This window comes from Bdellovibrio bacteriovorus HD100 (genome assembly GCF_000196175.1).
GTDB lineage: Bacteria > Bdellovibrionota > Bdellovibrionia > Bdellovibrionales > Bdellovibrionaceae > Bdellovibrio > Bdellovibrio bacteriovorus.
Window position 1 is genome coordinate 858,215 of record NC_005363.1, and the last position, 458,116, is coordinate 1,316,330.

429 protein-coding genes, 3 tRNA genes, 1 pseudogene and 1 riboswitch (2 of these 434 cut by a window edge) are annotated in these 458,116 nt (G+C 50.8%); of the genes and pseudogenes, 254 read left to right on the top strand and 179 right to left on the bottom strand.

Features of this window, described 5'->3' with window-relative positions:
* Positions 1-285: the beginning of a cytochrome-c peroxidase gene (locus BD_RS04170; protein ID WP_011163449.1), read on the bottom strand. 804 nt of this gene lie to the left of the window's left edge; only the first 285 of its 1,089 coding nucleotides appear in the window; the start codon lies at positions 283-285; its stop codon lies off the left edge, out of view.
* An 11-nt stretch (positions 286-296) separates the two neighbouring features.
* Complete coding sequence (locus BD_RS04175) at positions 297-1,547, bottom strand: ABC1 kinase family protein (protein WP_041583466.1); 1,251 nt, start codon at positions 1,545-1,547, stop codon at positions 297-299.
* A 133-nt stretch (positions 1,548-1,680) separates the two neighbouring features.
* On the opposite strand from BD_RS04175, the gene BD_RS04180 reads away from it, so the two are divergent.
* Complete coding sequence (locus tag BD_RS04180) at positions 1,681-2,085, top strand: thiol-disulfide oxidoreductase DCC family protein (RefSeq protein ID WP_011163451.1); 405 nt, start codon at positions 1,681-1,683, stop codon at positions 2,083-2,085.
* 29 nt (positions 2,086-2,114) lie between these two features.
* Positions 2,115-2,420, top strand: coding sequence for a TIGR03643 family protein (locus tag BD_RS04185; RefSeq protein ID WP_011163452.1), 306 nt, complete (start codon positions 2,115-2,117; stop codon positions 2,418-2,420).
* Positions 2,421-2,422: 2 nt separating this feature from the next.
* Here the strand turns inward: BD_RS04185 and BD_RS04190 are convergent, their stop codons facing one another.
* Entirely contained in the window at positions 2,423-2,977 is a 555-nt protein-coding gene (locus tag BD_RS04190; RefSeq protein ID WP_011163453.1) for a GbsR/MarR family transcriptional regulator, read from the bottom strand.
* Positions 2,978-3,033: 56 nt separating this feature from the next.
* Here BD_RS04190 and BD_RS04195 point away from each other — a divergent pair, with 56 nt between their 5' ends.
* The 4 genes from BD_RS04195 (at position 3,034) to BD_RS04210 (ending at position 6,210) form a co-directional block, all read left to right on the top strand.
* Positions 3,034-3,468, top strand: coding sequence for an OsmC family protein (locus tag BD_RS04195; RefSeq protein WP_011163454.1), 435 nt, complete (start codon positions 3,034-3,036; stop codon positions 3,466-3,468).
* A gap of 12 nt (positions 3,469-3,480) precedes the next feature.
* A complete protein-coding gene (locus BD_RS04200; RefSeq protein ID WP_011163455.1) occupies positions 3,481-4,182 on the top strand; it encodes an alpha/beta fold hydrolase in 702 nt (233 codons plus the stop codon).
* A gap of 3 nt (positions 4,183-4,185) precedes the next feature.
* Positions 4,186-4,902 (top strand): SDR family oxidoreductase, encoded by a 717-nt coding sequence (locus tag BD_RS04205; RefSeq protein ID WP_041583694.1) that lies wholly within the window; start codon positions 4,186-4,188, stop codon positions 4,900-4,902.
* 90 nt (positions 4,903-4,992) lie between these two features.
* Positions 4,993-6,210 carry a J domain-containing protein gene (locus tag BD_RS04210; RefSeq protein WP_041583467.1) on the top strand — a complete coding sequence of 406 codons (1,218 nt, stop codon included), beginning with the start codon at positions 4,993-4,995 and terminating at the stop codon, positions 6,208-6,210.
* Between the two features lie 15 nt (positions 6,211-6,225).
* On the opposite strand, the gene BD_RS04215 is transcribed toward BD_RS04210, so the two are convergent.
* Both BD_RS04215 and BD_RS18150 read right to left on the bottom strand, forming a co-directional pair.
* Positions 6,226-8,730 (bottom strand): hypothetical protein, encoded by a 2,505-nt coding sequence (locus BD_RS04215; RefSeq protein WP_041583468.1) that lies wholly within the window; start codon positions 8,728-8,730, stop codon positions 6,226-6,228.
* 201 nt (positions 8,731-8,931) lie between these two features.
* The gene (locus tag BD_RS18150; RefSeq protein ID WP_162145203.1) at positions 8,932-9,159 is read right to left on the bottom strand and encodes a hypothetical protein; all 228 of its coding nucleotides are present in this window, start codon (positions 9,157-9,159) and stop codon (positions 8,932-8,934) included.
* 373 nt (positions 9,160-9,532) lie between these two features.
* Here BD_RS18150 and BD_RS04225 point away from each other — a divergent pair, with 373 nt between their 5' ends.
* The 4 genes from BD_RS04225 to BD_RS04240 are packed head-to-tail and all read left to right on the top strand — an operon-like array spanning position 9,533 to position 13,693.
* Positions 9,533-10,291, top strand: coding sequence for an ABC transporter ATP-binding protein (locus BD_RS04225; protein WP_011163460.1), 759 nt, complete (start codon positions 9,533-9,535; stop codon positions 10,289-10,291).
* A 10-nt stretch (positions 10,292-10,301) separates the two neighbouring features.
* Complete coding sequence (locus BD_RS04230) at positions 10,302-12,779, top strand: cation-translocating P-type ATPase (RefSeq protein WP_011163461.1); 2,478 nt, start codon at positions 10,302-10,304, stop codon at positions 12,777-12,779.
* Positions 12,780-12,835: 56 nt separating this feature from the next.
* Positions 12,836-13,297 (top strand): Hsp20/alpha crystallin family protein, encoded by a 462-nt coding sequence (locus tag BD_RS04235; protein WP_011163462.1) that lies wholly within the window; start codon positions 12,836-12,838, stop codon positions 13,295-13,297.
* A gap of 57 nt (positions 13,298-13,354) precedes the next feature.
* Positions 13,355-13,693, top strand: coding sequence for a rhodanese-like domain-containing protein (locus BD_RS04240; protein WP_050792899.1), 339 nt, complete (start codon positions 13,355-13,357; stop codon positions 13,691-13,693).
* Between the two features lie 13 nt (positions 13,694-13,706).
* On the opposite strand, the gene BD_RS04245 is transcribed toward BD_RS04240, so the two are convergent.
* Together BD_RS04245 and BD_RS18155 are read right to left on the bottom strand one after the other, a co-directional pair.
* The gene (locus tag BD_RS04245; protein WP_011163464.1) at positions 13,707-14,183 is read right to left on the bottom strand and encodes a hypothetical protein; all 477 of its coding nucleotides are present in this window, start codon (positions 14,181-14,183) and stop codon (positions 13,707-13,709) included.
* Positions 14,184-14,201: 18 nt separating this feature from the next.
* Entirely contained in the window at positions 14,202-15,092 is an 891-nt protein-coding gene (locus BD_RS18155; RefSeq protein ID WP_041583469.1) for a CBS domain-containing protein, read from the bottom strand.
* A gap of 145 nt (positions 15,093-15,237) precedes the next feature.
* Here BD_RS18155 and BD_RS04255 point away from each other — a divergent pair, with 145 nt between their 5' ends.
* Both BD_RS04255 and BD_RS04260 read left to right on the top strand, forming a co-directional pair.
* Positions 15,238-16,689 (top strand): trypsin-like peptidase domain-containing protein, encoded by a 1,452-nt coding sequence (locus BD_RS04255; RefSeq protein ID WP_041583470.1) that lies wholly within the window; start codon positions 15,238-15,240, stop codon positions 16,687-16,689.
* Positions 16,690-16,794: 105 nt separating this feature from the next.
* Positions 16,795-19,353, top strand: a complete 2,559-nt coding sequence (locus BD_RS04260; protein ID WP_041583471.1) for a U32 family peptidase — start codon at positions 16,795-16,797, stop codon at positions 19,351-19,353.
* Between the two features lie 31 nt (positions 19,354-19,384).
* Here BD_RS04260 and BD_RS04265 read toward each other — a convergent pair whose 3' ends face one another.
* Together BD_RS04265 and BD_RS04270 are read right to left on the bottom strand one after the other, a co-directional pair.
* Positions 19,385-19,666 carry a chorismate mutase gene (locus BD_RS04265; RefSeq protein ID WP_011163468.1) on the bottom strand — a complete coding sequence of 94 codons (282 nt, stop codon included), beginning with the start codon at positions 19,664-19,666 and terminating at the stop codon, positions 19,385-19,387.
* Positions 19,667-19,685: 19 nt separating this feature from the next.
* Positions 19,686-20,903: a class I SAM-dependent rRNA methyltransferase gene (locus BD_RS04270; protein WP_011163469.1), complete on the bottom strand. Its 1,218-nt coding sequence runs from the start codon at positions 20,901-20,903 to the stop codon at positions 19,686-19,688.
* 187 nt (positions 20,904-21,090) lie between these two features.
* Here BD_RS04270 and BD_RS04275 point away from each other — a divergent pair, with 187 nt between their 5' ends.
* Together BD_RS04275 and BD_RS04280 are read left to right on the top strand one after the other, a co-directional pair.
* Positions 21,091-22,350, top strand: a complete 1,260-nt coding sequence (locus BD_RS04275) for a JmjC domain-containing protein (RefSeq protein WP_011163470.1) — start codon at positions 21,091-21,093, stop codon at positions 22,348-22,350.
* A gap of 140 nt (positions 22,351-22,490) precedes the next feature.
* Positions 22,491-23,498, top strand: coding sequence for a malate dehydrogenase (locus BD_RS04280; protein ID WP_011163471.1), 1,008 nt, complete (start codon positions 22,491-22,493; stop codon positions 23,496-23,498).
* Positions 23,499-23,583: 85 nt separating this feature from the next.
* Here BD_RS04280 and BD_RS04285 read toward each other — a convergent pair whose 3' ends face one another.
* Together BD_RS04285 and BD_RS04290 are read right to left on the bottom strand one after the other, a co-directional pair.
* Complete coding sequence (locus BD_RS04285) at positions 23,584-24,222, bottom strand: hypothetical protein (RefSeq protein WP_041583472.1); 639 nt, start codon at positions 24,220-24,222, stop codon at positions 23,584-23,586.
* Positions 24,223-24,288: 66 nt separating this feature from the next.
* Positions 24,289-25,038 carry a type 1 glutamine amidotransferase domain-containing protein gene (locus BD_RS04290; RefSeq protein ID WP_041583473.1) on the bottom strand — a complete coding sequence of 250 codons (750 nt, stop codon included), beginning with the start codon at positions 25,036-25,038 and terminating at the stop codon, positions 24,289-24,291.
* A gap of 179 nt (positions 25,039-25,217) precedes the next feature.
* Here BD_RS04290 and BD_RS04295 point away from each other — a divergent pair, with 179 nt between their 5' ends.
* Positions 25,218-26,138 carry a MerR family transcriptional regulator gene (locus tag BD_RS04295; RefSeq protein ID WP_041583474.1) on the top strand — a complete coding sequence of 307 codons (921 nt, stop codon included), beginning with the start codon at positions 25,218-25,220 and terminating at the stop codon, positions 26,136-26,138.
* A gap of 48 nt (positions 26,139-26,186) precedes the next feature.
* Entirely contained in the window at positions 26,187-27,722 is a 1,536-nt protein-coding gene (locus tag BD_RS04300; protein ID WP_011163475.1) for a methyl-accepting chemotaxis protein, read from the top strand.
* Positions 27,723-27,728: 6 nt separating this feature from the next.
* Here the strand turns inward: BD_RS04300 and BD_RS04305 are convergent, their stop codons facing one another.
* The 4 genes from BD_RS04305 to BD_RS04320 all read right to left on the bottom strand — a co-directional run bounded on the left by BD_RS04305 (position 27,729) and on the right by BD_RS04320 (position 30,172).
* Positions 27,729-28,772 (bottom strand): hypothetical protein, encoded by a 1,044-nt coding sequence (locus BD_RS04305; RefSeq protein ID WP_041583475.1) that lies wholly within the window; start codon positions 28,770-28,772, stop codon positions 27,729-27,731.
* 149 nt (positions 28,773-28,921) lie between these two features.
* Positions 28,922-29,665 carry an endonuclease I family protein gene (locus BD_RS04310; protein ID WP_011163477.1) on the bottom strand — a complete coding sequence of 248 codons (744 nt, stop codon included), beginning with the start codon at positions 29,663-29,665 and terminating at the stop codon, positions 28,922-28,924.
* A gap of 110 nt (positions 29,666-29,775) precedes the next feature.
* On the bottom strand, positions 29,776-29,967 hold the full coding sequence (locus tag BD_RS04315) for a hypothetical protein (RefSeq protein ID WP_048349704.1): 192 nt from the start codon (positions 29,965-29,967) through the stop codon (positions 29,776-29,778).
* A gap of 128 nt (positions 29,968-30,095) precedes the next feature.
* A tRNA-Pro gene (locus BD_RS04320) sits at positions 30,096-30,172 on the bottom strand.
* Positions 30,173-30,254: 82 nt separating this feature from the next.
* Here BD_RS04320 and BD_RS04325 point away from each other — a divergent pair.
* Positions 30,255-30,917, top strand: coding sequence for a hypothetical protein (locus tag BD_RS04325; RefSeq protein WP_011163479.1), 663 nt, complete (start codon positions 30,255-30,257; stop codon positions 30,915-30,917).
* Here BD_RS04325 and BD_RS04330 read toward each other — a convergent pair.
* Positions 30,914-31,120, bottom strand: a complete 207-nt coding sequence (locus BD_RS04330; RefSeq protein ID WP_011163480.1) for a hypothetical protein — start codon at positions 31,118-31,120, stop codon at positions 30,914-30,916. The genes BD_RS04325 and BD_RS04330 overlap by 4 nt on opposite strands.
* Before the next feature lie 145 nt (positions 31,121-31,265).
* On the opposite strand from BD_RS04330, the gene BD_RS04335 reads away from it, so the two are divergent.
* On the top strand, positions 31,266-31,658 hold the full coding sequence (locus BD_RS04335; protein ID WP_231839279.1) for a hypothetical protein: 393 nt from the start codon (positions 31,266-31,268) through the stop codon (positions 31,656-31,658).
* A gap of 76 nt (positions 31,659-31,734) precedes the next feature.
* On the opposite strand, the gene rpsR is transcribed toward BD_RS04335, so the two are convergent.
* Positions 31,735-32,004 (bottom strand): 30S ribosomal protein S18, encoded by a 270-nt coding sequence (gene rpsR / locus BD_RS04340; protein WP_011163482.1) that lies wholly within the window; start codon positions 32,002-32,004, stop codon positions 31,735-31,737.
* Positions 32,005-32,197: 193 nt separating this feature from the next.
* On the opposite strand from rpsR, the gene rpmB reads away from it, so the two are divergent.
* From rpmB to BD_RS04385, 9 genes are all read left to right on the top strand, one after another.
* Positions 32,198-32,485 carry a 50S ribosomal protein L28 gene (gene rpmB, locus BD_RS04345; RefSeq protein WP_038450925.1) on the top strand — a complete coding sequence of 96 codons (288 nt, stop codon included), beginning with the start codon at positions 32,198-32,200 and terminating at the stop codon, positions 32,483-32,485.
* 15 nt (positions 32,486-32,500) lie between these two features.
* Positions 32,501-32,761, top strand: a complete 261-nt coding sequence (locus tag BD_RS04350) for a 50S ribosomal protein L24 (protein ID WP_011163483.1) — start codon at positions 32,501-32,503, stop codon at positions 32,759-32,761.
* Positions 32,762-32,954: 193 nt separating this feature from the next.
* On the top strand, positions 32,955-33,308 hold the full coding sequence (locus BD_RS04355; RefSeq protein WP_011163484.1) for a hypothetical protein: 354 nt from the start codon (positions 32,955-32,957) through the stop codon (positions 33,306-33,308).
* A gap of 10 nt (positions 33,309-33,318) precedes the next feature.
* Complete coding sequence (locus BD_RS04360; protein WP_011163485.1) at positions 33,319-34,149, top strand: carbon-nitrogen hydrolase family protein; 831 nt, start codon at positions 33,319-33,321, stop codon at positions 34,147-34,149.
* 140 nt (positions 34,150-34,289) lie between these two features.
* Positions 34,290-34,547: a hypothetical protein gene (locus BD_RS04365; RefSeq protein ID WP_011163486.1), complete on the top strand. Its 258-nt coding sequence runs from the start codon at positions 34,290-34,292 to the stop codon at positions 34,545-34,547.
* Between the two features lie 51 nt (positions 34,548-34,598).
* Positions 34,599-36,335, top strand: a complete 1,737-nt coding sequence (locus BD_RS04370; protein WP_011163487.1) for an electron transfer flavoprotein-ubiquinone oxidoreductase — start codon at positions 34,599-34,601, stop codon at positions 36,333-36,335.
* Positions 36,336-36,385: 50 nt separating this feature from the next.
* Entirely contained in the window at positions 36,386-37,510 is a 1,125-nt protein-coding gene (locus BD_RS04375) for a THUMP domain-containing class I SAM-dependent RNA methyltransferase (protein ID WP_011163488.1), read from the top strand.
* A 17-nt stretch (positions 37,511-37,527) separates the two neighbouring features.
* Entirely contained in the window at positions 37,528-37,926 is a 399-nt protein-coding gene (locus tag BD_RS04380) for a hypothetical protein (RefSeq protein WP_011163489.1), read from the top strand.
* Positions 37,927-37,964: 38 nt separating this feature from the next.
* Positions 37,965-38,336 (top strand): hypothetical protein, encoded by a 372-nt coding sequence (locus BD_RS04385; RefSeq protein WP_011163490.1) that lies wholly within the window; start codon positions 37,965-37,967, stop codon positions 38,334-38,336.
* Positions 38,337-38,397: 61 nt separating this feature from the next.
* Here BD_RS04385 and BD_RS04390 read toward each other — a convergent pair whose 3' ends face one another.
* Together BD_RS04390 and lpxD are read right to left on the bottom strand one after the other, a co-directional pair.
* On the bottom strand, positions 38,398-38,763 hold the full coding sequence (locus tag BD_RS04390) for a hypothetical protein (protein ID WP_011163491.1): 366 nt from the start codon (positions 38,761-38,763) through the stop codon (positions 38,398-38,400).
* A 15-nt stretch (positions 38,764-38,778) separates the two neighbouring features.
* Positions 38,779-39,825, bottom strand: coding sequence for a UDP-3-O-(3-hydroxymyristoyl)glucosamine N-acyltransferase (gene lpxD, locus BD_RS04395; RefSeq protein WP_041583476.1), 1,047 nt, complete (start codon positions 39,823-39,825; stop codon positions 38,779-38,781).
* Positions 39,826-39,951: 126 nt separating this feature from the next.
* On the opposite strand from lpxD, the gene BD_RS04400 reads away from it, so the two are divergent.
* The 3 genes from BD_RS04400 to BD_RS04410 all read left to right on the top strand — a co-directional run bounded on the left by BD_RS04400 (position 39,952) and on the right by BD_RS04410 (position 43,261).
* Positions 39,952-40,569, top strand: a complete 618-nt coding sequence (locus BD_RS04400) for a hypothetical protein (protein WP_011163493.1) — start codon at positions 39,952-39,954, stop codon at positions 40,567-40,569.
* A gap of 83 nt (positions 40,570-40,652) precedes the next feature.
* Positions 40,653-40,871 carry a translation initiation factor IF-1 gene (gene infA / locus BD_RS04405; protein WP_011163494.1) on the top strand — a complete coding sequence of 73 codons (219 nt, stop codon included), beginning with the start codon at positions 40,653-40,655 and terminating at the stop codon, positions 40,869-40,871.
* A gap of 47 nt (positions 40,872-40,918) precedes the next feature.
* Positions 40,919-43,261 carry a helix-hairpin-helix domain-containing protein gene (locus BD_RS04410; RefSeq protein WP_011163495.1) on the top strand — a complete coding sequence of 781 codons (2,343 nt, stop codon included), beginning with the start codon at positions 40,919-40,921 and terminating at the stop codon, positions 43,259-43,261.
* Positions 43,262-43,456: 195 nt separating this feature from the next.
* Here the strand turns inward: BD_RS04410 and BD_RS04415 are convergent, their stop codons facing one another.
* Together BD_RS04415 and BD_RS04420 are read right to left on the bottom strand one after the other, a co-directional pair.
* Positions 43,457-44,818: a hypothetical protein gene (locus BD_RS04415; protein ID WP_011163497.1), complete on the bottom strand. Its 1,362-nt coding sequence runs from the start codon at positions 44,816-44,818 to the stop codon at positions 43,457-43,459.
* A 3-nt stretch (positions 44,819-44,821) separates the two neighbouring features.
* Entirely contained in the window at positions 44,822-46,378 is a 1,557-nt protein-coding gene (locus tag BD_RS04420) for a hypothetical protein (protein ID WP_231839280.1), read from the bottom strand.
* 174 nt (positions 46,379-46,552) lie between these two features.
* Between BD_RS04420 and BD_RS04425 the strand changes: the two genes are divergently transcribed.
* From BD_RS04425 to BD_RS04440, 4 genes are read left to right on the top strand one after another with little or no spacing between them, the layout of a single operon-like run.
* A complete protein-coding gene (locus tag BD_RS04425) occupies positions 46,553-47,941 on the top strand; it encodes a TldD/PmbA family protein (protein ID WP_011163499.1) in 1,389 nt (462 codons plus the stop codon).
* On the top strand, positions 47,941-49,284 hold the full coding sequence (locus BD_RS04430) for a TldD/PmbA family protein (protein ID WP_011163500.1): 1,344 nt from the start codon (positions 47,941-47,943) through the stop codon (positions 49,282-49,284). The genes BD_RS04425 and BD_RS04430 overlap by 1 nt, the downstream gene beginning before the upstream one ends.
* A 1-nt stretch (position 49,285) precedes the next feature.
* Entirely contained in the window at positions 49,286-49,732 is a 447-nt protein-coding gene (locus BD_RS04435) for an LEA type 2 family protein (protein ID WP_011163501.1), read from the top strand.
* 58 nt (positions 49,733-49,790) lie between these two features.
* A complete protein-coding gene (locus tag BD_RS04440; protein ID WP_011163502.1) occupies positions 49,791-50,591 on the top strand; it encodes a hypothetical protein in 801 nt (266 codons plus the stop codon).
* On the opposite strand, the gene BD_RS04445 is transcribed toward BD_RS04440, so the two are convergent.
* Positions 50,574-51,353, bottom strand: coding sequence for an HAD family hydrolase (locus BD_RS04445; RefSeq protein ID WP_041583477.1), 780 nt, complete (start codon positions 51,351-51,353; stop codon positions 50,574-50,576). The two genes, BD_RS04440 and BD_RS04445, sit on opposite strands and share 18 nt — an antisense overlap.
* 158 nt (positions 51,354-51,511) lie before the next feature.
* Here BD_RS04445 and topA point away from each other — a divergent pair, with 158 nt between their 5' ends.
* From topA to BD_RS04495, 10 genes are all read left to right on the top strand, one after another.
* Positions 51,512-54,241 (top strand): type I DNA topoisomerase, encoded by a 2,730-nt coding sequence (topA, locus tag BD_RS04450; RefSeq protein ID WP_011163504.1) that lies wholly within the window; start codon positions 51,512-51,514, stop codon positions 54,239-54,241.
* Positions 54,242-54,332: 91 nt separating this feature from the next.
* Positions 54,333-55,232: a hypothetical protein gene (locus BD_RS04455; RefSeq protein ID WP_011163505.1), complete on the top strand. Its 900-nt coding sequence runs from the start codon at positions 54,333-54,335 to the stop codon at positions 55,230-55,232.
* 119 nt (positions 55,233-55,351) lie between these two features.
* Positions 55,352-57,373 carry a S41 family peptidase gene (locus tag BD_RS04460; RefSeq protein WP_011163506.1) on the top strand — a complete coding sequence of 674 codons (2,022 nt, stop codon included), beginning with the start codon at positions 55,352-55,354 and terminating at the stop codon, positions 57,371-57,373.
* A gap of 176 nt (positions 57,374-57,549) precedes the next feature.
* Positions 57,550-59,139: a tetratricopeptide repeat protein gene (locus BD_RS04465; protein ID WP_011163508.1), complete on the top strand. Its 1,590-nt coding sequence runs from the start codon at positions 57,550-57,552 to the stop codon at positions 59,137-59,139.
* Positions 59,140-59,148: 9 nt separating this feature from the next.
* A complete protein-coding gene (locus BD_RS04470; protein ID WP_011163509.1) occupies positions 59,149-61,878 on the top strand; it encodes a hypothetical protein in 2,730 nt (909 codons plus the stop codon).
* A gap of 148 nt (positions 61,879-62,026) precedes the next feature.
* Positions 62,027-63,157 (top strand): thiamine pyrophosphate-dependent dehydrogenase E1 component subunit alpha, encoded by a 1,131-nt coding sequence (locus BD_RS04475; RefSeq protein WP_011163510.1) that lies wholly within the window; start codon positions 62,027-62,029, stop codon positions 63,155-63,157.
* Positions 63,157-64,212, top strand: a complete 1,056-nt coding sequence (locus tag BD_RS04480; protein ID WP_011163511.1) for an alpha-ketoacid dehydrogenase subunit beta — start codon at positions 63,157-63,159, stop codon at positions 64,210-64,212. The genes BD_RS04475 and BD_RS04480 overlap by 1 nt, the downstream gene beginning before the upstream one ends.
* Positions 64,213-65,052, top strand: coding sequence for a class I SAM-dependent methyltransferase (locus BD_RS04485; protein WP_011163512.1), 840 nt, complete (start codon positions 64,213-64,215; stop codon positions 65,050-65,052).
* 259 nt (positions 65,053-65,311) lie between these two features.
* Positions 65,312-65,758: a phospholipase gene (locus BD_RS04490; RefSeq protein ID WP_231839281.1), complete on the top strand. Its 447-nt coding sequence runs from the start codon at positions 65,312-65,314 to the stop codon at positions 65,756-65,758.
* A gap of 12 nt (positions 65,759-65,770) precedes the next feature.
* Complete coding sequence (locus BD_RS04495; protein WP_011163514.1) at positions 65,771-66,559, top strand: phosphatase domain-containing protein; 789 nt, start codon at positions 65,771-65,773, stop codon at positions 66,557-66,559.
* A gap of 47 nt (positions 66,560-66,606) precedes the next feature.
* Here BD_RS04495 and BD_RS04500 read toward each other — a convergent pair whose 3' ends face one another.
* Genes BD_RS04500 through BD_RS04515 form a run of 4 tightly spaced genes read right to left on the bottom strand, consistent with a single transcriptional unit; the run spans position 66,607 to position 69,509 of the window.
* Positions 66,607-67,560 (bottom strand): hypothetical protein, encoded by a 954-nt coding sequence (locus tag BD_RS04500; protein WP_011163515.1) that lies wholly within the window; start codon positions 67,558-67,560, stop codon positions 66,607-66,609.
* Positions 67,561-67,602: 42 nt separating this feature from the next.
* The gene (pyrE, locus tag BD_RS04505; protein ID WP_173362279.1) at positions 67,603-68,118 is read right to left on the bottom strand and encodes an orotate phosphoribosyltransferase; all 516 of its coding nucleotides are present in this window, start codon (positions 68,116-68,118) and stop codon (positions 67,603-67,605) included.
* 32 nt (positions 68,119-68,150) lie between these two features.
* The gene (gene cutA, locus BD_RS04510; RefSeq protein ID WP_011163517.1) at positions 68,151-68,465 is read right to left on the bottom strand and encodes a divalent-cation tolerance protein CutA; all 315 of its coding nucleotides are present in this window, start codon (positions 68,463-68,465) and stop codon (positions 68,151-68,153) included.
* A 3-nt stretch (positions 68,466-68,468) separates the two neighbouring features.
* Positions 68,469-69,509: a CNNM domain-containing protein gene (locus BD_RS04515; RefSeq protein WP_011163518.1), complete on the bottom strand. Its 1,041-nt coding sequence runs from the start codon at positions 69,507-69,509 to the stop codon at positions 68,469-68,471.
* A gap of 236 nt (positions 69,510-69,745) precedes the next feature.
* Between BD_RS04515 and BD_RS04520 the strand changes: the two genes are divergently transcribed.
* Together BD_RS04520 and BD_RS04525 are read left to right on the top strand one after the other, a co-directional pair.
* A complete protein-coding gene (locus tag BD_RS04520; RefSeq protein WP_011163519.1) occupies positions 69,746-70,534 on the top strand; it encodes a dienelactone hydrolase family protein in 789 nt (262 codons plus the stop codon).
* A 122-nt stretch (positions 70,535-70,656) separates the two neighbouring features.
* On the top strand, positions 70,657-71,166 hold the full coding sequence (locus BD_RS04525; protein WP_011163520.1) for a hypothetical protein: 510 nt from the start codon (positions 70,657-70,659) through the stop codon (positions 71,164-71,166).
* 81 nt (positions 71,167-71,247) lie between these two features.
* Here BD_RS04525 and BD_RS04530 read toward each other — a convergent pair whose 3' ends face one another.
* From BD_RS04530 to fusA, 3 genes are all read right to left on the bottom strand, one after another.
* On the bottom strand, positions 71,248-71,688 hold the full coding sequence (locus BD_RS04530) for a hypothetical protein (RefSeq protein WP_011163521.1): 441 nt from the start codon (positions 71,686-71,688) through the stop codon (positions 71,248-71,250).
* Positions 71,689-71,919: a hypothetical protein gene (locus BD_RS04535; protein WP_011163522.1), complete on the bottom strand. Its 231-nt coding sequence runs from the start codon at positions 71,917-71,919 to the stop codon at positions 71,689-71,691. It lies immediately after the preceding gene.
* Between the two features lie 199 nt (positions 71,920-72,118).
* Positions 72,119-74,227 (bottom strand): elongation factor G, encoded by a 2,109-nt coding sequence (fusA, locus tag BD_RS04540; RefSeq protein ID WP_011163523.1) that lies wholly within the window; start codon positions 74,225-74,227, stop codon positions 72,119-72,121.
* A gap of 196 nt (positions 74,228-74,423) precedes the next feature.
* Here fusA and BD_RS04545 point away from each other — a divergent pair, with 196 nt between their 5' ends.
* Genes BD_RS04545 through aat form a run of 3 tightly spaced genes read left to right on the top strand, consistent with a single transcriptional unit; the run spans position 74,424 to position 77,615 of the window.
* The gene (locus BD_RS04545; RefSeq protein WP_011163524.1) at positions 74,424-75,860 is read left to right on the top strand and encodes a RecQ family ATP-dependent DNA helicase; all 1,437 of its coding nucleotides are present in this window, start codon (positions 74,424-74,426) and stop codon (positions 75,858-75,860) included.
* A gap of 16 nt (positions 75,861-75,876) precedes the next feature.
* Positions 75,877-76,950 (top strand): PQQ-dependent sugar dehydrogenase, encoded by a 1,074-nt coding sequence (locus tag BD_RS04550; protein ID WP_011163525.1) that lies wholly within the window; start codon positions 75,877-75,879, stop codon positions 76,948-76,950.
* A 23-nt stretch (positions 76,951-76,973) separates the two neighbouring features.
* Positions 76,974-77,615: a leucyl/phenylalanyl-tRNA--protein transferase gene (aat, locus tag BD_RS04555; protein WP_226987925.1), complete on the top strand. Its 642-nt coding sequence runs from the start codon at positions 76,974-76,976 to the stop codon at positions 77,613-77,615.
* 40 nt (positions 77,616-77,655) lie between these two features.
* Here the strand turns inward: aat and BD_RS04560 are convergent, their stop codons facing one another.
* Both BD_RS04560 and BD_RS04565 read right to left on the bottom strand, forming a co-directional pair.
* Positions 77,656-78,237, bottom strand: a complete 582-nt coding sequence (locus BD_RS04560) for a hypothetical protein (RefSeq protein ID WP_011163527.1) — start codon at positions 78,235-78,237, stop codon at positions 77,656-77,658.
* Complete coding sequence (locus BD_RS04565; protein ID WP_157865650.1) at positions 78,234-78,794, bottom strand: cell wall hydrolase; 561 nt, start codon at positions 78,792-78,794, stop codon at positions 78,234-78,236. The genes BD_RS04560 and BD_RS04565 overlap by 4 nt, the downstream gene beginning before the upstream one ends.
* A gap of 251 nt (positions 78,795-79,045) precedes the next feature.
* On the opposite strand from BD_RS04565, the gene BD_RS04570 reads away from it, so the two are divergent.
* The 4 genes from BD_RS04570 to BD_RS04585 all read left to right on the top strand — a co-directional run bounded on the left by BD_RS04570 (position 79,046) and on the right by BD_RS04585 (position 84,883).
* Positions 79,046-80,635, top strand: a complete 1,590-nt coding sequence (locus tag BD_RS04570) for a polysaccharide deacetylase family protein (protein WP_011163529.1) — start codon at positions 79,046-79,048, stop codon at positions 80,633-80,635.
* Entirely contained in the window at positions 80,635-81,510 is an 876-nt protein-coding gene (locus tag BD_RS04575; protein ID WP_011163530.1) for a trypsin-like serine peptidase, read from the top strand. The genes BD_RS04570 and BD_RS04575 overlap by 1 nt, the downstream gene beginning before the upstream one ends.
* A gap of 8 nt (positions 81,511-81,518) precedes the next feature.
* Complete coding sequence (locus BD_RS04580; protein WP_011163531.1) at positions 81,519-83,330, top strand: ABC-F family ATP-binding cassette domain-containing protein; 1,812 nt, start codon at positions 81,519-81,521, stop codon at positions 83,328-83,330.
* Positions 83,331-83,416: 86 nt separating this feature from the next.
* Positions 83,417-84,883, top strand: a complete 1,467-nt coding sequence (locus BD_RS04585; RefSeq protein ID WP_011163532.1) for a DUF1254 domain-containing protein — start codon at positions 83,417-83,419, stop codon at positions 84,881-84,883.
* A 36-nt stretch (positions 84,884-84,919) separates the two neighbouring features.
* On the opposite strand, the gene BD_RS04590 is transcribed toward BD_RS04585, so the two are convergent.
* From BD_RS04590 to BD_RS04605, 4 genes are read right to left on the bottom strand one after another with little or no spacing between them, the layout of a single operon-like run.
* A complete protein-coding gene (locus BD_RS04590) occupies positions 84,920-85,207 on the bottom strand; it encodes a hypothetical protein (RefSeq protein ID WP_011163533.1) in 288 nt (95 codons plus the stop codon).
* A gap of 31 nt (positions 85,208-85,238) precedes the next feature.
* The gene (locus BD_RS04595; RefSeq protein WP_011163534.1) at positions 85,239-86,165 is read right to left on the bottom strand and encodes a hypothetical protein; all 927 of its coding nucleotides are present in this window, start codon (positions 86,163-86,165) and stop codon (positions 85,239-85,241) included.
* A gap of 14 nt (positions 86,166-86,179) precedes the next feature.
* Positions 86,180-87,664 carry a TolC family protein gene (locus BD_RS04600; RefSeq protein ID WP_011163535.1) on the bottom strand — a complete coding sequence of 495 codons (1,485 nt, stop codon included), beginning with the start codon at positions 87,662-87,664 and terminating at the stop codon, positions 86,180-86,182.
* On the bottom strand, positions 87,658-88,392 hold the full coding sequence (locus BD_RS04605) for a hypothetical protein (protein ID WP_226987926.1): 735 nt from the start codon (positions 88,390-88,392) through the stop codon (positions 87,658-87,660). The genes BD_RS04600 and BD_RS04605 overlap by 7 nt, the downstream gene beginning before the upstream one ends.
* Before the next feature lie 192 nt (positions 88,393-88,584).
* Between BD_RS04605 and BD_RS04610 the strand changes: the two genes are divergently transcribed.
* Positions 88,585-91,737, top strand: a complete 3,153-nt coding sequence (locus BD_RS04610; protein WP_011163537.1) for an efflux RND transporter permease subunit — start codon at positions 88,585-88,587, stop codon at positions 91,735-91,737.
* Positions 91,738-91,774: 37 nt separating this feature from the next.
* Here the strand turns inward: BD_RS04610 and soxR are convergent, their stop codons facing one another.
* On the bottom strand, positions 91,775-92,248 hold the full coding sequence (gene soxR, locus BD_RS04615) for a redox-sensitive transcriptional activator SoxR (RefSeq protein ID WP_011163538.1): 474 nt from the start codon (positions 92,246-92,248) through the stop codon (positions 91,775-91,777).
* Positions 92,249-92,342: 94 nt separating this feature from the next.
* Here soxR and BD_RS04620 point away from each other — a divergent pair, with 94 nt between their 5' ends.
* Complete coding sequence (locus tag BD_RS04620) at positions 92,343-92,708, top strand: hypothetical protein (RefSeq protein WP_011163539.1); 366 nt, start codon at positions 92,343-92,345, stop codon at positions 92,706-92,708.
* Here BD_RS04620 and ygiD read toward each other — a convergent pair.
* Both ygiD and BD_RS04630 read right to left on the bottom strand, forming a co-directional pair.
* Positions 92,705-93,466 (bottom strand): 4,5-DOPA-extradiol-dioxygenase, encoded by a 762-nt coding sequence (gene ygiD / locus BD_RS04625; protein WP_157865787.1) that lies wholly within the window; start codon positions 93,464-93,466, stop codon positions 92,705-92,707. The genes BD_RS04620 and ygiD overlap by 4 nt on opposite strands.
* Positions 93,467-93,476: 10 nt before the next feature.
* Positions 93,477-94,076, bottom strand: a complete 600-nt coding sequence (locus tag BD_RS04630; protein WP_011163541.1) for a YceI family protein — start codon at positions 94,074-94,076, stop codon at positions 93,477-93,479.
* 95 nt (positions 94,077-94,171) lie between these two features.
* Between BD_RS04630 and BD_RS04635 the strand changes: the two genes are divergently transcribed.
* Positions 94,172-95,071, top strand: coding sequence for a LysR family transcriptional regulator (locus tag BD_RS04635; RefSeq protein ID WP_048349707.1), 900 nt, complete (start codon positions 94,172-94,174; stop codon positions 95,069-95,071).
* Here the strand turns inward: BD_RS04635 and BD_RS04640 are convergent.
* Positions 95,068-95,610 carry a PilZ domain-containing protein gene (locus BD_RS04640; RefSeq protein ID WP_011163543.1) on the bottom strand — a complete coding sequence of 181 codons (543 nt, stop codon included), beginning with the start codon at positions 95,608-95,610 and terminating at the stop codon, positions 95,068-95,070. The genes BD_RS04635 and BD_RS04640 overlap by 4 nt on opposite strands.
* Before the next feature lie 64 nt (positions 95,611-95,674).
* Positions 95,675-96,631, bottom strand: coding sequence for a thiamine-phosphate kinase (thiL, locus tag BD_RS04645; protein WP_011163544.1), 957 nt, complete (start codon positions 96,629-96,631; stop codon positions 95,675-95,677).
* Between the two features lie 79 nt (positions 96,632-96,710).
* Here thiL and ppk1 point away from each other — a divergent pair, with 79 nt between their 5' ends.
* Both ppk1 and BD_RS04655 read left to right on the top strand, forming a co-directional pair.
* Positions 96,711-98,891 (top strand): polyphosphate kinase 1, encoded by a 2,181-nt coding sequence (ppk1, locus tag BD_RS04650; protein ID WP_011163545.1) that lies wholly within the window; start codon positions 96,711-96,713, stop codon positions 98,889-98,891.
* 7 nt (positions 98,892-98,898) lie between these two features.
* Entirely contained in the window at positions 98,899-99,405 is a 507-nt protein-coding gene (locus tag BD_RS04655; RefSeq protein ID WP_011163546.1) for a SixA phosphatase family protein, read from the top strand.
* Here the strand turns inward: BD_RS04655 and BD_RS04660 are convergent.
* The 3 genes from BD_RS04660 to BD_RS04670 all read right to left on the bottom strand — a co-directional run bounded on the left by BD_RS04660 (position 99,402) and on the right by BD_RS04670 (position 105,180).
* A complete protein-coding gene (locus tag BD_RS04660) occupies positions 99,402-103,412 on the bottom strand; it encodes an alkaline phosphatase family protein (protein ID WP_011163547.1) in 4,011 nt (1,336 codons plus the stop codon). The two genes, BD_RS04655 and BD_RS04660, sit on opposite strands and share 4 nt — an antisense overlap.
* 200 nt (positions 103,413-103,612) lie before the next feature.
* Positions 103,613-104,155 (bottom strand): transposase, encoded by a 543-nt coding sequence (locus BD_RS04665; RefSeq protein ID WP_050792900.1) that lies wholly within the window; start codon positions 104,153-104,155, stop codon positions 103,613-103,615.
* Positions 104,156-104,268: 113 nt separating this feature from the next.
* Positions 104,269-105,180, bottom strand: a complete 912-nt coding sequence (locus tag BD_RS04670) for a Ppx/GppA phosphatase family protein (protein WP_038452129.1) — start codon at positions 105,178-105,180, stop codon at positions 104,269-104,271.
* 52 nt (positions 105,181-105,232) lie between these two features.
* Here BD_RS04670 and BD_RS04675 point away from each other — a divergent pair, with 52 nt between their 5' ends.
* The 5 genes from BD_RS04675 (at position 105,233) to BD_RS04695 (ending at position 110,084) form a co-directional block, all read left to right on the top strand.
* Positions 105,233-106,288 (top strand): hypothetical protein, encoded by a 1,056-nt coding sequence (locus BD_RS04675; RefSeq protein WP_157865789.1) that lies wholly within the window; start codon positions 105,233-105,235, stop codon positions 106,286-106,288.
* Between the two features lie 102 nt (positions 106,289-106,390).
* Positions 106,391-107,056: a phosphate signaling complex protein PhoU gene (gene phoU / locus BD_RS04680; protein ID WP_038450995.1), complete on the top strand. Its 666-nt coding sequence runs from the start codon at positions 106,391-106,393 to the stop codon at positions 107,054-107,056.
* Positions 107,049-107,753 carry a response regulator transcription factor gene (locus BD_RS04685; RefSeq protein WP_226987927.1) on the top strand — a complete coding sequence of 235 codons (705 nt, stop codon included), beginning with the start codon at positions 107,049-107,051 and terminating at the stop codon, positions 107,751-107,753. The genes phoU and BD_RS04685 overlap by 8 nt, the downstream gene beginning before the upstream one ends.
* Positions 107,750-109,183: a sensor histidine kinase gene (locus BD_RS04690; RefSeq protein WP_011163553.1), complete on the top strand. Its 1,434-nt coding sequence runs from the start codon at positions 107,750-107,752 to the stop codon at positions 109,181-109,183. Before BD_RS04685 ends, BD_RS04690 begins: the two co-directional genes overlap by 4 nt.
* A gap of 10 nt (positions 109,184-109,193) precedes the next feature.
* Positions 109,194-110,084 carry an RsmB/NOP family class I SAM-dependent RNA methyltransferase gene (locus BD_RS04695; RefSeq protein ID WP_011163554.1) on the top strand — a complete coding sequence of 297 codons (891 nt, stop codon included), beginning with the start codon at positions 109,194-109,196 and terminating at the stop codon, positions 110,082-110,084.
* Positions 110,085-110,117: 33 nt separating this feature from the next.
* On the opposite strand, the gene BD_RS04700 is transcribed toward BD_RS04695, so the two are convergent.
* Positions 110,118-110,387, bottom strand: coding sequence for a DUF936 domain-containing protein (locus BD_RS04700; protein ID WP_226987928.1), 270 nt, complete (start codon positions 110,385-110,387; stop codon positions 110,118-110,120).
* Positions 110,388-110,469: 82 nt separating this feature from the next.
* On the opposite strand from BD_RS04700, the gene BD_RS04705 reads away from it, so the two are divergent.
* The 8 genes from BD_RS04705 (at position 110,470) to BD_RS04740 (ending at position 119,058) form a co-directional block, all read left to right on the top strand.
* Positions 110,470-111,732 (top strand): DUF814 domain-containing protein, encoded by a 1,263-nt coding sequence (locus tag BD_RS04705; RefSeq protein WP_011163556.1) that lies wholly within the window; start codon positions 110,470-110,472, stop codon positions 111,730-111,732.
* A 96-nt stretch (positions 111,733-111,828) separates the two neighbouring features.
* Positions 111,829-112,773, top strand: coding sequence for an ABC transporter ATP-binding protein (locus BD_RS04710; RefSeq protein WP_011163557.1), 945 nt, complete (start codon positions 111,829-111,831; stop codon positions 112,771-112,773).
* Positions 112,770-113,543, top strand: a complete 774-nt coding sequence (locus tag BD_RS04715; RefSeq protein ID WP_011163558.1) for an ABC transporter permease — start codon at positions 112,770-112,772, stop codon at positions 113,541-113,543. Before BD_RS04710 ends, BD_RS04715 begins: the two co-directional genes overlap by 4 nt.
* A gap of 3 nt (positions 113,544-113,546) precedes the next feature.
* Positions 113,547-115,082 carry a GldG family protein gene (locus BD_RS04720; RefSeq protein ID WP_011163559.1) on the top strand — a complete coding sequence of 512 codons (1,536 nt, stop codon included), beginning with the start codon at positions 113,547-113,549 and terminating at the stop codon, positions 115,080-115,082.
* The gene (locus BD_RS04725; protein ID WP_011163560.1) at positions 115,082-116,065 is read left to right on the top strand and encodes a DUF4340 domain-containing protein; all 984 of its coding nucleotides are present in this window, start codon (positions 115,082-115,084) and stop codon (positions 116,063-116,065) included. The genes BD_RS04720 and BD_RS04725 overlap by 1 nt, the downstream gene beginning before the upstream one ends.
* The gene (locus tag BD_RS04730) at positions 116,065-117,057 is read left to right on the top strand and encodes a GHMP family kinase ATP-binding protein (protein ID WP_011163561.1); all 993 of its coding nucleotides are present in this window, start codon (positions 116,065-116,067) and stop codon (positions 117,055-117,057) included. The genes BD_RS04725 and BD_RS04730 overlap by 1 nt, the downstream gene beginning before the upstream one ends.
* Complete coding sequence (locus tag BD_RS04735) at positions 117,003-117,941, top strand: DUF429 domain-containing protein (protein WP_011163562.1); 939 nt, start codon at positions 117,003-117,005, stop codon at positions 117,939-117,941. The genes BD_RS04730 and BD_RS04735 overlap by 55 nt, the downstream gene beginning before the upstream one ends.
* 304 nt (positions 117,942-118,245) lie before the next feature.
* Positions 118,246-119,058 carry a class I SAM-dependent methyltransferase gene (locus BD_RS04740; RefSeq protein ID WP_011163563.1) on the top strand — a complete coding sequence of 271 codons (813 nt, stop codon included), beginning with the start codon at positions 118,246-118,248 and terminating at the stop codon, positions 119,056-119,058.
* A 33-nt stretch (positions 119,059-119,091) separates the two neighbouring features.
* Here BD_RS04740 and BD_RS04745 read toward each other — a convergent pair whose 3' ends face one another.
* Positions 119,092-120,018 (bottom strand): magnesium transporter CorA family protein, encoded by a 927-nt coding sequence (locus BD_RS04745; RefSeq protein WP_011163564.1) that lies wholly within the window; start codon positions 120,016-120,018, stop codon positions 119,092-119,094.
* A 9-nt stretch (positions 120,019-120,027) separates the two neighbouring features.
* On the opposite strand from BD_RS04745, the gene BD_RS04750 reads away from it, so the two are divergent.
* Genes BD_RS04750 through BD_RS04760 form a run of 3 tightly spaced genes read left to right on the top strand, consistent with a single transcriptional unit; the run spans position 120,028 to position 123,614 of the window.
* Positions 120,028-120,882 carry an alpha/beta hydrolase gene (locus BD_RS04750; RefSeq protein WP_011163565.1) on the top strand — a complete coding sequence of 285 codons (855 nt, stop codon included), beginning with the start codon at positions 120,028-120,030 and terminating at the stop codon, positions 120,880-120,882.
* Between the two features lie 57 nt (positions 120,883-120,939).
* Positions 120,940-122,496 carry a penicillin-insensitive murein endopeptidase gene (locus BD_RS04755; RefSeq protein WP_011163566.1) on the top strand — a complete coding sequence of 519 codons (1,557 nt, stop codon included), beginning with the start codon at positions 120,940-120,942 and terminating at the stop codon, positions 122,494-122,496.
* 41 nt (positions 122,497-122,537) lie between these two features.
* Positions 122,538-123,614 (top strand): phosphatase domain-containing protein, encoded by a 1,077-nt coding sequence (locus BD_RS04760; RefSeq protein ID WP_011163567.1) that lies wholly within the window; start codon positions 122,538-122,540, stop codon positions 123,612-123,614.
* A gap of 24 nt (positions 123,615-123,638) precedes the next feature.
* Here the strand turns inward: BD_RS04760 and BD_RS04765 are convergent, their stop codons facing one another.
* Together BD_RS04765 and secG are read right to left on the bottom strand one after the other, a co-directional pair.
* Positions 123,639-124,439, bottom strand: a complete 801-nt coding sequence (locus BD_RS04765; RefSeq protein WP_011163568.1) for a TonB family protein — start codon at positions 124,437-124,439, stop codon at positions 123,639-123,641.
* Between the two features lie 41 nt (positions 124,440-124,480).
* Complete coding sequence (secG, locus tag BD_RS04770) at positions 124,481-124,873, bottom strand: preprotein translocase subunit SecG (RefSeq protein WP_038451014.1); 393 nt, start codon at positions 124,871-124,873, stop codon at positions 124,481-124,483.
* 141 nt (positions 124,874-125,014) lie between these two features.
* On the opposite strand from secG, the gene BD_RS04775 reads away from it, so the two are divergent.
* The 5 genes from BD_RS04775 to BD_RS04795 all read left to right on the top strand — a co-directional run bounded on the left by BD_RS04775 (position 125,015) and on the right by BD_RS04795 (position 129,186).
* Entirely contained in the window at positions 125,015-125,485 is a 471-nt protein-coding gene (locus BD_RS04775) for a hypothetical protein (protein ID WP_011163570.1), read from the top strand.
* 119 nt (positions 125,486-125,604) lie between these two features.
* Positions 125,605-126,768: a hypothetical protein gene (locus BD_RS04780; RefSeq protein ID WP_038451015.1), complete on the top strand. Its 1,164-nt coding sequence runs from the start codon at positions 125,605-125,607 to the stop codon at positions 126,766-126,768.
* An 18-nt stretch (positions 126,769-126,786) separates the two neighbouring features.
* A complete protein-coding gene (gene tmk, locus BD_RS04785) occupies positions 126,787-127,419 on the top strand; it encodes a dTMP kinase (RefSeq protein WP_041583478.1) in 633 nt (210 codons plus the stop codon).
* 10 nt (positions 127,420-127,429) lie between these two features.
* Positions 127,430-128,374: a DNA polymerase III subunit delta' gene (locus tag BD_RS04790; RefSeq protein WP_011163573.1), complete on the top strand. Its 945-nt coding sequence runs from the start codon at positions 127,430-127,432 to the stop codon at positions 128,372-128,374.
* Between the two features lie 41 nt (positions 128,375-128,415).
* Positions 128,416-129,186 (top strand): TatD family hydrolase, encoded by a 771-nt coding sequence (locus BD_RS04795; RefSeq protein WP_011163574.1) that lies wholly within the window; start codon positions 128,416-128,418, stop codon positions 129,184-129,186.
* Here BD_RS04795 and BD_RS04800 read toward each other — a convergent pair.
* The gene (locus tag BD_RS04800; RefSeq protein ID WP_041583479.1) at positions 129,149-130,081 is read right to left on the bottom strand and encodes a S1 family peptidase; all 933 of its coding nucleotides are present in this window, start codon (positions 130,079-130,081) and stop codon (positions 129,149-129,151) included. The genes BD_RS04795 and BD_RS04800 overlap by 38 nt on opposite strands.
* A 245-nt stretch (positions 130,082-130,326) precedes the next feature.
* Here BD_RS04800 and BD_RS04805 point away from each other — a divergent pair, with 245 nt between their 5' ends.
* The 7 genes from BD_RS04805 to tpiA all read left to right on the top strand — a co-directional run bounded on the left by BD_RS04805 (position 130,327) and on the right by tpiA (position 139,240).
* Complete coding sequence (locus tag BD_RS04805; RefSeq protein WP_011163576.1) at positions 130,327-131,772, top strand: beta-sandwich domain-containing protein; 1,446 nt, start codon at positions 130,327-130,329, stop codon at positions 131,770-131,772.
* 142 nt (positions 131,773-131,914) lie between these two features.
* Positions 131,915-133,459: a beta-sandwich domain-containing protein gene (locus BD_RS04810; protein WP_011163577.1), complete on the top strand. Its 1,545-nt coding sequence runs from the start codon at positions 131,915-131,917 to the stop codon at positions 133,457-133,459.
* 119 nt (positions 133,460-133,578) lie between these two features.
* Positions 133,579-134,937, top strand: a complete 1,359-nt coding sequence (locus BD_RS04815) for a beta-sandwich domain-containing protein (RefSeq protein WP_011163578.1) — start codon at positions 133,579-133,581, stop codon at positions 134,935-134,937.
* Positions 134,938-135,042: 105 nt separating this feature from the next.
* Positions 135,043-136,008 (top strand): beta-sandwich domain-containing protein, encoded by a 966-nt coding sequence (locus tag BD_RS04820; protein WP_011163579.1) that lies wholly within the window; start codon positions 135,043-135,045, stop codon positions 136,006-136,008.
* Positions 136,009-136,155: 147 nt separating this feature from the next.
* Positions 136,156-137,163: a type I glyceraldehyde-3-phosphate dehydrogenase gene (gene gap / locus BD_RS04825; protein ID WP_011163580.1), complete on the top strand. Its 1,008-nt coding sequence runs from the start codon at positions 136,156-136,158 to the stop codon at positions 137,161-137,163.
* Positions 137,164-137,166: 3 nt separating this feature from the next.
* A complete protein-coding gene (locus BD_RS04830; RefSeq protein WP_011163581.1) occupies positions 137,167-138,372 on the top strand; it encodes a phosphoglycerate kinase in 1,206 nt (401 codons plus the stop codon).
* Positions 138,373-138,514: 142 nt separating this feature from the next.
* Positions 138,515-139,240, top strand: coding sequence for a triose-phosphate isomerase (gene tpiA, locus BD_RS04835; protein WP_011163582.1), 726 nt, complete (start codon positions 138,515-138,517; stop codon positions 139,238-139,240).
* 3 nt (positions 139,241-139,243) lie between these two features.
* Here the strand turns inward: tpiA and BD_RS04840 are convergent, their stop codons facing one another.
* The 3 genes from BD_RS04840 to asnS form a co-directional block, all read right to left on the bottom strand.
* Positions 139,244-139,678 carry a hypothetical protein gene (locus tag BD_RS04840; protein ID WP_011163583.1) on the bottom strand — a complete coding sequence of 145 codons (435 nt, stop codon included), beginning with the start codon at positions 139,676-139,678 and terminating at the stop codon, positions 139,244-139,246.
* A gap of 13 nt (positions 139,679-139,691) precedes the next feature.
* Positions 139,692-140,834, bottom strand: coding sequence for a hypothetical protein (locus BD_RS04845; RefSeq protein ID WP_011163584.1), 1,143 nt, complete (start codon positions 140,832-140,834; stop codon positions 139,692-139,694).
* A gap of 338 nt (positions 140,835-141,172) precedes the next feature.
* Positions 141,173-142,564: an asparagine--tRNA ligase gene (gene asnS, locus BD_RS04850; RefSeq protein WP_011163585.1), complete on the bottom strand. Its 1,392-nt coding sequence runs from the start codon at positions 142,562-142,564 to the stop codon at positions 141,173-141,175.
* 527 nt (positions 142,565-143,091) lie between these two features.
* On the opposite strand from asnS, the gene ilvA reads away from it, so the two are divergent.
* Positions 143,092-144,303, top strand: coding sequence for a threonine ammonia-lyase (gene ilvA / locus BD_RS04855; protein ID WP_011163586.1), 1,212 nt, complete (start codon positions 143,092-143,094; stop codon positions 144,301-144,303).
* On the opposite strand, the gene BD_RS04860 is transcribed toward ilvA, so the two are convergent.
* From BD_RS04860 to BD_RS04875, 4 genes are all read right to left on the bottom strand, one after another.
* Positions 144,220-145,098, bottom strand: a complete 879-nt coding sequence (locus tag BD_RS04860) for a substrate-binding periplasmic protein (RefSeq protein WP_011163587.1) — start codon at positions 145,096-145,098, stop codon at positions 144,220-144,222. The genes ilvA and BD_RS04860 overlap by 84 nt on opposite strands.
* A 90-nt stretch (positions 145,099-145,188) precedes the next feature.
* Entirely contained in the window at positions 145,189-145,791 is a 603-nt protein-coding gene (msrA, locus tag BD_RS04865) for a peptide-methionine (S)-S-oxide reductase MsrA (protein WP_011163588.1), read from the bottom strand.
* Positions 145,792-145,837: 46 nt separating this feature from the next.
* Complete coding sequence (locus tag BD_RS04870; protein WP_011163589.1) at positions 145,838-147,238, bottom strand: hydantoinase B/oxoprolinase family protein; 1,401 nt, start codon at positions 147,236-147,238, stop codon at positions 145,838-145,840.
* Positions 147,235-148,494: a hydantoin utilization protein gene (locus tag BD_RS04875; protein ID WP_226987930.1), complete on the bottom strand. Its 1,260-nt coding sequence runs from the start codon at positions 148,492-148,494 to the stop codon at positions 147,235-147,237. The genes BD_RS04870 and BD_RS04875 overlap by 4 nt, the downstream gene beginning before the upstream one ends.
* Before the next feature lie 188 nt (positions 148,495-148,682).
* Here BD_RS04875 and hisC point away from each other — a divergent pair, with 188 nt between their 5' ends.
* From hisC to BD_RS04890, 3 genes are all read left to right on the top strand, one after another.
* On the top strand, positions 148,683-149,801 hold the full coding sequence (gene hisC / locus BD_RS04880; RefSeq protein ID WP_011163591.1) for a histidinol-phosphate transaminase: 1,119 nt from the start codon (positions 148,683-148,685) through the stop codon (positions 149,799-149,801).
* A gap of 12 nt (positions 149,802-149,813) precedes the next feature.
* Positions 149,814-150,467: a (d)CMP kinase gene (gene cmk / locus BD_RS04885; protein WP_011163592.1), complete on the top strand. Its 654-nt coding sequence runs from the start codon at positions 149,814-149,816 to the stop codon at positions 150,465-150,467.
* Positions 150,468-150,694: 227 nt separating this feature from the next.
* Entirely contained in the window at positions 150,695-151,573 is an 879-nt protein-coding gene (locus BD_RS04890; protein ID WP_011163593.1) for a TIGR02285 family protein, read from the top strand.
* On the opposite strand, the gene BD_RS04895 is transcribed toward BD_RS04890, so the two are convergent.
* Positions 151,570-152,862 carry a prenyltransferase/squalene oxidase repeat-containing protein gene (locus tag BD_RS04895; RefSeq protein ID WP_011163594.1) on the bottom strand — a complete coding sequence of 431 codons (1,293 nt, stop codon included), beginning with the start codon at positions 152,860-152,862 and terminating at the stop codon, positions 151,570-151,572. The genes BD_RS04890 and BD_RS04895 overlap by 4 nt on opposite strands.
* A 119-nt stretch (positions 152,863-152,981) precedes the next feature.
* Between BD_RS04895 and BD_RS04900 the strand changes: the two genes are divergently transcribed.
* From BD_RS04900 to BD_RS04940, 9 genes are all read left to right on the top strand, one after another.
* Complete coding sequence (locus BD_RS04900) at positions 152,982-153,494, top strand: hypothetical protein (RefSeq protein ID WP_011163595.1); 513 nt, start codon at positions 152,982-152,984, stop codon at positions 153,492-153,494.
* A gap of 221 nt (positions 153,495-153,715) precedes the next feature.
* A complete protein-coding gene (locus BD_RS04905; RefSeq protein ID WP_173362280.1) occupies positions 153,716-155,515 on the top strand; it encodes a 30S ribosomal protein S1 in 1,800 nt (599 codons plus the stop codon).
* A 149-nt stretch (positions 155,516-155,664) separates the two neighbouring features.
* Positions 155,665-156,633, top strand: coding sequence for a signal peptide peptidase SppA (sppA, locus tag BD_RS04910; protein ID WP_011163597.1), 969 nt, complete (start codon positions 155,665-155,667; stop codon positions 156,631-156,633).
* A gap of 3 nt (positions 156,634-156,636) precedes the next feature.
* Positions 156,637-157,044, top strand: coding sequence for a hypothetical protein (locus BD_RS04915; RefSeq protein WP_011163598.1), 408 nt, complete (start codon positions 156,637-156,639; stop codon positions 157,042-157,044).
* Positions 157,045-157,046: 2 nt separating this feature from the next.
* Positions 157,047-157,664, top strand: a complete 618-nt coding sequence (locus BD_RS04920) for an HIT family protein (protein WP_144313909.1) — start codon at positions 157,047-157,049, stop codon at positions 157,662-157,664.
* A 25-nt stretch (positions 157,665-157,689) separates the two neighbouring features.
* Positions 157,690-158,403: a rhomboid family intramembrane serine protease gene (locus tag BD_RS04925; protein ID WP_231839282.1), complete on the top strand. Its 714-nt coding sequence runs from the start codon at positions 157,690-157,692 to the stop codon at positions 158,401-158,403.
* Between the two features lie 71 nt (positions 158,404-158,474).
* Positions 158,475-158,660 carry a hypothetical protein gene (locus BD_RS04930; protein WP_011163601.1) on the top strand — a complete coding sequence of 62 codons (186 nt, stop codon included), beginning with the start codon at positions 158,475-158,477 and terminating at the stop codon, positions 158,658-158,660.
* A gap of 141 nt (positions 158,661-158,801) precedes the next feature.
* Positions 158,802-159,185, top strand: a complete 384-nt coding sequence (locus BD_RS04935; RefSeq protein WP_011163602.1) for a hypothetical protein — start codon at positions 158,802-158,804, stop codon at positions 159,183-159,185.
* Positions 159,186-159,291: 106 nt separating this feature from the next.
* Complete coding sequence (locus BD_RS04940; protein ID WP_011163603.1) at positions 159,292-160,284, top strand: Fe(3+) ABC transporter substrate-binding protein; 993 nt, start codon at positions 159,292-159,294, stop codon at positions 160,282-160,284.
* A 66-nt stretch (positions 160,285-160,350) separates the two neighbouring features.
* On the opposite strand, the gene BD_RS04945 is transcribed toward BD_RS04940, so the two are convergent.
* Positions 160,351-161,349: a L,D-transpeptidase family protein gene (locus tag BD_RS04945; RefSeq protein ID WP_011163604.1), complete on the bottom strand. Its 999-nt coding sequence runs from the start codon at positions 161,347-161,349 to the stop codon at positions 160,351-160,353.
* A gap of 162 nt (positions 161,350-161,511) precedes the next feature.
* On the opposite strand from BD_RS04945, the gene BD_RS04950 reads away from it, so the two are divergent.
* The 3 genes from BD_RS04950 to BD_RS04960 all read left to right on the top strand — a co-directional run bounded on the left by BD_RS04950 (position 161,512) and on the right by BD_RS04960 (position 164,952).
* Positions 161,512-162,018 carry a flagellar basal body-associated FliL family protein gene (locus tag BD_RS04950; RefSeq protein WP_011163605.1) on the top strand — a complete coding sequence of 169 codons (507 nt, stop codon included), beginning with the start codon at positions 161,512-161,514 and terminating at the stop codon, positions 162,016-162,018.
* A 109-nt stretch (positions 162,019-162,127) separates the two neighbouring features.
* Positions 162,128-163,528 carry a M16 family metallopeptidase gene (locus tag BD_RS04955; protein WP_011163606.1) on the top strand — a complete coding sequence of 467 codons (1,401 nt, stop codon included), beginning with the start codon at positions 162,128-162,130 and terminating at the stop codon, positions 163,526-163,528.
* A 2-nt stretch (positions 163,529-163,530) separates the two neighbouring features.
* Positions 163,531-164,952 (top strand): M16 family metallopeptidase, encoded by a 1,422-nt coding sequence (locus BD_RS04960; protein WP_011163607.1) that lies wholly within the window; start codon positions 163,531-163,533, stop codon positions 164,950-164,952.
* Between the two features lie 77 nt (positions 164,953-165,029).
* On the opposite strand, the gene BD_RS04965 is transcribed toward BD_RS04960, so the two are convergent.
* Entirely contained in the window at positions 165,030-165,656 is a 627-nt protein-coding gene (locus BD_RS04965) for a hypothetical protein (protein WP_144314036.1), read from the bottom strand.
* A 218-nt stretch (positions 165,657-165,874) separates the two neighbouring features.
* Between BD_RS04965 and BD_RS04970 the strand changes: the two genes are divergently transcribed.
* The 5 genes from BD_RS04970 to BD_RS04990 all read left to right on the top strand — a co-directional run bounded on the left by BD_RS04970 (position 165,875) and on the right by BD_RS04990 (position 171,086).
* Positions 165,875-166,780 (top strand): LysR family transcriptional regulator, encoded by a 906-nt coding sequence (locus BD_RS04970; protein WP_038451042.1) that lies wholly within the window; start codon positions 165,875-165,877, stop codon positions 166,778-166,780.
* A 74-nt stretch (positions 166,781-166,854) separates the two neighbouring features.
* On the top strand, positions 166,855-168,759 hold the full coding sequence (locus BD_RS04975) for a methyl-accepting chemotaxis protein (RefSeq protein WP_011163610.1): 1,905 nt from the start codon (positions 166,855-166,857) through the stop codon (positions 168,757-168,759).
* 154 nt (positions 168,760-168,913) lie between these two features.
* Entirely contained in the window at positions 168,914-169,306 is a 393-nt protein-coding gene (locus tag BD_RS04980; protein WP_011163611.1) for a hypothetical protein, read from the top strand.
* Between the two features lie 59 nt (positions 169,307-169,365).
* Positions 169,366-170,721: a gluzincin family metallopeptidase gene (locus BD_RS04985; protein WP_011163612.1), complete on the top strand. Its 1,356-nt coding sequence runs from the start codon at positions 169,366-169,368 to the stop codon at positions 170,719-170,721.
* Complete coding sequence (locus BD_RS04990; protein ID WP_011163613.1) at positions 170,718-171,086, top strand: hypothetical protein; 369 nt, start codon at positions 170,718-170,720, stop codon at positions 171,084-171,086. Before BD_RS04985 ends, BD_RS04990 begins: the two co-directional genes overlap by 4 nt.
* A 7-nt stretch (positions 171,087-171,093) precedes the next feature.
* Here BD_RS04990 and BD_RS04995 read toward each other — a convergent pair whose 3' ends face one another.
* A complete protein-coding gene (locus tag BD_RS04995) occupies positions 171,094-171,549 on the bottom strand; it encodes a hypothetical protein (protein ID WP_041583480.1) in 456 nt (151 codons plus the stop codon).
* 184 nt (positions 171,550-171,733) lie between these two features.
* Between BD_RS04995 and BD_RS05000 the strand changes: the two genes are divergently transcribed.
* The 3 genes from BD_RS05000 (at position 171,734) to BD_RS05010 (ending at position 173,627) form a co-directional block, all read left to right on the top strand.
* Positions 171,734-172,165, top strand: coding sequence for a hypothetical protein (locus tag BD_RS05000; protein ID WP_157865651.1), 432 nt, complete (start codon positions 171,734-171,736; stop codon positions 172,163-172,165).
* Between the two features lie 80 nt (positions 172,166-172,245).
* Entirely contained in the window at positions 172,246-173,238 is a 993-nt protein-coding gene (locus tag BD_RS05005; RefSeq protein ID WP_011163616.1) for a hypothetical protein, read from the top strand.
* Positions 173,238-173,627 (top strand): hypothetical protein, encoded by a 390-nt coding sequence (locus tag BD_RS05010; protein ID WP_011163617.1) that lies wholly within the window; start codon positions 173,238-173,240, stop codon positions 173,625-173,627. Before BD_RS05005 ends, BD_RS05010 begins: the two co-directional genes overlap by 1 nt.
* Here the strand turns inward: BD_RS05010 and BD_RS05015 are convergent.
* The 6 genes from BD_RS05015 to nrdR all read right to left on the bottom strand — a co-directional run bounded on the left by BD_RS05015 (position 173,624) and on the right by nrdR (position 177,794).
* Positions 173,624-174,667, bottom strand: a complete 1,044-nt coding sequence (locus BD_RS05015; RefSeq protein WP_011163618.1) for a hypothetical protein — start codon at positions 174,665-174,667, stop codon at positions 173,624-173,626. The two genes, BD_RS05010 and BD_RS05015, sit on opposite strands and share 4 nt — an antisense overlap.
* A gap of 265 nt (positions 174,668-174,932) precedes the next feature.
* On the bottom strand, positions 174,933-175,778 hold the full coding sequence (locus BD_RS05020; protein ID WP_011163619.1) for a pyruvate, water dikinase regulatory protein: 846 nt from the start codon (positions 175,776-175,778) through the stop codon (positions 174,933-174,935).
* Entirely contained in the window at positions 175,778-176,332 is a 555-nt protein-coding gene (locus tag BD_RS05025) for a GTP cyclohydrolase (RefSeq protein WP_226987933.1), read from the bottom strand. The genes BD_RS05020 and BD_RS05025 overlap by 1 nt, the downstream gene beginning before the upstream one ends.
* 79 nt (positions 176,333-176,411) lie before the next feature.
* Positions 176,412-176,864, bottom strand: a complete 453-nt coding sequence (locus BD_RS05030) for a hypothetical protein (protein ID WP_011163621.1) — start codon at positions 176,862-176,864, stop codon at positions 176,412-176,414.
* Positions 176,864-177,271 carry a transcription antitermination factor NusB gene (nusB, locus tag BD_RS05035; RefSeq protein WP_011163622.1) on the bottom strand — a complete coding sequence of 136 codons (408 nt, stop codon included), beginning with the start codon at positions 177,269-177,271 and terminating at the stop codon, positions 176,864-176,866. The genes BD_RS05030 and nusB overlap by 1 nt, the downstream gene beginning before the upstream one ends.
* On the bottom strand, positions 177,210-177,794 hold the full coding sequence (gene nrdR, locus BD_RS05040) for a transcriptional regulator NrdR (RefSeq protein WP_011163623.1): 585 nt from the start codon (positions 177,792-177,794) through the stop codon (positions 177,210-177,212). The genes nusB and nrdR overlap by 62 nt, the downstream gene beginning before the upstream one ends.
* A 147-nt stretch (positions 177,795-177,941) precedes the next feature.
* Here nrdR and BD_RS05045 point away from each other — a divergent pair, with 147 nt between their 5' ends.
* From BD_RS05045 to BD_RS05060, 4 genes are all read left to right on the top strand, one after another.
* The gene (locus BD_RS05045; protein WP_226987934.1) at positions 177,942-178,574 is read left to right on the top strand and encodes a hypothetical protein; all 633 of its coding nucleotides are present in this window, start codon (positions 177,942-177,944) and stop codon (positions 178,572-178,574) included.
* Positions 178,571-179,758, top strand: coding sequence for an RsmB/NOP family class I SAM-dependent RNA methyltransferase (locus BD_RS05050; protein WP_011163625.1), 1,188 nt, complete (start codon positions 178,571-178,573; stop codon positions 179,756-179,758). The genes BD_RS05045 and BD_RS05050 overlap by 4 nt, the downstream gene beginning before the upstream one ends.
* Before the next feature lie 62 nt (positions 179,759-179,820).
* Positions 179,821-180,369, top strand: coding sequence for a hypothetical protein (locus BD_RS05055; RefSeq protein ID WP_011163626.1), 549 nt, complete (start codon positions 179,821-179,823; stop codon positions 180,367-180,369).
* A 99-nt stretch (positions 180,370-180,468) separates the two neighbouring features.
* A complete protein-coding gene (locus BD_RS05060) occupies positions 180,469-181,209 on the top strand; it encodes a hypothetical protein (protein ID WP_011163627.1) in 741 nt (246 codons plus the stop codon).
* Between the two features lie 44 nt (positions 181,210-181,253).
* Here the strand turns inward: BD_RS05060 and BD_RS05065 are convergent, their stop codons facing one another.
* A complete protein-coding gene (locus tag BD_RS05065; protein WP_226987935.1) occupies positions 181,254-182,009 on the bottom strand; it encodes a hypothetical protein in 756 nt (251 codons plus the stop codon).
* A gap of 83 nt (positions 182,010-182,092) precedes the next feature.
* On the opposite strand from BD_RS05065, the gene lgt reads away from it, so the two are divergent.
* Together lgt and BD_RS05075 are read left to right on the top strand one after the other, a co-directional pair.
* Positions 182,093-183,151 carry a prolipoprotein diacylglyceryl transferase gene (gene lgt / locus BD_RS05070; RefSeq protein ID WP_011163629.1) on the top strand — a complete coding sequence of 353 codons (1,059 nt, stop codon included), beginning with the start codon at positions 182,093-182,095 and terminating at the stop codon, positions 183,149-183,151.
* 400 nt (positions 183,152-183,551) lie between these two features.
* Positions 183,552-184,169 (top strand): hypothetical protein, encoded by a 618-nt coding sequence (locus BD_RS05075; RefSeq protein ID WP_011163630.1) that lies wholly within the window; start codon positions 183,552-183,554, stop codon positions 184,167-184,169.
* An 86-nt stretch (positions 184,170-184,255) separates the two neighbouring features.
* Here the strand turns inward: BD_RS05075 and hisS are convergent, their stop codons facing one another.
* Entirely contained in the window at positions 184,256-185,506 is a 1,251-nt protein-coding gene (gene hisS / locus BD_RS05080) for a histidine--tRNA ligase (RefSeq protein ID WP_041583482.1), read from the bottom strand.
* Between the two features lie 100 nt (positions 185,507-185,606).
* Between hisS and BD_RS05085 the strand changes: the two genes are divergently transcribed.
* From BD_RS05085 to BD_RS05100, 4 genes are read left to right on the top strand one after another with little or no spacing between them, the layout of a single operon-like run.
* Positions 185,607-186,056, top strand: coding sequence for a DUF3299 domain-containing protein (locus tag BD_RS05085; protein WP_231839283.1), 450 nt, complete (start codon positions 185,607-185,609; stop codon positions 186,054-186,056).
* Between the two features lie 17 nt (positions 186,057-186,073).
* A complete protein-coding gene (locus BD_RS05090; protein WP_011163633.1) occupies positions 186,074-186,571 on the top strand; it encodes a ZrgA family zinc uptake protein in 498 nt (165 codons plus the stop codon).
* A complete protein-coding gene (locus BD_RS05095) occupies positions 186,558-187,247 on the top strand; it encodes an ABC transporter ATP-binding protein (RefSeq protein ID WP_011163634.1) in 690 nt (229 codons plus the stop codon). Before BD_RS05090 ends, BD_RS05095 begins: the two co-directional genes overlap by 14 nt.
* Positions 187,247-188,509, top strand: a complete 1,263-nt coding sequence (locus BD_RS05100) for an ABC transporter permease (RefSeq protein WP_041583483.1) — start codon at positions 187,247-187,249, stop codon at positions 188,507-188,509. Before BD_RS05095 ends, BD_RS05100 begins: the two co-directional genes overlap by 1 nt.
* 62 nt (positions 188,510-188,571) lie before the next feature.
* Here the strand turns inward: BD_RS05100 and BD_RS05105 are convergent, their stop codons facing one another.
* Entirely contained in the window at positions 188,572-190,476 is a 1,905-nt protein-coding gene (locus BD_RS05105; protein WP_011163636.1) for a hypothetical protein, read from the bottom strand.
* Between the two features lie 37 nt (positions 190,477-190,513).
* Positions 190,514-190,798, bottom strand: a complete 285-nt coding sequence (locus BD_RS05110; RefSeq protein WP_011163637.1) for a hypothetical protein — start codon at positions 190,796-190,798, stop codon at positions 190,514-190,516.
* A 313-nt stretch (positions 190,799-191,111) separates the two neighbouring features.
* Here BD_RS05110 and BD_RS05115 point away from each other — a divergent pair, with 313 nt between their 5' ends.
* On the top strand, positions 191,112-191,327 hold the full coding sequence (locus BD_RS05115) for a hypothetical protein (protein WP_011163638.1): 216 nt from the start codon (positions 191,112-191,114) through the stop codon (positions 191,325-191,327).
* On the opposite strand, the gene BD_RS05120 is transcribed toward BD_RS05115, so the two are convergent.
* From BD_RS05120 to BD_RS05130, 3 genes are read right to left on the bottom strand one after another with little or no spacing between them, the layout of a single operon-like run.
* Positions 191,324-193,153 (bottom strand): adenylate/guanylate cyclase domain-containing protein, encoded by a 1,830-nt coding sequence (locus BD_RS05120; RefSeq protein WP_011163639.1) that lies wholly within the window; start codon positions 193,151-193,153, stop codon positions 191,324-191,326. The genes BD_RS05115 and BD_RS05120 overlap by 4 nt on opposite strands.
* 13 nt (positions 193,154-193,166) lie before the next feature.
* Positions 193,167-194,750, bottom strand: a complete 1,584-nt coding sequence (locus tag BD_RS05125) for a fibronectin type III domain-containing protein (protein WP_157865794.1) — start codon at positions 194,748-194,750, stop codon at positions 193,167-193,169.
* A gap of 29 nt (positions 194,751-194,779) precedes the next feature.
* Entirely contained in the window at positions 194,780-196,591 is a 1,812-nt protein-coding gene (locus BD_RS05130; RefSeq protein WP_011163641.1) for a hypothetical protein, read from the bottom strand.
* Between the two features lie 86 nt (positions 196,592-196,677).
* Between BD_RS05130 and greB the strand changes: the two genes are divergently transcribed.
* Genes greB through BD_RS05145 form a run of 3 tightly spaced genes read left to right on the top strand, consistent with a single transcriptional unit; the run spans position 196,678 to position 198,791 of the window.
* Positions 196,678-197,214 (top strand): transcription elongation factor GreB, encoded by a 537-nt coding sequence (gene greB / locus BD_RS05135; RefSeq protein WP_226987939.1) that lies wholly within the window; start codon positions 196,678-196,680, stop codon positions 197,212-197,214.
* A gap of 60 nt (positions 197,215-197,274) precedes the next feature.
* Complete coding sequence (locus tag BD_RS05140) at positions 197,275-197,784, top strand: DUF3465 domain-containing protein (RefSeq protein ID WP_011163643.1); 510 nt, start codon at positions 197,275-197,277, stop codon at positions 197,782-197,784.
* Positions 197,785-197,786: 2 nt separating this feature from the next.
* Positions 197,787-198,791, top strand: a complete 1,005-nt coding sequence (locus BD_RS05145; RefSeq protein WP_011163644.1) for a YheT family hydrolase — start codon at positions 197,787-197,789, stop codon at positions 198,789-198,791.
* Here BD_RS05145 and BD_RS05150 read toward each other — a convergent pair.
* The gene (locus BD_RS05150; RefSeq protein WP_041583484.1) at positions 198,735-199,436 is read right to left on the bottom strand and encodes a glycosyltransferase family protein; all 702 of its coding nucleotides are present in this window, start codon (positions 199,434-199,436) and stop codon (positions 198,735-198,737) included. The two genes, BD_RS05145 and BD_RS05150, sit on opposite strands and share 57 nt — an antisense overlap.
* A gap of 17 nt (positions 199,437-199,453) precedes the next feature.
* Between BD_RS05150 and BD_RS05155 the strand changes: the two genes are divergently transcribed.
* The 4 genes from BD_RS05155 to BD_RS05170 all read left to right on the top strand — a co-directional run bounded on the left by BD_RS05155 (position 199,454) and on the right by BD_RS05170 (position 206,482).
* Positions 199,454-200,974, top strand: a complete 1,521-nt coding sequence (locus tag BD_RS05155; RefSeq protein WP_011163646.1) for a flippase activity-associated protein Agl23 — start codon at positions 199,454-199,456, stop codon at positions 200,972-200,974.
* Positions 200,971-203,199: a transglycosylase SLT domain-containing protein gene (locus tag BD_RS05160; RefSeq protein WP_011163647.1), complete on the top strand. Its 2,229-nt coding sequence runs from the start codon at positions 200,971-200,973 to the stop codon at positions 203,197-203,199. The genes BD_RS05155 and BD_RS05160 overlap by 4 nt, the downstream gene beginning before the upstream one ends.
* Before the next feature lie 63 nt (positions 203,200-203,262).
* Positions 203,263-204,843, top strand: a complete 1,581-nt coding sequence (locus BD_RS05165; protein WP_011163648.1) for a LysM peptidoglycan-binding domain-containing protein — start codon at positions 203,263-203,265, stop codon at positions 204,841-204,843.
* A gap of 199 nt (positions 204,844-205,042) precedes the next feature.
* Complete coding sequence (locus tag BD_RS05170; protein ID WP_011163649.1) at positions 205,043-206,482, top strand: methyl-accepting chemotaxis protein; 1,440 nt, start codon at positions 205,043-205,045, stop codon at positions 206,480-206,482.
* Here BD_RS05170 and BD_RS05175 read toward each other — a convergent pair.
* Positions 206,479-207,318 (bottom strand): LysR family transcriptional regulator, encoded by an 840-nt coding sequence (locus BD_RS05175; RefSeq protein ID WP_231839284.1) that lies wholly within the window; start codon positions 207,316-207,318, stop codon positions 206,479-206,481. The genes BD_RS05170 and BD_RS05175 overlap by 4 nt on opposite strands.
* Before the next feature lie 111 nt (positions 207,319-207,429).
* Here BD_RS05175 and BD_RS05180 point away from each other — a divergent pair, with 111 nt between their 5' ends.
* The gene (locus tag BD_RS05180; RefSeq protein ID WP_011163651.1) at positions 207,430-207,750 is read left to right on the top strand and encodes a hypothetical protein; all 321 of its coding nucleotides are present in this window, start codon (positions 207,430-207,432) and stop codon (positions 207,748-207,750) included.
* Here the strand turns inward: BD_RS05180 and BD_RS05185 are convergent.
* Both BD_RS05185 and BD_RS05190 read right to left on the bottom strand, forming a co-directional pair.
* Positions 207,747-209,528 (bottom strand): hypothetical protein, encoded by a 1,782-nt coding sequence (locus tag BD_RS05185; RefSeq protein ID WP_231839285.1) that lies wholly within the window; start codon positions 209,526-209,528, stop codon positions 207,747-207,749. The genes BD_RS05180 and BD_RS05185 overlap by 4 nt on opposite strands.
* Positions 209,529-209,729: 201 nt before the next feature.
* A complete protein-coding gene (locus BD_RS05190) occupies positions 209,730-214,163 on the bottom strand; it encodes a tail fiber domain-containing protein (RefSeq protein ID WP_231839286.1) in 4,434 nt (1,477 codons plus the stop codon).
* A gap of 264 nt (positions 214,164-214,427) precedes the next feature.
* Here BD_RS05190 and BD_RS05195 point away from each other — a divergent pair, with 264 nt between their 5' ends.
* A complete protein-coding gene (locus tag BD_RS05195) occupies positions 214,428-215,495 on the top strand; it encodes a branched-chain amino acid aminotransferase (RefSeq protein WP_011163654.1) in 1,068 nt (355 codons plus the stop codon).
* Positions 215,496-215,653: 158 nt separating this feature from the next.
* A riboswitch (cyclic di-GMP riboswitch) is annotated at positions 215,654-215,737 on the bottom strand.
* Positions 215,738-216,182: 445 nt separating this feature from the next.
* On the opposite strand, the gene BD_RS05200 is transcribed toward BD_RS05195, so the two are convergent.
* Positions 216,183-216,983 carry an Mrp/NBP35 family ATP-binding protein gene (locus tag BD_RS05200; RefSeq protein WP_011163655.1) on the bottom strand — a complete coding sequence of 267 codons (801 nt, stop codon included), beginning with the start codon at positions 216,981-216,983 and terminating at the stop codon, positions 216,183-216,185.
* 68 nt (positions 216,984-217,051) lie between these two features.
* Here BD_RS05200 and BD_RS05205 point away from each other — a divergent pair, with 68 nt between their 5' ends.
* Positions 217,052-217,453, top strand: a complete 402-nt coding sequence (locus tag BD_RS05205) for a hypothetical protein (RefSeq protein WP_144313912.1) — start codon at positions 217,052-217,054, stop codon at positions 217,451-217,453.
* 2 nt (positions 217,454-217,455) lie between these two features.
* Here the strand turns inward: BD_RS05205 and BD_RS05210 are convergent, their stop codons facing one another.
* The 7 genes from BD_RS05210 to BD_RS05240 all read right to left on the bottom strand — a co-directional run bounded on the left by BD_RS05210 (position 217,456) and on the right by BD_RS05240 (position 229,145).
* Positions 217,456-222,333, bottom strand: coding sequence for a hypothetical protein (locus BD_RS05210; RefSeq protein ID WP_011163657.1), 4,878 nt, complete (start codon positions 222,331-222,333; stop codon positions 217,456-217,458).
* A gap of 52 nt (positions 222,334-222,385) precedes the next feature.
* Positions 222,386-222,832 (bottom strand): OsmC family protein, encoded by a 447-nt coding sequence (locus BD_RS05215; protein ID WP_011163658.1) that lies wholly within the window; start codon positions 222,830-222,832, stop codon positions 222,386-222,388.
* A 66-nt stretch (positions 222,833-222,898) separates the two neighbouring features.
* On the bottom strand, positions 222,899-223,339 hold the full coding sequence (locus BD_RS05220; RefSeq protein ID WP_231839287.1) for a hypothetical protein: 441 nt from the start codon (positions 223,337-223,339) through the stop codon (positions 222,899-222,901).
* 107 nt (positions 223,340-223,446) lie between these two features.
* Positions 223,447-225,069: a right-handed parallel beta-helix repeat-containing protein gene (locus BD_RS05225; protein WP_041583485.1), complete on the bottom strand. Its 1,623-nt coding sequence runs from the start codon at positions 225,067-225,069 to the stop codon at positions 223,447-223,449.
* A gap of 103 nt (positions 225,070-225,172) precedes the next feature.
* Positions 225,173-225,586: a YbaN family protein gene (locus BD_RS05230; protein WP_011163661.1), complete on the bottom strand. Its 414-nt coding sequence runs from the start codon at positions 225,584-225,586 to the stop codon at positions 225,173-225,175.
* Positions 225,583-228,651, bottom strand: coding sequence for an efflux RND transporter permease subunit (locus BD_RS05235; protein WP_041583486.1), 3,069 nt, complete (start codon positions 228,649-228,651; stop codon positions 225,583-225,585). The genes BD_RS05230 and BD_RS05235 overlap by 4 nt, the downstream gene beginning before the upstream one ends.
* A gap of 140 nt (positions 228,652-228,791) precedes the next feature.
* On the bottom strand, positions 228,792-229,145 hold the full coding sequence (locus BD_RS05240; protein WP_038451098.1) for a photosynthetic reaction center cytochrome c subunit family protein: 354 nt from the start codon (positions 229,143-229,145) through the stop codon (positions 228,792-228,794).
* 125 nt (positions 229,146-229,270) lie between these two features.
* Between BD_RS05240 and BD_RS05245 the strand changes: the two genes are divergently transcribed.
* Positions 229,271-230,611 carry a glycine--tRNA ligase gene (locus BD_RS05245; protein WP_011163664.1) on the top strand — a complete coding sequence of 447 codons (1,341 nt, stop codon included), beginning with the start codon at positions 229,271-229,273 and terminating at the stop codon, positions 230,609-230,611.
* A 94-nt stretch (positions 230,612-230,705) separates the two neighbouring features.
* Here the strand turns inward: BD_RS05245 and BD_RS05250 are convergent, their stop codons facing one another.
* Positions 230,706-231,209, bottom strand: coding sequence for a hypothetical protein (locus tag BD_RS05250; RefSeq protein ID WP_011163665.1), 504 nt, complete (start codon positions 231,207-231,209; stop codon positions 230,706-230,708).
* A 157-nt stretch (positions 231,210-231,366) separates the two neighbouring features.
* Complete coding sequence (locus tag BD_RS05255; RefSeq protein ID WP_041583487.1) at positions 231,367-231,675, bottom strand: hypothetical protein; 309 nt, start codon at positions 231,673-231,675, stop codon at positions 231,367-231,369.
* A 290-nt stretch (positions 231,676-231,965) separates the two neighbouring features.
* Here BD_RS05255 and ppdK point away from each other — a divergent pair, with 290 nt between their 5' ends.
* A complete protein-coding gene (gene ppdK, locus BD_RS05260) occupies positions 231,966-234,677 on the top strand; it encodes a pyruvate, phosphate dikinase (protein WP_011163667.1) in 2,712 nt (903 codons plus the stop codon).
* Between the two features lie 258 nt (positions 234,678-234,935).
* Here the strand turns inward: ppdK and BD_RS05265 are convergent, their stop codons facing one another.
* A complete protein-coding gene (locus BD_RS05265; RefSeq protein ID WP_011163669.1) occupies positions 234,936-235,787 on the bottom strand; it encodes an MlaD family protein in 852 nt (283 codons plus the stop codon).
* On the bottom strand, positions 235,759-236,268 hold the full coding sequence (locus tag BD_RS05270) for a paraquat-inducible protein A (RefSeq protein WP_011163670.1): 510 nt from the start codon (positions 236,266-236,268) through the stop codon (positions 235,759-235,761). The genes BD_RS05265 and BD_RS05270 overlap by 29 nt, the downstream gene beginning before the upstream one ends.
* A gap of 163 nt (positions 236,269-236,431) precedes the next feature.
* On the opposite strand from BD_RS05270, the gene BD_RS05275 reads away from it, so the two are divergent.
* The 7 genes from BD_RS05275 (at position 236,432) to BD_RS05305 (ending at position 247,269) form a co-directional block, all read left to right on the top strand.
* Positions 236,432-237,919, top strand: a complete 1,488-nt coding sequence (locus tag BD_RS05275) for a catalase (protein ID WP_041583702.1) — start codon at positions 236,432-236,434, stop codon at positions 237,917-237,919.
* Positions 237,920-237,931: 12 nt separating this feature from the next.
* Positions 237,932-238,414, top strand: a complete 483-nt coding sequence (locus BD_RS05280; protein WP_011163672.1) for an ankyrin repeat domain-containing protein — start codon at positions 237,932-237,934, stop codon at positions 238,412-238,414.
* A 265-nt stretch (positions 238,415-238,679) separates the two neighbouring features.
* Positions 238,680-239,195 (top strand): hypothetical protein, encoded by a 516-nt coding sequence (locus BD_RS05285; RefSeq protein ID WP_011163673.1) that lies wholly within the window; start codon positions 238,680-238,682, stop codon positions 239,193-239,195.
* Between the two features lie 310 nt (positions 239,196-239,505).
* A complete protein-coding gene (smc, locus tag BD_RS05290) occupies positions 239,506-243,093 on the top strand; it encodes a chromosome segregation protein SMC (protein ID WP_011163674.1) in 3,588 nt (1,195 codons plus the stop codon).
* Positions 243,094-243,316: 223 nt separating this feature from the next.
* A complete protein-coding gene (locus BD_RS05295) occupies positions 243,317-244,864 on the top strand; it encodes a hypothetical protein (protein ID WP_011163675.1) in 1,548 nt (515 codons plus the stop codon).
* 12 nt (positions 244,865-244,876) lie between these two features.
* Positions 244,877-246,562 carry a twin-arginine translocation signal domain-containing protein gene (locus BD_RS05300; protein ID WP_011163676.1) on the top strand — a complete coding sequence of 562 codons (1,686 nt, stop codon included), beginning with the start codon at positions 244,877-244,879 and terminating at the stop codon, positions 246,560-246,562.
* Positions 246,563-246,594: 32 nt separating this feature from the next.
* Complete coding sequence (locus tag BD_RS05305; protein WP_231839289.1) at positions 246,595-247,269, top strand: hypothetical protein; 675 nt, start codon at positions 246,595-246,597, stop codon at positions 247,267-247,269.
* A 189-nt stretch (positions 247,270-247,458) separates the two neighbouring features.
* Here BD_RS05305 and BD_RS05310 read toward each other — a convergent pair whose 3' ends face one another.
* A complete protein-coding gene (locus BD_RS05310) occupies positions 247,459-248,100 on the bottom strand; it encodes an NAD(P)H-dependent oxidoreductase (protein WP_041583488.1) in 642 nt (213 codons plus the stop codon).
* Positions 248,101-248,256: 156 nt separating this feature from the next.
* Between BD_RS05310 and BD_RS05315 the strand changes: the two genes are divergently transcribed.
* From BD_RS05315 to BD_RS05335, 6 genes are all read left to right on the top strand, one after another.
* The gene (locus tag BD_RS05315; RefSeq protein WP_011163679.1) at positions 248,257-248,670 is read left to right on the top strand and encodes an RrF2 family transcriptional regulator; all 414 of its coding nucleotides are present in this window, start codon (positions 248,257-248,259) and stop codon (positions 248,668-248,670) included.
* Positions 248,667-249,221 carry a GNAT family N-acetyltransferase gene (locus BD_RS05320; protein WP_011163680.1) on the top strand — a complete coding sequence of 185 codons (555 nt, stop codon included), beginning with the start codon at positions 248,667-248,669 and terminating at the stop codon, positions 249,219-249,221. The genes BD_RS05315 and BD_RS05320 overlap by 4 nt, the downstream gene beginning before the upstream one ends.
* On the top strand, positions 249,211-249,420 hold the full coding sequence (locus tag BD_RS18485) for a DUF5522 domain-containing protein (protein WP_080558984.1): 210 nt from the start codon (positions 249,211-249,213) through the stop codon (positions 249,418-249,420). The genes BD_RS05320 and BD_RS18485 overlap by 11 nt, the downstream gene beginning before the upstream one ends.
* Before the next feature lie 182 nt (positions 249,421-249,602).
* Positions 249,603-251,099, top strand: a complete 1,497-nt coding sequence (locus BD_RS05325; RefSeq protein ID WP_157865652.1) for a microtubule-binding protein — start codon at positions 249,603-249,605, stop codon at positions 251,097-251,099.
* A gap of 12 nt (positions 251,100-251,111) precedes the next feature.
* Positions 251,112-252,017, top strand: a complete 906-nt coding sequence (locus tag BD_RS05330; protein WP_011163683.1) for a hypothetical protein — start codon at positions 251,112-251,114, stop codon at positions 252,015-252,017.
* A complete protein-coding gene (locus tag BD_RS05335) occupies positions 252,018-254,402 on the top strand; it encodes an FHA domain-containing protein (RefSeq protein ID WP_011163684.1) in 2,385 nt (794 codons plus the stop codon).
* On the opposite strand, the gene BD_RS05340 is transcribed toward BD_RS05335, so the two are convergent.
* Genes BD_RS05340 through BD_RS05350 form a run of 3 tightly spaced genes read right to left on the bottom strand, consistent with a single transcriptional unit; the run spans position 254,396 to position 256,470 of the window.
* Complete coding sequence (locus tag BD_RS05340; protein WP_011163685.1) at positions 254,396-255,016, bottom strand: hypothetical protein; 621 nt, start codon at positions 255,014-255,016, stop codon at positions 254,396-254,398. The two genes, BD_RS05335 and BD_RS05340, sit on opposite strands and share 7 nt — an antisense overlap.
* 3 nt (positions 255,017-255,019) lie before the next feature.
* Positions 255,020-255,700: a hypothetical protein gene (locus BD_RS05345; protein ID WP_011163686.1), complete on the bottom strand. Its 681-nt coding sequence runs from the start codon at positions 255,698-255,700 to the stop codon at positions 255,020-255,022.
* Complete coding sequence (locus BD_RS05350; protein ID WP_011163687.1) at positions 255,697-256,470, bottom strand: TIGR02147 family protein; 774 nt, start codon at positions 256,468-256,470, stop codon at positions 255,697-255,699. Before BD_RS05350 ends, BD_RS05345 begins: the two co-directional genes overlap by 4 nt.
* 164 nt (positions 256,471-256,634) lie before the next feature.
* Between BD_RS05350 and ftsY the strand changes: the two genes are divergently transcribed.
* Positions 256,635-257,843 (top strand): signal recognition particle-docking protein FtsY, encoded by a 1,209-nt coding sequence (gene ftsY / locus BD_RS05355; protein ID WP_011163688.1) that lies wholly within the window; start codon positions 256,635-256,637, stop codon positions 257,841-257,843.
* A gap of 101 nt (positions 257,844-257,944) precedes the next feature.
* The gene (locus BD_RS05360; RefSeq protein ID WP_011163689.1) at positions 257,945-258,385 is read left to right on the top strand and encodes a hypothetical protein; all 441 of its coding nucleotides are present in this window, start codon (positions 257,945-257,947) and stop codon (positions 258,383-258,385) included.
* A 10-nt stretch (positions 258,386-258,395) separates the two neighbouring features.
* On the opposite strand, the gene BD_RS05365 is transcribed toward BD_RS05360, so the two are convergent.
* Entirely contained in the window at positions 258,396-259,079 is a 684-nt protein-coding gene (locus BD_RS05365; RefSeq protein ID WP_011163690.1) for a Rossmann-fold NAD(P)-binding domain-containing protein, read from the bottom strand.
* 23 nt (positions 259,080-259,102) lie between these two features.
* Positions 259,103-260,665, bottom strand: a complete 1,563-nt coding sequence (locus BD_RS05370) for a hypothetical protein (RefSeq protein ID WP_011163691.1) — start codon at positions 260,663-260,665, stop codon at positions 259,103-259,105.
* A gap of 162 nt (positions 260,666-260,827) precedes the next feature.
* Here BD_RS05370 and BD_RS05375 point away from each other — a divergent pair, with 162 nt between their 5' ends.
* From BD_RS05375 to BD_RS05430, 12 genes are all read left to right on the top strand, one after another.
* Positions 260,828-262,462, top strand: coding sequence for a hypothetical protein (locus BD_RS05375; protein WP_011163692.1), 1,635 nt, complete (start codon positions 260,828-260,830; stop codon positions 262,460-262,462).
* Positions 262,463-262,636: 174 nt separating this feature from the next.
* Positions 262,637-263,848: a hypothetical protein gene (locus tag BD_RS05380; RefSeq protein WP_231839291.1), complete on the top strand. Its 1,212-nt coding sequence runs from the start codon at positions 262,637-262,639 to the stop codon at positions 263,846-263,848.
* Positions 263,848-265,332, top strand: coding sequence for a hypothetical protein (locus BD_RS05385; protein WP_011163694.1), 1,485 nt, complete (start codon positions 263,848-263,850; stop codon positions 265,330-265,332). Before BD_RS05380 ends, BD_RS05385 begins: the two co-directional genes overlap by 1 nt.
* 124 nt (positions 265,333-265,456) lie before the next feature.
* Positions 265,457-267,190 carry a L,D-transpeptidase family protein gene (locus BD_RS05390; protein WP_011163695.1) on the top strand — a complete coding sequence of 578 codons (1,734 nt, stop codon included), beginning with the start codon at positions 265,457-265,459 and terminating at the stop codon, positions 267,188-267,190.
* Positions 267,191-267,203: 13 nt separating this feature from the next.
* Complete coding sequence (locus BD_RS05395) at positions 267,204-268,217, top strand: hypothetical protein (RefSeq protein WP_231839292.1); 1,014 nt, start codon at positions 267,204-267,206, stop codon at positions 268,215-268,217.
* A gap of 108 nt (positions 268,218-268,325) precedes the next feature.
* The gene (locus BD_RS05400) at positions 268,326-268,820 is read left to right on the top strand and encodes a hypothetical protein (protein WP_157865653.1); all 495 of its coding nucleotides are present in this window, start codon (positions 268,326-268,328) and stop codon (positions 268,818-268,820) included.
* 145 nt (positions 268,821-268,965) lie between these two features.
* Positions 268,966-269,274, top strand: coding sequence for a cell division protein ZapA (locus BD_RS05405; protein WP_011163698.1), 309 nt, complete (start codon positions 268,966-268,968; stop codon positions 269,272-269,274).
* 26 nt (positions 269,275-269,300) lie between these two features.
* Complete coding sequence (locus BD_RS05410; RefSeq protein ID WP_231839293.1) at positions 269,301-269,864, top strand: 5-formyltetrahydrofolate cyclo-ligase; 564 nt, start codon at positions 269,301-269,303, stop codon at positions 269,862-269,864.
* 7 nt (positions 269,865-269,871) lie between these two features.
* Positions 269,872-271,437 (top strand): ribonuclease Y, encoded by a 1,566-nt coding sequence (gene rny, locus BD_RS05415; RefSeq protein ID WP_011163700.1) that lies wholly within the window; start codon positions 269,872-269,874, stop codon positions 271,435-271,437.
* Positions 271,434-272,651, top strand: coding sequence for a tyrosine--tRNA ligase (tyrS, locus tag BD_RS05420; protein WP_011163701.1), 1,218 nt, complete (start codon positions 271,434-271,436; stop codon positions 272,649-272,651). Before rny ends, tyrS begins: the two co-directional genes overlap by 4 nt.
* 25 nt (positions 272,652-272,676) lie before the next feature.
* Complete coding sequence (locus tag BD_RS05425; RefSeq protein ID WP_011163702.1) at positions 272,677-273,483, top strand: 2Fe-2S iron-sulfur cluster-binding protein; 807 nt, start codon at positions 272,677-272,679, stop codon at positions 273,481-273,483.
* 63 nt (positions 273,484-273,546) lie between these two features.
* The gene (locus BD_RS05430; RefSeq protein WP_011163703.1) at positions 273,547-274,356 is read left to right on the top strand and encodes an alpha/beta fold hydrolase; all 810 of its coding nucleotides are present in this window, start codon (positions 273,547-273,549) and stop codon (positions 274,354-274,356) included.
* A gap of 79 nt (positions 274,357-274,435) precedes the next feature.
* Here the strand turns inward: BD_RS05430 and BD_RS05435 are convergent, their stop codons facing one another.
* The 3 genes from BD_RS05435 to BD_RS05445 form a co-directional block, all read right to left on the bottom strand.
* Positions 274,436-274,762, bottom strand: coding sequence for a HesB/IscA family protein (locus BD_RS05435; protein WP_038451152.1), 327 nt, complete (start codon positions 274,760-274,762; stop codon positions 274,436-274,438).
* A gap of 104 nt (positions 274,763-274,866) precedes the next feature.
* Positions 274,867-276,060, bottom strand: coding sequence for a cysteine desulfurase family protein (locus BD_RS05440; protein WP_011163705.1), 1,194 nt, complete (start codon positions 276,058-276,060; stop codon positions 274,867-274,869).
* A gap of 61 nt (positions 276,061-276,121) precedes the next feature.
* Positions 276,122-277,690: a hypothetical protein gene (locus BD_RS05445; RefSeq protein ID WP_144313913.1), complete on the bottom strand. Its 1,569-nt coding sequence runs from the start codon at positions 277,688-277,690 to the stop codon at positions 276,122-276,124.
* Between the two features lie 197 nt (positions 277,691-277,887).
* Here BD_RS05445 and BD_RS05450 point away from each other — a divergent pair, with 197 nt between their 5' ends.
* From BD_RS05450 to BD_RS05460, 3 genes are all read left to right on the top strand, one after another.
* The gene (locus BD_RS05450) at positions 277,888-280,182 is read left to right on the top strand and encodes a vitamin B12-dependent ribonucleotide reductase (RefSeq protein ID WP_011163707.1); all 2,295 of its coding nucleotides are present in this window, start codon (positions 277,888-277,890) and stop codon (positions 280,180-280,182) included.
* A gap of 89 nt (positions 280,183-280,271) precedes the next feature.
* On the top strand, positions 280,272-281,468 hold the full coding sequence (locus tag BD_RS05455) for a S1 RNA-binding domain-containing protein (RefSeq protein WP_011163708.1): 1,197 nt from the start codon (positions 280,272-280,274) through the stop codon (positions 281,466-281,468).
* A 194-nt stretch (positions 281,469-281,662) separates the two neighbouring features.
* A complete protein-coding gene (locus tag BD_RS05460) occupies positions 281,663-282,028 on the top strand; it encodes a hypothetical protein (protein WP_011163709.1) in 366 nt (121 codons plus the stop codon).
* Here BD_RS05460 and BD_RS05465 read toward each other — a convergent pair whose 3' ends face one another.
* Positions 282,029-282,778: a competence/damage-inducible protein A gene (locus BD_RS05465; protein ID WP_011163710.1), complete on the bottom strand. Its 750-nt coding sequence runs from the start codon at positions 282,776-282,778 to the stop codon at positions 282,029-282,031.
* A gap of 89 nt (positions 282,779-282,867) precedes the next feature.
* Positions 282,868-283,128: pseudogene (locus BD_RS18490) on the bottom strand (molybdopterin-binding protein); the annotation flags it as partial.
* Positions 283,129-283,309: 181 nt separating this feature from the next.
* On the opposite strand from BD_RS18490, the gene BD_RS05475 reads away from it, so the two are divergent.
* Genes BD_RS05475 through BD_RS05490 form a run of 4 tightly spaced genes read left to right on the top strand, consistent with a single transcriptional unit; the run spans position 283,310 to position 286,628 of the window.
* A complete protein-coding gene (locus BD_RS05475; protein WP_038451159.1) occupies positions 283,310-284,518 on the top strand; it encodes an acyl-CoA dehydrogenase family protein in 1,209 nt (402 codons plus the stop codon).
* Positions 284,519-284,538: 20 nt separating this feature from the next.
* A complete protein-coding gene (locus BD_RS05480; protein ID WP_011163712.1) occupies positions 284,539-285,255 on the top strand; it encodes a TrmH family RNA methyltransferase in 717 nt (238 codons plus the stop codon).
* Between the two features lie 60 nt (positions 285,256-285,315).
* Entirely contained in the window at positions 285,316-286,197 is an 882-nt protein-coding gene (locus BD_RS05485; RefSeq protein ID WP_011163713.1) for a phosphatase domain-containing protein, read from the top strand.
* The gene (locus BD_RS05490) at positions 286,194-286,628 is read left to right on the top strand and encodes a hypothetical protein (protein WP_011163714.1); all 435 of its coding nucleotides are present in this window, start codon (positions 286,194-286,196) and stop codon (positions 286,626-286,628) included. Before BD_RS05485 ends, BD_RS05490 begins: the two co-directional genes overlap by 4 nt.
* On the opposite strand, the gene BD_RS05495 is transcribed toward BD_RS05490, so the two are convergent.
* A complete protein-coding gene (locus tag BD_RS05495) occupies positions 286,625-288,190 on the bottom strand; it encodes a pseudouridine synthase (protein WP_011163715.1) in 1,566 nt (521 codons plus the stop codon). The two genes, BD_RS05490 and BD_RS05495, sit on opposite strands and share 4 nt — an antisense overlap.
* Before the next feature lie 195 nt (positions 288,191-288,385).
* On the opposite strand from BD_RS05495, the gene BD_RS05500 reads away from it, so the two are divergent.
* The 6 genes from BD_RS05500 (at position 288,386) to BD_RS05525 (ending at position 293,747) form a co-directional block, all read left to right on the top strand.
* Positions 288,386-288,976 (top strand): LemA family protein, encoded by a 591-nt coding sequence (locus BD_RS05500; RefSeq protein ID WP_011163716.1) that lies wholly within the window; start codon positions 288,386-288,388, stop codon positions 288,974-288,976.
* A 13-nt stretch (positions 288,977-288,989) separates the two neighbouring features.
* On the top strand, positions 288,990-289,745 hold the full coding sequence (locus BD_RS05505) for a TPM domain-containing protein (RefSeq protein WP_011163717.1): 756 nt from the start codon (positions 288,990-288,992) through the stop codon (positions 289,743-289,745).
* Between the two features lie 272 nt (positions 289,746-290,017).
* Positions 290,018-290,665 (top strand): TPM domain-containing protein, encoded by a 648-nt coding sequence (locus BD_RS05510; RefSeq protein ID WP_011163718.1) that lies wholly within the window; start codon positions 290,018-290,020, stop codon positions 290,663-290,665.
* An 89-nt stretch (positions 290,666-290,754) separates the two neighbouring features.
* On the top strand, positions 290,755-292,869 hold the full coding sequence (locus BD_RS05515; RefSeq protein ID WP_011163719.1) for a thiamine pyrophosphate-dependent enzyme: 2,115 nt from the start codon (positions 290,755-290,757) through the stop codon (positions 292,867-292,869).
* A gap of 69 nt (positions 292,870-292,938) precedes the next feature.
* Positions 292,939-293,014 (top strand) — tRNA-Arg (locus tag BD_RS05520).
* A gap of 139 nt (positions 293,015-293,153) precedes the next feature.
* Entirely contained in the window at positions 293,154-293,747 is a 594-nt protein-coding gene (locus BD_RS05525) for a YdeI/OmpD-associated family protein (protein WP_011163720.1), read from the top strand.
* Here BD_RS05525 and BD_RS05530 read toward each other — a convergent pair.
* The 3 genes from BD_RS05530 to BD_RS05540 form a co-directional block, all read right to left on the bottom strand.
* On the bottom strand, positions 293,744-294,193 hold the full coding sequence (locus BD_RS05530) for a YaiI/YqxD family protein (protein ID WP_011163721.1): 450 nt from the start codon (positions 294,191-294,193) through the stop codon (positions 293,744-293,746). The two genes, BD_RS05525 and BD_RS05530, sit on opposite strands and share 4 nt — an antisense overlap.
* Positions 294,194-294,208: 15 nt before the next feature.
* On the bottom strand, positions 294,209-294,760 hold the full coding sequence (locus BD_RS05535) for a hypothetical protein (RefSeq protein ID WP_011163722.1): 552 nt from the start codon (positions 294,758-294,760) through the stop codon (positions 294,209-294,211).
* 114 nt (positions 294,761-294,874) lie between these two features.
* Positions 294,875-295,228, bottom strand: coding sequence for a hypothetical protein (locus tag BD_RS05540; RefSeq protein WP_011163723.1), 354 nt, complete (start codon positions 295,226-295,228; stop codon positions 294,875-294,877).
* A 176-nt stretch (positions 295,229-295,404) separates the two neighbouring features.
* Here BD_RS05540 and BD_RS05545 point away from each other — a divergent pair, with 176 nt between their 5' ends.
* Entirely contained in the window at positions 295,405-296,082 is a 678-nt protein-coding gene (locus tag BD_RS05545; RefSeq protein ID WP_050792901.1) for a hypothetical protein, read from the top strand.
* Here BD_RS05545 and BD_RS05550 read toward each other — a convergent pair.
* The 3 genes from BD_RS05550 to BD_RS05560 all read right to left on the bottom strand — a co-directional run bounded on the left by BD_RS05550 (position 296,079) and on the right by BD_RS05560 (position 298,408).
* Positions 296,079-296,684 carry a hypothetical protein gene (locus BD_RS05550; RefSeq protein WP_011163725.1) on the bottom strand — a complete coding sequence of 202 codons (606 nt, stop codon included), beginning with the start codon at positions 296,682-296,684 and terminating at the stop codon, positions 296,079-296,081. The two genes, BD_RS05545 and BD_RS05550, sit on opposite strands and share 4 nt — an antisense overlap.
* Positions 296,681-297,439, bottom strand: a complete 759-nt coding sequence (locus BD_RS05555; RefSeq protein ID WP_011163726.1) for a TIGR02147 family protein — start codon at positions 297,437-297,439, stop codon at positions 296,681-296,683. Before BD_RS05555 ends, BD_RS05550 begins: the two co-directional genes overlap by 4 nt.
* A 171-nt stretch (positions 297,440-297,610) precedes the next feature.
* Positions 297,611-298,408, bottom strand: coding sequence for a hypothetical protein (locus tag BD_RS05560; protein WP_011163727.1), 798 nt, complete (start codon positions 298,406-298,408; stop codon positions 297,611-297,613).
* Between the two features lie 340 nt (positions 298,409-298,748).
* Here BD_RS05560 and BD_RS05565 point away from each other — a divergent pair, with 340 nt between their 5' ends.
* A complete protein-coding gene (locus BD_RS05565; RefSeq protein ID WP_011163728.1) occupies positions 298,749-300,458 on the top strand; it encodes an ABC transporter ATP-binding protein in 1,710 nt (569 codons plus the stop codon).
* Positions 300,459-300,527: 69 nt separating this feature from the next.
* Here the strand turns inward: BD_RS05565 and BD_RS05570 are convergent, their stop codons facing one another.
* The 6 genes from BD_RS05570 to BD_RS05595 are packed head-to-tail and all read right to left on the bottom strand — an operon-like array spanning position 300,528 to position 309,671.
* A complete protein-coding gene (locus tag BD_RS05570) occupies positions 300,528-301,490 on the bottom strand; it encodes an ROK family protein (protein WP_011163729.1) in 963 nt (320 codons plus the stop codon).
* 1 nt (position 301,491) lies between these two features.
* A complete protein-coding gene (locus tag BD_RS05575; protein WP_011163730.1) occupies positions 301,492-302,934 on the bottom strand; it encodes an alpha-amylase in 1,443 nt (480 codons plus the stop codon).
* A 9-nt stretch (positions 302,935-302,943) separates the two neighbouring features.
* Complete coding sequence (locus BD_RS05580; RefSeq protein WP_011163731.1) at positions 302,944-303,987, bottom strand: ABC transporter ATP-binding protein; 1,044 nt, start codon at positions 303,985-303,987, stop codon at positions 302,944-302,946.
* Position 303,988: 1 nt separating this feature from the next.
* Positions 303,989-304,807, bottom strand: a complete 819-nt coding sequence (locus BD_RS05585) for a sugar ABC transporter permease (protein WP_011163732.1) — start codon at positions 304,805-304,807, stop codon at positions 303,989-303,991.
* Positions 304,807-307,008 carry an extracellular solute-binding protein gene (locus BD_RS05590; RefSeq protein WP_011163733.1) on the bottom strand — a complete coding sequence of 734 codons (2,202 nt, stop codon included), beginning with the start codon at positions 307,006-307,008 and terminating at the stop codon, positions 304,807-304,809. The genes BD_RS05585 and BD_RS05590 overlap by 1 nt, the downstream gene beginning before the upstream one ends.
* On the bottom strand, positions 307,008-309,671 hold the full coding sequence (locus BD_RS05595; RefSeq protein ID WP_011163734.1) for an alpha-1,6-glucosidase domain-containing protein: 2,664 nt from the start codon (positions 309,669-309,671) through the stop codon (positions 307,008-307,010). The genes BD_RS05590 and BD_RS05595 overlap by 1 nt, the downstream gene beginning before the upstream one ends.
* 91 nt (positions 309,672-309,762) lie before the next feature.
* On the opposite strand from BD_RS05595, the gene BD_RS05600 reads away from it, so the two are divergent.
* On the top strand, positions 309,763-311,043 hold the full coding sequence (locus BD_RS05600; RefSeq protein WP_231839294.1) for a carbohydrate porin: 1,281 nt from the start codon (positions 309,763-309,765) through the stop codon (positions 311,041-311,043).
* Here BD_RS05600 and BD_RS05605 read toward each other — a convergent pair.
* Together BD_RS05605 and BD_RS05610 are read right to left on the bottom strand one after the other, a co-directional pair.
* Positions 311,040-311,471, bottom strand: coding sequence for a hypothetical protein (locus BD_RS05605; protein WP_011163736.1), 432 nt, complete (start codon positions 311,469-311,471; stop codon positions 311,040-311,042). The two genes, BD_RS05600 and BD_RS05605, sit on opposite strands and share 4 nt — an antisense overlap.
* 9 nt (positions 311,472-311,480) lie before the next feature.
* Positions 311,481-312,377 (bottom strand): pirin family protein, encoded by an 897-nt coding sequence (locus tag BD_RS05610; protein ID WP_011163737.1) that lies wholly within the window; start codon positions 312,375-312,377, stop codon positions 311,481-311,483.
* 79 nt (positions 312,378-312,456) lie between these two features.
* On the opposite strand from BD_RS05610, the gene BD_RS05615 reads away from it, so the two are divergent.
* The 4 genes from BD_RS05615 to BD_RS05630 all read left to right on the top strand — a co-directional run bounded on the left by BD_RS05615 (position 312,457) and on the right by BD_RS05630 (position 315,126).
* Positions 312,457-313,230: an AMP nucleosidase gene (locus BD_RS05615; RefSeq protein ID WP_011163738.1), complete on the top strand. Its 774-nt coding sequence runs from the start codon at positions 312,457-312,459 to the stop codon at positions 313,228-313,230.
* Between the two features lie 75 nt (positions 313,231-313,305).
* Positions 313,306-313,773 (top strand): hypothetical protein, encoded by a 468-nt coding sequence (locus tag BD_RS05620; RefSeq protein WP_011163739.1) that lies wholly within the window; start codon positions 313,306-313,308, stop codon positions 313,771-313,773.
* Positions 313,774-313,962: 189 nt separating this feature from the next.
* Positions 313,963-314,502, top strand: a complete 540-nt coding sequence (locus BD_RS05625) for a hypothetical protein (RefSeq protein WP_011163740.1) — start codon at positions 313,963-313,965, stop codon at positions 314,500-314,502.
* 120 nt (positions 314,503-314,622) lie between these two features.
* Positions 314,623-315,126 (top strand): Dps family protein, encoded by a 504-nt coding sequence (locus tag BD_RS05630; RefSeq protein ID WP_011163741.1) that lies wholly within the window; start codon positions 314,623-314,625, stop codon positions 315,124-315,126.
* A 52-nt stretch (positions 315,127-315,178) separates the two neighbouring features.
* On the opposite strand, the gene BD_RS05635 is transcribed toward BD_RS05630, so the two are convergent.
* Entirely contained in the window at positions 315,179-315,916 is a 738-nt protein-coding gene (locus BD_RS05635) for a substrate-binding periplasmic protein (protein WP_011163742.1), read from the bottom strand.
* A 287-nt stretch (positions 315,917-316,203) separates the two neighbouring features.
* On the opposite strand from BD_RS05635, the gene BD_RS05640 reads away from it, so the two are divergent.
* From BD_RS05640 to BD_RS05665, 6 genes are all read left to right on the top strand, one after another.
* On the top strand, positions 316,204-316,638 hold the full coding sequence (locus BD_RS05640) for a helix-turn-helix domain-containing protein (protein ID WP_011163743.1): 435 nt from the start codon (positions 316,204-316,206) through the stop codon (positions 316,636-316,638).
* 70 nt (positions 316,639-316,708) lie between these two features.
* The gene (locus BD_RS05645) at positions 316,709-317,914 is read left to right on the top strand and encodes a S41 family peptidase (RefSeq protein ID WP_011163744.1); all 1,206 of its coding nucleotides are present in this window, start codon (positions 316,709-316,711) and stop codon (positions 317,912-317,914) included.
* A gap of 171 nt (positions 317,915-318,085) precedes the next feature.
* On the top strand, positions 318,086-318,703 hold the full coding sequence (locus BD_RS05650) for a hypothetical protein (RefSeq protein ID WP_011163745.1): 618 nt from the start codon (positions 318,086-318,088) through the stop codon (positions 318,701-318,703).
* Between the two features lie 39 nt (positions 318,704-318,742).
* Positions 318,743-319,969: an RDD family protein gene (locus BD_RS05655; protein WP_011163746.1), complete on the top strand. Its 1,227-nt coding sequence runs from the start codon at positions 318,743-318,745 to the stop codon at positions 319,967-319,969.
* Complete coding sequence (locus tag BD_RS05660) at positions 319,966-320,904, top strand: rhomboid family intramembrane serine protease (protein ID WP_011163747.1); 939 nt, start codon at positions 319,966-319,968, stop codon at positions 320,902-320,904. The genes BD_RS05655 and BD_RS05660 overlap by 4 nt, the downstream gene beginning before the upstream one ends.
* A 101-nt stretch (positions 320,905-321,005) precedes the next feature.
* Positions 321,006-321,881, top strand: coding sequence for an endonuclease I family protein (locus BD_RS05665; protein ID WP_041583492.1), 876 nt, complete (start codon positions 321,006-321,008; stop codon positions 321,879-321,881).
* A gap of 346 nt (positions 321,882-322,227) precedes the next feature.
* On the opposite strand, the gene BD_RS05670 is transcribed toward BD_RS05665, so the two are convergent.
* Entirely contained in the window at positions 322,228-326,913 is a 4,686-nt protein-coding gene (locus BD_RS05670; protein ID WP_231839340.1) for an RCC1 domain-containing protein, read from the bottom strand.
* 312 nt (positions 326,914-327,225) lie between these two features.
* Here BD_RS05670 and BD_RS05675 point away from each other — a divergent pair, with 312 nt between their 5' ends.
* Entirely contained in the window at positions 327,226-327,846 is a 621-nt protein-coding gene (locus BD_RS05675) for a hypothetical protein (protein WP_011163750.1), read from the top strand.
* Here the strand turns inward: BD_RS05675 and BD_RS05680 are convergent.
* The 4 genes from BD_RS05680 to BD_RS05695 form a co-directional block, all read right to left on the bottom strand.
* The gene (locus tag BD_RS05680) at positions 327,827-328,282 is read right to left on the bottom strand and encodes a hypothetical protein (protein ID WP_011163751.1); all 456 of its coding nucleotides are present in this window, start codon (positions 328,280-328,282) and stop codon (positions 327,827-327,829) included. The two genes, BD_RS05675 and BD_RS05680, sit on opposite strands and share 20 nt — an antisense overlap.
* Before the next feature lie 204 nt (positions 328,283-328,486).
* Positions 328,487-331,435: an L-glutamate gamma-semialdehyde dehydrogenase gene (gene pruA, locus BD_RS05685; RefSeq protein ID WP_011163752.1), complete on the bottom strand. Its 2,949-nt coding sequence runs from the start codon at positions 331,433-331,435 to the stop codon at positions 328,487-328,489.
* 106 nt (positions 331,436-331,541) lie between these two features.
* Positions 331,542-332,129: a fumarylacetoacetate hydrolase family protein gene (locus tag BD_RS05690; protein WP_011163753.1), complete on the bottom strand. Its 588-nt coding sequence runs from the start codon at positions 332,127-332,129 to the stop codon at positions 331,542-331,544.
* Entirely contained in the window at positions 332,126-332,617 is a 492-nt protein-coding gene (locus BD_RS05695) for a phosphoglycerate mutase family protein (RefSeq protein WP_011163754.1), read from the bottom strand. Before BD_RS05695 ends, BD_RS05690 begins: the two co-directional genes overlap by 4 nt.
* A gap of 78 nt (positions 332,618-332,695) precedes the next feature.
* Between BD_RS05695 and BD_RS05700 the strand changes: the two genes are divergently transcribed.
* The gene (locus tag BD_RS05700) at positions 332,696-333,595 is read left to right on the top strand and encodes an Hsp33 family molecular chaperone HslO (protein ID WP_011163755.1); all 900 of its coding nucleotides are present in this window, start codon (positions 332,696-332,698) and stop codon (positions 333,593-333,595) included.
* 522 nt (positions 333,596-334,117) lie between these two features.
* Here BD_RS05700 and BD_RS05705 read toward each other — a convergent pair.
* A complete protein-coding gene (locus BD_RS05705) occupies positions 334,118-336,310 on the bottom strand; it encodes a phospholipase D-like domain-containing protein (RefSeq protein ID WP_011163757.1) in 2,193 nt (730 codons plus the stop codon).
* Between the two features lie 201 nt (positions 336,311-336,511).
* Here BD_RS05705 and BD_RS05710 point away from each other — a divergent pair, with 201 nt between their 5' ends.
* Both BD_RS05710 and BD_RS05715 read left to right on the top strand, forming a co-directional pair.
* Positions 336,512-337,669 carry a sensor histidine kinase gene (locus BD_RS05710; RefSeq protein ID WP_226987950.1) on the top strand — a complete coding sequence of 386 codons (1,158 nt, stop codon included), beginning with the start codon at positions 336,512-336,514 and terminating at the stop codon, positions 337,667-337,669.
* 3 nt (positions 337,670-337,672) lie between these two features.
* Complete coding sequence (locus BD_RS05715; protein ID WP_011163759.1) at positions 337,673-338,338, top strand: ABC-2 transporter permease; 666 nt, start codon at positions 337,673-337,675, stop codon at positions 338,336-338,338.
* Here BD_RS05715 and BD_RS05720 read toward each other — a convergent pair.
* Genes BD_RS05720 through BD_RS05735 form a run of 4 tightly spaced genes read right to left on the bottom strand, consistent with a single transcriptional unit; the run spans position 338,335 to position 341,469 of the window.
* Positions 338,335-339,240 carry a hypothetical protein gene (locus BD_RS05720; protein WP_011163760.1) on the bottom strand — a complete coding sequence of 302 codons (906 nt, stop codon included), beginning with the start codon at positions 339,238-339,240 and terminating at the stop codon, positions 338,335-338,337. The two genes, BD_RS05715 and BD_RS05720, sit on opposite strands and share 4 nt — an antisense overlap.
* Complete coding sequence (locus BD_RS05725) at positions 339,240-339,704, bottom strand: hypothetical protein (RefSeq protein ID WP_048349842.1); 465 nt, start codon at positions 339,702-339,704, stop codon at positions 339,240-339,242. Before BD_RS05725 ends, BD_RS05720 begins: the two co-directional genes overlap by 1 nt.
* Positions 339,705-339,743: 39 nt before the next feature.
* On the bottom strand, positions 339,744-340,466 hold the full coding sequence (locus BD_RS05730; RefSeq protein WP_011163762.1) for a coenzyme F420-0:L-glutamate ligase: 723 nt from the start codon (positions 340,464-340,466) through the stop codon (positions 339,744-339,746).
* Position 340,467: 1 nt separating this feature from the next.
* The gene (locus BD_RS05735; protein ID WP_011163763.1) at positions 340,468-341,469 is read right to left on the bottom strand and encodes an isocitrate/isopropylmalate dehydrogenase family protein; all 1,002 of its coding nucleotides are present in this window, start codon (positions 341,467-341,469) and stop codon (positions 340,468-340,470) included.
* A 494-nt stretch (positions 341,470-341,963) separates the two neighbouring features.
* Here BD_RS05735 and BD_RS05740 point away from each other — a divergent pair, with 494 nt between their 5' ends.
* The 3 genes from BD_RS05740 (at position 341,964) to BD_RS05750 (ending at position 343,333) form a co-directional block, all read left to right on the top strand.
* Positions 341,964-342,605: a matrixin family metalloprotease gene (locus tag BD_RS05740; protein WP_011163764.1), complete on the top strand. Its 642-nt coding sequence runs from the start codon at positions 341,964-341,966 to the stop codon at positions 342,603-342,605.
* A 108-nt stretch (positions 342,606-342,713) separates the two neighbouring features.
* A complete protein-coding gene (locus BD_RS05745) occupies positions 342,714-342,944 on the top strand; it encodes a hypothetical protein (protein WP_011163765.1) in 231 nt (76 codons plus the stop codon).
* A 95-nt stretch (positions 342,945-343,039) separates the two neighbouring features.
* Positions 343,040-343,333, top strand: coding sequence for a helix-turn-helix transcriptional regulator (locus tag BD_RS05750; protein ID WP_011163766.1), 294 nt, complete (start codon positions 343,040-343,042; stop codon positions 343,331-343,333).
* On the opposite strand, the gene BD_RS05755 is transcribed toward BD_RS05750, so the two are convergent.
* The 3 genes from BD_RS05755 to BD_RS05765 all read right to left on the bottom strand — a co-directional run bounded on the left by BD_RS05755 (position 343,296) and on the right by BD_RS05765 (position 345,462).
* Positions 343,296-344,579, bottom strand: a complete 1,284-nt coding sequence (locus BD_RS05755) for an Hsp20/alpha crystallin family protein (protein ID WP_011163767.1) — start codon at positions 344,577-344,579, stop codon at positions 343,296-343,298. The genes BD_RS05750 and BD_RS05755 overlap by 38 nt on opposite strands.
* 31 nt (positions 344,580-344,610) lie before the next feature.
* Complete coding sequence (locus BD_RS05760; RefSeq protein ID WP_041583704.1) at positions 344,611-344,922, bottom strand: hypothetical protein; 312 nt, start codon at positions 344,920-344,922, stop codon at positions 344,611-344,613.
* Between the two features lie 222 nt (positions 344,923-345,144).
* Entirely contained in the window at positions 345,145-345,462 is a 318-nt protein-coding gene (locus tag BD_RS05765) for a hypothetical protein (protein ID WP_011163769.1), read from the bottom strand.
* A gap of 161 nt (positions 345,463-345,623) precedes the next feature.
* On the opposite strand from BD_RS05765, the gene BD_RS05770 reads away from it, so the two are divergent.
* Positions 345,624-346,487 carry a PBECR2 nuclease fold domain-containing protein gene (locus BD_RS05770; protein ID WP_038451214.1) on the top strand — a complete coding sequence of 288 codons (864 nt, stop codon included), beginning with the start codon at positions 345,624-345,626 and terminating at the stop codon, positions 346,485-346,487.
* Positions 346,488-346,689: 202 nt separating this feature from the next.
* Here BD_RS05770 and BD_RS05775 read toward each other — a convergent pair whose 3' ends face one another.
* The 3 genes from BD_RS05775 to BD_RS05785 form a co-directional block, all read right to left on the bottom strand.
* Positions 346,690-347,439 (bottom strand): hypothetical protein, encoded by a 750-nt coding sequence (locus BD_RS05775; RefSeq protein WP_011163771.1) that lies wholly within the window; start codon positions 347,437-347,439, stop codon positions 346,690-346,692.
* A 191-nt stretch (positions 347,440-347,630) separates the two neighbouring features.
* The gene (locus BD_RS05780) at positions 347,631-348,071 is read right to left on the bottom strand and encodes a hypothetical protein (RefSeq protein ID WP_011163772.1); all 441 of its coding nucleotides are present in this window, start codon (positions 348,069-348,071) and stop codon (positions 347,631-347,633) included.
* 145 nt (positions 348,072-348,216) lie between these two features.
* Entirely contained in the window at positions 348,217-349,674 is a 1,458-nt protein-coding gene (locus tag BD_RS05785) for a lipase maturation factor family protein (RefSeq protein WP_048349715.1), read from the bottom strand.
* A gap of 112 nt (positions 349,675-349,786) precedes the next feature.
* On the opposite strand from BD_RS05785, the gene BD_RS05790 reads away from it, so the two are divergent.
* Entirely contained in the window at positions 349,787-350,062 is a 276-nt protein-coding gene (locus BD_RS05790; RefSeq protein ID WP_011163774.1) for a hypothetical protein, read from the top strand.
* 65 nt (positions 350,063-350,127) lie between these two features.
* Here BD_RS05790 and BD_RS05795 read toward each other — a convergent pair whose 3' ends face one another.
* From BD_RS05795 to lnt, 3 genes are read right to left on the bottom strand one after another with little or no spacing between them, the layout of a single operon-like run.
* Complete coding sequence (locus BD_RS05795) at positions 350,128-350,421, bottom strand: GlsB/YeaQ/YmgE family stress response membrane protein (RefSeq protein ID WP_011163775.1); 294 nt, start codon at positions 350,419-350,421, stop codon at positions 350,128-350,130.
* An 8-nt stretch (positions 350,422-350,429) separates the two neighbouring features.
* Positions 350,430-352,760 (bottom strand): endonuclease MutS2, encoded by a 2,331-nt coding sequence (locus BD_RS05800; RefSeq protein WP_011163776.1) that lies wholly within the window; start codon positions 352,758-352,760, stop codon positions 350,430-350,432.
* Positions 352,738-354,348, bottom strand: coding sequence for an apolipoprotein N-acyltransferase (gene lnt / locus BD_RS05805; protein ID WP_231839295.1), 1,611 nt, complete (start codon positions 354,346-354,348; stop codon positions 352,738-352,740). The genes BD_RS05800 and lnt overlap by 23 nt, the downstream gene beginning before the upstream one ends.
* Before the next feature lie 33 nt (positions 354,349-354,381).
* On the opposite strand from lnt, the gene BD_RS05810 reads away from it, so the two are divergent.
* Positions 354,382-355,203, top strand: coding sequence for a hypothetical protein (locus BD_RS05810; RefSeq protein ID WP_011163778.1), 822 nt, complete (start codon positions 354,382-354,384; stop codon positions 355,201-355,203).
* Between the two features lie 141 nt (positions 355,204-355,344).
* On the opposite strand, the gene BD_RS05815 is transcribed toward BD_RS05810, so the two are convergent.
* The 3 genes from BD_RS05815 to BD_RS05825 all read right to left on the bottom strand — a co-directional run bounded on the left by BD_RS05815 (position 355,345) and on the right by BD_RS05825 (position 358,172).
* Complete coding sequence (locus BD_RS05815) at positions 355,345-355,914, bottom strand: hypothetical protein (RefSeq protein WP_041583494.1); 570 nt, start codon at positions 355,912-355,914, stop codon at positions 355,345-355,347.
* Positions 355,915-355,979: 65 nt separating this feature from the next.
* Positions 355,980-356,552 (bottom strand): hypothetical protein, encoded by a 573-nt coding sequence (locus BD_RS05820; protein ID WP_038451230.1) that lies wholly within the window; start codon positions 356,550-356,552, stop codon positions 355,980-355,982.
* 243 nt (positions 356,553-356,795) lie between these two features.
* The gene (locus tag BD_RS05825) at positions 356,796-358,172 is read right to left on the bottom strand and encodes a S8 family peptidase (protein ID WP_231839296.1); all 1,377 of its coding nucleotides are present in this window, start codon (positions 358,170-358,172) and stop codon (positions 356,796-356,798) included.
* Positions 358,173-358,343: 171 nt separating this feature from the next.
* Between BD_RS05825 and BD_RS05830 the strand changes: the two genes are divergently transcribed.
* A complete protein-coding gene (locus BD_RS05830; RefSeq protein WP_011163783.1) occupies positions 358,344-358,853 on the top strand; it encodes a hypothetical protein in 510 nt (169 codons plus the stop codon).
* A 64-nt stretch (positions 358,854-358,917) separates the two neighbouring features.
* Here the strand turns inward: BD_RS05830 and BD_RS05835 are convergent, their stop codons facing one another.
* From BD_RS05835 to clpS, 4 genes are all read right to left on the bottom strand, one after another.
* Entirely contained in the window at positions 358,918-361,080 is a 2,163-nt protein-coding gene (locus BD_RS05835; protein WP_231839297.1) for a lytic transglycosylase domain-containing protein, read from the bottom strand.
* Positions 361,081-361,179: 99 nt separating this feature from the next.
* The gene (gene htpX, locus BD_RS05840) at positions 361,180-362,076 is read right to left on the bottom strand and encodes a protease HtpX (RefSeq protein WP_011163785.1); all 897 of its coding nucleotides are present in this window, start codon (positions 362,074-362,076) and stop codon (positions 361,180-361,182) included.
* A 61-nt stretch (positions 362,077-362,137) separates the two neighbouring features.
* Positions 362,138-364,468 carry an ATP-dependent Clp protease ATP-binding subunit ClpA gene (clpA, locus tag BD_RS05845; protein WP_011163786.1) on the bottom strand — a complete coding sequence of 777 codons (2,331 nt, stop codon included), beginning with the start codon at positions 364,466-364,468 and terminating at the stop codon, positions 362,138-362,140.
* A complete protein-coding gene (gene clpS, locus BD_RS05850; protein ID WP_011163787.1) occupies positions 364,465-364,809 on the bottom strand; it encodes an ATP-dependent Clp protease adapter ClpS in 345 nt (114 codons plus the stop codon). Before clpS ends, clpA begins: the two co-directional genes overlap by 4 nt.
* A gap of 224 nt (positions 364,810-365,033) precedes the next feature.
* Between clpS and BD_RS18395 the strand changes: the two genes are divergently transcribed.
* The 3 genes from BD_RS18395 (at position 365,034) to BD_RS05865 (ending at position 367,714) form a co-directional block, all read left to right on the top strand.
* Entirely contained in the window at positions 365,034-365,606 is a 573-nt protein-coding gene (locus BD_RS18395) for a type IV pilin protein (RefSeq protein ID WP_011163788.1), read from the top strand.
* Between the two features lie 7 nt (positions 365,607-365,613).
* Positions 365,614-366,300 (top strand): tetratricopeptide repeat protein, encoded by a 687-nt coding sequence (locus tag BD_RS05860; RefSeq protein ID WP_011163789.1) that lies wholly within the window; start codon positions 365,614-365,616, stop codon positions 366,298-366,300.
* Between the two features lie 85 nt (positions 366,301-366,385).
* Positions 366,386-367,714 carry an RHS repeat domain-containing protein gene (locus BD_RS05865; protein WP_011163790.1) on the top strand — a complete coding sequence of 443 codons (1,329 nt, stop codon included), beginning with the start codon at positions 366,386-366,388 and terminating at the stop codon, positions 367,712-367,714.
* 435 nt (positions 367,715-368,149) lie between these two features.
* On the opposite strand, the gene BD_RS05870 is transcribed toward BD_RS05865, so the two are convergent.
* Together BD_RS05870 and BD_RS05875 are read right to left on the bottom strand one after the other, a co-directional pair.
* Positions 368,150-368,461, bottom strand: coding sequence for a helix-turn-helix domain-containing protein (locus tag BD_RS05870; RefSeq protein WP_011163792.1), 312 nt, complete (start codon positions 368,459-368,461; stop codon positions 368,150-368,152).
* The gene (locus BD_RS05875) at positions 368,451-368,732 is read right to left on the bottom strand and encodes a type II toxin-antitoxin system RelE family toxin (protein WP_011163793.1); all 282 of its coding nucleotides are present in this window, start codon (positions 368,730-368,732) and stop codon (positions 368,451-368,453) included. Before BD_RS05875 ends, BD_RS05870 begins: the two co-directional genes overlap by 11 nt.
* A 414-nt stretch (positions 368,733-369,146) precedes the next feature.
* Between BD_RS05875 and dnaJ the strand changes: the two genes are divergently transcribed.
* From dnaJ to BD_RS05890, 3 genes are all read left to right on the top strand, one after another.
* The gene (dnaJ, locus tag BD_RS05880) at positions 369,147-370,262 is read left to right on the top strand and encodes a molecular chaperone DnaJ (protein ID WP_011163794.1); all 1,116 of its coding nucleotides are present in this window, start codon (positions 369,147-369,149) and stop codon (positions 370,260-370,262) included.
* 259 nt (positions 370,263-370,521) lie between these two features.
* Positions 370,522-372,435 (top strand): molecular chaperone DnaK, encoded by a 1,914-nt coding sequence (gene dnaK / locus BD_RS05885; protein ID WP_011163796.1) that lies wholly within the window; start codon positions 370,522-370,524, stop codon positions 372,433-372,435.
* Positions 372,436-372,524: 89 nt separating this feature from the next.
* Complete coding sequence (locus tag BD_RS05890; RefSeq protein ID WP_011163797.1) at positions 372,525-373,121, top strand: Crp/Fnr family transcriptional regulator; 597 nt, start codon at positions 372,525-372,527, stop codon at positions 373,119-373,121.
* On the opposite strand, the gene BD_RS05895 is transcribed toward BD_RS05890, so the two are convergent.
* On the bottom strand, positions 373,104-373,964 hold the full coding sequence (locus tag BD_RS05895; protein WP_011163798.1) for an MBL fold metallo-hydrolase: 861 nt from the start codon (positions 373,962-373,964) through the stop codon (positions 373,104-373,106). The genes BD_RS05890 and BD_RS05895 overlap by 18 nt on opposite strands.
* A 184-nt stretch (positions 373,965-374,148) precedes the next feature.
* On the opposite strand from BD_RS05895, the gene BD_RS05900 reads away from it, so the two are divergent.
* The 7 genes from BD_RS05900 (at position 374,149) to BD_RS05930 (ending at position 379,728) form a co-directional block, all read left to right on the top strand.
* The gene (locus BD_RS05900; RefSeq protein ID WP_011163799.1) at positions 374,149-374,472 is read left to right on the top strand and encodes a rhodanese-like domain-containing protein; all 324 of its coding nucleotides are present in this window, start codon (positions 374,149-374,151) and stop codon (positions 374,470-374,472) included.
* Positions 374,469-374,888 carry a YeeE/YedE family protein gene (locus BD_RS05905; protein WP_011163800.1) on the top strand — a complete coding sequence of 140 codons (420 nt, stop codon included), beginning with the start codon at positions 374,469-374,471 and terminating at the stop codon, positions 374,886-374,888. Before BD_RS05900 ends, BD_RS05905 begins: the two co-directional genes overlap by 4 nt.
* Before the next feature lies 1 nt (position 374,889).
* Positions 374,890-375,330, top strand: coding sequence for a DUF6691 family protein (locus BD_RS05910; protein ID WP_011163801.1), 441 nt, complete (start codon positions 374,890-374,892; stop codon positions 375,328-375,330).
* 10 nt (positions 375,331-375,340) lie between these two features.
* Entirely contained in the window at positions 375,341-376,120 is a 780-nt protein-coding gene (locus BD_RS05915) for a sulfite exporter TauE/SafE family protein (protein WP_011163802.1), read from the top strand.
* A 75-nt stretch (positions 376,121-376,195) separates the two neighbouring features.
* Positions 376,196-378,133 carry an acetate--CoA ligase gene (gene acs / locus BD_RS05920; RefSeq protein ID WP_011163803.1) on the top strand — a complete coding sequence of 646 codons (1,938 nt, stop codon included), beginning with the start codon at positions 376,196-376,198 and terminating at the stop codon, positions 378,131-378,133.
* A gap of 13 nt (positions 378,134-378,146) precedes the next feature.
* Positions 378,147-378,665 (top strand): DUF6580 family putative transport protein, encoded by a 519-nt coding sequence (locus tag BD_RS05925; protein ID WP_038451246.1) that lies wholly within the window; start codon positions 378,147-378,149, stop codon positions 378,663-378,665.
* Between the two features lie 4 nt (positions 378,666-378,669).
* The gene (locus BD_RS05930; protein WP_011163805.1) at positions 378,670-379,728 is read left to right on the top strand and encodes a tRNA-dihydrouridine synthase family protein; all 1,059 of its coding nucleotides are present in this window, start codon (positions 378,670-378,672) and stop codon (positions 379,726-379,728) included.
* A gap of 2 nt (positions 379,729-379,730) precedes the next feature.
* Here BD_RS05930 and BD_RS05935 read toward each other — a convergent pair whose 3' ends face one another.
* The gene (locus BD_RS05935) at positions 379,731-379,985 is read right to left on the bottom strand and encodes a glutaredoxin (protein WP_041583495.1); all 255 of its coding nucleotides are present in this window, start codon (positions 379,983-379,985) and stop codon (positions 379,731-379,733) included.
* A gap of 47 nt (positions 379,986-380,032) precedes the next feature.
* Between BD_RS05935 and BD_RS05940 the strand changes: the two genes are divergently transcribed.
* The 3 genes from BD_RS05940 to BD_RS05950 all read left to right on the top strand — a co-directional run bounded on the left by BD_RS05940 (position 380,033) and on the right by BD_RS05950 (position 384,105).
* Positions 380,033-380,689 (top strand): class I SAM-dependent methyltransferase, encoded by a 657-nt coding sequence (locus tag BD_RS05940; protein ID WP_011163807.1) that lies wholly within the window; start codon positions 380,033-380,035, stop codon positions 380,687-380,689.
* 182 nt (positions 380,690-380,871) lie between these two features.
* Positions 380,872-383,145: a hypothetical protein gene (locus tag BD_RS05945; RefSeq protein ID WP_080559023.1), complete on the top strand. Its 2,274-nt coding sequence runs from the start codon at positions 380,872-380,874 to the stop codon at positions 383,143-383,145.
* A 102-nt stretch (positions 383,146-383,247) separates the two neighbouring features.
* A complete protein-coding gene (locus BD_RS05950) occupies positions 383,248-384,105 on the top strand; it encodes a TIGR02285 family protein (protein ID WP_011163809.1) in 858 nt (285 codons plus the stop codon).
* On the opposite strand, the gene BD_RS05955 is transcribed toward BD_RS05950, so the two are convergent.
* The 3 genes from BD_RS05955 to BD_RS05965 are packed head-to-tail and all read right to left on the bottom strand — an operon-like array spanning position 384,087 to position 385,911.
* Positions 384,087-385,058: a tRNA dihydrouridine synthase gene (locus tag BD_RS05955; protein ID WP_011163810.1), complete on the bottom strand. Its 972-nt coding sequence runs from the start codon at positions 385,056-385,058 to the stop codon at positions 384,087-384,089. The two genes, BD_RS05950 and BD_RS05955, sit on opposite strands and share 19 nt — an antisense overlap.
* A 2-nt stretch (positions 385,059-385,060) precedes the next feature.
* Positions 385,061-385,519: an EVE domain-containing protein gene (locus BD_RS05960; RefSeq protein WP_011163811.1), complete on the bottom strand. Its 459-nt coding sequence runs from the start codon at positions 385,517-385,519 to the stop codon at positions 385,061-385,063.
* Positions 385,516-385,911, bottom strand: a complete 396-nt coding sequence (locus tag BD_RS05965; RefSeq protein WP_011163812.1) for a YchJ family protein — start codon at positions 385,909-385,911, stop codon at positions 385,516-385,518. Before BD_RS05965 ends, BD_RS05960 begins: the two co-directional genes overlap by 4 nt.
* Before the next feature lie 125 nt (positions 385,912-386,036).
* On the opposite strand from BD_RS05965, the gene BD_RS05970 reads away from it, so the two are divergent.
* The 6 genes from BD_RS05970 (at position 386,037) to BD_RS05995 (ending at position 393,248) form a co-directional block, all read left to right on the top strand.
* Positions 386,037-386,804, top strand: coding sequence for an SDR family NAD(P)-dependent oxidoreductase (locus tag BD_RS05970; protein ID WP_011163813.1), 768 nt, complete (start codon positions 386,037-386,039; stop codon positions 386,802-386,804).
* Positions 386,805-386,806: 2 nt separating this feature from the next.
* Positions 386,807-388,204, top strand: coding sequence for a class II fumarate hydratase (gene fumC / locus BD_RS05975; RefSeq protein ID WP_041583496.1), 1,398 nt, complete (start codon positions 386,807-386,809; stop codon positions 388,202-388,204).
* A gap of 119 nt (positions 388,205-388,323) precedes the next feature.
* Positions 388,324-389,256: a hypothetical protein gene (locus tag BD_RS05980; protein ID WP_011163815.1), complete on the top strand. Its 933-nt coding sequence runs from the start codon at positions 388,324-388,326 to the stop codon at positions 389,254-389,256.
* 14 nt (positions 389,257-389,270) lie between these two features.
* Positions 389,271-389,711 carry a hypothetical protein gene (locus tag BD_RS05985; protein WP_011163816.1) on the top strand — a complete coding sequence of 147 codons (441 nt, stop codon included), beginning with the start codon at positions 389,271-389,273 and terminating at the stop codon, positions 389,709-389,711.
* A gap of 22 nt (positions 389,712-389,733) precedes the next feature.
* The gene (locus BD_RS05990) at positions 389,734-391,752 is read left to right on the top strand and encodes an ATP-dependent helicase (RefSeq protein ID WP_011163817.1); all 2,019 of its coding nucleotides are present in this window, start codon (positions 389,734-389,736) and stop codon (positions 391,750-391,752) included.
* A gap of 134 nt (positions 391,753-391,886) precedes the next feature.
* A complete protein-coding gene (locus tag BD_RS05995) occupies positions 391,887-393,248 on the top strand; it encodes a PAS domain-containing protein (RefSeq protein WP_011163818.1) in 1,362 nt (453 codons plus the stop codon).
* Here BD_RS05995 and BD_RS06000 read toward each other — a convergent pair whose 3' ends face one another.
* Positions 393,249-393,935 carry an RluA family pseudouridine synthase gene (locus BD_RS06000; protein ID WP_011163819.1) on the bottom strand — a complete coding sequence of 229 codons (687 nt, stop codon included), beginning with the start codon at positions 393,933-393,935 and terminating at the stop codon, positions 393,249-393,251.
* Entirely contained in the window at positions 393,932-394,342 is a 411-nt protein-coding gene (locus BD_RS06005) for a hypothetical protein (protein ID WP_011163820.1), read from the bottom strand. The genes BD_RS06000 and BD_RS06005 overlap by 4 nt, the downstream gene beginning before the upstream one ends.
* Positions 394,343-394,458: 116 nt before the next feature.
* Between BD_RS06005 and BD_RS06010 the strand changes: the two genes are divergently transcribed.
* From BD_RS06010 to BD_RS06025, 4 genes are all read left to right on the top strand, one after another.
* Entirely contained in the window at positions 394,459-394,713 is a 255-nt protein-coding gene (locus BD_RS06010) for a hypothetical protein (protein ID WP_011163821.1), read from the top strand.
* A 68-nt stretch (positions 394,714-394,781) separates the two neighbouring features.
* Positions 394,782-395,711, top strand: coding sequence for a ParA family protein (locus tag BD_RS06015; RefSeq protein WP_011163822.1), 930 nt, complete (start codon positions 394,782-394,784; stop codon positions 395,709-395,711).
* 12 nt (positions 395,712-395,723) lie between these two features.
* Positions 395,724-396,332, top strand: coding sequence for a hypothetical protein (locus tag BD_RS06020; RefSeq protein ID WP_011163823.1), 609 nt, complete (start codon positions 395,724-395,726; stop codon positions 396,330-396,332).
* Positions 396,333-396,336: 4 nt separating this feature from the next.
* The gene (locus tag BD_RS06025) at positions 396,337-396,669 is read left to right on the top strand and encodes a BolA family protein (RefSeq protein ID WP_011163824.1); all 333 of its coding nucleotides are present in this window, start codon (positions 396,337-396,339) and stop codon (positions 396,667-396,669) included.
* On the opposite strand, the gene BD_RS06030 is transcribed toward BD_RS06025, so the two are convergent.
* Positions 396,666-397,160, bottom strand: coding sequence for a hypothetical protein (locus BD_RS06030; protein WP_011163825.1), 495 nt, complete (start codon positions 397,158-397,160; stop codon positions 396,666-396,668). The genes BD_RS06025 and BD_RS06030 overlap by 4 nt on opposite strands.
* A gap of 105 nt (positions 397,161-397,265) precedes the next feature.
* The gene (locus tag BD_RS06035; RefSeq protein ID WP_011163826.1) at positions 397,266-397,526 is read right to left on the bottom strand and encodes a hypothetical protein; all 261 of its coding nucleotides are present in this window, start codon (positions 397,524-397,526) and stop codon (positions 397,266-397,268) included.
* A gap of 203 nt (positions 397,527-397,729) precedes the next feature.
* Between BD_RS06035 and ettA the strand changes: the two genes are divergently transcribed.
* Together ettA and BD_RS06045 are read left to right on the top strand one after the other, a co-directional pair.
* Positions 397,730-399,400, top strand: coding sequence for an energy-dependent translational throttle protein EttA (gene ettA, locus BD_RS06040; RefSeq protein WP_011163827.1), 1,671 nt, complete (start codon positions 397,730-397,732; stop codon positions 399,398-399,400).
* Positions 399,401-399,519: 119 nt separating this feature from the next.
* The gene (locus BD_RS06045; RefSeq protein WP_226987960.1) at positions 399,520-400,233 is read left to right on the top strand and encodes a DUF4010 domain-containing protein; all 714 of its coding nucleotides are present in this window, start codon (positions 399,520-399,522) and stop codon (positions 400,231-400,233) included.
* Here BD_RS06045 and BD_RS06050 read toward each other — a convergent pair.
* The 3 genes from BD_RS06050 to BD_RS06060 form a co-directional block, all read right to left on the bottom strand.
* On the bottom strand, positions 400,220-403,675 hold the full coding sequence (locus BD_RS06050) for a beta strand repeat-containing protein (RefSeq protein WP_011163829.1): 3,456 nt from the start codon (positions 403,673-403,675) through the stop codon (positions 400,220-400,222). The genes BD_RS06045 and BD_RS06050 overlap by 14 nt on opposite strands.
* A 92-nt stretch (positions 403,676-403,767) precedes the next feature.
* Positions 403,768-405,048, bottom strand: a complete 1,281-nt coding sequence (locus BD_RS06055) for a sensor histidine kinase (protein WP_231839298.1) — start codon at positions 405,046-405,048, stop codon at positions 403,768-403,770.
* Between the two features lie 105 nt (positions 405,049-405,153).
* Entirely contained in the window at positions 405,154-405,558 is a 405-nt protein-coding gene (locus BD_RS06060) for a J domain-containing protein (protein ID WP_011163831.1), read from the bottom strand.
* Positions 405,559-405,842: 284 nt separating this feature from the next.
* On the opposite strand from BD_RS06060, the gene BD_RS06065 reads away from it, so the two are divergent.
* The 5 genes from BD_RS06065 to BD_RS06085 all read left to right on the top strand — a co-directional run bounded on the left by BD_RS06065 (position 405,843) and on the right by BD_RS06085 (position 412,695).
* Entirely contained in the window at positions 405,843-406,265 is a 423-nt protein-coding gene (locus BD_RS06065; RefSeq protein ID WP_011163832.1) for an SWIB/MDM2 domain-containing protein, read from the top strand.
* A 444-nt stretch (positions 406,266-406,709) separates the two neighbouring features.
* Entirely contained in the window at positions 406,710-407,474 is a 765-nt protein-coding gene (map, locus tag BD_RS06070) for a type I methionyl aminopeptidase (protein WP_011163833.1), read from the top strand.
* 66 nt (positions 407,475-407,540) lie between these two features.
* A complete protein-coding gene (ahcY, locus tag BD_RS06075) occupies positions 407,541-408,923 on the top strand; it encodes an adenosylhomocysteinase (RefSeq protein ID WP_264358377.1) in 1,383 nt (460 codons plus the stop codon).
* A 388-nt stretch (positions 408,924-409,311) separates the two neighbouring features.
* Complete coding sequence (locus BD_RS06080) at positions 409,312-410,907, top strand: HAMP domain-containing methyl-accepting chemotaxis protein (protein WP_011163835.1); 1,596 nt, start codon at positions 409,312-409,314, stop codon at positions 410,905-410,907.
* A gap of 114 nt (positions 410,908-411,021) precedes the next feature.
* The gene (locus BD_RS06085; protein WP_011163836.1) at positions 411,022-412,695 is read left to right on the top strand and encodes a thioredoxin family protein; all 1,674 of its coding nucleotides are present in this window, start codon (positions 411,022-411,024) and stop codon (positions 412,693-412,695) included.
* Here BD_RS06085 and BD_RS06090 read toward each other — a convergent pair.
* The 5 genes from BD_RS06090 to BD_RS06110 form a co-directional block, all read right to left on the bottom strand.
* Positions 412,692-413,825, bottom strand: coding sequence for a DNA alkylation repair protein (locus tag BD_RS06090; RefSeq protein ID WP_011163837.1), 1,134 nt, complete (start codon positions 413,823-413,825; stop codon positions 412,692-412,694). The genes BD_RS06085 and BD_RS06090 overlap by 4 nt on opposite strands.
* A 27-nt stretch (positions 413,826-413,852) precedes the next feature.
* Positions 413,853-414,731 carry a hypothetical protein gene (locus BD_RS06095; RefSeq protein ID WP_038451263.1) on the bottom strand — a complete coding sequence of 293 codons (879 nt, stop codon included), beginning with the start codon at positions 414,729-414,731 and terminating at the stop codon, positions 413,853-413,855.
* A gap of 99 nt (positions 414,732-414,830) precedes the next feature.
* Positions 414,831-415,358, bottom strand: coding sequence for an oligoribonuclease (gene orn, locus BD_RS06100; protein WP_011163840.1), 528 nt, complete (start codon positions 415,356-415,358; stop codon positions 414,831-414,833).
* 76 nt (positions 415,359-415,434) lie between these two features.
* Positions 415,435-415,842, bottom strand: coding sequence for a response regulator (locus BD_RS06105; protein ID WP_226987962.1), 408 nt, complete (start codon positions 415,840-415,842; stop codon positions 415,435-415,437).
* Between the two features lie 100 nt (positions 415,843-415,942).
* A complete protein-coding gene (locus tag BD_RS06110; protein ID WP_011163842.1) occupies positions 415,943-416,218 on the bottom strand; it encodes a heavy-metal-associated domain-containing protein in 276 nt (91 codons plus the stop codon).
* 168 nt (positions 416,219-416,386) lie between these two features.
* Here BD_RS06110 and BD_RS06115 point away from each other — a divergent pair.
* Positions 416,387-416,463: transfer RNA gene (locus BD_RS06115), tRNA-Asp, on the top strand.
* Positions 416,464-416,525: 62 nt separating this feature from the next.
* On the opposite strand, the gene BD_RS06120 is transcribed toward BD_RS06115, so the two are convergent.
* Entirely contained in the window at positions 416,526-417,269 is a 744-nt protein-coding gene (locus BD_RS06120; protein WP_011163843.1) for a substrate-binding periplasmic protein, read from the bottom strand.
* Between the two features lie 215 nt (positions 417,270-417,484).
* Between BD_RS06120 and BD_RS06125 the strand changes: the two genes are divergently transcribed.
* Positions 417,485-418,018, top strand: coding sequence for a gamma-glutamylcyclotransferase (locus tag BD_RS06125; RefSeq protein ID WP_011163844.1), 534 nt, complete (start codon positions 417,485-417,487; stop codon positions 418,016-418,018).
* A 165-nt stretch (positions 418,019-418,183) separates the two neighbouring features.
* Positions 418,184-418,699, top strand: coding sequence for a hypothetical protein (locus BD_RS06130; protein WP_011163845.1), 516 nt, complete (start codon positions 418,184-418,186; stop codon positions 418,697-418,699).
* A 5-nt stretch (positions 418,700-418,704) separates the two neighbouring features.
* Here BD_RS06130 and BD_RS06135 read toward each other — a convergent pair whose 3' ends face one another.
* Positions 418,705-419,235 (bottom strand): hypothetical protein, encoded by a 531-nt coding sequence (locus tag BD_RS06135; RefSeq protein ID WP_011163846.1) that lies wholly within the window; start codon positions 419,233-419,235, stop codon positions 418,705-418,707.
* 207 nt (positions 419,236-419,442) lie between these two features.
* Between BD_RS06135 and BD_RS18310 the strand changes: the two genes are divergently transcribed.
* Together BD_RS18310 and BD_RS06140 are read left to right on the top strand one after the other, a co-directional pair.
* A complete protein-coding gene (locus tag BD_RS18310) occupies positions 419,443-419,580 on the top strand; it encodes a hypothetical protein (RefSeq protein ID WP_157678779.1) in 138 nt (45 codons plus the stop codon).
* A 117-nt stretch (positions 419,581-419,697) separates the two neighbouring features.
* Positions 419,698-420,435, top strand: coding sequence for an SDR family oxidoreductase (locus tag BD_RS06140; RefSeq protein WP_011163847.1), 738 nt, complete (start codon positions 419,698-419,700; stop codon positions 420,433-420,435).
* Between the two features lie 119 nt (positions 420,436-420,554).
* Here BD_RS06140 and BD_RS06145 read toward each other — a convergent pair whose 3' ends face one another.
* Positions 420,555-420,872 (bottom strand): hypothetical protein, encoded by a 318-nt coding sequence (locus BD_RS06145; protein WP_011163848.1) that lies wholly within the window; start codon positions 420,870-420,872, stop codon positions 420,555-420,557.
* 304 nt (positions 420,873-421,176) lie between these two features.
* Here BD_RS06145 and BD_RS06150 point away from each other — a divergent pair, with 304 nt between their 5' ends.
* Positions 421,177-423,216: a hypothetical protein gene (locus BD_RS06150; RefSeq protein ID WP_041583497.1), complete on the top strand. Its 2,040-nt coding sequence runs from the start codon at positions 421,177-421,179 to the stop codon at positions 423,214-423,216.
* A gap of 17 nt (positions 423,217-423,233) precedes the next feature.
* Here the strand turns inward: BD_RS06150 and BD_RS06155 are convergent, their stop codons facing one another.
* Genes BD_RS06155 through BD_RS06165 form a run of 3 tightly spaced genes read right to left on the bottom strand, consistent with a single transcriptional unit; the run spans position 423,234 to position 425,707 of the window.
* Positions 423,234-423,761 carry a dihydrofolate reductase family protein gene (locus BD_RS06155; protein WP_038451280.1) on the bottom strand — a complete coding sequence of 176 codons (528 nt, stop codon included), beginning with the start codon at positions 423,759-423,761 and terminating at the stop codon, positions 423,234-423,236.
* A gap of 60 nt (positions 423,762-423,821) precedes the next feature.
* Positions 423,822-424,130 carry a hypothetical protein gene (locus BD_RS06160; RefSeq protein ID WP_011163851.1) on the bottom strand — a complete coding sequence of 103 codons (309 nt, stop codon included), beginning with the start codon at positions 424,128-424,130 and terminating at the stop codon, positions 423,822-423,824.
* 2 nt (positions 424,131-424,132) lie between these two features.
* Positions 424,133-425,707, bottom strand: coding sequence for a L,D-transpeptidase family protein (locus tag BD_RS06165; protein ID WP_231839299.1), 1,575 nt, complete (start codon positions 425,705-425,707; stop codon positions 424,133-424,135).
* Between the two features lie 243 nt (positions 425,708-425,950).
* On the opposite strand from BD_RS06165, the gene BD_RS06170 reads away from it, so the two are divergent.
* The gene (locus BD_RS06170) at positions 425,951-426,805 is read left to right on the top strand and encodes a trypsin-like serine protease (protein WP_011163853.1); all 855 of its coding nucleotides are present in this window, start codon (positions 425,951-425,953) and stop codon (positions 426,803-426,805) included.
* On the opposite strand, the gene BD_RS06175 is transcribed toward BD_RS06170, so the two are convergent.
* The 3 genes from BD_RS06175 to BD_RS06185 form a co-directional block, all read right to left on the bottom strand.
* On the bottom strand, positions 426,806-428,176 hold the full coding sequence (locus tag BD_RS06175) for a BspA family leucine-rich repeat surface protein (protein WP_011163854.1): 1,371 nt from the start codon (positions 428,174-428,176) through the stop codon (positions 426,806-426,808).
* A gap of 145 nt (positions 428,177-428,321) precedes the next feature.
* The gene (locus BD_RS06180) at positions 428,322-428,924 is read right to left on the bottom strand and encodes a hypothetical protein (protein WP_011163855.1); all 603 of its coding nucleotides are present in this window, start codon (positions 428,922-428,924) and stop codon (positions 428,322-428,324) included.
* 10 nt (positions 428,925-428,934) lie between these two features.
* Positions 428,935-429,807, bottom strand: coding sequence for a hypothetical protein (locus BD_RS06185; RefSeq protein ID WP_011163856.1), 873 nt, complete (start codon positions 429,805-429,807; stop codon positions 428,935-428,937).
* 247 nt (positions 429,808-430,054) lie between these two features.
* Between BD_RS06185 and BD_RS06190 the strand changes: the two genes are divergently transcribed.
* Positions 430,055-430,477 carry a DUF4288 domain-containing protein gene (locus BD_RS06190; protein WP_011163857.1) on the top strand — a complete coding sequence of 141 codons (423 nt, stop codon included), beginning with the start codon at positions 430,055-430,057 and terminating at the stop codon, positions 430,475-430,477.
* Positions 430,478-430,511: 34 nt separating this feature from the next.
* On the opposite strand, the gene BD_RS06195 is transcribed toward BD_RS06190, so the two are convergent.
* Positions 430,512-431,693, bottom strand: a complete 1,182-nt coding sequence (locus tag BD_RS06195; protein WP_011163858.1) for a sugar transporter — start codon at positions 431,691-431,693, stop codon at positions 430,512-430,514.
* Between the two features lie 239 nt (positions 431,694-431,932).
* Between BD_RS06195 and msrB the strand changes: the two genes are divergently transcribed.
* A complete protein-coding gene (gene msrB / locus BD_RS06200; protein WP_011163859.1) occupies positions 431,933-432,460 on the top strand; it encodes a peptide-methionine (R)-S-oxide reductase MsrB in 528 nt (175 codons plus the stop codon).
* A 2-nt stretch (positions 432,461-432,462) separates the two neighbouring features.
* On the opposite strand, the gene BD_RS06205 is transcribed toward msrB, so the two are convergent.
* Positions 432,463-432,810, bottom strand: coding sequence for a hypothetical protein (locus BD_RS06205; RefSeq protein ID WP_011163860.1), 348 nt, complete (start codon positions 432,808-432,810; stop codon positions 432,463-432,465).
* Between the two features lie 252 nt (positions 432,811-433,062).
* Between BD_RS06205 and BD_RS06210 the strand changes: the two genes are divergently transcribed.
* From BD_RS06210 to BD_RS06235, 6 genes are all read left to right on the top strand, one after another.
* A complete protein-coding gene (locus BD_RS06210; RefSeq protein ID WP_011163861.1) occupies positions 433,063-433,605 on the top strand; it encodes an SRPBCC family protein in 543 nt (180 codons plus the stop codon).
* A 263-nt stretch (positions 433,606-433,868) separates the two neighbouring features.
* Positions 433,869-434,396, top strand: a complete 528-nt coding sequence (locus tag BD_RS06215; RefSeq protein ID WP_157865658.1) for a hypothetical protein — start codon at positions 433,869-433,871, stop codon at positions 434,394-434,396.
* A 178-nt stretch (positions 434,397-434,574) separates the two neighbouring features.
* Positions 434,575-435,861 carry a beta-sandwich domain-containing protein gene (locus tag BD_RS06220; RefSeq protein WP_011163863.1) on the top strand — a complete coding sequence of 429 codons (1,287 nt, stop codon included), beginning with the start codon at positions 434,575-434,577 and terminating at the stop codon, positions 435,859-435,861.
* 274 nt (positions 435,862-436,135) lie between these two features.
* Positions 436,136-437,362, top strand: coding sequence for a DEAD/DEAH box helicase (locus BD_RS06225; protein ID WP_038451296.1), 1,227 nt, complete (start codon positions 436,136-436,138; stop codon positions 437,360-437,362).
* 110 nt (positions 437,363-437,472) lie between these two features.
* Positions 437,473-439,152, top strand: a complete 1,680-nt coding sequence (locus BD_RS06230; RefSeq protein WP_041583499.1) for a glutamine--tRNA ligase/YqeY domain fusion protein — start codon at positions 437,473-437,475, stop codon at positions 439,150-439,152.
* A gap of 62 nt (positions 439,153-439,214) precedes the next feature.
* Entirely contained in the window at positions 439,215-440,489 is a 1,275-nt protein-coding gene (locus BD_RS06235; RefSeq protein WP_011163866.1) for an aminopeptidase P family protein, read from the top strand.
* Positions 440,490-440,491: 2 nt separating this feature from the next.
* Here BD_RS06235 and BD_RS06240 read toward each other — a convergent pair whose 3' ends face one another.
* Both BD_RS06240 and BD_RS18160 read right to left on the bottom strand, forming a co-directional pair.
* On the bottom strand, positions 440,492-440,728 hold the full coding sequence (locus BD_RS06240) for a hypothetical protein (protein ID WP_011163867.1): 237 nt from the start codon (positions 440,726-440,728) through the stop codon (positions 440,492-440,494).
* 149 nt (positions 440,729-440,877) lie between these two features.
* Positions 440,878-441,027: a hypothetical protein gene (locus BD_RS18160; RefSeq protein WP_011163868.1), complete on the bottom strand. Its 150-nt coding sequence runs from the start codon at positions 441,025-441,027 to the stop codon at positions 440,878-440,880.
* 221 nt (positions 441,028-441,248) lie between these two features.
* Between BD_RS18160 and BD_RS06245 the strand changes: the two genes are divergently transcribed.
* The 3 genes from BD_RS06245 (at position 441,249) to BD_RS06255 (ending at position 444,739) form a co-directional block, all read left to right on the top strand.
* Positions 441,249-441,623 (top strand): nuclear transport factor 2 family protein, encoded by a 375-nt coding sequence (locus BD_RS06245; RefSeq protein ID WP_011163869.1) that lies wholly within the window; start codon positions 441,249-441,251, stop codon positions 441,621-441,623.
* Positions 441,624-441,749: 126 nt separating this feature from the next.
* On the top strand, positions 441,750-443,498 hold the full coding sequence (locus tag BD_RS06250) for a substrate-binding domain-containing protein (RefSeq protein ID WP_011163870.1): 1,749 nt from the start codon (positions 441,750-441,752) through the stop codon (positions 443,496-443,498).
* A 41-nt stretch (positions 443,499-443,539) separates the two neighbouring features.
* Entirely contained in the window at positions 443,540-444,739 is a 1,200-nt protein-coding gene (locus tag BD_RS06255; RefSeq protein ID WP_011163871.1) for a DUF7453 family protein, read from the top strand.
* Here the strand turns inward: BD_RS06255 and BD_RS06260 are convergent.
* Positions 444,736-445,590, bottom strand: a complete 855-nt coding sequence (locus tag BD_RS06260) for a hypothetical protein (RefSeq protein ID WP_038451304.1) — start codon at positions 445,588-445,590, stop codon at positions 444,736-444,738. The two genes, BD_RS06255 and BD_RS06260, sit on opposite strands and share 4 nt — an antisense overlap.
* 175 nt (positions 445,591-445,765) lie before the next feature.
* Here BD_RS06260 and BD_RS06265 point away from each other — a divergent pair, with 175 nt between their 5' ends.
* The 3 genes from BD_RS06265 (at position 445,766) to BD_RS06275 (ending at position 449,725) form a co-directional block, all read left to right on the top strand.
* Positions 445,766-446,128: a PA2779 family protein gene (locus tag BD_RS06265; RefSeq protein ID WP_038451305.1), complete on the top strand. Its 363-nt coding sequence runs from the start codon at positions 445,766-445,768 to the stop codon at positions 446,126-446,128.
* 1 nt (position 446,129) lies between these two features.
* Positions 446,130-447,059, top strand: coding sequence for a PA2778 family cysteine peptidase (locus BD_RS06270; RefSeq protein WP_011163874.1), 930 nt, complete (start codon positions 446,130-446,132; stop codon positions 447,057-447,059).
* A 71-nt stretch (positions 447,060-447,130) separates the two neighbouring features.
* Complete coding sequence (locus tag BD_RS06275) at positions 447,131-449,725, top strand: PAS domain S-box protein (protein ID WP_157865660.1); 2,595 nt, start codon at positions 447,131-447,133, stop codon at positions 449,723-449,725.
* Here the strand turns inward: BD_RS06275 and BD_RS06280 are convergent.
* Genes BD_RS06280 through BD_RS06290 form a run of 3 tightly spaced genes read right to left on the bottom strand, consistent with a single transcriptional unit; the run spans position 449,722 to position 453,181 of the window.
* Complete coding sequence (locus BD_RS06280) at positions 449,722-451,860, bottom strand: ATP-binding response regulator (RefSeq protein ID WP_011163876.1); 2,139 nt, start codon at positions 451,858-451,860, stop codon at positions 449,722-449,724. The two genes, BD_RS06275 and BD_RS06280, sit on opposite strands and share 4 nt — an antisense overlap.
* Before the next feature lie 50 nt (positions 451,861-451,910).
* Positions 451,911-452,630, bottom strand: a complete 720-nt coding sequence (locus BD_RS06285; protein ID WP_011163877.1) for a tRNA pseudouridine(65) synthase TruC — start codon at positions 452,628-452,630, stop codon at positions 451,911-451,913.
* Positions 452,627-453,181, bottom strand: a complete 555-nt coding sequence (locus BD_RS06290; RefSeq protein ID WP_038451311.1) for a YaeQ family protein — start codon at positions 453,179-453,181, stop codon at positions 452,627-452,629. Before BD_RS06290 ends, BD_RS06285 begins: the two co-directional genes overlap by 4 nt.
* 79 nt (positions 453,182-453,260) lie before the next feature.
* Between BD_RS06290 and BD_RS06295 the strand changes: the two genes are divergently transcribed.
* Complete coding sequence (locus tag BD_RS06295) at positions 453,261-453,935, top strand: glycerophosphodiester phosphodiesterase (RefSeq protein ID WP_157865661.1); 675 nt, start codon at positions 453,261-453,263, stop codon at positions 453,933-453,935.
* A 65-nt stretch (positions 453,936-454,000) separates the two neighbouring features.
* Positions 454,001-455,281: a trans-sulfuration enzyme family protein gene (locus tag BD_RS06300; RefSeq protein WP_011163880.1), complete on the top strand. Its 1,281-nt coding sequence runs from the start codon at positions 454,001-454,003 to the stop codon at positions 455,279-455,281.
* On the opposite strand, the gene BD_RS06305 is transcribed toward BD_RS06300, so the two are convergent.
* Positions 455,278-455,901 carry a hypothetical protein gene (locus BD_RS06305; RefSeq protein ID WP_011163881.1) on the bottom strand — a complete coding sequence of 208 codons (624 nt, stop codon included), beginning with the start codon at positions 455,899-455,901 and terminating at the stop codon, positions 455,278-455,280. The two genes, BD_RS06300 and BD_RS06305, sit on opposite strands and share 4 nt — an antisense overlap.
* Before the next feature lie 182 nt (positions 455,902-456,083).
* Between BD_RS06305 and BD_RS06310 the strand changes: the two genes are divergently transcribed.
* Positions 456,084-456,698 carry a tRNA-uridine aminocarboxypropyltransferase gene (locus BD_RS06310; RefSeq protein WP_011163882.1) on the top strand — a complete coding sequence of 205 codons (615 nt, stop codon included), beginning with the start codon at positions 456,084-456,086 and terminating at the stop codon, positions 456,696-456,698.
* Here BD_RS06310 and BD_RS06315 read toward each other — a convergent pair.
* Positions 456,695-458,116, bottom strand: partial view of a tryptophan halogenase family protein gene (locus BD_RS06315; protein ID WP_011163883.1) — the 3' portion only. Its footprint extends 180 nt past the window's final position; 1,422 of the gene's 1,602 nt are visible here — the last part of the coding sequence; the start codon falls outside the window, past its right edge; it ends in the stop codon at positions 456,695-456,697. The two genes, BD_RS06310 and BD_RS06315, sit on opposite strands and share 4 nt — an antisense overlap.

Sequence of the window (458,116 nt, forward strand, 5' to 3'; positions counted from 1 at the left end):
AGGTTGATGGCAGCGAACGCAGGTGGTGCTGCCGTCCTTGGAAAGTCTGTAGTCAAAAAAGATCTTTCTGCCCAGTTCGATCTGGGCACTGGAGACTTTGTCAGGCGCTGCCGTTTTTGCCGGAATGATTCCAAACAGTGCTTTTGCTGTCTTTGCGAGGTCTTTGTCGCTATCAGAAGTCGCTTTTGAAGCGGTATTTTCCGACATCGCTTGGGTTCCTGAAAAGAGGAGGATCCCGCAAGTCACCACAGACAAAGCCCAGAACCGTTTAAGAGTTGTTTTCAAGAGACCCCCTTTTATGCATTGATATTAGCTGTTTCAATCTGTTCCCAGTATTCACGCAGATCCAACTCGACTTCAAGTTTTCTCAGTGCAGCGAAGACACCCCCAAGCTTGCGATGCAAAAAGATCAGCTTATGAGGTGGGGGAGAATACTTGAGACTTTGCACCAGCTGCCGGGAGAGCCGGGCATTTTCCTTAACAAACTTGTCGTTCTTAAAGTCGAACTTTCTGCCATTGGCATTTTGAAAGAACGGGCTCATGCCAAGTTTCAAAAGTTCGACGAACACCATTTTGGCATCTTCAGACTCGCGTGAGTCCAGCAGTCCAAATTCGATGGCTGTCGTCACGATCTTTTCCGGCGAGGTGCTGCGGATAGAGCGAAGAAGCTCAATATAGTTCTTTCTAAACTCTGGAGGATAGTGCCGGGAGGCGCCGAAGTCCAGAGCGACAATTTCCAGCTCGGGAGCCTCGCGGATCAGGAAATTTCCAGGATTGGGGTCGGTTTGTACGAAGCCCCACACAAAAAACTCCATGACATAAAGTTCTAACATGGACTTGGCGATGAGCTCGCGTTTTTCCACGGGGGGACGGGTGTCGATCCATTCCTTGAGTGTCAATCCATGTTCGTAGGTCAGACACAAAACTTTGTTGGTGCTGAGGCGATTCAGTGGCTTTGGTGTCTTGATTCGGGCGTGTTTCCAGTCGTGAGAGTCAAAGAGCTCTGTAAAATTTGAAAGGGCCTTGGCTTCGTTAAGATAGTTTACTTCCTGTCGCAAGACCTCTTCAATTTCCGCAAACAGAGAGTCCAGATTCATGCTTCTGCCAGTCAGCAGGCACAGCGTGGACATAAGTCGTTTTAAGGCTTTGATGTCATTTTCGATGGATTGTTCCAAATGAGGATACTGCGCTTTGATGACGATGGGCTTGTTTGCCACTGTGGCTTTATAGACCTGTCCCATGCTGGCGGCTGCAAAAGGTTTATAATTTATGTTTTGCAGTTCTAGAAGCTGATCGTGATTCAGTTCGGCTTTAAGCACCTGGGCAAGGTCAAGTTCAGGACTGTCAAAGGCCTGATTTTGCAGTTGCGACAGGATTTGGATAGCTTCCGGAGGGAAGTAGTCGTCCAGATCCAAGCTTAAAAGCTGACCGGCCTTCATGGCAGCTCCACGCAGGTTCCCCAGGCTTTCGGTAAGAATTTTGGCCTGCTCGATTCTGGATTGAATGTCGCCGGAGGTGAGCTCTTTAAAGCCGATCTTTGTTGCCATTTTTGTAAGCTCAAGCGTTCGTTTCAACCGACTGCTAAAGATAGATCCCATTGCAAGCTCTCCTGGGGTGAAGGCTGGAGGATATTGACATTTAATATAGTTCATACTACTATGAACCAAAATGGAGTTCAAGATGGAAAAGCCAAAAAGCACGTCTCATTCTGGAATCACCGTTTATTATGATGGGCTCTGCCAGCTGTGTTCACGCGAGATAGCTCATTACAGGAAACTGGAGGGGGCTGAGAATATCGCGTTTGTCGACATCACCTCTTCGGGTTTTGACGCAAATACAGAAGGCCTGGATCCACATAAAATTCATAAGAGTCTTCATGTTCGAGATTCTGAAGGTCAGATCTTTACAGGGGTTGAGGCCTTTATTGTGATATGGACTCAGTTAAGAAGTTTGAAAAAGATTGTGCCTTTTGTTTCGTTTGCTCCGGTAAAAAAGACGCTGGAGGCAGGTTACTTCCTGTTTGCCAAAATCCGGCCTTTGCTGCCAAGGAAGAAATGTTCCGACAGCCCTTATTGCAAGACATAGCCGGTATTAAATAAGTAAGAAAGGGCTGTATGGGAATTTCAAAAGTGCTAAGACAGAAGTTTGCCGGTTTTTCGGAAGAAGATCGCGCCAGACTTGTGCGCATGGGCTGGGAGGATCGGACGACTTTTGATGCGATCGCGGTGCAGTTCGGGCTTTCACCAAACGAGTTCGTTCACTTTATGCGAACCGTCCTGTCGGCGAATGCTTTTAGTCGCTGGCGACGTCGTGTGTTTGAGCAGGGGCAACTGAAGAACGAAAAAAGACGGGGATTTAAGGTCACCCGTTTTAAGTGCTCAAGGCAGTCAGTGGACGGAATTACGAAAGGCTGGAAATAGTCCTATTTTTCAGCTTTCAGCGCCTCTTCAGTCCAGCAGGCCAGGGATTCTTCATCACTTTGTCCAATGATAAAATTCAGGGCAAATTGCGCTAAGGTGATCATCTGTCCAAGCTCTTCGACACGGTCGTGTTGAAGCAGGGATTCCTGCTCGCCTCTTTTTTCGTGGATCTTGTGAAGTGTCCCGAATTTTTCTTGAGTGGCCGCAATGATCTTGGCTTCCCGCTCTTTAAGAATGTCTTTGATCACAGGGATGACATTTGGGGCCGCCGAGTATCGTTTTGTTTTCTTTCCATCTTCCGTCATCAGGATAAGGCCATAGGCTTCCAACTCGGAAAGAGCAGGGCTGATCAGGGCTTTAGAGACGCCCAGTCTTTGAGTCAATTCGGCGCCGCTAAGGCTGGTCTTTGACAAAAAGACCTGAGTCCAAATTTGGCCGTGAATTCTGCGAAACCCCCAGTAACGAATAAAGTCCCCCACGGACTCTGACAGGTCACGGAGTTTATTGATTTCAGCTGTGGCGGTTGACGCGGTTGTTTTTTGGTCTGCTTTTCTCATTTAGTTCATGCTACCATGAACTAAAGTCACCATCAAGGTGCGGAGGAGAATTTGTCATGAACAAGTATCCAATGTTTTTCAAGGCGCGGGCAGAAAGCTCCGCCGGAATTCAGAGCCTTTGGGACTCTCAATCAATGTCTGTCGACTCTGGCGTTCGCATGGCGATTCCCGCCGAATTTGAGGGCCCAGGGGGAGGTTTCAGCCCTGAAGATCTTTACGTCATGGCATTGCAGAATTGTTTTGTGGCCACCTTTAAAGTGTTCGCAGAAAAATCGAGACTGGCTTATGAAAAGCTTCGCATTGAGTCCGAGCTGACTGTGGACCGCGATGAACATGGCCGGCCGTGGATGGCACGTTGTTTCTTTAATGTGCATCTTGAGGGCGCAGAGCAGATAGAGAACGCAAAAAGAATTTTGGCCCGCGCCTCAGAAAGTTGTATGATTCTGAATTCGGTCAAAACGGAGAAGGTGTTTGAATTTCATGTGTCTTAAAAGGATCGGGGCATGATGCCACTTGAAACAATCGTATTGCTGCCGGGATTTTTGTGTGATGAGCGCCTGTGGGCCCCTCTGGTGCCGGTTTTTTCCGAACGCTACAATGTTCGCGTGGTGGATTTGAAGCATCCTCAGAATCTGGATGCCATGATTGAAGAAGTGGGAAAGACTTCCGACCAAGCTTTTCATCTGGTGGGCTTTTCCATGGGCGGGTATATCGCCGAAACTTTTGCCACCCGTTTTCCTGAACGAGTGCTGTCTTTGTCTTTGGTGGCGGCCAGCGTTGGGGCCTTGTCTGAAAAAACGCGGGCGGCACGCCTGAAGATGGTGGGACTTTTAAGACGTGGAAAGTACAACGGCATTTCGGAAAAAGAGATGGATCGTTATATCCACCCCGATTTTCTGAAGGACCCGCAAGTGGTCGGCCCCATCATGCAGATGAGTGCCGACTTTTCCTCTGAACAGTATATCAACCAAACCTTGGCCACTGTGGACCGAATCGACAAAGGCGCAGCCTTGCAAGAACTGTCGTTCCCGGTTCTGATCGTGGCGGCGGCCAATGATCGGGTGGTTCCGTTGGAGTCCTTGAAGAATCGTCATGCCCAGATATCACGCTCTAAGTTCCGGGTGATTGATCATTGCGGGCATTATGTGCCGTTGGAACAGCCAGCCGAACTGGGTCAAGCCGTTCTTGATTTTGTCGGGCGGTGAGTGGTGAAACAAACGTGGGGCATCATTGGCTTGGGTTGGTTGGGGCAGAAGCTTTCTGAACACTTAAGTCAAAAAGGCATCGAAAACTGGGGCACCCGCAGTCAGGATTTTGACTGGGGTTGTGATGATTTTCCGACCAAACCCTGTGATGTGCTTTTTCTGAATACACCGCCGCTGTTGCAAATCAATCCTGAAAACTTTGTTGCCAAAATTCCGACAGGTGGTTATCGCCGGATTATTTTTATCAGTTCGATTTCCGTGTATGGCAATCAAGCCGGCAGCATCACTGAACAAACAACGACTGAGCCCATGACAGACAGTGCGCGTTGGTTGGTGGCTGTGGAAAATCTTTTAAGTGAGAAGTTCACCGGTAAACTGACGGTGATTCGTCCCGGGGGTTTGGTTGGTGGCGACCGGCACCCTGCCAAAAGTTTGTCGCAGAGTCAGCGGCCTTGCGCTGGGAATTCAGCCGTGAATCTGATTCACCGTGACGATCTGGTGCAGATCATCTGGGCGGCGGCTCAGGCAGAATCAGCCTGGCCTGTCATTAATGCTGTGACGCCATTTCATCCTGCAAAAAAAGAATACTACGGCGAGTGGACGGCCGCGCGGGGAATGGCTCCTGTTTTATTTACTGATACACAAGAGCCTTCCAAGATTGTGCGCTCGGATGTTCTTCCCAAGATTTATTCAAGCTGGCTTCGTCCGCGTTTGGACTGATTGGTTTTTCAGCAGCACTGCCGATAGATTTGGCAGTTCCGTGTTTTTATTAGCGATGACATCGGAGGCGTGGTAAAGGGATTGCCTCTTATGCATCATGATGTTTCTCTGACGGATGACCAAAATATACGCAAAGATCTGTTCTTTGCCTCGTCGAACCTGCTTAAGAAAATCCGTCAGCTTGAAAAAGACCACACGGACTTTCTGCTCTGGGATCAAATCCTGTATCAAGACTGGTACAATCTGACGTTCCGAGACGAGCTTCAAGCCGGTGAACTGCTTGAAAAACGTCATAAGGTGCTGACCACCTTCCAAGTGCATTTGAAATACGTCGCCAACACCTCGAACGTTCCTTTGGAGCGTGCCTACTGCATGTTGAAAGAGGAAGAAAGCCAGTACCAGGCGGGTGATGATGTGTGGAAGTTTGTTATCGACAAACTGAGAAAGAATCGCTTCGACACCGCGACCAGAAGTTCCGCTGTCGCCGGGGAGCCACTGCCGATCCCTGAAGATGGACCGGCCATCAACTTTGCTGAAATTTTCTTTAAGGACGATTCTGCGCTGAGCGGTCTTAGACGTCGTGCGCGCTCAGTGTATCACTATCTGAATGATATTGACGATGGCATGATGGCCCGTCACTTGTCCGTTCCGATGGCGGGATATCAGTTGTTTAAAGAGACGTTCCAGATTGCCATGAAGTGCGGGGATTGGAAGCTATTGGGTCGTTTGTGGAAAGCAGCCGATCCCGCCTATCAGCAAAGATACCTGCGCAATATGCCGGTGCATTTAAAAGACTTCCTTCAGCAGATCATTGCCGAAAATGCCAGTGAAGAAGCCCTGGAAAAAGAGCAGGCCGAGGCTGAAAGTCTGCTTCGCACCACCTATCGTAAACTGGCGCGCCTGCTTCATCCGGATAAGCAGATCGGTGTTTCGAAAGAACATCAGGATTGGGCTTCCATCAAATGGCAGCGTGTGCAGGCGGCATACAAAGCCCAGGACCACGATGCGTTGAAACGCATCGAGCTGTTATGCATGGCCGAGCTGGGCCAGCTTAATGATTTGACCACCGATGAAATCTATCAAAGCTCGCTGGTGTTGAATGAAGAGTACGAAGCGCTCAAGAGGAATCTGAAGGCCTGTCGCAAGCACCCGGCGTGGAAGTTTTCCAGCCGTCGCAGCTATGAGACACTTAAAAAACAAGCCCGTCTGGAGCTGGAAAAGCGCTTTGGCCCTTTGGAGGCCGAAGTGCACATGCTGGAAAGCCTGCTGAAAATGCTTTCGGCGGCAGAGAAGCAGGCCGTTCATTAGTCCGCTGTGGCGGGCCTACTTCGTTTTACCCAAAGTCATGAATAAAACCATATTTCTGCGGTTGAAGTCGCGGAAGGCGCAGATGCGGCTGGAGCGATTCAATGAAACCTGCATTTGCTTGCTGACTTCGGCAGCGTTCAGGTTGCGATGAAGCTCTTTGGCATACGAGACATTGTACTTTTCAACGTCGGCTCCAGGAATCGGACTTTTTAAAACCGCGTCCTGGCAGAGGTTTTGCAAACCTGTTTGGTTCACAAAGGCCAGGCCCTGAATGCACATCTGCGAGCGAATATAGCGGGCGTCATCGAACTCGCTTTGTGGGCCGCTGGTGCTGCCGATCGCTGCGTAGCGATCTGAGTTCTTAAACCAGTAGTACAGGGACTTCGGAAGCACCGAGAAAATATTGTGGGCCGGAGAGACCTCTTTGTCGTCGACCATGTCCTGCAGAATTCTGCCGTAGCGGCTGAAGAAACCATCAGGTTTTCCGTTTTCAACCTGTTTAAGATCCGCGACGGCAGAAATGACACTGTTTTTTAGAAGGGCTTCCAACGCCTCGATATTCCCCAAATTGATCCGCAGGCCCATGTTCAGGTCATTCTGAATCTGCGCCGGATTGCCATTGTAGGTCTGAAGCATTTTATCAAAGGCCGCCATGCCCGAAGAGACAAACAGCTCTTGTTGGTACTCGGTGAAGTTCACCTTGTTTTTCACCAGCAGAATATAGTCCTGATAGACGAAGTTCACCATGCGGTTGGCAAGGAACCCGGAACGGGACAGCATGACGTTGAACTCGGCATAAACCGTATTCACCAGGGCCTCGTAATTCGCAGACATCGCATCAATTTGTTCCGGAGTCATGTGGGACAGATCCTGCTTTTGTGCCAAGAGGCGACCTTGATTTTCAACCCGCTGATAGGCATCCAGAATCTTTTTGATACGCACTTGGGTGTCGACCACCGCAGGCAGAATGGAGGCATCGCCATCGTATTTGGCGGAGCGTTCTTTGAAGTGTTCCAAATACTGATTGATCGCTGTCAGGCTGTCTTTCACCGTGTAGTTGATATCGATCATGGATTCATTCACCAGGGCTGATTTGTCCACGATGTACCATTTGTTGAAGTATTCAATGGCCGAGATGTTGGCCTCCTGAACAATTTGCTTCATGTTGTTGCCAATGGTTTCGGCCAAAACCACAGGGTCTTGAAACATCGGTAAAGAAGTCATATTCGCTTGCAGCCATTCATCATAGGCCAGTTTGGGGAATGTCTTTCCCAGAACCTGGTCAGGGGTGGGCATGCCGATCAGATCAAAAGGGATCGTGATGGGTGTTCGGCTCATGGTAAAGAAGTTGGTTTTTGATTCACCAAAGCGGGACCCGCCGTTCATGCTGGATTCGATCTGACCAATCAGCTTCAGCACGGCATTTTGCTTTGCCAGCAAAGTGGGCATGGATTTGATTGTGATGACGGCGGTGTTATAGTCACCCAGCAGGACTTTCACGCCTTTATAAAATTCGGTCACCTCTTGCAGAATCTTGTTTTGAAACTCGGCATCGGTCGGCAGTTTTGGATCCACCCCGATTTGAATTTTCTGAAGCCACTTGGTCACGTTGGGAACATGCGTGTTCAGGACATAATATCCTGCAAACGGATTTGACGGGGTCACTTTGTTGTTGTCTTCACTGCGAACACGAACATCCTCCATGCCTTTTTGAAACAGCGACATGCCATCGCGGTTGTGGCAATAGGATTCGGTGGTGACTTCCATCAGGCAGGCCATGGAAGCGGTGAACTCCTGTTGATTTAGTTTTTTAAGAACGGAAGCATACTTTCCATTTCTCATAACGCCCGTGATTTTAGAGATCGTCGTTGCCAGATTGCTGCCCGAACCACCTTCGCCGGAGGAGGCAAAAGAAGAAACCACCTTCACCGCGGCCGCGATGTAATTGCCGAAGGCCGTGGAAGAGGAGTCTGTCAGACATTCTTCCAGCAACGGGATGCTGTCGATCACCTGATTGGTCAGTTGCAGGCCGGTATTGGCCCCGCGCTGCAGGCGTGTGTTGAAGTCTGTCATGCCGGAGGCCATGGAGGTGGCGTCCTGCTGGACTTGCGCACCCAGCGTGGCGCTTTCGATTGACCGGTTCATCATCAATTGCAGAACCTGGCCCTTCATGTCCGGAGAGCTGATCAGGAAGTTTCTTAGGGCGCTGATTTCATTAGGCAGTTGAGACAGGCGGCTGGCGCGCTGAGGTGTATCTGAGATCATTTTTACCTGGTCTTCAAGGCTTGCCACGGCACTTTGCACGGAAGCACCCAAAGCCTTGCAGCTCGGATCGTCCCGCAACTGAAGGGTGATTCGGCGCAGTTCCTGAGTGTTGGCCAAAGCAGTCTGAGTCCACACACCTTGAGAGGCGCAAGCTCCGCCAAAGGAGTAGGCTGACGACATGCCGGATTCGCCAGCATAACTGTTTAAAGTTATCAACAGTACCGATGTTGCCATCAGAATTTTGTTTCGCGCCATTTTTACCTCACTGACAGTGATACAAAGCAAGAGGCGGGCCAAGCGGCGGCGGGTGCAGTCTATTCAAGGTAAAATCCAAACTGCAGATTTGTGTATCACACTGAGTTGTGGCTCGATTGGGTGCCACATTTGAAAAATTGCGAACGTTAGACAGGCCGGACAATTTTGGCTTCACCAGGCTGTGGCAGTCAGACTGAATACTTAGACTATCAGGATGTCCCAGCACGAGGTTTCCAGTTGCAGCCATTGCACCGGGTGGTCACGCCAGGTGGCAGGAATCGCAGGCTCTGACAACTTGGGAAGTTCCGCAGGGCCCGAGGAGCGTACGAGCAGGGCCCAATAGGGTGACAGCTTTTTGTAGCCCAACTGTCGCAGCAAAGGTGTTTCACGATTCTCAAAGAAGACTGGCGCTGGGAGAGTTGAGCTCAATGAAGCTTTATTCGGAAAAGCAGGATCTTCCATTAAAAATCCTTCAAGGGCAAAGCGTGGGGAAAGTCCAGGGGGGAGGCTGGGGCGACTCTGTGCAAAGCCCGGTCTTAGAGGAAATTCATTGTCGGGCCTTTCGGCTGACAAACTTCTTTCGTCGATTATTTCGATAAAGCGAGCGCAGAAGGGACCGTGCGCAGAACTGAGCCAGAGGTCATAGATCAGGGCTCCGTCTTCGTCAGGCGCACGGACCAAGTCCAAGCCCCATTCCGTCAGTAAATGGGGGACCCGGGGCGTAAAAATATAGCTGTAGGTCAGGTGACACTTTTCCACTTCTCTCCTTTATGTCGTCATAAAGAAAAAATAGAATGGTCCTATGGATCATCCGGCGATCAAGCTTGATCATGTCACAATAGAGTTGGGCGGAGAAGTTGTATTAAGCGACGTCTCGCTGGAGGTTCAGCACGGCGAAACTCTGGTGATTGTGGGCCCCAGTGGTGCGGGCAAAACGGTTTTGCTGAAAACCATGGCGGGCATCTATAAACCCCTGAAGGGGCATGTCTATTGTGAGGGTGAGGACTGGCAGGATCTGCAGTCGGAAGAGAAAATACGCCTGGCGCGCAAAATAGGAATGCAATTTCAGAAAAGTGCGCTTTTTGATTCCATGAGTTCCTTTGAAAATGTGGCCTTTCCTTTGCGTGAACACACAACAATGAATGAGCAGGAAATTGAATCCCGGGTTCGAGAGTGTCTGGCAGAGGTCGGTCTGTCGCAGGCGCAGAATATGATGCCCCATGAGCTGTCGGGGGGCATGAAGCAACGCCTGGGGATTGCCCGGTCTCTGGCGCTTCATCCCGAAATTATTTTCTATGATGATCCCACCGCGGGGCTGGATCCGATTAACACCGATATTCTTCTCGACTTGATTTTGAATCTTAAAAAAGAACATGCTTCAACCATCATCATGGTCACCCACAGCCTTTTGTGCGCCTATAAGATGGCGGATCGGATTGTACTTGTGGGGAACAAACAGGTGATAGTGGCCGGGACGGCGGAAGAGGCTCAGCACTCTTCTCATCCCCTGGTGCGTCAGTTTGTCGAGGGGATCATGGAAGGACCCTTGAAATGGGATTAGAGGGGCAGGCATGAAAACCACTTCTTTTGGAAATCTTAAAGGGCTGGTCTATCGAAGTGGCGGGTTGATAGATTCTGAGCTGGCAGAGCAGCGGTCCCGCTTCCCCGCAAATGACATCGTTGAAGTTACAGGAAATCCCTGGATAGAGATCTTCGCGGACACGATCAAGGATCCAATGATTTGGTTTCTGGTGGGAGTCGGGCTGGCATTCTTTCTGACAGGCGAGGTTGCAGACGGAATCACTTTGTTCGTGGCAGTTCTTCCGCTTCTGTTTATGGATGCATTTTTACACTGGAGAACCCAGGCCTCAACGGCAGCCCTTAGAGGGGACCTGTCTTCGTCCGTTAAGGTTTATCGAAATGCTGTCGAGGTTGAGGTGGATTCCCGGGATCTGGTGCCGGGGGATCTGGTTCTGCTGAGGCAAGGGGATGTGGTTCCGGCCGATGGAGTTTTTGAAAGCTTGCAAGGTCTGCAAGTGGATGAGTCGGTGCTGACCGGAGAGTCATTTCCAATAGTCAAAAAGGCGACGCCTCTGGAGCCGTTTTTCCGGTCTTGCGCTGATGAGGTGCGGGTGCCATCAGAGATCCTTGGAGCTGCGGGCACGAGAGTTCTGACGGGGCATGGAACCCTCAGAGTCATTTTCACGGGTGCCAGCACATCCTACGGGGAAATTGTCCGCTCCGTTTCCCGTGTGCCGCACGAGCGCACCCCTTTGCAACAAGCGATTGGGCGGCTGGTTCAGATTCTGATATTTCTTTCCGTCGCTTTATGTCTGATTCTGGCGATGGTTCGATTCAACCAGGGATATGGGTGGCTGGACGCTCTTTTGAGTGCCGCCACTTTGGCGGTGGCAGCCATCCCGGAAGAATTTCCGGTCGTGTTCACATTCTTTCTTGGAGTTGGCGTTTATCGATTGGCTAAAAAACGGGCGCTTGTCCGGCGCGCTGTCAGCGTGGAAAACATCGGAAGAGTCACACACATTTGCACGGATAAAACCGGCACGATCACCGCGGGGCAGTTGAAGCTGGCGCATTTTGAACCGAGCAAAGGTGATGTTCAGACATTGCTGGGAACGGCATTGGCATCCTCGAGTTCTGAATCGGACCCCCTTGACGCTGCAATCAAAGAGGTTGCGCAAGAACGGGGATTGACAAGCAAAGCCAGCCTCCTGGTGTTTCCATTTACTGAAGACCGGAAACGCGAAACTGTGATTTCGCAGGAAGTTGGTGGTCCCTTTGTGGCAAACATCAAGGGTTCGCCAGAAACAATTATCGGAATGTCTCGCCTTCTGTCAGATGAAAAATCAAGATGGGAGGGACAAGTTTCCCAGTGGGCCCGAACGGGCCATAAGGTCATTGCCGTTGCCAGAAAGAGTTCTTTGGCACCCTTTGAACAAGAGCCGGGTGCCGAACTGGAGTTCTGTGGCTTACTGGCCTTCGAAGATCCTGCCCGACCCGAAGTGGCCGGAGCGATGGAATACTGTCGCAGGAATGGCATTCGGGTTTTAATGATTACCGGAGATCATCCAGAGACCTCTGCGGCAATTGCCAAAGATGCTGGCTTGACGATTGCTGAGCCCGTTGTTGTGAGTGCGGAGGACGAGCCCCTGAAGTTTCAGGAGGAGTGGCTCCACCGCCACGCTGATTTTTTGAAGAACATTGATGTCGTGGCCCGCTGTACCCCCATGCAGAAGTTGAGGATCGTTTTGGCGCTGAAGCACTTCGGGGAGCTGGTTGCAGTGACCGGTGATGGTGTCAATGATGTGCCGGCGTTGAAAGCCGCTGACATCGGCATTGCCATGGGGGAGCGGGGCTCACGAAGCGCGCGGGAAGTTTCTTCAATAATCCTGGCCGACGACAACTTTTCAACAATAATCAATGCGATACGGGAGGGCCGGCAACTTTTTAAAAATCTAAAAATGAGTTTCGAGTATCTTCTTTTAATCCATATTCCGCTTGTCGCAACGGCCGCTGTCTTACCTCTGGCGGGGTATCCATTGGTGTATCTGCCGGTCCATATTGTGTGGCTGGAGCTGGTGATCCATCCCACCGCACTTTTGGCTTTTCAAGCGCCAAGCACGGGCACGCGGGATGAAGTCAACGCTCCTCGAATTTTTTCTTCATTTCAGGTTCTTTGCATCTGTCTTGCCGGGGTTGCCGTGGCGGTTCTTTTGGGCTGGGGATTTGTCAGAGCATTGAGTGAAGGGGCCTCTCCCGAGCGGGCCCGTTCGGGAGTAATGGCCCTGTTAACTTTATGGAGTGCGGGAGTTGCTGTGCAACTCACCCGTTTTAAATCCGAAGTAGCCATCATCATTTCCACAGTGACGGTGCTGTCTTCGATGGCCCTGATTCAGAGTTCGGAGTCTTTGACCTTTCTTCGCTTGGCACCGCTGTCCCTGGTGGAATGGAGTGCCGGTGTCGTTGTCGTGGGACTGCTGACCGGCATTCTGGCGTGGTCCCGCAGATTGTTTCAATGCATTCCAGGATGAATCATATTTCCTTCTGTTTTTGCAGTGCCATACTCTACGTTTAAAAAGGAGTGTTTATGGCGAATCTACCTAATCCATGGCGTGAAAGATCTTTGGCTAATCCCTTCAGAGAATTTGGCCGACACCAGGAGCGTATTGACCGATTGTTGAATGAGCTGATGGAGCTGAGAAGCGGGACCCTGGGTGAAGACATGAGTCTTATGCCTTCCAGCGAACTCGTCGAAGAAGAAAAGAATTACCTTCTGAAAGTCGACCTTCCTGGAATCAAAAAAGAAGATGTGAAGGTTGAGGTGGAAGGGGATCGTCTGACCATACGGGCTGAAAGACGATCCGAGAAAGAGGAAAAGAGTAAAAAGAGATACTTCTCTGAAATCTCTTACGGATCCTGCATGCGAAGCTTTGCTCTGCCCCAGTCGATCGACGAAAAGAAAGTGGATGCAAAGTTTGAAAATGGGGTGTTGTCAGTGACAATTCCAAAAACCACAGAATCAAAAAGCAAGCAGATCTCGGTTCATTGATTCAAAATGGGCCGGATGTTGCTTGCAATAGCCGGCTCTTCATTTCCGGAGAGTTCTATGAAAAAGAAAATAGGCCTCTTTCTTATTTTTGTCGGCTCTTTAGTTTCATCAAGCGCTCTTGCCAAAGAGGTTCTGCTCGATGTGCGCACACCTGATGAATATTCCCAAAGTTACTTGCCCGGAGCCATCAATATCGATGTGTTGGACAAGAACTTTCGGACTCGGGTGTCTGAATTGAACCGTGATGACGGTTATAAAGTTTATTGCAGATCAGGCAAGCGGGCCACCCAGGCTGTGACGGTCATGCGGGAACTGGGTTTTAAAACTGTCACCAATTTGGGTGGCTATGAGGAAGCCCAGCGCCGCCTCAATCTGAAGCCTGTGCACCCAAAGTGATGATGCGGCTCTTTTACCGCAAGCCAGTGCCGGGATAGTCGTACTGTCGCAGGTATTCGTAGAGTTCCTTTTTGTCTTCCCCCGTTCCGACGATGGTCTGCATTTCTTCCAAGGCCCGAAACATGAGATTCAGGCGTCGCTGATCGGCATCAATAATTCTGCTGGTGAGTTCATTGATGTCTTTGGATTTGAATTTTTTAGTGGCTGCTTCCTTGAACAAGAGGGACTTCATCTGGCCAATTTCTTTTCGGATCTGTCGGGAGTCAGCATAGGTTCTCAGGTACAAGGCATTGAGTTTGGTTCTTTGTTCCGTCGTCATTCCGGGAGCCGAGGAAAAGACATCTGCGGCCCGTTGGGCTATTTCTTCCGGGGTGTCGGCGGGCCTTTCGGACTTGATACGTTGATCCAGATCTGTGGCTTCTTTGGATTTGGAGGCACAGCCGGCGATTGTCAGAAAAGTTGCGATTGTAAGGGCACAGGGTTTCAACATATTCTTCTCCTGGATTTGTCAGGTCAACAAGGACCGGGAATAAAAAATCTGGATGATCTCTTTGGGAAGTTCGCGCTCCAGCTTTCTGATCTCGCTTGACGAGACAGCTTTGGACAGGGCTCGCCAGAACCCCTGCAGCAGTTCCTGGGCCTTTTTAGGCGTAACTTTGAAGTTCTTCTGAGTCTGTTCCAGAATAAGTGTGGCAGTAATGGATCTGTCAGCCGGTGAAACTTCTGAAAGCAATTGCATTTGCAGTTCGTGCGGCAGCTGAGCCAAAAGTTTCGTGCCTGGTTTTTCAGGAACTCGTCCCAGGATCATTGTCAAAGACTCCAGGGCCAGCCTTTTGGCGCTCACCCGGCTGAGGCCGGTGTTTTCCGTGATGGACTTTAAGAAAGCGAACATGGCGTGCTCTTTGTGCTCCTGAGAGCGAAAGATGCTTTTCAGGCGGCCACGGGAGTGCCTTTCATGTGTCGTTTTTAGCTGAGAACGCAGAATTTGCACCTCATCTTTTTTGTCAATCAGCCCCTCTTTGACAAGGTCATCCAGTGTGATGATACCAAGACATGTCTGTTTTCCGTTCGGTCGGCTGCGCACCACGGGAACGCGCCGGATGGCATATTTTTTCATGAGGTCTATGACATTTTCCAATGTGGCGGACTCGTTGACGTAGAGCAGGGAGTGTTGGGTGATTTCCCCCAGGGGAACTGAGGTTTCCATGTTTTTAAGAGCCAAAGCCAACGCCAGATCACGGTCAGTAAAAAGACCTCGCAAGACGCCGTGCCCGTCGGAGACGATGACACTCCCAACGTGGTTGCGATTCATGGCCAGGGCTGCTTGTCGAATGGATTTGTCTTTCTTTAGGATGATGGGTTTGTGCAGTGGAAGAGTTTGCACGCTGGGTGATTTCATGGTGGGGCTCCTTGATTGTCTTGAGGATGTCACTCCAGAGGCGGGCGGGCCAGTTACGTGGTGGACATGAACTGGCCCTTGCTCTTTGACACCCGCATGGCCAGGAGATGGCGTTGCCATCAACCCAAGTCTAAGATTTTGGGCTATGTCCCCAAAGATTTCCAGCATGGCAAAAAAGGCCCACGAGGCCACGCGAGCTGTCGTTCGTATCCTTGTACAAGGATTTAGCGAAACGGATCCTCGTTCTATTTTGGACCCGCGCTTTGCTGCTCCGGAACAGTGGAGCGCCTCCGGATTTTTCATCCAGCTTCACGGGGAGTCCGGATACATTCTGACCAATTCACATGTTGTTCGAAACTCTGTGCGTATTGAAGTGCGATCGACACTGACCAGTGACGAGACCTTTCGTGCCGAAGTGCTGGGAATGGTGGAGGATCTGGAGCCCGACGTGGCTCTTTTAAGGTTGGGCCGGGAGGACATTAAACGTTTTCTGAAACTGACAGGTTTAAAAAAGATCCCGGCATTAAAGCTGGGCTTTGACGTGAAGGTGTATCGTGGGGAGGAGGTCAAAACAATCGGATTTCCCTTGGGTGTGGATGAACCTCATTTCTCTGGCGGGGAGATCTCGAACTTTATTGCCGGCTCGGGCGACACCACTGAGCGCATGGTTACCGATGCGGCCATTAATTTTGGGAACAGTGGCGGGCCGGCTCTGGTGGAGGGAGGCTGGGTTGTCGGCATTAACACCGCCGTCATTGAGGGCGCAGAAAATTTCAGCTTTATCACCCCGATTCATCTCGCGAAGCATGTTCTGGAAACCTTTCTAAAAAAAGACAAGGCCTCACTTTCACGCTTGGGATTGTTGATTCAGAAGAATTCAGATTGGAACAGCCGGGTGTTGGGGGTTCCAGCGGATGCCGGCGTGATCGTGCGCAAGGTATTTCCAGGGAGTCCTGCGGCGTCCATGGGACTGCAAAGCCGGGATGTGATTTTGGCGATTGCCGGAGAGGCGCTGGATCGACATGGCAATGTGCTGCCGATGGCAAGTGACCGTAAAAGAAATATTTATGACGCTATTCACGATGTCCCTGAGGGCGGTGTGTTGGATGTCGCCATCCTTCGGCGGAAAAAACATCTGAATTTACGAGGCAGAATGTTTGCGTGGGAGTCAGGCGAGATTTCGCGCAGGCCTGTTTTGGTCGACAGGGCTTATTTGTCCTTTGGTGGGATGATCTTACAGGATATCTGTACGGATGTTGTGTCCGCCTTGATTGCATTTGGATACAGCCGGGATCAGATTCTTCGTGATTTCTATCTAGGGGGATCCAAGCTGGTGGTCTCTTATGTGGTCCCGGGCAGTCCGGCCGATGAAATGGGCATTTCAGTGGCTGACTTCGTAACATCGGTGCAGGGGGCGCCGGTGGGGGATGTGCCTTCATTTGCCAAAGAACTCACCTTGGCAAGGGGGCGGAAACCCGCCAGTATTTTGGTTGAAATGGTCTCTGGGGCCTTTGGAAACTTCATGACCTCCAGGCTGGCAGCGGAGGATCTTGAAATTCAGATGATGCGAATACCGGGATCCGCCACTTTGGGGTAGGAAAACATTCAATACAAGCCCCTGTAATTAATAAAAATTTCGCATTTTAAGGGGGCGCCGGGATTCTGCTTGCGGAAATCCCTGGGGACTGGCTTATTAGCCTGCATGCAAACACAAAGCTTCAAACGTCCTGAATTGTTACTTCCTGTGGGTACCAAAGAGATGGCTATGGCCGCCATCCATAACGGGGCTGATGCCATTTTCATGGGTGTACCGGGTTTCAATGCCCGCGGGAGAAGCTATGATTTCCAAATCGAGGAAGTCAAAGAGATCATCGACACCTGCCACCTGTACGGCGTAAAGGTGAATCTGGCCTTCAACATTCTGATCTTCCAAAACGAACTGCACAAGGCTGCCGAGACTCTGGAAAAAATTCTTCCGCTAAAACCCGATGCCTTCATCGTTCAGGATCTGGGCTTGGTGCGTTTGATCCGTCAGATGGCGCCGAATCAGCGCGTGCACGGTTCCACACAGATGAGCATCAGCAATGCCGAAGCCATCACCTGGCTTGATGATCTGGGCATACAGCGCTTCGTATTGGCGCGTGAAAACTCGATCAAAGAAATTCACTCGATCAAACAAAACACCGACAAAGAAATCGAAGTCTTCGTGCACGGCGCTCTTTGTGTGAGTTATTCCGGTCAGTGTTTCACATCCGAAGGCATCGGTGGCCGTTCCGCCAACCGCGGTCAGTGCGCTCAAAGCTGCCGCTTCAACTACGAGATGTATGTCGATGAAGAAAAGCGTGACCTGGGTGGGAAGTCCTTCCTGGTGTCCCCGCAGGACCTTTGCGGCATCAACGAAGTGCCAAGCCTGCTGGAGGCCGGTGTGGACTGCTTCAAGGTCGAAGGCCGTTTGAAAACGCCTGAATACGTAGCCACCGCGGCTCGCAGTTTTGATCAGGCGATTGAGTCGGCACAAAATCATCAGGCCTTGATGAATCCGGTGCTTTTGAAAAAACAAATGGCCACCGCGTTTTCCCGGGGCTTCTTCAGCGGCTGGTTCCATGGCGTCGATCACCAAAGACTTGTGGAAGGCACATTCAGTGCCCACCGTGGTTTTGAGTTCGGTAAAGTTGTTCGCGTCAAGGACAGCTCTTTGGAAGTCGAACTGACCGAAGAAAACATCCAGCAGGGTCTGAAAGCCGACTTCATCCAGGCCGGTGACGGTGTGTTGTGGGTTTATCAGGACCGCAACGGACAAAGCGCTGAAAAAGGCGGATTCGTTTTCGCCGTAAAATCCCTGAATACCCGCCGTTTTGAATTGGAATTTTCTCGCGACATCAACATGAGTGAGCACTTCATGGGTGCTCGTGTGTTCTACAATCACGACAAGGACCTGAAGCGTGACGTGGCTTTGAGCGTGGAAGACAAGGAAAGAAAGAAGCGTCTTCCTGTGTCTATTCATGCAGAGGCGTCTTTGGGACAGCCTTTGAAGGTCACTTACACAGATGGTCGTTACACCGTTTCTGCAACGTCTGCAAACGTCTGTGAGCCTGCGAAATCCAAGGGTTTGAACTCTTTGGACTTGCGTGAAGAGCTGTTTGCTTTGATGGGAAGCCCGTTCCGCGGGCATGAGTTCACTTGCGAACTGGATGCTTCGACGCCGTTGTTCCTGCCGGCTCGTCAGGTGAAGGAATTGCGTCAGCAGTTGGTAAAAGAACTGACGGAGCTGCGCATTCAAAATGGCGCAGCACCAGAACTACTGACCGCCTTGGCGGTTGGTGAATGGATTGAAGGCAACAAGACGGCTGAAAAGGCTGTGCCGGGTGCCAAGTTGAATCTGCTTCTGCGTGAAAAAGGGCAGGTGGAAGACTTCGTGAACGCCATCAAATCCGGCGATCTGACGACAGCGGGATTGAATCTGGTGATCCTGGATTTCGAATTCGGTTTGGATTTTGAGCCCAGCTTGAAGCTGCTGAAAGAAAACGGCATCAAGGTGGGTATTGCCACCACCCGTATTTTGAAACCGAATGAACACCGCAATGTGAAGCATCTGTTCAATTTGAACCCGGATGCGATCCTGGCCAGAAACCTAGGTGCGGTTCAATGGCTGCAGGCCAATAACTATCAGGGCCAGATCCTGGGTGACTTCAGCTTGAACGTGACGAACCACCTGACGGCGCAATACCTGCTGAACAAGGGCCTTCACAGCCTTTGCCTGGGCTATGACTTAAACAATGTGCAGGTCAGTGAACTGATCCAAGCCGGTCAAGCCGCGCAATTTGAAGTGACGGCTTATCAGTACATGCCAAGCTTCCACATGGAGCACTGTGTGTTCGCAGCCTTCCTAAGCAAAGGTTCCAGTTTCAAAGACTGTGGCAAGCCATGTGAAAAGCACCAGGTGAAACTGAAAGACCAATTCGGCAACTGGCACCAGATCAAACCCGATCAGGAATGCCGTAATACCATGTACAACGGAACGTCCCAGTCGGCGGCCCGCTATGTGAAGGAATGGGAATCTTTGGGCTTGGGTTATATCCGCTATGAAGCCTTGAAAGAGCGTCACTCCGAGCTGATTACAAAAATTCAGGGCCACTTGGATTTCATCAGCGGTAAAAAGGATCTGGAGTCTTTGATCAAGGATCTGGGGAACGTGGAAAGTTATGGTTTGTCAGAGAGCCACTTCCAAAGAGAAAAAGAATACCAAAGTCGTAAGAAGTAATAAAAAAAGGGAGTCCAAAGACTCCCTTTTTTTATTCAAATTTTGAGCGAAGATATTTTTCGTATTCCCGAAGGACCGAGTTCATGACCCCTTTTAGGAGTTCATCCATCGCCGGATCCTGGCCTTGTTTCCCGTCCATATTGACGAAGTCTTTTAAGATTTGTTCTTCACGTTCGGCATTGAAGAAGGGCTGGCCTTCCTGCTGTTTGATTTTCCACACGGCCATAGTCAAATCACGGCGGCGCAAAAGCAGAGCATGCATTTCTTTATGAACCTGATCAATTTCCTGACGAAGACTTTGGATTGTTTCCATAGATAAAAGACCTTCTAAATTAGTCCAAGCGGAACAGGGCAAACTTCAGATAACGAAGCTCTTCCATCGCCAAAGGATAAGGGTGATCCACCGGCTGACCGCCGATGTAAACCAGCGTGGCTTTCTTGCGTGCGCGGGAAAAGGCTTCCTGGCAGATATCCATGAACTCTTTGGTCGAGATATGGCTGGAGCAGGAACTCGCCGCAAACAGGCCTTCAGGGTTCACCAGTTTGATGGAGTTGGAGAATACCTTGGTGTAAGCGGCCTTGGCTTGCTCAACCGATTTTTCATTCGGGGCAAAGCTAGGCGGGTCGGTGATGACGATATCGTATTTTTTCTTTTCCGTGTTCAACTGCTCAAGATAGGCAAAGGCATCGGTCGCCACATCATGGTGAACTGTCTTAAGGTCGTTGATTTCAAAGTTGCGGGCCACGGCCTGAATAGCGACTTTGGCGATATCCACGCTGGTGACTTCTTTGGCGCCACCTTTGGCGGCAAAGATGGAAAAGCCGCCAGTATAGCTGAACAGGTTCAGCACCGTTTTGTCTTTGGCAAAGTGTTGAATCATTTTGCGGTTGTCACGTTGATCCAGGAAGAAACCGGTCTTGGCGGCGTCACGGATGTTGGAGGCGAACAAGACTCCGTTTTCAAGGAACTGAACTTCCGGCGCCAGGGTCCCCACGATGTTAACACCTTTTTCTTCAGCGTCGTTACGGCGCTTCAGGTACACGCATTTCACCTGGGGGAAGGCTTCCTGGATTTTTTCGGCAATGGCCGGGGCATTCCAGGTCTTTTCCATGATCGGGTGATCGTGTTTGATCACGGCCGTGTCGTTGTAAACGTCCACGATCAGGCCCGGCAGGCCGTCGCCTTCACCGTTGATCAGACGGAAGGAATTGGTCACAGACAGATCGAAGGTTTTGCGAATCTCCACAGCCTTGCGCCACTGGTTTTCAAAGTAAAGTTCCAGGGTGCGCTTCATGTTGTTGCGGCGGAAGATGGGCTCTTCGGCCAAAACCAGAACTCGGAAACGCAATTGAGTGTCGCCCTGCCAGATGCCCAACGCCAGGGCTTCGCCCTTATAATTTAGCATATGAATTCCGGATTTCAGATTGCGGCTGGGATCAAAACAGTTGGCGAAAAGCCAGCGATGACCTTGCTTTAAGTGTTTGGTCACGTCACGTTTTAGCTCGATGGTTTCAATGGTGTTTTCAAATGTGACGGCAGCAGAAGTCATAGTTCGGGGTCTCCAAAGCGAGGGCTCTTTTTATGCTAAATCGTCCGTCTTCGCAAGGTGTTAGCAGGGGCTTAGCCGGGGGTACTTAAGGGGGTGGCAAATTTACAGGCCGGACCTTCTATTTGACTCCCAGATCAATCTCAACGACTCTGGCGCCTTCAAATTCGCTCTTAAAACGGAGTATTCCATGGCGCAAAAAAAGGGCTCCCCCAAGGCTGCATCCACCGTGCTTGATCAGAAGTTCTGGCAGAACTTCGCCAAGAACCATTGGGAGAAAAAGCCCCTGGTCGCCCGCAATGTGAAATCCGGCCTGCTGGAGATGACGGATGCCGAGATCTTTGAGCTGTTGGTGGCCTACAGTGACCGTTGCCGTGAAATGAATGACCCCGAAGGTTTGAAGTTCTTCATTGATGGCGCGAAAGCCGACCCGGAAGAAGTTTTAGAGTTGCTGCCGGAAAAGTCCGACAAGTCCTTGTTGGGCTATCACAAACGCATGAACGCCCAGTTCCCGGATTACTGTCTGGTCTGCGATGAGCTTTTGCAGGTGAATCTGAAAAAGCAGCATCTGTTGCAGGACTTTACCGACGATCTTTTCCGTCATGTGGGTTTTCCGAATCGTTTTTCTGAAATCGGTCTTTATCTGGGGAACTATCGCAAGACTCCGTTCGGGGTTCATGTGGATTCCTGTGGGGTGTTCAGCTTTCCGGTCGCCGGGGTGAAAAGATTCCGTCTGTGGCCCGCAGCTTATGGGGATGAACATCCTGAGCTGGATCGCACGTTCAACTATGAAAAGCACAAGAAGCATTCCCAGTTGGTCGAAGTCGGTCCGGGGGACATGACCTACTGGCCGTCGTCAGAGTGGCACATCGCCGAGTCTGACGGTTCTTTCAGTGCGACCTGGAGCTTGGGCGTGTGGGTGGATCAGACTCACGGGGATATGTTTGGATCTGCATTGAAAGATTTGGTTGATACGAAGCTGGGGTCTGCCCGACTGAAGGTCACAACGCCGTTTAAGGCTTTGCATGACAAGTCGGGTGAAGTCGGGGAGCTGCCAAAGATCTATCAGGATTCGCTTAAAGCGCTGAAGTCGCTGAGTGCTGCCGAACTTGAAGAGGCGTTCTTGAAATCCTGGATGAAGCACATCTCGCTTCAAGGATTTAAGACCGTGCCTGTGTCCGCGGTGAAGGTCACAGCAAAATCGCGTTTGCAGCTTCGCAGTGTTCGCTCGCCCGTGTTGTGGCAGCAGAGTACCGGGAACAAAAAAGCTTTCAGTTTGAGTTATGGTGGGGTTTTGGTTCAGAGCTCTTCTGCGGGACTTTTGAAGATGGTGAAGGACTTGAATGCCGGGAAGGTGTGTGTGCCGGTTCAGTACCTGAAGATTCAGGGGGCGAAGCGGGACCTTGGCATGTTGCAAGAGCTGGCGGATGCTGGGGCGTTTCATGCCTGACGCTGCGGGGGCAGGACACAAAAGTGGTCCTGTTGCCCATAAAACAGGCATATTTTCCCGATTTTCCCATGACAGAGGCTTTCAGCGGGTTTAAATTCTTCGGGATAGCTAAATCGACAATCTTTGAAAGGAACCAGCTTATGAAAGCTCCTGTTCGTGTAGCAGTTACCGGCGCTGCCGGCCAAATCGGTTATGCACTTCTTTTCCGTATCGCCAGCGGTGCGATGTTGGGTGCAGACCAACCAGTGATCCTTCAACTTCTAGAGATCCCAGACGAAAAAGCTCAAAAAGCGCTAAAGGGCGTGATGATGGAGCTTGAGGACTGCGCGTTCCCTCTATTGCACTCTATGATCGCTACGGGTGATCCTGCAGTTGCATTCAAAGACGCTGATGTGGCCCTTCTAGTTGGTGCACGTCCTCGTGGCCCAGGTATGGAGCGTAAAGATCTTCTGACTGCAAACGGTCAGATCTTCACTGTACAAGGTGAAGCGATCGGTAAATACGCTAATCCAAATGTAAAAGTTTTGGTTGTTGGTAACCCAGCAAACACAAACGCCTACATCGCGATGAAATCTGCGATGAAACACGGCCGCGTAAAAGCGAAAAACTTCACAGCAATGCTTCGTTTGGACCACAACCGTGCATTGTCTCAGTTGGCGACCAAAACCGGCAAACCAGTTGCTTCTTTCAAAAAAGTGGCAGTATGGGGTAACCACAGCCCAACGATGTACCCGGATGTTCGTTTCGCAACAGCTGATGGCGCAAAAGTTCCTGAGTTGTTGAAACTGGGCACGGCTGAAGGTGATGCTTGGAACAAAGACACGTTCATCCCGACAGTGGGTAAACGTGGTGCTGCGATCATCGAGGCTCGTGGTTTGTCTTCTGCAGCTTCTGCGGCTTCCGCAGCTGTGGATCACATCCGTGACTGGTGGTTGGGCACAAATGGCGAGTGGGTTACTATGGGTATCCCTTCTGATGGTTCTTATGACATCCCAGAAGGCATCATGTACGGCTTCCCAGTGACTTGCAAAAACGGCGAATACGAGATCGTAAAAGGTCTTGAGATCGACGCATTCTCTCGCGAGAAAATGAACAACACACTGAAAGAATTGAACGAAGAAAAAGACGCTGTTGCTTCTATGCTTTAATTCTTAATTCAAATATTGAATTGAAAAAGGCCGGTGAAAACCGGCCTTTTTTTATTCTTAATCAGAGTACTGGGGTTCGACTCTTTTATTTTCCGAAGTTGAACGGTTCAGGCTCGCCGATCTCGGTGGTGGGCCATGGTGAAGACCAGTCCATCTCGGCCAGTTTCTTTTTGCCGGCTTTCAGAACCATTTTTACCTTGTTCACCCCTTTAAAGAACTTTTTATCGGTGCACAGGCGAAGCTGAGTTCGGCCGACGAGTGGCCTTTGTTGTCCGGTTTTTAAATCCAGAATGGGTGTGGCAACGGCGGTAAGTGTGTTGGAGGCCTTCTTGCCATTCACCAGCAGATCGGCACTCCAGACAGTTTTAGAGTATTCTTTTTGCTCTTTGGATTTGACGTCACCTTGAAGGCAGATATGACCATTGATGGGGTGAATCCCGTCGTCTTTATCGAACTGAGTTCCCGTTTTCCTGGCCAGATTTTCATGGACTGGAATTGAGACCTCAGGCAACTGCAAATGCACATTGATGGTCAGTTCGTCACTGCCCAGAAGAACGACCTTTGACTTATTAAGAGCGGCATCGCGTTGTTTGTCTTGTGGGGTGCTTTTGTAACCAACAAAAAAGCCAGTGGGCGGAGCTGCGGATGGTTTGGCAGCTTTTTGTGCGCAGGCGGCTGTCAGAGATACGGTCAAGGTTACAAGAAATCGCGAGATGTTGTTCATGGAATTTAGTTTAGTAGAGGTTTCAGCTTTTGCAAGTCCGGCTGGTTTTGTCCCCAAAGGCAAATGTCATCGGAGCATCTTCATAAAGGCATTCGCGAACACATGAGCATCTCCAGGCCAGCGGGCGGAAAGATAGGTCCCATCTTGGACAACAAACCCATGACCGAGGTTCGACGAACTGTCTCTGAACAGAGGTGTCGGGCCTTTTAAAAAATGTTTCGGCGAAGCCAGCGCAGCCGTCACTTCGCTTTCGACTGTTTGGGGATAGGTTCGATAGTAGTTCCCCATCCAAGTGCAAGTCAGAACCCAGGCCGCCATTTCCTGAGAGGCCAGAAGGGCGGTGGTTTTTCGACCATAAAGGACACTTCGCCCATCTGGGCGTTGGCTTCTGGCGGCCAGGACAACTCCGTGGCAAATGGCGCCGACGGGTTTGTTTATTTCAAAAAAATGGCTGACTGTTTTTTGCAGCAGCGATGATTCAAGATACTCTTTCATTCCCTGTGCATGGCCACCGGGCAGCAGCAGCCCCTGGAACTGATCTGGAGATATTTCGTCCCATTTTATGGGGTGATGAAACTCGTCGGCTTGGGTCAGTTCTTGATATGCTTTCAGGGCATTTTTATCGGCGGCAAGAAGCGGTGCCAGCGGGCCAAGGCGGGAGCCAGTCAACATGTGTTGATCGCAAACGGCTTCACTTCCGGTGGGGGTTGCAAAGACAACTTTCACTTGGCTGTCATTCAGGACTTTCCAGGGAATGGCCACCTCGGTCGGGTCGAAGTCTTGGCTGGGCAGAGGGATCAATACTTTCTTTTGCATATCGTAGCCTAAGGGCTCCATTTGCAGCAGTCACGAAGCAAGTGACTCAGTCACCCGGTCCTTTGTCTAGTATTGAGAATCTTATGGCAACAAAGCGATTAGATTTCATAATTTTTGATTAAAAAAAATCTATCCGAAGCTATCATGAATTAATCAAAACATCCGATAAGGTGATTAACATGGTAATCTCTGATGCGCTTCTAGACATTGATCAGGTCAACCAACTCACGGGGCTTTCCCAAGCGACTCTTCGTAATTGGGAAAAACGTTATGGGTTTCCCAAGCCTCAGCGCTCGGAGGGGGGACATCGCCTTTACCATGTGGAAGAGGTCCAAAAGATACGTGAAGTGGTGAGCCTGTGCAAGAACGGGATCAAGATACTAGAGGCCATCGAGAGGGTTTTAAAAGGAACTTCACCCGTATCAGATACGGCCGTTGCCATATCGCAGCCGACTTCACCCGTTTTTGTGGAGCCTCTGAATGAGGGGATTAGTCAGGTCTTAAAGGCTCTTTATAAATACGATATGGATCTGGCTGAGCAGTATCTTTCCCGTCTTGGTATGCGCTTAAGCGAGACGGATCTGTTGGAGATGGTCTATCCAAAACTTCTTATGAAGGTTGGAGAAGATTGGGAAAACTCGCGTATTAATATCGCGCAGGAACACTTCAGCTGGAACTTCCTGCGCACTCGTTTGTTGAACTATTTTAAATCCAACAGAGTTGGTGTGAATCAACCCAAAGTACTATTGACGACTCCGCCGGGCGAGTTGCACGAGGGTGGGTTGATTGTTCTCGCGGCTTACCTAATGCTGAAGGGCTGGCAGGTTTATTACCTCGGGGTGAATTTGCCTATGGATGACTTGCTTCATGCGTATGAAGGCATTGAGCCTGACATTGTCTGTTTGTCAGCTATTGAGTCGGAAAACATTGAAAAAAACTGGAATGAACTTGAAAAAATGAAGTGCGTCGTGGTGGGTGGCCCATGCCTGGCCGAGCTGAGGGTGCAGGAACTTCCTGAATCAAAGCATATTTCTTTGGTTGGTGGCAATCTGCATTCGGCGGTCGCGCAAATGGAGCTGTTGTTACATTCAGCCACGTAGTTTTTAATTCGAATAGTTTTTATTTGTACTTTTCAAAGGAGCGTCAAAATGGGGTCGAATTTTAGTTTAAAAGGCAGACTTTTACTTCTTGGTGCTTTCATGTCCGCTATTCCGGTGCTGGTTGGAGGTTTTGCATTCTACGGGATGCGAGAAGTCGCAAGCAGTTATGAGAAAGTTACCGACGGAGTGCTTCCCAATATTGAGTCCGCGGATCAGATGTACATGAATTTTCGCGGTGTCAGAATCAGTTTGCGAAGCTTGGGTTTGCCGGGGCTGACGACAGAACAAGAAGCTGACTTTATCAAAGATGTCGAAGCCAATATTGCCGAGTATGAAGTGCACAAACAGCAATATCTGCGTGTGAACTTTAAGAAAGGCGAGCGGGAGCTCTATGAAAAGGTCGATGCTGCGTGGTTGGCATTTAAAGATCTTGGTGGGAAAGTCGTTCAGTATTCCCGCACTGGTAAGCCAGAAGACCGTGCAAAGATGCTGGAAATATTCCTATATGACTGTCCCAAAGCGGCTAAAGTCTATGACGACGCCATGACAAAGCTTGTGGCTTTCCAAAGAGCCAGCGGCGTTCAGTACGTGAAAGAGGCCCGATCGACAACGAGAACCACAGATGGAAGCATGGCGATAATTATCGCCCTGGGAATGATCGCAGGAGTCACTATAAGTGTGATGTTTGCTCTGTCTCTTTCAAAATCAATTTCAGCCGTATCAGGGGATCTTGCTGAGGGGGCAAGTAATGTGACGGACGCTGCTGGACATATTGCACATTCCTCTCAATCTTTGTCTCAGGCAGCTTTGCAACAGGCGTCCTCGTTGGAAGAGACCGTGGCGACGATGGAGGAGCTGACGGCCATGGTTCGCGTTAATTCGGAAAACGCCAAGCAGGCAGCTTCTCTGGCATCATCAACCCGAGAGACGGCCATTAAAGGCGAAAAAGAGATCATAACGCTGATTCAGTCCATCCAGAGCATCTCATCGGATTCTAAAAAGATCGCGGAGATCACTTCAGTAATTGACGATATTGCCTTTCAAACGAATCTGTTGGCCTTGAATGCGGCTGTGGAGGCCGCTCGGGCTGGCGAACAGGGAAAAGGCTTTGCAGTTGTGGCAGAGGCTGTGCGCAGTCTGGCGCATCGAAGTGCTGAGTCTGCAAAGAGCATCGCATCCCTGATTGATGACAGTGTTAAGAAGATCGATGCGGGCAGCCGACAAGCCAATCAGGGCGGTGAGGTTCTGGCGGAAATCGTAAATGCAGTTAAAAAAGTTGCGGATCTTAACACGGAAATTGCGACGGCCAGTGAAGAGCAATCCCATGGCATTGCCCAAATCGGTAAAGCAATGAATCAGCTGGATCAGATCACCCAGCAGAATGCTGCGGCCTCAGAGGAAGCGGCAGCCGCAGCGGAACAGCTTTCTGCGGAGGCTGAATCTTTGCTGGGGAATGTGCGTGTTCTTAAAAAGGTTGTATCCGGCAAATCCGATCAGGCAGAGTCCGCGGCCGCGTCAGAGGGAACTGATGAGGTCCTGAAGGCCCAAGCGCTGCCGAAAAAACGCACTTTGCGTGCCGCCTGATCCGGCTTACCACACCCATGTCAGCTTTTTGTTTTGGTGGGCGATCAGCAGGTTCAGCATATAGATGCAATCCCAACCATTGGCGCGCTTCCAAGTTTGTTCGGAAGAGTCCCGCTGCCATTGCCAGTCCGTGTGATCGTTGGGGCCTGTTGGAGCCTGCACCGGACATCGTTGCAGAACTTTCGCGATAACCTCTGGGGACGATCCTTTATCCAGGAATTCAAACAAAGGATTACCGGGGTCTTTTCTTTCCAGTGCTTTCACTGTGTGACGAATACGGGATTTGGCCGTGGCAGAGTGCTGATAGTAACCTAGCAGCCGGTGAAAAAGGACACTTGATGCTTTCAAGTGAAGAGGATAGCCCTTTTCGGCAAACAGAATTTCCAGTTCGTTGAGAAGGCTTTTGTGATCAGCGCGCGCACCGTAGATCTTTTTCCACAGGCGGGAGTCTTCACCCAGAGTGCGTTTGGCATCGCTTTCCATGCCCAGTGCGCTGAGCACCAAATAGGTCAGATTCAAAGTTGAGCCACGCATATGGCAGGAGGAAAACATTCCTTTGCCGTCGTCGCACATATTGTTGCCTTTTTCCTGCTCCAGGTATTTAAGCCAGGACATCATGGCGCGCCGGGCTTTTTCGTTTTTTTCCGGCTCGCGTGTCAGAAGTCCGTAAGAGATCATATAGGCTACGATTCCTCGGAACTGATCGCGACTGAAGCTGCTGCCTTCAAAGTCCGTGTCCACATGCATGGGGCCGCGCCACCAGCGGCCATCGTGCCCCTGGGAAAGTTCGATATCGCGGCAGCGGGCCTCGCTGGTGACAGAGTCTCCGGCCAGTGTGGCAGCCATACAGCTGAGCCCGGCAAAAATCATCAGATCCCCATGGTCACAGTGAGTTTTGGTGGATGAAAACGTTCCCTGCCAAGGATTCTCGCGACAGAGGGACACCCAAGGGCGGATCTGCTCGCGGCGTTCGGTCAGCTGGTTGATGACTGGATTGGCGACAGCTGTTGAACTTACAAGGATCAATAAGGCAGACAGGACAGACTTCATAGAGGCCTCCGACACTTCGATATGAAGCCAGAGTCATGCCATGCTGAAAGTCGATCGTTTGTTGTATGGGGTGTGGCTACTGCATAAGCCCTGCACAGAGGGGCAATATGGGGCGATCGCGTATTCCGCGATCGCTGGCGAGTCTAGGACTAAAATTTAGAGATTTGATCAACGTATTCTGGGTGATCAATGAATGGATTGCGATTGCCTTGAATTCTTTCAATGGCATTGTTGCGCTCCACTTCCGCCTGATCCACGGGATCAAGTTTGTTCCAGCGGCGCAGGGTAGCTTCCTGTACAGCTGGGATTGGGAAGTCATAGCGAACCGCGAAGTAGAAGATCGCTCTGGCAACATTGCCTTTGTGTTTTACAGGTGGTTCAAACACCAGCTCACGGTCGCTGCCGCTGCCCAGTTTGGATTCTGTGTCGATGTCATGTCTTTCTTCATCAAAACACTTTGGCATGTTTTTAATTGTGCCCACGTCCCCAAATGCGAAATTGCCGCGCATGGAATTGGCTCTGGAATCAGACGGGTAAAGGTGGTGCAGGTCTGCTTTGCCGACATTGAAATAGTGTCGTCCTTTGAACCAGGATTGAGCGACTGTGTGTTCAACGTTGATGATCGTGGAAGCAGGTTCTTTTCCTGGGCCGACGCCGTTTCCTAGATGGGTTTTGCCATAAGGTGTGGAGCAATAAACTTCATCGATTGCATAAGAGCCGTCGGTCATTCGGATCAGAGCGACGTTGCCAAGCAGTTCTACTTGGGCTTTGTCGTAAGAAATTGGATCGTGCTTGGAAGTGACTTCTTTTTTAAGATCGCCGCGAAGATCGGCTTTGGCTGCGATTGAAGTTAAAAGAAGTACAGATGACAAAAATAATAATGAACGGCCCACAGTTCCCCCCTTGTAGACATTTCACGAGTATCAAAGGGGTTTTAGTGTTTCAATCATGAAAGGTGGGATGTCTAGGTGCGGCTGATTTTAAAAACGAATTCCTGACAAAACTATTTGTTCTTAAAAATCTCATCAATATTGGCGTGAAGTTTCGCCGTCAGGCTCTCCATCAGAGCGCTGGTGAAATCCTCAAGGGTCTCAGCGGATTCAAAACTTTCCTCAAGCAGCTCAGCTTCGGCGGTGAGTTGCTCAGAAGTATCGGCCGACAAGGTTTGATCTTTTGGATTGTGAGACTGAGACATAATGACTCCTGAAACAAAAAAAGCCTTTTGAATCACTTCAAAAGGCTTTATAAAAAACTTTAGGAACTACTTCGGCAAAGCCGAAGTGTAGACAACCATTTTTCCCAGCCAAAGGCTGGAGAGAAAAATGGTCGGGGAGATAGGATTCGAACCTACGACCCTCTGGTCCCAAACCAGATGCGCTACCAGACTGCGCTACTCCCCGACAGAGAAAGAAAACTACATAATCCCTAGGCCTCTTGTCAAACTACTAGATTCTAACGCGTAATATTAGTACCCTTTTTTTCATGGAAAACTTTCTGAACTCTTTGCCGAAGCCTGTTCTTGCCATTTTGGTCCTGGTGGTTGCCATCATTGCCTTCATGATCATGAGCCCGCCTCATTCAGTTTGTGACACCCAGGCTGAAGCTTTCAAGGAGTTGCAAAAAGGCAACATCTTCCCCACTGACTACAAGAAATCGAAGATTCCGCCGACCATCGTGCGCGCCAAAGAGGCCTGTCAGCTGGGGAACAGTGCGGGGTCCTGCTATGAGTACTTCACGATCCTGCGCGAGGTGGCCGACGCCGTCGGTAAGTCCTCGGCCGAATGTACCTCCCAGTTGTATGGGATTAATGAAGTTCGTTCCAACTTGAATGATGGGATTGAATTGATGGCGCGTTTGGCCTGGGGAACCAAGCCTCCGGAAATGGGGCTTGAGCGTTTTGGATGGATGCAAGATGCCGAGATCGCGATCTTCTGTCGTTTGAAGAACATCTATACTCGGGCTAACGGGGAAGAGGCGTGGACGAACTTCCGCAAAAAAGTTTATGAAAAATTCCCGGGCGAAGAACTGCCGCCTTCCGCTGATCCGGCTCTGGTGGCTGTCGAGCCTCGCAAGGCCACGCAAGTTCTTTCAGAGCAGGACATCTGGAATCGCAGTTTGTTCTCGGTCCGTTGCGAGGTCTATTAAAGCGACACCACCTCCAGGGATTTCCAGCGAGGTTTTTTGTCGCGGTATTCAAGTCGTCCATACATAGCGAACTTTTCGTCCTGGGTGTTCTGAAGCAGATATCCCAGGACTTGGATCTTTTGCAGGCTCCATTCTGCCGGGTTCAGGCCAAAAGATTTCAGTTCGGTTTGCAGTTTCAAAAGTCTTAATTCGTTGGTTTCCATTGAAGCCCCCTTAAAAGGTTTCGTTGTTCGGATAACCCCAATTGCAAGGTGGTTGCCGGACAGTTCGGCCTTCAAATCAAAATAAAAGGGTGCTGGGCAAGCTTCCCCCTTGAGTTGTCTGCGGGGGTGGACTAGCGTCTTGGATATGAGACGAAATGCTTTTCTCGGATATTTAATAGCGGAAGTGATTGTGATCCTGGCTGTGATGGCCTTGTTCCGGGGCATCCCGGATCGCCAGATCGCGGCCACCTTGGCGGGGGTTCTATTTGTGGCGCTGCCTGTCATTATGATGGTTTTGGAGTACCGCCGGGCGGAGCTCAGCCAGTTTGTCTGGTTTGTGGTGGTTATGCAGTTCTGGACCCTGTTCGCCCTACCTATATTAGGTATCAGGTTGATGAACTGGGGCGTGCCGTTTGAGCAGCTGTCTTTTATTGGAATTCCCGGGCCGGTGCTGCATCAGTGGTCGAGTAAAAGTTACATGCTGATGATGGCGGCGACGGTCTGGAGCTGGTGGAAAGTCAATCGGGAGAAGGCCTAAGACGCAAAAAAGCCGGTTTTCACACCGGCTTTTTTGTCTTCCCAATCAGGAAATCACTACTCTTGTTCGTTTCGGATTAGATCTCGAAAGGAACTGGAGAAATTGCTTCTGCTCTGTGGAATGTATCGTAAGAGTCAGAACCAGATGGCAATAGAGCCAAGTTACGGGATTTCTTAACTGCTGCAGCTACTCTTTTTTGTTGAGCAACGGAGAGTTTAGAGATTCTGGATGGAGTGATTTTACCACCGTCACCGATGAAACGAGTCAAAGATGCTGGATCTTTGTAATCGAATACGTGGTCACCAGAGAATTCCTGACGGTATTTGCTACGAGTTGTCTTTTTCATTACTGTCCTCTTTCGATTTCCTGTTGGTTAGCGAGTTCTTGTGTATACGAGAAAAAACAGTTGCCATCAAGTGTCTTTTTACTTTATATGGTTGTTTCTTGTTTTTCGCGCCAATAGGCGCCAACCCAGACTTGTAGCTAGTTTTAAGGCATCCGAAGGGGTGCCCTATGTAAGAGAGCCAGAGGAGCTTAGAATGAGCAAATGTGAAGTAACCGGAAAAGGCCCAGTTGTTAAAAACTTGGTATCCCACTCCAACATTAAAACAAAATCGACTGCTCTACCAAATGTTCAGAAAAAACGCATCTTTAGCCGCGTTTTGAACCAAATGGTAAGACTTCAAATCGCAGCTAGTGCTATCCGTGATATGGAGCACGTAGGTGGTTTTGATAACTACATCCTTAATCAAGACGACTCCAAGCTTTCTAAAAGAGCTTTGACCGTTAAGATGAGAATCAAAAAGAAAATTTCTTCTAAGAACTAATTAAGGTTGGCCACAATGAAATTGAAAATCAAAAAAGGCGCGACAGTACAAGTTATCACAGGCTCTGACAAAGGTAAGAAGGGCACTGTTATCGCTGTAGACGCTAACGCTATGAAAATCCAAGTTCAAGGTGTGAAAGTACAAACACACTACGACAAAAAAGACGGTCTTTTGAAAAAAGAAGGCTTCATCGACTACTCCAACGTGAAGTTGGTTGAAGCTGCTTCTAAAGAGAAGAAGACTTCTAAAAAGGCTACTAAGTCTAAGTCCGCTTAGTCTTAAAGTCCGGTTCCGTCCACACTCCGGCTTCGCCGGAGTAAAGGTCAACCGGGCAAAGTTTGCCTAAGACAAAGTCTAAATTTGGTCCTTAAGGCGATCTCTTCGTTTTAGTCTCTTACATAGCTGCGTAAAATCTAAGTTGGGTTTAGAAACATTAATTTCGCCCCACTTGTTAAAAGAGGAGAGCAGCTTGAAACAGGACCAAATCTCTAAAGCAAAAAACATAAAAGCACTGTTGTCGGCGACGATCACGGTGCTTTTTTTTTCGTCCTTCAGTCACGCGGCTGAGCTAGGGGAGTCTCTTGTTCTGTGCAAGCATAACAAGACGGTTCGTACATTGCGTGTTGAAATCGGTACTGATCAAATCTGCCGCGCGATCTACACGAAGCAAGGTGTGGATGAAACCATTGGCTCTGGTCAGAATCATCAGTCCTGTCATGACTTCGTAACCAATGTCAGAAAAAATCTGGAAGAAGCCAAATGGAGCTGCCGCGAAGTGAAAGAAGCACGCACTTCCAATGTTCTGATTAACAGCGAAGATTAAGAGGTTCCTGATGAGTTCAGAGTTGGTTGTCGCAGCAGTGCAAATGACTTCGGTCGATGATGTAACTACCAACTTGGCTCAGATGGAGGAACTCTTAAAAGAGGCCTTCAACGGCGCGCAACCGCGCTTTGTTTCCTTCCCTGAAAACTGTCTGTATTTGCGCTTGAAAGAGGGCGAAAAGATCGAGGGGCTTACTCTCAGTCACCCGGCCTTTGCGCGTCTTTCCGAGCTGGCCAAACACTACAATACTTATCTGCATCTGGGTTCGATCCCTCTTTATCTGGAGGGGCATCTTTACAATTCCTCGGCGCTGATCACTCCGGAAGGGGAGGTACAGCCCACGTATCAGAAAATGCATCTGTTCGACATTCAGCTGGATGGTCAGGCCCCTTTGCGTGAATCCGATGTGTTTCGCCACGGGCAAACCCCGAATGTGATCGATATCGACGGCTGGAAGGTGGGCGAGGCGATCTGCTATGATGTGCGTTTTGCCGAACTGTTTTCGCAGTACGCCCGTCGTGAAGTGGATGTGATTTTACTTCCGGCGGCGTTCCTGGTGAAGACCGGCGAGGCGCACTGGGAAATTCTGCTGCGGGCCCGTGCGATTGAGAATCAGTCTTATGTGATTGCCGCCGCTCAAGGGGGCACCCACACGGGTCTTCGTGGTGGCACCCGGGAAACCTATGGCCACAGCCTGATCATAGACCCTTGGGGGGCCGTTGTAGGCCAAGTTGAAAAGCGCCAGCCTGGGGTTACGATCTCTAAATTCACACGCGAACGGATCGATTCTGTTCGACGCCAAATACCGATGAAGTTCCACCGCCGCCTTCCCGTAGGTTAGGTGTTTACCCCCTCGAAAAACATGGGCTGGGCCGCGCCAGAGTTCTGGACTGAAAACCAGAATTCCTGCACTATTTCTAATGACAACTTTCTCAGTTAGCTTTTAATATGCGCGCCAAGCGCGGAAGACAGGAGCGGGTTATGATCCGAGTTTTCTTATGTTTGTTTCTGCTATCCTCAGTAGGTGTTTCATTTGCGCACGCGCAAGACGCCACGGGAATTCAGACGGAGCCTCAGTACGATGAGGCCCGTGAAGCAGAGATTGCGATGAAGGCCAAGAAGCGTCTTTATCCTGGCGGACGGGATGAAGAGGATCTGAAGGTTCAGTCCCAATTGGCCACTCCGGCGCGCAAGCTGGCTCCGCAGGCGGAAGTCAAAGACGAGCCGATGGAAGAGTAGGGGCTCCAGCCCCGGGTTTTGAGTTTTTGTATTGAATTGAATGGAGAGAATATGTCTGTATACGATCAACTGCCAGAAGGTGTAACACGCGAAACGATGGACGTGGATGTCCTGATCGTCGGTGGTGGTTCCGCGGGCTTGTCCTGCGCTTTGCATCTGCAAAATCAAATTCAAAAACACAACGAAGACGTTGCTGCCGGTAAAAAACAGGGCGAGCAAATTCCGGAACAGATGATCGTTGTTCTGGAAAAAGCTTCTGAAGTGGGCGCGCACAGTTTCTCGGGTGCGGTTTTGAACCCGAAAGCATTGACTGAGCTTATTCCTAATTTCAAAGAAGAAGGCTGCCCGATTGACTCTGAAGTCAAAAAGGATGCGGTTTACTATCTGGGTTCTGACTTCTCTTTCAAACTGCCAATCACTCCTCCGCCGTTCCACAATGAAGGCAATTACATTGTCTCTTTGAGCAAGTTCAACCGCTGGTTGGGCACCAAGTGTGAAGAAAAAGGCATCAACATCTTCCCGGGCTTTGCTGCGGTGGAAGCGTTGTATGAAGGCGATAAAATCGTCGGCGTTCGCACCGGTGACAAAGGCCGCGACAAACACGGCAATCCAAAGGCGAACTTCGAGCCGGGTCTGATTCTGAAATCCAAAGTCGTGATCTTTGCCGAAGGGACTCGTGGTTCCCTGTTCCGTCAGGTTGAAAAGAAATTGGACCTGCGCGCCGGCAAAAACAAAGAAGTCTTCGAAGAAGGCGTGAAGGAAATCATCCAGATGCCTCCGGGCACGGTGGAAGCTGGCCAGGTTATCCATACCATGGGCTTCCCGCTGTCCAAATCCATCGGTGGGACTTTCATTTACACCATCCCAGGGGACAAGATCATCGTGGGTCTGGTGGCTTACTTAGACACCCAGGATCCATTGCTGGATCCACACCGTGAACTGCAAAAACTGAAAACTCATCCGTTCCTGCAAAGCATGCTTAAAGGCGGTAAAGTCATCGCTTACGGCGGTAAGACCCTGCCTGCGGGTGGCTGGTATTCCATGCCGAAGCTGTACGGTAACGGCTTTATGGTCTGCGGTGACTCTGCCAGCATGGTGGACGTGCAGAAGCTAAAGGGTATCCACTTGGCGATGAAATCCGGCATGCAGGCGGCGGAAGCCGTTGTTGACGGTTTGATCAAAGGTGGTGATTTCTCTGAGGAAGTGACCAAGGGGTATTCCGACCGTATTGAAGCGGGTTATGTAAAAACCGAGCTTTATCGTGTTCGTAACTTCCACCAGGCGCTCAGCAAAGGGATGGTGGAAAGCATGCCTCTGTTGGCCCTTCAGGAGCTGACCGGCGGCCGTGGTCTGCAGGATCCAATGCCGATTGACCATATCGACGCTGAAACCACTGAAAAAGTCCTGGATATCTGGGGTCCTTATGGCCTGGATCACGAGGACAACAAGCTCCCTAAAGCCGACGGGGAGCTGTTCTTTGATAAGCTTTCCAGCGTTTACCTGACCGGGACCATGCACGACGAGGATTCCCCAAACCACCTTATTTTGAAGGATGGGGATATCTGCCGTACCGTATGTGAGCCTCAGTACAAATCACCATGTAATCATTTCTGCCCGGCGGCGGTTTATGAGATGGTGCCGTCTACAAAAGAGGCAGGCAAGAAGGACTTACAAATCAATTATACGAACTGTATTCACTGCAAAACTTGTGATATTAAGTGCCCATTCGAAAATATCGAGTGGACCGTTCCTGAAGGGGGCGGTGGACCACAATACCGCGAAACATAGGAAGCCTGGCGTTGGGACTGGGCTTTCTTAACAAAGGAAAGGTCAGTCTCATGCCTCAGTTTTTTGCCTCCACAGCCCGTGGACTTGTTGAACCCCTGGAACTAGAATTAAAAGAGCTTGGCCTGAAGGTCACAGACCGCTACATCGGTGGTGTGTTCTTCGAAAGCAACTGGGAAGGCTGCTATAAAGCGAACCTGCATTCCCGTTTGGCCAGCCGTATTTTGAAGCCTGTCCTGGATTTCACGGCTTATCAGCCGGAAGAGCTGTACAGTCAGATTCTTCGTCACGATTTCACCAAATACATCAAGCCGACTCAGACGATCTCCATCGACGCCAGCGTCAATGAATCCAAAATGCGTGATCAGCGTTTTGTAGCGATGAAAGTCAAAGACGCTATCGTGGATCAATTCCGCGAAAAGTTTGGTGTGCGCCCGGATGTGGATAACACCAACCCGGACCTGCGTATTCACGTGCGCGCGATCAAAAATCAATTCAATGTGGCCATCGACACGTCCGGTGACAGCTTGTTCAAGCGTGGTTATCGCAAAGAAGTCGGCGAAGCTCCATTGAAAGAAAACCTGGCAGCGGGTCTGCTGCGTTTGTCCGAGTGGGACCGCCAAAGCCCGCTGGTGGATTTCATGTGCGGTTCTGGAACTTTCCTGATTGAGGCGGCGATGATGTCCATGAACATCGCTCCGGGTATCAACCGCAAAGGTTTTGGTTTCCAGAACTGGTTGAACTATGAAGAAGAAACCTGGGAAAAAGTGATCCAGGAAGCCATGGATGCAGAAAAAGAGGAACTTGATTTCAAGTTCTATGGCTTTGATATCGACAAACGCGTTTTGATGAACGCGAAAGACAACGCCAAACGTGCCGGTGTTGATGAAGTTATCGAATTCAAAAAAGAATCTGTGGCGACAGTGGAGCCTCCAGTTGAAAAAGGTCTGATCATCGTGAATCCGCCGTATGGCGCGCGTATCGGTGATGAAGACAACTTGCGTGACGTGTACCGTGATCTGAGCTTCACCATGAAGCACAGATTCAAAGGCTGGGATGCGTGGATCCTTTCCGGCAACAAAGAGCTGATTGCGGATTTGAAGTTGAAATCCACACGCAAGCACTTTGTGTTCAATGGAAACATTGAGTGCCGCTTCCTGAAATATTCTATGTTCTAGTGAAAAACGGGGGATATATGAAGCTGCTTTTGGCTATGACAATGATGCTTTTGCCGGTTTCGGCGATGGCGGGTTTGACTTCAAAGGATGTCTTTCAAAAGATCGACTGCCGTCTTATTAATGACGGCGTGGTGCTGAAGGAACATTCCGAATATATGATGAACATTCGCACGGACCTGGGATATGCGAAGTTTTCGCAGATCCAGTTCGGGGATGAGGCGATGAAGATTCAGTATCAGCTTTTCATTGAGGATGACATCAATGGGGTGATCCCGGAATCGCTGATCTTTTTGCAGAACCTGATGATTGGTGAAACGGAATCCTCTGTTGAGATTTCGGGCCAGAAGGTCAGCTGGGTGAAGTCGACATTGAAAGGTTTTGCCGTTCAGTGTGACTTGGCTGAGCCGGTTCAGTAGTTGATTTGATTTTTAGAATGTTTTTGATGGAGATGAAGATGAAAAAGTTGATGTTGGCATTGGCAGCACCCTTGTTGTTCTCTGTTCCTTCCTTGGCCGCCAAGAAGTTTTCCTGCCAGGGGCTGACCGAGGAGCAGGTTCCGGTATCTATCACTGTGACCGTTGATGTGAACGACTATGCCGAAGTGACATTTTCCAGTGCAGACTTTGAAAACACCTGGATTGGTGAAAACACGCGTTTGTACCGCACTATCGGTGGCATGACCAAGCTGACAACAGCTTACGGCAGCCGGGCTGAATACTTCGTGAAGCTGGAAGTGGCTGACGATGGGCAGGGCACTCTGGAGTATGAAGAGAACGATTCCGGTTGGGAGTACTTCGCTTCCGCCCGCGTTCGGTGCACACGCTAAGACAAATAAAAAAACCGAGGCTTTGAACCTCGGTTTTTTTGTTTTTGGTTATGTGGTCCGATTAGAACGGCTTGTTGATCGCAAAGATCGATGCCGTGGTTCCCAGAACCAAAAGCAGGATGGCAATCGGCCAGCCGATATAGCCTTTTCTTTTCACCAAAGAAACAGCCAGACCCAAAAGCATCCAGATGATCAGCTTGCCGTACAACCAGCCCGGCATTGCGGCCATGATGCCGAGTTTCGCCATCATTCCAAAACCACCGATCAACAGCAGCATCAAACCCAGCCCGTGAGTCACAAAGGTCATGATGCGAGCCTGTTTGGTTAAAGTCACTTTGGCATAACTTGCCACCAGCAGACCGCCCAATCCGAAGAACAGGGTCATCAAACCCAGGAAGTGCATGATTTTATAAAACTGATATGTCATTGAGGGATCTCCTTGTTATTCGTCTTTCAGGCCCAGGTGTTTAATCACGCGGGATACGTCTTTGCGCAGGCGCGTGAGGTGGGTTTTATTGGTCAGGGTTTTCAGGGCGTCACGCAGTGGTTCCAGCGGATAGCCGCCGTACTGGCCTGGTTCGGTCAGGTTGTATGTGACAGCGCCACGACCAGCGATCACAATGCGGTCGCCGACAGTGATGTGGTCCGAAATCGCCACTTCGCCGCCGAACATGCAGTTGTTTCCGATTTTGCTGGATCCGGCGATGCTGAATTTCGCCGCCATCACATTGTTTTCCCCAATGATCACATTGTGGGCGATATGACAGAAGTTATCCATTTTGGTGCCATTGCCGATGCGGGTTTCGGTCAAAGCAGCGCGGTCGATGGCGCAGTTTGCCCCCAGCTCCACGTTGTTGCCAATAATCACGCGGCCGATTTGCGGGATTTTTTTCTGAGAGCCGTCTTTTTGCATGGCAAAAGCAAACCCGTCAGAACCAATGGTGGTGTGCGGATGGATTTCGCAATGAGATCCCAGAACGCAGTGGGACCCGACAAAGACATGGGGATGTAAAAGGGTGTGGTCGCCGATTTCAGCGTGGGATTCCACCACGGTGTGAGCACCGATGGTTGCCCCGTCGCCAATCTTGGCATGTTCGCCGATAACCACATAAGGACCCAGGCCGACGTTTTTACCCAAGTGGGCGGTTTCGTGAACGACCGCTGTCGGGTGGATTTTTGTCGCCTGATTGAAGCGGTTCATCTTCCCATCAAACAACGGAAGGATCGCGGCCATGCCCAGCTGGACAGAACCCGCGGTGAAGAATGCAGCCTTGCTGTCCGTCGGAACGGTCAGGGATTTGTGAGCCACGATGATCGGGGCCTGGGCGCTGATCGCCAGGGCCAGTTGATCCGGCTTGGACACAAAGACCAGGCTTTCTGAATCGCACTGTTCAGGGGGAAGGACCTTCGAAGCCACGGCGGAAAGTGGGCCGGAGACGAAGTTCAGATCGGATGAATTTAACTCTTTAATGACTTCTGCTGTGATCATAGTGATGCCTCGCGCTAACACTTTACTATTATTTTTTTGATGTCAAGACACTGGGTGATAGTATAAAGCTGCTTATATAGACACTTTTTGATTCTTTCTCACCTTTAATTTTGGAGAGGAAACGCGATGGCAAAAAAGGCAGCGAAAAAGGAAGCACCTGCGGCAAAGAAAACGGCGAAGCCTGTGGCGAAGAAAGCCCCGGCTAAGGCAGCCCCTGCGAAGGCGGCAAAACCTGCCAAGCCGGCTGCGAAACCTTCTGCGAAGCCTGCGGCGAAAGCGGCTCCCAAACCAGTTGCAAAACCGGCGAAGGAAGTAAAGGCAGCCAAAGCTCCTGTTAAAAAAGAAGCTCCCGCTCCGGCAAAACCAGTCAAAGCTGAAAAAGCAGCACCTGCTCCGAAAGCAGCAAAAGCTGAAAAAGCTCCGAAGGCGGAAAAGCCTGAGCGAAAATTGAAGCTGGTTGAAGAAGCTCCGGCGGTTGAAGCTGAAGCTCCAAAAAAAGAGAAAAAAGTCAAAATCGATAAAACCGGAATGTCTGATGATCAGGTGAAATGGCACGAACTTCACGAGAAGTACAAAGCCATGAAAGCCCCGAACTACAGCATCTCTGGCCAGTTTGAGGCGAAAACTCCACTGCAGCACAAAATTTTCGGCTGGGGTTTCATTCTTTCCAATGAATACGATCGTTTGGAAGTCCTTTTTGAGGACGGAAAACGCATGCTGATCAGCAATAGAAAGCTGTCTTAAGTAAGTCCAAAACTCATGTTTCGGGGGGCGATGGGCAGAAAACTATTGCAAGGCCCCGGAAACTGACCTAGAAATTTATCTGCATGGCAAAAGACGATTTGGTACAAATTGACGGAAAAGTGATCGACGCCCTGGCGGGTGGTCTATACAAAATTGAACTTGATAATAAAGTTATCATTAACGCAAAGCTTTGCGGAAAAATGAGACGCTTTAATATCCGCGTGGTTGTTGGTGACCGTGTGAGCGTAGGGGTTTCTCCTTACGACCCATCTCATGGCTTGATCCAATTCCGTCATAAATAATACCGATTTAATTCCTTCTAACATTTCCAATTAAATCTAGAGGTTCTATGGATCAGGCTCTTCAGAGTTATTTGGCTCGTATTGCTCCCACCGTTTCCGCAAAGTCAGCACAGGCTGTGATCGAACTTGCGGCTGAAGGGGCAACCGTTCCGTTCATCGCACGTTACCGTAAAGAGAAAACCGGCAATTTGGACGAGGTCCAAATCCGCGCGGTTATCGAAGGTCACGAAACTTACAACGAAATCGTCAAACGTAAGGCGTTCCTGATTAAAGAAATCGGCGAACAAAACAACCTGACGGCAGAAATCCAGAAGCGTATCGAGCTTTCCTGGGATCTGGGCGAGTTGGAAGAAATCTACAAACCATTCAAAAAGAAAAAGAAAACCAAGGCGACCATCGCACGCGAAGCGGGTCTGGAGCCTTTGGCAAACTGGATCTGGGATATGGGCCATGGCACGATCAAAGACGATCAGACCATGGAGATGAAGGCGAAAAACTTCCTCAATCCAACTGCAAAAATCGCAACCTACGAAGAAGCGCTTAAAGGCGCTCAGGACATCATCGTCGAGAAAATCGCCAATGATGCGGAACTTCGTGCGATGGTGGCGAAAAACTACAACGACAGCGGTCGTGTGGTGGCCAAAGCAGCCAAAGGCTACAAAGCAAACTCCAAGTACGAAATGTACAAGGAATTTGAAGAGCCGGTTAAGAATCTGATGGATGCGAAAAACAATCACCGCTATCTGGCGATGAGACGTGGCTGGCAGGAAGAAGAGCTGACCGTTGACGTAAAAGGCGACGACGAAGCTATTTTGAAATCCTATGAAAACTTCGCAACATCCACTCCGGACAATGCGATCGGCGACTACCTGAAACAGTGTGCTCGTCTGGCATTGAACGTTTACGTTCTTCCATCTGTTGTGAACGAAGTTCACCGTCAGTTGAAAGAAAAAGCGGATCAGGATGCGATCACGGTCTTTGCTGAAAACGTGCGTAAGCTTTTGCTGGCGTCCCCGTACGGACCAAAATGTGTATTGGGCGTGGATCCTGGTTTGAGAACAGGCTGTAAAGTGGCTCTGATCGACAAATCCGGCGCATTCATTTCTCACACGGTTCTTTACACTTTGGGTGACGATGCTGACAGAAAAGCAAAAGTTCTGTTCGGCGACGTGATGAAGCAGATCCAGATCGAGGCGATTGCTGTCGGTAACGGAACTGCCGGTCGTGAGACTGAGGCCTTCCTGAAGAAAGTCCTGAAAGATCTGGGTAAAAACATCCCGGTTGTGATGGTTTCTGAGTCCGGAGCTTCCGTGTACTCGGCTTCTGAAGTAGCTCGTGAAGAATTCCCGGATCTGGATGTGACTGTAAAAGGGGCGATCTCTATCGCGCGCCGTTTGCAGGATCCGTTGGCAGAGCTGGTTAAAGTTGATCCTAAATCCATCGGCGTTGGTCAGTACCAGCACGATGTGAATCAGTCCCAGTTGAAGAAATCCCTGGAAGCAGTGGTCGAGTCCTGCGTGAATAACGTGGGTGTGGACGTGAATACGGCTTCAGCAGCGCTTCTTTCCCATGTGGCGGGTATCGGCCCGGCCTTGGCGAAAGGGATCGTTGAAGCTCGTAAGAAATCCCTGTTCAACGACCGTACTGAGCTTTTGAAAGTTCCTAAGTTCTCTGCAAAAGTTTTCGAACAGGCAGCAGGTTTCTTGAGAATCCCACAAAGCAAACAGGTTCTGGATTCCACAGGTATTCACCCTGAGCGTTACCAGGCGGTGACGGACATGGCGAAGGACCTGGGTGTGTCTTTGACTGACGTTATCGGCGAAGGCGCAAAAAAACTGGTTTCCCAAAGATCCAAATGGGCTCAACTGGTGGGTGAGTTCACCTTTGATGACATCGTAAAAGAACTGGAAAAACCAGGCCGCGATCCGCGTGATCCGTTCAAAGTATTCCAGTTCCGTGATGACATCATGGAAGTGAAGGATCTGACTGAAGGTATGATCTGCCCGGGTATCGTGACGAATGTGACCAACTTCGGTGCGTTCGTGGACATTGGTGTTCACCAGGATGGTCTGGTGCATATCTCTGCATTGTCTCACAAGTTCGTGGATGACCCTCGTAAAGTGGTAAACCCAGGTGACCATGTGACAGTGAAGGTTCTGAAAGTGGATGTGGTTAAAAACCAGATCTCTTTGACGATGAAGATGGACGATGCTCCGGAGGCTTCTGCACCTCGTGGTGAAAGACGTCCGGAAAACCGTGGTGCTTCCCGCCCAATGGGTCAGGGTCAGCGTCCGCCGGCGGGCAAACCAGCTCAGGCTCCAATGAAACCTGCAAACCCGTTCAACAACCCGTTTGCAGCTTTGATGAATGTTCCGACAAATAAGAAATAATAAGGAGAACTAAAATGGCAGCAAAAGGTAAATCCAGAAAAGGTATCCGTCACAGAAAAAAACGCATCTTGACCAAGAAGCGCATGTACAAAGCGAAAATCCGCAAGTAATTCGCTTTCCAGTTTGAAAATAAAAAACCCACAACTTTAACCGGTTGTGGGTTTTGTTTTTTAGGGGGCTTTGAGGTCCGGGTTTTTAAGGCTTTGTGGTCTGAGCCGCCTTTTGCAGCAGCAGCAGATCCTTGTATGTGAAGATGCGGTCTTCGCGGGTCGTCTTTAAGTCATGGTCAGTGACGTTCGCATAGGAAGCCGCAAAAATGCTGGCACCCAGGTCCTTGCCTTTCATTTCAATCGTGCGGGAGGCAAAGCGGATGCTGCCTTCACGAAGTGCTGTCAGGCTGGTGAAACGGGCCGCCGCCACCGTGGGAAGGTTCGACAGCGTGGCCACCAGACTTGTTTCAATCGCAAGCAATGTGTTGCCCACGCTCTGTCCAGCAAAGAACAAAGCCAAAGTCGAATACATCACGCGGGCCTCGGACGTCTTCAAAGCCGTGTGGCTTTGTGCTCCGGTCAACCACAGGGCAAAGTTGTCACGCATGCGGTGATAGTCATCATACAGCTGTTTGCCAGTGATGGCGGCGGCGGTGCCTCCGCAGGCCAAGGATACCGGCCACGCCTGCAGGACTGCGGCTACCAAAGAACAAGTGGATAGAGCCGCCAGTTTGATGCTTGGCGAGTTTCTTTCAATCCAGGCTTTCAGGCCCACAGCGTGTTTTTGCTGGCGCAGCAGGTTTTCGATGATGGCTTTGTTCTGCGGACTCTCTTCCACAATACTTTTTACGATCGGCTCATACACCAGGAAGCTTTCCAGAGGGTTTTTCTGGGTGTCGTAAAGCTCGCCCAGGGCCTTGTTCACACGCTCGATGTATTTACCCAAGGCCACGGCGATCTCTTGATCGGGGGCTTTGTCCGTTTTCATGTAAATCACGAACGGCACCTGGTGAATGATCAGCAGAGCCTGCATGTTGTAAAACTGTTTTGCGGTGGAAAGCTCATTTTGGATGATATAGCCTTCCATGTTCACATACGGACTTTTGGGTTTGTCCTTGAACATCTCGGCGGCTTTATCGGCCATCGCCCGGTAGTCGTCCTGATACAGACGGCGGATCAGTTTCATTTCGGTCTGGTCTTTGTCAAAGCGGGTTTCATACTGCACAAAAGGCAGTGTCATGCCGATGCGGGCGGCAGAGCCTGAATTCATCAGGCTTTGTGCATTGGCCAGGCCCACCAGCAGTCGGTATTCCTCGGACTTTTGTTTGATGGCGTTGCGGATCAGCGGCAGCTTTTCTTTCACATCCGGATCGCACAGGGTGATAAAGGCAAAACAGCGGCGCAGTTTTTCGGCCTCCAGCTTTTGTCTTTCCACCAGCTCGATGGTTTTGGTTTTAATATCGGTCAAGACGGCTTCTTCCGCCGCCGAGAAGGACGGGGAGGTGGCGGCTTTTGCCGAGGCCGAAGTGACCAGTAACAGGCTCAATAATAATACAGAAACGTTCATGGCTTATATTTCCTCAAAGAAGGGAAGCGGAAGGCCGTCTTTGCCCTCCGTAGTTCCCATCAGTTTTAGTTTTGGTATTTTAATTTTATTGCGATCCTTGATGGTGACCTTCAGGAAGGTCCATTCACCACCGCTCCAATGATAGCCGCCGCGGAAAAGACTGGTGTTGAGGCCCGGAATCTGACGCATCCACTGACGCAAAGGCATTTGCGTTCCGTTTTTGGTCATGACCATGCTGTCAGATCCAAAGCCGCCGTATTCCTGACCCGTGTAAATATAGATTTCCCCCTTATTCGAGAGGGACTGCACGTAGCGGTTTAAAACAACATCCGGAGCAAAGGCGGACATGAAGTCCCCGTGATAGTCGGTGATCAGTTTCACGTCCTGGATGTCCTTCAGCAGATTGGAGTCTGACATCGCGGTGTAGTTGATCTTGTCGGTGTTGATGCGTGAAGATCTCCAGCGGATGAACTTCTGGGCCAGGCCGACAAAGACTTTGGTGTCGCTGTAGTCATAGTCCTTGTTTTTCATGCCGGCAAAAACCTGGGCACCGACCTCACTGGAGTTCACCCAGCGGTCGCTGCGCTTCAGCCCTTTGATGCTGGCGATCAGCGGATGGCGAAGTTCGCCTCCGCGGAAAGCGTCCAGGAACTGGGAGGCGCTGATGGTTTTGGCGTGCTCCCGGAAGGTGGCCCGGGCTTTTTCCTGCAAAGAAGCGTGTGAGGTCAGGCCATTGTTGGCGACTTCTTTAAAGGTCATCACCGGCGGCGCCCCTTCTTTGAAGTGCACCATTTCAACTGCGGGAACATTTACTTCAGAATCTTTTTTGGTGATTTTAACAGTCCACATCTCATAGTGGGTGCCGTCGTCCTCTTTTTTGGTTTTTACCAGTTCGGTGTGAATGCCTGGCAGGGTCTCAAGCCATTGTCCCAGATTCAAAACTTCGCCTTTGGCCGTGATGACTTTATTGGCTTGGCCGTAAAGCTCGTGGCGCGCCCCCAGGAAGATATAGATCTCGCCGTCGGGTTTCAGATTGTTCAGGTATTTTTGCATCACCTGGTGAGGCTGGCCCGAATAGGCCAAGGGTCCAAAGACATCGGTGATCAGATCGCTTTTGGCGATCTCTTTGTCGGCAATGGTTTCAAGGAAACGGCCGGAAATCACATTCAGGCGTTCGGCGGATTTGGCCGAAGTCTCATAAGCCACGACCGTAGAGCGCAGGTTCTGGCCTTCGGGCAGCTGCAGGGCCTGGCGGACAGCGAAGGCGTGGCCAGCTCCCGAATCAAACCAGTGGCCATCCTGCTTTTGCAGAACGCGGGAAAGGGATTGGGCAAAGTCCTTGCCCAGAACAATCTTGTAAGTTTCAAGACCACGACCTTTGGTGAAAAGCTGCTCGTATTTAGTCAGGTTTTCAAAGGCGCGGGGATCGTTTTTCTCGGCCTTGGCAAAAGTGAATATGCCTTCACAACGGGCCGCAACAGACGCCTGTGCCGCAAAAGGCAGCGCCATTGTCAAAAGGCTCGACAAGCTCAAGACGGCTAGCGTTGTTTTAATGCTCATAATCACTCCTGCGTCAGAGGTATTTCAAGCATCGTTCCATTTGGCCCCATAATATCGAAGGGATCAAAAGGTGATACCGGATCATTTCTTCGGGGCTCTGACGCGACCTCCGGGGATTTCCCCTTGGGAGGGGGGAGGACTTGAGCTATCCTTTGAAGATCTTAAGGAGGCCCTATGATTATTCAACCTCACATTCTGTCCAAGGCTCTGGATGCGGCTCTGAGCACGGGTGCTGATTTTGCCGATATCTTTGTTGAAGATACGTATTCTTCCCAACTGACAGTTCTAAATTCCAAAGCCGACCAGGCCATCGTCGGCCAGTTGTACGGCGCAGGAATTCGTTTGTTCTTCGGCCATGAGATTGTCTATGTGACGACGAATGATCTTTCGGAAGCAGGCCTGGTGAAGGCTGCGTTGAACGCGGCTCAAAGCCGTGGCACAGGGGCCGCCTCCAAGTCCATGCCACTGATGCAGGTGCCTTTTGATTCTGTTCACACCTTTGGTGAAAAACCGTGGGAGATGAATCGCGACCGCAAGTTCAAATGGTTAAACGGCATTGATCAGCATGCCCGTGCCCGCAACTCGGCGGTGACTCAGGTGGAAGCGGGTTTGAATGAAAAGTTCCAGCGTGTGCAAATCGCCAACTCTCGCGGTTTGATGGCGTATGATGAACGGGCATATTCCCGTATCCGCATGCAGACTTTCGTTGAAAGCAACGGCGTGAAAGAAAGCTCTGCCGATGACGAAGGTCACATGGGGACTTCGGAAGTTTATGATCAGATTGATTTGAAAGCTTTGGCAGAAGGTGCAGTGGACCGCGCGATGTTGTTGACCACGGCCGCCTATGCGCCAGCGGGTGACATGCCGGTATTGATCGACAATGCCTTCGGCGGTGTCTTGTTCCACGAAGCCTGTGGTCACGGTCTGGAAACGACCGGTGTTGCCAAGGATTCTTCCGTGTTCTGCGGCAAGATGAATCAGAAAATCGCGCACGAATGTGTGACGGCGATTGATGATGGCACCATCGAAAACGGATGGGGCTCTTTGAACATGGATGACGAAGGCAACAAAACCAAGAAAACAACATTGATCGAAAACGGTGTCCTGAAATCCTACATCGTGGATGAAATGGGTTCCCGTCAGACCGGTTATGAAATCACCGGCAGCGGTCGCCGTCAGTCTTACAAATATGCTCCGGCTTCCCGCATGAGAAACACATTCATCGCGGCTGGTAAAGACAAGTTCGAAGACATGGTTCGTGATGTGGACTACGGCCTTTATGCAAAACGCATGGGTGGTGGTTCCGTGAATCCGGGCACAGGCGATTACAACTTCCAGGTGGCTGAAGGTTACATTATCCGTAATGGCCGCATCGAAGAAGCGGTGAAGGGTGCCTGCCTGATCGGTCGTGGGATCGATACACTGGGTAAGATCACCAAAGTTTCTGATGATCTGAAACTGGCGCGTGGTATGTGCGGATCTGTCAGTGGAACAATTCCGGCGGCTGTGGGTCAGCCTCAAGTTCTGGTTTCCAGCCTGATGGTTGGTGGGAGAGCAAAATAATGGACACTATTAAATCAAACTTCCAAAAGATCGCAGACCAGGCCCGTAAAGACGGTGCCAAAGTCGAAATGCTGGTGACCGGTGGCGAAGCCCTGAGCATCGGTTATTCCAAACGCAAACTGGAATCCTTCGAGTCCACACAGACCCAGATGGCCGGCTTGCGTGTGATTCTTGGTGCGAACCAGGGATATGCTTACACCGAAAATCTTTCTGAAGAATCCCTGCTGCGCACTTACGGTGAGGCTTTGAATAATGCCAAGACCGTGCAGACGGGTGAAACAAAGCCTGTCGAGCTGGTGAAGCCTCAGGCCGTGAAAGCGATGCCGGAGCTGTTCAAGCCGGAAGAAATCGCCATGGAAAAAAAGCTGGAAGTGGCAAGACTTCTGGAAGAGCTGTGTCTGGCGAAAGATTCCCGCGTGACGAATGTGCCTTACTCCGGATTCAATGAATCTGTGGTGTTTAAGCGCATTTTGAATTCGGAAGGTCTGGATCAGGAATTCAAACAGAATTACTACAGTGGTTACACGTACCCGCTGGCAAAAGACGGTGAGAATTCCAAAATGGATGGCGAAGGTTTCTTTGCCCGCAAGTTTGATGACATCAACACCGCAGAAGTGACGGGTGAAGGTGTGCGTAAGGCCCTGGCTCGTTTGGGTGCGACTCAGCTTCCGACTGGGAACTATGCTGTGGTGATCGACCGTGAGCAGTTCCCGACGGTTTTGCAGATGATCCATGACTATTTCTCTGCAAAAGAAGTTCACGAAGGAAAGTCCCTGTTCAAAGGCAAGCTGGGTCAGAAGATCGCCAGCGACAAGTTTGAGCTGATTGATGATCCGTTTGAAACCCGTGGCACAGCGGTTCGTCCGTTTGATGATGAAGGTGCGCCTTCTCAGAAAACCGTGCTGTTTGATAAAGGTGTTTTGAAAAACTATCTGTCCAATCTGGAATACGCCAACAAGATGAATCTGCCGCACACGGCGCATGCCAGCCGTGGGCCCGCCTCTCAACAGGCGATTGCACCAACTAATATGGTTGTCGCAACCGGGGATAAGTCTTTGCAGGAACTGCTGGCTGCCTATGACAAGGTCATTCACCTTGCTGGGTTTGAGGGCGGTCTGCACGCGGGCTTTAAACAGTCCACGGGGGACTTCTCGATGCCGGCTTCTGGCTTCTTGTATGAAAAAGGCCAGAACAAAGGGCCGATTGAACAGTTTGTGATGTCCGGAAACGTGCTGGAACTGCTTCGTGATATCGAGGCGGTGGGGCGCGACTATAACAAACCAGGCAATTCCTTTATTTGTCCGGATGTATTGATCAAATCTTTGAGTTTTGCAGGAGCATAAGATGAAGAAGTTCGCACTTATTACGACGTTGTTGTTTCAGATGGTGATAAGTGCGGGCTGCTCCAGCATGTTTGGTTATGCTGAAGAACCGAAAGTTCAGTTGAATCAGGTGTATGTGCGTGATGCTGACTTCACCGGGGCGACGTTCATCTTTGTGGTTAATGTGCAGAATCCAAATAAGAGCGATATCAAAGTCAAAGAAATCGCTTACAAGGTCTTTATCTCGGGTAAAGAGCTGACTGAAGCCAAAACCGAAAAGCCGATTCTGGTTCCAGCCAATGCCGCCACCGACATTGAAGTTCCACTGCCGGTTAAATATACTGCGATCCTGGGTAATCTCGGAGACATCCTGACGGCGCGCGAAGTGGCTTATCGAATTGATGGCAGCGCGAAGACGGGTTTCTTTAGCATTCCATTTTCCAAAGAAGGCAAGGTCGAGCTTCGTTAAGATTTCTTGCTGTATATCGTTCTGAGTCCTATGCTTTTTCACAAAGTAAGAGGGGCTTATGAAGTTCATTTCGGTTCTGATTTTTCTGTTTTCATCCATTTCATTCGCACAAACGGTGTCCCGTATCCAAGGGACCGAGGCCACCATCAATCTTGAAGGCCATGAAGGTCTGAATGTGGGCGATCGTGTGCATTTCCTGAATTCACAACTGAGCACTGCGGGCGAAGGAGAAGTCTTGCGCCTGTCCGCCGGGGGTAAAAAAGCCTTGGTGAAAATCGTTTCCGGTAAAGTGAAAGCAGGCATGACTCTAGAGAAAATCTCGTCCTCTGTGAGCGCACCAAAAGAAACTGCGGCGCAAAGTTCTGCCGGGGCGGCCATGCGTGTGGATGGTATATCGTATGCTTCTTTAAGTGAAAGTGATCGTGCTATTTTGGAACGTGGTGAGATCTCTCAGACTCGTTATGTGGTGGGTGGTATCTTGGCGACGTATCCGTTGGGTCTTGGGATCGGTCATGCGGTTCAAGGGCGCTATATGGAAAAAGGCTGGATCTTTACGGTGGGTGAGCTCGCGTCCCTGATGGTTCTGATGGCGGGCTTTGGTGATTGCGTGGATGATGCCTGGAGTTCCAATAATAATTGCAACAATAGTGGGGGGCTGGTCTTTGCGGGGGCGTTTGGTTTTGTCGGCTTCCGTATCTGGGAGGCGATCGATGCATGGGCAACTCCGCCAGAACAAAACCGCCGCTATCGTGAATTGAAATCCCGTCTGCCAGCCAGCGAAGACACGATCACCTTTGAGCCAGGGTTCATGCCACTGGCTGACGGTGGTGGAGCTTTGGGGTTACGTCTTACTTTCTAAAATCGCTTTTGCAATTTCAGTGAAACCCAACCCACCTCGGTCCTTGGAGACATAGGTGGGTTTGTTTTTTATCTGATCGATAAAGTTCTGGATGTTGGCCACCGCAAAGCTGTGCGGGAAGTAAGCAAACATCGGTTCATCATTCGGCGAATCGCCGCTGAAGCCGCAGACTTTTTTGGCCTCTTCGGCGCTGACGCCGAATTCTTTTTCCAGGAATCTTAAAGACATGGTCAGTTTGTCATAACTGCCGAACCAGCCGTTGACGTGGATGGAGCTGACTTTGGCTTGCGCACCCACGGCATGGAACAGATCCACGATTTTTTGCACTTCGGATTTTGGCAGTGGCGGAACGTCCTCGCAAAAATCAATGGCCAGGTCCATCAGGCGGCAGAACTGGTCGCTGGCCAGGTCGCAGCCGGGAACCTTTTCCAGAATCTCTTTTTCAAGTTGCTGAAGTTTTAGGCGGTTTTCTTTTTGGATCTTCTCATCAAAGAAGAAATGACGAAGCATTTTTTTTCCGTGATAGCGGAAATAGAAACCGCCGTTTTCACCGACAATCCCACTGACCGGCCAGACGCGGGCGATCATTTCACACCACCCGGCAGGGCGGCCCGTGACTGGAATCACATGAATTCCGGCATTGTGCAGATTCCACAAGGCTTGATAAGCCTCCGGACCCAGATGTCCTTCATCAGTCAAAGTGTCGTCGATATCAGTCAGCAGAAAGCGCAAAGGGCTGGAGAATTCAGAGGCATTTTTCATTTCCGCAGTATATCTGGTGATCTTGCGAAGGTCTAAGTTGATATGGCTCGTCAAAATTTAGACTTGCACGGGCGGGCATTCGCCTTCATGTTTTGTCTATTATATAGGGGTCGCTACAGATCTTTTCTGGAAGGTGACACCTAGACGAAGGACTTAGCATGGCCAAAAAAAGTGACGCAACAGATGGTATCAAGCTTGTCATCGTGGAGTCTCCCACGAAGGCAAAGACCATTCGCAAGTTCCTGGGAAGAGATTATGTGGTGGAGTCCTGCATGGGCCACATCCGTGACCTTCCTCAGTCCGCAAAAGACATCCCGGAAAAGGTGAAAAAAGAAAAGTGGGCGCAACTCGGCGTGAACGTCGATAAAAACTTCGAGCCCCTTTACTGTGTTCCCAAGGACAAAACCAAGGTCGTCAAAAACCTGAAAGACAAACTTGAAGAAGCCTCAGAGCTGTACCTCGCGACGGATGAAGACCGCGAAGGGGAATCCATCAGCTGGCATTTGTTGGAAGTGCTAAAACCAAAAGTTCCAACCAAGCGCATGGTGTTCCATGAGATCACCAAAGACGCGATTCAAAAAGCCCTGAAAGACACCCGTGAGATCGACTTCAACCTGGTGCGCGCCCAAGAGGCCCGCCGTGTTCTGGATCGTTTGGTGGGTTACACGATTTCTCCGCTACTCTGGAAGAAGGTAGCTTACGGCCTTTCTGCGGGCCGCGTTCAGTCCGTGGCGGTGCGCCTGATCGTGGAAAGAGAACTTGAGCGCGTGCGCTTTAAAAAGTCCTCTTACTGGGGTGTGCTTGCGGAACTGAGCAAAGACGGTGTCAGCTTTGAATCCCGTCTGCAGCAATACAAAAATCAACGTGTGGCCACCGGTAAGGACTTCGACGGTCTGACCGGTCAACTGACGGCAGGTAAAGACGTTCTGGTTCTGGATGAAAAGACTGCGGGCAAGTTGTCCATGGATCTGAAATCCGGCAACTGGCAGGTGACGGATGTCGAAGAAAAACCGACCTTCCGTAAACCAGCGCCTCCGTTCATCACGTCCACTTTGCAGCAGGAATCCAATAGAAAATTGGGTCTAAGCTCGCGTGAAACCATGCAAGTGGCGCAGAAACTGTACGAACAGGGTTTCATCACCTATATGCGTACGGATTCCACATTCCTTTCCAACGAAGCTATCACGGCTTCCCGTGATTGCATCGAAAGCAAGTACGGAAAAGAGTATCTGACTCCGCAGCCGCGCAATTACGCCGCGAAAAAAGTCAAAGGCGCCCAAGAGGCCCACGAAGCGATCCGTCCTGCCGGGAACCAGTTTATGGATCCGGATGAAACAGGTCTGACCGGGACTCAGTTCCGTCTGTATGACCTGATCTGGAAACGTACGATTGCGTCCCAGATGGTGGATGCCCGTCAGAAACAAGTCAGCGCCAAAATCACCGTGGGTGATGCGTTGTTTGGGGCTTCCGGTATGACCATTGAATTCCCGGGCTTCTTGCGAGCGTACGTGGAAGGCAGTGATGATCCAGAAGCAGATCTGGCTGAACGTGAAGTGCGTCTGCCGGCTTTGAAAGTCAAAGACGGTGTGAAGTGCGCGAAACTGGATCCCACATCCCACGAAACCAAACCACCGGCTCGTTATACAGAGGCAAGCCTTGTTCAAACGATGGAAAAAGAGGGCATCGGCCGTCCGTCCACGTACGCTTCTGTTATCGGAACTATCATTGACCGTGGTTATGTTCGTAAGAACGGAACGGCATTGGTGCCGACGTTCACGGCGATGATCGTTTCTAAATTATTAAGTCAGTATTTGTCCCAGTATGTGGATTTGGGCTTCACTTCCGAAATGGAACAGAGCCTGGATAATATCGCCGACGGGGAACTGGATTGGGAAAGTTACCTTGCGTCCGTGTACAAAGGCCCTAAGGGCTTGCGTGCCATGGTCGACAATCAAGGTGACAAGATTGATCCAAACGAGGCCCGTACAATGACTTTGGAAGGCATGGATAAATATAAATTCCACGTCGGCCGTTACGGTGCTTATGTGACCACTCAGCGTGACGGTGAAGACGTCAGCGCGTCCTTGCCGGACAATGAATCTCCGGCGGATATCACGCCCGAGATCGCAGAAAAACTGATCGACCAAAAAATCAACGGGGCGGATTCTTTGGGGAACGACCCGGAAACAGATCTGCCGGTGTATGTTCTGAATGGCCGCTATGGTCCTTATGTTCAGTTGGGGGACGTGACTCCGGAAGACGACAAGCCGAAACGTGCGTCGTTGCCGCCGGGCACTCAGCCAGAACAGGTGGATCTGGCAATGGCGCTCAGCCTGTTGCAATTGCCAAAGACCTTGGGGACTCACCCGGGCACGGGCAAAGACATCAAAGCGGGCTTGGGTCGTTTTGGTCCGTTCGTGGTTCACGACGGCGACTATCGTTCGATTCCAAAAGGTGAAAGCATCTTTAATATCACCTTTGAAAAAGCCATGGAGATGCTGGCTCAGCCTAAAAAGGGACGTGGTCGTGCAGCTCCATTGAAAGAGCTGGGCGCGCATCCGGATTCAGGCGATGCGATTCAGGTCTTCAATGGTCCTTACGGTCCGTACATCAAGTGCGGCAAGGTCAATGCGTCTTTGCCAGAGGGTGCGACGCCAGACACGGTGACCCTGGAGCAAGCTGTTGCTTTGATCAATGAAAAGGGCCCGGCAAAAGGCAAAGGTAAAGCTAAAGGAAAGGCGAAAGCTGCTCCGAAAGCCAAAGCCGCTAAAGCTGATGGCGAAAAGCCTGCTGCAAAAAAGCCCGCTTTGAAGAAAGCTGCTAACGCCAAAGAAAAAGCCGAAGCTTTGGGTGTCAAAAAAGTAGTCACTCGCAAGTCCAAGAAGTAATTTGTTCACCCCCCTTTTCCGAGGGGGGAATCTCTGATAAATTCGTTCCGCATAGTTACAGATCCCATCACTGGGCATCGAAAGGTGTGTTATGAGCGACAGTCCCCTGAAGGGACAATTGGAGTTAGGAATCAACCGTTCCAAGGAGAAGGATAGAAACTTCCACCTTGGCGGTCGCAGTTTCTATTTCTTCGATTTCGACGACAACATCGCCTTTTTGACGACGCCGCTGATTCTTTTCCATAAAAACGACAAATCTGAAGTGCAGATCTCCAGCGGGGACTTTGCCCAGCACCATCAAACTATTGGCAGCAGTGGTCCCTTTGCGGACTATAATATCGACTATTGCGATGTGACCGGCACCTTCCGTAATTTCCGTGACCACCATGTGGATGAACTGGAAAAACTGGAAGGCAAAAAGCAAATTTTCGTGCAAGACGTGGCCGCGGCTTTGGGTTATCCCGACTTCCAATGGAAGGGGCCTTCCTGGGAGTGTTTCTATCACGCGGCCTTTAATCAGCGCCCGCTGTCTGTGATCACGGCCCGTGGTCACCATCCGGAAACAATGAAAGACGGTATTCGGGTCTTTGTTCAGAAAAAAGTTCTGCCATTGGAGCCCAACTATCTTAGTGTGTATCCGGTGAGTCATAAAGAGACACGTCAGCTTCTGGGTGATTCGGACTTCAAAGAAGGCACTGCAGAATTAAAACAAAGAGCCATCCGCGCCAGCGTGGAGCAGGCCATTGATCTTTATGGTTACAATCCGCATCACCGCTTCGGGATGTCGGATGATGATCCAAAGAATATCCAGCTGATTGTTGAGGAAATGACTCGACTAAAGGCGAGATTCCCCGAGATGTCGTTCTTTATGATCGAGACTCAGCATGGCAGTTTCATCAAGCATGAGGTCAAATTGAACGGCCTTCGTGGCGACAAAGTGGAAAACCTTTCCCAGCTATCCTTCTTCGAAGAAGATCGACGAAAGTCTTAAGAATCCTTTCTACGTCCTAATTTATGACGTGCTTCATAAATTGAATGCTCTCAGCTAATTATTTGATAATCTAATGCAATTAGGACTGCTCCCGTTCGGGGAGCCATGGAAGGATCAGCATGAGTTCATTCTCAAAAGGCGTTAGAGGTTTCATCATTGCCGGATCATTGGCAGTTTCATCTTTGGCATCGGCCCAACTGAAAGAAGGCCTGGAGTGCCGTTACCTGACAGTGATTGAACAGGGCTTCCTTGCCAACCACGTGAAGTATTCCAACCGCGACACCGATCTGCAAAACCGTGTGATCGAACAGTATCTGAAACGCCTGGATCCTTCCAAAATCTATCTGACTCAAGGTGATGTCGATGCGATTCGCAAATCTGCGGGCAACGTTTTTGATAAAACCAAAAACCGTGACTGCTCGTTCCTGGATGCAGCTCAGAAAATCGTTCTGGAGCGCGTGAAAGACCGTTCTGAATTTGCTAAAAAATATCTGGGCAAAGACTTCAAGTTTGAGTCTTCCACAGAATTCACTTTTGATCCGGAAAAGAAAACCTGGCCGAAGGATTCTGCTGACGCCAATGAATATCTGAAAAAGTATATCCAGTTCCAGATCGGGAACTACATGGCGACAGACATGAAAATGGATGAAGCCAAAAAGAACGTGATCAAAAACTATGAGCGTGCAGTGAAAAGAACCGCTGACACCACCCAGGATGATCTGTTCTCTGGTTACCTGGATTCCTTTGCTCGCGCGTTGGATCCACACTCCAGCTTCTTCTCTCGCGATGTGCTAGAGGACTTCGAAATTCAGATGCGTTTGTCCTTGGAAGGTATCGGCGCGACACTTTCTTCCCAGGATGGTTTCACAGTTGTGGAACAACTGGTTCCGGGCGGGGCGGCAGCGAAATCCGGCCTGATTGAGCCACAGGATAAAATCGTGGCTGTCGGTCAGGAAAAAGGCGCGATGGAAAATGTGATCGACATGGATTTGAAAGACGTTGTCAAAAAAATCCGTGGTAACAAGGGCACGAAAGTGCGCCTGACTATTTTGAGAAAATCCGGTGAAGGCAAAAAACGTTTTGATGTCACTTTGACCCGTGAAAAGGTGAACCTGGAGGACGAAGCAGCGTCCATCATCTATCAGGATCGTGAAATCAACGGTCAGAAAAAGAAAATCGGTGTTATCAACTTCCCATCCTTCTATGCGGATTCCCGTCGTGGCGGCAGATCTTCTGCGGCTGACATGAAAAAGCTGATCAAGGAAGCCAACGAAAAGAAAGTCGACGGCCTGGTACTGGATCTTTCCAACAACGGTGGCGGTTCTCTTGAAGATGCGGTGAAAATCGCGGGTCTGTTCTTCCAGACCGGGAACGTGGTGAAGCAGTCCTCCAAAAATGAAGGCCGTGCGGAATCCGCACTTCGCGACACAGATCCAATGGTGGACTGGTCAGGTCCGCTGGTGGTATTGACCAGCCGTATCTCTGCTTCCGCTTCCGAGATTGTGTCTGGTACTTTGCAGGATTATAAACGTGCCGTTGTCGTGGGTGGTGATCACACTTACGGTAAAGGTTCTGTTCAGTCCGTACTTCCAATTCCGAACAACCTGGGCGCGATCAAAGTGACTGTGGGTATGTTCTTCGTGCCGGGTGGTAAATCCACTCAGCACCGTGGTGTGGATGCGGATATCGTTTTGCCAGGCCCGTTCAGTGCGGATGACATCGGCGAAAAATACATGGATTACTCTTTGCCGCCAAAAACGATTGAGTCCTTCCTGTCTCCGGATGCTTACGTGAAAGAAGGCCCGGGCGCTTGGAAAGAGATCAAACCAGAGTGGCTGAAGTCCCTGCGTGAAAGATCCGGTGAGCGTGTTGCTAAGAATGATGAATTCAAAAAAATCGTTGAAGAGCTGAACAAAGCCAAAGCCCGCGGTAAAGTGATCCGCGTGAGCGAAGTTCTTAAAGACAAGAACGAAAAAGAAAAGAAAGACAAAGCTAAAAAGACCGCTAGCAAGGCCAAGAAAAACGAAGAGTATTTGAAGCGTCCTGACATCATGGAAGCGGAAAATGTTCTTCTGGATCTGATTCAGCTTGAGGACGGGAAATCCTTGGTGCCTCAGCAGAAACAGGCCAACGCCAAGTAGTGTGATTTGAGGAAACGTTTGTTGTTGTTGAAGCCCGGAGCCACAGTCTCCGGGCTTTTTTTATTTGTCTTCGCGAACAGAAGTTCGGTCCAGAAATGTATTAAGGGGTCCAGAGTGGATGACTTGTAATTGTTAAAAAAAATTGACGTACGACACACTGAAACAGTGGAGGGTTTATGTCGTACGTTTTAGGTCTTCTGCTTTTGTGCGTTGTTGTGCAGGTCTCTGCAGCATCCGCCCCATCGTCTGGCTCTGTCGAGCAATTGCGAATTTTTCTGAACCAGAACCCTTATGACAACAATGTCCGTCGCCACCTGATTGAAAAACATCTGGAGCTTCATCAAAGCGCTGAAGCTCATGCGGAGTTTGCCTCTTACAAGAAGTTGGATCCCCATCTGAACGTCGATGGTGGAAATGCCCTGCAGATGCGGCTGGATATGCTTGATGGAAAGTTTGGTGCTGCCAAACACCTAGCCTTGAAACTATTGACTGTGCCCCAGCTGGGGGCGGAAGACCGCTACCGAGCACATTTAACTTTGGGCGATCTGGCCTATGTTCACTTTACCTCGGGGGATGCGGTTTCCCGCTATAAAAAAGCTCTTTCCGTCAAGCCGGTCCCGGAGGCGAAACATCGACTGGCGCGTGCTTACCTTCAGAACAAAAAGTACGGCCGTGCTCAGGGTATACTGAGCGACCTGATCGGAGTGGGCTACGCCTCGGATCCGGTTCGTTACGATTATCTGCAAAGTTTGCTGGAGGCCGGACAGAACCAGGCCGCAGCCCTGCGTTTGAGTCAATGGTACAGCGAAGAACCGGGCAATCCATGGATTGTGACAGCCCATGCGCGTTTTTTACTAAGTCTGGGACAGGACGAATCGGCGCGTATGATACTTCAGCAGTATGCTGAGATCTATCAACCAACTACGGAAATCGATGAGCTGTTGCGAAGCACTCAGCCGCAGCGTACTCCAACGGCGGAGACCGTCATGGTGCTTGGGCTGCGCCCGGAGATGCCGGTCAATGCAGGAGTGGTGCGGGGAGCTGCCTCTGCCGGAGAGGCCGCGGGGAAGCAGGCAATGGAATCGTCTTTGAGCCCGCGACACTGGCAGATGCAGGCCGTGGCTGGATATCAGATGATTAATAACCGGGTGGAAGGGCAGGGATTTAATTCCCTGCTAAGTCCCGAGGCGGGTTACGTTGCAGGTGTTGCCGCCGAAACTGACAATGAAGGTTCCGCCTATTCCTTTGTGGGCAGGGCCCGCACGTCTTGGCAAACCTATAAAATTCCTTCTGGGCTTCAGCAGAATGGAGACCGGTCTCAGGCATTTGATATTGCCGGAGGACTGCAGACCCTGTTGGCAGCCGACTGGCAGTTGCAAATGCAGCTTAACTATCGTTCACGCAGTGGCATTGAGTCGGCGACCAACACTTATGTGTCAGGTTATCAGATGCTGGGTGTGCAGGCGGGAGTTTCTAAAACCTGGCAGCTTCGTTTTCCGTGGAGCTTTGAAGTCCACGCTGATCTGACTTTGCCCGTGTACTTTACCGAGTCCACGGCCGAATCAGGTCAGTTGCGGTTTGGCTATTTTTCAAGCCTGCAGGCACTGGCGCAGTATCCGCTGCGTGAAGGACTGGCCTTTCGCGCAGGTTTGGGTCTTGTGCGCAACGAGATTCAGTTCAATGGCAATGGGTCCCGCGGTGTGACCGATGCCACAGATTCCGAAGAAGGTTTGATGATTCCAGTCAGTCTTACGTGGGTTTATTAGGGGGACGTTGTGTTGAAATATGTTTTGATGGCCTGTCTTTTTCTGAGTGCCTGCAATTTTTCTGAAGAGTCTAAAGTCACAGGAAACACTCCGCAAAGCACTCCGGAGACTGATCCTGCGCCAGGAAGTTCCGCGCCGTCTTGGGTGGATGTGCGTGCGTTGGTATCAACAGGTGAAAACCTCAGCTTCAACAATCAAACCGGCGGGCCCCACGATCTGGCTTTGAACCCGTTAACGGGGCAACCGGGTGTGGCATACTATGATAAGTCCGCGACGGCGGGGGGCAGTGGTGCAACCCCGACGATAGGCGCACTGAAGTACGCCTGGATGGATGAGTTTGGCACCTGGAATGTGGAAGTCGTCGATCTCAACTATGGAACAGCCCTCTGCGGAAATTTGAATTCAGTTTGCGTTGGTGCGCCGAACTCGGCTACCGCCGGGCAGTTGAATCAGGGAAAAATTCTGCGGGTGGCATTTAAGTCCGACGGCAACCCCGTCATCGCCTATGTATATGGATCAAGCCAGAACACCACTTTGCTTGCCGGAAGCGGGACCAAGGACATTCGATTTGCCGAGCGCAGTTCCAGTGGTGTTTGGTCGGTGACAACAGCTTTTCAAGCCCCGGTCAGTGCGGCACCCACAAATGTGGCTGTGGCCACCATTGATCCGATGAAGGCACTTCGCCTGGTGCTGGACAGCGAGGACCGGCCTCACATCACTTTTTCATTCTTCACTCAGACCTCCACAAACAGCCAGGTGAAATATCTTTTCCGTTCCAGCACGGGTGTGTGGTCTTCAATGAACGTGGCGCCACTGGTGTCGCTGGCGGGGACTATCACGGCGGCCAATCAGGCCGGCATCAGTTCAGGGCTGGCGTTGTGCCCGGTGAACGGAGCGCCGATCCTGGGTTTCACCACGACAACGGGGGCGGCGGGGACTTTGAACAACCCTTCAGTGGCAAGATGCACGGGATTGGATGCGGATGGAAAATGTCAGGCCTTTGAAGTTGTGAATCTTTTGCGGGGGTGTGCGGGCAGCACTACTTGTATTTCCGGTTTGGTGAATACGAATCATAACGGTGGAACACATCTGGATTTGAAAGTCGAGCCCACCACCCATCGTGCGGTGTTGGCATTTTATTCTGTGGGCAATCCGAACACCACAGGCCTGCATATTCGCAGCCCCGTGGCCTGTGATGTGGCTCAGGATGGGGCCACCAACTCTTGGGGGCCAGCGACCACCATTGCGGCGGCTTCCACAGGGGCTTCCGGAATCTCTTTGGCTATTAAAGGTGTGACAGACTATCTGGTTTCTGCCGGAGTGGCGACCACGTCGGTAGCCATGAGCAAATTCAACGGCACAGCCTGGTTTGCGGCGAATCACGGGATTGAAACAACGACGGTCGCGCAAGAAGGGGTGTCACTTGCTTATGATGCTGCCAGCGACACAGCTTTCACCAGCTATGCCCAGCTTCCCGCCGCGGCAGGTGGCGCTGTCGGCAATGACCTGAAGGTCGCGCAGATTGATCCGGATGACCTGGTGACAGGGGGAGCCGCAGGAAGCTTCGTAATTTCTGTGGTCGACAACCGTGGCAATGTGTTTCCGAACACGGCCTCTTTCCCGGTGATCAGTGCCGCCAAGGCACCGGATGGCAGAGTCGGCTATGCATACTATTTTTATGACAACAACAACACTCACGCCAGTTCCAAACTTTATTTCGGAACACGCGGGGGCACATTTGTAGAGCCGTATTTCTCTGAAAAATTTGTGACCAGCCATCAACAAAGCACTTCGGCCACGGCGGCGGTGGGAAATATGCCGTCATTGGCCTTCGACAGTAACAGCAATCCGATGATTGCCGCCTACAATGGTGTGGCGACTGAGCAGAATCTGATTCTGGCCAGATCCAGTGATCGAGGTGTGAGTTTTACAATCACGGTCGTGGATGATTCCGTAGCCAACGTCGGTCAGTACGCAAGTGTCGCCCTGAGTGGTGATGCCATCGGAATCGCGTATTATGATGTCACCAACACGGCCTTGCGTTTTGCCAGATGGACAAAACAAAAAGGCTGGAAAAGATTTGTCGTGGACGGCGCCGCGGGAGCGGGCTCTTGCGGTAATGCCACTGCGGATGCGGGGAAATTTGCGAAGCTCCAGTTTACGAGTTCTGGACAGCCTGCGATTGCCTATCAGTACGACACAGGGGTGCGAGTGGCTTTCGCCAGTGAATCGCTAAGTTCCGCCAGCTATGTGTGGAATTGTGTGGCGATTGAAAATTCCGGATCCACTTTGGGTGCGGGAATTGATTTCAAACTGGATGCTTTGAACAGGCCTTTTGCGGTTTATGTGGATATAACGGCGGGTTCAGTTCGCTATGCAAGTTGTGCTTCGGCCGTTGCAACATGTTTGACCACCGGGACTAGTGCGTTCACGGCCGGTGTCGTGGAGGTGACTGGGGTGACCTCTTTGTTGGGTGAGTCTGCGCCGACGTTGGGGGTAGGCAGTGATGGAGCCAAATACGTGGCCTTCCATAGCTCAGTCAGTAAGGCCTTGCGTCTGGGGACCCTGGCTGCGGCAGGCGGCAGTTTTGTCTTTGAAAGCATTGAACAATCAGTCCTGCCGGTGCCCTCATTTGTGGGGCAGTACGGGGCGCTTTTGATTAATTCCTACGACCGCCCGACGGTCTTTTATCGCAGCTCAGAAAACTGGCTGCGCTACTATTCCCGCGAGCAGGAATAGCCAACTGCCTAAAGAGGGGGCATATTGTGTGCCCCTGAGGTCTTAAACCCCTTTAAAATTGATTTGAAGAGACTTCTCACCGTGGCAAATGGGCGTGACAAAAGCCTCTCTTTTCGCTTAGATAGACGCGAATATGGAGGCCCTGAAAATGGCTAAAAAGACCACTGTGAAAGCAGGGGGTAAGGCGGCTGCTGGTAAGACTACCAAGAAGGCTGCAAAACCTGCTGCAAAGTCCACTGTGAAAGCTTCTAAAAAAGCGACTGCTCCTGCAAAAAAGAAGCAGAGCTTTGGTGGATTGTCTGAAGAAATTTTGCTTCGCATGCATAACCTGATGGTTAAATCCCGCGTGCTTGAAGAACGTCTGATCAAAATTTATAAAGCCGGCGAGGCTTACTTCTGGATCGGTGGACCTGGTGAGGAAGCCTGGGGTGTTGCCTTGGGTATGCTGGCGCGCAAAGGCTCTGGCCCAGAGAACGACTGGTTGCACCTGCACTATCGCTGTACTCCGACGATGGTGGCTTTGGGCATGGACATGATTGATTCCATCCGCTTGATGATGAACCGTGCGACGGATCCATCCACAGGTGGTCGTAACTTCTCCAGTCACTATTGCTTCCCGCAATGGAACGTGGCTCCGGTGACGTCTCCTTTGGAAGTTCAATATCCGATCGCGTGCGGTACGGCTCACGTGCAAAAGCGGGCGGGTAAAGGTGCGATCTCCATCGTGACTGGTGGTGACGCTGGGACTGCTGAAGGTGATTTTGCATCCTGCTTGATTCTTGCCTCCCGTAAGGGCCAGGAACTTCCGATGCTGATCACTGTACAGAACAACGGCTACGGTATTTCGACTCCGTACGAAGGTCAGCACGGTGAAACGAACATCGCGGATCGCGCTGCTGCGTTCAACATCCGTTCCCGTGTGATCAACGGCAATGACCCGATTGAAACATATCTGGCTCTGAAAGAAGAAATGGAATACATCCGTAAAACCGGCAAACCATCCTTCATCGAAGCGAAGGTGACTCGTTTGTACGGTCACTCTTCCGCGGACGGCGCCAATAAAAAACCACACTTGTTTGACCCGGTTCTGACTTTCGAAAAAAACCTGATCGACGCTGGCATTCTGGATCCGAAGGTGGCGAAGAAGATCTGGGAAGATTATGAAGCCGAAGGCGTCAGCGCTCAGGAACAAGCCCGCCAGGAACCGGTACCGACTCCGGAATCTGTTTGGGATCATGTTTACGTTAACAGCGAAAATGCAGATTGGAGAAAATTCTAATGGCAAGTATTGCTCAGGCCATCAGAATGGCCCTTCACTATGGTGAAGCCAACATGGGAGTTAAAGACATCTTCGGTCAGGACGTGGGCGCACCACTGGGGGGCGTTTTCACAGCGACTCAAGGTTTGGAAACGGCGTGGAACTCCACTCTGGATGAACGTGGGATCATCAGCATGGCGATGGGTATCGCGATGGGTGGTGACCGCTGCGTGGCTGAAATCCAGTTTGCCGATTATATCTTTAACACCATCGATCTTTTGAAAATTGCCGGTAACACTTTGTGGTGCACGAACGGTCAGATTCAACTGCCGATGGTGGTGATGACTCCGGTGGGTGCGGGGATCTTTGGTTCCGTTTACCATTCTCACTCTTTCGATGCATGGGCCTCCCGCCTGCAAGGCTGGAAGATCGTGATGCCGTCCAATCCGTTGGATGCTTACGGTTTGATGCTTTCTGCGATCGAAGATCCAAATCCGGTTCTTTATTTGAAATCCAAGGCGCTGATGCGCCATAAAGGTGATGAGCTGATCCCAGGTGAACCTGCGGATGAAAAAGAGCTTAAAGCCATGATCGATAAACCAGTTCAGAATTCTGAAGGCTGGAAACCTCGCTGGCCGGAACTTGAAAAGTACATGGTTCCAATCGGCAAGGGCAAGATCACTCACGCGGGTGAACACATCACGGTTGTTACCTACAGCCGCATGGTGCACCTGTGTGACGAAGTGGCGGTGAAACTGGCGGAAGAAGGCATCTCTGTTGAGGTGATCGATCTGCGCTCGATTTATCCATACGACTGGCCGATGATCAAAGCATCCATCGAAAAAACCGGCCGTGTATTGTTCGTGAACGAGGACACGGAAGTGACCAACTTCGGCGAACATTTGGCTTACCGTGCGACTCAAGAGTGCTTCTATCAACTGATGGCGCGTCCGCGTGTTCTGGCCGGTAAAAACCTGCCGGGCATCGGTCTGCACCCGAACCTTGAAAAGAACTCTGTGCCACAGATCCATGACATTGAACTTGCGATTCGTGAAGTCGTAGCGGAAGTGCCGTAAATGAAAAAAGAAATGTCCCACAGAAAAAAGGTCCGCCGTCGTGTGAATAAAAAAAGCACGGCTTTGGTATTCGATAAATACGAACTGTACCGCAAAGCGGTTCAGTCGGCGGAAAATGATGTGGTCTTTATCTGGAACACGTTCCGCGAGCTGAAAGGCAAGCAGCCCCGTGTATTCCGTGAAGACTTCTGCGGGACCTTTGCTCTTTCCACCGAATGGATCAAACTGCACCCTCGTCATGAGGCGGTGGGTGTGGATCTGGATCCGGAACCAATGGCCTACGGCAAAGCCAACTATCTGACGAAGCTGAAGCCGGAACAGCAAAAGCGCATGAAGCTGGTGGAAGGCAACGTGCTGGATCCGAATCTGGCCAAAGCTGACATTGTGGCGGCGATGAATTTCTCTTATTTCTGTTTTAAAAAACGCGACGTTTTGAAGAAGTATTTCGCCAATGTGCTGAAGACTTTGAACAAAGACGGCATGTTCCTGGTGGATATCTTCGGCGGCAGTCAGTGCTACGAAGCCATCGAGGACGCGATCAAACACGAAGGCTTCACTTACTACTGGGATCAAACGAACTTTGACCCTGTGACCAATGAGGCTCTATTCCACATCCACTTCAAAGTGGGTGGGAAAAAGATCGAACAGGTCTTCACCTATGACTGGCGCATGTGGTCCATCTCTGAGATCCGCGACATCATGGAAGAAGTGGGCTTTAAAAAGTCCCACGTGTACTGGGAAGGTACGGCTCCGGATGGTTCCGGAGACGGCAACTTCACCCGTGTGGATCACGGCGAAGCTTGTCAGTCCTGGATCGCTTATGTGGTCGGAGAAAAATAGCGCCGGTTGGTGAAAAAGGCCCATCTCCTTCGTTGTCGGGCCTTTTGCTTCTCTTCGACGTGCTTGGAGCACGCCTCCGTTTCGCAAAAAACCCTCCGCCTCGGATCTGAACCTTTTTGACCAACCTTGATTGGGTGGGGCGCGGAGGGGATTTTCTGGTTTTCTAAATTTTTTTTCTTTGGTCTGCCTCTTGCTCCTTTAGGGGTTGATGATATTCAAATCAAAATTAGCCTTATTCAAGCCCCGTAAGGGACACTGGGTGTCGCTTGCTGTCTATTTGTTGGTCACTATGGTGGCTCGGCAGGGGTTTGCTAAAAATACGCTGAAAGACTTTACCAGCGATGGCTGCAGCATGAGTCCTGACGGGTTTGCCTGGTCGGTGAATGCCTATTTGGACTGCTGTGTGGCTCATGATGTGGCTTACTGGGCCGGTGGTGCCCGTGAAGACCGTTTGCGGGCCGACGAAGAATTAAAACAATGCATCACCGTCAAAGCCAACAAGTACACTGCGGACGCTTACTTCCGTGGTGTGCGTGTGGGTGGATCCGCGAAGCTTCAGACACCCTTTCGCTGGGGCTATGGCTGGGTTGAAGACCGCGGTTACAAGCCGCTGGATATGGAAGAGCGTTCCGAGGTCGCAGACAAGATTCTGTCGGTCGACTGGGAGCAGATTTACGATTCAATCTTTTTAGGAAACAAAAAATAACAGGAGACGTCCATGAGAAAATACATCGCTTTACTTGCCGGATTGATGTTGTCAGCCTTTGCCGAAGCCAAGGTGCTTGTGGTGTCTGATATTGATGACACGTTGAAGGTGTCCCACGTGTTGTCCAAGAAGGGGGCTGCAACCTCATTTGCTGACGATGACAGCCGCTTTGTGGGTATGTCGGAAATCTTCCAGATGTTAAATCTGCAGCATGAAGACATTGAATTCCATTATGTGTCTTTGGCTCCAAAGCTTTTGATGAACGAGCAGCACACGGATTTCCTGGAGGAAAACGGCTTCCCGATCACGAAGCTGCACATGAACTCGGGTATCAAGCAGGATCCTGAGTTGAAACAAAAAGTCATCCGCAAGGTGCTTGCTGAAACCAATCCGGAAGTCGTGATCTATTTCGGCGACAACGGTCAGTTCGATGCGGTTGTTTATGACCAGATGGTCAAAGAGTTTCCGCACATCCCGGCGGTCAGCTATATCCGTGAGGCTTATTCCAGACTGGATCGTTCCAAGTTCCCAACAATGGAAGGCCAGATTGGCTTCGTGACGAGTGTTGAGGTCGCGATTGACCTGATTTCAAAAGGTCTTTTGATGAAGAAGGCCTATGGCCCGATTGAGCAGATCGTTTACAAGCGCATGAAGAAAGACGACAAAGACGAAAAGTTCGGTCCCATGGTCTTCCCATGGTGGCAGGACTGCCGCGACTTCAAATGGCAGTGGGATGTAATGAATCCTTCTGTGAAACTTCAGAAGATCCAGTCTGTGATTGCTGAAAGATGTGCGCAGTAATTTTGATAGAACAGTGAAAAAGAAAAAGGGGCTTCAAAGCCCCTTTTTTATTTCTGTCCGCTGCCTGATCTTGATGGCATTGGAGGAGGTGGAGGTTGTGGTCTGTAGCCGCCGCCACCATCGCCGCTGAATACTGGCGGCTGACTGATCGGGGAGGATGCTGGTTTCAGCGCCATACCTTTCAAAATACAAAAGTCTTTTTGAGAGTCCAAGTTCACTCGAGTGATATCGCAGGAGTTTGCCATCACGCCACAGAAGGCATGGGTCTCTTTGTCGCCCATTGGCTTCTTCATAAACTTGGCATTTATGTCGGCCAGACAACGAGTCAGGCCTTGGTCTTTGTCACCTTTGGCAATGAACTCTTTGGACTTTTCCTTCTTTTCACCTGAGACAGTATAGTCTGACTCAAGTGCCTGTCTTAGTTTTTCTTTAAACAGAGCACGTTTCTCGTCTAGGCTGCGATTTTCAAACATACCTTCAAACAAGTAGTTCATGTTTTCAAGTGCTGGCGTGCTGGAAGTCCAACCAGTTTTAAAGCCCAGCTTTTCAGCTGCGTCGGCCATTTGCTTTTCTGATGGTCTTGCATCGCGATTCAGAAGTTGATTGAAATAAGTCCAGTCCGCGTGGCTCATGTCTTTGTATTCTCTTGAGCGACCCACTTTTTTGGTATCTTTGCCCAGGTACTCTGCGCAGAAACCATAGGTTTGAATGCGGCGGATGACTTCTTTTTGGAAGTTTTCTTTATCAATGTCAGAACGAACCGTGTTGTATCCGTATTCCTTTTGGATATTTAGCGCAATCATTGCCAACCATTTATCAGAAACATCAACAGGCGTGCCTTTATCGGCATAGTACTTCTGAATACCGCAAGTGATGCACTCCAAACCAGCATTCTTCATCTGGTTATTTGTGCGGCAATCAAACTCATCGTAGCCCGCGAAGGACGGGCTGGCGGTGAAAACAATAGCTGTGGCTAATAGAGCCTTTGAGAACTGCTTCATCCTGTCTTCCTCTCGATAAGATAAACCAGTTCTCTTTATCGGCTAGAAATCGGATTTCTTGAACAATGGACGAAGGTCCAGACCGATCTCGGTCAGCTTGGGTTCCGGGAAGTGTGGCCCGCGGTGGATCACACACAGAACTGTGGAAATCTCGGCTCCGATAGAGCGCAAATCCGCAGTGGAAAGCACCACCTGGCCGCCAGTGGTGACGACGTCCTCGATCACACAGACCTTCTTGCCTTTGATTTCAAGGCCTTCGGCAAACTTGCAGGTGCCGTATTCTTTGGCCTCTTTACGAACGAACACACAAGGGATCCCGGTTTCCAGGGACAAGGCGGTGGCGATAGGGATGCCGCCCATTTCAAGGCCGGCCAGAACTTCGGTGCCTGCAGGAATCAAGGGAACCATTTGTTTGGCGATTTCACGCAGCAAAGTCGGCTGTGCCTCAAAACGATACTTGTCGAAGTATTCGTTCGAGATCTGGCCCGAGCGAAGTTTAAACTCCCCAGTCAGGTGAGCAATGTCGTAAATGTTCTTGGCAAGTTCTTGTCTGGTCATGGCGATAGCTCCTTCGCTTTTCAAAGCTAGGGCTATCTTTGACTTTCTTCAAGCCAGTTCTTGAAAGCGGGATTGATTCCCAGGACGGGGAGAGTCATGACACACGGGACGTCATAGGGGTGAAGCTCTTCGACCCTTTTTGTGATTCTGCTCTGTGCATCAGGGGTGTTCAAAGCCTTCAGGATCAGGATATGCTCGGAGCTTGTCTCTAATTTTCCCTCCCACCAGTACATCGATTCCATGCCTGGAATGATGTTGGCGCAACCGACAAGTTTTTCCTCCAGCAGAGTTCTTGCGATACTCTGCGCGGAAGTTTTGTCAGGGCAGGGGATATAAAACAAAATCACAACCTAGCTCCGGCGCAGTTTCTGTTTGCGCATCTGCCACTGTTCCAGGGCGAACTTGCGCATGTCTTCCACGCTGTCCAGTTCATCGACGATTTCTACCCCTAGAAGGGTTTCAACGGCGTCTTCCAAACTGACCAGACCAGCCACGATGCCGTACTCGTCCACCGCCAAGGCCATGTGTTCTTTTTCTTTGATAAAGAAATCCAGAACCTGGGACACAGTCATGCGCTCTGGGATGCTGGAGATCGGAGTCACGATCTCACCCACCTTCTTGTCGTGCAAGTCGTTGGAAAGGGTTTCGTGAATTTTATAGCGATAGGTCATGCCGATGATGTTGTCCAGGCTGCCATCGTAAACCGGGATGCGCGAGAAGCGCAGAGGACGGTATTTGTTAAAGACCTCTTCCACGGTTAATTCTTTGTCCAATGCAAAGAACACGGATCGTGGGGTCATGATGTCAGACACATAGATCTTGTCCAGCATCAGCAGGTTTTTGATGATGTTGGATTCTTTGCCTTTCAAAGTTCCTTCTTCCACGCCGATTTCGGCAGTCATCAGGATCTCTTCACGGGTCACTTCCGGATCTTCAGAGGTTTTTGCAAAAAAACGGCCCAGCCACTCGGACATGATCACCAATGGATACAAAAGCAAGATCATGAACTGGATGGTGTAGGCGGCAAAGGGAACTAGGGCTTTCCAGTGCGCGGCACCGACAGACTTGGGAATGATCTCAGACAGAATCAGGATCATGAAAGTCAGGGCAAAAGAGGCCACGGTGACGGCTTCTTGTCCGTATTGAATCTGAATTTGGTAGGCGATGGCGGCGGAGCCCAAGGTGTGGGACAGGGTGTTCAGTGTCAGGATGGCAGAAATAGGGCGGTCGATGTTTTCTTTTAGATGTTCAAGAAGCTTTCCGCTTCTTTTATTCTCTTTGACCAGAACCCCGATGTAAGCGGAGGTCGAAGTCAGAAGAACAGCTTCCAGCATGGAACATAAAAAAGAGATACCGATGGTACTGATAAACAGAACAATAATAATCGTCATAGAGTGATGCTTAAATCTGAGAAGTTAAATGTGACGGGCAGACGCCTGTGATATTCCATAGAGACTAGAGTGTACCACATTCGGGAAGGGACCTGTCTATAACGCGACTTGCAAGAAGTCCTGATATAATCGAGATAAATCAGGAATTTGTGAGTCATCAGGACCCTGATGAGGGTTTTTTGACCTTTCGCCGGGCCCTTCATAGACTTTGGTAAAGCTTAAAAGGAGTACTAAAGATGATGAAGAATTTAGCAGCAGCCCTTTTGGTGTGGGGGGCATTCATGCAAGCTCATGCTGAAGTAAAAACTGAAATGGTCGAGTACAAAGAAGGCAAGACGGTTTTGGAAGGTTTTCTGGCTCAGGATGATTCCTTAAAAGGTCCGCGTCCGGCGATCATCATTGTTCACCAGTGGATGGGGTTGGGTGAACATGAAAAAGCCAGCGCCCAGCGTTTGGCGGAAAAAGGTTACGTGGTACTGGCTGCCGACATCTATGGCAAAGGGGTCCGTCCCGGATCCCCGGCAGAGGCCGGCAAACTTGCCGGCACATACAAAGAGGACGTGAAGCTTTACCGGGCGCGTGAAAAAGCGGCCTTTGATTATCTGAAGAAAAATAAAAATGTCGATGCCAAGCAGATAGTGATCATGGGGTATTGCTTTGGCGGTACCGGAGCCCTGGAGGCGGCTCGTGCAGGTTTGCCTGTGGTGGGGGCGGTCAGCATCCATGGTGGTCTGGCCAGCAAGAATCCCAAGGATGTGAAGAACATCAAATCCAAGGTGCTGGTCTTGCATGGAGCTATTGATCCCTACGTGCCACCAGCGGAAGTCGATGGCTTCATGAAAGAAATGAACGAAGCCAAAGTGGACTATCAGTTTGTGGCGTATTCCGGAGCGGTTCATGCCTTCACTCAGAAAGATGCGGGCAATGATCCATCCAAGGGGCACGCCTACAACCCCGTCGCGGAGAAACGTTCCTGGGCGGCTCTGGAGGCCTTTCTGAATGAAGTGGCACCAGTTGCAAGGTAATGCGAATTGAGCTGTCTAGAGTCTGAACAATCGTGAAAATATGGCAAGGGTGGTGACGGGGAATGGTCCTGTCGCCGCCCTTGTGTTAAAGACTTCGCTTTGAATACAAAAGGAGTCTTCATATGAAAACAATCTTGCTGGCGGCCCTGCTTTCTCTTTCTTTTGCGGCGCCAACCTTTGCCAATATCTCTGACAATTCCCAGGACGTGGTTTCTGCTAAAAAAGGAAAAGGCAAATCCGAGCCGGCTCCGAAAGAAGACGACGGTGGTCGTGGTGAAGAAAAAGACCCTCGTGAAGAAACCTATGAAGGCAATGACCGTGACAGTGGTGGTTCTTTTGATGGCGGCGGTTACGGCAGCGGCGGATTCGATGGCGGCGGCTATGGCGGTGGTGACGGCGGCGGCATGATCGGTGAGATCTTCTCTGTTCCGGGCAAAGGCAAAACCTATCCAGTGACTTCCAACACCACAGTGGAAGATCGTGGCGATGTTCTGGTTTACACAACCCGCACTCAGGAAGACATCAGCTATGATGAAACCTGCACAACGATTTCTGTTTTGGTTGTGGCGAAATCCACAGGCAAAGTGATCTCTTCTGACAGCAACGAATATTGCAATCGCTGGCCGATGTAGTTTCGACTTTCACATTGTTTAAAAAGCAAAAGAGCTGACCCTAAAAAGTCAGCTCTTTCTATTTGCAGTGGCCAGTCCCGCCTAGCTGGCTTCAGAGGTTTTCGCGCGCTTGCTTTGGCGTTCCTCCACATAATCCATCACCAGCAAAGCCACGGCATTTTCCAGGGCGCCGGACTGTTTGGGGGTGACAGGCTTTTCTACAAACCCCAACGCTTTCAACCACGTCTTTTTATTCAGGCTGTAGATCAAGACACCCGCAGAAATCACAGTCATCACAAGGTACACAATCATGCCGCCTGTGATCTGAAATTCCTCGCCCTTGTCCAGCTGGCCGGCCAGGCTTGCGATGAACAGTGAGACCCCCACGCAGCTTAAAGCCAGCGATCCGATGGTGGACACCAGCACGAATGTCAGCGCGCGCAGATGCAACACCAGTTGCTGGGTGAAGGCGATGCCGGGTTCTTTGAACAGGCTTTTGGCGTTACCGATAAAGAAAGAAATGAGGGGCAGAAGGAAGTTCATCTAGTCATCCTTTCTTTTGTACAGCATGCGCGCGATCACAAAGCCTGCCAGGGCGGCGATGCCAACCGAAGCCCATGGGTTTTCCTTCATGGTTTGGGTCAGGCTGTCTTTCATGTCTTTGATTTGCTCACGCTGTTCGCCGGGAATTTTGTTTTTGATGGTGTCAGTCTGAGCTTTCAGTTCTTCCTGAAGCTGCTTTTTGATTTCGGCAATAAGCTGGTCGCGATCCATGGCTGTCGTCCTCGGGGCTGAAAGATGAATTTACGAATCTCTTTTCGGCACAACAGACTGCGATGTTTAGTTTTTCTGGATATAAGTCGAGGCAGGGAAATAAAAAAAGCCCGGTGTTTCCACCGGGCTTTGAAGTTTGAAGATCAAACTTAGCGGGACGCAGTCCAGTGCTTCGCACCTCCTGCGCATCCGCGCGAAATTACTTCTGCTCAGCTGCGCGCTTAGCTTGGTATTTCTTCGCAAGTTCTTCCTGGATGTTACGAGGTACTGGAGCGTACTTCGCGAATTCCATGGAGAACTCACCTTTACCTTTGGTCGCAGAACGAAGGTCTGTAGAGTAACCGAACATTTCTGTCAGTGGTACTTCAGCTTCGATCACGCAGTTACCTTCGAATGCAGTAGTTGCAACGATGGAACCACGGCGTTGGTTGATTTGACCAACAGCGGAACCTTGGTATTCGTCTGGAACTGTCGTCTCAAGCTTCATGATCGGCTCAAGAACAGTTGGTTTCGCGGAAGCGTAAACTTCACGAAGAGCCGCCATACCAGCGATTTTGAACGCCATGTATGAGGAGTCGACATCGTGGTACGCGCCGTCTTCCAGAACAACTTCAACGCCAACGATCGGGAAGCCAATCAGAGGACCTTTAACAGTCTGCTCTTTGAAGCCTTCTTCAACCGCAGGGATGAATTCCTTAGGAATACGACCACCGACAACTTTGTTTTCAAATTTGAATACAGCGCCGTCTTCTTGTGGAGGAAGAGGTTGGATTTTACCAACGATCTTCGCGTATTGACCGGAACCACCAGTTTGTTTTTTGTGAGTGTAGTCGTACGGAGCTTCAACGGAGATAGTCTCACGGTAAGCAACCTGAGGCTGACCCACGATAACTTCACAGTTGAATTCACGTTTCATACGCTCAACGTAGATTTCCAAGTGCAATTCACCCATACCGGAGATGATAGTCTCGTTGGATTCCTCGTCACGGTGTACGCGGAATGTAGGGTCTTCCTTACGGAATTTCTGAAGAGCTTTGGAGAAATTGTTCGCCGCAGTTTTATCTTTAGGCGCAATTGCCAAGCTGATAACGGAATCAGGTACGTGCATGGATTGCATGGACGCCTGGATGTTCTCGTCACAGAAAGTGTCACCGGAAGCACAGTCGATACCGAACAATGCCACGATGTCACCAGCGTAGGATACGTCGATATCTTCCATTTTATCAGAGTGCATACGAACCAAGCGAGGAATCTTAACAGATTTCTTGTTCACTTGATTGACGATGAAATCGCCTTTGCCCATTTTACCTTGGTAAACGCGCATGTAAGTCAACTGACCGAATGGAGTCTCTTGAAGTTTGAACGCAAGAGCAACCAATGGTTTGGTTGGATCTGGATGCAGGTCGAACTTCTCTTCGTTCTTGGTGATATCAAGAGCTTGCTCTTTTTTCTCAGCAGGGGACGGAAGATAGTAAGTAACCGCGTCCATCAGACGCTGAACGCCTTTATTTTTGAATGCAGAACCGCAAAGAACTGGAACCAATTTCAAACCGATAGTGCCCTTACGGATAGCCGCACGGATCTCTTCAGTTGTTGGCTCTTCTTCCATCAAGAATTTCTCTTCGATAGCAGAGTCAACGTCAGCCAGTTTACCGATCATGATTTGACGGTATTTTTTTGCAGTTTCAACTAGGTCCGCTGGGATTTCTTCTACAAGAACGTTCTCACCGGATTCACCTTGGTTGATGTAAGCTTTCATGTCAGTCAGGTCAACGTGACCTCTGTGCTGATCTTCCAGACCGATTGGGATCTGGATCATAACTGCGTTCAAACGCAATTTTTCGATCAAAGCATCAGTAACACGGTATGGGTTGGCACCTTGACGGTCCAATTTGTTCACGAATGCCAAACGAGGAACGTTGTAACGTTTCATCTGACGGTCAACAGTGATGGACTGAGATTGAACGCCGGCAACACCGCAAAGCAACAGGATCGCACCGTCTAGAACGCGAAGAGAACGTTCAACTTCAACTGTGAAGTCCACGTGCCCCGGTGTGTCGATCAAATTGATTGTGTAATCCTTCCACTGAACCTGAGTTGCAGCAGACTGGATGGTGATCCCTTTTTCTCTCTCTAGATCCATGGAGTCCATTGTTGCACCGACGCCGTCTTTTCCACGAACTTCGTGGATGGCGTGGATTCTTCCTCCATAGAACAGAATACGCTCAGAAGTTGTGGTTTTCCCGGAGTCGATGTGCGCCGAGATACCAATGTTTCTGACCATATCAATATTCCACTTTTTGGACATATCTTTACCCTTCGTTTATATGGTTTTAATCGCTGTTTTTATTAGCAAAAATTAAACAAATTTTATGAAAGTACTCGAATTATCATCAAATACTACTAAGTGCAAAAAAAGATTCTAGGCCAGAATCCCAACGCACCGCATCCTCGAGGGGCCTGGCTGACGGGCCCCCTCTGAGTAGCGTAGACTGATCGGCACTATGACCGATCTTCTTCAGCTTTTAAAAGCGAACTTTCCTTTTACTTCTTTCCGGGGCGAGCAGGAGCAAGTCCTGCATAAAGTTTGGGCAAATCAGAACCTACTGGCTTTAATGCCCACGGGAATGGGAAAAAGCCTCTGCTTTCAGTTTCCAGCAAAGACCCGCGAGGGCCTGGTGGTCGTCATATCGCCGCTGATCGCTTTGATGCAGGATCAGGTTTTCAAGGCCCAGGAGCTGGGGATCAGTGCCACGTTCTTAAGTTCCACTTTGAGCCGGGACGAACGCGAGTCCCGCCAGAACCGCCTGGCCAAAGGCGACTTCAAGCTGATCTATGTGACCCCGGAACGCTTCCGTAAACCTGAGTTTCTTCAGGCTATTGAAAAACGGGCCATTCAACTTTTGGCCGTGGACGAGGCTCACTGTATTTCCCAATGGGGGCATGACTTCCGCCCGGATTATTCCCGGGTCGGAGAGTTCCGCGCCCTTTTGGGCAATCCGCCGACTTTGGCGCTGACGGCCACGGCGACGCCCGAGGTTCAAAAAGACATCCTGAAAAAACTGAATATGGAAGACGCCCTGATCATTTCCGCGGGGATTGAGCGCCCGAACCTGGCCCTGAATGTTCACGACATCTATGGAATCGATGAAAAGATCCGGGCCATCGTGGGGCTTCGTCATCTGACACCAGGAACGGCGATCATTTATTGCTCTTTGATTCAGACGCTGAAGAAAGTTTCGTCTGCGTTGAACCGACTGGGCATGGCGCATCTGGTGTATCACGGCGATTTGCCGCCGCAGGATCGCAAGCGCAATCAGAAAGCCTTCCAGACTGAAGAAGCTCCGCTGATGATCGCGACGCCCGCTTTCGGGTTGGGCATCGATAAAAGCAACGTGCGCCTGTTGATTCATGCCGAAACCCCGAACTCTTTGGAATCCTATTTTCAGGAGGTCGGTCGTGCCGGTCGAGACGGGGCCGAGTCATCTTGTCATCTGCTGTATGACCAGGACGATGTCAGCATTCAGATGGAGTTTTTGAAATGGTCTCACCCCGAGCCTGATTTCATCCGCAAAATCTATCAACTGATAGAAGACAAAAGAATGCAGGTGGATCAGGGTGGATTTGACTTCCTTCGTGAACAAATGAATTTTAGAAATCGCCGGGACTTCCGGTCCGAAGCCGCAGTCAGTATTCTGGAACGCTGGGGATGTCTGCAAAAGTCCGACGATCCGTTTCCCTTTGCTTGCGTGCAGGCACCAACGGACGAGCAGTTCCTGGCGGAAAACGACGAAGCTATTTTGCGCGCTCAGAACACCAAACTTTTGCAGATGGTGCAGTGGGCGAATCAGGACAGCGAGTGCCGCATGAATCGCATCTATGCTTACTTTGGGCATGAACACACTGAACCGTGTGGGAAATGCGATATCTGCAAACGATAGAACTGAGGAGGTTGTTATGAGAGCTGGTTTGGTATTTCTTGGATCGCTTTTGATTTCGCTTTCTGCGGGGGCGAAGCAACTTCCTTTGGAAAAGCTGAAAATGCCTCCTGGGTTTCAGATTTCGGTGTGGGCTCAGGTGCCGGGGGCGCGGTCTTTGGCGCAGGCTCCGGATGGCCGGATTTTTGTGGGCTCGCGTTCGGGTGACAAGGTTTATGTGGTGAAGGATGGCAAGACCAGCGTCTTTGCGCAGGGGCTGGATACTCCGAACGGGGTTGCCTATAAAGACGGGAAACTTTATGTGGCCGAGATCGCGCGTATTCATGAATTTGATGCCAGCCCTAATGTGAAGCTTCCGGCAAAACCCCTGCGCGCTTTGCCGCAGACTTTTCCTTCGGACACGCACCATGGCTGGAAATTCATCCGTTTTGGTCCGGACGGGAAGCTCTATGTCCCGGTGGGCGCCAACTGCAACATCTGTGATCCGGGGACAGATTATGCGCGCATCTATCGCATCGACGTGAATGGCACCAGCAAAGAGGAAGTGGCTTCCGGCGTGCGCAACACCGTGGGCTTTGATTTCCATCCGCAGTCGAAAGAGCTGTGGTTCACCGACAACGGTCGCGACTGGATGGGGGATGATCGTCCGCCCTGTGAAGTGAACCGCTTGACCAAAACGGGCCAGAACTTCGGTTTCCCGTTTTGTCATGGCAAGGACACACTGGATCCTGATTTCGGCAAAGGCAAAAAGTGTTCAGACTATGTGGCTCCGGTGGTGGAGCTGCGGGCTCACGTGGCACCTTTGGGTATGCGCTTTTACACGGGCACACAGTTCCCGGCGCAATATAAAGACAGCATCATTCTGGCAGAACACGGTTCCTGGAACCGCTCCACGCCACAAGGGTATCGTCTGACGTTTGTGAAATTGAATGGTTCTAATGTGGAAAAGACGGAGTCTTTCATCGAGGGCTGGCTGCAGGGGGATTCCTCCTGGGGCCGTCCGGTTGACGTGGAAGTTCTGCCCGATGGGGCGATGCTGATTTCTGATGACAAGGCGGGCGTGATTTACCGTCTGACGTACAAGGTAAAATAATGCAGGGGAAGTTGCGATCTTCAGTGGACTTTCCCGATCCGCGCGAAACTCTGGCCGAAGGAATTCTGGCCATTGGCGGATCTTTGGATGTGGGCACGCTTTACACGGCCTACAGCAAGGGTATCTTCCCGTGGCCTCAGCCGGGGCTGCCGATGCTGTGGTTTTCTCCGGAAGAACGGGGCGTGCTGGAGTTTCGTGATTTCCACGTGCCGGAAAGTCTGCGCCGCTTTCGCAAGCGTCATCCGGAAATTCATTTTTCAGTGAATCAGGATTTTCATCATGTGCTGGAGGAATGCTCCAAGCAGCCTCGTCCCGGTCAGGATGGCACCTGGATCACGGCGCAGATGAAACGCGCCTACCTGGAATTCTTCAAGGCCGGTTATTGTATGTCTGTGGAGGTCCGCGAAAACAACGTTTTGATCGGCGGCATCTATGGTGTGCTGGTCGAAGGCGTGTTTAGCGGTGAAAGCATGTTCTATCGAAAGCCCAATGCTTCAAAACTGGCACTGTGGAGGCTGGTGGAAGTGTTGTCAGAGCAGGGACATGAATGGATCGATGTGCAGATGGTGACGCCCGTGGTGGCCAGTATGGGCGGGAAGCTGATTGATCGGGAGCAGTATCTGGAAATGTTAGAACAACGACACTTTCAATATGAAACAACCTAAAAAGGTTCCCGGTTCAAAAAAGAACCGGGAACCTTTTGATTTATTCCAGAACGACTTTGGAAGCCTTGCCGTCTTTGATTTCGTAAACGGTCGCCGGGCCCAGATATCTTTCCACCTGAATGCCGACTTTTTTGCCAAGCTTCTTGGCGTGTTCGTCTTCCGCAGGCAGCACATAAAGCGGGATGCCGGTTTCTTTGGTTTTATCCTCTTTTTTTAGAACTGTTTTTTTGATGTTTGGAATGTTCCAGGACTGGATTTCAACCGCCTGCCAAACGCCGTCTTTCTTGGTCAAAGCCACCGCATACTGGCGGTGCAGATCACTTCCCAGAAGCACGATGTCTTTGTCGCCGTTGTTGTCCAAATCTGCAATAAAGGCCATGGGCACACCGTTGGGCTCCACATCCTTGATCAGGCTTAAGACGGACTCGGGATAATCTTTCAGATCAAAAATTAAAAACTCGGGGTTCCAGTCAATCAAAGCTTTGCGGGCTTCAGCGGGAAGGGAGACTTTCGCAATCCCATCTTGCACGGAAATCTCAGCCGTATCACCAGCCGAGGTCGCCACGGGGGCGGCGGAGCTGCAAACACTGTAAAGAAGAGTCGCGATCAACACTTTTATCATTTTGCACCTGTGCTTTTCTTGCTTTGGCTGCTGCTGCCAGAAGATGAGTACTTGCCGACGACACCCAGCTTTTTAGGGCAGGATTCACCACGCGGAACCAGGAAGGTGTGGTTTCCGACCTTTCCACAGTTGGTCATGCGACGGGCCCAGTAGGGACGGGCGATACTCGGATTGTAGTAATAAATAACGTCATTGGGGCCTTCCTTTACCGAAAGGTTGACGGCCTTTTTACACATGTCCAGAGCTTCTTTGTCTTCATCTTTGGTGGCATTGATGTTGTTGCTGATATTGTCCTGAGTCCAGCTGAACTGGGCATCGTCATAAACAACGCCGCAGATGGAGCTTGGGTAAGCATCATCTTCCGAGCGGGACAATACCACCTTATTGACGGCCACCATGCCTTCGAAGGATTCTCCGCGGGTTTCATGGTAGCAGTTGCAAATCATGCAAGTGGTGGCGGATTGTCTTTTATTGCAGGTCATGGACGCTGCAAATGCAGACGAGTTTATAAGTGACACACAGGCAATCACGAAAAGGGCAACGATCTGTATTTTCATTATTCTCATTTTATATGGGAAGTTTTGAATTTGAAGAATTCTTTGTTTTTCCCCTCGACCTTCAGTGAATATGTGTTCCGAATCTTGGTCCAAAGTCCTGCTCAAATACGTGTCTTATACTGAGACACTGATCGCCGTTAATTGTTCTTCGTTCAATCTTTGGACAGCTTTTAAGGCTCAAACCCCGTGATTTCGCGGGCATAGCCGTTGCAATCACCCTTATTGAATATAAAAACAATACGGAGGATTCCATGTCCAAAAGAAAACTGATCGCAAAGGGCCTTGTGACTTTGTCTTTGTTTACCCAGCATTTTGCCTGGGCGCAAACAACCACCACAGTTAAAAGACCACCACAATTTGTGATGTTTGCTTTTGATGGATCTTACAACAACGAGGTTTGGCAGTACTCCCGTGATTACACCAAACTTAGAAAAGATGCGGGCGTGGACACACGTTTCACATTCTTTATCAATCCGGTTTATTTCCTAAGCCCTGAAAACAAAACCTTCTATCAACCACCGGGTCAACGTTTGATCCTGGATGGTGCTGGCAACGAAGTGGCTACGAAAAACCGTGGTTCTGCTATCGGTTGGGGCGATGACAGACGTGATATCTCTGATCGTATTGATCAGATGAATGCGGCTTACCGTGAAGGCCATGAAATCGGCTCCCACGCCGTGGGTCACTTTGACGGTGGTTTCCGCAATAAAAAATGGGACCTGCGCTGGAGCGAGGCGGACTGGAAATCTGAGTTCACTCAATTCTATGCAATCCTGGATCGCGTGTTTGACCTGAACGGCATCTCTAAAAAAGAATCCAAAGGTTTGTTGTTCAGAAACGAAATCACGGGTTTCCGTGCTCCGGTTCTGGGTGTCAGCCCGGGCTTGTGGCCGAATCTGCCTAAGTTCGGCATTCAGTACGACACGTCCAAACTGAATTTCGTAAACTACTGGCCACAAAGAAATGAATTCGGCACCTGGAACTTCCCATTGGCGGAAGTGCCGGAACCAGGTGGCGCGCGCAAGTGGATCTCTATGGATTATAACTTCTGCGTTCGTGATTCAGCCCGCGTGTTGAAGGAAGAACCTCAAACAATGCAGATCATGAAGCGTGACAAGAACGGCAACACCGTGAAAGCCAACAAAGCCCGTGACTGCTTGAACGAAGTATCCACGGCGCAAAAAGCACAGGTTAAAGCCAACATGCTTTCAATCTATCGCAGCTACTTCAACAACAACTACTATGGCAACCGTGCTCCGGTTCACATCGGCCACCACTTCTCCAAATGGATGAGCGGTGCTTACATGGAAGCTTTCTTTGAGTTTGCCAATGAAGTGTGCTCCAAGCCAGAAGTGAAATGCGGTACTTACAATGAGCTTCAGGCCTTCATGGAGAAGTCCTCTGCATCTGAAATCGAAGCGTACAGAAAAGGCACTTTTGCGAAACTTCCGCGTCCTAAGTCGGCAAGTGTTGCTCGCCACCTGGATCTGAAGATCGATATGACTTCTGACGCTAACTTCATGAACATCTCCCTTGCGGGTCGTGATGCTCAGATGGCGGGTCTTAAGAAGTTCGTGACGGTGGGTGATGTGACCAAAGAAATTGACGGCACGATCGACCTGAAAGACATCCGTGAAGTGAGCGAGGCGGGTCAAGACGCTTTGGTTCGCATCTCGGTTGAAAACCGCATGAACAAAGAAATCGCCACGGCGACTTACACTGTGAAAGCGGTAGGCACTCAAAACGAAGTTGTGGACTCTGAAAACGTGGAAGGTCGTTGGGAACAAGGCCACATGGCTGAAGCTCACCGCGATGACGTAGACTTCACTAAAGGACACTAATGAAACTGTGGAAGGCCGCCCTTGCCGGGGCCCTTATCATGAATCTTGTCGGGTGCGGAGGTGACTCTGCACCTTCGGCATTTGTAAACACTGATGGGACACTGACCCAGGGTGTGATTTATGGCGAGGACTCCATTCAGGAGGTTTCCACTGCGGACCGCAACACCCGCGCCAACGTGGCGCTGGTTCATTTGGACAAATGGAATGAGATCATCAAAGGCGAGGCTATCTGGACCGTTGATGAGGTCTACGGCACGGGTCAGCAGCTTCCGTGGAGTGGCCAGGAGTCCAAGGCCTTTTGTTCTGGTACTTTGGTGGCTCCGAAGATGGTTCTGACAGCGGGACATTGTTTTACCGAGGACCATTCGTGTGAAAATACCGTATTTGTTTTTAATGACGAGCAGAAGATGGACGGGGCCACCACCCGCAAGGGCTGGCATTGCAAACAGATCGTAGCCCAGAAAAATGACTTCCAGAGCGGATTGGACTATGCCCTGGTTGAGGTGTCCATGCCTAAGGATGAAGTCGAGCCCGCTATCATGTCGACGGCCGTGTCGTTGGTCGGGGACTCGGTGTACTCCATCGGGTATCCGCTGGGCAGCCTTAAGAAAACCGCCCAGGGTAAAGTGCGCCGTGTGAATGAAATGGGATCTTTAGAGACGAATCTGGATGTTTTCGTCGGAAACTCAGGTTCTCCGGTGTTTGACAGTAAAACTCATGAATTGATCGGAGTCCTGCACGGTGGTGAAGATGACTTCCAGCCGGACAGCGAAGATGGTTCTGTTCAGATCATGAAATGCGCAGAGGACGACTGTAAGGGCGAATTCGTCATTCCTATTCAGAAAATTCTGGCCGATATCGAGAAACAGAAGTAAGTTGGGCCATGCTTCTCATCAATACACATAAGCTCGAAAAATCCTTTGCGGGGAAAACCCTGTTTAAAAACGTCTCTTTGGGCATTGAAGAGGGCGAACGCGTGGGCCTGGTCGGTCCTAACGGGGCCGGCAAATCCACTTTGCTGAAAATTCTGGCTGGCACCATGACTCCGAATTCTGGGGATGTGACCGCGAAAAAGGGTTTGCGTCTGGGGTACCTGGAGCAAACTCCCACTTTCAAAAAAGATGAAACCATCCTGGATGCGGTGTTAAGCAAGGCTGAAGACCCTCACGAAGCCATTGGTTCGGCTTACGAGTGGATCGCTCGTTTGGAGCTGACTCAGTTCGGAGAAAACTTCCTGGTCAGTGATCTTTCCGGCGGCTGGAAGAAGCGTGTGGCTTTGGCCCGCGAACTGGTGCGTGACCCTGAGCTGTTGTTGTTGGATGAGCCGACGAACCACCTGGATGTTTCCAGTATCATGTGGCTTGAGGATTTCCTCAGCCGTGCGCCCTTTGCGACTTTGACCATCACGCATGATCGATTGTTCCTGCAAAGAACCGTCAACAAGATCTTTGATCTGGATCCGAAAAATCCCAACTATCTGATTTCCACTACCGGTGGTTATCTGGAGTATCTTGAGGAAAAGGCGATTCTGCTGGCCGGACAGGAGCAGAAAGAGCTTGCGATGAAGAACACACTTCGTCGGGAAACTGAATGGCTGCGCAGGGGAGCCAAGGCCCGCCTGACCAAACAGAAAGCCCGTATTGATCGCGCCGGCACTTTGAAAGAGGATGTCGAAGAGCTTTCTGCCAAGAATGCCGCCCGCAAAGTAAAAATTGAATTCAAAGAAACCGACCGCAATCCGCAAAAGCTGATCGAAGTCGATCACGTCACGAAAGCGTATGATGGGCGTGTACTCTTCAGCGATTTCAGTTACCTGGTGACGCCGAAAACCCGTCTGGCATTGCTGGGGGACAACGGTTCGGGTAAGTCCACGCTGATTCGTATGCTGCTTCAGCAGGAAGCTCCGACTTCGGGCCGCGTGGTTCAGGCGGACAAACTGAAGGTTGCATACTTCGAACAAAACCGTGAAACCCTGAAACCCAAAGAATCCGTTTTGAAAAACATCTGTCCTGACGGGGACTACGTCCACTATCAGGGGCAGTATGTGTTTGCGCGCAGTTATCTGGAAAGATTCCTGTTCAATCGTCAGCAAATGGATCTGCCGGTGGAAAAGCTGTCAGGTGGCGAGCAAAGCCGTCTGCGTTTGGCGCAATTGATGCTGAATGAAGCCCAAGTACTGATTCTGGATGAACCGACCAATGATCTGGATGTGGCCACACTGACGGTGCTGGAGGATTCCCTGAAGGAATTCACCGGTGCGGTGATTTTGGTCACGCACGATCGTTTCTTTATGGACCAAGTGGCTTCTGACATTTTGGCATTGCACAAGAATCCGGATGGTTCGACATCCATGGAACGTTTTGCCGGTTATCTGCAATGGGAAGAGTGGTTCGAAGAACAAAAAGAACTGCAGGCCCAGGAGCTGAAGAAAGAAAAGAAGGCTGAAAAAGCAGCGGCCAAACCTGTGAAGCTTTCATTCAAGGAAAAGTTTGAATTGGAAAACATGGAAGCCAACATTTTTGAAATGGAAGAAAAGCTGTCAAATCTGCAGACTGAAGCTGGCAAACCTGAAGTGGTCAGCCAGGCTTCAAAAGTGCAGGAGCTTTTCGCTGAGATTTCGTCTTTGCAAAGCAAAATCGAAACCGCCTATGCCCGCTGGGCCGAACTGGAAAAGAAGTCTCAGGGCCAAGCTTGACCACGGCAGTCTAGGCTGGTGCATTCTTACATGTTGCTGATCTTCAGGGCGCCTTCAATCATAGGTTGTTGAGCAAGGAGGCTCTCATGAAGTTCCAATTCGTCAATCTGGCCGTTGTTCTGACGGCCGGGATGCTGATGGCATCCTGCAGTTCTTCCGAGAAAAAAACGACAGCGTCAGTCAAAACCACTGCCAGCCCCGATGAAATCCAAAAGTTGGCGGAAGAAGTTTATATCTATGGTTATCCGATGGTTTTGGTGGAAACCAGCCGCGAGGTGCTGACCAATGTTTCCCGAGTGACGGCCGATGCGGCGCCGGTGAATCAATTCCTGCACAAGGACCGCTTCCCTGATGCCAGCTTCACTGAAGTGGTCAGTCCCAATGCTGACACTCTTTACAGCTCGGCCTTTTTGGATCTGTCGCTGGAACCGGTCATCTTGAGTGTCCCGGACATGGGGAAGCGTTACTATCTGATGCAGATGATGAGTGCCTGGACGGATGTGTTTGCATCTCCGGGAACCAGAACGACCGGTTCCTATAAAGGCGACTTTGCGATCACCGGGCCTGGCTGGACGGGGGATCTTCCGACCGGTGTCACCGAGATCAAAGCACCGACCAACACAGTCTGGATTATTGGTCGCACGCAAACCAATGGCCCCAAAGATTTTGCCGCCGTTCGTGAGATTCAAAAGAAATATCGACTGACCACCCTCAGTTCCTGGAATCAAACAGACACGGAAGTCATCGCTACGCCGACCCGCCAGGTCAGCTCAACAGTGGATATGAAAACTCCGCCGGTGGCCCAGGTGGAGGCTATGGACGGCGTGGAGTTCATGGAAAAGTTTGCTGGTTTGCTGAAGCAGAATCCACCGAATCAGGAAGACGCCGGGATGATTGAAAAAATGGCCCGACTGGGGATTTCTGAAACAGGGCAATTTGATGCCCGGGCGTTGAGTGATGCTCAGCGTGTGGCGTTCAATCGGGGCGCTAAAATGGCATTGGAAAAGATCGTGGCCCTGAACCAGGCGCCACCGGGTGTGGAGGTTAGCGCCGGCTGGGTTTATTCCTATCACATGGGGGCTTATGGGACTGACTACGAAAACCGGGCTTATGTCGCCAAGTACTTCCTGGGGGCCAACCTTCCTCAAGATGCCGTTTATCCGCGCGCTTCGGTGGATGCCAACGGCATGCCGCTGAAAGGGGACAATAGATACACACTGCGTTTTGCCAAGGACCAACTGCCTCCGGTTCGGGCGTTCTGGTCACTGACGTTGTACAACTCCAAGCAAAACTTCGTGAAGAACCCGCTGAATCGTTATGCGCTCGGGGACCGCGATAAGCTTAGATATGGAAAGGACGGATCCCTTGAGATTTACATACAAAGCGACCGACCTGAAGCCAGCAAAGTGGCCAATTGGCTGCCGGCTCCGGCGGGGCAGGATTTCAACTTGTTGATGCGTTTGTACTGGCCGAAAGATGAAGTCCTCAGCCATCAGTGGCGCATGCCGGGAGTGCAGCAGGTGCAGCCGCCCTCGGGCTTAAGCCTGCGTTAGGCAGAAATAAAAAAGGGGCTTTCAAAGCCCCTTTTTCTATCTTGGTTGTACGCTGTAATTGGTGACTTCTTCTTTCGCCGTTTCATTAGGATATCGAACGGTCTTGATGTTCAGGATCAGATCCAAAACACCCTGGTCACCTTCACACACATAGTACTTTTTGTACTTGCAGATATAGTTGAAGCAAAATTCGTTTTTCGAGAAATGAGAAAAAGAACACTGAACGTTGTAAGTGTATTCTACCGAGTCCACCACCGACGGCACATTCAGGGCCAGGGCAGGCGGGGTCAGAAATCCAATTGCAATCACCAGTAGTTTCTTCATCTCAAATCTCCTTGGTTAATCCCTTGCAGGACTATTGTTTTTTCAGGATCAGTTTGCCTGACATGGAGTAATTAGATGTCAGAGCCCCTTCCAAAACACCATTTACAAGTTTGCCATAAATAGCCGCTTCAAATTTGGAGTTCAGATCGCGAGCCGGTTTGCCTGTCAAAGTCAGACGTGGTTCCGCCAGATCGGCTTCATAAACACCGGTCAAAGTCAGATCCGCTGTGTGGCCCGGGTCGTCGGCACGGTTCAATTCACCCATCAGACGAGGAATGGTCACAGTCGAGCCTTCCTTCACCGTTTCCTGAACGTAAAGGCGCAAGGTGATGCCCACAATGCCTTTCACCGGACCGGAGTTGCCCTGATCCATCTGGCCTACGTAAGTTCCAGAAATCGCTGTCAGCTGTGCACGCAGTCTTTCATAGTAGGCAAACTCTTCCTTACCACCACCCGTGGATTCGTTTTCACGCGCTTTCAAGGAAAGTCTGACGATGCCTTTCGGGCCCGAGATCGCTTTGGCTTCACCCAGGATGTTGTTGCCGCTGATTTTAGCATCCACCGTCTGGATTTCATCGCGGCCCAAAGATTTGATGTCTTTTACGTTCACCAAAGTCAGGTCGCCGGTTTCAGGAGCAAAACCCACGACGAAATCATAACTTTCACCCGCCGGGTTGATGCGCTTGTAAGTCGCATAAAGAGTGGAATGCAAACGAGTGGAACCGTCCGAGTTTTTCGCGCCGTTATCGACTTTCAGTTCGAAGAATTTCACTTCCAGATCCTGAGTGCCGTCAGCTGTCGTGATTTGGCCCACATAGGTGCCGATCACGGGTTTGTAAGTCTGTTGCAGTTTTCCATTGAGTTCGATCTCGCGCTGTTTTCCCGCGTTTTTGTCCTGATCAAACGCACAGGCCGCAAGGCTTAGAACCGTCGCTGCAAGAATTAGTTTTTTCAACATGGTAACCCCTCTTATTATTTATTTTCAGTGTAATCAGCTGACGAAGTATCGTCAGGAATCAGTTCGTCACGGGAAGCCGCCCATTCATTCAGCGCAATGGCGTAATCACCCATGGCACGCATGTATTGAACTTCCGAGTCGAAATAGTTGTTCATCGCCGTGATCAGGATCGAGATGTCCGTACGACCCTGATTGTAGGAACGGTTCAGCTCCTGAGAGGCTTTTTCACGATAGCCTTTTTGTTTTTCCGCGCTCAGCACCACCGCATAAGTGGACTGCACTTTGCGCTGGGCCTGGATTTCCAGATCTTCAGCTTCCAGCAGCTGGCGGCTCAAACGGGTGGATTCCAGATCTTTGGAAAGCTTCTTGTTGATGATCTGCTCGTTCTGGATGTCAGAGCCGAAGTTGTACTGGAATCTCAGACCCATGTAGTACTTCGGACGGGTGCCAGACACGACATCAGAATAAGCATCGTTCGCATTTTCATCCACACCGGTGGTGTACACACGGCCCACGAAGTTCAGCGTCGGATAGCTCAGGGATTCGGCTGCTGTCAGGGATTCCTGAGCCGCTTCCACCTTCAGCTTCTGTGAACGGATGGTGCGCAGGTCCTCCACTTTTTTAAGTGGCAACTTTGGAACCGCCGGGATATTGCCCGGGATTTGGAAGCGGATTTCTGTGCCCGGTTCCAAAGAAAGCAACGTCACCAGATTTTCCAGATTGTCCAGATACTCGGTCGAGGACGTTTTTACTTTTTGTTCGCGGGTTTCAAACTCTGCCTGAACCTGTGGCAGGTCCCCCGGGTTGGAATAACCCAAAGAGGTTTTGCGTTTCACTGCATCGACCAGTTTTTTATAACGGTCACGGGAAGCCACGGATTCTTTGAAGTTTTCCTGTGCAACATAAGTGTTCCAGAACTGACGAATCGCCTCAAGCACGACCTCTTCCAGTTCGTTGGCGCGGTTGATGCTTTCCGCCTGATAAGTCAGCTCGGCCGCATTCACGGTGCCACGGTCAGCAACGCCGAAGAAGTTCCCCAAAAGGGCCTGTTCCAGCAACACTCCTGCGCTGTCCAGAGTCTGTTCGCCCGGAGGTGGATTCGTCACAACGCTGTCGAACTCAACCTGCTGGGAAAGGCGGCTCAGCTCAATGCCCAGAGTGGTTCCGGTGGTGAAAGGCTTTTTCAGACCCACAGTGGTGCGATAGCGTTCGTACTTGGCTTCCACTGGTGTGGAGTTGGAAAGAAGACCTGCGGACTTGTCGTACTCAAAACCCGTTTCCGCATTCAGAACCCAGTCGTAGGCGGATAGCGCCAGGGCCGGAGTCAAACGGAACTGCTGGTACTTCAAATTGACTTCTTTGGTTTTAAGGCCTTGCTTCAAAACCAGTTCAGCCACGTCTTTTTGAGTCAGCGTGATCTCTTTCTTTGCAGGAGCCTGCTGTGCATACGCTCCCTGGATGGTTGTGGTACTGAGAAGTGCAAGAAGGATTTTTACCATGTTACTTTTGTTCCTAGTTCAAAGTTGTCTTTTTGAAGTGCGATCTCATTGTTGTCTTTAACAGTTCTTTGGGACCATTCAGTGAATACAGACCACTTTTTATTCAGCATCACATCAACTCCATAGTTCATGGATTCGTAAGCGCTGGATTTGCTGAAAGTCGCAAAGTCGTTGGAGCTGCTTTGGGTGTAGCTGATGTTTCCAAATTGCGGGGACACGTTCAAAGAAAGCCATGGCAGGCGTTCCCAGCCCATGCTGATCACGGGACCGGCGCTGAACATGATGGTGTTCAGGCGGGCGTCGTCGATTTCATATCCGGAATCCAGTTTCACGGAAGCCGCTTGGGACGCGAATCCGCCCTTGGCGCGAAGGCCCAGTTTCCACAACACGGCTTTGGTTTGCAAAGCCGGGCTCATCACACCCAGTTCAAGACCCGGCATCACAGTGGTTCCGTTTTTGCTCATGTCAAAAGAACCGGAGCCATCTTTGGTGGCGATGCCTTCCGGTTGGAAGCTTTGCACAGAGAAGCCGGCGAAATATTTCCAGCTGCGCGTGATGATTTCCGGGCGGGGATCTTTCAGCGTCAGCATGCCGGACACTTGAGCGTCGGTGGCGCTTTGCTTTGCAAGGCCGTCGTACTTTGCTTCAGCAACTGCCATGTCTCGCAAGCTTTGAGCGCTGCAGATAGCAGAAGAGAAAATAACGGCTAACAGAAATCCCCATTTCATAGTGCACTCCCCGAATAAATGTGCGTCAGGAATAGTCCGAGGGGTGGGGGCTGTCAACCTCTGGGAGTGGTCCTTCGGGGGCCTTTATAAATCCTTTAATATCAAGGCCTTATGAGCCGCTGTGTTGATAGGAATCCTAATGACTAATGGGGGTGGATTGCCTAGAGTGTTTCGGTCTTTAGAGGGGTATTTATGAGACTGTCGGATATTTCTATTAAGAATCCTGTATTTGCGTGGATGCTGATGTTCGGTCTGATGATTTTCGGACTGATTTCGTTTTCTCGCATGGGCGTCAGCCAGATGCCGGATGTTGACTTCCCAACCGTGACGGTGAGCGTTAGCCTGGATGGGGCAGCTCCCGAAGTTATGGAAACTCAGGTGGTGGATCCGATTGAATCCTCACTGATGACGGTGGAGGGGATCGAATCCATCAAATCCAGCAGTAAAACCGGCAGCGCCAGCATCACGGTGGAATTTGACCTGGATCGTAATATCGATCTGGCGGTTCAGGACGTGCAGGCGAAAATCTCGGGCATTCAAAGAATGCTTCCGGACGACGTGGATCCTCCGTCCATTTCCAAAACCAATCCCGATGATCAGCCCATTCTGTGGTTGGCCCTGACTTACGATAAAGAAGACCCGGAATTCCTGATGCGCTATGCGCGTGACTATCTGAAGGACCGCTTCACGACGGTGGAAGGTGTCGGTGACATCTTCCTGGGTGGTTACACCGATCCGGTGATGCGAGTGCATGTGCGCCCGAAAGATCTGCTTCGTTATAATATCTCTGTGAATGACGTGGTTGATGCCATCCGCAATGAGCATTCCGAGCTTCCGGGTGGTTATATCCAGACCGACAAAAAAACCTTCAACGTGCGCACGATGGGTGAGGCAAAAACGGAAGAGGAATTCCGCAACATCGTGATCAGCCGCCGTGCGGGTGTGACTGTGGCCGATCCGACCAACATGGTAAAAATCCGCCAGGTGGCCGATGCCAGCATGGGGCTGGACAAAATTGAACGTATGTCCCGCTTTAACGGGAAGACGGCGCTCGGTCTTGGGATCCGCAAACAGCGTGGCACCAATGCCGTGTCCGTGGCGCGTGCGGTGAAAGAACAAATCACTGTTATTCAAAAAACTCTGCCTCCGGGCATGAATCTTCAGGTGAACTTTGACAGCACCAAGTTCATCGAGCAGTCCGTGGGCGAGTTGAACAAGCACTTGGTTCTGGCGGTGATTTTCACGTCCCTGGTGTGCTGGATGTTCCTGGGAAGCTGGTCGGCGACCTTCAACGTGCTGTTGTCGATTCCGACGTCGTTGCTTGGGGCCTTCATCGGTCTTTATTTCCTGGGTTACACGCTCAACACGTTCACGCTGTTGGGCCTGACCCTGGCAATCGGTATCGTCGTGGATGATGCCATCATGGTTCTGGAAAATATCTTCCGGTACAATGAAAACGGGCGGGGGCGTATCGAGTCCGCGATCCTTGGAGCGCGCGAGATTTCGTTTGCGGCGATGGCAGCCACCGCGGCCGTGATTGCGATCTTCCTGCCGGTGGCCTTCATGAAGGGTATCATCGGGAAGTTCTTCATGCAGTTCGGGGTGACAATCTCTATCGCCGTGTTCCTGTCGCTGGTGGAGTCTTTGACGATCACACCGATGCGTTGTGCGGGCTTCGTTCACCATGGTGAACGAAAAACCAAACTGGGCAAGGGCTTTGAGGCCCTGATGGAAAACACGCGCATTGGTTACGACCGCTGGCTGCGTGTCAGTTTGCAGCACCCATGGAAGGTGTTGATCGGTTCTTTGGTGTTTGTGGCGGTGTCCTTTATTTCCATCAAGTTCCTGAACAAAGAAATGAGCCCGGCCCAGGATCAGAGCATCTTTATGGCCCGTTTGATCATGCCGGTGGGAACATCCTTGGCGTACACGGATCAGCAAACCAAAAAAGCTGAGCAGTGGCTGTTGTCCCGTCCTGAAATCAAGCAGGTGTATGCGGCGTTGGGCGGCTTTGGCGGCGGGGTTTCTGATTCCAATGTCACGATGATGTTTATCACCATGAAAGAAAAGAACGAACGCGGCAAGGACCCTGAGACCGGGAAAGTTCTGTCCCAGCAGGAGTTCATGCAAGTGGCTCGTAAGAATCTTTCCAAGATCGAAGACATGCGTCCGGTCCTGATGGATCTGTCGCAGCAGGGTTTCTCGGGTGGTCGTGGGTATCCGATCGAATTTACGATCCTGGGTTCAGACTGGGATAAGCTGGCGAAGTACACCGAAGACATGATGAAGGCCATGACTGACAGCGGTCTGATGGTCGATGTGGATTCTAACTATCTGCTGGGTATGCCAGAGATTCAAGTTCAGCCGGATCGCCTGGCGGCGGCTCAGCACGGGGTCAGCATTTCTTCCATCGGCTCCACAGTCAGTGCGCTGATCGGTGGTGTGAAAGCCGGAGAGTACCCACAAGGCGGACACCGTTACGATATCAAACTGAAGCTTCTGGATCAGGGTGATCCAATGGGCGAGATCAAAACTCTGTTTGTCGGCAACAGTCGAGGCAACCTGATCCCGTTGCCGAAAGTGACCAAAGAAGTGCAAACCTCCAGCTTGCAGTCGATTTCGCGATCCAACCGTCAGCGTGCGATCACAGTCACGGCGAATATGAAGCCGGGGGTGTCCCAGCAGGCGGCCATGGCTTATATTGAAGACGCGGCGAAAAAGATGCTGGAGCCAGGTTACATGATCGATCAGGGCGGAAGCTCCAAGACCTTTAAGGAGTCCTTCCAAAGCTTGATCTTTGCTTTGGTGATGGGTCTGGTGATCGCCTACATGGTTCTGGCCAGCCAGTTCAATTCCTTTATCGATCCAGTGACGATCCTGATGGCACTGCCATTCAGCTTCAGCGGGGCGTTCTTTGCACTTTTGATCACGGGGCAGTCTTTGAACATGTTCTCGATGATTGGTTTGTTGTTGTTGATGGGTATCGTGAAAAAGAATTCCATCTTGCTGATTGAATTCACCAACACCGTCCGTGACCGTGGGACCAGTGCGGCGCTGGATGCGCTGATTGAAGCGTGTCCGACACGTCTTCGACCGATCCTGATGACATCCGTCGCGACGGTGGCTGCGGCGATTCCGTCGGCGACGGCGCGTGGCGCGGGGTCCGAAACCATGCGCCCGATGGCGATTTGTCTTATCGGGGGTGTTGTGGTGTCCACCGCGCTGACCTTGTTCGTAGTTCCGGCGGTGTATCTGCTGATGGATAAGTTCAAGAAGCGTGACGAGGTTCGCGCGAAAACCAAACAAGCTTTCGCCGCTGTTGGCGAGGAAGGCCTGGAGGCCTAAAAGAAAAAAGCCCGGTGGCATGGCCGCTGGGCTTTTTTTATATCCGGCATTGTTCTCTTAAGCGTTGTGCGCCGGTCCCTTTTTTGCCGTAGCGATCCTCCGGGTTTCTTAACGGACATTCCTTAAGGGACATGCACCCACACCCGATGCAGCTGGCTAGTTGCGATTGTAAGAGCTGCAGCAATTTGATGCGCTCTTCTAGATCGTCATTCCATTTCTTGGTCAGTCGTTTCCATTCCGTCGCCGTCGGGGTATGATCCTGCGGCAGCGATGACAGGTGATCTTTGATTTGCTCCAGACTCATACCCAGATGCTGGGAGATCTTAATTATTGAAATCAGACGTAAAACCGAGCGGTCATAGCGGCGCTGATTGCCGTTGTTGCGATGACTTTTAATCAGTCCTTTGGATTCATAGAAATGCAACGTCGGAACCGAGATGCCGCTGCGGGCGGCGACTTCGCCAACCGACAGTGTGGTGGTGAGGGCAGGGGTTGTGGTTTTTGCAGCCATATTTGTTTTGACCTCAAGTTAACTTGAGGTTGTAGCATCAGCTAAAAATCACGCAAGCAATTTAATCGCTTGGCTTGTGCCTAAAGGAGAATTCGTGAATTATTTTACTTATAAGATGATCCATCTGATCAGTCTGACCCTGATGTTTGTAAGTTTTGGTTTCATGCTGGTGGCGGTGGCGATCGGGGGGCCGGCGCAGAAATTCAGAAAATTCAGCTATGCTCTGCACGGAGTTTCCTGGCTGGCGCTTTTTGCCAGCGCCTATGGGCTGGTGGAGACTCTGGCGATGGGGGCGAATTTTCCCAACTGGGGCCGGGCTAAAACCGCGATCTGGGTGATGTTGGGGATCTGGGCGTTTATCGTGCGTAAGAAGCCACAATGGACTTTCACCAACATGGCCGTGCTTTCAGTGTTGGGAAGTGCCGCGATCTGGCTGGCGGTTGCGAAGCCTATGTTCTAACGGCTCCACATCACCGCACGCATCGACAGGGAGCCCATTTCAAACCCTTCGTAAGGATAAGAAATGCGGTCTTCCTCGGTGCTGGCGCCAAACGCATACAGCAAGGGCAGATAGTGCTCTGGCGTGGGAACGCTCAGTGCGGCACTTTCACCCAGGGCTTCATAGGCTGTGAGGGTTTTGGTGTCGCGTGCTTCCAGGGCGGCTTTGATTTGGCCGTCGAACTCTTCGGCCCACGGGAAGCTGCCGTCTTTGTTTTTCCATTGAATCAAACTTAAGTTGTGAACGATGTTGCCGCTGGCAACGATCAGAACACCTTTGTCACGCAACGGGCGCAGCAGTTTTCCCAGCTCCAGATGCTGTTGGTTTGTTTTGGTCACGTCCAGGCTGACTTGATAAGTGGGAATATCTGCGTGCGGGTACATGTGCGCCAGAACGGACCACGTGCCGTGATCCAAACCCCATTTGTCATAGAGCTCAGACTTTGGCAGCAGTCGTTGGGTTTCGTGGGCGATGCTCAGTGGGCCTCGCGCCGGGTACTGCATATCAAACAGGGCTTTGGGGAATCCGTAAAAATCGTGAATCGTGGGAGGGTCGGGATGATAAAGAACTTTCGTTCCTTCTGTCTCCCAGTGCGCAGAGACAGAAAGAACGGCCTGTGGTTTTGGCAGGGACTTACCCAGTTTATTCAAGGTCTCTGTGAAGGCGTTCTTGTCCAGAGCATTCATCGGAGAACCGTGACCAATAAAAAGCACAGGCATCACTGACATATTAACCTTTCTTAGGAGCCGGTTTGCCAGCCTGGATTTTGAGGATCAAAGTCACCTCATCACCCACAACCGGACCTGCTTCCACAACACTGCTCCAGTTCAGACCGAAATCCTTGCGGTTGATCTTGCCAGTCGCAGTGAATGCCACTTTGTTGTTGCCGTAGGCGTCGTTCACATCACCCAGGTATTTGGCATCCAAAGTCACTTCTTTAGTTTTACCCTTCAAGGTCAAATCGCCAACAATTTTCAGATTGTCCGGTGTGCCAGTGATCCTTTTTGTGACAAAGGTCATTTTAGGATTTTTGGCCACATCAAAGAAGTCCGGGCTTTTCAAGTGATCGTCACGGTCTTTGTTTTCGGTGCTGATGCTGGCCACTTCGATGTTCAATTTGGCTTTGGACTTTTCAAGTTTTGCGTCCACGTCCAAAGTTCCATCAAATTGAGCAAAACGACCTTCCACCGTGGAAATGACCAGGTGAGGAATTTCAAAACCAATTTTTGAGTGGGCCGGGTCGATGTTGTAGGAACCCGCCGGGATGGATTTTGCAAATGCGGACATACCAGCCAAGGTAACCAGGGAACCAAGAATAAGTGCTTTCATGTGAATTTCTCCTTTTATGTTGTTTCAACGGAATTAGTATCGTGCGTTTTTGATTATTGCGAAAGGTGACATATTCGGAATATACTGTTGCGTATATGGAACAATTAGATCTCAATCAGATACGCACATTCGTCAAACTTGTTCAAAGCGGCAGCTTCACCAAGGCGGCCGAGGTTTTGAAACAACCGAAGTCCCGCGTCAGCCGCAGGCTGTCAGCCCTGGAAAAGGATCTGGGCGTGCAGTTGATATATCGCACCACGCGCCAGTTCCAGCTGACCGAAATGGGGCGCATTTATTATGAACGCGCTCGCGGTCTGATTGAAGGACTTGAAACCCTGACCGGAGAGGTCAGTGAATCGACCGCTGAAATCTCGGGTGTGATTCGTGTCACGGCGTCGGATGATATGGGTGTGAAACACCTTCCTCTGATTGTGGATGAATTCACGCGCCAGTATCCGCGAGTGCGATTTGATCTGTATCTGACTCAAGCTTATGTGGATCTGGTGAAGGAATCAGTCGATGTGGGGATCCGCATCGGGAACCTGAAAGACAGCTCTTTGCGGGCGCGTAAGATCGGCACCGTGCGAAACTTGCTGGTGGCGTCCCCGGGCTTTTTGGAGCGCTACCGTGTGGGGGAAGATCTGACAAAGCTTGCGGCGGCACCATTCTTGGGACTGACCCAGCAGCCAAAGCTTGAGGTTGTTAGGTCTTCTGACGGAAAACGTCTGACGTTGAAAACCAATCCGATCGTCACCGCGAACAATCCGGAAATGCTTCTGAATCTGGCTCGTCTGGGAAAAGGGTATGCTTTTGTGCCCGAGTTTTTGTGCAAGGATGAATTGCGTGACGGCCGCATGGTTCAGATTCATAAAAATCTGCGCGGAGATGAAGTCTCTGTCAGTCTGGTTTCACCCGACACGAAAGAAACGTCCCAGAAGGTTAAGCGCTTCATGGACTTTGCCTACAAACGTTTGAAGGAAGTTTATTTCGCCTAAGAGAAAAGGCTTAAAAGCATCTTATAAAGACCGGAATACTCAAAGCGCAAAAGTGCCCAGACCGTCGCGCACCACAACGTCGCCAAAAGGCCCATCAACACCAGTTGTGGCAAGTTGGCAAAGCTGACCGAGCTGCGCGGGCGGTTCAGCATATCATCGATCTGACCGCGTTCCTGGCTTTCTTTGAATTTGCGCGCCAGACCCTGGGCAAGTACGATTCTTTGCTGCATTTCAAGTTTATAGAAGTGAATGCCCACCAGCATGCGTGAGTCCGAGATGTTCTCAAGTCGTGTGACAATTCCATAGCACGCCATCTGGCGTGAACCCGGTGGGGTGAACTGGATTTTCACGACTTCGCCCAGAAGTGGGCACAAATCATCCGGCGCAGTGAAAGCTAAACCCGTCAAAGAGACGTTTTTGATCTCAGTGCCTTCTTCCCAAGGGACTTGCTTGGGGCCCGCCACGCGAACCAGGCTCTCGTCCTCAGTGTTGAGAATGTAGCGTGGTGATCGGCCGTGATAGCGAGCAAGACTTGTCATGCTGTACTTTTCGGCCCGTTGCCGGTCTTTCTGAAGCCAAAGGGCTGTCTCGATTTGAGAAATTTCAGCCTGGGAAGTGCTTCCAGCCTTTGAACTCTTTAATCTCCTCATGGTGATCCGGGTGACTCACAAAGACGCGAGGATCTTCTGTGAATTGTCCAATCATCTTCCATTCCGGGAAATATTCATAGTCCTCGGGGTGGACCGCCATGAGAAGTTCGTAATCCTCGCCACCCCAAAGAACAAAGTCCTGTGGATTCAAGTGCAGATCCACGGCAAGGCTTTCACTGTCTGGGTGCAAGGGGAGATTCTCAGCAAAAAGATGAAAACCGCCATTCGGTGGTCGCAACTGCAAGGCATCATTCACCAGGCCATCACTGCAGTCCATCAGGGCATGAATGCGGGTGTGCTGTTTTTGCAGACTGGCCACAAGATCCAGGCGGGGCTTCGGACGCAGATGCCGTTCTTTGGCGTCATCAAAGCCGGAAAGTTTTTTCTGCAAAGCGGTCATGCCAGTGAAAGACAACCCCAAAGGTCCACTACACAATAGCAGGTCGCCGGGCTTTGCGCCTTTGCGGGTCAGCGGGTTTTCGCAAGACCCGTGCACACTGACATCCACCACCAGGCGGTCCGGAGACGCCGCCAGATCACCACCGACCACTTGCATGTGATGGTCATCAGCCAAACTGGTCATGCCTTTGTAGAAGTCGTCAAGCCAAGATTCATTTAGTTTTTTAGGCAGGGCCAGGGACACTTGCGCAAAATGGGGAAGGGCCCCCATGGCGGCGATGTCACTCAGATTCACCGCCAACGACTTGTAACCCAGATCAAAGGCGCTGAAATAGTCGAGTTCAAAGTGAACTCCCTCGACCATCATGTCCTGGCAAATCACCGAGTAGCCAGGATAATTCCTGAAAACAAAGGCGTCGTCACCCAGCGGTACTTTGGTGTGATCATTTTGACGCTGGACCCGATAACGGATGCGCTCAATGAGCGACCATTCTTTTGGAGTATTTTGCATGTCGTTGTTCCTGGTAAGACATTGCTAAAGAAGTCGCTTTATTGTGAAATAAGAGAGTTAGGAGTCAAGGAGGATTCTTTTGAACACGCCCAAAGCGGCTTCGCCGAAACGCACATCGAAAAAGAAATCTACACGCAAGCCGAAGGTTGTCGAACATCCTCTGTCATCTGAAAGTCTTTTCTCCAGCCGGGAGATCGGCTGGCTGAATTTCAACAGACGGGTGTTGGCTGAAGCCGAGGACGCTCGCAATCCTTTGTTGGAGCGTGTGAAATTCTTAAGCATCTCCGGATCCAATCTGGATGAGTTCTTTATGAAACGTGTGGGCGGTTTGAAACGTCACATGGCCTATGGTGTTTCCGCCAAATCGTCTGACGGAAAAACACCGATGCATCAGTTGCAGGAAATCCGTCAGTTTGTGATTCCGATGATTCAGGATCAGGCTCATGCCTACAACAAGGTGCTTAAGCCTGCTCTGGAAAAAGAAGGCATCCATCTGCTTTCTTGGAAGGACCTTTCTGACAAAGAAAAAGAAAGTGTCAAAAAGTACTATAACCGCAATGTCTTCCCGGTACTGACGCCGCTGTCGGTGGATCCAGGACATCCATTCCCGTTCATCTCGAATCTGTCGATTTCTTTAGGAGTGACCCTGAAACATCCCGGAAGTGAAGAAAAGCTCTTTGCCCGGGTGAAAATCCCCAAAGTTTTGCCGCAGTGGATTCGTACTGATGCTGAAAGCAAGGATTATCGCTTCATCAGTCTTTTGGATGTGATCAAGGAAAATCTGGCGGATCTGTTCCCGGCCATGCAGGTGCTGGGAGTGATGCCGTTCCGACTGACTCGTAATGCCGATTCGGACCAGGATCAGGAAGATGCGGAAGACTTGCTGGAAGCCATTGAGGAAGAACTGCGCCAGCGCCGTTTTGCCGAAGTGGTGCGCCTGGAGCACGGGCCGCACCCGGATCCGTGGATGCTGAAGTTCCTGATGGAGGAACTGGAGCTGATTGAAGAGGACATTTATGAGACCTCCAGTCTTTTGGATTTCACAGACTTGGGTGTGATCTCGGATGTAAATCTGCCGAAATTGAAATTTGATCCTTACACTCCGGTGGTGGCGCCCGCATTTGCCGAAGACGGGCACGGGATGTTTAACGCCATTAAGATGGCGGACCAGCTGGTGCATCATCCCTATGAAAGCTTCGCGGCTTCGGTGGAAAAGTTCATTCGTGTGGCCAGTGAAGATCCCAAGGTGCTGGCGATCAAGATGACTTTGTACCGCACCGGTGATAACAGCCCCTTTATTCGCTCACTGATTCGTGCGGCCGAACAGGGCAAGCAGGTCGTGTGTCTGGTGGAACTGAAGGCGCGCTTCGATGAAGAGCGCAATATCTATTGGGCCACTGAACTTGAAAATGCCGGCGTGCATGTGGTTTATGGCGTTGTTGGTTTGAAGACTCACGCCAAGACCGCGCTGGTGGTTCGTCAGGAGCAAGAGGGCTTGCGCTGTTACTGCCATATCGGGACGGGAAATTACAACGTGGCGACTTCGCGATTCTATACGGATCTGGGGCTTTTGACGGCGCGTGAAGAAATCACCAATGATGTGGTGGAGTTTTTCCATTATCTGACGGGAAGATCTTTAAAGAGCAACTATCAGAATCTGCTGATTGCGCCCGTGAATATGTTCTCGCGCTTTAAGTCCATGATCGAACGCGAGGCCGAACACGCCAAAGCGGGTCGTCCGGCGCAGATCATTGCCAAATTCAATAACTTCGAAGAAAACGACATTGCTGTGGCCCTGTACGCGGCTTCGCAAAAAGGGGTTGATATCGAGATGATCGTGCGGGGCTTCTGCTGTCTTCGTCCCGGGGTCCCGGGCATGAGTGAGCGCATCCGCGTGACCTCGATCATCGGTCGTTTCCTGGAGCATTCACGCATTTTCTATTTCCGCAACGGGGAAAAGGACCCGGTGGACGGAGAGTTCTATCTGGGATCTGCCGATTGGATGTATCGCAATCTGCATGCCCGGGTGGAGGCCATTGTGCCGATTCTGGATCGCAGTTTGAAAGAAAAGTGCTGGGAGATCCTGAGTTTGTGTGTGAAAGAGCAACGCCAGTCCTGGGAAATGAAGTCCGATGGGACTTATGTACGTCAGAACTCGCAGGATGTCGGTTTGCATCAAACCCTGATGCAAATTGCGAAAGCCCGGGTTACATTTGTGGATGAAAATACCAGTTCATCCACCAGTTCAAATTCGGAGTAGGGCCTAAGTGGAATTGATCATTATCCGTCACGCAGTGGCTGAAGACAAAGAAGAGTTCGCCAAAAAGGGCCAGGAGGACTACCTGCGTCCGCTGACCCTGAAGGGTCGCAAGCGCATGCAGAAGGTCTGCGTAAACCTGCGTGATTATGTGAAGGAAATCGACCTGATTGTTTCAAGTCCATTGACCCGTGCGCGCCAGACGGCCGAGATCATCTCGCAGATTTACTATGAAACCAAAGTGGTCGAGGCACCTGAGTTGGTGCCGCACAGTCCTCCGCAGGCGTTCTTGAAATGGCTGCGTGTGCAGGGGCGCAATTACAAACGCATCGCCGTTGTCGGCCATGAGCCGCACTTGAGCGTTTTTGCCAGTTATATGCTGTCTTTGAAGGCCGAGAGTTTTATTGATCTTAAGAAAAGCGGCATTATCGGTCTTGAGCTGGAGTCTTTTTCGTCAGCCGAAGCGGGCCGAGCACAGCTTTTGTACTCGATCCCGCCCAAATTCCTGGCTGATTAAGGTGTGAATTTCAGGGACTTGAAGAACGCCTCGGAAGAGTCTTCGGCGTCGTTGGAGTCGTGCTGGATCGTGATGGCCACGATTTCAAAGTCATTCACATTTCTGTCCGAGAAGGCTTTTTTCAGGTCCGCCATCAGGTTGCGCTTATAGTTCTGAGCTTTACCCAACATGTCCTGGTTGTTCAACAAAAGTTGTTTCGCTTCTGGCAGCGTCGCCACCACGATGTTTTTGTTGGAATACCAGTTTTCATACACGGAACCAGCCTGACGAACTTCACCGTTCACTTCGTCACCCCAGTAGTAACCAAACAAGATCACCTTGTCGTTCTTAGGATCCACCAAAGTGCGGTCACCGTTGGCTTTACCGTCACGGATTGTGAACCAAACCTGGAAGGCAGAGTCATCTTTGCCGGTTTTACCTTTCACCGGGTCAGCGCCTTTAACGCCTTTGGTAACGGCCAGCTTCAGATCCATCGTCGAGAATTCCGCCGGAGAGAATCTGTACGCCATCGTTGTCAGACGGATGGAGTTATTTTTACTTCTCATGGCAGCCCAGTCTTTTTCACCGTTAAATTCAGCAGTGATGTAACCGGAATCCTTGTTGTCATCCATGCCACCCGGAGTGCGGGACTCATAGTTGAACTGGTGATCCATGCGGAAGTGGACCATGTTCTGGTGGTGGTACTCGATGTTGATGCCTTCAGGCATGTTGGACTTGGTTGCAGGTGATACCTTCACCCCAGCCATGACATCTGGAAGCTTCGCCACGTCCAGAACTGCATACGGATCGTAACGCAGCTGGGATTGTGGCAGTTTCGTTTTCACTTCATAGCTGTCCGCCGGATCCACGATCGCTGGCAGTGCCTGGCGGTTCAGCTCGTAAGAGTTTCCGTATGGCAGGAAGTCCACCAGGTTTTCGTGACCCAGGTGCATGACCTTCGCCACGCCCGGCTTGCTCAAAGAGAAGTAAGCGCGGTTCTTGATCGGAGTCGCATTTGCCGCAGACAGGATCACTCGGGAGTTCCATTCAAGGTTGGCCTTGTCATCAGTGATGTTGGCTTCAGCCAGCGCCGTCACCAGACCTTTCATGAAGGCTTTTTGGTTGAAGCGGGAAGACAAAATACCAGCCAGGTGATCGGCTTTGATGGTGCCCATGTCCACAGCCTTCAGGCGCGCCGGGAACTTGGAAGAAGACACCGTCACAACACCGTCGTTGTTTTCTTCGAACTGACCGATGATTTTAGTGGCTTTCATGAAGATGTGAGAATCTTCAGGATCACTTTCAAAGGTCACAGAGAAGTAACGAGTCAGACCGATCAAAGATCTTTCGTTCTTTCTCCAGAAGGAATCCATCGCCGTCGGGGAAATGGACTTGGAAGCCGTTTTTTCAGTCTGGCAGATCTCCGGACCTTGGTTTTCAGACAGGGCGGAAACCAGGGCAAACGGAACGTCCGTCGTGTTCAGGATGCTGGAACCATGCAATGGAGCCGCGACAGACACGAAGCCTTTTACGTATGTGGATACGAAGCTAGGATTTTTAACAAAAGCATGAAGTGTATCCACCGCACCTTTAGAATAGCCCAGGAACACATAGCGAGGAGCCTTGTGGCCACGCTGCAAGCGCATTTTATAGTCGTCACGGATGTAGTTCATGATGATGTCGGCGTTCAGGTCGCTGGAGCATGTGCTTTCCACTGGCGGCTGGATCACACGCAGACCCAGATCGTCCTGCAGGGCATTCAGACCCAAAGAGAAGATCTCTTTGTCGAAGATGCTGTTATAGATGCCTGGAACATACACCAAGGTCACGTCTTCCAGCTTGGAGTTGTAGATCTTCGTCAGTGGTGTTGGATAGATGCGGTCCTCAAGGTCTGCTTCCTTGATGGTCTCTTTCAGCAGTTGTTCTGCGGCACTGGTTTTAGTCGCTTTTTTCACGTCAGTCAGTTTGGCGAAGGAGGCGCTCAGGGATTCTTTGGTGGAAACCCAGTTTTTCGCAAAGACCATGTCACGTGTTTCCGGCAGGAATGGTTTTTCCTGAACCACGATGGATTTTTCCAGCAGGTAGGGAAGCTGGTACATTTTCATGACGGCGCGTTTGGCTGGCAGCACGAATTTCGCGATGTCACCCATGATACCACCGGAAGTCAGGTCGGTGGTTTTCAGATCCAGGTTTGCGGTTTTGGTATCCTGAAGGATGCCGACTTTGGCTTTTACTTTTTCGATGCGCGGATCGTTCATCAGGTTCTCAACTGAACCTGCAGTCAGGACCGCATCCGTCACCGCACCGATGTCTTCTGGGCTGATCATGGTGTTGACGTCGAACTTGGAGATGTCAAAGTTCATCGGGCTCATAGAGCTGGAACCTGGTTGTTTGAATGGATCAAACTTGAAGGCATCCATGAAGCTCTTGATTTCAGACACCAGGAAGTAAGGACGCGTGTCAGACACGAATCTGGTCAGGTGTTGGAAGATGCGCTTTTGGGAAAGGTCTTTGGCTTGAGTCTCAACACCACGACGGGAGTTGATGTTGACCTCCTGCAGGGCTTCGCGGCCGGATTTTTCGTGGCGCTGAGCTGTGGCACCGAACAGGTCTTTGGCGTTGATATTGAAGAATGGAAGGATGTCTTTGGAACGCATCTGGCCCGGGATGATTCTTTTTGTGGAAGCCACCAGGCCGAAGCTGGAGGCCGCCGTCAATGAACCGTGGGTGCGGTACATTTTAGTGAAACCACCCAATGCCGACTTGATGTAGTGCCCATCTTTCAGGGTCAGAATGAAGTCAGGGAAATCAAAATTGCGCTCAGAAGCTGATTCGATCAGGCGGAAGATAGAATCCGGATATTTAGTGAGGGCTGTGATTTTTAAAAGCTGATCGGCTTTCATAGCCTTTGGGGCCGACTTGGTGGAATGATACTCCTTAGGAATATCCAAAGGATTCCCTTGTTCCGGATAGTAATAATACAACCCATTCTTCTTGTCATATTGGACCTTCGCCCCACCGGTGGAGGTTTCGACGGTCATGAGGGTGTCTGAAGCGTTGTTGCGGTTGATGTAAACGGCCATGTCAAACCAGTTCGCCTTTTTGAATTCCTCAATAAGGCGAGGCATTTGTTTGCGGTCTTTCAGATATACCGGACCCCAGGTGCCCAGGGCCATCAAAGGCACGGCGACGTCTTTGGAGTCTTTCAGTTGTTGGACGTTGTTCAGGCCAGCGCGAGTGATAACTTCACCGATATCAACGCCCAAAAGTTCCATTTCAGCGGAGCCTTCCTGGAAACGGCCGATGTTGCCGTGGTCGGATACCAGAACCACTTCAAAGTCTTCACCTTTGTCTTTGAAGTTTTTGATCAGTCGTTTGATTTCCGCGTCCAGGATTCTCATGACCGGGAACAGGCGGTCTTTTTGTGTGTGGGCGGTGGAGTCGATGGCTCCGATATAGCCCGTCAGGACGGGTTTGGATTTGGCGGCAGAAAGTTCATCGACAACAGTTTTGATTTCAAGTTTCGGAACTTCCTCGGTCGGGAAATACATCAGAGCTTCTACGTAAGGGTTGAAGAAGGATTCAAATGCACCCATGTAGTATTTAGGGGAAGCCAAACGACGGTAATAGTCGCGTGGGTCGCCTTGGATTGATTGGGAGGACTCATCGAAGTAGGTGGCTTCAACGGATTTAATGCGTCCAGCAGCACCGAAGATTTCAGAAGTGTGGGTCAGCGTTGCCCAGGAAAGGTCGGTCATGGATGGGAACGGGGCCACGTGTGCGCCGAAGCTGGGGAATTCTTTAAAGAGGCCCTGTTTTTGGGCGGCTGCAAAGGCTGTGTAGCTAAGTCCGTCAACAGCCAGGAAGACTGTTTTGGATTTTTTCTGGGAAGCGGGTTTTGCCACAGTCTTGATGTCACTGGCTTTTAGGGGGATGTCGAAGGCATGGGCCGAGGACGCACCAAAGGCAAGAGTCGTGGCGATAAAGCTCATGGCCAGAACATTCATGTAAGACTTTGCGGACTTCATAGGAACCCCTTTTAAAAAAGTTGTCTCACTATGAATAAAGGCAAGAGCGGTGCCAAAGAAGCTTCGCCATCTGAATTATGACGGACTTAAAACCGAATACGCTAAAACCGCTGTCTCACTCCGGGACCAGTGACATTTCACTCACCACACTGTCAGTTTTCTACCTCCTCTTTCCCATGTTCTGGGACCCTCGCCCCAGTCTATCCCCAGGACCAAATCACCGAATCAAATCCGGCCCGCCGCCAAAGTGGATCTTTCTTCATAATGGATTCCACCACCATCAACCCTTGTTCGACGTTCCTTTCTATATACTTCCGCACAATTCCGAACCCTCGCCCCATAGAGGTGACACGAGTGAAGGGGCGAAGGTCCCACATGCCGGCGGATTTGAAGATCATTTTAGAGATGGTGCCTGTCAGTGCGCTGATAAAACTGACATAGGCTTTGCGATCAGGGACGTGGATCAATATATGGATGTGGTTTCCGACATTGGCAAAGCTGTAAAGTCTCACCTTGAAACGAAATACAAATCTTCGCGTGTATTTCAGAAGCATTTTCCTGTTCGCAGGATGCAAAAGGGACCTTCGCCCGAAGGCTTTGTTACTCTTTAATACCAGATGAATCGGTTCGAAATTCGAAAGTGGTCGCTGGCTTCGTCGTTTGCCTTTAGAAAGTTCTCCTCCATAAGAGGTTCCATTGAAGTCATGTTTAAGATCGCCGCCAAAAGAAAAGTGTTTTGCCATGTGCAACTCCTTGATGGAGAGCCATAGCTGCAAAGCGGGCGAGGGTCCCAAAAGCAATGGGGGTGGTGGTGGCGGAACGGATGGGGCGAGGGTCGGAAATCAGGGAATCAGGGTCAGAGCATGGACCAGATCAGGCCGTCGCGCAGGCCGACGTTGGGGATCAGGATCTTTTCGGTTTCTGCTTGGCGCATGATGGTTTGCACCAGCATGGCGGCGGGGACGATGACGTCGGCGCGGTCGGGGCGAAGGTGCAGTTTTTCGATGCGGTCTTTGACCTTGAGGGAGCGCAGGCGGTCGATGATTTCGGTGAGTTCTGCCAGGGTCAGGAAGGTTTGTGGAGACTTTTTTAAAAGCTCACCCTTCAGTTGGCCCAGGCATTCCAGATTGCCGCCAGTACCGATGGCGAAATCCACCGGGTCGTGATCGCAGTTCTTATAGATATGCTCACCCAGGGCACCGATGAATTCGCCCATGATAATATTCATATGATTTTCAGTCAGGTTTCTTTTGGCCAGGTTTTCCAGAATACGCACCGTCCCCATCGGGAACGACTTGGTCGCAATCATCTTCGGTCCCTGCGAAAACGTGACCTCGACACTGCCGCCGCCAATATCAATCAGCATCGACTTTTTGTTGTCCAGATCCAGCTCTTTACGAACAGCCAGATGAATCAGACGGCCCTCTTCAGTGCCATCAATAACCTCGATCTTGATGCCCGAGGTTTTGTAAATCAGGTCCACGAACTCCTTCTGATTTTTCGCTTCCCGGCTGGCAGAAGTGGCCACCGCCCGGCACTTGGTCACACCCAGTTCACGGTTGGTCAGGGCATAGCGCTGAAAGGTGGCCTTGGCAATTTCCAAAGATGCCGGCGTGATCACCCCTTGGGTGAAAACATCATGCCCCAGTCGGACAGCGGCCCGGTACTTCTTCACGATATGCAGATACGGAGCTTGCTCATGAATGTCGGCAATCATCATACGAATGGCGTTGGACCCGATATCGATGGCGGATATACGACGTGACACGTAAAGCTCCCTTTCCTTGGCAACAGTATATAAAGATGGCAGCATGAGAGACATGAAAAAAATCGTTCTTGGCTCTTTATTTTCACTTTTTGCGTCCACGCAGGCTTTGGCTCTTTCTGAGATCGAACTGACCGGCGAGTTGGACGCTACGGCCTCTGTCTGGAATCTGCCGACGGGTGAACGCGGGAACTCGGCTTTTGCAGTTCCGTCCCTTTTTTTAAACCTTCATATCCCCCTGCAAGAGGACAACCTTTTGGTTGTGACAATGGAAGGATCCGAACAAAAGGACATCAGTCCCAATCGCTTTGATGTCGGAGTTCGCGAGGCCTACTTGGATCTGGTCAGTTTCTTTGAAGGCATGAACGCGTTGCGCGCCGGCTTGATTCCACAAACCTGGCAAGAGGCTCAATACGAGAACTATCAATATCGTTTCCTAGGGCAGACCGCCTGGTCTATGACGGAAAAGTGGAAGTACCTGTCTTATTCCGATTTGGGCGTGTCCTTCATGTCCCAGCTCCCGCATGACTATGGCGAGTGGGCTTTGAACCTCACCAACGGGGAAGGGGCCGAGGAAAAAGAGGAAGGCCCGCACAAAGAGTTCACACTTTTTGCCCGGTTCTTTAAGTGGTCCCCTTGGTCTTTGAATTTGAGTTATGTCCGTGGAAGTTACGATCTTTATGGTGCCGACGTGGGCCTGAAGGAACGCATCCAGGGGCTTTTGGCCTACGAAAAAGAAGACGAGTGGATGGTGGCTTTGGAGTACCTCGCCACCAAGGACCCGGCCGACGCCCTTCGCGATTATGAGATGGCGGACGGGGTGGATGTGACGGCGCTCAGCGGCCAGTCCGTCCGGGGCGAGGGTGCCAGTCTTTACGCTGTGGTGCATACAGGGCCTAAGGCGGAGATTTTGGTGCGTTATGATTATCTGAACCCTGTCGTTGGTGAGGACGGCAAGGATTTGCAGACCGCGATTCTTGCTTTGGGCTATCAAGTGACGGATGATATTAAGGCGGCCTTGGCGGTTGATCACACCAAATACGGTGAGGAATTCGCCCCCGGGGCCCGCGAGCGATCCAAGCTGGAGCTGGCCGCTCAGGTCCTGTTCTAGAGTGTGTTAAGTTTCTGTTAGAATCACTAGAGATGCCGTGTTAAGCGGTGTCTTTATTTTTCAAATCATTATAAATCAAGCCAAGCGCTAAAGGTGGATACCATGGAAAGAGCGATAGATATTCAACTGGAAGACCTGAAAAAAATGATTCTTCTGATGGGTGGCCATGTTGAAAAATCTCTGGCTCAGGTGACCGCGGCTTTGTTGTCCCGTGACGTCGACATGTTCAGCGGTGTTCATGACATCGAAAAACTGATCAATGAAGACCACATCCGCGTGGACAACGCCTGCATGCACGTACTGGCAAAGCAGGGCCCGGTGGCCAAAGACCTGCGTTTGATCATTTCCGTTCTTAAGATCAACAACGATCTGGAGCGCATGGGTGATCAGACAGTGAATATTTCTTACTCCGGTAAGGATTATCTTGGGCGCAAACCCATCCAGCAGCAGTTGAGCGACATTCAGAAAATGTCTGAAATCGCCGGCCGCATGGTGAAGGGCTCTTTGGACAGCTTCGTCCGTGGTGACGTTGAGCAGGCCAAAAAGATCCTGTTGATGGATGACGAAATCGACGCTCTGAAAAACAAGGTTTTCCAGGACGCGATGGCGCACATGAAAGCCCACTCGGATGATGTGGAAGCGGGCATGGATTTGATTTTGATTGCAAGAAATCTGGAACGTCTTGGAGATCACGCGACGAATATCGCAGAAGACGTGATCTTTGCCTTTACCGGCAAGGACGTCCGACACGGAGGAAAGTTTGGCTGATAATTCAGTTCATGTGCTAGTGGTGGAAGATGAGCAGGAAATCCGGGAGCTGATGGCTCTGCACCTGCTTCGTCAAGGGTACCGAGTGACCGAATGTGCTTCCGCCGAAGAAGCCCTGAACGAAATGAATCGCCAGAACTATTCCTTGTTCGTCCTTGATTGGATGCTGCCGGGCTTGAGTGGCGTCGACATCGTAGATAAAATCAAAGCCAAAAACACCGGTGCCTCAGTACTGATGGTCACCGCTAAAACCGAACCTCAGGACATCGTTGCCGGCCTTGAAAAAGGGGCCGACGACTACATGACCAAACCTTTCAATCCTTCCGTTTTCATTGCTCGAATCAAAGCTCTTTTGCGCCGTTCCCAGGTGCAGGCGGCGGCTCCGGCCGCGGATGATGGCGAAGTGTCCTTGTTGGGTCTTAAAATCAATTTTAAGTCTTACGAGATCTCCTATAACGGCGAACCTCTGCATTTGACTCCGTCCGAGTTCAAGCTGTTGGGGGCCCTGGTGCAGAATCATGGCTGCGTTTTGACCCGCGAACAACTGATTGAAAACATTCAGGGCGAGGGTATTAATGTGGTTGGCCGCACTATCGACACCCACGTCTTCGGATTACGCAAGAAGTTAGGGGAGTGGGGAGACCGTATTGAGACTATCCGTGGCGTTGGATATCGGGTTAAAGTAGACATCGCATGAAGCGATTTATCCGATTCCCATGGCGAGTTTACTGGCGCTACTTCTCTTGGCAGGTAGTGGCCTTCAATGGTCTGTATCTGGCGGTCATTTCTGTTATCGATGTTCGCCACGGAGTTCGTCCATTTGTCTATAACGAAGCCCTGCTGAATTTTTTTGTTTTCAGTATTCTTGTTTCTGCCATCACATCCTATCGTTTTGCAAAACCCATTCACCGGGTGATCCTGAAAGCTTTGCGCATTTCCAGCAAACGCACCTTCGGCAGTCTGGTGAAAGAACAAGAAGACGATCTGGCAGACGATGAAACCGCTGACATTTCCGAGCTGGAACTGGCTTTGGACCGCATTCATCGCAAGATGAAAAGCCGCAAAGCGCGCTATCTGCAGTCCCAGGAAGAATCCCAGGCCTTTATGAGCGCCGTGGCCGAGGGCCTGGTATCGGTCAGTCTTGATGAAAAGATTCTTTATTTTAATTCTCAATTTGCCGCGCAATTCCTGTCGTCCGACCTTCTGAACGGGCAGATTCTGCGATTGAAAGACGCCATTCGTTCTTCCGATGTTTTGGAAGGCTTTGGCAAAACCATCAAGATCGGCAAGGTTCAGCGTTTCACCGTGAAACTTCCGACCTTGATCGACAATCAGCCCCGCTTCTTTGCCGTGTCGGTGAACCCGATCCGCAATGAAAAGACGCAAGAGATTTACGGTGTTGTGGGGATCTTCCATGACATCACCGAGATGAAACGGGCCGAGCAGATCCGCATGGATTTCGTTGGAAACGCGTCTCACGAGCTGCGCACTCCACTGACGTCCATCAAGGGCTATGTCGACACACTGAAAGAGGACGTAAAAACCGGCCAGATTCAGCAGGCCGGCAAGTTCCTGGATATTGTTTCTCGTAATATCGACCGTCTGATGGATCTGGTGAATGACATGCTTAGCATCAACACTCTGGAGGCATCAAATTCCGAGCTGAAGCTTGAAATGATTCATCCGCTGGCGATTTCTGAGCATGTGGTGTCAGAGCTGGCCGTGATGGCGGCGGAAAAAAACATCACCATCCGCGTGAACGGCGATGTGCCACCGTTTTTGGCAGATGCCCGCAAAGTGGAGCAGGTTCTGCGCAATCTGGTGTCCAATGCCGTGAAATACATTCCCTCTGGCAAGACCATCCAGATTCGTTGGGAACGCGATATCAAAGAATACATAATTTTGCGAGTGATCGACGACGGGCAGGGCATTCCTGAGCAACACTTGGATCGTCTGTTTGAGCGCTTCTATCGCATCGACAAGGGCCGCACCCGCGATGCCGGGGGCACCGGACTTGGTCTGGCCATTGTGAAGCATATTATGCAAAGTCACGGTGGTACGGTCGCGGTGAAGAGTATTGTCGACCAGGGATCTGAATTTATTTGCTCTTTCCCGATCCGAAAGTAAAATTTGGGGGATGAACACCGATCATCCCTTTTATCGTCATTTTGAAAAAGTCTATGGTTCCCGCTGGCCGGGCCTCTTCGCTGCCCTGCAAACCCGTGAACAACAAGTTGCCCGGGTGAACGCGTGGAGCCCATCCGATAAAAGCACTAAATCCTGGTCTCAGTTCCCTGAGAAGTCCGAGCTCCCTGGCTGTCATTGGTTGACGCCGGCTCATGGCTGTCAGCCCGAGCGCAATTCGGATGAACTGCTGGATATCTATATTATGGATCCGGCCAGCGTCATGGTGGCGCGGGCCTTGGACGTGCAGCCGGGTGATCGTCTTTTGGATATGTGCGCGGCCCCGGGTGGGAAAAGTCTGGTGATGATTGAATCTTTCGGGGGCGAGGGTGAGATTTTCTGCAATGACCTTTCGCCGGAGCGTCGCGAACGCTTGAAGAAAGTCATTCAGCAGTATGTGCCGCGCGAAGTGCGCAATCGGGTGTGGGTGACTGGCAAAGACGGGGTGCAGTTTGGTTTGAAAGAGCCCGGCAGCTTTGACCGGGTTCTGCTGGATGCCCCATGTTCAGGTGAGCGCCATATTCTGGAAAATCAGGCAGCCCAAGACGAGTGGAGCCCCCGTCGCACCGAACATCTGGCGGCACGGCAGTATTCATTGCTGGCGGCAGCCTTTCTGGCGGTGAAAGTCGGGGGGCGCATCGTTTATTCCACGTGCTCGATCAGCCCGGCAGAAAATGACGATGTCGTTCGCAAACTTTTGAAAAAGAAAAAATCAGCGGTGAAGTTGCTGGAAGCACCTGTGGGTGTGGGCGGAGAGAGAACCGAACTGGGTGTGGCTTACATGCCCGATCAGTGTGGTTTTGGTCCTTTGTATTTTGCTGTGATCGAGAAAGTCGAAGAATAAAAAAGCGAACTTTTCAGTTCGCTTTGTGGGTGACTAGTTGTCGTCTTTTTGACGGAATTTATGTTTGCGGTATTCTTCCAAAGTTAAAAAACCGTAGGTTTTTTTGCGGTAGATTTCAATGGCTTCAGCTTCAATGTCTGTCAGCACATCTTCCATGAATTCCATCGGAATCGAGCCGACTTTCATCAATTGCAGCGTGTAAAGATGAACGACCTTACGGATGAAGTCCGGCGTCTTTTCGCGCATGTTCTGGGTTTCTTGAAGCTGGGTTTCTACGATTTTTAGCAGCATATCTGTGTTCATACCCTTCAAATATCGGTTTTCCTTCTTCGAACCTGAGCATCACCCATAGAAATTTGGCCCAAAGGATGAGAGACTTGGACCAATGAAGGCCCTGACACAGCAAGAACTCCAGCATTTTGTCTCTTATTTTGCTCCAATTTTGGACGGCGCACAGCTGCAGGACGTGCTGGTTAATGACCGAGGTCTGGCTTTGGGTTTTCATCTGCGCGGAACCATGTATTGGATGATACTGGACCTTGTGCCAAACACCCCGATGCTGCTGCTTTTCGAGGATCAGTGTCCGTTTAAAAAGGGCCCGAAAACCAAGCCGGTCAGTCTTTTCCTGAACTCCCACGGGCGCAATTTGTATGTCACTTCCATGGCGGTGCAAGAGGCCTTCGGCCGTGTGGTTCGTCTGCAGTTGAAGAATGCCACGATGGACTGCGAACTTGAAATTCGTCTGATTCCAAAGCAATGCAATCTGATCGTCAAAGCTCACGGCAAGCAAGTGGCCTGGGATCGTCCGTTGGATCTGTCGGCGGCGCCGGTGGTGGAAAATCCCCCCGAGCCCCGCGATCTGGCCGCCATTCACGAAGAGTGGCTGGCAGAACAATCCGGCGGCAAAAAACCAACGAATCTGGATCCGGTCGCCCAATGGGAAAAACAGAAACAGAAGGATCTGGAGAAAAAACGGAAGGCCTTAAGTGAAATCCAAAAGCAGATCGAAAGCGATCGTGAACTTTTGTGGTACGAGGCCGGTCAGTATTTGAAAACCCACGGCACACTCGAGGTGCCCGAGGATTTGCAGTCATGTGTGGATCGCAGGCAGTCCTTAAGCTGGAACATTGAGCACTGCTTTTCCAAGGCCAAACAAATGGTCGGAAAAAAAGAGGGTGCTCGCGAGCGTCTGGATGAACTTTTGATTGAAATCCAGAAGCTTGAGGCCACGCGGTATTCGCAAAAACAAAGCAAGCCCGCTTTGGTGGATCTGATGAAAAAGGCCGAGGCTCGGGGACGCAAGTTGCACCTGGCTTCAGGTGCTTTGGCCTACTGCGGGAAGTCCGGCGCTGACAATCTGGCTCTGCTTCGGCAGGCCAAAGCTTGGGATTACTGGCTGCATCTAAAGGATTATCCGGGTGCCCACGCCATCATCCATCGCCAGCGCGATCAGGAAATCACTCCGGCCGAAGTGCAGGAGGTCGCCGCCTGGGTGGCCCGTGAATCCCTGTCGTCCAAATCCCTGATGGTCGGTCAAAAAGTGGCGGTCGTGATCGTTGAATGCCGTTTTGTCCGTCCGATCAAGGGCGACAAATTGGGGCGCGTCACCTACCACTCGGAAAAATCGTTCCAACTGACGCTGAATTAAACTCTTACGCCGCGACGCTTCGGAAAAAGTAAGCAGGTACCTTTTGGGGGTAATTCGGTCTAACATTTTCCTCTAGAATATAGAGGAGATTGCATCGTGATTGAAGTCAAAGATCTCACCAAAGATTATGGTCCTCGTCGGGCCATCGACAAACTGAACTTCTCCATTTCCAAGGGTGATGTTGTGGGCTTTTTGGGTCCCAACGGAGCTGGTAAATCCACGACAATGAAAATCATCACAGGCTTCATGGCCCCAAGCCATGGCAATGCCTCTGTCGCGGGATTTGATGTTTTTGAAAATCCTTTGGAAGTTAAAAAACGCATCGGCTATCTGCCAGAGATTCCGCCGGTCTATGCTGACATGTTTGTGCGCGATTATCTGCGCTATGTGGCAGCCCTGAAGCAAGTTCCTAAAGAAAAGATCGAAGCGTGTGTCAACAACGCCATCGAAAAAACCAATCTGGGCGATGTACAAAAACGTCTGATCCATCACCTGTCCAAAGGTTTCAAGCAGCGCGTGGGCATTGCCCAGGCGATTGTGTCTGATCCGGAAGTTCTGATTCTGGATGAGCCGACCGTGGGCCTGGATCCAAAACAAGTGGCCGAGATCCGTGAATTGATCAAAGCCCTGAAGGGCCAGCACACCATCATCCTTTCCACTCACATCCTGCCGGAAGTGGAAGCGACTTGCGAAAAGGTGATCATCATCAATAAAGGCAAGATCGTGGCGGAAGACAGCATTCAAAATCTTTCGGCCCTGGATCAGGGGCAGGTGCGCCTGCACGTGCGACTGCGCAAGGACGTGGAAGACATGAAGAAAGTCCTTTCCAGTGTCAGTGCGGTCACAGGTGTTCAATTGGGTGCTTCCCGCAAAGAATGGAACATTGATCTGAAAGGCGGCGAAGAGGCCGTTGAAAACGTATCGTCCCAGCTTGTAACCGGCGGTTACGGTTTGCTGGAACTGAGTCAGGCCAAACGGGATCTGGAAGATGTCTTCCTGAAACTTACATATGGTCAGCAGGAACGTGGAGGTGAGGCATGAATCCAACAATGACAATCTTTAAAAAAGAGCTGAAGGGTTTTTACTTCAACTCAACATTCTGGGTGATCTGCTTCCTGATGAGCCTGGTGTTCAGCTGGGTGTATCCGATTCAATTGAATCTGTTTTCGCAGCTTTTGATGAACTACGTGATGCAACAGGGGGTTCCTCAGAACCAGTTGAACATCCATTACGGGGTGTTCCTTCGCCAGCTGTCTTATCTGAACCTGCTTTTGATCTTTGTGGTTCCCGCTTTGACGATGAAACTTTTTGCGGAAGAAAAGAAGCTTCGCACTTTTGATCTGCTTCTGACTTCACCAGTGACATCCCTGCAGATCGTTCTGGGCAAGTACCTGGCCGCCTTGGGTGCTGTGGGTGGTCTGGTGATGCTGGCATTGTTGTACCCGGTGGCGACGTCCACTTTGGCGACGGTGAACTGGGGGCCGCTGGTTGTGGCTTTCCTGGGAATCTTCCTGGTGGGGGCTGTGTATGCGGCGATGGATCTGTTTGCGTCTTCTTTGACTGAAAACAGCATCGTGGCGTATGTGGCGTCGGTGATCTTCAACGTGTCCATCTGGTTTGTTGGCATTGGCACGGAAGTTATGGACAGCGAAGCGGCTCGCAAGATCTTTGAGCACGTTTCCCTGAGCAGTCATCTTTCCAGTCTGGTGGAAGGCACGGTGCGCTCTAATGCGCTGGTGTTCTTCTTCAGTATTATTGTCCTGTTCTGTTTCCTGGCAGAGCGTGTTGTTGAATCCTCACGTTGGAGATAAGTCATGAGTAAATTGAGCAAAATTTCTTTCCTGTTCGCTGGGTTTTCTTTGGTCGCCATGTCCATCACTCGTTACCTATTGGGTGACTGGGTCCCGTTCTGCTGGCTGGCTTTGGGCCTGGCCGTGGTGTTTGTTCTGGTCGGGCTTATCAAGGACCGCGCTTTCTTTAAAGAGTTCTTCACCATGAAGACCACCAAAGAAGGCATGAGCATGGGGATGCTGATCCTTCTGTTGTTGGCTGTCTTGGGGGCTGTGAACTATATCGGTGCCCGTCACACTAAGACCTGGGATTTTTCTTCTGCACGGGTCAATACTTTGTCGGAGCAATCCATCAAGCTTGTTAAAAGCCTGGATTCAGACCTGAAGGTTTATTTCTTCTATAAAAAAGGTGTTGAGGGCAACGAAGAAAACCGCCGCCTGTTCCGTGAGCTGATCAAAAAGTACCAGGATCACAGCAGCAAGGTGCAGCTGGATTTCGTGGAAGTGAATGAACGCCCGGATTTGGCGCAAGAGTACGGCGTCGACAAGGGCAGTGGTGTGGTGTTCCTGGATTACAAAGGCCGCCGCAACCGCATCGAAAAAATCGACGAGCAGGATTTTACCAGCGCACTTGTAAAGGTCACTCGCGAAAAGAACAAGACAGTTTACTTTACAGTTGGTCACGGTGAAAAAGCTTTGAGCGAAAACAAAGAGGGCTTGGGCCTGGGTTCTTTGAAATCGCTGCTTGAAAACAACCGCTACACAGTGAAAGAGCTTTCCCTGATTCAAAATGCCAAGATTCCTGAAGATGCGGATGTGATCGTGGTGGCGGGCCCGGTTCAGGGCTTCCAGGCTTTTGAAATCGACGCGCTGGAAGGTTACCTGAAAAACGGCGGCAGTCTGTTTTTGGCGATTGAATCCCAGAACACCGCAGGTCTTGAAAAGCTGGTGGCCAAGATGGGTGTGCAGTTTGAAAACAACTACATCCTGAATCAGGTCGAAACCGTCATGGGTAAAGGCATCAATCAGGGGCCGACCATGGGTGTGATCTTCTCGATGAACAACAAGATCACCAAGCCATTTGGACGTTCGGAAGTGACGTTGTTCCGCTATCCGCAGTCTTTGAAAAAGGTGGACATTGTTAAAGGTGTGATCGTGGATGAGCTGGTTTCCACAGCTCCGAATGCGATGGCCTTCCCATCCATGCAGATCCGCGGTGAAGGTCCCGAGGGCACCTATGCTTTGGTGGATGAGGTCAGTGGTAAATGGGCCGGGGATGAAAGTGCCAAGGACTTTACCGCGATCATCGCCGGGGACGTGGACTTCCTGACCAATCAGATGCTGTATCAGAATCTGAACCGGGATTTAGTGCTGAATTCCATTGCGGCCCTGGCCAAAGAGGAAAATCTGATCAGCATCACGCCGAAAGAGCCTCTGGCGACACAAATGATCCTGACAGAAACCAAGTTTGGTCTTTTCTTGTTTGCTTTCATCATCCCACTTCCTATTCTTTTGTTGGGCACCAGCGTCGGTCTGTGGCTTAGAAGGAGAAATGCGTAATGAAACTCAAAGGGCGTACAATTCTTGTCATCTGTCTGCTGGTTTTTGGGGGTTATGCGGTTTACGACTTCTTCCACGAAAAAAAGATGGAAGAAAAGCGTTCGATGGACGCACGCCTGATGACCGTGAACTTTGAACAAGTGGACTGGGTTCAGGTTGAAAAGGCAGATCAGAAGATCACCTTAAAGCGCTCCGTGGATGGCTGGAACATGGAAGAGCCTTTCAAAGATCAGGCCGACAACACAGCGGTGGATGATTTTGTCAAAGGGGCTTTCCCTGAACGTATCATTGAAACGGCCGCCGAGGGTGAAAACATCAACTGGGCCGTTTATGGTCTGGATAAACCCGCGGGTAAAGTGACTTTCAAGACCACAGCCGGCACCCAGAACGTCTTTGAAATTTCTGAAAAGCGTAATTTTGAAGACAACGTGTTTGCCCGTCGTGACGGGGAAAACAAAGTTCTGGTGGTAAATTCCATTTGGCAAAACCGCGTGAATAAAGGTGTCATGGATTTCCGTGAACGCCGCTTCCTACGCCATAAAATTGCCAGCGTGGATGAAGTCCGTCTGAAAAACCAGATGGGAACTTTTGAGATCCGCCGCGTGGAGGGTCAATGGGTGGCTCCGACGCAAAAAAATCTGAAACTGGATCAGAACAAGGTGCGTGAGTTCCTGACATCCATCGCCGATGCCAAGGCGTCTGAGATCGTGGAAGCTAAACTTCCAGCCTTGAAGAATCTGTTTGTGATGGATCTGACCATGGCCGATAAAAAATGGAAGGCCGAAGTGGGGCAGGCGCAGGACCTGGGCATCTATGCAAAGGTCTCGGAACCTGCGCAGCAATTGAAAATGGAACCAGGCGCTTTGGATCGCTTTATCAAAGCCACTTTGGCGGACTTGCGTGAAGTGTCCGAACCAAAACAACCCAAAAAAAGTGAAGCAGAAGAATCGCAGGCCATGATGGCCGAGCAGAAAGAAAAGTAATGCAGAAGATTGTAGTAAAATCCCCAACGCGTGTGGATTTGGCTGGGGGCACATTGGATTTGTGGCCCCTTTATTTGTTCATCAATGGAGCTTCCACCGTCAACGTGGCCATAGATATTTACACGGTGGCGGAACTGACTCCGCACGACGATTCCACAATCGTGCTGGAGTCCGCTGATTTGAAACTGCGCAAGGCCTACAGCAACCTGCAAGAGGCATTGGCAGATACCGATCCAAAAATGATTTTGCTGCAGACTCAGCTTCGCTACTGGATGCCAAAACAAGGTTTCACATTGAAAACCTCTTCCCAAAGCCCGGTGGGCGGGGGATTGGGCGGCAGCTCCAGTCTGACCATCAGCTTGATGAAAGCTTTTGCCCAGTTCTGTGGAAAGCCGTTTAAAGACGTGCACACCATGGTTCACGTGGCTCACAATATTGAAGCTGAGATTCTAAACACTCCAACCGGGACCCAGGATTATTATCCGGCGGCTTCCGGGGGCATCAATGTCCTGCACTACAGTTATGACGGCATCGAACAAAAGGTGCTGCCGGTGTCGCAGACTCCGCTGGCGGAAAAGTTCATGCTGGTTTATACCGGCAAGGCTCATCATTCAGGTCTTAACAACTTTGAAGTGATGAAGGATTCTGTTATCAAGGACCCGCGAACATTACAGGCTTTGCGTGATCTCAAAGGTATTGCCATTGAGACCGAGCATGCCATCCGTGCCGGCAACTGGAAGGACCTGGGGGGATTGTTTAAACGCGAATTTGAAGCCCGTGTCCGCTTGGCCCCGGAATTTTCAAGTCCTGAGATCTACAAGCTAGCGGAAGTCTCTTTGCAGAATGGGGCTGAGGCTGTTAAAATTTGTGGAGCTGGGGGCGGGGGCTGTGTGCTGGTCTGGTGTCCTCCGGATAAACGTGAGGGAGTAGCCAACGCATGCCAAAAAGCCGGCTTCCAGGTGATGGACGCAAAACCCGTCGATCCCCTGTAAAGAAAAAGACGACGAAGAAGACCGCAGTTAAAAAGACTGCGGCTTCGGCGACGCATGCCGGAGATGTTCATCGTTTCATCGGTCTGTCCCTGGGGGGCGGTAAAACCGACAAGGCCTGTCTGGCCGTTCTGGAATACTATCCCAAACACAAAAAAATCTTCCTGTCGCGTTTGGTGGAAAAAATCAAAAGTGACGAAGTCCATTCTGCTGATTTCAAAATTCAGGAAGTCATTCGTCAGTATCACAATGAAATTGATCTGATCGCATTTGATGTGCCATTCCGTTTGCCTGTGTGTTTGCAGTCGGAAGACTGCTGCAACAGCATTGAGGACTGCAAAAAGCCCCACGTCAAATGGATGTGGGAGTACACCCGCAAACTGCATAAAAAGAAGAAACCACGCAAGCTGTTTACGCCGTATACTCAGCGCTGTGTTGAGATGTATGTGTCTTCCGAACTGGAAGAGCCCTTTATTCTGCAGCACGCGATGGGGGCGAATACGGCCCCCTTGTTGGCGCGGGCGATGTACTTGCAGCGCGGACTGAAAGCAAAGTGCATCGAAGTGTTTCCTAAGCTTTCCGTATGGCGCTTGGGGAGATCGCTGAATGTGATGAAAAGTCATCTGCGCTTTCATAAACACGCCATCGGCGGGGATGAAAGTCGTCGCGAAATTCTGAGCGCTTTAAGCACGCACAACGTCGCGTTCGTGTACGACCAGGATGTGAAGCTGATGATTGAAAACAATCACGCCTTTGAGGCATTTATATGTGCTTTGACGGCCTTCCTAAGTTTCAAAGGCAGCACCGAACCTCGTCCCGACGGTTTTCCACCCAACGAAGACTGGATCGAATTTCCCCGTGTCAACGTACGCTGGGAAGGATTCTAGTCGGCCCCGCCCAGCTGCGGGGCTAGCCTCAGTCAACAACTCCGCGACACGCCATCCGGGCTCTGCCGTGGCCCGCGCTTCGCGCGGGTGCGCGCCGTCGTGGCGCCCACGGAGGTCGCTGCGTTGTTGCCTGCGACCAGCCCCGCAGCTGGGCGGGGCCTCAATTTGCGCTGGTGAAACAAGGTTAGGTTTCTTAAGTTTGCCGCATGACAACTTTTGCTTTGTGCTGGCGCAGAGTGAGAGGGCTTGAGCAATCGGGGGCTCAGCTATTAAATAGAAGTTCTACCTCCGAAGGGGGCTTTCGATGGCTGATTTTCCTTATCTGCATGGGTTCACCAAAGAAGAACAAGATCGTTTGCGCAAACAGGCGCGTTTCGGTGAACACACGGTTTATCAAAATATCAATTTATCCAATGTCAAAGATCTGCTGGAAGTCGGCTGTGGGGTTGGGGCGCAAAGTGAAATCATTTTGCGACGGTTTCCTGATCTGAAGCTGACAGGCATTGATCGCAGCACAAAACAACTTTCGGCCGCCAAACACCGGCTGAGTCATCTGCCTTTTGCCGAGCAGCGCTTTGAGTTGAAGGAGATGGATGCCACAGCGATGGATTTTTCTTCGAACTCTTTTGACGGTGCTTTCTTGTGCTGGATTCTGGAGCATGTCCCTGATCCGATCCGGGTTTTGTCGGAAGTGCGCCGGGTGTTACGTCCGGGCTCTGTCGTCTATGCCACGGAAGTGATGAACGCTTCCTTTTTCCTTGATCCGTATTCACCGAATGTCTGGAAGTACTGGATGGCGTTCAATGAATATCAGCTGAAACAAAAAGGCGATCCCTTTGTTGGAGCGAAGCTTGGGAACTTCTTCATGCAGCTGGGATATCATGACATCCACACGGAAATAAAAACGTGGTTCCTGGATAATCGTTATCCGCAAGCACGCAAGGACTGCATCGAATACTGGACAGAGCTTTTGCTTAGTGCCAGCGATCAGCTGGTGGAAGCTAAATGCATTTCCCAGGAGGTTGTTGAAGGGGTGAAGGAAGAAATGGCAAGGGTTGCAAGTGATCCGAACGCCGTGTTCTTTTATTCCTTCGTTCAGGCACGGGCCCGGACATAAGCTGTCGTAAGCAGTGCAGGCGACGGCCTGCACTTAGAGTTCTTCTTTTTTCAGCCAGCCTTTTTTATAGATCCACCAGGTGATGCCGATCACGACCATCACCATAAATGCTAAAGTAGCATAGTAGCCGTTGGGCTCTTTCAATTCGGGCATGTTTTCAAAGTTCATTCCGTAAACCCCGGCAATGAAGTTCAAGGGCAGGAAGAACATGGATAGCACTGTCAAGACTCGCATCACTTCATTGGTGCGGAAAGACGCTTCATTGGTTTTTTGCGACATCAACGATAAATGCAGGTTCAAAAGACCGGTGATTTCCTCATAAATATCATCGGCATAAAAGGCCACTTTTTCCAAAGGTTCACGCACCTGTTGTATGTCCTTCAGTGGAATATTTTCGTGCTGGTGAATCTTGTTAAAGACGTCTGCGGTGAATTTGAAGATCTTGCGATAGGAAGCGGCCTTGCGTTTGATTTGATAACCTTCGCGCAGAATGGTGCGGCGTTTGAGTGCGAACACACGCTCTTCAATCACATCGGTTTTGGAATCCAGAACATCCAGGGGGGCATCAAAACTTTTTATTGTCTGTACGCACAGGGATTTGACCAGGGTGTAAAGGGGGATCTGCTCAAAGGCGACCTTGTCTTTCTTGTTGGAAATACACTCCAGCGGCGCGCGGTGAATCGTCACCAGAAAGTCCTGCCCGACAAAGAAGATGATTTTGGTGGTCAGTTCCTGCATGGTGCCTGCTGTGGGTTTGGCATGGGCATCGTGGTGGCGCAGAATAAATAGACACACTTTTTCATAGAACGTGCACATCGGCAAATGTTCGGGATCAAGGCACGTGGAAAGGGCCTGCAATGGGATCGGAAATTCCTCGGCCAGCTGACGCAGATCCTCCTGCGAAGGAGCTTCACAGTCGACCCACTTATAGTCTTGCCATTGATGTTCGAATCGTTTCATGATTCCAGTATGACAAAGTTTTCGGGGCTTCGCCGTTTCTTTTTCGGATGCATCGCGACGATGCTGCTGACGGGGTGTCAGTCCTTTTTCTATTATCCGATGAAAGAAAAACTTTTTGATCCTGCACGCATCAAAATGAACCCCGAGGATGTGTATTTGACTACGTCCACGGGAGAAAAAGTGCATGGCTGGTACTTTGCCTCTGCACAATCCGACACCAAAGGCACGATGCTGTTTTTTCACGGCAACGCCGAAAATCTGACGTCGCACTTTCTGATGTTTCAGTGGCTGCCATCCCAGGGGTACAATTATTTTATCTTTGATTATCCTGGTTATGGTCAGTCGGGCGGATACCCGACTCCGGAAAACACAGTGGCGGCCGGTGTTGCTGCCGCTGAATGGCTGCATCAGAAAAAGGATTCGCGGCCCTTGATAATCTATGGGCACAGTTTGGGGGGCATCATTGCGCTAAAGACCGCCGAAGAAATCAAAGGCCGCATCCCCATGCGAAATGTAGTGATCGAAGCCAGCTTTGATTCTTATCAAGGAATGGCCAAAGGGGTGATGAACCGTCACTGGTTCACCTGGGTGCTGCAGCCTCTGTCTTCGCTGGTGGTTAGTGATGAATACGCCCCGCAGTCGTTGGCTTCGCTATCGCCAATCCCGTTGCTGTTCATCACTGGAACGGCGGATAAAGCCGTCGAGCCGCGATTTACCGAAAACATGTACAAAGCCGCCGCCGAACCCAAAGAGCTTTGGCTGATCCCGGACGGACGCCACGGAAATCTGTACGAAATCCGCAATGGCGAGCTGCGGGACCGCTTCTTGTCATACCTATCTAAAACTTTGACAGTCCGTCAGTAAGAAGTCCTCTTAAATTGCAGCTCCCGAAAGCACGGTTCCTGCAATGTTCCCGGCAGGATGAAGACTTTGTTGCGTGCCCTCATCATTTTAAGCTCCCTCTCAATGCTGGCAGCCTGTGCTCCGGACACCCGTGAACAGGGTTCTGAGGTCGTGACGACCTATGAGCCGGCACAACCCGATGTGATGGATGAAGACGGTTACAAAGTCGTGCGAGGTTCGACTCGCGTGCAGGACATGAGTGTTAACTTTGACCAGGCCACCAAGGGCATGACCCTGAAGGGTAAAATCGAATTCCTGCCAGTGCGTGCGAAAGCCGTGCAGTCTGTAGAGCTGGATCTGGCTGGTATTTTAGATCCTTACGGATTCATCGCTCTTAAAACCTATAAAGCCAAAACCCAGGACAATCAGGATTTGAAAGTGGCGGCGAAAGCCACGTGTTTGAGTGTCGACGGCGGATGCCGTTCGTCTTTCATTGATATCTACGTTTACTATCAGGGCATCGTATATCATCACCAGGTGGAATCCCTGCAAGATGATGTCAGTCCGGTGAATGAGGAGCCGATTCCGGGTGAAGAGGGTCTGCAAGGCGACGAAGAATCTGAAATCGAAGGTGGCCACGATGAAGTCGAGGGCGAGCCAGGTCGTTACGTCGGTGATATCGCCGATGACATCGAAAAAATTCTGGAAGTAAAGAAGCCGGAAGCTCCCAAGTCCGAGGAAACTCCTAAGGCTGAAGAGCCTAAAAAAGAAGAACCGAAGAAAGAAGACCCTAAAAAAGAGGAACCAAAGCAGGACGCTCCGAAAAAGGACGAACCGAAGAAGGATCCTCCAAAGGCCGATCCACCAAAGAAGGAAGATCCAAAAAAAGATCCTCCTAAAAAAGAGGAGCCTCCAAAGCGTGAGGAGCCTAAAAAGGATCCACCTAAAACCGGTCAACCACGTGTGCCTGAGACGGCTCCGGCGGTGAACAAGGTCAGTCAGGCTATTGGGCCAGTGAATGCGGGCCGTTTGCAGAATGCGGCGAACATGCTGACTTACGAGCAGGCGCATGCTCCGACAGGCTATGAGATCATTCGTCCGAAAAGAAAAACTCACTTCGCGACCAATGAGCTGGCTTACATCATTGTGAAAATGGGTCTTTTGACCAAAAAAGAAATCCCGGGTTACGAGCTGGCGGTGGGCGATTTGTCCCGAGAAGCGGGTGGTAAACTGGGCTCCCACAAATCCCATCAGAACGGACTGGATGCGGACGTGGCCTTCTTCTTTAACAACAAGTCCTTCCAAGGATACTTCGCGTCCGCAGTGGCGGTGAACAAACCTCACGCCAACTGGATGCTGGAGCCTCAATGGAAACTCTTTAAAGAGGTCGTGGGCACTCAGCTTATTGACCGTATCTTTATCCACGGTGCTTTGAAGCAGGCCCTGTGCAGTCACGCCATTGCCAATGGCGAGTTGACCAAGGGTGACAACTCAAGCCTTGCGGCTCAGACGCTGCGCCGCCTGATCCCGGAAAAAGACCACCACAATCACTTTCACCTGCGTGTGAAGTGTTCCAAAGCTCAGGTTCGTTGCCGTCAGATGGCAGAGCCAGTCAATACCACCGGCTGTTTCTAATCCCAATTGCGGCAGCCGTGGGGCTGTGTCAGAATATAGTCATGGCTGATTGGCGTGATCGTAGTGAGATGAATGGGGATGTGGTTTTTTTCCGATACGTGTCCGAGGGCATGGAGAAAAGTCACGAGGAAGTTTTTTTGTGGGACCTGGATAAGACCTATCTGGACACCACAATTGACTCTTTGTCCGGACTGATGACCACGATTCTGGAGCGTGCCCTGAACAAAAAAAACATTCCAGGCACCAACACGCTTTTGCAGTCCCTGTCTGAATACCGCAAGCAAAAAAAAGGTTACATGTACTTTCCGATCTATTTCATCACGGCGTCCCCGCCGCAGATGGAAGAACGTATCTCGGAAAAGTTTTCTTTGGACAACATCCGTCCCTTTGGATGCTTCTATAAAGACAATCTGGCGAACTTGCGTCCGGGCCGTTTCTGGCGTCTGACGAAACAAGTTGGTTACAAGCTGCAGGCGCTGATGCAGTTGCGCACGCGTCTGGGGGAAAACGTGCGCCAGATCTGCTGGGGCGATGATAGCGAAACCGATGCGATCATCTATAATCTTTATTCAGATATTTGTTCGCGTCGTCTTGGCACCAATGACATTCGCACTACGCTGGAAAAGCTGAACGTCACCGGCGAGCAGGTGAACACAATTCTGGAACTGCAGGCGCAGATTCCGGAAAATGACCCGGTGGAAAAAATCTATATCAATCTGGCCACGGACACCGATCCGGACTATTACCTGAAATTCGGCCGCCGCACGCTGGCCACTTACAACACTTTCCAGGTGGCGCTGGATATGTATCAGGACGGCCGCCTGAATCTGGATGGCATTTATGCCGTGATCCAGGACATGGTTTACAACTATGGCTACACTCCGGAAGAACTGATGAAGAGCTTTGATGAATTCATCCGCCGCGGGGTTTTGGGTGAACGCGCCTACAATGAGGTCCGTCCGTTCTTTATCGAAAAAGGACTGTTGCACTCTTCCTATCAGCCCAGTGTGGCACCACTCAAAGAAAAGCTGGTGGATGAAGGACGCGTGTACGAGATGGAAGGGGTGCATGAGCCCTGGATTCCGGACCGCATTGATTATCTGCACGATTATCGCTAGGCCTTCAGAGCGAAGGCCCTTTCACTATTCAAAACGCAGTGGGAAAACGGTGGTGATCGGATCGCCGCCGAAGACTTTGAACTCCACACGACGGACAGCTTCCAAAAGACATTTTTTGAATTGAGGGTCACTCAGGCTGCTGCTGGCAATGTCGGCCTGGCTGACTTTGCCTGTGCGCTCTATGGTGAAGCTGATGGAGGCTTGCCCCACCACACCCGGAGTTCTTTGCAGCAGCTGCGTGTAGCATTTAAAGAATGAACTGCGGTGAGTTTTCAGAGTGTCTTGAATAAATTCGGACGTCAGGCCTTCCACCGGTTTTTGGTTCGCCACCGGGGTTTCAGCGGGCGCAAGTTCCGGCAGGGTTTCCGTCGGCGCTTGCTTCTTATAGTTCATTTCATAATCCGTGGCCGTCCAGCGCACGCCGTCTTTTGAAATATAAACGCTGCCTTCGCGGCCGTAGTTTTCAACCTGCAGGTCGCCACGTTTGATGATCAGAACAATGCGCTCGTTTTCTTCATCCAGCGTGATCAAAGAATTTTCCGGCACACGAATGCGGTAAGAGGAATCAAACTCCATGGTGGCATCACCATCGACACCGGTTTCAACCGAGTCGAGGGCAAACAACGTCGCCTTGCGGGTCAGGACTTCTTTATTGGTCATGTTGTTGCGAAGAACGAAGACTTTGCCCAGATTCAATTCCAGTCGCGCCAAAGGACGGGCACCGGGTTTGGTTTTTTCAGTCTGAGTTGAGATGAAGAGAGAAAGGGCGACGCTTAATACGCCTACGATAATCAGAGATGGAATCAGCCAGTTGTTCTTCGCCATAGAGAAACTATAGCGAAGAACCCGAATGGAATGTACTAAAATTACTTCTGGGCAGGAGCTGCAGTTGCAGCCGGAGTGGCAGCCTCAGCAGGAGTCGCAGCAGGAACTGCGGCAGCGGCACCAGCGTCAGTTGTGCCTTCAGTCGGGAAGTGTTCTTGAGTTGGAGCTGTCGGCAGCGGAAGGCTGTCAACTACGGACTTGGTTTTGGAAGAAGTCAAAGTCGCCAAAGCCAGGCAAGTCACCGCAAAGATGATTGCTGCCCATACAGTCATTTTACCAGCCAAAGATTGAGCGCCAGTTGCACCCAACAAAGAGTTGGAGCCGGAAGATCCACCCATGCCCAGAGCGCCATCAGATTTGGAATCTTGGATCAAAACCAAGATGATCAAAACAAGGGCTACGATGATATGCAATACGCCGATAAATGTAGTCATTTTATGTAATCTCCCAAAGACCCCCAAATATATGGATAATGGCGGTTTTCGTCCACCCCAAAGTGACCTGTTTTGGGCGACATGGTGCGGCATGTCACGAGCCGGTTGAGTCTTCCCGCCTTATTGATCACCATAGAGGTTATGAAAAACACGCTTCGTCTGTCTGTGTGCCTATTTTTTGTGCTCCTGTCGGCCTGTACTTCTCAAGAAGGTAAAATCAAAAAGCTCGCAATGGAGCTCGGGGAAAAGAAGTTTCAGGAGCAGCTGAAGATCGAGGCCGATGATTCCATCAAACAATCTGATTGGCTGAATAAGTCCTATCAGGAATTCATGCTTAAAAAATCCGAGGTGGAGGTCGTGGAGGTCAAGTTTCTGACTGAAACCAAGGCCACCGCCGTGGTCGTGGTAAATACCTATCCGCCGTCTTTGCGCCTGACTCTGGCGCGAATTGCCGGGGGTATGGATCCGGGCCGCAGCCGCAGCTTTAACTTTGCTGAAGCCGTCAGCGGAATCGGCAAACAAATCGGGAAGACCCCCGAGCCCGTCGAACTTCCCCTGATCCTGTACAAGTTCAATAAGACTTCCGCCGGCACCTGGGTTGTGGAGTTCTGATCCCATGCAGTGGCGGGCTGGGGCCTGGTGTCTAAGCCTTAGACAGGAAAAACTCGAAGAATCAAATAGTTAGCATTGCAAAAAGCCCGGTCCTGGGATTGCATTTTTCAGCGCTTAATATGAAAAACGTGGTGCGCTCCCTTACCTTTGCGGCTTTGCTTGTCTCTGCTTGGATCCCGGCCTGGGCCGAGGATTTTTCGTCTATTGAGACGGAAGTCGTCGAGAGCACACTTGAAAAGGCCCAGATCGCCCAGCAGGACAAGTTGCTTATTAAGGTAGGCAAGGGCGAGCAGATCTATGAGTTTGAAACGACTCCGGATCGAGAACTGATGAAAGAATCTTTAGGATTGAAGATCCCGGAAAAAGTGCGGGAGCAGATTATCGCCCGGGGTGGTTCGGTGGCGGAAGCTGATCCTATGGAGCCCTTTGAAAGCCTGCCGGAAGATCGCCGCAAAAAATTCCATGAAATGCGCCTGATGTTTTTGACGAATGCCGCGCGCATTCTGAATTCCACCAAGTTCGTTTATGGTGCCGGAAGCCTTGTGGGCGACGGTCTGAGTTTTGTGAAAATCAAAGTGAAAAAAGCCTTCGGAAAAGAGACTGTCGTGGAATCCCACGCCCAAAGATCCTTCCAGGTGCGCAGCCAGCAGGCCGTGCAGAGCATCCTGCGTGGTTTGGATTACAAGCTGTGGTCCCAGGCACCACTCGTGATTGATTCCAACGAATTTGGTTTGAGTGTTTCCGCCGGTATTTTGGCTGAAGCGGGCGTTCTGCGCAAAGGCGGCGGCGGAGCTGATGAAATGGGCTTCAGCATTGCCTTTAACAAAACCAAAAAGGCCTTCGTGTTTGAGATCTTCCATAACTCTGAAAAATTCGACAACACCAAGGCGGCCATCACCGTGATAGGTGTGGTTGGAAAAGCCGGTATTACCATGGGCCGCCGTGATGGTGCTGAGTCCCTGAAAGGGACGTCGTTCTATCCTCCGGCAATTCCGGGCTACAGTGCCTCTTCGCCCGAATTTTTCTCTTCGGGTTTGAGCTCAAGTCTTGGCTTCCCTCCGCCCCCTCTGGCGGACCTGTTGACGTTCACCAACCGCTTTGAGCGCCAGGCTTTGATCCGCGTGACTGTGTCACCGTTGGTCAAGGGCTTCGTCAGAGTCCAAATAGGCGATGTAAAGGGCTCAATGCGCCTTGTTGCAATGCGATTTGTTGACGTCTACACCGCAATATCTGACAAAGTCCACTTGGGTGGGCGTCGTGCTTGCGGCCCTGTATTCAACTAATCTTTCTTGCGGTGCAAAATGAAATTTATCGTATTTGAGGGGCTGGACGGCTCCGGCAAAAGTTCTTTGATGGCGGCGTTGGAGCGTGAGCTGCAAAACAGAGCCATCAACTTTTTGCGCACCCGTGAGCCCGGCGGAACTCCGCTGGGTGATGAAATCCGCAACATGATCCTGAGAAAAGAAGGCCCGGCACCAACCCCACGCACAGAATTGCTGCTTTATGAAGCCAGCCGTTCCCAGCACGTGGATCAGGTGATCCGTCCGGCTTTGGCGGCAGGCACGTGGGTTCTGTGTGATCGTTTTGCTGCAAGCTCTGTCGCGTTTCAAAGTGGCGGGCGTGCGATCTCTGAGGCCGACGTGGTGATGCTGAATACCTTTGCCACCGGCGGTTTGAAAGCCGACATCACTGTTCTTTTGGATTTGTCTGTGGAAGAAAGTCGCCGTCGCCGTCAGGGGCGTGGTGCTGTCACCGGAGAAACCGAAGACCGCATTGAATCTGAAGCCGACACTTTCCATGAAAACGTTCGTCAGTCCTTCCTGAAGCAGTCCCGTGAAGACGCCGCTGCGTGGATCGTTCTGGATGCGCGTGAAACCCCGGAAGTACTATTCAAACAGCTGTTGCAGTCTTTGACTGAACGAAAAGTTTTGTAAGGACGTAGCAATGGCCCGGATGCTGGATTTCGTCTTAGGACATCAGGAAACAATCAAAAAAATGGTCGAGTCTTTCGAAAACGGAAAGCCCGGTCAGACCTTTTTGTTTGTGGGTCCGGGCGGCATCGGCAAAAAACTGACAGCGATGGGGCTGGCGCAGGCTCTGTTGTGTCCTTCCAGCCCGCGGGGCTGTGGTAAATGCCCTTCTTGTTTCCGCATTTCCCAGGGCTCGCACGAAGGTCTTAAGTTGATTGCCCCCAATGGGGCCAACATCAAAATGGAACAAGCCAAAGAGGTTCTGGAATTCCTCAGTTTAAAAAGTCTGACAGGCAACCGTGTGATCGTCATTGATCAGGCACAAACCCTGAATCCGCAGGCGGCCAATTCTTTGTTAAAAACTTTGGAGGAACCGCCAGAGGGTACGTTCTTCTTTTTAATTGCTCCCAGTGTGGCGGGGATTCTGCCGACCATTCGGTCCCGGTCCCGCATTGTGCAGTTCCGTCCGTTGACTCAGGAGGATCTGGGAAAACGCGTGAAAGCGCCGGCCTGGGCGTTGAAGGCCGCAGGTGGAAGTTTTGAAAAGCTGGCTCAGTTGCAGGATGGTCCCGAGCAGGAAGTGCGCGAAAAGGCGGTGGAGCTTCTGACTTTGTTCATTCAGGATGCTGACTTCCTGCTTAATGAACTGTGGAGAAACGAGTTCAAAGACCGCGCTCAAGGGCAGCGCATGATCTCCTATTGGATTGGCTTCTTAAAGGATGCCATTTGTCTGCAAGAGGGTGCTAAAACTCAGATTGTGAATCTGGATCAGGCGCCGCTGATCAAGGTCCTGGCAGAGCTGGAACGCCCACGAATTCTGAATTTGATTCAGAAAGCGCTGCAAGTGGAGCAGGCCTTTGCCGCCAATCGGGATCCTCAGCTGATCATCGAAGAATTCTACGTCACGTCCAAGGCTTAAAGCGCATTGTCACCTTCCGTGACGGCTGTTATACTTGCCCTATGGAATGGATCGATATTCACGCACATTTGAATATGCTCGAAGAGGGTGTTGAAGCCGCAATCAACAATGCGAAAGCCGTGGGCGTGAAGAAGATCATCACCATCGGCACCCAGCCGGAAGATCATCCGATCGTGCTGGATATTGCCCGCAAATATTATCCGGAAGTGTACTGCACTTTGGGTGTGCATCCTCATGACGGTGGCACTTACACGGAAGCTGCCGGTAAATTTATCGAAGAACATGTCACTGAGCCTTGCGTGGTGGCTGTCGGTGAAATCGGTCTGGATTACTATTACGACAATTCCCCGCGTGAACTTCAGAAGGAAGCCTTCCGCGCACAGCTTGAAATCGCCCGCAGAACCAAAATGCCGGTCGAGATTCACACCCGCGATGCAGAAGAAGACACCATCGAGATTTTAAAAGAATTCAAAGGCGAAGTGAATGGCCTGATCCATTGCTTTACCGGCACAGAATGGCTGGCTCGTCAGGCGCTGGACGTGGGTTTCAATATCTCTATCAGTGGTGTGGTGACTTTCAAAAGTGCCGATTCTTTGCGCGAGACCGTGAAGATGCTGCCACTGGATCGCATCCATGTGGAAACCGATTCACCGTTCCTGGCACCGATCCCGATGCGTGGACGCAAGAACACTCCGGCTTATGTTATTCACACGGCGAAGTTCGTGGCTGACCTTAAAGGGATCAGCCTTGAACAACTGTGTGAACAGACGCGTATCAATGCTCTGAAAATGTTCCCGAAAATTCAGTGGTAGTTTGCAGCAGCTGAGTCCGCGTGGTTTTGATCCACGGGGCAAAGGGTGCAACTTTTGTCGCCTGGGCAATGCCAGCACAGCTGACCTGTCCGTTCGGTAGACGTTTGCCATAGACGGCGGAATTAACACCAATCACTTTCAGCACGCCATTTTCATGTGAAAACTGCGGGCCACCGGAATCCCCCTGACAGATGAACACCGGAACTTTTGAATTCAGCCAGTAACGGTCGCCATAGCGGTTGAACTGGGAATCAATCTGCATGACTCCGCGGCGAAGCTGCCCCAAATACGCAAAGAGGTCTTCGTTGGGCTTGCCTGTGTAGTCCTTGGAGCGCCCATAGCCATACACGTAAACACTTCGCTCGGAATAGTTCCCTTTGGTGTCGGTGTCGATACTGACAGTGGAATAGCCTTCAGGAATACCACCATCAAAGGTCGCAATGGCGATGTCGTGATCATAAAGTTTGGTGGAGTTAAATTTCGGATGGTGTTTGTACGCCAGTCCGCGGCGGGTGGTTTCTCGCACCAGCATCTTGCGGCCGAAGATTTCATAGTTGTTCGTGAACACAATGTTGAAACCTGTCATGCCTTTGATGCTGTCATCAAAGCAATGACCAGCAGTAAGGACGGTCTGCGGCGCGATCAGAGTGCCGGTGCAAAACGCCAGAGGCTGATTGTGGCGGTTGACCATTTCGACCAGAACCACGCTGCGGGCGGCTTGGGTGCCACGTTCCCGAATGGGGTCTCCATTAATGATACCGGTTTGGGACAAGTCTGAAGGCTCTTCCGCTGCGGGCCCGAACGAACGGGGGCTGCAGGCGGTCAGTGCGAGGGTCGCCGCTAAAGCAGCAACCAAGGTTTTTAAGGCCGGGGAGGGGCTATTAAATGCGTTCATGGGGTGACTCCTTGATGTGATCATCAATTGCTATCGCACCCTTTGCGGGGTCACCCGTTTTCTTTCTGAAAGCTGCAAAAACACAGTTCCCATGAGGACTTGGGAGCGCCGCCGAAAAAGGACCTGCTGTCTAATTCTGAGTCAGTAAAAAATGCCCAGCTCAAAATTAGAGCTTATTTAGGAACCATTGTGGAGGCACGAACTTTGGACTGATCCGCACTGTCTATTAAAACAGGAGCGTCTTTATGAAGAACACACAATGGGTGGCGGGTTTGCTTGCCGCTGTGACTTTGATTCAGGCCTCAGCTCACGCTGAGATTATTTCGGACCTGCCGGGCTTTGAGGACGGTGGTTCTCAAGGACAGACGTTCCGTCCGCCTGCTCCGCCGATGCCCAATGAAGGTGTAACCCGCCAATATACGGATGTGGCGAACCTGGATCAGATCAGTCGCAAATCCGGCGGGGAAGCCTATCGCTTTAATCTGGTGCAGCCTACAAATCTGAAGTACCTGGAACTGACGGTGCAATCCAGCCGTCTGAAAATTCATGAAGCCACTGTTCTGACCGTGGGCGGTCAGCGCTACATGATCCGTGAATTCCATAACAGCAATGTTCTGGAGACCGGCACCCAGTTGACTTCTGAAAACCTGAATATCAATGACGACATCCGCACTATTGAGCTGCGTATGGAGTCTTATTCCCATGCCGCGACGATTTCTTTGAAAGCCGTGGGGGACAGAGCTGTTCCCCGCATGTCTGTGCAACGCCCTGTGATTGTGGCTCCGCCGTCACAGCCGAATCGTCCGACTCAGCCAAGCCGTCCTGTGGATGTTCGTTTGAGATCCGGTGACGTGGTGGTGTCTGTAAGTTCTCAAGGCAAATACTATGACGGCCGTGTTGTCGAAGTTTATGGCAATGGCAAAGTCCTGGTTCGTGACGAGGACGACGGCAAAACTTACGTTCGTGATATTTCCTCTGTGGGTAAACGTATTTCCTGTGCTTCCAATGGCCTGTGCGAAGGTGAGGAAGTCATGGCCTATCCAGTGGGTTCTCAAGCCAAGACCTATCTGGGTAAGATCGTTGCGATCTATTCCAACGACATGGTGAAGATGCGTGACTCTGATGATTCCAAGGACTATTTCCGCGATCTCAAGATCATTCACCGCCGCTTGAACTGTCTGGAGTCCCTGTGTGTGAAAGACCGTGTTCTTTCCCGTTCCGGTGACGGCACCAAGTACTATGGTGGCGTTATCGACTCCATCTACTCCAATGGTGTGATCGCTGTTCGTGACGATGATGACGGCAAGGTTTATTCCCGTAATAAAGAGGTCGTTTTTAAGTCCGTACAATGCCACAGTTCAGGTCTTTGCATTAAAGACCGTGTGATGTCGAAGTCCGGTGACAAGTACTACTTCGGTTCCGTGACGGGTGTTTATTCAAATGGCCTGATCTATGTGCGCGATGACGACGATGGTAAGTCCTATGCTCGTCAGCACGATGTTGTCTTTAAAGAGATCAGATGTGCCAACGGGTTCTGCCGCGGGGACCGTGTTCTGTCCACTCTGAGCAATGGCCGCTACTATACAGGCCGTGTGGAAGGGGCTTATGCCGGCGGTTTGATCTCGGTTCGAGATGACGACGACGGTAAGGTGTATCTGCGCCCTCATACGGTCCTGTCTCGCGCCAGATAGTCGGAAGCGCCCTTGGGCGCCCCCTGTCCAACAATGAGACAGTTGACCAGCTTTATATCAAATTTATCTGTGTTTGAGGCCGCCCGCAGGCGGCACGAACCTTGGATTACTGCCTGCGGAACCAAAACAGTATGGAGTCTTTATGAAACGTCGGTTGATTGCCACTGTGCTTGCGACACTTTCCATGATGCAAAATGCTCATGCAGATATTATTTCGGACCTGCCGGGCTTTGATGATGTCGGCGGCGGCATGGAATTCCCGCAGCCACCACAAGAGCAAGGGGCAGATACAACGACTACGACGACGTCTTCAACTGCCACGTCCACGGTGCAGCGCCAGTACACGGGCGACGTTCAGGTGCGCGAAGTTTCCCGTAAGAAAGACGGTGAGATCCGTAAGATCACTCTGGCAGAGGCTTTGACCTTGCAAAATATGGAAATCAAAGCCCGTAATGCCCGCGTGAAAATTCACGAAGTGACTTTGATTCTGGCAAATGGCCAGCGCTCGGATGTTCGCGAGTACCGTAACGCCGCTGTTTTGGAAATCAACGCCACGGCGTCTTCCGGCAATCTGAATTTGAATCAAAAAGTGGCGGCTATCGAAATCCGCGCGGAATCCTACGGTGGTATCAGTGAATTGAGCGTGAAAGCGGTTTCTGATCTGGGTGTGCCACGTATGACGGCGCAGGGGCCGGCAGTCGCGCAACCAGTGACTCCGACCGCTCCTCCGGCTCCGGGCCGCACTGAAGAATCCGCGACTGTTCGTGTGGGCGATAAAGTTCTTTTTGATAATGGCAGCAGCTATGTCGGCACAGTGAAAGAGATCTTCATGTCCGGCAAAGCCCGCGTGAGCTTCCCGGGGTACAGCCAGGATTCCATTTTGGATTTGAAGGACCTTGCACGCTCGGTGAACTGCCAGGCCACCCAGTGTGTCGGTGACCGCGTTCTGTTCGACAATGGAAATCAGTATGTTGGCATGATCAGCATGGTGTTTGCCAACGGTGTTCGTCAGGTGAAGTTCCCAGGCTACAGCGAGCCATCTTTCATTAAAGCACAAAAGCTGACTAAGTCCGCGCAGTGTGCAGGCTCTGTGTGTGTGGGTGAAAGAATCATCTTTAGCAACGGCAGCGATTATTATGCCGGCACTGTGCGCGAGGCATTCGTAAACGGGATGGTTTCCATCAAGTTTGATGGTTATAACGAAATTAGCTTCCTGGATCACAAGAAGTTGATGAAAGGGCAGGCCTGCGCCAGCGATATCTGCGTGGATACGCGAGTCATGTTCGATAATGGCAGCGGAAATTATCTGGGCCGTGTCACTGAAATTTATGCTGATGGCACCGCGAAAATCAAATTTGAAGGTTACAGTGAATACAGCTTCATCAAGACTTCGCGCCTTGTAAAGGTGGTGTCTTCCGTGAAGGGTTACAGCAGCGGCACTCGCGTGCTGTTCAATAACGGTTCCGGCTACTATGTCGGTACCGTGCGTGAGGTGTTCGCTGATGGCACAGCCTCCATCAAATTTGAAGGTTACAGTGACCTGAGCTTTATCAAAGTGGATCGCTTGGGACGTCAGGCGGATTGTCATAAAAACATCTGCACCGGAAACCGGGTGATCCTTAACGGTCAGTACTCGGGGACTGTTCGTGCGGTCTATAGCAATGGGTACGCTCTGGTGAAATACTGACGGATACACGGACCTGACCTATACAGACGTGTCCAAACTTTCCAGATAGTGTTCCTTGAAAGCTGAAACTTAGAAATTAGAAATTTAAAATATCAATATTTGTAAATTTGGAGATTGTTATGAAAAAGAAACTGATTGTTGGAATGTTGGCCGCTGCAGCGGTGATGCAGGCGACAAGTCCTGCGATGGCTGAATACAGTGAAAGACGCCCGGCTCCATATCCAGAGGCTCCGCCGATGCCACCACCTCCTCCAGGTCAGTATCTTCAGGAAGGCTCTTTGGAAATCCAGAGTGTGACCCGTCGTACAGGCGGGGAGTGGTATCGCATCAGTCTGCGTCGCGCGGCTTCTTTGGAGCGTATAGAAGTGGCGGCTTTGGCAATGCGTTTGAAAATTCATGACGCCAGTGTGATCACTGAAGATGGCCGTCGTGTATCCATTCGTGAGTTTCGCAACACGGCGGTGTTCGGTGTGGGTTCCCGCGCGGTCTCTGAAAATCTGAACCTGCGTTCTCGTATTGTGGCTATCGATATTCTGGCTGAATCCTATGGTGGCTATGCGGATGTGCGCGTGACGGCTCTTTCCACGGACAGCCGTCCGCAACTGGTTCTGGGGAATCTGCCGCAACAGCCGGGTGGCAACGGCGGTCACAATGGTGGGCACAATGGCGGTGGCAATAATGGTGGTCATGGTGGTGGCAACTATGCGTGCTCTCGTCGTGCCGATGTGACTCGCAGCCTGGAGCAACAGGATGTGGAAATGGATGCTTGGTCGCGCCGAAAGAATGCAGCCAGCTACAATTCCGTGGAATACAACATGGCCGACCGGGAGCTGAAAGCAACAGCGGCCAGAATGGTTCAGATCGCAAAAAGCAATGAAGCCAAAGAAACCAAGATGGAAAAACTGGAGGTTTTGGGCGCCCTTTACTTCCAGAAGATGAATCAGCAGTCGTACAACTCAACTCAGTACAATGCCTACTCTGAGGTGGGAAGAGCGATCTTCAGCGCCATGGAAAACGGTCTTAAACTGGCGTTGGATTGTGACATCAGAACCACGGTTCAGTTGCTGGCTCGCGGGGATGAGTATGTAGGGAAAATGAACACTTATTCCTACAACTCGGTTCCGTACAACGCCTACAGCCGGATGGCTCAGCAGGTATATGCTGCGGCCCCGAACTTCTATGAGCAGGAAGTTCGTCGCTTGGACAAGACCTTCATGAAGATCGATGAAGAGCTGGATGAAAACCATAGAAAGATGAATTCCTATTCATACAATTCTGTAGGGTATAATTCTTACGCCGCCATTATCCGTAAAGGTGTCGAATTGTCTCAAGGAAGCCTGCGCCGTCTGGTGCCTCATATGGGCAGCCTGCAGCGCTTTGATCTGGTGAAGCACTTTGACGGTCGCAAGAATGCGTACTCTTACAATTCGCTTCTTTATAATCACTTTGCTGCGATGAAAGAGATCGCGGCTCGTTAAAATGGTTTTAAGGGAATTTTGGTTCCCTTTTGACACTGGTTTTCTTGGCACAAAGTTTGGATATAGGGTCAACGGATTCACTAATCAGTCTTTTAAGGAGACTTTATGAAAAAGAACCTCGTTCTAGGATCAGTAATTGTCGCTTCCCTTGTACAATATACAAGCCCTGCATTTGCGAACAAGGAAGTTATCGGCGGTATCATTGGTGGTATCATCGGTGGCGGTATCGGTACGCAAATTGGTAAAGGGAACGGCAACAAAGCAGCTATCATCATCGGAGCTGTAGCTGGAACATTGATTGGCTCTAAAGTCGGCAAGGACTTGGATGAAGCTGATCGTCAGGCTCTGGCAGAAGCACAAAGACGTTCTTTGCAGGACAACCTGGGCAGCCGTCGCGACTGGGATGGTCGTCATTATGGTTCGCGCACTGGTGCACGTGGCAGCTTCACTTCCACTCGTGAAGGTTACAACAACCGCACGGGCGAATACTGCCGTGAATACACCTCTATCATCTATATGCGTGACCGCACTGAAGAAACCCGCGGCTATGCGTGCTCCCGCCGTGATGGATCCTGGTATGAAGTGAAAGAAACCGAAGTTCGTTTCAATGGTCGTGGTCATGGTGGCGGCCGTCACAATGAACCACCAGTAAGACCTTCCCAGCCGGTTCGCCCAACTCCTCCTCCAGCTCCGGGCGGTCAGTATGGTCACGGTTATGAAGGCACGGCTCAGATCAGCCAGATCACCCGCCGCACCGGTGGTGAGTGGTTCCGTGTGACCTTGCGCTACCCAATTGCCTTGGATCGTATCGAGATCCGTGGTTTGGCTGCAGGTGTTAAAATCCACGACACGACTGTTTACACTGAGTCCAACCGTCGCATCCAGGTTCGTGAACTGACCAACACGGGTACGGTTTATGCCGGTGACACAGCAATTTCCGAGAACTTGAACCTGCGTGAGCGCGTTCAGGTCATCGACATCCGTGCTGAGTCCATGGGGGGCGTTGCCGACGTACTTGTGAAGGCGATTTCCAGTGAAGATCGTCCTTCCCTGACCGTCAGCCGTTACTAAAAAACATCAGTGCCGCCCAAGGTGGCGCTGAGAGCGGAAATTTTAAGTAATTTTCACTAAAAGCCAGTCTATGACTAACAGTGTCTAGACTGGCTTTTTAGTCTCCAAAAGCCGATATTGAGTGGGTTTAAAACAAGGAGCTCACTCATGTCTAAGTTGCGTGTTGGTATCAACGGTTTTGGTCGTATTGGTCGTGTTCTTTTCCGCGCGGGTTTTGAAAAATTCGATATCGTCGGAATCAATTCCCTGGACAGCATCGAAGGTGATGCTCACTTGCTGAAATACGACTCTGCCCATGGCGTTTTCAATGCAGACGTTTCCACCGAAGGTCACAACCTGATCGTTAACGGTAAAAAAATCGCCGTTTCCAAAACTCGCAATCCAGCCGAAGTTCCTTGGAAGGACCTGGGCGTGGACCTTGTTCTTGAGTGCACAGGCGCATTCAAAAAACGTGAAGACTTCATGCAACACATCTCTGCTGGTGCGAAACGCGTTTTGGTTTCCGGCCCTGCTGAAAAAGGTGCTGACATCACAATGGTGTACGGTATCAACCACGAATCTTACGATCCATCCAAGCACGTTGTTGTTTCCAACGCGTCCTGCACGACAAACTGCCTTGCGCCTTTGGCGAAAGTTCTGAACGACACCTTCGGTATCGAACACGGTACGATGATGACAGTTCACTCTTACACGAATGACCAAAAGATCCTGGACGCTCCTCACAGCGATTTGCGCCGTGCCCGTGCTGCGGCGGTCAGCATGATTCCGACAACAACCGGCGCTGCGAAAAACGTGGGCCTGGTGTTGCCAGAGCTGAAAGGTCTGATCGACGGTATCTCCGTGCGTGTTCCGACTCCGAACGTTTCTTTGGTGGATTTCACATTCACTGCGAAAAAAGACGTGACCCGTGAATCTGTGAACGAAGCTTTGATCAAAGCTTCCGAAGGCGCGATGAAAGGTGTTCTGGCAGTAGAACACAATGAACTGGTCAGCGTTGACTTCAACGGCAACAAACATTCTTCCATCGTCGATCTGGCTACAACCATGGTTGTGGGCCCTCGCATGGTGAAAGTTCTTTCCTGGTACGACAATGAAACTGGCTTCTCCAACCGTATGGTGGACGTGGCCCTGCACATGCAGAAGAAAGGTCTTTAATTCATGGCTAACGGTCTTAAAGGCATCAAGACAGTTCGTGATTTCGAGTTGGCGGGAAAAGTTGTTTTCCTGCGCTTGGATTTGAACGTTCCAATGGAGAACGGCAAGATCACGGATGAAAATCGCATCACGGCATCTTTGCCGACAATCAAGTATTGCATGGAGCAGGGAGCGAAGCTGGTAATGGCTTCTCACCTGGGCCGTCCAAAAACCAAAGACGACACAGAGTTTTCTTTGGAGCCAGTGGCAAAACGCCTGCAGGACCTTTTGAATGCCGAAGTGATTCTGGTGGAAGAACCGGACTCTGACGCTCCAAAACACCTGCTTCCATCTTTGAAGCCTCATCAGCTGATCCTTCTTGAAAACGTGCGTTTTGAAGAAGGGGAGACGAAGGACTCTGTTGAGTTCGCGCAAAAGATCGCCAACTACAGCGACATTTACATCAATGACGCTTTCGGCGCTTCTCACCGCGCTCACGCGACCATTCACGCTTTGCCTTCAGTGATGAAGGACAAAGGTATCGGCTTCCTGATTGAAAAGGAAATCACGATGCTGGATTCCCTTCTGCAAAACCCAAAACGCCCGTACATCGCGGTGATGGGTGGCGCGAAGGTTTCTGACAAGATCGCGGTTATTGAACGCCTTATGGACGTTGTTGACGGTTTCATCGTGGGTGGCGCGATGGCGTACACTTTCCTGAAAGCTCAAGGCCTGCCAGTTGGTAAGTCTTTGGTTGAAAATGACAAATTGAAATACGCCAAAGAAATGATCGAGCGTATCGAAGCCCGCAACAAAACCATTTTGTTGCCGGTGGATCACGTGGCGACCAAAGGCATCACAGACACAGCGCACGCGCATGTGACCAATGATGTGGCGATTGCGGAAGACGAATTGGGTGTGGACATCGGTCCTAAATCCATCAAGAACTTCTCTGCGGCTTTGCGTGAAGCAGGCACTATTTTCTGGAACGGTCCTATGGGCATCTTTGAAAATCCGGCTTTTGCAAAAGGCACCTTCGGCGTGGCTCAGGCCATTGCTGACAGCGAAGCGATCAAAATCGTGGGTGGTGGTGATTCTGCAGCGGCAGCGGAAGCTTCCGGCTTTGCAGGTAAAATGACCCACATCTCCACTGGTGGTGGCGCATCCTTGGAATACTTGCAGGGCGATAAATTGCCAGGACTTGAAATTTTAAGAACTCGCATCCGCTAAGGACGGCCGGTGAAAAGGGCCCATCTGACTGCGTTGTCAGCGGGCCTTCTCGCTCCGACGTGCTTGGAGCACGCCTGCGCTGCGAGGGCCCACCTCCGCCTTGCATCTGAACCCTTTTGACCAGCCTTAAAGGATAGACGTTATGAAAAAGATTTTTGCTGCTAACTGGAAGCTTTTTAAATCTCCAAAAGAAACGCGTGAGTTTTTTGGTCAGTTCAAAGAACTGGCGGGGAAAGCAACGGGGGAAGTGGTCTTTTTCCCTTCAGCGATTTCTTTGGAAGCAGCCAGTGAATCTTTGAAAGGTACAAGCATCAAGTTTGGCGCTCAGAACTGTTACTTCCAGGCACAAGGGGCTTTCACGGGTGAAAACTCGGCTCAGGTGGTTAAAGATCTGGGGGGCAGCTATGTATTGATCGGTCACAGCGAACGCCGTGCGATCTTTGGTGAAGGTGATGCGCTTGTGGCAGACAAAGTGGCTTTCGTTCAAGGTCTGGGCCTGACGCCGATGTTGTGCATCGGTGAAACCCTGCAAGAACGCGAATCCGCGAAGACCTTCCGTGTTCTGGAAACTCAGCTAAATCTGGGTTTGGCGAAGGCCGACAAAACCAAGCCAGTGGTTGTTGCCTATGAGCCGGTTTGGGCGATCGGGACGGGGAAAGTGGCGACACCAGAGCAGGTGGCAGAAACTCACACAGACGTTTTCAATATTCTAAAAGCACTGGGTTTTGAAACGGCACCGATTCTTTATGGTGGCAGCGTAAAACCGGACAATGCCGCTGGTTTGATCAAACAACCGCATGTGAATGGTTTCCTGGTTGGGGGAGCTTCTTTGGAAGCAAAGTCCTTCAGCGAGATTGCTTCCGTTTAGGATTTAACCGTTGCCGTAGCGCTTTTGGCGCGCGGCGGATTTAACAGCGTCTTCGACCAGTTTGGCGTCAGACGGGGAAAGCTTCTTCAGTGATTCGAGGAAGCTTTTTTTATTTTTCTCATACAGTGGCAGCACGATTTCACCTGCGAACTGTGTCGGATCTTTTTTCAGCATTTCCACCGTCACACGCAGGATCTCGGCATCCAGTTCCGGTGTGGATTTTTTGACGGAGGCTTGCACCGCACTTTCCAGGGCTTCAAACACTTCATCCTGGGCTTTCATGTCGGCCTCAGTCAGTTTGGTGTTTTCATCCGCTGTTTTGACGGTTTCAAGTTTCAAGGCCTGCAGTTTTGACACTTCAGAAGTCACCGCATCAGCCGCCAGAACCGGGGCTGCGCAGAAGGAACAAACGATGGCAATAAGTGCTAATTTTCTCATTGTGCTCTCCTTCTTACGGTTTGATCATCACGCCGATCATTCTGTATGGTTTTCCCTGTTTCGCGTAACGACGCGCTTTCGGGGAACTTAAGAATGAATTGTTCGAATAGAAATCGCTGACAAAACCACCGTTGTCACCCCAGTCCGTTTTGATCTGAACGTCACCGGACTCTTTGGTGCCATTATGATAGACGATCACAGCGCCTTTTGGAACATCCGCAGGACTTTTGATCATGTCACGGTACTTTGGATTGTCCATCAGATTGATCATGCCCTGGGCTTTAAGGTCACGGACCGCATCGCGGGCATGACCTCCTGGCGGATAACGATCAATCATGTCACCACCCATCAGGGCACGTTTGACATAGCGGTAACAGTAACTTGTAGAACGGGAGCGTTTGTTTCTCATCCCATAGCGGATGGTGTTTTTGACTTCTTTGCCTTCAGAATAGCCCATGATCATTGGATCATTGGACCACTTTCCGGCCGCAGCGTTCTTGGGAATCGACGTGCTTGAAGACCGGCTGACTTCTTTGCTGACGTCATCCAGGTTCTGCAGATTGCGTTGTGCAGTTTCACTGGGCTTGGTTGTGGAGCAGTCTTTACAAGTCGTGATAAAACCACCCTCGGTTTGACGAGGATCTTTGTTCTTGGCCAGGTTCGGATCCACTTCCGGCATCTGATTGGCTTTGACACTTTCTTTGGTCGGCAAAGTCGGGCGGGCTTCAGTTCCTTCCACCGGCAGACCTTCACCATCACGGATCGCACGGGACGTCAGCGCCACTTCAGGATCCTGCACCTCGGAACCGTCTTTGTCTTTAAAGGCCAACCATGGATCTTTCTGAGAGAAATAAACCCAGACTTCATCGCCTTCTTTGGTTTTGGTTTTACCGCCGCCCACTTTGGTGATGCGGACTTTTACACCATAAGAACCGGTGCGCTTCAGTTTGCGGGTTTCCAAAACGGTGCCTTCAGAATCTTTGGGAACCACGGACACCAGGTTTTTGGCTTTGCCTCGGAAATCAACGGAGGAGCGGGCATTCAGGTCTCCAGAGAAGACCACATCCTGCAGCTCTTGAGGAATATCGGCCAGCGCTGAACTTCCGCTCAGAATCAGGGCTACAGTGATGCGCAGTGCTCGACTCAATAAATTCAAATTGATACTCCTTAGGGGCTCTTCGGTCTTCTGTCCAAAAGGTGAAGCCCCGGCCCGGGAAACAAGTCGAAGGTCCGGTCTAAATCACAGATTGTTAATGAAAGTACGTTCTGGAGATGCATTCATGGTGTCTTACTCTGAGATACCTTTCTGATGGTGTGTGAAGATATTCAGAGCAAAGCTTCAATATTTGTACCGCGTATAAAGTGGGTGTGGAGGATCTGATAAGGGGTCCACTGTCAGGGTGGATGAAATCGTCCAGAAGATTTTCAGGGGCTGTTTCCCGATACGAAACAGGAAATAAAAAAGGGGATCTGATTGATCCCCTTTGAAAATTACTAGAACAAAGCGTTCTTCGGTGTGCGCGGGAACGGGATCACATCGCGGATATTACCCATGCCGGTCACATACATCAACATGCGTTCAAAGCCCAGGCCGTATCCCGCGTGCGGGAAGGTGCCATAGCGGCGCAGATCCGTATAGAAGGAATACTCTTCCGGATGCAGACCCACTTGCTTCATGCGGGACTCCAGTTTCTCCAGATTGTCTTCACGCTGCGATCCGCCGATGATTTCGCCAATGCCCGGAGCCAGCAAATCCATCGCACGAACGGTTTTGCCGTCTTCGTTCAGCTTCATATAGAAAGCCTTGATGTCTTTCGGATAGTCGGTCACAAACACCGGCTTTTTGAAATGCTCTTCCGCCAGATAACGTTCGTGCTCAGACTGCATGTCGATGCCCCACTGAACCGGGTACTCGAATTTTTTGCCGCATTTTAGCAGAATGTCGATGGCTTCAGTGTAGGTCACACGTCCGAAATTGTTGTTCAGAACGTTGTTCAGTTTATCGAACAGGCCTTTTTCGACAAACTGGTTGAAGAACTCCATTTCTTCCGGACATTGCTCCATCACGTAGCGGATGATGTATTTGATCATGTCTTCAGCCAGTTCCATGTTCGCCGTCAGATCAGCAAAAGCGATCTCGGGTTCGATCATCCAGAACTCCGCCGCATGGCGGGAGGTGTTGGAGTTTTCCGCACGGAAAGTCGGACCGAACGTATAAATGTTACGGAAAGCCGCACAGAAAGTTTCACCGTTCAACTGACCCGATACAGTCAGGTTGGTCTCTTTGCCGAAGAAATCCTGGCTGGCATCAATGCTGCCGTCTTCTTTGCGCGGAGGTTTGTCCAGTTTCAGAGTTGTCACACGGAACATCTCGCCCGCACCCTCGGCGTCAGAGCCGGTGATGATCGGAGTGTTCACATAGACAAAGTTCTGTTCGTTGAAGAACTTGTGAATCGCATAAGCCAAAACAGAGCGCACGCGGAAGACCGCGCTGAACGTGTTGGTGCGCGGGCGAAGATGCGCGATCTCGCGCAGGAATTCCATGCTGTGACGTTTGTTTTGCAGCGGGTATTCCAAATCGGCTTTTTGCACGATCTCGATTTTCGAAGCCATCACTTCAAAACTTTGACCGGCACCCTGGGATTTCACAACTTTGCCCGTGACCAGTACGGAGCTGGAGATGGAAAGAGCGGCAACGTCAGCAAAGTTTGCCAGATTATTATCAAACACCACCTGCACACCTTTAAAGAAGGTGCCGTCATTCAGTTCGATGAAGCCGAAATTCTTTTGGTCGCGGATTTTGCGAACCCATCCGGAAAGATAGACTTCTTTGTCCAGATGCTTTTCTGTTTCTCTGAATAGCGATTTTACGAGTGTGGTTTTCATAGGGACCCTTTCAACAGTCCGATTAAAATATCGTTCTTTCGCATGCTTGTCTAACAGACGCGCGCAAAATCCCTTGGTGCCTTTGCAGTCCAGAATTGGGGCGACTTCGCGACACAGTCTCGGGATGCTTGGAAACGGCCTCAAATTGCGCATAACGCGAAAAGTCATTGGTCATTTTGTGACGTCATTTCAATAGCTTAAATTGAGACCGCCCCTTGCTGGGGTCCTGGTACGGGCCTAAGATGAATGAATCTTTCAAAGGAGCACGTATGTCGGACTCTACACACTTTCGCCGCTGCCACCGCTGCGACACCGTAAACTCGGCTGACGGGGAGCTTGTGACGACCTGTGAATGCTGTGGAAAGCACCTTGCACCCTTCTATTTTTTCGACGAGAGTAGGGCCATGGGCATGGCCGATTCGAATTTTTACTCCAGCCTTGGAGTGAGGGTTTCGTCCGAGCTTTTGCCTCATAAAGAGTATCCTCCGGTGTGGGGATTAACTGTGTATTGGGAGCCCTGATCCAAAATGAAAGTCAGCTTTGCAGACATCCAAAAAGCCCGTGAACTTCTGAAAGACATCATCTGTCCAACCGAGATGAGTCATTCCATCAGCGCCAGCAACCTGCTTAAAAGCGAAGTGTACCTGAAGTTTGAAAACACTCAGCGCACGGGAAGTTTTAAATTCCGCGGGGCCTATAACAAAATCTCCAATCTGACAGCCGACGAAAAAGCCCGCGGTGTGGTCGCCAGCTCTGCCGGAAATCACGCGCAAGGTGTCGCCCTGTCAGCGAAACTGGCCGGAGTCAAATCCACCATCGTGATGCCGGAGACAGCCTCGATCAGCAAAGCTTCCGCGACCCGTGATTACGGCGCCAACGTCGTGCTTAAAGGCGAGATCTACGACGAGGCTTTCGAACATGCCCAGAAACTGGAAAAAGAACACGGCTACACCTTCGTGCACCCTTATCAGGACCCTTATGTGATCGCTGGCCAGGGAACCATCGGGATCGAGATCCTGGAAAAGGTTCCAGACCTGGATACGGTGATTGTGCCCATCGGGGGTGGCGGTCTGATCAGTGGTGTGGCGTTGGCGGTGAAGGCCATCAATCCAAAGATCCGCGTGATCGGTGTGCAAAGCGACCGCTCTCCGGGAATGGCGCATCTTTATAACAAACAGCCTTTGTCCCAGATCAAACGTGCCGCCACGATTGCTGACGGCATTGCGATCAAAAACCCTTCCCAGGTGATGCTGGACAGTTTCATTTCCAAGTATGTCGATCAGGTGGTGACAGTCAGTGATGACGAGATCGCTGAAGCGATTGTGTTCCTGATGGAAAGAGCCAAAACCGTAGCTGAAGGCTCTGGCGCAGCGGCGATGGCAGCTGCGATGTCCCGCGGACTGGATCTGGGTAAAAAGACCTGTGTGATTATCAGCGGTGGAAATATCGATCTGAACATCGTTTCAAAGATCATCGACCGTGGTCAGATTCTGCGCGGACGCCTGTGTGAGTTGTCCGTGATTGTGGATGACCTTCCGGGGAATTTGAGCCGTTTGACTCAGGCAATTGCCTCTCAAAAAGCCAACATCCTGGAAGTGCGTCACGACCGTGTGTCGAAGGGGCTTTCACTGCGTGAAACCCGCATCGACTTCGTTCTAGAGACTACGAGCATTGAACATGTTGAACGGATTAAGCGGGCTCTTGAGGAAACTGGAGCCAAGGTTATCCAAAGCACCTAAAGAAATCCCTGAAGGCTGCTCCCAGTCCTTTAGATTGTACTTCATAAGAATCCGCTGCAGCTCTCCGCTGCGGCGAAGCTCCTCGACCCCGCGACTGAGAATCTCGGCATATTCCTGCGACTTTGGATTGTTCGGGGAAAATGAAATAAACAGCGCCGGATCATGATTTTCAACCCAGCCGCCAATTTTCATATTTTCCATGGTGATCTTTGCTGACACAGACGTGTACTGCAGCACCACCGGATTTTCGATAAAACCGTCCAGTCGTCCGGCCTGCATCATGCGAATGACCTGTTCCAGCGGGCGGTCCCCTGAAAACGGAATGAACGAACGATGGCGGGAACGGATCAGATTGTCGACGCTGTCGCCGTAAGTGTAGCCGTTGATCACGCCGATTTTCATGCCCTGCAAAGACGGGCGGCCCTTGTAGGTCCATGTGGAGTTCTTGGGAACAAAGTAGGCGTTTTTCATGAGGCCCAAAGATTTCTTGGGATAGATAAAGTCCGGAGCATCCACCACACTGCAGCCCATCAGGCCCTGCACGCGGTTGCTGCGGGTGTCTTTGATGGCTCGCACCCAGTTGGAAAGTTTCACCTGCACTTTGTGGCCCTGTTTTTCAAAGACCGCGCGGGTGATTTCCACCATATAACCAGGAGTTTCAGAATCGGGATTGCAAACGTAAGGACACCAGAAGTCGGAACGGAAGGAAATCACGTCGGCACGGACGTGTTCGGACACGAAGACAGTTGCTGACAGAATCAATGCGGCAAGTGCTTGTTGAACTCTCAGGTGCATAAGGCCCCTCTCCTTACTTACCCTTATGCAATACTGTGCGGTTTCACAAGTTGCACGGAGAAAAGAAGGACCTTTCTGATATGTAACCTTTTAATCTTTGAATTCGATTTTACGTTCAAAATGGCAGGTGTATCCACCTGGATTCTTTTGTAAATAATCCTGATGATACTCTTCCGCGGACCAAAAATCGGCAGCTTTCACGATTTGCGTGACCACGGGGCTTTTCCAAGCTCCTGATTTGTCCACGCGAGCTCTTACAATTTCTGCTTCATCTCTTTGTTTGTCGGAGGTGTAGAAAATGGCACTGCGATACTGGGTCCCGATATCATTGCCTTGACGGTTGGTCGTCGTCGGATCGTGAATCTTATAGAAATAAAGCAGAAGATCCTGATACGTGATTTTTTCAGGATTGAAAGTGATCTTCACGGTTTCGGCATGATTGGTGGTGCCGGTTTTTACGATATTGTAGTTGGCGTTTTTGGTGTCGCCGCCCATGTAACCGACTTCGGTTTGGGTGACGCCCGGAAGTTTGCGCAGCAAATCTTCCATGCCCCAAAAACAGCCGCCGGCCAGATAAGCCACTTCAGACGTGCTCACGGTGTTTCCTTTCTTGGCAGCTTTGGTCGTTTTGGCCTCCGAGTTGAGGCCTACGAACATTCCCAGTACTGCGAAAAACATAAAAAGGTGTTTCATGCTTGTTATGTTATCACCGACAAGGGACTCCCGCTAGAGTCCTTTGTTATTCAGCACGACCGTAGCCGCCACCTGAACCAGAACAAAGGGTCAGGATGTCTTTAGCCGCAAATTTTTGCTGTCCCAGAACGGGAAGAGTCTTTGCGACGTCCCCTTGTTCCAGGGTGACTTCCGCCGGATCGCCGTGACTGCAGGTTTTCAGCAGGCGGGGACGGTGCAAAGTCAGGTCGGTCATCCAGGTGGCGGAAAGTTCCCCGCACACCTCGATTTTCATAACCACGCCACGGCCACCGCTGAATTTGCCTTTGCCACCATTGGAGTGACGCTGATCCACACGCAGAACCTTGATAGGGAAGTCACGCTCCAGTTGTTCCAAAGAAATCGCATCCAGGTGCGCGCTGACGCCGTCGCGGGAGGCCTTTGCACCTTCGCCGCCTGGCAAAGTCAAAAGTGCATGCTTGCCGCCAGACTGAAGATCAAACTGCAAAGCACAGTGGCTGCCCAAAGAGGATTCCTGTTTGTGGTGAATTTGTGCCAGCGCCAGTTCAATAGCTGATTGCAGGGCCGCGACCCCGCAGGTCATGCCTTTGAAGGTTGGAGCCGGATATTTACCCACCAGCCAGCAGCCGGAAGGTTTGGTGATTTGCAAAACAGAGAATGAACCAGAATTCGCCAGATCCGTGAAGCCATAATGACGACTCAAAGCATGGAAGCAGGCGCCGTAAGTGGCAGACTCGGTCAGGGAAACTGTTTTTGCCGCCGTGGTGCCGCTGAAATCCAAAGAGATTTTTCCATCCTGGATTTCCATGTTCAGGCGCAGCAGTTCACCGCTGTCCAGAACCACATCCACACGGGCTTCACCCGAAGCGCTTTCAGAAATCTTTTTCGTCGCCGCTTTTTTCGAGATGCGCAGATAGTCTTCGATCAGTTCACCCGTCACGGTGAAACCAGTCAGCTCGATGGCATCCACCAGTTTTTTTGCTCCGGCCGTCAGATCTGCCACTTGGGTTTTCAGCCAAGGCACAAATTCAGGCGGGCAGGCGGGATGCGCCTGCATGGCTGCCAGAATCATTTCATTCAGCTGGTTTTTCTGACGAAGCGGTGTCGGCGGAATGCGCAGGCCTTCTTCTTCGATGGATTTGACGATTTTCACCTGCGTGTCCATTGGACGGCGTGAAACCCACAGAAGGTCTTCTGAAACCGCCATCACAAAGGTCATTTCTGAAAGCAGGCTTCCGCCACTGTAAGGGTCATTCAAAAGCGCGATGTCGCCTTCTTGCAGTTTCAGATATTTTGCAGCGGTGCTGGCCGCCGTTGTCAGCGTGCCATAGGTCACCGGCTGCTGGCCGCGCACGCCCAGCACATCTCCGTCCAAGGTCATCAGTGCGGATTCACCCACCAGGAATTGATTCAGCAAAGAATGCAGAAGTTCGATTTGATAGTTCATTTGGACTCCTTCAGGGCTTGCATGCCCCACAGGGCCGTGGCTGCGGATTCGCAGAATTCATCAGCGGCCACCGTGGTGTGCGGGTCTTTCTTGAAGATATTGGCAAACAGTGCTGCCAAAGGACCCGTCACCAATAACTTTTGCTGATCACGTTGCAGGAAAGACTCCACAGCCAGTCTTTGCACGGACAGGCTTTGCAGCTCTTTGGTCAGATGATTGAAGTCATTGTCTTTGAAGGTGCTGATTTTGGAAAGGGTCAGCAGGGCTGTTTTAAAGCGCTGAATTCCCTGGGCAGAAACGCGGTCCTCCAGGCCTTCCAGTTTGGAAAGCTTGGGATTTTCAGACCACAGATCCAAAAGGCTCATTTTTTGCCCGCGCCCCAGGAACATCGGTCCCGGTTCCCAGCCCTCTTCCTGAGTCAGGAAGTCAAAACGATCAAAGCTGTTCAGGCCAATACCCAGTGTGGGTTGGACGCCCAGATTTTTTACTTTCAAATGGCGCACTTCCACCGGACCCCAGCAGCTGTTCCATTGGGCGGCCCAGCGGGTCGGAGAAATCAGTGTGAAATACTCAAGACCCAGATACAATACATCCTTACCCAAGGACTTGTTCCAAAGACCCAGAGCTGTGGAGGCGGCAAACTGGCTGCTGATTTCTTTTCCGGTTTCATCCTGGAAAAGTTCACCGCTGGCATCCAGGAAGTGAATGTCGTTTTTATCAAGTGCGGCCTCAAGGCCCGCGTAAATGTCTTTTTTCAGGTCGGCAAAAACACCGGAAAGGGTGGCGTTCAGAGCGTTCTGAGTCCAGCGCGTGACTTCGTGAGGATTGTCAGTGCTGGCCGGAGCAAACACTTCAATGCCCTTTTCGGTGAAGAATTTTGTCGCCGCATTCAGGTGCACAGGGTTGGTCGCAGAGTGCAGCAGATTCAAACAGACTTTCTTGCAGCTCATCAGCTCAAGTTTCGCGGCAATTGCTTCCAGTTCTTCAGTTTGCAGTGCGGCCTCGACGCTGCCGTCGGCACGCACGCGTTCACGCAGGGCAAACTGCAGATCCCTGCTGGTCAGCGCTGCAGGAGTTCCGCAAAGATCCAGCCAGTGTTCCAGACCCTCGGTGCTGACATGGGCCACAGCGCCACTCAGTTTGTAGTCCAAAAGTTTTTTGGGAACGCGCAGGCTGATAAAGGCCTTGTGGATTTTTCCATGGGGCGCGACGAACTGGTTCAGTGAGGATTTAAGGCTTTCACGAGAGTGAAACACTCTCTTCTGCGCAAGGGGACTGGAGTCTGACAGGAGTGAGAATTCGGCGAAAGATTCACCGACGCTCACGCCGAGCACGAGGCTGTTTTGCATTTTCGAACGCTCTCTATTGAATTTGCTCTGGAATGTTGTTAAGTCTTAGTCGGACAGGTATAGCAAAGTATTCTCTCTAAGAAAAGGATTCTAAAGTGAAGATTTCTCCCGAAATTTTGAATCTGGTGCCCTACAAACCTGGAAAGCCGATTTCCGAGACCCAACGTGAGTACGGGCTCACAACGGTCTACAAACTCGCAAGTAACGAGAATCCTTTGGGTCCCAGCCCGAAAGCCATGGCGGCAGTGAAGCAGGCTTTGGATCATCAGCACCTGTATCCGGATCCATCCCACTATGAGCTTTTGCAGACTTTGTCGAAAGAATGGGGCTTCCCGACAAAACAACTTGCTATTGGTAACGGCAGCGACGAGCTGATTGATCTGTTGTGCCGTATCTACTGTGAGCACCATGACGGCGTTTTGACATCTGCGGCAGCGTTTAATGCTTATGAAGTCAGCGCTCCGGCCAACCGTGCGGTGATCCACAAAGTTCCCATGGCTGAAGGCTATCGTTTCGATCTGCCAGCCATTGCGGATTATTTCCTGAAACACCCGGAAAAAAACATCCGTTTGATTTTTGTCTCTAATCCCAACAATCCTACCGGTACTTACGCGACCAAAGCGGAAGTGGAGGCTTTCCTTCAGAAAGTCGGTAACCGCGACGATGTGATGATTATTTTTGATGAAGCCTATAACGAATTTGTGCGTGCCAAAGACTATGCTTCCGCACAAGGGTACATGGGGCAGTATAAGAACCTGATTGTTCTTCGCACTTTCTCCAAAATCTATGGCCTGGCGGGTTTCCGCCTGGGTGCGATGATCGCGCCGCCCGAGGTTGTGGAAGTCTTTAACCGTGTGCGCAAACCATTTAATGTCAACGATTTAGCGCAAGTGGCTGCAAATGCGGCTCTGCAAGATAAAGAATTTATTGAGCGATCGCAGCAGATTTGCTGGAAAGGGCTTGATTACTTCTACAAGAAGTTAGAAGAATTAGGCCTGCCTTACATTCCATCTCAGGGAAATTTTGTCATGTTTGACACCCTCCGTGACGCCGCCAAGGTGAACGAAGCGTTGTTACGTCGCGGAATTATTATGAGACCTCTATTGAACTATGGGTTCAAGACGCATCTGCGTTTGAGTGTAGGGCGCGATCATGAAAATGAGGCAGCAATGGTTGCCTTGGCGGAAGTTCTAAAAGAAATCACTCCGCTGTAGTTTTGGAGAATTATGGGAATGGTAATTACGATTGATGGCCCTGCGGCCTCCGGAAAATCTTCAGTAAGTCGTGAGCTGGCTCGTCGTTTGGGCTGGCAGTGGGTTTCTACGGGCGCCTTCTATCGTGGTTTGGCATTTGCTGCTCTTCAACTGCAAATTGATCTGGATGACGTTTCCACTTTGGCTAGTCTGACCCACGATCCGGTATGGAGCGTGAAAATGGATGATGAGCGTACCCGTGTGTTCTTCAAAGACCAGGATGTGACTGATCAGATCGCTCACGAAGACGTGGGTAATTTCGCCAGCAAAGTCAGTCACTATCCAGAAGTGCGTAAAGCTCTTTTGGATGCGCAACGCAACTGTTCTGCCGGTCCTCAAGGTCTGGTGGCTGAAGGCCGCGATTGTGGAACCGTGGTGTTCCCAACTGCGGAAGCCAAGGTTTATTTGACAGCTAACAGTGAACACCGCGCGGCCCGCCGTGCGGCAGAGTTGGGTTTGGACCATGAAGACATGGTGAAAGCCCAGCAACAACGTGACCTTCAAGACTCCACCCGCAAAGTCGCTCCGATGGCCGTGCCAGAAGACGCTTTGGTTGTGGACACAACTGCGCTCAACCTGAATCAAGTGGTTGATGCCGTCGTAGAATACGTAAAAAACAAAATCTAAGGGCGGCCGCTGAAAACGGCCCAATCGACTGCGTGTTGAGGGCTCCTGCCCTCAACCCTTCGGGCTGACGTGCAAAAATAGCATCCTGCTATTTTTGTGTCGGGGAGTCGACTTGCGCTTGAACCGTTTTGAGCGACCTTGGTCCGTTGGGGCGCTCCAGTAATTTGACAGATATCCTGTGTGAGTTTTCCGTTGGGGTCTTTGTTCCGTTAATCTTAAAAGGCTTTATGAAATGCAGCCTTTTTTCTTTTATTTTACCATTCTTTGGGATGTGGCTTTCGCCACAAATTGCCGGGGCGATTGAACCGCCGCCGCAGAAGCCTGCTATTCAGTGGATCGTGAATGATTTTCCGCCTTTTTTGGTGCTTTCGGGTGAGGGAATGATGGTGGATATTTCAAAGGCCAAAGGGCCCTTTGCCAGTATTTACCAAGAGATTGAGCGGGCTTTGCCGGCTTATTCGCATCGTTTTGTGCGGGTCTCTTTTTCCCGTGCGGAAAAACTTTTCAGTGGGCAGGGGGGCTATTGCACGGTGCTTTTGCAAAGAACCAAAGAGCGTGAAAAGTTTCTGATCTTTGGTGATGAACTGGCGCGGGCATTTCCTGTGGGGCTGGTGGTGCATGCCAAGGATACGCCGGGGATCCGGGATGAGCAGAAGGACGTGGATTTAAAAGAGCTGCTGGCCAGCGGGAAATTTCGCCTGGGAGTGATTCAAAGCCGCGCCTACACCCAGCAGATTGATGACATTCTTTCCCACAGCGGGCATGCGACAAAGATTGTCGGTGACAGTGCCATGGGAAATCTTTTTCTGATGCTGGAAAAAAAACGGGTCAATGGCGTTTTGGCTTACGCACTGGAAAAAACCGATTACGAGCGCAACAACATCGCTGTGCCGCCGTTGAAATTTTTGAAGGTCAAAAACATGCCCAACCATATCTCGGTGTGGGCGTCCTGTGAAAAATCCCTGCGTGGCGAACAGATTCTAAAAGACTTGACCCGCGCCGTGCGGGAAAAAAATGTGAAGGGTAAAATCTATAAGTACTTCATGCAGGAGCTTCCGCCGGACATGAAAAAAGGCTACCGGGCTCTTTACGACACTCCACCTTAGTGCCAGCGCAAATCAGCCAGTGCCAGGGCTTTCACGGCCAGGGCCGTGGTGTAACCCGTCGACCTCCACACCACCGGAAATCTTGCCACGAATGTGGCGGCAAAGAACACCTGACCACTCCAGAACAGTCTTCCTGCGGAATCTTTTTGGGCCTGCGACAGCAGAAAATTCAAACCCCGGCGCACACGTTCCCGATGCCACTCGTTTTTCGGGTCGCCCAGAATCAGCAATGTATTCAGCGCCCATGCAGTGGAATGTGCATAATCCGGTCTTGCCATAAAGCTGTTTCGCCAGGAACCGTCCTTGTGCTGCAGGGCCAGGACATAGTTCAGTAGTTTTTGTCGAGAGGGTTCCAGGCACGAAGCCCCGGCGTTGATCGTGGTTGCCATCGCATAGGGTAGAGCATAGCGGCTGGGATAGTACATTCCGCAGAAATAGAACTGTCTTTTTTCAACAACCCGATTCAGATGTCGGCAACTGGCCTGATAACCGGGTCCTTCGGTTTTTTTGGCGTAGGTCAGAAGTTTTAACACATTGGCATTTACGACACAGTCGACGTCGTTGACGTTGAAAGGAATCCGCGTGCCCCGATGAGGGGCTGCAAAGATATTGCGTGGCATGTCCGGATCTTTTTCGTCCCACAACCACGTCATGAAGGCACCGGTGTTCACATGCAGTTGCGCGGCATTGTAAGTGTGGGGAAGCCGGGACAGATCGCGGGCCGAGGATAAGGCGTCAATCACCTCTGCAGGCATTAAGGCGGCCCTGCTGCGCGGGGATTGACCGGCTTCCAGGCTTTTTAACAAATGCAGATAGGTGTGAGTGACCGAGGTGGTGTCAGCGTCAGGCGGGATGTTGGCAAAACCTTTCCACTGCGGGGCCAGATACATGTTGCGCGGTCCGCGCGTGCGCACGCCCTTAAAACTTGATGGCGGGTAGAAATTAAACAGATCCCCCCAGCGATAGGGGGCCAGCCCCCAGGCGGTTTTGCGAACCATTGGCGGGATTTTGGCAAGCCGAGGATTATAGAAATACGTCTCAGCCAGAACATTGGAGGTGGCGGCGGCTGAAAACGCACTGGGCTCATCGTAAGCGACGCCAAACTTGCCCACGCCGATCGCGCTGGGCACATAGGAGGTCACTCGCGATCGCCACTGTCCGGGTTCATAGCCCTCGCGGCCTGTCGTCTGATAGTGCGCCAGAAAATCCAGGGCCGAGTCGATGTGTTTTTCATAACGGGCCTGTGCGGTTGCACTGATCAGGCCCAGTAAAAACAGCAGATATTTCATAGGGTGCCTCCGAATCAGACCATGAAATCAGGACAGGACCCGGGCTGTCAGCGGGTCATGTAAAAGTACAAGCTGGTTTTTTCTTCCCGCACGGTATTCTTGAAGCCGCGAGGTGAACTATGAAAACAATTTGGCTGGCGGGACTGGTGATCGCAGCTCTGGTGGGGTGTTCATCCAAAGACAAACTGGATACCGAGCTTGAGGACGCGCAACTCATGGGAAGAGAAACTGTCGGCAAACGCGATGACAACTATGTCATACAGGAGAAAAAGAATCTGGTTCAGCACCTTCAAGAAGTGCAGACGGATGTCTATACGATGGAGGAAAACATCTATGGCAACCGCGATCTGGGAAACAAGGGCAAGTACGGCGTTTTGCGCGATTGTAAAATCGAGGCCAGCCCGCAAGCCGGCAGCAAGGTCGACATGGTTCCGAAAAACATTCTGACAGAAGAAGAAGGCCAGCTCGCACGGCAGACCGGGGTGGATGAATCCGGCACGCTGATCACCCTGCGGGAAGAGGATCTGAACAAGCGTCTGAAGCGTTTTGAGGGTTACAAATCCGCTTATGAGAAGCAGGAAGAGTGGTTTGACAATGAAATCCAAGCCTGCCGGCAATCTCAGCGAGAATAGCTGAACTGGAATATATGCGACTTGGGGCCCTTTCGGGGGTCTTTTTTTCGTCCCAAGTTTACCTCAAATAACACAGGACCACGAAAACCTCGCTGGCATGCGTAAAACCTTTGACTTCCGACCCCTTAGGTCGCTAAACCAGTGATTCGCCTTAAGAGCGAAGAAAGGTTACGGGTAGGATCCATGAGGTCTTACTACGTGGGAGGTTTACAAAAAACGATATGACAAAACAATTGAACAAAGCCGCATTGGAGAAACAGAAAGTTCTTGCTTTCTTGGATGCTGAAGACGCAAAGGTTCCAGCAAATCCTGGCATTTTGAATGCGAAAGCTGACAAAGCTGGTGACTTCGACTCTCTATTCGAAGCTTCCATGAAAGAACAAGACTTCAAGGTCGGCGACGTTGTAACAGGTTCTGTAGTTGAAGTTCAGTCTGACTACGTACTTGTTGATATCAACTACAAGTCTGAAGGCTTGATCGCGATCAACGAATTCCGCATTGTTGACGGCGTTCGTGATGTTAAAGCTGGAGACAAAGTAGAAGTTTTGATCGACCGTATCGAAAACGAAAACGGCATGATCGTTCTTTCCAAAGACAAAGCAGACATGCTTCGTGCTTGGACAGACATCTCTAAAGCAGCAGAAAACGAAGAAGTTATCGAAGGTACTGTTGTTGCTAAAGTTAAAGGCGGCTTGAGCGTTGATATCGGCGTTAAAGCATTCCTTCCAGGTTCTCAAATCGACCTGCGTCCGGTTCGCAACATGGACGTATACCTGGGCAAGAAGTTCAAATTCAAAGTTATCAAGTTCAACAAGAAACGTGGCAACATCGTTCTTTCCCGCCGCGCGCTTCTTGAAGAAGAACGTGACAGCTTGCGCTCTCAAACTCTTGACACTATGGCAGAAGGTTCTGTTGTTACTGGTGTTGTTAAAAACATCACTGACTACGGTGCGTTCATCGACCTTGGTGGCATGGACGGTTTGTTGCACATCACTGATATGTCTTGGGGCCGCGTAAAACATCCATCTGAGATGTTGAACGTAGGTGACGAAATCCAAGTTAAAGTTCTTAAGTATGACAAAGAAAAAGAACGCGTATCTTTGGGCATGAAACAGCTTCACGCAGATCCTTGGGAATCCGTAAAAGCTTCTTACCCTCCAGGCACTAAACTGAAAGGCAAAGTTGTATCTTTGGCTGAGTACGGTGCATTCGTTGAGCTGGGTGAAGGCATTGAAGGTCTGATCCACGTTTCTGAAATGTCTTGGACTAAACGTGTAAAACACCCTTCTCAGATCGTGACTGTTGATCAAGAAGTTGAAGTAGTGGTTCTTGAAGTAGACACTGAAAACCGCCGCATCAGCTTGGGTATGAAACAACTTCAGGCCAACCCATGGGTTGAAATGAAAGAATCATACGCTCCAGGTACAATCATCGAAGGCGAAGTGAAATCCGTAACTGACTTCGGTATCTTCATCGGCATCGAAGAAGGCATCGACGGTTTGGTTCACATCTCTGACTTCTCTTGGACTAAACGTGTAAATCATCCAAATGAACTTTACGCTAAAGGCCAAAAAGTTCGCGCGGTTGTATTGGGCGTGGACATCGAGAACGAAAGATTCTCTTTGGGTATCAAACAACTTGAGTCTGACCCTTGGTCAAACATCGAGAACAAATACGCTATCGGCACTCAACACGATGTTAAAGTCACTAAAACAGCTGACTTCGGTGCATTCGTTGAACTTGAATCCGATATCGAAGGTTTGATCCACATTTCTGAACTGACTACTGAAAAAATCAACTCTGTTGAAGAATTCATCAAGCCAGGTCAGTCTGTAAAAGCTGAAGTTATCTCTATCGACAAAGACGCTCGTAAGATCGGCTTGTCTGCAAAACTTGTTAAACTTCGCGAATCAAAAGCGGATGTTGACGATTACGTTAAAAAAGCGACTGCAACTTCCAAGTCCACTTTCGGTGACTTGTTTGCTGACCAGTTGAAAAACGTAAAAACTGACAAGCAATAGTCGTGACTAGGAGGAAGGTCGAGTCGCTGCGAGGCGACGCGACTGGACCCTGACCCGGCATTGACTGACAAGTTTTAAAGAGGGACCCTGGTAGGGTCCCTTTTTTTATTTGGAAAGGGACCTATTTCAAACCGTTCGGGAGCGTTGGTATGAAGGGCAGCTTTTTCAAAAAACTGATTATTATCTTTTTGGTGTTCGTAGGCCTTGGTGCCTTGTTGAAAATGAGCGGGGACTTCTTCGGAAGTGAAGACAAGCGGGTCACTGCCAAAAACACCATTCTGCATCTGGAAATGAACGGCGTTATTCTTAACGGCAAGAAGTTCATTAAAAACCTAAAAAAGTACCGTGACGACGACAAGGTCAAAGCGATCCTGATCAGCATCAATTCTCCGGGCGGCTCTGTGGGACCTTCCCAGGAACTGTTTGCTGAAATCAAACGCGTTCGTGATGAAATTAAAAAGCCGGTTGTCTGTGTCAGCACGGGTGTGATGGCCAGCGGGGCTTATTATGCGGCCGTGGCTTGTGACAAGATCGTCGTGGCTCCAGGGGCGCTGGTGGGTTCCATCGGTGTGATCATGGAATTTGCGAATCTGGAAAAGCTGTATGACTGGGCGAAGATCTCCCGTTACTCCATCACTTCCGGCAAGTTCAAGGACTCGGGTGCCGAGTACCGTCCCATGCGTGAAGATGAAAGAAGTCTGTTCCAGAGCATGATTGATGAAGTCTATGCTCAGTTCAAAGGAACTGTGGCGACAGAGCGCAAGCTGAAAGAGGAAGTGGTTGCTGAGTACGCGGACGGCCGCGTGTTCACTGGTGCAACGGCGGTGAAAGTGGGCTTTGCCGATCAGGAAGGCTACTTTGACGATGCGGTGAAACTGGCAGCAGAAATCGCCAAGCTGGGTGACAATTACGATGTCTTTGAAGTTCCCAAAAAGAAAGTCAGCATCTTTGACCTTGGGGGCGGTGACACGGAAGACGACCTGAACAGCATGGCGGAATTCGCCGATGTTCTGAAAGGCAAATCTTTCGGTGCGGATATGGAAGGCGCGATGAAATACATCCTGCGCGCGAAGTATCTGAATCAGCCGCTGATGTTGATGCCGGGTTACTGGGAGTAATCCATGAAGTCCGTGGCTCTGTTTTTACTGACAGCGCTTTGTGTGAAGTGGGCGTGGGCAAATCCGATGGATCCGCGCCAGCCGCAACCGTGGTTCGATGTTCGCTGGACCGGTTATTACTATCTGACAGCGGATCTGGAGCCGGCACCGGGTGTGGTGTTTAAAACGGGCCAGAAATTTGAATTTGTCGGTGTCACGGGCGGGGGCGGTTATGTTCCCGTCACTGTTTTTGAGCTGAAACCTTTGGTATGCGAGACGCCGCAGCTTGAAACGGAATTGGTTTTGTTGAATCCTGCGGGTGGAAACAAAACCGAAATCGGCTTTGAGATGCGTAAGAACTGTGTGATGGCTTTCTTTGTTGAAAACCGTCTGGTGGGCACCTCCAGCTATTTCACTGACAGCACGGAGTAAGCATGGCAGCCAAAAAGGCGCGCAAAAAGACATCCGCGAAAAAGACACCCGCAAAAAGAAAAGCGCCAATCAAGGCCCCTGCGGCCGCTCACGGCAAAATCCAGATCGGCAAGGATGTCTGGCCGATGGAGCGAGATGTTTTGTTCCGTCCGGACCGCATGAAATATGTGCGCAAACTGATCAAACCCGATGGCTGTGTTTTTTGCCGGGCCTCTGAGGAAAAAGTCAGCTTTGAAACCTTGTGCGTGTTTAAATCCAAGCATTCGATGGTGGTTCTGAACAAGTTCCCTTACAACAGCGGGCACCTTTTGGTATTGCCAAAGCGCCACTGTGGGGACCTGTTGAAGCTTTCCGATGATGAATATCATGACCTGCAAAATGTCATTCGTCTGACCATGCAGGCCTTGAATGAGCTTTACCAGCCGGGCGGCATTAATGTGGGTTTGAACCACGGGGCTGTGGCGGGGGCGGGGATTCCTGAACATCTTCACTACCATGTGATTCCCCGATGGACCGGGGACCTTAATTTCTTCCCGTTGATTGCTGAGACCAAGGTCTTGGTTGAAAGTCTTGAGCAGACCTACGAGAAGGTATGGAGTATTTTAAGAAAATATGAATAGAGGCGTGACTTTCCAAACAGCTCCCATGACCCCTGTGGTGAAGTGGCTGCTGATCATCAATGTGGCTATCTGGTTCGTGTTCCAAGTGATCATGGAAGGCTTCCTGCGTGTTCCTTTCACGTCTATCTTCGGCTTGTTCCCGGGTAAGGTCCTTTTCGACTTCCATATCTGGCAGCCTTTCACGTACATGTTCCTGCACTCCATGCAGGTGACCCATATCCTGTTTAACATGCTGATGTTGTGGTTCTTCGGAGCCGAGCTGGAGCAGCGCTGGGGTTCGAAGTTCTTCCTGATCTACTATTTGGTAGCGGGTGTGGGCGCAGCGATCCTTTACTGCCTGGGTGTGTGGGTTTATGCCCTGATCACGGGTTCGCAAACCGGTCTGATTGTGCCGGTGGTGGGGGCTTCCGGGGCGGTCTTCGGTCTTTTGCTGGCGCAGGGGATGATCTTCGGCGAGCGTATTGTTTACTTCTTTATGCTGTTCCCGATGAAGACCAAGTACTTCGTGGCTTTGATGGGTCTGGTGCAACTGGCCTCCCTTATGACTTCCAGCGTCGCTGGCGGAGAAGTGGCTTATTTGGCCCATTTGGGCGGGATCGTGGCCGGCTTCATCTGCCTTAAAATGAAGGGCTGGTTTGACCGTAATGAATGGAAGAAGAAGGCCAAGAGCAAGGGCCGGAATCTGCGCCTGGTGGTCAATAACGAGAAAAATGAAAAACCTCCCAAGTATTGGAACTAACTAAAGCGGCCCCCTAGACGGGGCCTTTTTTTTGGGCTATAAATGGGGGCTCGATTGCGAAAAGGGGATTTATGTCTTTGGCTCAAGCTAACAAAAATTTGAAGTATGACAAGCGTATGACTGAAAACAAGATCAACGCGGGTGAAATGACTAAAGAAGAATGGCAAAAGCACCTTGAGCAACTTCCTGATCTTGCCCACAACGTAGAGACGTTCACTATGGACGGTAAAAACACAAAAGACGACGACAACCACTAGGAATCGTCATTTCTTGTGAAATCTTAAAAAGCACAGCCCTTGGGTTGTGCTTTTTGCGTTTCAGGGGTTCGTGGAACGCTATCATTTTCTTTCACAGGCCTTTTGCTTGCGTGCTTTTGGCTCTGACGCCCTAATAGTCCTATGAACTTGTCAGCTGTTTTGTTTGTTCTTTTATCCGTCTCATTTTCTCAGGCCGCAGAGAAGACTTTTCAGTGCCGTGGTGATTTTAAAAACTCGAATTTGATCTTCCGCTACTCTTTGATGGTGGATGGAAAGAACTCGCGCAGTCGTCTGATGTTTTACAAAGAAGATCGTATGACCAAAGATTTCGGCTGGAAGAAGTTTGCTTCGGCTTCAGGCAAGATTGTAGTCGATTCTCCGTGGTTGCAGTATCGCGCCTATCTGGTGCCAGCGAGCACAGTGTATGAGCTGGTGCTGGCAGAGCCAGCGACAGATGTGCAGATTGATGACCTGCCTTTCAGTCGTTTTTACTGTGTGAAATTTTTGCCTTATTTCCCTAAGTGAAAACGCAATGAAAGGGAAATGATATTCGCTCGGATAATATCCTGAAAAATTTGACACTGAGTGGGGCCGTCCATTAGGAGTGTTCAAACCTTTAAAGGAGCAACTGATGAAATTTTTGAGCGCAATCGTGACTCTGTTGGCGGCGGTGACCGTTCAGGCGAACACAGCCAAGTTGGTTTTGTATTCCTCTTATGATGGCGAAAGACTTGCGCCGATTCTGCAACCTTTCACTCAGGCTACCGGTATTCAGGTGGAAGTGGTGTTTGCTTCCTCGACAGATCTTTTGAAACAACTTGAAACTGAAGGTTTGAACTCCCGCGCGGATCTTTATCTGGATAAAGACATCGTTTATATGGGTGAAGCGAACCGCAAAGGTTTCCTGCAGTCTTTCACATCCAATGGTGTGACTCAGAAAGTTCCTTCCCACTTGATCTCTGATGACAAGAACTGGTTCCTGCTGTTCTACCGTGCACGCACTGTGATGTACAACACACAGAAAGTGAATCCGGAAGACCTGAAAACTTATGCGGACCTGGGCGATCCTAAATGGAAAGGTCAGTTGTGCCTAAGAACCTCCAAAAACAGCTATAACGAAGCAATGGCTGCTTACTTCATCAAGCACTTCGGTGAAATCCAAACGACAGCGTTGTTAGAGTCCTGGGTGAAAAATCTGGCAGTGGAGCCTTTAAAAGGGGACCGTGACGTGATCGCGGCTATCGCCAACGGCACTTGTGCGATCGGTGTTGCCAACACTTACTATCTGGCGCCTATCGTTCGTGATGATGTGACTTATCCAGTGGGTGTTCGTTTCCTGGAGCAGGACAAAGTCGGCGCACACATCAACGGTGTGGGTATCGGGATCACGAAGTCCTCCAAAAACACAGCGGCAGCCAATGCTTTCCTTGAGTTCATGGTTTCGAAGCCGGTTCAAGAAGCCGTTGCTGGCGGTTTTAGTCAGTACCCTGCAAGCAAGGAAGCAGATATGGCTCCCATCTTGAAAGAATTCGGTGGTTTTGCTGAAGACATGACCAACGTGAATGCAGTTTCTGATCTTGTGCCAGCAGGTATCGAGTTGATGAAAAAAGCGGGTTACAAATAGTTCCTGCGAACTAAAATAAAAAAAGCCACCTATCAGGTGGCTTTTTTTTTGCCTTTACAGCCTAGTTTATTGCGTTTTCTGGGAAGAGGCGGTCATGGAGTTTTCGCGGGCAATCGCGGCGGCCACTTCCTGCTGACTGAACGGAGCCCATTCTTCTCGGATGATTTTATAAGTGTCACCGGACTTGAGGGCATAGATTGTCTTCACACCATAATCGACGTGTTTGTCAGATTCATAGCGCTGCAGGGTTTTCACCAGCAACTGATCGTTGTGTTGAACGATGTACGGTTGCGACAGGTGAACTTTGATGTACTCGTACTTGGATTTCAGGTTCTTTTTGTGGCTCATCCAGGACTTGTAATTGAAGCCCGGAGCCTTGAATCCTTCGTCATAGAAGGTCTGGTATTTTTCAATGTCCTGATTTTCCCAGGCCTGTCTCCAGCTTTCCACGAAGCGGCTTAGATCCTGGCGGCGCTTGTCGTGTTCGGATTTGGAAACATAGTTCACGTGATCAAAAATCAAAATAGGTGTTTCACCCAGTTTGATATAGTCCGCCAGCTTCTTGATCACGTCGTTACGAACAACGACGCAGCCGCGAGAGCCGCGGGTCAAAGGCACCGAGTCGGGAATCGCGTGCAGCCAGATGCCGGAACCGGTTTTGTTTTCACGTTTGTCGAAAAGATTGGGATAGTTCGTCGTGAACGCCAGGGCCCCATAAAGGCTGAACGGAATTTTTGGCTGGCTCAGACGCTCTTGCAGGAAGTAAATGCCTTCCGGCGTTTTATGATCATCACGTTTGGTTTTGTTGCCACCCATTTTGCCGATGTCAGCAGGGTACTCGGTGATCTTTTGGATCTGTTCACCATTGCGCTCAAACACAGAAAGTTTGCGCTGCTCTTTGTCCACCAGAATCACATAGCGGGAAAAGGCTTCGGTTTCAGAAATCTGAAGCAGGGAAGCCGGTAGCAGGTCTGTTTCAATTTGAGAAGAAGGCGTGACAGCAGGGCCCGCCAAAACCGGCAGACTCAACGCAAATAAAGCACAGCCCGTGAGCAATAGTCTCATAAATACTATTATGCCCGAATAGGACTTAAACTTGTCAAGTGCCTGTCCTCAGGTGTCCAGAGGTTAAACGTTTTCCGTGTAATTTAAATGTAAATAAAGTGGCCTTTGATATTAAGACCTAAGCCTGTTTCACCGATAGTTTCAATGAACAGAGGGTTATAAATGGCTGAAGCACAAGAGACATCTGCAAAACCAAAGAATACCGCCATGCTATTTCAGATCATCTTCGCAGTCTTGAATCTGGCTGTGATGGGTGCTGGTGGTTATATGGTCTATGCCTCGACGATGGGATGGGAAAGCCCCAAGATCACCGAGGAGGATGTGGATCGCGAACTGGCCTCTGTTTCTGATGAAACGGACCTGGCACCGTTGGTTTATACCATGGATAAGTTCACGGTGAATCTGGGGGGCGAGCCCAAGCGCACCATCCGTCTGGAGATCAATCTGCAGATGCTGGGTAAAGAAGGTTTTGAAGAGGTGATGGAGCCGGAAAACCGCGCCAAAGCCCGGGACCGCATTGTCCGCCTGCTCAATGAAAAGCCGTTTTCAGACCTGGACAGCATTCAAGGGAAGTTGTTCCTGAAGGATAAGATTGCCGGAGAAGTGAATGGTATTCTTCGTCGTGGCGTCGTGAAAGATGTTTTCTTCTCTGATTTCGTCGTTCAGTAGTTCCTGTCGCAAGATCTGCCAAAAGTCTTAAAAGTCCTGAAGTTCGTTGTAATCATGGCCCCTCAGTTTCAAACTAGGGGTTATTGCATAACCAACGAAAGAAGCATCTATGAAAAGGATTTCTACTTTGCTCTTGGGGCTGAGCCTGTCCCTGTCTGCTCATGCCGTGGATCCAACACCGGTACCGAAAACACCAGATAAAGACGTTATCGGCGCCATCCAAGGATGGGCACCCAAAAACGATTTGAAGATTTCCCTGCCGGTGACCAAGTTCACCCTGGAAAACGGTCTGACCGTGCTTCTTTTAGAGGACCACGCGGTTCCGATGGTCAGTTATCACACCTGGTACCGTGTGGGCTCCCGCGATGAATCCCCGGGTGTGACAGGGGCTGCGCACATGCTGGAACATATGATGTTTAAGGGGGCTAAGAAGTATGACGGCAAATCCTTTGACCGCATCTTCCATGAAAACGGCATCACCAACAATGCTTTCACCACCAATGACTACACCGGCTTCTATGAAAACCTGCCCAGCTCCAAACTGGAGCTGGTGATGGATATGGAAGTGGACCGCATGAGTTCGCTTCTGATCAGCCCCGAAGACCTGAAGAGCGAAAAAGAAGTCGTGAAAGAAGAACGGCGCTGGAGAGTCGACAACAATCCGATGGGTCTTTTGCGCGAACTGATGATGGGCACGATCTTTAAAGTGCACCCTTACAAATGGCCGGTGATTGGCCACATGAAGGACATCGAGGCTTATGATTCTGAAAAGCTTCGCTACTTCTATAACACCTTCTATGTGCCGAACAATGCGGTGCTGGTGGTGGTCGGTGACTTCAACACCTCCAAAGTAAAAAGTCTGATTGAAAAGTACTATGGCAAATTGCCTTCCCGTCCTTTGCCGGAAAGAAAATATCCTTCCGAGCCGGCGCAAAAAGTTCAGCAGAACGCAACGTTGCGCAAAGACGTTCAGAACACTTCTTTCGTAGTTGCCTATAAGAGCCCGAAACAGGGGCAGCCTGATATGTACGCTCTGGATCTGGCCGCGAACATTCTGGGTTATGGAACGTCCAGCCGTCTGCACAAGCGTCTGGTGTACCAAAAGCAAACAGCGACTTCCGCTTATTCCTACAACTATGCCATGCAGGACGAGGGGATGTTCGCCGTGGGTGTGAACCTGAAACCGGGTCAGGCGCCTCAAGAGGCTCTTGATGTTGTGTATAACGAAATCTGGAAGCTGCGTAATCAGAAAGTGACTGAAGCAGAGCTTGAAAAAGCCAAAACCCAGGTGATGAAGGATCTGGTGGATTCTTTGAAAACCATGGACGGCAAAGCGCGCGCCCTGGCCGTGAACGAAATCGTCACTGGCAGCTATCAAAGCCTGTTCACAGATCTGGAAAAATACCAGGCCGTGACTGCGGATGACATCAAACGTGTTGCTGACAAGTATACACAACAGACTCAACGCTCGATCATCACCCTTGAACCCAAAGTGAAAAAGGAACAGTAGACATGAGAAATTTAGCCTTAGCTTTGACTTTGCCTTTGGTGTGCACCGCGGTTGTTTCCTGCTCCAGTTCCGGAAAAAAAACCGTCACTAAACCACCTTCTGAAGGTTACGTGACCAAGGGGAATGGTTCTTTCAAACTTCAGCCGTACAAGGAAATCACACTTTCCAACGGACTGAAGGTGTTTTTTATTCATGACAGTTCTTTGCCCCGGGTCAGTCTGACATTGATGATGAAAACCGGCAGCATGCAGGAAGGTTCGGACAAGCCGGGTCTGAATGCGTTGACGGCTTATTTGCTGGAACAGGGGACACAAAGTCGTGATGCTTTAAAGCTGGCGGATGAATTCGGTCAACTGGGATCTTCGGTGGATGTGTCCCCGGGCGCGGATGTGACCACGGTTTATGCGGATTCGTTGTCTTCTTCGGCGGATATCTTGTTAAGCCTGTTTGCGGATGTCGCGATGAATCCGGCATTCAAGGATGCCGAAATCGGTCGCATGCGTTCCCAGATGCTGGCAGCCCTGCAAAAGAAGATCGATAATCCTTCATCCTTTGCTGACGAAAAAATGGATCAGTTTGTCTTTGGCAGTCATCCCTATGGTCGCGACGTCAATGGAACGCCTGAAGGCCTGCGTTCTATCAACAAGCAGGACATCATCAAGCACTACCTGACATTCTACCGTCCGAACAATGCTTCTCTGGCCGTGGTGGGAAATTTTGACGGGGTCTTTGAAAACAAAATTCAAGAGGTCTTCGGCAAATGGACCAAACGCACAATTCCGGAAGTTGCGGTGGCGGCACCGCCAGTGAATGATTCCCTGCAGGTGAAGCTGATCGTTAAAAAGGGCCTGCAGCAGACTCAGATCCGCTTGGGGCAGCTGGGTATTGCGCGCAACAATGACGACTTCCTGCGCCTGCGCCTGGCCAACGAAACAGTGGGTGGCAGCTTTGCCAGCCGGTTGAATCAGAAGGTGCGTGACGACCAGGGGCTGACGTATTCGATCTATTCATACTTTGATGTTCGTAAAGAGCGCGGCAGCTATGATGTGACGACGTTCACCAAGAATGAAACCGCCGCCAAGACCATGGAAGAAGCCCTGAAAGTGGTTTCTGACTTTGCCGCCAACGGGGCGACCGAGCAGGAAGTCGCAGCCGGTCGCAATCAGCTGATCGGGCAGTTCCCTCGGGCGATTGAAACGGCGGACCGTCTGGCTTACAATCTGCTGGCGCTGGATTTCTATGGCATCCCGGTGGACTACCTGACTGACTATAACAAGACGGTTGGTAAAATCAGACCGAAGGATGCCAATGCCGCCTTCAAAAAAGCGGTGGAACCGGCGAAGTTCAAGGTTCTGGTTTACGGAGATGAAAAGATCATTCCTCAGTTTGAAAAGTACAAGCCGACAATCGAGCGAATCAAGTAAGACAGATCAAACCGCACAAATAAAAAACCCGCTCTTAAGAAAGAGCGGGTTTTTTGTTTTTAGGTCTTTAAGTTATCTTAGCGCTTTCTTTTGCGGGCTTTCAGGAAGATGTAAGCTCCCAGGGCCGCCAGCAGAACCGCTCCGCCCAGCAGCAGGGCTTTGTTGTTGCCTTTGCCGCCTTCTTCCTCACCCTGAAGCATGTCTGCCGGCATCGCGGAACTGATCGGTGCTCCCAGGGTTTCAGATCCTGGACGGATCGGCCCCAGCTCTGGTTTTGCCAGAAGGTTTTTGGAAGCGATCACACGCAAGCTCATCACGGCCTTGAAGAAGTCCTGGCTGTACTTGGTATAGTACTGCTTATGAGCACTGAAGGTGATCAGGATGGCGATTTTGTCTTTGATGGTCGCCAGGTAGCGGGTGAAGTAGTTGGGAACTTCAGAGCCCAGGTGAAGAGAGTCAATCCAGGTCTGGTCATTGATTTGAACAGATTTGGATTTATAGACAATTTTTGATTCAGAGGCGCCGCCACCCTTCAGGGCCACCGAGATCGGCGCATTCAGGTGAGACTCATACAGCGCAAAGGTGTCCGTCGGGCCGACTTCTTTGGCGGTCAGGATGATGATGGCCTCTTTGGCTTCTTTGGTTTGTTCACTTCGGCAGACCCACTCGGTTTGCTCCAGATTGCACTTCCAGGTTTCCGGCATTTCGAAAGCTATATAAGCATTACGAAAGACTTTTGCATGGGCGCTAAAACTGAGTAGAATAACGGCGAGTGATGCGAACAAACGAAACTTCATGCAGACCTCGGCTGGTTTTTACTGGAGACTGTTTTTATTAGCACTCCAGTTTCGCTGGAGTAGGCATTGAAGTAAGTATAATAACAATTTCCTCTCGGATCAAAGAGCAAAAGGGAGATTTTCTTGTGAAGAACCTTTATCAGCTGACCACCTTTGTGACTGTCATCAGCGAAGGGAGCATGACTGCCGCGGCAGATAAGCTCTACCTGACTCAACCTGCGGTGTCTCAGCAGATTCGCAATCTGGAGGAAGATCTAGGTGTGGAGCTCCTGGTAAGGGGTGTGCGCTCAATCAAGGCCACTCCCCAAGGCGAGGTTCTGTATGAGTACGCAAAAAAGATCATTCATCTGACCCAACAGGCTGAAATCGCCATTAAATCCATCGGGAATCAAATGAAGGGGCAGTTGCGAATTGGGACGCTGAACTCTTTGGGCTTGCACGTAATGAGTCCCATTGTGGGACGTTTAATGCGCCACAATCCCGAGCTGACCCTGAAGATCGAATACGATCGCGGGGAAGAGCTGATTAAGGGATACAAAAAAGGCCAGTACGATGTTCTGATTCTGCCCGACGTACAAACTGAGTTTGCGTCCGAGCTGGATAGCAGCGAGCAGAAGTTCCTTTTGAAGGAAGAAATGTGGCTTGTGGGTTCAAGTAAAGATGAAAAAATGCCCCAACAGATCATGGTGAAGGACATGGGAGCTTTTCCACTGGTGGATTTCACCGAAGAATTCCCGGCCTTCTACAGCCAACTGCATGGCAAGATTCAGACCCAGGGGGCGAAGGTCACTTCGATCTTTGAGTCTTCCAACGTAGGGACCTTGAAGCGGGTGATTGAAGCGGGGTTGGGCTGGGGCTTTTTGCCGGCACACTCAATCAAGAAGCAAGTCCGTTCGGGCCGCCTAAGTCGTGTGTACGTAAAAGACATGCACTACGAAATTGATCTGATGTTCTATTATAAAAAGAATTCCGACAGCCGTGCTTTGGTCGAGGTTTTCTATCAGACCCTGGCTCAGCAGGAAAAAGGCTGACCTTAGGTCCCATTAATAAGTGAGCCCTTCTGACCGAAAAGACTCTCAGATCATTTTCGTCAGAAGGGACGTCCATGAAAAAAAGCTACTCAATTCAGGTGAAGCTCGCAGTGCCAATCATTCTTATCGCATTGCTGGTGTTGGGAACGATGACATTCCTGATGGCTCGGAACAGTCACGTTAACGCGGAAAAAGCCGCGACCGAAAAGACGGTGGCAATGGGACGTGCCTATGCCACAGAAATGCGTCTGGAAGTGGAGCGCGGCCTGGGTATTTCCCGCAACGTCGCTCATATCCTTGAATCTTTCAAAAAACGCAATAACACCGGCCGATCTCAAGTGGCTGAAGCATTGCGCGAAATTCTGGAGAAAAACAAATTCGTGATCGGAGCCTGGACAGGTTGGGAGCCAAATGCCTGGGATGGCAAGGACTCTGAATATGTGTCTGTTCAAGGTCACGATGAAACGGGTCGTTTTGTTCCTTACCTGAACTGGGAAGGGGGCAAGTCCTCTTTGACGCCACTGGTGGGTTACGCCAAGCAGGGTGAGGGCGACTATTACCTGGTGCCAAAACAGCGTTTGAAAGAAACCATGGTTGAGCCTTATCTGTACCCGATTGATGGCGTGCAGGTGTTGATGACTTCGGCGGTGGTGCCCATCGTGATCGACGGAAAGTTCGTCGGTGTGGCGGGTGTGGATCTGCCCTTGAAGGACCTTCAGAAAAAAGCGGCAGGGATCAAGCCATTCGAAACGTCTCAGGCCTTCCTGGTGACGGCGCATGGCAACTGGGTTTCGCATCCGGAAGAATCCATGATCACCAAGGCAGCCGAGTATCCGTTTGAAGCTGATAAATTCAAAACTGCGATCAGAAAGGGTGAAGAGCTGGTGATCACCGGTATCGACCCTAAAGACAACCTTGAGTATCTGTACGTGGTGTCCCCGATGAACGTGGGTGCGACGGAAGAGCCTTGGGCTTTGATTGTTAGAACTCCGACCAAAACTGTTCTGGCTGAAGCCAATGCGGCAGTGTGGACTCAGGTGATCATTTCGTTGACTGGCATCTTTGTGTTGCTGGTGGCAGTGATGATGATGGCGCGCTATATTTCCAAATCTGTCAGTGGTCTTTCTGAAAAGCTGCAGAACTCCGGCGAGCTGGTGTCTTCTGCAATTCATCAGTTGTCCATTGCCGGTCAGTCCTTGTCTGAATCCTCCAGTTCTTCCGCGGCTTCTTTGGAAGAAACCGTGGCGGCTCTGGAAGAAATGACCTCCATGGTGAAAATGAACTCGGACAATGCCAAACAGGCGGCGGCGCTTTCGGCGCAGTCCTCTGAGACCGCTGTTCAGGGTGAAAAAGAGATGGGCGAGCTGTTGTCTTCCATGAACGAGATTTCAGCGTCCTCCAAACAGATCGAAGAAATCATCAACGTGATTGATGATATCGCCTTCCAGACGAATTTGCTGGCACTGAATGCCTCTGTCGAAGCGGCCCGAGCTGGTGAGCACGGGAAAGGTTTTGCCGTGGTTGCGGAAGCCGTGCGCACGCTGGCACAAAGATCCGCCTCAGCAGCAAAAGACATCACTGGTTTGATCAAAGAATCGGTTGAAAAAATTGAGCGTGGCACGCACAAGTCGGCAAAATCCGGCGAGATGCTGAAGAATATCGTAACCTCCGTCAAAAAGGTCGCAGATCTGAACAATGAAATTTCCATGGCCAGCGAGGAGCAGTCCACGGGCATTTCTCAGATCTCCAAAGCCATGAATCAACTGGATCAGTCCGTGCAGTCCAATGCGGCTTCTTCAGAAGAGATCGCCGGGACTGCGCAAGAGATCAACACTCAAGCGGCCATCATGAAGAATGTGGTCGATGAACTGAACAATGTTGTGTATGGCGACAGAGGTGTACAGGTTTCCGCTCAAACACCAGCAGCAAGGACAACTGCTCATTCAGAAATGGACGAAGAAGGCTGGAAAGCCGCTTAGTTCGAATTGAAGTTCTCCACCCGGGGAATGGATTCCTATGGCTCGCAGAATCAAGCATGACCCCGGTCATGCTTGTTTTTTTTGAAGCGGGGATAAAGTGCAATCACCCAAGCACGGGTCCCTGCCGATGACCGGCAGAGTTCAAGGAGTCACTATGAAAATCGTTTCTTTGATTATGGCAGCTTTGTTAGGTCTTGGTTCTGCAGCAATGGCTTCTCAGGAGCAAGGTGCTGCCAAGGATGTTCAGATTGGTATCAGTGGTGTATATGTTCCGGGTGGTTTTGATTCCGCATCCGATGTCTATGTCGTGGTGAACGGCATCTTCCAGAATGGTTGTTACAAATGGAAGAACGCCGAAATTGATCACAAAGACACTTACTATCACAGTGTTAAATCCATCGCGACCGTCAGCCCCGGCATGTGTCTGATGGTTCTGATTCCGTTCCAGAAAGAGGTCCGTCTGGGCCGTTTTGCCCCGGGCAAACATACTTTGCATTTTGAAAATGGGGATGGCACTTACATCGAAAAATCAGTGATGATCGAGTAAGAATTTGCACCCAAAAGAGGGCTTTTAAGAGCCCTCTTTTTTTTGAAGGGATTGCTGCCATGCACGTTATCCTGCTTTTACTGTCTTTAAGTTTTATCGGCTGCACCAAGACCTCGTTTCAGACCTTCGATTGGAAAGAGGGAGATAAGACAAAAATCAAGGCAGAGCTTGCTTCCTTTGATTTCGCTCCCGCGGAAAAGAACCTGTCCGGTCACGAATGGATCCGCCTGCAACCTCAGATTTACCAGGGGCTCGTCGTTGAATCCGCCTACAAAAAAGAAATTCTTGCCGATGATGGGGAATTAACACGCCTCCGCGCGGGTGTTGTTAAGCCCGAGACCGCTTTTGCGCATTTGGATTTTGCCTCTCTTGAAGAGCAAAGTTCCGGCATTCTGCGAAAGCTGCAATCCGCCTTTCCTTTATTTCGCAAGCGTCCGCCACAAAGTGTGACTCCCGTGATCACTCAACGCGGTGGTTTTTACGAGATCATCTGGCAAGTGGACTATATGGATCCCAAAGGCCAGATGTGGACACTGAAGTTGAACCGAAATCTGGAAGTACGCTCGATCCGGCCAGCGGGTTCGCAGTTTATCGATACCAGTGCTTGGGTGTATCCACGGGGGCCTTTGCTGGGGTCGGTGCAGGAAGTTCCCCTGAAAGGTCTTTATCTGGAGCCCACTCTGGCCAACCATTGGGTCTATGTAAGTTCGCAGGCCCCTAACAAGATCGACAAAGTGGCGGGTCCCTTGAAGTTTTCCATGGAGGACCATCGTTTCGATCAAACGCAGGCTTTTGTGTATCTGAACGAATCTTTCAGTTGGTTTCAAAGTCGTCTGGGATTCAAAATGCCTTTTCAGGTGCAGGCCGAAGTCTTTGTGGGATACCCGGAAAAAACCAATTCTGCCTTTTACTATCAGGGGAAAATTCGTTTGGGCCAGGGCGACGGCGAATTCTATCAGAACATTCCGCGCGATCCGTCCATTGTAATTCATGAAAGCGCTCACGCAGTGATTGATGTGCTGGCCAAACTGCCTTTTGAGGGGGAAGGCGGATCCCTGAACGAGGGCTTTGCCGACTATTTCACAGCCATGCAGCTGGGAAGCCCTCGCATGGGAGAAGCTTCTTACAAAAAAGCCCCTTTCCGCAGGACCGTTTTGAATGATCTTAAGGTGACGGATCGAAATGGTGGTTTGTATCACGATTCCGGAATTATCAGTGGCACCTTATGGGAAATCTCTGAGCAGCTGGGTTTTAAAAAGGGACTGGAACTTTCCATGGCGGTTTTAAATCGTCTGGTACCGGGCAGCGACTTTGCCGACTTCGGCACGACCCTGAAAGACGTGTGTGCCCAGAAACTTTCGTCCGAGGAGGCGCGGAAAGTGAATGGGATTCTTTCCAAACGAGGGTGGTTATGAGCCTGCTGGGAGTTTGGATTTTTGTGGGTCTGCTTTATCAGGGACAGGAGTTGCCACCCCCGAATCCGGCTTTGCAAATCGTCTATCACTTCAGTTCCGACACTGAAAACACTTTGCGCTATTGGCGCGAAGGGGAGCAGGGGTTTTGTGAAAGACGGGCTCAGTATTCTTTTAATCAGGAGCAACTTTATCAGAAGGTGATTGAAGTTCATCCTGACAATGCACCCTGGTGCTCTCAGGATTCTGACATGCGCTTGGGTTTTGAAAGCTGGACCGTCCTTCGCCAGATGAACGGCCGCCTGTATTTGAAAGTTTTGATGGGGGAAGAGGACCTGTCATTTATCTGGAAACGAAAGATCGAATAGTTGCCTGCTAGTTGAATCGATTCGCACAGGCCTGCTTCAGCAGATAAGCCTCGCGCCAGGTGTCGGCGCTGCGAAGGGCACCTTTGAGATACCAGTAGATTTTGACTTGTTCCATATAGGTCAAATCGCAAAAACCCGTGTCGACATAACAGCTCACATGACTGTCCATTGCCTGCGTGTGCAGACTATTGCAGCTGGTGCCATCAGCAACTTCCTGAACCCGCACCTGCAGACAGTAGCGCACGTCCTGAAGCCAGATCTGAGAGTCCTTGGAAAAGCGGGCCTCGTCTTTTAAGAATTTCTGACAATAGGGATATCCGAAGTCCTGCCAGTAACCTTTTTTTCCACAGGCGTGTTCGCGCTCTTTGCAGGCGTAAAAGTCACAGGATTGATCGCTGGGCACACAGGTGGCCTGAGCGATCGTGGGTGTAAACAAAAACAATAAAATCAGGTATCTAAGCATGGGCTGACCATAAAGAAGGCAGGGGCGGGTGTAAAGCGGTGGGGGCTTGATAGGCAAAATTACCATAACTGTCAGGATTGTGACGGGGCATTCTATGGTGTCTGACTGGTTTTTATGTGGTTCAGTGATTTTTCTCGTATTCCTCACGGGGATCTTTAAGGTCACCTAAATGAAAGGACTCTGTATGAAGGCATTGATGGTTGTGATTTTGATGTTATTGGCAGGAGCAGGGGCCCAGGCTGCGGCGGACTCCGTGGCGGTGTTTCATCGCGCGGAAAAGGTCGGCGTTCTGCTGAACGAGCTTGGCGCTTACGGGCGAATCCAGCAGTTCATGGATGCCGTGGGAGCTGAGGGCCGCTATCGCTGGCTGAGTGCCGATGAAAGTGTAAAAATCGAATGCGCTCGCGAGGATGTCAGAGCCACTTGCACCATCCGTTTCCTGCCGTCTGAGATCGTGAAAATCCAGGGCCGCAGTGTGAAGGCTTTTGTGGCGACGAAGGAGTTCCAGCAGTCCTTTGAGATGGCCTTTGAAAGCTCCATGGAAGACCGCTTCAATCTGGTTCTGACCCCTGAAGGAATAGAACTGTGGGCCGGGAAGCGTGGCCAGCAGCCCTAGCCGTAGTACCAAGGTCTGATTCTGTTTAGGGCCTTGCAACAAACTGGGAAAAATGACGATGCCATTGGATAATAGAACCAATGGCATTTTTTTTGGTCTTCTTATTTTCCTGGAATGTCTTTGCTGGAGAGCCGGATAACTTTTCCGCCCGCCGTGATAAAAACGCGGTGGTAGCCAATGCGGAAATCAACCGCGTTGTGAATGCTCTTTTGGTGATGGCGCTTGATAACTACAACTACAGCAGCAAATCCTGTGATCGCAAAAGATTTTTGAAATATCTGGAAGACGATCTGGATCGCAACCTTCCGCAAATCACCAAAGCGTTGTATTTCAATGTGCCGCAGGCGGGGCCGAAAGTTCACACCGAGGTCCCTTATGGATCAGGCAAGCCGTACACGCAGCTTTATTTTTCTCAAAGCGCCAAAGTACAGGTGAAGGATGCCACCTTCATTGTCGGATTTGACAAGATCGACCACTTCTTTTCTCACGGTTCCATGTATTGGGACATGGTCGGACAGGATCCTAAGCTTCCGGCTGACAAAGTGAAAAAGGCGCTGGAAGTTGGGATCATGCAGGAAAATGCGACGTGGGGGCTGCAGCGACCCGGTGTGAAATCCTATGCCGATCTGATGGCCAACTATAAAGGCCTTTATTTCTGGCGTGATCTGTTTGATGGAGCTCCCCCCTTGATCGTGTGCAAAGACGGAAAGTTTGTGCAAAACCGCGAATTTGATCTGGCCAATTACTTTGAACCGGCCATGGATGAAACCATCAATTGCAGCAGCTTCGCCACCCAGGAAATTCATGACCGGATCACCGCGGTCACAAAAAAATGGAATATGAATTGTCCGGTGGATGCAAATGCCTGCGAGACGGCCAAAAAAGTCCATGCGGACAAAGCCGCCTTGCTGCTGCATCCGAAGTGTCGTGGCACGGGAAATTCCCAAATTGAAAAAGCCTCTCCGATGACCACCAAAGATGTGATCGACACCGCGCAAGCCGCAATGTCCGGCGGCGGGGACTATCTGCTGTTTAAGCTTTTTGGTGAAAAGAAAAAGAAAGGGGCGCAATAATGATTTATCTGCTGTTGCTGTCCCTGGCCTGGTCGGCAGGTGAAAAGGTCGATGTGTCGGAAGCCCGTAAAACCTGGAAGACCTTCCGTGCTTGCGAAAACCAAAAGGCCAAAGAGGCTGATCTTTTACGCTGTGCCAATGCCGAACTTTCGGAAAAGCTTATTCCGGCGGTGAAGGCTCAGATGATTCGGTTTCTGGATCAGGGCATTTCTTTTTCAGATTTGCGTGAGTGCGAAGAAAACGCGCCGGTTCAACCCATGAAACCTGTCTCAGGCGAAACGGATTTCTGCATGCAGCTGACCGGACTAAAAAAACAATCCCACGGCTATGTCGTTTTCGTCAAAGAAAACGGAGCCGCCAAAATCCAAACCATAAAGTTCAAATTTTAAAGCCTTGAATTGATCTTTTCGATCAGCGTTTTGTTGGCATCTTGAACTGAAGGCGTTTCTTGATGCCAGCGGGACAGAATATCGTCGCGCAAAAGGTTATAGACTTTTACAAGATATTCGCGCTTTTCTGCTGAAGAATATCTCTTGATCCAATGGCCTGCAAACAGACTGCTGCGAACTGGTGAAAGCATGTAATGCGGGGTGGAGTCATTCCAGTGCTGGTGGGCATGCCCAACGGTGAAATCGCGGGCTTCAGCCATATAGATATCTTTGTTAGAGCCGCTGGGAAATTCCACAGCCTTACGCATGGCTTGAGGATCTTCTGCATAAAGCACGGCCACCACATCGGCGAAGAGCTCGTGATAGGGAGCAAGTAAATTCAAAATACGGTTTTGTTCCGCTGAAAATTCACCGGCTTCAAAGTAGGCTTGCGCCAACTGGCGTTCAATGTCCTGTTTCTTTTTCAGTAAGCGTTCTTGGTGGGACTGAGTGGGTGCTGCAATGATGCGCTTTTCAATCAAGCCCCGTTGATTCGCAAGGAAGTAGACTTTTTGGTTTGCGATCATGGACGAGGCAATGCCTTCGCGGATGGCTTTGAATTCAGGAATGTCGCAAGTCAGCCAGTCCGTTAAGATGACGTGACCATATTCGTGGGCAAATGTTGTTAGATTGCCCTGTTCAGTACGCAGATGTTTTTCTTTGTGGTTTGAGCTTTCAATGTAAAGAAACTCTGCGGCTGAAAGTACTTTCACACCATCATAGGAAGCCCCGCTGGCAGAATGCTTTAAGGACAGCATGATTTTCTCAGAGACGGGAGCCCAATCAGAAATCGAATCGACAACATCGGCCAGCTTTTGCGCGAATCCGCAAGATGAGACAGATAAATCATTACCGTCTTGCCATAAATTCACTGAGGAAAAGGAAGAGATCTCGGGGCACTGATTCGCCATAAAGTCCGACTCAACACTTTGCGCCTGTACCTGTATAGACACTAGACAGGTCAGGAAAGGGATAAGGAATTTAAGAGCCGATGAACCCATATATAACCTCTGTATAAACAGAGATACAATTGGTATGCCACAGACTTATCTTGGATTTTGCGTAAAGGCCGAGTGAACGCGTGCCACAAAGAGCGAGGCTGGGATGTCTTGGACCCGGCGGACAGCTACCAGTCACGCAGCGACCTCCGTGGGCGCCACGATGGCGCGCACCCGCGCGAAAGCGCGGGCCACGGCAGAGCCCGGACGGCGTGTCGCGAAGTGGATGGAAGCAGGCCGACGGGGCCAAGGCGGCCCGGCCGTCGTACTAGAAGATAACGCTGTCGGGAAGTCCCAGACGGGCGGCGATGATTCGCACGATTTCGCTGGCGGTTTCTTCCAACGCACGTTCTGTGACGTTGAAGACCGGCCAGCGGCGGTTCACCTTAAAGATCTTTTCAGCGTATTCGATTTCCTTGGCGATATGAGACATCGAAGCATAGGACCCACCCGGATCCTGACCGAATTTTTCCAAACGGCTTTTGCGGATACGCTGCAGGGAATCCATATCGATAATCAAGCCCACAATGCGGCGTTGATCGATCTTGAACAATTCTTCCGGCAGGGGAGTATCCAATACCAGCGGGACGTTTGCGACCTTCCAGCCCTTGTGGGACAGGAAGATGGAAAGCGGCGTCTTGCTGGTGCGGGAAATCCCCACCAAAACGATGTCCGCCTTGTCCAGTTCGGCAAAGGTTTTACCGTCATCGTGTTTCACGGTGTATTCGATGGCTTCAATGCGTTTGAAGTATCTTTCATCGACCGCACGCAAAGCACCCACAGTGTCTTCGGAATGCTGACCAAAGAAAGTGTCCAAGGTGGAAAGCAGCGGGCCCAGAAGGTCAAAGTACGGAATGCCTTTGCCGGAAGCCATTTCGCGGATCTTGGCGCGCAGGCCCTGACTGGCAACGGTGTAGGCCAGCATGCCTCGGCGCTCGAAGCATTCTTCGATAACGGCTTCGGCCTGAGTATCGGTGCGCACGTTTTTACAGCGGATGATATTGACGTCTTTGGTGGTGTATTGAACCAAAGCCGCACGAATCATCGTCGCAGCGGTTTCGCCGGTACTGTCGGAAAGAATATAGATGGTGTAGGTTTTGTTGTCGCCGTCCATCAGTCAGCAAGTCCATTGATCAGCGCGCGGCGCACGTTTTCGACATGTTCTTTCAGCCACAGGTCCGCCATGCCCGAGAAAAGAATAAAGGCAAAGTCAGGGCTGGCTTTGATCAAAAGGCAGGACGTTTTGTTTTCCGGATCCAGATGTTGCAGCTGCAGCTTTTCCAGCATCGGTTGGGATGCGGTGGTCATCACTGACAGAAGATTCATCGGCGGAATTTTAACAAAGGACTTGGAGTTGTTTTTCAAAAGGTGAGTCGCACCTTTATGGAAGTAAGCTTGTGCTTTCCACTGACCGTCGTGGTTTTCCAGCATGACGCCGGCATCAAACAACAAAGCCAGGCGCGAGAACACCACAATCGCACGATCAATATGATCTTCCGGCAGCCCTAAAGAAAGGCCGCGCACCAAAGACAGATCGCGGGAAGGTTCAAAGTGCGCATGGCGCTCTGACGCTTCCACCTTGGCTTCAAAATCATTATCCAGAACAGACTCAAGTCGTTTCTGAAGGTTTGTGATTGTTGACACCAAAGACTGCGAAAATTTCTCCATGAACGCTCCCACTAAGATGCTCCGCCAAATGATGATGTTGGTGCTGGCGGTTTATTTAATTGTGGTGAGAAACGTTTGTTTAATCAAGGACGACTGTGAATTCCTGAACCGGGTGGTGGGTCTGCCAGGCAATCTGCAGGTTCCCGGTACTTTGTCCAGGTGGCATGAAAATACGCAAGGTGGGTTCGTTCAGATTCTTCCAGATGCGGAAGATCTCGGCGGTCCACTGGGTAAGGTCGTCGTTCCAGGGAAGAATCACAACCCATTTGTTTGGCAGAAGTTTGTCCGAGGCGATCATCAGCGGCTTGTCAGACACCGCAGGCACCGCGGGTTTATTCAGCTCGGTCTGTTCCAGCACGCTGCCCAAGAAGTCAGGCAGTGTCGGGGACTGGTGGCGCGAGGATTTGCACACCTGAAAGTTCAGGTACCAATCCAGCTTCGCGGTCCACGGCGACTTTTCCAGATCAGGCACAATCCACAGGTCGGAACCCGGGTTGAGAGCGCTGGCCTGGGAAAGTACGCTAAGAGCCATTAGTGAGCCTTGCCGACTTGATCTAGAAGTCCGTTAACGAAGCTGCCAGAATCGGAAGTTCCGTATTTTTTGGCGATTTCCACCGCCTCATTGATGGCGATGTTTTCTTTGATTGGGTCTGCCGCAAAACGCATTTCGTAAACGGCAATGCGCAGGATGTTGCGGTCGATGGTCGCCATGCGTTCCACTTTCCAGTGGGCGCTGGAGGCTTGAATCTTGGAATCAATCGCTTCTTTGTTGGATTTCACACCGGTCACGATAAGATCAGCATAAGTGATCACTTCGGGGTCAAGACTCTGCTCAAACACTTCTAGGAATGTTTGGTAGCTGATCTGCGGAGCAAACTCAGTTTGAAAGAGGACCTGGAGGGCGAGTTCGCGGGCTTGGCGTCTTGCTGTCAGTTTCATGGTTCGTACTTTTCTCGCTTTCAACAAATGTCATAGCGGTGAGGCTTAATTGTGGATTACTTGCGTCGACAAAATCAAGAAGTTCGGCGTCTTCCAGAGTCTCCACAAATTCCTGAACGTCTTTGAAGGTTCTGTATACACTTGCAAAGCGAATATAGGCAACGTCATCCAGTTGTTTTAGTTCAGCCATGACCTTTTTCCCGATCAGACGGGAAGAGATCTCGGATTCACCACGATTGATCACCCAGGCAGAGATCTTTTCAACCACCGCATCGATCTGCGCCAGGCTGACCGGACGCTTCTGACAGGAGGCTTGAAGACCTTTCAGGATTTTTTCTTTGCTGAACGGTTCGCGGCGGCCGTCTTTTTTGATGATGAACGGGAACGCGAGCATGATCGTTTCTACAGTCGAGAAACGGGCTTTGCACTCGAGGCATTCACGACGGCGGCGGATGCTTCCGTCCTTCTGCACTCGGGTATCCAAAACTCTGTCATCAGCATGTCCGCAAAAAGGGCATTTCATAGTCTTTAGTCCCGTCCAAAAAGCTAGCCGGAGATTAGGGAGGCGCCTGTCTTGAGTCAATGGGTCTAGTGTTGATGACTTCGCGTGTCAACGACTTCCTCGCCAGAGGGAAAACTGAATAGAATAGAAGCCAGAATTGAGGTGCGTGTGAAGACTTTTCTATCGTTGATTTTGCCCTTGTTTTTAAGCTCCATTGCCACAGCCCAAGACTCCCAGCCCGTGGTCGGCCGTGACGCTGCTGCGAAGTACTTCCAACCGCGTGATACGGCTTCATCTTCTTCGTTCAATACCGGCGGCGGTCCGTCGGATCATTATCTGGCTTTGCACTTTGGCCGTTACATGGCTTCACAATCCTATGACTGGGGTAAGAACGGCCAAGAGGACGACGTGGGTAAAAATCAATTCGGGGTCACTTACCGAGTGGGCGAGTGGTACAACTCCATGGATTTGCTGCTAAGAATGGATTATTCCGAATTCGACGTGGGCGGTGAAACGCCGAACAAGCTTTCGTTTGTTCCGATGATCACCTTCCCGGATGCGACCTCACGTTTCCCTCTGTATTTTGGAGCCGGTGCCGGATTGGGTGTGTTCTTTAAACAGGCCTCTGGAAAATCTGCACTGTCCCTGGATTACCAGCTGATCGCCGGCGCTCGATTCTTCAATATCTTTGAAAACACTGGATTCTTCATTGAAGCTGGTTTAAAAAACCACCTTCTTATTCTGTCCTCGGGGCAGTTCAACGGAACCTTTTTGGCCACTGGCCTGGTGTTTACATTTTGAAAATTCACAAGCATCTCGTATCTGAAATCGTTACCGCTCTGGATGAAATCTTTGAACAGGGTTTCTATGCTGACAAAGTCATCCAGCGCCATCTGAAGGCCAACTCCCGCTGGGGTTCCCGCGACCGCCGTTTCTTTGCTGAATCTGTTTACGAAATCGTGCGCTGGGAGCGCCTGCTGTCCCACCTTGCGGATGACAATGATCTTTGGAAAGTCTGGGGCGCCTACTGGGTGCGCGGCGGGAACGAACTTCCGGACTGGGAAGAGCTTGACGGTCTTGACCCGAAAGAAGTCATCGCCCGTGAAAAGAATGTTTCATCGTTCGCCATTGCGCAAAGTATTCCGGACTGGATGCACGAACGTGGCACCCTGGAATTGGGCGAAGAGTGGAAGGATGCGATGCGCGCGTTGAACAAACCCGCGGAAGTGTTCCTGCGCACCAACACTTTGAAAACCACGCCGGATGAGCTGATCAAAACTTTGGAAAAAGACGGCATCAACGCCACGAAAGTTTCTCCGGATCTGCCGAACGCTCTGCGCTTGGTGGAGCGTAAAAACGTCTTCATCACCGAATCTTTCAAGCAGGGTCTGTTCGAAGTGCAGGATGCCGCTTCCCAGATGGTGGCGCCGTTGCTTGGAATTGAGCCCGGTCATCGCGTGATCGACGCGTGTGCGGGGGCCGGTGGCAAGAGTTTGCACATGGCTTCCATGATGAAGAACAAGGGCAAGATCATCTCCCTGGATATTCATGATTGGAAATTGAAAGAGCTGAAAGTCCGTGCCCGCCGGGATGGTGTGGACGTGATCGAAACACGTTTGATTGATTCCAACAAAGTGATCAAGCGCTTGTACGACACTGCGGACCGCGTGTTGCTGGACGTGCCTTGTTCGGGAATGGGCGTTTTGCGCCGCAATCCTGACACCAAATGGAAACTGAGCAACGAAGAGATCGACCGTCTGCATGGTTTGCAGTACGAGATCTTGAGCACCTATTGCAACATGACCAAAAAAGGCGGGCAGATGGTCTATGCGACCTGCAGCCTTTTGCCGAGTGAAAACGAAAAGCAGATTGAAAAATTCATGGCTGAACACGGGAAGGACTGGACTTTGCTCAAGCAAATTCACGTTCGTCCGGATAAAGAGGGCTATGATGGCTTCTATGCAGCTTTGCTGAAGCGAAATTAAGAGTCTGCAACTGGACCCCGACTGGCCTCGGGGTCCTAAGCAAACGAGCCGATAAAGATCCTGTGAAGAGACTTTTGGTGGCCGCCTTATTGATGTTTTCTGTGAATGCCCATGCCGGTTTTTTGCTGGAACTGGGTGGCACCTATATGTCCGACAATCTGACCACCGACGAAACCAGAACCTCCGCCAAGTACTTTTACAATCTCGGTCTGTTGTTCAGCCTGAAAAAACGCATTTGGGGCGGTTGGAACTATTCTGGAATTTCTCACACCGACAAAGACGATGCGACGATCGACTTCACTGCCAGTGACACCGGCCCTTACGTGAAGTGGCAGTTCGGCCGTCATGAACTCTACAGCCTGAGCATGGCTTACAACATTCTCAGCACTGCCACCTTTGCCAACGGCACGGACCGCGAAAAGTGGACGGGCACCAGCATGTGGTTTCAGTTCGGGGTCATGCCCGAGTTCAAAGAGGGCTTCCATATTGGGGCGTCTTTGAACTACTACCTGGCAAATTATACAAAGAAGACCGTGGACGGGACTGAAACCAGCACCTCCAACTCTAAATCCTGGATTTTCCCAATGCTTACGCTCACCAAAGAGTGGTGACGCCTTGCGAAAGGTTAAATAGTCAGCATCGGGGCTTTTTCATTTGAAAGCTCGTATTTGCCTTGATATGACCCCTGCCAACGAAACAAGGGGGTCCAAATGATTCGTTCTATTATCGCTGCTGCGTTGACACTGGGTATGGCGTCATCCGCATTCGCTACAGACAAAGCTTACTTCGAAATCAAGAGAGTTATCGTTCGCGACGTAACTGCTCAATATCCACAGATGGAAACGTATGCCAAAGGTGCAAACGGTCTTTCTCAGGATTGCAACTCTCAGCGCCCATTGCGCGTGAAATTCACAGGCGAGTCCGCTATCGCTAACGACGTGAATCCATTGAATGCTATTGAGTTGATCGTGGATCAAATCATCAACATCGGTAAAAAAATCTTCGCAGTTATCAACGCGGGTAAATCTGTTGTTAACGTGAAATTGGACACTGCAAACGCTCTTCCTGCTGGTTTGACTTGCTGGTCTGACCTTGCTGGTTGGAACATTCCTCAGTCCAAAGTTTACAACGTAACTTATGAAAACGGCTTCGGTATGTCTGTTGTCGATTTCTCTTACCGCGTGACTTACACTGCGGGTGGTTCAGCTGATGGCGTTGGTAAATACATCACTAACGCGACCTTCATGCCAGCGAACCTGTCTGTTGCATGGGGCTTCAACTTCGACGCTAACGCGATCATCCCGTCTGTGTTCAACACAGGCTCCAAGCGTGATCCTGTAGCTGGTATGCAAATGAACATGGAGTGGAAAGTGACTTCTCCAATGGCTCACGAGCAAGCTACTGAGTCTTACTTCGTAAGCGGCGAAAACAAGCTGATCGAACTAGAGTAGTTTAAATAAAAAAAGGCCCGGCAAAACCGGGCCTTTTGTCTTCTCTAGAAGAAGATCTTAAGTCCTGACCTGATCCCTGTGCGATCGGTGACTGTGTCATCGGCAGCAGCAGGGATTTTTGTTTTCTGGCTCTCCTTGTACCAGTTTCCGAAGATCCGCACGGCTTTAAAGTCTATAAAAAGCCCGGCTTCGGTGCGATTGCCTTCGACATCTCCCAATTCATCCGTGGAGGTGGGAAGGAAATAGCGGTATTTCCCGTCAATTCCAAAGTACTTGGTCAAATAAACCTGCAGCGACACCTGTCCAAACTGCTGCGACAGCCTCTGGTCGGCCTCACGCGTGCGCAGCCCGTAGTGCAGGGTCAAAGAGGTGTTCTGGATCGAATTTCCCAGGACGCGGATGTTCAGCATACCAGTCAGGTCGTTGAACTCCTCTTCGCTGTTGTTTTCATATTCCGCGGTCAGGCCCACGAACTGGGCATAGGCCGACAGCTCGCCCATGAACGACACATGAGAATCGCTCACGGCCGTGTTGTCGGGGTCCTCGGTTTTGAATGAATTGTAAGAGCCCCCGAGTGAAAACTCGTAGGGTGATGGTGAATTCACTGACAGCCACATATCCATCATGCGGTTGCGGTTTTTCATTTCGAGCCATTCCGACAGGGACCAGCGGCTGCCTTCGCGGGCAGTGGCTCGTTTGGTGAAATCAATACCGCTGCCCCAGCGACTGCCGCTCTGGGCGTGAGACAAGCTCGCGGTCAAAATAATGCACAGTAGAAGTAGAGATGAAAATCTGGACATACCCCCATTTTCTCGCTTTATTACCATAAGGTCCAAAAATTCTCTTATCGAGACCGTTGTATGTCTCAAAGAAGGATGCGTCTGTGGTTCATGATTTCGATCCATTTGCTTTAAGGATTTCCGGAGATTTCGGAATTCGTTGGTACGGCCTGTCTTACATGATGGGTTTCATTTGCGCCTATATCCTGATCACTTGGTTGGCTAAAAGGCAACGTGCCGGTCTGTCTGTCCAAATGGTCGGCGATTTTATTACTTATGCGGCCATCGGTACTTTGGTGGGCGGTCGTCTGGGTTACGTGCTTTTCTATGGCCCGGATTTGTTCCTGAAATTCAAATCTGAGTTCCCTTACTGGGGCGTGCTTGCTGTCAACGAAGGCGGAATGGCCAGCCACGGGGGCATTATCGGGATCGTGATCGCGTGCTTGCTGTATGCGCGCAAGTATTCTGTGAACTCTTTGTACCTGCTGGATCTGGTGGCGGTGACGGGCCCGATCGGGGTGTTCTTTGGTCGTATTGCCAACTTCATCAATGGTGAGCTTGTCGGACGTCCCTGTGACCCGACCTACCCATTGGCAGTGAAGTTCCCGCAAGACATCGTTTCCTGGCCGGGCCAGGAGGCTGCGAAACTGACGGAACTTGTTCCGGTGGTGGAAAAAGTCGGCGTGGGTCGTGAACAGTGGCTGGAGCTTGTTGATAAGTTCCGCTTCGACATGGCAGCCCGTGAACAGCTGTATGCAACTTTGAACAAAGTGATTGAATCCATCCAAGACGGCAACACCGCAGCCAAAGAGGCGATCGCGCCATTGTTGACCCCGCGCTATCCATCCCAGCTGTTCGCCGCTTTCGGTGAAGGTCTGCTGATCTTTATGTTCTTGTTCTTCCTATGGAGAAAACCACGCAAGCCGGGCTTTATCGCGGCTTGTTTCGTGCTGATCTATGCGGTGGTTCGTGTTGTTGATGAACACTTCCGCATGCCAGATGCACACATCGGCTTCCAGGCTTTGGGTCTGACTCGTGGTCAGTGGCTGAGCCTTGCTATGTTTGTTGTCGGGTTGATCCTGATGGTTGTATGGACTCGCGCTGCTTCCTTGAAAATCCCGGGATGGCAGAGAGGGCACTCCATTAAGCTAAACCGTAAATAGATCGCGCCGGTACGCACGGGGGACTGGCTGGGGGCTTTGCAGCCTCCACGCTCGGACAGTCCTCGCGCTCTGGTTGCCTTGTGATAGCCACCTCATGGGTGGCTTTTTTGTTTTCTGATTACTGATGCCGCGCTTTCTTGGCGCTGCGGAACTCGGTTGGAGGCTGCAAAACCCCCAACCATTCCCCCTCATACCGCCTTATCTAAAAGGTACCTGCTTACTTTTGCAGAAGCCCTGCGTTGGCGGAAAAGGTACCTGCTTACTTTTTCCGAAGCGGTGCGTTTATTTTGTAGGGGTACAGGACGGCTTGCATGTTGAGGGTGGGGTGGCTGAACTCCAAATTTTTTGTTACTGATTTTTTCAAATAAGCGGTAGCCTTTTTCCAACAGGAGAAATCATCATGATCATCAGACTTGCTCTGTCCATGTTGTTGTTGGGTTGTCTTTCGCTGGGATCGGCTACGGCTTGGGCTTTGGATTTTGACAAAGATACCGGGATGTCGCGAGAGGTTCTGGTGGAGTCTTTGAAAAAGAACACCCGCTTGAATCAAGAGCAGATCGATCAGCTGGTTGTTACTTTGCAAAATCAGTTCAATGTGCAACCGGGGGATAAAATTCCTATCAAGGGTTATTTGTATGCCCACGGTATGAATGTCGGTCTGTTTGTGGATCACGATGTGTGGGCTTTTGATGCGGCTTTCCTGGTGCCGGGCACAGATGAAGTGGTGCGTGTTCCAGGTTTGTATCTTTGTGATTTCAAAAATGGCGGCTTGAAGTTTGAGGTCGCCTACAAGTGGATGTTCAGCTTCATCCCAAGTGGAGTGTCATTGAGCGAACTTAACGGCGCGGTCTATGGTCGTGGAGTCGGGGTGGTGGCCGAAGCTTTTCTGGGCCTTGAGGGCTCTTGGTTGCCTGCGCAAAATCGGGTGAATGATCTGTTTCACGTCGCGGTGAAACTGGGCTTTGGCGGTGGGATGGTGTTCCCGAAAATGGAATTCAAGCTGCGTAATATCCAATAGGCGCTTCTGTTCTGAAAATCTGGTCTTGAAACAAAAAACCCGCTCTTTCGAAGCGGGTTTTTTGTTTTTAAATCACATCTGAAAAATCAGATCGAAAACGGGTAGGTCTGAAGTTCCGCACGGGTGATTTCTTTTTGCTCCCCGGTGGTGAAATTCTTCACTGTCACTGTTTTATTAGTCACTTCGTTGCCACCCAAAATCAGAGCATAGTGTGCGCCCAGTTTGTTGGCTTTTTGCATCTTCTTGCCCATTTTACCGGACAGGAAGTTTTCAGTCTTAAAGCCGCGAACGCGCATTTCGTGAGCGACTTTGACGCTTTCGTCCTCGCCTTGTTCGTCAGCACCCACCACGGCAATGATCACTTCTTTTTTGGTTGCCAGCTCTTTCGGAGTCAGGTCGGCCAAGCGGTCAATGCCGGCAGCCCAGCCCACGCCCGGAGTTTTTGGTCCACCCATGGTTTCAATCAGGCCATCATAACGACCGCCCGCAAGCACAGTGCCTTGCGCGCCCAGTTTGGTGGTCGTGAATTCGAAGACCGTGTGGCAATAATAATCAAGTCCACGAACCAGATGATCATTAATCTTGTAAGGGATTCCCAGCTTTTCGATGCCCGCGATGACCTTCTTGAAGAAGTCCTGGGAAGTCTGATTCAAGGATTGTTCAAGTTTTGGTGCGTTGGCATTCAGCTTTTTGTCGCCTTCGTCTTTGGAATCCAGAATACGCAGCGGATTTTTCTCCAGACGCATTTTGCTGTCTTCAGAAAGCTGATCCTTATGGGCTGTGAAGTAATTCACCAAAGTATCGCGGTAAGCCGCACGGCTTTCCGCGTCGCCCAGTGTGTTGATTTCCAAAGTGCAGTCGTCAGAGATGCCGATTTTTTTCAGCAGATCCCACGCCAAAGAGATCGTTTCCACGTCGGCCAAAGGGGACTCATAACCTAAACACTCTGCGCCCAATTGGTAAAATTGGCGATATCGTCCTTTTTGTGGTCGCTCATAACGAAACATCGGGCCGGAATAATAGAACTTCAGTGGAAGATTCTGCATCATGCCTTCTGAAATAAAAGCACGAGCCACACCCGCAGTGCCCTCGGGTCTGAGCGTCAGACTTTCGCCTCCACGATCTGTAAAATCATAAGTCTCTTTATTCACAACGTCGGAAGTTTCACCCAAAGTGCGGTGAAAAACGTCAGAAAACTCGAAAATAGGGGTTTCGATCTCTCCGTATCCGTACAAAAGTGCCTTTTCATAGGCTGATTCTTCGACAAAACGGAAAAGAATGCTGTCTTCAGGAAGCAGGTCTCGAGTGCCGCGGACGCGTTGAATTTTATTGCTCATGGAATTGGCCCTTTTTTGACTACAAAACATCGTTATATCAGAGGCACGGGCGGTGCGCAAAGCTATTGCTTTTAAAGAGGGGAGCGTCTTTAATGGAATTATGAAGAAGTGGGTATTAGCAGGAGCGTTCATTCTGGTGGCTGTTACAGCTGCCGTCATCTATCAGTTCGCCGGATCCGGTGGCGCCGCATTGAATGGTGTCGAGGTCGACTGGCGATTGTTGGGTGAGATGGACTATGTGACTGGCAACTCGTCTTCAGAGCTGAAAGCGCTGGACGGGAAGACTGTCAAGATTCCGGGCTTCATGGTGCCCCTTGAAGACGATCAGCGCGAAGTGGTGGAGTTCCTTTTGGTGCCAAGCCCGCAGGCTTGCATCCACGTTCCACCGCCGCCGCCGAATCAAATGGTGTACGTTAAGATGAAACGCGGAACTGATGCGGCGGTAGGGCCGATCTGGGTCCACGGAACTTTGAATCTAGTGACTAAGAAGTCTATGTACGGGGATGCCTCGTTCGAATTGATCGGAGAGGCGATCGAACCTTACAAATAACTTTCAAGGAGGTCTTTATGTTGAAAGTTCTTCTGTTTTCCCTGATGGCCATGGCGCATTCCGATCACAGCGCGCACAATCAAAGTGCCCACGTTCATGGCGCTGGCAAAGTCAGTCTGGCCTTTGATGGCAAAAAAGGAAAATTGGAGTTCCATGCTCCGGCGGAATCCATCTATGGATTTGAACACGCGGCCAAATCCAAAAAGGACAAGCAGAAAAAAGAAGCAGCTTTGTCCAAGCTTGGCGAAAAAATATCCGAGATGGTGGTTTTGGATCCTGCTTTGAAGTGTGAAATCAAACTGGACATGTACGAAGTCATCGAAAAGAAAAACCATTCCGACGTCGAAGGGGAGTTCAATATCTCCTGTGAAGCGCCGGTGGCAGGCAGTACCATCACGTTCAGTTTCCAGAAAGTCTTCCCGCGCCTGAAAAAGGTGCAGGTCGAAGTGCTGGCCGACCAGGTGCAAAAGTCCCTGGAGGTTGGCAAGAACGGAGAAACTCTTGAGCTCAAGTGATCTGATCACCATCCGGGATTTGTCTTACACCTATGAAGGTCAGAAAAATCCCACGCTGCACGTTCCTGAATTTACGGTGAAAAAGGGCGAAGAGCTGTTTCTTTACGGCCCCAGTGGCACAGGTAAAACAACGTTGTTAGAGATTCTGGCGGGCGTGCTTCGTCCGACCAGCGGGACTGTGCAGATTCTGGGACGTGACTTTGTTAAAATGTCCGATTCCGAGCGTGATTCCTTCCGCGCGGAACATATGGGCTATGTCTTCCAAAGCTTCAATTTGATTCCGTATCTTTCGGTGCGTGAAAACATCGAACTTCCGCTGCATCTCAGTCCGGCCCGCAAGGCCCGTCTGGGCAGTGTGGATACCGAAATGGTGATCCGTGCTTTGTGTGGCAACCTGGGGATTTCCGACTTGCTGGAAAAAGGTGTCACGGAACTGAGTGTCGGACAACAGCAGCGTGTGGCTGTGGCCCGCGCCCTTCTGGGGAAACCGGATCTGCTCTTGGCAGACGAACCGACTTCGGCCCTGGATGCAGATCACCGCGAAAAATTCCTGAAGCTTCTGTTTGAACTGTCCGAGCTTTATGGCACGACTGTCGTGTTTGTTTCCCATGACCGCAGCATAGAAAAACTCTTTACGCGTTCAATCTCCTTAGAATCCATTAACAAGGTTGTGTGATGGTCTTTTTGAAGTTGGCAATCAAATCCCTGAAGAATCGGGCGTTCGCAACAACGCTGACGGTGATCTCCATTGCATTGAGTGTGGCTTTGCTTCTGACTGTCGAGCGCGCCAAGCGGGCCGCGGAAGAGGGCTTCACGCAAACCATCAGCAAAACCGATCTGATCGTCGGCGCACGCAGCGGTCCGCTGCAGTTGATTCTGTACACTGTCTTCAATATGGGGAATGCCACTCATAACATTTCCTATGAAACCTATGAAAAAGTAAAAGCACACCCGGCGATTGAATGGACTATTCCTTATTCATTGGGCGATGGCCATCGCGGTTTCCGCGTGGTGGGTACGACGCAAGACTTCTTCAAACACTATCATTATCGTGGTGACCAGCAGGTGAAGTTTGCTCAAGGCAAAGAGTTTGCTGACATCTGGGATGTGGTGGTCGGTGCGGATGTAGCCCGTAAGCTGAAATACAGTCTGGGAGATCGCATTGTGGTCGCTCACGGTGTGACCAAGGGCGAAGGCATCTTGCAGCACGATGACCGTCCGTTTGTGATTTCCGGTATTCTTGAGCCGACCGGCACGCCATTGGACCGTGCGGTTTACATGTCCCTGCAGGGGATGGAAGCTTTGCACGTGGACTGGCAAGATGGCGCCGCTCCGGCAATGGACAAAGTCATTCCGCGTGAACAGCTGACGAATGAATTGAAGGTTCACACTATCACGGCGTTCTTTGTGGGGGCCAAGTCCCGCATCGAAACCTTGAAGCTTCAGCGCGAAATCAACACTTATGAAGGCGAGCCATTGCTGGCGATCATTCCGGGGGCGACATTGAGCGAACTTTGGAATGGATTGTCTTACGTTGAAGGCGTCCTTCGCATGATTTCCTGGATGGTTGTGGCCGTGGGCTTCATGGCCATGCTGATTGCCTTGACGACAACACTGAATGAGCGCCGTCGTGAAATGGCGATCTTGCGTGCGGTGGGTGCGAAATCCAATCAGATTCTGGGGCTATTGGTGTTTGAATCCGCACTTTTGACGGCAGTGGGTGTGGCGTTGGGGCTTGTGACATCCTGGGGTTTGATCGCGGTGTTGAAACCGTGGATTGAAACCGAGTTTGGTCTGTATCTGGTGGGCCCATGGGTCACTCGTTATGAATTGATGTATCTGATCATCACTCTGGTTGGCGGGACGCTGATTGGTTTGATTCCGGCTTTGCGTGCGCAGAAGCTGGCCCTGAAAGACGGACTGAGCGTTCGTATCTAAAAAAATAAAAAACCGCAGGCGTTGCGACCTGCGGTTTCATGTCTCTTAGGTTTTGGAATTATCTACTGAACAATTTGTGCAAGCTGGGCACCTCCTACAGCCGGAAGGCCCGTCGTATCAACATTTTCCAGGATCACACCTGGTTTAGCTTTAAAGAAAATATCCACCATCAGACGGAACTCCACAGCCTGACCGTCTTTGTCTTTGCCGGTTGCCAGACGGGTCAGCAGTTCTTCTTCGGCCACTTCGCTCTCGCCTTGTTTGAACATCAGGAACGGAGAGCGCAGTTCCGTGCTGTTGCCGTATTTGTCTTTTTCGTTGGCATAAACCACGTGGCAGGCGTTGATCGCAGCGACTTTCGCATCTGCCAGACTGATCACTTCACCGGCATCCGCCACCGCGTTGCGATTTTTGTCCACCCAGACTTTGATTTTCTGGCTGTACAGTTCGCCATCCCAAGGGCCCAGGTAATGCTTCTTTGGATCTTCGGATTGACAGTCTTTTGCCGCCAGCGCCGCCAAAGTTTCAAAACCGTTGGCAAAAGTTTTCTCTTCGCCGTTCACAGACACTTTCATCTGAGAACCAAACAGGTTTTGGGAGCTTGTAATGCTGCCATCCGCATTCGGAACCACCAGGAAGCCGTCATCAATTTCACGGCTGAAGTGGGTTTTGTTCACATTGTTTGTGGATTCGCGCACAACCAGGTTACCACCCAACCAAGCCGTCATGTGAGTCACTGGCGCCTGGATATTGGCAAGGTTGAAGAAGCTTCCGCCTTCAAGGCTGGAAGTGCGAACATTTTTTACGCCCAAATCCAGAACCAGCGGAGTGTACTTGGTGCTCATCGCCGTACCTTCGACACCGGAATGAACCAGCCACTGGATCAGTTGCGGCACACCTTCGTAAGCAGACAGGGTGCCGACTTTGGAAGTGCGCTGGGAGGAAAGCACGTTGGTCACGAAATCACGCTCGGTCCAAATAGTTCTTAAAGAGAAGATTTCTTTGAAGGTCAAACGCACTTCATCACCACGGGTCAGGCCTTTGCTTAGTTTGATAAATTCCGGCGTCAGAATACTGACGGTCTTCCCGGATTTATCGACAACGTTTTCACGCAAGTCTGCGACATACAGAGCCACGATGTTCGGAGTTCCATCGCCCAGTTTTTTGAACAGTCGGGGGCTGCCGGAATCAACGACGTCTTCATAGGATTCACCATAGTACAAGTTACGCAGGGAATGGTTTTGCACGGCTAGCACGTCTGCTGGAGCGGTGGCACCTTCTTGAAAGACTGTCACGGCACCCACGTCATCAACACTGGCAATCGCGCGCACCGTGCTGAAGAAGCATTTTTTACCTGCGATGAATTCACGACGGGCTTGCTGGTGGTCAGCAATATAGTGGAAGTGATTGGTTTTAACCGCCGTTTTATTGCAGTTCGTGGACCATTTGCAGGCATCCGCCGCACTGTCTTTTTTGGCCGCGCCAACATAAAATGGTGTCACACCATTGGATTCTTTACGCAGGATGGATCTTTCATGAGACCACTGTGCAATTGCGTCTTCGGCACTGCCGGCAGACACGGAAAAGCGCACTGGAATCAAAGAAGTGTCCGCTTTCGCCGCCGCCAGGGCTGCTTGGCGTTCTTCTTCATAACGGTCACTGCCGTCAGCACGCTGACGTTCGCAGTTTGAAACAGCTTTGCCGTTCAAGCCGTCGTCAGCGGCAATATTGGGTGTCATGGAATCGTCACCCTGACTGATGTCAGACATGTGTTTATATGGATTGAACGGATCGACTTTCGGTTCTTCGACTTCCGGGATCACCGGCGTCTGACCGAACACGTTGTCCGTCAAAGAGCTTTGTTCAAGGACTGAGGGGGCAAAACGTACAGGTTGGCTGCAACCGACGACAGCCTCAACAAGCGCTCCACACAGAACAATTTTTGAAAGTTTAGTTACTTTATTCACGAAAATCCCCCCGGATTTAAAACTGAATACTTGCGAACTAGTGATTCTGGTCGCGCAGTGATTTCACTTCGACTTCGTCCTCCAGCAGGAATGGATTGTATTTCACCGGATTGCGCGTGCTTTGCACGACGGTGATCACTTCACCTTTAAAGGTGCCTTCTGAACTGACATTGCGTGTGATGGTGTTGTTCAGATTCTTGGCGGCAGCGTTGTTTTCTTCAATCATCTGATTAAAGTCGCCGGTGCCGATACCATCTTTTGCAAAACTCTTAACTGGTGCGATCAGTGTGAATAGTAAAAGTCCGCCCATTACCTTCTTCATAGCATCCCCCCGTGGGGAATCTCCTAAAGCAACGCTCAGGCCAGCGCTTAAGTGATTGAAATCGCATGAAGGGGGCTGTTCACGATTTGGTGGTGTTACCGTTCCTTAATCTCTGTGGGTGCTTGATTTGTCTGGGATAAACCTGAAAATCGCCCAGTGTTTAAACATGGGAATGGGATGTACAGTCCGCTAACAGGGGGTGGGGAACGTCAACCAGCTTTTAGACAGTGACCAGGGTATCAACGGCGATAAGCAATAGGTTGCTTTAAAAGCGGCAAGGGAAATGCAAGGGTAGTGGATTCCGGGGGGAATCATGCGTATCAATCTTAAGCTAGTGCTTTTGTGTCTGCTGCTTATTAATATTGTATCCTGCGCCAGCGTGGGAACGAAGGATCCCACCCGACAGGTTCACGTGACGGAAGCCTTTATATATCCGGAGTATAGACAGACTGTTTCTGTGGCAGAAGAGTTCAGCCGCAAGCAGGTGGCGGCGGCAAGCACTTCACGCGCTCCCGCCAGCGTGCCCTAGGCGGCGTCTTTGATTTTGACCTTGTCAGCGGCTTCCGCTTCATAGTCAGAATAGGCCGTGCGCACTTCGACCATCGAGCCATCTTCCGCTCGATAACCACGCACCTTGAACATTTTCAAAGCCTCCGAGCGTCCTTTGACCTCGGCGGCACCGGCAAGTTCGGTCTTGAAGTCTTCACCGATTTTTTCGATGACAGTGTCTGAAATCAACAGATCCGCACCGAAAGCCTTGGTGGAGGCTTCAATTCGCGAAGCCGTGTTCACCGTGTTTCCGATCACCGTGTACTCCATACGCTCATCTGAACCGATGGTTCCGGAAATTGCTTTTCCGGCGTGCAGCCCCATACCGATGTTGATCGGTGGCTGTTCGCGGGCAATGCGGCGTTCATTCAGGCCTTCCAAAGCACGGCGCATTTCCAGGCACGCACGCACCGCCTGCTGGGCATCTTTGTCCGAGCTTTTCGGAGCTCCCCAGACAGCCATGATCGCATCGCCGATGAATTTATCCACGACCCCGCCATGAGAGTTGATGATTTTAACCATCACACCAAAGTATTCGTTCAGCATTTCAACGACCTCTTCCGGAGATCTTTTTTCCGAGAAAGCGGTGAAACCGCGAATATCCGAGAAGAAGACGACGACGTCCTTGGTCTGACCGCCGACACCGATATCGTTGTTGATCAAGTCTTCGGCCACCGAGGAACCGTGGAATTTCGAGAACAGGTTTTTCACCTTGTCACGTTCCTTCAAACCTTCCGTCATGTGATCAAAGGCCTCGGCCAGATCGCCCACTTCGTCATGGGATTTCACCTGGGCGCGGGCTTTGACATTGAAGTTGCCCTTTGAAACGAGGTTGATCATTTCCGCCAGTTTTTCAATCGGGGAGGTCAGGGTCATGGAGAACAGGAAGATAAAGAAGATCGCCATGGAAATAGCGGAACCCGCAACAAAGATCGCCCGGCGTTTGACCTCGCGGGAAACTTCCAGGATGGTTTCTTCTGACGTCTGGGAAATCACAGTCGCACCGTAAGACGTTTTTACGGACGCGCCAAAATAGTCCTTGTCGTTGTCAGGATTCAGGAACTTGGTTTGAAATTGCGGAGATTTCTGTGTCAGGGCTTTTTGCACGATCGGGTACTTCGCCATGTTCAGGCGCGCCATGGCTTTTTGTTCGTCCTTATGGGCCAGAAGCTCACCATGACGGTCAATCAGGTATTGAGTGCGTTCTGACGGGTCCGTGAAGGGTTTTTCAAACGGCGCCAGGGACACATCGGCCAGGGCCACGTGAGTGATTTTGCCCTGTTCATCGCGGATCAGGGGAATGCCAATTGTGATCATCGCCGGAGCCTTTGGGTAAGTGGCATTCTTAATTTCGATGCTTCCCTGAGCCACGGAACGGATCGGGAACTTCTGCCAGGAACGCACGTGAATCATATAAGTGGAGTTAAGACCATAAGGCTTCAGCACGTCCTCTTTCACACGACGAGCCACGGTTTCCACGCTGGTGCCGTCCAGCTTCAGAACTTCCAGGGAAATAAAGTTTTTGTCTTTGGTGAAATTGAAATCAAAGTCGTCGCCGGTTTCCACTTGAGAGCTGGCGCCCTTGGTCAGCAGGGAGGCCGTGCCGCGGGTCTTGTCCACCAGATTGGCGATGATGTTTTCGATTTCTTTTGCTTTGGCAGCGGCGGATTCCAGGTTCGCGATGTCAACCTGCTCGGCCGCTTTTTTCTCAAAGTAAGAGGATGAAATCCAGGTGATCGTCCCGGTGGCGGCGACCAGGATCAGGATTGTGACTGTAATGAGTTTTGTCGAAATCGGTATTCTCATAGTTCTCTCCTGATCAGAAGCTCCACTCGGCAAAGACGTTTAGATAGTTACCAATGATGGTGGACTCGTTGACGTCTCCGTCAGAGGCGAAGCTGTCCGTTCCGGTTTTCGCCTTGTAGGACATTTTGTCTTCTCGCATGGCATAGCCAATCAACCCGGTGAATCTTGGTGTGAAACGATAACTTCCCAGGAAGCCGAATTGAGTCGACATTTTGGGTTCCATCGGCTCACCGTTGGGTGTGCTGATTTTCATCAGGGACATGTAAAGGTGGGCATTCACCTGAATTCCCAGTTTCGGTGTCAGGGAGTACCAGTACTCGGCACCGAAGTGCGGGCCGGCAGAGCTGATTTTTAGATCTTCTGAAGATCCAGAGAAGGGGTCACCCACAGTTTCAGGCAGTTCCTTGTAGTAAGGGCCTGCCTGGAAACGCACTTCACCACGGTCACCCAAGGCGCGGCGGTAAACGGCATTGGCTTCGGCGGAAGCGAATGTCTGGGTTTTTCCATTGAAGGTGAAACCACTCATGTCGATGATTCCTAAAAAGCCCCAAGGTGTGTGCGGACTGAACCAGCCCACACCCAGACGACCTGTGCCGCCCAGAGCTTTATAGCCCACGGACGAGTTTTTCTCCGGGTTGACGCCCTGATAGGACATTTCTGTGATCAGATAGCTTGCAACCGCATACCATCCGGTGACGCGATCAATGGATTTACGAACCAAAGCGGTGTATTCCGCGGCCGGAGAACGATCCCCACTGCGCACCGAGAAGGATTGTTTCGCCAGGGGAGCAGACGGGCGCAGATCAGACTTTGCGCGAACCACAACCTGGTATTTTCCGCCCGGAAGACTTTCATCAAATGGCAGGGTGTCTTGCTGATAGTTTTCATAGACTTTCAGTTTTTCCCATTTTTTATCGGCTGTGTTGTACTTCAACAGGTAGACGTCATAGCTGGAGACATGATCTGGACGAGTCCATTTCAGCTCCCGGACGAAATCACTTTCTGGTTTTTCAATGCGTGGATTTTCAACCGGCTTGCCCAGCAGGGTGAACTGACCCACGGCGGTCGCATCACTGGTGATGCCTTCACTGTTGCTTGATGAAACTTTCCACGTATAGTGCGAAGCCACGGGGACTTTCACCTTATAGGACGGATCCTTCAGCGTTTCCGTGATCTGGGTTTTGCCGTCATCAGAAGTCAGAACGAAGTGATATTGGTCGGCGCCGCCCACCGGAGCCCATTTGAACTCCAGCGAAGTGGTGTCGGTTTCTTTGGTGGCCATTTTCACACGGGCCCCCGGGAATTTCAGCACGGCGGTTTCCAGTCCGACGTTGAATTCGCTCGGTTCACTCCAGTCGCCGGGAACGCCACGATAGTCGCGCGAACGCAGCTTCATCATGTATTTGCCCGGAGTCAGCCGGCCATTCCAGGCGGCCTCAGTGACTTTGAAGGTGAAAGTTTTGGCGTCTTCGCCTTTGGCTTTGACTTGTTTCAGCTCGATTTCATAGGACTTGGCGTTCTCAATGGCCTCCCACTCGAAGTTCACCAGACGGCGATAAGGCGCCGCCAGAACCATCGAGGTCCAGAAAGAGATCATTAATAAAATGAACGCACTGCCTAACTTCATCAGTTAACCTTGATCTTCTTTAAAGTAGGGGCTCGCACATTGGACTTGTCCGGAACCAGCAGTTTTCGGGCCGGGCCGGATTGGCTGTTTCTTCCATAGGTGTCGACAGCTGTCAGTTCCACTTCATATTCACCCGGCAAAAGATTTTTTAATGCCGTGGAGTTTTGCATGTATTTGCTGCGTTTGAGTTCCTTGCCATCTTTGCGAATGGTCAGCCAGTATTCCTTCGCACCTTCCACCGCGTTCCAGGTCAGCTGCGTGCGGCCGTCCATAGAAGCCTGCAAAGTTCCTTCGGCTGGCGTGAAACTTGGAGCTTCCAGCAATGGCAGGGGACTGACAGTCAGAATCTGCGAACTTGTTGTGCCCAGAACTTTGCCGTCTTTATTCAAAGCCTCAATAGAGGCGATGTAACGGCCTGGTTTTGCGACAGGAGCCTGGACTTGTGTGTTTTGAACTTCTTTGACGTCAAAGCTTTGCGCCAGGGCCGGGTCTTCTTCTTCAGTGTGATACTTCACACGCCAAGCAGACACATTTTCAGATTTGTCCACCTTCCAGGAAAGTCCCAGGCGTGGTTTTTCAACATAGTACTGAACCATGTCTTTTTCAGGCATGGTAAAGTTGATCTGCACGGGGACGAACTCCACTTTTGCATTCACCTGGCTGGCGGGTTTGATCGTGAACTTTTGAACTTTGCCCAGAGAAGGTTTTTCCGTATCCAGGAAGTATGTGGTCATGCGCCAGTAATAGGAGCCTGCCTTCAGACCCCGGGCCGTGAAAGAGTCTTCCTTGGTGAAGGTGTTGGTGGAGATTTTGTTTTTCAACTGGTCATCCGCCCACAGTTCCAAAGTCATCTGGCGGGTGTCCTCACCCATTTGCCATTTGAATGGCATGTCGTAAGGTGTCTGCATGGCAGGCACTTCCGCATCCGCTGTCGGGAAAACCATGGTCGGCGCATAGCGGGCCAGGACTTCTGTTTTGTAAATAGCACTTTCGGCAGCCACCGACCCTTGCGGATTTGTCGCTACAAGTTTCCAGTAGTGACGGCCGAAGGGCAGTGAAGCCATAAGTTGATTTGTATTTGGAGCGGCCTTCAGCAGCGGTTTCAGCTGTTTTCGGCTGGGGCCGACCCACAACGTGACGTTGGAGTTGGCCGGGAACCCCTGCCATTGGAATGGCACCGATTCCGGGTTTTCAGCATCCATGGCCACCGGCTTTTGTGGCAGTGGAGTCAGGATTTTAACTTCTTCACGGGTGGTCAGGTCTTTGCTTTGACCGTCAGAACCTTTGATGGACGCTTTACCTTCCAGAACCTGAACGTCGACAGAATCTCCGCGGCCTTTGGAAAGACTTGCGGAAGCCTGGGACAGATCGACTTTACCGTTGGCAGAGTTCAGCACCAGTCCCGGGGCATCGCCTTCGGCGGTGCCGGTTTTGGCGTTAACGAACAAACTACCTTCCATCAAATCCAGGGCGATTTCGCCTTCGGACTTTTTGATCACAATCAGTGATTCCGGCTCCAGATCCAGATAGCGATCCGAACCCACAAACTGGATGCGCACTTCGCCTCGCTCACTGGTACGGATGGCTTCACCGTTGTACAAAGGCTCACCAGTGTTGACGAGCTGCCATAATAGACGGGATGCCGGGCGGCGCTGAATGTCTTCAACGACTTTTCCGACGTAGGCCAGCGGTTTTTCATTGGAATTGGAGGAATGTGTGTCAGCTGTGGACTGATACCAGAACCACGTCGCAGCAAAAACGGATGACGAGCTTAATGCGGCGATAAGCAGACGTTTCCACTGTTTTTTCATCGATTCCTCCTCATGCTTTTTTCGGAGTAAATGTCTCACTATTAAAGGGAGCTAAAGTCTAGGTCCGCCGTTTGGGCGATGGAATTATGGAATCAAAATCAAATTCCCGTTGGACCGGTCTGGAAGATGGTCTAGAGTCTTGCGGTATGGATAACAATAAGAACTACATCACCCCCGAAGGTCTGGCTAAGTTGAAGGCGGAATATCACGCGTTGATGCACGTGGAGCGGCCTAAATTGGTAGAGGTTGTGGCGTGGGCGGCCAGCAACGGGGATCGTTCAGAAAACGCGGATTATCAGTATGGCAAACGTCGTTTGCGTGAAATCGACCGTCGTGTGCATTTTTTGACCAAACGAATCGAAGATGCTGAGCTCGTGGATCCAAAACAAATGAAAGGCACGACCGTGCTTTTCAGTGCCACAGTCACACTGGTTAATGAAGACGGTGATGAAGTGGTGTATCAGATCGTCGGCGAAGATGAGTTTGATCCGAAAGCGGGCAAGATTTCCTGGAAGTCTCCTGTGGCGCGTGCGCTTCTTGGAAAAAAGTTGGGAGATGAGGTGCGAATCATCAAACCTGCAGGCGAAGAGTTCGTTACTATCGAGAACGTAGAGTTTAAGTAAATTTTACAGTTGTCTTTGTCTGTACATTTTTGCACACTCCTGCGCATAGCAGGGGGAGCTATGAAGTTCATCACTAAAGTCAGTATTTATCTTTTCGCCTTCGTCGTTGTTTTCGCTCACGTTGAAACAGTTGAAGCCAAACGCCGCAACAATCATGAGGAATCCTGGGAAAAAAATCGCCAGAGTGAAGACTCTAGTTACGAGTCGGGCGCATTTTTGGATGAATCTGCCAGTGATTCCGATCTGGTACGGGCGGTGAATGAGCGCCGTCGTGAGGACTTTGTGGAGGGGGGCCGTCTGACAGTTGTAAAAATCCTGCCGGACGACAACAGTGGACTGGAGCATCAAAAGTGGGTGGTTCGTCTTTCCAATGGCGAGCTTATGCAGGCTGTGTATAATCTGGATATGTGCCCACGTGTTCCTTTGAATGTTGGCGACGTAATCGCCATGGGTGGGCAGTTTATTTGGACCAACAAAGGTGGACTGCTGCACTGGCTTCACCACGATCCCCGCGGCAGACGCCCGGATGGATATGTGTACGTGAACGGGCAGTACTACTGTAAGGAGTAGACTTGCAACGACTGAACCTGATTCCATGTGCAGCGCCTTTTTGGGCCGACAGTGGTCACGGTCAGACATTGTGGGCTCACTTCCTGAAGTCCGCAGAGCTTTCACATTTCGGCAAAAAATTTGAAGTCGATCTTCCTGACGGGGATCGACTTTTTTGTTCCTGGCTCGAGGGCCACACCAATCTGGTGGTCAGTCTGTTTCACGGTCTTTCCGGGGATGTCACCTCGGACTATATGCAAAGAACCGCGCTGATCTGTCAGCAATTGGGGCATTCTGTTGTGCTGGTCAATCACCGTGGAGCTGGTGAGGGCGCGCCCTTTGCAAAACGTCCGTATCATTCCGGCAGTGCCGAGGATGTGTCCGTGGTGCTGGGACAGCTTCGTCAGATGTTCCCGAATAAAAAGCACATCTCGGTCGGATATTCGTTGAGTGGCAATATCATGCTGTGCCTGCTGGGCGGGTATGGTGGAAAGCACAAACCTGACGGTGCGATCACCGTCAATGCGCCCTTAAATCTGCAATCAGGCTCATTGCTTTTAAAATCGGGCTTTAACCGTGTGTATGACATGCGTTTTGTTCTGCGCCTGCGCAAGCTGGTGGAAGAAAAGCACCGCCTGGGGCTGATCACGGAAAAATATGAAATTCCGAAGTGGGCCACGGTGTGGGATATGGATCAGATTTACACAGCGCCGGCGTCCGGCTTTGCCAGTCGCGAGGACTACTATCAGCGTTGTTCTTCGATTCAGTACGTTTCCGGTATTGATGTGCCGACTTACACCCTGACTTCGGCGGATGATCCGTTTGTAGATGTCAGTGACTATCTGCGGGCACCATTCTCCAAGCACGTCCAACTGCATATTGAAAAGCGCGGCGGGCACATGGGCTATCTGCACCGCCAGTCTTTGCCTGTGGGGGGAACGCGCTGGCTGGATTATTATTTGTATGAAGCCTTAAGAGGTCTTGAAGGCACACTCAATGAAAAGGTTCCAGCGCTGTCTCCAAAGTGAGAAGCCTGGCAATGTCTGTCCTGATTCAAACACCGGAATTTCCAAAACGCGAAGCTGCTGACGGCGAAGGCCCCCCAGCAGTTGGGGTCCCAGATACCAGCCGGTGAATTTGCCGGGATGGTCGGCGGCCAGCTTTTCAATCGCGGCTTTTTTAAACAGCAGAATCTCGCTTAAAGGGTCGTGGGGGCATCGCGGGAATTTGTCGCGCAAAATGCGGTTGAAGCTGTCTTCCATCTGCTGACGCGGATGCGGGCCTTTCAGGAAGGGGCTGTCTTTTTTCTTGTAGCGATCGCCCCAGCAGATTTCATAACCTTCTTCGGTCATCAGGTTTTGCAGTAATTTGAAGTAATCCCCCAGAGGCGTATTCATGTCCACGGATGTGATGGCTGAAAACGGGGCCTGGCTGTTTTTCAAGCCCAGCCACAAACTGGCCGCACGGCCGAGCTTTTTTGAATTCTGCAAAATGCGCACGGGGCCTTCGGTCGGGGGCACCACGCAGCCTTTTTCTGCCACAACGATAACTTCATAGTTTAGCGGGAACTTGGCAAAAAAACCGCGCAGATCGCGCAGGTACGCCGGAAGCATTTCAGGCTGTTCCAAATAAACAATCAGTGAGCAGTGCGGGGTTGACACGGAAGATTCCATCTTTACGATAGTTAACAATGAAATCTCTCAAGGTCACGAACTTCTCTCATGCGGCTTTCTGGGCGGGGCTTTTCCTGCTGGCATTGATCAGTCGTTTTGCTCTTTTGACCAACAAACCCATTCATTTTGACGAAAGCATCAACGGCTGGTTCGTGATGCAGATGTCTAAGCTGGGTTATTACAAGTACGATCCCAACAACTATCACGGTCCGATGTACTTTTATATGCTGCAGGGGTTTGAGTCCCTGTGGGGCCGAAGTCTGGAAACTCTGCGAGCAGTGCCCGCGGTATTCAGCGTGCTCAGTGTGGTTGTTCTGGCCTGGGGGGCGCTTCGTCCCAAGGCTGTGAACATGGTGATGGCAGTACTGGTGCTGCTCAGTCCGGCCTTTGTCTTTTTTGGCCGTTCGGGAATTCATGAAATGCCTTTTGTGTTTTTCCAACTGGTGGCGGGTATGGGAATCTTGCGCTGGATCGGACGTCAGGATGAAAAAGCGCTGGGGCTTTTCCTGATCGGGCTGTGGGGCATGATGGCGCTGAAGGAAACATTCGTGATCACGATGTTTGCCTGGGTGGTGGCCTTTTTGACTCTGGGGTGGAATCAATTGCGCACGATGTTTTCCCCGGAAACAATTCGCTTGGCGTGGAGTGGTCGTCTGACTGTTTTGACGGTGTTGCTGCTTTTGATCTTCCTGCAGTTGTTCACGGGCTTTTATCAGAATCTTTCAGGCATCATCGATTTCTTTAAAGCGGTACTGCCATGGTTGAAAACCGGGGTGCATGGTCATGGTCACGAAAAAAGCGTGTGGTACTGGCTGCAGGTCCTTTACACGGCTGAGCCATTGGTGCTTTTGGGCGGCTTGCTGGCGGTCGTGGGTATCTTCTCCAAACGCAGGGAACTGCGTGCTGTCAGTGTGTTTTCATTGGTGCAGCTTTTGGTGTATTCCCTGATCCCGTACAAGACGGTGTGGTGTGTGCTTTCGCTGGTGTGGGGTTTTTACTTTGTTCTGGCGATGTCGCTGGTCAATGCCTTTGAATCCCGCTTTGTGGGCCGCCATGTGCTGGCGGGTGTGGCAGTGTTGTTGGCGGCCGTGGGCCTTCGTAGTGCGTGGATCTCAGTGTATCAAAGACCTATTGATTTGACGCATCCTTATGTTTACGTCAATTCCACCTACGAGCTGGTGCAGGTTTCTGACCTTATCACCAAAAATATTCTGGAAAAACCTTCGTTGGCCCAACAAAGAATGCAAGTCGGCATGAAAGAACAGTGGCCATGGCCGTGGCTTTTGCGCTATGCAAATAATTTGTCCTATGAGCTTTGCAGCAAACGCGTTCAGGAAAATGCCGCTGTGTATTTCTGTGACTACGGGGTCGCCGATCCTCTGGAGTTGTTGTTGAACGAGCCGTATTGGAAGCTGGAAGTGGTCTTCCGCCAGTCGCGAGAACCAAGTCTGATATATCTGCGCAAAGCTGATTTTGACATGAGTGATTACAAGGGGCGCCTGCAAAGCGTGGGGCCAGAGTTGGAGGAGTCTCCGTGAAAAAAAGGATCATGGCCAGCGGCCTTCTGTTGGGAAGTGTCGCTTTCGCCCAAGTGCAAAAAGTGGACGTGAAAAAAGAGCTGCCGAAAGCTGCGGTGGTGGATCTTTATAAAATTTCAGATGCGAAAAAAACGACCAAACTTTCACCGCTGTCGCAGTTGAAAGACTATGAAATTCATCTGAAATGGGCCGAGTGTGCACGACTGGCGCCACAAGTGTTCACCGCTAACAAAGACCTTCGTGGCTGGATTGGTGTGAGCTGGCTGCACTGTCTGGATGAAGCCCAGAAGAAAGCCAAAGACCGTGCAGCGGTGGATCGTGCGCTGACCACGATGGAAGCCCACAAAGATCTTTTCCGCAACGGTCCGTGGTCGGTAAGTCTTGAAAAGTACTATCTGGATTTCAAGATGGTGCAGTTGGAAGATCAAGTGACCCGTAAAAACAAAAAGGCCGCCGCCAGCATTGATGCTTTGTTATCCAGTGCTGCATCCCTGAGTCGTGAACAGAAATCCAAGGCTTATCAGCTGCTGGGCGATCTGGCGATGCTTGATAACAACTACAACGAAGCGCAGTTCTTTTTTGAGCAGGCCCAGGACCAGAAAGACTCCAAATACCTTCAGGAAAAGCTGGATTTCATCGCCAAGACCAAAACAACAGTGACGCCACCGGCAAAAGCGGCCACCACGTCATCTGAGGTGGCAGGAGATGAAGCCAAGATTGAAGAACGCATCCGTCTGGCGCAAAAGCAGAACGATCCTGTCGCCGCACTCAAAGACAGTGTGCAGATTCTGAATGAATACCCGGGCAGCCGCGCTGCGCGCCGTCTGAAAGACAGGCCGCTGGAAATTTACAATTCCCTGAGTGAAAAGCTGGCCAAAGTCAAAGCTCTGAATGAAATGGAAGAAGCTGACACCGCGCGATTGATGGAGTGGGCACACAGCATGCATCGCCGTGCGGATTACTCCGGCTCGTTGTCTTTGGCCACCAAGGCTTTGGACAAAAACCCGCATGCCCCATCCACGACGTCGGCTTTGTGGATCGCCAGCCGCTCGGCGCATTTCATGGGTCAGTACGACAAAGCGCTGGAGCTTTATAAAAAGCTGTACACTTATCATCTGGGTTCGGATGAAGCGGCAGAAGCTTTGTTCCGGGCCAGTCTGATTTATTTCCGCAAGCAGGACTACACAAGTTCTTCGGCCTTGCTGGAGCGCCTGTTGCAGCAGGGGCGTGATCGCTATGATCTGAACGGACAGTACTGGCTTGTGCGCTCTTTACAGGAAAGCAAATCCGAGCGTGCGGCGCAGGCTGCAGCTGATTTGATCGAACGTTATCCGTTTTCTTACTATGGCCTTCGTCTGCGGGCCGAGTCACAAAAAGGCAAATTGTCCTGGCCCGAGAATAAAGACAAGGCTCCTGCTTTGGGATCTGAGTTCTTTGTCGTGGGGGCGCAAAAAGGTGCATGGCGCAGATTCAAAGTCCTGTCCGAAGCGGGTTGGGTCAGTGAAGCTCAGGAAGAGCTTTCCTCTGTGCCGTTCCTGAAGGATGCGACTTTGAAAGTTCAATTGGCGGAAAAACTAGTGGAACGACATCAGTATGTTACTGCCATTCGTTGGATCAATGAAGCCATGGAGGCGGATCCGCGTCTGCGCCGCGAGCAGTTTGTGAAGATCGGATACCCGGAAGCCTTTGCCAGTCTGTATCAGGCTGAGGCGGAACGTTATGGCATCGACGCGGTTTTGTTTAAAAGCCTGACTCGTCAGGAAAGTGCCTTCAATCTGAAGGCAGTTTCAACCTCGAATGCTCTGGGTCTGATGCAGATGATTCCACCAACGGCCCAGGAAGTGTCCAAGAAACTGGGCATGAAGGTGGAGCTTCCGGATGACATGTTCCGTCCTGAAGTGAACATTCCGATGGGCTCTTACTATGTCTCCCAGATGTTAGACCAGTTCCAGGGAAGCGTTCCTTTCGCTCTGGCGGCTTATAACGCAGGACCCTATCGCGTGAAGCTGTGGATCGACGCAAGAGCTGAGGTCAGCGAATTACTTGCCAAGCCCAGCTCCGCCCCTGTGGATGAGCTGTGGTTTGATGAGCTGCCATGGACGGAAACAAGCTTCTATGTGAAGGCCATTCTTCGCAACGTCCTGCTGTATCGGCTGTCAGAGAAGGGCAATTACGAGGTAAATCCCGTCTTATGGCAGGATTTGCTTAACAAAAAGGCAAAATAAGGGCGATGTTTTATTGAAAAATCCCTCTGAGTTTTGTAGCCTGAAAACTCAGTCGGAGGACTCATGAGGAGACTTTTAACATTGAGTTTGGTCCTGGCCTTTGTGTCAGGGTGTGCTCATAAGGATTTGGGCACAAAAGCTGGCAGACCAGCTACCAACAGTGAAGGGGATTTGAAGGACATCGGTTCGTTCCGTTTGTCTGACCCCGAAGGCCCCAAGGTGGTGGATCAGGAATTGGAATCCATCCCTACTGAAGTTAACCCCCTAGTTGAAAAATGGATTGCCTACTTCCAGGGTCGCGGTCGCCCGCACATGGAACGTTACCTGGCCCGTTCCACTCGTTACGAAAAACTGATGAAGAAGGTTTTGCGTGACAATGGACTTCCTGAAGATCTGTTTTACATCGCTTTGATCGAATCCGGATTCAGCTCGCGCGCGACCTCTCACGCTTCAGCGGTGGGGTACTGGCAGTTCATCCGTGGTACGGGCAAACGTTATGGTCTGGACATCAATGCCTTCGTGGATGAGCGTCGTGACCCGGTCTTTGCAACTCAGGCTGCGGCCGAGTACTTCAAAGGTCTTTATAGCGTGTTTGGTTCCTGGTATCTGGCGATGGCTTCCTACAACGTGGGTGAAAATCGCGTGAAGCGTGAAGTGATGAATCACTACACCCGTGACTTCTGGGAGCTGGCTCGTAAAAAACGTCTGCCAGCTGAAACCATCAACTACGTGCCAAAATTCATCGCGGCTAAAATGATCGGTAAGGATCCGGCGAAGTACGGGTTTGACGACATCGATTATCTTCCGCCGATTGAGTTCGATCACATCACCGTTTCCCAGCCAGTGAACTTGCGTCAGATGGCCGAGAAAATGAACCTGAACTATGAGGACTTCAAAGCTTTGAATCCCAAGTTCAAGGGTGAAGTGGCGATCCTGAAGGGCAGTGACCTGATTCTGCGTATTCCTCCGGGCACGACAGAGCAATCCAAAGTGGCTGCGGCAGAAAGTTTTGTTTCCCGTGTTCAGTTTGTGGCTGACACTGGTGACACGCAGACCTACCGCATACGTCATGGTGACACTTTGAGCACGGTGGCTCGTCGTTATCGCACGACGGTGGCATTCCTGCGTGACCTGAATGATCTGCCTCGTCGCAAGCCCTTGAAAGTGGGCATGCGCATCCAGGTTCCGGATCGTACGCCGCTGAAGGACCGTTCACAAACTCGTTCTATGGTGGCAAAGAAATCCGATGCTCCTAAGAACACAGTGACAATCAGCAGTGATGGTCGTTACTACATCGTTCAGTCCGGGGACTCTTTGTTCACGATTGCGCGCAAATATGCCACCAGCGTTTCTGAGCTTCAGCGTATGAACAACATCAAACGTGGTCGCACATTGAAAGTGGGCATGAAACTGAAAGTCCCAACTCCAGGCAGCTCGTCTGCACGTGAAGTGGCTACTGAAGTTGCTCAAAGCAAAAAAGCGAAATCCAAAGTTCACGTGGTTCGCAGAGGTGAAAACCTTTCTGTGATCGCGGCGAAATACAATGTGGCAGTTTCTGATATCAAAGAAAGAAACAAGATCCGCAACCCGGCTTCTCTGGTTGTGGGGGCACGCATCGTGATCCCATCGGAAGTGAAGCAATAAGACTTTTCTCGCAATTGTCTTAACTCGACCCCAAAATCACGACGGGAAGTAAAGCCGGTCTCAGATTTTGGGGTCTTTTTTTATCTTCTCTCAGGTTCTATTGTGACATCCTGTCGCCTTCCTTGAACCTTGTCTTAGTGTAATGAAGTTTCCTGGTTTGTGGGCCGAAGAACGCTGCACTTATATTAAGGGAGCGTTCATGAAACAACTGAGTCTAAGTCAGAAAATGAGTCTTATCGTTGCCATCCTCTGTGCGGGTATCGTGGGTGTGGCCGGCGTCGGACTGTACAATTTAAAGCGTGTCGGAGACGTGGTTTCCAATGTCACCGATGTCCAGTTTAAGAGCGTTGTTGAAGCCCTGAACCTGAAGGATGCCTTTCACGGGCAGATGATCTATGAAAGAAACTATGTGCTTTTCTATGATAATCTGGAAAAACGTGCCAACAACTCGGCCCAGATTAAAAAACTCGACAGCGGGATTCGCACCATTGTTGCCGATCGTATGCAGGTCGCCGATGCGACGGAAAAAAGCAGTCTGGAAAAGTTTCTGACCACGTACAATCGTTGGTCGGACAACGATCTGGAAATTCAAAAAATCATGGCCGATGCTGATGGCCACCAAAAAGCATTGGGTCTGATTTCTTCCGTGGGCCGTGATACACGTCTGGAAGGCGACAAGGCCCTGGATGAAATCCTGACTCATCATCAGGCCCAGTTGGAAGAGCAAAAGAAAAAATCGGCAGATGCCATCTCCAGTACCTTCCAGATTCTGATCTGGACCGGCAGTGCGGTGATTTTACTGGGCGTGCTGTTGGCGGCAATGACCCTGCGAAAGATGTCAGCGGCGATCAGCAGCGTTCTTAGAAACCTGGGTGAAAATGCCTTTCAGGTGAATCACACGGCAACACAGATTGCGACCGCATCCCAGGGGCTTTCACAAAGTGCCACCGAGCAGGCTTCTTCTCTGGAGGAGACGGTGGCAACCATCGAAGAGCTGACCGCCATGGTGCGTATCAATGCTGAAAATGCGGCCTCGGCCACGGATCTGGCAGAAGGCACCCGACGAAGTGCTGAAGACGGTGAACGGAAAATTCAAGGCCTGCTTGAGGCGATGAAAGTCATTGATCAGGATTCCAAAAAAATCCAGGAAATCACCAGCGTCGTTGATGATCTGGCCTTCCAGACAAATTTGCTGGCGCTCAATGCCGCCGTGGAAGCCGCCCGTGCCGGCGAGCAGGGAAAAGGATTTGCAGTGGTCGCCGAAGCCGTGCGCACGCTGGCGCTGAAAAGCAGTGACGCAGCCAAGGACATCTCCAATCTGATCAACTCCAGTGTGGAGCGCATTCAGGCCGGATTTGAGCGGGCCAATGAAAGTGTCGATTCTTTGACTGAAATTGTGGGCTCGGTGAAAAAGGTTTCTAGCTTAAACTCTGAAATCGCCAGCGCCACCAGCGAGCAGTCCAATGGCATCACGCAAATCGGCAAGGCGATGAATCAGCTCGACACGGTCACTCAGGAAAATGCGGCGGCTTCCGAACAAGCGGCGGCGTCTTCGCAGGAGCTGGCGGGGCAGGCGACAGTTCTGAACAAAGTCGTGGAAGAACTTCGTGTGGCTATCAAGGGCAGTGCTTCGGCTTAGAAACCCTGCTGTACCAGAGATTTAACAAAGACCCGGGCGGGTTTGGCCAATTGGTGCTCGCCCAGGTGAATCAGATATATCTTATAGCGGATCTTGCCAGCCCAGATGTTTTGTTCTTCAGCGGCTTTGAGGCCGCTTTGATTTTCAGCGATAAAGTCCGGGACAAAGCCGACGCCCATACCCAGCAGACTCATCTGACTGATGACCTCCCAGTTTTCGACCGTCAGAGCGGCGCGGGCGTCGGTCCCCGTATGGCGACGCCAGGCCTTTTGCAGCTCAGACCAACCGGGACTTTCCTGTGTTGCCAGGAACCGGGGGGCCGCCGGCCATTGTGCTCCGGTGCGAATCACACATGTGAAGCCACCCTCGCCCAGCAGTCGGTTTTCAAATCCGGGCAGGCGGTTTTCTTCGATAATGATCCCAAAGTCGGCTTTGCCGCCGCGAACCAGCTCGGCAATTTCCGGTACTGTGCCGAAGTGAATTTCGGGCTGAACTTCCACATGGGCTTTCATGAAGTCCTTCAGGCGGGGAGGCAGTAGATAGTGGGCTACGGCGCTGGAGGTCGCAATACTCAAAGAGCCTGTAACAATTTCAGAGCGGCCCTTCAGTTCAGCTTTTAGATCTTCCAGCTGGCTCAGAATCCCGCGGGATCTTTCCAGCAGCAGGCGGCCTTCTTCGGTCAGTTTGAAGCGGTTTTTGGTGTGCAGCAGAAGCTCGCAGCCCAGAGTGTCCTCCAGCTTGCGTATAGCCTGGCTGATGGCCGGCTGACTGACATTCAGGGCCTTGGCGGCAGCGGCCAGGCTTTGCAGTTCGGCGGCTTTTGAAAAATACTTCAAATGATAAATATTCGGCTCTGACATAATAAGAATATCTTATTATTAAATTCATAATTATTCAATTTCGATTGTAAAGCTTGTGCGTTATAAGGGCCGACAAAGAGGTTTACTATGACAAAAGCTATCGTGTCCCTGTTTGTGATCCTGTCTTCTTCTGCGTCCTTCGCGGCTCCAGTCTGCGTGCTTGAAACCAAGAACACCCTGCGCTCTGAAGAGCTGGTTTTGGAAGTGAAAGAAAACACGGATCTGGCGGCTTATGTTCTGCGCACTCAAGAAAGTGGTTTTAATGTGTCCGTGGTTTTGGTGGACGGCCGCTATATCGGAAACGTTTCCAAAGGTGACAGCTCGGCCAGCACGGTTGTTGAGGGTGATCTGGATCTTTCTTTGAAAAATAGCAGTGACCGTCTGACGGTGTCTTGCCCGGCTTACTAGTTGTTTTGAATTGTCATCAGCAAGACGGCCTGTTTGATCTTTTTGATTGAGGCATTCTTGTCTGGTGTTGCAGTGGCGTCGCGGATTTCCCAGCGGCGTCCCTGATAAAGGTAATACAGATAGTCCTGCAGGTTTTCTTCAATAATGTCCGGGTGCTGCCAGGCCACGTTGCGCAGGTCTTTTAGCAGATCCGCACTGAAAGCCAGGGTCGCGATGGCTGCGGACTTCGGGTCCTTCAAGTCGCTTTTTTCCATTTTGTATTTTTCAATTATCACCTGCGGGATGCGTTTGATCTGAGTTGGTCCGCGGCTGTTTTCATCGGTATCCAGACCGTTGCCTTTAAGCAGGGCAATGGCCACCGGAGCCAGCTCTTTCAGTCGGTATTTCCAGTTTTTACCAAAGTTGGTTTCAGGGGACATCACACCGAAGGCGAATTCTGCCAGCATGTTGTATTCATCGTCCTCGATATTCAAAAGACCCATCAAAGTCGTTTTTTCGTCCTGCAGGGCCTGCGCATAAATTTTTGCAAAGTTGTCGTCGATGTCGACCTTGATCTTTACGGTTTTAAATTCACGGTTCATCGGGCTGTAGTTATAGGCCAGACGGTTGCGGAAAACCTTGGCCGCTCCAAACGTCAGGCGGTGATTGCGGATGCGGAAGCGGTGGTCGGCCGTTTCCGGCAGGACGTACACGATCATATCGCGGGAAAGGGAGGCATTGGTTTTAAAGGCCGCCCGGATCTGCAGGTCGCGTTCAGCTTGCAGGAAGACGAATCCATCCTGTTGCGAGGTGAAGTGATAGATGCCAGCCCCACCGGAGTTCAGTTCATCGCCCGGATAGGTTTCAATAGCGTTGCGGGACAATTCCTGACCGTCGACGCGGAAGAACTGAATCAGCTTTGCCTTTTTATTTACGACGGCAAACGGGGCATCTCCGTAATGGGTGTGGAAGAAACGGATGACTTCCAGATTGTCCCTGCGGTTGATGTCATGTCTTTTGTTGATGTAGGTGCGGAAGTCTTCGTTAGTGTAAGTTTTCAAAGTGACGGGGCGGGGTTCGCCCAGACGCAGTTTCTGATCAGGCAGGCGCAAAGCGGGAATGTCCGCCAGGACATCCTGATTCAGGAACACTTTGGTTCCAACGGCCCGAGTGGCCTGTTTGTTTCTAAGAGTCAGCCAGAAATCCTCCCGCAGTTTCTTTTGCAGGGTTTCTTGAGTGATGTTGGCACAGTCTTTACCCAAAGCGCGAAGGCTGACGGTGTATTCGGCTACGGTCAGGTGACGGCGTTTATCCAAAGCTCCCGACAATTGCGCCAGTTGACGGGTTAGAGACTGGCCCTCTTGTGCAGGCCAGTTCTGGCTTATCCACAGGGCTTCGATCTCGGCTGTGTTCAGGTGAATTTCACCCATATGGCGGGCTAATGCGGCTACCAGGGCCACGTAGGCATTAGGCAGTCGCAAAGAAGACTTCCAGTAGTCAGCTTTTTTGATGATTTGAAGGAAGGCTTCGTAAGTCTCTGCCTGGGCAAAGCGAGTGTATTCGGCTTTGAAGCTTTCAGTTTGTTCCTTGGTCAGGCGCAAAGACAGGGTGTGAGCATAGGACTCAACCGTATTCAAGTTCTCAAGGCTAAGGCGCTGAGCCAGCTTCAGGAAGGCTCTTTGATAGAGCGTGCCAGTCAGTTGGGGATGAAGAATTTCTTCATCTTGAATGTCTCGAATTGAGACAATCGGTTTTGCGCAGACGTCGGCCACGGCCAAACCTGAGGCCGGAGATATCATGAGCAAGCCAAATAAAAAGACAAAACAGCGACGCATGACTTTTTACGAAGCAAAACAGTGGCCACGTCGGGATCCATTCAAATGCGGATGGACGAAAGGGGGCTGTCGAAATGGTTAACAGAGGACTTGGGGCGGCACTGAAATCGCGAGACTTGAATGTATTTTTGACTTTGTCCGCCATCGTAGCGAGGGCGGATGGCGTCATTTGCGGCAGACTTTGGCTTTCGGATTCACTTCGCAGATGGCGTCTTTCAAGGCCTGGTTCTGCTGTTCCAAAGACTGAACCTTGTGAACCAGAACGGCGTTGTTTTCTTTGAGCGAGGCAATCTCACGATCCTGCTTTTTGTTTTCAGAAATCACGATCTGATAAAGTTCTTTGATGGAATTGATCAGTGGTGCCACCAGTTTTTGATAGGCCACGGATTTGGATCCGTCTTTGTCAGTACGAACCGCTTCAGGGAATACTTTTTCCACTTCCTGCGCGATCAAACCAATTTGTTTTTCTTTGTTTTCCGGATTTTTCCAGTAGTAGCTGTAACCGTTTAGACCGAGCACCTTATTCAAACTGTCTGGCAGGATTTGGATGTCGGTTTTCAGACGGGCATCAGACGCTTCCGTCAAATTGCCGGCGATCCACATGTTCCCATTGGTATCAAGATAGAATTTCTGGGAACACACTCCGCCTGGACAGTAATAGAACTGCGCGATGTTTGCGGCATTATTGGTCTGGTGAATCGTGAAGCCACGTTTTGTCGCGTGGTTATTATTTACATTCAGTGCTGAATCTGCGCGGGAAAGCAGCTCCAGATAAGAAGATCCGTCGTGGATATAGCCCGTACCACTGACATGCAATGGATAGCCTGGATTGTTGGTGCCGATTCCCACATTTCCGTTGTTCGCAATACGCATGCGTTCGGACACGGTGACGGCGCTTGCCGCAGTGACGGTTTGCACGTCGGAACTGTAGAAGCGAATACCGTCAGTACCACCGACATTGATCGCCGCGCGAGCCAAACCAGCTGAGCTCGACGAAGAGAGGAAGCTTCCGGGGGATCCAGCAGGATAAACACCATAACCAATTGATGGGGCGCCACTGGAGTATTCCGTACCGATGTTGGTTATGTTGCCATTAGAGTAGTTGTCTACGAGCAGTAAACTGCCGGAAACGGAGGAGGCCGTACCAGCACGAATGGCGCCGCCGGAAAGATCCAGTTTCTGCGCGGGATTGGTCACACCAATACCGATGTTACCAACGTTGTTGATGCGCATGCGTTCCGTGCGCGTGCTTCCTGTGGCAAAGATGATAGTGCTGTTTCCAACAGACATACCCATGCCGTTGGCAGGGATACCGTTGACAGTAGCTCCGGAGAAGTTCACACCGAGCCACAGACCACCGAAGCTTGAGTTCAAAAGATCCAGGGAAGTTACAGAAGAACCGCTGACGGCAATTCCGTTTGTGGCGTCAGAGTTGTTACCCACATGCAGCTTGTAGCTTGGGCTGGTCTGTCCAATGCCCACATTCCCATTGGAGTGAAGACGCATGCGTTCTGAACGGGAAGCTGCGCCGTTGATGGTGGTTTCAAAGATCATGTAAGAGCCACGAGTTGAGGTCGTGTGGTTTTGACCGGCACTGACTTCGATGGCCGAGTTCGTGGTGCCCGTGCTGGTGCCATCATGGGCGCGGAAATAGAAGCCACCCAATGTATCGCCGGAAGTCACTGCGCTGTTGGAAGCCAGGGTGCCACGCGTGCGGGTCATCATCATCGCAGAGCCATCGTACTGACCATCGGAAGAATGCCACAGGCGAGCCTGGAAGGCGTCAGCGCTTTGAATGTCCAGATTGAAGCTTGGGGATGTTGTTCCAATCCCGACAGCACCACCATTGGAAATGGTCATGCGAGGGGTGCCGTTGGTTTCAAAGTTCAAGCCATAGTTGTCGTTGGTTCCCAAGGTCGCCGCGGCACCAAAGCTGTTTCCGCCGTTGGCGAACAGAGATGTCGCTGAATAGCTTGTACAACCCATCACCCCTGAAGCATTAAAGGTGATGGTCTGACCCACGGCACAGGTGAAGGGGATCACAGCTGTGCCGGTGCCGTTAGAAACCAACAGTCGGTCGGCTGTGATGGAAGTGGCACCGGTACCACCTTTAGTGACAGGAACCGCAGAAGGGAAGTTCGCCGGATCCGCACTGATTGTGCCTGAAGAAACCGCGATACCAGAACCCACTTGAACAACCCCACGAGCGCCGGTTGTTGCCGGATCCACAGAGATGACAGGTGTCGTTGTGCCCGTTGCAACTTGAACCGGAGCCGTGCCCGTGACACTGGTCACAGTACCCACAGTCGGAGTAGCCCATCTCAAACCCGAAGCTTGAGCCGAGTCCGCCGTCAGCACCTGACCGTTCGTACCTGCAGGCAGGCGAACGTCGTTGGTGCCGTCATTGGCAAGAACATCCCCTTTGGTTGTTAGCGGGGAAAGACCATTGAAGGCCGCAATCGCTGTTGTTGCTCCGGTACCACCATTTGCAATTGGCAAAGTTCCAGTCACATCAGAAGCCAGATTGATCGCCGCACCACTGGATGCCGCCGTCAGACGACCTTGAGCATCCACAGTGATGGAAGCGCGAGTGTAAGAACCCGCTGTTACAGCGGTATTAGCTAAAGCAATAGTGCCTGTCGAAGTTATCGGACCACCAGTCAAACCAGTGCCGGTTGCGATGTTCGTCACTGTACCGCCGGAAGACGTGTCGGTATCCGTATCGTTCGCACATTCCCAACGACTGTTAGCAGCAACCCATTTCAACACCTGCCCGTCAGTACAAGCGGTGTTGTTCGGACGATAAGTCAGATATTTGCCAGCGCCGCTGGTGATGTCGGCGGCATCTAGTACCACAGCACCAGTTCTGCCAGCCACGGTCGTGACTGGGAAGGCAATCGCTGCATTTGAAGCCGCCGTCAGACGGCCCTGAGCATCGACAGTGAAAGTGCCCACTGAAGTCGTGGAGCCATATCCGCCGGGCGTTACCGCCGTATTAGCCAAAGAAATCGTACCAGTTGCCGTGATCGGGCCTCCGGAAAGTCCCGTGCCTGTCGCGATGTTGGTGACGGTACCACCGGAGGAAGTGTCAGTATCAGTACCGCACTCCCAACGATTGTTTGCCGCAACCCATTTCAACACCTGCCCGTCAGTACAAGCGGTGTTGTTCGGACGATAAGTCAGATATTTGCCAGCGCCGCTGGTGATGTCGGCGGCATCTAGTACCACAGCACCAGTTCTGCCAGCCACGGTCGTGACTGGGAAGGCAATCGCCGCGTTCGAAGCCGCGGTCAGACGCCCTTGAGCATCCACAGTGAAGGTGCCCACGGAAGTAGTGGAGCCATAAGCTGCCGGAGTCACCGCTGTGTTTGCCAAAGAAATAGTTCCGGTGGAAGTGATCGGACCACCAGACAAACCGGTGCCCGTCGCAATATTCGTAACAGTCCCTCCAGAGTTGGCGTCATTGTCCGCTGCCGGAGCCCACTTGGTGCCGTCGTACTTCAAAATCTGACCAGCCACCAGACCCGTTGTATCCACCGTCACACCTTTGATTTTATTGACAGAAGAGGCGCCGATCGTGCCACCAACGTCTCCGGCCAGGGACACATTGATCGCCTGGCAAGAAAAGCCGGCCACGGCATTCCAGTACATGGTTTCGTGAGCCGCACAGCCCGCGTTGACCACGGCGGCGCTGAACTCCGCATCCGTCATATAAGAATTTAAAGTGGCCGAAAGGCCGGTCACATCACTTTGTGCGATGGCCGATGGAGTCCACGCTGTCCCATTGTATTTCAGGAAGTTGCCATTGGCCGGAGCCGCATTGGAAACCGCTGTGCCCTGGATTTTTGCTACGGATGGATTCGGATAAGTGCCGTCCAGATCACCCGCCGCGGCTCCTGATGGAACACGCGCATCAGAGAAGCGGGCGTCGTTACCGGCAGCCACCGTGCCTGCGGTTGTGCCCACGTTCAGAGTCAGCGCCGGAGTCGAAGTGCCGTTGGCAATCGTAATATAAGCATTGGAAGAAGTGACATCAGTCACAGTGCCGCCGTTAGCGCCACTGATCCCTGCACACGTCAAAGCTGTTCCATTCCACGTCAGGAAGGTGCCGCCCGCGCACGTTGGCAGACCGGCTTTTAGCAGGAAGTCGTCGACGATTTTATCGCCCAGGGACTCTGCAGACAGAGCGTAGGCGGAAAAAGGAACCGAGCGAATTTCATTGGACGGGGAGATGACCTTCCAGCCATTGCCGTCGTGGAATTGCACTTTCAAAAGACGGGTGTCGCCGGATGCGGCTGTGTAGGTCGAACCTCCCGAACAGTTGTGTGCCAATGAGTTCTTAAATGCATCCAGCATTTTAAAAGTCGGGGAAGCTGGGAACAGTTTTGTGCCTGAACCGATCGGCACATCAAACACTCCCTTGGAGTTCAGCATGTTCACATCGTCTACTTGTTCGCGGTAGATGACACAAGTTCCGGTCGGGTTTGTGATTTCAAACAGGAAGCTGACATGAGCATATTCGAGAGCGGCCCCATCGGACTTGATAATCCGTCCCTGATAGGTCAAAGAATTGGGGGCGCCATGGCTGACAGCAGCCATAAAAAGGAGTGCTAAGAATGACACAAGCGACGTTCCGTTTCTCATGTCTTTCTTATCGGTTTTTTGACCGAAAAAACGAGTTTTTCACGATGAAGAATCCTTAATATGTGAGTCTCTTTCTTAGGTGATTCCGCGAGTGTTCTTTAATGAGACAAGTCAGCCTCAGATTGCAGGGCGTTAGCCGAGGCCGGGGACTGCCTGTCAAAATGTAAAAAAGGCCAATGGATGTTTGACCATTCCGACCATGTTCGATAGGTCCTTTCTATGACCACAATTACGAAGAATCTAACCAACACTCCGAAAGCCCTTCCACCCTCTGATCAGCTTGGATTCGGGCAGCATTTTTCTGACCACATGTTTGTGGCTAAATACACTGAAGGCAAGGGCTGGTCTGAAGCCAGCGTCGTCCCTTATGGGCCGCTTTCTTTGGATCCCGGGGCTTCGGTGTTTCATTATGGTCAGGCTTTGTTTGAAGGCATGAAGGCCTTCCGCAAAGAAAGCGGCGAAGTGGTCTTCTTCCGTCCTGAGTTCAATTATCACCGTTTGGCTGAAGGCGCTGCTCGTTTGTGCCTGGAAGCTCCGCCAATGGACCTTTTCATGGAAGGTCTGCACCAGGTGGTGGCGGCTGATGAGCGCTGGATTCCAAAAGGGCCGAACACGTCTTTGTATATCCGTCCGACCTTGATTGGGTCTGAGCCGTTCCTGGGGGTTCGTCCTTCCCGTGAAACGTTGTTCTTTATTCTGTTGTCTCCGGTGGGTTCTTATTATTCTGAAGGCACAAAACCAATCAAGATTTGGACCGAGGAAAAGTACCTCCGTGCAGCTCCAGGGGGCCTGGGTGCGGTGAAGGCCGGGGCGAACTATGCCTCGAGTTTAAAGGCGGCCTTGGAAGCCAAGAAGAAGGGCTATGCCCAAGTTCTGTGGCTGGATGTCGAGCACCAGGGTATTGAGGAGGTCGGCACAATGAACGTGTTCTTCGTCTTCGATAATGAAATCGTCACGCCGGCATTGAATGGCAGCATTCTTTCTGGTGGCACCCGCGATGCGATTCTGCAGTTGTTGCGCTCTAAAAATCTGCCAGTGGTGGAAAGACGTATCACGATCACGGAAGTGGTGGATCGTCTGGCAAAAGGTGAATTGAAAGAAGCTTTCGGCACGGGTACGGCGGCGGTGATTTCCCCAGTGGGTGTTTTGCACTATCAGGGGAAAGACTGGACAATCAACAACAACGAAAACGGACCTCTGAGCACACAGTTGTACAACGAGATAACGGCGATCCAGCGTGGCGCTCAAGCCGATACCTTGAACTGGCTTGTTCCTTTGAAGAAGTAATTTTTCAGGGATTTTGTCTTAAGAAATTCGTTCGCCAAAAAAAGTGCTAGCGAGGAATCGTCAGTGATAACTCGCTAGCTAAGGGGAATGAAACCAATCCTTGTATGTATTTGTTCCTTCCATATGCACACCTCTGATTCCTCAGGTGACTCATGACCTTTGGCAGCTGGCTGGCGTGGCTTTGCACCGACACCCCTTTAGCTTTGCGTCCCGCCGTTTCCGACGGTTTGCCTTGAGGCAAAGGAAGGATCTATATCCTAACGAGTATAACCCTAGGAACCTCCTTATGAGTTATTCATCAGATCCAACCAGTCCATTCTTCTTTAGAGAGGCATGAACCCAACCTCTTTGTAGTAATCCTGGTGACGCATCTTCACTTCAGTTCGTCATCGTGATGTTCATGTGTTCTCATCCGTGTCCTCCTTCGCTTGGCCCTACTAGCGTTCACTTACCCGAGGTAAGTCTCCCGAGCCTTGTGGTTTCAACAAAATCAGGATAGCTCGACCAAAGTTTTATTTTCAAGGGGACCACGTGCGATTCTCAAATTACGTCAGATTTGCGTATCAGCGTGGGAAAACAGACGGATATTTGTTCAGACTTGAAACAGAAAAAGCCCCTCGATGAGGGGCTTTTTGAAATTGAAAATTAGAAATTGGATGAAAAAAGAAACCTGTTACAGGTTTCTTTTTAAACCGGCAGCAGTTCGCGGATTTCATCCGCAATTTTCATGAAGGCTTGCGCTTCGGCGCCGTTGCTGTTGGCTTCTACGATTGGAATGCCGGCTTCGCACGCCAGACCGACAGACGGGTTGAAGGGGATCTCACCCAGTTTGTTGATGCCTTTGGATTGGGCGTAGGAGTCGATTTCGCCCTTCGGGAACAACTGCATTTTTTCGCCGTTGGCCGGGTTGATCATGTAGGCCATGTTTTCAACCATGCCCAACAAAGGCACGTTCACACGGGCAAACATGTCGACGGCTTTTTTCACGTCCACCAACGCCACGTTTTGCGGAGTGGAAACCATCACCGCACCAGACACTGGAACTTTCTGCGCCAGGGTCAGCTGGATGTCACCTGTGCCCGGAGGCAGGTCCACAACCAGATAATCCAACTCGCCCCAGTTTACGTCGCGCAGGAATTGATCCATCGCTTTGAACAGCATAGGTCCACGCCAAACCACGGCCGCACCTTCCTCGACCAGGAAGCCGATGCTCATCAGTTTGATGCCGTAACGGACCACCGGTTCCAGTTGGTTGGTGTCCGGGTTGATCTGAGGTTTTTGCGCCAGGGAACCCAACATACGAGGAATGCTGGGACCATAGATATCCGCATCCAGAAGGCCGACTTTGCCGCCTTTTCTGCCCAAAGCCATGGCAAGATTCGTTGCCACAGTACTTTTACCCACGCCACCTTTGCCCGAACTGACGGCAATAATGTGTTTCACTCCGGGAATCGCGGTCTGCTTTTCAAAAGGATTTGGGGCTGCCATGAATGGGACTCCTTGCTAATTTTGTCCACCCAACCAATAATAGAACTTGGATGAATAGCCAAGACTTTTTGACATTGAACCTAGTGGGAGCGGGGGCTTTCATTGCCTGGTATCTTCTTTCTCGAGGAGGCAGCCGTCGGCCGACGCAGCTGAACCTGAATGCGAAGGACAGCGCTCCCCCTTTGATGGAGGCGGCTCCCCCTGAAAAGGCGGGTCTTGAGCCTTTGCGTCGTCAGGCCTCAACCCCTCAGGTGCATCCTGATCTATCTGGAGTAAAAACCAAGTGTCTGAATGTGATGTTTAATTACAACGGCCACAGCTGGGACGCCTATGAGGTTTTGGGCGTGCCGGCCGGAGCGTCGCTGAAGCTGGTTACTGAAGCCTATCAGACTGCAATTCGCCGCAGCGACAAAGAATCCCTGGAGTTTCTGGAAACGGCTTACAAAGCCATCCTGAATAAAACAGCCTAGGCTTACTGTCGTCGGTACGGCATATAGCGTGGAGTTGAGACAAAATTCCCATCCCATCTGTTTTTCGAGCACCACAGATGCCCCGACGCATTCATCGCGCAGTACGTATTGCCCTCGCCGTGACCTTTGATGCTGGTGAAGTTTTGGCTTGAAGCGATCGCCAGCGGCGCTTGGTCGAAGCGAGCCGAAGGCCAATAGTGCAATTTTCCGCCGGTGGTGAGTCCCAGAGCCGAGTTGCTGCCCACCTGAATATCCAGATAGGTTTCACTGCCATTGACCACTGTCGGGGAGGTGACCGTCATGTTACCGGTGTAATCACCCCAGTAGCCCCAGCACTTCAAAACCTGTCCGCTGGTGATGGCGCAAACTGCGTTAGTCCCCACACTCAGCTTCGTGAAGTTTTCTGTTGAGTCGACGGTGTAAGGGACGCTGGTATTGGTGGTCGTGCCATTTCCGACCTTACCCTGGTTGTTGGCTCCCCAGCATTTCAGCTTATCCGCAGAAGTCAGTCCGCAGATATGCGCATAAGAGACAGCGATCGATTTATAAAGAGTCCCACCATCCAGAACAGTTGGCGTGGTGCGCGAGACCCCGCCCAGATGACCTTTGCCGTCGTCATAGCCGTAGCACTTGATCTGATCACCTGTCGTGATGGCGCAGGCCAGACTGCTGGCAACAACCAAAGAGTCAGTTCTGTAGGAGGTGCCCGCATCCACCATTGTCGGAGTTCGACTTGGGCAGTTTGACTCTGCACCCCAGGCATACAGCTTTCCGGCGGTGGAAAGACCGTAACCGCAATAGAAAGTTTCTCGGGCCGTCATGGCAAAGCTCACAGAAGGAGCGACCATCGACATGTATTGAACGGAAGAGTCCATGGATTCGTTCCCCACCGCACCGAAGCCATTGGCACCAGCACACATCATGCGCCCGCTGCCATTGATGACACAGCTGCCGTTGTTGGAAGGGGAGGCCTTTCCGCCAGTAAAGTCGGAGCCATTATCCACAACGGCTGGTGTGGAAACTGTGTACCCGGAGCCCGCATAGCTTCCCACACACACGGCCTGGCCATTGCTTTTGATGGCACAGGCTCCGGCAGAGCCCACACCATAGTGGGCAATCGTGGTATTGGGATCCAGAGTTGCCATATCAAAGAGCGGCAGAGGCTCGAACCAGTTGTTGTAGTTGTCTCCCATGCAGACAATTTGTCCGTCAGTGGAAATTCCGCATGCGCCGTACGATGCGGCGGCTATTTGCGAGTACTTTATACCATCGTTGACGAGCGTCGGCGTGTTCAGAATGGTGGTTTGTTCCGAGCTGACGGTGCCACGCACTTCCCCCCAGCATTTCAAATCATTGGCGGCAGTGATCGCACAGCGATAGCCGCTTTCATCCGAGACAGAAAGATAGTCCGTGGCGGCATCGATGGTGGTGCGTGTGACGACGGGATTGGTACCCGTCATGGCGCCGACGACTGAGTTGCCATTCCAGCCCCAGCACTTCAGCTTCTGGCCAGTCGTCACACCGCAAAGGGTAGCGCCGCCGGCAACTGAAAGATAGCTTGTGCCGGCGTCCACAACTGTCGGTGAGAGCACGTTGGTTGTGCTGCCGGGAATGATTTGCTGTTGATTGTTTCCGCCCCAGCATTTCAGCTCCTGGGTGTCCGTGATACCACAGGTGGTGGAGGATTTTCTGTGAATGCTTGTATAGTTGACGGTCCCATCGATCAGGACCGGGGAATACCGGTCTGTGGTTGTGCCATCTCCGACATTGCCGGAGTTGTTGCGGCCCCAGCATTTCACTTTACCCAGCTCGGTCAATGCACAGGCTCCCTGGGCGCCTGTGGAAATTTTGACATAATTTTCACCACTGTCGACGTCCACCGGGCTGGTCTGTTCGGTGGTGTTGCCATTACCAAGCTGGCCATAATAGTTGTAGCCCCAGCATTTGATTTTTTTTGCCGTGGTGACAGCGCAGGCATATTGGTCTGTGATTGAAACATCCAGGACGGTGAAGCCAGCAAGAGGTTCGACTTTGGTGCCGACGCGGTTTTTGTGGCCGACGCCCAGCTGACCGTTGTAGTTGTCGCCCCAGCAGAACATGCGGCCGTCAGAATAAATGGCGCATTGGTTGTAGCGTGCAGAGACAATCTTTGTGGCCGTCGTAAAGACAGCATCGTCGTCCTTGATTAGATGATAGACCAGGCTGGAGGTTCCGATGCGGACCGCCGCTTGGTCGGTGTGACTGATAAAGACTCTGAGATTGCGATCATTTTCGGTCAGACCATTGTCGAAAGTGTCATAAGAAATGGATGCTGACAGCGAGCCTGCCGGGATGGTGACAAAGCCGGGGGCAAGGTTGTGGTCGACCATATAGATCTGATCACCGAAATAGTTATAGTAAACTTTCACGTCATAAGTTTTGGTTCCGGATAGTGTGAAGGTCACGGCGTTGTTGGTGGTTCCTTCGTTGATGGAAATATTTTTGGAAGTGATCGAAGCCACAACCTCGGAATCCTTCGTCCAGCTGACACTGGTGGCAGCGGCAAAATCCTGCCACAGTCCGTTGACACTGCTTTTACCGATAGCGCAGACGGTGATGTCGCCATTGCTAGCTCCGGAAAGATCCAGGGTTCGGCTGGCGGGCGCAGCCGCTTCCGCAGTGTAGCCGCTCAAGGACGAGCAATCGACAGAGTTTCCGACTTTGTAGCGGAAGGCACTGACTGTGGCGCCGCCGAAATTCACACTGACCGAGTTCAGGACACTGACGCCCGACGGGGCTCCGGTGATCTGAATCGTGGGTGGTGTCGTGGACAGCGTGTAGCTGGCGGTTTTGGTTTCTTGAACGATCGCATTTTGCATCAACTGGGCGGTGAAGGTGATGGCAGCTCCGTCGGCGCCAGGCACGCTGATGGCTGAAGACCATGTTCCACCGCTGCACGTGGTTGAGGTTGTCACCGGGCTGGTGATGTTGATGGTGGCTCCGTTCACGTTGCAAGAACCGCTGAATTGTGTGCTGGGCCCGATGATGGCACCGTTGGCCGGAGATTGAATCGACAGGGTGCGGGTGATTGTGAAGGTCTTGCTGTCGCTGGCCAGAGTGATGTCATTGTCTTTCAGTGTGGCAGTGACATTCACTGTAGAGCTGTTGGCAAGATTGGAAGTGTCTAGAGTGTAGTACCACTCCTGATCCACGGTGCAGGTGGTTGTCGCACTCAGCGTTCCGCTGAGTTGAACCTGCTTGTTCGGGACAGAACAATAGCCCCCCAGCTCCAGCGAGTTGCCAATCTGGTCAGAGGTGGCAGGATAGTCGATGAAGATTTCAGGAACTTCCAGCGTGACTGTCGCAACAGAGCAGAAAGTTTCGCTGTTAAAGGCATCGCGGAATTTCACATAAAGTTCTTTGGGCCCAGAGGTGGCGTCAGAGAATGTCCAGTTTGTCGTGGCGGAAAAGGACGCCCACGCTCCCCCGGCAGAACAGCTGGGGTCTTCGGTCAGATATGTCTGACTCATAGGTGATGGGGCACTGAGTGCTACACTGACGGTGGCACTGACTGCGATGGGATCGCCGCCATTCAGGGTCATTATGGGGGCTGGGGCCGGGTCTGCCCCGGTGGCTTCCCAGCGAATATCAAAGCCATTGTCCGTCACGCTGCCATCGGATTCAAACTCAACACGAACTGTGCTGGAGGTCGTGTTCACTAGCATAGGTGTAACCACGCCGGATTCGCTGAAGACCTCGGTGCCGTTGTCATAGATTCTTACAAAGTCATAGCCGTTTTCTGTATCAAGCAGATCGATGTAAAACTTGGCGGGACCGGTCAGTGTCAGATCCAGGGTGCAGAGTTCGTCATTCTGGTATACTCCTGCCAAGCCGCCGGAGTCGACAATACGGCCGCGGGAAAGACTGGAAGTGGTGTTGGTGCACATGGTGTGGGTGGTGTATGTCGGCCATTGAATAGAGTCGTGGTAACACGGGGATTCATCCAGTGTGGCCGTTCGGAATTTGACGCTGACGTAGGCTGTGCCACCTTGGGCGCCCGCATCCAGATTCCAGTTGTCAATAAAGGTCGCTGTACTGACCCATGAAGGGGTACCAGTGCAAGTTTGATTGTTGAACAGGGCCATCTCTGGTAATGAGGCCGGTGCCAGGATGTTCAGATCCTCCACGCCATTTAAAGTTGTGGATTTGATCAGTGTGCCAATGAAAATCTGGGGAGTGCCGACATAAATCTGAACTTGCTGGGGAGCAGATAGGTTTTGGGCCTTGTCAGCGGCTTGAACGTAAAGATAGCGAATGCCCGGGGTGGCTAGTGTTGTATTGTTTGTTGCTGTAAAATTCTCTGTGATAAAAACGAATGCCGGGGACGTACTGTCCAGATAGCGGAACTGACACAGATCTGCAGGATCCAGACAGCTCCACGCCGCCGACTGGGGTTCAGCCGGAATGATGATATTGTTGAGATTGCTCAATTGGGGCAAAACCGTGTCCTTTAGAATCGTGGCTGATTCGGTGCGGGTTTCGCCGGTGGTCAAGGTTTCTTGAACTTCTAAAATCAGGGCGCTAGAGTCCGGCACCGCGGAGAAATCGTAGGTCACTGACCACTGGTTGTTGTCGCAGGTTGTGGATGCCACAACTGTGGAATCAAGTTTGATTTGAAGCGAGGTTTCGTTATTGCCGCAGGTCCCGGAAATGAGTTTGGCCGAGACATTGCCGGCGTTGACGATGATATAGGGATCTATATCAGAAATCTTGAGTTCAGCTTGCACTGGCTCTGATGACAATAGATCCTGAAGTTTTGCCGAGATGTTACAGCCCGTCAAAATAAGAGACAGCAATAGCAATAAGGTGCCAGTTGATCCGAGACGTCCCGAGTAGTTCATGAACTATTTATCGGATTAAAACCTCACGTTATTTAGGAACCCTAAAATTTTATCAGAATGATACGAAGTGAACCTGGTCCTCGGCGACTTTTTTATCATTCACCCAAACCGAGTAATAAATCGGGCAGGCTTTTGAAAGCATCGCCGCTGTCCCGCTATATTGGTGGGTCGAGCGCTTTGCCGCTTCCACAGCCTGAGTGGCATCCACCGACGAGCCTTTCAAATGATAGCTCAAATCAATGCGGGAAAAGACTTTAGGGTGCTTGTCCGTCAGGGGGGCTTTGGCTTCCAGTTCAAAAGAATCGTACTGAACCTGAAACTTCGCCATTAGATCAATGACATCCGTGCCGGTGCAGCAGCATAACGCCGCCAGCAGCATTTCCTTCGGAGTCGGCCCTTGGGGAGCTTGATCAGGAGCTGTGACGTCGATGTCACCTTCCATGCCACGAACATTGAATTTAAAGTGGTGACCATCGATTCGTTTAACCTGAGCGCGCATGAATCCATCCTTTGAAAGGTGCCGAAGATGGATCTGATTTTAGAGCAGGGATTTGCGATGACAAGACTATTTTGAATAAAGACAGCTAAACCCACGACCGTTGCGGCTGTGCTCCCAGAGGAATTTATCAGGCCCGTCCTGAATGACGGTGTCTTCCTGCATCAGACTCAGTGAATTGTCTTTATCGATGTAGATGGTGGTTTCCTGTTTGCGCACATAGTTGTCGCGACTGACAACTTCGCTCAAGATTTTTTGTCCGGGTTTTTGCTGAACCTTGAAGCCTTTGTTGATCTGGCAAAAGCGCACACTTTCGTGGGCCACACCATCGGACGATGGATGCAGGGCAAAGCCGTCGCAGTCTTCGCTGCGCTCAATTTCAAACGGGCAGTTGTCGGTGCCACTGTTTAAGCGGTAAAGTCCATCGGATGAAGCCGGGCGTGATTGCTGCGCAAAAGCAGAACCCGAAACCAGCAGTCCCAAAATGAGAATCAGATAAGACCAGTGCATCCACACTCCTTCATTCTTTTATGAAGGAGCAAGCTTTGTGCGCAGCTTAGAACTAACTCAAAGGGTGTAGAGAGCGGCATTCTCACTCTGGAATGTCGATGTGCCGATTACTGGCACAACACCTGCCCGATGACGTGGCAGTCGCCGCCGTTTTTGTCGTATTCGCGGCAGGAATAATTCAGATAGGTCGAACCGACGGAAGCTCTCACCGAGGCGCTGCCAGAGCTTATCGCAACGTTATCTATTTGGCAGCGGCCGTCCTTGACTTTATCAGAGGCTCTTTGTACCGACGCCACATTCAGGCCGACGCCGTTGATGTAAGAGGCGGGCACTCGGCCGTTTTCAAGGTTGCAGGCCGCTCGAACTCCAATGATTCTTTGCCCTGAATCGCAGCGCACAGTGCCTCCGCAACCCGAGTTGTTGCCAGAAGCCTGACAGTCAAACGGTTTGGTTTTGACGCTGACCCCTTGGCAGGTGGCCTTGGCAGTGGAAAGCACACCGTCAGTACAGGTGTATTTTGTTTCCTTGCAGACCACGGCCCCGCTGATTAGGAATTGCTGGGTTGATAGTCCGTGCCCCAGCAGTTCAGACGGAAAGGCCGCTTTCAGGTAACAGCCCGAAGCACGTTTTTTATCGGCAGAAACAGTTTCGTTCGCCAGCAGATAGTTGGGAGAGTCGCTGACGCGCACGATTTTTTCCGGCTGGAACTTATAGAACTGATTTTGAGCAATCACGTTATTGCGGGCCAGATCGTTGTTGTTGGTGCTGCTTCCGAAGGCATAGCCGTTGTCGGCATTGCAGTAGTTACGGTTGCCATTGCGGGACGCCACCCAGATGGCCGGATTCTTGCCGTCGTATTTGTTGTAATAAAAGATATTGTTGATGATGTGATTTCCGCTCGGGGTTTGATGACGAACGGTGCCGCCTTCGCCGCAGTTGCGGTAAAGATAGATACCGCCGTTATCGAGCGCAGAAAGACGATTGCCGATGATGCGGTTGTTGGCAGAGCCATCAATGGCGATCAGCTCACGTTTTTCAGTATCCGTATGAATGGAGTTGTTCTGAATCAGGTTGTGCCCGGATTCAGCATCCAGATAGACCGCCACACTGGTGGAAGAGCCACTGATATTGGAATTTATCAGTTTCACATAGGTCACACCCGGAGAAATATAGAGCGGAATGCGTGAGCTTGCCTGAATTTTCATCTTGTCCAAAACGATGCGGGTCGGGGCGGCAGCCTGGGCCCGCTCGGTGTGACCTTCGGAAATGGAAGAAGCGCGCAAGTCAGCCCCTTCCCCGTTGGTGTTCATTCCATAGATACGCACAGCCCCCAGCACTGTGCAGTTTTTGATGGTCACGTCACTGGGGCGTTCCCACAGCGTTTCACCGTTTTTCTGCACCTTGCGGGAAAAAACCTGAATCATGTCTTTACCGGCATTAATCCCGGCTTCGTTCAGGATGCTGCCATTACAATCAAAGGTGACACCCGAGGCTTGGGGGCCTCGGAACTGAAGTCTTTTGGATATGGATTTTCCTTTTGGCAGCTGGGCGGAGCAGTCCACCACAGCTGCACTGGATTCGGCCGTGGCGGGAGCCAGAATTTCATTTATTTTGGATTCACTGCAGACGCGTGAATTCAAATTGCTGGGAGTGAAGTTCTGAAAGGCAAACAATAGAACTGAGCCACCACAGATTGCTGCCAGTTTGTGCAAGTACCTGAAATTGAGCATTCTGATCCCCCTGGACAAGACTCTTCGGCGGGTTGCTGCTATGAGAACAGGGGGGTGCCTGTAATCTTGAAAAAAAATTAAGGAGCTTTTTTGGCTGTAAAACTTATGAACGTGTACCCATCTGAGACCGGCTGGATTTGGCCTGCGAAGGCCTTGTCCAGATGAAAATCAGAACGCAACTGCACACGACTGCCGCGGATATTTTGGCGTAGATGGGAACATTACCAAAGAACAATGACGCGGAAACAAGAGGCACCATCAGTCCGGTGGCCATCAGTTTGGCGCGAGTGCGGATCACACCATGTTTTTGCCAGTCTAAAATCAACGGCCCCATGTGGGGTTGCGCTAAAAGCCACTTGTGCCAGCGGATAGAACTTCGGGCGAAACAGTAAGCGGTCAAAAGCAGAAACGGGGTTGTCGGAAGCAGCGGCAGAAAGATGCCGACAAATCCCAACCCCAGAAAGATCCAGCCTGCTACAAAGTAGGCGGTTCTTCTTGTCTGCTTAATCAGCTTCACAGATCGACCTCTTTCTTTTTGCTTTCAAGTGGTGACAGCATCAAATACAAAGCCGGAACCACGAACAAAGTCAACAGTGTCGAAACGATTGTTCCGCCAATGATGGACAGACCCATCGGCACCCGGGTTTCCGAACCGATGCCATGTCCGATCACCAGTGGCATGGCTGCCGCCACGGTCGCCACCGATGTCATCAGAATCGGGCGCAGGCGGATCGGGCAGGCCTGAAGCAAGGCTTTGGAAATATCCTTTTCGCCGTGATAGCGCACTTGGTTGGTGAATTCGACCAGCAAGATCGAGTTCTTTTTTGCAATACCCATCAAAACAATCAAGCCGATGAAACTGAACAGGTTCAGTGACACATCAAACATCCACAAAGCCACCAGGGCGCCGGTCACACTGAAGGGCAGGGCGACCAGAACTGACACCGGATGGATGAAAGAGTTAAACTGAATTGCCAAAATCAGATACGCCACCAGAATCCCCACCAGCATGGCGGAATAAAGACTTTTGAATGAATCCGCAAATCCGGCCGAGGCGCCTTCCAGGGCGAAGGAATACCCTGTCGGCAGAATTTCTTTGGCAATGGCGCTGGTGCGGTCCAGAACCTTTGCCTGCGACTGTCCCGGTGCCAGATTGCCGAAGACGGAAATCGCACGCTGACGGTTCACGCGGCTGATGCCCTGAATGGCGGATTGTTCTTCGATTTTCACCAACTGGGACAGCGGGATCAGGTTTCCGAAGTTGTTGCGCACATACAGTTTTTTGAAATCCTCCGGCTTCTGGATCTGATCTTCCAGGAATTTAAAGCGGATGTCATAGCGACGGCCATCGGCGGTGTAGCGGCCTTCCCGCAAGCCTCCGACGCCGGCTGAAAGAATGCGGCCCACGTCTTCGACAGAGACTCCCCGGGCGGCCATGGCTTTGCGGTCCGGGGTCAGAACCAGCTCCGGGATCCCTTTACGGAAATCCGAATCCAGATCCACCGCCAGATTTTCTTTTTCCAGGCGCTCCATCAGCTGCTGGGATTTTTCAAATAGAACATTCAAGTCCGGTCCACGCAAATTGATCGCTACCGGATTCTGACGGCCTGAAGAAAGATTTCGCGCCGAAATATCACGCATGGAAACACGCATGTCCTTCAGCTTGCGAAACTCGGCACGCCATTTGTTCATGATTTCAAGGTGACCTTGCTGCCGATCCGCACGGGGTTTCAGGGCCACGGGCAGAAAGACCTGATTGACGTTGGAACCCCCACCGCCGCCACCGACAGAAACGACAAAGCCTTCAACGGATGCATCCTGCTTCAGGATGGCTTCGATTTTTTCAGCTTCGCGGCTGGTTTTTTCAAGCGAAGTGCCCGGAGGCATCTGCGCATTGATGATGATAAAGTCCTGGTCTTGCGCCGGTACGAATTCCTGACGGACTTTGGCCACCAGGAACAGGGACACAACGAAGAACACCAAAGAGCCGATCACCACCACATATTTGAATCGCAAAGTGCCGTGCAGAATTTTTTGATAGGAGTGCGCGAACTTTTCAAACAGTTCGTCCAGCCAGTGCTCCAGTTTGGAAACTTTGGGCTCACTGGACAACAGGGCGGCAGCACGCATCGGGGTGATCGTAACCGCTTCAAGCAGCGACAGCGACACCGCCGCACTCATCGTGACACCGAATTGGAAGAAGAACTTCCCGATAATGCCATCCATAAAGACCACCGGCAGAAACACGGCGATGACCGCCAATGTCGCCGCGATGGCGGCCGGCAGAACCTCTTTGGAGCCATCCGAGGCGGCTTTGGCCGATGGTTTTCCCATGCGATAGTGGCGCACGATATTTTCAAGCAGCATGATGGCATCATCCACGACGATGGAAATCGACAATGTCAGTGCCAGCAGGGTGAACAAATTCAGGGTGAACCCTGAGAAGTACAGGATGACAAATGTTCCCACAATCGACGTCGGGATGGAAAACAGAATGTTGACGGCAGCCGAGATGCTTCCCAGGAACAGGAAGCAGACCAGAATGGTGATCAATGCCGCCACCCACAGTTTTTCAATGGTCAGATTCACGGTCGCATCGGTCGGACGGGTGAAGTCGACATTCACGCGGAAGTTGAAGCCTTTAGGAAAGTTGTCCTTGATGCTGGTCAGTTTTTCACGAACCTCGTTGGCGACGGTGACCTCATTTGTGCCCCGCTGCTTTCGCACGATGATGGAAACGGCCTGACGGCCATCCACCCGGGCAACACGGCGGATATCTGAAAGCCCGTCCTCAACCCGGGCGACATCCCGGATAAAGATATTGCGGTCGTGGATGCGCTGGCCGCCCCGTCGCAGAATCTGGATGTTGGCGACATCTTCTACATTGGTGGCTTCCCCCAACCAGCGCACACGCAGTTCGCGTTCGCCTTCGGTGAATTGGCCTGCGGCACTTTCCAGATGCTGGGAGCTGATGGCATCCACAACATCAGTCAGGGTCAGATACAAGGCTGAAAGTTTTTTCGGATCCACCCAGATGCGCAGATTGCGCTGACTGAATCCACCGATGCTGACCTCGCCCACGCCCTCCAGGAAGCGGACTTGGTCGAGCAGATAGTTTTCGGTCCAGTTGATCATCTCTTTGAGCGGAGCCTCGCCATAGACGGAAAGAATGATGATCGGGTCTTCTTCAGGATTTTGTTTGCGGATGGTGGCAGGGTCCACACCCGGAGGCCAGCGCATGCGGCTGAGGGCGGTTTGCACTTCCTGCAAGACCACGTCGACATTGCGGTTGATATCAAATTCCAGCGTGACAGAGCCGGACCCCTGACGGGCCGAAGAGCGCATTTCCTTGATGCCCTCGATGGCAAGCAGTCTTTCCTCGATAGGATCCAGCAGCTCGGCTTCGACGACTTCAGGGGCAGCGCCCTCATAGTCCACAGAAACGCTGACAATCGGGAAGTCCACATCGGGAAGCTGCGAGATACCCATGCGGTTCATGCAAATGGCGCCAAAAACAATTAATGCAAACATGAGAACCCATGCAAACACCGGGCGTCGAATCGAGAGGTCAATCAGGTTCATAGTGGTCCTTTCGCACAATACATTTTTCCCCAATTGGCGTCGGAGTCAATGCGGGGACATTAAGGCATGTCAGTTTAGACGAAAAGAAGGGGGGTGAGGTTCACACCCAAGGGAACTTTTTTGTGAAATTACGGGACTTCTTAGAAAGCCTTCGCGTTAGCGGGTTCTTTGTAGTCGGGCATCAGTTTGCCGCGATGACACATGTAGCAGGTGGCTTTAGCGCTCTTCTTTCCATCCATGCCGTTTTCTCGAAGCATCTGAGTCAATTTCATATGCTCTTTGCCGACCTTGAAAGCCTTTTTATCATCAGCCTTGAAGTTCTGAACATTGTGGCAGGCATTGCAGGTCACACCCAGTTCGCGGGAGATCACGATCATCTCTTCGCGGATTTTTTCTTCTTTTGTCACAAATTTGGACACAGACTCGGAGTGAGCCTGTGGAATCAGAAGGACCAGCAAGAAGGGAAGGAAGAACCATTTTCGGATGCGCTGCATAGGAATAGCTTGTCCGAGGACCCGCCCTCAGGCAAGGCAAGACCCTGATTTCTTGACTGGTTCTGGACCCAAGTGTAACGATAAGCACCGGGACTTTGTCCCTTTTTCAAAACTTGGAGCCCTGCATGAAAATTAAGCATCTTGAGGACCTAAACACTCTTGTGAGCCTCAGCAAACGTCGTGGTTTTGTATTCCAATCCAGTGAGATCTATGGCGGTCTTGGAAGTTGCTGGGATTACGGTCCTCTGGGCTCTTTGATGAAATTGAATGTGAAGCGTGCTTGGTGGAATGCCATGACCCGCAGACCTGATATCGTGGGTCTGGATGCCGCGATCCTGATGCACCCGATGGTGTGGAAAGCCTCCGGTCACGTGGATGGTTTCTCCGATCCATTGGTGGACTGTAAGGAGTGTAAAACACGCTTCCGTGCGGATAACACGGATTCCTATATCAACGAAAAGAAATGCCCGAACTGCGGCAGCAAGAATCTTTCTGAAGAAAGATCCTTCAACCTGATGTTCAAAACTCACATGGGTCCTTTGGAAGATTCCGGCAGCGTGGTGTATCTGCGTCCGGAAACTGCTCAAGGTCACTTCGTGAACTTCCAGAACTGTCAGCAGGCATCCCGTTATAAAATTCCATTCGGTATCGCGGCGATTGGTAAATCCTTCCGTAACGAAATCACACCAGGAAACTTCATCTTCCGTACCCGTGAATTCGAACAGATGGAAATGCAATATTTCGTAGAGCCAGGCACGGACGAACAGTTCTTCAAAGAATGGAAAGAGCGTCGCTGGAATTTCTATATCAAGTTCGGTATCAAACCAGAGAATTTGAAATTCAAAGATCACGACAAGCTGGCGCACTATGCGAAAGCGGCTGTGGACGTGGAATTCAAGTTCCCAATGGGCTTCTCTGAATTGGAAGGTATCCACAATCGTTCGGACTTCGATTTGTCCCAGCACATGAAATTCTCCGGTAAAAACCTGGAGTACTTCGACGAACCGAACAAAAAGAAATACATCCCTTATGTGATTGAAACAGCCGTGGGTTGTGATCGCCTGTTCCTGGCGTTCCTGTGTGATGCTTACCGTGAGGAAGTGACGACAGACGAAGCGGGTAAAGAAGACGTTCGCGTGGTGATGGGTCTGCACCCGGAAATCGCTCCGTTCAAAGTGGCAGTTCTGCCTCTGTCCAAAAAAGAGGAGCTAAGCTCTATCTCTGAAAAACTGCGTGACCAATTGGCTGAAGACTTCGACGTGAACTATGACGAATCCCAGTCCATCGGTAAACGTTACCGTCGTCAGGACGAGATCGGCACACCGTTCTGCGTGACTGTGGACTTTGACACCATCAATGATCAGGCGGTGACCGTTCGTCACCGTGACAAGATGACTCAAGAGCGCGTGGCGATCACTCAGTTGAACGCATACATCGCAGCCAAGTTGAAGACCTTTAATCAGTAGCCCGACAGGGGCAGAGCTGAAGCTGCTTTAAATTAAAAAGGGAGTGCATCGCACTCCCTTTTTTTATTTCCATGATATCACAAGCTCGGTGAGCTTATTTGTCCAGTTCCCAGCAGCTGTAAGAACCGTTGTTGGTCAGAAGCACGATGCTGCCGTCACCATTGTGAGCCACGGGCTTCAAAGTTTTGTTATCAAAGATCAATCCATAAGGATTGTCGCCCGGATAGGTTTTCACGTGAGTGTAAACGCGGCCGGTGGTTTTGGATTTGAAAGTGATGACGTACAGATCGTTGTAGGCCTGGTCGCCACCAGGACCGAACAAAGCTTTGAGCTCTGCAAAAGTCAGGGCATTGGCTGTGTACTCATGATCCACCAGGTGAGCGTTCACCATCGCCAGATCTTTGTCGCTGATGGATTGAACTTCCTTGATGTCAAACTCGCTAACGTCCGCGAAGGCTTTTTCAAAAGCGAATTCATCTTCGTTGCCAGCGTCCATTGCGCAAAGCTCTTTCAAAGCAGGCAGGGAATAGGATTGAGGTGCCGCAAAGGCAGTTGCGGAAGTCAAAGTCAGGGCCAAAGCCAGGATCTGGTGTTTCATAGTCTCTCCTTGAGTGTTTCGATTTCGAGGGTATTCCTATCAAGCTGATTCGTTTGTGTGAAGTGCATAGAATCAAAGTTAATATGCTTTTTAGGAATACCTGCTGCTTCAGCTTGCGGGGGCTGCCGCCCCTTCTGCTCTGCCCGGCGGGGCCGGATTAGTACAGATAGATGTTGGAGTCGTTTTTGCCGTTGTCGCGATAGAAGATGCCGTCGATGCGGCCTTCATGCACGCGATTGCAATTGATGATCACGCCGGAAACCAGAACTTCATCCAGGGAAAGCGGGCAGTTGTAAGCCGGACTGAACATCTTTACGCCGTTGATTTTGGCGCGGCACTGAGTTTCGTTCAAGACTTCAACGGAAGAAACCAGAGCGATGCCTTGAGCCTCTTCAAGAGTGCAGTCTTGAGCGAAAGAGCTGCTTACGGACATCAAAACAGACAGGGCAAGAACGGCCTTTTTCATGAATTTCTCCTTGGGTTTTTGGGATGCGCGATTTTCTAGCACAGGCACTGCCGAAAGACCCGTTAGGATTTGGTCGGGAAGGGCTTCCTGTAAAAACTCCTAAGTGCTCGATAAACGTGTGGTTTTTTAAGGGAAGCAGAAGTCCCCGGAACACCCTTCCTGGGGTGGAATGGAAGCTCTATAACTCAGAGCATACTGGGCCCCAAAATTTCATTGATATTAAGGGCTTAGGGATGTTCTATGTCTACTAGATAGGACAACTAATTTTACTTTTCCGGTGGGGGAGACTAATGCACCAGAATGTAAACTCTGACAAACAAGCATCCAAAACAGCCGTTCCACAGAAGTTCGTCTACTTCTTTGCTGCCGGGGATTCCGAAGGCAATGCAGGCATGAAGAACATCCTGGGTGGTAAAGGCGCCAACCTGGCCGAGATGACCTCTTTGGGCATTCCGGTTCCTCCGGGCTTCACGATCTCCACTGAGATCTGCGCTCACTTCTATGAAGCCGGTGGCAAGCTGCCTGACTGGGTTCGCCCGGCGGTGCAGGAGTCCATGAACAAAGTGGAATCCAAGATTGGCAAAAAATTCGGCGATGTGAACAACCCACTTTTGGTTTCTGTTCGTTCCGGGGCTCGCGCTTCCATGCCAGGCATGATGGATACGATCCTGAATCTGGGCTTGAATGATCAGACTGTGGAAGGCTTGGCGAAGTCCTCTAACAATCCGCGCTTTGCGTGGGACTCTTACCGTCGTTTCATTCAGATGTATTCTGATGTGGTGATGGGGATGAACTCTTCACTTCTGGAAGTGACTCTGGAAGACATGAAAGAGGAAAAACACTACAAACTTGACACCGAAATGACGGTCGATGACCTGAAGCTTCTGGTGAAAAAATTCAAAGACCTGGTTCATCAGATGACCGGTCAGTCCTTCCCGGCAGATCCTTGGGAGCAGCTGTGGGGCGCGATTTCCGCGGTCTTCCATTCCTGGAACACGCCGCGTGCGATCACTTACCGTGAATTGCATTCGATCCCGGCAGCCTGGGGTACAGCGGTGAACGTTCAGTCCATGGTCTTTGGGAACATGGGGGATGACTCTGCAACGGGTGTGGCGTTCACGCGCAATCCATCCACAGGTGAAAAAGCCTTCTACGGCGAATTCCTGATCAATGCTCAGGGCGAGGACGTGGTGGCGGGCATCCGCACCCCGCAACCGATCACCAAGATTGCCGCAGCCGCGGCGGGTGTCATGTCTTTGGAAGAAGCTCTTCCTCAGGCCTACGGTCAGTTGGTTGAAATCTATAAAAAGCTGGAAGGTCACTACCGCGACATGCAGGACATCGAGTTCACGATCGAACGCGGTGTTTTGTGGATGCTGCAAACCCGTAACGGCAAAAGAACCGCAGCGGCGGCTTTGAAAATCGCCTGTGACATGATCGATGAAAAGTTGATCACGCAGGACGAAGCGATTCTGCGTCTGGATCCTTCCTCATTGGATCAGCTTCTGCATCCGACTTTGGATCCAAAAGCGGCAAAGACCACTTTGGCCAAAGGTTTGCCTGCGTCTCCGGGCGGGGTGAACGGCCAGATCGTCTTCACTTCTGAAGAAGCGGTCGAGTGGAGAGAGCAAGGCAAGAAAGTCATCCTGGTGCGCATTGAAACCTCTCCGGAAGACATTGCCGGCATGGTGGCAGCACAAGGTATCCTGACAACTCGTGGTGGTATGACATCACACGCGGCCGTTGTGGCGCGTGGTATGGGTAAATGCTGTGTGGCGGGTTGTGGTGACATCGAAGTCGACTACCGCAATGAAACCATGAAAGTGAAAGGGTACGTTCTGAAAAAGGGCGACGTGATCACTTTGGACGGCTCCACGGGTGAAGTTTATCTGGGCGAAGTTAAAACCATCGAACCGAAACTGGATGGCAACTTCGAGCGCATCATGAAAATCGCTGATGGCATTCGCAGACTGAAAGTTCGCACCAATGCCGACACGCCAAAAGACGCGCAAACGGCGCGCAACTTCGGTGCAGAAGGCATCGGCCTTTGCCGTACTGAGCACATGTTCTTCGGCGCAGACCGCATCGATGCGGTTCGTGAGATGATCATTGCTGACAACAAAATGGACCGTGAAAAAGCATTGGCGAAACTTTTGCCAATGCAGCGTGAAGACTTCTATCAGCTGTTCAAAATCATGGACGGCCTGCCAGTGACGATCCGTTTGTTGGATCCACCTCTGCATGAATTCGTTCCGCACACGGATGAAGAAACCAAGGAATTGGCAAAACGTCTGAACACGGACTATGAGCGCCTGCGCTCTAAAGTAAAATCCCTGCATGAATTCAATCCGATGCTGGGTCACCGTGGCTGTCGTCTGGCGATCACTTATCCTGAAATTTACCAGATGCAGGTTCGTGCAATCGCGGAAGCTGCGGCTCAGTTGATGGCTGAAGGCAAAACCTTGGCGCCGGAAATCATGATTCCGCTGGTGGCGACAGACAAGGAACTGGACACTTTGCGCGGTCAGGCCGTGGCGGAAGTGAACAAGGTTCAATCTGAAAAGAACGTGAAGTTTGAATACACAGTGGGCACGATGATTGAGCTTCCAAGAGCTGCGATCACGGCGGACGCCATTGCAGAACACGCGGACTTCTTCAGTTTCGGTACGAACGATTTGACTCAGACGACTTTGGGCTTGTCCCGTGATGACTCCGGTCGCTTCCTGGGCACTTACGTGTCTCATGGAATTCTGCCGAAAGATCCGTTCATGTCCATCGATCAGGTGGGTGTGGGTTCTTTGGTGAAAATGGGTGTGGACCTGGGCCGTCGCACGAAGCCTGACCTGAAAGTCGGCGTGTGCGGTGAGCACGGTGGGGACCCTGAATCCATCGAGTTCTTCCACAAGGTGGGGCTGGATTACGTGTCCTGCTCTCCGTTCCGTGTGCCTATCGCCAGACTGGCGGCAGCCCGCGCAGCCCTGATCGGTAAGAAAATCCACTAAGCAAAAAACGAAAAAGCCCTCTGATGAAGAGGGCTTTTTTTGTTTCACCGGTTCACTTTGTAAAATAGGTGACCAGAATTCCTAACACCATGGTGGTGAAAAGAATGCGAAAAGCAATCTCACCATTGGTGGCGGATGCTTTGTATCCGACCTCTGTATTTTTGTATTGCATAGGTCCTCCTTGGTAAAGACATTCTAGCGTCTTTAATCTCAAGGATTTCTTAAATCCTGTGTGGACCAGATAAAGATTTTATAAAACTACCTTTCTAATGAAGGATTCCACTTCTGCCAGTCTTTCGGGGCTGAGCCCTGCAAAGGGAACCGCGCATTGAATTTGGCGATGTCGCCAGGCGGGTCGGGTGTGAAGAACTCAATCCCGCCGTGAAGCAGAGTTTCCAGTGAATTGATTTTTAGTTCTGATTTGAACAGACCCAGTTTGGCCTGCACGCCGACCTTGCGCCAGAACTGGGTGTTGGTGCGCACCAGGCGGGCGTACTTGCTTTGCAGATTGATCTGCACATACAGGGATTGGGCGGTCTTGCTTAAGGACACCTTCGTGACGGTGCCGACATTCATGCCACGAAAGCTGACGTTGTCTCCGGGGTTGATGGACTCGGCGTTGTTGGTCTCAAGCCGGTAAGTGACCGTGTCTTCCAAAGGATCCTGCGTGGCGCTTTCCTGTTTGCCTTCGAACTCTTTCGTCTCGGAGCCTTCTCCTGGTTGGGCCGCTATGTAAGGGCCTCCGATTAAAGTTTCAAGGCCGGTGATGCCCTGGATGCTGACTTTGGGGGTGACGATCCAGAACTTGGCACCTTCCTGGGCGAAGCTTTTTGCGCTTTTATCCAGGCGGGCGTGCACCAGAACCTTCTTTTGGTCTTCAGACAGGGCCACTTCTGTGACTTTGCCGACGGTCACACCGCGATAGCTCAGACGCGTTTTTTCCGCTTCGATGCTGCTGCCTTCATCAAAGGAAATGATGATCTCTGGCCCCAGCGACGTCAGATACTGTACCAGCAGCCAGGCGGAAATCGCCACGGCAAAAGCCGGGAACAACCAGACATACCAGTGAGAACCGATCTTTTTAGCCCTCTGTTTCAGATCTTTTTCCATCACGGTCCTTTTCGTTAAAAGCACTGCGGTCGAAGTAAGCCGAAGCCAGCATTGTAAATATCACCACCAGAGCAAATAACAGCGCTCCGGGTTTGGGTTCCACCGTGGCCCATTTTCCAAGTTTTAGAATTGCGATCATGATCGACAGCAGGAAGATGTCCAGCATGGACCAGCGGCCAATAGCCTCCACGATTCGGTACAGATTGTCTTTCAGCCGGGGCTGACGGTCCGAGGAATCCAGTGACAGATAGAAAAGAATAATGAGTTTCAGCAGCGGGATCAGAATACTGGCCAGGAACACGATAATGGCGATGGGCCATGAACCCGCTTTCGCCAGCGAGACAATTCCATCCCAGATGGTCGCTGTGTTTCTGCGTCCATAAAGTTCGATGCTCATAAATGGGAACAGGTTCGCCGGTATGTAAAGCACCAGTGCGGTAATAGAAAACGCCAGGGTCAGAGGCTGAGCTTGTGTATTCATTTCGTCATCTTACCCCCTTGATGCAGGCAGGATATTTGTATTTCCACAGCCAGGGAGGACCCGCAGATTTCGTCTGACATAGCTGAAAAATACAACTCACGGCGGAATATTCTTTGTCCTTATGCTTAAGGGGTCGTTCAAAATTCAAGAAAGGATGCATGATATGGCTCAATCAAAGAAGGGTTTGACCACCAGTGCTGGTGCGCCGGTTTCAGACAATCAGAATTCGTTGACGGTGGGGCCTCGTGGGCCGTTGGTACTTCAGGATGTGGCGCTGATTGAAAAGCTCGCGCACCAAAACCGCGAGCGGGTGCCGGAAAGAACAGTGCATGCCAAGGGCTCCGGCGCTTTTGGCACGCTGACGATCAACGGAGATATTTCCAAATACACCCGCGCAAAGTTCCTTCAGCCGGGAACAAAAACAGATCTGCTGATTCGTTTTTCAACGGTTGCCGGCGAAAGGGGCGCTGCAGATGCTGAACGCGACGTGCGGGGATTTGCGCTGAAGTTTTACACCGAAGAAGGCAACTTTGATTTGGTCGGCAACAACACGCCGGTTTTTTTCGTGCGTGATCCTTATAAATTTCCCGACTTCATTCACACACAAAAACGCGATCCGCGCACCAACTTACGAAGCCCCACGGCAATGTGGGACTTCTGGTCACTAAGTCCCGAGTCCTGCCACCAGGTGACAATTCTATTCTCTGACCGTGGTTTACCGGCGTCATATCGGCACATGCACGGATTTGGTTCGCACACCTATTCCCTGATCAATAGCAAGGAGGACCGTCACTGGGTGAAGTTCCACTTCAAAACCCAGCAAGGGATCAAAAATCTGACCAATGATGAAGGGGCAGAGCTTGTGGGGCGCACGCGCGAAAGCCATCAGGAGGATCTGTACAATTCGATCGAAGAAAAAAGCTTTCCGAAATGGCGCATGTACGTGCAGATCATGAGCGAAGAGCAGGCCAAGAAAACCTGGTACAATCCCTTTGATCTTACCAAAGTGTGGCCGCACGGAGAGTTCCCGATGATTGAGGTGGGCACCATGGAGCTCAACCGCAATCCGACAAACTATTTTGCTGAAATAGAGCAGGCGGCTTTCAACCCGAACAACATGGTACCGGGTGTTTCCTGGTCGCCGGACAAGATGCTGCAGTCGCGCACTTTTGCGTATGCTGATGCCCATCGCTATCGCATCGGCACTCACTACGAAATGCTTCCTGTGAACAAACCCAAAGTGGAAGTGAACCACTATCATCTGGACGGGGCCATGCGCCTGGATGTTCCTGAATACAATCATGCCTATTATGAACCGAACTCTTTCGGGGGACCTGCTCAGCAGGAACAGTACCGGGAACCGCCATTGAAGCTGGATGATGCCACCATGGACCGGTTTGATCATCATCAGGGCAATGATGATTACCGTCAGGCAGGGGATTTGTTCCGGTTGATGGACGCCGATAAAAAAAGGCAGCTGCTGGATAATATCGCCGAACACATGAAGCGCGGAAATGTGCCTGAAGAAATCGTACGCCGTCAGATCGAGGTCTTTATGAGGTGCGATCCTGCTTACGGTAGCGGCTTGGCCGAGCGCATGGGTGTAAAGGTTTATTCAGACAAATATGAAAGTGGCAGTGCCCATCATTAGGGCGGAGGATGTATGGCGACCTGGGAAGAATATAAAAAGACAATGGTGGTGGAACCGCTGATTTTTGAAGAGGCCCGCAACGGCAACTGCGAGGCCTTGAAGCAGTATCTGGATTTTGGCGGAGGTTTGGAAATTCGTAATTTCAAAGGGCACACGCTGTTGATGCTGGCTGCGTATAACAATCAGGAGGACGCCGCCGAGTTTCTGATCGAACGCGGGGCGGATGTGAACTCCACCGATGATATGGGGAACTCGGTTTTGATGGGGGTTTGTTTTAAGGGACATGCCCGTCTTGCGGAGTTGTTGCTCAGTAACGGCGCTCGCTTGGAGGACCGCAACCCCCACGGCATGACGGCTTTGGATCTGGCCAAGGTTTTCGGGCGCAAGGAAGTGGTGTCTTTATTAAGTGACCGGCCGGCTTCCTGGGCGGACCCGATGGAAGTCGCCTGCCGGCTGATTGCGCGCAAGCTGTCGCGGCCAACACCGGAAGCTTGATATCATATATAGAGAAAGCACTGCCAGATTGTGTAAACACTGTGCAGTGCTAAGTGCCTTGTTTCATTGTGGTACGTGATGGTTTTGTAGAGACGCTTTTCAGAAAGCCAATTGTCGTCACTGTCTAACCTAAAGACAGCCTGAACTTATTCCATGATCCTTCCTGAATGCTCTAAGTGTTCGAAATTCGTTGGTGAAACGCGTGCCAGGGGTTTTTGGCCGCTGAATTGCTTTAAGGATTGGCATAGAGAAGGAAACAAATTTTATGAAATTCAAAAACTATGTTCTGACGATCTTGAAAGCCCTTGTACTGACTGCCATGACTGTAGGTTTGGCGAACTGTAGCAAGGATGACAATAACAGCGGCACCAGCAATATCTATTACTGGGGTGCTAACAACATCTGTTATCAGAATGTAAACGGGCAGGCGGTTCAAGTGAACCAGACTTACTGCTCTACGAATTCGACTTACTCTTACAATGCTAACGGCCAGTGCATCATCACATCCACGGGTCAGCAAGTGGCGCAGTCTTACTGCACAACCAGCACGACAACCGGTCAATACGTGATGAGCGGCAACCAGTGCTACCAAGTCAGCGGCACTCAGTACATCCCAGTAAATTACACTTACTGCATGAACAACACAGGTGGTGCGACGACGTCCCAGACTTGTTCCGGTGTGTACTACTACAACAATCAACAGTACAACTGCGGTGTGACTCACAACTGTTCTGGTGTGATCATGCAAAACCAGTACGGCCAATCCGTACGCTGCCTGTAAGATCCGCGCGAAAAATTCCTTCTTAATATCGCCATTCACGGCGCTCCGCTTACCCGGTGCGCCGTTTTGCATTTGGTGCCTGGTTGTTTTTTTCTGGCTACGGCGCATCATGCGATGGAAACTATCTAGGCAACTTTTCATGATGCAGCAGGTAAATCAGTTGTAAGTCTGCTTAAGTTTTCAGCGTTAGGCCCTCTTTTAAGAGCCTATGGTTGACATGCTTCCCAACACTCGCGAAATTCTAATGGTCTTTGGTCTAGCTAGACCAAGGGCTTGTATTTGAGGGGAAGTACTCAAGAGGGGATATACCTTGAGAATTAAGAAGATTGAACTCATTGGTTTTAAATCGTTCAAAGACCGCACCGTCATTCACTTTGATGCCGGTATCACTGGTATCGTCGGACCGAATGGTTGCGGTAAATCCAACATCGTGGATGCCTTGATGTGGGTTATGGGTGACCAGTCCGCGAAGGACTTGCGTGCATCCCAAATGACTGACGTCATCTTCGGTGGAGCGGAAGGTTATGCTCCACTGGGTATGTGTGAAGTGTCCCTGACACTTGAAAATGACGGTGGTCCGTTCCCGGCAAAATATATTAAACATTCTGAAATCATGGTGACCCGCCGTTTGCACAGAAACGGTGAAGGTGAGTACTTCATCAATAAAGAGCCTGCTCGTTTGAAAGACCTGCAGGAGATCTTCATGGACACGGGTGCCGGTTCCAAAGGTTTCTCCATCATCGCTCAGGGTATGATCGGTAAGATCATCACTGCGAAACCTGAAGACCGCCGCATGCTTATCGAAGAAGCTGCCGGTATCACCAAGTTCAAAGCCCGTAAAAAAGAATCCCAGCGCAAACTGGTTGCGACCGATCAGAATCTGGTGCGTTTGCAGGACATCATCGGCGAGTTGAAACGCCAGATCGATTCTTTGCAAAGACAGGCTCAGCGTGCAGAACGCTATCGCAATATCAAAAATCAGATTGAAGATCTGGACCTGTGGCTTTCCACTGCCCAGTACGTTGAATTGAAACGTGCTGCGGACGAAGCTCAGGCGATCTTCAACGAAGCGCAAAGCATGGAAGTGGAAGGCGAAACGAACCTTTCCACTTTGCAGGGCCAGCTGGAAGTTCTGAAATTGCAGATCCTGGAAAAGGAAAAGGCAGTTGAAGAACAACAGACTGAATACTTCACCAAACAATCCACTGTTCAAAAGAAAGAGATGGAGATCCAGGAGCTTCGCTTCGAGATCGAACAGGCTCGCCGCAATGAACAGATGACCGGCACCATCCTGCAGGAGCAGCAAGCCCGTAAAGAGCTTCTTGCCCGCGACAAAGCCGCATTGGATGAACAGGTGACCGAGCTGAAAGAAGAGTCCGAGTCTCTGTCGGCCGCTTTCGCTGAGAAAAATGAAATCTTCCAGAACTTCAATTCCCGCATCGGCACTGTGGACGAGGACCTGACGACGAAACGTCGTGAGTTGTTCGCCGTCGGTCAGACCGAATCCTCTTTGGATGCGCGTGTGAATTCCCTGTCCTCTCAGATCGCGGACCTGACAGACCGTCAGGACAACGAGCAGCAGGTGTTGAACGAACTTCGTGAAAAACAAGTTGAGTTCGAAAACCGCCGTAAAAAAGTGATCACCGAGCTGGATAAAGAGCGTCAGATGCAGCTGGATCTTGCCAGCGATGTGGACTCTTTCGAAGCCAACAAAAAAATCCTTCAGGATTCCGTGGCGACTAAAAAAGCCGAAGTGGATTCCTTCAAGGATTCTTTGAACGAAGTGGCGTCCCGCCTTTACGGTCTGGAAAACCTGCAAAATAACTTTGAAGGTTTCCAGGAGGGTGTGAAGCAGGTCATGCTATGGCAGAAAACCCGCACTCAGGAAATGATGGCGGATGGTTCTGTTGTATCTCACTTCCAGCCGGTTTCTGAGGTTGTTGAAGTTCCGGCTGAATACGAAGTGGCGATGGAAGCGGCTTTGGGTTCTCGCTTGCAGATGTTGTTGTCCTCTGATGCCAATATCGCTGTGGACGCTGTTTCCCACTTGAAAGAAAATAAATCCGGTCGTTCCAGCTTTATGGCTGCTGACGGTCAGGGGCTTACTTTCAACCGTGCTGAAGCACCAATGGGTCAGGACGGCGTTCAAGCCATCCTGAAAGACGTGGTTCAGGCGGCTGACAAATTCAAAAATACAGTGACCTACATGCTTGATGGCGTGGCGATTGTGGATTCTATCCGCACCGCTTTGAACTTGCGCCCAAGATATGAAGGCTGGACATTCGTGACTCTTGACGGTGACACGCTGACAGCTGACGGTGTTTTGACAGGGGGCTCTTCCGAGTCTGCTGATTCTGGCATGCTGAAGCGTCGTCGTGAAATCAAAGAATTGTCCGAGAAAAAAGACGAATTCGCAGGAAAACTGCAGCTGGCTCAGATGGCTCTTAAAAAGACCGAAGAACAGCTGGCCAACGTATTGAATGACTTCGAAGGCGCGCAAAAACGCAAGATCGATCAGGAGATCAAAGTTGCCGAATTGAGAAAAGACGCTGAGCGCGCTGAAAATGAAGTTCAGAACGCTTTGGCGGCAGTTGAGCGCCAGGAACGCGAAGTCAAAAAACTGACAGAGCAACTGGAAGTTCAAGAGCAGAAACTTGAAGAACTGAACGAGGCTCTGATCGAGGCTCGTGAAAGAAAAGTTCTGCTTGAGACTGAAGTGGAGACTTTGAACTCTGAGATGAACTCTGTTCGTCTGGGCTTTGACGGTCTTCAGGCGGAAGTGACGGATCTTCAGGTGAAGTCCGCTTCCAAAACCCAGGAATACACTGGTGTTTTGAGACAGCTTGAAATGGTGACCAAATCCCTGACGGATCTGGAAGCTCAGTTGGCACGTATGAGTGAAGAGGCTGAAGGGTACAACTCCCAGATGACCGACACTCAGGTGACTCTGGAAGAAAAGAAAATTGAATTTGAACGTCTTTTGGACGAAGTCGAGACCCTGAAGCTTCAGGCGGCTCGCGCGAAAGACGAATACGAAGTGATGTCTGAATCAATCCGTGCGATCGAAGATGAAGCTTCCGCTTCTCAGCGTGCACGCAATGAAAGACAGCACAAAATGAACGACTCCCAGTTGAAACTGGAGCAGGCGAAGATGAAAGAGCAGTACCTGATTGATCAGGTGCGCGAGCGCTACATGCTGAACCTGCCTGACGTTGTTGAGAAATACGTGAACCGCGAAGGCGACTTCCTGGAAGCGGATGCTCAACTGAAAGACCTGCGTGAGAAACTGGCGAAGATCGGTGAAGTGAACCTGTCTGCGATTGAAGAGTACGAAGAGACCGCTCAACGTTACGAATTCCTGACCAAACAGCACGCGGACCTGACCGAGGCCAAAGATCAGTTGCGCAAGGTTATCGAGCGTATTAACAAAATCTGCTCCAAGCGTTTCAAAGAAACCTTCGAGCTGGTTAACGACCGTTTCACCCGCGTATTCCCGGTCTTGTTCGGTGGCGGTGAGGCTTGGTTGGAGCTTGTTGAAGAAACTGAAAAGAACGAAGCGGGTATCGAGATCATCGCACGTCCTCCAGGCAAAAAGACTCAGAACGTGTCTTTGATGTCGGGTGGTGAGAAAGCTTTGACTGCGGTGGCGCTGGTGTTCTCTATCTTCCTGGTGAAACCATCTCCATGGTGTTTGCTGGATGAGGTTGACGCTCCACTTGATGACGCCAACGTATTCCGTTTCAACGACCTGGTTCGTGAGATGGCCAAACGTTCTCAGATCATCGTTGTTACCCACAACAAGCACACCATGGAAGTGGCGGGCAAGTTGTATGGCGTGACGATGCAGGAGCGCGGTGTTTCCACGATGGTTTCTGTTTCCATCCAGGACATCAAATAGTCTGAAGAAAACAAAACGAATGCCAAAAACCCCGTTGAGGAACTCAACGGGGTTTTTCTTTTTCCGGGTTGTAGCAAAGTGAGACGTTCCGCGAAAGTGTTTCTTTCGTGTTCCGGAATCTTCAGTCTAAACAGCAAAGGAACGCCCCATTGTGAGAACTACAGTCGCGTTCCCGACAAAAGCTCCGATAAGATAAGGGAACTAACGGAACTTCTTTGGGGGAATGACCGTGACCAAGTTAATCTTTGCATTCACGTTGCTGATGGCACCGTTTGCTTCTGCTCAAGTTTTGAGTGAAGCAGGCTTGTTCAATCGTTGCTACTCCCATTTGACCGGGAAACCGGTGCCTTTGGGGCACGCAACGATGGCGCAGATCCGTGCCGGTAAAATCAAGGCGCTGGACGCCTGTAATTCTTTGTTGGACAAGGCCGAACTGGATGCTTCCGGTCCGTTGGTCAATCGTTCTGACAAAGAAGCCCGCGCCGTTCTAAACACCTTCTATAATTTCCACCGCACCTGGTTCACCGCCAACACGGTTGAACAAATCCAGGAATACAATGAAGAGATGTCCCGCGGGACGATGGATATTTATGACTCGACAGAGCCTGGTCTGGCGCTGACACGTGCGATGTTTGCCCGCAATGCCCAGTACCGTGATGTTCTGACTCTGGGGCAGGGGGTGCGTGCCCAGCGTGAAGAGGACATGGCCGTGCGCAATCGCATCGGCTTTAATGTGACTTTCCCGGGCCGTCGTATTTCCGGTAACAACGCAGGCTTGGACCTGAATCTTTTCAACTTCCGTGCACTCTCTGGCGGGTTCAATGGCAATTCGGACACAACCCAAGCGATGTTTGTGACATTGCCAAAAATTGAAGTGGGGGAGCTGGTCGGTGTGCGCATCGCCACAGATAATGCGACCATTCCGAATCTGTCATTGCAGCCTTTGGGGGCTGATAAGCGCGGCAGCGACCAGCCGGGTTTGAATTTCAGTTTCAATCTTTTCCAGACTCAAGGTGGCGGTGTGCTGGGTACACCTATTTATCTGATGCTGAACTATGGTCATGGCCGTGGTCTTGAGGCCAATGGAACCACCAAGGTTCCGCGCCGCTGGTCTCAGACCAACATGGAATCTTTCTTGTGTGCAGAGCTTCCGGCTTTGCGTGAAAACGACATTCGTCAGTATGTGGTGGGGAATTCTTCTGCGCCATTTAGAAACTCCAGCAGCTGCGTGATGTGCCATGCGACTTTGGATCCGATGGCTTACACCGCCCGTAACGTGGTGGTCGGAAATTCTGACTATGCGGCGTTGAGTGCTGGCAGCAGAACTCACTCTAAAACGGCATTGCATTTGGCGACCTATCGCCCGGATTTTCCTTCTGTGGCCGGCTGGCCTTCGGAGCCGGTGGCAAACTTCCATCGTCAGGTGCCTTCAGGTCGTCTGTTCTTCCGCTCAATGACCGGAGCTTTGATTGATCGTCCGGTGACGGGCATTGCCCAGTTGGGTGCGGCGATGGCTGAAACCAAGGATTACTATTACTGCGCGGCTAAAAGATACTTTGAATATTTCACCGGAATCACAGTGGCTCTTTATGACCGCTCCAATCCGGCAAATGAAGAATTAAATAAGAAACTATCCACTGAAAGCTATGAAGACCGTAAGTTCGTTGAGGCTCTTGGGGAAGAGCTTCAGCGCAACCAGTCTGTGCGCCATATGGTGAAGCAGATCATGTCTTCAAAATACTATCGTGACGTGAACTATCGGGAAAAATAATCCGGGGGCATTATGGGGGACGGAAAAAATCTGACTCGCAGGGGCTTTATCGCAGGTGGTGCGGTGGCCGGGGCAGCGGCCCTGGTGGCAACACCATATGAAAGACTTCTGAATGCTCTTAGCACAGGCTTTATTCATCAAGCCCAGGCTGAAGCAACCGGAAATCTGGGAGCTCGCAACTATATCAATATTCTGATTGCCGGTGGGCCGATGCGCTACACGTTTGATGCGTGGATGCGTACGAATCCTTCAGATGCGCCTTTGGAATACAATCCCATGGTGGCAACGAAACTGGTTCGTTCAGGCAACAACATTGTCGGCACTGAATACGCGACGTTCAACTATAACGGCGTGATGGTGCCACACATGTTTTCACAATCTGTGACGACATCTGCGGGTGCCAAAGCTTTGACGGAGCTTCTGAATAATATGCTGGTGATCCGTGGCTTCGGCTCCGGTTTTGACGGTCATCCTTTCAATGCGACAATTCAACAGGCTCCGGTGGGCGGTGTGTCCTCGGTGATGGGTTTGGCTGCCGACTATTCCAAGAAAACCTTTGAGGCGGTGGAGTGGCCCGATCGTGGAGCTTACGGCAACTATGCTTCCATGAGTGGCAAAGCACTGAATATTCTGACGGGCAATCCACTGAATTCTTTGTTGGAGGGGTTTGGCGGTCCAGCCGCAGACCGTGCCAAGGGGCGCAGCCTGAAAGACCGCAACCGTGAGGCTTTTGATCTGGCTCAGGCACGCTTGCGTGCCTATTCGCAGTCTGAATTTGCGGGTTCGACAATTCTTTCCAAAAATCTTTCCAATGCCTCAGATCTGATGAAAAAAGGCATTGGGAATATCGGTTCTTACTGGGACGGGGCCGTGGCCCGTTATCGGTCCGTGATTGAGGCCAGCATGCGCCAGCAGGGGCTTGTGGGCATTAATGACGTGGCGATGATTTCTGACCAGGGGAACTTCTGGCGGGTTCACGTCGCTGCGGGCAACCGCGGTCTGGTGGTCAGTCGTGATTCGGATCTGCGTGATTCCATCAAAACTATGACGGCTCCCGGTTCATTGGCAGAAGGTTTGGCATTGGCTGAATACGTTCTGAAAGAAGGCCTGGTCAGCACGATGAATCTGCAAATGGGTGATCCGGCAGGTTTGATGATTAAGGATGCCGCAGATGGTGTGGTTGGAAATCACGTGGCTATCAAAGACATGCACGAAACCGGTGCGATTCCGGGCGTGCTGATCACGACGGCATACTATCGAGGCCTGTGTGCGGGAATGATGGAGCTGATCGAACAATTGAAAAAAACCAAAGTCAACGGTGTGGACCTGTGGTCTGAAACCGTGATTCAGGTGATCTCTGAATTCAACCGCACGGCAAGAACCAACGGTACAGGCAGTGACCATGGTTTCAATCAGATGGTGACCAGTGTGTTCTCGGGCGCAATCCAGCGCGGTCCATTTGTTGTGGGTAACATCTATCGTGCTGGTCACGGTGGCGGTTACGTCGGCACTCAGGGACGTGCGGCACCGATAGATGGTTACAATCAAAAAGGCATGCCGTCCCCGACGATGGCAGCATCCACAGTGACAGCACTTTTGCGAGTTCCAAAAAATCCATACGAGAATCTGGCTGAACCACTGATTCGCCTGAATGGCGATCAGCTGCAGATTCTTAAAGCGGCGAAGCTGGTGGGGTAAGAACAATGATCACAGCCAAGAATAAATTTTTTATGTTGCTGTTATCCGGAGCTGTTCTGACTCAGATGTACCAAAACTGTGGTCAGATGGGCGAGTTCGCTGTTCTGGATCAGGCGTCATTGAATCTGGATATGGGTTCCTCCGGGGACACGGATCAGAGTCATCCCAGTCAAAAAGATGTGACACTGCCGACCCAGAAAGTTCAAGTGGTGAACCGCGAATACGTGGCTTCCCTGATGCGCGAGGTTTTCACCCGTTCTTCCGGTCCGGTCCCGAATCTTGAGAGTCTGCTGGAGCAGTGGATTATCCGGCGCGGGGCGCAGTATGGTTTGGGCTGCAATCCTTACAGCACCTACAGCGGCCGCGATTGTGGGGGCGACATTTCAAATGCGAATCTGCCAATTAAAACCGATGACAACACTGTGCGCGAATCCTTCCGTGTCCAGTTCTGTGAAAACGTGCTGGGGATGGATGAAGGTGTGAACGCGATCTTGGAAAAGATCTCGAATCGTCCGGCAGCGCCAACTGCGGATGCCGTTCGCCAGGTGTACGGATTGTTCTATCGCGGTGACGGAGCGTCGGACATTATCGTGGCAAGCTTGCTTGACTATGACAAAGCTTTGGCGCTGAAAGGGGAGCCGGCGATGGAAAGATGGCGGGCTCTGGCTCTGCAAGTTTGCGAATCACCCGGTTGGCAGCTGCAATAGAATCTTAAAATCTAAAAAAGACGATCCCCGGGATTCCAAAGAACCCCGGGGATTTTTTTTAAGACAGCCTTTGAAGGGATCACAACAAAGGCACCTTGGAGAAGGAACCTCCGCTGCCGATGGAGACCTGCAAGGGAAAATCTGGGGAGACTCTTTGCAGGTCCGCCGAGAGCAGCGGAAAATCCGGAATTACTTGATGTATTGGATCAGGTCGTCTTCAGTGAAGCGAACCTTCTTTTGATTTTGTAAAGCATCTTCCTGGTGGCGGTACCCCAAAGCCACAGTGGCCACGGTTTTCCAGCCGGAGCCTTCAAGGCCCAGGATTTTGTCGTAAGCCACCGGATCGAAGCCCTCCATCGGAGTGGCGTCAATTTTCAGCAGCGCTGCCGTCTGCAGCAGGAAACCCATGGCTATGTAAGTCTGGCGCTGGGACCAGACGCGGATTTTTTCTTCCTGCGCTTTTACCAGGTTTTCAACCAGCATATTTTTGTATCCGTCCAAAGCTTCCAGAGGGGCGCTGCGGACTTCAGCCACACGGTTTATGAACTTTTGTACGAAGTCTGCATCCATCTTTTCCTTGTAAAGGAAAACCACATAGTGGCTGGCGTCAGTCACTTGGGTTTGATTCCAGGACACCGGTTTCAGCTGTTTACGGACGTCGGGATTTTCGATGACCAGGAATTTCCACGGCTGCACGCCGTAAGAGGACGGCGCCAAAGTCAGGGAATTTCGCAGGGTTGTCCAGTCGGCATCCGAGATCTTTTTGGTCGCATCGTACTTTTTAGTGGCGTAGCGCCACTCCAGGGCATCTTGAATCGTTTTATGGGTCATGGGAAGGGCTCCTTTAATTGTGTCAAATACAGGCACAGTATGCCGTGGTTGGAATTTAAATGCAACAGTAAAAGATACATTTAAGGAAGCCTCGGGTCCTTAGGGACTTAATTCCTTGATATTGTTTATTTTTGAGGCTTAAGGTAAGATCTAGACATGGTTGATCAAAGGTTTTCTGTCTCAGTTCATATTATGACTGCCCTGGCTTACCACAAGGGCGATCTGATGACGTCTGAAGAATTGGGCGCGAGCATTCGCACCAATCCGACGGTGATCCGCCGTTTGATCTCCAAACTTGTTGATGCCGGACTATTGACGTCCTTCAAAGGCAAGGCGGGCGGTGTGAAGCTGGCCAAAGCCCCGAAGGAAATTTCCCTTCGTGATGTCTATGTGGCGATCACCGACAAGAAGCTGATTGCGACTCCGGATAAAGAGCCCTTCAAAAACTGCGTTGTCAGCTGTTCAATGAAAAAGCTGATGTGCGAGCTGGTGGATGGCATTGAGAACAACTCTATGGATTATCTGGGCGGGATCCGTTTGTCTGATCTGACGTCCAAAATCGCCAAATGAAGTCCGTCTATCCTGCCGAAGAAATTCGCGCCGAACGAATCACTCTGAAAAAACACAAAATTGAAATGGCTGAAACCATGTTTCAGTATGTCGACCAGGACCGCGAACGCCTGGGGCGCTTTCTGCCATGGGTGCCATTAATCGGTGGAGTTCACGATGAACGTGATTACATCGAAATGACTCAAGCGCAGTGGCAGGATTTCAAAATGTTCGACTATGGCATGTACCTGAACGAAGGTGACATCTATATGGGGAACGTCGGCGTGCACACGATCAGCTGGGACAATGACCGCTGTGAACTGGGCTACTGGATCCTTGGGAAATTCGAGGGACAAGGTTATGTGCGCGAGGCGGTGCTGGCTTTGGAAAAGGTCCTGTTTGAGCTTGGATTTTATCGAATTGAGATTCATTGTTCAGGTCTTAACAGCCGCAGCAGCTCTGTAGCTGAAAATTGTCATTACAAATTCGAGGCCCGTTTACGACATCACGCCGTTGAAAACGGCCAAAGACGAGACACTCTGGTGTTCGCCAAACTTCGTGATGAACGATAAAAATCGCGAAATCGAAGAACTTCATCGCAATGCTTGCGAGTCCGGAAAGGACTCCTATGTCGATCCTGCGACAGGATACACTGTTTTTACTGAGTATTTTCACTTGAAGCGCGGTCACTGCTGCGGTTCAGGCTGCAGACATTGCCCATGGAAAAAGAATAGTCAGAAAAATCCAAAAGAACCCACCGACCGGACGTAAGTGTTGAAACCTTCGGCATTTTCTCCGAAAGAAAAACACTCAATTCTGTTTTTGAGCCACCGAAAAGAAGATCGTCACTGTTATGATTTGTGCAGGTGGGGTGCGTTGGTATGTCGTTTAATTATCAAAAAAACAAAGAACATTCGAGCGACAGTTTTTGGACGTCGTATTCGGATTTATTCTTGGGTTTAAGCACGATCTTCCTTCTTTTGTATGTCACATCCAGTTTGCGCACAGGCACCGATGCTTTGCGTGGCCAGGTGGAAAACCAGAAGCTTTCCATGAAGGTGGAAGAACTGGAAAACCAGTTGAAGATGTACGAGAACGTGAAGAACGAATATCTGGCCAGTCAGGCACCTAAAGACGAGGTGCAGGAGTATGAAGAGCTTATGGACAAGCTGACATTGCTTCAGGAGGACGCCAAAACTGAAAAAGAGCGTCTGATCCAGGAAGCCCGTGAAAACGGGGAAAAGGTCAAAGCTCTGAACAAGTACCAGCAGATGGTGCGCAATGTTCTTAATGCCAACAAGATGGCCAAGTCCAAGCTGATCAATCGTGATGATTTGATTAAAGAGCAGGACGTGGAAATCGAAACCCAGGAAACCGAAATTGCTGATCTGAATAAAGACATTCAGAACAAAAAGCAGTTGATCGCCCAGGGTGAACAGAAGATCGCGGTCACACAGGCTCAGTTGCAAAAACGTCTGACCGAGCTGCGTGTGGCCTACAAGAACAACAAGCTGTCCAAACAGTTGTTTGAACAGAAAATGGCGCAAGCCCGCGCTGAGGGAAATCAAAAGGTGGCCCAGCTGAATCAGGTCAATGCCCAATATCAAATGCAACTGAACCAGGCCAATGTGCAATTGGGTCAGGTGCAGGGCGAACTTTCCAAAACTCAGGGGTTGCTGGCGCAGAAGGAAGACGAAGCAACTCATCTGGCGGGCGCGTTGTCCCGCACCAAGGCTGAGGCCGGTGCGAAAATCGCAGGATTGCAACAGGGCTTTGCGGAAGAAAAAGCGGCTTTGGCGGCAGGCTTTGGCAAGGAAAAGGCAAAGTTGCAGGGTGCTTTGAGCGACACGCAAGGGCAGTTGGCGAAAGCACGTGCTGAAATTGAAGCGCGTAAATCCGTGGCGGGTGAGATTCAAAAAGGTTTCGCCAAGGCAGGGATCAAAGCTGACATTGATATGCAGACGGGCGACGTGGTTCTGGATTTCGGACAGGCTTACTTTGACAGTGACTCCGACCGCCTGAAACACGAGATGAAAGGTGTCCTTGAAAAAGCGATGCCGATTTATTCGCGCTCTTTGTTCGGCAACCCAAAGGTGTCGGATAAAATTTCCGCGGTGGAGATCATCGGTTTTGCGTCACCAACATATCAGGGCCGTTTCGTCGATCCGCACAGTTCCAAGCCGGCGGACAAAGCCGCTTTGAAGTACAACATGGATCTAAGCTATCGCCGTGCGAATTCCATCTTCAGTTACATGCTGGATGAAGGAAACATGAGATTTGAACATCAACGCGAACTATTGGCCCTTATGAAGGTTTCCGGACGAAGCTTCCTGGAAGTCATGAAGGTGCAAAATCGCAACGTCGCCACAGCAGCCGAATTCTGCAAGCAGAACGACTGTAAGAAGGCGCAGCGGGTAATCATCCGCTTTAACATGGATCCGAAGAAATAAAAGGGGTGGGTTGTGACAACGAAGGCATTTGCTGAATATTTTATTATAAGTCTGCCGTATGTGATGGGCGCCGTCTTTCTGGTCGGTTTGTTCTTCCGCGCGGTAATCTATTACACGGTCCGCCGCCATGAATCCTTCGCGCGTGAATTTGAAAAACGTGTGAATCGTTTCATCGAAGCTGAAGTTCCCGGCAAAGTCGAGAACGTGTCTTTCTATGTGCTGACCAAAAAGCTTTTGGAAAGAACCTATTACGAAGTATTTGAAATCCGCGACCGCATGAAACGCAGAAAGCCCGACAATGTCATGTCCGCCAGTGACCGTGTGTTCCTGGTTCGTCAGGGCTGTGCCTGGCTGGTGAAAGACATCCTGAAACAGGTGAAGTTCCTGCGCTGGACGGATGACAATCCGAAGCTGTTAAATATCACCAAGGCGACTTTGCAACATAATCCTTGTTTCAACAAGGTGTTTGGCGTGATCCCGATGGTGGGTATGAACGACTTGATCTCTATTTTGCCAGGTCTGTTTGTCGTGGCGGGGATCCTAGGTACCTTCATCGGTATCGCGGGTGGTTTGCAGGAACTGGGCACGATGAATCTGCAGGATCTGGAAAACACCAAAAACATCATGGATCGTTTCCTTCACGAGATCTCTTTCGCGATGAAAACATCCATTGCGGGGATCATCTTCTCGTTGATGGCCCATGTGGCGAACGTGATTCTTTCCCCGGAAAGAGCTTATGTGTCCATGATCGACCGTTTCGAGAGCTCTTTGGATTTGTTGTGGTATCGCGCGGACAACAATAATTTCCCAGCTCATGAGCGCCCATTTGATGAACATCGTGATGCCGTTGAAGCTTTGGCCGAAGATGCCCTGAACAAGGAAATCGGAAAAACTGCGGCGGTGGTCAGAGGAGCTTAATTGAACAAGTTTATAGTCACAATCCACAGGAAGGATCAGGTGCTAAGCCGTGAGGTGAACAAGGACTCGTTCACCATGGGCCGCTCTTTGGACTGTGACTTGTCCTTGAACGACAACAACATCAGCCGGGTTCATCTGGTTGTGAGCCGTCGTTGGAATCAGATCTGGATTGAGGATAAAAACTCCTCCAACGGGACCTTCATCAACGGCACTCGTATAGTGCAAGGGACCCCGGTGAACGTGGTTCCTTCAGATCGCATTCAGTTGGGCCGTTCAGAATACATCCTGAACCTGGATCTTTTCGTCGAAGAGCCCGCACCGGAACCAGAACCCGAGCCGTCGATTTCTCAATCCGCGGCAACCGTGCCGGAAGAAGAAGACGCCCCACTGGAAGCCACGGTGGCCATGCCGGCACCAAACATGGCGCCTTTCCAGGCGGAAAAAATCCTGCACGAAGCCAAGCGCAAAGCGGCGCAAATCATCATGGAAGGCGAAACCCAGGCTGAACGCCGGGTGCAGGTCATCTATCAGAAAGCCCGCGAAGCTCAGGCTCAGGCTGAGCTGTTCTATCAGACCCGCATGGCAGAAGCGCACAAGGAAGCGGATGCCATCTTGGCGGACTTCCAAAAGCAGGGGCAAAGCCTGCTGCATGAGGCGCGCAATATGTCCCAGGAACTGCGTGAAGAAGTCGATTCTTACGTTCAGAGCCTGCGCCAGAAGGCTCGCAAAGACACTGAAGACATCATTTCGGAAGCCACACTTGCGGCCGAGAAAATGAAAGACGAAGCCATTGCCCACGGTCGTGAGCTGGCCCGTCAGGAAAGCGAAGCGCTGCTTAAAACCAGCCGCGAGGAAGCGGACCGTATTCTGGATTTCTCGAAACTTCAGATCGAGGAAACTCAAGCCCGTATTCGCACGGATCTGGAAAATGCCCAGGAACTGAATCAGCGCACTTTGCAGGAGGCCCAGGCTGAAGCCGAAAGACTGCTGAATGAATCCCGCATGCAGATTCGCGATGCGGAGGCGCGCTTGCGCGAAGAATCTGAACAAGCCCGCAATGACAATGCTTCTTTGATTGCCACAGCCAAGGAAACCGCCGACCAGCTTTTGCAGAAGGCCAAGGCCGACTGTGAACAGCAGATTCAAATGGCGAACGAAAAAGTTCAGGAAATCACGGCTGTCAGCAATGAAAAGCAGACCGTTTTAAACGAACTTATGAATAACGTTGCGGCCCGCACGGCGGAACTGCAAAAAGCCACTGAAGAGTTGAGCAAAACCCGTACTGATAATTCCGATCTGCTGTCGCAGGTGGAAAAAGGCCAGGCTTTGCTGAAAGAGCTTCAGACTTCCCATACGGAGCTGGAAAAACAAAAAGCCGCATTGGAAGCTTCTTTGAAAGGTCTGCAGGAAAAGCAGGCCCATCTGACAATGGACGTGCATGACATCGAATCCAAAAAGGCTCATTTGTTTAAGGAATACGATGCGCAAAAGATCTTCCTGAACGAAAAGCTGGAAAAAGAAAAGACCCAGATGGCGAAGTCCGAAGAGGAGCGTCTGGAAGAAATGCGTCTGGATATGTCCAAACGCCTGCAGAAAATGGAGCGCGATCTGCTGGATGATGTGATCCGCAAGAAGAACTCCATGGTGAAGGACATCCACTCGGCTATTGAAAAAGAGATCGTGATGCTGATGGAGCCTGAAAAATGGCGCAACGTCAGCCAGTCCGTGGAAAATCATATTGCTGAAGCCATCGACGGTAAAGTGGCGTCCCTGTCCCAGTCGTCAATGAGTGAAAAACCGGTCGATCTGATGAAAAAACGCAAAAGCGAAAAACTTCGCTGGGTCACCATGGGTCTTGCCATGGGGGCCGTGGGTTATTTCGTCAGTCAGATTGTCGTGGACCGTGTCGTGAAAGACCAGAGTCCCATGCAGACCATGGTCAGCAACGAAGCGAAGAAACGTCAGGACGATCTGGAAAAACGCAAATTCAATCCTCCGCAGGCGGAGGAGATCAAAGACTCTTATACAGATGCAGTTATTTACACGCGTAACTATATGGATATCTATACCGATGCCCAGTTCCAGCAGAAGCTTTACAAGGCGGCTTCCCAGTATCTGCTGAAAACCTGGCGTGTGGATGAAGACAAGTCCATTCAGGTCATTTCATCCGCCAATGCCTTGGTGAAGGAACTGGCCGACAAGAAATCAAAAATCCATCCGGACTTTATCAAAGAAGGTATCGAAAAGATGCGCGAGCTGGAAAACCAGACTTTGGCGCGCATGAAAGATGTCCTGGGTACCGAAGTCCGCCTGGAATCCTATCGCCGTTTCGAGCGCAATTTCTATAAAGAAGAAGTCCAACGCCGCCGCATGGCCAACTATTGATATAACGGCACTTTCATTTGTCGGATGATCTTCCAGTACTCGGCAGGTTTGTCTTTCTGGGCATTTTCACTGAAAAGATATGCATTCAGCTGGCGGGCCTTGATGGAGTCATCCTCGCCCAGCTTATAGAAATGTTCATAGATGATCTCATGCAGAATCAAGCCGGCTTTGCCGCGCTCGGATAGTTTGTTCCACAGATCCTGATCTACCAGGAACCGCTTGGAGGCGGCGGACGCCTCTTTTTTGCGGATCGCAATCTGCTGAACTTTGCAGGCTTCATCTCTGGGCTGGAACAGATGTCGGGAGTCTTTGATGTCCGCCAAGGTGACTTCTGATTTGAAATCACTTTCATCGATAAACTGGCTCAGACGACGGACATAGTTTCGCGATTGAGTCGGGCTGAAGCGGGACAGATTCTTCAGAACCTGTTCTGCAATATGCCGGTAGCCTGCAGTGCTTTCAAAGTCGTGCAGGATTAAAGAGGACTCGTAAAAGTCCAGCAGCTCTGTTTTTTCGGGACAGGAGACAACGTCGCCGCCGTTGCCGACGCGGTTACCACTTGCAAAAGCTGATAACGAAGCTGTTAGAATCAGGAAGAAGAAGATTGTTTTCATAAATCACTTCACCAGAGTAAGTTTGTAATCCAGGGTCTGGCCTTCGATGGTCTTCAGCTTCAGATGAGCCTGTCGACTGATGCGACCACTCGGTACATTGATCAGAACCCAGCGTTTGGCCAGACTCATGGAGGGGACGCTGAAAGGTGAGTACAGATGAGTTTCGGGAACGCGCGCAACGCCTTGAGCATTGGCTTTTGCGCCTTGAACGCCATCTACAACGGAATAGACTGCGGCACCGGTGTAGGCGGCAGTGCCCACCGCGGTCAAGGCATCACTATTTGAAATAACACCCGCAACAATAAGGGCGCCCCCGGTTAGTGCCGTCAAACCGACGCCGACACTTTTATTGTGCAGACCCATGCGACGTTCTTCAGCTTTGGCTTCTGCCCAGGTCACCAGGTCCTTGCCGACTATAATATTGAAGGGTTCGTTGTCAGCATTGGACAGATCCAGCTCGGCATTGTCCACTCGCAGCCATTTGCCATCTTTGCTGACAAAATTGATTTGCAAAAGCAGATTATAGTCATCGGAAAATTCACGAATGATATCGGCAGACACTTCCACATTATAAGGATTGGCCTGATCGACCGCATCTGCCGTGGCCATTTTTTCGCCCTTGATGGCAAGTTCCTTACTGGCGCAAGAAGCCAGCAGAAGGCAAAGAAGAATGTACTTTTTCATGATTGAGTCCTTTCAAGTGAGAAAAGCTGACATGCGATAATAAAAATCTCTTTTGAATTCGGGGTCTGCAGAAACTCAGCCAACTGATCCTGAAATTCTTCAACCATTTTACGGGCCTGAGGAATTTTGGCGGGATCGGCCGCGAAGGTCATTGCCGAAAAATCTCTTTTGTCTAAAGGGGTCTGAGGCATTTTGGTCAGGGCCAGCTCCAGAACACTTTGGTGATAGCTTTGAATCGCGCGAGACGGGACTTCGCTAACCACATTCAACGGTGCAGATTTTTGTTTCAGAGCTTTGCCGTCTTCGATGATATCCATTCGGCGCAGACGCTCCAAGGCTGCGCGGGCGTCACTGACTGAAATCCCCAGGCGATCGGAAATCCAGTGAGGATCTGCCTTGGCTCCGCGAATTTTTCCCAGGCTGAGAATCGCGAAGTGATACCATTCCGAAATCAAACGGAACTCATCTTCCTGCAACTGTCTTTTGGCGCGTTCTTGGGGAGGCGTCTGCGCTTTTTCCAAAAGTGTCCGGGTGAGTAGCGAACGCTCTTCTTCGGGGGACAGGTGCAGGCCGCGGGAAATCGTGCCCAGCACCTCAGTCGTGAAGTTACGTTTGCCGGAAAGAAGCTGCGAAAGCTGCGCTGGGCTGATGCTTAAGCTCTGAGCAAAAGCCCGCAGCGAATAGTTGCTGTTGCGCTCTTTGCGGCGAGCCAGTTCATCTTTCAGAAGCGTGATCGCATCGTTTGTGTGTTTGTTGGATTGTGTTTCCATAGACCCAACCTATTTTAGGGCAGTTCCGGCGGTCAACGACATGTTGTAAACAGTGTTTCAGACTTTGAAACGCTGGGAAAATGCTCTGGTCTCGGCTTCTAAAATGCGGTACATAGGTTGTGTTTTCTTATCTTAATGACGCACATTGTTGCGGAGGTTCATTTATGATGTCACCTGGGCATGCTCAGCAGATGGAAATTTTGGTGGGGGCTATCGTTCTTATTTTCGCGGTGATTGTCGGTGCTCTGATCTTGGGCATGATGAAAAATGCGAAAAAACGTGAACAGCTGCGCGCACAGGAGCTTTCTCACGAAGCCAAACGCGAGATGCCGACAACTTCTGAACAGTCAGAAGAACTTGCGCTGGCGCACATAGATTCCACGGGCAATGTGGTTTCTGATTTGTCCGTGCCGGATCTGCATGATGCGGCGGTGGTGATTGAAGAAAAGGCCGTGGACCTGGCCGTGGCACTGAAGAAAACCGAAGAAAATCTTTTCGGCCGTATTCGCAACCTGTTCAAATCTGAAACCAGCAACAAACATCTGGAAGAGATCGAAGAGATCCTTTACACCAGCGATCTGGGCCCGGCGACAGTACAGCGTCTGATGGGTGCAATTGAAGACAAGCTTTCCAAAAAAGAGCGTGCGGATTACGACACCGTTCGTGAAGCGCTGAAAGAAGAAATCAAAAACATCTTCCAGGGTTCTCATTCCACTTCGGTGGGGACAGGCATCCTTTCCAAGATTCAGTTCGCGGCGGAAGGCCCGACAGTTCTGATGATTGTTGGTGTGAATGGGGCCGGTAAAACCACCTCTATCGGTAAAATTTCAGCGCAACTGGCCGCTGAAGGCAAAAAGGTTCTGGTGGCGGCAGGGGATACATTCCGTGCAGCGGCGGGTGGGCAGTTGAAGGTTTGGACCGATCGTGCTCAGGTCGAGATTTTTTCTCCGGAAGGCGTGACCGATCCTAGTGCCGTGGCATTTGATGCCGTAGCCAAAGGTAAAGCCCAGGGCTATGACGTGGTGATCGTGGATACAGCGGGTCGCTTGCACACTCAAGCCAACTTGATGGAAGAAATCAAAAAGATGAAACGTGTGATGTCCAAGGTGATCCCGGAAGCTCCACACGAGACTCTGATCGTTTTGGATGCGAACTCGGGCCAGAATGCCTTGATGCAGGCTAAAGAATTCCATAATGCCCTGACTTTGACCGGAGCAGTTCTGACTAAAATGGATGGCACCGCCAAGGGGGGCGTGGCTGTGGGCCTTGCGCAAGAACTTCATATCCCAATCAAGTTGATCGGTGTGGGAGAGCGCATTCAGGACCTGCGCACGTTTTCTTCTCAAGAGTTCGTTAACTCTCTGTTTCAATAGTGTGGCTCGGGGGATTGCCCCCGGGATCTGACCAATTCCTGACGGAATTCCCGGAACAATTCGGTTATAAGAAGGGCCTCAAAACCTAAAAGGGGGCTCTTATGAAATCCGTCGTTCTTGCTTTTGTTCTTTTGGCGCTGCCAGCTTTTTCCCAGGCTCAAACCTGCTTCCGTGCCACCGCGGCTTTGCCTGACGGTGTTGCCTCTGTTCTATGCGTTGATAAAGTGCTGTTGACGTCTGATGAAAAGCAACTGGAGTTGGTGGGTCAGGATTATTCTGTACCGGCATTCCTGGATGTGATTCATACCAGCCGTCACAATGAAGACAAATTGAATTTCAAAGCTCAAGGTGCCTTGGTTGATATCTGGCAGAGCGGTTGTGGTGATGGATTGTCAGCAAAACTGATGGTGAGTGGTCGCACTGAATATGGTGAAATCTATCCTCAGTCTTTGAGCGTGTCTGTTGAAGTGGCAGAGACCAATGACACCTGCCACTCTGAACCTTCGAAACACACAGTTCCCTATGCACTGATCACCGAATAGTCTTTTGCGATTACTTCTGATCGGCGATGCGCTGGATGTGATCTGATTTATAAACATGAAAGCCCGGGTGGAAGTTCAAGGTGGCAATAGCCATAGCCCGGGCAATGTCGTTGGCCTTTATCGCACGGTACTTCTTCAAGGGCCCCACCATCAGCTTGTTCAGGACGGGGCTGAGCTTCTGGGCGATGTCTTCGCCTGGTCGCGATTCTTTGCGCTCACCCAAAATCAATGAAGGGCGGAAAACTTCGATCTGCGGGATCTTCAGTTTGCGCAGTTCATTTTCCATTTCGCCTTTGACCCGATTGTAGAAGATCTTGGATTCGGCGTCCGCGCCCATGGCTGAAATCACCAGAAGTTTTTGTGCGCCACAGGCTTCGGCGACTTTGGCAAAGTTCACGACATAGCTATAGTCCACCTTGCGGAAGGCTTCTTGAGAGCCGGCCTTTTTAATAGTGGTTCCCAGGCAACAGATGAAGACCCCGGCCTTCAGCACATCTTGGCGCTGCTCAAGGCTGTCAAAATCCAGAATGATATTTTCAACGTGGGGAGGAATGCGGCCCATCGGGCTGCGCGAGACCGCTTTGATAGAGCGGACTTCATCAAGGTGGGCTAAAAGCAAAAGGAGCTCGTGTCCCACGAGCCCCGTTGCGCCTGCAATGCAGATATCAGTTGGATAAGTCATTGATGTGGTCATTCTCCTGACTTCGCAGAAGAGGCCTAGTTGTTGCCGCCTCTTCTTGTCGTGTCGTTTTCGTTTTCAGTTCTGTAAACGATCTTCGGAGGATTGTGTTTGCCTGAAGTTGTCAGGAATTCAGGTACAGAATCTCTGAAGTCGGCCAGACCGCTGACGCGGATCACGCCTTTAGTGCGTGTTCTGTCCGGATGTTTGTAATCGATGAAACGACCTTCGTCCACCAGGAAGTAACCGGTGAAGTTTGTTTTCGCCGCATCTTTTTCCCAGCCAGAGTCGATTCTGTAACGGTCGCCGGAATTGCCGGAAGCCGCGGATCTGCCATAATTCAACTCGTTGGCGTTCGGGTACTGGTCCACGTCATATGTACCTTGTTCGATCAGATTTTGACCAGCAATAACCGGGATCGCCTTATCGATGATGTTTTTCGCGTCAGCTGACAAACCACCGCTTCTTTGTGCGCCGTCAGTCAACAGGATGTAGTTCCAAACCATCGGCTTTTCAAAGTTGTGCGCATAACGTGGCAATGGAGTTGTCTTCTTTTTGAAGATACCAGTGATCACTTCCGCTTCACGAGTGGATTCACGAGCGTAGACACGGTAGATGTCTGTGCCCGGAGTCAGGATGGATCGCAGGTAGGCAATCGCACGGTTTTCCAGACGAGTACAACCCGCAGAGCCTGGATTGGAGAACATGTTCATGAAGAACCCGCGAGTCAGCTCAATCGCTGCCGCGCCGTCTTTACCCCAGCCCATGGTTCCATGCAGCCACTGATAGTTCATACCGTTGATTTCGTCAGCCGGAGTGATCTTGGCAGCATACCAACCGAAAGCACCATAGATAGTGGAATTGCCCTGGGCATCGTCTACCATCCACTTGCGGGAGCTGATCAGTTTGGACATGCCATCCGTGATCGGGCCTGGAATTGTTTTCAGATCCTGACCGGCTTTATACCAGTGAGGATAGTGACCCTGACCGTCTTGATAGAATTTGATCCACTCAGAAATACGCGCATGGCCCAGCCAGGTTTTGAAGGCGTGAGGATCCGTTTTAGTACCCTCTTCAGGGCGGCCCACAACCATTTCAGTTTCCATCACAAGTTTGTGCGGGCAGCTTGGTGTTTCTGTGCAGCGCTCATAAACACGGGTTTTTTCTGTCGCAATATTCTGAATCACAAAATACTTGGAGGCTGCTGTTTGCAGTTGTTTTGCACTCAGATAGTCCTTGGAAACAAACAGTTCCGCAGAAACATCCGCTTTTACTGTCGCTGATTTGATGATTTTGATCTGAACCAGCGGGGTTGCTTCGTTCAGCAGGTCATAGATCTCAACTTCATCATTAATAGACAATTTACCAACAATGTTGGAGGCCGTCGTTGAGTTGCTGCTGCGAACATTCAGAGCATCCGCAGAGATAAAGTATCTGCCACCCACTTGCAGACTGGCTTTGGACAAACCTACAGCCGCAGCATTCACGCTGGCGTTGGCATCACTGGAAGTGATTTCCTGGGCTACCCCCAGCATAGGGGAGCTGGCAATCAACAAACTCAAAACTGCAGAGCAGAGTCGGCGCGTATTAATCTTTGTCATGAACGTCCTCCAGAAACGTATATCTATTAAACTTATGTCATTGACTCAAATCCTCTCAGCAAGAAGCGTGACAGCCTCCAGACCTGCGGTATTTTTGAAAGGATTGTTTTCAGCCGTCAAACTGTTTATCAACGGAGCCCTTTTTGGGCACATGGAGGTTTCATGAAGATGAGTAATTTTTTGCTGTTGGGTTTGATGCTTTTGCCAGGGTTGGCTGAAGCTCAGACGGCTTCCAAAGCATGGCGTATCACCAAGCCGTCGTGGACCGCAGCGGATGAACAGCGCTTTGGAGAGTTCGTCACCCAATTGGGTAATGCTGTGGAAAGGCGCGAATGTGCCACCGTGGACGAATGTCTGCGCAGCCCGGCGAATCCCTATGCCGGAACAGATCCGGCGGATCTGCGGCTGTTTGCCGATTGTGCGGATCTGCCTTACTATCTGCGCTCTTATTTCGCCTGGAAAAACGGACTTCCAATGTCTCTTGTCAGCAGTGTTAACACTCTGCCGGGATCTGAAAACAAAGACCCTCGCTATTCCAAATTCGGCAATGCTGTCGGCGGGCGCTACGACATCATCCCTAGCCGCACCAGCAATCCCAATGCGGTTCAACTATTAAATAGAACCATTGTGGACATGACCTATTCAGCGACCTTCCGTATGATGGGTGACAAAGATGCAGCTCGTTTTACCGATTTCTATCCGGTTAAATTAAACCGCGAAGGCATTCGTCCTGGAACAGTGATTTATGATCCCGCTGGGCATGTGGCGATCATTCATCGGGTAACAGATGACGGACGTATTTTTTATATCGACTCCCACCCGGATAACACTCTGACTTCGGGAATGTACACACCGAAGTTCACCCGCAGCTTTCCAGGGCATGGCGCTGGATTCAAAAACTTCCGTCCACTGGCACTGCAGGGAGCTTCGCGCAAGGCCAACGGAGAATACTATGGTGGAAAAATTGTCGGAGCGCTGAACACCCAGCTTGCGAACTTCAGTGTCGAGCAATTCTATGGCAATTCGCCAGACCCGGCCGGGGAATGGAACAAAGGCAAGTTCCTGCATCGCGGGGTGCAGTATCCGTACTATGACTATCTTCGTATCGCGATGGCCAGCGGGGATCTGAAAATTGATCCGCTTCAGGACATGCGTCAGATGGTGGCGGATATTTGTGTGAACTTGAAGGACCGTGTGGTGGCGGTCGATATGGCGATCAAAGCGGGGGTGGATCGTAAACCGCATCCAGAGCGTCTGCCGACGAATATCTTTGGTACGACAGGCGAGTGGGAAGACTATGCGTCTCCGTCCCGCGATGCCCGTTTGAAGGTGGGCTTTATGGATATCTTAAATCAGGCCCGCACTCTGGTTCAGCGTCAGCGTTCTGGCGATCCCGCGATCGTGTATAGCGGTGCCAACATTGCCGAGGATCTTTTGGCGACGTACGAACGTGAAGCCCGCTTCTGTCAGTTCACCTATCGCAATTCGGCGGGTGGGTCTGTAACTCTGAATTTGGAGGAAGCCCGTCAGCGCGTCTTCGATATCAGCTTTGACCCGTATCACTGTGTCGAGCTGCGCTGGGGTGCCAAATCCCCGCAGGAGCTTGCGACCTGCATGGATGATGAAAATAAACGTCTGTGGTATGACCGGGAAAGATGGCTGCGCAATCAGTGGGAGCGTCGCTATGACGCCCGCATGGATTATTCACTGGATGAGCTGACCGGTCCGAAACCAGGCGCCGGGATCGCCCAGCCACCGGATGTGGATATCATCCGTTTGCTGAATTCCCTGAGATAGCCACTTTAAGGGCCCGGTTCCGGGCCCTCTCTCATTTTGAGACACTTTCAAAGTGGCCGCCCTTAAATGTCTCTTTGGATAGTGTCTTGACGGCCAAAGGCCTTTCAAAAGCTCATATTACGGGTATAGGGCTTGCAAATATCGAAGATTATGGAAGTGTCACTTCGTTTTGCCATGTCTGGATTGCTTTGCCTGTTGCTGATCGCAACGGGCGGGTGTTCTTTTAAGAAGGACCCGGCAAACGGCAAGGGAGCCCCGGTCACCCTGATCGAAGAAAAGGTCCTGCCTGAACATGTGGCCAGCCTGGATGAGATTATTGCCGGAGACGACGAGGAAAAGGCCATCGAAGCCCTGGTTCAACGCAAAGACGAGCTGGCGGCATTGTCCCGCGGTGGTGCAGTCAACGCGCTGGATCTGGCGATCAAACACGGAAAACAGAAAGTCGCGCAATTCCTGCTGATCAGCGGGCACAGTCCGTTTGTGCTGAATCAGGAAAGCCGAGAGAAGCTGACCTACGATGCGGCGATGGGCAAGCTGATTGAGTCGGCTCAGCTTGATGGGATGATGGATATTCTGCGCAGTTATCCGAAGAAGACGCATGAAGGAATTTCGCCAGATACTTCCATGCAGAAGTTCCGCGATCGCATTAATGAGTACAAACTTGACTATCGTGGCTGTGAGAAATTCGCAAATATGCTGATGGAGAGGGAATATCTTACCAGAAACCCGACGAAGCCAGGCTTATACTACGAGGCATTCAGTCAGTTGAAGCCTCGGGAGGTATTCAGCGATCTATTGAAAGACACTTCTTGTTCTGGTGAGACGACACGCTTTTCTACGGAATTGATTAATAAATGGGTTGGTTACGAGTACTTGTATCAGTTTCAATCCAGCTTCAAGTCAATCGAATTTATCAAATCATTGGTATCTATGCGCAAAGGCGCGGCACTACTGATAGTTGTGCCAGCTAGTGGATGGCATGAGGATCATCTGGGTTTGATCTCAAGTCAGGTGAAGGTGAGCCCATTGGCGATGTTGATGCTAAAACGAGATTGCTTTGCAAGCGAGGGACAGCGCGATGAGTGGGTGGACTTGGTTCGTGAGCTGATGCTACAGTCTGGGCAGGAATATTCTTATCCTTATTATATGCCTGACGACATTCCAGATGGTTTAGGATCGTGCATGGGCGAAAATAAATACTGTGCCAGCAATCCTCGCAATGTGGAGAGTCTGTATAAGATCTTCCGCTATACAAATTCAAAATCTCAGCTATCGCAGACAGATTTCTATTCTCTATATACAGAGGAGCGTCGCGAGTTCGTTAAAATGAAACTTGATCAGTTCAAAGCCGAAATCTGTACTGAACCACAAAGGAGGATGTTCTAATGAAGCACCTTCTGGTTTTGGTGGCATTCGTCTTCCTGGCTGCATGCTCGTTTGATAACGGCAAGTTTGACCCTGTGGAAAAGAAGGTTTCAACAAAGAAAGAGATGTCTCGAGGTCAAAAGGATCTCTTGACGGCCGCTCGCCTTGGAAATGTTTCGTTGGTCGAAAAGGCTATTGCCGGACTTGCTGTGCATGAGTTTTCTTATTCCGGGTTTTCAGAAACCCCGATGGGTTTGGCGGTCGCTGCCGATAATCTGGAGGTCGTGAAGGTTTTGTGGGCACAGTCTATTGATGCCTTTAATCTGGGAAGTGAGCAAAATAACTTTGAAAGGCAGGTGCTGAGGTCTCGAATCCAGGAGCAGTTCCGTACTCTAAAACATGTAAAGCGGGCTGAATCTATAAGAGTTGTATTGAATAAGTCTGCTGCTCTATTAGCAACCGAATACGCAAAGAAGACTCAATCTGTATTGGAACTTGTTGCTCAGTCTGACTTTGCAGCTGCGCAAGGGCTTATAAACCGTACAGGATTGTCCTGCCAGTTTGTACGGAACCAGATTGTTCAGGATCTTCAGGCAGACGTAATCAAAGACTCCGCTGCAGTCGATAAGTTTCTAAAGCAGCTCAGTTGTGCGGAGGAAATTTCATCTCAAGATTTGCAATTGCTGTATGAAGCGGAGCTGATTCGACAATTCCAACGCTACTTTAATGCTCCTGCGCTGTTGGCCTATTTGAGTAACCGCCCGAGCTTGAAATCGACCCTGTGGAATATCGATGAGTCTGGTCTATGGATGTCACCGGCTTTGTTGATGCGAATTTCCTGGTCATATGAAAATCATTGGAGTCGACAGGATTTGCTGTGCCCAAAGTTGGAGGTTGGAGCTTTGAACTGCAAGGAGTTTGCGGATGATGATTTTAATTCGTCAGACTATTTAATTGGGAAATACGGGATTAAGAAGACAGAGTTTGACTTGATTTACATGAAGCAGGGGCAGGTGCTTGGGAGCTACCGTAGATTTAAGCGGCAATCACGCAGTAACGGCCGGAAGGCGGATCCTGTATACAGGAACGCTAGTATGTATATTCATAGAATTCCATACTATGGGGAATTAGGAATGCCTAGTCGCAATGAGGATGGGCAAGTTGAGTATGAGGAAGAGCGTCTTCCTTGGACAGTCGGCATTCAACAGATGTTGGAAAATCATTATTTTGAAAGTGACAGCTTTGACGACGGGCAATGGGAAGAGATTCAAGAGGCGCGTCGTAATTCTGAAGAGGCTGAAAGATTGAGAAGGCAGGAAGAACAAGGGGATCAAGAAGAGTTCGTTGAAGAGAGCGCAGAGGAAAATGCGGAACACCGGAATGAGCAGACTCCGGGGGATCCCGACACTATCTTTGGAGACTTGCCTGGTCTGGACGAACCAGGTGATCTTCCGCCACCTCCACCTCCACTGCCGGGGCCGACCGATCTTCCTGAAGTTGAGTAGTCCCATCTCAAACTGAGACGGGTGACAAATTGGGGCCCCTGTCTAGTAAACATTTCCCGTACGCAAGTATAGGCCCCGTACAGCTGGCACTTTTATTGGATATATAGAACCTGAAGAGGTTTCTATGTCTATGAAGAGCTTGTTTAAAAAGACTTTCCTGATCGGTATGTCCATGATGACTCTGGCGCCCCAGTTTGCCTCCGCAGCACTGGAGTCGCAACTCAGTGGCTATCTGAATAAAGACCTTCAAGAAATCCCGGTTATTTTTGTCCGTGGATCCAACTTCTATCTTCATAAAGCGACGTTGATTTCTTTGTATGAAAAACGTGGCTATTCCGCCATTTGGGTTGATGCGAATGGTAAACCTAACGCAATGGCGGCGGCCGTACGTGAGGCTCTTAAGTATGGTGCGACCTTGAATGGTCTTAATCCCGATGATTATTGGGATAGAATTGTTGAAAATATCTATACTTCAAACACTGATGGCAGATTCGGACCAACATTTGAGTTGGCAGTATCTGAAGCCGTCATTCGCTATGTGACCCACCTTTCCACAGGTCGGTTTGATCCGATGGAAATTGATACTGATATTAAAATCTCCAAAAAGAAATTCACGGAATACGCAGAGTTGAACCAAGTGATCAGTTCTGTACAGGCGAATGTCAGTGCAAAGGCGTTGGTAGCGGGTTTGGATAAGTTTGCTCCGGCGCATCTTCGCTATGTGGATTTGAAACAGCTGCTGGCTTATTTCCGCAGTATTCAGACTGCGGGTGGCTGGTCTCAGATCAAACTTGCTAAAAAGAGTCTTCGCCAAGGTAACCAGGACCCGGCGATTCCGGCTATACGTGGTCGTTTGCAGAGTCTGGGGTATGCTGTGCCATCAACAGGTGATATTTATGATGCCGAGCTAAAGCGTGTGATCGAGGATGTTCAAGGCGTAAATGGTATGGGCGTCGATGGTGTTATCGGGAATGAGGTAATGACCTTCCTGAATACGTCTGTGGCGGACCGCGTATTCCAACTTGAAGTGAACATGGAAAAACTTCGTTGGTTGCCAAAGGCTATGGAATCCCGTCATGTATTCGTGAATCTGGCAACGACAGAGTTCCAGTTCTTTGATGAAGGCCGCAAGATCATGCATTTCAAAACAATCAATGGTCAAAGCTACAGACGTACTCCAGTGCTGAGAAATATGTTGAGCTTCGTAGAACTGAATCCGACGTGGACTGCTCCAGAGTCAATTATCTTTAAAGACAAGATAAATACGCTGCGAGGCAAGGATGGTCAGGAGTATTTGAGAAAGCACCGCATGCGACTCATAAGAAAATCAGATGGTAAAGAGGTAATTCCATCAGACGAACTGTTACAAAGTCTTTCTCGCAGCAATTTTCCATACCTATTGCGCCAAGATCCTTGGAGAAAGAATGCTTTGGGTTCTATCAAGTTTCCATTGCCAAATGAATGGTCCATTTATTTGCATCATACGGATAATCCAGATCTGTTTGATGAGAGCAAGAGACACTTAAGTTCAGGGTGCGTTCGCCTGGAAGATCCATTCACTTTTGCTGAGTATATCTTGCGTAACAACGTGGCGGTCAAGTCAACGCAGACAGATGACTACTGGCCCAAGGATAAACTGGAGTCCTTTGTGCCGCCGGAAAAGTCAGAAGCTTATGTCGATCGTGAAAACTGGGAAAAGCGCATTCACTTGAAGGTGCCAGTTCCAGTTTACCTGATGTATCTGACGGTGGATCGCGCCCAAGACGGTGCGGTGAGATTCGTGAAAGACGTCTATGGTCAGGACGAGCGTGTGGCAAAAACAATGAAAGCAGTGAGACATGGCAATGAACTATTCTAAAGGAGCCATGAATATGAAAAAGCAGCTTTGGACAGTATTGTCTGTGATGTTGTTTGCTGGTTCAGCCTGGGCTCAGGCTATGGGATCGCTGGCAGTGAATGGTGTGGGGGGCGAAAATCAGGGCTTCCGCAAAGTGAAGGCCGTTCGGTGCGACACAACCAAGCGTGGCAGTTGCGATAACCCTGTGTTCTTTGATTTGAATAAGCCGACTGCAGTTCCGGCTGGCATGTATATCGTCGGCTTTGAGAATTCGATCAATCCCGACCTGGTGGAGGTCCGTCAAGGATCGACGACGACTTTGCAATTGGAGAGAATCGATATTCCTGTGAACATGAGAGATCAAAAAGTCCGTGTCTATCGTGATATGTCTAAGCTGGTTGAGCAGCAGAAGATCTACATGACAATGTTCTATATGAAACGTCATTTCTTCTTCCTGGATAAAGATAACTTCGGTGATCTTTATCTTGCGGGTGCTTGGGAGCGTGACTTTGTTCAGCGTTTTACCTACGAAGCTTGCGATAATGTTCAAGACGGTGATGATGCTCCCGCATCAGTTAAGCGGGCTGTGAAGATTTGTGAGGCTTGGGGCGCAGCAAGATCCCCCAAGGATCTTAGAAGTCTGTTCAATTTCAACGTGGTTGAACAACAGAAGGATGGCTCATTCGATCAGATATGGGTGTCTGCACCTTCGGACTCACTTGTTATGAGGCATCCTCCATATTTGGTTGCTGTACCTTTGAAGAACTCGACCTTCGTGTCCGTCTTCCCCGGCGCGTATCGCATTAACGTCGAAGGCAAAGATGCTAATGGGAAAACAATCAAAAACGTCTCAATTGAAGTCGGAAACTACTCCAAATCCGGCAGTACTTTGGGTTTTTCATTGAACGTGGATGGCCTTTTCACTAACCTAGGTGAAGGGGATTGCGCATCGGCACGTACATGGGAAACTGAATCCCGTGCGTATTGCACGAGTGATGATCAGGAAGGTTGCGACCGTTCTGCCGCATCAAGCTGCACTCCCATGTAATGGGAAAAGGGAATGCATAAAATTGTTGTAAGTTTATTGTTTGTTTTTGGGCCTCACTTTGCGGGGGCTCAAGGCATAAAACCAGTCTCTGTTTCGTATGAAAACCTCATGCGATGCTTCCCCGAGCTTCAAGATGAAAAGCTGTCATTCAAGGTCGACCTCAACCGACTGAAGGACATCATGGACGAAAAGTTCGTGACCTCCCAATCGCAGCTGCGTCAAAGAAAGATCCACTATCTGAACGCTGACAAAGAGCTGATGAACCTGATCCTGCGAACCAAGTTTGCCGGGGCCAAGAAGGTCGAAACTGAACTTATTTTGCAGCAAGTCGACGAAAAGGGTGTCATCACCGATATCAAGCTGACAAACAATCAGCGTCTGAATCCAAACCAGGACACGATCAACAACTTCCTGCTCAATGGAGTGATTAAATCAGACGAATACTCCTATAATGACACGAAGCTTAATAATGTGATCTCGACCTACCGCCGGAACTTTAAAGAGATCCAGGAGATTGACCTGAACGACCGGGAAGGCAAACGCTCCGTCCACTGTGAAAACCAGAAGGATCTCGGCATTATATGCACCTGTTCTAAAAAATAAATCTGTTGAATATCGACCTTTTAGATATATACTTTTCCTTGTGTTGATCTAGGATTTTTCTAGAGTTTTAAAAGGTTTAGGCATTCGAGGTCGAAAAGTTCGAAAGACTTCCAGACCCATAGATTCTGCAGCTGTTGAGGTGCTAGTGACATCTGAGAAAAAAACCTACAATTTCCTAATTGCGGGTGTCCCTTACAAATTAAAAACCTCTCATGACGACGCGACTGTTGAAGAGCTCGTTGAATTTGTAAATTCCAGAATGAATCAAGCCCTTGGTGTCACCAAGAATGGCTCCTATCAGAATGCAGCCGTGCTGACGGCGATGAATCTTGCTGAAGAACTTATTCTATTGAAACGCAAAGCCCACCGCGAGTTGGAAAAACTTGAAGAGAAGGCCTTGCAACTTTCAATGGATCTGGAAAATTCCAAGAGCAACAAGGTTTTGAACAACTGACTTTGTTTTGATTTCTTGGAGTGTCCATGCCAGTTTCCTGGAGCTCTAAAAAGGACTGCCGGTCCTTCTTTAAATCTCTTTGTGCCCAAGAGTTTGCACAAGGTCTAGTTCAACAACAACAGCAGCTCGACGCCCATCTGCGTGATTTTATGAAATCACAGACGGGGGTTTGGGGAGCCTACCGGGCCTTGCCCGAAGAGGCTCAGGTCGAAGAGGTGTTTCACATCCTTCACCTGAAATGGGCCTTCCCCAAAATGCGCGAGGGTCTTTTGGAATTCTATGAGACCCGGGATTTCGATCTCGGGCCCTACGGAGTGCGGGAACCAAAACCCGGCTCTTTCCAAAGATCCCTGGCCGAAATGTCCGGTCTGCTGGTTCCCGGTTTGGTTTTTAATAAGAATGGCAATCGCCTCGGTAAAGGAAAAGGGTTTTACGATAAAACCTTGAAATCCTTCCCGGGGGTGAAAGTCGGAATAGGCTTTGATTTTCAAGTCACTGCCGATCCGCTTCCCACCGAGCCTCATGATGTGAAAATGGATTTCCTCATCACAGAATCAGGACTGGTCGATTGCAAGAAGCATCAGGAGTAAATGAATCATGGAGATCGTAATCAGCGCCATTATCGGCCTGCTCATCGGTGGAACAGTCGTCTTCGTTATTAAACGTCTGCAGGACAACAACAAAAAGAAATCTGCACGTTTCGAAGCAGAACGCATCGTCAACAAAGCCAACTCGGAAGCGGCTAAAATCAAAAAAGAGTCCGAAAACAAAGCCAAGGATTTCGAATCCCGCGCCCGCAAGAATGTCGAGCAGGACATTCACAAACAAAAATCCACTTTGAAAAACAAAGAGTCCCAGCTGGAGCGCCGTTTGAAAGAGGTCGAAGACCAGTTCAAACAAAAGATGGAAGAAAACGAGCGCTATCTGAACTCTTTGAAAGACCGCGAGGAAAAAATCGCGATCTCTGAAAACCGCATCAAAGATCTTGAGAAAAAAGGCGAGGCTCACATTGGGGAGCTGAAGCAAAAGCTTGAGTCCGTAGCCGCCATGAGCCAGGACGAAGCGCGCCGCCAGTTGCTGACAGCTTTGGAAGACGAAGCGAAACAGGAAGCAGCGAAGAAAATCGCCCAGATCGAAGAAGAAGCAAACAAAGAATCCGAGAAAAAAGCCAAGCGCATTCTGGCAACAGCTTTGTCCCGCTTTGCTTCCGAGTACACGTCTGAAAGAACTGTCAGCGTTCTGGCTCTGCCAAACGACGAGATGAAGGGTAAAATCATCGGCCGTGAAGGTCGTAACATCCGCACGTTGGAAGCCCACTGCGGTGTGGATCTGATCGTTGATGACACGCCAGAAGCAGTTGTGATTTCCGGTTTCGATCCGGTTCGCCGTGAACTGGCTCGTCGTACCATCGAAAAGCTGATGGAAGACGGTCGTGTTCACCCGGCACGTATCGAAGAAGTTGCCGAAAAGCAGCGCAACGAACTGATGAAATCCATGAAAGAGGAAGGCGAGCGCCACGTGATGGAGCTGGGCATTCCGAACATGCACCCTGAACTGGTGAAAATCATCGGTGGTTTGAAATACCGTTCTTACCAGGGGCAAAATGCCTTGAATCAGTCTTTGGAAGTGGCGACGATTGCCGGTCTTCTGGCGGCTGAACTGGGTGTCAGCGTGAAGCTGGCTCGCCGTGCAGGTCTTTTGCACAATATCGGTAAAGCGATCGATCACACCGTGGAAGGCAGCTATGCTTTCGTGGGTGCTGAAGCCGCTAAGAAATACAATGAATCCGAAGATGTTTGTCATGCGATCCGCGCCCACGATGAAGAGGAAAAACCTCACTCCATCCTGGCTTGGATTGTTCATGCAGCTTACACTCTTTCCAGCTCTCGTCCGGGCGCACGTCGTCCACAGATGGATACCTTCATCCATCGTTTGGAAGACCTGGAAAGCATCGGCAACAGCTTCGACGGCGTTTTGAAAACATTGGCCCTGCAAGCCGGTAAAGACATCCGCGTGTTGGTTGAATCCAGCCGTGTGACCGATGATCAGGCCGTGATGTTGTCCCGTGATATCGCTCGTAAGATCGAACGCGAGATGCCTCAGGCCGGTCAGGTGAAAGTCACTGTGGTTCGTGAAACCCGTTCTGTGGAGCATGCAAGATGATGAGTCCTCAGGAGCAGCTGGAAAGAATCAAATTCGGCACGGCCGACTTCATCAATGACGAGGACATGCTTAAAAAACTTAAGCGCTCGATCGAGACGAAGAAACCTTTGAATATCAAACTGGGTGCAGATCCAACACGTCCGGACATCCATCTGGGCCACACCGTTGTGATCAACAAACTGAAAACCTTCCAGGATCTGGGGCACAAGGTGTCCTTCCTGATCGGCGATTTCACAGCGATGATCGGGGACCCCTCCGGTAAAAACAGCACGCGTCCGATGCTGACTCGCGAAGAGATCGAGGAAAACGGCCGCTCTTACGCAAAACAAATCTTCAAGATTCTGGATCCGGAAAAAACCGAGATCGTGTATAACTCCAGCTGGATCATGAAAATGACACCGGCGGAATTCATCACCATGACTTCCAAGTACACCGTGGCTCAGTTGCTAGAGCGCGAGGACTTCACCAAACGTTACAGATCCGGCACTCCAATCGGTATTCACGAATTCATCTATCCTTTGACTCAAGGTTACGATTCCGTGGCTTTGAAAACGGATGTCGAGCTGGGTGGGACGGATCAGAAGTTCAATCTTCTGGTCGGTCGTGCGATGCAGGCCGCTTACGGAATGGAAGCACAGTGTGTGCTGACCATGCCGATTCTGGAAGGTATCGACGGCGTGAACAAGATGTCCAAGTCTTTGGACAACTATATTTCTGTAGTGGATACTCCAAAAGACATGTTCGGAAAAACTATGAGAATTTCCGACGAGCTGATGTACCGCTGGTACGAGCTTTTGACTGACGTCGGTGCTGCTGGTTTGAATCAGCTGCGTGCGGATGTGGCCGAAGGCCGCAAGCACCCGCGCACAGTGAAAGTGGAGCTGGCAAAATTCCTTATTAAACGTTTCCATTCCCAGGCTGAAGCGCAAGCGGCGGAAGACGAGTTCAACCGCATCTTCGTGGAAAAAGGTCTGCCGGATGAAGTGCCTGACTTTGAAGTCGAAGCCGAGACCCAAATGGGGCTGGCGGCATTGATGGTGAAAGCCCAGCTGGCGGCTTCCAACAGTGAAGCCGGTCGCCTGATCCAGGGTGGAGGTGTTCAGATTGACGGCGAGAAGGTTTCCGACCCTCGTTTGAAAATCGACCTGAAGTCCGGAGCAAGCTTCGTGCTGAAAGCCGGTAAAAAGAAATTCGTTAAGATTGTTGTTAAGTAGTCAGAACTGATCGGGGATCCGAGTTATGAAAATCAAATTTCTTCCGCAGAATATCGAAGTCGAAGGAACTCCTGACAAGAGCCTTTTGCAGATTGCAACGGAGAACAAACTGGAAATCCGATCCATCTGCAAAGGTGTTCCATCCTGTGCGGAATGCCGGGTGCGTATCGCCGAGGGCGAGTCCAACACTCTGCCCCCGACGAAAGCCGAGTTGAGCCTGATCGGAACGAGTCACTTTATTGATGGCCGCCGTTTGAGCTGCCAGGTTCGTTGTTATGGCGATGTCACCGTGGATCTGACTGAACAGGTTCAAAAGAGTGAAAACAAAGTCAAAAAAATCAGGGGCTTCCGCGCCAACAAACAGGTTGAATCCAAGGCCGTCAACGACACGATGCTTTTGACTGAAAAGCCGGAAGACCGTCCACAGCATCAGCAGGCAGACCGCAGTGCTGACTCAGCTGAAATTTCTTCTGAGATGGCCGCTGAAGGTGAGGCGACAGAGCAATCTCAAAGTCAGCCAAAGCAACAGCAGCAGCAACAACAAAAGCAGCGTCAGCAGCAACAGAACCGCCCGCAGCAGCAAAAGCAGCAGGGTGGTGGCGGTGGCAATCGCAACCAGCAGCAGAATCAAAAGCAAGGTCAGCAGAAACAAGGCGGCCAGCAACAGAAGCAGGGCCAGCAAAAACAGGGGCAGCCGAAGCAGCAGCAAAATCAAAAGCCGCAGCAACAGCAGAACCAGAATCGCAATCAGAATCAAAATCGCAATCAGCAGCAGGGCCAGAAGCCCCCGCAGAATCAGCAGCCAAAGCCGGACCGTAAGGACGATCAATAATCCACGCGGTCTGGACCTGTGGGCAGTGTCCTGTAAACAGATCTTTACCGATAAGTTTCAAGGATGTCACACAAGATCACTTTCCGGGAACGGGGACAAGGGCCACTGCTAATACTTCTTCATGGTTATGGAGGAAGTGTTCACCATTGGGAATCCATCGCGGAAACCCTGTCGGCTCATTACCGTGTGATCGTTCCTAATCTAAGCCACATCTACATGAGCAGCGATAAGCTGTTCTTTACTGTGCAAATCGAAGCCGTCGCCAAGTTTATCCGTGAAAACTTCCCGGGTGAAAAGGTCAGTCTTGCAGGTTTAAGTTACGGTGGCGCTTTGTCCTGGGGCCTGGCCACGCAGCATCCGGATCTGGTTGAAAAAACTGTTTTGATCAATCCGATGGTGACCGATCCTATTCGCCACTTCCTGCCTAAAGAATTGAAATTCTTTTTCGCCATTCCGCTCAACTTAAAAAGTGTCTATGTGATGCTTTCAACTCCGATGGGGCGGGCGTTCCTGAAGCGTTCGGCGCAGATCTTCCGCGATGAGCGCAGTGAAGGGGTGGTTTCGGTGGAAACACTCAAAGGCCGCAAGCTGCAGTTTGTGGCGCACATGATTCATCATTTTGCCTGGATCCTGCGTTCCGAGGACTGGGCTTACTGGCACACGCGTTTGTACGCTTACCGCGGTGAATGCCGGTTGATCTTTGATGAAAAGGATCTGCTTTTTGATCAGACGGCCTATCGTCATTTTGCCAACCATATCGGCTGTGAGGATGTTGTGATTTTGACGGGTGCGGGGCACCTGGCAATTAAAACGCAACCCGAAGAAATCTCCCGTCTCATACGTGAGTTTTTAAGCGAATCCGTCGCAGCTTAAGATCAGATTCTATTTTGACCGAAAAAGAAAAAGGGAGTCGTGAAGACTCCCTTTTTTGTTTTTGCATGTAAGGATAAAACTAAACGTTGAAGCTGGAACCGCAGCCGCAGTGTTTGTTGGCGTTCGGGTTGTTGAACACAAACCCTTTACCATTCAAGCCGCCGGAGTATTCCAGGGTCATACCCAGCAGATAGAGCATGCTTTGAGAGTCCACGGCCACTTTTTGGCCCTGGGATTCAAAGAACTTGTCTCCGTCACGAGTCACGGTATCGAAATCCATTTTGTAAGACAGGCCTGAACAGCCGCCTTTTTTCACCTCAACGCGCAGAAAAGCCGCGTCGTCTTTTCCTTCATCTTTTTTTAGGGAAGCCAGTTTAGTTGCTGCTTCAGGTGAAATAGTGATCATAGAAAGCTCCTTTAACGTCGCAGCCAGTATAACACAGCTGTCAAGGGCTGGGGAGCCCCGGATAGACCCTCCGGGGAGATTGTTCAAATTATTGTATTTACTAGCTATTTTTGAATAGCCTGCTTCAGGATCTGAGCCGCACGGCTTAATTCGTCCTGAGTCGTCCAGCGGCCCAGGCTCAGGCGCAGGGAGCATTGGACTTCCTCGGTGCTCAGTCCCAGGCCTTTAAGAACGTGGCTGACCACCATCGCACCGGTGCCGCAGGCTGAGCCCGTGCTCACACCCAGTTTCTGCAATCGAGGCAGGATCTGTTCGGTTTTGATTCCCGGCAAGGTGATGTTCAAGTTCGCCGGGGACCTGTCCGTCGGGTGACCGTTCAGTTTTACACCCGGGATGTTTTGCTGAAGTTCAGACCACAGGAAATCACGCAGGTCTTTCATGTGCTGCACTTCTGCGGTGAAGTTTTGCTGGCAAAGCTCGCAAGCCGTTCCGAAGCCAACCACCGCTGGCACATTGACGGTGCCAGAGCGAAGACCACGTTCTTGACCGCCACCATAAATCAATGGATTCAGTTGAACCTTCGGATCTTTTCCGCGGATGTAAAGAGCGCCCACACCTTTGGGGCCATAGATTTTGTGACCCGAGAAAGACATCAGATCAATGCCCATTTCAGTCACATTCACCGGGATTTTGCCGACAGCCTGAGTGGCGTCTGTGTGCAGATAGATTTGTTTTTCTTTGCAAAGAGCGGCGATTTCCGGAATCGGGTTGATGGATCCGATTTCGTTGTTCACCCAGATAAAGCTCATCAGTTTCGTGTGTGGTTTGATTGCCGCTTTCACCGCTTCAAGTTCAACCACACCGAATTTATTCACCGGCAGGAAGTCCACTTCCACACCCATTTTCTGAGCGGCGGCCATGCCCTTCATGATCGAGCTGTGCTCGATGTTGCTGGTGATAAAATGAATCGGGGCTTCCGGATTTTCTTCACGCAGTTTCGAAATCAGCCCGAAGATCACCCAGTTGTTGGATTCGGTGGCGCCACCAGTGAAAGTGACCTCCATGCTCTTGCAGCCGATGAAGCTGGCGACTTGGGTGCGGGCCTTGGCAACTGCATTTTCCGCGATCCAGCCCCAGTGATGACCGGCGCTGGCTGGGTTGCCGAAGAATTCTTTGAAGTAGGGCTCCATCGTGGAATAAACACGCGGGTCCACCGGTGTGGTTGCGTTGTAATCAAGATAGATGCCGGTGTCCTGCTGCAAAGTCTTTCCCATCGGGCGTTCGGTGCTCGTTTCCATAATGCCTATGAGCTAAACCTTGCCCGGGCGCCGGGTCAACGAAAAACGCCGGGAGGCGTCTTTAGGCAACGACTTTGTCTTTCTGTTTTGCCTCAAAATCATGGATTTTTTCGTTCAGGAAGTTCTGGGCGCGGTATTTGTCCAGATCCTGGATATCGGCCTTCAAGATATGCAGGTTGGAAATACCCTGGTTTTGCAGACGTTGCTTTTGAACATCGAAAAACTTTGATCCACGGGGCGTATATAGGACGTACTTGTTATTTTTTGGAAGATAAATATAAACGTTGAATTCCACGGCCACATCGCCCGCCAGTTCGTTCAGGTGAATGCTGGCCATTTCTTCGTCCGCGGAATCTCCGAAGGTGGTTTTGATGTCCTGGCGCGGGAAGAAGGCCATGGCAACCTCGTTGCCTTCGTGCACAGATTTGCGCAGGAACTCGGCCTGTTCCAGTGCCCACTCTTCAAATGGCACTTCCTTGATGTTCAGCTGCATTGATTCGCTGTCCTCAATTTTCTCACCATTTTCCTTCAGAAAGCGGAACAGGCGTTCACGGACTTTTCGCAGAAAAGCATCGTCCAGCTTGCGGTCTTTGCCCATGGCGGTGATCAAATAGCCGGAAAAGCGGGTGGACTCAATCACGATGCAGGAAATGTTGGTGGAGTTTTCGATGGCCTCGGATTCTGCAAAGCTGGTTTTAATGCAGGATTTTTCCAGTGCGTCTTTGGTTCCGCGCAGGATGATGGAGTCTTTTTTCGCCGACAGGGGATTGTCTTCAATCTGCTCTGGTGTCGGACGTTCCTTGCGGCGGGTTGTGGTGGGCATCGGCGCCCAGCCTGCTGCCGCTTTGTTGGCTGCGTTCTGCCGCATCAGCATCGCATTGAGCGTTTCGTCACTTTCATCGATACCGGAACCCATGCTGTTCCCGGCACCGTGCCCTTGTTGGGCCCAGCCCGGCCCCAGGCCGTTGTTTTGGCCGGACGGTTGCATCAGCCCCAGATTCAGTTCTGAGTTGGTTCCAGGCATATATCCGATATTGGATTTGTTTTGCTGGCCGCCGGCAGAGATTGAAGAGTCGGTGGTGTGGCCGCCAGAAAACTGATTGCTGCCGTCATCCCCCCCAAGCAGCTGCTGTAATATGCTTTGTGCATTCTGGGAAGACAGGGTGCCACCCTCACCTTTGATGGCAATGACACTGCCGTCTTCGGCGGTGCTGGAGCCAGTGCGCTGAAACGGATTGGTGACACCTTTGGCCTGCTGGTCTTTATAGAACTTGTTGACGGTTCTTTCCACGGCGGGGCCTGTGATCGGAGGATACAGGACGTACTCGCTGTTGCTGGTGTTGAGCATGTTGAAACTGGCTGCGGAATTTTCTTCAGCGAAAACAATCACGCACACCGGAAAAGCCTGTGCCAGAATCTTGGGCAGGTTTCGTACTTTGCGGTTGGGGTGATCGATGCTGACCATCACAAACTGCGGCTGCTCCTGAACCAAAAAGATCAGGGCCTCTTTCAAATTGGTCGTGGACTTGATGGTCCAGTCGCGGTTCTTTAGAAAGCCCTCGACGGTTCCCAGGCTTGTCGGCTTGGATTTGATGATGAGGAGCTTTTTCTTGATCGAGTCTTGACTCATTCCCCACGTCCTTTGAAACGTACTCATGTTTTTCTTAACGGAACGTTGTCGCTAACAAACAAGAGTTTGGGGTTACAGCGCGGTTAGATTGCCGAGGCTTAACAGAACACAGGCCCTTGGGCCATGCTTGTATCGCACATCTGTACTGTCCAAATCGTGGGCTTGGCTCAGAAGGAAAGAATCTCTAGACTGAATGTATGAAAAAACAAACTCTGCACAGCCCGTCGTACTTTGTTTCTGGAGGCAAAAATCCAGAGAGTCTTTTCGCCTGGAAAAATGTGAATTGCGAAATTCGCAACCGCAAGGGCGAAGTGTTTTTCGAAATGAAGAATGTGGAGGCACCCGAGGGCTGGTCCCAATTGGCAATTGATATTGCCGCCAGCAAGTACTTTAGAAAAGTCGGTGTTCCCAAGACCGGGCATGAGACTTCGGTTCGTCAGATGGTGGACCGGGTGGTGAAGGCGATTGTGGCCTCTGCGATTCGCCAGGGGGGATACTTTGCCACGCGCAAAGAGGCCGACATCTTTGCCAAAGAATTGAAGTTCATTCTGCTGTCCCAGCGGGGCGCGTTCAACAGCCCGGTGTGGTTCAATGCCGGTTTGTGGGAGGCTTACAAAGCACAAAGCCCCAGTGAACATTTCGCCTGGGACGAAAAAAAGAAATCCATTCAGGCCACCAAAAATGCCTATGAGCGGCCGCAGTGTTCAGCGTGTTTCATTCAAAGTGTCGATGACAGTATCGAGAGCATCTTTGATCTGGCCAAAACTGAAGCCAAGCTTTTCAAATATGGTTCGGGCACGGGCAGCAACTTCTCAAAAATTCGCAGCAAGTACGAGGCCACCGGATCGGGCGGAAAAAGTTCGGGCCTGATTTCCTTTTTGGAGGTTCTGGACAAGGGCGCGGGTGCGATCAAATCCGGCGGGACCACCCGCCGGGCCGCCAAGATGGTGGTGGTGGACATAGATCACCCCGAGGTTCTGGATTTCATTGACTGGAAAATGCGCGAAGAGCAAAAGGCGCATCTGCTGATTGCCGCAGGACTCAGTGCGGATTTCGAGGGCGAGGCCTATCGCACGGTATCCGGGCAGAACGCCAACAACTCGGTCCGGGTCAGCGATGCCTTCATGAAAGCGGTGGAACAAGAGCGACCGTGGAAGCTCAAGGCGCGTTTGACCGGAAAAGTCTTGCGTGAAATTCCAGCCGGCGAAGTCTGGAACCGTATCACACGCGCGGCGTGGATGTGCGCGGATCCCGGCATTCAGTTCCATGACACCATCAACAAGTGGCACACATGTCCTGAGACAGACATCATTCATTCCAGCAACCCGTGTTCTGAATACATGTTCCTGGATGATTCCGCCTGCAATCTGGCTTCCATCAACCTGGTGAAGTTCTTAAACGACACCGGAGACTTTGATTTTGAATCCTTTATTCATACGGCCCGCACGCTGTTTGTGGCGCAGGAAATTCTGGTGGACTATTCCAGCTATCCAACCCAAAGAGTTGCGCAGAATTCCCATGACTATCGTCCTCTGGGGTTGGGCTTTGCCAATCTGGGCAGCCTCCTGATGCGAAAGGGCGTAGCCTATGACAGCGACGAGGGCCGCGCGTGGGCGGGGGCTTTGACATCGTTGATGTCGGGGGTGGCTTATCTGACCAGTTCCGAGATGGCCCGGGCCAAGGGGCCGTTTGCGGGATATCGCAAAAACAGCAAATCGATGCTGAAAGTGATGAAGATGCACGAGCGTGCCCTGAATCAGGTGGCGTGGAAGATGCTTCCCGCCGGCATAGACAAGGCCGTCCGGAATTTATGGAAGGGCGTCTTGTACAACGGCGAAAAGTACGGCTATCGAAACGCTCAAGCCACGGTGATCGCACCGACCGGGACTATCGGACTTTTGATGGATTGTGACACCACCGGGATTGAGCCGGACTTTTCTTTGATCAAGTTCAAGAAACTGGTCGGCGGTGGCGAAATTCAGATTGTGAACCAGTCCGTGGACGCGGCTTTGGCGTCCCTGCAATACTTCGAAGACGAACGTCAGGCGATTTTGAAATATGTCGAAGAAAACAACTCGGTCGTGGGCGCTCCGCAAATGCACCCGGAAGACCTGCCGGTCTTTGACACCGCCACGGCAATGCCAGGCCAGCGGGTTTTGTCCCCGGAAAGTCATGTGAAGATGATGGCGGCAGTGCAGCCGTTTATCAGCGGGGCCATCTCCAAAACCGTGAACATGCCAAGCACGGCCACCGAAGAGGACATCAGCCGCATTTACTTCCTGGCCTGGAAGCTGGGGGTGAAGGCCGTGGCGGTGTACCGCGATGGCAGCAAACAAAGCCAGCCTCTGAACCTGAAGGAAAAGCCCAAAGTGGTGGAGGAAGTCGGTGTTCCGAATTTCACTATGAAATGCCCGGAATGCGGGAGTGACACAGTGCTTACGAGCGGCTGTTACAGATGTCCAAACTGCGGCACGACGGTGGGTTGTTCCTAAAGACTTGAAGGGCAACTCGCTGCGGCGGTGCTGGTCAAAGTTTGGTGGGACCTTTATCCTCTCTGTTCTCTTTAACTAAGGACTGCTTTATGTCTAAAAAAGATATTTTTGGTGATGATATTAACGAGACAAAAGACTTCGCAAGTTTCGAAGAACTTTTTGCTCAATCTGAAAAAGGGATGAAGACCAAACTTTCCGTGGGCGATCAGGTTCATGGCGAGATCCTTTCCATCGGTAAAGAAGAGGCCTTTGTGGCCACGGGCACTCCGACAGACGGCATGATCCTGACCAAGGATCTTTTGGATGAAAACAAAGAAGTAAAATACAAAGTCGGCGATTACATCGACTGCGTTGTGACTTCCATCAAAGGTGGCGAAGTTCGTCTGGCGAAAAAAGGCTCGATGAATGCTTCCACAGATTCTTTGGAAGACGCTTTCGACATGGAACTTCCGGTGGAAGGCCGTGTGACTGAAACCTGCAATGGCGGTTTCCGCGTGAGCATCCAGGGTAAAACGGCGTTCTGCCCAATCAGCCAGATCGACAGCCGCTTTGTTCAGGATGCCAATGAATACGTTGGTAAAAAATTCGACTTCATGATCACTCAGCTGGATCCAAAAGGGCGCAACATCGTTGTCTCCCGCCGCAAGGTTCTGGATCTGCAAAAAGCTGAAAACGAAGGTACGTTCATGCTGAAACATCAGCCGGGCGCTTTGCTGGAAGGCAAGATCGTTCGTCTGGAAAAATTCGGTGCGTTCGTGGAGCTGGAAGCAGGCATCGAAGGTCTGATCCACGTTTCTGAACTTTCCTGGTCCCGCGTTCATGACCCTAAAGAAGTGGTGATGGCCGGTCAGCCAGTGACAGTGAAACTGATCAAAATGGAAGAAGTCGACGGACGTCTGAAAATTTCTTTGTCCCTGAAACAGGCTGACGGCGCTGGCAATCCTTGGATGACAGTTCCGCAGAAATTCCCAGTGGGCACCGTGGTGCAGGGGAAAGTGGAAAAGAAAGAAACATACGGTCTGTTCGTAAACATCGCTCCGGGTGTGACGGGTCTTTTGCCTCGCTCTAAATGGCGTGATTCCGTGGATGCCGCTCAATACGAAAACAAAAAGCGCGGGGACGATGTGACTGTTCAGGTGGATCAGATCATGTTTGAAGAAAAGAAGATTTCTTTGGCTTTGCCTGGTGAAGCTGAAGATCACAGCTGGAAATCCCACTCCACAACCTCTTCCGGGTTGGGGGCGATGGCAGAGGCTTTGAAGGGCCTTAACATCAAGAAGAACTAGTTGTTTCATTTTGATATTCTGAAGTTGTCAAAAGCCCTTTGGGTCTAAACCCAAGGGGCTTTTTTTTGTGGCTACTTTAGTTTGGAAAACAGTTTTTCATCATTTTTCCGGTTAATCCTCAATAAAACTGTTCCACGAGCCGATAAGTGTGTCAGAAGCGAACCCATTTGAACGTCTATCGGGGTCAAGGAATCATGAACAGCAATGTCGTGTCTTATATTGAGACAAAAATTCAGGAATATGCCGCCGAACGGTGGTTGTTTCAGAACTTCAAATTTGAAGGCCTGAAGCTGCGTCCGCTGGAACAGCGCAAGTACTTCGACTTTGGGGTGATTGAGGTGTGTTTGAACTCCAACGGCAGTATTGATATTGCCGGGGACTTCTATCGCAACTCCATCACACCGAAAGAATACAACTCCATCCAGGACGCCTGCGCGATGGTGTATGATCATCTTCGTTATGCCGATCAGAACTATCGCCGTCTGGTGCAGGCCCCTGAAGACTGGACAAAAAAAAGCTTCTTCAGCAAGATCTTCTCCGGCTTTAAAAAAGCCGGCTGATCACAGATTGCGAAGCCAGAAAATCAGCGCCATCTCGGCAAAGTACTGATGACGGCGCTCTTTCATATTCGCCGACTTGTAAGGGCTGGTGATAAAGTCCTTCACCTTGCGGCCCTTGTATTCCAGACTGACTTCGCAGCTGTGTTCATCCTTGGGGAAAATATGCAAGTGCAGCCCGGCAGGGCTTTTCACCTCGCGGGACTTTGAAAAACTCCACATTTGATCCGTCATAAATCCACGCAGCACCGGCATCAGGCGGTTCATCAAAAACTGTCCGGTGACTTCATCAATCACACAAAGTGAGTGAACCTGCTTTAGCTTTTCGGCAAAGATTTCCGCGGCGTCTTCGCCGTCGCGGGCCAGGGTGCAAAACTGCAGGGCTTCGGTCAGACGGGCAAAGGCGGGTTCCAGACCGGCTTCTTCACTGCGATAGTAAGAGGCTTTCACCTCCACATAGGGAAGATGCACACGGTACCCAATATCCACGTGGATGCCTTTCAGAGCTTCTTCCACGATCAAGGCCACATCGGATTCGCCCACGCCAAGAGTGTCCCATTTTCGGGTCAGGTAAGGATCCAGTTTGCGGGCTTCGCTTTGCAGCCACTCTTTGATGTTTGCACCCCAAACGGCCTCGATCTCGCGGGGAGGTCCGGGCAGGACAAAAACTTTTTTCCCGTGTGCTTCAAGAGAAAAGCCGTTGGCGGTGCCTTCGGCATTTGCCAGGATGGTGGCACCTTCCGGAAAAAGCACTGTTGGCGCTGAATCTCTTTCACCACGTATCCGCGTGACGTCAGGCGGTCGTTGACGTGTTGCCAGCTTTTTTCATCGAACGTCAGTTTTTTGCCGGCCCAGTCCGCCACCACATCCCGGGTGAAGTCATCCGAGGTCGGGCCCAGGCCCCCGGTGATAAAAATCAAATCGGCTTTGGCGGCGCAAAACTCGATCCCCTCCAGCATCAGGGGGCGTTCATCCGGAACCACCAGGTGTGCCTTGGTGGTCATTCCCAGATCTTTGAGTTTTTTGGAAATCCAGGAGGCATTTTTGTTTACTATCTGACCGTCGGTCAGCTCGGTTCCAATGCCCAATACAGCGGCTTTCATATTCTGCGGTCTCCCTCGAAGAAATTTAAGGTATTCCACCCCCGGATTTGCGTCCAGAACCAATGCCGGGCCCCTTGTTAAATGGCACAGATGCGACGCATTATTGTGGTCAAAACCTTGCCCCGAAGGCAGTCACTACATAGATTCACCAGACTGTACTGCACCTTTAAGGAGTCCTAATATGTCTTTCAATTGGAAAGAATTCGATCTGTACAATCCAACCCCTGAACACGCAATGTTGCGTGAAACTTTGAAGTCTTTCACTGAGGCTGAAATCGAGCCGCAAGCGCACGAACATGATCGCAGTGAAAAGTTCAATCTGGAGTTGTTCCGTAAAGTGGGTGAGTTGGGTCTGTTGGGAATCACCGTTCCTGAGCAGTTCGGCGGTGCAGGGATGGATGCCACAGCGGCGACCATCGTTCATGAAGAGTTTTCTGCCGCGGATCCGGGTTTCTGCCTGGCGTATCTGGCGCACTCCATGCTTTGCGTGAACAACATTGCTGTGAACGGCAGTGATGAACAGCGCCACCGTATTTTACCAAAGCTTTGCTCTGGTGAGTGGGTGGGCTCCATGGCGATGTCAGAGCCTGCTATCGGAACCGACGTTCTGGGCATGCAGACGACCGCAGTAAAAAAAGGTGATGAATACATCATCAACGGCCGTAAGATGTGGATCACCAACGGTACCATCGATGAAAACAACACTCCTTGTGACCTGGTTCTGGTCTATGCCCGCACTGGTGAAAAACACGGGCGTGCTTTGATCTCCACTTTCCTGGTTGAAAAAGATCACAAAGGTTTCGCTGTCGGTCAGAAGATCAAAGACAAGCTGGGCATGCGTGGTTCCAACACCGCAGAACTTGTGTTCCAGGACTGTCACGTTCCGGCAAGTGCACTGATCGGCCACGAAGGTGACTCCATGTTGCACATGATGCGCAATCTTGAAATCGAGCGCCTGACACTGGCTGCGATGAGTTTGGGTATTGCCCGTCGTTCTATTGAAATCATGAACCGTTACGCGACCGAGCGTGAGGCTTTCGGCAAATCCTTGAATCACTTCGGTCAGATGCAGCGTTATATCGCGGATTCCTATGCTGAATACAAAGCGGCTCGTGCGTATGTTTACGAAACAGCTCGCCGTATGGATTTGAACAAAGAAGGCAACCGTCTGGATTCTGACGGTGTGAAACTTGTGGCAACCACGATGGCGAAAAACGTGGCAGACCGTGCGATTCAGGTTCTGGGTGGTTACGGCTACGTGGGCGAATACGTGGTGGAAAGACTTTGGAGAGACGCGAAGTTGCTTGAGATCGGTGGCGGTACTTTGGAGGCCCACCAGAAGAACATCACTCGCGACCTGGCAAAAAATCCGGAAGCTCTTTACAAATAGTCCAGTCTACAGAGGTCAGAATGTTCCCATATGGGCCCGAACTTGAAATCAATGCCAATCTTCGCGTGAACTACCAGCTGGTGCTGGAGAAGATCGGGCCCCTGCTGACTGATGAACGCCGCCAGAAGATCGAAAAAGTGGTGGCGCTTCGCAATTTTGACACGGCCGTGGTGCTTGAGGGCATCTATGACCGTGGCAATATCTCCGCCGTGATGAGATCTGCCGAGGGTCTTGGCTTTGGCAATTTCCACGTCATTGAAACCCAGGAAAAATTCAAAGAAGCCAACCGGGTCACCCAAGGGGCTGACAAATGGGTCGAAGTTAAAAAATGGAAAAAGACTGCGGACTGTGTGAAGGCTTTGAAAAATCAGGGTTACAAAATCTATGTGACTCATTTGGATGCGAACGCCAAACCTCTGCATGAGATTGATTTCAGCGGTAAGACAGCCCTGGTGCTTGGTAACGAGCGTGACGGTGTGACCCCTGAAATGATTGCGGCCGCAGATCAAACGATCATCATTCCCATGACGGGCTTTGTGCAAAGCTTCAATATTTCCGTGGCCGGGGCTCTGGGGCTTTATCATATTTCCCAGGACCGCTTGAAACGCCGTGGAACCAACGCGTCCCTGACGGAAGAAGAGCAGGGGATCTTGCGGGCTCACTATTACATGAGAACCCAGGACAGCGCAGCCCAGTATCTGGAAGAGATGTTTTCCCGGGGCACTCTTAAATCCTGACTTCAAACTTGTGTCGCCCTTTAATTTCCAATAACCTTATTGGAAAGAAAGGGGACCCCGATGAAGAAACTGCTTTTGCTTCCCGTTCTGTTTGCGGTCGCTGCCTGTGCGCAAAAATCCGTAAGCCTCACTCCGGATAAACCAGTCAGCACCAAAATTCCTTTTTTTATGACAAGGCCTCAGCCGACAACTCCGGTAGAGCTGGTGTTTGATAAAGACCATGCAGCGCCAAAGCCCATGAATTATCGCAAGAGCGATTCTTTGCGCATGTCCGGCAGTGCCACCTTCAGCCCGAAGGCGCTGAAAGAAGTCGCTAAGCCCGTTAAAAAGAACAAGGCCTCTCTGTACGTCTTTGACCTGCGCCAGGAATCCCACGGTCTGATCAATGACATCCCGGTGACCTGGTACGCGGACCGCGACTGGGCCAATGCCGATCTAAATCATGAAGAGGCCGTTCGCCGCGAACGCCGTTTGTTGGGCGATCTGCGTGTCGGGGATAAGATTGGCACCACCGCCATTCAAAGCATCGAAACTGAAGAAAGCATGATCCGCACCGGAGGACACCAGTATGTGCGTCTGACGGTGACCGATCATGTGCGTCCGGTGGATTCTGAAGTGGATCGTTTTATTGAAAGCGTGCGTGCGCTTCCAGAAAATGCCTGGGTGCATTTTCACTGTCGTGCCGGCAAGGGCCGTACGACGACATTCATGGTTTTGTACGACATGCTGAAAAATGCGAAGACTGATTCGTTTGAGGAAATCATCAAACGCAATACCGAGCTGAGTAATGACTATGACGTGCTGACGGTGCCAGCCGATGAAAAGGACTGGAAGTATCCTTATCAGAAAGAGCGTGCGGCATTCGTTACTGAGTTCTATAATTATGCCAAAGCCCATCCAAATGGAGAGGGCATGCTTTGGGGTGAGTGGGTGTTAAGATGAAGTATTTGATGATTGTGGCTGTGGCTCTGGTGTTATCAGCCTGTGCGACCAAGAAAACCAAAGACCTGGATTTTGATGATCTGCCGGCTGAAAAGAAGACCGCAGCAAAGTCGTCCAAGTCAGACAAAGCCCCCAAGGCTGACGCAAGCCCGGCGGAAATGGCCCGCAATTCCGGAATTGTGGTGGACCCGCAGGAACTGGCGCTGTTGGATCGTATGACCAAGGCGGTGGAGCTTTATGTGCACAAAGGGAACAAAAAGGAATTCAACACTCTTTGCAAAGACAAGCGCTTTGATTGTTTCGTGAATGACAAATTCCACCCGGCTAAAAAGAAGAAAACCGCACGCGGAATTCCTCCCTATGCCAGCGGCTCTAAAATGGGCCTGCAAGGGGAAGAACGCATTCAGCTTCGCTACGAGTTTTATCCTTAGTTTTTTCTTAAGATGATGGACTTCATCAGGGGCTCCTGATCCGGGAGCTCAAAGTCCAGCCCTTGTGCCGGAGCCGGCAGAATCTTGAATGAAAAATCTTTTTTCAGTTTGTTCAGGCGCAGGTGCAGATCCCCTGTCGTCCATTTCTCGTAATTGGTGCAGAACAACAGCAGACCGTCTTTTTGCAGGCAGTACATGCAGTTGATCAGAAGCTCATCAAAGTTCTTGCTGATGGAGAAGACCCCGTTTTTGGATCTGCCGAAAGAGGGCGGATCACAGACGATCATACCAAATTTTCTCTTGCGACGGATGGTGCCCTTCAGGAACAGGATGCAATCCTGCACCCAGAATTCGTGATTCTCGGCTTCAGGATCAAGGCCATTGATGGTGAAGTTGTGTTTGCTCCATTCGATAAAGTTCTGGGACACGTCCACGGTGCAGACTTCACGGGCGCCAGCCAAAGCTGACACCACACTGAATCCGCTGGTGTAAGAGAACAAATTCAAAACACTGCGGCCTTCAGCGTGATTCTTGACCCACAGGCGGTTTTCACGCTGATCCAGGAACAGTCCCGGGGACAGGCCGGTGTCGCTGCGCAGATCATAGATCACGCCGTTTTCCTTGGCCTGCCAGCGTGAAGCGGTGTTGCCGATATGCCAAAGCACTTCGGCGTTCGGGTCTTCCCCGCGATTCAGCATCTTTCGGACAAGAATCTTTTTGTGATACTTCTTTGCGATTTTTTCAAAGCGCAACAAATCCTGAACCGTTGGATCGGATTCCTTGTACCAGTAAACCCACAGATATTCGCCATATTGATCGATGCGGTAAGTGTCCAGCTCGCGATGGGCAAGGCGCAGACACTCATCAGTCAAAGTTGAAAACTTGTACATGCGTTCGCGGCGCTGAAAGGCTTCTGTCAGGATTTGTTCTTCCGGATCGGCCGTGAAGTCGTCTTCGGCCCAGCCTGGCAGAGGAGTTTCATAACGGACTTTTTGGCCATTCAACTCAAAGCCCAACACCTGCGAGTGCAGGCACAGACGGAAGTGGTTGGTCCCATTGTGATCACTGTCACCCAGAACGGCGATGCCGTTGGCTTCAGCATGCAGACGGATCTGGTGCGGTTTACCCGTGTGGGGCACGGCTTCCCACAACTGGTAAGGACCCAAAGCTTTCACCCATTTGAAACTGGTTTTGGAATTGGGCTCCTGGGTGTCGCGGCTGACGAAGACATTTTTTTCCTTCTGGATGAAGGATTCATAGGTGAACTCAGTGCGGGCGATTTTTTTGTCGGTCAGGAAAAGGTATTTCTTTTCGACCTTGTGCTGCTCAAAGGCTTGAGTCAGCTGGGCGGCAATTTCAGAGCTGGTGGCAAAGACCAAAGCGCCGGAAGTGGCTTTGTCCAGACGATGCACGGTGTAGAGCTTACGATCCAGTTCTTCTTCATAAATTTCGACACAGCCGCGCTGACCATACTCGGGCGTATGGGTGTTCAGACCTGCGATCTTGTCAACGAAGATGCAGCCCGCTATTTCGGTGTGTTGAAGCTTAATTATCCGTGTCATCCGACTACTATAATTCGGTTTTTATTGTGGGTCACTGGGAGATTCGTTAGAACTTATAGCTGGACCTCGCCGCTCAGACAGTCCTCGTTCGTGTTTTTTTGGCGGTGGCTCCGCAGAGGCTGTTTTGCCTCACTGCGGAACTCGCGTCGATGTCCAGCTATAAGTTCTAACGAATCTAACGGAGGCCTTGTTTTTATGAAAAACCGTATTCTAGTTCTTGCTTTGATGTTGATGCCATTTTTGGCAGGTTGTGGGATTCAATCTCTTCCTCAAGCTAAGAATGCTACTGAGGCTGCTTTGGCTGAGGTGAACAATCAATACAAACGTCGGGCTGATTTGATTCCGAATCTTGTGAATGTTGTTAAGGGTTATGCGAAGCATGAAGAAGCTACTTTGACGGCGGTGACAGAGGCTCGTGCCAAAGCGACCGCTATGCAGATTGATCCTTCCAAAGTGACTCCCGAGCAACTGGCGAAATTCCAGCAGGCGCAAAGTGGTTTGTCTCAAGCTTTGGGTCGTTTGATGGTGGTGTCAGAGCAGTATCCTCAGTTGAAAGCGGATCAGAACTTCCGTGATCTTCAGGCTCAGCTGGAAGGCACCGAAAACCGCATCACAATTGCTCGTCAAAGATACATCGAGACTATCAATGCATTTAACAACCAAGTCAGCGTTCCGCCGACAAGCTGGACAAATGCGATCATGTATCACTTCGAAAAAATGCCTCAATGGGACATGACTCCGGAAGAAAAAGCTTCTGCTGAAAAAGCACCGGAAGTGAAGTTCTAGTTTGTCAGGGAACATGCGTTTCTTAGCATATTCTTTTTTCGCTTTCTTCTTGGCCCTGGGTGTTTCCGCCCGGGCTGAGTTTAAGGTTCCCACGCTGACCGGTCCTGTGATGGACGAGGTCGGTTATCTTTCCCGCAACGACCGTCAAGAGCTGATGCAGCTTCTTTATGACTTCAACAAACGCGGGGTCGCTCAAGTTCAAGTTTTGATCGTTCCTACCTTGGATGGCATGCCCATCGAGATGGCGTCCATTGCTGTCACTGACAAGTGGAAGCTCGGGGACGAGAAAAAAGACAACGGGGTTTTGTTCCTGATTGCGGCCAATGATCGCAAACTGCGTATTGAAGTCGGGCAGGGTCTTGAAGGCGCTATTCCCGATGTGATCGCCAGCCGGATCATTCGTGATCAGGTGGTGCCGTTGTTCCGCGCCCGTCAATTTTCTGCCGGGATCGTGCTGGGGACACACGAGATCTTACGTCTGGCGGATAAAGAGTTCGCAGAACAAAACGGACTGCAGGAAGGTGTTCCTGCAAAAAGTGACCGTGATGGTTCCGGCGGCGATATTCCTATTGGTGTGATCATCATTCTCTTCATCATTATTTCTATCCTGGGTCGCTTTGGTGGCGGTCGTGGACGTCATCTTCGTGGTGGCGGCTGGGGCGGTGGCTACGGTGGTGGTGGGGGATGGTCTTCCGGCGGGGGTGGCGGAGGCGGCTGGTCCGGTGGTGGCGGCGGCTTCAGCGGCGGGGGCTCATCCGGCAGTTGGTAAACCAAGCTCTCGGGGCTGCGTCTTGGGGAAAGGCTCTTTGCCTTACCCGCTTCGGACAGTCCTCGCTCTTGGTTTTCTGTGGTGGCTGCCGCTGGGTTTTTGGTGTTCGCTTGCGGAACTTGCGAGTAAGGCAAAGAGCCTTTCCCCAAGTCGCAGACGAGGCCTGGCTGACAACCTAGGATTCGCCTTTTTGCTTAATGCCTAGCCTTGGGTGTGTTGAAGTCGTTTTGGCTGGTGTTTGGCAGCGGTAATTGATTTTTTGAGGGAAATTTATGGCTTGGATTAATAAATATCTTTCTGAAGCGGATCTTGCGCGGATTGAGGCTTCTATTTCCAAGGTGGAAGAAACCACTTCGGGAGAGATTGTTCCTGTAATTGTTCGTCGTTCTTCCGCCGTGGGGCATGTGCCTTTGACGCTGACTTTGCTTTTGACTCTGTTTTTGGTCATTGTTGAGTTTCCGTTCAGTGACTGGTTGTGGGTGACTCCTTGGGTTTATCTGTGGCCGGTGATTGTTGTGATCTTCTTTGGTCTTTCGCAAGTGTTGGCCAAGTCCAAGTGGATTCAGAAAGTGTTTGTTCCTGAAAAGGACGAACTGGATTCGGTTCACCGTCGTGCGCATCTGGAATTCTATCTGAACCGCATTCATCGCACCGAAGGCGGGACCGGGGTTTTGATCTTTGTCTCTGTGATGGAAAAGAAAGCTGTCGTTCTGGCGGATGAGGGGATCTCAAAAAAACTGCCCAAAGAACACTGGGATGAGATCTTGGGCATGCTGGGTAAACATCTGCATGAGGGCAAGTGGGCGGATGGCTTTGTGGCGGCAATTGAGGCTTGTGGCAAGGACCTGCAGACTCATTTCCCGGTCATTTCTGGTAAAGGCAATGAGCTTAAAAATCATCTCATCGTCAAGGATGTCTAAGTGTCCTGATCTGGGGCAGGGCAATTAAGTCCCTGCAATCCTTGTCGGTGTAATTCATATTTGAGAACTCGCATTCCGAAAAGTACTGTATGCGAGTCCTTGTTTTGAACGTTCTATTATCTGGTTTCGCGTTGATTTCCGTGGGTTGCACCCTGGAGGCCAACATCGCTGGGCAAATGCTGCCTTCACTGTTGCGTCCCGACGGTGGGGAGGGTGTTGTTGATGCCCCTCAAATATCTCAGAAAATTTGTGCGAATGGACCCGTGTTTTCTCAAGCGGAGATGCCGTCGGGTGAAACGATCTTGGCCGGTGACTTTACTCGCATCGGCCCCTGCAGCAGTCCTTTCTTAAAATACAATCCAGTCACGGGTGCAGTTGAGTCCATCGGACCTTCCGACGCCGCCGTCGGAGAAGCTCATGTCATTGAGGCGGATGGGGCTGGAGGTTATTATGTCGGGGGGTACTTTGAGGCCAAGAATGGATCTCAAGCCTTGATTCATATCAAACCGGACGGGACACTTTCGGATTGGAATCCCCAACTTTCCCGTGGAGCTCTTGCTGCAGGGGTGAGTGCTCTGAAGGTTCATGATGGAGTTCTTTATGTGGGAGGAGATTTTACGGCAGCGGGCAGCCCTTCGCTGAGCCGGACCGCTCTTGCCGCCTTTGATATCGCCACGGGGGATTTGTTGCCTTGGGCGCCACCGCTGACCACGGACAGTTTCGGGGACTTGCACATTCGTTCAATCGAGATTGCTTCTGGATCCATATTTATCGCAGGGGCTTTTGGAACTGTTGGCGCCAATCTTCATGTTTCCGAAGGTGTAGCCAAGATCAATTTGACTGATAATAATGCCGACACTTCTTTTGCCGCCACGGGGTTAAGTTCTCAATCCGGAAAAATGAAATGGCATAACGGAACCCTGGTGCTTGTGGATGGTGGAGGACTTGTGATGCTGAACTCCACCAACGGTGCCAACACGGGGTTTGTCGCGGGACTGACGGCGGTGCCGGCTTGGGGAGGCTTCTCGGACTATGAGCTGAAGGGCGATGAGCTTTGGATTGCCGGAATGTTTGATGCCGTCAATGGTCATCCCACTCGAAACATAGCCAAGTTCGATTTTAGCGGCGCAACTCCAACACTGGACACAGGCTGGGCGACCACCTATGAACCGGAAGGTTGGGTGTCACAGTTAAAAGTCACTGACAGCCATATCTTGTCGTTCACAAATGGAACTGTGGGGTACTGGAATAAATCGAACGGAACTCAGTACGTTCCTGCAGTGGCCAGTCCGGTGGGCGAAGGCACTTATTTGGGGGCTCTCAATGAAGGTGAAGAGTTGCTGTATGTGCATAAGTCCAAAACACTGGGGCTTCCCGAAACCAGATATCTGGTCATGTATGATCCTGACGGAGAAGTGATGCCCTGGGCTCCTTCGCCCAATGACTATGTCAAGTCCGTGGTTGTCCATGAGGGAAGGATTTTTGTCGGTGGCAGGTTCACCAACATTGGCGTAACACCTTCGGGCAAACGTTATCTGGTAGAGCTGGACACCGACGGGGAGGTCACCTCCTGGGATGCGGATGCCAATGACGAAATCTATGATATGCGAAGCGTGCAGGGAAGTCTGCTGATTGCGGGTGAATTTACCAGTATTGGCAGCGATGGAATGGGAGCGGCTTATCTTGCAAAACTCAGCTTCGTCGATGCGACAGGTGTGCCTTGGACAACTCAGGTGGACGGTCGGGTGTTTGGATTCGATATTGAAGGATCTGCCCTGGTGTTCGGTGGCGGTTTTTCAACGGTGGATGGTCAGGCTGTCGAAAATCTGGCAAAGGTGGATCTGAATACGGGGAGTCTGCTTGGTGGAACACCAACAGTCGACAGTTGGGTCAATGGCGTGGCTGTCATCGATGAAAAAGTTTATCTATTCGGGCAATTTACGGATGTGGGTGGTGAAGCCCGCTCGCGTCTGGCGGCTTTCAATCTTTCAAATGGTTCAGTGACCGCTTGGGCGCCGAATATCGCCGTCTGGGCCTCCCGGGCCATGCGAGAAGTGTCCGGCAAGGTCATCGTGATGGCCCATTTCAACACGTACAATGGGGTCAGCTACACCGAGGGCACTCTGGTGCTGGATCCGGATACCGGGGCCAAAGTGGCAGATCCTCGAAATCTTTATAGTTCGACCGTCTGGCTTGAAGAGTAATGACGCCACGTTGCGCTGGCCCAAACCTTGCGTTCCGCAGGGCTTCATTGATAGTCTGAGGCCCTCTATGCAGTCGTAGTTCAATGGATAGAGCACTTGGCTTCGAACCAAGGGGTTGCAGGTTCGAGTCCTGCCGACTGCACCATCCTTTTTTTCTTTTTCCCTTTTAATACTGTTTCGGACCTGGCGCGGGCACAACTGCCGACTGCACCTTTCTTGGCGGATAGAGTGGAATTGATTTTGCCTGGGCTTCGTTGCATCCTTTTAGAGCAAGGGGTGTTGTCATGAGTGGCAAAAATGCCAAAGTGGATGCTTTCATTCAGTCAGAGAAGAAGTGGAAAGAGGAAGTTCAGCTGCTGCGGCAGATTGCATTGGACAGTGGTTTGAGCGAAGACTTTAAATGGAGTCTGCCTTGTTATCTGCATGAAGATAAAAACATCGCCATCATCCAGAACTTTAAGAACTCCTGCGCATTGATGTTCTTTCAGGGGAGTGAACTTAAAGATTCAAAAAAACTGCTGAAGTCACCGGGTGCAAACTCTCAGTCGGCAAAACGCTTTGAATTCACCAGTGTCGCTGACATCACGAAAGTGAAGGCGGCAATTCGCGCTTACATCAAAGAAGCCGTCAAGATTTCTGAAGCCGAAGTGAAAACCCAAAAGAAACCGGCAAAGATGCCAGCCTTGCCTGCAGAATTGAAACAGGCCCTGGATAAAAACAAGAAACTGAAAGCCGCTTTTGGAAAGCTGACTCCGGGCCGTCAGCGCCTGTATCTGATGCATATCACTTCAGCCAAACAAGCGGCCACCCGGGTTTCCAGAGTGGAAAAATGCATTCCGCGCATCTTGCAGGGGTTGGGATTGAACGACAGGCCCTAGCGTCGTTTCAGGGACTGGATGATTTCATCCAGTTTCCCCAAAAAGCGGGAGCGGTCTTTTTTATCCATCGGTGCGGGACCGCCGCGCATTTCGCCCATATGACGAAGATTCTGCATCAGCTCGCGCGTCGCCACCGCTGATCCAATGCTGTCTTCAGTGAATTCGACACCCTTGGGACCCAGCGCACGGACTTGGCGTTTCACGCAGCGCTCGGCCAACAGAATATCCGCAGTCACCACGATGTCGCCAGGCCCTGCCTGCTCGACAATCCAGTCATCGGCGGCATCGAAACCGGAAGACGCCACCACCATTTCCACTCGCTCGTTGGCGGGGATGTTGATGTACTTGTTCGCAACCACAAAGACTTTCAGCTGATAGCGTTCGGCGACCTTATAGATCTCGTCTTTGACGGGGCAGCCGTCCGCATCGATAAAGATAATCAGCATAAAGCCTTTCTGGCCTTAGCAGCCTGAACCTTCCATGATGATAGTGTACACCTTGCCGGTTTCACTATCAATCACCAGCAAAGCCGCGAATTGGAAGCCGCACTGAACAGCGCCGACCGGGCCGACTCCGTATTTCACAGTTTTGATGTGGCGAAGAAGAGAAAAGGCATTTTGAGCTTTCAGATAAGCTTCAGAGAAAGCCACTTTGTCTTCCGTGGTCTGTTCGCTGTATTCAAGGTTTTGTTCCAAAACACTGAGGACGTATTCGGAGGCCCCTTTCAGGTCTGAACTGCCCCAGTTGGTGGAATCGCCCTGCCAGGCCGCCGCATTGTCTCCCTGCCAACTGGCTTCAAATTCCTCTGCAGACTCGACTTCGCCCGCTGCGAGTGCAAATTCGCGAACCATGCCTTTGACGTCCGTGGAAGGTTGGACCTGAGTCACGCGGGTCTCTTGGGCGATCTGGCTTAGTTGTGCCACAGCTTGTTCGATGGTGCGGGAGTTATAGTCGCTTTTGGCAAAACTGGAAGCAGACAGAAGAAGGGTCAGGGTAAACATAAGCGTTTTCACTTTTGGGCTCCAAAGAAAGGTTTATGAACCTGCTTATAGAGCCTGCCCTGATATTTGTTAAATATATAAAAATATAGTTAATATACTATAAATGTATAAAAACTAATCTAAGGGTCAAAGGGGATTGCAGTATCCGGACAGATGCACCCGGTAATTCTTATCAGAGGTGAAGATTTCAAACATTCCTTCCTGATAGCCTTCGCGATGGCAAGTCAGGGTCAGGCGATAGCGGCAGGAAAGCTCGGAGCGCAATTGTTCGGGGCAGTCGCTTGCGACGGTGAAGCCGCCCCCAGAAATTGTATGTGAAATGTCACGAAGTGCGGTGGCATTGTAATTAGTCAAAAGCATGTCCTTCGAGCGTTCGGCACCCACCATCAGCATCCCAAAATCCATGCGCGATTCAACCTGCGCGCTAACTGCCAGGGGGGAAAGCAAGACAAAGAACACCAGCGTTTTCAGGCACTTCATAAGATCCTCCTAAGGTGACAATTCATTGGGCCTGTGCCCGGATTTTCAGTCAAACTTTTGGCGGGAACAGGTGGATGAATCTGTTCACACTTTATTGATGAAACAGGTTCTGGTCGTGGGCTCGTTGACCGCTTCGAGGGGATTTGTAATCTGAAGGTCACCCCAAGGAGGTTCCCATGAAGAGCGTTCTGTTCATCACCGCGTTTCTTTTTGTCTGGCTGGCACAGGCAGCCCCGGCACCGGATCGCTGCAAGACCCTGACCGAAACCCAAGGGGGCGTGCAGCTTCAGCGCATCTGGCTTGAGCAGGCGGGCATCTGCATGTTGTCTGTTTCTCCCACGGATGCCTACAAGGACATGATCTATCGCGACTATGTGCTGACCGAAGATGGCATGTTCATGGTCTTTAACGCTTATGGTACCGATGGGCAGTTCGGAGCCCGTGACTTTTTCCTGTTCCCAAGAAAGCAGACTGTGATCAGCCATCAGTGGGTGCCGGAAAAAGACGAGCTGATCATCGAGCACGTCACCGGAGACAAGTTCGTCTTTGATGTTAATAAAGCTGTTCTGAAGTCCATTTCGGGGGCTGCGAAAGTGGTGGTTGATAAAGTCGCCACCAATAATAAAGGCGGCGTATCCATCGTGGGTTATCAGGGGCAGATTCTGGATGTGGGCTTTGCGCTGAATCAGGATCCGGCGATGATCCGCAGCGGGAATTCGGTTCTGACCGGAGCGCAAAGAAACTGTTCTCTGCGCAATCTGGATATTTTCAATTACATGAGTGACGGCGACGTGATCTTTAAGTTCAGAAAGGACACCGACTTTCAGCGTCTGGTGTCCTCTGCCTGCCGTTAGAAGGAATGCATCAGCTCTGTGAACTTGCGACGGTCACGGAGCTGGGAATCCAGGTCGTGCAGGGATTTGTTGATGAAACGAACCTCAAAGGAATTGGATTCGGGATTTTCCTCCAGAACGTCGCGATAGATGAATTCATGAATCACCAGCGCAGCCTTTTGATTTTCATCCAAAGAGCTCCATACCAATGAATCAATGTCATACTCCTGAATGCCAAAACGACTTTCATTGGTCTGAACAATGGCAATCTTCAGTCGGCAGCCACGACCCAGTTCCATATCACCCTGGTCGTTGGGGCCTTCCAAAGCAAAAGAGGCCTTCCAGCGGATTTGTTGAGGCCACTGCTTCAGCCACTGCGTGTATTTCAAGGCTTTCTGGGAATTCACCGGACGGATGCGCGCGATCAAGTCAGACACTTTGGCCTGGTAGGAACGGGCCGGGGAGTACTGAACGTTGATCCCTTCTTCCTTGGCTTCCGCCATTTCCAATGCGACGGTGGGTTGGTTCAGGCAGCTGACGACGTAGCCGCCGTTGCGAACAACATATTGAGCAAATGCGCTGGGCGCGGCCAATAAAACGATAAGAGCAAGCAGATGTTTCATTCGGTCTCCTTTGGCACGGCGGGCAGCAGTTGCATGCCCAGCGTGTAAATTTCAGTGCATTCACCCTGAGTCAGCTTTCCGTAAACCTTTTTCCAGGCCTTTTCGAGTTCTTTTTTTGCCCGGTCCAAATTTTTCGGATTTACAGCCATTGTCAGGTAAACCATTTCCCTTTTTTCAGTGGGAACCTGCGGGAAAATGTCAGTCGAGCGCTTCAGGGCCTCTTTGTGCAATTTTTGCACGTCAAAGTTCGGGATGTCGCTTTCAGAAGCCAGGCTGCGCACGGTTTTCACATAAGTGGTGGGGCTGTTCATTTCAACCAGTCCCAGTTGCAAAAGCTTGTTCATGACAGTTTGCGTGCGTTCGGAAGGAACTCCGGTTTCAGATGAAATCAGCTCCACATCCCATTCTTCTGTGTGCAAATCCATTGCCGCCAGCACCAGGAAAAAATCCACACTGGAAACTTCGGAGAATTCTGATTTGCTCAGAACGCGTTCTATAGAGTGGGTGGCTTTTTTGCGTTTTTTCTCGGAGTCATACAGGGACTGGGCCTTCTGTTGGTCTTCTTCCGTCAGGCGCAAACCTGCCACCAGCTTGTTGAAGTTAGCCGAAGACACCGGGCGCTTGTTGTTGAAAATCTCGGACAAGTGACCCGGAGAGATCTCCACCCGCTGAGCCAAAGCACGCAGTGAGAATCGCGGATTTGCCGCACGTCTTTCTTCAAACTTTACATGGAAAAACTTATTCAACGTCTTCATTTGGCAAAAACACTTACCAACTCAAATTGGACATGTATATGTCAATTGCGAGGTTTTCCCGAGTTTAAGCCTTTTTGAAGGACGAACTGTTCGAAATTTCATGGCGAACACCAAAACGACAAAACCGGCTGTGGTAGCCGGTTTTGTAGGATTTACCTGACTTGAAGACGACTATCCGTCCCAGGCGCCGTTTTCCGGGCTGTCGCTGACTTGCAGAGCTTTCCAGACTTCCTCGTTGTCGAAGAATTCTGCCTGCTTCACGTTCAGACGTTTTTCATCGTGGCAGGGAACGTAAGCGCTGATGGATCTTGAGATCTTTTTGGCTTTTCCACTGGCTGCCTGCGGGCGCAGAACATCCCAGTAGGATTTACGACTGAACAGAGCATTGTCCCGGCGTAACTGACCATTCAACATGTCCAGGGTGCAGGCGAAAGTGTTCACCGGTGTTTTACTGTCGCCCTTCTCGCAGGACTTTGCATAGACCTGTTCGCGCCCCACATGCAACTGCATCAGGCCATACAGACTGCCGTTGGGCCCTTTTGCTGTGGCTTTCGGGTTGCAGGTGCTTTCGTAGTGGGTCATGGCATTAAAGACCAGAACCCAGAAGTTGGCCTTGTCGGTGGGCTTCATGATTTTATAGGTCGGGCATAGCTGATAGATATCCGGAGAGCCTTCTGCCAAGTGGGAGAAGTTGCCGGCCATATATTCCTTGCGGATGGCATGGCCCCATTCACCGATTTTGGTGCCCGTGGCGTAGTTGCTACAGGCCGGTCCCCATTTGTATTTGTCATTGATATCGTCAATGACTGAAGCCACGAAGGTGAGATTGTCTTTCATTCTGAGGCCGTTGGGTGTTTCGACAAAGCAGTCGGTGCAGTGACCGGCTTCAGTGCCGCTGGCCAGAGCCGGGGAGCCGTACAGGATCGCAGCCACAAGCAAGGTGCTGATGCATGATGAAAGGACCGTCATTTCGTCTCCCCCTATAAATACCGATTAGACTTGAGGCGTCATTGCGGGGCGTTCCCCATTTATAGCCTTCCCTAGAGTCATCGGCTCTTGGCTGGACCTTCTATACTGAAAAAATGACTAAATGTTCCCATAGAGGCTGAAAACAGGACTTTTTGGGGAACATCCCAGTTCGAGACAGGGCAAAATCCTTTGAAAATCCAATAGGATTGAACACAATTTATTGACCATTTTGCCCGGATAAGCGATTCAGTGTTTCTGGAATTTGACCGTGGTCATTTCAGGGGTTTATTTGCCTTAAAAGGTGATAGAATCCTGAGGCCATCTGGAGAGACAAAAAAGAATGAGCAACACAAATATTATCGAAGTCCGCAATCTTGCTGTTGAGTTTAAAACCGAAGACGGGATTGTACAGGCCGTAAAGGGCATCTCTTTCAATATCCCAAAAGGTAAAACAGTTGGGTTGGTGGGTGAGTCCGGTTCCGGTAAAAGTATCACGTCCCTGGCGATCATGCGTTTGATCGGAAATCCAGGCCGTGTTTCCAGCGGTGAAATTCTATTTGAAGGCCAGGACCTGCTGAAAGTTTCTGAAAAGAAAATGCGTGAGATCCGTGGTGCACGCATCTCCATGATCTTCCAGGAACCAATGACATCTTTGAATCCGGTTCTGACGGTCGCAGATCAAATCACTGAAACCCTGATGCTTCACCAAAACCTGAACAAACAGCAGGCTTTGGACAAAGCTTTGGATCTTCTAAAACAAGTCGGCATCCCGCACGCTGAAGAACGTCTGTACTTCTATCCTCACAAATTCTCCGGCGGTCAGCGCCAGCGTATCATGATCGCGATGGCGATTGCTTGTAATCCGGATGTTCTGATCTGTGACGAGCCAACCACCGCGTTGGACGTGACGATCCAAAAACAAATCCTGGATCTTCTGGCAGACATCCAAAAAAGAACTCACATGAGTCTTTTGTTCATCACCCACGATCTGGGTGTTGTTGCTGACATCGCTGATGAAGTGATCGTGATGAACAAAGGTGAAATCGTTGAGCGTGGTGTTTCCAAAGAAATCTTCGACAATCCAAAGCACCCGTACACAAAGGGTCTTTTGGCGTGCCGTCCTTCTTTGGATGAAAACCCCGTTCGTCTTCCGGTTCTTTCTGACTTCATGAGTGCAGCGGGCGAAGAAATCACGCCAGGCGCACGTGTGTACACTCCAGCCAAAGAAATCATCCGTGAAGACAAAGTCATTCTTGAAGTGAATGACCTGAAAACCCACTTCCCTCACACAGGCGGTCTGTTGGGTCGTGTTCAGAGCTATACAAAGGCTGTGGACGGCGTCAGCTTCAAAGTTAAAAAAGGTCAGACCCTGGGACTGGTGGGTGAATCCGGTTGTGGTAAAACCACTCTGGGTCGCACGCTGATGCGTTTGATTGAGCCGACGGACGGTCAGATCATCTTCGATGGTCAGGACATCACCAAGCTTGATTACGGTCACATGCATCCGATCCGCAAAAAAATGCAGATCATCTTCCAGGATCCGTATGCTTCCCTGAATCCGCGTATGACTATCGGGACCATCCTGATGGAACCAATGCAGATTCACAACATCGGTGAAAACAACAACGAGCGCCGCGAAATTGCCGCTGAGATGCTGAAAAAAGTGGGCATGAGCCCGGCAATGATGAATCGTTATCCGCATGAGTTCTCTGGCGGTCAAAGACAGCGTATTTCCATCGCGCGTGCTTTGATGGTTCGTCCTGAATTCATCGTGTGTGACGAGTCCGTGTCTGCGTTGGACGTTTCCATCCAGGCTCAGATTCTGAATTTGTTGTTGGACCTTCAGGATGAAATGAACCTGACGTACATCTTTATCTCTCACGATCTGTCTGTGGTGAAATTCATCTCTGACGAAGTGGCAGTGATGTTCGGTGGTAAGATCGTTGAGCACAACACGGCTCAGGCGATCTACGATGCCCCTCAACACGACTATACCAAGAAGCTTCTAAGCGCGATTCCAAAAGGGATCCCGAAAGAGCTGACAGTTTAGTTTTTTAAAACATGAAAAAGAAAAAGGCCGGTGATGAACCGGCCTTGTTTATTTGTTTTGTCTGTAGTCTTATTTTTTTCCGTAAAGGTGGGGCAGGAAGCCCGCGCCGATAACGCCTGCATGGTTCTGAGTCTTGGCCACTTCAATCGGGCATTCAAAGACCGTCTTGCTTTGGCGGATCATCTTTTTGTAGTGATCCTTCAGGTCTTTTAAGTACATGTTACGAATCTTGATCAGACCGCCGCTGAGGAAGATCTTCTCAAGGTTGTAGCCGATAGAAAGGTTATAGCAAAGAATCGCCAATGCCCAGGCCATTTCCTTGAACAGCACCTGGTACTTGGCATCGTTGGCGGCAATCAGTTCTTCCACGGAATTTCCAGTGAAACCCATCTCGCGTGCGCGACGAAGAAGGCCCGTGCCGGAAGCAATGCCTTCCACTGTGCAGTGGTCGATCTTTTCCGGATTTTTCATCAGGCGCTGGTAATCAACAACGATATGGCCGTATTCAGAGCCCATGCCGTCAGACTGGCCCGGCAGGCCGTTAAAGATCACGCCAGTGCCCACACCCGTGCCGATGGTGACTATCGCAAAGGACTTCATTTTCTGTGCGCCACCAACCCAGCCTTCAGCCAAAGCTGCCGCCGTGGCATCGTGCTGGAAGAACACCGGGGTCTTCCAGGTTTTGTGAATCTCTTTGGTCAGCAGATCCAGGATCGGAACGATCTTCCAGCCTGGATAGTTGGCAGGATTCATCAGAGTGCCGGTTTCAGCATTCAAAGGACCTGCGCTGGCCAGACCAATGCCCCTAAAGACAGAGGCTTTGGTTTCGTTCGGGAAACGTTTTTTGAAATCCAGAGCAATGTCCGTCATCAGTTGAATCAGGCGCTTTTGGGCCTTGGGTGCGGACTTCTCGCGGTTCATGTCGACCGGAACCTTGATGAAATCCAGCATTTCGCCGGTATCAGAAAGCAGCGCTGCTGCCAGTTTGGTTCCGCCCAGATCAAGACCGATGGTGTAGGTTTTCTTTTTCATATTATTTTTTAACTTGTGCCTTCACTAAAAGAACCAAGGATGAATAAGGCGCCAGTGTTGCGCGCACTTTTCCGCTGTTGTTGACGCTAAAGCCTTTAGCGCAACTGCGGGATTTCAGGCGATAACCCGAATCCACGATGTTGCAGTATTCGCCGGCGGGAAGATTGGTCTGGAATTCTTTGGTCACCGACTGACCACCAAAGTTCATGGCCACAAAACCAAAGCGCGGACGGGCAAACGAGATCACGTCGCGGCCGTGGGTTGACCAGTTTGATACACTGAAGGCCTTGTCGGTCTGATTGCGGAAGTCCACCATGGCAGCCACTTCCGGCAGACGGTGTTCGCAAGTCCAAGGGGCGCGGCACTGGTTCTGTTCATCCAGAATCGGCAAGGTGCGAAGGTTGTCATTCAAAGGCGGTCCCTGATCGAAAGAATTAAAATCAAATCCGGAATACACCTGTGGGTAACCAAACGGCCACGCCAGCATAAAGATCTGCGCCAGACGGTACAGGTGCTGTTCAGGGCTTGAATATTTCAAGACGGAATAATCATTTGTGCGTTCGATGTCGTGGTTGGTGACAAAGACGATGGAATCAATACTGTTTGGGAATCCACTGGCAATAAACTGCAAAGCCTCGGTGTTCTTATCTTTGAAAGCATACCCCAGACGGTGAGGATAATCGTAGGCCGTCACATCACTGAACGGCGTATATTCGGCGTATTGAACGGGGCCTGCCGGGTCATAGATGATTTCAGAATAGATGTAAGCCGATCTTTTCAGACGCTTCAGGATTTGATCCAGATCACGGGCCGGGATGTGTTTGGCGGCATCAATGCGGAAGCCAGCCACACCCAGATCCAGCAGACGGTTTAAGTACTCGGCCTGTTTTTCCTGCACGTAAGTGGATTCGGTTTTCAGGTCCGCCAGATCGACCAGCTCGCAGTTTTGCAGCTCGTACAAATCACGGAAATCACGGATGTCATTGTTGCCGTTTCTGCCACAGTGATGGAAATCCTGAGGGGAATAAAGACCCGGGTATTCGTAGTGACTAAACTGCGTGCCGGCAGAACCCACACCTCCGGGAATGCCGGTCATGTGGTTCAAGATCGCATCGGCATAGACATCGACACCGGCCTGACGGCAGCGGCGGACCATGTCGGCAAATTCAGCCTCAGTCCCTGAACGGGATTCCAGTTTATAGCTGACAACCTGATAACGTTCCCACCAAGGGTTGCCCTGCCAGTGAATGTGTTCGTGAGGCGGGGAGACCTGAACGGCAGAAAATCCCGCCGGGCCCAGATAGGTTTCACATTCACGGGCAACATCATTCCAAGGCCATTCAAACAATTGAACGAAGACTGTGCGCGGAGCCGCAGCTGCTGACAGGCAAGATGCCAAAGTCAGCAAGAACGCTGTAAAACCGAGAGACAAACTGCGGATCATCCGATCTCCTTAAAGCCTTTGATTCAGGCCCGTTTTTTTATCAAACAGGTGGGCCTTTGTCAGGTCGATCTTCAGGGGCAGGGTCTGCTTCATGGAAAAATTATCCATCGAATCCACCAGGATGCGTACGTTGTTACCGGCAAGTGTTCCGTGAAGCATCTGCTGGCCGCCCAGGTTTTCGGAAATATCAATTTGGAAGTCCCCCAAAGCAACTTCTTGGGTTCCCAAGGGCCCCTGATTCAAGGCAAAAGCATCCGGGCGGATGCCCAGAATCTGATCCGCCTTGCGTGCTTCAGGCCATGGGATCTTTTCCAGAACCGCGCCTTCCAGGAAGTTCATTTCCGGTGAGCCGATGAAGGTCGCAATAAAGGTGTTCTTGGGACGGTGATAAATCTCAGACGGAGTTCCGATCTGCTCAATCACGCCGTCTTTCAGAACCGCGATACGGTCCCCCAAGGTTGTGGCTTCCATCTGATCGTGGGTCACATAGATCATCGTGCTTTTCGAGTTGTGATGCAGGCGTTTGATTTCCAGACGCATCTGGGAACGAAGATGGGCATCCAGATTCGACAGCGGTTCATCAAACAAAATCACCGGAGTCTGACGGCTGAGCGCACGGCCCAAAGCCACACGCTGGCGCTGACCGCCGGAAAGTTCTTTCGGTTTGCGATCCAGAAGGTGTTTGATCTGCAAAAGCTCGGAAATTTCATTCACGCGTTTGGTGATTTCAGCCGCCGCCAGATTTTTTAGCTTCAAACCAAATCCCATATTTTCCGCCACGGTCATGTGCGGGTACAGAGCATAGGACTGGAAGACCATGGCGATGTCGCGGTTTTGCGGTTCGATGTCGTTGATCTTTTTTCCGTCGATGCTGATGGTTCCGGAATCCGCGGACTCAAGCCCCGCCAGGGTTCTTAACAAAGTCGATTTGCCGCAACCGGAAGGTCCGACCAGAACCAGAAATTCCCCCGGAGCGATGTCCAGATCGATGCCTTTCAAGACATCGGCAGAACCGAAACTTTTTTTGATGTTGGAAAACTGAATTTTTGCCATATCAACCCTTCACGCTTCCCATGGTCAGGCCAGAAACCAGATATCGGGAAATACTGATGAACAAAATCAAAACCGGAACGCTGACGATCAAGGCGCCAGCGGCATAAAGACCCCATTGGGTCGCAAGACTTGCCTGGAACGAACGAAGTCCCAACGGCAATGTGTAGAGCTGTGGATCCTGCAAAACCACGGCGGCAATCACGTATTCACTCCAACTGCTCATAAAGCTGAACAAAGCCGTGATCACCAGCGCCGGAGAAGACACCGGCAGAATGATCTTATAGAAGATCATCCATTTCGAGCAGCCATCCAGCAACGCCGCCTCTTCCAGCTCGCGGGGGATGGTGTCGTAATAAGCCTTCATCTGCCAGATACAGAAAGGCAGCGCGGTTGAAGAATAAATCAGGAACAAGCCCCAGAAGCTGTCAATCAGGCGCAGTTTCGACAGGATGATATAAAACGGCAGCATCAGCATGGTCGCCGGGAACATCTGGGTCATCAACAGTGAAAATAGCATCATGTTGCGCCCGCGGAAGCGGTATCTTGCCAATGCATACGCACTGGTCGATGCCAAAGCCACACCCAAAAGTGTGGTCGCCGCACTGACCACCAAAGAGTTGCGCATCCAGATCAGGAAGTCGGTGGTGGCAAACAGATCCACAAAGTTCTTAAAGGAAGCATTCGGTCCGATGATTTCCAAGGACTGTGTCTGAAAGGCGTTGTCGGGACGCAAAGACACCGACAGCACATACAAAATCGGATAAATTGAAAACAGTGAGAAAAGCAAAATGCTGATCCAGGAGAAGGTCTTTTTAAGCATTACTTCGTCTCCTTTTTGAATTGGCTTTTCAGGGATCCCAGACCCCAGATCACCAGAATCAGGAAGATGATCACGGACACGGAAGCCGCATAGCCATAGCGATACAGATTGAAGGCCGCTTTATAAACGTAGCTGACCAGAATGTGCGTTTGATCACCCGGTTCCCCCGAGTTACTGACCAGCCAGATCACATTCAGATTGTTAAACGTCCAGATGGAGCCCAGCAAAGCTGCCGGAGCCATCACCGGCAAAAGCAACGGCCATGTGATATGACGGAAGCGCTGCCAAGCATTGGCGCCATCCAGTCTTGCGGCTTCGTACAAAGAGCTTGGAATGGACTGCAAACCGCCCAGGGCCACGATCATCATAAACGGGAAGCCCAGCCACACGTTGGTCAAAATACACGCAGCAAAAGCCGTCGTCGGCTGACTGAGCCACTGAACCGGGGACATGTGCAGGAACTGTTGCAGGAAGATATTGATCGGCCCATATTCCTGATTGAACATCGCGCGCCAGGTAAGAGCGGTGATGTATTGAGGCACCGCCCACGGGATGATCAACAAGGCCCGCCAGAATCCTTTCCCCGCGATCACTTGATTGATGATCACCGCCAGGAACACACCAATAGAAACGTGGAAGACAATGTTCACCACGGTCCAGATGACGGTTTTCAGGAACAGGGAATAGAAGCGCGGATCCGAAAGAGCTGCGATATAATGATGGAAGCCCACCAGGGACCAGTCTTGGAACGTGCGCAGACTGAAGTTCGAAAACGAAATCGCGATATTATAGAAGAACGGATAGATGATGACAGCAAAGATGCCGATAAACGCCGGCAGCATCATGTAATAGGCAAAACGCTGGGGCCCGCGGAATCCTTTAAAGAATGCCACTAGCGAGTTTCTTGTCAGCCAGATCAACAGCACGATGCCAATGCCGAAAATAACTTTCAAAACAGTGGCGCCCACGCCCGGGGTCAGAACCTCGTTCATATCGCGGATCTGCTGTTCAGCGGTGATTTGCGCCTGCTCCGCGGCGGCTTGCGGTTGCAGACTGCCGGCTAGAACTTTTTGATACTGAATGCGCAGACTGTCCCAGACCGCACGCACTTCCGGGGTTACCGGCATAGGCGTGCCGACTTCCATGATGTCGGCAGAAATTTTCAAGAGTGGATTGTTTTTGACGATGTCAGATTCACGCGCCTGCAGATTTGACGGTAGAACGCCGACTTTCTCAGCGAACAGCAATTGCACTGGCGTCGAAGTCAGATACTTCAAAAGTTTGACGGCCGCTTCGTAATGAGCCTCGCTTTTCATGTTGGCGTTCAGGGAATAACCCTTGGTGCCCACCAGCGGACTTGGCCATTTGCCGGTTTCAGAAATCATTGGAATGCGAGCGATGCCGAAATCCACCTTGGCTTGCTGATAGTCACCCCACGACCAGTCACCGTTGATTAACATCGCGGCTTTGTTTTCTTTGAACAAAGCATTGGCGGTTTCATAGTCGCATTCTTTCGGGATGATCTTGTCCTGATCCCGCAGCTTCAGAATGAACTGGAAAGTGTCTTTCAAAGCGGTGGTATTCAGGTTCGGAGTGACACCGTCGGCTTTTAAGAAGGCTTCGCCAAAAGCGGGAATAAACGGAGCAAAGAAAAACGGCTCTGTATAATTGAACACCAGACCCCAGCGGTCGATTTTGCCATCGCCATTGGTGTCCACCGTCATTTTTTTGCCAAGCTCGATCAATTCCTGTGAATTTTTTGGCGGGGTGGTGATGAACTTCTTGTTATACAGAAGCATCAGATGGTTTCCGACCGCATCGCCGATCATATAGTGTTTGCCGTCGTAAACGGGGGCGGCCAGTGGATCAAAATTCTGGAAGTAATCAGAGCCCAAAACTTCGTCCAGCGGGCGCACGATGCCCATGGTGGCAAAGGGCCCGACCTGATCGCTGGGGCCGTAAACCAGCTCAGGACCGCTGCCGCCCATGGCGGCAGACTGGAAGCTTGAACGAAGCTCTTCGGTTTCACGGTAAGTGGCCTGAACGGTGATGCCGGGATTTTCTTTTTCAAATTTTTCCAGGGCTTCGGCCAAGACCTGACGGTGGCCATAGATCATCTGGTGCCAGATCTGGATGCGCACATCCTCGGCCCGGGCGGTGAGTGAAGCGAAAATCAGAAAAGGAAGAATCCAGAATTTCATCAGTGACCGGCTTTCTGAATTAGAATCACGGTGCTGCGACCCGGGATTTGAATGCGTTTGTCAGAAGGGGCCAGCAGAACCTGTGACAGAGTCGCGTCGACTTTTTCATCCAGCAGCGGATGCAGTTCCCAGTTCTGGCCTAAGACTCGGTGTTCGAAGCTGCGGGCTTCGCGAGCGGCGTTGAAGAAAATCAAAAGTTTTTCCGAGGACGACTGCAGGTGCATCGCAATCAAACCCGGCTCGGTTTGTTTGTCGTTATCGATAAAGGTCAAAGACTTCTGAATCTCGGACAAATCGTTGAGTTTGAACAGGTTAGAACTTTGACGGACACGCAGCAGGGCTTTGAAGTACTTTTCTGTGCGGGTGATCAGCTCAGGCGTGACTTTCATGCCGGGTTCCTGCAGGCGTGGTTGCCAGAAAGACCAGTCCTCCACGTTTTTCCACGCGGGTGGCAGTCCTGCGCCCCAGAAGTTCTGCTGACGGCTCCAGTCGATACGATTAAAGAAATCCCCCGAATTGTAACTGTCCTGATCGCCATTTTTACTGCGCAAAAGCTCAGACCCGGATTCAATAAACGGAATACCCTGACTTAGCATCGGCAATGCCAGGGCCAACTGATGCATGCGCTGGCGGTCTTCCGATTTACTCAAAGAAGGGAAACGTCCGTTGGTATAGAACGGTGCCTTGGCCTGAACGGCATCCCACAAAGTGTAACCGTCATGGGCGGACACATAGCTGACAGTTTCAAGCGCTTCGGCACTGGTGCCGGTCGGCGCCCCACGATAGTGCAGTTGTCCTGCAGTCACGAATGAGCCCCAGTGTTCTTTGAATTTGAAATCACGAAGGTTGCCCGCAAGGCCCGCTTTAATCACATCACCCAGATGCAAAAGCTTTTCGCGCTGGCCGTTGATATCGGTCGGAGTGTTGCGATTGGCAGGTTCTTTGTTGAAATCAAAATAAAGCCCCGTCGCAAACCCCTGGTCGGATTTTTCAGCGGAATTGGTCGTGCCTCCACGAACAGCGTCGCGCAGACGGTCGTTGAAGAATCCATAGCCGCTGCCATAGGAATTCAGCATGTGCAGGGACTCCGCTGGATAGCGGTCATAGAAGGAACCAAACGCCCAGCCTTCGCCGTACAGATAGATTTTGGATCCATCGATGCCGTCTTCTCTTTCCGTCAGGCCGCGCAATTCGGATTTGATTTTCTCCATGGTGTTGCGGGAATGGAAGGACATCAGGTCAAAGCGGAAGGCGTCGATTTTATAGGTGCGTGCCCAGTGCAGCACACTGTCGATCATAAGCTTTTCCATCATGCGATGTTCGCTGGCGGTGTCGTTGCAGCAGGAGCTTTTTTGAATGTCACCCTCGTCATTCACTCGGTAGTAATAAAGCGGCACGATCTTATCAAAGACAGAGTAGGGTTCCAGACCTGCTTCATAGGTGTGATTAAATACAACGTCCTGAACAACTCGCAGGTTCATCTTATTTAGTGCCTGCACCATGTTGCGGGTTTCATAAACGCGGCGTGATCCGTTAGGATCCGTGGCATAACTGCCCTCAGGGGTCATAAAGTGGACCGGATCATAACCCCAGTTGAACGGGTCTTTGGCTTTGATGCGACCAAGATAGGCTTGCGCTTCTTGCAGGTCGGAACTTTCGGAATCGTAGTTTTCCCAAGCGTCTTTGTTTTCCGGAACCGAACCAAAGTCATTGAACGGCAGCAAATGCACGTGGGTCATCCCGGCGTCTGCCAAAGATTGAAGGTACTTCGAGCTTTCGGAGTTGGTTTGTGCGAAAGCTTCATAGCCACCACGATATGGGAACGGCACGGTGAAATCAGCCACGCTGAAATCACGGATGTGCAGTTCATAAATTACGATGTCGTTGAAAGAACGAAGAGCAGGCTTATGCAAACGATCCCAGCCTTGCGGCTTCAGAGAGGAATCATTCAGATTTACGATTTGGGACTTGGCTCCGTCGGCCGTCAGGCTGAAGCTGTAAGGATCTGTGACCGTGTGGGTTTCAACCTGATCGCTCAGTGGCTGATACGCTTCCACTTGGTAAAGATAGAAATAGTTGACGTATTTTCCGGGAAGATCCGCGAACCATACGCCTTGCTGGCGGCTCATCGGCAGAACGGCTGCTGGATTCGTATCTTGAGCATCCTTATATAGCAACAATTCAACATTGCGTGCGGTGGGCGCCCATAGTTTTACGCCGACACTCGTGGAACGCACATGTGCGCCCAGATCATCGCCGTCATAGAAGTACATTTGATCCAGAATCCCGGAATATTGCAAAGCCGTGGAATCCAGAATTTGGCCATTTTTATTGGATACAAAAAGACGCAATGGACGCCGGATCAGCTGATCAATTTGCGTGGAGGAAAGATGCTGCGTGCTCAATTCAACGTGGGAAGAGTCGGTGCGAATCACTGGCAGAAGAATGGAGTCCTGCTGGTGCAGTGAGATGCGTTCTCCGAGTGAAAATAAAAGATTTTGGTGAACACGGAAGCCTTGTGGCAGACGAAAAACAATGCGCGAGTTATCCACCCACTGGGCGCGGGCAGGGGCTTTGGCTTCAGCAATTTGTCCCAGCAAAAGTGTGCAAGAAAGTACGAAGCTGCAGATCAATAGTAGTGAACAAAAGCGGAAGCTCTTCAAAGATTTCCCCCAAAAAGTTTGAGTCTTCGTGCGTAAGGTCTTTTCAGGCGCAGACTTTATGGGTATCCCTCAGCTTTTTCAAGGGAACTCGATGAAAACTATTACGATTGCGTTATTGTTTTTGATTCTAAGCAGCACAACTCACGCTGTGGAAACGACTTTCACAGGATATCTGCGTGGCGGAAGCGGACTGAACATGCAGGGTGGTCACATGAATTGCTTTGGAAATGCGGGAATGCCCGGTAATTTCCTTCGTTTAGGCAATGAGTGCGACTTCTATACCGAATTGGCCATGGTGTTCCACCATGTTAAACCCACCGAAACAGATCCCGTATTTTTCAAAACTCAGTTCCGCATGGTCTATAGCTCTTTAGGAACGCGTCAATGGGAAGCCTCTGCAAACCGCGACACAAGCCAGATTGAAGCGTTTGTGAAGGCCGGTGGTTTTACCGAAATCCCCGGGGAATTCTGGGTCGGTAAAAGATTTTATCGTGATGTCGATCTTCATATCTTTGACTGGTACTACTACGCCGACATGAGCGGTGTGGGTGCGGGGATCGAAGGTCTGCCGTTGGGTGAAGGGCGTTTTGCTTTCGCTCACTTGATTCAGGCTGATGATAATTTGAATGACACCAATGTCGGTCGTCCGGTTTTGAATGCGTTGGATTTGCGCTGGACAGCGGTGCCGTCATTCGCTGATCAGAAGCTGAATTTCTGGGGCGTGTATGCATGGGCCGCGGGAAGCTCCACGGACACCGAAGAATATGTTCCGACGAATGGTTATTCTTTGGCGACACGTCTTCAGGGCCCTGTGTGGGGTGGTAACAATAACTTTGCCATTTTGTACGGAAAGGGCACGATGCGTGGATTCAACATCTATGCTGACAGCACAGTGCCTGCGACGGATGAAAGCCAGAACCGCGCGTGGACCTGGAGATTTGTTGAAGACTACACCTATGATGTAACAGATCGCTGGGCGCTGATGTTCGGTCTGGCAGCAGAGATTGCTGACAGCGGCACTGATGCAGACAGCAAAAGTCAGATGCAGGCCATCGGTGTTCGTCCGATTTACTTTGTATCCGATCGTTTCCAGTGGGCCTTCGAAGCGGGTTATTCCCGCATCAACAATGAATCTGAAAAAACCGCGGGTGGCGACTATGTCGGGGATCGTGACCTGGGTCGCGTGACTGCGGCAGCTCAGTTGTCCGTCGGAAAAAGCATGTGGGGTCGCCCCGTGATGCGTGCGTTTGTGTCCCACTCGTTCTGGAATGACGCCAACCAAGGCGCAAGCTTCATCGGAAACCGTGCCCCCGCTTTCAGCGACAAGCTCAGCGGCACGAACTTGGGTTATCAATTCGAAGCTTGGTTCTAATTTTTATTTTGGTACCAATTCCATAGGTCTTGGCTGAACTGAGCTGCGCTGGTGCTGCCGTCGTGAAGTGACTTCACTCGGCGCAAAGCCGTGGCTTGGTCTTTCTGTTGGATTTTCAGAATACGGAAAAGTTCAGTGACGTTTTTGCCTTTTCCGGCTTTCAGATCTTTGCCCAAGTTGTCATAGTTGATTGTTGCGAACTGCTGGGCTTCAAGCGCCATTTCATCCATGGCACTGGTGGGTGCGTTTGTGGCCGCCGTTGCGGATGCCGGAGCAGGGCCGCTTTTCATGATTTCAGCATCCCGGGCGTGGGTTTCCCAGTTCGGAACAAGGGCTTCGTCGCCTTCCGGAGTGGACGGGGTTGGCGTGGTGGCGCAGCCTGCGGCAAACAAGGCCATGACGACAAGTCCTTTTGATTTCTTCAGCACAAAAACTCCTTACCCTTTGTTTGCAGGTTCCGGTGGCAACGGGATGATATCAGTTTCGCCGGGGACTTGCGGGAAGGTCAACTCTCTCCATTGTTTTTTGGCCTCTTCGATTTTTTCCTGTGAAGAGGAAACATAGTTCCAGTAGATATAGCGTGGCTCTGGGAACGGTTCGCCTCCAAGGACTATAACTTGCGTGTCTTCAGTGGCGGTGACTTTCAAGGATGAGCCTTGTTCCAGGACCACAAAGTCGTCCGGTGGAATGATTTTGCCGTCAATATCCAGGCTGCCTTTGATGATATAGAAAGCCAGTTCCTGCGTGCCGGGATCGTAGCTGAAGGTTTTTCCCTTATTAAGCTTCACATCCATAAAGAACAGCGGTGAATACACATCCACTGGTGACTTTCTGCCCAGCGCTTCTCCGGCAATCAGTGCCACGTCGGCATCGTCGACTTTAAAACGCGGAATGCTGCTTTCAGGGTGATGTTTGAAGCTGGGTTCGCGGTCTTCCTGGCTCAGTGGCAGAGCCACCCAGAACTGCAGCAGGTGCAGGCGGTGCGCTTTGCCGATGACGTTTTCCGGCAGTTTTTCAGAATGTGAGATCCCTTTGCCTGCGGTCATCCAGTTCACATCCCCCGGAGTCAGCACCTGTTTGTGCCCAAGGCTGTCGTGGTGAAGAACTTTTCCCTCCAGCAGGTAACTGAGGGTGGACAAACCGATGTGAGGATGAGGGCGCACGTTCAGCCCATCACCTGCGGCGAAATCGGTGGCCGGGAAATAGTCGAAAAAGATGAAGGGGCCTACCATTCGCTTTTTGGAGTAGGGGATCAGGCGGTGGACTTGAGGCCCTCCGACAGAGACCAGCCTCGGTGCAATTTCCATCAGAATATGATTTTGCGTAGAACTCATAACCGGACCCCTTTTCTTCTGCGAAATATCATGTTAGCTTAAACCAATTTACCAATTGAAGAAAATTATTAGGAGTAGCATGAAAACAAAAAAAGAAATCGTCGATAACTGGTTGCCTCGCTACACAGGCGTGCCGCTGAATGAATTCGGGCAGTATATTCTGCTTACAAATTTCGGTAACTACGTGAAAATGTTCGCTGAACAGTTCAACGTGCCGGTGCGCGGTTTGGATAAGCCGATGCAAAGTGCCACGGCTGAAAACATCACCATCCTGAACTTCGGTATGGGCAGTGCGTTGGCCGCAACCTGCATGGATTTGCTTTCAGCAATCAATCCCAAGGCCGTTTTGTTCCTGGGTAAATGCGGTGGTATCAAAAAGAAAAACCAACTGGGTGACTTTGTTCTGCCGATCGCGGCCATCCGCGGTGAGGGCACCAGTAACGAATACCTGCCGGCAGAAATCCCGGCTCTTCCGTCATTCCGTCTGCAAAAAGCTGTTTCCACCATGATCGCGAAACACAGCTGCGATTACTGGACAGGCACGGTATACACCACCAACCGCCGTGTATGGGAACATGACGAACAGTTCAAAGATTACCTGACTAAAACACGCGCGATGGCCGTGGATATGGAAACTGCGACCATCTTTGTAACCGGTTTTGTGAATGAAATCCCACGTGGCGCTTTGTTGCTTGTGTCTGACAACCCGATGATTCCAGACGGTGTTAAGACGGAAGAAAGCGACAAGAAGGTCACAGCCAACTTTGTAGACAAGCATTTGGCTATCGGAATTGATTCCTTGCGTGAACTGCGTGACTCTGGTGAGTCCGTGAAGCACATGCGTTGGGATTGATTTCAGACATATTGTCCGTTCCATGATTTTCAAAAACCCCTCGGGTCGACTAGGGTCATTGCCTAGGAGGCCTGCATGGGGAAGTGGCTTATACTTATTCTGACGATCTTCGCTTTATCAACCGGGGTTGCAAACGACGGACTGCCGGTGCCTTTGCCGGACGATCCCTATCCTGGTGAGCCTTATCCTGTACCACCTCCAGCTCCACCGAAAGATGTCCCTTATTCGCTAGGGGGCGGGGAAACCGGACGCTTCGGCACCAGAACTTTTGATTTCTTTCCACGCTATGACCTGAATCGCATCAAACGCATTCGATTGGTGGGGCTGCGCAACAATCTAGAGATTGTTGAAGTGCATATTCAGTACGCGGATTCCTCCGCTGAGCGCCGCGAGTATCGGTTGGAAGGAGAATTGAAATCCAGTGGAGTGCGTGAAGCTGCTTTGGACGGGCGGCCGATCTATCGCATATCCGTGAAAGCCTCGCCTTCGTACTTCTGGAAAAAGCCCGGTGGATTCCGAGTTGATGTCATCGCCGTGAAGTGAGATATGCCTATTTATCGAGCATGAAATTTAGATATGAAAATGCAAAAAGGTCTCGGTTTGTGGGGGGCTTTTCTGTGATTTTCACCTTTTTTCATGCAATTAACATATTGTGTCATTCCAGAAGTTGCGATATAACTGGGCCACTTTAAATCACCTAGACGTTTTAATGCACTATTGGGGAGGCTCGTTTTGATCAATCCAGGCACTAACATGCACGCCGACGAAATCGACACAGATTTGGATTCTGACCTAGATAACGAAAAAGAGGTGAAGAAATCGGCCTTCGACGTAGATGTCGATGAAGAACAGGAAACCGCTCTATTGGCGAGCCTGTCTGACAACCTTCTGATGGAAGGTGAAGAAGATGACCTGAACCTAGATGACGTGGAAAACATCCTTGAGCTTCAAGACACGAACTTCCCGAAGTTCACTTTGGCTAAAAACAAGGCACGTTTCCTGAGAATGGTCAGCTGGTACCGTGGTAAAGAAGAGTGGATCGAAGTAGCTCCTCTTTCTGGCGTAACCAAACTTTTCAAGACGCAAACGAAAGAATTGGAAGGCATCCGTTCTTCCAAGTTGGATTATGAAATGGAACTTGAGACTGGAACTTTGACTCCATCTCAAAGATCTTACCGCCGCGATGAACTTAAAATGTGCAAGGTTCAGGAGAAAATGGCAGTTCACTTGATCTCCAAACTTCAAGTGAAAATCAAATCCGGCCGCCGCTAGTTCAGCGCCAGCTGAAGCAGTAAAAAGCAAATCAAACCCAGCCCTCAAAAGCTGGGTTTTGTTTTTCCTGGGGTTTTGGTTTAGAGTTTAGGTCGTAGCTTTTACAGAAAGGTTCCGACTATGAAAAAGAACAACAAGTCCGAAAAGCACGCGAAGCCCTCTATCAACATTGGTATCCAGGAAAAAGACCGTCAGAAAATTGCTGATGGCCTGTCCCGGTTGTTGGCAGACTCTTACACTCTTTACCTGAAAACGCACAACTTCCACTGGAATGTCACCGGTCCTCAGTTCCAGACTTTGCATGTGATGTTCGAGGGGCAATACACCGAGCTGGCAACAGCCGTGGATCTGATTGCTGAACGCATCCGCTCTTTGGGTGTGGCCGCTCCGGGCACATACAAGGAATTCGCGAAACTGACCAGCATCGAAGAACCTGTGGGTGTTCCTTCCGCAACAGATATGATCAAACAACTGGTGGAAGGGCAGGAGGCGGTTGTTCGCACGGCTCGTTCCATCTTCCCGTTGGTTGAAAAAGCTGGCGACGAAGTCAGCGCGGATTTGCTGACTCAAAGAATGCAGCTTCACGAAAAAACGGCGTGGATGCTTCGAAGCATGCTGGAATAATTTTTTGGTTTCACAAACCTAAGAAGAAAAAGCCTCCGCAAAGGAGGCTTTTTTATTTGGATAGCTGTTGATCCAGCAGCTTGCGATAAATGCGCTGATTCTTTTTTAGAGCAGCCTCTACCATCTGATAGGTCTTTTCGTCGATGTCTTTGCGAAAGGCCACATGCAGATTCAAAGTGGTGTCTGGCACCACAAAGACCTGATACTGATCATCCACTCTCAGTTTGCGCAAAATGTATTCTCCGTTGGAGGCAGTTGGGATAAAGATGCCATCCAGTCTTTTGGCGCGGATCTTCTGCAGGTTGCGCTCGATCACATTTTCACCACTTAAAGGTTCGATCTTGATTCCGTGCTTTAGAAGCTCTGTCGGAGTGAAGGAATCCTTGGAGTGCCCCAGAGTGCGCCCGCGGAAGTCCTTGAGTGAGGTCGCCCGGGTCAGGGGGGAGTTGCGGGGAATGATAATCGCCGAAGATGTCGTGAACAAGGGTGTTTTGGAAAAGCGCATGTACTTTTCTCGTTCGGGTGAGGGCACCAGGAACAGGGCGACGTCCACCTTCTTGTTCTGCATGTCCCATAAGACGCGTGCAAACGGCGTGGCCACCCAGCGCACTTCGGTGTTAGGCAGTTTCACATAGTCTTTGAAGAACGTGATGCCCGGACCCTCGGGTTCTTCATTCAAAGTGAAAATGTGCGGAGGCAGGTCATAGACATTCACTCGCAACACTTCCGCAAACGTGAAAGATCCCGAGAAAAACGTCAATATAAAGAGAGCAGATAGAAACTGTGGCATTCCAGAACGTCCTTAATAAACAGCCAGCACTAATATAACAAAGACAGTCCGAAGCGACGAGCAGATTGTGGAAGCTGAATTTGCCGATAAAACCGGCAAGAATTTGGGCATAAATTCGGAAAGGTCGGTCAAGCGGGATTTTTGGACCGACAAAAGTCCAGTGTTTTGGCCTGCTTAAAGTGTCTCAAAAAATATTTGCAACTGGCCCTAAATTCTCAGCGTGATACGCCGATAGGTACAAAGTGAGTCAAATAGGCTTTGTTAATGTTTCAAAAGGGGAGGACTAAATGTCACGTACAGTTATGATCGTGGTGAGCGATAGCCAGGAAACAATCGAAAACACAAAGAAGTACTGGGAGAACCACGATGTGACAGTTCAAGCATATTCATCTGCACAGTTCAGAGAAGGGCTTGATAACGCATTTTTCAGACAACAACTAGTAGCGGGTGTTCCGGCTTTGGCTTCAGGCACAAGCCCGATCAACTCTGACGTGGGTGGTGGTAACGTAATCCAGTTCCCAACGCCAACAGCTACTTCATCCAGCGTTCAGAAAATGGAAGAGCTTGAAGCTCACGCCATCGAAAACGCGATCGTACAATACAAAGGCAACCTGACTGAAGCGGCAAAAGCTTTGGGTATCGGTCGCGCGACTTTGTATCGTAAAGTGAAGCAATACCACATCGATCCTTCTGCGGCTCGCAAGAAGAAAGTGGCTGCTTAATTCTTCCTTTTGAATTGAAAAGCAAAGACCGGATGAACAAACATCCGGTCTTTGTTATTACAGGACCGAGATGACGCGGATCTTTGCAATTCTTCTGGCAGTCTCCTGCGCCTACGGGGCGTATCATTTCACTCTGCAACGCGGATTCGTGAATCCGTATCCGGCAGTGTGTGATCTTGTCGCGGAAAGAATCTTTCTGGACGACAGCAAAATAAAAAACTGGAAAAAGACCTGCAGTCGGCGCAGCCGTCTGGTCACTCCGTATTCTCCGAAAAAACTGATCATCAAGGACATGAATAATGCCCTGGCGTTGCTGAAAGTGTCGCACCTGGAAGTTTACGATTCTTCTGAAGTGGCCAGCATCTGGCGCGGAGAAAGTCTTGAAACCGGCATTGAAAGCCGTTTTGTCGACGGGGAACTGGTCATTTATAAAATTCATCCTGATTCTCCGGCGCAGGAGGCGGGTTTGAAACCCGGTGATGTCATTCAAAGCATCAATGCCGAGCAGCCCAATCCCTGGGAGGCGCAGACCGAGCAGGGCTCGTACCTGATGCTTCGTCAGGACAAGGAATTTTCTGTGAAAATCAAACCTCGCTCCATCCAGCGGTCCGAGGATCTGAATCTTGAAATCAAATCCGCGCAAAAGGCGGTGCTGGAAATTCCGTCTTTCCGCGCGACTTTCTTTGAAGAAGAAAAGTTGAAAACGCTGCAACAGCAAATCGCACCGTTAAGCAAGCTGGTGGTGGACCTGCGGGGAAACCCCGGTGGGAACTTTGTCGCGGGCCTGCGTTTTCTTTCGTTGTTCATGTGCAAGGCCGAAGAAGTCGGGCGCTTGGTGAAACCCCGTGCGCCGGTGAAGACACCTGCCGAGCTTCCCAATGACTTGAGAGATCAGGAACAACTGGCCGTGCTTGATAACAGCAGCGAGATTTTGTTGAAGACTTACGACAACCCCCAGTGCTTTAAAGGCGAGGTGCGGGTGCTGGTCGATGGGAAAAGCTCTTCTGTGGCTGAAATGGTCGCGCAGGCTTTGAAAGAGTTTAAAAAAGCACCGTTGCTGGGAAGCCCCAGTCGCGGGCAGTTGCTGGTCGGTGTCTGGTATCCTCTGGACGAGGTCGGGCCAGGAGTGCAGATCTCTATCCCCGAGGCGATCTACTTAAGTCACAAGCAGCATCAAATCGAGGGGCAGGGTGTGGCTTTGGATCGGGTCTTGTACTACAGCCTCCCGGAAATGCAGGCGGGGATTGATTCTTGGGTGAAAAAGGCCCTCGACTAGAGTCCCGGATGTATGGCGTTTGTCGTCTCACAGTGAGATGATCATAATAATACGTCAAACATCTTTTGTACGTCTGTTCAGGCTCTGAGCAGCTAGAATGAATTGGTGTGGTTTAAAAACGGCATGCCCTTCGCAAGAGAGATATTACAGTCACTTGCCAAGGGGTTATAAATGAGGAACGCAAACGTGATCGAATTTCCAAAAGCACAATCAGTAAGAAAAAGACTGCAGGACAAAGCCCAGGAACAAAAAGCTGTTCTTGTTCTTTCCATCGCTTCCGTGCTTTTGATGACGGTGTTCCTGAATCAGTGGCTGGTGCGCGGCCCGGATCAAAACCTGGCGAATGGCGGCAACCGTGGTGTAGCGAGCTTTGAACCTTCCAGCTTCGCCAAAGATGTGAAGTGGGAGCATGATCTGGCAAAAAGAATGGCAACAGAAAAATCCACAATGGCAGCAAGCCTTGCAGAAGCACCGACTTTGCGTGACGAGCTGGTTTTTGGTTACCTTGAAGGCAAATACGGCATGAAACTGTCGCAAGGCCGTATTGAAAGCCTGGAGTTCATTGACGCTCAGGCGGGTGAACAACCGATGGCTATCGAAGACAAAGCCGGCTTCCTTAAAAAGTATTCTGAAGCATTCGGTATGAACTATGCCGAAGTGTCTGTGGCCTCCAACGCTGAAGGGGAGCAGGTCTATAGTCTGATCGATTCCTCCAAGCAAATCATCGGCAAAGCGCAGTTCGTTACCGATGATCAAGGTCGCGTTCAGGCGATCAATTTCGCCCACTAATCTCTTTAGTGTTTCCTGTTTCAGGCCGATACGATCTGTATGGTATTTCCAGATCTGTCGGCTCCAGAAGTTAAGCCTCATCATCCAAGATCCAGTACAGTGCCGGTGGCCTTTGTGGCGGACCGATTTATTGCACTGATACTGGATTTTCTGATTTTATCACCCATCGTCAGTCTGCTTGTTGCGGGACTTGTTCGTCAGACCAAGACATTCTTTCTGTTGAATGCGAATTCGGCGGAAGGCGTGGTGGCGGCCGGCCTCGTGGTGCTGGCCGTGGTCTTTATCGTGACCTTTCTGCAGTCTGTGTTTTTATACTTCTGGCAGGCGACTCCGGGGCAGATCTTCCTGCAGTTGCGGGTGATTGCTTATCCGGTTTATCAACCGCGTTTGTCTTACGCCCAGTGTGTGATTCGTTCACTCAGTTGGAGCTTCAGTTTTGTGCTGCTGGCTTTGCCGTTTATGGAGATCCTCAGCCACCCTCTGCGCCGGGCGTTCCCGGATCGTGCAGCGGACACGCTGGTGATCACACTTAAAAAGGTTCACGACGACGGACCTCATCCGATCGAATCGCGTTTCATCAATTCCTGGATGCGCATGAGTTTGCTTTTCCTGCTGCTGTTCGGGGTGCTGGGGTACTTCAAGACCTATCACAGTCTGATGGCGGGCGAGTATCGCGAAAAAGGCGGCACTCAAGTCGCGGCCTGCAAAGAAATGCGCGGCAGTGCGGATCTTGAAGGTGTGGCTCGTTTGGATGCCGCTTTGTCTTTGTATTTGCTCAATGAAATTTCCGGTGAGTGTCTGGATAAAGAGGCGGAGGTGGCGTTGTGGGGAGATCCGGTCAATGCCCAACCGCTGGCTTATCTTGCCAAATACCTTTTGGCGGACGGTGCGGCCCAGGAACAATACTTTAGCAAAATCTGTGAAGACTCGTCTTCGTCGACCTGTGCGCTGGCGCGCTACATGGCGGAAGAGGGGGACCATGAGGATCTTGAGCTGGCCGATGGCCGTCTGTGGACGACTAAATTCCTCAAGTCAGAAGAGCTGTTTGCCTCCAATGACTTTGCCGGCAGTTTGAAGGCGATCTCTGAATTGCAAAAGAATCCGATTCTGCAGTCTGGTCTTGAAAAACGCTTCGTTCGTTCTGTGTGGGCTTTGCGTGATGCCGAGCTGGTCCCGCAAAGTGGCAATGGCGGCCGTATGCCGGCAAGCGCTGCTGAACAGGAAAGCTGGATTGACGACTTCAAAGAACGTTACGAGGTTCCATGATCATCCCTTGCCCGGAAGACTTTAAAGACTATTCCAAGTACCCGCTGACGATCACGCTGGCGGTGCTGAATGTCTTTATTTTTATTCTGATCTTCAGCGGGGTGAACTCGGGTCTGACTTCCTCACCGGTGTTGCAAAAAGACGGGCTGGTTCTGACGGGCAGGTTGTACTACCAGTATCTGCAAAACATCCCGGCCGAGATTCTTTATGAAAAGCCCCAGTGGGTGCATCAGATGAGTTCGGGCAATACCGAACAGATGGGGATTCTGGGGGCCTTTGCACTGAGAGACAGTCGCTTTCTGGAACAGGCTGAAGCCGGCGTCTATCGCGGTGACGAAGTGCAGATCGCTGCCTGGAAAAAGAACATCACTGAATTCCGCAAAAAGTATCAGGAACAACTGCTGTATCGCTTCGGGCTGAGTTCCGGGGCGAAGGGGCCTCTTTCCTGGCTGACTTATCAGTTCTCTCATTCAAATTGGATGCATCTGCTTTCGAATCTGGGTTTCCTGGTATTGCTGGGGGCGGCAGTCGAAGTGATGGCTGGAAGCTGGGTGCTTTTGTTTGTCTATATGGTGGGGGGCATGGCCGGGGGCCTGGGCTTCCTGTTGTCTGATACTCACGGAACTGTGCCGATGGTGGGGGCGAGTGCCTCGATCAGTGCGCTTTTGGCATTTTATTGTGTAGCCGAAACTCGAATGCGAGTGAAGTTTCTATATTTTGCATCGCCGATGCCAGGGCATTATGGCGCGATTTATTTGCCGACCCTGCTGATCATACCTTTGTTCCTGGTCGTCGATCTGGCGAACCTGTGGGCGATTCCTGAAGGCCTTGGCGGCGGCGTTGCTTACGCGGCCCACCTGGGTGGCAGCTTGTTTGGCACCATGCTGGGGCTGATTTACCGCGCGAAATCCACACCGATTCTGACTCCATCCTGACTCTGTAATTTCTATATACCCGTTGACAGAAACGTTACCGGTGAGACACATTACCGTCCAGAGGCTGGAGATCACCCCCAACGTTGAAATGGCGGACCCGAATGAAGCTAAGCAAGCTCATTAAGTCAGTGATTGTTCTTACATTGTTATCTTTTGTTGGTGTCGCAAATGCGGCAAACCAATCCCAAGCGGTCCCATACTATGGGGAAGAGTTCTATCGCGACCTTCGCGCCGGAGTTTCCGGTGAGGCTCTTCAAAACCGAATCAAATCTGTCCTGCAGAATTATCATATCGCCGTAAAAGGCTCTTATGATCTTGTGGTGAAAAACTGCATACAAGGGCAAGGTCATTGCTACCGTCACACGGCGATCGGCTACAAAGCAGCCAGAGTGTTCCTGATGGGGAAGTACTACCTGGTGAAAGACGGCAATCAGTATGCGGTTCGTGACGTGTACTGCAACTCGGACCGAGGCCCTGAAGACTTCCGCAGTTCTCCGCCATCTCCGGGCTCCATCCCGAACAACACCGTGATCAACGTTGAGCACACCTGGCCACAAAGCCACTTCACTCGTCGTTTCCCGGATGATGTTCAAAAATCCGATTTGCACCACCTGTTCCCGACGGATTCTCAATTGAATGCCATTCGCGGCAACCATCCCTTCGGTGAAGTCACTAAAGACGTGATGGAGCTGAAATGCCCGGATTCCCGTTTCGGTATCGGCAGCGCCGGTTCTGACGAGGTGTTTGAGCCACCACAAAACCATAAAGGGAATGTGGCTCGTGCGTTGTTCTATTTCTCTATGCGCTATGACCTTCCGATTGATCCCCAGGAAGAAAACGTTCTTCGCAAGTGGAACCATGAAGACCCGGTAGATCAAGACGAAATGAAACGTAATGTTGAGATCTTCAAGACGCAAGGAAACCGCAACCCGTTCGTTGATCACCCAGAGTTGGCGGATAGACTTTTTGATTTCTAAAAAACCGTGCAAATTGAGTTCATCACAAAAGCCAGCGGCAACCCGCTGGCTTTTTGTTTTTCTAAGCTTAAAAGAAGCATCTATAAACACAAAAAAGTTTTAAAAATTTTGAGTTTTGCTTAAGGACTTGGCATAAAATGGGGGAAATTGTAGGCCCCGGGCATAATTCTTAAAAAATCTGTAATAAGTCTCTTGCAATCGTGTTTTTGTTATGCTGCAATCATTTTTACGGGAGGGGTGATACCAAGGAAGGTACTCGGGGAGCATGATGTTCTCACCTCTATTTTAATTAAATTAAGAAAGGCCACTGGAAACAGTGGCCTTTTTCTTTTTTCCGATAGGTCTTTTAGAACCGGGCTGCGCGAACCTGGTGCAGCATGTTCAGGCTGGTGCCAGCACCCCACGGAGTTCGGCAATACAACTTGTTGGTCGTCGTCAAAGCACAGAACATGGAATTTGTGGTTCCAGAATAGTTGGTGGCGCTAAGTTTGGCGAAGCTGACTCCTCCGGAAATCACTGTCGGAGGACTCATGTAATCGCTGATCCGCCAGAAGTGCACGGCACCACTGGTAGTCAGCGCAATCATTTCTCCGTTACCCATGACGACTTGCTGATAGCTGGCGCCGCCGTTCACCGCCACGGGCACGTTGCTGTAACCGTTACCCCAGCATTCCAGGGTGGTGCCGGTGATACCACAAGCTGCAGAGTTCCCCAGGGCCAGTTGGGTGTAGACCCGGCCGCCATTGATCAGTGTCCCGGTTGAATCCGCCGTGCTGTTGTGACCCAGTTTTCCTAATGAGCCACTGCCCCAGCAGCGCACTTGGCCGTTTTCCAGAATACCGCAGAAGCGGGCCGTGCTTAGTTGAATGTCGGTATAGCGATAGCCCGGATCCACGTTGATCGGGGTTGTGCTAATACCAGTACGCATAATCGATCCGGCCCCCCAGCAATACACTTCGTTATCCAAGCTGAGCGCGCAACCTGCGGTCGCCACACTTCGGATGATCGGCTTGAATTTTACACTGGTGGGCACCAGAGTCGGAGTGGTGGTGGTGCCCGGAGGACAGCCGGAAGCCGAGGTAGAACCCCATCTATACAGATTCCCGGCCGTGTTGATCGCGTTGATGCAATAGTTGTCGGCAGTCGCCATCGCTTGGATGGCAAGACCGCCAGTATGCACTAGATCCACTTTGGGGTTGGTGCTGTTCGTATCACCCAGCAGCGAGTTGGTGTTGACCCCAGTGCAGTAAGACGAATCAGACAATCCCAGGCAGATGACGCCCTTGTCGGACATGACCTTGGCGCTGCTGAAGTCCACGGACGGGTGAGCTCTTTTCAGCGGATGAATGGTATTGGAGCAATACGCACCGCCGTCGTTGCGAATGGCACAGACGGTGCCATAGGCCGTCGCCATGTCCTGATAGGAAGAGTATACATCCACGGCCTCCAGCATCGGAGTCGCCGTTTTCGGAACGTCCCCGTAGTTGGTGCCATCGCCAAAGCAGTAAGGCATATCATCGTCGGCAATACCGCAGATGGAACCGTCGTTGGTCTGAATGGTTTTCCAGACGATATTGGTGTTCAGCAATGTCGGCGTTGAGTAGGTGATGCCGTCCTGAATACTGGTGTAACCACCCCGGACCTGGGCGCCCCAGCATTTCAGAGCATTGGTTTCGGTGATGGCACAGACATGGGTGTTGGAACCGCTGATTTGCAGATATTTCGTCGCACCATCCACAACGGTCGGTGTTGGATTGTTAACGCTGGTGCCATTCCCCAGTTGGTAAAAGTCATTTCGGCCCCAGCACTTGATCTGCTGGTCGTCACGGGTGATACCACAAACATAAGTGTAAGAGGTGACATCGCGATACTTCACGCCGGAATCAACCTGGGTCAGGACATTGTAGGTGGCGGTGGCGTTGTTGGCGATTTGTTTGTACGTGTTGTTTCCGTAGCAATATAAATCATCCGCCAGAGAAATCGCGCAGATGGTGGACGACTGGGCCGCAACGACTTTTTTGAACTTGGTTACGCCATCATCAATATAATACGGCGTGATCGGGGAGCCGGACACATCCCAGCAGCGAACACGGTCATCAGAGGTGATACCGCAGGCCGTGTAGTATTTCAAATCAATGGACTTATAAGTCACGCCAGAGTCAACACCGGTTCCACTGAGTCCGCCCACACCACCACAGTAAACCTGGTTGGTGTCGGTCAGGGCGCAGAAATTCATGCGGGTTCCAGTGACCTGTTTAAAGTTAAGGGCCGGTTGGGTGATGGTAACTCCGGCGGTGGTGGCCGTCGCCACCCCCCAGACGCGCAGTTTTCCGTCATCGGCCACGGCCAAGAAGGAAGGTTGGGTATAGTCGGAGCCGTGGGCGATGCTCAGGATTTTTTTGTAACTGCTGGTGGTGTTCTTGATGATAAATCTTTGACGTGCATTTGCACCGGCAATGTAGTCAGGTTGATTTGTATGAGTGATATAGACATCCAAATCCTTGTCATTGGTGTCCATCGCGTTAGTTAAAGTGTCAAAAGTGATTTGCGCTGACAATTGACCTGCCGGCACCTCGATGTATCCCAAAGCAAGATTGTGATCCACCATATAGATCGCATCGCCGCTCAGATTGTAATACACCCGGACAGGTACCGTAGAAACTGTATCCAGGGTCACGCCGACAGTGACGGCAGTTTGACCTTCGGTGAATTTTTTGCTGGCAGCGCTGAGGCTGGCATACTTCAGTGACGCCTTCTTCCAGGTGCGGGTTGTGGCCGCGGAGTAGTCCTGCCACAGGCCATTAAGTCCATTCAGTCCCACCACACAAAGCACCATGTTGTCGCCATCGACGTTGGAATTTTGATTTACGAAAATACCAGTGGCCGAACTGATTTCGGCACTGTAGCCGGATGCGTTCGAGCACGCCGCATCCTTGCCAAATTTGTATTTGTAGGCCGTGACACCAATACCACCGACTGTCAGGGCAAGATTGGCCTCGGGGGATTTTCCAGTGGGAGCTCCAAACACCGTCGCCAGAGGAGGCTGCGTGGAAAGTGTGGTGGTAAAGGCAAAGGAGTCTTGGACGACGGAGTTGAACGTCAGATTCCCGGCGATGTTGACAGTGTCGTCATTGTTTCCAGTCACAGTTTGCACGGATTGCCACTGCCCATTGGTGCAGGACACGCTGGTCGCATTGGGTGCTGTGATGTTGATGACCGAACCATTCGGAGAGCAGGTTCCGGTCATGGTGAAAGTCGGGCCGACATAGCCGTTGGCCACCGGGAATGAAGGGGTGACAAAGCGTTGAATGGTGTAGGATTTCGAAGCAGAGGCTTCTGCCGTGCCTGCGAGCATCAGTTCTGCCGTAATATTAAGAGTGGTGTTGTTGGGAACGGTGCCCAGCGCAAAAGACTTGCTCCACAGGTTTTGTGCTGAACACGTGGTTTCGCCTGTATAGCTTCCTGAAATTCTGATGGTGGCCCCTGCATCAGAGCAGGCCCCCGTCAGATCCACGGAATTGCTGATATCAGCCACGGTCGCCGGGGTGACAATGGTGATTGCCGGGGCAACATACTGAATGTTGGCGGAAGTACATTCTGATTCATTCCCGAAGGCATCGCGGAATCTCGCACCCAATGACAGTGTCGGACCGTTGCCGGTGGCCGTGAAGGTTTGGGTGGGAGCAATCGTTTTCCAGGTGCCGACGGTGGCACAGGTGGAGTCTTCAGTCAGATTGTATTCCCGCATGTAGGCAGGGACATTGAAAGACACCTGCAGGTTTTTCGAACTGGTTTTAGTCGCCCCGTTGTTGATCCGGATTTCTTGGCGGATGGAATTCTTGGGCATCCAGTACATCGCAAAACCATTGCCGGTGTTTGCGGCATCGGAAGTGAAGTTGAAAGTGAAGGGGCCGGCCTGGGTGGAAGCCATCGCTTCCAAGCCTGCGGTGACAATGCTTCCAGACGCAGAGTAAAGTGTCTGTCCGTTCTGGCGAACCGTCACAATATCTTTGTCAGCCTCTGTGTTCACCGCAGCGGCCAGAAGGATGTCCATCGGCTGTGTTGTATTCACGGTAAAGGTGCAGTTTTCGTTGTTGGCGTAACCCGGATTCTGCCCAAGCAAAGTGCTGCCCACGACGCCGAAAATCGCAGTTGATGACCCCGCGGTACAGATGTTTAGAATTGTGGAAGTATCAATGATAGGGATAGAGTCTGTGAAGCACTGGCTGATGATTCCGCCCGCAGTGCGGAATCTGGCTGACACGTTGTAGGCCCCCGGGGCCGCAGAAGCCAGATTCCAGTTGTGCGTTGCTGGGGTGCGGGCCTGCCAGTTGTCGGCTCCGGTGCAAGAGTCATTGTTAAAAAGGGTGTATTCTGCAAAGACCTGGGGAATATAGAAGCGCAAAGTCACAGCCTGAGCCACTGCCAGTTTCATCTGCATCGGATTGATCAGAATCCCCATGGCACCGGAATAGACTTCAATTTTTTTGACGGCTGAAAGATTTCCGGCAGCGTCTTTGGCCTGCAGGAACAGATAGCTTTTGCCGTCAGGGAAAGTCATGTTGCTTTTAAGGCTGGTGTAAGGTTCAGCAGCGAATGTGAAAAGATCCGTCGTGGATATAAAAGAACGGAAGGTGCATTTGTCATTCAGACTTTGGCAGTCCCAACTGACGAAGCCTTTATCATTTAGAATAATGTCCGGCATGCTTAAAAGCTGCGGCGGGTTTGTGTCCTTGTTTAGAGTCACTTTCACGGACTTGACTGCTTTGGTTTCATCAGCAAGTTCAGCTTGTTCCACGATCAAATCAACTTCACCTTCACCCAGGGAAGCCGTGTCCAGTTGATATGTCCAATGGCCAGTGGTTGGGCACGGGAATTCTTCATTGTCAGCAGCACCCAGCAGTAATGTCAGAGAGCCTTCGGCCACATCGCACTGACCTTCAAGAGTCAGTGCGGAAGTGTTCAGCTCCACATAGTTGGTATCAGGGGAAGTGAGCAGTTTGAAGTCTTCTTTGGTCAACGCCTGAATCACGGAATCCAAGGTACAACCTGCTAGCAAACTTGTAAGCAGGACAAGGAAAATCCTTGAGATCGATTTTATTCGACTTGGTGGTAACGTGCCGTAAAAGATCATGATTTCTTATCGGTATCCATAGCTCTTTTGTGAGCTTTCTTTCTTAAGAAGTGTTCGGCTTTTTTCGCCGAGAATTCATGTTAAGCCAATTGCAGCTGACTGCACCCGGGGTGGGGAGAGTGTTTTAAATTGAAACATTGTTGTGCCGCTTTGGGATCTGTAAATAAAAATTGATTTAAGGCTTATCGAGGCTGCGCCGAAATTCTTTTCATGAAAAAGATTTTGGGTATTTTTGCTGTTCTCTTCGCTGTTGGTTGCTCAAAACTTGGTGAAGATCCCAGCTTGTCGGAAGAGTCGCTGGAAGGTGGTCAATGGATCGCGTTTTGTTTTGGCGGCAATTCCGGCTGGGAAACTCGTAAAGCCCGCTATGATGGCACGAACTATGTGGAAAGTGTTGAAGTGTCAGCTGATAGCTACTGCAATCAACCTGCCTATAGCATTGAAGAACAGGGGACATATCTTGTTGGAGATAAGTTGAGTGGAGGCTTGATGCGAAAACTGGATCGAACGTTGACCAGCATTAAGATCACACCCTTGTCGGGTTTGGGTGTAAGCAATCTGAATAGCGGCTCCGTGTGTGGCTTCACTGACTGGACGATCAATGTGGCTCGTGAGGTCACCGGGCTGTATTGCAATGGGTCCGTTCCCCCTGCGAATACGACTTACTATGACCTTTATTTAATTTTCCCGCTTTCGATTGATGATCCGGAAGATCCCATTGCCAAAGGAGATTTGAACTTTGGTTTCCGCTGGGGTGGAAATGACGGAAGCACGGAAGAGACCAGACCGGACTCAGTGACGGCGCCGAATTTTAAAAGGCATCCGCTTTAAATTGCGGATCGTAACTTTTCAACAGCGGCGTGTCGGCGTGGGGAAGACGGCCGTTGTTCATCCATTTCAAGATATCCTGCACCAACAGTACATCCATCACATAGGCCTTTGTGTTCACCAGTGTTCCGCCCAGGCCTTTGCGCCCCCAGGGTGGGAAAAAGACCGGATAACATTTCAGTTCGTTGGAAACAACTTCGGTAAATTCTGCGACGGTGATGTCCGGGGTGTTGGCTGCTGCGGCAATCAAAACCACTTGATCTTCATTCAGGGCATCGCAGTACAGGCGTTTGCCTTTCGCCGCACGTTCTTCATTGGTCACGCGCAAGGATCTTTCAGACTGTTCAATGAAATCCAGGATGAATCGTTCAGAGGTAACTTCGGCTTTGGCCTGAACAGCCAAAGAAAGGGCAAAAACAAAAAGAAGAAGCGTCTTCATAAAGGTCCTTCGGGTTGCTAGGGGATGTATTCAACGGCCCTGCAGTTGCACAGGCTGGGCCAGCTCAGCTCGTAAATAAGGGGGGATCGCTGGTGCCAGAGTGAAGTCTTTGCCCGGAGTGTTCACGGACTGGTCAGGTTTAAAAAAAAGAGCCCCCGGTTTCGGCCGGGGGCTCTTTGAGATGATACTTTTTTTTGAGGAGGACTATTCTTCCGCCGGAGCAAAGCCGCGACGAAGTGTGTTCTCAGTCACGCACGCTGGTTCCATGTACTGTTTTAAGTAATCCGGTCCACCGGTTTTAGAACCGATACCGGACATCTTGAACCCACCGAATGGATGACGGTCGACCATTGCGCCCGTGATACCACGATTTACATAAAGATTTCCGACTTCCAGTTCCTCTTTCACACGGTTGATGTTCGCAGGGCTTCTGGAGAACACGCCACCCGTCAACGCGTACTCTGTGCTGTTGGCGATATCCAACGCCTGATCCAGGTTTTTCGCGCGGATCACAGCCACAACCGGGCCGAAGATTTCAGCCTGAGCCAGCTTCGCATCACCTGGAACGTCTCCAAAGATCGTCGGAGGCGCAAAGAACCCGCCGCCCGGTACAGAGCCCTTGAACAGCAGCTTGTGGTTCTTTTCAGCTTCTGCGATCGTTCCAAGGATACGGTCGTAAGCTTCTTTGTCGACAACCGGACCCATGTAAGCTTTTGGATTTTCAGCCGGGTGGATCTCGATGGATTTCGCTGTTTCAACCAGACGGTCCACGAAACGGTCGTAAACTTCATCAAGCACGATCACACGGCTGGCAGCAGAACATTTCTGACCGCTGAAACCGAACGCAGAATAGATCACGCCATCAACTGCTTCATCCAGATCCGCATCGTTGTCGATGATCACGGCGTTCTTACCGCCCATTTCAATGATACAACGTTTGACGTGCTGCTGTCCTGGTTGAACCACCGCTGCGCGGTTCATGATGTGCAGGCCCACGGCTTTGGAACCTGTGAAGGCGATCGTGGTCGTGTACTTGTGGTTCACGATGTATTCGCCAACTTCTTCACCGTAACCCGGCAGGAAGTTGATCACACCTTGTGGGAATCCAGCTTCCTGGATCATTTTCATCAAGCCCCAGGCAACCACTGTGGATTGCTCTGCAGGTTTCATCACCACGGTGTTCCCTGCAACAGCCGCCGCAGTCACCATGCCGGCCAAAATCGCCAGAGGGAAGTTCCAAGGAGCAATCACCGCCGTCACACCACGGGATTTGTAGATGTAGTGAGACAGCTCACCTGGCAAGCCACCCACACGAAGTGGTTTTTGCAACTCACGCATATGGCGGGCATAGTAACGGCAGAAGTCGATGGCTTCACCGATGTCACCGTCAGCTTCAGCCCATGGTTTACCTACTTCAAGCACTTGCGTGGCAATCAGTTTGAAGCGGTCACGGGTCATGATGTCAGCAAGCTTGTCCACCAGGGCAGCGCGCTGTTCGCAAGGAACGTTCTTCCAGGTTTTGTAAGCAGTTTGCGCCGCTTGCATCGCCTGTTCAGCCTGCTCGGTTGTTGCCATCTGGATCTTGCCCACGATCTGATCGGACTGGGACGGATTCACACGGTCAAAGATCTTGCCGGACTGAAGTTCCTTGTTGTTGATCACAATGTTTACGTTCACCGGCAAAGAAGCCTTGGCTTCAGCCAGTGCTTTCAGCATTTTCTCACGGTCGGCTTTTACGGCGAAATCCAAAAGTGGTTCATTATAGAACTTGCCTGGTTTTTTCGGAATAACCGGAGACGTCGGAGTCAAACCTTGAGCCGGATCTTTCAAAAGCTCCGCCATGGATTTGTTGTCGGCGAACTTGCCACGCAGCCAGGATTCGTTGGACGTGTTTTCCAGAAGACGGCGTACCAGGTAAGCCATGCCCGGGATCAGTTCGCCCACCGGAGCGTATTCACGCATGCGGTAGCCCATGTCCACGATTGTTTTTTTGATGGGTTCTGCCATGCCGTAAAGCATTTGGAATTCCAAAGCCTCTTTCGGGATGTTCAGTTTTTCTGCGTAAAGCATGCACGCCGCCAAAGTTCTGACGTTGTGGGATGCAAAAGCAGGGCGGATGAATTTGATGTTTTCCAGAAGGTACTTCGCGCACAACTCGTAGTTGGCGTCGGATTCGGCCTTGTTGGTGTAAACCGGCACCGGCCATCCACGCTGTTCCGCTTCGATGGTTTCGTAATCCCAGTAGGCACCTTTCACCAGACGAACCCAGAACGGAGTGCCGCGTTTTTGCGCGAACTCTGTCAGGGATTTGACGTCTTCGAAGGAATCGCGCAGGTAAGCCTGAATCACGATACCAAAAAACTTGTAATTTTTGAACTCAGGTTCGTTGATCAGCTCTGTGAATACTTCCAGTGTCAGGTGTTTGACAGAGTACTGTTCCATATCCAGATTCACGAACACGCCTTTTTCCATGCCCAGACGGAACACCGGGCGCAGACGGTCTTTCAGGATTTTTTTGGATTCATCCCAGGCTGCATCTTTGATCTGGGAATAAAGCGCCGTCATTTTCACGGACACGTTTACTTTCGGCAAAGCACCTTCATGGTCGCGGTCGATCTGCGGAACTTCGTCCCATTTTTCAGCATCTTTCGCCAGCCAGGTCACAAGCTCCATGTACTTGTTGCTGTAGTCTTGCGCTTCTTTTTCAGAAAGTGTCGCTTCACCCAAAATGTCGACAGTGAAGGTCATTTTGTTTTTGCGGGCTTTTTTCAAAACCGGCAATGCTTCATCCGGGCTTTCGCCAGTGATGAACATCTTTGCCATACCCATAACGTTCTTTTTGATCGCACCCGCCATCAGGCCCGGAGCCAAAGAACCCAAACCAAGTCCCACATTGAACACCGGAGGCAGGGTGCCGCCGTCTTCAGAGAAGTATTCTTTCAAGTGGCGCGCGACTTCATCACCCGAGTTGATGGAGGGAAGCACGTCCACGAAACGGAACATGTTGGTTTTGAATTTTTCGTTTTTCATGCTCCATTCCATGATGGAGCCATACCAGAAGTCTTTGGAGAAAATGGAAGCCTTGGACTGGCTTTCCATGCGTTTCAGAATCTCTTCACCACGGGAGACAATTTGCGACTGAATGTCGTTCATATGCTTTTACCTCTACAGAAGGGCCGCATATTCTCACGGGGATATAAAAATTCAAGCGATTAGTGTTCCGGGAATAGGGGTGGAAACAGGGGATTGACGCGAATGGCTAGCGAGCCAGCCATTGGTGTTTCATTTTACCCACGATTTCGGCTTCCAGAGCGTCGCCGCGGCGAATAGGGCCGACTCCGGCCGGAGTGCCGGTCAAAAGCAGGTCGCCGGGTTCAACCGGGAAGTGCTGGCGCACGAATTCGATCAGGTTTTCCAGAGAAAAAATCATCTGGTTGGTGTTCCCCATCTGGCGGGTTTCACCGTTGATTTTTAGAATAATTTCAAGGTTCTTCAGCTCTTCCAGATCGTCCACCGGGAAGAACGCAGAAAGGGGAGTGGCGCCCTTGAAGCTTTTAGCCAGCGTCCAGGGATGACCTTTGGATTTCAACTGGTTTTGTTTGTCCCGGTCAGTCAGATCCAGGGCGATGCAGGCTTCGTCAATTTGCAGGTTTTCATCAAACTGCAGCGCCAGTTCCACCTCGTGGTGAACCTCTTTCATCCAGGCTGGAACAACCAGTTCTTTGGCGGCCAAAGTGGCGGTGCTTCCGGCTTTCAAAAAGATCATCGGTTCGGTCGGAACCTCGTTACCCAATTCTTTTGCGTGTTCAGCGTAATTGCGGCCGACAGCCCAGATATTGCGAATCATAGTTGAATCCTTTTTAGTTCGATGAACTCAAAAACACCGTCGGAATTCACATGAAAACCAACGTGCTGGCAGGGACTCCAGTGGGAAAACTCAGCGTCAGAAAGATCTTTATCAGCAGGGGCCACCCCCATGGCTTCAACCACCCAGTCATAGTGGGAGCACATGAAAATTGTCGCCTCACTTTTGGTGGCGGCATTTTCCAGCAGCTTGCTGATGCGTTTACGAAAATCACTCAGGGTTTCATCGCCTTTTTGTTCTAGCAGCGCGTCCTGGGTGATCAGGGGCAGACCCAGATGCTGGGACAGGGGACGGAAGGTGCTGTGGGTGCGCTTTTTAGGAGACACCCAAAGCTCTGTTGGTCGCGGCAATTCCTCTTTAAGCACCTTATCGAGCAGTTTGGAGGCTTGAGCATGTCCCTCGGCCGTGAGATCGGGGTCTCCGGAAAAATCCATGGCTTTCTGGGCGTGTCTAAAGACGTAGATCTTCATTGCGGCGGGCTCTCTTCTGCTTGAAATTAGGGTCTTGCTTTGTTAGGGTCATTTTTCCATAAAGTCCGGGAGTTTGTCATGAGTAAAGAACGAGTTCATCGCTTTGTATCCAAAGATCTGACTGTGCGTATTGCCGCAGTGAATGCGACTGAAGTCGTTCGACACATGCAGGGTCTGCAAAACACTTATCCCTTGGCCACGGTGGCTGTGGGACGCAGTATGGTCGGCGCACTTTTGATGGCGGCTCAGCTTAAGGATGATCAAATGGTCGGCCTGCTTTTCCGTGGTAACGGCCCGTTGGGAAGTGTCTACGCCGAAGCCTCCTACAACGGACACGTGCGTGGTTACACCGCCAACCCACAATACCAGCCAGCCAATTATGACAACGGCTTGTCTTTGAAAGACGCCATCGGCATCGGTTTGTTGAGTGTGGCTCGACATCAGCCATTCCAGAAACAACCGTTCCAAGGAACTGTTGAATTGGTCAGTGGTGAAATCGGGCAGGACATCGCCCACTATCTGCACCAGTCCCACCAGATCCGTTCCTTGGTTTCGTTGGGCGTTTACCTGGACACGTACGGCAAAGTTCGTTCTGCCGGCGGCGTACTGATTGAAGTCATGCCCGGCGTGGACGAAGCCGTCGTGGAAAGAATCCAGAAAAACTACGAAGACAAAAAACCAAACATCTCACAAATGCTTTTGGACGGCGCGACCGCAGAACAATTGGTGGCTCCGTTCATGGATGGCATCCCGTTTGAAGAAATCGAACACAAACCCGAAGTTGAATACTTCTGCCCATGCACCAAAGACCGCGTGATGCGCGCTTTGGAGCTTTTGACGGTGGAAGATTTCGAAGACATGATCCAAAAAGCCGAACCAGTCCACGTGACTTGTCAGGTTTGTGGTCGTCCTTACGAAGTTTCCATTCCTGAGGTTCAGGAGCTTAAAGACAAACTTCACAAAGAGTCTCTGCACTAGGTTTTCGGGTGCGCGCCGGCTTGGAGTCCAGCAAGGACTTTCCCGGCGCTGCGGGAGACACGGCATCCTGCCTCGTCGCTTCCGCCTGACGGCGGAGGGCCATCCAGGCCCCGCGAAGGTCTCCCTTCGGCCGGCAAAGCCCTTGCTGGCCTCCAATCCGGTGTCATCGACATCTGCACAGCCTCTGTGTAAAGCTTTTCTTTAAGATCAAGATCATCCAAAGAAATAAAGACAGCGCAGGGAATACCAAACCTGACAATCAACGTCCGCGCGAGATAAACGACATCGCGCGCGTGCGCAGTCGTCTCCTCTAATTTCTTTTTAAGTCATTTCGTTCGAAGACGGATTGGGGAAGTCACCGGGATTTACCGACCGCAGTCGGCCTTCGCGGGGCCTGGACGGCCCTCCCACCGCAGGTGGGAAGCGACGAGGCACGACGCCGTGCCGACGGAGTGTCGGGAAAGCCCGGTGACTTCCCCAATCCCCCCTTGTTCAAACCAAATCCCGATTTCAAAAAAGGAATTAGAAGAGCGAATCTCCCCAGTCTATGAGGGTGGAGTTGATCCAGCCTACTTTTTCTTGGGCTGTGATGCGGCGGCCTTTGCTGATGTAATCTAAGGCCTCTTTGCGCATGTCCAGGGCGGTCGGGCCGTGCAAGATCAAGACGCCGCTTTCGGTGTCGTGGATGAAGCTTCGGCGGTTCATGTTGACGCTGCTGATGAAACTCAACTTTTTGTCGATCACCAGGATTTTGGAATGCATGATCGAATTGGGTTGGGTCCATTCAAAGATTTCTACGTTTTTCAAATGGCGGTTGATGCCTTGTTTGTTCACGTCTTCGGCGATCTTCGGGGTGCCGTCGCCGGCAAGGTGAATACGGGTGATGATTTTTACTTTTACTTTGCGTTGAACGGCGCGGTCCAAGGCCGCACTGATTGCCACGGATGGGCGGAAGTACGGGGTCGTCAAGAGCAGTTCAGACTGGGCGGAATCAATCATGTCGATATAGAACTTTTCCAGCTGATAGCCGTCAAAGTAGGGCATCGAAGTGATGTGACGAACCAGCGGAGTCGCATAGGGCAGTGAGCGCAGGCGCATGACCTGATCTGCTGTGGCTTCTTTTGGCACGTTGATGTTTGTGGATCGGTGGCGTTGGGTTTCCGGGTCACGCATCCAGAAGGACAGCATCTGGGCCATGACGGATTTTACGAAGGCATAACCACGGATTTCGATTTCGAAATCGTCATAGTACACATAAGCTTCTTCGCCATCGCCATAGTTCTTCAGGTACTGGTAAGCCTTATAAAAGGGTGTATCGCTGAAGATATAAGAGTCGCGGATATTGCGGCCCCCGGTGATCAGGAAGCTGTCTTTGGTGTTGGTGCTGGAATGACCAATAATCAGTTTCGTGTGATTCACCCGGTGGAACTTGTCAAACCAGCCGCCGTTGTTTTCATCGGACAGCACGTATTTGTAGTACTGCACTTTGATATTCGGAAGACCCTGTTGCAAACGGTCCAGAATTGCCTTGTCTTTTTTAGTCATGGTGACTTCCGGGACAAGAATACGAATCTGTGTTCCTTGCTGACCGTGATAGCGAAGAGCACTGGACAGCACCATGCCATAAAAATCCGCCGAGAAGTTCAAAGAAGAAACCCAGATGATGTCAAACTTCGGAGCTTTGGAAAAATCCAGCTCGGCCAGTGGATTCTTTTTGTTGAAGTCCCTGCGGCTTAGCGGTGAGCCCGTCAGCGCCAGGATCTTTTGATTGATCGACACGTAAGGGTCACGCAGATTCACCAGTTTGTCGAAGGTCTGCGGGCAGGTCGTATAGTTGAAGTCCTGCTTCCAGAAGAACGCGGTCACGTCGTTGCCGAAGTTTCCGTCCGGACGGGCGCAGATGTCGATTTGGTTTGTCAATTTGATCCATTCCTGGGACACGCGGCCCAGATCCACCAGCTGCAGACCGTTGGTCCATGTTTTGGATTTTTCCGGGTCATAGAAGGACAGCCGGCAGTAATTCACTCGCGGAGTGAAACGGACACGGATTTTCTGGCCGTTTTCCTGATTGTAGTACCAGTTGAATTCATAGGCGCGGCTTTGCTGTTCGCTTGAAAAGAACCAGCTGCCCGGGTGAATGATGTCTCCATCGCATTCAAGACGGCCTTTCAGGTACTTCTTTCGTGTGTTATCTTTTTCTTCACGGAAAACGGATCCCGGAACCGGAATATCATTTTCCAGGCGCAAGACATAGGTTTCATAAAACATATGTTCAATCGGGAAGGAGCCCTGTTGGGAGCCGAATTTGAAGTCATCCATTGAACGGATTCTAAGCACTTCTTCTTTTTCAAACAGGCGGGGGCGGAATGTGGCCTCAAACCACGGACCCAGACCCGACCATTCACGCAAGTAAAGCTTCGAGGACAGCTGGTTGATCTCAGCGTTGCGCTCTTTCAGCAAGGCTTCAACATAGGGCCAGTTTTCATGGGCATGATCGAGGTCTTTTCGAAATTTTGCGTTTTCCTGTCCTTTTTGGAATAGCTCCTGATTGTACTTCCAGTCTTTGTTCCAATAACGGGAAAGTTCGACGTCGATTTCCTGAATGCGGTTGGCGCGTTCATCGTCATACATCACAGAGCTCGGTGCGCGCTGCGGGCCCGTGCATGAAGTCAGTAATGTGATGGCCAGTAAAAGGCCTCCCAAATGCTTGTTCATCAGATACTAAAACGGCTGCTCTGAGGGAAAAGTTAACGATTTTCCTTAAGAAATTTCCAAAAATTAACATCACCCTGTTTCGTCGCCTGAACAATCTTTAGACACCTCTTTGGGGGTCTTGGTTGAGGGCAGGGCGGACCGGGCTTTGCTTGTGTTTAAGGTATGGAAAACACAAGATCTTCGTCTCAAAATGAGATCCCCGTGAAATGGCTGTCGGTCTTTGCGATCGTAAGTCTGGTGGTCGCCGTACTTAGCTTCGGCTACGAAGTTCACCGCGCCCAGGATTCTGTTCGTCAGTACGTCGGGATTTGGGAAGACGATATTGCCCGCGCCAAACTTTTCCAGGGCGACCCAACATTGCAAAATAAAATTCTGAAACAGCTTAAAGAAGTCCACACGGCCGTAGTAAAAAGCGAAGTTCAGAACCCTGAATCCCTGCAGTGCCTGATTTCCACGGAAGTGCCAATCACCCTGAACTCTTTGCCAGCCGGAAAAATGGCGGTGTGCTTCGGTCCGTCCGAGTTGGCGGTCAAAGCTCTGACTTCACCGGTGTTTATGTTGGGTGTGGTATTGGGTTTGATTTTGTTGGGGTTCGGCTATCGCCGTGAATTTTTGGCGCGTCTGCACGAACAAAAGCTGGAATCTGAACTGGCCCGCAATAAAGAGATTTCGGAAATCTCGCGCCAGGTGGCGCATGATATCCGCGGACCGTTGATGGCCCTGACAACTTTAAGCCAGCTGTCCCATGATATGAGCACGGAAAAGAAAGAACTGTTTGATCACGCCGTGGCCCGCATCAAAGGTATCGCCGAAGATCTGCTGGCCAAGGGCCGCAAACAAAATGCGGAGTCCAGTGCGCCGGCAGTTAAAACATCACAGCAGGATCTGACGAACTTGATGGACTCCTTGTTGAAAGAATATCGTTTCTCTCATCCCGCAGTGAATTTCACCTGGCACAAACACATTCATTCTGATGTGGTGAAGGTGAATCTGGAATCAGTAAAAATCCAGCGTGTGGTCAGTAATCTTTTGAACAACGCTCTGGAGGCTTTGCCGGAATCAGAGGCTGCTATTAATCTGACTTTGATGGAGCGCCAGGATCATTGGCTGCTGCAGATCATGGACAATGGCAGTGGCATCCCCGAGGACATTTTGCCAAAGCTGGCCCAAGAAGGCGTGAGCTACGGCAAAGACAATGGCAATGGGCTGGGTCTGTACGATGCCAAGAAAACCCTGGAATCAGTAGGCGGCGACCTGCAGATTCGCTCCCGTGTCGGTGTCGGGACTCAGGTGATCCTGCGATTCCCCAAGTCTGCTGAGGCGGTGCTTGACCGCGCGGTGGCGACTCATCATCCTTAATCCATGTACCGCACATGGAAGTATCTCGTAGTAAAAAATGAACAGGACCTGAAAAACCGGGATCGCTTGCAAAAGCTGGCAAGGCATCGCGGTCTTCCGGGCTTTGTGATGATTTTTGTATTTTCCACCTGTGCCCTGATCAGTCTGGGCTTGGCGGGGTTCTTTGCGGCGATGGCCTATACCCATAAACTTCCCATGTGGTCTTCGGTGGGGAGTGCTCTGGCGATGCTGCTTTTGACCGGGACCTTTGTGTTTGGTGCCCGCGTATTTCTGCGCGAACGGCAGATGGATGTTTTAAGAAAAATTTTACGTCATCCGGATCGTGGAAGCTTCGTCACCGGCAAGTTGACCTCTTTTAATTATGTGGCGGGTGACAGTCGCAAGTTTTCGCGCTATTTCGTCGAAGGCGAAGCCGAAGGCCCCGAAGGTCAGCCCCTGTTTGTCGGGGAATTCTTTGATGCGGATATTTGGCCCTTCACAACGGAAGAAGATGATCGTCAGATTCAAAAAGGCGATGACTGGTACGACCTGAAGGGGAAGCGCAGGACATTGCCTGTTCCTGCCTATTTCATCTGTGAAGCAAAGGATCCGAAAATCGGGGTGCTGGTGGGGATTGATCAGTCGCTGCTGAACGATGCCCTGAAACGCAGTGAAAAGAAGACCGTTTAGTTGTCGATCTCAATTCCCAGAACATTTTCGATGGTCTTTTCGTAAATGTCTTTTTTCTTGGCTTTGGCTGGGACTGTCTCGCGGCGGCGTTCACTGCCAGCCGTTGCCGGGAAGGCCGCAAACAGATCTCGCTCCTTGCCATCAGCGCTGATTTCGAATTTAAACTCACGGTCTTTGCAAATCGCAATCAAAGCAGCGCTGCCACTGAAGGTTTTCGCCGCGGTGATTTGCAGTTCGCTGATATTCAGGGTCGTGATCTTGATTTTCAGATCCTGCTCGCGCGGGTTTTCAATGTTTTCAATGGCACACGGGAAAGTCAGCAACGTCGGATTCTGATGACTTGCAAACACCTGAGCAGGGAAGGCTGGTTCCTGCGGGGTTGTACCGGTGAATTTCATTTCACTGACCACCAGACCCCAGGGGTTTTCCAGGCTGCGTTCGGTGGTGTTCAGACGGATCTGGGTGGTGGCGAACAGCTGGTTCTTTTGAGTGTCTTCAGTGATCTGAAGTTGCAAGAGGGCTTTGTAACTGCCATCAGAAAGAAGCTTCAGACTGATCAGCCGTCCGATCTGGGACATGTTTTTCTGCTGCACTTTTTCGCGCAGGCGGCTGACTTCGCGGATGCGTTCTTCACCCAGTTTGGGTGCCATCAAAAATGCCAGCGAGGTTTGCGACTGCCAAAAGTTGTTGGAGTCATAGTTAAAGAAACGTTCCAGATACTGGCGCAAAAAGGTCATGCGCTCCATTTCGCCCATCTGGATGTTTTGCAGGGACTCTTTCCCGGCATCAATGGTCACGGCGACCACACGGGGATTGTTCTTAAGCTGCCAGTACAGGTAAGTGACGACCGAAGCCCAAATCACCGAAGCTGCCAGCAGGACCGACAAAACCCGGGTTTTCATTATTCACCTTTTTCCAAAGGCAGGATTTCGATCATCTGATCGCGGTGATATTTTTTGTTCGGGCCTTCATCGACCCACTGGTCGATTTTGTAAAGTTTGATTTTGGCTTTGCCGCTTTGGAAGTATTTTTTGTCCGCTTTGCCGGTGGTTTCTTTCAGCAAAGTGGCCGGACCATTCTGGAAGAAGTCCAATTGTGCCTTCATCTTTTCAGTTTCCAGGCGCATCAGTTCCATGTCTCTTTCGTCGTTATAATAGTAGTTGGCAGCCACGGCAGAAACGACACCCAAAATGCCACCCCAGTAAAGGGCATGCAGTTCAGGACGTTCATCTTCCGGGGCGGTGGCAGCACCAATCGCAGCACCCACACCGATACCGATTCCGGTGGTCGCCAGGCGGCTTTTTTGGTTGGTGGCACAGGCAGACATCAGCAGGCAGAATCCAAGAAGCAAACACATTGATTTCATGTAACCAATGTTAAGTTTAAAACCGGGATCAGGCAAACTCTACTTCATGAGATGTTTGTAAAGAGGCAGGTACATGTCGTCTTCGGGAGTAAACTGCAGATCCTCACGGCGGGGACTTTCGTTGAAGGTCACCGGAGCATTAAAGATCAGGGCCAGCGGACAGCGCTCAGCCGCTTCACCCATCATTAAAACTGCCGAGACAGCCAGACTGTCGGCGAGATTGATCTTGGTCATCTTCAGTTCACGGCCAAAGATGTCCTTTTCTCCCACCATGTTGCGAACTGGATCAAAGCCTGCAAAGGACAGGGCGATGCCGGTCACACCATTGCGCAAAGGACTGGTGTGGGAATCCGTCACGATGATGCCCAGGTTTTTTAGTCCTGTGCGCTTGCAAAGGGACTGGCGCAGTTTTTCCGCAGAAAGATACGGATCTTGCGGGTACAGGATATAGTCGCCGTTTTCAGAATTGGATTCATCAATCCCGGCCGCAGGCAACAGCAGACCTTCTTTGATCGTCAAGGACACGCCATGACCGATTTCACCCAGGTAGTGATCAGCCTCGCGGCGGATCAGGTCTTTTTTGTCGATGCTGTTTAATGGAACCAGGCGGTTTTCCGCCAAAGAGATAATCTTGGAAGTGATGGCAAGAAGGACGCCTTCCTGCCATTGGGATTTTTCGACATGAGCCAGGATGAACTCCGCCAGGTCCTCACCTTGACGGAAAATCTCTGTGCGGATCGGGGAGATCATCAGTGGCTTCATCTTAGTGGCCCAGGCGCTGGATGATAGCGTCGGTGAAGGACACCGTCGTGCCTTTACCACCCAGATCCCCAGTTCTTGCGTTGACGTCAGAAAGTGCGGCAATCAAAGCCTTCATGATTGCATCGGCTTTGGCATTTTCGCCCACGTGCTGAAGCATCATCACTGCAGATTGAAGAAGTGCTGTTGGATTGGCTTTGTTCTGGCCCGCGATATCCGGTGCAGAACCGTGAACCGCTTCAAAGATCGCGTGATTGGCACCAATGTTGGCGCCAGGAACCACACCCAGACCGCCCACCAGACCCGCGCACAGGTCCGACAGAATGTCGCCGTAAAGGTTTTCAGTCACGATCACATCAAACTGCTGAGGCTTGGTCACCAGCTGCATGCAGGCGTTATCCACGATCACATCTTTGGTTGTGATTTCCGGATACTGCCAGCCCACTTCCTGCGCCACTTTAAGGAACAGACCGTCAGAAAGTTTCATGATGTTGGCTTTGTGCACGATAGCCATACGAGGTTTGCCGGTTTTCTGAGCCAGATCATAAGCATAACGGGCAATGCGCTCAGATCCTTTGCGTGTGATGCGCTTGATGCTTTCTGCAGTGTCTTCATCGACCATGCGCTCAATACCCGCGTAAAGGTCTTCGGTGTTTTCACGCACGATGGTCAGGTCCACATCCGAGCAAACGCACTGAACACCAGGCAAAGAACGAACCGGGCGCACGTTGGCATAAAGATCGAACTTTTGTCTCATGGTCACGTTGATGGACTTGTGGCCTCCGCCGACGGGAGTGGTCGTTGGGCCTTTGATTGCCAGCTTGGTTTTGTTGATGGAATCAATGGTGGTCTGAGGCAGCAATTCGCCCAGGGAATTCAGAGCCACTTCGCCGGCCTGGTGCTCTTCATATTCAAATGGAGCATGGACGTGTTTAAGAACGCGAACGACCTGAGCCATAATCTCAGGGCCGATACCATCACCGGGAATCACTGTCAGTTTCATCATGGGGGACCTTTCTGGTTGAAAGGTTTTTTCTTATCAAAGATGCGGTCTTTTTCCAAGGGTTGAACGTCGCGCGCGCGGCTGGCGGGAGGAGCTTTTCTTCAGCTCACCACCAGGGAAGGAAGGATGTGGGATGTGTTATGTGGACCGCTAAGGTTTCCCCGATTGGGGTGGGGTCCGATTGTCTCTATTTGAGACATGCATCCCACTAAAGCAATCAGCGGGCCAGTTTGAATGGGATCCTTTTGCACCACACTTTGCGGCGAAGGGGTGTTTAAAGCTTTTACAGGGAAAACATCCTATGAAATCAAACACTTAGAGTGATTTTAAGGGCCTGTCGCTAAACCTGACGGCTTTTCCTTGGCGTTGGCCGGTTTTAAGGCCGCTTCTGGGGGCTGTTAAGTTGTTAAGTAAAACCAGTGGTTTAGGGGGATTTTTCGGTCGGGGGCGAGGTGGCCCTTTCCTTGTAATAGTTCAAGGCAGAGGAGGTCGCTCTCATGTGGAAGTGGCTTGGGACCGCATTGGTCCTATCAATAGCATTAATCGTTCAAGCCTGCGCTCCGAAATCCCAGGAAGACTGTGGTTTCGTGCAAAACGTGTATGGCGAGCGTATCTCCTGGAAAAGTGATGCTCCAGTGACGATGCAACTGCATTCCTCTATTCCGGATTCCATGGTGCCTGCGATCCTGCGTGCGGCAGAAACCTGGGAGCGCACAGCCGGACGTAAGCTGATCAATATCATTCAATATCCACGTTATAGCGGACCGATTGTTCCCCATAAAGACGGGCAGAACATCATCTATTTGATGGATACCTGGGAAAGCAACCGAGCTTCGGAACAGGGCCGGACCAGTGTTTATTGGATCGGGGACCTTATCAAGGAAGCCGACATCCGTTTGAACGCGTATGACTTTAATTTCTATTGGAATAACCAGCGCCTGACGACCGCCGTGAATCCGGCGCGGAAAACATCCGGAGAGGTCAATATTGAAGCTTTGGTGCTTCATGAAATGGGGCATGTGCTGGGCCTGAAACACAAGGACGGCGCGGGTTCCGTGATGGCGACCTATTTGTCCAGTGGTGACGATCGGGTGAACCTGGCTGAGGTGGATTCTTCAGCCCTGCAGTGCGAGTACTAGCGCCCAGCAGTGTAAAATGTCCATGTAAGTTTATTTAAGTTGTTGGAATTGAAAGAAGCTAACTAGACTTTGATTTCGCGCCTGAAAACGCAGGCGAAGGAGAGCAAGATGAGAGTGATCACATTGGATAAAAACGCACAAGTTGAAACTGTTGTGACGGAGTCTGTTGTTGAGTCCTTCTCTCTTGTTACGCATAAGTCTTACCATGAAATGGCCGACATGCCGGTTGTGGAAGTGGATGCGTTGGCTCAGTTGCACGCAAATCTTGAAATGCTTCAAGATCTTCAATCTCGTCTTACATTTGTGATGCGTGAAGTTCGTTATTTGATGAAGGTCTAAACGGAACATCTTTCCCTCCACCGGGGGCAGAAAATTTTCGTACTGCGTACTTCTGTATGATGACAGATTAAACAAATTCCGATTAAATCTCGGATATGAAACAACATCCTGAAGAATTTCAAGCGTACTTCCAGACTCATTTCAACAAATGGGGCCTAACCAAAACTGAAAGTGAAGTGGGTGGTTTGATTCTTCTTGGCTTGAGTCTGCGCGAAATCGCGGACAGACGAGGCACCTCTGAAACGACAACTCGTCAACAAGCCCTGAGTCTTTATAAGAAAGCCTCAGTGGAAGGACGCCATCAGTTGTCGGCTTATTTCCTGGAAAATCTTCTGGCGGCGCAAACGAGCGCTAAGCCTTTCGTTCAAAGCGGTTCGGGAGCCCTTTAGGGATGTGATAGACGACCCAGTCGCCATCGCGCTGACGGGTCATGCCCTCTGTGATGACCGGCTTGTCGAAAGCAAACTCTTCCCGGAATGTCTGGAAGTTTGCGCTGCTGACACTTTTGCCGTCTTCTTCAATCTTGTCTTTGAAAGATCGCTGACCGGACACGGTCGCACGATCATTCTGAATCGTCACTTTCACGGAATCCTTTTCATGCTCTGGCACGTAGGCGCGTAGAATATAAAAATCAGGATTCTCTTTCATCTGGCTGCCACGGTCTTCGACCTTGTAGAACGGGTCAGCCTCTTTTGTGGCGTATTTTCCGGCGGCCTTGACGAAGTCTTTTCGCGTCTCAGCCAGTTCGCGCACATAGCGTTTCTTCTGAATGTTCAAAGATTCGCGGTTGGCGTCCTCTGTTTTCATGTAAGTGCTCTGGAAGCGGTCGTTCTGGTTGTCCAGCGCGTTTTCGTAAGCGACTTTCTGATGCTGCAGACGGGAAGAGTACTGTTTGTTCAGATTTCCTTCGCGGGATTCCCACTGGGTCTGCTGCTGATCATAGCGTTTGGCAAAATCATTGTCCTGGCGAGCCAGTTGTTTTTGCTGCTTTTCGTTTTCCTGTACCAGAACCTTTTCACCGCGCTCACGCAGTTCACCGTATTCTTTTTCATTGCGGGTGCGCACGCGCTCTTGCACGTTGCGACCGCGCTCGACTTCATTTTTCAGGCTGGCATCGTTCTGAGTGCGCTGCTGTTCCAGGCGGCGATCGCTGAATTCATTCAACTGGGACATGTCCTTGTTGTATTTTTCTTTGGCGCCCTTGATGTCGTCAGCACTTTTGGTGCGGAGGTATTCCACGCGTTCGGAAGCGTCTTTTTCAATGCTGGCCACTTTTTGACGGGAATCAGTCTGGGCGCGGGCGATCTGCTCGGTGCGTTTTTCGCGGGTGGAGGTCAGTTTGTCGTCATAAGTTTGTGCCAGAGCTTGAGTGCGGGAGTTGTATTTTTCCGTCAGACGCTGACGATCCTCAATGGCTTCGGCCGCGGCTTGCTGCTGATTCTTGCGAATGTGATTGATCGCGGCTTCATTCTGTTCCTGAAGGCCGGCCTTTTTGTCGTGGTAATAGTCTTTAAGATCAGAAAGCTGGGCTTCATTCTCTTTCACGAGCTGCTTTTTTTTGCGCGCGTGATCGGCTTGAAGTTCACTCAAATCCGCTTGCTGGGCTTTTCTCGTGGAATTGTCAATTGACGACATGAAACCAGTGTATCAAATCGACACACAGGTTTTAAGGAGCCGGGGCGGGCTCGGCCGGAATCTGGCCTTTCGGGTTGGGGCAGTGGGGTTGAAAATCACCGGTGCGCCCATAGCAGCGCCAGGTGTCGATGTATGTGACCTCTTCATCGGCGGCGACGGGATAGTAATAGCGGTATTGAACGTGATCCAAGGTGCTTTCAACCAGACGGAAGTCCTGTGTCTGTGCTGCCTGAGGATCGGCGGACTTTTTTGTGATCTTCAGAACAAAGACCCGGTACTCGGCCTGAGCAAAGGCCGGCAGCAGAACAAATAAGAAAGCCGATAAGAAGATCCGATATTTCACAGTTCTTCCTATCGGCTTTGCGGTGGGAATCTTGAAAGACACCAAATCCGACCTCTTCAGAATAGCACTCTGTCGGCACATCGCATTAAATAACCGCAGTGATGTCGAATTAATACTCTAAGCTTTAGACGAAATATCGAAGATCCCAAATTGGCTGAAGCAAGTCGGGGAAAGTGTGCAAACTTTAAACGAAAAAACGGGAATTATGAGTTCCCGTTTTCGTTAGTGTGCGTGTTCGTGGTTGGCGCGGACCGTGTTTTCCACGATGTGGAAGTAGGCCCTGACCAGCATCTGATAGGATTCCTGATCCAGAGCCTGCAAATAGGCCATTTTTTCGAAGTAGGTTTTTTTGGCAATCAGCTCTGTCATGACATCCTGGACCTTCTTCATCTTATCAAAGCTGTAGAAGTCCTTATCGTCGCTCACTTCCTTAAGGACCGTGGCGATCGACTTGTTGTCAAAAAGAACATGAACACCCATGGCGGAATGAGACAGCAAAGCTTCCATTCGTTCCAGACTTGTTTCTTCTATGTTGACCAAGAGCGCCTCCTGCTGACGTCTTAAGTTGAATGGTGAGGAATATTGTCCACAGTTGCAAGACCAAAAGTACTTCTATGACAGGGGCCGTCGTGAGTGTCTTTTTTCTAGTTGTTGGCTGAAGGGATTGTCTCAATAATGAAAAGGTGAAGGATACGAAACGAATGGCGAAAACAAAGACCCGCGCAAAGAAGAAACCAAGCACCTCCTCTGAAAAAGAACTCATCTTGGTGGATGAGGCTGCTGGACTGATTTTTGAGAATGAAAAAGACCTTTTTGGCTATTTCCAAAGCGCCATCGACAAGCTGGAAGAAGAGTATATTGCTCTGCGTTCGGCTGAGGATTTCACTGACGAAGAGCAAATTGAACGCGAGCATTATTTGGAGTCCACACTGGACGAACCAGATGAAGTTTGGATGGATGACAAGACTTTCGAGGATTTTGCCATCTACCACTTCATTAAAAGTTTCGAAGAAGGCGTTGATGCCTTCAAATATGTCGCTGTGGCTTATGTGTCCAGTGAAGACGAATATCCATCATTCGTGTTCATCCATTTCCCATCCAAAGACAGCCGCGTTTGGCAGAACTATCAGCGCGGTGAAATGGTTTACGATAAAACCTTTGAAGAGGTTTCCGCAGGATCAGTAGAAGGGGATGCGATGGGCGAAGGGGATCCTTTGGCCATGGGCCTTTATCAGGCGATGCTAAAAGTCCGTGGGGAAAAAGACATCCCACAGGAAAAATTCAAAGACTACGCCGACCTTCGTGAAGAGACCATCGAAAGCGCTGATGAAATCTGGCGCAAGAACGATCTGGATGGAAACATCCTGGTCAGCTTCATCCGCGAGTTCCCGGATCACGAAACCACCAAGGATCTGATCTATATCGCGGTCACTCAGGAAGACGAAGACTCCAACGTGCATTCGTTGTTGTTCTCATTCCCAACGACCGACAAGACGCTGGCAGATCGCTACCGCCAAGGCGAAAACTTACAGGCCGAAGAAGTCAGCCAGGAATCCGCCCACTGACGGTCGGTGAAAAAGGCCCATCTGACTGCGTTGTCGGCGGGGCTTCTCGCTTCGACGTGCAGGAGCACGCCTGCGCTGCGAGGACCCACCTCCGCCTTGCATCTGAACCTTTTTGACCAACCGTTAAAATTGCCGGTTTTAAAAATGAAAAAAGCCACTCTGGGGGAAGAGTGGCTTTTTTGCGTTTGGGGGTTGGGACTTATTAGAAGCAGTAGTTGTTCGCCATGGACTGGAACTGGGAAGTAGAGAACTGACCAGACTTGCCATAGAAAGGGTGCAGCTTCTGCAGGACACCGGCGCGGGTAGAGCCGTTGTCGTTAGCGTAGTCTGCTGGGTTTGCAGCAAACAGTGGCAACAGACCGTCAACCGTGTTGATCGCTTTGTTGGTGGATGCATCGTAGTTGGAGATCTTCAGTGCATCGTATTCACCATTTGGATCTTTCAGATCAACCAGGATGTTGACGTTGTTGAAGAAAGTCTGTGGATCTGTGTAACCCATGCCGGAAGCAACAGTCACAACATCAGACCATTTCAAAGTCGTCTTCCAGCCAGTCAGGTATTGACCGTTCGCCGGGTTCATCAAAGCGAAGTTCAAAGCGGAAGTGTCCAGGTTGGTGTAACCGGATGGGTTTGCCAGCCATTTCCACAAAGAGATATAAGAACCGCCGGTTTTGAAAGTCGCTGGAAGTGAAGTCAGGCGCAGGTAAACGTATTCCATACGAACATAGTTGCTGGAATCAACGAAGACCTTCATTTTGCCGGTGATGTCGTTGCCAGAGGCCTGATTGCAATAAGCCAGAGCTTTAGAAGATGCAGAACCAATGTCTGTTACTGGTGTGCGGCTGGAAGAATCGGTAGAGCCTGCTACCTGCTGGCTGGATCCGCAAGCTGTCAACATGGACAGTGCACCGAGTGTCAGAAGAGTTGTGAAGATTTGTTTCGCATTTTTCATAAAGCCCCCTAATGCCAATCTATAAAGCAACAGCGGTGCCATAGGTCAGACTGAGACAAAATAAAAAACCACCTGATTTCAGGTGGTTGCAAATTCCATCATTCTCGGACTGATACGTTCCCAGAGTGAAACGTCAAACTTCTAAGAGGGTGCCGCGCAACGCGTGTCACTTTGCGCGCAGGTTTCTCATTCTAGTGCAGTGTCACGGTGATGTGGCCGGAGATATTCAAACCCTCAATCGTCATAGAACCCATGGAAGGTCCGTTGCCCGCTCGAATGGCTCCGATGTGAATGCGATCAAAATGAGACGGAAGCTGAGTGGTCGAAATGGTTTTGCCATCCTTGATCACCGTCATCTGCAATGAGCCATATTTTTCTCCCACAACTGTGATGTTTTCCAGAGTGATACCGAAAGCTTTGCTGACCGCCTGAAGGTGGTTCATGACTTCAACCCCGGTCATGGGTTGACCGGAAACCCGCCTTACTTCGAACATAAAGAGCAGGCTGCTGGCCAAATCAGCGGAGCCGTAGACGTTCGACATCTCGTCGTCTGTCAGAGGTTGAAGTTTGGCGTGGGAAGGAACAGTGCCAAGCAGAAGACCAGCGATCAAAAGGAACAAGAGGGCTTTCATAAAAACTCCTTGATTGTGAATGGAGAAGTTCTAACGAAAGGCCGCAAAAAATAAAAGAGCGCCAGTTTCGTCACTGGCGCGTTTAAGTTTGAAATCTCATTGTTTGTTTATGGTGGATTAAACTTAAGACAGACTGAAAAATCTTCTAAGCAGGCTCGCCGTTCCCATCGTCTCTGCCGAACACGGGGCCGTAAGAACCTGAATGAACGCGTTCCCACCACTGGCCGTTTTGCCGCAGGTCTTTGAAGTCGCTGAAGCGGTATTCATAGCGTTCAAAACGCAGGAATCGTGGCGAGGTTCCCTTGAAGGGATCCTTGCTGAACAAGGTCATCACATCCGGGGATTGTTCAAACACGCGGGTTGCGAGGTTTTGCAGCCACATGTTTTCGTTGAAGTTCTCTAGCGCTGCGAACCACATCTGCCAGTCCATGCGTGGTTGGTGGGGAGCACACACCGGGGGCGCTTTTTTTAGGCCGCCGGGTTTGAACTGGAATTCATAATCTTCCCAGTTCAGTCCATCGTTGCTTCCTTGCAGAACCACTTCCGGGCGGGTTTTGGTCATCACTGCGAACAACCCATAAGGATTGTTGATGCGGAACGGGTAAAAGAAGCGCATGTACGGCAACATGAAATTTAATTTCGTGCTGTTTTCAGAAAGTGTTTTCAAAATCCAAAATAGGGACGAGGGTACCAGAATCAATGCCGGTATCAGCATCACTGGGGTGGGCAATGTGGTGGCTTCAACCCAGTTGATTTTGAATCCCCAGGCGGAATCCGGCAGCACGGCCAGGCAAAGGCCGATGGTCAGCAAATTAAAGAAGCCATAGTTGCCAGTCAGGATGATCAGGAACTGCAAACTTAAAAGCAATGCCACCGCAATGACTTGGGTCTTCCCAGGCACCAGCATCAAAAACGGACAAACCAGTTCGATAAAGAACATGATCACTGTGCTGACTTTCTGGAACCAGCGAGGCATCTTGTGTGCAAAGTACGCCAACGGGGTCGGCAGTGGCTGAGTCCAGTAATGATAGGTCAGGGCCGTCAGATCTTTCCAGCTGCCGTCTTTATGCGTGAGTTTTACAACGCCAGACAAGAACATCAGTTTGAACAATAAGAAAATCACCAGTCCCAGCATGATCGGATGCAGATTGTGCGCCGCCAGAGGAATCCATTCCCACTGCCAGGGGGCGAAGAACAATCCCAAAAAGCCCAGCTCAAGAAGCAAGCTGTCCCACTGATAACTTAAAAAGATCTGCCCGCAGCTGACAAAAGAAAGGTAGCAGATGAAACACGTCAAAAACATAAAGCTTTGGGAAAAACCCAGGAATGCCAACGATGAAGCGGTCATGCCGATAAAGCAGAACAGCTTCAATGTCAGATCGCCCGAAGAAAACCAGAACAGGCTCGGAACATGATAAAAGCGTTCGGCTTTCAGTTCCTTGTCCAAAAGATTTAAAAGATGATCAATCGACAAAATGCCTTGAGATCCATAAAGGCCCAACACCTGTGGCAGCAAAGACAAAAAGGCGACAAAGTAAGCCAGCGCCAGTGTCTTTGAAATGATCCAGCTTGCGATGTTGTAGTCTTCAATTAACATATTCATTCTTTCTGTCGCTGATTTCCGGCACGCTTTTCTGAAATCAATAGCAAGTCCAAGGTGCTTCCTTTTAGTCTGATCCCGGGTCGCATATATCAATCATAACCCAGGAGAATATATGAAAGCATTCGTTCTATCTCTCTTTGCCGTGGTGGCCTTGTCAAGTGCCACGTCTTTTGCTGCTGAGGAAGTGGTCAATCTTCAGGAAATTCAAGAAAACTTCGTGGTAGAGCCTGTTTTTGAGGCCAATCGTCTTAGTTGCCCGTCCGACATGATGCCCATTGCGAAGTACTGCTGGAACACCGGCCGGGGCTGTTTTGTGAAGTGTGGCGTGGTCTGTCATCCGAAACGTGAAACTCCGCCGCCAGTTCCAGAACCTCACTTTGTTGAATAAATAAAAAAAGCGCGCCTTGCAAGGGCGCGCTTGATTTGCTCTGTCGAAGTTGGAGGGCTCATCAGCTAGGATCGAGTGACGACCCGGTTGACGAGAACCAGAATCACCGCGCCACCAATGCCGATGGCGATGCCTTCCCAGCTGAAGGCGTTGTACTTGGGCCAATGAAACACTCGTGGTGTCAGGAAATTCCCCAGGAAAGATCCTGCAAGTCCCAATAAAATGGTGCGAATCCAGCCCATGTTTTCGCTGCCGGGGATGATGATCTTGGCAACCACGCCCACCCCCAGTCCCAGCAGGGACCAAAGCACAAACAGATTAAACCAAGGGTGATTCAAAACCATATTCACGTATGTCATAAAGGTCCTTATGCTTCGCCGATTTCAACCCACGTGATGCCGTCGCCGCCACCTTCTGGTGACCCAGCCTTCCATTTTTTTACGTAGATGGAACGGGACAGGTACGTGCGCACAGCTTTCTTCAAGGCTTCCGTGCCATGGCCGTGGATGATCTTAATACGATCTTCGCGGGCCTGAGCGGCTTTGTCCAATGTCAATTCCAGTTCCTGCAAGGCATCTTCGACTGTGCGACCGCGCAGATCCAAAGTGCGATCATCGTCAGCCAAAGCCACGGTGATGTTGGAACTCTGACGGATCAGCTGAGACGTTGGATTGGACGGTTTCCCCGCAGGTTTTAAAATAGTCCATGGCAGCTGCAGGCGCACCGAGCCTGACAAAATCATGACATCACCCTTGGAGTTCGGCGTGCTTTGGATGATGCCGTCTTGATTCAGGGTCGGCACATACACTTTGGATCCCGGTGGGAACTTCTTGCCAAACTCTTCGGCGGTTTCCGGAGCCCCCGGCTGTGTGATCGGTTTTGCTTTCACGATCTCTGGCAGTTTGTATTTGATCTCCTGCAAAGCGGTGTGACGTTTGAAGGTCTCATCGGCTTTGGCGTGAGCAATGGCTTCTTCCACTTTGCGCTCGGCTTTTTTCACCGTGCGCTGCAGCCATTCGTCCTTGTCCTTGTTGAATTGCTCAAGCATGCCTTCATACTTGCGCTTCATCTCGGTGGCCTTCTTGGTTTCTTTTTTCAGGTGGTCCTGCAAAAGATTGATATCCGCCTTCAGTTGCTCGATCTGTTCAAGACCTTCCAGACGCGCACGTGTGGCCGGGGCCAGCACATCCAAAGCGCGCTGAACGATGCTTTGAGCAACACCCACGCGTTTGGCCGTCTGAATCGCCATGGAATCCCCGGGGATACCCGCCAGGAACTGATACGTCGGGCGGCCGGTTTTCGGGTCGTATTCCAAGCTTCCGTTATAGACACGGCTTTGTTCGTCCCAGCCGGATTTTAACGGGCCCAAGTGGGACGTGATCACGGCAAAGACGTCGTTGTTCGAGAACTCTTCGATAAAGGCACGGCCCAGGGCACTGCCTTCTTCCGGGTCGGTGGATCCGCAGATCTCATCGATCAGAATCAGATTGTCGCGGCCTTTGACGGATGCGGCTTTGCCTAGAATCTTCAAGTGTGCCGCGAACGTGGAAAGCTCTTCGTCCACGCTTTGCGCATCACCAATGCCGATCAGAACATTTTTAAAGAACGGCAGTTTCGAAGTTTCGCTGGCGCAAATCGGCAGACCACAGCGGGCCATCTGTGCGGCCAGACCGATGGATTTCAGAAGCACGGTTTTACCACCGGCATTGGGACCACTTAAAAGCAAAATACTTTTGTGTCCTTCCAGCAGCACGGTGTTGGCGACGACTTTTTTGCCGGACAATTGCAGCAGGGGATGGCGAACCTCGATCAGCTCCATGCTGTCATCAGAAAACTCGATCGGGTGGGCCTCCACCTGATTGGCAAACTGGGCTTGAGCAAAACGCACGTCGGCGTCTTTCATCAGCACTTGCGAGCTTTCAATGTCCAAAGACTTGGAAGACAGATAACGGGAAAGCTCGGTCAAAAGTCTTTCGATCTCGTCTTCAATTTCCACCTCGATCTGGCGCAGGCGGTTGTTGGACGGGATGACTTTTTCCGGTTCAATGAACACGGTCTGTTTGGTTTGGGAAGATCCATGGATCACACCCGGCAGATGGTGCTGCATACCGCTTCGAACCGGCAAGACCCAGCGGCCGTCACGGGTGGTGACGTACTTGTCTTGCAGGACGTTTTCCATCTGATGATCTTTCACCAGACGGTCTAAAGTGCTTTGCACTTCACGCGCCAGACGCTCTTTTTCACGGAAAAGACGGAACAGGGTTTCACTGGCGTCCGACCGGATGTCACCACTTGGGGTCAGGATCTGGTCAATCGCGGAGACCGGTTCTTCGGCCTTCATCAGGCTTTGGTGAATGCGCTGGGCCCAGTCGTTTTGCACCGGGTGCAGGGCTTCTTTCAAAGCCAAAGCTTCAAGACAGAAGCTTCTGACATCTTTCATTTCCAAAGTTTTCAGGACCGCATTTTTTTTCAGGCGCAGAATCCAGGTCGAATAAAGATCCAGACTGGTCATGAACGGGCGGACGCCTTGGTTTAAGACTTCCGTGGCGTTGTTGATTTCCTGAAAGCTTGCGTGCGCCTCTTGCGGAGTTTTCAAAGGCTCCGTTTGCATGATAGCTTCACGACCCATGTCACTGGTGGCGTGGGCTTTGATTTTTTCTAGAATTTCTATCCAGTCAAGAACGACGAGATCTTGCATTGAGGGCTCCTCGGCCAATCACTGCTCCCAGCACAAGCAAAATTACAATCCAGTCCCAATGACCCCATTGGACAAAGAAAGTAAGGGGAGCGTTTTTAAGATACTTTATCACGAACTGTCCGCTCCATTCTTCATGGAGTGGTGATTTTTGTAGAACGTCACCGTTTGCCAAAACAGCGGTGCTGACCCCGGTGTTGGTTGAGCGCACTAAAGGACGGCGCACTTCAATGGCACGGGCCAGAGTCATGTACAAATGTTGCTGTGGTTCAAAGGTTTTTCCAAACCACGAGTCGTTGGTCACGTTCACCAGAATGTCGGCGCCTTTTTCAGCAAGACCGCGGGTGAAGGACGGGTAAAGACCTTCATAGCAGATCTGACCACCCCAACGAACTGAACCTTGCGGAGTGTCCCACTTCATCACTTCCGGCCCGTGGCCGCGGCCGAAGTTTGAAACAAACGGCAAAAGTTTCAGCAAGAACGGGAATTGTTCGCTCAATGGCAGGTATTCGCCAAACGCCAGAAGTTCTGTCTTGCGGTAAGGTTTATCCAAGTTGTTACCCAGTGGATCCACCAGGAAAAGGGCGTTGTAAGTGGAGGTGTCCTGCTTTTCATCGGCCTTGGGATCTTTGGAATAAGCCCCGGTGATCAACGGGCGGCTCAGCGGCTGCAAACCTGAAATCAGGATCTGTGCGTGTTTGCGGTCCAAAAGATGCTGATCCAGATAATCGGGGAAGGCCGTTTCCGGCCAGATCAGGATGTCGGTCTGCGGGTACTTTTGCATAGCAGCAAAAGACAGATCCAGGAATTTGCGGGTGATGACTTCCTGATAAGCGCGGCCCTGTTCGGCATAGATCTTTTCCAGATTGCCGATATTGGCCTGAACCACGGTGGCCTTGGTTTCGCCGTCAAACTTGTTCCAGGCTTTGCCGTGCCAGAAGCCCCAGCCCACCAAAGCAGCAAAAGTCAGCGCCAGCAATGACAGGTGACTTAAGGCTTTTTTGACAAAGCTTTGTTTCAGCCACACGTAACCCATCCAGGCGTTGAAAAGCAACACCACCGCGGAAAGCCCGTGGAAGCCGACCAGATCCGCCAGGTGATACATCGGAATCTTCGACCAGATCAGAGTGTAACCAAGATGCCACTCAAAAATCACCGGCCAGGTTCGTTCCAAAAGGGCATGCAAAAGAGCGATCGTAAACAGAGTCTGCCCACCGGAAAGCTTGAATCTCAGGCGCAGCCAGGTTCCCGCCGCCACGGCCACTGGGATATACAAATGCATAAACGCACAAAAAAGCAGCAGCGCCAGATAGGACACGGCCCACGGAAGCTGACCGAATTCATGCGCGGTGTAGGCGATCCAGTGAAAACCAATCAAGGTCAGAATGAACTGTGTGACCCATCCGGCCCAGAAAGATTTCTTCACCGACGAGGATTCTTCCGTCACGTAAATCCACAGAGGCGTGTAGCAGAAGATCAGCGCCCAAGGAGGAAACGGAATGTAACTTGTGCCGACGAGAATTCCGGAGAGAATCGCCCAACGAAAATCGTAGGCTTTATGCTTGAAAAATTGAAACCATCTCTTCATCATGGTATTAGTAACATAAAGAGTGAGTGAGTCCACGTGAAATTGAAGATCAGATGCCCATCATGCGCGAAATTGTACGAGGTTGAAAGTGACGACATCCAGACGGAGTCGCCGCTGTTTCAGTGCATTTCCTGCGAGGGTCGTTTCAGTTTCGAATATCCTCCTCAAGATCCGGCGAATGTGATCTGTTTTGCAGTTTCACTTGAGGCTGAAGAGGCGTCACTTGCCGAATCCGCTCCAGAATTGGAGAAAAGCGAGCTTGTTCTTGCTGCTAAGCGACAAGAAGATCATGCTATTGAGCCGGGTGCTCAAGAGATGAAGGGCTGCCCGAAGTGTGGGGCTTTGAACGGTCGTCGTGCGAAAGAGTGTTACTCTTGCCACGTGATCTTTGAAAAGCTGGAAGGTCTGCCAAAGGACCCTTCCCTGAAAGCTCAGCCAAGCCTTGTGCGCAAGTGGAAGAACCTGGTTGAAAACTTCGACAATGAATCCCTGCATGACGAGTTCATCCGTTCTTGCCATGAACTGGATGCTTTGCGTTTTGCTATTTTGAAGTACGAAGACCTAAAAACCGCGCAAGGCGGTGATCCACAATGTGATCAGATGATCGCGCGTATCAACTCTTTGATGATGGTGGGATTGAGCCAAAAACCTACGGCCAAAGATCAGGCGATGAAGCCGAAGTGGAACAAGTACATGTACTGGGGTCCGTTTGGCCTGAGCGCGCTGTTGATCCTGCTGGGCATGATCAACCTGGGTCACCGCAACCTGATCGGGGTGGGCGTGGCGCTAGCGTGTATGGCGGCGGGTTTGATCGTCATGATCAAAGGCAAGATTTCAGCCTCTGACTTCTTAGACTGAAACCGTTGAAAAAGGCCCATCTGACTTCGTTGGCGGGCCTTTCGCTTCTCTTCGACGTGCTTGAAGCACGCCTCCGTTTCGCGAAAAACCCTCCGCCTCGCATCTGAACCTTTTTGAACGGTTTTTGTTATAAAGATCGTTTTACAAACAATAGTTGTTTTCGTTGAAGTAGCGGCGGCACAGTGATGTTCCGTTTTGGCAGTCTGATGGCGTGTTGGAAGTGTAGGATCCTGTGCGGGAGCAGTTTTTGGTGCCGCCGTCTTTGATCTCGGCCACGAATTCGCCAGAAGCTGTGACTTTGCCGTTGGATGTGATTTTGTATCTGACAGTGTTTGTGCCTGGATCCAGAAGCGGGCGTTGCAGCAAGGTGGCGATCCACAGGTTGATGGATTTCTTGCTTTGGCCTTTGGCGCTGTCGTAATCAACAGTTTTGGTTCTTTGTGATCCGTCCTGGTGCAGAGCTGTCAGCGTAACCGAGTCACCTTTAATGCCCGCCGGGCCGACGAAATAGTCGTATTCTCCCGCTGTCAGAATTTCTTCGCGGCAGATGAAAGAGCCGTGGGATGGACCGCCTGGGTTGTTCCCGAAGCAGTGGACGACGATTCGTCCTTGAGCAAGAACAGCTGTTTTTTGATTTCCGTTTTTGAAGCCGACTTCGGCGTGGGCAGACAGACTTAGCAAGAAAATGAATACTGAAATTACCGATTTCATAAAGTTCCCCCTGTGCAATCAAGTCTGGCACGATCCAGACTTGAATTGCAAGGCAGGAGCGACTTTTACGGCACAGGGCAAAGATTGTCTTTTTGGCAGTGGATGATTCTGTCGCGCAACTGGGTCATTTCATCCAAGTTGTGCTCAAGCTCTACATCAAAGCCCACAGCTTTTCCGCCTTTTTGCGATACAGAGATGAATTCACGCACATACTGGAATTTGTCGTAAGCGTACTTTTCCCCGGTGGAGGTGTTGATGAACTCCAAAGGAGCGCCCGACCCCAGGTGGGTCAGGAAGCGTTTGCGCTGTTGTTTGGCTTTGGTCAGGCCGTTTTTCAGGTTGCTGTAACATTTTACTTCGCCCACCATCGCAACTTTCTGAGTGTTGTGATCCATCAAAACCATGTCCAGTTCGCCCACGGTGCGACCTTTCAGGTTGTAGGCAATGCCCACGATCACTTCATATTGGGGAGCAGGGTATTTTTCCGAAAATTCAGCACGCGCGACTTCCTCGCACACGGCTCCTGGATCACGATAATGACGGGCTTGATTGCGGATTTTTTCGAAAGTTCCATCCAGGTCTGCAAAGGCAGAGACTGAGGAAAGAAGAAGAACAGCTAAAACAACAAATTTATTCATGGAATGCCCCCGAATGGCGGGGAGTGTGCCACAACGAGGGGGCTTTTCCCAGCAACGCAAGGCCCCTGGGAAAAAGCGATAGGCCTGTCAAGATTCTAGACAGCCGTAAGGAGGGCTGGATTGTATTTAATTCTTTTTATTGCCGTTCTAAGATCAACGCACTCCGCCCTCGTAGCGAGGGCGGAGTGCGTTAGTTGAGCAGTTCGTTTCGACCTGTTTTTTAAACAGATGTGGAGGCTTGTATTAGAAGCCTTCGTTCTCTTGTTTTGTGCCGAGCTTGCTCGGGCGAACTTTGGTGCCCATGGCATCGATCAGAGACCGGCCAAAGTGACTCATTTCTTTGGCGGTGGCATCAACACCGTCTTCGGCGGCGCGGGAATTCTTATCATTAGGATCCCCGCTGAAGCTTTTCATATTGGCGGTGTTCACCGCGATCACGCCCGTCGCACCCACGCCCTGATCCAGGATGGTCAGTGCTTTATACAGATTCAACTGACGGGATGTGCGGGTCTTGGAAGCCAGTTGTGACTGGGCATCGCCCGTAGCCAGGATGTATTTTTTCACGTCACTGGCAGAGAAAGACTGTTTGTGCGCCATCACCAAAGCAGCTGCACCTGTCACAAATGCGGTGGCTTGCGAGGTGCCGGTCATATAACCGTAAGAGTTCCCCGGCAGGCAGGACAGAATGTTCTGGCCGGGAGCTGCGATATCCACAGTCTCGACACCATAATTGGACGAAGCCAAGACTTGCGTGCTGGGGTCGATTGCCGTGACTGAGATGATGTTGCTCAGTTTATAATCGGCCGGGTAATAGTGATGCTGATCCGAGTTGGATCTTTCATTCCCCGCAGCAGCGACAAAAAGGATTCCCTTTTTTTCGGCTTCGGCGATGGCATCGTGTTCTTCCTGTGAAAACTCAGTCCCACCACCGGAATAGTTGATGATGTGCGCGCCCATTTTCACTGCATAGCGAATGGAAGCCACGGTGTTTTTCAAGTTGTCCGTGCCCGGAACTTTCGGGTCATAGTATTTTAGAATCATCAGGCTGACTTCCGGAGCAATCCCGGTGATGCCTTTGCCGTTTCCGGCCTCTGCGCCGATGATGCCGGCGATATGAGTGCCGTGTCCGTGGTTGTCATCCAGTTTTGGATTGTTGGAAACAAAGTTCCAGCCATAGACGTCATCCACAAAACCATTGCCGTCATCGTCAATGCCGTTGGTGGCTTTGTCGCGGCCCATGGAATCTTTGCCGGTTTCACCCGGGTTGCGCCAAAGGTTTCCCGCCAAGTCTTCGTGTTTGATGTCGATACCCGTGTCGATCACGGCAATCACGATGTCACGACTGCCTTTGGTGACGGACCATGCGCGAGCCGCATCGGATTTTTTCAAACCCCAGGCCTGGCTGATGGCGGGATCGTTGAAAAGCGCACTCGGTTCATCAATGACCTTGTCAGTCTGAGAGGTGATGAAGGATTTTTCCAGAGCGCGTGTGCTGTCTTTTTTGGAGCTTTGAGAGCGGGAAGGGGAATGTTCTTCTGTGGAGTACAGGTATAGACCCAGTCCCCCAAAGAACACCAAACCGGTACAGCCAGCTGCAATAATCATCTTGCGAGAAAACATGAGGTATGCCCCTTTCGCCACAAACACTTATCGGAATTTAAAGGGCCAGCATAAGCATGAAAGGGTTTGATCTCATTTTGAGACGGTCGGGCCAGTGTGGGCATACATTATATAGATATTGCCGGAATGGTTTAAACTAAAGCCTGGAGGCCCCTAACCGAAGAGAAGAACATGAAAAAGTTTAGAATGTTTCTGACCTTCAGCGCTTTGTTCCTGATCTCTTGCAATCAGACTGTGGGATCAGGTGAGCTGGATTTGGGAAGCTTGAGCGAAGACGCTATCTTCCACAATCAATCCGAAACCGGAACTTCCTCCGGTAGCGAATTTCATTACGTTAAACTGGACCTGAAGGCCAACGGGGACTTCGAACAAACCGAAGCTTTGTTTGACCAGGCCGGGTCTGGAACCAATTGCGTTCTTAAAGGCACTTGGGCCATAGAGCCGGGCACCGTGGATTCGGAAGTTGGCAACGAGCTGGTCGTCACGGTGACAGAGCTGAATGGCGGCGCTGTGGCGCTGGAAAAGCGATACGACCTGCGTGAGCTGAGTTATCAGAGCCTGAAATACAAATGGAACGAAAATTCCGACCTGTTGGATCTGACCAACACCATGTATGCAGACTATCCCGAATACACGGCAGCCCAAGCCGGTCTTGTGGCCGACACCTTCTGTAATCGCTAGTTTTGAAGAGTGATCATTAAAATAAAAAAAAGCCACCTTGTCGGGTGGCTTTTTTTGTTTGAGTTTATCTGGAAAGCTTCAGCAGTTCTTCCGGGAACAGCGAGCCTTTGTCCTGATGAAGCAGTCTTTGATAAAAGACGTAGTTTCGCATCGTCAGTTTGATATAAGACCGGGTCTCTTCGTAAGGAACCTCTTCAATAAACTCCACGGAATCATCGCGGTAGCGGGTTTTCAGCCATCCGCGGATGGCGCTGTCGTTGGCATTGTAACCGGACACTGCCAAAATGTACTGATCCTTATACTTGCGCATCAGATTCTTCAATTCAAAGGCCCCCAGCGGGACGTTGATTTCAGGCTTGTACAGGTCAAGAGCCTCGCCATAAGGCAGACCGTTTTGTTTGGCTAGCTGCTTTGCCACGCTGGGCAGAAGCTGCATCAAACCGAAGGCGTCCACAGGGCTGCGTGCTTCCGGATTGAAGGCGGATTCCTGGCGGATGATTGAGAAAATAAACTCCTGCGGGATGCCGCTTTTTTTGGAAGCTGCGGCAATGATGTCGCCGTAAGCCTGCGGGAACAGCAGATCCGGATGGTCATTCAATAGACGATCCTTCACCTGAGGCTCCAGCGCCCCAATCGCCGAGAATAGCGGCAGGTAAAGGCCGGACCGGGCATAACCTGAAGAAACCGCAAGCCAGGTCTTTTCAGCAGTGACATTGCGTTTTTTCAGATCATCGACAGCGATGTTCAGAATCTTTTCCGCGAACGGTTTTTCATTCACGGCAATCAGCCATTCGGTGGTCATGCGAGTTTGCACATCCAGTTCTTCAATCGAGAACAGACTTAATCCCTGCAGCTCGTTCACGTCCACTTTCAGGGGCGGGAACTCCCAGCCCAGTTCGCGGTAAGCCAACACGCCATAGTAACCCAGCGGATCTTCTTTGATCAGAGTTTGCAGTTCGACTTGGGCTTCGGGGGCTTGATCCAGCTTCTTCAGAGTGCGAGCCAGCCAGAAACGGGCGCGCGCCTTATCGGAAGAATCCTTCACCAGATCCTTCATCTGCTCAAGGCTGCTTTTCGCCTCGGGCCATTGGGAAAGCTTGTAGTAGTTCCAGGATTTCAGCCACGCGATCTTGTCGCGCAAACCTGCAAAGCTGACAGGCTGCTGATAGCTGGCTTCGAAATATTCCAAAGCCTTTTTGAAATCACCCTTTTCTTCGTCGATACGACCCAGGATGAAATAAACTTCATCCATCGGGTAGGACCCACGAAGCAGACGGTGAGTTTCATTCAATACTTTCACCGCACGCGACGTTTGGTCTTCCGTCCACAAAGTTTTTGCAAACAGAACCTGAGAATCATGGAAACGGGCAATCGAACGGCGGTCTTTTTTGTTTTTCTGGAATTGTTTCTTAGACCAGTTCACAACATCGGCCGTCGCATTGATGTATTCTGTGCGACGCTGAGCCACTTTGTAAGTCTGACGGATGTTTTTCAAGGCCTGGAACTGTTCATCCGCCGTGGCTTCCTTGGCTGCCAGAATTTTCTTGTAAGTCGCCAGAGCCTGATCAAATTCACGGTGGAAACGATAGTCCGAGGCCACAGCACTGAGGTCTTTGTAAGCCGGAAGCGGGTTCAGGCGCGGAGAGTTTTTGTAAAGCTGGGTCTGAATGCTTTGAATGTCCTCTTTCAACTCGAGCTTCTGCGCGATCAAAAGGGCTTTCATATAGTATTCTTCTTTTTTCTTTTTATTGGATTCAGCGCGGGCTTTTTCAATGTAAGCCGGCAGGTCGTCCTGAAGCTCTTCAGAAGCCAAAGCCTCTTTCAGCTTGATGTCGATGTAAAGTTCGCGGTACCACGGCGCCACGTTTGCAGGCAGCTCTGCCAGGGTGTTGATGCGTTCACAGGACTCGTAGGCACGCAGCAACGCCAGATCATGCAGCGGGAACTCCGGGATCAGGGAAAGGCGGGTGAAGCCTGCGCAGGCCTCTTGGGGCTGCTTTTCTTTTTTGGCCATGGAAACGGTGTAGGTCTTCCACCACAGAATGTTATTTTCGTTAGAGCCGACTTCCAGTTTTTCCAGCTCAGAAATTGGAGCAGATCTCCACTTTGCCATAAAGTTTGGCAATGGCGGAGTCAGGCGCTTGTCGATACGGGAATCAAAACGCGAGGTGGTCGCGCAACCAAGAATCACAGAGAAGAATGTCAGGGCTAGTACTATACGAGGCATACCAACAAGGGTATGCCCATTCAGAGGAAGAAACAACCCCGCAGGGCGGAAAGCCATTCTAAAGTAGGCTTTCCGCTGCACGCGGTCTTGCAGGTCGCCTTAGAAGCGACCGCGCTGAAGAGCTTCGATACGAACTTCCAGAGGAGGGTGAGTCATGAACAATTTGGCGATTCCACCTTTGTCGCGGTTGGAAATCATCAAAGTCGCAGTCTGACCTTCTTCCGGTGGAATTGGCAGATCATACACGGAACGCAGCTTTTGCAAAGCTGCGACCATGCTGTCGCGGGAAGAATACTTCGCGCCGCCAGCATCCGCACGGAATTCGCGCTGACGAGAGAAGTAGTTCACCACGATAGAACCCAGCATTGTGAAGGCGATGTCGCCCAGGATCGTCACGGCAAAGCGAACGATCTCGCGGTATTTTTCATCCACGTTGGCAGCCACAAGGCCCGCCAGAATACGAGAGAAGAACATCGCAAAGGCATTCACGATACCCTGGATCAGAGTCATGGTCACCATGTCACCGTTGGCGATGTGGGCCACTTCGTGCGCCAGAACGCCGTCGACTTCTTTTTCATTCATTCTCTGCAAAAGTCCGGTGGAAACCGCAACCAGAGAGTTCTTTTTGGAAGGACCTGTCGCAAAAGCGTTGATGTCCACGGATTCGTAGATACCAACCTCTGGCATTTTAGGGAGCTGAGCGCGTCTTGCGAACTCATGAACTTTGTTTACCAAGTTGCGAAGTTCCGGATTTGGATTGTTGGCGTCGATGATTTTCACGCCATGGAACATCTTCGCCATCCACTTGGACATGAACAGGGAGATGAACGCGCCACCCATACCCCAAACGGCACAGAAAGCCATCAGGAACGGAATGTAAGAGTTAAGTCCCGCCATGCCCAGGAAGCGGCTGACGATAGACCAAACAATCCCGATCGTGACGATCACAAGGACGTTCGTTAATACAAATAGACCAATACGTTTCAAAAATGCCATTTATGCACTCCTTCTAGAGTCACCATTAATAATGATAACTCTAAAAGGAATGTCAATGCCATCACGTTGTGACAGGTTGTTTTTGATTTTTTTGACCGCTTCCGCCAGTGGGGGTGGTGCTAAAATGGAACTTGAGCAAATCCTTTTCGAGTTCAACACTTACGCGTCCACCGTCAACAAGACGGCCGAAAAGAAGTTCGTCCACCAAGGCTTTCTTCAGGTTTTCGTCCACGCAACGAGCCAAAGGACGCGCTCCGTAAACCTTGTCATAGCCCTTTTTCATTAGCCACTTAATCACATCTTGAGAAACGTTCAGTTCCACTTTTTTCTCAAGCAAAGTCATTTTCAGCTCGTCCACAAATTTCTGAGTGATACGGATGACCATATCTTCAGAAAGATCGCGGAAGGCCACCACGGCATCCAGGCGGTTGATGAATTCTGGCGCAAACGCTTTTTTGATCGCATCCATGGACAAAGACCCACGGTTTTCATCGATCAAACCAATGGTGCCGCGGGATGTTTCAAGGGCGCCGGCGTTGGAAGTCATCACCAGAACCACGTTCTTGAAGTCAGCCACGCGACCATTGCTGTCGGTCAAACGACCCGCATCCATCACTTGCAACAAAATATTGGTGATGTCCGGGTGCGCTTTTTCAATTTCGTCCAGCAACAAAACACAATAAGGATGTTTGTTCACGGCTTCCGTCAACAAGCCACCTTCTTCATACCCCACGTATCCCGGAGGCGCGCCGACCATACGGGCGACGGCGTGCTTTTCCATGTACTCACTCATATCAAAGCGTTCAAAGTGAACACCCATGATCGTCGCTAGCTGTCGGCAGACTTCCGTTTTACCGACACCCGTAGGGCCGGTGAACAGGAAGCTTCCGATAGGTTTGTTCGGACGGCCCAGGCCGCTGCGCGCGTACTTGATGTTCGCGACCAGGCGGTCGATGGCTTCGTCCTGACCAAAGATAAGGGCTTTGAGTTTCTTATCCAGATCACGCAGCTGCGTTTTTTCACTGGAAGAAATGCTTGCCACCGGAAGGCCGGTCATTTTGGCAATGACTTCTTCGATTTCTGGGACGCCAATTTTGATGTCTTCCGCATTTTCATATTTCAAGCGGAAGTAAGCACCGGCTTCGTCCAGAACGTCGATGGCTTTGTCCGGAAGCAGTTTTCCGTGAATGTGCTTCTGGGAAAGTTCCACAGAGGCTTGAATGGCTTCATCCGAGTAAGAGACCTGGTGGAACTCTTCATAGGATTTACGCAAGCCTTTCAGGATTTTCACGCAGTCTTCTTTGGACGGTTCGTGGATGTCGATTTTTTGGAATCGACGATTCAGCGCGCGGTCTTTTTCAAAGTACTGGCGGTATTCCGTGTGGGTGGTGGAGCCAATACAGCTGATATCCCCGCTGGCCAAGGCGGGCTTCAAAAGATTCGAAGCATCCATCGAACCCCCACTGGTCGCACCGGCACCCACAATCGTGTGGATTTCATCGATGAACAAGATGGCGTTCGGATGTTTTTCGATCTCTTTGACGACGGCTTTCAGGCGTCCTTCAAAGTCACCGCGGAACTTGGTGCCCGCAAGCAGGCCGCCCAGATCTAAAGAGTAAATAACGGCATTTTTCAGTTTTTCAGGAACCTGGTTTTGCACGATTTTTTGCGCCAAACCTTCCGCGATCGCGGTTTTACCCACGCCGGGTTCGCCGATCAAAAGCGGATTGTTTTTGGTGCGACGGCAAAGCACTTGAATGGTTCTTTCAATGACGTCTTCCCGGCCAATCAGGGGGTCTAATTTTCCCTGTTTGGCGCGTTCGTTCAAGTTGACGCAGAAACTTTCAAGCGGGGAGCCGCGGGTTTCATCCATGCCCTCGGCTTGGTATTCGGCCGATCTTGGTGCGGAGGCCGACGGGATGTCGTGATCTTTACCGTCTTTGGTGATCCCGTGAGAGATAAAGTTGATGATGTCAAACTGGGTCAATCCTTGGCGAGCCAGGGCAAAGGCGGCGTGGGAATCTTGTTCATAGAACAAAGACACCAACAGGCTTCCTTCAGAAATCTGATTGCGTCCGGCGCTTTTCATCTGAATTGCCGCACGCTGAATCAGTCGATGGCAGGCGAGGGTGAACTCAGGGGTCCAGGATTCAAAGCCTCCATAGGATCCCAATTGTTCATCGGTGATTTGCGGAATACCGACCTTCAGGTGATCGCGCAGATCCTGTTTTAGTTTCTGCACATTGACTGCACAGGCTTCCAGAATTTCCACCATCACGGGGGATTCGGACAGGATGAGGAGTATGTGCTCCAGAGTCACAAATTCGTGTCGGTTGCGTTTGGCGAGTTCCGTGGCTTCGGCGAGCTTGCGCTCAAGTTCTCGGCTCATCATGCTTCCTCCTCCAGTGTGCTCTTTAGGGGGTACTGATTGAGTTGCGCGAATTGGTTGACCTGCATCACCTTCATCTCGGCAATCTCAAGGCTGAAGACCCCTGCGACACCTGCACCCTTCTTATGAACATCTAACATTATTTCAGTGGCTTGCTCTTCTGTTTTCGCAAAAAAGCGACGCAATACAAGGACGACAAAGTCCATGGGCGTGTAGTCATCGTTGAGTAGGATCACCTTGTACATCTTCGGAGTGTCTAGTTTTGGGACAAGCTGGACGCCCGCTTCCCCCTCGGGAGATGCAAAAGGATAGTTGCTGTTGCTGTCTTTTTTATTGTTACCCATGTGTTTATTCTACCTTATGACTCAATTTGAGCACTCTTTCGTGTCTGGCAAGTCTAGCAGAGTGAAAAAAGCTGGTTATAGGTCGAGAGTGCTACGTGTCCCTTACATAATAAACATGAAACAAATTACTCAGTCTTATTCGAGACAGGACCTTGATTTCACCATTCGAATTTGACACACTTATGTGGGTAAACAGTTAGTAAAAGAACCATGGAGGTCTTTAAATGTTTTCAGTTAGCAGAAAATCTCAAAGCGGTTTCTCGCTTGTAGAGTTGATGGTCGTTGTTGCGATCATCGGTGTTTTGGCGTCTATCGCCGTTCCAGCAATCAACAAATACTTGGCGAAAGCTCGTCAGTCCGAAGCTAAGACAAACTTGTCTTCTTTGTACACGTCAGAGAAAGCTTTCTATGCAGAGTACACTGCATACCATACAATGTTTGGTGCTATCGGTTACTCTCCAGAAGGTAAATTGAGATACAACGTTGGATTCAATGCGCCGGGTGCTCCAGAGGCGGGTGCTACCAACGGTTATAACAATCCACCGACAGCGGCTCCGGGGAATACGCGCAATACGGCTGCATATTGCGGTACTACTGGTGTTATTGGTGCTGCGGGTTGTACTGTGCTAGCGGGTGCAACTAATGCCGTGGTGCCAGGTTTGCCTGCAACATTGCTGAATGGTACCCAATTCCGTGCGGCAGCAATTGCTGTTATTCATACTGCTATGCCTGCAGGTGACGTTTGGACGATTGATCAGAATAAAGATCTTCGTAATCCGACGCCAGGTATCCCATAGGTTTTTCATGGATAGTGTGTTAACTAATCTAACACATCTGCAAAAAACAAAAATCCCAAGCGTTTTGCTTGGGATTTTTGCGTTGTTGATGGTGTGTTCTACGGTTAACTACAACTTTTCTAGTCCTACTGCGCATCAGCGTCAGTTGATAGCTCCTCCTCCGATGGTTGAGCACTTGAGTTTTGGTTATCAGGAAGCAATCGCTAATATTCTCTGGATCAGGGCGGTTCAGGACTTTGATTATTGTGATCGAGAAATTGCTGATAGAGTCTGCCTGAATAATTCGTGGCTTTATAAAATGCTAGATGCAATTACCAATCTTTCGCCACATTTTCGTATTCCCTATGCAGCTGGTGCTTTAGCCTTAACTGTAATTATCACTGATATTGACGGTGCGACAAAGATCTTCGACAAAGGCGTCAAAGCGTTCCCAAATGACTGGCCGATTCTGTATCGTGCCGCCTATCACTATATGTACGAAGTTAAAGACAACAAACGTGCCGCCGAACTGTTGATTCAAGCAGGCAAGAATGGCGCGCCACCATGGGTGTTCACCTTGGCAGGCCGTTTGTATTCAGACGCGGGCAATCTAGAGCTTGCAGAGTCCGTCCTTCAAGACATGATCAACACCGAACAAGATCCGGTTCTGATCAAGCGCCTTCAAGACAAAATTCAATCAATGAAACAGAAATAGAGGTTTCCGTTGTTCAGGAAGTGGGATGGAAATTGTCTTTGCGTGCCCAATGAGTCTGCATATAAAATAAACTCATTGGTGGTCTATGCAGTATGTGTTTCTGGGCAAACAAGCTAAACGCGGAACCACGGTCATCTATGATTTGATCCTGAACCGCGATGCTATGGGGCGCATTGACGGCAAAACCCAGGTGATGAACGCGGTCACCGACAATTACGTTTATACCTTTGATAGCACCGGTCGCTTGACTCAAACTAATAAGAACTCTGCGACAGTTGCCACTTACAGCTATGACAGCAATAGCAACCGCAACGGCGGAACCATCGGAGCACAGCCAACCACAGCTACTTACGACGACCAGGACCGCCTGCTGACCTATAACACCTTGTCGTTCACCTACAACGCAAACGGTGACTTGCTGACTAAAACCAATAGCGTCACAAGTACGACGACCCAATACGTTTACGACGTGTTCGGCAATCTGACTCAAGTGACCCTGCCATCGGGGGCCGTGATCACCTACGAGATCGATGCCTTGAACCGCAGAACTGGGAAGCTCGTAAACGGAGTCGTGCAGAAACGCTGGATCTATATGGATCAGTACAGAATCGCAGCCGAACTGAACGCGGCGGGGACTATTACAAAGCGTTTCATCTATGCTTCAAAAGGAAATATTCCTGATTACATGATCGCATCCGGAGTGAAATACAGAATCATTTCCGATCACCTCGGTTCACCACGTCTGGTGGTCAAACAATCCGATGGCACAGTAATCCAAAGAATGGACCACGATGAATACGGCCGAGTGATCGCAGACACCAACCCAGGTTATCTGCCGTTTGGTTTCGCTGGGGGATTGTACGACCATCAGACGAGCCTAGTAAGATTTGGAGCCCGTGACTACGATTCAGAAGTTGGACGTTGGACCTCGAAGGATCCGATTCTGTTTAAAGGTGGAGATAGTAATCTCTATGGATATGTTTTAAATGATCCGGTAAACTTCGTTGATCCAAATGGCCTGATGGTAATTTCGATTTCTTGGGGAAGTTCCTTTTTTGCTTCCAACTCACCTGGAAGTGCGACCGGGAAATCGGGGTCACTGTCCTCGGGTATAGCGTTCGATACTAGTTCAGGCAAGTTCTTTACCTTCCATACAAGTGGTCATGGAACAGATGCGATAGGACTTGTTGCTGGTACCGGAGTTTCTCTTGGTATATCCTCGGGAGGTATCGATGAGTTTTTTGGAAAGGCTCCGGTATCTTCTGCTGCGGTAGGGGCAATATTCGGGGGGGCGGGGTTTTCGTACTCAAGCTCAGCCTCTGGGCCTGGGGTTTCTTTTGATTTGATAGGGCCAGGGCTTGGAGCCGGTGGCGGAGTTCAGGAGGTTATAACATGTCCGGGATTTGCGCAGTGAGGTTAGGATTTGGAGTTTTCTAGTCAGTTATTATTGGGGCTTGGCTTCTTAATTGGGCTTGCAGTGTTTGTGCATTATATTTTTCGTCTGACGCCTTGTTACCCCAAGGCGATGGAAAAAAGGTATTTGTGCATCCACTACTCGTTAGTGACTTTATTTATTGGTTATATATTGATTCTGGGTATTTTCGGAAAAATCTTTGGAGTTTCTTTTTGATTTGTAAAGAATAAGATCCGCTTCCTAGCGGCTGCAAAAAATGTAGCAGCTTTTTATTTCGAGGCTCTTTGTTTAAATTAGAGCTAGTCAGTGATAAGCCCCGTGCAATTTAAGGTAGCTCTAAAAGAGCCTTCTTAGAAACCGCCTTTTCAATCGCCGACAGCCGACTTTCAGTCGAAGGTTTGCTCATGATTCGCGTAGAAACTTCTGTGGTTCTGCTTAGGCCGCTTCCAAAGACACCTTAAACTTAATTCCAGCCCTTTGAAGCTGATCCTGCAAGGACAAGCTGATGAAAACCTTCGGTGGATAGCCTAGCTTTTTTGCAAAACTCAGAGCGCGTTCCGGTGAAACGAACTTATGACCTCGTTCAAGCTGCGAAAGATGAGCATTAGTGATGCCAAGTTTTTTGGCCATTTCGGCCTGAGTCATTTCGTCAGAAAGGCGAATGGCTTGAAGGGTAGCTCCAAAACTTACAGGCTCACCAATGATTTTATCTAGAAATTTAATTGCATCACTTTTTTTAGTACTCATGTTTATTTACCTCCAGGACTTCCAGGAATTCCACAGCGCCATCAGCACGCAAAGTATAAATGGCCCGATAAGCCTTGTTCAGTCGAATCGATCGTTGTCCAACACGGGATCCTTTAAGAGGTTCATCATGCAGGGCAGGGCTTTTGCGAGCTTCCGCCAATCCCACTTTCTCTATACTCAGCACCCAAAGTCTAAACTTTACGACAATATGCTTTGGAACTTTCAACAAGTCTGCCTTGGCTTTCTTGCTAAGGCGTACCTCGTGAATCACGCTTCCTCCAATTTAACCAATTTAGTTAAGTTATTCAAGACCACTTGAAAATCTTCCCAATCAGCAAAAGAAATGCGAACCCAAGTCCAAATTCCCGGCAAATAAGCCCTGTACTCAAGCCGCCTAACGGACACCACATCTAGACGCCCCGCGCACCCGAAAAACTCCCTTCAGGGCGCTTGGCGCGGAGCTTAGCCCTTGCGCAAGTTCCGCAGCCGAGCCCCTGTCCCCCTGCGCCAGCCACCCCAAACAAGAACGAGCGAGGACTGTCCGAAGCGAAAGGGCTAAGCTCCGCGCCAAGGGCCCGTCTGCCGAGGAAGTTTTTTCGAGGAAGCCTTGACGGGCGTGGTTTTGACACCCTATTTTGTCATATTCATCACGAAAAATAGCGCACAACGTTAGGTTCCATAAACTATGGCTGGCAAAAGAGATTACTACGAAATTCTGGGCGTCGAAAAAGGCGCTGATCAGGACACCATCAAAAAAGCTTATCGCAAACTGGCGATGCAGTTCCATCCGGACAAAAACCCCGGCAACAAAGAGGCCGAGGAAAAGTTCAAGGAAGCCGCAGGGGCTTATGAAGTTCTGAGCGACGCACAAAAACGCGCGCAGTACGATCGCTTTGGCCATGACGCTTTCACCCGTGGTGGTGGCGGTGGTGGCTTCACGGATGCAGAAGACATCTTCTCGCACTTCGGGGACATCTTTGGCGACTTCTTTGGTGGCGGCATGGGCGGCCAGCAAAGACAGCGCAGAAACCGCAATGAACCGCGCCGCGGCTCCGATTTGCGCTATGTGACCGAGATCACGTTGAAAGACGTTATCACCGGCATTGAAAAAGAAATCGAATTTGATACCGACAAAAACTGTGACGAGTGCAAAGGCACCGGTGCAGAAAAAGGCTCGCAAGTCAGCACTTGCGGCACGTGCGGAGGCTCAGGCCAGGTCGTGCGCCAGCAGGGCTTCTTCGCGATGGCTTCGACATGCCCAACCTGTCATGGCCAGGGCACAGTGATCAAAAATCCGTGCAAGCCGTGCAAAGGCAAAGGCCGTGTGGCTGAACACCGCAAGATCCGTCTGAACATCCCGGCAGGGGTGGACACGGGCACACGTCTGCGTGTGGCGACGGAGGGTGAGGGTGGATATATGGGTGGTCCTCCGGGCGACCTGTATGTTGAAATCCGCGTGAAACAACACAACAACTTCGAACGTCGCAACGAAGATCTTTTCGCCGAGCTGTCACTGCCTTACGTGCAGATGCTTCTGGGCGCAGAAATCGAAGTGCCGACCGTCACAGGCAAAGCCAAGCTGGAAGTTCCTAAAGGCACTCACCACGGAGACAACGTGAAGCTTGTTGGTGAGGGTTTGCCTTCTCTTAGAGGCAACCGCCGCGGTGATATCTACTTCACTGTGAACGTGCAGTTCCCAGAGAAATTACATAAAGACGAAGAGAAGCTTTTGCGAGAAATTGCTAAGGCACGCGGTCTGAATGTGACCTCGGAAGGTGGCTTCTTCGGCAAGAAGAAATAGGATCCCACAAAAAATTGCGGCCCCGGCGCAGAAGGGTTACGCCAGGGCCTAGAGGGGTCTTGTTTTTGTTTTGTTTTAAGAGAGGAGCGAGGTCACATCATGCCTTCAGCTGCCTCATAACACGAGTTAAAACCCTGTAAGATATTGAAATTATTCATTAAATAATTGTCATAAAAAAGTGAGCCCACCAGCTTGACGAAATCACGGGCGGACACACATTTAAATTGCTGAAAACAGCTAATTTTAAGGAGATTTAGGTATGGGTAAAATTATTGGTATCGACTTAGGAACGACGAACTCATGCGTCGCGATTATGGAAGGCGGCGAGCCTAAAGTTCTCGTGAACGAAGAGGGCGCTCGTACCACTCCTTCAGTTGTCGCTTACACCAAAGACGGTGACCGCTTGGTTGGCCAAATTGCCAAACGTCAGGCTGTAACCAATCCAGAGAACACGATCTATTCTGCGAAACGTTTCATCGGCCGCAGATTTGAAGAGATTCAAGAAGAGATCAAATTGGTTCCTTACACTGTTGTTGCCAAAGGCAATGACTGTGCGTTCAAGGTTCAGGGCAAAACCGCTTCTCCTGAAGAGATCGGTGCCGCTGTTCTTGCGAAACTGAAAAAAGTGGCAGAAGACTATTTGGGTGAACCGGTTACAGAAGCGGTTGTCACCGTTCCAGCTTACTTCAACGATGCGCAAAGACAGGCGACAAAAGATGCCGGTCGTATCGCGGGTCTGGAAGTAAAACGTATCATCAATGAGCCGACAGCGGCGGCATTGGCATACGGTATGGATAAAAAGAAAGACGAAAAAATCGTTATCTACGATTTCGGTGGTGGTACGTTCGACGTTTCCATCCTTGAAGTGGGTGACGGTGTTGTTGAAGTTCGCGCAACCAATGGTGACACTCACCTGGGTGGTGACAACTTCGATACAGTGATCCTTGAGTGGCTGATCACTGAGTTCAAAAAAGATCAGGCTATTGATCTTAAGAACGACAAAATGGCTTTGCAGCGTCTGAAAGAGGCGGCTGAAAAAGCGAAGATCGAACTTTCTTCCGCTCAGGAAACAGAAATCAATCTTCCGTTCATCACGGCGGACCAGTCCGGTCCTAAGCACTTGCAGACTCGTCTGTCTCGCGCGAAGTTTGACCAGATGACTGAAGATCTTGTGAAACGCTCCATGGAGCCTTGCCGTAAAGCTTTGGCCGATTCCGGTTTGAAAGCTTCTGAAATCGACGAGGTTGTCCTGGTGGGTGGTTCCACTCGTATCCCTGCGATCCAGAAAGCCGTTAAAGACTTCTTCGGTAAAGAGCCAAACCGCTCTGTGAATCCGGATGAAGTTGTGGCGATCGGTGCCGCAGTTCAGGGTGGCGTTCTTGCGGGTGACGTGAAAGACGTTCTTCTGCTGGACGTGACTCCACTAAGCCTGGGTATTGAAACCCTGGGTGGCGTGATGACGACTTTGATCGAAAGAAACACGGCGATTCCTTCCAAGAAATCCCAGGTGTTCTCGACAGCTGCTGACAATCAACCTGCTGTGGACATTCACGTCCTTCAGGGTGAGCGTAAAATGGCTGGCGACAACAAAACTCTGGGCCGTTTCGAACTGGTAGGCATCCCACCAGCTCCACGTGGTGTTCCGCAAGTTGAAGTTACCTTCGACATCGACGCCAACGGTATCCTGCACGTATCAGCGAAAGACATGTCTTCCGGCAAGTCTCAGCAGATCAAGATCACGGCTCAGTCAGGTATGTCTGAGGACGAGATCAAACGTGCGGTCGCGGACGCTGAAGGTCACGCAGAGGAAGATAAACGCAAAGCCGAGGCGGCAACACAAAGAAACAACCTCGACAACCTGGTTTATCAGACTGAAAAACTGATCAAGGATTCCGGTGCTCAGTTGCCAGAATCTGAAGTGAAGTCTGCGAACGAAGCGGTTGCTGAAGCCAAGAAGATCCTTGAAAACAAATCTGCCTCTGGCGATGAGTTGAAAGGGGCCTTCGAAAGACTTCAGAACCTGACGCACAAACTGACTTCCGAGCTTTACAAAAAGCAAGGGGCTCAGCCAGGTGCTGAAGGTCAACAAGCTGATGCGGCTGAAGGCGGCGAAGCTTCTGCAAACAAAGGCGGCGACGACGTGATCGACGCTGACTACAAAGACGTAAACTAATCAGGGATCATTCCTGAAACTAAAAGCCGGGTTGGAAACAGCCCGGCTTTTTTTATGTCCAAAACCCGGTTTTGTGATTTAATACCAGTATGGAATTCAAAGATCTGTTTTCTCAAGCCGTCTCAAAAAACTTCCGCCGCGGGGACGTGGTGTATCGTGCGGGTGAAACACCCCAGAATATTTATTTTGTCGAATCAGGCCTGGTGGGCCTGGGGTTGTGGGGAGAATCCGGCAAGGATCATCTGGTGCGCTTGTTTCGCGAGGGCCAGATCTTTGGGCACCGCAGTCTGTTTGCCAATGAACCGTATCATGCCACCGCCACCGTGATTGATGACAGTGTCCTTCGGGTCATGAATAAAAACGAAATGCGCCAGCAGATGAAAGGCAACTGTGACCTCGCGGAAAAGCTTTTGGAGACTTTGGCGATTGAACTGCGCCGGGCTGAAGCCAAACAATTGATCTTGAGTGAAAAAGACGCCCCGGCGCGTATTGCCGAAGCGGTGGTGTATTTAAAAGAACTTCACCCGGAATACTCCTGGACCCGGCAAGAGATCGCCGATTTCTGCGGGACCACCACACCCACCGTGATCCGCACTCTGGCCCGCTTCGTGGAAGACGGGCTGATAGAGCAGCGCGGGCGGGAAATCATCATCCTGGATAAAAAGAACCTACTGGCGCAGGGGTAATTTTAAATACCGTGTGCCATTTTCCTCCGCCGCCGGCAGCTGGCCCGCGCGGATATTCACCTGAATGCTTGGTAGAAGCAGTTTGGGGGCCGCCAGCGTGGCATCACGCTCTTGGCGAAACTTCACAAAGTCTTCCTTGCTGGTGTGACCCTTCAGTTGGATGTTCTGGTTCTTTTCCTCATTGACGGTGGTTTGATACATCAAAGCGCGGCCGTTGGGTTGATAGTCATGACCCACAAAAATCCGGGTGTTTTCCGGAAGGGAATAAATTTTTCCAGTGACCGAGTCGTAAAGATTTTCAGCACTTCCCGCCGGGAAGTCGCAGCGGCCCGTGCCGGAATCAGGCATAAACAGCGCATCCCCGGTAAAGATCGCATCCTCAATCAGATAAGACGCGCACGCAGGCGTGTGGCCCGGAGTGAACAAGGTTTTGATTTTCAGCGATCCCGCCTGCAGGACTTCGCCTTCTTTTAGCAGGATGTCAAAGTCAGAGCCCGAGGTGTTCAGGTCATTCATATTGAAGACCTTCTTGAACACCTTTTGCACTTCGGTGATGCGTTCGCCGATGGCGACCTTGATGTCCGGGAAGAAGTTTTTAAAAAGCTGAGAGCTGGACAGGTGATCCGCATGGGCATGGGTTTCCATGACATAGTGAGGATGCAGTTTCATCTCTTTTACAAACGCCACCACGGGGTCCATGGACTTTGTAGAAAGTTTTCCAGACGCTGGATCGTAATCCCAAACCGGGTCAATCACCACGGCATCCCGTGTGTCCTGGTCATAGACCACATAGGTCAGGGTGGAAGTGACGCTGTCAAAGAAGTGCTGAATTTGCAGTTTCATGGAATACCTCCTGCTGAAAGCCTGTCTCAGGTTTCTGGCTATGGTTCATTATAGAACAAAGGCCTGCCCTGAGTTATGTCCTCGGACATAAGAAAAGGTTTTTCTTTATGTTCCCGGGCATAACACCCAGACCGAGGATAGCCTTAGGATGAAGTCCTGTGAAGCCAAATAAGCGAGGACTGCTATGCGTGAAATAAGCTGTGAACAACTGAAAGAAAGAATGAACGAATTCCGTCTGGTGGATGTGCGCACCCCCGAAGAATACACCGGGGAGCTGGGGCATATTGCGGGCACCGAGCTGCGCCCGCTCGGCCCTGAACTGCTGGATTTTTTGAAAACCCTGAACCCGTCCGAGAATATTGTCTTTGTTTGTCGGAGTGGGGCAAGATCAGGGCAGACGACACTTCTCAGTGAAGAGATGGGATTCACCAGCACCTACAACATGGTGGGCGGAATGTTACGCTGGAATGAAATGGGATATGCAGTGACTAAAGGAGCAGGAAAATGATGAACAGTATTTTGATGGCGTTGGCGGGTGGGGCTTTGATTGGTCTTGCGGCCTCGTTGATGTTGATTTTAAACGGTCGGGTCACGGGTATCAGTGGCATCGTGAATGGATTTATCGGCGATGTTCGCAAGGATCTGTGGCGAGGTGCCTTTATCCTGGGGCTATTGATCGGCGGACTGGTGTTGGGAGCTTTGCAACCAGATATGTTCGTGAACACCTCGGGCCGATCCGTGGGCGTGGTGCTGATTGCCGGTTTGATCGTGGGGTTTGGCACGGTGATGGGCAGTGGTTGCACCAGTGGCCATGGCGTTTGCGGAATAGCGCGCTTTTCTGTGCGCTCGCTGGTGGCCACCGCGACGTTCATGATTTTGGGAATGCTGACGGCAACACTCTTTAAGGCACTGGTGGGAGGCTGATATGAATAAAACATCCATGAAACAAACCGCGGCCGCTTTTGTGGTGGGCTTGATCTTTGCGATTGGGCTGGGAGTTTCCGGCATGACTCAGCCCCAGAAGGTCATTGGTTTTCTGCAGCTGGGTGAGGGCTGGGATCCGTCACTTATGTTTGTCATGATCGGAGCCATCCCGGTTCATATGCTGAGTTACCGTTGGATGAAAGGGCATCGCACACCTTTGTTGGACACTCAGTGGCACGTGCCGGCGTCCAAGGAAGTCACCCGGCCCCTGGTGGTCGGAAGTGCTTTGTTCGGTTTGGGCTGGGGCTTGGGCGGATTTTGCCCGGGTCCGGCGCTGACGTCTGCTGGAGCCGGTCAGGAGATGGCAATCTATTTTGTGATCGCGATGCTTGCGGGAATGGGGCTGTATCGCCTGTACGCCCGCTTTACTGTGAAAGGGTGAGGTGTTTTTTATGGAACTGTTGGGTTATTTAGGTGCCAGTCTGGTCGGAGTGTCGTTAGGTCTTCTGGGCGGAGGCGGTGCGATTCTGGCGGTTCCGTTGTTTGTATACTTCTTTTCACTGCCACCATCTTTGGCCACGACTTATTCGTTGTTCGTGGTGGGGGTGTCGAGCCTGATCGGCTTTGCCCGGAATTTTCGTCAGGGACAGGTGGATGTCAAAGCCGGTGTTTATTTTGCGGTGCCTTCTTTTGTCGGTGTGCTCTTGGTGCGTCGCTGGCTGCTGCCCGCCATTCCAGATCAGTGGGTTTGGGGGCCGGTTTTGTTTAACAAAGAAGTTGTGATTTTAAGTTCCTTTGCCGTGGTCATGGTGATGGCCGCTTTGGCGATGTTGTTGCCAAGAGCTTCTTCGGCGCAGGGGCCGGTGGCTCCCGCTGCGTTTGCTTTGAAAGCCTTGGGTGTCGGGGCCGTGACAGGCTTTGTGGGGGCTGGTGGTGGCTTTCTGATTGTGCCTTCGTTGGTGCGCATGTCGGGGCTTCGCATGAAGGTGGCTGTGGGCACTTCTTTGGGGGTGATTGCTGCCAATTCAATGTTGGGGTTCTTTGGTGATCTTTGGGCCCGCACACCGATGGACTTCGTTTTGCTTTTGAAGGTTGGTGCGCTGGCCGTGGCGGGAATTTTTGTTGGTTCCTACTGGTCGCAGCACACTTCTGAGGCGCGTTTAAAGCCGGCCTTCGGGATATTCGTATTGCTTCTGGGCGGACTTATTATTGTGCAACAGGCGCTTAATTAACACTTTTAAATACTTTCCTGGGCGTTAACGTTTGACCTCATTCTCAGTTGATTTACGATTGAGAATGAGGTGACTATGCACAAAGAACTTTATCCCGTGAATTCCGAGGTGGCGAAAAAAGCCTGGATTGATGAAGCCAAATACAAAGCCATGTATGAGCGCTCCATTCAAGACAACGAAGCCTTTTGGGCCGAGCAAGCCGAGCGCCTGGACTGGATCAAAAAGTGGGATAAGGTCAAAGAAGTCAGTTTCAAGAAACCCGTTAGCATCAAATGGTACTTGGGTGGAAAAATGAATGTGTCCTACAATTGCGTGGACCGTCATTTAAAAACCCGCGGCGACAAAACAGCCCTGCTGTGGGAAGCCGACAATCCATCCACACCTTCACGCAAAATCACTTACAAAGAACTGCATCTGGAAGTGTGCCGCTTCGCCAATGTCCTGAAAAAAATGGGCGTGAAAAAAGGCGATGTGGTGACGATCTATATGCCGATGATTCCGGATACAGCCGTGGCGATGCTGGCCTGTGCGCGCATCGGGGCGGTTCATTCGGTGGTGTTTGCCGGTTTTTCTCCGGATTCCATCTCAGATCGTATTTTGGACGGGCAGTGCCGGTTTGTGATCACCGGTGATGCCGGCTTCCGCGGCAGCAAAGTGGTGGCGTTAAAAGAAAATATCGATAAAGCACTTGTGAAAACTCCGGACGTGCAAAAAGTTCTGGTGGTGAAATATGCGGGCACGACGGTGGACATGAAGCCGGGCCGTGATCTTTGGTATCACGAAGAAGTCAAAACCGTCAGCGACCAGTGTGAACCAGAACCCATGGACGCGGAAGATCCTTTGTTTATTCTTTACACTTCCGGTTCCACAGGAAAACCCAAAGGGGTGATGCACACCACGGGGGGATATCTGGTGTATGCCAGCATGACCCACCAGTATGTCTTTGATTATCACGAAGATGATATCTACTGGTGTTCTGCTGACGTGGGTTGGGTGACCGGCCATAGCTATATCGTGTATGGCCCGCTGGCGAATGGGGCGACAAGTTTGTTCTTTGAAGGGGTGCCGAACTATCCAACTCCAAGCCGTTTCTGGGAAGTGGTCGACAAACACAAAGTCACAATATTCTATACCTCACCAACGGCGATTCGTTCTTTGATGCGCGAAGGGGACGCGGCGGTGAAAACCACCTCGCGAAAAACCCTGCGCCTGCTGGGGTCCGTCGGGGAGCCGATCAATCCGGAAGCCTGGGCATGGTATCACGATGTGGTCGGTGAAGGACGCTGCCCGGTTGTCGATACATGGTGGCAGACAGAAACCGGTGGCATTCTGATCACGCCACTGCCGGGGGCGATTGCGCAAAAGCCGGGGTCTGCAACTTTACCGTTCTTTGGGGTGCAACCGAAACTTTTGACCAACGAAGGACAAGAGATCCATGGACCGGGCGAAGGGGTGCTGGTGATTGCGGATTCCTGGCCGGGCCAGATGCGCACGGTGTATCGCAATCACGAACGTTTTGAAGACACGTATTTCTCGAACTATCCCGGGTACTATTTCACAGGCGACGGCTGTCGTCGCGATCAGGACGGGTATTACTGGATCACGGGACGGGTGGATGACGTGATCAACGTTTCCGGTCACCGCCTGGGGACGGCTGAAATTGAATCAGCGCTTGTGGCCCATCACAAAGTGGCTGAAGCCGCCGTGGTTGGATATCCACATGATATCAAAGGGCAGGGGATTTATGCCTTTGTCACCTTGAAGTCCGGTGAAACGGCCAGTGAAGAGCTGCGTAAAGAGCTGATTCAGACCGTGCGTAAAGAGATCGGGCCGATTGCGACTCCGGATCTGATTCAGTGGGCTCCACGTCTGCCGAAGACCCGTTCTGGCAAGATTATGCGCCGAATCCTGCGTAAAATCGCCGAGAACCACCCGGATCAACTGGGGGATACGACAACCTTGTCAGAGCCTGCGGTGGTCCAAGAACTGGTGGACAATCGCATGAACCGGTGATAGCTTGCGCGTCATGAACACACGTATGATGACCCTGATTTTGATGGTGCTTGTTGCGGCTTTCAGCCGTTTGATCCCTCATCCTTGGAACTTCACCGCGATTGGTGCGATGGCTTTGTTTGGTGGGGCTTACTTCCCATCCAAAAAACAATCTTTGTTGATCCCGCTGGCAGCGCTGTTTATCAGCGATCTGGCGTTGGGTTTCCATAACACCATGTTGTTTGTCTACCTGGGTTTCACTTTGGTGGTGATGCTGGGGTGGGCTTTGCGCGATCAAAGAAGCGTTTTCAAAGTGGGCACTTCCGCTTTGGTGACAAGCTCTGTGTTCTTCCTGATCTCCAACTTTGGTGTTTGGGCGATGGGCACAATGTATGCTCCGACCTTCAACGGTCTGGTGCAGTGTCTGGTTGCGGGCATCCCGTTCTTTGACAACCAGATCTACGGAGACTTGTTCTTCTCTGGTTTGTTGTTCGGTGGCTATGAAGCCATCAAAAAATACGCGCCAGAATTCGTCGGCGCTCCTGTAAAATAAGACTGTGAAACTGGGGCTGCATCGTCCGGTTCTGGACGGTAAAGTGAACTTCCCGTTGTGTCTGGCCCCGATGGTGGGCCTGACTCACGTGGCTTTGCGCGAAGTCATGCGCGATTATCTTCCGGCCGAGGCTTACACCATCTGGCCGACCGAGATGTTGAATTCCCGCCGTATTCCTGGCGAAAATCTTGAAAAAACCCCTGAAACCATGCGCGCCGCTTATGAGCCGGGCTTGGTGCCACAGATCCTTGGTAACGAAGAAGATGCCATTGCTGAAAGCGTGAAACGCCTGGTGGAGTGGGGCGCTGAAGCCATCGACATCAACATGGGCTGCCCGGTGCAAAAAGCGCTGAAGCACAATTATGGTGTGGCGTTGATGGGGGACCCGGCCTATGCCGCCGAAGTGGTGCGCATGACCGTCAAAAATTCCACCGTGCCTGTCAGTGTGAAGTTGCGCGCTGTCGGCAGCACGAAAGAGTTCGACGAACTTTTGACGTTCGTGTCGGGTCTTCGTCAGTCGGGCGCCGCCTGGGTGTGTCTGCATCCGCGAACAGCGGCGCAAAAACGCCGTGGTAATGCTGATTGGGAGCAGATCAAACAACTTCATAAAGCGGTCGATTTCCCGGTCATCGGCAATGGCGACGTACAAACCTATGACGACGCCATCAACATGCTGAAAGAAACCGGTTGTGACATGGCGATGGCGGGTCGTGGTCTTGCCGCGCGCCCGTGGATGATGTGGCAACTGGGTGAAGAGCTGGGTTTTGCGCCCCCCGCAGGTAAAGAAGGTCAGAAAGCCCCTCGCACTTCGGAAGAAGAGGGCGCCGAGTACGGCAAATGTTTGTTGCGATTGATTGATCGCTGTCGTTTTTATTTCGGGGAAGATCTGGCTATGCGCAAAGTGCGCTTCTATGTTCGCACCACAAGTGTGTGGCTGCCGTTTGGAAACACTCTGGTGGGTGTTTGTGCGAAGGCTCGCACCATTGATGAAATGATCGAGGGTGTGACGAAATTCTTTGAAGGCCCCGTGGAGATGAGTCTGCGCACGGAGCTTCGACAATAATCCTACTCTTGCAGCAGGGGCATCAGTTTGCCTTCTTCGTCCAAGGCTTTCAAATCCGTATAGCCGCCGATCAATTTGCCGTTGATCATGATGATCGGCACAGTTCTCCAGCCGGTTTCGGTTTTGATTCTTTCAATTTCTTCAGGTTTATCGGTCAGATCCACCACGTCATAGTCGATGCCTCGGTCATCCATGAGGTGCATCGCGCGATCGCAGTAAGGACAAGGGATTTTCTTGTAGATTAATACTTTTGCCATAATTCTTTTTGACATAGGTAGGTGGGGGAGACAAGGTTTCATCTAAGATGAACTGCCTGCTCTGCCATTCTCCTCATTCTGCGCCCTTCAAAGTGGATAAAAAGCCAGCCCGCAGCTATTTTCATTGCGCAGAGTGTGATTTGATCTTTATGGACCCCGCAGAGCGTCTTGGGCCGCAGGAAGAAAAACAGCGCTATGATGAACACGAAAATCACAGCAGCCCTGGGTATCTGGCGTTCTTCGAACCCCTTATCAACAGCATTGAAGAACACTTCAAAGCTGCGGGTGTCATGGGTTCGTCACTGACGTCATTGGATTTCGGTTGTGGTCCGACGGCGCTGCTTTCACAGCTTTTGAATCTGCGTGGATTTAAAACTCACGATTATGATTTGTACTATCGTCCGAATCAGGATGAGTTGCGCAAAACCTATCATCTGGTGACCAGCACGGAAGTGTGGGAGCACTTGTATAATCCTCGTACCGAAATCGAACGCATTCTGCGCCTTTTGAAGCCGGGGGGATTGCTGGGAGTGATGACTTCCGCTCACAGAGGTGAAGCGGTTTTCCATGACTGGCACTATCGCCGGGATACGACTCATGTCGTATTTTTCTCAGAGCAGACCATGAAGTGGATCGCTCAGACGTATAAAATGCAGTTGATAAAAAGCCGAAGCCCGTACTGGATTTTCCAGAAATTGTTCTAGCCTTAACGGGTGATACCAAACTTGCCGACTCAAAATGAGAATTTTTTGATCGGCTTTTGACCAAGACCCCATATTCCGAAAAGACAGGTGAGGAATATGAGTTGGGTCTTCACATAATTGTCATCATCTTAACAATAGTCTGGGCTGGTCCGGGAAAAGCCGCACCCGAGGTGGCTTTGGCGATGGCTTGCATTCAGCAGTCCCACTGTTCTGATCAGGTAAAGAAACTGCAGACCCAATTGCAGTGGAACTGCGAACTTGAAGTCAAATCCCAAAACTGCGCCAAACTTTCAGAAGAGCATCCGGACTGGGCGCCACTGATGCGCAAGTGCGATCTGGCTTCGCAATGCCAGGAGCAAAAAGAATACGCACAGAAAAAAGCGCTGGCCTGTTTGCGGGGATATAAAAACGCGATGGTCGATCTGGGAATCTCTTTGAAAGACATGACCGTTTCGCTGGCGGGTCTTGTCGAGGACAGTTGGGAGTCCCTCAAGAAGAACAACCGTGAACGGGCGGCGTTCCTCAAGCAATGCAACACCTCGTTGTCCTGCAAAAAAGATCTGGTGAAAGACGATCATCGCTACAACAAACTTTCTGATGAAGAAATCAACAAACTGCCTGCGTCGTTTTTGTATGTGCAGGCTCAGGATATGAAAGCTTACAGGTCGTCGCTGGAGCGCGTGCGCCCCAAGCCTTATGTGCCGATTGCCGAGCGCGCTCGTGACGACACCGCAATGACCTCTGATCAGAATCAGAAGCTTGAAAACCTGATGAACATCGCCGGTTCCAAAATTAAAGAACAGTATGGCCGCTACATGTGCTACAACGCTTTGGCCCGGGAAGAGCTGGAGTGTTACGCCATCGGCACGATCGTTGATCCGACACTGCTGGCAGGCTACTTCGTAAAAGGGGCTCGAGCCGCCACAGCCGCGGGCCGAATGATCAAGGCTGAAAAAGAGATTCAGGCTGGAACTGAAGTAGCGGTTGGGGCGGGGAAGGTTTCCCGCAGTGAACTTACCGGCCGTTACATAAGCTATTCTCCGACCAGTGTAGAGCAGAACACCGCTTGGATTGCCCGTGCTGAAAAAGGTGCGGATACCAACGTGACATTCCTGGATGTGGAAAACAGCCAGATGAAATATCTGAATGACATTTTAAAGGACAAAAACCTTGTGACGGGGTTGACGAATTATCACAAGGAATTGTTGTTTGATAATATCAAGGCACTGGAAGCTGCTAACCCGGGGCTGGTCATTGATAAGTACTCTGATTTCAAGTCCTCGCGTTTTGCTTTTTCAGGCAAAGTCCCCAAGGACATTGAAGAGCAGTTGGAAAAGGTTTTTGACAAAACCAATGCTGAATTCAACAAAAAGCTGAAAGAGTCAGGCGCCCTGAAGCCCGACACCAAAACAGAAGACTGGTTCCGCGCTGGCATTGGCAATTCGGCTGATGAGGCCAATATGGCGGCCCGCTACTCCCGTCAGTTGGACAAGAACGAAGTTCAGAGCTTCCGCAAGGATGGTTTGAAGACCACGATGCAACAGAAAATCAATTCCCTTGAAAAGCAACGCCAAGAGCTGCGCACGGAAGTCGCTGGCACCGGCATGGTGGATGGAAAGACTTTCGATCAGGACGTGTTTGATATCGTCCGTAAAGGCAAAGGGGATACGGCCCAGGTGCAGCAGGCCTTGAAAAACCGCTATGCTTTAAGTGACATTTCAACCGGCACCGTCAAAAAATTGCAGTCTTATGTGACTGCGACAGATGAGTTTTCACCGGGGATTTATATCGCCAAGCGGGAGATTGCCCATCTGAATGCAGCAGATCAGGGTGGTTTGTCGGTGGACATTATCGGGCTGGGTTCAGCGAACTTAAAAGGCACGGCTGAAGCGTTGGCTTCTTCTTCCAACGTGAACCGGGCCCTGGAGACCACTCGGGCGGCAGAAAAAGCCGTCACCAAAAAATTCAATGACCAGAAAAAGCAGTTTGAGGATGTTTTGACCAAAGCCGTCCCGTCAGGGAAGTTGAAGTCTTTGTGTTCAGGGGATGACTGCGTGGCCGTGGCGGTGAAGCCTTTAAATCAGGCTGAAAAGCAGGACATCTTAAAGGGTCTGGCTAACACCGACTACTCGGGAACCTACCGACTGGCCTTCATTCCGGATGGTGTGCGGAATGTATCGGCCCGCAACGCTTTGGCCAATCATGGAGAGTCGGTTGAAAAAATCCTGCGCCAATCCTTGGGGGCAAGGATGGAGCCACGCAAACTTAAAGGCCTGACTTTCGGTGTGGACATGCGGACTCAGAATTTAAACGAGGGCAGTGTCAAATTGCTGATGGGTGAAGCCAAAGGCGTGACGCTGACATCCAGCGAACGCAAACAAATTCAGGAAGCCTTCAAAGAAGCCATCCAAAAATTCAACACCTCCACCTCCGCCAACTACAACGCCCTCCCATAAAAAGGTGCCTGGTTGTTTTATCTGGCTACAGTGCAGAATCTTGTTCGAAATACATTTATCCTGCCCCCTCAGACTGAGCTATCGTAAAGGCCTGAGGCCTTGATGAAAAAAATGACAGTGTTGTTCTTCCTTGCTGTTAATATGTTTTGCCCATTGGCATGGGCCGAGGACATCACATGGATCCGTTGGGATGATCCGCCCATTTTTATTTTTAGCGGCCCATTTAAAGGGCGGGGGCTGCTGGATAACGTAGAGAGTGAACTTCGTCGGAAGCTTCCCCAGTACACCCACAAGACCATCGAGGGCACGGTCCCCCGGGTTTTGAAAGAGGCCGAAGCCAAAGCTCCGGTGTGTAATGCGGGCTGGCTGGATACGCCGGAGTGGTCCAAGCTGTTTTATTTTTCAAGGCCGGTCTTTGTGATTCCTGCCAATGGGATTCTTCTGCCAAAAAGTCGGCTGGTGGAGGTCAGAAATCTGGCGCCCTATTCATTGCAAAAGTTCCTGGATGATAAAAAAGACTGGAAGCTCGGGGTGGGAAGACTTTACGGCGTTGGTATTGATGATGTGCTGATTAAGAACAACTATCAGAAAAACCCGCAGGTTATCACCATCGCGACCAGCCTTCGTGTGCACAAAATGCTTCATTCCAATCGGATTCAGTACACCTTGGGATATCCCTTTGAAGCGGTCTATTACAACAAACTGCTGGATGGGAAGAACAACGAGGTCGTGCATATCCCGGTGACTGAAAATGCAGCCCGTGTGGAGGTCGTGGTGGCTTGTCCTAAAACTCCGTGGGGAGCCAAAGTCATCGCGGATATCGATCAGGTTTTGCAAAACAGAGCACTGCTGGAAAAATTTGAAAAAGGGGTGGACCGCTGGCTCAGCATTGAGGACCAGGAAAAACTCGCTCCGGCCCGTAAAGAATTTTATCGAAAGAACTATCCTTCGCTCAAGTGATCGACACCGCACAAGGCGTGCAGTTTGGCTTTGAACTCTGTTGGTTTTTTAAGAACCTTGATTTCATCAAAGATCGCCTTGGCTTCCTGATTTTTCAGGGACAGGGCTTTGAGCCATTGTTTGGAGCGGGACACGGCAAAGTAGTCGTTGATGTACAAAGTGCTGGATTCAAAGAACTGCGGCAGCAGGGGGCGGGCGCGTTCCCAGCTCATGTCTTCCACGGGCTGTTGATTCAGGCTTTGTTTGATCTGGCTAAAGATGAACGGATTGCTCATGACTCCGCGGCCGATCATATAGTCTTCGCACTGGGTGACTTCCACGCAGCGGTTGAAGTCCGCCACATTCCAGATTTCACCGTTGGCGATAAGCTTTATTTTGGTCTTTTCTTTGATCTTCGGGATCCAGTCCCAGTAAGCCGGTGGTTTATAACCATCAGTTTTGGTGCGGCAGTGAACCGTCAGCCAGGTGGCATTGGCTTCTTCCACGGCCTGGGCGATTTCCAGACACTTGGTCGGATCGTCAAAGCCCAGACGGATTTTCGCCGTCACTGGAACATCCGCGGGAACAGCCTTGCGAACAGTGTCGACAATGTTAAACACGCGATCGCAGGATTTCAAAAGGCTCGCGCCGCCATCATGACGATTCACGGTTTTTGCCGGGCAGCCGAAATTAAGATCCACACCTAGGGCGCCCAGTTTCACTGCGCGCTGGGCATTCAAAGCCAAAGGTTCGGCCTGGCCTCCCAAAAGCTGCACAAACACCGGCGTGCCCCAGCGGGTGCGCGATCCGGTTTTCAGTTCGGGGCAGTTTTTATAGAAAACACTTTCCGGATGCAGACGGTCGGTGACACGCAAAAATTCGGTCACGCACTGATCAATGCCGCCCAGACGCGTGAGAGTATCACGCATCACCCAGTCGACAACGCCTTCCATCGGAGCCAGAAACAGTTTCATTCCTAAGCGCCGCCCAGTTTGGTCAGAATATCAAAATGCTTTTTTTCAACAGGCTGAATGGAAAGGCGGGAGCCTTTTTGCAAAACCAGCATGTCAGCCAGTTTTGCGTTGTCGCGCAGCTCAGGCAGACTGATATAGTTTTTAAAGTGCGCCACATATTCCACCTGCACACAGAACCAGATTGGTTTTTCTTTGGTGGCTTTCGGGTCAAAATATTCAGATTTTTTATCGAACTGCTCTTTGTCCGGCTCGGCCACCTTGCTGATACGAGCAATGCCAGCCACTCCTGGAGGAGTGGCGTTGGAGTGATAGAACAGCACTTCGTCGCCGACTTGCATGTCTTTCATCATGAAGTTGCGCGCCTGATAGTTGCGCACACCGGTCCACCAGGTCGTTTTGTCTTTCTTCAGTTGATCCAAAGAAAAGACATCCGGTTCTGATTTCATCAGCCAGTACTTCATTTGGTTTTCTCCGCTTTGATTTTTCCGGATTTGAAGAACCATTCGCCCGCTTGTTTGCGGAACAGGCTGACTTCGTGATGGATGAAGTCTTCATCATCGACGTTGTAGTAGGCTTTGAACTCGACGGTGCCTTTGGTGCCCTTTTCTTCGGCGTGAATAATCTCAAGCTTCAGGAACTTCGCACGTTCCGCCCACTCACGGTTGGCCTCTTCGTCGATTTGATCCAAAGTCTGAGGATCTGTCGTATCCTGCAGGTACTCCATTTGATTCTTGGCAAAAGCGCTGTAACGAGCGCGCATCAAGGCTTCGGCCGTCGGCGCCAAAGCTTTACCAGAGTGATAAACACCACAACATTCAGAATAATTTTTCTCAGAACCACAAGGACATTTCATAGCCCGCGAAACTACCAGAATTCCCCCTAAAAGGTACCTGCTTACTTTTTCCGAAGCATTGCGTTATTTGGCTTGTGGGGGTGCCCTTCCAGAGGGGGGCTGCTATCGTTTTGGGGTGAGGTGAAATGATGGCGAAGTGGGCTTTGATTACTGGGGCAAGTTCGGGAATTGGCTGGGCAACGGCCGAGGCGCTGGCAGCGCAAGGATTTGATATTTTCGTGACTGGCAGACGCTATGAAAAACTGCAAGAGCTGGAAAAAGCCATCAAAGCCCGTCATCCCAAGACTCAGGTGAAGCTGGCTTGTTTTGACGTGTCCGACCGTTTCGAGGTCAGTGAATTCGTCAAAGCTCACAAGACTGAAATTTCTGAGGTGGAAATTCTGGTCAACAACGCAGGCCTGGCTCGTGGAGTTGAAAAAATGCAGGACGCCTCTTTGGATGATTGGGAGGTCATGATCGACACCAACATCAAAGGCCTGTTGTTCATGACCCGCGCCGTGGTGGAACACATGGTGAAAAAGAATTCCGGTCATATTATAAATTTAGGCTCGGTGGCGGGTCGCTGGACTTATCCAGGCGGTGGAGTTTACTGCGCTACCAAGTTTGCTGTGCGTGCATTGTCTGAAGGACTGCGCATGGATTTGCTGGGCACCAAGGTGCGTGTCACCAACATTGAACCGGGCATGGTGAACACGGAATTTTCCGTGGTTCGCCTGGGGGATCAGGCCAAGGCCGACAAGGTCTATGAAGGCATGACTCCGCTGTCGGCTCAGGATATCGCCGAGACGGTCGCTTGGTGCGCAGCCAGACCGGCCCATGTGAACATTCAAGAACTCGTGATTTATCCCACAGATCAGGCCCATGTCGGCCAGGTCGCTCGCAAAGGAGTGTAGTGATGGCAGAGGGCGGATTCAGAATCGAAAAAGACACCATGGGTGAAGTGAAAGTTCCCGCAGACAAGTTCTGGGGAGCACAGACCCAAAGGTCCACAGAAAACTTCCGCATCGGGGGCGATCGTTTCCCGCGCGAGATGATCCGGGCCTTGGGTGTCTTGAAGAAGTCCGCCGCTATCACCAACGAAAAACTGGGTCTGCTTGATCCGAAAAAAGCCTCGGTCATCGTGAAAGCCGCCGATGAAGTGATCGTCGGCAAACTCGACGCCCATTTCCCGCTGGTGGTGTGGCAGACGGGTTCAGGCACACAGACCAACATGAATGCCAACGAAGTTATCGCCAATCGTGCGATGGACATGATGGGCATCAAACTTCCCAGCAAGGAAGTTCATCCCAATGATGATGTGAACAAGGGCCAGTCTTCGAATGACACTTTCCCCACCGCCATGCACATTGCTGTGGGCGAGCAGATTCATCATCGCCTGATTCCGATGCTGGAAAAGCTGCACAAAGCTCTGGAAAACAAACAGAAAGAATTTAAAGACATCGTGAAAATCGGTCGCACCCATTTGATGGATGCAACCCCCCTGACCCTGGGGCAGGAGTTTTCCGGTTACAGCACCCAGGTGAAACACTCCATCCAGCGCGTGAAAAACACCTTGCCGCATCTGTACGAGCTGGCATTGGGCGGGACGGCGGTGGGAACGGGTTTGAACACGCATCCGAAATTTGCGGTTGAAGCCGCTGCGGAAATCGCTCGCGAGACGGGGATTGCCTTTGTTTCGGCTGAAAACAAGTTTGAAGCCCTGGCGGCCCATGACGCTTTGGTGGAAGTCAGCGGGGCGCTGAACTCGGTCGCGGTGTCCCTGATGAAAATTGCGAACGACATCCGCCTGCTGGGTTCCGGCCCGCGCTGCGGGATCGGGGAGCTTCATTTGCCCGAAAATGAACCGGGAAGCTCCATCATGCCGGGCAAAGTGAATCCCACCCAGAGCGAGGCTATGACCATGGTCTGTGCCCAGGTGATGGGAAATCACGTGGCCGCCACAATTGGCGGGGCGACGGGGCATTTTGAGCTGAACGTGTTTAAGCCCGTGATTGTGTTCAATGTTCTGAATTCCGTGCGCCTGTTGGCGGACGCGGCAGAATCCTTCACCGATCACTGTGTGGTGGGCATTGAAGCCAACCGTAAACAGATTCAGAAGCATCTGGAGCAGTCTTTGATGCTGGTGACGGCACTGAATCCTCACATTGGCTATGACAACGCAGCCAAAATTGCCAAAACTGCCCATAAAAACGGCACAACACTGCGCGAAGAAGCCATCAATCTTGGACTGCTCTCTGGCGAAGAATTTGATAAGATAGTAAAACCGGAAAACATGGTCGGCCCCAGCCGATAGAGCGTGAGCTGAAGCTCGGCTCCAGCCAGCGGGCGCATAAGCTGAAGCTCGGCTCTAGCCGGCAGAGCTGAAGCGCCGGCAGGCGCGCAAGCTGAAGCAGCAACAGAATTTGGAGAAATATGAACCCACTATTGGCAAAAGCGGACTGGATGAATCGTGACGACATCAGACCCTATGTGTTTGTTCGTCCCGAAAATCAGATCGCTCAGCCGGGTTCTGTGCATCGCAATGACTGGTTCACTCAGTCTCCCGTCTTCAAAAACCCTCTGGATGTGAAAGAACTGGCGTTTGCCGATCGTATTTACTCTTTGGAAGAGCGGGCCTTCGGGCCGTCAAACATGGCCATGCCTCGCTGGGTCTTTTATGACTGCGCGGTGATGCCAGGGTTTGTGGCGGGCTTTGCGGCTCGTCCTTCGGCCCTTTCTAAGGCGGCGCGTGAGGCGCTGGACCCCAAAAAGTTCCCGGCCAGCCTTTCTCCGATCAAATCCTCCGGGGTTCTAAAAGAGGTTGAGTCCCTGGATGACATGGACTGGATACCCTTGTCCCTGTTTATCATCATCCCGACGATGCATAAGGGCGAGTGGGTGGCGCACAATCTGTGCTCTGTGAACTCACTGTTGCCGAAAGAGGAGCAGTTTTACGGTCTGGGTTTCTTGTCCAAGGCCTTTGGTCTTTGGTACGCCAACGTGGAGCAATGCTCCGGGATGACCCAGTGGGGGAGTCCGGCTTTGAAGCTGCACTCGCATTATGGTCATTTAGAGGTAATTGGGGCTTACGCTCCGGTGCATTCTCATGCTAAAACTATTACTTACCGCGTACAGGTAAATACCCAGTGCTGGGAAAAGTTCTTTAACAAGGAACCGGATCTGGCCTTTCTGGAAAACTACGGACCGACGGGCACGTTCATCGATCCGAAACAGGAAGTGAGTATGTTGAACTTCCAGCAGCGCATTGAGCGCGGAGAGGGCCCTTTCTACCTGAGTGCAGGGGAGATTGCCCAAAAGAAGCTCGACGAACAATTGATGATTTATAGTTTGAAACAACAATACTAGATAGGAAGATATACATGTCCATGAATACCCTGCCACCGGTCGCGAAGTCTTTTTTTGCGTTCTGTAAAAAATGTGATGCCGACAGATACCACGTTGTCCTGGCTCACACTTCGGCGACTTCCGCAAAGATCAAGTGCGAGATCTGCGGTTCTCAAAAGACGTATTCTCTTCCTAAAGCTCAGACTAAAACCGGCAAGCCTTTGACAGGTGCAGCGGCGAAAAAACGTGAGCAGACCATGAGCTCCCGCAAGTCCAGCCACCGCAATGAATACGACATGCTGATGTCGAACGACGGCGCGGCGACGGCGACTTACAGCATGAAGGGCAAGTTCGAAAAGAACACCAAGCTGCAACATCCTAAGTTCGGCCTGGGCTTCATCAAGGACGCTATGACTGATAAAATTGAAGTTGTGTTCGAAGACGAAGTTCGTACTTTGATCCATAACCGTCAGTAATTTTTTATAGAATCGAAAATTAATGGATTGGTTTAAGGGGCTTAACCCCGAACAACAAAAGGCCGTGAAGCACAACTTCGGGCCTTTGTTGATTTTGGCGGGTGCCGGTTCAGGCAAAACGACGGTTCTGGTTTCCAGGACAGGACGACTGATTTCAGAGCGTGTGGCACAGGCTCAGGAAATCTGCGTGCTTACTTTTACCAACAAAGCCGCGCGCGAGTTGAAACATCGCGTGGGTGCAAAGCTGGGAAGCTCCGGCTCGGGCATGTGGGCGGGGACCTTCCACTCGTTCGGATTGCAGATTTTGCGCCGATTCCACAAGCATGCGGGGCTTTCCCCGTATTTCGGCATTGTTGATCAAAGTGACTGTAATGCCATCGTCAAAGATCTGATCAAAGACATCAAAAACTCGGGCAAAGACAAGTTCGATGCCGACAAGATCCTGAACATGATCAATGACCGTCGCACGGGCATGGCCCCGCAGACGGAAGCCTTTGACGAATATCACGAGATGGTGGAAGTCCTGACTCCGAAATTCACCAAACGCCTGGAGCATCTGGGGGTTGTGGATTTCGAGGGGCTTTTGATCAAGCCTATTACGTTGTTTAAAGAAAATCCTGAAATCCTGGAAAAAGTGCAGGGCATGTTCACGCAAGTGATGGTCGATGAGTTCCAGGACACCAATCGTCTGCAGATGGATCTGATCGCGCAGATCGTGAAAAGCCACAACAACATCGCGGTGGTGGGGGACGACGATCAGTCGATTTACGGCTGGCGTGGGGCGGAAGTGAAGAACATCCTGAACTTCCCCCAGGAATTCACACCGTGTGAAGTGATCAAGCTTGAGCGCAACTATCGTTCTTCCGCTGAAATTCTGGCGGTGGCGAATGCGGCGATTTCCAAGAATAAAAACCGTCACGGCAAGATCCTGCGTCCGCAGGTTGCGGAAGACACCGGTCAGTTGCCGGAATTGTTTATTTTGGATCGTGAAGAGGACGAATGTGAATTCGTCGTCACTGAGATTTTGAATTTCCAAAGACAGGGTTATTCCTACAAGGACATGGCCGTGCTTTATCGTTCCAATACGCAAGGAGGCTTGATTGAGTCCTCGTTGCGTCGTGCGAACGTGCCCTATCATATCTCAGGGGGCACTTCGATCTTTGACCGTCGCGAGATCAAGGACCTGATGGCTTATCTGAAGCAGGCTTTGGCTCCGAATGAAGTGTCCCTTCGCCGTATCATCAATGTGCCTTCGCGCGGGATTGGTGACACTTCCATCGAGAAATTGAGTGAATTTGCACTGAAAAAACGCATCAACTTCGTCGATGCCTGCCGTTTCTGGCAGGAAGCGGGAGTGCAGGACAAAGCCGGCGCCGCCATTGATGATTTGATGATGTTCATTGAAAATCTTCCGAAAAACATCCTCGATTTCCAGGTGGGTTCTTCGCCAGGGGCGAAGATGGTTCAGATTTTCCAGGACATTGGTTACCGCGAATACGTTTATGGAACGGCCGCGGACCCCACCAGTGCCGAAAAAAAATGGATGGTCGTCGAGATTCTGGGACGCATCCTGGATTCATTCCTGGGCCGTCGTTCTTATGACGTTGAAAACATCAAATCCTTCGTGGATTGCATGCTTTTGCGGGATGATCTGTCCGAAGAGGAACTGGAAAACAAAGTTCAGCTGATGACCTTGCACGCCTCCAAGGGCCTGGAGTTCCCGGTGGTGATTTTGGCGGGCCTTGAAGAAGACCTTCTGCCGCACAAGAATCTGGGATCTGACATCGATGAAGAACGTCGTTTGTTTTATGTGGGCGTGACCCGCGCAAAAAAGCGTCTGGTGATGTCGCGCTGTCAGCAGCGCAAGAAGAACGGCGCGGTTCGTCCGGTGGCGCCTTCACGATTCCTGCTGGAGCTTCCTAAAGAGCTTTACACAGAATTCCCTCTGGGAGCTCGACCTGTGGTCGGGCAAGAACGCGAGGATTTAGTGGCAAGTTTCCTGTCGAAGCTGGACAGTAAGCTGGGAACGGGCAAGAAGTAGCGATTTTCTCTCGAGATCCGAATCTATTTTGATCTGAAGCCTGAGCAACCATCACTTTCGTGAATGAGTGCTAAGGCTATGTCCGGGAAGTGCCGATCAAAAAACTGTTAAAAAGTTTTTTTCGAGAGGATTCCATGAAACGTCCCGTGCCCACCCAAGCTGAAAGCCCTTTCGGGTTTGATGAGTTCTTTTTTTCAACAACCGACAAACGTGGCGTTATCCGTTATGGAAATGATGTCTTTGTTCGTGTCAGCGTTTATCCCAAAGAATCCATGTTGGGTGCTCCGCACAGTCTGATCCGCCATCCTGACATGCCTCGTGCCGTGTTTAAGGAATTCTGGAGCTTTCTGAATCAGGGGAAAGCCGTCGGAGCATACGTTAAGAATCTGGCCGGGAACGGCAGTTATTATTGGGTGTATGCGTTCGCCTTTCCGATTGGCGATGGGTATTTGTCTGTTCGATTCAAGCCCTCTTCAGAGTTGTTTTCAGTTGTGCAGGGTCTTTATAAAGAGGTCCTGGCTTACGAGCAGCAGGAACACAGTCTGGAAGAGTCCCATCAGCACTTGCTGCTGAAGATCCAAGAGGCCGGGTTCCCTGACTATGAAAGCTTTATGATGAAGGCTGTCATGGAGGAGCTGAAGGCCCGGGCTGCCCAGGTGCTGGCCTCTGAATCCAGATCGTCCGGAGCCACCGGTGCCAGTCAGATCACTGCGGTCACAAATTCCACCACACGCAAGCTGAATGATGTTTTTGATAAGCTGCGGGACTTTCAAGGGGCCAATCAAAGTCTTGAAAGTGCTATGGGTCGTCTGGATCAGGGCTTTCAGCAGCTGAAGTTTATTTCCATCAATATGAAAATCGCGGCTGCCAAATTTGGCGAGATGGCGGCAAGTCTGGGTGTGGTTTCCCACGAATTTTCAGTGTTGTCGGGCACTATTGAAAAGCACCTGGGCGGTCTTTCCGGGTTTGTTGAGGAATTGTCTAGTGTGATTCAAAAGTGTGTCTTGCGTGCAGCGGCCCTGAATGTGCAGATGCTGATGGTGGACTTTTTTGTTCGCGAATCCATCGCCAAGCTGGCAACTTCAGAAAACGCTTTCGACGAGATGCTGCAGAATCAGAAGGCCTTTTCCGATCTTTTTGCCCAGTATTGCCAAAATCTCGATAAAGAGTTTTCCGAGCTGAAAAAAAGCCTGTCCGCGATTTCCTATGAGATGCTGGAAGTGGCCAAGTTTGTGACCGGACTTGAAGTGGTTCGTCAGATGGGGGCGATTGAGTCGGCGCGAACAACTGAGATTAGAAACAGTTTCACGCACTATCTGGAAGCAATGGATGATTTTATTCAGTTGCTGCGCGAAAGTACCGGTGAAATCGGCCGGGGTGTGACTTCCCTGGCCTCAAATTCCGAATTCATTGTGTCTTCCATTCGCAATATTTCAGGAAATGTGGATCAGATCTTTGCTCTTGCTTCCTCGCAAGAGCAGCAGAAAGCCGGCTAATCAGCCTTTCATGGCTTCCTTGAATTCTGGCGGCAGCGGGGCTTCAAAAGAGTGTTTATAGCCATTGATCATCACGGTCATGCGCGCTGCGTGCAGGAACATGCGTTTGGTTTGGTAAATATTCGCCATGCGCTCGTTGTACTTGGGGTCACCATAACGAGTGTCACCCACGATGGCATGCCGGATCAGGGCCGTGTGTTTGCGGATCTGATGCTGGCGTCCGGTGATCAGGCGCACTTCCACCAAAGAAAAATACTTATTGGCTTCAAGGACTTTGTAAAGCGTCCGGGCCTCGACGCGGTCTTTTAAAAGCCCCTGCGGATTTTTGCGTCCTTCAGCTTTGTCGGAAATAGGTGTGTTCCATTCCTGCCAATCGGTGCTGACAGGAAGTTCGCCTCGCAAAAGTGCGTAATAAGTTTTTTCAACTTTGTGTTCTTGAAACTGCCCGGAAAGATTGGCGGCGGTTTCGGCATCCAGTCCCACCAGCAAAAGGCCACTGGTTTCCTTGTCCAGACGATGTACGGGGTGAATGTCCTGATAGGTTCCCGGTGTCAGTTGCTTTTTTAGAAGTGTGCGCACATCGGGTGGGTCATTGTGAACAGAAACGCCCGAAGGTTTGTTGATCACCAGCCAGTGTTTGGATTTTTCGACAATGGGTATTTGGATCGGTGCGGACGGGCGGCTCATGGGATCTCCTTCAGGATTTTCTGCACCTCTTCCGGGGGCAGATCCTGAGTGGTCAATGGACTTTCAAACAGGGCTCTTTCTTTACGGGAGATCGCCAATGAATGCACGGAAATTAAAACAATCAGGTTGAACAGGAATCCGCCCCAGCTCAGGAACAGGAAAAAAGTTCCCATAAGCAGGATGTTCTTTTCATAAGCTTTCAGGTTCTGCTCTTCAGCACCCTCGTTGAAGGGCTCGACATCCGAGCGGGACTCGCGCCAGTAAAGTCCGACTTTTTGCAGGTTGTTTTGCAGCTGTCGGTACGCAGGGGCTTTGACCTTTTTCCGGTGTATCCACAAATGCAGTCCGGTGACGGAAGCCGAGGGAATCCAACCGATGACATAGGCGGCGGCAAGTTCGGGTGCCATAGAGGTCCTTTCAGGAGCTTTTCCAGCTTATTCCCTTGGTTGATTCTTAGCAAGCCAGAGCCCGGGGGTTTGAGGCAGCAAAGGGTTGCGGGGCAAAATACATCAAGGGGGTGTCTATGAATCCGAATATCAATGAATTCCTGGATTTTCTGGAAAAAGAGGATGACACGGATTATGGCGACTTCAAGCGTGAGGTGGACCTGCATCTGATGCAACTGGCAGAGTCCCTGCGCCCCTTAAGTAATGAACAAGTCCTGCAATTACGCCGCATGCGCGAGCAATTACTCTGGTCTTACAAGGACGATATCGAAGAAATGCGCTCGTTGTTGAAACAAGAGGTCAGCCACCTTGAAGAGTTTGGCCCCCGATAAGTTGGTGCGCTGCGTGTTTCCAAGCTTAAAACCCCCTTGTAGGCTTGAAGGACTGACGGAGGTCCTTCATGTCCACTTTGGCGCAACAGGAGTTTTGCATTACTCTCAGCGATTTGGCCTCGTTCATGGAGATTCCTCCAAATCAAATCAAGGCCAAGGCTGAAAAAACTTTGCAGCGAAAGATCAAATCCCCGTGGCTGCTTCCCGAAGAAGCCCGTCAATTGTTGCTGGCTGAAGGTTACAAGTATCCCCACAAGGTGATTTCTATCCAAATGCTTAAAGGTGGGGTGGCCAAGACCACGTCCGTCCTGAACATGGGGCTGCGAGCCGCCATGTACGGCGCACGCGTGCTATTTGTGGACTTGGATCAGCAGGCTAATTTGAGTTTCGCTTTGGGTGTCGAGGACGAGTCCCTTCCAGTCTGGGTGGACATCGTCGAAAAAAAGAAAAGCATCGATGAATGTGTGCGTTTTATCGAACCGCACGTGGATTTGATTCCGTCCAGTCTGAACAATTCGGTTTTGGACCGGGTGTTGCTGAACTCCAACCGCAACTGGTCTTTGGCGGTGAAAACCCCGCTGGAAAAAATCAAACACCGTTATGACCTGATTCTGATCGACACAGCTCCAGCCCTGAGCGCCACGAACACCGCTGTGACCGTGGCTTCCGACGAGGTGATTTTGCCAGTGAACCCGGACAAGTTCGCCTTTATGGGCCTGCAAAAGAACCTGAGCGAACTGGAAGACATCCGCAGCGACTTCAGTCTGGAGTTCTCGCGTAAAGTTCTCTTTACCAAATTCGATGGACGTGAGAAGTTCAGTCATGAGCTTTTACAAAAGTGCATAGAGTCTTTTGAGGACTCGCTGATGAAGGGCTATATTCGAACTTCAGCAGAGGTGAAAAACACCGTGCGCTCCGGCAAGAGTCTTTATGCCGGAAAGTCTCCGATCAAAGCCGACTATGATTTTGTAACCCGTGAAATGTTGGGATTTGTTTAAAAGGAAGTAAACATGCCAGAGATCAAGCATTACGACGCAAAGAAAAAGCATCATCATCCAAAAAAACGCCGTCCTCATCACGAGGCGCAGGCGGAAATCGACGAAGCCACTGAGATCCGCGGTGACGCCGAAGAAATCATCGATGAGGCCCACGCCACAGGGGGCGAAGCTAAAGCCACGATGAAGGAGGCAAAGGCCACAATGGAGGCCGCTGATGAAATCAACACGGAAGCGCAAAACGAAGGCGTAAAGGCCGAACAAACACTGCGTGACGCTCATGAGATGGAATCCGAAGGTGCTCCGGCTTTTTCTGAAGACACGACCGATTCTGACATTCATCACAGCGAGGAGAAGGTTCACCTGGAGTTTTATGGCAGTGAAATGATCCGCCAGAAAGCCCCGAAAGTGATGGAAATCGCAGACACGGTTGCTGACGAGTGGAAGAAAGACGGGCAGTTTGAAGGCTTGCCTGTGGGAAATCCGATCGCGCAAATGGCGGCAGCCAAAGCTTTGCGCACAGCCAAGGATGTTGATAAGAAGCTGGAAGAAAAAGGTGTCTATGCCATGGCTAAAATGGGCATCGATCTTATCAAATCAAAAATCGAAAAAAGAAATCACTAGATAGATGTCCAAAAGAGAACAACGCATCCGCGAAATTCTGAACCAGTCCCTGGCTCCGTTGGAGCTGGGGGTGGAAAACGAAAGCCACATGCACTCCGTCCCGGCCAATAGCGAGACGCATTTTAAAGTGCTGGTGGTGTCTGAAGCCTTCGAAGGAAAATCTCGCATCGACCGTCAACGCATGGTCAACGATCTGTTGAAGTCCGAACTTCAATCAGGCCTGCACGCTCTAACACAAAAAGCTCTGACTCCGACAGAGTGGCAAGCTCAAAAAGACACCTTAAACTTCGTCAGTCCGGAATGCCTGGGCGGGAGCAAACACGATCGTCGGTCCTAGGGCGCGGGTTTTGGCTGGGGCTTGGGGCTGTCTGAAATCAGGATGAGTTTCACTTCTTTCTTTTTGTTGGACTGAGGGAAGTTGATTTTTGCGGAAGTGCGAATCGTTGAGATGAAGTTTGGATTGTTTTTAGCGGTGCATTTCGAGATGTCGAGAGTGACTTCAGAGAAGGACATATAGTCCGAGGCTTCTTTTGCGCTGATGACTTTCGCGCAAGTGAGTGCATTGATGTTTTCATCGATTTTTTCACCGCCACAACCGATATTCGAAGGCACTTTATATTCCGCCGTCCACTGCTGTAAAGCCGGGCCCTGAGGCAGGCCATAACATCCAATAATCGGCGCACGCTCGACAAAGAACGCATCAGATTCAGTTCCATCCGACTGAATATGTTGCACGACGAGCGCAACTCGATCATTGCCATCCACCGTCGCATGAACTGTTGAACCAAGAATCGAAATCCCTAAAAGCATTCCCGCAGCAAAACGCATATATAGTACCTTTGTTCGTTGAAAATAAATTGGAGCCAGTATTGATCAATACCAGGTTGATTGCGGCGAAATTTATTCAGATTTGCGTGAAAACAAGGCGGGCGATTACTCGTCGAATTGATTAAGCTTGGACTTCAGCTCACCCAGAAGGCGTTTGACTTCCTGCAGCTGCTCTTCGTCAGGGGACACCTTGTTGGCAGCTTCTTCTGTCAGGGTTTCCCAGGTGTTCAGGGCGTGCTTTAGGTCGGAGTTCAGGTTGCCGAACAGGGATTTTTTGGACGACGGCTCACGCTTCTCCGGTTTTTCCGGGGAATTCGGCGTGTCAGTATTCGAATTTTGCTGCCGCTCTAGGTTGCCGCCACTCATTAAATGCTTATTTCTGTCCGTAATTTAAGCTCAGTGCTTATTTTTTGTGCCGGAAAACCGGCTTTCTATCAGAAGCGCATCCTGCGCTAGGGGCGATAGTGTGATAAATGGAACTCCATTTGACAAGCGTTTTCGGGCTGGTAAATTACTTCGTTTATAGACGAAGTCAGGGCCGAATCCGGTCTTTTTAGGAGTGTGACGTCATGTCTCAAGAGATTATCTACACAATGAAGGGCGTAAGTAAAGTATATCCTCCACAAAGATATGTGTTGAAGGATATTTATCTTTCTTACTTCTATGGCGCCAAGATTGGTGTTTTGGGTCTGAATGGCTCTGGTAAATCCACTTTGCTCAGAATTATGGCAGGCGTGGACAAGGACTTCCTGGGGGAAGCTTTCCCTTCCAAGACAATGAAAGTCGGCTATTTCGAGCAAGAGCCTCACTTGGATGAAGCACTGACAGTGAAAGAAAATATCTTCGCTGGCATGGGCGAACTGCCGAAAGTGATGAAAGAATACAACGCGATCAACGACAAGTTCTCGGACCCGGATCTGGATCCGGACGAGATGAACAAGCTGATCGAAAAACAGGGTGCACTTCAGGAAAAACTGGAAGCCCTGGGTGCCTGGGACGTCGATCAAAAGATCGAAATCGTGATGGACGCTCTTCGCTGTCCAGATGGTGATCTGCCGGTGACAAACCTGTCCGGAGGTGAAAAACGCCGTGTGGCTTTGGCCCGTTTGATCATGTCTGAACCAGATATTTTGCTTTTGGACGAGCCGACGAATCACCTGGATGCCGAATCGGTGGCGTGGCTTGAGCAATATCTTTCCAAGTTCCCGGGAACTGTTATCGCGGTCACGCACGATCGTTATTTCCTTGATAACGTGGCTGGCTGGATCCTTGAATTGGATCGCGGTGAAGGTATTCCTTGGAAAGGGAACTATACTTCCTGGCTGGAACAAAAAGACAAGCGTCAGGCGAACGAAGCCAAAGATCAGGCTCGCAAGGCCCGCACGCTGGAAAAAGAGTTGGATTGGATCCGTCAGGGCGCCAAAGCTCGCCAGGCGAAATCCAAAGCTCGTATTTCTAACTATGAAAACCTGTTGAAAGAGGCTTCTCCGGAAAAAATCCAGGAGATGTCCATCTACATCCCGCCAGGACCTCGTCTGGGCGATATCGTGGTGGAAGCGCATAACATCACCAAAGCCTACAACCACAAAGTTCTTTTGGATGACGTGAGTTTCACAATTCCAAAAGGGGCGATCGTGGGTGTGATCGGTCCGAATGGCGTGGGTAAATCCACGTTGTTCCGCATGATCACAGGCAAAGAGCAGCCTGATTCCGGAACATTCAAGGTCGGCGAGACAGTCAAAATCGCCTACGTTGACCAGACCCGTGAAACTCTGGATCCGAACAAGTCCATCTACGAGGAATTGTCCGGTGGCGCTGATGTGATCCAGTTGGGCACGCGTGAAATCAATGCGCGTCAATATGTTTCCTGGTTCAACTTCTCGGGTTCTGACCAGCAGAAAAAAGTCGGTCAGTTGTCCGGTGGTGAACGCAACCGCGTGAATATGGCAAAAATCTTGAAGCAGGGTGCGAACTTGTTGCTTCTGGATGAACCGACGAATGATCTGGACGTCAACACCATGCGTGCGCTGGAAGAGGCGCTGCTGGAGTTCGGTGGATCTGCCGTGGTTATCTCGCACGATCGTTGGTTCCTGGATCGCGTGTGCACGCACATCATGGCCTTTGAAGGTGATTCCAAGATTGAATTCTATCCTGGAAACTTCACCGAATACGAAGAAGACCGTAAACGTCGTCTGGGCGAAAATGCGGGACCAAAACGCATTCGCTTCAAAATGGTGTAATGAAAAACCAGTGGGTGAGAGCAGGGTTATTCCTGCTCTTTCTTTTTGTGGCTTCACGATGGGTCCCACCGCATCCGGTGGACCCCTGGGGACTTTTCCGTCCTCAGAAAATTCTTTTTATGTTTTTCGCCCTGTCAGCCCTTCAGGTGGTGGGCAAGGCTTTTTCAATTTGGATCGGCCGGAAAGCCGGCGTCATTCTGACCGGTTTTTTGGGTGGTTTGCTTTCCAGTACAGCGACCACCGTCACGTTGGCCAAAGAAAGTCACGAACCCGTAGGATCGCAGACTCTGCGTCTGGCGGCCCTGCAAAGTGCGATTTTGGCGATGCTGGTTCAGGCCGCGGTGCTAATCAGAGCTGGAGGAATTGCAGCTTTTGAGTTGGTGGGGCTGCATTTTGCGATTTTGTCGCTGATCACTCTTTCTTTGATTGGATTGTTATGGCGGCGCAAACCGCAATCACATCCGGTGATTGCGGGGACCGAAAGAATACTCGATATCCGATCTTCATTAAAACTCACGGTGTTCATTGTGCTGATTCTGTCGGCTTCCAAACTTGTGCAAGAGTGGGCGGGCAGTCAGGGGTTGATGATTCTGACTTTTGTGATCTCGCTGTTTGAGGTGCATGGATCTTTGATTTCGACCTCTCAGCTGCTTGCGGCGGGAAAAGTCGATGGCTTTCAATATGAGCGACTTGTGGAAGCCTCTTTGATGGCAAGTTACGTTTCAAAGTTTGCGCTGGTTGCGACGATATCAAGTTCGGGGTTTCGCAAAAAGGCCTTAATGACCTTGGCCCCTGGGATGTTGTTTATACTGTTGCATCTTACCAGCAGGTGAAATTTGTATTGTTTATGCGGCCGAACATATGCTCCACACGCCAGTTTGAAACGGCGGGGTCATAGTGAAGGGTCGCAAAGACTTGTCCCATTCCAATAGCCAATTCTGTACCTGCAGAGTTTTTCAAAGACACCTGCCATCCACTCCACTCCAGATGAATAGCTCCATTTGAACCCGTGGTATGGAAAATAACCTTATAGGGGCCACCCCAGCTAGTTGCGATAGAGTCGAATTTGACTCCGGCATCAGGGCCGGCATTGCAACCCGTGACACTGTCTTGCAGGATAGGGCCGCCAGCCACCCACTGGTGCATTTCACCCTGGTGGGCCAGAACATAGGCATTGGTCCACGGCATGGAGGCCGTGACTCCACCCGAGTTGCGAACCGCCGAAATAATTCCGTAGTTGGGTTGTTTAATCCCGCCGTTAACATCCATTTTTGCAGTCGGAGCGCCGACACCAACACCGACGTTGCCGTTTTGATCGATGACGACCTTTTCTGTGGACCCGGTTGCACCGTTGTTGGTGGTGTTGAAGATGATTTTTGCCCCGCCGGCCGACGCCGTATGTGCCTCGGTGGCAACGAAGTTGATAGAGGCATTTCCGCCGGATTGGTATTGGGTCCCGTTGTAAGCAAACGCAGTAAGACTGGTGAGGGATTGTCCGCTGGTGACGGCTGTCGGAGCGGCGAGAGTTCCGGCACTTTGATAGCCGGAGAATGTGGCCATTTCGATGGTGCTAGAAACGAGTGCGGATATGCGGCCGCCTACGTCGGTGCCTTCGCCAACGGCCTGAATGCCCGCGCGATTCGGGTGTACTGCTGATGACGGCACACGCGTTGCCACCTGCAAAGGCACGGCGGGAGCAGGGGTGCCGATCCCTACAAGTCCTGAGCCGGTTATTCTCATGCGTTCTGAATCTGTTCCTGCCGCGGCTGTATAGAAGCGCAAGTTTCCGTTCACGGCTGTGGCAAAGTCTGTTTCAGCCGAAGAAGAAATGCGTGCGCTATAGGCGTGTGCGGTATTATCCCAACCGCGGAACGCCAAAGTTCCGATAGTGTCGTTGGCCAAAAGGGGATTGCGGGTGGTCGTTGTGCCGCGGGAACGCGTCAGGCTGATTTGCGGAAGGGCTGTTTCGGAATTCACACCTTCCAGATAGATGTCGTCCCCATAGTCTGTTCCGTCCCCCACGATATGCAGACGGCGGGTCGGCGAAGTGGTGCCGACACCAATCATCCCGTCACTGGCCAGACGCAGTTTTTCAGTTCCGTTCACGCTGAAGCCCAGTATGTTGGTGCCCGGGAACATTCCGGATGTGCTGTATCCGCCAAAGGAATATGTGGGATTTGCCGCCGTGAACGAACCTCCCCCCAGCCGCATCAATGGTCCAAAGGAACCATTCAGGGTCAATGAGGTGGAGCTGAGATCCATGGCCAGATTTCCGCCCGAAGTGAACTTCATAATTCCACCGTTGTTGGAAATCCCGGTGTTCGGGCTGTTTGTGAAAGTCAAAGAAGGTGAATTCCAAGCGCCATCGGCAAGGTAAACCTTACCTGCGCCCGTGATGTTGTAAGTTGCCATGTTCAAATGGGTTGTGGCCGTGTGATTCCCCAGATTGTCGCCCGTAGCCGGCAGCAATGCCGCCGGAACTTTTCCGGAGCCATCCAGTTCTACCAAATTCCCGGCAGAGGTGCCGAAGTTTTTCGCCGCTGCGGTTCCCAGACCGGAAACCTGCGTGCTGCTGATGGCAATGTCCGCACATGAGAATGTGTCGGTGATCGAACTCCAGTTCAGGGTTTTGTTGGCTGTTGCGCAGGCTGCTGGCATTTGCGCATTGCCAGTGACCGTCGAACGAAGCTGGCCGAAGCCAAAGTACTGAGTGTCCCACTTTGTATTGTCGTAAACCAGAACCTGTCCCACCAGTGGAGTCGTCGCGGCCACGGCTGTGCCTTGGATTTTTTCAACTTTGGTGTTGCTGAGGCCCGCGGTCGAAGTCACATCGCCAGCGACATTCGGAAGATCGGTTGCCGTCGCATTGGACGCCGCTGTCACAAGACCCTTGGCGCTGACGGTAACGCGGTTGTAAGTTCCGGCCGTGACACCCGAATCGTTGAGTGAAATCGCCGGGGTCGTTCCACCCGAGCTTGCCAGCGGTGCCGTGGCCGTGACATCTGTCACGGTGCCTCCGCTGGTCGTGACGGTGGTCCAAGACAGTTTTCCTGTGCCGTCAGTCTTTAGCAACTGACCATTGGTGCCGTCAGCCGCAGGCAGTTCATAGCTGCTGTTTCCGGAAAGAGCAGGGGCCTTCAGCTCCACATAGTTTGCTCCATTGTACAGGCGCACTCCACTGGAGGTCTGAATCAGGCCGCTGGTGTTGATGGCGGTGGAACCCCCGATGGTGCCGGAGGTGATCGCACTGCCAGAAACTTTTCCGGCAGTGGATATCGTCGCAAGTTTGCTGTCTGCAATGGCCGCGGCGGCTGAGATGTCTTCATTCAAAATGGTTCCATTCAGAATTTTACCCGTGGTCACGGCATCGTCCTGAATTTTGGCGGTTGCGACCGTATTATCGTTCAAAGTGACTGTGGCCGCCGGACTGCCAGACGAGGACACCGCCCCCGTCAAAGAAGTGATAGCTCCCGCCGTGCCGGAGTTGTCATCTGCCGGGGCCCAGTTGGTCCCGTCAAATTTCAAAACTTTTCCAGACGCCAAGCCGGTATTCACAACCGGGGTTCCTTTGAGGCGATCCACAGAAGTGGCGCTTTGTGTGCCAGACACATCCCCCGTCAGATTGCCAGTGAAGCCCGCAGAGCTGCCTGGGATGTTTCCGGAAACATTAGCGCCAGTCACCACGGGCGCTGTGCACTCGAAGGTTCCAGCCGGGGCAATATGGCGAAGGTAGGTGCCAGCACCACAAACCGGCAAAGAGGCTTTGTCCACAAAGTCGCTGGCGACATTGGATCCCAATTTCAAGGCGCTTTGCGCCAACTTGGCGTGACCAGCATAGGGGACAGAGCGGATTTCATTGTCCGGGGTGATCAGCTTCCAGCCCGTGCCGTCGTGGAATTGCACACGCAAAAGACGTTTGTCGTCGGCAACTGGAGTGTAGGAGCCCCCGCCTTCACAGGGAATGGCGACGGAATTGTCAAAGCTGTCCAGCAGTTTAAAACCCGCAGCAGCAGGGTAGTTTTTGGTTCCGGTACCAATGGGTACGTCAAAGACGCCGGAGGAGTTGCGCATATCGATGGCGCCGGAGGTTTCACGGTAAAGCACGCAGGTGCCGCTCGGATTGGTGATCGAGAACTCGAATTGGACGCCGTTGACTTCAAGAGCCTCGCCTTGAGAGTTCTTTATACGTCCCTGATAGGTGAGTGAACCCGGCGTGGCCAGAGCCCACGACGAAAGAAAAAGAACTGTGATTCCCGTTACGTACTGTTTTCCCATGGGATACTTATCGGCAGATCGTCAGCCTCAATTCAGTAATTTTGGGCAATTCTTTGCAAGGCGAGGGGTTGTTGAGTCCTGTTATGAGACACTTACAAAACAGACTTGGCCAAAGGCATTTTCAGAACCACGCGGGTTCCACTCGGAGCAGAAGAGCTGGTTTCCTCGCTGGAAAAGATCTCAATCGTCCCATCCATCATCTGCAGGTATTCGCGCACCAGAGGCATGCCATAGCCCGTGCCTTTTTCGCCCTGAGTGCCGGGACGGGTGGTCTGGGAATTCAGGTTGAAGATGTTGGCCAGGATCTCTTTCGGAATACCAATCCCATAGTCGCGGATCTCGATAATCACTTCGCTGTCTGTAGGATAGGCCCGCAGGTCAATGCGCTCGCCGGGGTGAGAGAACTTGATGGCGTTGTTGATAAGGTTCTGCAGCACGACGTTGCTCAGGATGGTCTTTTCACCGTTGATCGGCATGCGGTCGCGGGAAATATCCAGCTGCATCTTGATGCCTTTTTGCTGGGCCGTGGCGACGGTGTTTTCGTAGACTTCGTTTAAAACCATGGTCAGGTTCAGCGGTTTCAGGGGCATGGAGGCTTTGCCGTCTTTCACGGACTTCAGATGTCGCACCTGCGCCAGCAGGTTGACGATGTCATCCACGGCGCGTTCGATCTTGTCCAGTTCTTGGGCGCCGGACGGGTTTTCCTCCCGGTCCTCTTTGGCTTTCACCAGGTTGTAGGTCATCGAAGACAGAGTGTTGGCAATGTCATGGATCAGGACCCGCAGGAGGTTTTCCACATCGAGGTTTTTCTCCTCGAGGTTCTTCATCAGGCTCTTTTCCCCGCGGATGTAGTAGTGGGTGTTAAAGGCCGAGAACAACAAAAAGACGACGACATTAAAGAGCTTTTCGCGGTTGTAGTCCCCGTAGTCGGCAATGACGTTAGGGCCGAACCCCTGCGAGCGGGCGTACCAGAAGAACCACAAGATCGTAAAGACGATCAGATAGCCGCCAATGGCCCCGGGAACGCCGACCAGGATACCGCAGACCAGAGGAATGGCCGTCAGCCAAAAGATGCCCGGAGCCTCGATACCACCCGAAAGATAAAGCAGATAGGCCAGGATCAAAGAGGACATCGTGCCCATAATGCAGGCAGAGATCAGATAGTTTTTAAGGAGTCGCAGGCACAGTGGCGGCACAATCAGCAGCACCACCCAGATCGGGATCAGGGCTGAGTTATAGTCGGGGACCTTATACTGCAAGTTGAATTTTACTATATAGACAAGCGAAACGGCGAGGGTCAGAAAATAGATGACCTTGAAGTAGGTCAGTCTTTTTTTGTAGGCATCCTCTGATGTAAAAGTCAGGTCTCGCATGGTGCTTCTATTCCTGGTTGCTTCCATTATGCAATATCGGCGACGAAACAAAAGGCCTGAGGGTATTTCAGCAATGTAATCTTGTTTAGCTGAAATTTGTTTGTTCTAGAGTGAGACAAGCGGGCGCAAGGTCTCGTAGTGTGCTTTCAGCTCTACGAACTGCGGGGCGTTTCCACCATGGTCGGGATGCAGAATCATGGCGGCTTGGCGGAAGGCTTTTTTCAATTCACTTGCGGTAAAGCCGGCTGGAAGGTCAAAGATCCAGCTCTTCAAAAACTCGTAAGCCTGCTGCTGAGACGGGGAAAAGTTATGAGCTTTGCGCTGTGGACGAACTTTGGGGGCCGGATATTGTCCACGTGGGGAGTTGAATTCTTTGCGCCCCACTTGCCCGATCAGGAAGGCAAGGTGGGAGGGGTCGGCATTCAAAAGGCTTTCTTCGGAGGCGTTCACGAAGGGTTCAGAACCCATTTTCTCTCTGAGAATTTGCTTGAAGCTTGCCTGAAAACTCATGTCTTTCTTATCGGTAGAAAGGGGGGATGGCTCAGTCCAGAAGGTGTTTTCCCTGTGAAAAACGGACTTTTTTAGAGGGGAAAAGGGGGCTTTCCATAGGGGAAAAAGCTGTTTTCAGAGGGGGGAGGGGGTGGTTTTAGAGGGGAAAACGGGGTCTTTTCCGCTTCCTGTGCGAAAAAAAAATGATTTCCCCTGCATTTTTCTTTAGACAAACGACTGGACTTGGATACACACTAAGCTCATTCGAGATAAACAAGACTAAAAACCTAACGGAGGAATTTCGAATGGCAAAAGCAAAAGCTACAAAAAAAGCTACTACTAAGAAAGCAGCTCCTAAAAAAGCTGTAGCAAAAAAAGCAGCTCCAAAAGCAGCTAAAAAAGCGGCTCCAAAAGCAGCAGCTAAAAAAGCAGCAGCTCCAAAAAAAGCAGCAGCTCCTAAAAAAGCAAAAACTGCTCGTAAACCAAACGCAGCTTTCATGAAAGCGTTGACTCCATCTGCAGCTTTGGCAGCAGTTGTTGGTGCTTCTCCACTTCCACGTACTGAAGTTGTTAAAAAACTTTGGGCTTACATCAAGAAGAACAACCTTCAAGACACTAAGAACAAAAGAAACATCAATGCTGATGCAAAACTGAAAGAAGTTTTCGGCGGCAAAACTCAAGTTTCTATGTTCGACATGACTAAACTAGTTTCTAAACACCTTAAGTAGTAGGTCGTTTAAAACGGGGAAAAAAGCCTAGGTAAAACCTAGGCTTTTTTTTTGCCTTCGTTTCGGGGCTGGTGAAAAAGGCCCATCTCCTGCGTTGTCGGCGGGTCTTCTCGCTCCGACGTACCATGGGTACGCCTCCGCTGCGAGGACCCACCTCCGCCTTGTATATGGACCTTTTTGACCAGCCCCTCGTCCCGTTTGGGGGTGGGCTTCCGCTGCGCGGGATCGCAGTTGATGGGCTCGACTTTGTCGTCGCGGGTATGGCTTCCGCTTTGCGGGTTCGCTTTTGGCTGGGCTTTCGCCGTCGCCTTGGTGGGGGTGGTTTATTAGCTCGATTTTAGAGGGGAAACGGCGGCTTTTATCTAAGGTGGACTTGGATTTTCCCTGTTGGGAGTTGGGGTTTTGGTCTGTTCAAGGGTGGGGGGCTGTGCTATACCATCCTCTATGGGAATTAAGCCGCTTTCTTTGGAAGAAATCAAAAAGATGACTGTTGCCTGCCGTATTGCAGCCGACACGCTCACTTACCTGGATAAATATATCAAAATTGGTATGACCACGAACGAGATCGATCAGCTTTGCTTCGATTTTATGGCGACCAAAGGTGCCAAGTCCGCATGTCTGGGGTATCACGGCTATCCTAAGTACACTTGTACTTCTATCAATGAAGTTGTCTGCCATGGCGTTCCTGATGACAAGACCATCTTGAAAGACGGGGACATTATCAATGTCGACGTGACTGCTTGGATTGATGGTTTCTTTGGGGACACGTCCAAGATGTACATGATCGGTAACGTTTCTGAAGAAGCCAAGGACCTGGTGGAAACCGCCCGTATGGCTCGTGATATCGGTATCGAAGCGATTCGACCGAACGGTTATACCGGGGACATCGGTTTCGAAACGAACAAGCTTGTGACCCGCAAGGGGTATGTGGCCGTGAAAGAGATCGGTGGGCACGGTGTGGGCCGCAAGTTCCACGAAGAGCCGTTTGTTCCGTCCTATGGCAAAAAGGGCAAGGGCGAGCGCCTGGTGCCGTTCCACTGTATCACCGTCGAACCGATGGTGAATCAAGGGACTGACGAAATCATCGAATTCGACATTCCAGGAAGCAGCATTAAGTACTATCATACTGCAGATAGTCTACTGTCCGCACAATTTGAACATACAGTTCTTGTGACGGATACTGGATATGAAATCTTAACTTTACCATAATTTTTAAAAACCTAAGACAAGGACTTCAATCAAATGTCATTGACTACGACGAACGGAAAAACCGCTATGAAGAAAAATGCTAAAATGAAAGCTCCTACAGCAACTAAAACTGCTGCTAAAACTCCAGTTGTTGACTACCGAGTCAGCAAAGAAGCAATGGAAAACCCAGAGGTTTTCGCAAAGCTTGCTAAATGGGGTCGTGAAGAAATCAAGATTGCTGAAACTGAAATGCCAGGTTTGATGGCTCTTCGTAAAGAGTACAAAAAACAGCAGCCTTTGAAAGGCGCTCGTATCGCTGGTTGCCTTCACATGACTATCCAGACAGCGGTTCTGATCGAAACGCTAGTTGAGCTGGGTGCGGAAATCCGCTGGTCTTCTTGCAACATCTTCTCCACTCAGGATCACGCCGCAGCGGCTATCGCGGCAGCGGGCATTCCGGTATTTGCATGGAAAGGTCTGACTGAGCAGGAATTCAACTGGTGTATCGAACAAACTATCGTGGGTTGGGGCAAAGAAGGCTTCAACATGATCCTGGACGACGGTGGTGATTTGACGAACATGATGCACGAGCCTCGTTTCGCCAAAGAAATGAAGAAAATCATCGGTATCTCTGAAGAGACAACCACCGGTGTCCACAACCTGGAAGTCCTTGTAAAACAGGGTAAACTGAAAGTTCCAGCGATCAACATCAATGACTCTGTTACCAAATCCAAGTTCGACAATCTGTACGGTTGCCGCGAATCTTTGGCTGACGGTATCAAACGTGCAACGGACGTGATGGTTGCCGGTAAGATCTGCGTTGTTGCGGGTTACGGCGATGTGGGTAAAGGTTCTGCGCACTCTTTGCGTGGACTGGGCGCCCGCGTTCTTGTGACTGAAATCGATCCAATCTGCGCGCTTCAGGCGGCAATGGAAGGTTTCGAAGTGACAACGATGGAAGATGCAGCTCCATTGGGTGACATCTTCGTAACAGCGACTGGCTGCTGCGACATCATCACTGACAAGCACTTCATGAAAATGAAAAACAACGCGATCGTGTGCAACATCGGTCACTTCGATATCGAAATCGACATGGCTTGGTTGAACAAGAATTCCAAAATGCGTGAAGTGAAGCCACAAGTGGACATCCACACTTTGAAAAACGGCAAACAAGTCATCATCCTGGCTAAAGGCCGTTTGGTGAATCTGGGTTGTGCTACGGGCCACCCAAGCTTCGTTATGTCCAACTCCTTCACCAATCAGGTGTTGGCGCAAATGGAACTTTTCAACAACCGTGACAAGTACCAGGACATCGCTGTTTACCGCTTGCCTAAGCATTTGGACGAAAAAGTGGCGGCATTGCACTTGGATAAATTGGGCGTGAAGTTGACTAAACTTTCTTCCAAACAAGCCAAGTACCTGCACATGAGTCCTCAAGGCCCGTTCAAGCCTGAGCACTACCGTTACTAATCAACCCGCAAGGGAAGAGGGGCTGCAGAGAGCGTGAAACTCTCGGACAGTCCTCGCGCAAGGGAGCCTTCGTGGCTCCCTTTTTTTTTGCCGTTGGACGATCTTCTTTATTATTGCACTTGTGACTGGCGCTGTGGAACTCGGTTTCACGCTCTCTGCAGCCCCTCTTCCCTTGCTGGTGATCAGCTTGCTTGTGCTGTGCTTTTTGAGTCTACGGTGCGGTATTGTTGGTGACTTTTTCTGTTTTTGATTTGTTCTGTTAAGGACTTTAGGGGCGGGTTTTGTAATCAAGATTATTTCACACCTTTAGTGCTTAGGTTTCTTTGGGGTCGACCCGATAAATTTGGCCATCGCTGGGGAATGCGATGGCTTTTGTCGGGGGAGAATAATGAACGTACGCAGTTTAAACTTTAAAGTGTCTGTGATTGTTGGGATCCTAGTTGTTTGTTCGGCATTGATTGCGGTCATGAGCTGGCGAAGTCTTGGCGAGTTGAATTCGACTTTGACTCGCATCACGAATGTCACTGTGCCTCGAATTGATCGGGATCACATGATGAAAGAGATCTTCCTTACCCAGGTTATCAATGAAAGAAACTTTGCACTGAATCCTGCGGGGGGACCGGCGCGGGAGGCGGCTCGTAAGTACATTTCGGAACGCCACAAAGAGATGGCGGAAGTGCTGGAAGAGCGCAAAGCCCTGGCGGATGAAGCGGGGGTGAAAAGGATCGCGGCCTTCGAAGCCGTTTATAAAGAGTGGACGGATCTTAACACTCAGGTGACCGAGCTCTTTGACAAAGGTCAGGACAAAGAAGCACTGAATATTCTTGTCACCAAGGGGCGCGATGTCCGTGTGCGGGGGACGGAAATCGTGGATACCATGGTCAAGAGCAATAACGAGCGCATGCAGGCTGATCAGAAGTCTGCCGAGGCCTCTTTTGCGCGTTCGCGTGACCTGTTGCTGGGCACAGTCGTGGGGGCTCTGCTTTTCGGTATCGCTTGTGCTTTCCTGGTTCTTAGGTCTCTTAGTGCGGGTATCAACCGTGTTATTTCAGAGCTGACTGACAATTCCACTCAGGTGTCGGGGGCTTCCCAGCAGATCTCGGTTTCTTCCGAACAGCTGGCGGAGGCTTCTTCTGAACAGGCGGCTTCTTTGGAAGAGACCGTGGCAACACTGGAGGAACTGACTTCCATGATCAAGATCAATGCCGATAATGCCCGTGAGGCGGCCCGTCTTTCCGGAGAGACCAGTCAGGTGGCCAGCCGCGGTGATCAAGAGATTCATTCTTTGATGGATTCCATGCAGGCGATTTCCCAGGACTCCAAGCGCATTGAAGAAATTATTAATGTGATTGACGACATTGCCTTCCAGACGAACTTGCTGGCGCTGAATGCGGCGGTGGAAGCCGCGCGTGCGGGCGAGCAAGGAAAAGGTTTTGCGGTTGTGGCGGAGGCGGTTCGTAATCTGGCTCAGCGCAGTTCATCAGCAGCAAAGGATATCACGGAGCTTATCAAAGGCAGCGTTGAGAAAATTGACCGAGGTGCCCATCAGGCTCAGCAAAGTGGGAGAGTGCTGGGTGAAATTGTGCAATCAGCCCAGAAGGTGTCCAGTCTGAATGCTGAAATTGCCAGCGCCAGTGAAGAGCAATCCAACGGCGTCAATCAAATCAGCAAAGCCATGAATCAATTGGATCAAGTGACACAAGTCAACGCCGCGACCTCGGAAGAAGCCGCCGCCGCTTCGCAAGAGCTGTCCGCCCAGGCCCAGCAGTTGGATAAAGTCGTGGATCTTTTGACCTACACCATCAAGGGCGTGCGCCGGGAAATCGCAGCCGCCGCCAGCGGTGCGCAGTCAAAAGCCAAAACCATTGACATCAAGTCAGCCCGAAGGCACCCGGCCCCAAAGGTGGCCCCCCACAAAGTTTCGTCAGTAAAAAGTGACTCCATGGATGACTGGGGCAAAGTAGGAACCACCGACGGCTTCTAAAAGGTGCCTTAAAAGGTGCCTGGTGACTTTTTACATCTACGCCGCAGCATGAACGGTGTAGGCATTGTTATCTGTCTTCACCGTGATAGGGTTCTAAGATATTCAGGAGGACTTATGAAGGTTCTTGGTTTTATCTTAGCCCTTTTCGTCGCGGCATCCGCATTCGGTCGTCTTTCGGACGGCAAAGCCACATTCGTCGTGAAAGACGGAAAGATCGTCGGCACCATTCAAAAAGGTTTTCATTTCAATAAGGAAGCTCCCGCGGCTTTTGCCATGAAGGGCGTAGAGATCGCGCCTCTTGTTAAAGAGGAATCTCAGCTGGTTTTTGCTATGCCGACAAAAGAAAACGAAGCCTTTGAGCTTGGCTTCTATGTCTGCGACGACAAAAAAACCGTGTGCGAAGAACACAAGATCACTTACGTGATTTCCGGCGGGAAGCTAAAGCCTGCAAGCGAAGTCAAAAAAGCCGAGGTTGCAAAGCCGGAAGTGAAAGCCACCACGGGCAAAGTTCACAAGAATAGCCATGGTTTTATCGAAAACGATCTGGAAGCTGCCAAAGTTTTGGCGGCAAAGTCCAAAAAAAATCTGCTGGTTGATTACGGGGCCCCTTGGTGTCCGGCCTGTGTTCGTCTTGAAACGGAAGTCTTTGGCACCAAGGCTTTTAAAAACGTCACGAAGGATTTTATCCTGGTCGCTTTGAATGCAGACATGAGCGCCAATAAACCGTTCGGAAAACAGTACAATATTAAAGCGATTCCAACAGTGTTGATCTTGAAACCTGATGGCACCGAACTTTATCGCGCCTTGGATTTTGCACCGGCGGATGTTTACGCCAAACGCATCAAAGACGCGAAAAAGAACCTTCAGTCGACTGCGGATCTTGAAAAGCTGGCACAAGCCGGTGATCAAAAAGCCATCGAGGCTTTGGCTGTCAAAGCTTACAATGCCCTCGATATGGAAACGGCCGTGAAGTGGTATCGTCAGATTGATTCCAAATCCGATCGTTTTGCCTCTGCAGAAACGCAGTGGGCTTCTCAGCAGGCCCGTGCGGAAAAAAAGTCGGAAGAATATCTGGCCATCCTGAAAAAGTGGGCCGACCTTAAACCGCAGAGTTTCACCAGCGTCACGGCCACCAACGAATGGGCGGAATTCCTGAAAAGTGAAAAGAAGGATCTGCCGGCGGATTTGAAAGAGCGCCTGAAAGCCAACAGCGAGTTTTTGGAAAAACTGACCAAGTCGAAAGCCGACACCGTCAAATGGGTGGAGTCCTGGGAGGTCAGTCCGATGGCTCCGGTGGAAAGGGCCGAGGCGCTTTCCATGTGGAAGGTGTCCGCCGAGGCCCTGGGGCAAAAAGAAGAGGTCGTCAGGATTCAACAGGAGCTGCAGAATGAAGTGCGTTCGTTGAAGCTTTCTGAGAATCGTCCGGGGGAGGTGATGGCAACGCTGTTTTACTTCCGTCAGGCGGGGCTTCCGGAACTTGAGGAATCGTGGCTGTTGAAACTTGAAAAGGCGAATCCTCACAGCTATGTCCCGCACATGAAGCTTGCAAGCTACTATGTGCGCAACAAGGCCTATGAAAAAGCCCTGCCCCAGGCAAAGCTTGCAGTGGAGCTGGGAGAAGACCTGCGTCTTCACAACTTGAAGACCCTGGCAGAGATTCAGAAAGAGCTGAAACAAAAAGATGAAGCCAAAAAGACCATCGAGATCGCTTTGGCTCATCCCCAAGTGAAAGAAGAGCGCTTCAAGGATGTTCTAAAATCCCTGGAGCAGATGAAAAAAGATCTTTAGTCCTTTAAAAGGAAAGTGGCCTTACCCAGGCTTTTTCCGTTTGCGAAAATCTCAACGACATGGGAGCCCGGATAAAGCACCCGTGTCGTCACCGGGCGGAAGGAGTGCTTCTTTGTGAAGTCCAGCCGCTCTTTGGCTTTCAGCTCTTTGTTTGCAAGCTTAAACACCTTGGCCGAGTTCGTGCCGTTGGCCTTTTTATAATGAATCGCATAGTCCACCACGACCGTGGCATTCTTGGGACTTGAAAGACCGAAGGACATTTCAAGGTGGCCCCCGGTTTTAACAGTCTTTGGTTTTAACGTCAGATCGTGCAGTTTTACCGTGGCATCGGTGTGATAGCCCAAAAGCTTCAAAGCCTCGGCATTACCGGCCTTCACCTGGGTGCGCAGGGCGTGGCGGGTGATCCAGTCGATTTTTGTTTTGTGTTCCTGGGGGGCTTCTTTCTGCCAGCGCTTCAGGGTTTTGATCACCACATCCGGGTGTGTTTTGGTGATGTCATTCAGGTGATTGGCGACGGATTTGCGCACGTAAAGTTCTTCGTCGTATTTCAGTTCTTCCAAAAGCTTCAACGTCGGTGCCGGGTCCTTGATAAATTCCCGCAGCAGTTCACCCCAAGGCAGACGGGGCCGAGAGCCTTCAGAAACCCAGCGGCGCACGTGGTGGCTTTTATCCTGAGTCCAGGCCATCAGCTGTTTCAGCGTTTCTTCCTGGCGGTGAATCAGAAACGGGCGCACGGCCCATTCGGCCGTGAATTTTTGCGTCAAAGTGTGCAAACCTTTCATGGATTCATCGAAATTCTCCAGTCCATAGGTTTGCACAAATTCAGTGAAGGCCCACAGGTCGAAACCTGATAGAGGTTCCACGCCCGGTTTTGGTTTGTTGACAGCCTTCAGCAGGATGTTGAGGGCTTTGGTATAGTCTTGCGGAAGATGTGACTGCAATCGACCGCGGATCAGCTGCACACGGGGTTTCATCTCAAGGGCCGAAAGCTCGCGGCTGAGCTTTAGAAAGCTTTTACTGTCAAAGTCTGCGTGGTGGTATTGCAGATGTTCAGCCATTCGGCGCACCAGCGCCTCGTTGATCCAGTTTTTGAAGGCCGATTCGTTTTCAGCGGTTTTTTTCTGCGGCATAAGGCAGCCTTTCCGTCTGATCCGAAGTTATTTGGTCGGATCAAACCACAGCTTCTTATTGTCGAAGGGAACACTAGTTGGCAACAGCGGATTTTCAATTCTGAACAGTTTTCTTTTCTTAAGATTCAGGTCCGCGATGACTTTGCCATAGGCCCTGTTAAACATCCGGTCAAACTCGCCATTTTGAATCAGCAGCTCCAGGCCGTCTTGGGCGCGGCGGGCGAGCTTTTTTCCCTCTTCCGTCTGGTGGAACCAGAAATAGGTCGGCAGGGGATAATACAGTAAAATATTTTCTTCAATCATCAACTGGGGCAGCCGCTCTTTGCGGGCGTTGAATTCTTCCAGAACTTCGGTGACTCCGCGGGGGAAGGCGGTGGTGTGGGCACTGAATACAAGATTCTCAAAGATGCGGTCGTAATAGACCTCTTCCAGCACACGAAAGCCTGCGCTTTCCAGAATCGCATTGTCACCCCAGCCTTCGCCCTGGCGCATGGGTATTTTTTTGAGCTGTTCCAGGTTCGAGATTTTATCGAAAGTGGCTTTGTCTTTTTTATTGATCAGCAGCACGCGGTAGGAAATCAGGCTTTTGTCGATGGGGATGCGCACGGTTTCCAGTTGGCGCTCACGTTTGATGGAAGTCTCGCGGATCATGACGGTGAGCTTTTTTGAGTTCGACAAAAGTTCCCGCATCTGACGGTCTTCAGTCATGCGCACGCTGGGTTTTAAAACATAAGGGCCGTATTTGTCCTTGGTGGCCTCCAGCGCGGCCTTCAGCAAATCCCAGTGATAGTTGTAACGGCGATCTATTTCAGACTCTGGTGGATGAAAAATGTAAACCATCTCAGCGCCCAGGCCAGCCAGGGGAAGAAACAGACATAGCAAAAACATCAGACTTTTGCGCATCATTCAGCTCCTGGTCTTGAAAGTAGGGGCCTTTGATTTTCGAGTCAAAAGAAATGAACATGCGTCCGGCGCTGCAAGATCCGCTGTGGACGCATGTTTGCTCTATTTCGTGAAATGCATTTTGTCGGTGTAGTGACGCAGTTCCTGGATGCTTTCGCGGATGTCTTCCAGGGCGCGGTGTTTATTGGCCTTCTGGTAAACGTATTTGAACTTATTGTTGATGATCACTTTCCAGGAAGACACATCCACCATCCGATAGTGCAGGCGTCCGGCAAATTCCGGCATGTACTTGTTGATGAAAAGACGGTCCTGCATGATCGAATTGCCGGCAAGAACAGGTTTATCCTTGGGATCCGGGAAATGCTTTTTAACCATATCCACAAGCTTGGCTTCGACCTGGTCGGGATCCATTCCGTTAGGCACCTTAGCGGTCAAGCCGGATTTTTTGTGGTGCTCGGTATTCCAGGCGTCCATGCTGTCCAGATATTTCTGGGGCTGTTTCACCACGGTTTCGAAAGTTTCGAGTTCTTTGAAGTTTAGATCCGTGACGATGGCCGCCACTTCGATGATCACTTCCTTCTCGACATCAAGACCGGTCATCTCCATGTCGATCCAAAAGAGCTTGTTCATGAGAGTTCCTATTCTAGGGCGCCACGCGCCCGGATACTCTCTATGATGAGGGATTTGCGTGGGGGAGACAAGGCCTTTAGGCCTTCTTTTGCTCCATCCCAGTTTTTAAGGCGCGTTCCACCGTGGAAATGAGCGAGTTTTCATCCCAGGGCTTGTCAATAAAGGCATAGACGCCCAATCTTTGAGCTTCCAGCACCATGTCCTTCTGCCCATAGCCGGTGTGTATGATGAACGGGATCTGAAGGCCGTTTTCACGCATCCACTTCAGAACTTCCAGGCCGGATTTTTTAGGCATCTTTTCATCAGAAAGAACGGCGTCGAACTGCCGGGTTTTTAGCAGGTCAATGCCTTCGATGCCATTGTTGGCCCGATGAATTTCCGAGGTGCTGCCTTCTAGGATGGCCGAGAGGACTTCCAGCAGTTCGAATTCGTCATCGATGATAAGCAGGCGCCCTTTGGAGGTTTCGGAAATTGTGTTGATCATTGGATCATTATGCCGGAAAAGTGCAGTAAGGTCATCGCACTCTATCGTCAATTTTTTTTAATCGAACCCCCTGAGCAGGGGATTCGATGACTCCACAATCTTACTTGGATTTTGAAGAGTTGATGATCTTGTATTCTCCGGCTTTGGAAATCGCCGCCTGAATCTGATCTTGAGAAATCGTTGAACCGGCTTTAGGTGAGACAATCACTTTACCGACAGTAACATCACATTTTTCCAGGCCATCCATTTTGCACACCTGTGCTTTGATGGATTTTGCACAGGATCCGCAGTGCATGCCTTCAACCTCATAGGTGATGGTTTCAGCCAGGGCCGTTTGGGACAGTAGCAGGGCAGTTACAGCCAAAAGTTTCTTCATTTTGGGGTCTCCTTGATGGTGCAAAGACATTATACCCATCAAAACCGGCGGGCTAGGGCTTTATTTGCCCAAAAAGAGGGCATAGGACACCATGATATTAAGTTTTTTTAAAAATAATGTTGTCAGGGGTGTCCGACTTGGCTATAAAAGATTCTCCGAAACGCCACTGGGGTGGTAGTTAAGTTGGTTATAACGTCCGCCTGTCACGCGGAAGGCCGCGGGTTCGAGTCCCGTCCACCCCGCCATTTTTTCCAAAAAGTGGCTAAAATTACCGAAGCAAAGTCTTCGGTTTTTTTATGCCCAAAAATCAATCAACATACGTGCTGCCGTACTTTTTAAACAAGGCCTTCATTTTTCCCGAACTTTTGATTTCATCGATTGCTTTGTCTACTTCCTTCTTCGTGATTCGCCCTTTGCGACTGATTGAGCAGACAATGGGGTAGTCTGTAAGAAAAAGTGCTTCGCGGTTTTTTGCAATACTGGGATTTTCAAGACGGAAATAATCGAAAAAAATTTGATCTGTGACGACGTACTGGATACGGCCATTGAGCAGTTTTTTTAGATTTCCTTCTTCGGATAGACTGTCTTCGCGTAGAATTTTGCCAGATGCAAAGTAAGGATCGAGCTTGGGGTAGACATACTGAAGCATCGTTCCGATTGTTTTGCCTTGCATATCGCTTATTTTTTTGGGCATCGGTGTCGGGCCAATAATAACTTCTTTTTTGTTAAAAAGAACTTCGGAGAAATCTAATTTTTTAACTCCGTCATCCCAGATTTTGCTTGTATAGCAGAGGACATCCATTTGACCTGTCAGCATGTATCTGTTGAGTCGATAACGAGTCACGACACTGAAGTTTGCGGTACGTCCCATAGCCTCTGCCAAAGCACTGACATAGTCGACGATAAGGCCGTCCACTTTTCCTTTTTTTTCAATCAAAAGAGGTGGTGCCAGTCCAGCAGGAATTGCGGCGCGAAGTTCAGTCTCCGTTTTTGCCTGCGCTGAATGTGCCAGGATAAAAAAAGATAGGAAGTACAGCAGCTTCGTTTTCATACTCCAAGTTTATTAGAGAGTTGAGATGTCGCAAGGTTTAATTTGAATGATGCAATATCTTTTTTGTTTAGACAGTTGATTGCGATAAACAACAGGATGTTGTTGTCACAATGGCCAAAATCAGGTGATATTAAAAGCCAAATGACTTGGATCCGGGATACACTGCAAGAGCTTTGAGCTAAGAACTGATACTTAGAAGCAGAAGGAAATCAAATATGGACGCCCATTACGGAAAAGTGATGCAAGCTAGAAATCAAATTCAAGGAACCGGAAGCAAATTGTATTTTGCTTATTCGGGGGTTTTGGATCGCCAGGCTTTCGAGGTTTGGGCGGAAGAGCATAGCTACCAGTTTTTCGTACTGCCCGAGGGGCTGGTGGCTGAAGCAAAAGGTGTCGATTTGGTTTTTGATTTTCCTTCGCGTTGGTGGGGTGGGCGTGTTGCCGGGTTGGTCGCCAAAGAAGGCTCGTCTGTCTTTGGAAGGTTATTTGAAATTCCGGAAAAAGAATGGCCCATTATTCAGCATAAAGAAGGTGTCGTGACTGGGATGTCAGTTGAGACGACTCTGCGTGTTTCCGTCGACGGGCAAGAGTTTGAAGCGACGGCCTTTGTGACGTCACCGAGTCGTCGCAGTCTTGATGGTCCTGTCAGTGAACGTTATCTCGAGGCATTGGTAAGAGGAGCCCGGGCTTCGGGTTTGCCAGAGGCGTATGTGGCCTCATTGCCAGCTAAAGCTCGAGACAACCCTTAATACCCGCGTCTCACTTTGCAACAGAAGCTCCGTATTTCAATTTAAGACATAACAAATTTGGAGGGCGCCTTTTGGCGCCTTCGACAGTTCTTGCCGTGTATAAACAAGCTTTATTGCAGTTGATGCTGGAATGACTCTCGCAGTGTAAATGGGCAGAGGTGCCCTATGAAAAGAGTCTTGTTGGCAACTGTCTTAATTTTGAACTTCTCCGTTTTCCACGCCCACGCGAACCTGCTGCCTTTCACTCAGGATGTTAACGTCGGTGAGAACTCCGTCGCGGTTTCAAAAATTAAGTTTAGCAAACGCGCTGACGCCGGTTCATTCTGTCACACTCTGGGCAAACAACTTGGCTTGAATATGAAACTGGCGGACCTTGAAGAGGTTATACAAGTTGCGGCATTCGGCAAACCCCAAGTGGACAGTGTGATGGTGCAGATTAAAAAGAAAGATGGCTCTGTTGATACAGCTATCGTCGCCTGGGACAACAAGAAAAAGATCAAAATCGACAAAGAGAATCCAGCGAACGTTGATACTCATCTCGTACTTAGAATTCGTGGCGGCGACGGCGTCGTTAGGGAAACAACCCTCAAAGAACTGAAAGAGTTAGGGGCCGTCGACTATCAGGATCGACCTATTGATAAGCTTCCGGCCTTTTGCGTTCACGATATTAAAAAACAATAGCCGGGCTATTTACAGTGCGCCTTTGAGCTAAGAACAAGCGCCCGCGCTTGTTCTTCTGTGCTGGCGGTGCCAATTGAGCAGGTATCCGCCCCATCCAATCGAACTGCATACACCACTTCCACACCCGACATTCCATCTTCAGTGGCTTCAGACAGGCGATAGATAAAGCCAATCCACTGCAATGATCCGCTGCCGTCTTCCGAAGAATTCGTTTTACGGTACATCCATTCCACTTCAGTTGACGCCACGTCATGGAAGGAATACGGGTTGTTAAGGGCAATCTGCTGCCCACCGTAAGCCAGCTCCGGATGATAGCGTAGGTCGCCGCCGGTGATATTCAGTTGATACCCGCCAAAGCCCTTGCATTCGGCATCATAGAAATCAATCGGGGACTGTTGGGTTGCCGCGCTGACTTCAATGCACTCCGTGGTTAGATTGGTAAATACGCTGCCAACGGTGACTTGCTGGCCTGTCTCGGCGAAGGCCGTCAGAGCTGTCGTTGAAATAATTGCTATTGAAGAAAGAAGCTGTTTCATCGGTTGTTCCTTTACGGTTGCTGAGTTCCTGATGAACTGTTTATTGCGCCTAATAAGAAAATACGAGCCGAACTTAAGGCTCCTGCTGAGTGACAGCAACATTTTGTGTGCACACATCAGACCTTCAAGGGGGCTTTTTATTTGTCTTCCTGTAGTGGTGTCGTTACAATTCCTCGAAATTAGACCTGTCTTTTGTAAAGGACTGATATGGACACGCCTCAGGATTCCGAGATCGCAGAAAGAGAAGTACGTCGCAAAACCCTTTGGGTGATAGGATTGACCTTCATATTGCCGGTACTGATCACTTTGTGCGGCATCTATTACGTCGTGTCCACTGGGAAATAGTTCTGTTAAATCCTCCGACCGAGCTTTTGGTGTGAACACAACAACGACGATGTCCGTAAATGGCCAGTATTTTAAGTTGAAATATCTTAGCCTGCCTTGGATCAACCAGGAGGTTTTATGGATTTCAAAGGAAAGAATGTTTTTATCACCGGAGCCAACCGCGGGATCGGTGCCGCTTTAGTAGGGGCCTGCCTCAATCGGGGAGTCGCCAAGGTTTACGCTGCCGCCAGAGATAAAAACAAATTACCGAAAAACGATGACCCGCGTGTCGTTCCCGTTCAACTGGATATCACCAACCGGGAGCAAATAAACGAAGCCGTGTCTGCCGCCGCCGACGTGCAGATCCTGATCAACAATGCCGGCACTCTTCATGCCGGAAGTTTTTTGGAAGGGAATAGGGACGGCTTCCTCCGTGACATGCAGGTAAACTATTTCTCGACGATGGATGTGATGACGGCCTTCGTTCCTGTGCTTAAGCGCAACTGCGACGGTCGTATCGTGAATATCGTGTCGATAGCCAAGTTCGTGAACTTTCCCTTTATCGCGGGATATTCGGCTTCCAAAGCGGCACTTTATTCGATGACTCAGGCGGCTCGAATCGAACTTAGTCCGTACTGTATTGCCGTTCATGCTGTGAATCCGGGTGCCATCGATACGGACATGAATAAAGGTGCCGAGATGGACATGACCTCTCCGGTCGAGGTTGCAGACAGTATCTTGGCCCACGTCGAAAAAGAGATTTTGGATATTGTTCCGGACAAGATAGGTCAGGCGATGTTCAAAGTGTGGCAGGAGTCTCCAGTGGGGTTGGAGAACCTGGCTAAAGATATGTATTTTAAAAAGCCGGTCCCCTGAACTTCTTATAGGCAGAAAGTCTCTGAACAATCTGCTGACTTGAGGGGTGCTAATAGGTCGACGCAGGATTCAGGGGGATCGGGGTTCCTATTCACCTTCGATCAGTGCCGATGGCAGAGTTACTCAGAATAGAGCAATGTGTAACCTTTCAGCTTGCACTCCAGATCCAGAGCGAAGGCCTCTTGAAACCAGCCACTGTGGAACGAACCATTGTTGATATAAAGGTAAACATCCTGATGAAAAGGCCCGATTTGTCCTTGGGCTCCTTTGCGGATTTCGCCAGCGAGCAGAGTGCCCGCCAGTACGGGAGAAGACGGGAAGTCGCTTCGGCTGCCATAGGTGGCTGCGATCTCAGTTGTTTCGTGATCGCAGGCGGCTGAAGCCGCTGTTGAAAGCACCATCGTCGTCATTGCAAGCAGGATTCTTGAATATTTCATTCTTTTACCTTTGCTGGTTTTGCCGCCTCAGGATTTACCCTCGCTTCTGGTGGAGCTCAAGTCAGAATTTTGTCTGGAGATGGGAATATATAAGGAGTACACGGTCTTATCTGTGAGTTTACATCGTATTTTGAGTCTATGTCTCGAGCCACACTTATTAAATTCCGATAAGTCAGATATGTTTGGAACGTACTCGCTGAAATCACTTCTTGTTTTATCTGTATTTCTCTCGGGCTGCAGTCTGTCTGTCGACTTAGCCCCCGGTTCCTCAAATTCTTCCCCGGAAACCTCACCCACAGATCCTGTGCAGCAGGCCCAAGGTAAAGTCTGTTTTGATGGGGTGATTCGCACAGTCCTTGAGTCTGGCGGTGTTCGCTACTATGGGGGCGATTTTAGCAAAGCGGGTCCCTGCGGCAGCGGGATCGTCCGGATGGACTCTGATGACAGAAATCAACCGGTCACTTTACCGGTCTCAGCCAAAGAGATCCATGCATTGGCGCAGGATTCGACGGGACGTTATTACGTTGTCATGACACCGGGAGCCCTGGGGGAGATGACCCTTAAAAGATTCAGCGCCAAGTGGGAGCTGGACACCTCATTTCAGGCACCGACATTCTACTATCCCACTTCACTTCTTGAAAGTAAGCTCCCCTTCGCCTGGCTGAAGATCAATCAAAGTTCAGTGGTTCTGGCTGGCACCTTCACTTACTCGAAGTCAGAAGAAGAAGTGGGCGGTGGCGAAATGCTCCTGGCCCTGGAAGACGCCCAAAACGTGGCGATTCTTAACAAGGAAAGCGGGGCCTTGCTTCCTGCCAGTTCGGTCGGAGAAGGTCTGGATCTGAGACGTGTGGATGATGTGGTCTTTGTTGGTAACAGAGTCGTTCTGGCGGGCAACAGCAGTGAACACGGATCCGTGGTTGTTGATGTTGATTACGTCGATCAAAGTGTCTTCACTGATCTGACTGGATTTGAAGATAGGGTCACATTGCTTCAGGATGGCAGCGGTCAGGCACTGCTTTATAATATGGGTTCAGAATCTTCAGAGCTGTATTCAGTGGCGGGAGGAAATCTGATTCCTCGTGCCTTTGATATTTCTGCCTGCGGAGTTATGGGTTCTCCCACGGTGAAGGCCTCTGGAGATACGCTTTATTTGCTGGCCCTGGTAGATTTTGAAGCCGGGGGCGTAAATTTTTGTTCTTACAATTTGTCCACGAATCAAATCACAAAAGTGCAAGCCTGGGATGTGGGACGTCTTCCACCAAGCGGGCGTTTCCTTTGGGGAGTCAGTGAGGATCATGTTGTCCTTTCACTGGGTGACCGGTTTGCGGAATTCAAGCGCAGCGATCTTTCCGAAACATATTTTCAGGAAAAGCTGGAGGTCTCGGCCTTCGCCTCTGTGGAAGGCGGCTTCTTTGCCCTGGGAACATCAGGCGGAGTGGCGGGCACCGGAACGTCGGCGGGGATCTATGCGCAGTCTATAAGTACGGGAGCTGAGGTTGATCTTTCAGTAGCTCTGCAGTTGTCGGATGAGAACGCTGATGGCGTCAGTGTTCGTGGCCTTGCGGTTCATAATAATAAACTGTATGTGGGTGGGATCTTTGATGAGGTCAATGGCGAGCAGCGCGAGGGCCTGGTGATCCTGGATATTGAAGATGACTATTCTCCGGTTGCACTGCCGTTGCCCGTTTCAGGACAGATCTCTGGGATGAGCCTTTATGGGAATAAACTTTATATGGCAGGCTATGGCCTTGTCGTGGGCGAGCCTGGAGAGGAAGAGGTCGGCGAGCTGGGTGCCATGTCTGTCGACGGCGCCAGCAAATTGGTGGCACTGGACTTGAACACGGGCTTGCTTGATGGGGGCCTGTCCAATCAGATCTATGCTGATATTGGTGATGCGGATGTCTATTCGCTGCTGGTTAATCAGTCCGGAATCTTTATCGGGGGCTATTTCGAGATTGGCGTCGAGGACGACTGGTATTGGGACTTTGTGGTGTTGGATCATTCAGGTGCTGTGATCGGAACACCGTTGCCGGCAGAGCCAGGGAATTACGAACGGGTGACCGGCATCGTGGAGCTCAATGGGAAGGTCTACTTTGGGGTCGGTGACTATACGACAGACAAAGCCACTTATGCCGAGCTAAAGTCAGACATGACCTTCGAGACCAGATTGTTTAGTGATGTGGCCGACAGCAAGATCGAATCCCTTTTTGTGTACGATGGAAAGCTTCATGGTGTGCTTAAAGAAGATGAGCTGCCGGTGGTTCATCGAATCAATGACGATGGCTCAATTGCCGAGTCGGATAAGATCTCGGTGGGGGGACTGCCAGCCAATGTGCCTATGTAACAGTCTCTTCGAGCTCGCTACGTGGTAGCTATTGAATAAATGACCTCTACGCAAGTGTCTCCGTGCTGACGGATGTTCTTGATCTTAAAAGCCGTGTCTGTATGGCGTGCAAATAGTTTTTTGCCTTCATTTAAGAAGACCGCCACAGTTTGAATGTGCATCTCGTTCAACAGCCCCTGGTCGTAAAATTGTCCGGCCAGATCACCACCACCCACGACCCAGATGTTTTTTCCATTCGCTAATTTCTGCATTTCTTTGTGGTGGCTGGCGACATCCCCTTGAACAAAACGGATGTCGGCACCGGGGAAGGGCTTAAGATTTTGATGGGTGAAAACAAAGCAAGGGACTTTATAAGGCCATTCCTCGGCATGCTGTTGCATCCACTTGTACGTTGATGTGCCCATGGCCAGGGCGCCCACCGTATTTACAAAAGTGTCGATGAAACTAATGTCCGTGGGGCCGTTTTTGAAGAGCCATTCCAGAGAGTCGTTGGGATCAGCAATATACCCATCCAAGCTGGCCGCCGTGAAATAAATGGTCTTCATCAGGTCCTCCGTCTCCAGACTTGGATGATATCCATAGTTTCGATGCAGCGGCAAGTTTTGTTATGGATTGATAACATCCAGAATCTGGTTGCTGCCGTTGATCTTAAGTTTCAACGGAACGCGGCTTTCCTGAGATTCCGTCAATAAGTGCAGTTTGGCTTCAGGGAAGCTCATCAAATTTTTGATGATCAAAAGCTTTGGCAGACCAACGAGCTTGACCATGGCTTCGTTTTCCATGGCTTCGATGTGTTCAACCACTCCCGTGACATACAGTTGCGATGCCGCACCGGTGCTGACAGTGGCGTTTGCCTGTGACGTCACAACATTGAAAGCTACAAATAGACTCGCGATTAAAAGAAATTTTGCCATAATTACCGTCCTAATCCTTTGACTTGAGATAAAATTAATTGATTGTGTCCGTAAACGTCTTCCACAAAACGGATAACACCGTCCGAGTTCATTTGGGAAGTTACAGGTACTAAATAAACCGGCATCGGTTCTTTCAGGTCCACACGGGTTTCTTTATCAACCAATTGACCTTCTTTAACCACGAAGTTTTCAATCTGCGGCCGGGACCATTGCGTTCCTGCAAGCAGATATTCGGCCAGATCCAGCGGTTTTTCCAGGCGCACACATCCCGAACTGCGCAGGCGCTGGGCTTCGCCGAACAAGTCGCGCTGATTGGTGTCGTGCAGATAGATGGCATAAGGATTCGTCATCATAAACTTCACAACGCCCAGGGCATTATTGTAGCTCGGTTTCTGCCTGATATAGAAGTTCACGCTCGAGGACTTGATCGACTTCCAGTCAATGCTGGTCGGGTCGATGGTTCGGCTAAAGTCAGCAGTGTACACTTCAAATCTGTTATCAGTGAAATACTTGCGAATGCCCTTGGTGTCGAGCTTCTTCAGAATTTCAACTTTATCGTTCAGGAACACCGTGGGTGGAATTGTCCATGTCGGGTTCATCACCAAATAGGTGATGCGATCCCGAAGCGTGGGCGTCTTGCGTTCCGCAGTGCCGTTGATCGCCTTAAAGCTCATCGAGATGTTGTTCTTTTTATCCGTCATCATGAAGTGGGAAAACGCCGTATTCACGAAAATATGACGGTCTTCAAGATTCTGCGGGAACCAGCGCAGTTGCTCCATATCCGCTTGCAGTTGACTGAGTCGGTCCAACAGGGAAACGCTGAAGAACCTCCAGGTGCGGCCGCCGGGTGAAATCACTCCATCCGGTTTCATTTTCAAGTTTAGTTGAATGTCATTGATCGCTATCAGCATGTCCTGATCAAACGTGTCGTTCATGCTGTCGATGCGATAACCCAACTGACGCAAACGTTCTTTCAGTTTGATGATGACGGGATCTTTTTTACCCAGTGACAACGGCTTCTTTGCTGGGGTGATGTTTTCCCACAATCCGGTTTCCAGCAAAGGATACAGTCTTTCCAGCGCCATTTTCAGGGACTGATAGACGGAAAACTGGGGGGCCATTTTATCAAGGGCCAGTTTTGCATCGCTCTGGCTGGTCAGGACGACAAGGCGAACCTGTTCGGCCGTCAGGAAGTCCTTTTTTTTGACTTTGATATCTGAAGCCAGGCCTACCGGATTGACCGATCCGCTGTAAACGTCACGCAGGGCCTTCACATAGACAGCCAGAATTTGGCGCCGGTCGAAGTCCGCGTCCAGGGTTCCGCGCAGGAAGGACTGCTCCAGTTCGTCGTTCCAATAGACGGAAGGATTCAGTCCATGCTGCCACACCGTCAACAGAGCTTCGCGGATTGAAGCCGCACTTAAGCTGTCGACAGCGGTTAAATAATCAATCGCACTTTGACCTTGCGTTGGCGCCGCAGAAGCATAGGGGGGACTTTGGGCCTTTGCCGTAGAAAGCCCGCTTGCCAAAATCAAAGACGTGATCGCAAGAAATAAACGAACAGGTTGCGTATCCATTTCCATTCACCTCGTGGCACCAGGTAATACAAGAACTCTGCCAGTGCCGGGATGGAACTGAATGTGATTTAGAGACTATTTGAGAAATATCTTCATATAAATCTGTCAGCCGGTGACACTTCTGGGGCCTCGCTCAGTTGCTGGACAGCCCGGGGCAGCCACAAGCGGCTTATAGTTCTTCCAAGATCCCGGGGGGCGGGCACGAGACTCGCAAGGGTGCTTTAAGCCCAGCAAAGGCGCTTTATGAAAAAACTGTTAATGCTTCTTTCACTTCTTTTGATCAATTGCCAGGAAAGTCCCGAAAGCTTTCAGGGAACAGGCATGGACATGGGGCAGGGACAGGGGATTATCGGTGGGACCACGGCTTCTTTTCAAAGTGATCTGTCCCAGATGGTTGTCAGTGTGCGCACTTATTATAACACCCGCATTGAGGTTATAAACGGGCAGAAGGTGGAAATGAACGACGTGTTTCAGTGCACGGGGATTCCACTGAGCAGGCAGTTGATTTTGACGGCCGCCCATTGTTTGAAGACTCCGGATGGGTATTTACGCACGGTCGAATTTAAAACCAAAGCCGGAGAGCATCTGGCTTATGCAGAAGACACGTTCGTGGTGCCAGAACAGTACAAAGCCGGAAATCAGGATTATGATTTTGGGATTTTGAAGTTAAAAAAGCAGTTATCTGAGGACATAATTATCACGCCCTTGATGGATCATTCTATCGGGGATCTGCGCTCTGTTCTGGCGGCAGGGTATGGGCGCACCAATGGTGTTTGGTCTGACATTAAAGGTGATGGCGGCAACACCCTGCGTTCGGTTCAATTGACGGTGTCCGCTTTCGCAAAGAACGAAAACCGTTTCCGTGTGCAACAGTCTCAAGGCAAAGGTTTTTGTCAGGGGGACTCCGGTGGCCCCGCCTTTGCCCGAATTCAAGGACGAACCTATGTGGTGGGGATCGCCTCAAAAACAACACGATCGTCAGAGTCCGCCACGGTCGACACTGAACGCTGCACCGATGAGGGTATTTATATCAGCGTTCAGAAGCAATTTGGCATGATCGTGGAGCTGGCCAAGTCCTTGGCCACTGACGTCCCTTAGTTAGGGGAATGTCGGTTTTTTGCTGGCGTCCCAGGCAGGATTGGATTGGTGATCGAAGAGGGTGTTGTTCACGCCCGCAGGCAGGACCCACCCACTGATATCCTGATTGAAGGCGTCGGTGCCGAAGAACATCTGCTCCATACCGGTCAGCCCAGGGGTAGCAAAGACCCAACTGGCCAGGGGCTGGTTGAACGCATCCGCATTTTGGAACATGGATGTCATATCCGTGACTTTGGATGTGTCCCAGGAGCTTCCAGATTTAGTCAGAGGCTGATTGAAGGCCAGAGCCCCCATAAACATTCTAGCCATGTCGGTGACGTTCGCAGTATTCCAGTTGCTGATGTTCTGATTGAAGGCAAGGGCATCGCTGAACATACTGTTCATTGTGATCACGCTGGAAGTGTCCCAGTTTCCGATGGGCTGATTGAAAGCTGTCGCTCCCATGAACAAATTGCTCATATCCTCGATCCCGCTGGTGTTCCAATGACCGATAGGGCTGTTGAAGCTTGTGGCCATCATAAATGCGCCGCGCATATCGGTCATTTGAGTCAAGTCCGGAGCATCTGTCGCAGTGACTTGCATATTCGCGCAGCCAGCAAACATCAGCTGCATAGTGCCCCACTGAATGGTGCCCCATTGTTTTACGTCGATGACTTTCAGATAATCACCAGCACCAGCAAAGCGGAACCAAGGCATGGCACCTTTGATTTTGATGTCATAGATTCCGCCCGTCGCGTAGTTGTGTGAAATAGCGGGCATGCCGGGATTCCAGCTTGCAGAATCAACCGGTTCGGAACTGCCGTCACCCCAGTGAACCACAAAGTTGTATCCGGACCAGCCATTCAGTGGCAGCTCCATCGAGTTGGCAGCATTGCCTTTGCTGGTGTCGATGGTCATGATGAAAGAGTTTTTAATCGTGGCACTTGTTGATGGGCCGTATGCGGGTGCCAAAAGGCCATCCGCACTTTCCGCCGTGTCGGCAGCAATGGAGATATTCACCGGGCCATCCCCTGTACATCCGCTGATGGTCACCGTCGGAGTCATGGTGGTTCCATTCGTCACCACAGCGGTGCAACCAGCTGTGTCGGGTCCGCCCAGGGTGATGTCGGCATCTTGAAGGTCGACGATCGAGGCATCAGTGTAGGTGACGGTATAAACGAAGTTTGTCGCAACGGTTCCATAAGACACGGACGGGGCACTGACATTCAATGTCGGTCCTGCAGGGACCGGCGGAGTCCCGGTTGGGGGAGTTTCTGAAGGCAGTACGACACTGGTTGGGACGAGCTGCAAATCAAACGTGCAGCCCGTTAAAGCCAAGAATGCAAACAGAAGCATGATGTTCCAGAGTGAGACACGTACCGTCGTTATCATGATTAATATTTCGGTTTGCTACGAAGAACCCTTGAATACATCTTGGTAACATTCGCGCCTTTTACCGGCGGGAATGTGGAAATTATTAAAAAACGAGGGGTGCTCCTTTTTCGGGAGTCCCCCGGTTGGGGGGCAAGGTGTTTTGTTAATTCAAAGCTTCGGCCTCAATTTGGAGCATCGTCGATCTGCTAGCCTGCATCAGAGCGTTGGTCAGCTCTTTCGTCATATTCTCCAGACGATCACGCTCTGGATTGCCTTTGACCATCAGTGTGACAAGGCCCCCAACGCTGGCGGCGGTCACAACAACACCGATCCATCTTAGCATGCTGGGTTTGCTGGCATCATCATTAACGAACATGATTGCGGTCAGGCATCCCGAGATCACCGTGTTGATCACGAGTGCGCCGCCGATCGTGGATTCGTTGCCGTTTTGAGTCTCTAGAGAAATATAGTGACTAAGACGTTGCAGTTGCACCAGAGCTGCTTGAAGAACTTCCAGGCGTTGTTCCGGTGTCAGCCCGGCGGTCGCCTCTGAAAGTGCCTGCAGGTCCTCGGGGGATATTTCTGATTTACCGGACTGCAGAAGTGTCAGAGTCTGGTTTTTAATCGCTTTCACGGCCGCGTGTGCCTCGGGACTCAGCTGCTCTTGAGAGGCGATATTTCGAGGTGTGTTCGCTTGCTGGGTTCCGGCTTGAACAGACTGGGCCATCATTGCGCCTGCCAGGATCATCAAAATTGCCTTTTTCATCTTGTCTCCTTTAGTTTGTATTTATAATTTCTAAGTTTTGTTTTTTTATATTCTCAATCAGCAACAGAGCTTTTTCGGCCTTTTCACTCTGGCCGGTTTTCTGGAACTCGAGAAGTTTGACCTCAAGTCCGGAGATGGTTTTTATGTTTTGGTCATAGGCAGCTCTGGTCATTGCCGAGGCTGACATCCGGGCCTGATTTTCCATGTATGCAGTGGGGTCGGTGATGACCTGATGATGAAAGACAGTCAGCCAGGAAAGCAGTCCCACAAAAATATAGCTGTTCAGACTGGAGATGATGACGTCAGCCCCATGGCGAACCCGGGCGTTGATGTAAGCCTTTGTCAGTGGACCGCCCTCGGGCTGGGTTAAGACTTCCATAAGTACACCATCGGGAATTTTTTCGGGGCGGAAGAATTTGAAGTGCGGGACAGAAACGATGAACCCGGCGGATCCCAGATACTGATAGCTCAGATAATTAAGGCCAGCATTGGCCCCCAGAGAAAACATCAGTCGGAAATAGTGAGCATTGTGTCGCAGAAGTGTCATCGGGTCCATTTTGATTTGGACGCCCATTTTTTCCAGTGCACTCTTATAATCTCGGCGCTGGATTTCAATGGTCAGTTCGCGTCGATAGTCCCTGTTCAGATGAAGAATGTTAAAGAAGTCAGCGGCAGCCATTTTGGCTTTCACGGAAAGACTGCGGTCCCCCAGAATGTCGGCCTTGGCAGCTTGATAGATTTGAGTCTCGGTAACCCGTGATTTGCGAGAAAGCGACTCAAAGTGAGACGAACGGGTGTCCAGGAAAGCGCCACCGCAGGCCATTTGCGCGGCTGCAGGCAATGCTATCAGGAATATGAAGGCTGAAACAACCAGGCTTCGCATTTAGGACACCTCTTCATTGGATGTCAATGCAATCACGGAACCAAATGCCATCCCGTTTGGTTCGATCTGATGATCTTCTAACGCAGCCCTAACATTTTTTGTCAATCGGGTGTAGAGGCTGTGGGCGTGGCCCGACCGGCGGGACTTTCGGGTCCTTTCTGTTGACGCTTCTTTGCTCTTCTCAGTATATTTTACGGGAAGCTGGGCTCTTCATCAGCTTTGAATACTTCATTCATAGGATATAGTAATGAAAAATAAGAAATGGTTCGCCGTTAAGACCCTTTATGTAACTCGTGCTGTGGGTAAATCCAGCGCCAAAGGCAAACAGGCCTTTGCGGAACTGCTGGAAGAGCGTGTGGTTTTGTTCCAGGCAGCGAATGCCAACGCGGCGGTGAAAGCAGCTGAAAAAGATGCCAAAGAGTACAGCCAGTACACTTATACAAACTTTGAAGGCCAGGCCGTGCGCACAGAGTACTTGAAAGCCTGTGATGTGTTTGAACTTTATGAAACTCTGGAAAGCGGTGTAGAGCTGTTTGCCTCCACTGAAGTGCTGACGAAAAAGGTTTCAAGCAAGCAGTTGATCGCACGCAGACTTGGTGTCTTGGAAACAAAAAGCACCATCAAAATGCGCAAGCGTTTTATGAGCAAAGAGCTGGGTTCTTACGTTTAGATGCCAAAATAAAAAAGCCCCGGGAACGGGGCTTTTAATGTCCCACAGCGCCTTCGGTGTGCTTAAGTTCCGAGATCTGGAATTTCGCGGAAAGCATCAGTGAAGCCAGCACAAAGATGGCCCCGACATAGCCGACAGACCCGATATGGTTCGTGGAGGAAATGCTGCCAAGCAGGGCTCCTCCGCCAATGCCGATATTGAAAATGCCAGAGTACAGCGACATTGCCACATCCTGCACATCAGGGGCTTCCTTTAAAACAGCGGACTGGAATATCAGGCACAGAAGGGTCAGGGCTGTTCCCCAGACAAATGCCAGCGCCATGAGCCAGATTTGTGAATGCACGGCCAGTGTCATCAACAGCAGGCTTGAGAAAACGATCCCGAGTGATATCCACAGTGCATTTTTCGGATGTTTGTAAATAATCTTGCTGCCCAGGATGCTGCCGAAAACTCCAGAAGCACCAAACACCAATAGCAAAACCACGACGAAATCCGTTGAAATTCCACCCACCGCCAGCAGGAACGGTTTGATGTATGTAAACGCGGTGAAGTGCCCGGTCACGGTCAGAGCCGTCATCAGGTAAACCAGCACCAGGGATTTTCGCTTGAACAATGAAGGCACATTTTTAAACGTGGTGATGCTCTGGCTTGGTAAGGAGGGGAGCATGCGATACAGAATAACGTAAATGACGAAGGCCACCAGCGCGATCAAAGAAAAGGCCATGCGCCAGCCAAAGCTCTGCCCCAGGAAAGTGCCCAAAGGGATCCCCAGGATATTTCCCAGAGAGGCTCCCATTGCAATTATCGATAAAGCTTTGGCTCGTCCCCCGGCCGGGCCCAGGCGGATCGCCAGGGGGATCGCAATGGACCAAAACACCGCATGGGCAAAAGCCACGATGATCCGGCAGACCAGCAGCATGCCAAAGCTTGCCGCCAGGCCCGAGGCCAGGTTTGCCACGACGAACGTTCCCAACAGGATCAGCATCAGCCGGCGGCGATCCCAGTGGGAGCTGACGACCGTCATTGGCAGGGACATTGTCGCGACAATCCAGGCATAGATGGTCATCAGCAGGCCGGTGAAGGCTTCGCTTTTCCCAAGACCTGCAGAAATCTCTGGGAGCAGACCCACAGGAATAAACTCGCTGGTCACGAATATGAAACTGGCCAGACTGATGCTGACAGTGGGAAGCCAGGATTTGAGAGAATTTGTGTTCATGATGCGAACCACCCCAGGGGAATGCGCTTCAGTATGAACCTGTCGGGAAAGACTGGAAAGGAAAATTCCGGTTTTGAATGGAAATCTGACTGTAACTTAGAAATCCAAAGGGACTTTATTGAATCCCAAAGGTTTTTAAAAAACAGTCTTGCCGCTTCATTTCGACAAAATGTGAAGTCTGGCCTATCTTTGTGTTAAACTTGTTCCGTCAGCGCACTAAACTTTTCACGGGGGTGTTTATGAAGCATTGGATTTTTGTGATGGTGTTTGTTTTTTCTGCTGCGATTTCCGCCAAAGAAAAAGAATATGTAAAACCTTCTGATGCCGAGTTAAAGAAAACCCTGACTCCGATGCAGTATCAGTGCACGCAGCAGTCGGCGACTGAAAAGCCTTTCGACAATGCCTATTGGAATAATAAAAGAGAAGGCATCTATGTCGACATTGTCAGTGGCGAGCCATTGTTCAGTTCTACTGACAAATATGACTCCGGCACGGGCTGGCCCAGTTTTACCAAGCCCATCGATGACAGTTCTTTGGTGACAAAGCCTGATTATGAAATGTCGGTGGAACGCACTGAGCTGCGTTCCAAAAAGGCTGACTCGCACCTGGGTCATTTGTTTGACGATGGCCCTAAGGATAAGGGCGGCAAACGATACTGCATCAATTCCGCAGCCCTGAAGTTTATTCCGGTTGAGGAAATGCAAGCCAAGGGATACGGACAGTATCTGTCGCTGTTCCCGAAATATAAAAAAGAAAAGAAGAAATAGACCTATTCCTGACAGGTGATAGAGATGTTTTCAGTTCCATCAAGTGTCAGCGTTCCCGTCCAATGACGGGCTGTCACCATGTCCAAAGTAAGATGGGCGCGTTGTTCAGAAACTTTGCTTTGCCAGATAAATTGCATGGAGCCGTAGTCTGCATACTGACTGAGCAGTTGGTACTGATTCAAAAAACCCAGTTCCCGTCTGAAACGCACGGTTTCAAGTCCATGCGGGCCCACCTTAAAATGGATGATTTGGTTCTGATTTTCCCCATGACAGCGGAACTGATAATCGAAGTGTGCCTGGCTTGCTGAGCTTAAAAGCATAAATAGAACGAAAGAGAAAAGTGTTTTCATGGTTTTACCTTCACGGGCAATCTAAGCGAGATTGTCAGATTGTGGAATAGCCGGGGAAAAGTTTACCCGGTATTGCTGGTCAAGATTGCTGAGGCTCAGTTTTAAGCCACACGTTCGGCTGGTGAGAAAGTCACGGTCCGAAACAAGTCCCGTGATTTGAGGCCACTTTTAACACAATATGCGTAAAACTCTTAATTCCTGAACCCACTTCTATAAACTTGTCCGGGAAGCGATGAGAGCAAAGGAGTTCAAATGGAAATCTCACCAAGTGGAAGAAAGCAAGATGCCAAACACAAAGGCTCAACCCCGCATTCGAAGCTGCTGGTGATTGATCGCCAGTTTGATGTGCCACTGGAGAAGCTGTTTGCCGCCTTTAGCAGCGCGGAGGCCCTTAAAAGATGGTGGTGGCCGGAGGGCATTTACGCAGATCACATTGATTGGGAGCTGCGGGACGGCGGCAAGTACTTCATCAATATGAAGGGCTACGATCAGAGTGCCAGCGGCATGGCCGGTTGGATTGAAGAGGTGGTAAAAAACGAACGCATCGTTATGACCGACCAATTCGCCAATGAAAAAGGCGAGCCGATCTCGGCCAAAGAAGCCAACATGCCAGGGGAATGGCCCGCCAAAGGCTATATCACCTTCGAGTTTGAATCCCGCGGGAAGGATCGCAGTGCTTTTAGGCTGTCGCAAGAAGGTATCCCCAATGAATTGCAAGCGGAGTGTATTCAAGGCTGGGCAGAGTCTTTTGAAAAACTGAAGAAATACTTGGCGGGGCCGGCGCAAGGCCACTAAGGTGGCATACATCAAAAGTACGATGATCTTTGCCGTTTGTATTTCGTTGTCGTAATCCCACGAGAAGAATGATTAAGAGACTGAAAAGGTCTTGGGGCCTTGGTACAGAACAGGCCTCCAGGTGATCATCTTTTCTTAACAACGACCCGATCTTTATTCCAATGGTGCGATCATGCTTTTACAGCTTCCTTATTTTGTGCGTTTTTTTTGGGTTGTCGAAAGACTGCCAGGCAAGCAATGTGGGCTTGTTTCCGGGAACGCGCGTGAGTGCATTTCAAAGCGTCTATTCCGGTGAAAAAGGCAAATCATTTGCGGAGTCCTCTTCTGGGGTGGGCGCCGGGGTTTCCGTGTATATGGATGGTAAATACCTGACTCCCTATTTTGGTTTCAAAGTGGGCAGCATGGCGGGAACTCAGATGTTTCTTGATAACGCCTCCGAAGTTTCCACCTCGTTCAACTATTACAGCGCCAGTGCGGAGGCGGGGTTTCATCTGTTTCCTATTGAACGTCGCAAGAAGGGCTTTAATGTTTATTTCTCGGGTGGCGGGGTGATTGGTTACAATTTTGTGGCCTTGAACAAAGAGGCCTCTCTGGAAAACATCCCTTACAGTGATCAGTCATTTTCCACGGGGTACGTGGCGGGAGTGGGTTCAGAGTGGATTCTGAACTCTGCTGACAAAAATAAATGGAATCTCAATGCTGAAGTTCTATTTAAGAATGAAAGCAGCACTTTATTCAACCAGCGATACGATCTAAGCTGCATGGTTTTTTCCCTCGGTCTGGGGTGGTAGTCCTATTTTCACATTTGCGTAATACAATGTCGGACGTCGTTTCGATAAAATGCCAGCACATGCTTTTAGGCAACTACAGCCTTTATTGTTCGAGATTTTCCATTCGACGATTCAGAATCTCATTTCAGGCTAAAGTCTAAATCAAGCTATCCAAAAACATAGAGAGAAAGGAATCTCAATGGAACGTTATTGGTCTCAACGAATAGTTGCTTCGGTTCTGACGCTGCAGTTTGCAGCTGTTGCGCATGCGGATGTGCAAATCCCTGCCTACACCAACGGGGCGGAATTGTTTAATGAAGCTCAGAACAAACCGCCATTTGAAGGTGTTGGTCGCATTGGCGATGTTACCCGTCAGGCGGGTGGAGGTTTGTACAGGCTGGATCTGGTCAAGCCTCTTCCGCTGACAAGTCTGAAGGCAAAACCAAGTGCCGGACGGGTCAAGATTGTGACGGTGACACTGGTGACCGACAAAGGGGACCGTATCCCGGTGAAGGCGTATAACAATGTGGTTGTCGCCAGCACGGATCAGCCTCTGGCCTCAGAGCTTTTGAACACTCCAGCCCCGATTTCAGTGGTCGAAGTGCAGGCTGAAGCCATGGGTGGGAAAGCGGCTCTGGACATCAATGCCATCTCTAACAGCGAGATTCCCAAATTGAATCTGCGTGGAGAAGAAGTGGCCTGCAAAAAGAACATCGATGCGACCTTGAAGGAGCATCTGGACGTGGTGCAGGTGTGGGCTGGTCGTGCTGAAGTCAGTGCGCCAGGCTCCATTCAGGAAAAATATGCCACGAAAGAGTTCAACCGCTATGTGAACGAGTTTATCTCGGTCCTGAAGGCTGACAAAGCGGCTTTTGCCTCCACTGAATACACGGTGACATTGCTGAATTTCTTTGCGGAAAGACACAATACGGCCCGTGCGGAAAGTGCCGCTGATGTGGCTTATAAAAATATGGCGATGGAAACCTTCAATGCATTTCTGCTGGCTCTGCAAAGTGATCAAACTTGCTACAATATCGGCAGCGAGGGCATGATCAAGATTGCGACAGACTTCCAGAAACGTCTTGAAGGCAATAAACCGGACAGCCGTGCCAGAAAGTTGTACGAAGTTTTTGTTGTCGGAATCGGCAAGCTGATCCCGACACAATACCGTAAAGAGCTGGCGGCCAAAAATCTGACTTTCCGTCAGGCAGACAATGAAGGTCATAAGTATTATAAACTGGTCACCACCAGCAAGCCAGACAACTTCCTGAAGGCCACTCATCAGGACATGAGTGCTTCAGCTTATGCCGTGGCGGAGCAGGCTTTGAATCGTGAAGTGAAAACCATGACCAGCGACCAGCGCTACGAGCTGATCGTTGAGTATCAGGCGAAATACAACGATGCTGCAAACTATCCTGCTGAGATCATGATGAAGTACCTCATCATTCTGTCTGAAAGTGGCACTTTGTTCCGTATCTATCGTTAGGATTTCATGGCAAAAGGCCCGTCGCAAGGACGGGCCTTTCTTATTTCATCATATCCCCGACGCAGAGTCCTCGCCGGTTGTGACATGAGGATCAGTCGCCATCACCCGGGAAAGCCGGGTGGTTTTTTCATTGTTAACTCCTAAGTGCGCTAAATTCGAGCTGAGCCAGACCGTGACGGATTCCCGACGGGCCGACAGGGGGCTTTCCGCCATTCTGGTGTCCTTCCAGAGCGAAATAGGCTATAGTCAGCCCTCGCTTTATCCGGGAGCCCGTATGAATACCTTTGCTGATTTTGAGCTGTTGCCTTCTCTTTTGAAAACCCTGAAGACTTTGAAGATTTCCAAACCCACGGACATTCAAAAACAGGCCATTCCTTTGATCATGAGCCATCAGGCCGTGGTCGGAGTCTCTGAAACGGGTAGCGGCAAAACGTTGGCGTATGTGCTGCCAATTTTGAATTATCTGAAGTCTTTGGAAGAATCCGGAGACCCGGTGAAAGAGGAAAACGCACCTCGCGCGGTGGTTATGGTGCCGTCCCGGGAGTTGGGCGAGCAAGTGGCCAAGGTCTTTAAATCCATGACTCACGATACAAGACTGCGGGTTCGTCCGGCTCTGGGCGGGATGAGCCTTGAACAGGCCCGTCGCAACACCTCCGGGGCCTTTGAAGTTCTGCTGGCAACACCGGGCCGTCTGGTGCAGATGCTGAACAAGGACCTGATCAGTCTGCGTGATGTGCGGTTTTTGATTTTCGATGAAGCCGATCAAATGTTGGATCAGGGTTTTTTGCCTGACACCAATCGTATCGTCGACTGCTGCCCAGAGGATGTGAATCTGGCGCTGTTTTCAGCCACAGTTTCCAAAACCGTGGAAAAGCTGATGAATGATTTGTTCGCCAAGGCCGAAGTCATTCGTAGTAAAAACAGCGGGAAGGTGGTTTCCACTTTAAAAACCAAAAACCTGACGGTCGAAGATGGCAAACGCTGGCCGCTGTTTGAAAAAGTACTGGCGCAGAAAGTGGACGGTGGCACCATCGTCTTTGCCAACACCCGTGAACAGTGTGACAAGATCGCCAAGGAATTGACGGACAAGGGCCACGCTTGTGTGGTCTATCGCGGAGAAATGGATAAAAACGAGCGCCGAACGAATCTGAAGAAATTCCGTGACGGCCAGGTGGGCCTGTTGGTGGCCACCGATCTGGCGGGTCGGGGGCTGGACGTGTCCAATATCGCACGCGTGATCAACTATCACTTGCCGAAAGAAATGGAAAACTATCTGCACCGGGCGGGGCGCACGGCGCGGGCCGGTCGTCCGGGGTTGGTGGTGAATCTGGTCACCGAGCGTGACAGCCGTCTGATTGCGGCTTTGGAGGGTAATAAGCCTCCTTCATTGGAAAAAAAGACCCAGCACCAGGGGAAACCTCGGGTTGCCTCCAAAACGCGATTCACTGACGCCAAAGGAAAGGCCGGATACGCAAAATCCATGGGAGTAAAAAAGCGCTAACTGCGCCTTAGCTTATGCAGGGCAGCAGGAGGGCTTTCGGGCCTAACCAGAGCCAGTTAAGACCCTCCCAGACTTGACAGAAATCAGGTCGAGGAGTGTACTGGTACGCTATGAGCAAGCCCAATAAAACACCTGTAGATGCACCCAATTTCCTGAAACAAATCATCGAAAAAGACCTGGAGACTGGCAAAGTCAAAGGCGAAGTGGTCACGCGCTTCCCGCCAGAGCCGAACGGATACCTGCACTTGGGTCACGCCAAGTCGATCTGTTTGAATTTTGGTCTGGCTCAGGAATACCAGGGTCGCTGCCATCTGCGTTTTGACGACACCAATCCTGAAACGGAAGAAACCGAATACGTTGAATCCATCCAGGAAGACGTCAAGTGGCTGGGCTATGACTGGGGCCAACACCTGTATTACGCGTCTGATTACTTCGAGCAGATCTATCAGTGGGCTGAACAGCTGATTAAAGACGGCAAGGCCTATGTGGATTCCCAGAATGAAGAGGAAGTGCGCAAGAACCGCGGCGACTTCACGACTCCGGGTAAGGATTCCCCTTACCGCAATCGTACTGTTGAAGAAAATCTGGATTTGTTCCGTCGCATGCGTGCCGGTGAGTTCGATGAAGGTCAGCATATTCTGCGTGCGAAAATCGACATGCAGTCTCCGAACATGAACATGCGTGACCCGTTGTTGTACCGTATCCGCAAGGCGCATCACCACCGTACTGGTGACAAGTGGTGCATCTATCCGATGTACGATTATGCTCACCCCTTGTCTGATGCAATGGAGCACATCACGCATTCCATCTGTACTTTGGAATTCCAGGATCACCGTCCATTCTATGACTGGTGTGTGCAGAATGTTCCGGTGCCGGCAGAGCCTCATCAATATGAGTTTGCACGCATGAACATGACGTATCTGGTGATGAGCAAGCGCAAGCTTTTGCAACTGGTAAAAGAAAAGCTGGTTTCTGGCTGGGATGACCCGCGCATGCCGACTATTTCCGGTGTTCGCCGTCGTGGTTACACTCCGGAATCCATCCGTCGATTTGCAAAACGCATTGGTGTGGCGAAATCTGAAAGCATCATCGAATACGACATCCTGGAAAGCTGCGTGCGTGAGCACCTGGATGAAACGGCTCATCGTGCGATGGCGGTTCTGGATCCAATCAAAGTTGTGATTGAAAACCTGCCGGACGGTCATAAAGAGCTGATTGAAACGTCTGTGCATCCAAAAAACACCGAGTTGGGGAACCGCTCTTTGCCGTTCACTAAAGAAGTGTACATTGATGCGGCGGACTTCATGGAAAATCCGCCGGATGATTACTTCCGTCTGTCTCCGGGCAAGGAAGTTCGTCTGCGCAATGCCTATGTGATCAAGTGCAAAGACGTGGTCAAAGATGCTTCCGGCAAAGTGACTGAATTGCGCTGTGAATATGATCCTGTGACTTTGGGCGGTAAGCCGACTGCCGATGGCCGCAAAGTAAAAGGTATCGTCCACTGGGTTTCGGCAACGGATTGTGTGGATGCGGAAGTGCGTGTGTACGGGCGTCTGTTCAAAGTGGCGGATCCGGAAAATGTACCGGACGGTCAGGATTTCAAAGTGAACCTGAATCCGGACTCTTTGAAGGTGATCAAGAACGCGAAGCTGGAAAAAGGTTTGAAGGATGCGAAACTTGAAAACCGTTACCAGTTTGAACGTGTGGGTTACTTCTGCCTGGACAGTAAGGACTCCAAGCCAGGGGCGTTGGTGTTCAACCGGGTTGTCGAGCTGCCATCAAGTCACTAAGAAATTGAAAATTCAAACGACGAAGGCAGCCCCGAGCTGCCTTTGTTTTATAGGTGGTCGCTATGTTGTTTGCTGAAAGTGTTTATAAGACCCGTCAGGGGAAAGTGGCCGACGCCTGGAAAGGCCTGTTAGGTCCCCAGGATCTGGTCCTGATTCACAGTGGTGAGGCCGTGCAAAAGCCGGGTGGCCTGGATCAGACGTATGATTTTCTGCCTCATCCCTCCTATTTCTGGCTGACCGGACACCGCCGTGATGAAGGTGTCATGGCTTATTCTGTGAGCGAAGGCTGGATTGAACATCAACGTCCACTCAGTCCCGTGGACATCGTCTGGGAGGGCGCTGAAGGAAATTTTGAATGCGAACACACTCTGGTGGATCTGCAAAAGAAGTTGCAGGGCGGGGCGTACAAGCGCGTGTTCCACCTGGGACAGACATCAGAAAAGTCATTTGAAGCCGAAACCCGCGAACTGTCGATCAAGCTGGATCAGGTTCGTCGTTGCAAAGATTCACACGAAGTTCAGTTGATTCGTCAGATCGCTGCGATGGCCAACAAAGGTTATCAGGCGTTGCAAAATGCATTAAGACCGGGAATCACCGAGCGTGAACTGCAATTGCATTATGAAAACGCCGTGTTGATGGCGGGCGCTGACAAGATGCCTTACGGTTCGATTGTGGGCAGTGGCGAAAACGCGGCAATCTTGCACGCGGTTCCGACCAAAAAGAAAGTTGTTTCTGGCGAATTGGTGCTGGTTGATGCCGGTGCTGATATTGAAGACTATTGTGTCGATATCACCCGCGTATTCGCTGTGGATGGTAAGTTCACCGGGCAGCAAAAGGATGTTTATGACCTGGTTCATGACGCTTATAAAGCCTCTGTGGCCCTGTGCCGCCCGGGGACTCAGTGGCGTGATGTTCATATGAAATCCGCCCGCGTGATTGCTGAAGGTTTGCAGCAGTGGGGCATTTGGAAAAGCTCCGTGGATGCGGCTTTGGAATCCGGCGCGATTTCCGTATTCTATCCGCATGGCGTGGGTCACCTGGTGGGCTTGAAAGTGCGTGACACCGGCAATCCGGAAAACGTGAATCCACAACGCTATTACGGAGCTCGTCTGCGTGTGGATCTGGAGTTAAAAGAAAATTACCTGATCACGGTTGAGCCGGGCTGCTATTTCGCCCGTGCGTTTATTGAAGACAATGACCTCCGCGAAAAATACAAGGACCACATTCAGTGGTCCGAGGCTGAAAAGTGGAAGTCCTTTGGCGGGGTTCGTCTGGAAGATGACATCCTGATCACAAAAGGTGAGGCAGAGAGTCTTACCAACGTTGTTCTCAAGTAAAATTACAACGAGGTCTCCTGGCCGGCTTTAAGCCAGGAGGACCACTTCTGTGAATCATAGTCTAAATCTGGGACACTTTCATGGGCCTCCATTGACGTGTCAAAACCATTGGCCTTTTCGTCACCTTCGCGCGAAGAGGGATGCTCACGCATCTCGGCTTCCACAGTCCACTTTGGACGTGTCAGTATGATTGCCAAGATGAAACCCACAACAATCAGCACGATATATCGTTTGCGCATTGGTCCCCCTTCTCCCACAGGAGTTTGAGACAATGCAAGACCGTGCCGAACCCTTCGGCAAAAATAAGCGGCAAAGAGCTTCTAAAGTTTAGACAATCGCCAGTCGCTAGACAGCGGGACTGCAATTGCTTGATTCCACTCTGAAAATGTCAGGGCGCGATGATTTGAGTGTCTACCAGCTGAACATGACGAGTTCCTGGGCTGCCCAGCACCAGTGTCGTGGGAGTGGTCATCCCATTGGTTTTTTCATCGCCTTGTTTTTTTACGATGGGCCGATTCTTCTTAGGTTTTGCGTTCATTCTTCAATTCACCCTATACAGATAAACGTTCAAAAGTGAGGTCAATCAAAGCTGAGACCTTAACGGGAACAGTGTTGTTAGGCATAAAGAGTGTCGATGGCCGATACAATTGGCAAGCGAAATGTTCCGTGGGCTAGTAAAAAGGAATTTTGCTCAGATACATATTTGTTTAGTTCGATGACGGGAGGATCATTGTTCGCACGAACTTACAAGGAGGAATTGTGGAAACAGACGCAACTATGAGCGTAGGGAAGAAACTGGTTGAGCTGTGTAAGAAGGGCGACAACATGAAGGCCATTGAAGATCTTTATTCGCCTGATATTGAAAGCCACGAGGCGATGGAGATGCCTGGCATGCCTGCAAAAATGCGCGGCCTGGAGGCGATTCGCAGGAAAAACAAGGACTTTGACGAACAAATGGAAATGCACGGGATTGAAGTGGAAGGTCCATTTCCCTTCGGAGATCGCTTTGCCGTTCACTATAAAATGGACGCCACCGAGAAAAAAACCAATAAGCGGATTAAAATGGAAGAGGTCGCACTGTATACAGTCCGAGACGGAAAAATCATCAAAGAAGAATTCTTCTACACGATGTGAGTTTATTCATATTTTCAAAAAAGCTAACTGAGTATCTTCAGTGTTCCTGATTAAGTTTGCGAAATCATCAAGACGTCCCCAAGGTGAGAGCTGGTGGATTCAACTCTGGATTTATAGAATCAGTTTGTGAACACACTGGCTCTTTCCTTTTTCATGGCTCTGCTTCTGACTTCTTGGGTCAGTCAGGCCCGCACGTACAACGTCGCCATTTTATACTGGAGCATGAAGATTCCCGGTCAGGTGGCCATGCGACAGGGGTTCGAAGAAGAGGTGGCAGCGTATAACAAGGCCAATGAAGAAAACCAAATTAAATTAACTCCTTATGTGGCGGGTGAAGGCCGTGATGGTTTGCTCAGACAAATAGAGCAGTTGGATCAGGCGGTAAAGTCCAAACCCGATGCTATCGTGATACAGCCGGCGGATATCACAATCCTGAGTCGAGGGGTTCAGGAGGCCAACAGTAAGAACATCCCGGTCTTTGCTTATGACCAGTACATCATCAAAGCCAAACTGACCTCTTTCATCAGCAGCGACAACTATCAGGCGGGGTGGGACAATGGTCTTTATATCGACAGTCAGTTTCCGCCGGAAAAAGTTTTAAGAATCGTGCCTTTTGAATATTTCCGTGTGTCGGCGACGGTGGAGCGCATGGATGGTTTCTTCGACGCCCTTCGCAGCCGCAACCGCAAGTTCACTGTTCTTGGTCATTTCGAGGCGGTGGAACCCGTGGGCGGTTTGAAAGCCGCTCAGGATTATCTGAAAAAATTCAAACGTGGCAGTGTGGATGTGATCTTCACCAACAATGACGGCGGAGGCCTGATCATTGTCAAAACCCTTTGGGATGCCGGCCATAAGAAGCTGATTCATGCGACGGTGGATGGGGACCCGGCCTCCATTGAAAACATCAAGAGCAAAACACTGACGGTGATTGACTCAGCACAATTCTGTGGTGAGCTGGGACGGGAAACGGCGCGCACGGTGGTTCAATTCTTCAAGAATGGAAAAGTGGAGCCTGTGAAATTCATTCCGACATTCCCGGTCACACTGGAGTCCCTGAAATTCTATCCAGGCTGGATGGGGCGGCCCACGGAAAAAGTTCGATTCCAGTCCTTGCGGGACATCCATATCAAAGAGGCCAAAGCCGACGGCAAGCCCAAGCGCGGAGCCATCATCAAAGTGGGACTGACTCCCTCTTGCCCCTATTTGTGTGAAATGGGTCCGGCGGGCTGGTCTGGCTATTTGTACGACATTCTTGAAAGTGCCGCCAAAGAAAGTGATTTCAAATTGGAGATCGTCAGCCTGCCCAGTGAAAAACTGCTGCCGGCTCTGCAAAAGCAGCAGGTTCACTTTGTGATAAGCCCCATATCCAAGGTTCGTTATACTCCTGATCTGCGGGTCGTCGGCCCGAAACTGGGAATGAGTCTTGCCGGCGCCCTGTTCACCCCCGGTGTAAAGCTGCAACTGGTGGATTCAGATTCATTGGCGGACAAACGCATTGTTTTTGCCCAGTTGGCCCATGAAAACCTCATGCAGCTGCCGCCGTCAGACTTTAACCGTTCGTTGAAAATCTCCGGCCGCGAGATCGGGGACCGCATGACCAAACTGATCGCCGAAAGACGGGTGGACCTGGCTTTGGGGGACTACAATGTTCTTCGCTATAATATGTTGCGCCGGCAACTGCTCAGCTTTGAAATTCAACCGACCTCTTTGGCCGGCTACAACGCGCTTGTGCTGGTGGGACATCCTAAAGATCCAGAGTACGGCGAGCTGCCGTTGATCCTGAACAAGTGGTTCGATACTCACCGCGCGTCAGGCAAGCTGGAAAAGATTCTAAAAAAATACAATCTTGAGGACTGGAACATCTTTGCTTTGTAGCAGTTTTTCGACATATGATTTTCATGGGAAATGGAGTTTCTATGAAAACATTGGGATTGTCTTTGTTCTTGATGGCAAGTTCTTCCTGGGCTTTGCCGTCCTATCAGGTGCCGGAAATGCAGGTGCGTGCGCACTATCGCAACACATTCAACTTGCCGCCTCTGACTTATCTGAGCAACACCTCGCCTTCCATTAATAACCACGGTGATGTGACCTTTAAGTTGATGGCCGTGGATGGCACTCCCAATCAGGCCGTGTGGTACAAAGGCAAGAGTGATAGCAAATGGCAAATTGTCTTTGTGGCCCCCGAAGATCGTTATGTGTCAGATCCGTCTGTGAATGACCGCGGGGAAATCACTTACAGCCCTTATACCGAAGTGATGAGTGATGGTCTGTTCGTGTTCGATACCAAATCTGGAACAACCATCGAAAAGCTGGCAGGTCCGGCCCATAAAATAGTTTTTATGGCGTATGTTCAAACTTTGAATGACGGCACCTCGGTGTTCCGAGGCATGGGGACAGATTTTGACCGTGGCTTCTATGAAGTGAACGGCGGTCTTAAAACCATTGCGATGGAAGGTCAGAGAAACTTTGGCACTCCTTCCGCTTATCTGTTTAAGCCGGCCGTGAATGATAAAAAGCACTGGGCCTTCAAGGTTCGGGTGGGTGAGCGTGGTGAAATCGGCAATGAACAATCAGACCAGATCCTGCTGGTGAAGCCAACACCACAGGGATATGACAAGATCATCGTGGCTCAGGACAACAAAGGCGACGTGAATTCTCCGTTCACCGGATTTGGTAACGGTGTGTCCATGGCTCAAAACGGCCTGGTGGCCTTTGTTGGTCACGATAAGAACAACAGGAAGTCCCTGGTGCTCTGGGAAAACGGCAGCATGACAACGCTGGTTCGTGAAGGGCAGGGCGGAATTTCTGAAATTGAGATGTTCTCTCCGAAAGTGAACTCCAGTGGGGTGGTGGCATTCCGTGCGAAAAATGAAAAAGGCCTGCGTGGGATTTATGTGGCCTCCAAGGACGGCGTCAAGCGTCTGATCGGCGAGGGCGACAGCATCCCGACAGATCTGGGGCCGGGGCAAATCCTGCAAAAGCAAGACTTCCCGGGCTTTGCCGGTGATATTGATATCAATGAAAAGAATGAGTTGGTCTTTGCCTGTGTGGTGGCCACCACCGACAATCAGATCACCGGAGATGCCGTTTACCGCATTTCGCCAGCGGGTCTTTAGCGCGCACATTCCCGCAGCAAGCTGGCGCAGCGGTCCAGAATGGTGGCGCGGATTTTATCGCGCTGCTCTCGGAACTCGGGGTGCTGGCTGGTTTGCACGATTTTATAAAGGCTGATAGTTCTAACCAGATCTATCAGCCTTTGTTTTTCCGGTCCCCGTGACAGCGGAAACTTCGGGATCTCGCGGTTCAGGGACACGGCTTTTTCGACAGCTTCCGTCCAGTCAATTTCAGTCTGGGTCAAATAGATGGTCGGCACAATGCCGGTCTTTTTGATGGCCTGCTCTTCACTTTTCAACTGGGTGTTCAGCCAGCGCAGCTCGTTGACGATAGCGTTGAATTCGGCATCGTGCTTTTTTCCAAACAGACTGAAGACGGTTTTTCTCCATGCCGCACAGAAATCATCAAAATCAATGTTCTCGGCTTTTTCAAAGAATGGCGGGTGCGTGATGTAGTGCAGGGTTCTGCTTAAGACATCCGTTGAAATCACCGCGCTGTCTGTTTTGTGCCCCAGGCGCATCAGATTGTGGGCCCAGCTGACGATGTTCATGACGGAATGGCTGTTGACCAGCCCGCTGCGAAAATTCAGATGAAAGCCTTCGTACACGGCCATGCTCATGGGGCGATTCAGCAGTTGATCCATGTGGGATTTGCGGCGTTCGCTGCGGGCTATGGCAAAGAAGCTCTCCAGACGGTCCGAAAACTTTTCAAAGGATTCGTTCCACAGGCCTTCGTGCTGGCAGGTTTTATAAAGTTGAAAGGCTTTGGCAGGAGTCGGCTCAGCCTCTTCCAGCAGGGCATTGATTTTTTGTTCCAGCAAACGTGGGAATGAATGCCAAAGTTCCTTGATCATGGACCAAAGAATAGCACGTCTCTGACAGAGATTCTGATTTCCTTTTTTTGTCGAAATAATTGACGATTCCCCTCTGAAAAAACATCCAATGCCAGTTCGCAAATTGGTGCGGCGATCTTTGCCGCGCTTGAAACGGGGATTTAGTATAATAGAGCCTGAACAAGGAGGTTGCTCTATGTTGTTTTCGAAACCTTTTAAAACGGTTTGTGCGCTTTCCATGGCGGCATTTATTTCTCAGGCACCGGCAGTGGCCTTTGCCGAAGTCAACCGCATGCTTCCCACCACGACCCTCATCGAAGAGTTGAACAGGGAAGAGGCCACCTCTCAGGTGCAGGAATTCCTAAGCCGCGACGATGTGCAGGCGGCCTTGATTCAGCGTGGACTTTCTCCTGCGGAAGCCTCTGATCGTCTTGCCAGTCTTTCAGTGGCTGAGCTCAATGACCTGTCTAAACAGGTCCAAGAAGCCAAAGCCGGAGGCGACATTTTGGTGACCATTCTAATTGTGGTCCTGATCATCTTCCTGATTAAGCGAATCTAAGATGAAGTTTATCCGCCAAATAACAGGTATAGTTTTGGTGACTGCGGGTTGTGCCAGCACAACTCCGCAGGTGGACTCGTTGAATCTGCGCTCGGTGATCCCGCAAGAAACAGAAATATCCGGAGTGCCGTTCATTGAACAAAGTGAAGGTCACTGTGGCCCGGCCACCTTGACCATGGCTTTGCATTGGGCGGGAAACAGCGTGCCTTTGTCGACGGTGACCTCGCAGGTTTATACGCCGGGAATGAAGGGCAGTCTGCAGACAGACATGATCAGCGGAGCCCGCCGTCAGGGCATGATGGCGGTGCCGGTCACAGGGGTGCAGAATCTGCTGCGGGAAGTGCGGGGTGGACATCCCGTCATCGTCTTTGAAAATCTCGCAGTGAGCTGGCTTCCGCAGTGGCACTATGCCATTGTCTATGGTTTTGATCCCGTCAGGGAAGAAGTGATTCTGCACTCAGGCCCGGAGGCGGGAAAGCGCTGGGACATCCGCAAGTTTGAACGCTCGTGGAAGCTGGGTGACTACTGGGGGCTGGTGGTGCTACCGGCTGGACAACTGTCAGTCACCGCCTCGGAACGTGCCCATGTGACCGCGGCCGCGGCGTTGGAGGCATTGGGAAAAAATTCAGAAGCTGAAACGGCCTATCAGAGCATTCTTGCTCGCTGGCCGCAAAGTCTGGCCGCCTATGTGGGCCTGGGAAATATCCACTATTCACGAAAGCAGTATTCCCTGGCCATCAACAATTTACAGAAAGCCACCCATTTACAGCCCGAGTCAGCAGTGGCTTGGTATAATTTGACAATGGCTCAGGCTGCTCTGGGGCATACTTCCGAGGCCCGAAAAAGTGCCAAAGAGGCTTTGCGTTGGGCGGCGCCAGAGTCAAAAAAACTTTATGCGCAGAATCTTCGTTCTTTTCTTGATGGTCCGTGATTGTTGACAGCCTTTCCGGGCGGCGATGACGGTTTCCGTAAGCTCTTTTACCATTGTTGGGGGGAGCTTTGATGCCAACAGAACAGGAACAGAACAACCAGCTTTGGCGACGCTATAAAACTATCTTTGAATCAAAGTTAGTCGGCATCCTTTCCACGGACATGAACGGTCAGATCCTCGATGCGAACGATTGCTTTCTGGAGATGGTTGGTTACAGCCGCGAAGATCTGAATGAGGGAAGGCTGAATTGGAAGACATTGACCCATCCCAATTACCTTGAACAAAGCCGGCAGGTCGCAGAGATTCTGAAAACCAAAGGCTCTGTTCCGGTTTTTGAAAAGGAATACATTCACAAGAAGGGACATCTGGTTCCGGTGCGCCTGGGCCTGACCATGTTTGAGGATGGAACCGTTATCACTCTGGTTCAGGATATCACCCGGCAAAAGGACATCGAAAGGAAGCTGGAAGAGGCTAAATCCCTGTTAGAAGAAAGAGTGGCGGAACGCACGCGGCAACTGGTGGAATCAGAATCCTTTCTGATGGCGATATTTGAAAATATGCCGACCATGGTTTTTGTTAAAGATGCCCGGGACCTGCGCTTCGTCCGTTTTAACAAAGCGGGCGAAAATCTGCTGGGGATTCCACGCAGTCAGTTGATCGGGAAAAATGACTATGATCTGTTTCCGAAGGAACAGGCGGATTTTTTCACCACCAAGGATCGGGATGTATTAAAAGAATCAAAAATCGTCGATATTCCCGAAGAGCAGATCAACACGGCCCGGGGTGTTCGCTACTTGCACACCCGCAAAATTCCGGTCTTTGACAAGGAAGGCCGTCCTCAGTATTTGCTGGGCGTTTCTGAAGACATCACGGAACTGAAAGAGGCGGAAAAGCAGCGGGCTGTTCTGGTCAAAGAGCAGATCGCCCGCAGTTCAGCAGAGTTGCGCGCTCAGCAAATGGGTTTTCTGTCGGACTTGACCTTTGCGATGACCCAGTCTTTTGATTTGGATAACATTCTAAAAGCGTTTACGGAAAAATCCATCCCGACCCTGGCCGACATCTGCATTGTTGACTTGATGGACGAAGAGGGACTGGAGATTTCCCACACCCAGGTGGCCGCGAAAACAGATGAAGACAGACAGTTCATTCAAAGCTGGCGGGAACGGTTTCCTCTGCGCTGGGATGCCCCGTATGGTGCGGCCGAGGTGATACGCTCGCGCAAAACAGAGATCATCAACGGAGTGGATCTGGATCAGTTTTTGAAATCCACCTTCGGGCCCGAGGCCGCCATGACCCAACGGCCTATTCACGCAGAAGCATTCATGACGGTGCCGATTTTGTTGCGGGATGAAAAACCCCTGGGGACCATCAGTCTGATCACAACGTCACCCGGAAGGCACTTTTCGCCTCTGGATCAGAGCATGGCCGAGGAAGTCGGCCGCCGTCTGGCGGTGTTGATTGAAAACTCGCGTCTTTATTACCGGGCTCAAGAAGCCAGTCGTGCCAAGACGGCCTTTTTGGCCAATGTCAGTCACGAAATTCGCACCCCGTTGGGGGCCATGCTGGGATTTGCTGAAATCCTGAAAGAGGATGAAAGTCTGCGGGAAGAACAGAAAGAGGCGGTGGAGACGGTCCTGCGCAACGGCCAGCAGTTGTTGCATATCGTGGACGAGATTCTGGATATTTCCAAAGTGGAATCCGAACGCATTCAAATTGAAAGCATTGTCTTTGATCTGCCGGATCTTTTACATGACGTGATTCATCTTTTGCGTGGTCGGGCCGAGGAAAAGGGCATTGAGCTTAGACTGCGTCTGGGGCCGTTGCCCAAAAAGATTCAGTCCGATCCAACGCGACTGCGCCAGATCCTGATCAATGTTATTGGTAATGCCATCAAGTTCACCGATTCCGGATTTGTTGAAATGGAGGCCCGGTCCCATAATGGCAAACGTCGCGACGGGCGCCAGCGCATCGAGTTTTTGGTCACGGACACCGGCATCGGGATTTCTTCAGAACAGCGGAACAATCTGTTTCAGCCTTTTTCCCAGGCGGACAGTTCGACCACACGGCGCTTTGGCGGCACGGGGTTGGGACTGTTTCTGTCCCGAAAGCTGGCAAGGTTGCTGGGTGGTGACGTGATTTTGAACACCAGTTCGGCGGGAATTGGCAGCAGTTTTTTGATTTCAATTTTAGGCAGGGAAGTCACTGACTCCCAGATCCGCGACTTAGGGAAAAAGAATGATAAGTCCGCGGAAGTGTCCTCCAGACAGGTTGAAAGTATTCTGGTGGTGGATGATGCCATGGATAATCGCGAGCTCTTCCGACGATTTATTGTTCGGGCCGGTATTCCGGAAGAACGCATCGAGACGGCTGAGAATGGTGCCGAAGCCGTGCGTAAGGCCTTGGACAGATCCTATAGTGTGATTCTGATGGACATTCAGATGCCCGAGATGGATGGCTTTCAGGCACTGAAGAAACTGCGCACCCAGGGATATCGCGGGCCCATCGTGGCGCTCACGGCCCATGCGATGAAAGGGGACCGCGAAAAATGTCTGGCAGCCGGGTTTGATGGGTATTTACAAAAACCGCTGGATCGGGTCGAGCTCAAGCGGGTTTTGAATCTGGATTTTTCAAGTCAGCAGCCCGGACCGCGTGATGCCGAACTTTAGTTCAATGGCCCTTGCACCCGGGACAGGATATCGTTTAGCAGATTCATATCCACGGGTTTGCTTAAGTAGCCGTCAAAGCCGTGCTCCATGGATTTCTTCTGGCCTTCAACACTGGCTTGGGCGGTCAGTGCCACAATCGGGCGAGTGTAGCCATTGGTGCGCAGTTGGGTGGTGGCTTTATAGCCGTCCATCACCGGCATTTTGATATCCATTAAAATGACATCAAAGGGGCGGGCCATGGCTTTATAGACTGCCTGTTCTCCGTTTTCGGCCGTGTCGACATCGGCGCCTTGCTTTTGCAGATAGCGGTTCATCAGCAGGCGCAGGTCCTCGGAATCATCCACCACCAGCACACGTCGGTCTTTCAGAAAACCTGTTTCTTTCGCGATCTTCACTCGGTCCAGGGCCTGGTTTTTTTGTTTGGAGGGAGTGACAAGTCTCAGTTTGTGAACCGGTCCGACATTCAGGGAAAGTTCAAAGGAGCTGCCCTTGCCAAGTTCAGAAGACACCAGGCGCAGCCGGCCATTCATCATTCGCGCCAGACGCTCGGATAGAGCCAGCCCCAATCCCGAACCCTGCACCCGCTGAACTTCCGCGCTTTCACCGCGCACAAAGGGCTGGAACAGATTTTTTTGAGTGGCGTCGTCCATGCCCATACCGGTGTCGGTCACACAGATGGTGAGATGTCCGGTGTTGTCCGTGTCAGAATAAAAGCCCACGCGCACGGTGATGGTGCCCTCGTGAGTGAACTTCACGGCATTGGACAAAAGATTGATCAGCACCTGACGGAAGCGCACTGAATCTGATTCAATGATTTCTGGGATCTGGGATTCATAGTAAATTTGGATGTCATGTTTTTGATCTTCCAGCGCCGAACGAATGACACTTAAAGAGTCTTCCAGCTCTCGGGCCGGATTCATCGGGGCTTTCTGGATGTACAAACGATTGGTTTCGATTTTGGAAAGATCCAGCAGGTCATTCACCAGCGAGGCCATGAAGTTCCCCTGGCGATGAATGGATTGCACGTCCCGGCGGCTTTGGTCATCCAGATGGGGACTGCGCAACAGGGTGTCGGCAAATCCCAGGATCGCCGCCAGAGGAGTGCGGATTTCATGGCTGGCATTGGCCAGCAGCACGGATTTGGCATTGTTGGCGGCTTCGTGCAGATCACGTTCCCGGCGCAACAGTTCTTCATTGCGCTTGGTGGTGATGTCCCAGGCGATCCCGGTGGCCCGGTAAGGCACGTTGTCCGGGTTGCGATAGAAACGGCCCTTCAAAGCCACGTGGCGGGCTGAACCAAAACTGTCAGTGAAAATCGCTTCGGTATCGAGCTCCAAAGTGGCGCTGCGATTTTCTTTCAGCAGAGTTTTCAGCTGTTCGGTGCCCAGGGGGAAAAGGGCTGCGTTGCCTTCGCAGTGAAGGCTGTCAGTCGTCATGTCCCAATCCCAGGTCAAGGCATCGGAAGAAGCCATGGACATGCGCAGATGCTCTTCATTTTTTTGTAGTTTCGTATCCAAAGTCAGAAGTTTGATGATCGCCTGATTCAGGTTTTTTCCCATGACGATCATCAGTCCGCAGTAAACCATCACCAGCATTCCCACCAGCAGGTGGTGCTGTTGTCCCGATGTCACATAGCCAATTCCCCAGCCCAGCATGGCGGGGGCCACCACACACATCATCGCCACCCGTGAAGACACGTAGGTGATCATCGCCCCAGCGGACATCGAACACACCAACAGGGCTGTCAGAATTTGTTGAATGGTGGATCCATAAGGTGCGACCAAACCCACGGCGGCCCAGCAAAGGCCGGAAATCAACAGCAACCCACACATGGTTCGATGCCAGAAGTGGGTTTCATCCACATGGCGTAATGTGGGTTTCACACGCTTCCAGCGATATAGCATGGACAGACGGATCAGGACGGACGTGAACAGCACGGACACCCAGGTGAGTGAAAAAGCCTGCGAGACATTGTTCCATGAGATATACAAAAAAGCGGCGGCATTGGCGAAGATAACAATCACGCCATTGATGCTTTGGCGATAGATAAGATCGATTTTTCGAACCGCCAGATCCAAAGATTCGTAATTGGAGTTGTTCGAAGTGAGGGAGGGAAGATCCGTTTTGTTCGCCATTTGGCTGCGATACTACAAGGACGGTGTTTTTTAGGCAAATTGCATCGGCTTCATGTTGGCGGCTTCCAGGAAAAAAGCTCATGGATTTGATTCCATTTGTCGCAGGCGGGAGCCTCAATGACCACTCTCTGACCGTTCCACGGACTTTCCATTTCGATCTTGGTCGCCTTCAAACACAGCCCTTTGATGTTTAAAGTGTCCCTGAAGAAGCGATTGTGGTGAGAATCACCATGTTCGATGTCTCCCAGCAGTGGGTGAGCGATTCGGTCAAAATGACGACGGATCTGATGCCAGCGTCCGGTCACAGGGTGAGCCTGCACCAGAGAATAACGAGAAGTCGGATATTTTTTACCTACTGCATAGGGAAGTTCCACCTGTGCAAGACTGCGGAACACCGTTTGGGCCTCAACAATGCTTTGTCCTTCATCAACTTCCAGAGGCAAATCAATGCTGCCGGATGCAGGCACAAATCCCCGGACCACGGCATGATAGGTTTTGTGCATGCGGCGTTCAGCAAACAAGAAATTAAGCTCGCGCGCATCCTGGCGGCTCATTGCAAACAGAACAATGCCGCTGGTCGGTGCATCCAGACGGTGCACTGGAAAGACGTCTTTTCGGAACATCTTGCGCAGATGCCACAGACAAATACGTTCTTTCGGAACAGGATAGGGCGATAGCTCGGGCGGATGCACGAAGAAGCCTGACGGCTTGTCGATCGCAAAAAAGTTTTCATCCTGATAGATGATTTTTAAAGGACTTTCGCTGCTCATGCCGGATCTTTCAGATAAAACCTTGTGAATTCAGAGTTCAGAATTTCTTCTCCGCGGGTGATGGTCAGGGAGCCTTCCTGCACCATCAGGCTGAAACGAAATTCCCGCGAACTTTCTTCACCCAAAGTCGTCAGAAATTTGTCATCCAGCTGATAGATTTCAATCTTTTCGGGCTGGTGTACATTTTCTTTTTCGCAGTCGCGCAGAATCTGAGAAGCGTCTTTGTACGTGTAGATTTTGACGGCTTGCGAGGCCTTTGAGGCTTTGTGCAGTTTTTTCGGACTGGGATTGCCGATTTCAATCCACAAAAGTGTTCGGCCACTGGTGGCATCGCTGTGGCTGAGGGCTGCGGACTCGGGATCGCCCAGTCCTTGCGCTGAAAACTGCAGGTCTTGGGAATAGTTGCAGGCATAAGCCAGAGCCCGTGTCAGCATATAGGGCATGGATTCGGACGGATGCATCGCCAGACGGAAATCAAGCTGTTCATAAATGCCGCGGTCGATGTCGGAAAGATCAATCCGAAACCGGTACAGTTTGGAGGGTTGTGCCATGGGGCGTAGCATAGGGGTTTTCCCCAGTGAAAGCGAGAAAAGATTGTCCCGATAGCGGTTTTTTTGCTTCAATGAATCCATGAAAATGATGGGACATCGCGGGGCTCGGGACCGGGCACCAGAAAACACTTTGCGTTCTTTCGAGTTTGCTTTGCAGTCCGGCGTTGCCGCCGTGGAATTCGACATTCACGAATCCCGGGACGGGGTGTGGGTGGTTCACCATGACGACACTTTGGATCGCACCACAACCAGCACGGGACGGGTGGGTGCCTGCACTTGGGCGGAACTTTCCCAAGTGCGAACCAATGAGGGGGACTCTCTGCCGCGTCTGGAGCAGGTGCTGGAACTTTTTAAAAGGGCCCCAACCCAGTTGCAGATTGAAGTGAAATCCCCGGGGAATTTCCGTGCCCTGGCGGATCTGTTGGAAAAGAACTTTCCGGCAGAAAGACTGACCGTCATTTCTTTTAATCATCGCTGGCTGCGTGAATTCCGGGATCATTCTTCAATAAAAACAACTTGCCTGCTGTTTGGTTTGCCTTTGAATCCGGTGCAGATCATGGAAAGCGCCAAGGCCCAGGGAATTTCGCTCAGTGTGAACTGGATTGACCAGCAGTTGGTGGCTGAATGCCATGCGGCGGGATTTTCGGTCACGGCTTGGAATGCCAATGACGAAGCCACTTATCAGAAAATGAAGCAGCTGGGCGTGGACTGTCTGGGGACAGATGTTCCATTTACCGCCGCGTCGTGGGTCTAAGAGTAGAGCTTTCCTTCAATTAGAACCTGTGCTCTAGTGATTCTCATACAATTTATGGGGATCCAATGACCAAGAAAAAAGCGGCCAAATCCAAGTCACCAAGAACTCAAGCCATTCACGGCGAGTTTCTTTCCAAATCCTGGGAGTTCTCTCACCATTTGATTCCGCCGATGACGGCTTCGACGACATTCCGTCTGGAATCCCTGCAAAGAGGTGCGGAAGGTTTTAGCACTTTCGGCGCACAGAAGGGCGAAGAAAAACCCATCTGGATCTACGACCGTCTGGAAGAGCCGACAACAAAAATGCTGGAAGACCAACTGGCCCTTCTTGAAAAAGGCGAGTGTGCGGTGACCTTCGGAAGCGGCATGGGCGCAATCGCCTCCACTCTGATGTCATTGCTTTCTTCGGGCCAGAAAGTCATTGCCCATAAAACTTTGTACGGGTGCACCTACAGCCTTTTGACGAACTGGCTGCCGCGTTTGAATATTTCCACGCATCTGATGGATGTGAATGATTTCAAAAATCTTGAGCTGCAGCTGGCGGACCCGGCAGCACGCGTGGTGTACTTTGAATCTGTTTCCAATCCTATTTTGGAAATCGCGGATCTTCAAAAGATCACCGCGCTGGTGAAAGCTGCCAACAAAAAACGCGGCAAGGACAATCAGATCTATACTGTTGTGGATAACACTTTCGCGACTCCGTGGGCGCTTCGTCCGGTGGAATGGAACGTGGACTTCGTGATCCAAAGTTTGACGAAAAACATCTCTGGCTTCGGTACGGAAATGGGCGGGGCCGTGATCGCTCCAAGAACGCATGAAAGCATTCTGCGTGTGGCGCGCAAGGATTTCGGTGCGATTATCCATCCATATTCGGCATGGCACATTCTGGTGTACGGTATTTCCACCCAGGCCATTCGTTTTGAACAGCAGCAGGCATCAGCCTGGGCGGTGGCCAAGTTCCTGGAAGCGCACCCGAAAGTGGCCAGTGTCACTTATCCGGGCCTGAAAAGTCATGCTCAGCACAAGCTGGCGAAAAAATATCTAAAATCCCCGGAGGGCAAGTTTGCTCCGGGCACGATGATTTCCTTCCAACTTAAAGGTGACATGAAAAAGTGTCAGAAGTTTGTCGATGATATCGCCAAGAATTCATACTCGATCACTCTGGCCGTCAGCTTGGGACTGACCAAAACGTTGATTGAGGTTCCGGGCTTTATGACTCACTCGGCGATCCCGGATGACAAGCGCGGCGACAGCGGTATTGATCCGCGCGCCATCCGTCTGAGTATCGGTTTGGAGAACGTAAATGACATTATTGAGGATCTGAAAGAAGCCCTCAAAAAAATCTAAAATTCGCGTGGAGGACGCTGGGATTCGTCCTTCACATCCAGTGTATAGCTGGTGGCCGTGTCAGAGATCATGTAGCTCATCTCGGGCAGGCCCTCAGCGACCTGGCAAAGGCCGATTTCAAACTCGGATTCAAATTCACAATAGATAGTGCCTATTTTTTCAAACGGGGTCACAGGATCCAACTCGGCGACGTCCGACAGAGCATCGCGCGTCTGCTGGATTTCTTTTTCCGTGGACAGGCTTAAGTTCTGACTGACCTTGATGTCATTCAAATCCAGATAAACGGATGTTAAAACATACGGGCACGCGCCACGTTGGCCCGCCGTTGGAACGTTCACGGCATAACTGCCGTCTTGCTGGCGCAGGGCTTTGATGACCAGCGTGCGGTCGTGTCCGGCCGGGCTCATGCGGTCTTCCGCAAATTTGCAAACGGAGGCATCCAGTTTTTTATTGAAGGTGAAGGCCGGAGAATAAAAAGCCATTGCCGAAATCTGCGTTGAAACGGGGGCTTGTCCTTGAATCAAGTGCCCCTCGGTGCTGGGTTGCAGCCGTGTTTCCGCCAACACGGTGGAGGTCAAAAGCAGGGTGAACAGGGCAGGCAGTACGACGGGCAGTTTCATGTTTCATCCTTTGGCGGAAGCCTTAGCGTTTCGTCACAACCGGGAAATGCCAAGGCCATGCCATAAAATTCGGATCTTCAGGTGGAATTAGAGCCCGGCTCAGGGAAAATTCGCCCCGCAAGTGTGTCAATTTGTTGATCACGGCGGCCTTTGCGGGCAGTGTGAAAAAATAAGGTGAAGAAATGATCCAGCAACGAAAACGCAAAACCAAAGACCCTTGCCCTGAATGTTACCTGCACCGGGATTTGTGCCTTTGCAGTTTGATACCTCGCCTGGAATCCCGCACCCGATTGTGTCTGGTAATTCACGCCAAAGAATTAAAACGCACCACCAACACCGGTCGTCTGGCTATCAAGGCTTTGCTTAACAGCGAGATGCGTGTGCGCGGGGACAGTCGGGAAGCACTGGATCTGTCTGATCTGCTGGTGCCCGAATACCGCACCGTTTTGTTTTTTCCTGCAGAAGATGCGCGCGAACTAGATGCCGAATTTATGGCGGAAGACCCAAGGCCTTTGCAGTTGATTGTGCCGGATGGAAACTGGCGGCAGGCCAGCAAGGTCAACACCCGTCATCCAGAAATTGCCGGGATTCCGCGAGTGATGATCAGTGCACCCAACAAATCCCAGCACCATCTGCGGGCGGAAACAACCGAGGAAGGCATGGCAACTTTGCAGGCGATTGCGCAGGCCTTTATGGTGGCGGAAGGCCCCGAAGTCGGTGGGGCCTTGATGGATTTGTATCAGGAAAAACTAAAAAGAACTCTGGCGGGACGGGGAGTTCTGCCCAAGCCGACTTAGACGTCGGCTTCCATGATCCAGGTGTCCGTGTCATTGAAGAGCTGCTCCAGGATCTCATCCTCAAACAGATGATCCCCCTTGAACAATTCAAACAACGACAGGGAACGGCTGGTCAGCTCTTGATAAGACTTCAGTTTGCCGAAGTATTCTTCCTTGCTCATTTCCGGAGCAGCCAGTGGCTTGTAAACTTCCTTTTGCCCGAAGATCAAAGTGTCATAGCTGTAGCTGTTGAACACCAGCGCTTCTGTTGCCGTGAATTGCGAGTTGGATCCAAAGTTCCCCGCACTCAGCGGAGGTCTTTGATTGAACAGATTCACGATGGTTTGTGCGTGTCCAATATTGGTCTTTTCACGGCAGTGCTTCCAGAACGGGGTGTCCAGTTTCTTGTTGAACTTATAGTGCATGCCCACGAACCAGCGGAAGGTGTCCCAAGTCACGGCGATTTCATTGTTGATACCGGTGATGGAAATCTGATCGTCCAAAGTTTTGGGCATCAAACGGCACAAAACATTGATGCTGTGAACCGCGGTCTGGATGGCGGTGGATTCCAAAGGCTCGATAAATCCGTAAGAGTTCCCCAAAGAAAACACGTTTTTCACCCAGGCTTGAGTGTGACGACCCGAGCGGAATTCAACCATTTTGTATTTTTCAAAGTGACCGAAGCGGGCGCGGGCTTCAGCCAGGGCGGTTTCTTCGTCACAGAATTTGGACGAGAACACATATCCATAGTGATCTTCGGTGCGCATCGGGATTTTCCAGCACCAGCCATTGTTCATGGTGATCACAGATGTGTAGCAGTCGACAACGTCTTTGTTGGGCATATCAAAGGTCAGCGCGCGGTCGGTGACCAATGTGTCCGTGAACGGCGTGAATTCGGTTTTTAGGGCTTGGCCCAGAATCTTGGAGCGGAAACCCGAGCAGTCAATATACAGGTCATAGGAAAGACTGTGGCCTTCCTTGGATTCCAAGGACGCCACATAGCCCCGTTCATCCAGTTTCACTTCGTGAACCTCGGCATCCAGAATATCAATGCCGCGGCTTTTGACTTCCTTGTTCAGGAAGCGGATCAGGTTTTTGTTGTCGATATGATAGGAAAACGGAATGCTGGCAAGGAAGGAAGTCAAAGTGCCATTTTTGTTGCGAATGACCGGAATTTTATTTTCATTCATCAGCACCGAGGGCCAGTTGGAATTCTTGATGTCGTTTTCATAATAATAAGACTCGTACTGGTGTCCGGCAAAGAAGCTGAAGTTGAATTTGTAATCACCCGGGCAGCCCCAGTCAAAACGAATGCCGAATTTCAAAGTCGGCTCGACTTCACGGAAGAATTCTGCCGGGTCAATTTCAAGTCCGCGGTGCAGGAACGGCACGATTTCGGTGGTGGTGGATTCACCCACTCCAATCACGGGTATTTTACT

Excerpts from the sequence above, each read along its gene's own strand:
- BD_RS04175 (WP_041583466.1), bottom strand. The coding sequence starts at position 1,547 with ATGGCAACAAAGATCGGCTTTAAAGAGCTCACCTCCGGCGACATTCAA.
- BD_RS04180 (WP_011163451.1), top strand. The coding sequence starts at position 1,681 with ATGGAAAAGCCAAAAAGCACGTCTCATTCTGGAATCACCGTTTATTAT.
- BD_RS04185 (WP_011163452.1), top strand. The coding sequence starts at position 2,115 with ATGGGAATTTCAAAAGTGCTAAGACAGAAGTTTGCCGGTTTTTCGGAA.
- BD_RS04190 (WP_011163453.1), bottom strand. The coding sequence starts at position 2,977 with ATGAGAAAAGCAGACCAAAAAACAACCGCGTCAACCGCCACAGCTGAA.
- BD_RS04195 (WP_011163454.1), top strand. The coding sequence starts at position 3,034 with ATGAACAAGTATCCAATGTTTTTCAAGGCGCGGGCAGAAAGCTCCGCC.
- BD_RS04200 (WP_011163455.1), top strand. The coding sequence starts at position 3,481 with ATGATGCCACTTGAAACAATCGTATTGCTGCCGGGATTTTTGTGTGAT.
- BD_RS04210 (WP_041583467.1), top strand. The coding sequence starts at position 4,993 with ATGCATCATGATGTTTCTCTGACGGATGACCAAAATATACGCAAAGAT.
- BD_RS04215 (WP_041583468.1), bottom strand. The coding sequence starts at position 8,730 with ATGGCGCGAAACAAAATTCTGATGGCAACATCGGTACTGTTGATAACT.
- BD_RS04225 (WP_011163460.1), top strand. The coding sequence starts at position 9,533 with ATGGATCATCCGGCGATCAAGCTTGATCATGTCACAATAGAGTTGGGC.
- BD_RS04230 (WP_011163461.1), top strand. The coding sequence starts at position 10,302 with ATGAAAACCACTTCTTTTGGAAATCTTAAAGGGCTGGTCTATCGAAGT.
- BD_RS04235 (WP_011163462.1), top strand. The coding sequence starts at position 12,836 with ATGGCGAATCTACCTAATCCATGGCGTGAAAGATCTTTGGCTAATCCC.
- BD_RS04240 (WP_050792899.1), top strand. The coding sequence starts at position 13,355 with ATGAAAAAGAAAATAGGCCTCTTTCTTATTTTTGTCGGCTCTTTAGTT.
- BD_RS04245 (WP_011163464.1), bottom strand. The coding sequence starts at position 14,183 with ATGTTGAAACCCTGTGCCCTTACAATCGCAACTTTTCTGACAATCGCC.
- BD_RS18155 (WP_041583469.1), bottom strand. The coding sequence starts at position 15,092 with ATGAAATCACCCAGCGTGCAAACTCTTCCACTGCACAAACCCATCATC.
- BD_RS04255 (WP_041583470.1), top strand. The coding sequence starts at position 15,238 with ATGTCCCCAAAGATTTCCAGCATGGCAAAAAAGGCCCACGAGGCCACG.
- BD_RS04260 (WP_041583471.1), top strand. The coding sequence starts at position 16,795 with ATGCAAACACAAAGCTTCAAACGTCCTGAATTGTTACTTCCTGTGGGT.
- BD_RS04265 (WP_011163468.1), bottom strand. The coding sequence starts at position 19,666 with ATGGAAACAATCCAAAGTCTTCGTCAGGAAATTGATCAGGTTCATAAA.
- BD_RS04270 (WP_011163469.1), bottom strand. The coding sequence starts at position 20,903 with ATGACTTCTGCTGCCGTCACATTTGAAAACACCATTGAAACCATCGAG.
- BD_RS04275 (WP_011163470.1), top strand. The coding sequence starts at position 21,091 with ATGGCGCAAAAAAAGGGCTCCCCCAAGGCTGCATCCACCGTGCTTGAT.
- BD_RS04280 (WP_011163471.1), top strand. The coding sequence starts at position 22,491 with ATGAAAGCTCCTGTTCGTGTAGCAGTTACCGGCGCTGCCGGCCAAATC.
- BD_RS04285 (WP_041583472.1), bottom strand. The coding sequence starts at position 24,222 with ATGAACAACATCTCGCGATTTCTTGTAACCTTGACCGTATCTCTGACA.
- BD_RS04290 (WP_041583473.1), bottom strand. The coding sequence starts at position 25,038 with ATGCAAAAGAAAGTATTGATCCCTCTGCCCAGCCAAGACTTCGACCCG.
- BD_RS04295 (WP_041583474.1), top strand. The coding sequence starts at position 25,218 with ATGGTAATCTCTGATGCGCTTCTAGACATTGATCAGGTCAACCAACTC.
- BD_RS04300 (WP_011163475.1), top strand. The coding sequence starts at position 26,187 with ATGGGGTCGAATTTTAGTTTAAAAGGCAGACTTTTACTTCTTGGTGCT.
- BD_RS04305 (WP_041583475.1), bottom strand. The coding sequence starts at position 28,772 with ATGAAGTCTGTCCTGTCTGCCTTATTGATCCTTGTAAGTTCAACAGCT.
- BD_RS04315 (WP_048349704.1), bottom strand. The coding sequence starts at position 29,967 with ATGTCTCAGTCTCACAATCCAAAAGATCAAACCTTGTCGGCCGATACT.
- BD_RS04325 (WP_011163479.1), top strand. The coding sequence starts at position 30,255 with ATGGAAAACTTTCTGAACTCTTTGCCGAAGCCTGTTCTTGCCATTTTG.
- BD_RS04330 (WP_011163480.1), bottom strand. The coding sequence starts at position 31,120 with ATGGAAACCAACGAATTAAGACTTTTGAAACTGCAAACCGAACTGAAA.
- BD_RS04335 (WP_231839279.1), top strand. The coding sequence starts at position 31,266 with ATGAGACGAAATGCTTTTCTCGGATATTTAATAGCGGAAGTGATTGTG.
- rpsR (WP_011163482.1), bottom strand. The coding sequence starts at position 32,004 with ATGAAAAAGACAACTCGTAGCAAATACCGTCAGGAATTCTCTGGTGAC.
- rpmB (WP_038450925.1), top strand. The coding sequence starts at position 32,198 with ATGAGCAAATGTGAAGTAACCGGAAAAGGCCCAGTTGTTAAAAACTTG.
- BD_RS04350 (WP_011163483.1), top strand. The coding sequence starts at position 32,501 with ATGAAATTGAAAATCAAAAAAGGCGCGACAGTACAAGTTATCACAGGC.
- BD_RS04360 (WP_011163485.1), top strand. The coding sequence starts at position 33,319 with ATGAGTTCAGAGTTGGTTGTCGCAGCAGTGCAAATGACTTCGGTCGAT.
- BD_RS04365 (WP_011163486.1), top strand. The coding sequence starts at position 34,290 with ATGATCCGAGTTTTCTTATGTTTGTTTCTGCTATCCTCAGTAGGTGTT.
- BD_RS04370 (WP_011163487.1), top strand. The coding sequence starts at position 34,599 with ATGTCTGTATACGATCAACTGCCAGAAGGTGTAACACGCGAAACGATG.
- BD_RS04375 (WP_011163488.1), top strand. The coding sequence starts at position 36,386 with ATGCCTCAGTTTTTTGCCTCCACAGCCCGTGGACTTGTTGAACCCCTG.
- BD_RS04380 (WP_011163489.1), top strand. The coding sequence starts at position 37,528 with ATGAAGCTGCTTTTGGCTATGACAATGATGCTTTTGCCGGTTTCGGCG.
- BD_RS04385 (WP_011163490.1), top strand. The coding sequence starts at position 37,965 with ATGAAAAAGTTGATGTTGGCATTGGCAGCACCCTTGTTGTTCTCTGTT.
- BD_RS04390 (WP_011163491.1), bottom strand. The coding sequence starts at position 38,763 with ATGACATATCAGTTTTATAAAATCATGCACTTCCTGGGTTTGATGACC.
- lpxD (WP_041583476.1), bottom strand. The coding sequence starts at position 39,825 with ATGATCACAGCAGAAGTCATTAAAGAGTTAAATTCATCCGATCTGAAC.
- BD_RS04400 (WP_011163493.1), top strand. The coding sequence starts at position 39,952 with ATGGCAAAAAAGGCAGCGAAAAAGGAAGCACCTGCGGCAAAGAAAACG.
- infA (WP_011163494.1), top strand. The coding sequence starts at position 40,653 with ATGGCAAAAGACGATTTGGTACAAATTGACGGAAAAGTGATCGACGCC.
- BD_RS04410 (WP_011163495.1), top strand. The coding sequence starts at position 40,919 with ATGGATCAGGCTCTTCAGAGTTATTTGGCTCGTATTGCTCCCACCGTT.
- BD_RS04415 (WP_011163497.1), bottom strand. The coding sequence starts at position 44,818 with ATGAACGTTTCTGTATTATTATTGAGCCTGTTACTGGTCACTTCGGCC.
- BD_RS04420 (WP_231839280.1), bottom strand. The coding sequence starts at position 46,378 with ATGAGCATTAAAACAACGCTAGCCGTCTTGAGCTTGTCGAGCCTTTTG.
- BD_RS04425 (WP_011163499.1), top strand. The coding sequence starts at position 46,553 with ATGATTATTCAACCTCACATTCTGTCCAAGGCTCTGGATGCGGCTCTG.
- BD_RS04430 (WP_011163500.1), top strand. The coding sequence starts at position 47,941 with ATGGACACTATTAAATCAAACTTCCAAAAGATCGCAGACCAGGCCCGT.
- BD_RS04435 (WP_011163501.1), top strand. The coding sequence starts at position 49,286 with ATGAAGAAGTTCGCACTTATTACGACGTTGTTGTTTCAGATGGTGATA.
- BD_RS04440 (WP_011163502.1), top strand. The coding sequence starts at position 49,791 with ATGAAGTTCATTTCGGTTCTGATTTTTCTGTTTTCATCCATTTCATTC.
- BD_RS04445 (WP_041583477.1), bottom strand. The coding sequence starts at position 51,353 with ATGAAAAATGCCTCTGAATTCTCCAGCCCTTTGCGCTTTCTGCTGACT.
- topA (WP_011163504.1), top strand. The coding sequence starts at position 51,512 with ATGGCCAAAAAAAGTGACGCAACAGATGGTATCAAGCTTGTCATCGTG.
- BD_RS04455 (WP_011163505.1), top strand. The coding sequence starts at position 54,333 with ATGAGCGACAGTCCCCTGAAGGGACAATTGGAGTTAGGAATCAACCGT.
- BD_RS04460 (WP_011163506.1), top strand. The coding sequence starts at position 55,352 with ATGAGTTCATTCTCAAAAGGCGTTAGAGGTTTCATCATTGCCGGATCA.
- BD_RS04465 (WP_011163508.1), top strand. The coding sequence starts at position 57,550 with ATGTCGTACGTTTTAGGTCTTCTGCTTTTGTGCGTTGTTGTGCAGGTC.
- BD_RS04475 (WP_011163510.1), top strand. The coding sequence starts at position 62,027 with ATGGCTAAAAAGACCACTGTGAAAGCAGGGGGTAAGGCGGCTGCTGGT.
- BD_RS04480 (WP_011163511.1), top strand. The coding sequence starts at position 63,157 with ATGGCAAGTATTGCTCAGGCCATCAGAATGGCCCTTCACTATGGTGAA.
- BD_RS04485 (WP_011163512.1), top strand. The coding sequence starts at position 64,213 with ATGAAAAAAGAAATGTCCCACAGAAAAAAGGTCCGCCGTCGTGTGAAT.
- BD_RS04495 (WP_011163514.1), top strand. The coding sequence starts at position 65,771 with ATGAGAAAATACATCGCTTTACTTGCCGGATTGATGTTGTCAGCCTTT.
- BD_RS04500 (WP_011163515.1), bottom strand. The coding sequence starts at position 67,560 with ATGAAGCAGTTCTCAAAGGCTCTATTAGCCACAGCTATTGTTTTCACC.
- pyrE (WP_173362279.1), bottom strand. The coding sequence starts at position 68,118 with ATGACCAGACAAGAACTTGCCAAGAACATTTACGACATTGCTCACCTG.
- BD_RS04515 (WP_011163518.1), bottom strand. The coding sequence starts at position 69,509 with ATGACGATTATTATTGTTCTGTTTATCAGTACCATCGGTATCTCTTTT.
- BD_RS04520 (WP_011163519.1), top strand. The coding sequence starts at position 69,746 with ATGATGAAGAATTTAGCAGCAGCCCTTTTGGTGTGGGGGGCATTCATG.
- BD_RS04525 (WP_011163520.1), top strand. The coding sequence starts at position 70,657 with ATGAAAACAATCTTGCTGGCGGCCCTGCTTTCTCTTTCTTTTGCGGCG.
- BD_RS04530 (WP_011163521.1), bottom strand. The coding sequence starts at position 71,688 with ATGAACTTCCTTCTGCCCCTCATTTCTTTCTTTATCGGTAACGCCAAA.
- BD_RS04535 (WP_011163522.1), bottom strand. The coding sequence starts at position 71,919 with ATGGATCGCGACCAGCTTATTGCCGAAATCAAAAAGCAGCTTCAGGAA.
- fusA (WP_011163523.1), bottom strand. The coding sequence starts at position 74,227 with ATGTCCAAAAAGTGGAATATTGATATGGTCAGAAACATTGGTATCTCG.
- BD_RS04545 (WP_011163524.1), top strand. The coding sequence starts at position 74,424 with ATGACCGATCTTCTTCAGCTTTTAAAAGCGAACTTTCCTTTTACTTCT.
- BD_RS04550 (WP_011163525.1), top strand. The coding sequence starts at position 75,877 with ATGAGAGCTGGTTTGGTATTTCTTGGATCGCTTTTGATTTCGCTTTCT.
- BD_RS04560 (WP_011163527.1), bottom strand. The coding sequence starts at position 78,237 with ATGATAAAAGTGTTGATCGCGACTCTTCTTTACAGTGTTTGCAGCTCC.
- BD_RS04565 (WP_157865650.1), bottom strand. The coding sequence starts at position 78,794 with ATGAAAATACAGATCGTTGCCCTTTTCGTGATTGCCTGTGTGTCACTT.
- BD_RS04570 (WP_011163529.1), top strand. The coding sequence starts at position 79,046 with ATGTCCAAAAGAAAACTGATCGCAAAGGGCCTTGTGACTTTGTCTTTG.
- BD_RS04575 (WP_011163530.1), top strand. The coding sequence starts at position 80,635 with ATGAAACTGTGGAAGGCCGCCCTTGCCGGGGCCCTTATCATGAATCTT.
- BD_RS04580 (WP_011163531.1), top strand. The coding sequence starts at position 81,519 with ATGCTTCTCATCAATACACATAAGCTCGAAAAATCCTTTGCGGGGAAA.
- BD_RS04585 (WP_011163532.1), top strand. The coding sequence starts at position 83,417 with ATGAAGTTCCAATTCGTCAATCTGGCCGTTGTTCTGACGGCCGGGATG.
- BD_RS04590 (WP_011163533.1), bottom strand. The coding sequence starts at position 85,207 with ATGAAGAAACTACTGGTGATTGCAATTGGATTTCTGACCCCGCCTGCC.
- BD_RS04595 (WP_011163534.1), bottom strand. The coding sequence starts at position 86,165 with ATGTTGAAAAAACTAATTCTTGCAGCGACGGTTCTAAGCCTTGCGGCC.
- BD_RS04600 (WP_011163535.1), bottom strand. The coding sequence starts at position 87,664 with ATGGTAAAAATCCTTCTTGCACTTCTCAGTACCACAACCATCCAGGGA.
- BD_RS04605 (WP_226987926.1), bottom strand. The coding sequence starts at position 88,392 with ATGAAATGGGGATTTCTGTTAGCCGTTATTTTCTCTTCTGCTATCTGC.
- BD_RS04610 (WP_011163537.1), top strand. The coding sequence starts at position 88,585 with ATGAGACTGTCGGATATTTCTATTAAGAATCCTGTATTTGCGTGGATG.
- soxR (WP_011163538.1), bottom strand. The coding sequence starts at position 92,248 with ATGGCTGCAAAAACCACAACCCCTGCCCTCACCACCACACTGTCGGTT.
- ygiD (WP_157865787.1), bottom strand. The coding sequence starts at position 93,466 with ATGCCTGTGCTTTTTATTGGTCACGGTTCTCCGATGAATGCTCTGGAC.
- BD_RS04630 (WP_011163541.1), bottom strand. The coding sequence starts at position 94,076 with ATGAAAGCACTTATTCTTGGTTCCCTGGTTACCTTGGCTGGTATGTCC.
- BD_RS04635 (WP_048349707.1), top strand. The coding sequence starts at position 94,172 with ATGGAACAATTAGATCTCAATCAGATACGCACATTCGTCAAACTTGTT.
- BD_RS04640 (WP_011163543.1), bottom strand. The coding sequence starts at position 95,610 with ATGACAAGTCTTGCTCGCTATCACGGCCGATCACCACGCTACATTCTC.
- thiL (WP_011163544.1), bottom strand. The coding sequence starts at position 96,631 with ATGCAAAATACTCCAAAAGAATGGTCGCTCATTGAGCGCATCCGTTAT.
- BD_RS04660 (WP_011163547.1), bottom strand. The coding sequence starts at position 103,412 with ATGAAGTCCGCAAAGTCTTACATGAATGTTCTGGCCATGAGCTTTATC.
- BD_RS04665 (WP_050792900.1), bottom strand. The coding sequence starts at position 104,155 with ATGGCAAAACACTTTTCTTTTGGCGGCGATCTTAAACATGACTTCAAT.
- BD_RS04675 (WP_157865789.1), top strand. The coding sequence starts at position 105,233 with ATGAAAAAAATCGTTCTTGGCTCTTTATTTTCACTTTTTGCGTCCACG.
- phoU (WP_038450995.1), top strand. The coding sequence starts at position 106,391 with ATGGAAAGAGCGATAGATATTCAACTGGAAGACCTGAAAAAAATGATT.
- BD_RS04690 (WP_011163553.1), top strand. The coding sequence starts at position 107,750 with ATGAAGCGATTTATCCGATTCCCATGGCGAGTTTACTGGCGCTACTTC.
- BD_RS04695 (WP_011163554.1), top strand. The coding sequence starts at position 109,194 with ATGAACACCGATCATCCCTTTTATCGTCATTTTGAAAAAGTCTATGGT.
- BD_RS04700 (WP_226987928.1), bottom strand. The coding sequence starts at position 110,387 with ATGAACACAGATATGCTGCTAAAAATCGTAGAAACCCAGCTTCAAGAA.
- BD_RS04705 (WP_011163556.1), top strand. The coding sequence starts at position 110,470 with ATGAAGGCCCTGACACAGCAAGAACTCCAGCATTTTGTCTCTTATTTT.
- BD_RS04715 (WP_011163558.1), top strand. The coding sequence starts at position 112,770 with ATGAATCCAACAATGACAATCTTTAAAAAAGAGCTGAAGGGTTTTTAC.
- BD_RS04720 (WP_011163559.1), top strand. The coding sequence starts at position 113,547 with ATGAGTAAATTGAGCAAAATTTCTTTCCTGTTCGCTGGGTTTTCTTTG.
- BD_RS04725 (WP_011163560.1), top strand. The coding sequence starts at position 115,082 with ATGAAACTCAAAGGGCGTACAATTCTTGTCATCTGTCTGCTGGTTTTT.
- BD_RS04730 (WP_011163561.1), top strand. The coding sequence starts at position 116,065 with ATGCAGAAGATTGTAGTAAAATCCCCAACGCGTGTGGATTTGGCTGGG.
- BD_RS04735 (WP_011163562.1), top strand. The coding sequence starts at position 117,003 with ATGCCAAAAAGCCGGCTTCCAGGTGATGGACGCAAAACCCGTCGATCC.
- BD_RS04740 (WP_011163563.1), top strand. The coding sequence starts at position 118,246 with ATGGCTGATTTTCCTTATCTGCATGGGTTCACCAAAGAAGAACAAGAT.
- BD_RS04745 (WP_011163564.1), bottom strand. The coding sequence starts at position 120,018 with ATGAAACGATTCGAACATCAATGGCAAGACTATAAGTGGGTCGACTGT.
- BD_RS04750 (WP_011163565.1), top strand. The coding sequence starts at position 120,028 with ATGACAAAGTTTTCGGGGCTTCGCCGTTTCTTTTTCGGATGCATCGCG.
- BD_RS04755 (WP_011163566.1), top strand. The coding sequence starts at position 120,940 with ATGAAGACTTTGTTGCGTGCCCTCATCATTTTAAGCTCCCTCTCAATG.
- BD_RS04760 (WP_011163567.1), top strand. The coding sequence starts at position 122,538 with ATGGCTGATTGGCGTGATCGTAGTGAGATGAATGGGGATGTGGTTTTT.
- BD_RS04765 (WP_011163568.1), bottom strand. The coding sequence starts at position 124,439 with ATGGCGAAGAACAACTGGCTGATTCCATCTCTGATTATCGTAGGCGTA.
- secG (WP_038451014.1), bottom strand. The coding sequence starts at position 124,873 with ATGACTACATTTATCGGCGTATTGCATATCATCGTAGCCCTTGTTTTG.
- BD_RS04775 (WP_011163570.1), top strand. The coding sequence starts at position 125,015 with ATGAAAAACACGCTTCGTCTGTCTGTGTGCCTATTTTTTGTGCTCCTG.
- BD_RS04780 (WP_038451015.1), top strand. The coding sequence starts at position 125,605 with ATGAAAAACGTGGTGCGCTCCCTTACCTTTGCGGCTTTGCTTGTCTCT.
- tmk (WP_041583478.1), top strand. The coding sequence starts at position 126,787 with ATGAAATTTATCGTATTTGAGGGGCTGGACGGCTCCGGCAAAAGTTCT.
- BD_RS04790 (WP_011163573.1), top strand. The coding sequence starts at position 127,430 with ATGGCCCGGATGCTGGATTTCGTCTTAGGACATCAGGAAACAATCAAA.
- BD_RS04795 (WP_011163574.1), top strand. The coding sequence starts at position 128,416 with ATGGAATGGATCGATATTCACGCACATTTGAATATGCTCGAAGAGGGT.
- BD_RS04800 (WP_041583479.1), bottom strand. The coding sequence starts at position 130,081 with ATGAACGCATTTAATAGCCCCTCCCCGGCCTTAAAAACCTTGGTTGCT.
- BD_RS04805 (WP_011163576.1), top strand. The coding sequence starts at position 130,327 with ATGAAGAACACACAATGGGTGGCGGGTTTGCTTGCCGCTGTGACTTTG.
- BD_RS04810 (WP_011163577.1), top strand. The coding sequence starts at position 131,915 with ATGAAACGTCGGTTGATTGCCACTGTGCTTGCGACACTTTCCATGATG.
- BD_RS04815 (WP_011163578.1), top strand. The coding sequence starts at position 133,579 with ATGAAAAAGAAACTGATTGTTGGAATGTTGGCCGCTGCAGCGGTGATG.
- BD_RS04820 (WP_011163579.1), top strand. The coding sequence starts at position 135,043 with ATGAAAAAGAACCTCGTTCTAGGATCAGTAATTGTCGCTTCCCTTGTA.
- gap (WP_011163580.1), top strand. The coding sequence starts at position 136,156 with ATGTCTAAGTTGCGTGTTGGTATCAACGGTTTTGGTCGTATTGGTCGT.
- BD_RS04830 (WP_011163581.1), top strand. The coding sequence starts at position 137,167 with ATGGCTAACGGTCTTAAAGGCATCAAGACAGTTCGTGATTTCGAGTTG.
- tpiA (WP_011163582.1), top strand. The coding sequence starts at position 138,515 with ATGAAAAAGATTTTTGCTGCTAACTGGAAGCTTTTTAAATCTCCAAAA.
- BD_RS04840 (WP_011163583.1), bottom strand. The coding sequence starts at position 139,678 with ATGAGAAAATTAGCACTTATTGCCATCGTTTGTTCCTTCTGCGCAGCC.
- asnS (WP_011163585.1), bottom strand. The coding sequence starts at position 142,564 with ATGAAAACCACACTCGTAAAATCGCTATTCAGAGAAACAGAAAAGCAT.
- ilvA (WP_011163586.1), top strand. The coding sequence starts at position 143,092 with ATGAAAGTCAGCTTTGCAGACATCCAAAAAGCCCGTGAACTTCTGAAA.
- BD_RS04860 (WP_011163587.1), bottom strand. The coding sequence starts at position 145,098 with ATGCACCTGAGAGTTCAACAAGCACTTGCCGCATTGATTCTGTCAGCA.
- msrA (WP_011163588.1), bottom strand. The coding sequence starts at position 145,791 with ATGAAACACCTTTTTATGTTTTTCGCAGTACTGGGAATGTTCGTAGGC.
- BD_RS04870 (WP_011163589.1), bottom strand. The coding sequence starts at position 147,238 with ATGAACTATCAAATCGAACTTCTGCATTCTTTGCTGAATCAATTCCTG.
- cmk (WP_011163592.1), top strand. The coding sequence starts at position 149,814 with ATGGGAATGGTAATTACGATTGATGGCCCTGCGGCCTCCGGAAAATCT.
- BD_RS04890 (WP_011163593.1), top strand. The coding sequence starts at position 150,695 with ATGAAATGCAGCCTTTTTTCTTTTATTTTACCATTCTTTGGGATGTGG.
- BD_RS04895 (WP_011163594.1), bottom strand. The coding sequence starts at position 152,862 with ATGAAATATCTGCTGTTTTTACTGGGCCTGATCAGTGCAACCGCACAG.
- BD_RS04900 (WP_011163595.1), top strand. The coding sequence starts at position 152,982 with ATGAAAACAATTTGGCTGGCGGGACTGGTGATCGCAGCTCTGGTGGGG.
- BD_RS04905 (WP_173362280.1), top strand. The coding sequence starts at position 153,716 with ATGACAAAACAATTGAACAAAGCCGCATTGGAGAAACAGAAAGTTCTT.
- sppA (WP_011163597.1), top strand. The coding sequence starts at position 155,665 with ATGAAGGGCAGCTTTTTCAAAAAACTGATTATTATCTTTTTGGTGTTC.
- BD_RS04915 (WP_011163598.1), top strand. The coding sequence starts at position 156,637 with ATGAAGTCCGTGGCTCTGTTTTTACTGACAGCGCTTTGTGTGAAGTGG.
- BD_RS04920 (WP_144313909.1), top strand. The coding sequence starts at position 157,047 with ATGGCAGCCAAAAAGGCGCGCAAAAAGACATCCGCGAAAAAGACACCC.
- BD_RS04925 (WP_231839282.1), top strand. The coding sequence starts at position 157,690 with ATGACCCCTGTGGTGAAGTGGCTGCTGATCATCAATGTGGCTATCTGG.
- BD_RS04930 (WP_011163601.1), top strand. The coding sequence starts at position 158,475 with ATGTCTTTGGCTCAAGCTAACAAAAATTTGAAGTATGACAAGCGTATG.
- BD_RS04935 (WP_011163602.1), top strand. The coding sequence starts at position 158,802 with ATGAACTTGTCAGCTGTTTTGTTTGTTCTTTTATCCGTCTCATTTTCT.
- BD_RS04940 (WP_011163603.1), top strand. The coding sequence starts at position 159,292 with ATGAAATTTTTGAGCGCAATCGTGACTCTGTTGGCGGCGGTGACCGTT.
- BD_RS04945 (WP_011163604.1), bottom strand. The coding sequence starts at position 161,349 with ATGAGACTATTGCTCACGGGCTGTGCTTTATTTGCGTTGAGTCTGCCG.
- BD_RS04950 (WP_011163605.1), top strand. The coding sequence starts at position 161,512 with ATGGCTGAAGCACAAGAGACATCTGCAAAACCAAAGAATACCGCCATG.
- BD_RS04955 (WP_011163606.1), top strand. The coding sequence starts at position 162,128 with ATGAAAAGGATTTCTACTTTGCTCTTGGGGCTGAGCCTGTCCCTGTCT.
- BD_RS04960 (WP_011163607.1), top strand. The coding sequence starts at position 163,531 with ATGAGAAATTTAGCCTTAGCTTTGACTTTGCCTTTGGTGTGCACCGCG.
- BD_RS04965 (WP_144314036.1), bottom strand. The coding sequence starts at position 165,656 with ATGCCGGAAACCTGGAAGTGCAATCTGGAGCAAACCGAGTGGGTCTGC.
- BD_RS04975 (WP_011163610.1), top strand. The coding sequence starts at position 166,855 with ATGAAAAAAAGCTACTCAATTCAGGTGAAGCTCGCAGTGCCAATCATT.
- BD_RS04980 (WP_011163611.1), top strand. The coding sequence starts at position 168,914 with ATGAAAATCGTTTCTTTGATTATGGCAGCTTTGTTAGGTCTTGGTTCT.
- BD_RS04985 (WP_011163612.1), top strand. The coding sequence starts at position 169,366 with ATGCACGTTATCCTGCTTTTACTGTCTTTAAGTTTTATCGGCTGCACC.
- BD_RS04990 (WP_011163613.1), top strand. The coding sequence starts at position 170,718 with ATGAGCCTGCTGGGAGTTTGGATTTTTGTGGGTCTGCTTTATCAGGGA.
- BD_RS04995 (WP_041583480.1), bottom strand. The coding sequence starts at position 171,549 with ATGCTTAGATACCTGATTTTATTGTTTTTGTTTACACCCACGATCGCT.
- BD_RS05000 (WP_157865651.1), top strand. The coding sequence starts at position 171,734 with ATGAAGGCATTGATGGTTGTGATTTTGATGTTATTGGCAGGAGCAGGG.
- BD_RS05005 (WP_011163616.1), top strand. The coding sequence starts at position 172,246 with ATGGCATTTTTTTTGGTCTTCTTATTTTCCTGGAATGTCTTTGCTGGA.
- BD_RS05010 (WP_011163617.1), top strand. The coding sequence starts at position 173,238 with ATGATTTATCTGCTGTTGCTGTCCCTGGCCTGGTCGGCAGGTGAAAAG.
- BD_RS05015 (WP_011163618.1), bottom strand. The coding sequence starts at position 174,667 with ATGGGTTCATCGGCTCTTAAATTCCTTATCCCTTTCCTGACCTGTCTA.
- BD_RS05020 (WP_011163619.1), bottom strand. The coding sequence starts at position 175,778 with ATGGACGGCGACAACAAAACCTACACCATCTATATTCTTTCCGACAGT.
- BD_RS05025 (WP_226987933.1), bottom strand. The coding sequence starts at position 176,332 with ATGGAGAAATTTTCGCAGTCTTTGGTGTCAACAATCACAAACCTTCAG.
- BD_RS05030 (WP_011163621.1), bottom strand. The coding sequence starts at position 176,864 with ATGGCTCTTAGCGTACTTTCCCAGGCCAGCGCTCTCAACCCGGGTTCC.
- nusB (WP_011163622.1), bottom strand. The coding sequence starts at position 177,271 with ATGAAACTGACAGCAAGACGCCAAGCCCGCGAACTCGCCCTCCAGGTC.
- nrdR (WP_011163623.1), bottom strand. The coding sequence starts at position 177,794 with ATGAAATGCCCTTTTTGCGGACATGCTGATGACAGAGTTTTGGATACC.
- BD_RS05060 (WP_011163627.1), top strand. The coding sequence starts at position 180,469 with ATGATTCGTTCTATTATCGCTGCTGCGTTGACACTGGGTATGGCGTCA.
- BD_RS05065 (WP_226987935.1), bottom strand. The coding sequence starts at position 182,009 with ATGTCCAGATTTTCATCTCTACTTCTACTGTGCATTATTTTGACCGCG.
- BD_RS05075 (WP_011163630.1), top strand. The coding sequence starts at position 183,552 with ATGATCATCAGACTTGCTCTGTCCATGTTGTTGTTGGGTTGTCTTTCG.
- hisS (WP_041583482.1), bottom strand. The coding sequence starts at position 185,506 with ATGAGCAATAAAATTCAACGCGTCCGCGGCACTCGAGACCTGCTTCCT.
- BD_RS05085 (WP_231839283.1), top strand. The coding sequence starts at position 185,607 with ATGAAGAAGTGGGTATTAGCAGGAGCGTTCATTCTGGTGGCTGTTACA.
- BD_RS05090 (WP_011163633.1), top strand. The coding sequence starts at position 186,074 with ATGTTGAAAGTTCTTCTGTTTTCCCTGATGGCCATGGCGCATTCCGAT.
- BD_RS05100 (WP_041583483.1), top strand. The coding sequence starts at position 187,247 with ATGGTCTTTTTGAAGTTGGCAATCAAATCCCTGAAGAATCGGGCGTTC.
- BD_RS05110 (WP_011163637.1), bottom strand. The coding sequence starts at position 190,798 with ATGAAGAAGGTAATGGGCGGACTTTTACTATTCACACTGATCGCACCA.
- BD_RS05115 (WP_011163638.1), top strand. The coding sequence starts at position 191,112 with ATGCGTATCAATCTTAAGCTAGTGCTTTTGTGTCTGCTGCTTATTAAT.
- BD_RS05120 (WP_011163639.1), bottom strand. The coding sequence starts at position 193,153 with ATGAGAATACCGATTTCGACAAAACTCATTACAGTCACAATCCTGATC.
- BD_RS05125 (WP_157865794.1), bottom strand. The coding sequence starts at position 194,750 with ATGATCTCTTTCTGGACCTCGATGGTTCTGGCGGCGCCTTATCGCCGT.
- BD_RS05130 (WP_011163641.1), bottom strand. The coding sequence starts at position 196,591 with ATGAAAAAACAGTGGAAACGTCTGCTTATCGCCGCATTAAGCTCGTCA.
- greB (WP_226987939.1), top strand. The coding sequence starts at position 196,678 with ATGGAATCAAAATCAAATTCCCGTTGGACCGGTCTGGAAGATGGTCTA.
- BD_RS05140 (WP_011163643.1), top strand. The coding sequence starts at position 197,275 with ATGAAGTTCATCACTAAAGTCAGTATTTATCTTTTCGCCTTCGTCGTT.
- BD_RS05150 (WP_041583484.1), bottom strand. The coding sequence starts at position 199,436 with ATGGAATCTTCCGTGTCAACCCCGCACTGCTCACTGATTGTTTATTTG.
- BD_RS05155 (WP_011163646.1), top strand. The coding sequence starts at position 199,454 with ATGAAATCTCTCAAGGTCACGAACTTCTCTCATGCGGCTTTCTGGGCG.
- BD_RS05165 (WP_011163648.1), top strand. The coding sequence starts at position 203,263 with ATGAGGAGACTTTTAACATTGAGTTTGGTCCTGGCCTTTGTGTCAGGG.
- BD_RS05170 (WP_011163649.1), top strand. The coding sequence starts at position 205,043 with ATGAAACAACTGAGTCTAAGTCAGAAAATGAGTCTTATCGTTGCCATC.
- BD_RS05180 (WP_011163651.1), top strand. The coding sequence starts at position 207,430 with ATGACAAAAGCTATCGTGTCCCTGTTTGTGATCCTGTCTTCTTCTGCG.
- BD_RS05185 (WP_231839285.1), bottom strand. The coding sequence starts at position 209,528 with ATGATATCTCCGGCCTCAGGTTTGGCCGTGGCCGACGTCTGCGCAAAA.
- BD_RS05190 (WP_231839286.1), bottom strand. The coding sequence starts at position 214,163 with ATGGCTGCTGTCAGCCATGGCGCCCCCAATTCTTTGACCTATCAGGGA.
- BD_RS05195 (WP_011163654.1), top strand. The coding sequence starts at position 214,428 with ATGACCACAATTACGAAGAATCTAACCAACACTCCGAAAGCCCTTCCA.
- BD_RS05200 (WP_011163655.1), bottom strand. The coding sequence starts at position 216,983 with ATGGCAGCCCCAAATCCTTTTGAAAAGCAGACCGCGATTCCCGGAGTG.
- BD_RS05210 (WP_011163657.1), bottom strand. The coding sequence starts at position 222,333 with ATGAACTACTCGGGACGTCTCGGATCAACTGGCACCTTATTGCTATTG.
- BD_RS05215 (WP_011163658.1), bottom strand. The coding sequence starts at position 222,832 with ATGCGCGCTCAGGTTAAACGAATCGATGGTCACCACTTTAAATTCAAT.
- BD_RS05220 (WP_231839287.1), bottom strand. The coding sequence starts at position 223,339 with ATGCACTGGTCTTATCTGATTCTCATTTTGGGACTGCTGGTTTCGGGT.
- BD_RS05225 (WP_041583485.1), bottom strand. The coding sequence starts at position 225,069 with ATGCTCAATTTCAGGTACTTGCACAAACTGGCAGCAATCTGTGGTGGC.
- BD_RS05235 (WP_041583486.1), bottom strand. The coding sequence starts at position 228,651 with ATGAACCTGATTGACCTCTCGATTCGACGCCCGGTGTTTGCATGGGTT.
- BD_RS05240 (WP_038451098.1), bottom strand. The coding sequence starts at position 229,145 with ATGCAGCGCATCCGAAAATGGTTCTTCCTTCCCTTCTTGCTGGTCCTT.
- BD_RS05245 (WP_011163664.1), top strand. The coding sequence starts at position 229,271 with ATGAAAATTAAGCATCTTGAGGACCTAAACACTCTTGTGAGCCTCAGC.
- BD_RS05250 (WP_011163665.1), bottom strand. The coding sequence starts at position 231,209 with ATGAAACACCAGATCCTGGCTTTGGCCCTGACTTTGACTTCCGCAACT.
- BD_RS05255 (WP_041583487.1), bottom strand. The coding sequence starts at position 231,675 with ATGAAAAAGGCCGTTCTTGCCCTGTCTGTTTTGATGTCCGTAAGCAGC.
- ppdK (WP_011163667.1), top strand. The coding sequence starts at position 231,966 with ATGCACCAGAATGTAAACTCTGACAAACAAGCATCCAAAACAGCCGTT.
- BD_RS05265 (WP_011163669.1), bottom strand. The coding sequence starts at position 235,787 with ATGGAAAAAGATCTGAAACAGAGGGCTAAAAAGATCGGTTCTCACTGG.
- BD_RS05270 (WP_011163670.1), bottom strand. The coding sequence starts at position 236,268 with ATGAATACACAAGCTCAGCCTCTGACCCTGGCGTTTTCTATTACCGCA.
- BD_RS05275 (WP_041583702.1), top strand. The coding sequence starts at position 236,432 with ATGGCTCAATCAAAGAAGGGTTTGACCACCAGTGCTGGTGCGCCGGTT.
- BD_RS05280 (WP_011163672.1), top strand. The coding sequence starts at position 237,932 with ATGGCGACCTGGGAAGAATATAAAAAGACAATGGTGGTGGAACCGCTG.
- BD_RS05285 (WP_011163673.1), top strand. The coding sequence starts at position 238,680 with ATGAAATTCAAAAACTATGTTCTGACGATCTTGAAAGCCCTTGTACTG.
- BD_RS05295 (WP_011163675.1), top strand. The coding sequence starts at position 243,317 with ATGACCGTGACCAAGTTAATCTTTGCATTCACGTTGCTGATGGCACCG.
- BD_RS05300 (WP_011163676.1), top strand. The coding sequence starts at position 244,877 with ATGGGGGACGGAAAAAATCTGACTCGCAGGGGCTTTATCGCAGGTGGT.
- BD_RS05305 (WP_231839289.1), top strand. The coding sequence starts at position 246,595 with ATGTTGCTGTTATCCGGAGCTGTTCTGACTCAGATGTACCAAAACTGT.
- BD_RS05310 (WP_041583488.1), bottom strand. The coding sequence starts at position 248,100 with ATGACCCATAAAACGATTCAAGATGCCCTGGAGTGGCGCTACGCCACT.
- BD_RS05315 (WP_011163679.1), top strand. The coding sequence starts at position 248,257 with ATGGTTGATCAAAGGTTTTCTGTCTCAGTTCATATTATGACTGCCCTG.
- BD_RS05320 (WP_011163680.1), top strand. The coding sequence starts at position 248,667 with ATGAAGTCCGTCTATCCTGCCGAAGAAATTCGCGCCGAACGAATCACT.
- BD_RS18485 (WP_080558984.1), top strand. The coding sequence starts at position 249,211 with ATGAACGATAAAAATCGCGAAATCGAAGAACTTCATCGCAATGCTTGC.
- BD_RS05340 (WP_011163685.1), bottom strand. The coding sequence starts at position 255,016 with ATGAAAACAATCTTCTTCTTCCTGATTCTAACAGCTTCGTTATCAGCT.
- BD_RS05345 (WP_011163686.1), bottom strand. The coding sequence starts at position 255,700 with ATGAAAAAGTACATTCTTCTTTGCCTTCTGCTGGCTTCTTGCGCCAGT.
- BD_RS05350 (WP_011163687.1), bottom strand. The coding sequence starts at position 256,470 with ATGGAAACACAATCCAACAAACACACAAACGATGCGATCACGCTTCTG.
- ftsY (WP_011163688.1), top strand. The coding sequence starts at position 256,635 with ATGATGTCACCTGGGCATGCTCAGCAGATGGAAATTTTGGTGGGGGCT.
- BD_RS05360 (WP_011163689.1), top strand. The coding sequence starts at position 257,945 with ATGAAATCCGTCGTTCTTGCTTTTGTTCTTTTGGCGCTGCCAGCTTTT.
- BD_RS05365 (WP_011163690.1), bottom strand. The coding sequence starts at position 259,079 with ATGACCACATCAATGACTTATCCAACTGATATCTGCATTGCAGGCGCA.
- BD_RS05370 (WP_011163691.1), bottom strand. The coding sequence starts at position 260,665 with ATGACAAAGATTAATACGCGCCGACTCTGCTCTGCAGTTTTGAGTTTG.
- BD_RS05375 (WP_011163692.1), top strand. The coding sequence starts at position 260,828 with ATGAAGATGAGTAATTTTTTGCTGTTGGGTTTGATGCTTTTGCCAGGG.
- BD_RS05380 (WP_231839291.1), top strand. The coding sequence starts at position 262,637 with ATGTCTGGATTGCTTTGCCTGTTGCTGATCGCAACGGGCGGGTGTTCT.
- BD_RS05385 (WP_011163694.1), top strand. The coding sequence starts at position 263,848 with ATGAAGCACCTTCTGGTTTTGGTGGCATTCGTCTTCCTGGCTGCATGC.
- BD_RS05390 (WP_011163695.1), top strand. The coding sequence starts at position 265,457 with ATGTCTATGAAGAGCTTGTTTAAAAAGACTTTCCTGATCGGTATGTCC.
- BD_RS05395 (WP_231839292.1), top strand. The coding sequence starts at position 267,204 with ATGAAAAAGCAGCTTTGGACAGTATTGTCTGTGATGTTGTTTGCTGGT.
- BD_RS05400 (WP_157865653.1), top strand. The coding sequence starts at position 268,326 with ATGCGATGCTTCCCCGAGCTTCAAGATGAAAAGCTGTCATTCAAGGTC.
- BD_RS05410 (WP_231839293.1), top strand. The coding sequence starts at position 269,301 with ATGCCAGTTTCCTGGAGCTCTAAAAAGGACTGCCGGTCCTTCTTTAAA.
- rny (WP_011163700.1), top strand. The coding sequence starts at position 269,872 with ATGGAGATCGTAATCAGCGCCATTATCGGCCTGCTCATCGGTGGAACA.
- tyrS (WP_011163701.1), top strand. The coding sequence starts at position 271,434 with ATGATGAGTCCTCAGGAGCAGCTGGAAAGAATCAAATTCGGCACGGCC.
- BD_RS05425 (WP_011163702.1), top strand. The coding sequence starts at position 272,677 with ATGAAAATCAAATTTCTTCCGCAGAATATCGAAGTCGAAGGAACTCCT.
- BD_RS05430 (WP_011163703.1), top strand. The coding sequence starts at position 273,547 with ATGTCACACAAGATCACTTTCCGGGAACGGGGACAAGGGCCACTGCTA.
- BD_RS05435 (WP_038451152.1), bottom strand. The coding sequence starts at position 274,762 with ATGATCACTATTTCACCTGAAGCAGCAACTAAACTGGCTTCCCTAAAA.
- BD_RS05440 (WP_011163705.1), bottom strand. The coding sequence starts at position 276,060 with ATGGAAACGAGCACCGAACGCCCGATGGGAAAGACTTTGCAGCAGGAC.
- BD_RS05445 (WP_144313913.1), bottom strand. The coding sequence starts at position 277,690 with ATGAGTCAAGACTCGATCAAGAAAAAGCTCCTCATCATCAAATCCAAG.
- BD_RS05450 (WP_011163707.1), top strand. The coding sequence starts at position 277,888 with ATGAAAAAACAAACTCTGCACAGCCCGTCGTACTTTGTTTCTGGAGGC.
- BD_RS05455 (WP_011163708.1), top strand. The coding sequence starts at position 280,272 with ATGTCTAAAAAAGATATTTTTGGTGATGATATTAACGAGACAAAAGAC.
- BD_RS05460 (WP_011163709.1), top strand. The coding sequence starts at position 281,663 with ATGAACAGCAATGTCGTGTCTTATATTGAGACAAAAATTCAGGAATAT.
- BD_RS05475 (WP_038451159.1), top strand. The coding sequence starts at position 283,310 with ATGTCTTTCAATTGGAAAGAATTCGATCTGTACAATCCAACCCCTGAA.
- BD_RS05480 (WP_011163712.1), top strand. The coding sequence starts at position 284,539 with ATGTTCCCATATGGGCCCGAACTTGAAATCAATGCCAATCTTCGCGTG.
- BD_RS05485 (WP_011163713.1), top strand. The coding sequence starts at position 285,316 with ATGAAGAAACTGCTTTTGCTTCCCGTTCTGTTTGCGGTCGCTGCCTGT.
- BD_RS05490 (WP_011163714.1), top strand. The coding sequence starts at position 286,194 with ATGAAGTATTTGATGATTGTGGCTGTGGCTCTGGTGTTATCAGCCTGT.
- BD_RS05495 (WP_011163715.1), bottom strand. The coding sequence starts at position 288,190 with ATGACACGGATAATTAAGCTTCAACACACCGAAATAGCGGGCTGCATC.
- BD_RS05500 (WP_011163716.1), top strand. The coding sequence starts at position 288,386 with ATGAAAAACCGTATTCTAGTTCTTGCTTTGATGTTGATGCCATTTTTG.
- BD_RS05505 (WP_011163717.1), top strand. The coding sequence starts at position 288,990 with ATGCGTTTCTTAGCATATTCTTTTTTCGCTTTCTTCTTGGCCCTGGGT.
- BD_RS05510 (WP_011163718.1), top strand. The coding sequence starts at position 290,018 with ATGGCTTGGATTAATAAATATCTTTCTGAAGCGGATCTTGCGCGGATT.
- BD_RS05515 (WP_011163719.1), top strand. The coding sequence starts at position 290,755 with ATGCGAGTCCTTGTTTTGAACGTTCTATTATCTGGTTTCGCGTTGATT.
- BD_RS05525 (WP_011163720.1), top strand. The coding sequence starts at position 293,154 with ATGAGTGGCAAAAATGCCAAAGTGGATGCTTTCATTCAGTCAGAGAAG.
- BD_RS05530 (WP_011163721.1), bottom strand. The coding sequence starts at position 294,193 with ATGCTGATTATCTTTATCGATGCGGACGGCTGCCCCGTCAAAGACGAG.
- BD_RS05540 (WP_011163723.1), bottom strand. The coding sequence starts at position 295,228 with ATGAAGTGCCTGAAAACGCTGGTGTTCTTTGTCTTGCTTTCCCCCCTG.
- BD_RS05545 (WP_050792901.1), top strand. The coding sequence starts at position 295,405 with ATGAAGAGCGTTCTGTTCATCACCGCGTTTCTTTTTGTCTGGCTGGCA.
- BD_RS05550 (WP_011163725.1), bottom strand. The coding sequence starts at position 296,684 with ATGAAACATCTGCTTGCTCTTATCGTTTTATTGGCCGCGCCCAGCGCA.
- BD_RS05555 (WP_011163726.1), bottom strand. The coding sequence starts at position 297,439 with ATGAAGACGTTGAATAAGTTTTTCCATGTAAAGTTTGAAGAAAGACGT.
- BD_RS05560 (WP_011163727.1), bottom strand. The coding sequence starts at position 298,408 with ATGACGGTCCTTTCATCATGCATCAGCACCTTGCTTGTGGCTGCGATC.
- BD_RS05565 (WP_011163728.1), top strand. The coding sequence starts at position 298,749 with ATGAGCAACACAAATATTATCGAAGTCCGCAATCTTGCTGTTGAGTTT.
- BD_RS05570 (WP_011163729.1), bottom strand. The coding sequence starts at position 301,490 with ATGAAAAAGAAAACCTACACCATCGGTCTTGATCTGGGCGGAACCAAA.
- BD_RS05575 (WP_011163730.1), bottom strand. The coding sequence starts at position 302,934 with ATGATCCGCAGTTTGTCTCTCGGTTTTACAGCGTTCTTGCTGACTTTG.
- BD_RS05580 (WP_011163731.1), bottom strand. The coding sequence starts at position 303,987 with ATGGCAAAAATTCAGTTTTCCAACATCAAAAAAAGTTTCGGTTCTGCC.
- BD_RS05585 (WP_011163732.1), bottom strand. The coding sequence starts at position 304,807 with ATGCTTAAAAAGACCTTCTCCTGGATCAGCATTTTGCTTTTCTCACTG.
- BD_RS05590 (WP_011163733.1), bottom strand. The coding sequence starts at position 307,008 with ATGAAATTCTGGATTCTTCCTTTTCTGATTTTCGCTTCACTCACCGCC.
- BD_RS05600 (WP_231839294.1), top strand. The coding sequence starts at position 309,763 with ATGAAAACTATTACGATTGCGTTATTGTTTTTGATTCTAAGCAGCACA.
- BD_RS05610 (WP_011163737.1), bottom strand. The coding sequence starts at position 312,377 with ATGAGTTCTACGCAAAATCATATTCTGATGGAAATTGCACCGAGGCTG.
- BD_RS05615 (WP_011163738.1), top strand. The coding sequence starts at position 312,457 with ATGAAAACAAAAAAAGAAATCGTCGATAACTGGTTGCCTCGCTACACA.
- BD_RS05620 (WP_011163739.1), top strand. The coding sequence starts at position 313,306 with ATGGGGAAGTGGCTTATACTTATTCTGACGATCTTCGCTTTATCAACC.
- BD_RS05630 (WP_011163741.1), top strand. The coding sequence starts at position 314,623 with ATGAAAAAGAACAACAAGTCCGAAAAGCACGCGAAGCCCTCTATCAAC.
- BD_RS05635 (WP_011163742.1), bottom strand. The coding sequence starts at position 315,916 with ATGCCACAGTTTCTATCTGCTCTCTTTATATTGACGTTTTTCTCGGGA.
- BD_RS05640 (WP_011163743.1), top strand. The coding sequence starts at position 316,204 with ATGTCACGTACAGTTATGATCGTGGTGAGCGATAGCCAGGAAACAATC.
- BD_RS05645 (WP_011163744.1), top strand. The coding sequence starts at position 316,709 with ATGACGCGGATCTTTGCAATTCTTCTGGCAGTCTCCTGCGCCTACGGG.
- BD_RS05650 (WP_011163745.1), top strand. The coding sequence starts at position 318,086 with ATGAGGAACGCAAACGTGATCGAATTTCCAAAAGCACAATCAGTAAGA.
- BD_RS05655 (WP_011163746.1), top strand. The coding sequence starts at position 318,743 with ATGGTATTTCCAGATCTGTCGGCTCCAGAAGTTAAGCCTCATCATCCA.
- BD_RS05660 (WP_011163747.1), top strand. The coding sequence starts at position 319,966 with ATGATCATCCCTTGCCCGGAAGACTTTAAAGACTATTCCAAGTACCCG.
- BD_RS05665 (WP_041583492.1), top strand. The coding sequence starts at position 321,006 with ATGAAGCTAAGCAAGCTCATTAAGTCAGTGATTGTTCTTACATTGTTA.
- BD_RS05675 (WP_011163750.1), top strand. The coding sequence starts at position 327,226 with ATGAAAAAGATTTTGGGTATTTTTGCTGTTCTCTTCGCTGTTGGTTGC.
- BD_RS05680 (WP_011163751.1), bottom strand. The coding sequence starts at position 328,282 with ATGAAGACGCTTCTTCTTTTTGTTTTTGCCCTTTCTTTGGCTGTTCAG.
- pruA (WP_011163752.1), bottom strand. The coding sequence starts at position 331,435 with ATGAACGACATTCAGTCGCAAATTGTCTCCCGTGGTGAAGAGATTCTG.
- BD_RS05690 (WP_011163753.1), bottom strand. The coding sequence starts at position 332,129 with ATGATTCGCAATATCTGGGCTGTCGGCCGCAATTACGCTGAACACGCA.
- BD_RS05695 (WP_011163754.1), bottom strand. The coding sequence starts at position 332,617 with ATGAAGATCTACGTCTTTAGACACGCCCAGAAAGCCATGGATTTTTCC.
- BD_RS05700 (WP_011163755.1), top strand. The coding sequence starts at position 332,696 with ATGAGTAAAGAACGAGTTCATCGCTTTGTATCCAAAGATCTGACTGTG.
- BD_RS05705 (WP_011163757.1), bottom strand. The coding sequence starts at position 336,310 with ATGAACAAGCATTTGGGAGGCCTTTTACTGGCCATCACATTACTGACT.
- BD_RS05715 (WP_011163759.1), top strand. The coding sequence starts at position 337,673 with ATGTACCGCACATGGAAGTATCTCGTAGTAAAAAATGAACAGGACCTG.
- BD_RS05720 (WP_011163760.1), bottom strand. The coding sequence starts at position 339,240 with ATGAAAACCCGGGTTTTGTCGGTCCTGCTGGCAGCTTCGGTGATTTGG.
- BD_RS05725 (WP_048349842.1), bottom strand. The coding sequence starts at position 339,704 with ATGAAATCAATGTGTTTGCTTCTTGGATTCTGCCTGCTGATGTCTGCC.
- BD_RS05730 (WP_011163762.1), bottom strand. The coding sequence starts at position 340,466 with ATGAAGCCACTGATGATCTCCCCGATCCGCACAGAGATTTTCCGTCAA.
- BD_RS05735 (WP_011163763.1), bottom strand. The coding sequence starts at position 341,469 with ATGATGAAACTGACAGTGATTCCCGGTGATGGTATCGGCCCTGAGATT.
- BD_RS05740 (WP_011163764.1), top strand. The coding sequence starts at position 341,964 with ATGTGGAAGTGGCTTGGGACCGCATTGGTCCTATCAATAGCATTAATC.
- BD_RS05745 (WP_011163765.1), top strand. The coding sequence starts at position 342,714 with ATGAGAGTGATCACATTGGATAAAAACGCACAAGTTGAAACTGTTGTG.
- BD_RS05750 (WP_011163766.1), top strand. The coding sequence starts at position 343,040 with ATGAAACAACATCCTGAAGAATTTCAAGCGTACTTCCAGACTCATTTC.
- BD_RS05755 (WP_011163767.1), bottom strand. The coding sequence starts at position 344,579 with ATGTCGTCAATTGACAATTCCACGAGAAAAGCCCAGCAAGCGGATTTG.
- BD_RS05770 (WP_038451214.1), top strand. The coding sequence starts at position 345,624 with ATGGCGAAAACAAAGACCCGCGCAAAGAAGAAACCAAGCACCTCCTCT.
- BD_RS05775 (WP_011163771.1), bottom strand. The coding sequence starts at position 347,439 with ATGAAAAATGCGAAACAAATCTTCACAACTCTTCTGACACTCGGTGCA.
- BD_RS05780 (WP_011163772.1), bottom strand. The coding sequence starts at position 348,071 with ATGAAAGCCCTCTTGTTCCTTTTGATCGCTGGTCTTCTGCTTGGCACT.
- BD_RS05785 (WP_048349715.1), bottom strand. The coding sequence starts at position 349,674 with ATGAATATGTTAATTGAAGACTACAACATCGCAAGCTGGATCATTTCA.
- BD_RS05790 (WP_011163774.1), top strand. The coding sequence starts at position 349,787 with ATGAAAGCATTCGTTCTATCTCTCTTTGCCGTGGTGGCCTTGTCAAGT.
- BD_RS05795 (WP_011163775.1), bottom strand. The coding sequence starts at position 350,421 with ATGACATACGTGAATATGGTTTTGAATCACCCTTGGTTTAATCTGTTT.
- BD_RS05800 (WP_011163776.1), bottom strand. The coding sequence starts at position 352,760 with ATGCAAGATCTCGTCGTTCTTGACTGGATAGAAATTCTAGAAAAAATC.
- lnt (WP_231839295.1), bottom strand. The coding sequence starts at position 354,348 with ATGATGAAGAGATGGTTTCAATTTTTCAAGCATAAAGCCTACGATTTT.
- BD_RS05815 (WP_041583494.1), bottom strand. The coding sequence starts at position 355,914 with ATGAAATCGGTAATTTCAGTATTCATTTTCTTGCTAAGTCTGTCTGCC.
- BD_RS05820 (WP_038451230.1), bottom strand. The coding sequence starts at position 356,552 with ATGAATAAATTTGTTGTTTTAGCTGTTCTTCTTCTTTCCTCAGTCTCT.
- BD_RS05825 (WP_231839296.1), bottom strand. The coding sequence starts at position 358,172 with ATGTTTTCTCGCAAGATGATTATTGCAGCTGGCTGTACCGGTTTGGTG.
- BD_RS05830 (WP_011163783.1), top strand. The coding sequence starts at position 358,344 with ATGAAAAAGTTTAGAATGTTTCTGACCTTCAGCGCTTTGTTCCTGATC.
- BD_RS05835 (WP_231839297.1), bottom strand. The coding sequence starts at position 361,080 with ATGCCTCGTATAGTACTAGCCCTGACATTCTTCTCTGTGATTCTTGGT.
- htpX (WP_011163785.1), bottom strand. The coding sequence starts at position 362,076 with ATGGCATTTTTGAAACGTATTGGTCTATTTGTATTAACGAACGTCCTT.
- clpA (WP_011163786.1), bottom strand. The coding sequence starts at position 364,468 with ATGATGAGCCGAGAACTTGAGCGCAAGCTCGCCGAAGCCACGGAACTC.
- clpS (WP_011163787.1), bottom strand. The coding sequence starts at position 364,809 with ATGGGTAACAATAAAAAAGACAGCAACAGCAACTATCCTTTTGCATCT.
- BD_RS18395 (WP_011163788.1), top strand. The coding sequence starts at position 365,034 with ATGTTTTCAGTTAGCAGAAAATCTCAAAGCGGTTTCTCGCTTGTAGAG.
- BD_RS05860 (WP_011163789.1), top strand. The coding sequence starts at position 365,614 with ATGGATAGTGTGTTAACTAATCTAACACATCTGCAAAAAACAAAAATC.
- BD_RS05865 (WP_011163790.1), top strand. The coding sequence starts at position 366,386 with ATGCAGTATGTGTTTCTGGGCAAACAAGCTAAACGCGGAACCACGGTC.
- BD_RS05870 (WP_011163792.1), bottom strand. The coding sequence starts at position 368,461 with ATGAGTACTAAAAAAAGTGATGCAATTAAATTTCTAGATAAAATCATT.
- dnaJ (WP_011163794.1), top strand. The coding sequence starts at position 369,147 with ATGGCTGGCAAAAGAGATTACTACGAAATTCTGGGCGTCGAAAAAGGC.
- dnaK (WP_011163796.1), top strand. The coding sequence starts at position 370,522 with ATGGGTAAAATTATTGGTATCGACTTAGGAACGACGAACTCATGCGTC.
- BD_RS05890 (WP_011163797.1), top strand. The coding sequence starts at position 372,525 with ATGGAATTCAAAGATCTGTTTTCTCAAGCCGTCTCAAAAAACTTCCGC.
- BD_RS05895 (WP_011163798.1), bottom strand. The coding sequence starts at position 373,964 with ATGAAACTGCAAATTCAGCACTTCTTTGACAGCGTCACTTCCACCCTG.
- BD_RS05900 (WP_011163799.1), top strand. The coding sequence starts at position 374,149 with ATGCGTGAAATAAGCTGTGAACAACTGAAAGAAAGAATGAACGAATTC.
- BD_RS05905 (WP_011163800.1), top strand. The coding sequence starts at position 374,469 with ATGATGAACAGTATTTTGATGGCGTTGGCGGGTGGGGCTTTGATTGGT.
- BD_RS05910 (WP_011163801.1), top strand. The coding sequence starts at position 374,890 with ATGAATAAAACATCCATGAAACAAACCGCGGCCGCTTTTGTGGTGGGC.
- BD_RS05915 (WP_011163802.1), top strand. The coding sequence starts at position 375,341 with ATGGAACTGTTGGGTTATTTAGGTGCCAGTCTGGTCGGAGTGTCGTTA.
- acs (WP_011163803.1), top strand. The coding sequence starts at position 376,196 with ATGCACAAAGAACTTTATCCCGTGAATTCCGAGGTGGCGAAAAAAGCC.
- BD_RS05925 (WP_038451246.1), top strand. The coding sequence starts at position 378,147 with ATGAACACACGTATGATGACCCTGATTTTGATGGTGCTTGTTGCGGCT.
- BD_RS05935 (WP_041583495.1), bottom strand. The coding sequence starts at position 379,985 with ATGGCAAAAGTATTAATCTACAAGAAAATCCCTTGTCCTTACTGCGAT.
- BD_RS05940 (WP_011163807.1), top strand. The coding sequence starts at position 380,033 with ATGAACTGCCTGCTCTGCCATTCTCCTCATTCTGCGCCCTTCAAAGTG.
- BD_RS05945 (WP_080559023.1), top strand. The coding sequence starts at position 380,872 with ATGGCTTGCATTCAGCAGTCCCACTGTTCTGATCAGGTAAAGAAACTG.
- BD_RS05950 (WP_011163809.1), top strand. The coding sequence starts at position 383,248 with ATGAAAAAAATGACAGTGTTGTTCTTCCTTGCTGTTAATATGTTTTGC.
- BD_RS05955 (WP_011163810.1), bottom strand. The coding sequence starts at position 385,058 with ATGAAACTGTTTCTGGCTCCGATGGAAGGCGTTGTCGACTGGGTGATG.
- BD_RS05960 (WP_011163811.1), bottom strand. The coding sequence starts at position 385,519 with ATGAAGTACTGGCTGATGAAATCAGAACCGGATGTCTTTTCTTTGGAT.
- BD_RS05965 (WP_011163812.1), bottom strand. The coding sequence starts at position 385,911 with ATGAAATGTCCTTGTGGTTCTGAGAAAAATTATTCTGAATGTTGTGGT.
- BD_RS05970 (WP_011163813.1), top strand. The coding sequence starts at position 386,037 with ATGATGGCGAAGTGGGCTTTGATTACTGGGGCAAGTTCGGGAATTGGC.
- fumC (WP_041583496.1), top strand. The coding sequence starts at position 386,807 with ATGGCAGAGGGCGGATTCAGAATCGAAAAAGACACCATGGGTGAAGTG.
- BD_RS05980 (WP_011163815.1), top strand. The coding sequence starts at position 388,324 with ATGAACCCACTATTGGCAAAAGCGGACTGGATGAATCGTGACGACATC.
- BD_RS05985 (WP_011163816.1), top strand. The coding sequence starts at position 389,271 with ATGTCCATGAATACCCTGCCACCGGTCGCGAAGTCTTTTTTTGCGTTC.
- BD_RS05990 (WP_011163817.1), top strand. The coding sequence starts at position 389,734 with ATGGATTGGTTTAAGGGGCTTAACCCCGAACAACAAAAGGCCGTGAAG.
- BD_RS05995 (WP_011163818.1), top strand. The coding sequence starts at position 391,887 with ATGAAACGTCCCGTGCCCACCCAAGCTGAAAGCCCTTTCGGGTTTGAT.
- BD_RS06000 (WP_011163819.1), bottom strand. The coding sequence starts at position 393,935 with ATGAGCCGCCCGTCCGCACCGATCCAAATACCCATTGTCGAAAAATCC.
- BD_RS06005 (WP_011163820.1), bottom strand. The coding sequence starts at position 394,342 with ATGGCACCCGAACTTGCCGCCGCCTATGTCATCGGTTGGATTCCCTCG.
- BD_RS06010 (WP_011163821.1), top strand. The coding sequence starts at position 394,459 with ATGAATCCGAATATCAATGAATTCCTGGATTTTCTGGAAAAAGAGGAT.
- BD_RS06015 (WP_011163822.1), top strand. The coding sequence starts at position 394,782 with ATGTCCACTTTGGCGCAACAGGAGTTTTGCATTACTCTCAGCGATTTG.
- BD_RS06020 (WP_011163823.1), top strand. The coding sequence starts at position 395,724 with ATGCCAGAGATCAAGCATTACGACGCAAAGAAAAAGCATCATCATCCA.
- BD_RS06025 (WP_011163824.1), top strand. The coding sequence starts at position 396,337 with ATGTCCAAAAGAGAACAACGCATCCGCGAAATTCTGAACCAGTCCCTG.
- BD_RS06030 (WP_011163825.1), bottom strand. The coding sequence starts at position 397,160 with ATGCGTTTTGCTGCGGGAATGCTTTTAGGGATTTCGATTCTTGGTTCA.
- BD_RS06035 (WP_011163826.1), bottom strand. The coding sequence starts at position 397,526 with ATGAGTGGCGGCAACCTAGAGCGGCAGCAAAATTCGAATACTGACACG.
- ettA (WP_011163827.1), top strand. The coding sequence starts at position 397,730 with ATGTCTCAAGAGATTATCTACACAATGAAGGGCGTAAGTAAAGTATAT.
- BD_RS06045 (WP_226987960.1), top strand. The coding sequence starts at position 399,520 with ATGTTTTTCGCCCTGTCAGCCCTTCAGGTGGTGGGCAAGGCTTTTTCA.
- BD_RS06050 (WP_011163829.1), bottom strand. The coding sequence starts at position 403,675 with ATGGGAAAACAGTACGTAACGGGAATCACAGTTCTTTTTCTTTCGTCG.
- BD_RS06055 (WP_231839298.1), bottom strand. The coding sequence starts at position 405,048 with ATGCGAGACCTGACTTTTACATCAGAGGATGCCTACAAAAAAAGACTG.
- BD_RS06060 (WP_011163831.1), bottom strand. The coding sequence starts at position 405,558 with ATGAGTTTTCAGGCAAGCTTCAAGCAAATTCTCAGAGAGAAAATGGGT.
- BD_RS06065 (WP_011163832.1), top strand. The coding sequence starts at position 405,843 with ATGGCAAAAGCAAAAGCTACAAAAAAAGCTACTACTAAGAAAGCAGCT.
- map (WP_011163833.1), top strand. The coding sequence starts at position 406,710 with ATGGGAATTAAGCCGCTTTCTTTGGAAGAAATCAAAAAGATGACTGTT.
- ahcY (WP_264358377.1), top strand. The coding sequence starts at position 407,541 with ATGAAGAAAAATGCTAAAATGAAAGCTCCTACAGCAACTAAAACTGCT.
- BD_RS06080 (WP_011163835.1), top strand. The coding sequence starts at position 409,312 with ATGAACGTACGCAGTTTAAACTTTAAAGTGTCTGTGATTGTTGGGATC.
- BD_RS06085 (WP_011163836.1), top strand. The coding sequence starts at position 411,022 with ATGAAGGTTCTTGGTTTTATCTTAGCCCTTTTCGTCGCGGCATCCGCA.
- BD_RS06090 (WP_011163837.1), bottom strand. The coding sequence starts at position 413,825 with ATGCCGCAGAAAAAAACCGCTGAAAACGAATCGGCCTTCAAAAACTGG.
- BD_RS06095 (WP_038451263.1), bottom strand. The coding sequence starts at position 414,731 with ATGATGCGCAAAAGTCTGATGTTTTTGCTATGTCTGTTTCTTCCCCTG.
- orn (WP_011163840.1), bottom strand. The coding sequence starts at position 415,358 with ATGAACAAGCTCTTTTGGATCGACATGGAGATGACCGGTCTTGATGTC.
- BD_RS06105 (WP_226987962.1), bottom strand. The coding sequence starts at position 415,842 with ATGATCAACACAATTTCCGAAACCTCCAAAGGGCGCCTGCTTATCATC.
- BD_RS06110 (WP_011163842.1), bottom strand. The coding sequence starts at position 416,218 with ATGAAGAAACTTTTGGCTGTAACTGCCCTGCTACTGTCCCAAACGGCC.
- BD_RS06120 (WP_011163843.1), bottom strand. The coding sequence starts at position 417,269 with ATGAAAACGAAGCTGCTGTACTTCCTATCTTTTTTTATCCTGGCACAT.
- BD_RS06125 (WP_011163844.1), top strand. The coding sequence starts at position 417,485 with ATGGACGCCCATTACGGAAAAGTGATGCAAGCTAGAAATCAAATTCAA.
- BD_RS06130 (WP_011163845.1), top strand. The coding sequence starts at position 418,184 with ATGAAAAGAGTCTTGTTGGCAACTGTCTTAATTTTGAACTTCTCCGTT.
- BD_RS06135 (WP_011163846.1), bottom strand. The coding sequence starts at position 419,235 with ATGAAACAGCTTCTTTCTTCAATAGCAATTATTTCAACGACAGCTCTG.
- BD_RS18310 (WP_157678779.1), top strand. The coding sequence starts at position 419,443 with ATGGACACGCCTCAGGATTCCGAGATCGCAGAAAGAGAAGTACGTCGC.
- BD_RS06140 (WP_011163847.1), top strand. The coding sequence starts at position 419,698 with ATGGATTTCAAAGGAAAGAATGTTTTTATCACCGGAGCCAACCGCGGG.
- BD_RS06145 (WP_011163848.1), bottom strand. The coding sequence starts at position 420,872 with ATGAAATATTCAAGAATCCTGCTTGCAATGACGACGATGGTGCTTTCA.
- BD_RS06155 (WP_038451280.1), bottom strand. The coding sequence starts at position 423,761 with ATGAAGACCATTTATTTCACGGCGGCCAGCTTGGATGGGTATATTGCT.
- BD_RS06160 (WP_011163851.1), bottom strand. The coding sequence starts at position 424,130 with ATGGCAAAATTTCTTTTAATCGCGAGTCTATTTGTAGCTTTCAATGTT.
- BD_RS06165 (WP_231839299.1), bottom strand. The coding sequence starts at position 425,707 with ATGGATACGCAACCTGTTCGTTTATTTCTTGCGATCACGTCTTTGATT.
- BD_RS06170 (WP_011163853.1), top strand. The coding sequence starts at position 425,951 with ATGAAAAAACTGTTAATGCTTCTTTCACTTCTTTTGATCAATTGCCAG.
- BD_RS06175 (WP_011163854.1), bottom strand. The coding sequence starts at position 428,176 with ATGATAACGACGGTACGTGTCTCACTCTGGAACATCATGCTTCTGTTT.
- BD_RS06180 (WP_011163855.1), bottom strand. The coding sequence starts at position 428,924 with ATGAAAAAGGCAATTTTGATGATCCTGGCAGGCGCAATGATGGCCCAG.
- BD_RS06185 (WP_011163856.1), bottom strand. The coding sequence starts at position 429,807 with ATGCGAAGCCTGGTTGTTTCAGCCTTCATATTCCTGATAGCATTGCCT.
- BD_RS06190 (WP_011163857.1), top strand. The coding sequence starts at position 430,055 with ATGAAAAATAAGAAATGGTTCGCCGTTAAGACCCTTTATGTAACTCGT.
- BD_RS06195 (WP_011163858.1), bottom strand. The coding sequence starts at position 431,693 with ATGAACACAAATTCTCTCAAATCCTGGCTTCCCACTGTCAGCATCAGT.
- msrB (WP_011163859.1), top strand. The coding sequence starts at position 431,933 with ATGAAGCATTGGATTTTTGTGATGGTGTTTGTTTTTTCTGCTGCGATT.
- BD_RS06205 (WP_011163860.1), bottom strand. The coding sequence starts at position 432,810 with ATGAAAACACTTTTCTCTTTCGTTCTATTTATGCTTTTAAGCTCAGCA.
- BD_RS06210 (WP_011163861.1), top strand. The coding sequence starts at position 433,063 with ATGGAAATCTCACCAAGTGGAAGAAAGCAAGATGCCAAACACAAAGGC.
- BD_RS06220 (WP_011163863.1), top strand. The coding sequence starts at position 434,575 with ATGGAACGTTATTGGTCTCAACGAATAGTTGCTTCGGTTCTGACGCTG.
- BD_RS06225 (WP_038451296.1), top strand. The coding sequence starts at position 436,136 with ATGAATACCTTTGCTGATTTTGAGCTGTTGCCTTCTCTTTTGAAAACC.
- BD_RS06230 (WP_041583499.1), top strand. The coding sequence starts at position 437,473 with ATGAGCAAGCCCAATAAAACACCTGTAGATGCACCCAATTTCCTGAAA.
- BD_RS06235 (WP_011163866.1), top strand. The coding sequence starts at position 439,215 with ATGTTGTTTGCTGAAAGTGTTTATAAGACCCGTCAGGGGAAAGTGGCC.
- BD_RS06240 (WP_011163867.1), bottom strand. The coding sequence starts at position 440,728 with ATGCGCAAACGATATATCGTGCTGATTGTTGTGGGTTTCATCTTGGCA.
- BD_RS18160 (WP_011163868.1), bottom strand. The coding sequence starts at position 441,027 with ATGAACGCAAAACCTAAGAAGAATCGGCCCATCGTAAAAAAACAAGGC.
- BD_RS06255 (WP_011163871.1), top strand. The coding sequence starts at position 443,540 with ATGAAAACATTGGGATTGTCTTTGTTCTTGATGGCAAGTTCTTCCTGG.
- BD_RS06260 (WP_038451304.1), bottom strand. The coding sequence starts at position 445,590 with ATGATCAAGGAACTTTGGCATTCATTCCCACGTTTGCTGGAACAAAAA.
- BD_RS06265 (WP_038451305.1), top strand. The coding sequence starts at position 445,766 with ATGTTGTTTTCGAAACCTTTTAAAACGGTTTGTGCGCTTTCCATGGCG.
- BD_RS06270 (WP_011163874.1), top strand. The coding sequence starts at position 446,130 with ATGAAGTTTATCCGCCAAATAACAGGTATAGTTTTGGTGACTGCGGGT.
- BD_RS06275 (WP_157865660.1), top strand. The coding sequence starts at position 447,131 with ATGCCAACAGAACAGGAACAGAACAACCAGCTTTGGCGACGCTATAAA.
- BD_RS06280 (WP_011163876.1), bottom strand. The coding sequence starts at position 451,860 with ATGGCGAACAAAACGGATCTTCCCTCCCTCACTTCGAACAACTCCAAT.
- BD_RS06285 (WP_011163877.1), bottom strand. The coding sequence starts at position 452,630 with ATGAGCAGCGAAAGTCCTTTAAAAATCATCTATCAGGATGAAAACTTT.
- BD_RS06290 (WP_038451311.1), bottom strand. The coding sequence starts at position 453,181 with ATGGCACAACCCTCCAAACTGTACCGGTTTCGGATTGATCTTTCCGAC.
- BD_RS06295 (WP_157865661.1), top strand. The coding sequence starts at position 453,261 with ATGAAAATGATGGGACATCGCGGGGCTCGGGACCGGGCACCAGAAAAC.
- BD_RS06300 (WP_011163880.1), top strand. The coding sequence starts at position 454,001 with ATGACCAAGAAAAAAGCGGCCAAATCCAAGTCACCAAGAACTCAAGCC.
- BD_RS06305 (WP_011163881.1), bottom strand. The coding sequence starts at position 455,901 with ATGAAACTGCCCGTCGTACTGCCTGCCCTGTTCACCCTGCTTTTGACC.
- BD_RS06310 (WP_011163882.1), top strand. The coding sequence starts at position 456,084 with ATGATCCAGCAACGAAAACGCAAAACCAAAGACCCTTGCCCTGAATGT.